Source organism: Streptomyces sp. NBC_00045, from assembly GCF_045041095.1.
Taxonomy (GTDB): Bacteria; Actinomycetota; Actinomycetes; order Streptomycetales; family Streptomycetaceae; genus Streptomyces.
The window spans coordinates 3373579-3822743 of the sequence record NZ_CP108271.1; the positions used below are offsets into that span (position 1 = coordinate 3373579).

The 449165-nt window shown below is 72.0% G+C and carries 407 protein-coding genes, 4 tRNA genes, 7 pseudogenes and 2 riboswitches (2 of these 420 only partly in view); of the genes and pseudogenes, 174 read left to right on the forward strand and 244 right to left on the reverse strand.

All coding sequences use genetic code 11. The features are described from left to right. Positions 1-325: the end of an ABC transporter ATP-binding protein gene (locus OHA65_RS15730; protein WP_327285672.1), read on the forward strand. Its footprint begins 440 nt before the window's first position; 325 of the gene's 765 nt are visible here — the last part of the coding sequence; its start codon lies off the left edge, out of view; the stop codon is at positions 323-325. Between the two features lie 52 nt (positions 326-377). Continuing rightward, positions 378-2927, forward strand: a complete 2550-nt coding sequence (locus OHA65_RS15735; protein ID WP_328762972.1) for an FtsX-like permease family protein — start codon at positions 378-380, stop codon at positions 2925-2927. Between the two features lie 82 nt (positions 2928-3009). On the opposite strand, the gene OHA65_RS15740 is transcribed toward OHA65_RS15735, so the two are convergent. The 9 genes from OHA65_RS15740 to OHA65_RS15780 form a co-directional block, all read right to left on the reverse strand. Further along, complete coding sequence (locus tag OHA65_RS15740; protein ID WP_328762974.1) at positions 3010-4401, reverse strand: cyclopropane-fatty-acyl-phospholipid synthase family protein; 1392 nt, start codon at positions 4399-4401, stop codon at positions 3010-3012. Positions 4402-4556: 155 nt separating this feature from the next. Beyond that, the gene (locus OHA65_RS15745) at positions 4557-5942 is read right to left on the reverse strand and encodes an NAD(P)/FAD-dependent oxidoreductase (protein WP_327283743.1); all 1386 of its coding nucleotides are present in this window, start codon (positions 5940-5942) and stop codon (positions 4557-4559) included. Between the two features lie 460 nt (positions 5943-6402). Further along, the gene (locus OHA65_RS15750; protein ID WP_328762975.1) at positions 6403-7401 is read right to left on the reverse strand and encodes a Ppx/GppA phosphatase family protein; all 999 of its coding nucleotides are present in this window, start codon (positions 7399-7401) and stop codon (positions 6403-6405) included. Beyond that, on the reverse strand, positions 7398-7964 hold the full coding sequence (locus OHA65_RS15755) for a DUF501 domain-containing protein (protein WP_327283745.1): 567 nt from the start codon (positions 7962-7964) through the stop codon (positions 7398-7400). Before OHA65_RS15755 ends, OHA65_RS15750 begins: the two co-directional genes overlap by 4 nt. Positions 7965-8010: 46 nt before the next feature. Beyond that, positions 8011-8499 carry a septum formation initiator family protein gene (locus OHA65_RS15760; protein ID WP_327283746.1) on the reverse strand — a complete coding sequence of 163 codons (489 nt, stop codon included), beginning with the start codon at positions 8497-8499 and terminating at the stop codon, positions 8011-8013. 129 nt (positions 8500-8628) lie between these two features. Further along, entirely contained in the window at positions 8629-9918 is a 1290-nt protein-coding gene (eno, locus tag OHA65_RS15765; protein ID WP_327283747.1) for a phosphopyruvate hydratase, read from the reverse strand. Positions 9919-10183: 265 nt separating this feature from the next. Next, complete coding sequence (locus OHA65_RS15770) at positions 10184-10894, reverse strand: transglycosylase family protein (protein ID WP_327283748.1); 711 nt, start codon at positions 10892-10894, stop codon at positions 10184-10186. 2 nt (positions 10895-10896) lie between these two features. Then, positions 10897-11065: riboswitch (cyclic di-AMP (ydaO/yuaA leader) on the reverse strand. A gap of 282 nt (positions 11066-11347) precedes the next feature. Then, complete coding sequence (locus OHA65_RS15775; RefSeq protein ID WP_327283749.1) at positions 11348-12382, reverse strand: transglycosylase family protein; 1035 nt, start codon at positions 12380-12382, stop codon at positions 11348-11350. Positions 12383-12484: 102 nt separating this feature from the next. After that, positions 12485-13759, reverse strand: a complete 1275-nt coding sequence (locus tag OHA65_RS15780; protein ID WP_327283750.1) for a cytochrome P450 — start codon at positions 13757-13759, stop codon at positions 12485-12487. A 115-nt stretch (positions 13760-13874) separates the two neighbouring features. On the opposite strand from OHA65_RS15780, the gene OHA65_RS15785 reads away from it, so the two are divergent. After that, on the forward strand, positions 13875-15083 hold the full coding sequence (locus OHA65_RS15785) for a globin domain-containing protein (protein WP_371643742.1): 1209 nt from the start codon (positions 13875-13877) through the stop codon (positions 15081-15083). A 28-nt stretch (positions 15084-15111) separates the two neighbouring features. Here OHA65_RS15785 and OHA65_RS15790 read toward each other — a convergent pair whose 3' ends face one another. Beyond that, positions 15112-16164 carry a nucleoside triphosphate pyrophosphohydrolase gene (locus OHA65_RS15790; RefSeq protein WP_328762979.1) on the reverse strand — a complete coding sequence of 351 codons (1053 nt, stop codon included), beginning with the start codon at positions 16162-16164 and terminating at the stop codon, positions 15112-15114. Positions 16165-16216: 52 nt separating this feature from the next. Then, the gene (locus tag OHA65_RS15795) at positions 16217-16843 is read right to left on the reverse strand and encodes a SurA N-terminal domain-containing protein (RefSeq protein WP_328762980.1); all 627 of its coding nucleotides are present in this window, start codon (positions 16841-16843) and stop codon (positions 16217-16219) included. A gap of 192 nt (positions 16844-17035) precedes the next feature. Between OHA65_RS15795 and OHA65_RS15800 the strand changes: the two genes are divergently transcribed. Continuing rightward, positions 17036-19429: a YfhO family protein gene (locus OHA65_RS15800; RefSeq protein ID WP_327283754.1), complete on the forward strand. Its 2394-nt coding sequence runs from the start codon at positions 17036-17038 to the stop codon at positions 19427-19429. 42 nt (positions 19430-19471) lie between these two features. Here the strand turns inward: OHA65_RS15800 and OHA65_RS15805 are convergent, their stop codons facing one another. Both OHA65_RS15805 and OHA65_RS15810 read right to left on the reverse strand, forming a co-directional pair. Then, the gene (locus OHA65_RS15805) at positions 19472-20980 is read right to left on the reverse strand and encodes a serine/threonine-protein kinase (protein WP_327283755.1); all 1509 of its coding nucleotides are present in this window, start codon (positions 20978-20980) and stop codon (positions 19472-19474) included. Beyond that, positions 20977-21576 carry a hypothetical protein gene (locus OHA65_RS15810; protein ID WP_405762022.1) on the reverse strand — a complete coding sequence of 200 codons (600 nt, stop codon included), beginning with the start codon at positions 21574-21576 and terminating at the stop codon, positions 20977-20979. Before OHA65_RS15810 ends, OHA65_RS15805 begins: the two co-directional genes overlap by 4 nt. A 279-nt stretch (positions 21577-21855) precedes the next feature. Here OHA65_RS15810 and OHA65_RS15815 point away from each other — a divergent pair, with 279 nt between their 5' ends. Together OHA65_RS15815 and OHA65_RS15820 are read left to right on the forward strand one after the other, a co-directional pair. After that, complete coding sequence (locus OHA65_RS15815) at positions 21856-22701, forward strand: hypothetical protein (protein WP_371643745.1); 846 nt, start codon at positions 21856-21858, stop codon at positions 22699-22701. An 85-nt stretch (positions 22702-22786) separates the two neighbouring features. Beyond that, complete coding sequence (locus tag OHA65_RS15820) at positions 22787-22969, forward strand: antitoxin (RefSeq protein ID WP_327283758.1); 183 nt, start codon at positions 22787-22789, stop codon at positions 22967-22969. A gap of 102 nt (positions 22970-23071) precedes the next feature. On the opposite strand, the gene mfd is transcribed toward OHA65_RS15820, so the two are convergent. The 3 genes from mfd to OHA65_RS15835 form a co-directional block, all read right to left on the reverse strand. Continuing rightward, positions 23072-26605 carry a transcription-repair coupling factor gene (gene mfd, locus OHA65_RS15825; RefSeq protein WP_327283759.1) on the reverse strand — a complete coding sequence of 1178 codons (3534 nt, stop codon included), beginning with the start codon at positions 26603-26605 and terminating at the stop codon, positions 23072-23074. Positions 26606-26799: 194 nt separating this feature from the next. Beyond that, complete coding sequence (locus OHA65_RS15830) at positions 26800-29325, reverse strand: FtsX-like permease family protein (protein ID WP_327285673.1); 2526 nt, start codon at positions 29323-29325, stop codon at positions 26800-26802. A 56-nt stretch (positions 29326-29381) separates the two neighbouring features. Continuing rightward, entirely contained in the window at positions 29382-30158 is a 777-nt protein-coding gene (locus tag OHA65_RS15835; RefSeq protein WP_371643747.1) for an ABC transporter ATP-binding protein, read from the reverse strand. A 351-nt stretch (positions 30159-30509) separates the two neighbouring features. Here OHA65_RS15835 and OHA65_RS15840 point away from each other — a divergent pair, with 351 nt between their 5' ends. Together OHA65_RS15840 and OHA65_RS15845 are read left to right on the forward strand one after the other, a co-directional pair. Continuing rightward, positions 30510-32165: an MFS transporter gene (locus OHA65_RS15840; RefSeq protein WP_371643749.1), complete on the forward strand. Its 1656-nt coding sequence runs from the start codon at positions 30510-30512 to the stop codon at positions 32163-32165. 117 nt (positions 32166-32282) lie between these two features. Beyond that, entirely contained in the window at positions 32283-33155 is an 873-nt protein-coding gene (locus OHA65_RS15845; protein WP_371643751.1) for a hypothetical protein, read from the forward strand. A gap of 20 nt (positions 33156-33175) precedes the next feature. Here OHA65_RS15845 and OHA65_RS15850 read toward each other — a convergent pair whose 3' ends face one another. After that, complete coding sequence (locus OHA65_RS15850; protein WP_327283763.1) at positions 33176-34033, reverse strand: alpha/beta hydrolase; 858 nt, start codon at positions 34031-34033, stop codon at positions 33176-33178. Between the two features lie 81 nt (positions 34034-34114). Between OHA65_RS15850 and OHA65_RS15855 the strand changes: the two genes are divergently transcribed. Continuing rightward, the gene (locus tag OHA65_RS15855; RefSeq protein ID WP_371643754.1) at positions 34115-34675 is read left to right on the forward strand and encodes an ABATE domain-containing protein; all 561 of its coding nucleotides are present in this window, start codon (positions 34115-34117) and stop codon (positions 34673-34675) included. A 56-nt stretch (positions 34676-34731) separates the two neighbouring features. On the opposite strand, the gene OHA65_RS15860 is transcribed toward OHA65_RS15855, so the two are convergent. The 3 genes from OHA65_RS15860 to OHA65_RS15870 all read right to left on the reverse strand — a co-directional run bounded on the left by OHA65_RS15860 (position 34732) and on the right by OHA65_RS15870 (position 39208). After that, a complete protein-coding gene (locus OHA65_RS15860; protein WP_371643755.1) occupies positions 34732-35613 on the reverse strand; it encodes a cellulose-binding protein in 882 nt (293 codons plus the stop codon). Between the two features lie 135 nt (positions 35614-35748). Next, positions 35749-38205, reverse strand: coding sequence for an SUKH-4 family immunity protein (locus tag OHA65_RS15865; RefSeq protein WP_405762025.1), 2457 nt, complete (start codon positions 38203-38205; stop codon positions 35749-35751). 7 nt (positions 38206-38212) lie between these two features. Further along, entirely contained in the window at positions 38213-39208 is a 996-nt protein-coding gene (locus OHA65_RS15870; protein ID WP_327283767.1) for an SMI1/KNR4 family protein, read from the reverse strand. A gap of 230 nt (positions 39209-39438) precedes the next feature. Here OHA65_RS15870 and OHA65_RS15875 point away from each other — a divergent pair, with 230 nt between their 5' ends. Both OHA65_RS15875 and OHA65_RS15880 read left to right on the forward strand, forming a co-directional pair. Beyond that, positions 39439-40038, forward strand: coding sequence for a YwqJ-related putative deaminase (locus OHA65_RS15875; RefSeq protein WP_327283768.1), 600 nt, complete (start codon positions 39439-39441; stop codon positions 40036-40038). An 11-nt stretch (positions 40039-40049) separates the two neighbouring features. Continuing rightward, on the forward strand, positions 40050-40562 hold the full coding sequence (locus OHA65_RS15880) for an SUKH-3 domain-containing protein (RefSeq protein ID WP_327283769.1): 513 nt from the start codon (positions 40050-40052) through the stop codon (positions 40560-40562). Positions 40563-40634: 72 nt separating this feature from the next. Here OHA65_RS15880 and OHA65_RS15885 read toward each other — a convergent pair whose 3' ends face one another. Beyond that, complete coding sequence (locus tag OHA65_RS15885; protein WP_327283770.1) at positions 40635-41906, reverse strand: histidine kinase; 1272 nt, start codon at positions 41904-41906, stop codon at positions 40635-40637. Between the two features lie 186 nt (positions 41907-42092). On the opposite strand from OHA65_RS15885, the gene OHA65_RS15890 reads away from it, so the two are divergent. The 5 genes from OHA65_RS15890 to pth all read left to right on the forward strand — a co-directional run bounded on the left by OHA65_RS15890 (position 42093) and on the right by pth (position 46291). Beyond that, positions 42093-42164, forward strand: a tRNA-Gln gene (locus OHA65_RS15890). 110 nt (positions 42165-42274) lie between these two features. Continuing rightward, positions 42275-43720 (forward strand): bifunctional UDP-N-acetylglucosamine diphosphorylase/glucosamine-1-phosphate N-acetyltransferase GlmU, encoded by a 1446-nt coding sequence (gene glmU, locus OHA65_RS15895; RefSeq protein ID WP_327283771.1) that lies wholly within the window; start codon positions 42275-42277, stop codon positions 43718-43720. A 145-nt stretch (positions 43721-43865) separates the two neighbouring features. After that, positions 43866-44843, forward strand: coding sequence for a ribose-phosphate diphosphokinase (locus tag OHA65_RS15900; RefSeq protein WP_327283772.1), 978 nt, complete (start codon positions 43866-43868; stop codon positions 44841-44843). Positions 44844-45027: 184 nt separating this feature from the next. Next, positions 45028-45609 (forward strand): 50S ribosomal protein L25/general stress protein Ctc, encoded by a 582-nt coding sequence (locus OHA65_RS15905; RefSeq protein WP_327283773.1) that lies wholly within the window; start codon positions 45028-45030, stop codon positions 45607-45609. A gap of 91 nt (positions 45610-45700) precedes the next feature. After that, entirely contained in the window at positions 45701-46291 is a 591-nt protein-coding gene (gene pth / locus OHA65_RS15910; RefSeq protein ID WP_327283774.1) for an aminoacyl-tRNA hydrolase, read from the forward strand. 81 nt (positions 46292-46372) lie between these two features. Here pth and ppc read toward each other — a convergent pair whose 3' ends face one another. Beyond that, positions 46373-49141 (reverse strand): phosphoenolpyruvate carboxylase, encoded by a 2769-nt coding sequence (gene ppc / locus OHA65_RS15915; protein ID WP_371643761.1) that lies wholly within the window; start codon positions 49139-49141, stop codon positions 46373-46375. 379 nt (positions 49142-49520) lie between these two features. Here ppc and OHA65_RS15920 point away from each other — a divergent pair, with 379 nt between their 5' ends. Further along, the gene (locus OHA65_RS15920; RefSeq protein WP_327283775.1) at positions 49521-50507 is read left to right on the forward strand and encodes a fatty acid desaturase; all 987 of its coding nucleotides are present in this window, start codon (positions 49521-49523) and stop codon (positions 50505-50507) included. Beyond that, the gene (locus tag OHA65_RS15925) at positions 50507-51178 is read left to right on the forward strand and encodes a TetR/AcrR family transcriptional regulator (RefSeq protein ID WP_030865813.1); all 672 of its coding nucleotides are present in this window, start codon (positions 50507-50509) and stop codon (positions 51176-51178) included. Before OHA65_RS15920 ends, OHA65_RS15925 begins: the two co-directional genes overlap by 1 nt. A gap of 102 nt (positions 51179-51280) precedes the next feature. Here the strand turns inward: OHA65_RS15925 and OHA65_RS15930 are convergent, their stop codons facing one another. Both OHA65_RS15930 and OHA65_RS15935 read right to left on the reverse strand, forming a co-directional pair. Then, on the reverse strand, positions 51281-51643 hold the full coding sequence (locus tag OHA65_RS15930; protein ID WP_327283776.1) for a VOC family protein: 363 nt from the start codon (positions 51641-51643) through the stop codon (positions 51281-51283). Between the two features lie 2 nt (positions 51644-51645). Next, complete coding sequence (locus tag OHA65_RS15935; RefSeq protein WP_327283777.1) at positions 51646-52503, reverse strand: trans-aconitate 2-methyltransferase; 858 nt, start codon at positions 52501-52503, stop codon at positions 51646-51648. A gap of 175 nt (positions 52504-52678) precedes the next feature. On the opposite strand from OHA65_RS15935, the gene OHA65_RS15940 reads away from it, so the two are divergent. Beyond that, complete coding sequence (locus OHA65_RS15940; RefSeq protein WP_030297045.1) at positions 52679-53176, forward strand: MarR family winged helix-turn-helix transcriptional regulator; 498 nt, start codon at positions 52679-52681, stop codon at positions 53174-53176. On the opposite strand, the gene OHA65_RS15945 is transcribed toward OHA65_RS15940, so the two are convergent. From OHA65_RS15945 to rsmI, 13 genes are all read right to left on the reverse strand, one after another. Continuing rightward, positions 53135-53899 (reverse strand): response regulator transcription factor, encoded by a 765-nt coding sequence (locus OHA65_RS15945; RefSeq protein ID WP_327283778.1) that lies wholly within the window; start codon positions 53897-53899, stop codon positions 53135-53137. The genes OHA65_RS15940 and OHA65_RS15945 overlap by 42 nt on opposite strands. A gap of 493 nt (positions 53900-54392) precedes the next feature. Continuing rightward, the gene (gene galE, locus OHA65_RS15950; RefSeq protein WP_328765198.1) at positions 54393-55340 is read right to left on the reverse strand and encodes a UDP-glucose 4-epimerase GalE; all 948 of its coding nucleotides are present in this window, start codon (positions 55338-55340) and stop codon (positions 54393-54395) included. A gap of 109 nt (positions 55341-55449) precedes the next feature. Further along, the gene (locus OHA65_RS15955; RefSeq protein WP_327283779.1) at positions 55450-56148 is read right to left on the reverse strand and encodes a response regulator transcription factor; all 699 of its coding nucleotides are present in this window, start codon (positions 56146-56148) and stop codon (positions 55450-55452) included. Positions 56149-56293: 145 nt separating this feature from the next. After that, the gene (locus tag OHA65_RS15960) at positions 56294-58084 is read right to left on the reverse strand and encodes a PQQ-binding-like beta-propeller repeat protein (protein WP_405762027.1); all 1791 of its coding nucleotides are present in this window, start codon (positions 58082-58084) and stop codon (positions 56294-56296) included. Between the two features lie 42 nt (positions 58085-58126). Then, positions 58127-59815: a PQQ-binding-like beta-propeller repeat protein gene (locus OHA65_RS15965; protein ID WP_405762029.1), complete on the reverse strand. Its 1689-nt coding sequence runs from the start codon at positions 59813-59815 to the stop codon at positions 58127-58129. A 157-nt stretch (positions 59816-59972) separates the two neighbouring features. Further along, on the reverse strand, positions 59973-61769 hold the full coding sequence (locus OHA65_RS15970) for an ABC-F family ATP-binding cassette domain-containing protein (RefSeq protein ID WP_327283782.1): 1797 nt from the start codon (positions 61767-61769) through the stop codon (positions 59973-59975). Positions 61770-61823: 54 nt separating this feature from the next. Beyond that, positions 61824-63146, reverse strand: a complete 1323-nt coding sequence (locus OHA65_RS15975; RefSeq protein WP_371643766.1) for an acyltransferase family protein — start codon at positions 63144-63146, stop codon at positions 61824-61826. A gap of 89 nt (positions 63147-63235) precedes the next feature. Continuing rightward, entirely contained in the window at positions 63236-64153 is a 918-nt protein-coding gene (locus OHA65_RS15980) for a 4-(cytidine 5'-diphospho)-2-C-methyl-D-erythritol kinase (RefSeq protein WP_327283784.1), read from the reverse strand. Further along, positions 64150-65061, reverse strand: coding sequence for a 16S rRNA (adenine(1518)-N(6)/adenine(1519)-N(6))-dimethyltransferase RsmA (gene rsmA, locus OHA65_RS15985; protein WP_327283785.1), 912 nt, complete (start codon positions 65059-65061; stop codon positions 64150-64152). Before rsmA ends, OHA65_RS15980 begins: the two co-directional genes overlap by 4 nt. Then, complete coding sequence (locus OHA65_RS15990) at positions 65058-66458, reverse strand: ubiquitin-like domain-containing protein (RefSeq protein WP_327283786.1); 1401 nt, start codon at positions 66456-66458, stop codon at positions 65058-65060. Before OHA65_RS15990 ends, rsmA begins: the two co-directional genes overlap by 4 nt. Before the next feature lie 110 nt (positions 66459-66568). Next, entirely contained in the window at positions 66569-67444 is an 876-nt protein-coding gene (locus tag OHA65_RS15995; protein WP_328762987.1) for a TatD family hydrolase, read from the reverse strand. Positions 67445-67454: 10 nt separating this feature from the next. Beyond that, positions 67455-67961 (reverse strand): hypothetical protein, encoded by a 507-nt coding sequence (locus OHA65_RS16000; RefSeq protein WP_371643769.1) that lies wholly within the window; start codon positions 67959-67961, stop codon positions 67455-67457. 139 nt (positions 67962-68100) lie between these two features. Further along, positions 68101-69039 (reverse strand): 16S rRNA (cytidine(1402)-2'-O)-methyltransferase, encoded by a 939-nt coding sequence (rsmI, locus tag OHA65_RS16005; protein ID WP_371643771.1) that lies wholly within the window; start codon positions 69037-69039, stop codon positions 68101-68103. A 90-nt stretch (positions 69040-69129) separates the two neighbouring features. Between rsmI and OHA65_RS16010 the strand changes: the two genes are divergently transcribed. Continuing rightward, positions 69130-70896 (forward strand): dolichyl-phosphate-mannose--protein mannosyltransferase, encoded by a 1767-nt coding sequence (locus OHA65_RS16010; protein WP_371643773.1) that lies wholly within the window; start codon positions 69130-69132, stop codon positions 70894-70896. 170 nt (positions 70897-71066) lie between these two features. Further along, entirely contained in the window at positions 71067-72707 is a 1641-nt protein-coding gene (locus OHA65_RS16015; RefSeq protein ID WP_327283788.1) for a penicillin-binding transpeptidase domain-containing protein, read from the forward strand. 70 nt (positions 72708-72777) lie between these two features. On the opposite strand, the gene OHA65_RS16020 is transcribed toward OHA65_RS16015, so the two are convergent. From OHA65_RS16020 to OHA65_RS16040, 5 genes are all read right to left on the reverse strand, one after another. Beyond that, positions 72778-73251 carry a YbaK/EbsC family protein gene (locus tag OHA65_RS16020; protein ID WP_327283789.1) on the reverse strand — a complete coding sequence of 158 codons (474 nt, stop codon included), beginning with the start codon at positions 73249-73251 and terminating at the stop codon, positions 72778-72780. Positions 73252-73371: 120 nt separating this feature from the next. Beyond that, entirely contained in the window at positions 73372-74547 is a 1176-nt protein-coding gene (locus OHA65_RS16025; RefSeq protein ID WP_327283790.1) for a serine hydrolase domain-containing protein, read from the reverse strand. 59 nt (positions 74548-74606) lie between these two features. Next, positions 74607-75386 (reverse strand): ABC transporter ATP-binding protein, encoded by a 780-nt coding sequence (locus OHA65_RS16030; RefSeq protein WP_327283791.1) that lies wholly within the window; start codon positions 75384-75386, stop codon positions 74607-74609. Then, positions 75374-76147 carry a cobalt ECF transporter T component CbiQ gene (gene cbiQ, locus OHA65_RS16035; RefSeq protein WP_327283792.1) on the reverse strand — a complete coding sequence of 258 codons (774 nt, stop codon included), beginning with the start codon at positions 76145-76147 and terminating at the stop codon, positions 75374-75376. Before cbiQ ends, OHA65_RS16030 begins: the two co-directional genes overlap by 13 nt. A gap of 1 nt (position 76148) precedes the next feature. Next, positions 76149-77207, reverse strand: coding sequence for an energy-coupling factor ABC transporter permease (locus tag OHA65_RS16040; RefSeq protein WP_405762031.1), 1059 nt, complete (start codon positions 77205-77207; stop codon positions 76149-76151). A gap of 180 nt (positions 77208-77387) precedes the next feature. Here OHA65_RS16040 and OHA65_RS16045 point away from each other — a divergent pair, with 180 nt between their 5' ends. Then, positions 77388-77831: an SsgA family sporulation/cell division regulator gene (locus OHA65_RS16045; RefSeq protein WP_327283794.1), complete on the forward strand. Its 444-nt coding sequence runs from the start codon at positions 77388-77390 to the stop codon at positions 77829-77831. A 59-nt stretch (positions 77832-77890) separates the two neighbouring features. Here OHA65_RS16045 and OHA65_RS16050 read toward each other — a convergent pair whose 3' ends face one another. Beyond that, entirely contained in the window at positions 77891-80092 is a 2202-nt protein-coding gene (locus OHA65_RS16050) for an MMPL family transporter (protein WP_327283795.1), read from the reverse strand. Positions 80093-80207: 115 nt separating this feature from the next. Beyond that, positions 80208-80798, reverse strand: coding sequence for a TetR/AcrR family transcriptional regulator (locus tag OHA65_RS16055; RefSeq protein WP_327283796.1), 591 nt, complete (start codon positions 80796-80798; stop codon positions 80208-80210). Positions 80799-80950: 152 nt separating this feature from the next. Here OHA65_RS16055 and OHA65_RS16060 point away from each other — a divergent pair, with 152 nt between their 5' ends. Then, complete coding sequence (locus OHA65_RS16060; protein WP_327283797.1) at positions 80951-84235, forward strand: S41 family peptidase; 3285 nt, start codon at positions 80951-80953, stop codon at positions 84233-84235. A gap of 86 nt (positions 84236-84321) precedes the next feature. Here OHA65_RS16060 and OHA65_RS16065 read toward each other — a convergent pair whose 3' ends face one another. The 4 genes from OHA65_RS16065 to OHA65_RS16080 all read right to left on the reverse strand — a co-directional run bounded on the left by OHA65_RS16065 (position 84322) and on the right by OHA65_RS16080 (position 88013). Then, complete coding sequence (locus tag OHA65_RS16065) at positions 84322-84495, reverse strand: hypothetical protein (RefSeq protein ID WP_327283798.1); 174 nt, start codon at positions 84493-84495, stop codon at positions 84322-84324. 76 nt (positions 84496-84571) lie between these two features. Next, on the reverse strand, positions 84572-85465 hold the full coding sequence (locus tag OHA65_RS16070) for an SDR family oxidoreductase (RefSeq protein ID WP_327283799.1): 894 nt from the start codon (positions 85463-85465) through the stop codon (positions 84572-84574). Next, positions 85462-86385, reverse strand: a complete 924-nt coding sequence (locus OHA65_RS16075; RefSeq protein ID WP_327283800.1) for an alpha/beta hydrolase — start codon at positions 86383-86385, stop codon at positions 85462-85464. The genes OHA65_RS16070 and OHA65_RS16075 overlap by 4 nt, the downstream gene beginning before the upstream one ends. Beyond that, complete coding sequence (locus OHA65_RS16080) at positions 86382-88013, reverse strand: NAD(P)/FAD-dependent oxidoreductase (protein WP_327285679.1); 1632 nt, start codon at positions 88011-88013, stop codon at positions 86382-86384. The genes OHA65_RS16075 and OHA65_RS16080 overlap by 4 nt, the downstream gene beginning before the upstream one ends. 204 nt (positions 88014-88217) lie before the next feature. On the opposite strand from OHA65_RS16080, the gene OHA65_RS16085 reads away from it, so the two are divergent. After that, positions 88218-88880: a MerR family transcriptional regulator gene (locus OHA65_RS16085; RefSeq protein WP_327283801.1), complete on the forward strand. Its 663-nt coding sequence runs from the start codon at positions 88218-88220 to the stop codon at positions 88878-88880. On the opposite strand, the gene OHA65_RS16090 is transcribed toward OHA65_RS16085, so the two are convergent. Continuing rightward, positions 88862-89665: an exodeoxyribonuclease III gene (locus OHA65_RS16090; protein ID WP_327283802.1), complete on the reverse strand. Its 804-nt coding sequence runs from the start codon at positions 89663-89665 to the stop codon at positions 88862-88864. The two genes, OHA65_RS16085 and OHA65_RS16090, sit on opposite strands and share 19 nt — an antisense overlap. Before the next feature lie 38 nt (positions 89666-89703). On the opposite strand from OHA65_RS16090, the gene OHA65_RS16095 reads away from it, so the two are divergent. Next, positions 89704-90201, forward strand: a complete 498-nt coding sequence (locus OHA65_RS16095) for a GNAT family N-acetyltransferase (protein ID WP_405762034.1) — start codon at positions 89704-89706, stop codon at positions 90199-90201. Between the two features lie 53 nt (positions 90202-90254). Here OHA65_RS16095 and OHA65_RS16100 read toward each other — a convergent pair whose 3' ends face one another. Then, positions 90255-91583, reverse strand: a complete 1329-nt coding sequence (locus tag OHA65_RS16100; RefSeq protein WP_405762035.1) for a CoA transferase — start codon at positions 91581-91583, stop codon at positions 90255-90257. A gap of 112 nt (positions 91584-91695) precedes the next feature. Here OHA65_RS16100 and OHA65_RS16105 point away from each other — a divergent pair, with 112 nt between their 5' ends. Continuing rightward, a complete protein-coding gene (locus tag OHA65_RS16105; RefSeq protein WP_328762997.1) occupies positions 91696-92427 on the forward strand; it encodes a hypothetical protein in 732 nt (243 codons plus the stop codon). Between the two features lie 723 nt (positions 92428-93150). Here OHA65_RS16105 and OHA65_RS16110 read toward each other — a convergent pair. After that, positions 93151-97542 (reverse strand): ricin-type beta-trefoil lectin domain protein, encoded by a 4392-nt coding sequence (locus OHA65_RS16110; RefSeq protein ID WP_405762036.1) that lies wholly within the window; start codon positions 97540-97542, stop codon positions 93151-93153. Between the two features lie 905 nt (positions 97543-98447). On the opposite strand from OHA65_RS16110, the gene OHA65_RS16115 reads away from it, so the two are divergent. Together OHA65_RS16115 and OHA65_RS16120 are read left to right on the forward strand one after the other, a co-directional pair. After that, positions 98448-105809, forward strand: coding sequence for a ricin-type beta-trefoil lectin domain protein (locus OHA65_RS16115; RefSeq protein WP_405762038.1), 7362 nt, complete (start codon positions 98448-98450; stop codon positions 105807-105809). A 51-nt stretch (positions 105810-105860) separates the two neighbouring features. Next, positions 105861-106205, forward strand: a complete 345-nt coding sequence (locus OHA65_RS16120; protein ID WP_405762039.1) for a DUF5958 family protein — start codon at positions 105861-105863, stop codon at positions 106203-106205. Between the two features lie 160 nt (positions 106206-106365). On the opposite strand, the pseudogene OHA65_RS16125 reads toward OHA65_RS16120, so the two are convergent. The 3 genes and pseudogenes from OHA65_RS16125 to OHA65_RS16135 all read right to left on the reverse strand — a co-directional run. Then, positions 106366-107604: pseudogene (locus tag OHA65_RS16125) on the reverse strand (tyrosine-type recombinase/integrase); the annotation flags it as partial. Then, a complete protein-coding gene (locus OHA65_RS16130) occupies positions 107601-107786 on the reverse strand; it encodes a helix-turn-helix domain-containing protein (RefSeq protein WP_405762041.1) in 186 nt (61 codons plus the stop codon). The gene OHA65_RS16130 and the pseudogene OHA65_RS16125, both read right to left, overlap by 4 nt. Then, the gene (locus tag OHA65_RS16135) at positions 107779-108741 is read right to left on the reverse strand and encodes a replication initiator (RefSeq protein WP_405762043.1); all 963 of its coding nucleotides are present in this window, start codon (positions 108739-108741) and stop codon (positions 107779-107781) included. Before OHA65_RS16135 ends, OHA65_RS16130 begins: the two co-directional genes overlap by 8 nt. Before the next feature lie 140 nt (positions 108742-108881). Between OHA65_RS16135 and OHA65_RS16140 the strand changes: the two genes are divergently transcribed. Further along, on the forward strand, positions 108882-109490 hold the full coding sequence (locus OHA65_RS16140; protein WP_405762045.1) for a hypothetical protein: 609 nt from the start codon (positions 108882-108884) through the stop codon (positions 109488-109490). 252 nt (positions 109491-109742) lie between these two features. Here the strand turns inward: OHA65_RS16140 and OHA65_RS16145 are convergent. From OHA65_RS16145 to galU, 7 genes are all read right to left on the reverse strand, one after another. After that, positions 109743-109816 (reverse strand) — tRNA-Ala (locus OHA65_RS16145). A 75-nt stretch (positions 109817-109891) separates the two neighbouring features. Next, entirely contained in the window at positions 109892-110932 is a 1041-nt protein-coding gene (locus OHA65_RS16150; RefSeq protein WP_328762998.1) for a hypothetical protein, read from the reverse strand. A gap of 154 nt (positions 110933-111086) precedes the next feature. Further along, a complete protein-coding gene (locus tag OHA65_RS16155; RefSeq protein WP_327283807.1) occupies positions 111087-111695 on the reverse strand; it encodes a GNAT family protein in 609 nt (202 codons plus the stop codon). Positions 111696-111712: 17 nt separating this feature from the next. Next, the gene (locus OHA65_RS16160; protein ID WP_327285680.1) at positions 111713-112204 is read right to left on the reverse strand and encodes a MogA/MoaB family molybdenum cofactor biosynthesis protein; all 492 of its coding nucleotides are present in this window, start codon (positions 112202-112204) and stop codon (positions 111713-111715) included. 122 nt (positions 112205-112326) lie between these two features. Then, positions 112327-112839: a cyclic pyranopterin monophosphate synthase MoaC gene (gene moaC / locus OHA65_RS16165; RefSeq protein ID WP_327283808.1), complete on the reverse strand. Its 513-nt coding sequence runs from the start codon at positions 112837-112839 to the stop codon at positions 112327-112329. Between the two features lie 74 nt (positions 112840-112913). Further along, positions 112914-114254 (reverse strand): gephyrin-like molybdotransferase Glp, encoded by a 1341-nt coding sequence (gene glp / locus OHA65_RS16170; RefSeq protein WP_328762999.1) that lies wholly within the window; start codon positions 114252-114254, stop codon positions 112914-112916. Positions 114255-114257: 3 nt separating this feature from the next. Further along, the gene (gene galU / locus OHA65_RS16175; RefSeq protein WP_327283810.1) at positions 114258-115160 is read right to left on the reverse strand and encodes a UTP--glucose-1-phosphate uridylyltransferase GalU; all 903 of its coding nucleotides are present in this window, start codon (positions 115158-115160) and stop codon (positions 114258-114260) included. Between the two features lie 96 nt (positions 115161-115256). On the opposite strand from galU, the gene OHA65_RS16180 reads away from it, so the two are divergent. Continuing rightward, positions 115257-115871: a 5-formyltetrahydrofolate cyclo-ligase gene (locus OHA65_RS16180; RefSeq protein WP_327283811.1), complete on the forward strand. Its 615-nt coding sequence runs from the start codon at positions 115257-115259 to the stop codon at positions 115869-115871. Here OHA65_RS16180 and OHA65_RS16185 read toward each other — a convergent pair. Further along, entirely contained in the window at positions 115861-118716 is a 2856-nt protein-coding gene (locus tag OHA65_RS16185) for a penicillin acylase family protein (RefSeq protein WP_327283812.1), read from the reverse strand. The two genes, OHA65_RS16180 and OHA65_RS16185, sit on opposite strands and share 11 nt — an antisense overlap. A 247-nt stretch (positions 118717-118963) precedes the next feature. Here OHA65_RS16185 and OHA65_RS16190 point away from each other — a divergent pair, with 247 nt between their 5' ends. From OHA65_RS16190 to pyrF, 6 genes are all read left to right on the forward strand, one after another. Continuing rightward, entirely contained in the window at positions 118964-120466 is a 1503-nt protein-coding gene (locus tag OHA65_RS16190) for a potassium/proton antiporter (RefSeq protein ID WP_327285681.1), read from the forward strand. A gap of 409 nt (positions 120467-120875) precedes the next feature. Next, the gene (locus OHA65_RS16195) at positions 120876-122189 is read left to right on the forward strand and encodes an MFS transporter (protein WP_327283813.1); all 1314 of its coding nucleotides are present in this window, start codon (positions 120876-120878) and stop codon (positions 122187-122189) included. A 67-nt stretch (positions 122190-122256) separates the two neighbouring features. Beyond that, positions 122257-122547, forward strand: a complete 291-nt coding sequence (locus OHA65_RS16200; protein WP_054226644.1) for an FmdB family zinc ribbon protein — start codon at positions 122257-122259, stop codon at positions 122545-122547. A gap of 98 nt (positions 122548-122645) precedes the next feature. Next, positions 122646-123479, forward strand: coding sequence for an S-methyl-5'-thioadenosine phosphorylase (locus tag OHA65_RS16205; RefSeq protein ID WP_327283814.1), 834 nt, complete (start codon positions 122646-122648; stop codon positions 123477-123479). A 101-nt stretch (positions 123480-123580) separates the two neighbouring features. Continuing rightward, positions 123581-124138 (forward strand): carboxymuconolactone decarboxylase family protein, encoded by a 558-nt coding sequence (locus OHA65_RS16210; RefSeq protein WP_327283815.1) that lies wholly within the window; start codon positions 123581-123583, stop codon positions 124136-124138. Between the two features lie 16 nt (positions 124139-124154). Further along, positions 124155-124853 (forward strand): orotidine-5'-phosphate decarboxylase, encoded by a 699-nt coding sequence (gene pyrF, locus OHA65_RS16215; RefSeq protein ID WP_328763000.1) that lies wholly within the window; start codon positions 124155-124157, stop codon positions 124851-124853. A gap of 11 nt (positions 124854-124864) precedes the next feature. Here pyrF and OHA65_RS16220 read toward each other — a convergent pair whose 3' ends face one another. After that, a complete protein-coding gene (locus OHA65_RS16220; RefSeq protein ID WP_328763002.1) occupies positions 124865-125845 on the reverse strand; it encodes a zinc-binding dehydrogenase in 981 nt (326 codons plus the stop codon). 110 nt (positions 125846-125955) lie between these two features. Here OHA65_RS16220 and OHA65_RS16225 point away from each other — a divergent pair, with 110 nt between their 5' ends. From OHA65_RS16225 to OHA65_RS16235, 3 genes are all read left to right on the forward strand, one after another. Continuing rightward, entirely contained in the window at positions 125956-126282 is a 327-nt protein-coding gene (locus tag OHA65_RS16225) for a helix-turn-helix domain-containing protein (RefSeq protein ID WP_328763003.1), read from the forward strand. 149 nt (positions 126283-126431) lie between these two features. Further along, positions 126432-127004 carry a hypothetical protein gene (locus OHA65_RS16230; protein ID WP_328763005.1) on the forward strand — a complete coding sequence of 191 codons (573 nt, stop codon included), beginning with the start codon at positions 126432-126434 and terminating at the stop codon, positions 127002-127004. Positions 127005-127178: 174 nt separating this feature from the next. Continuing rightward, positions 127179-127691, forward strand: coding sequence for an MscL family protein (locus OHA65_RS16235; protein WP_371646853.1), 513 nt, complete (start codon positions 127179-127181; stop codon positions 127689-127691). 4 nt (positions 127692-127695) lie between these two features. Here OHA65_RS16235 and OHA65_RS16240 read toward each other — a convergent pair whose 3' ends face one another. Continuing rightward, the gene (locus OHA65_RS16240) at positions 127696-127917 is read right to left on the reverse strand and encodes a hypothetical protein (protein ID WP_327283822.1); all 222 of its coding nucleotides are present in this window, start codon (positions 127915-127917) and stop codon (positions 127696-127698) included. 203 nt (positions 127918-128120) lie between these two features. On the opposite strand from OHA65_RS16240, the gene OHA65_RS16245 reads away from it, so the two are divergent. Next, the gene (locus OHA65_RS16245; protein ID WP_328763008.1) at positions 128121-128705 is read left to right on the forward strand and encodes a hypothetical protein; all 585 of its coding nucleotides are present in this window, start codon (positions 128121-128123) and stop codon (positions 128703-128705) included. 55 nt (positions 128706-128760) lie between these two features. Here the strand turns inward: OHA65_RS16245 and OHA65_RS16250 are convergent, their stop codons facing one another. The 8 genes and pseudogenes from OHA65_RS16250 to OHA65_RS16285 form a co-directional block, all read right to left on the reverse strand. Continuing rightward, complete coding sequence (locus OHA65_RS16250) at positions 128761-129129, reverse strand: hypothetical protein (RefSeq protein ID WP_328763010.1); 369 nt, start codon at positions 129127-129129, stop codon at positions 128761-128763. Then, the gene (locus OHA65_RS16255) at positions 129126-129779 is read right to left on the reverse strand and encodes a Rieske (2Fe-2S) protein (RefSeq protein WP_327283825.1); all 654 of its coding nucleotides are present in this window, start codon (positions 129777-129779) and stop codon (positions 129126-129128) included. The genes OHA65_RS16250 and OHA65_RS16255 overlap by 4 nt, the downstream gene beginning before the upstream one ends. Continuing rightward, positions 129776-130375 (reverse strand): 4Fe-4S dicluster domain-containing protein, encoded by a 600-nt coding sequence (locus tag OHA65_RS16260; RefSeq protein WP_327283826.1) that lies wholly within the window; start codon positions 130373-130375, stop codon positions 129776-129778. Before OHA65_RS16260 ends, OHA65_RS16255 begins: the two co-directional genes overlap by 4 nt. A 7-nt stretch (positions 130376-130382) precedes the next feature. Next, positions 130383-132716, reverse strand: a complete 2334-nt coding sequence (locus tag OHA65_RS16265) for a molybdopterin oxidoreductase family protein (protein ID WP_405762047.1) — start codon at positions 132714-132716, stop codon at positions 130383-130385. Continuing rightward, positions 132713-133840, reverse strand: coding sequence for an MFS transporter (locus tag OHA65_RS16270; RefSeq protein ID WP_405762049.1), 1128 nt, complete (start codon positions 133838-133840; stop codon positions 132713-132715). The genes OHA65_RS16265 and OHA65_RS16270 overlap by 4 nt, the downstream gene beginning before the upstream one ends. 119 nt (positions 133841-133959) lie before the next feature. Next, positions 133960-134115 carry a hypothetical protein gene (locus tag OHA65_RS16275; protein WP_405762051.1) on the reverse strand — a complete coding sequence of 52 codons (156 nt, stop codon included), beginning with the start codon at positions 134113-134115 and terminating at the stop codon, positions 133960-133962. Beyond that, on the reverse strand, positions 134112-134456 hold the full coding sequence (locus OHA65_RS16280) for a 4Fe-4S cluster-binding domain-containing protein (RefSeq protein WP_405762052.1): 345 nt from the start codon (positions 134454-134456) through the stop codon (positions 134112-134114). The genes OHA65_RS16275 and OHA65_RS16280 overlap by 4 nt, the downstream gene beginning before the upstream one ends. A 130-nt stretch (positions 134457-134586) precedes the next feature. Further along, positions 134587-134898: pseudogene (locus tag OHA65_RS16285) on the reverse strand (glycine radical domain-containing protein); the annotation flags it as partial. Between the two features lie 98 nt (positions 134899-134996). Here OHA65_RS16285 and OHA65_RS16290 point away from each other — a divergent pair. Both OHA65_RS16290 and OHA65_RS16295 read left to right on the forward strand, forming a co-directional pair. After that, complete coding sequence (locus OHA65_RS16290) at positions 134997-136151, forward strand: low temperature requirement protein A (protein ID WP_329313728.1); 1155 nt, start codon at positions 134997-134999, stop codon at positions 136149-136151. 64 nt (positions 136152-136215) lie between these two features. Continuing rightward, positions 136216-137496 (forward strand): cytochrome P450, encoded by a 1281-nt coding sequence (locus tag OHA65_RS16295; RefSeq protein ID WP_405762054.1) that lies wholly within the window; start codon positions 136216-136218, stop codon positions 137494-137496. Between the two features lie 119 nt (positions 137497-137615). Here the strand turns inward: OHA65_RS16295 and OHA65_RS16300 are convergent, their stop codons facing one another. Both OHA65_RS16300 and OHA65_RS16305 read right to left on the reverse strand, forming a co-directional pair. Continuing rightward, a complete protein-coding gene (locus OHA65_RS16300; protein ID WP_327283833.1) occupies positions 137616-138107 on the reverse strand; it encodes a DUF5949 family protein in 492 nt (163 codons plus the stop codon). Between the two features lie 57 nt (positions 138108-138164). Continuing rightward, a complete protein-coding gene (locus OHA65_RS16305; RefSeq protein ID WP_327283834.1) occupies positions 138165-138770 on the reverse strand; it encodes a hypothetical protein in 606 nt (201 codons plus the stop codon). Between the two features lie 165 nt (positions 138771-138935). Between OHA65_RS16305 and OHA65_RS16310 the strand changes: the two genes are divergently transcribed. Next, positions 138936-139379, forward strand: coding sequence for a DUF6299 family protein (locus OHA65_RS16310; RefSeq protein WP_327283835.1), 444 nt, complete (start codon positions 138936-138938; stop codon positions 139377-139379). Between the two features lie 25 nt (positions 139380-139404). Here the strand turns inward: OHA65_RS16310 and OHA65_RS16315 are convergent, their stop codons facing one another. From OHA65_RS16315 to OHA65_RS16335, 5 genes are all read right to left on the reverse strand, one after another. Then, the gene (locus tag OHA65_RS16315; RefSeq protein ID WP_327283836.1) at positions 139405-139581 is read right to left on the reverse strand and encodes a hypothetical protein; all 177 of its coding nucleotides are present in this window, start codon (positions 139579-139581) and stop codon (positions 139405-139407) included. A gap of 139 nt (positions 139582-139720) precedes the next feature. Then, positions 139721-141736, reverse strand: coding sequence for a SpoIIE family protein phosphatase (locus tag OHA65_RS16320; protein WP_371646855.1), 2016 nt, complete (start codon positions 141734-141736; stop codon positions 139721-139723). 96 nt (positions 141737-141832) lie between these two features. After that, positions 141833-142111 carry a hypothetical protein gene (locus tag OHA65_RS16325; RefSeq protein WP_328763014.1) on the reverse strand — a complete coding sequence of 93 codons (279 nt, stop codon included), beginning with the start codon at positions 142109-142111 and terminating at the stop codon, positions 141833-141835. An 18-nt stretch (positions 142112-142129) separates the two neighbouring features. After that, positions 142130-143404 (reverse strand): NAD(P)-binding domain-containing protein, encoded by a 1275-nt coding sequence (locus OHA65_RS16330; protein ID WP_328763015.1) that lies wholly within the window; start codon positions 143402-143404, stop codon positions 142130-142132. Positions 143405-143497: 93 nt separating this feature from the next. Then, positions 143498-144910, reverse strand: coding sequence for an ATP-grasp domain-containing protein (locus tag OHA65_RS16335; protein WP_405762055.1), 1413 nt, complete (start codon positions 144908-144910; stop codon positions 143498-143500). A gap of 294 nt (positions 144911-145204) precedes the next feature. On the opposite strand from OHA65_RS16335, the gene OHA65_RS16340 reads away from it, so the two are divergent. Then, complete coding sequence (locus OHA65_RS16340; RefSeq protein WP_328763017.1) at positions 145205-146677, forward strand: glycosyl hydrolase; 1473 nt, start codon at positions 145205-145207, stop codon at positions 146675-146677. 5 nt (positions 146678-146682) lie between these two features. Here OHA65_RS16340 and OHA65_RS16345 read toward each other — a convergent pair whose 3' ends face one another. The 9 genes from OHA65_RS16345 to OHA65_RS16385 all read right to left on the reverse strand — a co-directional run bounded on the left by OHA65_RS16345 (position 146683) and on the right by OHA65_RS16385 (position 157881). Next, complete coding sequence (locus tag OHA65_RS16345) at positions 146683-147825, reverse strand: GNAT family N-acetyltransferase (protein ID WP_327283842.1); 1143 nt, start codon at positions 147823-147825, stop codon at positions 146683-146685. Beyond that, positions 147822-148505 carry a lipopolysaccharide biosynthesis protein gene (locus tag OHA65_RS16350; RefSeq protein ID WP_371643808.1) on the reverse strand — a complete coding sequence of 228 codons (684 nt, stop codon included), beginning with the start codon at positions 148503-148505 and terminating at the stop codon, positions 147822-147824. Before OHA65_RS16350 ends, OHA65_RS16345 begins: the two co-directional genes overlap by 4 nt. Positions 148506-148574: 69 nt before the next feature. After that, positions 148575-149879, reverse strand: a complete 1305-nt coding sequence (locus OHA65_RS16355) for a glycosyltransferase (protein WP_327283844.1) — start codon at positions 149877-149879, stop codon at positions 148575-148577. Then, positions 149876-150652 carry a polysaccharide deacetylase family protein gene (locus OHA65_RS16360; RefSeq protein WP_327283845.1) on the reverse strand — a complete coding sequence of 259 codons (777 nt, stop codon included), beginning with the start codon at positions 150650-150652 and terminating at the stop codon, positions 149876-149878. The genes OHA65_RS16355 and OHA65_RS16360 overlap by 4 nt, the downstream gene beginning before the upstream one ends. Further along, positions 150642-152354 carry a murein biosynthesis integral membrane protein MurJ gene (murJ, locus tag OHA65_RS16365; RefSeq protein WP_371646857.1) on the reverse strand — a complete coding sequence of 571 codons (1713 nt, stop codon included), beginning with the start codon at positions 152352-152354 and terminating at the stop codon, positions 150642-150644. Before murJ ends, OHA65_RS16360 begins: the two co-directional genes overlap by 11 nt. Before the next feature lie 185 nt (positions 152355-152539). Then, entirely contained in the window at positions 152540-154003 is a 1464-nt protein-coding gene (locus tag OHA65_RS16370; RefSeq protein WP_328763021.1) for an O-antigen ligase family protein, read from the reverse strand. Continuing rightward, positions 154003-155520, reverse strand: a complete 1518-nt coding sequence (locus tag OHA65_RS16375; RefSeq protein WP_371643811.1) for an exopolysaccharide biosynthesis polyprenyl glycosylphosphotransferase — start codon at positions 155518-155520, stop codon at positions 154003-154005. The genes OHA65_RS16370 and OHA65_RS16375 overlap by 1 nt, the downstream gene beginning before the upstream one ends. After that, the gene (locus OHA65_RS16380) at positions 155517-156734 is read right to left on the reverse strand and encodes a glycosyltransferase family 4 protein (protein ID WP_327283848.1); all 1218 of its coding nucleotides are present in this window, start codon (positions 156732-156734) and stop codon (positions 155517-155519) included. The genes OHA65_RS16375 and OHA65_RS16380 overlap by 4 nt, the downstream gene beginning before the upstream one ends. Before the next feature lie 19 nt (positions 156735-156753). Beyond that, positions 156754-157881, reverse strand: coding sequence for a DUF3344 domain-containing protein (locus OHA65_RS16385; protein WP_327283849.1), 1128 nt, complete (start codon positions 157879-157881; stop codon positions 156754-156756). Between the two features lie 174 nt (positions 157882-158055). Here OHA65_RS16385 and OHA65_RS16390 point away from each other — a divergent pair, with 174 nt between their 5' ends. The 5 genes from OHA65_RS16390 to OHA65_RS16410 all read left to right on the forward strand — a co-directional run bounded on the left by OHA65_RS16390 (position 158056) and on the right by OHA65_RS16410 (position 161121). Next, positions 158056-158298: a chaplin gene (locus OHA65_RS16390; protein ID WP_327283850.1), complete on the forward strand. Its 243-nt coding sequence runs from the start codon at positions 158056-158058 to the stop codon at positions 158296-158298. Positions 158299-158482: 184 nt separating this feature from the next. Next, complete coding sequence (locus OHA65_RS16395) at positions 158483-158893, forward strand: rodlin (RefSeq protein ID WP_327283851.1); 411 nt, start codon at positions 158483-158485, stop codon at positions 158891-158893. A gap of 218 nt (positions 158894-159111) precedes the next feature. After that, on the forward strand, positions 159112-159345 hold the full coding sequence (locus OHA65_RS16400; RefSeq protein ID WP_327283852.1) for a chaplin: 234 nt from the start codon (positions 159112-159114) through the stop codon (positions 159343-159345). Positions 159346-159466: 121 nt separating this feature from the next. After that, entirely contained in the window at positions 159467-160609 is a 1143-nt protein-coding gene (locus OHA65_RS16405; protein ID WP_327283853.1) for a chaplin, read from the forward strand. A 164-nt stretch (positions 160610-160773) separates the two neighbouring features. Beyond that, positions 160774-161121, forward strand: coding sequence for a hypothetical protein (locus OHA65_RS16410; RefSeq protein WP_327283854.1), 348 nt, complete (start codon positions 160774-160776; stop codon positions 161119-161121). Between the two features lie 96 nt (positions 161122-161217). Here the strand turns inward: OHA65_RS16410 and OHA65_RS16415 are convergent, their stop codons facing one another. Beyond that, the gene (locus tag OHA65_RS16415) at positions 161218-161457 is read right to left on the reverse strand and encodes a chaplin (RefSeq protein ID WP_327283855.1); all 240 of its coding nucleotides are present in this window, start codon (positions 161455-161457) and stop codon (positions 161218-161220) included. 186 nt (positions 161458-161643) lie between these two features. Then, a complete protein-coding gene (locus tag OHA65_RS16420; RefSeq protein WP_371643815.1) occupies positions 161644-162150 on the reverse strand; it encodes a hypothetical protein in 507 nt (168 codons plus the stop codon). 282 nt (positions 162151-162432) lie between these two features. Here OHA65_RS16420 and OHA65_RS16425 point away from each other — a divergent pair, with 282 nt between their 5' ends. Beyond that, positions 162433-162843: a rodlin gene (locus OHA65_RS16425; protein WP_327285683.1), complete on the forward strand. Its 411-nt coding sequence runs from the start codon at positions 162433-162435 to the stop codon at positions 162841-162843. 105 nt (positions 162844-162948) lie between these two features. Here OHA65_RS16425 and OHA65_RS16430 read toward each other — a convergent pair whose 3' ends face one another. Then, positions 162949-163590, reverse strand: a complete 642-nt coding sequence (locus tag OHA65_RS16430) for a vitamin K epoxide reductase family protein (protein ID WP_371643817.1) — start codon at positions 163588-163590, stop codon at positions 162949-162951. Between the two features lie 192 nt (positions 163591-163782). Here OHA65_RS16430 and OHA65_RS16435 point away from each other — a divergent pair, with 192 nt between their 5' ends. Beyond that, positions 163783-164565 carry a DUF6227 family protein gene (locus OHA65_RS16435; RefSeq protein WP_327283858.1) on the forward strand — a complete coding sequence of 261 codons (783 nt, stop codon included), beginning with the start codon at positions 163783-163785 and terminating at the stop codon, positions 164563-164565. Positions 164566-164628: 63 nt separating this feature from the next. On the opposite strand, the gene pfkB is transcribed toward OHA65_RS16435, so the two are convergent. From pfkB to OHA65_RS16450, 3 genes are all read right to left on the reverse strand, one after another. After that, positions 164629-165579, reverse strand: coding sequence for a 1-phosphofructokinase (pfkB, locus tag OHA65_RS16440; RefSeq protein WP_327283859.1), 951 nt, complete (start codon positions 165577-165579; stop codon positions 164629-164631). Beyond that, positions 165576-166334: a DeoR/GlpR family DNA-binding transcription regulator gene (locus tag OHA65_RS16445; RefSeq protein ID WP_327283860.1), complete on the reverse strand. Its 759-nt coding sequence runs from the start codon at positions 166332-166334 to the stop codon at positions 165576-165578. Before OHA65_RS16445 ends, pfkB begins: the two co-directional genes overlap by 4 nt. A 143-nt stretch (positions 166335-166477) precedes the next feature. After that, positions 166478-167974 carry an MFS transporter gene (locus tag OHA65_RS16450; protein WP_327283861.1) on the reverse strand — a complete coding sequence of 499 codons (1497 nt, stop codon included), beginning with the start codon at positions 167972-167974 and terminating at the stop codon, positions 166478-166480. Between the two features lie 64 nt (positions 167975-168038). Between OHA65_RS16450 and OHA65_RS16455 the strand changes: the two genes are divergently transcribed. Further along, positions 168039-168995 carry a YafY family protein gene (locus OHA65_RS16455; RefSeq protein ID WP_327283862.1) on the forward strand — a complete coding sequence of 319 codons (957 nt, stop codon included), beginning with the start codon at positions 168039-168041 and terminating at the stop codon, positions 168993-168995. A 68-nt stretch (positions 168996-169063) separates the two neighbouring features. Here OHA65_RS16455 and OHA65_RS16460 read toward each other — a convergent pair whose 3' ends face one another. The 3 genes from OHA65_RS16460 to OHA65_RS16470 all read right to left on the reverse strand — a co-directional run bounded on the left by OHA65_RS16460 (position 169064) and on the right by OHA65_RS16470 (position 172844). Then, positions 169064-170041, reverse strand: a complete 978-nt coding sequence (locus OHA65_RS16460) for a sigma-70 family RNA polymerase sigma factor (protein ID WP_327283863.1) — start codon at positions 170039-170041, stop codon at positions 169064-169066. Positions 170042-170504: 463 nt separating this feature from the next. Further along, the gene (locus OHA65_RS16465; protein WP_327283864.1) at positions 170505-172046 is read right to left on the reverse strand and encodes an MFS transporter; all 1542 of its coding nucleotides are present in this window, start codon (positions 172044-172046) and stop codon (positions 170505-170507) included. Between the two features lie 93 nt (positions 172047-172139). Then, complete coding sequence (locus OHA65_RS16470; protein ID WP_327283865.1) at positions 172140-172844, reverse strand: TetR/AcrR family transcriptional regulator; 705 nt, start codon at positions 172842-172844, stop codon at positions 172140-172142. Between the two features lie 244 nt (positions 172845-173088). Between OHA65_RS16470 and OHA65_RS16475 the strand changes: the two genes are divergently transcribed. Both OHA65_RS16475 and OHA65_RS16480 read left to right on the forward strand, forming a co-directional pair. After that, a complete protein-coding gene (locus OHA65_RS16475; RefSeq protein WP_328763022.1) occupies positions 173089-174366 on the forward strand; it encodes a M6 family metalloprotease domain-containing protein in 1278 nt (425 codons plus the stop codon). A gap of 47 nt (positions 174367-174413) precedes the next feature. Next, positions 174414-174893, forward strand: a complete 480-nt coding sequence (locus tag OHA65_RS16480) for a RidA family protein (protein ID WP_327283867.1) — start codon at positions 174414-174416, stop codon at positions 174891-174893. Between the two features lie 8 nt (positions 174894-174901). On the opposite strand, the gene OHA65_RS16485 is transcribed toward OHA65_RS16480, so the two are convergent. The 7 genes from OHA65_RS16485 to OHA65_RS16515 form a co-directional block, all read right to left on the reverse strand. Beyond that, complete coding sequence (locus OHA65_RS16485; protein WP_328763023.1) at positions 174902-175777, reverse strand: xanthine dehydrogenase family protein subunit M; 876 nt, start codon at positions 175775-175777, stop codon at positions 174902-174904. A 277-nt stretch (positions 175778-176054) separates the two neighbouring features. Continuing rightward, the gene (locus OHA65_RS16490; RefSeq protein WP_328763024.1) at positions 176055-177374 is read right to left on the reverse strand and encodes an MATE family efflux transporter; all 1320 of its coding nucleotides are present in this window, start codon (positions 177372-177374) and stop codon (positions 176055-176057) included. Further along, a complete protein-coding gene (locus OHA65_RS16495; protein ID WP_328763025.1) occupies positions 177371-177913 on the reverse strand; it encodes a hypothetical protein in 543 nt (180 codons plus the stop codon). Before OHA65_RS16495 ends, OHA65_RS16490 begins: the two co-directional genes overlap by 4 nt. After that, positions 177852-178670: a DUF692 family multinuclear iron-containing protein gene (locus OHA65_RS16500; RefSeq protein WP_327283871.1), complete on the reverse strand. Its 819-nt coding sequence runs from the start codon at positions 178668-178670 to the stop codon at positions 177852-177854. Before OHA65_RS16500 ends, OHA65_RS16495 begins: the two co-directional genes overlap by 62 nt. Beyond that, entirely contained in the window at positions 178670-179824 is a 1155-nt protein-coding gene (locus OHA65_RS16505) for a DUF692 family multinuclear iron-containing protein (protein WP_327283872.1), read from the reverse strand. Before OHA65_RS16505 ends, OHA65_RS16500 begins: the two co-directional genes overlap by 1 nt. A gap of 214 nt (positions 179825-180038) precedes the next feature. Further along, positions 180039-180284 carry a hypothetical protein gene (locus OHA65_RS16510; RefSeq protein WP_327283873.1) on the reverse strand — a complete coding sequence of 82 codons (246 nt, stop codon included), beginning with the start codon at positions 180282-180284 and terminating at the stop codon, positions 180039-180041. A 117-nt stretch (positions 180285-180401) separates the two neighbouring features. Beyond that, on the reverse strand, positions 180402-181400 hold the full coding sequence (locus tag OHA65_RS16515; RefSeq protein WP_327283874.1) for a LuxR C-terminal-related transcriptional regulator: 999 nt from the start codon (positions 181398-181400) through the stop codon (positions 180402-180404). A 146-nt stretch (positions 181401-181546) separates the two neighbouring features. On the opposite strand from OHA65_RS16515, the gene OHA65_RS16520 reads away from it, so the two are divergent. Both OHA65_RS16520 and OHA65_RS16525 read left to right on the forward strand, forming a co-directional pair. Further along, on the forward strand, positions 181547-181912 hold the full coding sequence (locus tag OHA65_RS16520) for a hypothetical protein (RefSeq protein ID WP_327283875.1): 366 nt from the start codon (positions 181547-181549) through the stop codon (positions 181910-181912). Positions 181913-182018: 106 nt separating this feature from the next. Next, positions 182019-182234, forward strand: a complete 216-nt coding sequence (locus tag OHA65_RS16525; RefSeq protein ID WP_327283876.1) for a hypothetical protein — start codon at positions 182019-182021, stop codon at positions 182232-182234. Between the two features lie 126 nt (positions 182235-182360). Here the strand turns inward: OHA65_RS16525 and OHA65_RS16530 are convergent, their stop codons facing one another. From OHA65_RS16530 to haaT, 6 genes are all read right to left on the reverse strand, one after another. Then, positions 182361-183278, reverse strand: a complete 918-nt coding sequence (locus tag OHA65_RS16530) for a hypothetical protein (RefSeq protein WP_328763030.1) — start codon at positions 183276-183278, stop codon at positions 182361-182363. Further along, the gene (locus OHA65_RS16535) at positions 183275-183526 is read right to left on the reverse strand and encodes a hypothetical protein (protein WP_328763032.1); all 252 of its coding nucleotides are present in this window, start codon (positions 183524-183526) and stop codon (positions 183275-183277) included. The genes OHA65_RS16530 and OHA65_RS16535 overlap by 4 nt, the downstream gene beginning before the upstream one ends. A gap of 982 nt (positions 183527-184508) precedes the next feature. After that, on the reverse strand, positions 184509-184982 hold the full coding sequence (gene haaN, locus OHA65_RS16540; RefSeq protein WP_405756309.1) for a cyclophane-containing RiPP N-acetyltransferase HaaN: 474 nt from the start codon (positions 184980-184982) through the stop codon (positions 184509-184511). Positions 184983-185060: 78 nt separating this feature from the next. Then, positions 185061-186215 (reverse strand): FxsB family cyclophane-forming radical SAM/SPASM peptide maturase, encoded by a 1155-nt coding sequence (locus OHA65_RS16545; RefSeq protein WP_405762058.1) that lies wholly within the window; start codon positions 186213-186215, stop codon positions 185061-185063. A 13-nt stretch (positions 186216-186228) separates the two neighbouring features. Next, entirely contained in the window at positions 186229-186600 is a 372-nt protein-coding gene (gene haaA, locus OHA65_RS16550) for a HaaA family cyclophane-containing RiPP peptide (RefSeq protein ID WP_405759228.1), read from the reverse strand. Further along, positions 186527-189304, reverse strand: coding sequence for a cyclophane-containing RiPP biosynthesis TPR protein HaaT (gene haaT, locus OHA65_RS16555; protein ID WP_405762060.1), 2778 nt, complete (start codon positions 189302-189304; stop codon positions 186527-186529). The genes haaA and haaT overlap by 74 nt, the downstream gene beginning before the upstream one ends. Positions 189305-189692: 388 nt before the next feature. Between haaT and OHA65_RS16560 the strand changes: the two genes are divergently transcribed. Continuing rightward, positions 189693-191117 carry a hypothetical protein gene (locus OHA65_RS16560; protein WP_405762061.1) on the forward strand — a complete coding sequence of 475 codons (1425 nt, stop codon included), beginning with the start codon at positions 189693-189695 and terminating at the stop codon, positions 191115-191117. A gap of 295 nt (positions 191118-191412) precedes the next feature. Here the strand turns inward: OHA65_RS16560 and OHA65_RS16565 are convergent, their stop codons facing one another. The 3 genes from OHA65_RS16565 to OHA65_RS16575 all read right to left on the reverse strand — a co-directional run bounded on the left by OHA65_RS16565 (position 191413) and on the right by OHA65_RS16575 (position 196057). Continuing rightward, a complete protein-coding gene (locus OHA65_RS16565; protein WP_405756313.1) occupies positions 191413-194835 on the reverse strand; it encodes an ATP-binding domain-containing protein in 3423 nt (1140 codons plus the stop codon). 92 nt (positions 194836-194927) lie between these two features. Next, positions 194928-195302: a hypothetical protein gene (locus tag OHA65_RS16570; protein ID WP_405762062.1), complete on the reverse strand. Its 375-nt coding sequence runs from the start codon at positions 195300-195302 to the stop codon at positions 194928-194930. Next, positions 195299-196057: an AAA family ATPase gene (locus OHA65_RS16575; protein ID WP_405756315.1), complete on the reverse strand. Its 759-nt coding sequence runs from the start codon at positions 196055-196057 to the stop codon at positions 195299-195301. The genes OHA65_RS16570 and OHA65_RS16575 overlap by 4 nt, the downstream gene beginning before the upstream one ends. Between OHA65_RS16575 and OHA65_RS16580 the strand changes: the two genes are divergently transcribed. Both OHA65_RS16580 and OHA65_RS16585 read left to right on the forward strand, forming a co-directional pair. Continuing rightward, positions 196056-196268, forward strand: coding sequence for a hypothetical protein (locus tag OHA65_RS16580; RefSeq protein WP_405756316.1), 213 nt, complete (start codon positions 196056-196058; stop codon positions 196266-196268). The genes OHA65_RS16575 and OHA65_RS16580 overlap by 2 nt on opposite strands. Before the next feature lie 398 nt (positions 196269-196666). After that, positions 196667-196739, forward strand: a tRNA-Arg gene (locus tag OHA65_RS16585). Positions 196740-196808: 69 nt separating this feature from the next. Here the strand turns inward: OHA65_RS16585 and OHA65_RS16590 are convergent. The 4 genes from OHA65_RS16590 to OHA65_RS16605 form a co-directional block, all read right to left on the reverse strand. Then, the gene (locus tag OHA65_RS16590) at positions 196809-197042 is read right to left on the reverse strand and encodes a sortase domain-bontaining protein (protein WP_328763034.1); all 234 of its coding nucleotides are present in this window, start codon (positions 197040-197042) and stop codon (positions 196809-196811) included. A gap of 393 nt (positions 197043-197435) precedes the next feature. Beyond that, the gene (locus tag OHA65_RS16595) at positions 197436-197639 is read right to left on the reverse strand and encodes a hypothetical protein (RefSeq protein WP_327283879.1); all 204 of its coding nucleotides are present in this window, start codon (positions 197637-197639) and stop codon (positions 197436-197438) included. Positions 197640-197737: 98 nt separating this feature from the next. Continuing rightward, entirely contained in the window at positions 197738-199690 is a 1953-nt protein-coding gene (locus tag OHA65_RS16600) for an MFS transporter (RefSeq protein WP_405762063.1), read from the reverse strand. 134 nt (positions 199691-199824) lie between these two features. After that, positions 199825-202521: a hypothetical protein gene (locus OHA65_RS16605; protein WP_405762064.1), complete on the reverse strand. Its 2697-nt coding sequence runs from the start codon at positions 202519-202521 to the stop codon at positions 199825-199827. Between the two features lie 185 nt (positions 202522-202706). Between OHA65_RS16605 and OHA65_RS16610 the strand changes: the two genes are divergently transcribed. The 3 genes from OHA65_RS16610 (at position 202707) to OHA65_RS16620 (ending at position 205031) form a co-directional block, all read left to right on the forward strand. Further along, positions 202707-203447, forward strand: a complete 741-nt coding sequence (locus OHA65_RS16610; RefSeq protein WP_327283881.1) for a GPP34 family phosphoprotein — start codon at positions 202707-202709, stop codon at positions 203445-203447. A gap of 265 nt (positions 203448-203712) precedes the next feature. After that, a complete protein-coding gene (locus OHA65_RS16615; RefSeq protein ID WP_327283882.1) occupies positions 203713-204597 on the forward strand; it encodes a helix-turn-helix transcriptional regulator in 885 nt (294 codons plus the stop codon). 221 nt (positions 204598-204818) lie between these two features. Further along, on the forward strand, positions 204819-205031 hold the full coding sequence (locus tag OHA65_RS16620) for a DUF397 domain-containing protein (RefSeq protein WP_133897754.1): 213 nt from the start codon (positions 204819-204821) through the stop codon (positions 205029-205031). A gap of 234 nt (positions 205032-205265) precedes the next feature. On the opposite strand, the gene OHA65_RS16625 is transcribed toward OHA65_RS16620, so the two are convergent. After that, positions 205266-206120 (reverse strand): hypothetical protein, encoded by an 855-nt coding sequence (locus tag OHA65_RS16625; protein ID WP_327283883.1) that lies wholly within the window; start codon positions 206118-206120, stop codon positions 205266-205268. 218 nt (positions 206121-206338) lie between these two features. Between OHA65_RS16625 and OHA65_RS16630 the strand changes: the two are divergent. From OHA65_RS16630 to OHA65_RS16640, 3 genes and pseudogenes are all read left to right on the forward strand, one after another. Further along, positions 206339-207532: pseudogene (locus OHA65_RS16630) on the forward strand (PLP-dependent aminotransferase family protein); the annotation flags it as partial. A 105-nt stretch (positions 207533-207637) separates the two neighbouring features. Continuing rightward, entirely contained in the window at positions 207638-208420 is a 783-nt protein-coding gene (locus OHA65_RS16635) for an SDR family oxidoreductase (protein WP_327283885.1), read from the forward strand. Between the two features lie 49 nt (positions 208421-208469). Further along, positions 208470-211049 (forward strand): bifunctional FO biosynthesis protein CofGH, encoded by a 2580-nt coding sequence (locus tag OHA65_RS16640; RefSeq protein WP_405762066.1) that lies wholly within the window; start codon positions 208470-208472, stop codon positions 211047-211049. A gap of 66 nt (positions 211050-211115) precedes the next feature. On the opposite strand, the gene OHA65_RS16645 is transcribed toward OHA65_RS16640, so the two are convergent. Continuing rightward, positions 211116-212246, reverse strand: coding sequence for a tyrosine-protein phosphatase (locus OHA65_RS16645; protein WP_371643836.1), 1131 nt, complete (start codon positions 212244-212246; stop codon positions 211116-211118). Positions 212247-213027: 781 nt separating this feature from the next. Here OHA65_RS16645 and OHA65_RS16650 point away from each other — a divergent pair. The 5 genes from OHA65_RS16650 (at position 213028) to OHA65_RS16670 (ending at position 216484) form a co-directional block, all read left to right on the forward strand. Continuing rightward, a complete protein-coding gene (locus OHA65_RS16650; protein WP_405763416.1) occupies positions 213028-214164 on the forward strand; it encodes an ADP-ribosylglycohydrolase family protein in 1137 nt (378 codons plus the stop codon). A 78-nt stretch (positions 214165-214242) separates the two neighbouring features. Further along, positions 214243-215103, forward strand: a complete 861-nt coding sequence (locus OHA65_RS16655) for an LLM class F420-dependent oxidoreductase (protein ID WP_327283888.1) — start codon at positions 214243-214245, stop codon at positions 215101-215103. Between the two features lie 72 nt (positions 215104-215175). Beyond that, positions 215176-215424, forward strand: a complete 249-nt coding sequence (locus OHA65_RS16660) for a hypothetical protein (protein WP_327283889.1) — start codon at positions 215176-215178, stop codon at positions 215422-215424. Then, positions 215421-215951, forward strand: a complete 531-nt coding sequence (locus OHA65_RS16665) for a hypothetical protein (RefSeq protein WP_327283890.1) — start codon at positions 215421-215423, stop codon at positions 215949-215951. Before OHA65_RS16660 ends, OHA65_RS16665 begins: the two co-directional genes overlap by 4 nt. A gap of 134 nt (positions 215952-216085) precedes the next feature. Continuing rightward, positions 216086-216484 carry a VOC family protein gene (locus OHA65_RS16670; protein WP_328763042.1) on the forward strand — a complete coding sequence of 133 codons (399 nt, stop codon included), beginning with the start codon at positions 216086-216088 and terminating at the stop codon, positions 216482-216484. 4 nt (positions 216485-216488) lie between these two features. Here OHA65_RS16670 and OHA65_RS16675 read toward each other — a convergent pair whose 3' ends face one another. The 7 genes from OHA65_RS16675 to OHA65_RS16705 form a co-directional block, all read right to left on the reverse strand. Then, positions 216489-217283 (reverse strand): DUF4239 domain-containing protein, encoded by a 795-nt coding sequence (locus tag OHA65_RS16675; RefSeq protein ID WP_327283891.1) that lies wholly within the window; start codon positions 217281-217283, stop codon positions 216489-216491. 68 nt (positions 217284-217351) lie between these two features. Continuing rightward, a complete protein-coding gene (locus OHA65_RS16680; RefSeq protein WP_327283892.1) occupies positions 217352-217642 on the reverse strand; it encodes a hypothetical protein in 291 nt (96 codons plus the stop codon). A 167-nt stretch (positions 217643-217809) separates the two neighbouring features. Next, positions 217810-219291, reverse strand: coding sequence for an aldehyde dehydrogenase family protein (locus OHA65_RS16685; RefSeq protein WP_371643839.1), 1482 nt, complete (start codon positions 219289-219291; stop codon positions 217810-217812). Then, on the reverse strand, positions 219288-221027 hold the full coding sequence (locus OHA65_RS16690; RefSeq protein ID WP_327283894.1) for a D-aminoacylase: 1740 nt from the start codon (positions 221025-221027) through the stop codon (positions 219288-219290). The genes OHA65_RS16685 and OHA65_RS16690 overlap by 4 nt, the downstream gene beginning before the upstream one ends. Positions 221028-221222: 195 nt before the next feature. Beyond that, positions 221223-222344: an LLM class flavin-dependent oxidoreductase gene (locus OHA65_RS16695; RefSeq protein ID WP_327283895.1), complete on the reverse strand. Its 1122-nt coding sequence runs from the start codon at positions 222342-222344 to the stop codon at positions 221223-221225. Between the two features lie 116 nt (positions 222345-222460). Continuing rightward, positions 222461-223246 (reverse strand): glucose 1-dehydrogenase, encoded by a 786-nt coding sequence (locus tag OHA65_RS16700; protein WP_328763044.1) that lies wholly within the window; start codon positions 223244-223246, stop codon positions 222461-222463. A 17-nt stretch (positions 223247-223263) separates the two neighbouring features. After that, entirely contained in the window at positions 223264-224211 is a 948-nt protein-coding gene (locus OHA65_RS16705; protein WP_328763045.1) for an LLM class F420-dependent oxidoreductase, read from the reverse strand. A 164-nt stretch (positions 224212-224375) separates the two neighbouring features. Between OHA65_RS16705 and OHA65_RS16710 the strand changes: the two genes are divergently transcribed. Beyond that, the gene (locus OHA65_RS16710; RefSeq protein ID WP_328763046.1) at positions 224376-225053 is read left to right on the forward strand and encodes a hypothetical protein; all 678 of its coding nucleotides are present in this window, start codon (positions 224376-224378) and stop codon (positions 225051-225053) included. Here the strand turns inward: OHA65_RS16710 and OHA65_RS16715 are convergent. Together OHA65_RS16715 and OHA65_RS16720 are read right to left on the reverse strand one after the other, a co-directional pair. Next, positions 225025-225957, reverse strand: coding sequence for a L,D-transpeptidase family protein (locus tag OHA65_RS16715; protein WP_328763048.1), 933 nt, complete (start codon positions 225955-225957; stop codon positions 225025-225027). The two genes, OHA65_RS16710 and OHA65_RS16715, sit on opposite strands and share 29 nt — an antisense overlap. Before the next feature lie 25 nt (positions 225958-225982). Then, a complete protein-coding gene (locus OHA65_RS16720) occupies positions 225983-226645 on the reverse strand; it encodes a sensor histidine kinase (protein ID WP_405762068.1) in 663 nt (220 codons plus the stop codon). Positions 226646-226977: 332 nt separating this feature from the next. On the opposite strand from OHA65_RS16720, the gene OHA65_RS16725 reads away from it, so the two are divergent. Next, complete coding sequence (locus OHA65_RS16725) at positions 226978-227418, forward strand: NUDIX domain-containing protein (RefSeq protein ID WP_327283900.1); 441 nt, start codon at positions 226978-226980, stop codon at positions 227416-227418. An 85-nt stretch (positions 227419-227503) separates the two neighbouring features. After that, positions 227504-227899: a VOC family protein gene (locus OHA65_RS16730; RefSeq protein WP_327283901.1), complete on the forward strand. Its 396-nt coding sequence runs from the start codon at positions 227504-227506 to the stop codon at positions 227897-227899. Here OHA65_RS16730 and OHA65_RS16735 read toward each other — a convergent pair. Together OHA65_RS16735 and OHA65_RS16740 are read right to left on the reverse strand one after the other, a co-directional pair. After that, positions 227896-228723 (reverse strand): trypsin-like serine protease, encoded by an 828-nt coding sequence (locus OHA65_RS16735; protein WP_327283902.1) that lies wholly within the window; start codon positions 228721-228723, stop codon positions 227896-227898. The two genes, OHA65_RS16730 and OHA65_RS16735, sit on opposite strands and share 4 nt — an antisense overlap. A gap of 81 nt (positions 228724-228804) precedes the next feature. After that, the gene (locus tag OHA65_RS16740) at positions 228805-230025 is read right to left on the reverse strand and encodes an amidohydrolase family protein (protein WP_371643849.1); all 1221 of its coding nucleotides are present in this window, start codon (positions 230023-230025) and stop codon (positions 228805-228807) included. Between the two features lie 132 nt (positions 230026-230157). Here OHA65_RS16740 and OHA65_RS16745 point away from each other — a divergent pair, with 132 nt between their 5' ends. From OHA65_RS16745 to OHA65_RS16755, 3 genes are all read left to right on the forward strand, one after another. Beyond that, positions 230158-233460, forward strand: coding sequence for a BTAD domain-containing putative transcriptional regulator (locus OHA65_RS16745; RefSeq protein ID WP_405762070.1), 3303 nt, complete (start codon positions 230158-230160; stop codon positions 233458-233460). Between the two features lie 173 nt (positions 233461-233633). Then, complete coding sequence (locus OHA65_RS16750) at positions 233634-233861, forward strand: hypothetical protein (RefSeq protein ID WP_327283905.1); 228 nt, start codon at positions 233634-233636, stop codon at positions 233859-233861. A 254-nt stretch (positions 233862-234115) separates the two neighbouring features. Further along, complete coding sequence (locus tag OHA65_RS16755; protein ID WP_371643853.1) at positions 234116-234841, forward strand: class I SAM-dependent methyltransferase; 726 nt, start codon at positions 234116-234118, stop codon at positions 234839-234841. A 52-nt stretch (positions 234842-234893) separates the two neighbouring features. Here the strand turns inward: OHA65_RS16755 and OHA65_RS16760 are convergent, their stop codons facing one another. Next, positions 234894-237635, reverse strand: a complete 2742-nt coding sequence (locus OHA65_RS16760; protein WP_405762072.1) for an OmpL47-type beta-barrel domain-containing protein — start codon at positions 237633-237635, stop codon at positions 234894-234896. Positions 237636-237825: 190 nt separating this feature from the next. Next, positions 237826-239439, reverse strand: coding sequence for a FadD3 family acyl-CoA ligase (locus OHA65_RS16765; RefSeq protein ID WP_327283908.1), 1614 nt, complete (start codon positions 239437-239439; stop codon positions 237826-237828). Positions 239440-239525: 86 nt separating this feature from the next. Here OHA65_RS16765 and OHA65_RS16770 point away from each other — a divergent pair, with 86 nt between their 5' ends. The 3 genes from OHA65_RS16770 to OHA65_RS16780 are packed head-to-tail and all read left to right on the forward strand — an operon-like array spanning position 239526 to position 241937. After that, positions 239526-240677, forward strand: a complete 1152-nt coding sequence (locus tag OHA65_RS16770; RefSeq protein WP_327283909.1) for a lipid-transfer protein — start codon at positions 239526-239528, stop codon at positions 240675-240677. Positions 240678-240687: 10 nt separating this feature from the next. Beyond that, positions 240688-241161, forward strand: a complete 474-nt coding sequence (locus OHA65_RS16775) for an OB-fold domain-containing protein (RefSeq protein ID WP_327283910.1) — start codon at positions 240688-240690, stop codon at positions 241159-241161. Beyond that, positions 241158-241937, forward strand: coding sequence for an enoyl-CoA hydratase/isomerase family protein (locus OHA65_RS16780; RefSeq protein ID WP_328763056.1), 780 nt, complete (start codon positions 241158-241160; stop codon positions 241935-241937). The genes OHA65_RS16775 and OHA65_RS16780 overlap by 4 nt, the downstream gene beginning before the upstream one ends. On the opposite strand, the gene OHA65_RS16785 is transcribed toward OHA65_RS16780, so the two are convergent. Continuing rightward, positions 241934-242407, reverse strand: a complete 474-nt coding sequence (locus tag OHA65_RS16785) for a hypothetical protein (protein ID WP_327283912.1) — start codon at positions 242405-242407, stop codon at positions 241934-241936. The genes OHA65_RS16780 and OHA65_RS16785 overlap by 4 nt on opposite strands. A 248-nt stretch (positions 242408-242655) precedes the next feature. Here OHA65_RS16785 and OHA65_RS16790 point away from each other — a divergent pair, with 248 nt between their 5' ends. Genes OHA65_RS16790 through OHA65_RS16800 form a run of 3 tightly spaced genes read left to right on the forward strand, consistent with a single transcriptional unit; the run spans position 242656 to position 245017 of the window. Beyond that, positions 242656-243972, forward strand: a complete 1317-nt coding sequence (locus OHA65_RS16790; RefSeq protein WP_327283913.1) for a hypothetical protein — start codon at positions 242656-242658, stop codon at positions 243970-243972. A gap of 32 nt (positions 243973-244004) precedes the next feature. Beyond that, a complete protein-coding gene (locus tag OHA65_RS16795; RefSeq protein ID WP_327283914.1) occupies positions 244005-244502 on the forward strand; it encodes a hypothetical protein in 498 nt (165 codons plus the stop codon). Beyond that, on the forward strand, positions 244499-245017 hold the full coding sequence (locus tag OHA65_RS16800) for a hypothetical protein (RefSeq protein WP_405762075.1): 519 nt from the start codon (positions 244499-244501) through the stop codon (positions 245015-245017). Before OHA65_RS16795 ends, OHA65_RS16800 begins: the two co-directional genes overlap by 4 nt. Positions 245018-245081: 64 nt before the next feature. Here the strand turns inward: OHA65_RS16800 and OHA65_RS16805 are convergent, their stop codons facing one another. The 3 genes from OHA65_RS16805 to OHA65_RS16815 form a co-directional block, all read right to left on the reverse strand. Then, a complete protein-coding gene (locus OHA65_RS16805) occupies positions 245082-245576 on the reverse strand; it encodes a peptidylprolyl isomerase (RefSeq protein WP_327283916.1) in 495 nt (164 codons plus the stop codon). Positions 245577-245631: 55 nt separating this feature from the next. After that, the gene (locus OHA65_RS16810) at positions 245632-248034 is read right to left on the reverse strand and encodes a PQQ-binding-like beta-propeller repeat protein (RefSeq protein WP_327283917.1); all 2403 of its coding nucleotides are present in this window, start codon (positions 248032-248034) and stop codon (positions 245632-245634) included. 206 nt (positions 248035-248240) lie between these two features. Continuing rightward, the gene (locus OHA65_RS16815) at positions 248241-249041 is read right to left on the reverse strand and encodes a VOC family protein (protein ID WP_327283918.1); all 801 of its coding nucleotides are present in this window, start codon (positions 249039-249041) and stop codon (positions 248241-248243) included. 338 nt (positions 249042-249379) lie between these two features. Between OHA65_RS16815 and OHA65_RS16820 the strand changes: the two genes are divergently transcribed. Beyond that, on the forward strand, positions 249380-250027 hold the full coding sequence (locus OHA65_RS16820; protein WP_327283919.1) for a TetR family transcriptional regulator: 648 nt from the start codon (positions 249380-249382) through the stop codon (positions 250025-250027). Positions 250028-250137: 110 nt separating this feature from the next. Here OHA65_RS16820 and OHA65_RS16825 read toward each other — a convergent pair whose 3' ends face one another. Continuing rightward, on the reverse strand, positions 250138-250611 hold the full coding sequence (locus tag OHA65_RS16825; protein WP_327283920.1) for a nitroreductase family deazaflavin-dependent oxidoreductase: 474 nt from the start codon (positions 250609-250611) through the stop codon (positions 250138-250140). Next, entirely contained in the window at positions 250611-251813 is a 1203-nt protein-coding gene (locus OHA65_RS16830; protein WP_371643860.1) for an acyl-CoA dehydrogenase family protein, read from the reverse strand. The genes OHA65_RS16825 and OHA65_RS16830 overlap by 1 nt, the downstream gene beginning before the upstream one ends. Positions 251814-251954: 141 nt before the next feature. On the opposite strand from OHA65_RS16830, the gene OHA65_RS16835 reads away from it, so the two are divergent. After that, a complete protein-coding gene (locus tag OHA65_RS16835; RefSeq protein WP_327283922.1) occupies positions 251955-253148 on the forward strand; it encodes a thiolase C-terminal domain-containing protein in 1194 nt (397 codons plus the stop codon). Positions 253149-253495: 347 nt separating this feature from the next. On the opposite strand, the gene OHA65_RS16840 is transcribed toward OHA65_RS16835, so the two are convergent. Next, positions 253496-254017, reverse strand: coding sequence for a hypothetical protein (locus tag OHA65_RS16840; RefSeq protein WP_328763062.1), 522 nt, complete (start codon positions 254015-254017; stop codon positions 253496-253498). Positions 254018-254122: 105 nt separating this feature from the next. Here OHA65_RS16840 and OHA65_RS16845 point away from each other — a divergent pair, with 105 nt between their 5' ends. Then, on the forward strand, positions 254123-254818 hold the full coding sequence (locus OHA65_RS16845; protein WP_327283924.1) for a pyridoxal 5'-phosphate synthase: 696 nt from the start codon (positions 254123-254125) through the stop codon (positions 254816-254818). Between the two features lie 104 nt (positions 254819-254922). Here the strand turns inward: OHA65_RS16845 and OHA65_RS16850 are convergent, their stop codons facing one another. After that, positions 254923-255348 carry a Zn-ribbon domain-containing OB-fold protein gene (locus tag OHA65_RS16850; RefSeq protein ID WP_405762078.1) on the reverse strand — a complete coding sequence of 142 codons (426 nt, stop codon included), beginning with the start codon at positions 255346-255348 and terminating at the stop codon, positions 254923-254925. After that, positions 255345-255797 carry a DoxX family membrane protein gene (locus tag OHA65_RS16855; RefSeq protein ID WP_327283926.1) on the reverse strand — a complete coding sequence of 151 codons (453 nt, stop codon included), beginning with the start codon at positions 255795-255797 and terminating at the stop codon, positions 255345-255347. Before OHA65_RS16855 ends, OHA65_RS16850 begins: the two co-directional genes overlap by 4 nt. Positions 255798-255983: 186 nt before the next feature. On the opposite strand from OHA65_RS16855, the gene OHA65_RS16860 reads away from it, so the two are divergent. The 3 genes from OHA65_RS16860 to OHA65_RS16870 all read left to right on the forward strand — a co-directional run bounded on the left by OHA65_RS16860 (position 255984) and on the right by OHA65_RS16870 (position 260623). Next, entirely contained in the window at positions 255984-257195 is a 1212-nt protein-coding gene (locus OHA65_RS16860; RefSeq protein ID WP_327283927.1) for an NAD(P)/FAD-dependent oxidoreductase, read from the forward strand. A 209-nt stretch (positions 257196-257404) separates the two neighbouring features. Next, on the forward strand, positions 257405-259639 hold the full coding sequence (locus tag OHA65_RS16865; RefSeq protein WP_327283928.1) for an acetate--CoA ligase family protein: 2235 nt from the start codon (positions 257405-257407) through the stop codon (positions 259637-259639). A 177-nt stretch (positions 259640-259816) separates the two neighbouring features. Next, complete coding sequence (locus OHA65_RS16870; RefSeq protein WP_327283929.1) at positions 259817-260623, forward strand: enoyl-CoA hydratase-related protein; 807 nt, start codon at positions 259817-259819, stop codon at positions 260621-260623. Between the two features lie 13 nt (positions 260624-260636). Here OHA65_RS16870 and OHA65_RS16875 read toward each other — a convergent pair whose 3' ends face one another. Both OHA65_RS16875 and OHA65_RS16880 read right to left on the reverse strand, forming a co-directional pair. Continuing rightward, positions 260637-261428, reverse strand: coding sequence for a VOC family protein (locus tag OHA65_RS16875; RefSeq protein ID WP_329313820.1), 792 nt, complete (start codon positions 261426-261428; stop codon positions 260637-260639). 136 nt (positions 261429-261564) lie between these two features. Further along, a complete protein-coding gene (locus OHA65_RS16880; RefSeq protein ID WP_327283931.1) occupies positions 261565-262386 on the reverse strand; it encodes a hypothetical protein in 822 nt (273 codons plus the stop codon). 265 nt (positions 262387-262651) lie between these two features. Between OHA65_RS16880 and OHA65_RS16885 the strand changes: the two genes are divergently transcribed. Continuing rightward, the gene (locus OHA65_RS16885) at positions 262652-263275 is read left to right on the forward strand and encodes a flavin reductase family protein (protein WP_327285687.1); all 624 of its coding nucleotides are present in this window, start codon (positions 262652-262654) and stop codon (positions 263273-263275) included. Between the two features lie 126 nt (positions 263276-263401). Here OHA65_RS16885 and OHA65_RS16890 read toward each other — a convergent pair whose 3' ends face one another. Genes OHA65_RS16890 through OHA65_RS16900 form a run of 3 tightly spaced genes read right to left on the reverse strand, consistent with a single transcriptional unit; the run spans position 263402 to position 266613 of the window. Continuing rightward, on the reverse strand, positions 263402-264469 hold the full coding sequence (locus tag OHA65_RS16890) for a Zn-dependent alcohol dehydrogenase (RefSeq protein ID WP_327283932.1): 1068 nt from the start codon (positions 264467-264469) through the stop codon (positions 263402-263404). Beyond that, on the reverse strand, positions 264466-265677 hold the full coding sequence (locus OHA65_RS16895; protein WP_327283933.1) for an acyl-CoA dehydrogenase family protein: 1212 nt from the start codon (positions 265675-265677) through the stop codon (positions 264466-264468). Before OHA65_RS16895 ends, OHA65_RS16890 begins: the two co-directional genes overlap by 4 nt. 15 nt (positions 265678-265692) lie before the next feature. After that, entirely contained in the window at positions 265693-266613 is a 921-nt protein-coding gene (locus OHA65_RS16900; protein WP_327283934.1) for an SDR family oxidoreductase, read from the reverse strand. Positions 266614-266722: 109 nt separating this feature from the next. Here OHA65_RS16900 and OHA65_RS16905 point away from each other — a divergent pair, with 109 nt between their 5' ends. The 3 genes from OHA65_RS16905 to OHA65_RS16915 all read left to right on the forward strand — a co-directional run bounded on the left by OHA65_RS16905 (position 266723) and on the right by OHA65_RS16915 (position 269587). Beyond that, entirely contained in the window at positions 266723-267649 is a 927-nt protein-coding gene (locus OHA65_RS16905; protein WP_327283935.1) for a cyclase family protein, read from the forward strand. Positions 267650-267734: 85 nt separating this feature from the next. After that, positions 267735-268937: a sensor histidine kinase gene (locus OHA65_RS16910; RefSeq protein ID WP_405762081.1), complete on the forward strand. Its 1203-nt coding sequence runs from the start codon at positions 267735-267737 to the stop codon at positions 268935-268937. Next, positions 268934-269587 (forward strand): response regulator transcription factor, encoded by a 654-nt coding sequence (locus OHA65_RS16915; RefSeq protein ID WP_327283937.1) that lies wholly within the window; start codon positions 268934-268936, stop codon positions 269585-269587. Before OHA65_RS16910 ends, OHA65_RS16915 begins: the two co-directional genes overlap by 4 nt. Before the next feature lie 168 nt (positions 269588-269755). Here OHA65_RS16915 and OHA65_RS16920 read toward each other — a convergent pair whose 3' ends face one another. The 4 genes from OHA65_RS16920 to OHA65_RS16935 all read right to left on the reverse strand — a co-directional run bounded on the left by OHA65_RS16920 (position 269756) and on the right by OHA65_RS16935 (position 273850). After that, entirely contained in the window at positions 269756-270226 is a 471-nt protein-coding gene (locus OHA65_RS16920; protein WP_327283938.1) for an ATP-binding protein, read from the reverse strand. Positions 270227-270549: 323 nt separating this feature from the next. Then, positions 270550-271476 carry an acyl-CoA dehydrogenase family protein gene (locus OHA65_RS16925; RefSeq protein WP_327283939.1) on the reverse strand — a complete coding sequence of 309 codons (927 nt, stop codon included), beginning with the start codon at positions 271474-271476 and terminating at the stop codon, positions 270550-270552. 5 nt (positions 271477-271481) lie between these two features. After that, on the reverse strand, positions 271482-272645 hold the full coding sequence (locus tag OHA65_RS16930; protein ID WP_327283940.1) for an acyl-CoA dehydrogenase family protein: 1164 nt from the start codon (positions 272643-272645) through the stop codon (positions 271482-271484). Next, entirely contained in the window at positions 272645-273850 is a 1206-nt protein-coding gene (locus tag OHA65_RS16935) for an amidohydrolase family protein (protein ID WP_327283941.1), read from the reverse strand. Before OHA65_RS16935 ends, OHA65_RS16930 begins: the two co-directional genes overlap by 1 nt. A gap of 139 nt (positions 273851-273989) precedes the next feature. Between OHA65_RS16935 and OHA65_RS16940 the strand changes: the two genes are divergently transcribed. Further along, complete coding sequence (locus tag OHA65_RS16940) at positions 273990-275582, forward strand: class I adenylate-forming enzyme family protein (protein ID WP_405762083.1); 1593 nt, start codon at positions 273990-273992, stop codon at positions 275580-275582. Between the two features lie 472 nt (positions 275583-276054). On the opposite strand, the gene OHA65_RS16945 is transcribed toward OHA65_RS16940, so the two are convergent. After that, positions 276055-276573, reverse strand: a complete 519-nt coding sequence (locus tag OHA65_RS16945; RefSeq protein WP_327283943.1) for an EF-hand domain-containing protein — start codon at positions 276571-276573, stop codon at positions 276055-276057. Between the two features lie 302 nt (positions 276574-276875). Between OHA65_RS16945 and OHA65_RS16950 the strand changes: the two genes are divergently transcribed. Together OHA65_RS16950 and OHA65_RS16955 are read left to right on the forward strand one after the other, a co-directional pair. Continuing rightward, positions 276876-277454, forward strand: coding sequence for a sigma factor (locus tag OHA65_RS16950; RefSeq protein WP_327283944.1), 579 nt, complete (start codon positions 276876-276878; stop codon positions 277452-277454). After that, positions 277451-278728: a zf-HC2 domain-containing protein gene (locus tag OHA65_RS16955; RefSeq protein WP_327283945.1), complete on the forward strand. Its 1278-nt coding sequence runs from the start codon at positions 277451-277453 to the stop codon at positions 278726-278728. Before OHA65_RS16950 ends, OHA65_RS16955 begins: the two co-directional genes overlap by 4 nt. A 60-nt stretch (positions 278729-278788) precedes the next feature. Here the strand turns inward: OHA65_RS16955 and purU are convergent, their stop codons facing one another. Both purU and OHA65_RS16965 read right to left on the reverse strand, forming a co-directional pair. Next, positions 278789-279664, reverse strand: coding sequence for a formyltetrahydrofolate deformylase (gene purU, locus OHA65_RS16960; protein WP_327283946.1), 876 nt, complete (start codon positions 279662-279664; stop codon positions 278789-278791). Positions 279665-279678: 14 nt separating this feature from the next. Next, positions 279679-280125, reverse strand: a complete 447-nt coding sequence (locus OHA65_RS16965; RefSeq protein ID WP_327285688.1) for an SCO4402 family protein — start codon at positions 280123-280125, stop codon at positions 279679-279681. Between the two features lie 195 nt (positions 280126-280320). Between OHA65_RS16965 and OHA65_RS16970 the strand changes: the two genes are divergently transcribed. Further along, positions 280321-281595, forward strand: a complete 1275-nt coding sequence (locus OHA65_RS16970; RefSeq protein WP_327283947.1) for an ABC transporter substrate-binding protein — start codon at positions 280321-280323, stop codon at positions 281593-281595. Positions 281596-281616: 21 nt separating this feature from the next. On the opposite strand, the gene OHA65_RS16975 is transcribed toward OHA65_RS16970, so the two are convergent. Then, positions 281617-283374 carry a hypothetical protein gene (locus tag OHA65_RS16975; protein ID WP_405762085.1) on the reverse strand — a complete coding sequence of 586 codons (1758 nt, stop codon included), beginning with the start codon at positions 283372-283374 and terminating at the stop codon, positions 281617-281619. Between the two features lie 112 nt (positions 283375-283486). Continuing rightward, on the reverse strand, positions 283487-284866 hold the full coding sequence (locus OHA65_RS16980) for a transcriptional regulator (RefSeq protein ID WP_327283949.1): 1380 nt from the start codon (positions 284864-284866) through the stop codon (positions 283487-283489). Positions 284867-285085: 219 nt separating this feature from the next. On the opposite strand from OHA65_RS16980, the gene OHA65_RS16985 reads away from it, so the two are divergent. The 3 genes from OHA65_RS16985 (at position 285086) to OHA65_RS16995 (ending at position 288423) form a co-directional block, all read left to right on the forward strand. Further along, on the forward strand, positions 285086-285766 hold the full coding sequence (locus tag OHA65_RS16985; protein WP_327283950.1) for a bifunctional DNA primase/polymerase: 681 nt from the start codon (positions 285086-285088) through the stop codon (positions 285764-285766). 159 nt (positions 285767-285925) lie between these two features. Then, on the forward strand, positions 285926-286768 hold the full coding sequence (locus OHA65_RS16990; protein ID WP_327283951.1) for an ABC transporter ATP-binding protein: 843 nt from the start codon (positions 285926-285928) through the stop codon (positions 286766-286768). Then, positions 286765-288423, forward strand: coding sequence for a transporter (locus OHA65_RS16995; RefSeq protein WP_329313834.1), 1659 nt, complete (start codon positions 286765-286767; stop codon positions 288421-288423). Before OHA65_RS16990 ends, OHA65_RS16995 begins: the two co-directional genes overlap by 4 nt. A gap of 86 nt (positions 288424-288509) precedes the next feature. On the opposite strand, the gene OHA65_RS17000 is transcribed toward OHA65_RS16995, so the two are convergent. Together OHA65_RS17000 and OHA65_RS17005 are read right to left on the reverse strand one after the other, a co-directional pair. Next, positions 288510-289394, reverse strand: a complete 885-nt coding sequence (locus OHA65_RS17000; RefSeq protein ID WP_327283953.1) for an alpha/beta hydrolase — start codon at positions 289392-289394, stop codon at positions 288510-288512. 307 nt (positions 289395-289701) lie between these two features. Continuing rightward, a complete protein-coding gene (locus tag OHA65_RS17005; protein WP_327283954.1) occupies positions 289702-290394 on the reverse strand; it encodes a metal-dependent transcriptional regulator in 693 nt (230 codons plus the stop codon). 210 nt (positions 290395-290604) lie between these two features. On the opposite strand from OHA65_RS17005, the gene OHA65_RS17010 reads away from it, so the two are divergent. Further along, positions 290605-291360: an SIS domain-containing protein gene (locus OHA65_RS17010; protein ID WP_327283955.1), complete on the forward strand. Its 756-nt coding sequence runs from the start codon at positions 290605-290607 to the stop codon at positions 291358-291360. Between the two features lie 14 nt (positions 291361-291374). Here OHA65_RS17010 and OHA65_RS17015 read toward each other — a convergent pair whose 3' ends face one another. After that, the gene (locus OHA65_RS17015; RefSeq protein WP_328763081.1) at positions 291375-292715 is read right to left on the reverse strand and encodes a PAS domain-containing protein; all 1341 of its coding nucleotides are present in this window, start codon (positions 292713-292715) and stop codon (positions 291375-291377) included. Between the two features lie 377 nt (positions 292716-293092). Then, positions 293093-293746 carry a pyridoxamine 5'-phosphate oxidase gene (pdxH, locus tag OHA65_RS17020; RefSeq protein WP_371643877.1) on the reverse strand — a complete coding sequence of 218 codons (654 nt, stop codon included), beginning with the start codon at positions 293744-293746 and terminating at the stop codon, positions 293093-293095. A 208-nt stretch (positions 293747-293954) separates the two neighbouring features. On the opposite strand from pdxH, the gene OHA65_RS17025 reads away from it, so the two are divergent. Continuing rightward, positions 293955-295061, forward strand: a complete 1107-nt coding sequence (locus OHA65_RS17025; protein WP_329313836.1) for a citrate synthase 2 — start codon at positions 293955-293957, stop codon at positions 295059-295061. A 115-nt stretch (positions 295062-295176) separates the two neighbouring features. Here OHA65_RS17025 and OHA65_RS17030 read toward each other — a convergent pair whose 3' ends face one another. From OHA65_RS17030 to OHA65_RS17060, 7 genes are all read right to left on the reverse strand, one after another. Further along, a complete protein-coding gene (locus OHA65_RS17030; RefSeq protein WP_327283958.1) occupies positions 295177-295794 on the reverse strand; it encodes a TetR/AcrR family transcriptional regulator in 618 nt (205 codons plus the stop codon). Next, a complete protein-coding gene (locus tag OHA65_RS17035) occupies positions 295782-296519 on the reverse strand; it encodes an enoyl-CoA hydratase family protein (protein WP_327283959.1) in 738 nt (245 codons plus the stop codon). The genes OHA65_RS17030 and OHA65_RS17035 overlap by 13 nt, the downstream gene beginning before the upstream one ends. Positions 296520-296942: 423 nt before the next feature. Next, on the reverse strand, positions 296943-298103 hold the full coding sequence (locus tag OHA65_RS17040; RefSeq protein WP_327283960.1) for an acyl-CoA dehydrogenase family protein: 1161 nt from the start codon (positions 298101-298103) through the stop codon (positions 296943-296945). Next, on the reverse strand, positions 298100-300073 hold the full coding sequence (locus OHA65_RS17045) for a biotin carboxylase N-terminal domain-containing protein (RefSeq protein ID WP_405762088.1): 1974 nt from the start codon (positions 300071-300073) through the stop codon (positions 298100-298102). The genes OHA65_RS17040 and OHA65_RS17045 overlap by 4 nt, the downstream gene beginning before the upstream one ends. 8 nt (positions 300074-300081) lie before the next feature. Further along, on the reverse strand, positions 300082-301680 hold the full coding sequence (locus tag OHA65_RS17050) for a carboxyl transferase domain-containing protein (RefSeq protein ID WP_329313838.1): 1599 nt from the start codon (positions 301678-301680) through the stop codon (positions 300082-300084). Next, positions 301677-303392 carry an acyclic terpene utilization AtuA family protein gene (locus OHA65_RS17055; protein WP_329316388.1) on the reverse strand — a complete coding sequence of 572 codons (1716 nt, stop codon included), beginning with the start codon at positions 303390-303392 and terminating at the stop codon, positions 301677-301679. The genes OHA65_RS17050 and OHA65_RS17055 overlap by 4 nt, the downstream gene beginning before the upstream one ends. A gap of 71 nt (positions 303393-303463) precedes the next feature. After that, positions 303464-304264, reverse strand: coding sequence for a TIGR03084 family metal-binding protein (locus OHA65_RS17060; RefSeq protein ID WP_327283963.1), 801 nt, complete (start codon positions 304262-304264; stop codon positions 303464-303466). Positions 304265-304590: 326 nt separating this feature from the next. On the opposite strand from OHA65_RS17060, the gene OHA65_RS17065 reads away from it, so the two are divergent. Further along, complete coding sequence (locus OHA65_RS17065; RefSeq protein ID WP_327283964.1) at positions 304591-306204, forward strand: alpha/beta fold hydrolase; 1614 nt, start codon at positions 304591-304593, stop codon at positions 306202-306204. A gap of 64 nt (positions 306205-306268) precedes the next feature. On the opposite strand, the gene OHA65_RS17070 is transcribed toward OHA65_RS17065, so the two are convergent. Then, a complete protein-coding gene (locus OHA65_RS17070; RefSeq protein ID WP_327283965.1) occupies positions 306269-307213 on the reverse strand; it encodes an EamA family transporter in 945 nt (314 codons plus the stop codon). Positions 307214-307351: 138 nt separating this feature from the next. Between OHA65_RS17070 and serC the strand changes: the two genes are divergently transcribed. Then, on the forward strand, positions 307352-308470 hold the full coding sequence (serC, locus tag OHA65_RS17075; protein WP_328763084.1) for a phosphoserine transaminase: 1119 nt from the start codon (positions 307352-307354) through the stop codon (positions 308468-308470). A gap of 172 nt (positions 308471-308642) precedes the next feature. Then, entirely contained in the window at positions 308643-311789 is a 3147-nt protein-coding gene (locus OHA65_RS17080; protein ID WP_328763085.1) for a sacsin N-terminal ATP-binding-like domain-containing protein, read from the forward strand. A gap of 24 nt (positions 311790-311813) precedes the next feature. Here the strand turns inward: OHA65_RS17080 and OHA65_RS17085 are convergent, their stop codons facing one another. Beyond that, positions 311814-314273, reverse strand: a complete 2460-nt coding sequence (locus OHA65_RS17085) for an HAD-IC family P-type ATPase (protein ID WP_327283968.1) — start codon at positions 314271-314273, stop codon at positions 311814-311816. Positions 314274-314424: 151 nt separating this feature from the next. Further along, positions 314425-314724 (reverse strand): DUF2530 domain-containing protein, encoded by a 300-nt coding sequence (locus OHA65_RS17090; RefSeq protein ID WP_327283969.1) that lies wholly within the window; start codon positions 314722-314724, stop codon positions 314425-314427. Between the two features lie 149 nt (positions 314725-314873). Between OHA65_RS17090 and OHA65_RS17095 the strand changes: the two genes are divergently transcribed. Continuing rightward, on the forward strand, positions 314874-316331 hold the full coding sequence (locus OHA65_RS17095) for an NCS2 family permease (RefSeq protein ID WP_327283970.1): 1458 nt from the start codon (positions 314874-314876) through the stop codon (positions 316329-316331). Here OHA65_RS17095 and OHA65_RS17100 read toward each other — a convergent pair. Next, entirely contained in the window at positions 316324-316506 is a 183-nt protein-coding gene (locus OHA65_RS17100; RefSeq protein ID WP_327283971.1) for a ribbon-helix-helix protein, CopG family, read from the reverse strand. The two genes, OHA65_RS17095 and OHA65_RS17100, sit on opposite strands and share 8 nt — an antisense overlap. Positions 316507-316624: 118 nt before the next feature. Between OHA65_RS17100 and OHA65_RS17105 the strand changes: the two genes are divergently transcribed. The 3 genes from OHA65_RS17105 to OHA65_RS17115 all read left to right on the forward strand — a co-directional run bounded on the left by OHA65_RS17105 (position 316625) and on the right by OHA65_RS17115 (position 319237). Further along, positions 316625-317062, forward strand: a complete 438-nt coding sequence (locus OHA65_RS17105) for a MarR family winged helix-turn-helix transcriptional regulator (protein WP_030156888.1) — start codon at positions 316625-316627, stop codon at positions 317060-317062. Positions 317063-317087: 25 nt separating this feature from the next. Beyond that, a complete protein-coding gene (locus OHA65_RS17110) occupies positions 317088-318440 on the forward strand; it encodes an MFS transporter (RefSeq protein WP_327283972.1) in 1353 nt (450 codons plus the stop codon). Between the two features lie 245 nt (positions 318441-318685). After that, positions 318686-319237 carry a YceI family protein gene (locus OHA65_RS17115; protein ID WP_327283973.1) on the forward strand — a complete coding sequence of 184 codons (552 nt, stop codon included), beginning with the start codon at positions 318686-318688 and terminating at the stop codon, positions 319235-319237. 8 nt (positions 319238-319245) lie between these two features. On the opposite strand, the gene OHA65_RS17120 is transcribed toward OHA65_RS17115, so the two are convergent. Beyond that, positions 319246-320247 carry a WD40 repeat domain-containing protein gene (locus OHA65_RS17120; RefSeq protein ID WP_327283974.1) on the reverse strand — a complete coding sequence of 334 codons (1002 nt, stop codon included), beginning with the start codon at positions 320245-320247 and terminating at the stop codon, positions 319246-319248. A 76-nt stretch (positions 320248-320323) separates the two neighbouring features. On the opposite strand from OHA65_RS17120, the gene OHA65_RS17125 reads away from it, so the two are divergent. Beyond that, positions 320324-321016, forward strand: a complete 693-nt coding sequence (locus tag OHA65_RS17125) for a GDSL-type esterase/lipase family protein (protein ID WP_327283975.1) — start codon at positions 320324-320326, stop codon at positions 321014-321016. A gap of 116 nt (positions 321017-321132) precedes the next feature. Here OHA65_RS17125 and OHA65_RS17130 read toward each other — a convergent pair whose 3' ends face one another. From OHA65_RS17130 to OHA65_RS17150, 5 genes and pseudogenes are all read right to left on the reverse strand, one after another. Beyond that, positions 321133-322122, reverse strand: coding sequence for an aldo/keto reductase (locus OHA65_RS17130; protein WP_327283976.1), 990 nt, complete (start codon positions 322120-322122; stop codon positions 321133-321135). A gap of 202 nt (positions 322123-322324) precedes the next feature. Continuing rightward, positions 322325-322876 (reverse strand): RNA 2',3'-cyclic phosphodiesterase, encoded by a 552-nt coding sequence (thpR, locus tag OHA65_RS17135; protein ID WP_327283977.1) that lies wholly within the window; start codon positions 322874-322876, stop codon positions 322325-322327. Between the two features lie 111 nt (positions 322877-322987). Continuing rightward, a pseudogene (locus OHA65_RS17140) lies at positions 322988-324424 on the reverse strand (flotillin family protein); the annotation flags it as partial. Positions 324425-324562: 138 nt separating this feature from the next. Beyond that, a complete protein-coding gene (locus OHA65_RS17145) occupies positions 324563-324781 on the reverse strand; it encodes a hypothetical protein (RefSeq protein WP_082410369.1) in 219 nt (72 codons plus the stop codon). An 89-nt stretch (positions 324782-324870) separates the two neighbouring features. After that, the gene (locus tag OHA65_RS17150) at positions 324871-325779 is read right to left on the reverse strand and encodes a DUF3027 domain-containing protein (protein WP_327283979.1); all 909 of its coding nucleotides are present in this window, start codon (positions 325777-325779) and stop codon (positions 324871-324873) included. A 358-nt stretch (positions 325780-326137) separates the two neighbouring features. On the opposite strand from OHA65_RS17150, the gene OHA65_RS17155 reads away from it, so the two are divergent. From OHA65_RS17155 to OHA65_RS17170, 4 genes are all read left to right on the forward strand, one after another. Continuing rightward, positions 326138-327508: an MFS transporter gene (locus OHA65_RS17155; RefSeq protein ID WP_327283980.1), complete on the forward strand. Its 1371-nt coding sequence runs from the start codon at positions 326138-326140 to the stop codon at positions 327506-327508. A 125-nt stretch (positions 327509-327633) separates the two neighbouring features. Next, positions 327634-328119: a DUF2771 domain-containing protein gene (locus OHA65_RS17160; protein WP_327283981.1), complete on the forward strand. Its 486-nt coding sequence runs from the start codon at positions 327634-327636 to the stop codon at positions 328117-328119. Positions 328120-328132: 13 nt separating this feature from the next. Next, positions 328133-328867: a futalosine hydrolase gene (locus tag OHA65_RS17165; RefSeq protein ID WP_327283982.1), complete on the forward strand. Its 735-nt coding sequence runs from the start codon at positions 328133-328135 to the stop codon at positions 328865-328867. After that, a complete protein-coding gene (locus OHA65_RS17170; RefSeq protein ID WP_327283983.1) occupies positions 328857-329714 on the forward strand; it encodes a 1,4-dihydroxy-6-naphthoate synthase in 858 nt (285 codons plus the stop codon). Before OHA65_RS17165 ends, OHA65_RS17170 begins: the two co-directional genes overlap by 11 nt. A gap of 71 nt (positions 329715-329785) precedes the next feature. Here OHA65_RS17170 and OHA65_RS17175 read toward each other — a convergent pair whose 3' ends face one another. Further along, positions 329786-330169 (reverse strand): cold-shock protein, encoded by a 384-nt coding sequence (locus OHA65_RS17175; protein ID WP_030012939.1) that lies wholly within the window; start codon positions 330167-330169, stop codon positions 329786-329788. A gap of 200 nt (positions 330170-330369) precedes the next feature. Between OHA65_RS17175 and OHA65_RS17180 the strand changes: the two genes are divergently transcribed. Next, entirely contained in the window at positions 330370-330621 is a 252-nt protein-coding gene (locus tag OHA65_RS17180) for a hypothetical protein (protein ID WP_327283984.1), read from the forward strand. 19 nt (positions 330622-330640) lie between these two features. Here OHA65_RS17180 and OHA65_RS17185 read toward each other — a convergent pair whose 3' ends face one another. Beyond that, positions 330641-331297: an HAD family hydrolase gene (locus OHA65_RS17185; protein ID WP_327283985.1), complete on the reverse strand. Its 657-nt coding sequence runs from the start codon at positions 331295-331297 to the stop codon at positions 330641-330643. 129 nt (positions 331298-331426) lie between these two features. After that, positions 331427-332425, reverse strand: a complete 999-nt coding sequence (locus OHA65_RS17190) for a hypothetical protein (protein WP_327283986.1) — start codon at positions 332423-332425, stop codon at positions 331427-331429. Between the two features lie 107 nt (positions 332426-332532). Between OHA65_RS17190 and OHA65_RS17195 the strand changes: the two genes are divergently transcribed. The 3 genes from OHA65_RS17195 to OHA65_RS17205 all read left to right on the forward strand — a co-directional run bounded on the left by OHA65_RS17195 (position 332533) and on the right by OHA65_RS17205 (position 337228). After that, positions 332533-334998 carry a helicase C-terminal domain-containing protein gene (locus OHA65_RS17195; RefSeq protein ID WP_371646862.1) on the forward strand — a complete coding sequence of 822 codons (2466 nt, stop codon included), beginning with the start codon at positions 332533-332535 and terminating at the stop codon, positions 334996-334998. A 60-nt stretch (positions 334999-335058) separates the two neighbouring features. After that, entirely contained in the window at positions 335059-335649 is a 591-nt protein-coding gene (locus OHA65_RS17200; protein WP_327283988.1) for a DUF4291 domain-containing protein, read from the forward strand. 304 nt (positions 335650-335953) lie between these two features. Beyond that, positions 335954-337228 (forward strand): LPXTG cell wall anchor domain-containing protein, encoded by a 1275-nt coding sequence (locus OHA65_RS17205; RefSeq protein WP_327283989.1) that lies wholly within the window; start codon positions 335954-335956, stop codon positions 337226-337228. 76 nt (positions 337229-337304) lie between these two features. Here the strand turns inward: OHA65_RS17205 and OHA65_RS17210 are convergent, their stop codons facing one another. Next, a complete protein-coding gene (locus tag OHA65_RS17210; RefSeq protein ID WP_327283990.1) occupies positions 337305-337766 on the reverse strand; it encodes an N-acetyltransferase in 462 nt (153 codons plus the stop codon). A 273-nt stretch (positions 337767-338039) separates the two neighbouring features. Here OHA65_RS17210 and OHA65_RS17215 point away from each other — a divergent pair, with 273 nt between their 5' ends. Further along, positions 338040-339683 carry a DNA repair helicase XPB gene (locus OHA65_RS17215; protein ID WP_327283991.1) on the forward strand — a complete coding sequence of 548 codons (1644 nt, stop codon included), beginning with the start codon at positions 338040-338042 and terminating at the stop codon, positions 339681-339683. On the opposite strand, the gene OHA65_RS17220 is transcribed toward OHA65_RS17215, so the two are convergent. Together OHA65_RS17220 and OHA65_RS17225 are read right to left on the reverse strand one after the other, a co-directional pair. Continuing rightward, complete coding sequence (locus OHA65_RS17220) at positions 339649-340560, reverse strand: glycosyltransferase family 87 protein (protein ID WP_327283992.1); 912 nt, start codon at positions 340558-340560, stop codon at positions 339649-339651. The genes OHA65_RS17215 and OHA65_RS17220 overlap by 35 nt on opposite strands. 73 nt (positions 340561-340633) lie before the next feature. Beyond that, positions 340634-340819, reverse strand: coding sequence for a hypothetical protein (locus OHA65_RS17225; RefSeq protein ID WP_327283993.1), 186 nt, complete (start codon positions 340817-340819; stop codon positions 340634-340636). Between the two features lie 313 nt (positions 340820-341132). On the opposite strand from OHA65_RS17225, the gene OHA65_RS17230 reads away from it, so the two are divergent. After that, the gene (locus OHA65_RS17230; protein WP_371643899.1) at positions 341133-343238 is read left to right on the forward strand and encodes an AAA family ATPase; all 2106 of its coding nucleotides are present in this window, start codon (positions 341133-341135) and stop codon (positions 343236-343238) included. A gap of 497 nt (positions 343239-343735) precedes the next feature. Here the strand turns inward: OHA65_RS17230 and OHA65_RS17235 are convergent, their stop codons facing one another. After that, positions 343736-344440, reverse strand: coding sequence for a copper homeostasis protein CutC (locus tag OHA65_RS17235; protein ID WP_327283994.1), 705 nt, complete (start codon positions 344438-344440; stop codon positions 343736-343738). A 117-nt stretch (positions 344441-344557) separates the two neighbouring features. Between OHA65_RS17235 and OHA65_RS17240 the strand changes: the two genes are divergently transcribed. Further along, entirely contained in the window at positions 344558-345235 is a 678-nt protein-coding gene (locus tag OHA65_RS17240; protein ID WP_405762091.1) for a hypothetical protein, read from the forward strand. Positions 345236-345331: 96 nt separating this feature from the next. After that, a complete protein-coding gene (locus tag OHA65_RS17245; protein WP_328765203.1) occupies positions 345332-346546 on the forward strand; it encodes a Cmx/CmrA family chloramphenicol efflux MFS transporter in 1215 nt (404 codons plus the stop codon). Here OHA65_RS17245 and OHA65_RS17250 read toward each other — a convergent pair. The 4 genes from OHA65_RS17250 to OHA65_RS17265 all read right to left on the reverse strand — a co-directional run bounded on the left by OHA65_RS17250 (position 346536) and on the right by OHA65_RS17265 (position 350023). Continuing rightward, complete coding sequence (locus tag OHA65_RS17250) at positions 346536-348089, reverse strand: caspase family protein (RefSeq protein WP_405762093.1); 1554 nt, start codon at positions 348087-348089, stop codon at positions 346536-346538. The genes OHA65_RS17245 and OHA65_RS17250 overlap by 11 nt on opposite strands. Further along, the gene (locus OHA65_RS17255) at positions 348077-349240 is read right to left on the reverse strand and encodes a hypothetical protein (protein WP_405756329.1); all 1164 of its coding nucleotides are present in this window, start codon (positions 349238-349240) and stop codon (positions 348077-348079) included. The genes OHA65_RS17250 and OHA65_RS17255 overlap by 13 nt, the downstream gene beginning before the upstream one ends. Before the next feature lie 131 nt (positions 349241-349371). Beyond that, a complete protein-coding gene (locus tag OHA65_RS17260) occupies positions 349372-349638 on the reverse strand; it encodes a DUF4031 domain-containing protein (RefSeq protein WP_327283997.1) in 267 nt (88 codons plus the stop codon). Between the two features lie 7 nt (positions 349639-349645). Next, complete coding sequence (locus tag OHA65_RS17265; protein ID WP_327283998.1) at positions 349646-350023, reverse strand: hypothetical protein; 378 nt, start codon at positions 350021-350023, stop codon at positions 349646-349648. A 101-nt stretch (positions 350024-350124) separates the two neighbouring features. Between OHA65_RS17265 and OHA65_RS17270 the strand changes: the two genes are divergently transcribed. From OHA65_RS17270 to OHA65_RS17295, 6 genes are all read left to right on the forward strand, one after another. Then, positions 350125-351078 carry a MurR/RpiR family transcriptional regulator gene (locus OHA65_RS17270; RefSeq protein ID WP_371643905.1) on the forward strand — a complete coding sequence of 318 codons (954 nt, stop codon included), beginning with the start codon at positions 350125-350127 and terminating at the stop codon, positions 351076-351078. Beyond that, positions 351075-352007 carry an N-acetylmuramic acid 6-phosphate etherase gene (gene murQ, locus OHA65_RS17275; RefSeq protein WP_327284000.1) on the forward strand — a complete coding sequence of 311 codons (933 nt, stop codon included), beginning with the start codon at positions 351075-351077 and terminating at the stop codon, positions 352005-352007. Before OHA65_RS17270 ends, murQ begins: the two co-directional genes overlap by 4 nt. Before the next feature lie 34 nt (positions 352008-352041). Next, positions 352042-353685 carry a PTS transporter subunit EIIC gene (locus tag OHA65_RS17280; protein ID WP_405762095.1) on the forward strand — a complete coding sequence of 548 codons (1644 nt, stop codon included), beginning with the start codon at positions 352042-352044 and terminating at the stop codon, positions 353683-353685. A gap of 22 nt (positions 353686-353707) precedes the next feature. After that, the gene (locus tag OHA65_RS17285; protein ID WP_327284002.1) at positions 353708-354082 is read left to right on the forward strand and encodes a hypothetical protein; all 375 of its coding nucleotides are present in this window, start codon (positions 353708-353710) and stop codon (positions 354080-354082) included. After that, entirely contained in the window at positions 354079-354654 is a 576-nt protein-coding gene (locus OHA65_RS17290) for a GNAT family N-acetyltransferase (protein WP_405762097.1), read from the forward strand. The genes OHA65_RS17285 and OHA65_RS17290 overlap by 4 nt, the downstream gene beginning before the upstream one ends. 179 nt (positions 354655-354833) lie before the next feature. Then, the gene (locus OHA65_RS17295; RefSeq protein ID WP_405756331.1) at positions 354834-355418 is read left to right on the forward strand and encodes a Uma2 family endonuclease; all 585 of its coding nucleotides are present in this window, start codon (positions 354834-354836) and stop codon (positions 355416-355418) included. Here OHA65_RS17295 and OHA65_RS17300 read toward each other — a convergent pair. Both OHA65_RS17300 and OHA65_RS17305 read right to left on the reverse strand, forming a co-directional pair. Continuing rightward, complete coding sequence (locus tag OHA65_RS17300; RefSeq protein WP_327284006.1) at positions 355415-356107, reverse strand: hypothetical protein; 693 nt, start codon at positions 356105-356107, stop codon at positions 355415-355417. The genes OHA65_RS17295 and OHA65_RS17300 overlap by 4 nt on opposite strands. Next, the gene (locus tag OHA65_RS17305) at positions 356104-356325 is read right to left on the reverse strand and encodes a hypothetical protein (protein WP_054225723.1); all 222 of its coding nucleotides are present in this window, start codon (positions 356323-356325) and stop codon (positions 356104-356106) included. The genes OHA65_RS17300 and OHA65_RS17305 overlap by 4 nt, the downstream gene beginning before the upstream one ends. Before the next feature lie 115 nt (positions 356326-356440). Between OHA65_RS17305 and OHA65_RS17310 the strand changes: the two genes are divergently transcribed. Both OHA65_RS17310 and OHA65_RS17315 read left to right on the forward strand, forming a co-directional pair. Then, positions 356441-357274, forward strand: a complete 834-nt coding sequence (locus tag OHA65_RS17310; RefSeq protein ID WP_371643914.1) for a Scr1 family TA system antitoxin-like transcriptional regulator — start codon at positions 356441-356443, stop codon at positions 357272-357274. Further along, complete coding sequence (locus tag OHA65_RS17315; protein ID WP_328763094.1) at positions 357258-357512, forward strand: DUF397 domain-containing protein; 255 nt, start codon at positions 357258-357260, stop codon at positions 357510-357512. The genes OHA65_RS17310 and OHA65_RS17315 overlap by 17 nt, the downstream gene beginning before the upstream one ends. 6 nt (positions 357513-357518) lie before the next feature. Here OHA65_RS17315 and OHA65_RS17320 read toward each other — a convergent pair whose 3' ends face one another. After that, a complete protein-coding gene (locus OHA65_RS17320) occupies positions 357519-358910 on the reverse strand; it encodes a PQQ-binding-like beta-propeller repeat protein (RefSeq protein WP_328763095.1) in 1392 nt (463 codons plus the stop codon). Positions 358911-359012: 102 nt separating this feature from the next. Here OHA65_RS17320 and OHA65_RS17325 point away from each other — a divergent pair, with 102 nt between their 5' ends. After that, positions 359013-359309: a hypothetical protein gene (locus OHA65_RS17325; RefSeq protein WP_405762099.1), complete on the forward strand. Its 297-nt coding sequence runs from the start codon at positions 359013-359015 to the stop codon at positions 359307-359309. A gap of 24 nt (positions 359310-359333) precedes the next feature. Here the strand turns inward: OHA65_RS17325 and OHA65_RS17330 are convergent, their stop codons facing one another. After that, entirely contained in the window at positions 359334-359933 is a 600-nt protein-coding gene (locus OHA65_RS17330; RefSeq protein WP_405762101.1) for a phosphoribosylanthranilate isomerase, read from the reverse strand. Between the two features lie 137 nt (positions 359934-360070). On the opposite strand from OHA65_RS17330, the gene OHA65_RS17335 reads away from it, so the two are divergent. Beyond that, a complete protein-coding gene (locus OHA65_RS17335) occupies positions 360071-360643 on the forward strand; it encodes a Uma2 family endonuclease (RefSeq protein ID WP_405763419.1) in 573 nt (190 codons plus the stop codon). 82 nt (positions 360644-360725) lie between these two features. On the opposite strand, the gene groL is transcribed toward OHA65_RS17335, so the two are convergent. The 4 genes from groL to thrC form a co-directional block, all read right to left on the reverse strand. Beyond that, on the reverse strand, positions 360726-362348 hold the full coding sequence (gene groL / locus OHA65_RS17340) for a chaperonin GroEL (RefSeq protein WP_327284012.1): 1623 nt from the start codon (positions 362346-362348) through the stop codon (positions 360726-360728). A gap of 334 nt (positions 362349-362682) precedes the next feature. Then, positions 362683-362886: a cold-shock protein gene (locus OHA65_RS17345; protein WP_005315736.1), complete on the reverse strand. Its 204-nt coding sequence runs from the start codon at positions 362884-362886 to the stop codon at positions 362683-362685. Positions 362887-363268: 382 nt separating this feature from the next. Next, positions 363269-363547 (reverse strand): MoaD/ThiS family protein, encoded by a 279-nt coding sequence (locus OHA65_RS17350; RefSeq protein ID WP_327284013.1) that lies wholly within the window; start codon positions 363545-363547, stop codon positions 363269-363271. A gap of 38 nt (positions 363548-363585) precedes the next feature. Further along, a complete protein-coding gene (gene thrC / locus OHA65_RS17355; RefSeq protein ID WP_327284014.1) occupies positions 363586-364860 on the reverse strand; it encodes a threonine synthase in 1275 nt (424 codons plus the stop codon). Positions 364861-364877: 17 nt separating this feature from the next. Further along, positions 364878-365027: riboswitch (SAM riboswitch) on the reverse strand. 195 nt (positions 365028-365222) lie between these two features. Here thrC and OHA65_RS17360 point away from each other — a divergent pair. Next, positions 365223-366200, forward strand: a complete 978-nt coding sequence (locus tag OHA65_RS17360; RefSeq protein WP_327284015.1) for a glucosyl-3-phosphoglycerate synthase — start codon at positions 365223-365225, stop codon at positions 366198-366200. Positions 366201-366245: 45 nt separating this feature from the next. Then, complete coding sequence (locus OHA65_RS17365; protein ID WP_405762102.1) at positions 366246-367712, forward strand: trehalose-6-phosphate synthase; 1467 nt, start codon at positions 366246-366248, stop codon at positions 367710-367712. A gap of 158 nt (positions 367713-367870) precedes the next feature. Here OHA65_RS17365 and otsB read toward each other — a convergent pair whose 3' ends face one another. The 3 genes from otsB to OHA65_RS17380 form a co-directional block, all read right to left on the reverse strand. Continuing rightward, positions 367871-368719: a trehalose-phosphatase gene (gene otsB, locus OHA65_RS17370; protein WP_327284017.1), complete on the reverse strand. Its 849-nt coding sequence runs from the start codon at positions 368717-368719 to the stop codon at positions 367871-367873. A 99-nt stretch (positions 368720-368818) separates the two neighbouring features. Beyond that, complete coding sequence (locus tag OHA65_RS17375; RefSeq protein ID WP_054225735.1) at positions 368819-369055, reverse strand: DUF3263 domain-containing protein; 237 nt, start codon at positions 369053-369055, stop codon at positions 368819-368821. Between the two features lie 83 nt (positions 369056-369138). Further along, complete coding sequence (locus OHA65_RS17380) at positions 369139-370440, reverse strand: extracellular solute-binding protein (RefSeq protein WP_327284018.1); 1302 nt, start codon at positions 370438-370440, stop codon at positions 369139-369141. Positions 370441-370638: 198 nt separating this feature from the next. Between OHA65_RS17380 and OHA65_RS17385 the strand changes: the two genes are divergently transcribed. From OHA65_RS17385 to OHA65_RS17395, 3 genes are all read left to right on the forward strand, one after another. Continuing rightward, the gene (locus tag OHA65_RS17385; protein WP_327285694.1) at positions 370639-371571 is read left to right on the forward strand and encodes an ROK family protein; all 933 of its coding nucleotides are present in this window, start codon (positions 370639-370641) and stop codon (positions 371569-371571) included. Beyond that, the gene (gene nagA / locus OHA65_RS17390; RefSeq protein WP_328763098.1) at positions 371571-372722 is read left to right on the forward strand and encodes an N-acetylglucosamine-6-phosphate deacetylase; all 1152 of its coding nucleotides are present in this window, start codon (positions 371571-371573) and stop codon (positions 372720-372722) included. The genes OHA65_RS17385 and nagA overlap by 1 nt, the downstream gene beginning before the upstream one ends. Positions 372723-372816: 94 nt before the next feature. Next, complete coding sequence (locus OHA65_RS17395; protein ID WP_327284020.1) at positions 372817-373734, forward strand: 1-phosphofructokinase family hexose kinase; 918 nt, start codon at positions 372817-372819, stop codon at positions 373732-373734. 22 nt (positions 373735-373756) lie between these two features. Here the strand turns inward: OHA65_RS17395 and OHA65_RS17400 are convergent, their stop codons facing one another. After that, positions 373757-374770, reverse strand: coding sequence for a CBM35 domain-containing protein (locus OHA65_RS17400; RefSeq protein WP_327284021.1), 1014 nt, complete (start codon positions 374768-374770; stop codon positions 373757-373759). Positions 374771-374838: 68 nt separating this feature from the next. Beyond that, positions 374839-376557 carry a diguanylate cyclase CdgB gene (cdgB, locus tag OHA65_RS17405; protein ID WP_327284022.1) on the reverse strand — a complete coding sequence of 573 codons (1719 nt, stop codon included), beginning with the start codon at positions 376555-376557 and terminating at the stop codon, positions 374839-374841. Between the two features lie 313 nt (positions 376558-376870). On the opposite strand from cdgB, the gene OHA65_RS17410 reads away from it, so the two are divergent. After that, entirely contained in the window at positions 376871-377440 is a 570-nt protein-coding gene (locus tag OHA65_RS17410; protein WP_327284023.1) for a flavin reductase family protein, read from the forward strand. A gap of 100 nt (positions 377441-377540) precedes the next feature. Here the strand turns inward: OHA65_RS17410 and arfB are convergent, their stop codons facing one another. Then, positions 377541-377966, reverse strand: coding sequence for an alternative ribosome rescue aminoacyl-tRNA hydrolase ArfB (arfB, locus tag OHA65_RS17415; protein ID WP_327284024.1), 426 nt, complete (start codon positions 377964-377966; stop codon positions 377541-377543). Positions 377967-378134: 168 nt separating this feature from the next. Here arfB and OHA65_RS17420 point away from each other — a divergent pair, with 168 nt between their 5' ends. Then, positions 378135-378710, forward strand: coding sequence for a TerD family protein (locus tag OHA65_RS17420; protein ID WP_327284025.1), 576 nt, complete (start codon positions 378135-378137; stop codon positions 378708-378710). 89 nt (positions 378711-378799) lie between these two features. Next, positions 378800-379315, forward strand: a complete 516-nt coding sequence (locus tag OHA65_RS17425) for a GNAT family N-acetyltransferase (RefSeq protein WP_327284026.1) — start codon at positions 378800-378802, stop codon at positions 379313-379315. 6 nt (positions 379316-379321) lie between these two features. Here OHA65_RS17425 and OHA65_RS17430 read toward each other — a convergent pair whose 3' ends face one another. Beyond that, on the reverse strand, positions 379322-380731 hold the full coding sequence (locus tag OHA65_RS17430; RefSeq protein WP_329313855.1) for a M1 family metallopeptidase: 1410 nt from the start codon (positions 380729-380731) through the stop codon (positions 379322-379324). 97 nt (positions 380732-380828) lie between these two features. After that, entirely contained in the window at positions 380829-381386 is a 558-nt protein-coding gene (locus tag OHA65_RS17435; protein WP_327284028.1) for a heme-binding protein, read from the reverse strand. A 224-nt stretch (positions 381387-381610) separates the two neighbouring features. On the opposite strand from OHA65_RS17435, the gene OHA65_RS17440 reads away from it, so the two are divergent. The 4 genes from OHA65_RS17440 (at position 381611) to OHA65_RS17455 (ending at position 385530) form a co-directional block, all read left to right on the forward strand. Then, positions 381611-382891 (forward strand): sensor histidine kinase, encoded by a 1281-nt coding sequence (locus tag OHA65_RS17440; RefSeq protein ID WP_405762104.1) that lies wholly within the window; start codon positions 381611-381613, stop codon positions 382889-382891. Then, positions 382888-383511: a response regulator transcription factor gene (locus OHA65_RS17445; RefSeq protein WP_327284029.1), complete on the forward strand. Its 624-nt coding sequence runs from the start codon at positions 382888-382890 to the stop codon at positions 383509-383511. Before OHA65_RS17440 ends, OHA65_RS17445 begins: the two co-directional genes overlap by 4 nt. A gap of 137 nt (positions 383512-383648) precedes the next feature. Beyond that, positions 383649-384818, forward strand: a complete 1170-nt coding sequence (locus OHA65_RS17450) for a M4 family metallopeptidase (protein ID WP_405762106.1) — start codon at positions 383649-383651, stop codon at positions 384816-384818. Between the two features lie 208 nt (positions 384819-385026). Then, the gene (locus tag OHA65_RS17455) at positions 385027-385530 is read left to right on the forward strand and encodes a hypothetical protein (protein WP_327284031.1); all 504 of its coding nucleotides are present in this window, start codon (positions 385027-385029) and stop codon (positions 385528-385530) included. Positions 385531-385761: 231 nt separating this feature from the next. Here the strand turns inward: OHA65_RS17455 and OHA65_RS17460 are convergent, their stop codons facing one another. After that, positions 385762-386436, reverse strand: a complete 675-nt coding sequence (locus OHA65_RS17460) for a pentapeptide repeat-containing protein (protein ID WP_327284032.1) — start codon at positions 386434-386436, stop codon at positions 385762-385764. Positions 386437-386547: 111 nt separating this feature from the next. On the opposite strand from OHA65_RS17460, the gene OHA65_RS17465 reads away from it, so the two are divergent. Together OHA65_RS17465 and OHA65_RS17470 are read left to right on the forward strand one after the other, a co-directional pair. Further along, the gene (locus tag OHA65_RS17465; protein WP_327285696.1) at positions 386548-387540 is read left to right on the forward strand and encodes a zinc-binding dehydrogenase; all 993 of its coding nucleotides are present in this window, start codon (positions 386548-386550) and stop codon (positions 387538-387540) included. A 62-nt stretch (positions 387541-387602) separates the two neighbouring features. Beyond that, on the forward strand, positions 387603-388106 hold the full coding sequence (locus OHA65_RS17470) for an FBP domain-containing protein (RefSeq protein WP_328763104.1): 504 nt from the start codon (positions 387603-387605) through the stop codon (positions 388104-388106). 46 nt (positions 388107-388152) lie between these two features. Here the strand turns inward: OHA65_RS17470 and OHA65_RS17475 are convergent. Further along, positions 388153-388278: pseudogene (locus OHA65_RS17475) on the reverse strand (GNAT family N-acetyltransferase); the annotation flags it as partial. Between the two features lie 139 nt (positions 388279-388417). Between OHA65_RS17475 and OHA65_RS17480 the strand changes: the two are divergent. The 3 genes from OHA65_RS17480 to OHA65_RS17490 all read left to right on the forward strand — a co-directional run bounded on the left by OHA65_RS17480 (position 388418) and on the right by OHA65_RS17490 (position 390244). Further along, a complete protein-coding gene (locus tag OHA65_RS17480; protein ID WP_327284034.1) occupies positions 388418-388834 on the forward strand; it encodes a DUF5958 family protein in 417 nt (138 codons plus the stop codon). A gap of 254 nt (positions 388835-389088) precedes the next feature. Then, a complete protein-coding gene (locus OHA65_RS17485; protein ID WP_327284035.1) occupies positions 389089-389841 on the forward strand; it encodes a DUF6879 family protein in 753 nt (250 codons plus the stop codon). Positions 389842-389929: 88 nt separating this feature from the next. After that, entirely contained in the window at positions 389930-390244 is a 315-nt protein-coding gene (locus OHA65_RS17490) for a hypothetical protein (RefSeq protein WP_405762108.1), read from the forward strand. Positions 390245-390302: 58 nt separating this feature from the next. On the opposite strand, the gene OHA65_RS17495 is transcribed toward OHA65_RS17490, so the two are convergent. Then, a complete protein-coding gene (locus OHA65_RS17495; protein ID WP_328763108.1) occupies positions 390303-390779 on the reverse strand; it encodes a GNAT family N-acetyltransferase in 477 nt (158 codons plus the stop codon). 340 nt (positions 390780-391119) lie between these two features. Here OHA65_RS17495 and OHA65_RS17500 point away from each other — a divergent pair, with 340 nt between their 5' ends. Next, a complete protein-coding gene (locus OHA65_RS17500) occupies positions 391120-392499 on the forward strand; it encodes an FAD-binding oxidoreductase (RefSeq protein WP_327284041.1) in 1380 nt (459 codons plus the stop codon). 94 nt (positions 392500-392593) lie between these two features. Here the strand turns inward: OHA65_RS17500 and OHA65_RS17505 are convergent. Then, positions 392594-392669 (reverse strand) — tRNA-Thr (locus tag OHA65_RS17505). Positions 392670-392983: 314 nt separating this feature from the next. After that, positions 392984-393664: a hypothetical protein gene (locus OHA65_RS17510; RefSeq protein WP_405762109.1), complete on the reverse strand. Its 681-nt coding sequence runs from the start codon at positions 393662-393664 to the stop codon at positions 392984-392986. A gap of 175 nt (positions 393665-393839) precedes the next feature. Here OHA65_RS17510 and OHA65_RS17515 point away from each other — a divergent pair, with 175 nt between their 5' ends. From OHA65_RS17515 to OHA65_RS17525, 3 genes are all read left to right on the forward strand, one after another. Next, positions 393840-394928 carry a sn-glycerol-3-phosphate ABC transporter ATP-binding protein UgpC gene (locus OHA65_RS17515; RefSeq protein ID WP_327284043.1) on the forward strand — a complete coding sequence of 363 codons (1089 nt, stop codon included), beginning with the start codon at positions 393840-393842 and terminating at the stop codon, positions 394926-394928. 174 nt (positions 394929-395102) lie between these two features. Beyond that, complete coding sequence (locus OHA65_RS17520) at positions 395103-395516, forward strand: hypothetical protein (RefSeq protein ID WP_327284044.1); 414 nt, start codon at positions 395103-395105, stop codon at positions 395514-395516. Between the two features lie 47 nt (positions 395517-395563). After that, positions 395564-396343, forward strand: a complete 780-nt coding sequence (locus OHA65_RS17525) for an NDP-sugar synthase (RefSeq protein WP_371643934.1) — start codon at positions 395564-395566, stop codon at positions 396341-396343. Positions 396344-396426: 83 nt separating this feature from the next. Here the strand turns inward: OHA65_RS17525 and OHA65_RS17530 are convergent, their stop codons facing one another. The 6 genes from OHA65_RS17530 to OHA65_RS17555 form a co-directional block, all read right to left on the reverse strand. Further along, the gene (locus tag OHA65_RS17530) at positions 396427-397995 is read right to left on the reverse strand and encodes a DoxX family protein (RefSeq protein ID WP_328763110.1); all 1569 of its coding nucleotides are present in this window, start codon (positions 397993-397995) and stop codon (positions 396427-396429) included. A gap of 145 nt (positions 397996-398140) precedes the next feature. Then, the gene (gene rlmB / locus OHA65_RS17535) at positions 398141-399112 is read right to left on the reverse strand and encodes a 23S rRNA (guanosine(2251)-2'-O)-methyltransferase RlmB (RefSeq protein ID WP_327284046.1); all 972 of its coding nucleotides are present in this window, start codon (positions 399110-399112) and stop codon (positions 398141-398143) included. 94 nt (positions 399113-399206) lie between these two features. Further along, the gene (cysS, locus tag OHA65_RS17540) at positions 399207-400607 is read right to left on the reverse strand and encodes a cysteine--tRNA ligase (RefSeq protein ID WP_327284047.1); all 1401 of its coding nucleotides are present in this window, start codon (positions 400605-400607) and stop codon (positions 399207-399209) included. A gap of 103 nt (positions 400608-400710) precedes the next feature. Further along, entirely contained in the window at positions 400711-401244 is a 534-nt protein-coding gene (gene ispF, locus OHA65_RS17545; protein WP_327284048.1) for a 2-C-methyl-D-erythritol 2,4-cyclodiphosphate synthase, read from the reverse strand. After that, positions 401234-401980, reverse strand: coding sequence for a 2-C-methyl-D-erythritol 4-phosphate cytidylyltransferase (gene ispD / locus OHA65_RS17550; protein ID WP_327284049.1), 747 nt, complete (start codon positions 401978-401980; stop codon positions 401234-401236). Before ispD ends, ispF begins: the two co-directional genes overlap by 11 nt. Positions 401981-402223: 243 nt before the next feature. Further along, on the reverse strand, positions 402224-402706 hold the full coding sequence (locus OHA65_RS17555; protein WP_003953493.1) for a CarD family transcriptional regulator: 483 nt from the start codon (positions 402704-402706) through the stop codon (positions 402224-402226). A 637-nt stretch (positions 402707-403343) separates the two neighbouring features. Here OHA65_RS17555 and OHA65_RS17560 point away from each other — a divergent pair. Further along, positions 403344-404012 carry a DUF461 domain-containing protein gene (locus OHA65_RS17560; protein WP_329313864.1) on the forward strand — a complete coding sequence of 223 codons (669 nt, stop codon included), beginning with the start codon at positions 403344-403346 and terminating at the stop codon, positions 404010-404012. Positions 404013-404103: 91 nt separating this feature from the next. Here the strand turns inward: OHA65_RS17560 and OHA65_RS17565 are convergent, their stop codons facing one another. Then, positions 404104-404784 (reverse strand): response regulator transcription factor, encoded by a 681-nt coding sequence (locus tag OHA65_RS17565; protein WP_007265514.1) that lies wholly within the window; start codon positions 404782-404784, stop codon positions 404104-404106. 52 nt (positions 404785-404836) lie between these two features. Then, positions 404837-406057 (reverse strand): ATP-binding protein, encoded by a 1221-nt coding sequence (locus OHA65_RS17570; RefSeq protein ID WP_327284051.1) that lies wholly within the window; start codon positions 406055-406057, stop codon positions 404837-404839. Between the two features lie 222 nt (positions 406058-406279). On the opposite strand from OHA65_RS17570, the gene phoU reads away from it, so the two are divergent. Beyond that, complete coding sequence (phoU, locus tag OHA65_RS17575; RefSeq protein WP_053787880.1) at positions 406280-406957, forward strand: phosphate signaling complex protein PhoU; 678 nt, start codon at positions 406280-406282, stop codon at positions 406955-406957. Between the two features lie 349 nt (positions 406958-407306). Here the strand turns inward: phoU and OHA65_RS17580 are convergent, their stop codons facing one another. Continuing rightward, positions 407307-407669, reverse strand: a complete 363-nt coding sequence (locus OHA65_RS17580) for a carboxymuconolactone decarboxylase family protein (RefSeq protein WP_327284052.1) — start codon at positions 407667-407669, stop codon at positions 407307-407309. A 524-nt stretch (positions 407670-408193) separates the two neighbouring features. Here OHA65_RS17580 and OHA65_RS17585 point away from each other — a divergent pair. After that, positions 408194-408403 (forward strand): hypothetical protein, encoded by a 210-nt coding sequence (locus OHA65_RS17585; protein ID WP_327284053.1) that lies wholly within the window; start codon positions 408194-408196, stop codon positions 408401-408403. A gap of 222 nt (positions 408404-408625) precedes the next feature. After that, on the forward strand, positions 408626-408937 hold the full coding sequence (locus OHA65_RS17590; protein ID WP_327284054.1) for a hypothetical protein: 312 nt from the start codon (positions 408626-408628) through the stop codon (positions 408935-408937). A 395-nt stretch (positions 408938-409332) separates the two neighbouring features. Here the strand turns inward: OHA65_RS17590 and OHA65_RS17595 are convergent, their stop codons facing one another. Next, the gene (locus OHA65_RS17595) at positions 409333-410094 is read right to left on the reverse strand and encodes a phosphoglyceromutase (RefSeq protein WP_327284055.1); all 762 of its coding nucleotides are present in this window, start codon (positions 410092-410094) and stop codon (positions 409333-409335) included. A 152-nt stretch (positions 410095-410246) separates the two neighbouring features. Here OHA65_RS17595 and OHA65_RS17600 point away from each other — a divergent pair, with 152 nt between their 5' ends. Continuing rightward, complete coding sequence (locus OHA65_RS17600; RefSeq protein WP_405762111.1) at positions 410247-411566, forward strand: MDR family MFS transporter; 1320 nt, start codon at positions 410247-410249, stop codon at positions 411564-411566. Positions 411567-411639: 73 nt separating this feature from the next. Here OHA65_RS17600 and OHA65_RS17605 read toward each other — a convergent pair whose 3' ends face one another. Next, on the reverse strand, positions 411640-412125 hold the full coding sequence (locus OHA65_RS17605; RefSeq protein WP_327284057.1) for a YbjN domain-containing protein: 486 nt from the start codon (positions 412123-412125) through the stop codon (positions 411640-411642). Then, positions 412118-413500, reverse strand: a complete 1383-nt coding sequence (mshA, locus tag OHA65_RS17610; protein WP_371643941.1) for a D-inositol-3-phosphate glycosyltransferase — start codon at positions 413498-413500, stop codon at positions 412118-412120. The genes OHA65_RS17605 and mshA overlap by 8 nt, the downstream gene beginning before the upstream one ends. Before the next feature lie 194 nt (positions 413501-413694). On the opposite strand from mshA, the gene OHA65_RS17615 reads away from it, so the two are divergent. From OHA65_RS17615 to OHA65_RS17625, 3 genes are all read left to right on the forward strand, one after another. Continuing rightward, positions 413695-414504, forward strand: a complete 810-nt coding sequence (locus OHA65_RS17615) for a class I SAM-dependent methyltransferase (RefSeq protein WP_327284058.1) — start codon at positions 413695-413697, stop codon at positions 414502-414504. Positions 414505-414708: 204 nt separating this feature from the next. Next, on the forward strand, positions 414709-415779 hold the full coding sequence (locus OHA65_RS17620; RefSeq protein WP_327284059.1) for an NlpC/P60 family protein: 1071 nt from the start codon (positions 414709-414711) through the stop codon (positions 415777-415779). Positions 415780-416022: 243 nt separating this feature from the next. Continuing rightward, positions 416023-417327, forward strand: a complete 1305-nt coding sequence (locus OHA65_RS17625) for a fused response regulator/phosphatase (protein ID WP_327284060.1) — start codon at positions 416023-416025, stop codon at positions 417325-417327. Positions 417328-417353: 26 nt separating this feature from the next. On the opposite strand, the gene OHA65_RS17630 is transcribed toward OHA65_RS17625, so the two are convergent. From OHA65_RS17630 to OHA65_RS17650, 5 genes are all read right to left on the reverse strand, one after another. Further along, positions 417354-417701 (reverse strand): DUF2516 family protein, encoded by a 348-nt coding sequence (locus OHA65_RS17630; protein ID WP_327284061.1) that lies wholly within the window; start codon positions 417699-417701, stop codon positions 417354-417356. Positions 417702-417828: 127 nt separating this feature from the next. Next, positions 417829-418404: a hypothetical protein gene (locus tag OHA65_RS17635; RefSeq protein ID WP_327284062.1), complete on the reverse strand. Its 576-nt coding sequence runs from the start codon at positions 418402-418404 to the stop codon at positions 417829-417831. A gap of 25 nt (positions 418405-418429) precedes the next feature. Then, the gene (locus OHA65_RS17640; protein WP_327284063.1) at positions 418430-418822 is read right to left on the reverse strand and encodes a helix-turn-helix transcriptional regulator; all 393 of its coding nucleotides are present in this window, start codon (positions 418820-418822) and stop codon (positions 418430-418432) included. 81 nt (positions 418823-418903) lie between these two features. Then, a complete protein-coding gene (locus tag OHA65_RS17645) occupies positions 418904-419320 on the reverse strand; it encodes a VOC family protein (protein ID WP_405762113.1) in 417 nt (138 codons plus the stop codon). 10 nt (positions 419321-419330) lie between these two features. Then, the gene (locus OHA65_RS17650) at positions 419331-419804 is read right to left on the reverse strand and encodes a helix-turn-helix transcriptional regulator (RefSeq protein WP_327284065.1); all 474 of its coding nucleotides are present in this window, start codon (positions 419802-419804) and stop codon (positions 419331-419333) included. A gap of 122 nt (positions 419805-419926) precedes the next feature. Here OHA65_RS17650 and OHA65_RS17655 point away from each other — a divergent pair, with 122 nt between their 5' ends. Together OHA65_RS17655 and OHA65_RS17660 are read left to right on the forward strand one after the other, a co-directional pair. After that, positions 419927-420466: a hypothetical protein gene (locus tag OHA65_RS17655; protein WP_327284066.1), complete on the forward strand. Its 540-nt coding sequence runs from the start codon at positions 419927-419929 to the stop codon at positions 420464-420466. A 16-nt stretch (positions 420467-420482) separates the two neighbouring features. Beyond that, positions 420483-420824, forward strand: a complete 342-nt coding sequence (locus OHA65_RS17660) for a deoxyxylulose-5-phosphate synthase (RefSeq protein ID WP_327284067.1) — start codon at positions 420483-420485, stop codon at positions 420822-420824. Between the two features lie 18 nt (positions 420825-420842). Here the strand turns inward: OHA65_RS17660 and OHA65_RS17665 are convergent, their stop codons facing one another. From OHA65_RS17665 to OHA65_RS17675, 3 genes are all read right to left on the reverse strand, one after another. Then, complete coding sequence (locus tag OHA65_RS17665; protein WP_327285699.1) at positions 420843-421619, reverse strand: putative protein N(5)-glutamine methyltransferase; 777 nt, start codon at positions 421617-421619, stop codon at positions 420843-420845. A gap of 42 nt (positions 421620-421661) precedes the next feature. Then, positions 421662-422906, reverse strand: a complete 1245-nt coding sequence (locus tag OHA65_RS17670) for a GNAT family N-acetyltransferase (protein WP_327284068.1) — start codon at positions 422904-422906, stop codon at positions 421662-421664. 69 nt (positions 422907-422975) lie between these two features. Further along, positions 422976-423569, reverse strand: coding sequence for an AmfC protein (locus tag OHA65_RS17675; protein WP_327284069.1), 594 nt, complete (start codon positions 423567-423569; stop codon positions 422976-422978). A 161-nt stretch (positions 423570-423730) separates the two neighbouring features. On the opposite strand from OHA65_RS17675, the gene dtd reads away from it, so the two are divergent. Continuing rightward, a complete protein-coding gene (dtd, locus tag OHA65_RS17680) occupies positions 423731-424156 on the forward strand; it encodes a D-aminoacyl-tRNA deacylase (RefSeq protein WP_327284070.1) in 426 nt (141 codons plus the stop codon). Between the two features lie 5 nt (positions 424157-424161). On the opposite strand, the gene OHA65_RS17685 is transcribed toward dtd, so the two are convergent. The 12 genes from OHA65_RS17685 to OHA65_RS17740 all read right to left on the reverse strand — a co-directional run bounded on the left by OHA65_RS17685 (position 424162) and on the right by OHA65_RS17740 (position 432579). Next, positions 424162-425130, reverse strand: coding sequence for a folate-binding protein (locus OHA65_RS17685; protein WP_327284071.1), 969 nt, complete (start codon positions 425128-425130; stop codon positions 424162-424164). Positions 425131-425163: 33 nt separating this feature from the next. Continuing rightward, on the reverse strand, positions 425164-425619 hold the full coding sequence (locus OHA65_RS17690) for a transcriptional repressor (RefSeq protein ID WP_327284072.1): 456 nt from the start codon (positions 425617-425619) through the stop codon (positions 425164-425166). Positions 425620-425709: 90 nt separating this feature from the next. Continuing rightward, complete coding sequence (locus OHA65_RS17695) at positions 425710-426282, reverse strand: FABP family protein (protein WP_030718398.1); 573 nt, start codon at positions 426280-426282, stop codon at positions 425710-425712. Between the two features lie 274 nt (positions 426283-426556). Beyond that, the gene (locus OHA65_RS17700; protein WP_329313874.1) at positions 426557-427465 is read right to left on the reverse strand and encodes a hypothetical protein; all 909 of its coding nucleotides are present in this window, start codon (positions 427463-427465) and stop codon (positions 426557-426559) included. Next, positions 427462-427602, reverse strand: coding sequence for a hypothetical protein (locus tag OHA65_RS17705; protein ID WP_405762116.1), 141 nt, complete (start codon positions 427600-427602; stop codon positions 427462-427464). Before OHA65_RS17705 ends, OHA65_RS17700 begins: the two co-directional genes overlap by 4 nt. 114 nt (positions 427603-427716) lie before the next feature. Further along, complete coding sequence (locus tag OHA65_RS17710) at positions 427717-427980, reverse strand: DUF3099 domain-containing protein (RefSeq protein ID WP_327284076.1); 264 nt, start codon at positions 427978-427980, stop codon at positions 427717-427719. 112 nt (positions 427981-428092) lie between these two features. Beyond that, complete coding sequence (locus OHA65_RS17715) at positions 428093-428383, reverse strand: DUF1416 domain-containing protein (RefSeq protein WP_327284077.1); 291 nt, start codon at positions 428381-428383, stop codon at positions 428093-428095. A 68-nt stretch (positions 428384-428451) separates the two neighbouring features. Beyond that, positions 428452-429297: a sulfurtransferase gene (locus OHA65_RS17720; protein WP_327284078.1), complete on the reverse strand. Its 846-nt coding sequence runs from the start codon at positions 429295-429297 to the stop codon at positions 428452-428454. Between the two features lie 209 nt (positions 429298-429506). Beyond that, positions 429507-429596 carry an Ms5788A family Cys-rich leader peptide gene (locus OHA65_RS17725; protein ID WP_350875872.1) on the reverse strand — a complete coding sequence of 30 codons (90 nt, stop codon included), beginning with the start codon at positions 429594-429596 and terminating at the stop codon, positions 429507-429509. 156 nt (positions 429597-429752) lie between these two features. Beyond that, positions 429753-430463 (reverse strand): DUF2993 domain-containing protein, encoded by a 711-nt coding sequence (locus OHA65_RS17730; protein ID WP_327284079.1) that lies wholly within the window; start codon positions 430461-430463, stop codon positions 429753-429755. A 93-nt stretch (positions 430464-430556) separates the two neighbouring features. Beyond that, entirely contained in the window at positions 430557-432314 is a 1758-nt protein-coding gene (locus OHA65_RS17735) for a hypothetical protein (protein WP_405762118.1), read from the reverse strand. Positions 432315-432324: 10 nt separating this feature from the next. After that, positions 432325-432579 (reverse strand): MoaD/ThiS family protein, encoded by a 255-nt coding sequence (locus tag OHA65_RS17740; RefSeq protein ID WP_054222580.1) that lies wholly within the window; start codon positions 432577-432579, stop codon positions 432325-432327. A 459-nt stretch (positions 432580-433038) separates the two neighbouring features. Here OHA65_RS17740 and OHA65_RS17745 point away from each other — a divergent pair, with 459 nt between their 5' ends. The 5 genes from OHA65_RS17745 to OHA65_RS17765 all read left to right on the forward strand — a co-directional run bounded on the left by OHA65_RS17745 (position 433039) and on the right by OHA65_RS17765 (position 438772). Next, complete coding sequence (locus OHA65_RS17745) at positions 433039-433842, forward strand: response regulator transcription factor (RefSeq protein ID WP_327284080.1); 804 nt, start codon at positions 433039-433041, stop codon at positions 433840-433842. 24 nt (positions 433843-433866) lie between these two features. Then, positions 433867-434889 (forward strand): LacI family DNA-binding transcriptional regulator, encoded by a 1023-nt coding sequence (locus tag OHA65_RS17750; protein ID WP_327284081.1) that lies wholly within the window; start codon positions 433867-433869, stop codon positions 434887-434889. Between the two features lie 497 nt (positions 434890-435386). Next, entirely contained in the window at positions 435387-436490 is a 1104-nt protein-coding gene (locus OHA65_RS17755; RefSeq protein ID WP_329313878.1) for a trypsin-like peptidase domain-containing protein, read from the forward strand. A gap of 69 nt (positions 436491-436559) precedes the next feature. After that, positions 436560-437312, forward strand: a complete 753-nt coding sequence (locus tag OHA65_RS17760; RefSeq protein WP_327284083.1) for a response regulator transcription factor — start codon at positions 436560-436562, stop codon at positions 437310-437312. Next, the gene (locus tag OHA65_RS17765; RefSeq protein ID WP_327284084.1) at positions 437309-438772 is read left to right on the forward strand and encodes a HAMP domain-containing sensor histidine kinase; all 1464 of its coding nucleotides are present in this window, start codon (positions 437309-437311) and stop codon (positions 438770-438772) included. Before OHA65_RS17760 ends, OHA65_RS17765 begins: the two co-directional genes overlap by 4 nt. Here the strand turns inward: OHA65_RS17765 and OHA65_RS17770 are convergent. Next, positions 438752-439645 (reverse strand): phosphatidylinositol-specific phospholipase C, encoded by an 894-nt coding sequence (locus OHA65_RS17770; RefSeq protein WP_327284085.1) that lies wholly within the window; start codon positions 439643-439645, stop codon positions 438752-438754. The two genes, OHA65_RS17765 and OHA65_RS17770, sit on opposite strands and share 21 nt — an antisense overlap. 103 nt (positions 439646-439748) lie before the next feature. Beyond that, complete coding sequence (locus tag OHA65_RS17775) at positions 439749-440318, reverse strand: TetR/AcrR family transcriptional regulator (RefSeq protein ID WP_327284087.1); 570 nt, start codon at positions 440316-440318, stop codon at positions 439749-439751. A gap of 123 nt (positions 440319-440441) precedes the next feature. Between OHA65_RS17775 and OHA65_RS17780 the strand changes: the two genes are divergently transcribed. Beyond that, entirely contained in the window at positions 440442-441221 is a 780-nt protein-coding gene (locus OHA65_RS17780) for an alpha/beta hydrolase (RefSeq protein WP_327284088.1), read from the forward strand. A gap of 82 nt (positions 441222-441303) precedes the next feature. Here OHA65_RS17780 and OHA65_RS17785 read toward each other — a convergent pair whose 3' ends face one another. After that, positions 441304-441990 carry a 5'-nucleotidase C-terminal domain-containing protein gene (locus OHA65_RS17785; RefSeq protein ID WP_371646869.1) on the reverse strand — a complete coding sequence of 229 codons (687 nt, stop codon included), beginning with the start codon at positions 441988-441990 and terminating at the stop codon, positions 441304-441306. A 65-nt stretch (positions 441991-442055) separates the two neighbouring features. Between OHA65_RS17785 and OHA65_RS17790 the strand changes: the two are divergent. Next, positions 442056-442106, forward strand: a pseudogene (locus OHA65_RS17790) (hypothetical protein); the annotation flags it as partial. A gap of 88 nt (positions 442107-442194) precedes the next feature. Here OHA65_RS17790 and OHA65_RS17795 read toward each other — a convergent pair. Next, positions 442195-443118 (reverse strand): annotated as a pseudogene (locus OHA65_RS17795) (bifunctional metallophosphatase/5'-nucleotidase); the annotation flags it as partial. Positions 443119-443262: 144 nt separating this feature from the next. Here OHA65_RS17795 and mshD point away from each other — a divergent pair. From mshD to pstS, 4 genes are all read left to right on the forward strand, one after another. Further along, positions 443263-444195 carry a mycothiol synthase gene (gene mshD / locus OHA65_RS17800; RefSeq protein ID WP_327284090.1) on the forward strand — a complete coding sequence of 311 codons (933 nt, stop codon included), beginning with the start codon at positions 443263-443265 and terminating at the stop codon, positions 444193-444195. Positions 444196-444691: 496 nt separating this feature from the next. After that, the gene (locus OHA65_RS17805; RefSeq protein WP_327284091.1) at positions 444692-446968 is read left to right on the forward strand and encodes an RNA degradosome polyphosphate kinase; all 2277 of its coding nucleotides are present in this window, start codon (positions 444692-444694) and stop codon (positions 446966-446968) included. Further along, the gene (locus OHA65_RS17810; protein WP_405762120.1) at positions 446949-447905 is read left to right on the forward strand and encodes a CHAD domain-containing protein; all 957 of its coding nucleotides are present in this window, start codon (positions 446949-446951) and stop codon (positions 447903-447905) included. The genes OHA65_RS17805 and OHA65_RS17810 overlap by 20 nt, the downstream gene beginning before the upstream one ends. Positions 447906-448235: 330 nt before the next feature. Further along, positions 448236-449165, forward strand: partial view of a phosphate ABC transporter substrate-binding protein PstS gene (pstS, locus tag OHA65_RS17815; protein ID WP_327284093.1) — the 5' portion only. The gene runs 207 nt beyond the window's last position; 930 of the gene's 1137 nt are visible here — the first part of the coding sequence; its start codon is at positions 448236-448238; its stop codon lies beyond the right edge, outside the window.

The following is a 449165-nucleotide window of genomic DNA, read 5'->3' on the forward strand; positions in this document are numbered from 1 at the left end:
CCCCACCCAGCTCTCCGGCGGCCAGCAGCAGCGCGTGGCCGTGGCCCGCGCCCTGGCCTCCCGCCCCGAGATCATCTTCGGTGACGAGCCCACCGGAAACCTCGACTCCCGCTCCGGCGCCGAGGTCCTCGGCTTCCTGCGCAACTCCGTCCGCGAGCTCGGCCAGACCGTCGTCATGGTCACCCACGACCCGGTGGCCGCCTCCTACGCGGACCGCGTCATCTTCCTCGCCGACGGCCGCATCGTCGACGAGATGCTCAACCCCACCGCCGACGGGGTGCTCGACCGCATGAAGGCCTTCGACGCCAAGGGCCGCACCAGCTGAGGGACGTTCCCTCCCCGCCCCCGCTGACCCCTTACACCTGGACTCCTCCACCATGTTCCGTACCGCGCTGCGCAACGTGCTCGCGCACAAGGCCAGGCTGCTGATGACGGTGCTCGCCGTCGTCCTCGGCGTCGCCTTCGTCTCCGGCACCCTCGTCTTCACCGACACCCTCGGCAAATCCCTCAGCAACCAGTCCGCGAAGAGCTACGAAGGCGTGGCGGTATCCGTCACCTCGTACGGCCAGATGCGCAACACCAACGGCCAGAAGGAGGGCGAGCCCGGCATCAGCCAGCAGACCCTCGACAAGGTCAAGGCCGTCAAGGGCGTCGACGCCGTCACCGGCCGGGTCTCCGGCTTCGCCGGCGTCGGCGACGAGGACGGCAAGCTGATCGGCCAGGGCTGGGCCAACAAGGGCTCCAACTTCGTCCCCCTCAAGGACGGCAAGGACCCGCGCTACACCTTCACCGACGGCACCGGCCCGGCCAAGGACGACCAGATCTCCCTCGATAAGGAGAGCGCGTCCAAGGGCGGTTACAAGGTCGGCGACAAGGTCCGCGTCGCCACCAACGGCCCGGTCAAGGAGTACGCCCTCACCGGTGTGTTCACCACCGAGGACGGCTCGGTCAACGCGGGCGGCAGCCTGGTGCTCTTCGACACCGCCGTCGCGCAGCAGCTGTACCTGAAGCCCGGCTACTACGAGGAGCTGTCGATCAGCGCCAAGGCCGGCACCAGCGCCGACCAGCTGCTCGCCGAGGTCAAGCCGCTGCTCGACGGCAAGCGCACCAAGGCCCAGACCGGCGCCGCGCTCGCCAAGGAGCAGGCCAAGGAGATCGAGAAGGGCATGAGCAGCATGAACACCATGCTGCTGATGTTCGCCTTCATCGCGCTGTTCGTCGGCGTCTTCCTGATCTACAACACGTTCACGATGCTGGTCACCCAGCGCACCAAGGAGCTGGCCCTGCTGCGCGCCGTCGGCGCCAACCGCGGCCAGGTCATGCGCTCCGTGCTCGCCGAGGCCCTGGTCGTCGGCATCGTCGCCGCCGCGATCGGCCTCGCCACCGGCATCGGCCTCGCGGTCGCCATGCGCTCGCTGATGAACTCCTTCGCGGCCAAGATCCCGGCCGGCGACCTGGTGGTCGCCCCGACCACGATCGTCGCGGCCCTGGTCATCGGCGTCCTGGTCACCGTCCTCGCCGCGCTGCTGCCCGCCTGGCGCACCGGTCGGATCGCCCCGGTCGCGGCCATGGGCAGCGCCCACCTGCCGGCCTCCGCGAAGTCCCTCGTCCTGCGCAACGTCATCGGCAGCGTCCTCGGCCTGCTCGGCATCGGCGTGGTCATGCTGGGCGTGTCCATGGGCAGCGACGGCCGGATGGTCATCGGCGGCGGCGCGTTCTTCCTGCTCCTCGGTCTGATCGTGCTGCTGCCGCTGCTGTCGCGGCCGGTCATCTCGGCCCTGCGGCCGCCGCTGCAGAAGGTGTTCGGGGTGCCCGGCAAGCTGGCCGCGCAGAACGCCCTGCGCAACCCGCGCCGTACGGCCGTCACGGCCGCCTCGCTGGCCATCGGCCTGACCCTGGTCACCGCGCTCTCGGTCGTCGGCATCACCATGGGCAAGGCCGTGGACCGGATGAGCACCGACAAGATCAAGGCCGACTACAAGGTCACCATGAACGGCGGCATCGGCAGCCTGGACAAGTCCGTCGCCGAGACGCTGGCGAAGGCCCCCGGCATCAAGGCCGTCTCCCCGCAGACCGCCGGCGGGCTGAGGATGGGCGACGACTTCAACGCCGCTTCGGGCGTCAACCCGGCCGCCATCGGCCAGATGCTCAACATCGAGGTGGTCAGCGGTTCGCTGAGCAGCCTGGGCAAGGGCGAGGTCGCCGTTGCGGACAAGACCGCGGCGAAGGCCAAGCTCTCGGTCGGCTCGACGTTCGAGGTCATGTACGACGACGGCCAGAAGGGCTCGCTCAAGGTCGGCGCGGTCTACAAGGAGCTGGAAGGCCTGCTCTCCCCGTACGTCCTCGACGACAAGATCCTCAGCGCGCACGCGGACGAGCAGTACATCCCCGAGGTGTACGTCAACGCCGCCGACGGCGGTTCCAAGGCCGGCGAGAAGGCCGTCCGGGACGCGCTCGGCAACAACCCGGCGATCGGCGTCGCCACCCAGCAGGACATGCGCAACGAGATGGGCGGCATGGTCAACGTCGCGCTGAACATCATGTACGGCCTGCTCGGCATGGCACTGATCATCTCGGTGCTCGGCGTGGTCAACACCCTGGCGATGTCGGTCTTCGAGCGCAAGCAGGAGATCGGGATGCTGCGGGCGATCGGCCTCGACCGCAGCCGCGTCAAGAACATGATCCGCCTGGAGGCCGTGGTCATCTCGCTCTTCGGCGCGATCCTCGGCATCGGCGTCGGCGTCTTCCTCGCCTGGGCCGTCGGCACCACCTTCAGCAAGTCCGTACCGGGCTACGAGCTGGTCATCCCGTACGACCGGATCGGCATCTTCCTGCTGCTCGCCGGTGTGGTGGGCGTCCTGGCCGCCATGTGGCCCGCCCGCAGCGGCGCCCGGCTGAACATGCTGACCGCCATCAAGACCGAGTAGCGCGCACGGTTCGCAAGGACCCCGCAAGGGGGGAAGGGCCCCGGGGCGCGCGCCCCGGGGCCCTTCCCGCTGCCGTACGGGGTCACGCGCCCCAGGTGCGCAGCCGCAGCGGCAGCCCCGACCGGCCGGCGGCCGCGGGCTTCACCGCGAGGATCTGGTTGACGCCGAGCCGGCCGTGCTCGAAGCCCAGCGCCGAGGCCGCCATGTACAGCCTCCAGACCCGGGCCCGCCCCGGTGAGGTCAGCCGTACGGCCTGCTCCCAGTGCTCCTCCAGCCGCGCCACCCAGGCGCGCAGCGTCAGCGCGTAGTGCTCGCGCAGCGCCTCCACGTCGCGGACCTCGAACCCGACCCGTTCCAGCTCGCCCACCGTCGTGCCCAGCGGGGAGAGTTCGCCGTCGGGGAAGACGTAGGCGTCGATGAACTCGTCGATCCGGTAGGCCTCTTCGTCCGGCTCCGGCGGGCGCGCGATCTGGTGGTTGAGCAGCCGGCCTCCGGGGGCCAGCAGGGCGTGCAGGGTCCGGGCGTATTCGCGGTAGCGCTCGGCGCCGACGTGCTCGGCCATGCCGATGGACGAAATCGCGTCGTACGGGCCGTCCTTGACGTCCCGGTAGTCCTGGATCCGGATGTCGACCCGGTCGGCCAGGCCCTCTTCCGCGGCCCGCTTGCGGGCGTACACGGCCTGCTCGCGCGAGAGGGTGACGCCGGTGACGCGGACCCCGTACTCCCGGGCCGCGTGCAGCGCCATGGAGCCCCAGCCGCAGCCGACGTCGAGGAGCCGCTCGCCGGGCTGGAGGCCCAGCTTCCGGCAGACCAGGTCGAGTTTGTCCCGCTGGGCCTCCTCCAGGGTGGAGCCGGGGCTCCAGTAGGCGCAGGAGTACACCATCGAGGGACCGAGGACGTGCTCGTAGAACTCGTTGCCGACGTCGTAGTGGTGACTGATCGCCTGCCGGTCGCGGTACTTGCTGTGCGTCTGGCCGCCCCGGCGGGGGGCCTCCTCGGGCGGCGGTGCGGGCGCCGGCCACGGCCGGGCCAGGGCGACGAGGTCGCGCAGCGCGGCCCGGGCCTCCGGGTCGCGCAGCAGCGCGGTGGTCCCGGCGACGCCCGCGGCGCGCTCCGGCAGGCCCGGCAGGTACGGGCGCAGGGCGCGCAGCTTGCCGAGGCCCGAGCGGCGGACCGCCTGCGGGGCCTCGGGGACGTCGGCGGGTGCCCGCTCCCAGAGCAGGCCGGCCACCCGGTCGAGCAGTTCGAACAGGTCGCCTTCCACCGTCAGGTCGCCGGCCACCCAGGCCCGGGCCAGGCCCAGTTCACCCGGCCGCCACAGCACGCGGCGCAGGGCGCGGCGGTTGGCCAGCACCAGGGTGGGGCCGGCGGGCGGTCCGGCCTCGCTGCCGTCCCAGGCGCGGATCCGGACGGGCAGGGGGGCGCCCAGCAGGGTCTCGGCAAGAGCGGCCAGCCGCGGCGCGGCATCGGTCATCGTAGGCACCTCCGGAAACGATCCGACCCGACCCGACGGCCTACCCGTTTCCGGAGGCCCTCAACCGGGAGGGAACGCCGAAGGGGCCGCCCGCACCACGGATGGCGGGCGGCCCCTTCGGGGACGTGCTGGAGGAGTTGCCGGTCAGGCCCGGGTCAGGAGGCCTTGGCCTTCGCGGCGGGGGCTGCGGTGGCGGCCGGAGCCGGCGCCGGCTTGGCAGCCTCGTAGAACTCCTCGCGCGGGGTCTCCAGCGCGCCGAGGGAGACGACCTCGCGCTTGAGGAACATGGCGAGGGTCCAGTCGGCGAAGACGCGGATCTTGCGGTTCCAGGTCGGCATGGCCATGCCGTGGTAGCCACGGTGCATGTACCAGGCGAGCCGGCCCTTGAGCTTGATCTTCATCTTGCCCATGACGATCATCGCGACGCCCTTGTGGAGGCCGAGGCCCGCCACCGCACCCTTGTTGGAGTGGGCGTACTCGTGCTGCGGGAAGCCCCGCATGCCCGAGATGACGTTGTCGCCGAGGACCTTGGCCTGGCGCAGCGCGTGCTGGGCGTTCGGCGGGCACCAGGCGTTCTCGACACCGGCCTTGCGGGCGGCCATGTCCGGGACCTGGGCGTTGTCGCCCGCGGCCCAGATGTAGTCGCTGCCCTGGACCTGGAGGGTCGGGGCGGTGTCGACGTGGCCGCGCGGGCCCAGCGGCAGGCCGTAGCGGGCCAGCACCGGGTTGGGCTTGACGCCGGCGGTCCACACGAGGGTGTCGGAGTCGACCTCAAGGCCGTTCTTCAGCACCACGTGGCCGTCCACGCAGGAGTCCATCGAGGTGTTGAGGTAGATCTCGATGCCGCGCGACTCAAGGTGCTCCTTGCCCCAGGTGCCGAGCTTGGGCCCGACCTCGGGGAGGATCTTGTCGGCCGCGTCCACCAGGATGAAGCGCATGTCCTCGCGCTTGATGGTGGTGTAGTACTTCGCGGCGTCGCGGGCCATGTCCTCGACCTCACCGATGGTCTCCGCACCGGCGAAGCCGCCGCCGACGAAGACGAAGGTGAGGGCCTTGCGGCGGACGTTCTCGTCCGTCGTGGACTCGGCCTTGTCGAGCTGCTCAAGGACGTGGTTGCGCAGGCCGATGCCCTCTTCGACGCCCTTCATGCCGATGCCCTGTTCGGCGAGGCCGGGGATCGGGAAGGTGCGGGAGACGGCGCCGAGCGCGATCACCAGGTAGTCGAAAGGCAGCTCGTACGCCTCGCCGACGAGCGGCGTGACGACGGCGACCTTGCGGTCCTGGTCGATGCTGGTGACCCGGCCGGTGAGAACCTCTGCCTTGGGCAGCACGCGTCGCAGCGGGACGACGACGTGCCGAGGCGAGATGCTGCCTGCGGCCACTTCAGGGAGGAAGGGCTGGTAGGTCATGTACGAGCGCGGGTCGACGACCGTGACGGTCGCCTCGCCGTAGCGCATCTTCTTCATGATGCGCTTGGCTGCGTACAGGCCTACGTACCCACCTCCTACAACGAGGATCCTGGGACGCTCCGTGGTGCTCATGGAACGAGTATCCAGCACCCAAAGGGGTGCCGCTCGTGAGCCCCTTCACAAGGTGCCATGAGGCCTCTGCTACACTGCGCGGCCCACGTGACGGAGGTCATGGCGCGAAACGGGAACCAAGGTGTAACGGGAGTCGTTGTTCACCCGTCCTGAACTGGCCTCCAAGCCCGTAACCGGAGTAGACCACCGGGTTGGTGGATACCTACCGACTACACCGGAGTCGACGCCCGAATCGCACGAACGCCCGCATGAAAAGGGCCCGTGGGCCCCGGAAGCACCCCGAAGGACCCTTCCCGTGGCCCATCAGGCCTCTTTTCCTTGTGAAGAACTTCACGAACTTTCTGTGGAGGAGGGGACCTAAGACCCCCGTAAGGGCTTCCGAAGGTCCTCTGGACCCGCCCAAAACATGGCAGCGGCGCTCCGGTAGCCACCGGAGCGCCGCTGTTGGGGCGGGTAGGGGTCAGGATCGCAGGCGGTCGGCCTCGACCTCTTCGGCCGTCTTGATCGCGATTCCGTCGAGGATGTCGTGTTCCGAGACCACGACCTCCGCGGCTCCGGTCCGCTCCATGATCGCGAGGAGCACCAGGGCGCCCGCACCGATCACGTCCACCCGGCCCGGGTGCATCACCGGGATCGCCGCGCGTTCGGCGTGCGTGGCCGTCAGCATCCGCTCGCTGATCTCCCGCACCGTCGCGTACGGGATCCGCGCGTGGTGGATCTCCGAGGAGACGTACTCCGGCAGCCCGAGGGCGATCGCGGCGACCGTCGTCACCGAGCCTGCCAGGCCGACCAGCGTGCGCGCCTCGGCGAGCGGGACCGTCTGCTCGGCCAGGTCCAGCGCCGCCTCGATGTCGGCCCGTATGGCGGCGATCTGCTCCGCGGTCGGCGGGTCGGTGACCACCCCGTCCACGACCAGGTGCCGTTCGGTCATCCGGACGCAGCCCACGTCGACGGAACGGGCCGCCCGTACGTGCTCCTCGCCGACCACGAACTCGGTCGAGCCGCCGCCGATGTCCACCACCAGGAAGGGCTTCTCCAGGGGGGTCGCACCGGACGGGGCCTGGGGGAGGGTGGCGCCCGTCAGCTCCTTGGTGGCGCCGACGAAGGAGAACTCCGCCTCCTGGTCACCGGAGATCACCTCGGGCTCGACGCCCAGGATGGCGAAGACGCCCTGGACGAACTCGTCCCGGTTCTCGGCGTCGCGGGAGGCCGAAGTGGCCACGAACCGCACCCGCTCGGCACCGAACTCCTTGATCACCGCCGCGTACTCGCGGCACGCCGCGAAGGTCCGCTCCAGCGCCTCCGGGGCCAGCCGGCCCGTCTTGTCCACGCCCTGGCCCAGCCGGACGATCGTCATACGCCGGTCCAGTTCGACCAGCTCGCCCGTGGCGGGGTCGAAGTCCGCGACGAGCAGACGGATGGAGTTCGTACCGCAGTCGATGCCGGCGACCCGGGTCACGCGTCCGGTCCCTGCTGCTCCGCGGCCTCCGCGGTCTGCGCCTTCGGTGCGCACGGCGTGACGCAGGCGCCCTTGGCCCACCACTGCGGCAGCATCGCCAGGGCCTCGTCGCCGAACGGGTTCACGCCGGGTCCGGCCGCCAGCGAGTGGCCGACCAGCACGTGCAGGCACTTCACCCGGTCCGGCATCCCGCCGGCGCTCGGGAAGCCCTGGAGCACCTCGATGGCGTCGCGGCGGCGGATGTAGTCCTCGTGCGCGGCCTGGTAGGCGGCGGCGAGCTCGGGGTCCTCGGCGAGCCGGGCCTGCATCTCCTTCATCACGCCGTTGGCTTCCAGCGTGCCGATGGCGGAGGCCGCGCGCGGGCAGGTGAGGTAGTACAGCGTCGGGAAGGGCGTGCCGTCGGGGAGCCGCGGCGCGGTCTCCACCACGTCCGGCTGGCCGCAGGGGCAGCGGTGGGCGATGGCGCGCAGCCCGCGCGGCGGGCGGCCGAGCTGCTGCTGGAACGCTTCGATGTCCGCGTCGGTCGGCTCGGTCCGGTCGGTCTGGGGCGGGGGCGTCTGCATGCCTACAGGAAGTCTCTTCGTTCTCGTGGGTGGGTGCGGGTGCTCGTCACTCGCCGGGGCGGTCCGCCTTGTCGACGCCGTCCCAGACGTTCGAGTACCAGGGCCGGTCGGATCCGGCTGCTCCGGTGCGGTGCCGCTCGGCGGCCCCGGCCCCGGGGTCGGTCATGATGTAGCTGATCTCGCCCGGGCGGACGAAGTGCAGGTGCTTGCGCGCCTGCTGCTCCGCGTACGCGTTGTCCTGCCAGCGGGCCTTCTCGTCACGGAGGCGTTCGAGGCGCCGGCTCGCGGCCTCGGCGGCCCGCTGCTGCTGCGCGATCTCCGAACGCTGGGACACGTACTGACGCATCGGATACGCGAGGGCGACGACCAGCGTACAGAGGACGAGCACCAGCAGCGCGGCCCGGCCGGTGAGCCGGCTGCGGCGGACCTGGCGGCGCGTCTGCGAGCGGTAGACGTGGGCGGCGGTCCGCTCGCCGAGCTGCTTGAGCCTGGTCGCGGTGGAGAAGGTGGAGAACCGATCCCGGTTCCCGGCCATTGATCCCGCCTCCCCTATGTACGCGCTACGCAATACGTCCCCGCACACGGTACGGGACCGAGTGCGGGGACGTACGGAGGCGGGAAGGGCAAGAGCGTGATTGCCCCTTGCCGTGCCCGCCGGCAGCGCTTAGTTCGCGCGGAACCGCGGGAAGGCGGAGCGGCCGGCGTACACCGCGGCGTCGTCGAGGATCTCCTCGATGCGCAGCAGCTGGTTGTACTTGGCGACGCGGTCCGAGCGGGCCGGGGCGCCGGTCTTGATCTGGCCGCAGTTCACCGCGACGGCGAGGTCGGCGATGGTGACGTCCTCGGTCTCGCCGGAGCGGTGCGACATCATGCACTTGAAGCCGTTGCGCTGGGCCATCTCGACGGCGTCGAGGGTCTCGGTCAGCGAACCGATCTGGTTCACCTTCACGAGCAGGGCGTTCGCGGAGCCCTCCTCGATACCGCGGGCCAGGCGCTCGGGGTTGGTGACGAAGAGGTCGTCGCCGACGATCTGGACCTTGGCGCCCAGGCGGTCGGTGATGGTCTTCCAGCCGGCCCAGTCGTCCTCGAACAGCGGGTCCTCGATGGAGACGAGCGGGTACGCCTCGACGAGCTCGGCGTAGTAGTCGGTCATCTCGGCGGCCGAGCGGGACTGGCCCTCGAACTCGTACTTGCCGTCCTTGTAGAACTCGGACGCGGCGACGTCGAGCGCGAGCGCGATGTCCTTGCCCGGGGTGTAGCCGGCCTGCTTGATGGCCTCGATGATGAGGTCGAGCGCGGCGCGGTTGGACTCCAGGTTCGGGGCGAAGCCGCCCTCGTCGCCCAGGCCGGTGGAGAGGCCCTTGGTGTGCAGGACCTTCTTGAGGGTGTGGTAGACCTCGGCACCCCAGCGCAGCGCCTCGGAGAAGGACTCCGCGCCGATCGGGGCGATCATGAACTCCTGGATGTCCACGTTGGAGTCGGCGTGCGACCCACCGTTGAGGATGTTCATCATCGGAACGGGCAGCAGGTGCGCGTTCGGGCCGCCGAGGTAGCGGAAGAGCGGGAGGTCCGAGGCCTCGGACGCGGCGTGCGCGACGGCGAGGGACACGCCGAGGATGGCGTTGGCGCCGAGCGAGCCCTTGTTGTCGGTGGCGTCCAGGTCGAACATGGCCTGGTCGATCAGGCGCTGCTCGGTGGCGTCGTAGCCGACGAGCTCCGGGCCGATCTGCTCGATGACCGCGAGGACGGCCTTCTCGACACCCTTGCCCATGTAACGGTTGGGGTCACCGTCACGGAGCTCAATGGCCTCGAAGGCACCGGTGGAGGCACCGGACGGAACTGCAGCACGGCCGGTGCTGCCATCGTCGAGGCCCACCTCGACCTCGACCGTGGGGTTGCCTCGGGAGTCCAGGATTTCCCGGGCTACGACGACGTCGATGGACGGCACGAGCATCTCCTTCTGGGATGTGACGCTGGGTGTGCGGTGGCATGTCAGGCCGTGGGACGGCCTTGCCGACTAGAGCCTAACCGGCTCCGGGCATTCGGCCCGCCGACCGCCCGCCTCCTGGGACGAAAAAGGGCCCGAATACCCGCCTTCCAGGACATAGGGGCGCCGGATCGGGGCGGGAAAACACCGCCGCCCGGCGCGTGGGGGGAGTCGCGCCGGGCGGTGGGGATGTCGCGTGCCGTGCATGCTGCCGCGATTGTTACGGCAGGATTCAGCTGAGCTTCAGCATCTGACCCGGGAAGATCAGGTCTGCGTCCGAGACGATGTCCTTGTTGAGCTCGAAGAGCTTCTCCCAGCCGCCCTTGACGCCGTTGGCCTCGGCGATGGTGCCCAGGGTGTCGCCGGACTTGACCTCGTACGAGCCGTTGCCGGTCTTGATGACCGGGGCCTCGGCGCGCTCGGAGCGGGTCGTCGGAGCCGGAGCCTCGGAGCGCTTCGTCGTCTCCTTCTTCGGCTCGGTCTTCTTCGGCTGGGTCTTCTTGGTCTCGGTCTTCGTCTCCGTCTTCTTCGGGGTGTCGGTCGTACCACCACCGCTGTAGGAGGAGTTGGAGAGACCCTTGCCGCAGACCGGCCAGGCGCCCTTGCCCTGGCCCTTGAGGACCTTCTCGGCGACGGCTATCTGCTGCGACTTGGAAGCCTGGTTGGCCTGCGAGGCGTAGGCCTTGCCGCCGTACGCGGCCCAGGTGGAGGACGAGAACTGCAGGCCGCCGTAGTAGCCGTTGCCGGTGTTGATGGCCCAGTTGCCGCCGGACTCGCACTGGGCGACGCGGTCCCACTCGGAGCCGGTGGCGGCGGAGGCCGAACCGGCCGCCATCAGGGGCGCGGCGACCGCGACACCGGCGACGCCGGCGAGCGTGACGATGCGGGTGGTCCGTTCGATGGCCGTGGCGCGGCGGTGCTTGCCCTTGCCGGAAAGCAGCATGGAGTTCTCCTCACCGACGCCTACGAGGTGAGCTGTCGGGTTCGGGCTGATGAGTGCCCGGCCGTGCATGGCGCACGACTTAACCCCTAGCCGTTTCCGTGGCCGTCTCTCAACGGCCGGTCCCGGCGCCTACCTTGGTTCCCCCGCTCCTGCCTTCGGCGCTTTACGCGACGACTGTTCCCCCCGTCCGCCGGCAGGATTCGGCGATGCGGTCGAAGGAGCCCGCGGTGGCGGGCGACTCAGAAGGTAGACAGGTCTCTCCCCGATGTTCAACGAGGAACACCGGGGAGAAACGGGCCCTACTTGCGCTCCCTTTAAGGGCGTTTGCGCAGGTGAGGAGCGGGTTTGCGGAAGACGGCAGACGGGACACGCCAGTTGACCGGAAGAGACACATGTCTCACTTGCAGATAGCGGACATTCCACTCTTTCCGGGTGCCCGAAGTGCCGTTATTACTAACTTAGATCCAGATTCTGACCGGGCTTGATCAGATCGGCGTCCTTGCCGATGACCTGCTCATTGGCCGCGTAGAGCGCGTTCCAGCCGCCCTTGACCTTCCTGGCGGTCGCGATGGTGGCCAGGCTGTCGCCCTCCTGGACGGTGTACGAGGGGTTCGACGCCGCGGCAGAGGTGACGGGAACCTCAACGGCGGGCGTACCACGGTGCTTGCCGTTGCCGGAGGTGTCCGGGATGCCGGCCGGGTCGGTGGAGGCACCCGGGGCGCCGGGGGCCGCGGGGGCGGTGGGGTCGGCCCCGGGGGTGATCGGAGCGGTCGGGTCCGCCGGGTGGGCCGGAGCGGTCGGAGTTCCCGGCGCGGTGGGCGTCGTCGGGGCCGTGGGGGTGCCCGGGGTGGTGGTCGGGTCGCCCGGGAGCACCGGGACGGTCGGCGACGTGGACGGCGCGTCCGGATCGGGCATGACGGGCAGTCCGCTGCTCGGCGCGAGCGGCGCGGGCGGAAGCGTGAAGTCGGGGGCCGGAGCCGGGGTCGGGGCGCCGAAGTCCGTCGCCTTCGCGCCGGAGCCGCCCTTCGGGACCGAGTTGTCGGGGCGCGAGGCGCTGGGGGCGACGGGACCGAGCGTGCCGGGCAGGCCGGGGTCCACGGCCGCCGCGGGGGACTGCCGGGTCAGTCCTGCCGACTCCGAGCACTGCCCCCAGGCCTGGGGGCCCTGGGTACCCAGCACGCGTTCGGCGACGGCGATCTGCTGCGAACGGCTGGCGAGGTCAGGGCGCTCGGCGAACTCCTGGCCGCCCGAGGCGTTCCACTGCTCCTGCGTGAACGAAAGTCCGCCGTACGACCCGCTGCCGAAGTTCGCGCTCCAGGAACCGCCGCTCTCGCATTCGGCGACCTTGTCCCACGTGGAGGTGTCGGCCGCGCTCGCGCTGGTGGCGGCGAGCAGCGGCAGTGCCAGCGCGGAGCCGGTGACTCCGGCGGTGACGACTATCGCGGGTACCTGGCGGGGGCGTCTGTGGCGGCCGTTCCCGGAACGCATGAGCTGCACCTTTCGCATAACGACTGGGTAACGGCAGAACCTAGCCTTCTTGGCATGCAAGTCACAACTCTTGACCGGGGCTGACTTCTGGTCAGGGGACGTTCAGGTGTTTCGAGGTGCGAACCGGACGGGAAGAGTGCGCAGGCCACGCATGATCAGACCCCCGCGCCAGCGAAGCTCGTTGGGCGGAACAGCGAGTTCCAGATCCGGCAGACGCGTGAGCAAACTCGCAAGCGCCGTCTGTCCTTCAAGTCGTGCGAGCGGCGCGCCCAGGCAGTAGTGGATGCCGTGCCCGTATCCGAGGTGCTGGTTGTCGGTGCGGGAGAGGTCGAGGGTGTCCGGATCGGCGAACCGCTCGGGGTCCCGGTCGGCCGCGGCGAGGACCACGAGCACCGGGTCGCCGGCCGCGACGTCCTGGCCGCCGAGGCTCAGCGCCTCGGTGGCGAACCGCCAGGTGGCCAGCTCCACGGGGCCGTCGTAGCGGAGCAGCTCCTCGACGCCGGTCTCCAGCAGGCCGCTCTCCCCGGCGGCGAGGGAGTCCTGCAGGCGGGTGCGCTGGTCGGGGTTCATGAAGAGGGAGTGGACGCCGTTGCCGATGAGGTTGACGGTCGTCTCGAAGCCGGCGAAGAGCAGGATGAAGGCCATCGCGGTGGCCTCGGCCTCCGTCAGGTGGTCGCCGTGGTCGCTCGCGCGGATCAGATCCGAAATCAGATCATTGCCCAGATCATCCCTTTTTCGGTGGATGAGTTCACCGAGGTAGGTCCGCATCTGCTTCACGGAGCGGGCGACCCCGCCCCGCGGACCGCCGCCGTGCCGGATCATCATCCCCGCCCAGTCGCGGAAGTCGTCCTGGTCCTCGCGCGGTACGCCGAGCATCTCGCAGATGGCGTAGATGGGGAGCGGGAAGGCGAACTCGTGGATGAGGTCCGCTTCACCCCTGCTCGCGAACCGATCGATGAGGTGGTCGGTCAGCTCCTGCACCCGCGGGGCGAACTCGGCGACCCGGCGCGGAGTGAACGCCTTCGACACCAGCCGCCGCAGCCGGGTGTGGTCCGGCGGATCGATGTTGAGCAGATGGGTCATCAGCTCCGCCTTGCGCTCCCCCGGGATCCCGGTCTTGCCCTTGGCGTGCGCCGGCTCCGCGTGGTGCGCCGGGTTCTTGCTGAGCCGCTGGTCGGCGAGGGCCTGGCGGGCATCGGCGTACCGGGTGACCAGCCAGGCCTCGACCCCGCTCGGCAGCTTGGTGCGGTGCACCGGGGAGTGCTCGCGCAGCCAGGCGTACGCCGGGTACGGATCGGTGGCGAACTCCCAGTCGAACAGGGTCGGGCCCTGGGGAGGAGTGTTGTCGTGGGGGGCTGCGGAGGTCGGCTCGTGCACCCGCTGACCGTATCCCGCGCGCCGGCGGCCATCCCATATGGGGTGTTCGCCGCGGCTGTCCGTAGATCCGCCATCGCTTGACGTCGCGTTGCCCGACGTTCCTACTTTCGGTTTTGTGGATGTGAGGATCTTGAAGAGCAGCTTCGCGGTGGTGGAGAGACGGGCCGAGCACGCGGTCAAGTACTTCTACTCCCACCTCTTCTGGCACAACCCCGGGTTCCGTGAACTCTTCCCGGCCTCCACCGAGGGCATGGAACGCCAGCGCGACCGGCTCTTCGCCGCACTGGCCCACGTGGTCGCCCGCCTCGGCGACGAGAGCCTCCTCCCCTATCTCCACGCCCTCGGCCGTGACCACCGCAAGTTCCTCGCCGGCCCCGAGCACTACGCGGCCGTCGGCTCCAGCCTGCTCGCCGCGCTTGCCCTGACCTCCGGCGAGGCCTGGACCCCGGACGTGGAGAAGACCTGGTCCGAGGCCTACCAGGTGATCGCCGACGCCATGATGGCCGGGGCCGCCGCGAGCGAGGACCCCCCGTGGTGGGACGCCGAGATCGTCCGCCACCTCCAGTACGGGCAGGACATAGGGGTGCTGACCCTGCGCCCGCACGCCCCCTACCCCCATGTACCGGGCCAGTACGTGAGCGTGAGCAGCGAGCGGGTCCCGGCGACCTGGCGCACGTACTCCATCGGCAACGCCCCGCGCCCCGACGGCACCCTCGACCTGCACGTCAGCCGCGTCGACCACGGCCGGCTGAGCACCGCCCTGGTCCGCGAGGCCCGGCCCGGCGAGGTGCTGCGGCTCGGCGCGGCCGGCGGGCAGCTGACCCTGCGCCGCGCCGGCCGCCCCGTCAGCCTCATCGCGGCGGGCACCGGCTGGGCGCCGATCCGGGCCATGCTGGAAGAGCTCGCCGGGCAACCCCCCGATCAGGACGTACGGCTCTTCGTCGTCGCCCGCGACGCCGCGCACCTCTACGACCGCCCGCTGATCGACGAGTACGCCGCCACCTTCGGCTGGCTCGGCGTCACCTACATCACGCCGGCCCCCGGGCGGCACCGCAACCAGGCCACCGGGCGGCTCGCGACCGCGCTCGGCCACCGGGCCCTGTGGCCCGAGCAGGACGTCTACCTCAGCGGCCCGCCGCCGTTCGTCGAGCAGACAGTGCACCTGCTGGAAGAACTGGGCGCCCCGCCCGGGCGGATCTTCCACGACTGCGTACCCACCGCCGGCCACGGCCCGAACGGACGCCCCCTGGGCTTCGGCGAGTGGTTCCTCAGCCGCCCGGCGCCGCACTGGCACGACCCGTCGGGCCGCTCGCCGCGGGCCTGAGGGGGCTCCGGCGGCAGAACGACGCGGGCTACGCGCCGGGGCCCTCGCCGTCCTCGCCGGCGTCCTCGCCAGTGTCCGCGCCGACTCCTTCCGCGGACCGGATCGCGTCCCGGTAGACGCGGGCCGCCGCCCGCAGCGCGGTCTCGGGGTCGATCCCCGCCGCCTCGGCGCGCGCCGCCAGCTCCAGCAGCTCGTAGCCGATGCCCTCGCCCCGGGGCAGCTCCACGGCCACGCCGCCCGCGCGGACCCGGCCGGCGAGCTTGGCCGCGAGCGCGAGTCCGGGCTGGCCCAGCGGAATCCCGTCGGTGACCGACTCCCGCTGCTTCTCGACCGCCTTGGTGCGCTGCCAGTGCGCGCTGACGTCCTCAGGGGTCTGCGCCTGGGCGTCCCCGAAGACGTGCGGATGCCGGTGGATCAGCTTCTCGACGAGGCTGCCGGCCACGTCGTCGACGGAGAACGGCTGCTCGGGGTGCTCCTCGGCGATGCGCGCGTGGAAGACCACCTGGAGGAGCACGTCACCGAGTTCCTCGCGCAGCGCCTCCCTGTCCCCGTCCTCGATCGCCTCGACCAGCTCGTACGCCTCCTCGATGGCGTACTTGACCAGTCCCTCGTGGGTCTGGCGCGAGGTCCAGGGGCATTCGCGGCGGACCCGGTCCATCACCTGGACGAGGTCGAGCAGGCGGGCGCCGGGCAGATCGTACGAGCCGGGCAGCAGTTCGAGGTCGGGCATGTCGACGCGGCCGGAGCCGGCGAGCCGGGCCAGCCCGTCGGTGAGCCGCTGGTCGCCCTCGCCGCCGGGGATCACGACGACCGTGCGGCCGCCGGCGCAGGCCTCGACCAACTCGCGCGCGTCCGGGGTCTCGTGCGCGACCTCTACGCCCGCCTCCCGCAGGTACGGCAGCTGCGGGTGGCCCGGGTCGGCGCACAGCACCCGGTCCGCGGCGTGCAGCGTCTGCCAGGCCGGCCACGACAGCAGCCCGGGGGCGACCCGGTGGCTGGCGGTCAGCAGGACGATCCGGCCGACGGCGGATGCGTCGGCCGCGGGCACGGCGGGGGCGGGTTCGGCGGCGTGGTCGTTCACCCTCCGAACCTACCTCCTCCCCCCGGCCTGCGGCCGGGGTGCCCCGGGTCGCTCAGGTTCCGGCGGGAGGCTGCTCGGTCCGGGTCCGCTGGACGATCCAGGGGGTGTCCTGGTCGCCGAGCACGATCTGCTGCGCGTCCCAGACGCCGTAGCGCGGGTTCACCTCGATGTGCAGCGCCTTCGCTGCGGACGCGAGCTTCTCGACGGCCTTGTCCTGGCTGCCGTAGTGGTCGAAGAGCTTGTCGCGCAACAGCTTGAAACGGGCGTCGGCGTCGAGTTGGTCGGGCGCCAGCTGGGCCTGCTCCAGGGCCGCCGCGGCCAGCTTCTCACTGCCGCCGGCCTTCTCCAGCTGGGCCTTGCGGAAGTCCTGGACCTCCTTCTCGCCGACGCTCACGCCCGCGTCCTCGGCGGCGCGTTCCAGGACGACGGTCTGGATCATCTTGTTGAGCTTGATGCGCTCCAGGCCGGGCGAGGCCTGGATCAGCTGGGCGGCGGTCGGCCCGGACTCGTTCTGCGCCGCGCGGACCTCGTTGACCTGGGCCTGGAGCGCGGAGGTGGTGATCCGTTCACCGCCGACGACGGCCGCGGTGCCGGGGCGGGCCTGGCCCGAGCAGGCGGACAGCAGGGGGGCCGCCACGAGCAGGGCGGCGGAGACGGAGAGCGCTGTGCGACGGTGCAAAGGAGCCTCCAGGGCCGGGAGATTGTGCGTCGGTGCACAAGGGCCGTGCGGTGATCGATGGTATGCAGTCAGGGTGATCGGAGCCACCGGTTCGACCAACGATTCCCGGGGTGTCGGGGTGCGCGTCTGTTGATGTGCCCGCCACTCTGTGGCCACCCTCCGGTCCACCGGTGCTGCCAAGGTCGGCCCACCATGTCGACACCGCACCGCTCGCCGCGCCGCCGGAGCCTGTCCGGCTCGGCCCTCGCCGCCCTGATCACGGTGGTGGCCGTGTGCACCGGGGACGCGGTCGCCCGCGTGTTCCCGTACGGGCACCGCCACCGCAGCATCAACGACCTCGGCAACCAGTTCGTCCCCTTCCACGCCCACCTGTGGGACCTCCTGCACGGGCGGGCGCAGGGCGGTCTGCTGTTCAACTGGCAGTCCGGCTACGGCACGAGCTTCCTGCCCGACTTCGGCACGTACCTCTCCAGCCCCTTCGCGGTGCTCGTCGCCCTCTTCCCGCGCGAGGACATCGACCTCGCGGTGTACGTGGTCACCGTGCTCAAGACGGCGGCCGCGGCGGCGGCCATGGTCTGGCTGCTGCGCACCCAGCGCCGCGGGCCGTGGTGGGCGGCGGCGCTGCTGGGGGCCTCGTACGCGCTGTGCGGCTGGTCGGTGATCGAGGCCTCGTACAACCCGATGTGGCTGGACGGGCTGATCGCGTTCCCGCTCCTGTGTCTGACGGGGGAATGGGCGCTGCGGGGCCGCCGGCCGGCGGCCGCCGTCCTCGTGGTCGCGCTGTGCTGGACGGCGAACTTCTACACGGCGTACATGGCGACGCTGGGCGCGGCGCTGGTCCTCCTGGTGCGGGTGGTGTTGACGCGTGAGGGGGTACGGGCGCGGGTGCGGGTGCTCGCCCGCGGGGCGGCGACGACCCTGCTGGGCATCGCGGTGTCGGCTCCGGTGCTGGTCCCCCTCTTCCTGAGCTCGAAGCAGGCGTACCCGGGGTGGACGCGGCAGTTCCAGCCGGTGTCCTGGCCGGACGTGTTCGCGCGGATCCTGCCCGCGACGTACTCCTTCTCTTCGCCGGCGCTGTTCGTGGGCACGGGGACGCTGCTGCTGGTGGCGGCCCTGCCCTTCCACGCGGCGGTGCCGGTGCGCACCCGCCTGTGGTGGGCGGGGCTGACCGCGGCCGTGCTGGTCTCCTTCCAGTGGACGCCGACGCACCTGGCCTGGCACGTGTTCGCGACCCCCAACGGCAGCCCCTACCGGCAGACGTTCGTCCTGGCCGGGGTGGCCGTGATCGCCGCGTGGACCGCGCTGGCGGCCGGGCTGCCGGGGCCTCGGGCGCTGGCGGCGGGCACGGCGGTACTGGCCGCGGCGGCGCTGGCGGCGAGCGGCAGCACGCTGGCGACGACGTGGGGGTTCGGGCTGTTCGGTGGCGGGCTCGCGCTCGCGGCGGCGGCCTGGTGGTGCCTGCGCCACCGCAGGCTGGTCCTCCCGGCGGCCGGGGTGCTGGCGCTGGTACTGGTCGGACAGGCGGCCGCGACGACGGCGTTCGGGCACAAGGGGAAGCTGGCCGGACTGGACGACTACCCCTCGTGGGGTGCGGCGCACACCGCGCGCTCCGCGGCCCTGGCCGGCGCGGAGGGCTGGCCCGGGTACCGCACGGACCCGAGCCGGCCGGCCCTGTCGGGCAACGATCCGCTGCTGCTCGGCGGGGAGGGCGGCGCGTACTACAGCAGCCACACCCCGGACGTGTTCACGCGGACGATGGTGGCCCTCGGCGCGGGCTGGACCTCGCGCGGGCGCAACGTGCAGAGCATCGACAACCCGGTGACGGACGCGGTGTTCGCGGTCGGCGCCCGGCTGCGCCCGGACGGCACGGTCGGCCGCGCACAGGTGCCCCCGCTGATCACCGTCCGCCCGCCGGGACCCGCACCGTCCTATGCGGACGGGCCCCCGTTCGCCAACCAAGAACTCCTGCTGGGCGCCGCCGTGTACGAGGACCCCGTCGCGCCGGGGGTCTGCCGCGCGGGCACGGAGGCCTACCTGTGGGCCCCGGAGTACAACGCGACGGCCCGCCTCGCGGACGGTCCCGCCTTCCGGCTGAACGGCAACGCGCCCCGCAACCGGGCGGCCCTCCAGCCGCTCGGCACCTCCCGGGGCGCCTCCTCGGCCCTCGTCTTCGACGCTCCCGCGCCGCCGCGCCGGGCCCTGTCCTGCCTGGACCGCGGGCGCCTGGACACGGCGGTGGCCGCGCTCCGAGCGACGGCTCCGACCTCGCTGCGGGTCGGCTCCTCGGGCATCCGCGCCACCGTCCCGGCCGGCACCACGGGAACGGCGGTCCTGTCGTCCCCGGCGATCGCGGGCTGGACCTGCAACGGCCACCCGGCCGCCGGCTACCTGGGGCTGGTCTCCGTCCCCGTGACCCCCGGCACCACGACGATCAGCTGCACCTTCCGGCCCCCGGGTCTCCTGCCGGGCACGGCCGTCGCGGCGACGGCCCTGCTGCTCCTGGCCGTCTTCCTGGCGGCGCAGCGCCGACGCGGTTCCCGGGCCGGACGGACCGCCCGGCCCGACGAGCACGCCCTGTCCGCGTAGGGCGCGGCGCGGCACGCTCCGGGGCGTGCGGCGCCGCGGGCCTCAGCGGACCTGGCTGAGCCAGTGGAGGGTGCGGCGTACCTCCGTGGAGAAGGGGTGCGCCGGGCCGTGGACGCGGTCCGCGTCGAACAGGAGGCGGGCCAGGGTGTCGTGGGCCGCCATGCGGTCGCCCATGGAGAGCTGGAGATGGGCTATCCGCCTGCGGACCTCCAGCGGCAGGCCGGGGTCCGGGTTGGCGTAGTGGTTCTCGAACAGCGGGAGCAGGGAGCGGTATTCGGCCAGGGCCGCCCCGGCCTCGCCGAGCTGCTCCAGGCACTGCGCCGCGTCGTAGCGGAAGCGCAGGGCCTGGGCGTCGCCGGCCGGGAACTCCTCGGCGAGGCGGCGCAGTTCGGGCAGGGCGCGGCGGTACTGGCCGTCGTCCATGAGCGTGGCGGCGTACTGCTTGCGCAGGGAACGGACCACCGGCGAGTGTTCGCCGTGCTCGGCGGCGGCGGCCGGGAGGATGCCTCCAAGGATGTCCACGGCCTGGGTGAGGCGGCCCTGGTCCAGCAGGCTGCGGGCCTCGTCCACCGCGGCCGGGATGTCCGGCCGGACCGGCGTCGGCGGTGCGGACGGCTGCGGCGGGATGGTGGCGGCGCGGTCCGGCCAGGGGGCGTGCGGGCGCAGGAAGGGGCGGGTCGGGTCGAGCGCGCCCTTCGGGGTGCCGTCCTTGGGCAGCAGCGGCACGAGGGCCTCGTACACCTGCTGCGCGGAGGCGGGCCGCTCCTGCGGGTCCTTCGCCAGGAGGTGGAGCAGGACCGCCTCCAACTGGTGCGGGACCTCCGGGCGCAGCCTGCGCACCGGGACCGGCGGCTCGTACAGGTGGCGGTGCAGCACGCCGAGCGCGGTGGACCCGGCGAACGGGACGTTGCCGCTGAGGAGTTCGTACAGCAGGACGCCGAGGGCGTAGAGGTCGGTGGAGGGGCCCACCGCGCCGCCCATGGCCTGCTCGGGCGCCATGTACGCCGGGCTGCCGATCGGGGTGCCGGTGCTGGTGAGGCGGGTGGTGTCGGTGTCCATGACCGAGGCGACACCGAGGTCGAGGACCAGCACGGTGCCGTCCGGGCGGACCATCACGTTGCGCGGCTTGAGGTCGCGGTGCACGATCGGCACCGCGTGCACGGCCGACAGCACCCCACACAGCTGCGCGACCACGGCGACCGCCCAGGGCCAGGGGTACGGGTCGTGCTGCGCGAGGTGGTCCGCGAGGTCGGTGCCCTCGACGTGGCCCATGACGAGGAACAGCTCGTCGCCGTCGCTGCCCGCGTCGTGGACCGTCACCAGGCCCGGGTGGTCGACCTGCGCCGTGACCCGGCATTCGCGCACGAAGCGGCGGCGCAGCTCGTCGGCGACGGAGCCGGGGCCCGCCACCTTGTCGGGGCGCAGCAGCTTGACGGCGACGCGGCGGTCCAGGCGCTGGTCGTACGCCGTCCAGACCTGGCCCATGCCGCCCTGTCCCAGGATGGAGGCCAGCCGGTAGCGCTCGCCGATGATCCGGTCGTCGTCCGTCACCGGGCCGGGCCCTCGCCCTCGTTGCCGGGCGTGTTCGGGTTCGCCTGCGGGTTCGGGTGCGGGTTCGGCGTCTGCTTGCGCAGCAGTTCGCTCAGCTCGTCGAGCTCGGCGCGCACCTGCCCGATCCGCGGCGGGGTGGCCGGGCCGGGCGCGGGGTTCGGGTTGGGCGTCGGGGTGGGCGTCGGCGTCGGCGTCGGGATCGGCGTCTGCTGGACCGGCGGGTAGCCGTACGCGGGGCGGGGCTGCTGCTGCGGCGGCACGTACGGCGCGGGCTGCGCCGGGTACCAGGCGCCGGTCCGGGCCGCGACGGCCCGGGCTTCGTGGTGGCGGATGTCGGCGACGAGGAAGTACACGCAGGTCGCGAAGCCGGTCAGGATGACGCCGAAGGCGCCGGTGTTGCCCTGCCAGCCGTCGGTTTTGGGGGTCGGGTCGGCGCCGATCAGCGCGATCCAGGCGACGGTGAGCACGCAGTTGAGGGCCAGCAGCCACCAGTCCCGGGGCTTGCGGGTGACGACCGCGAGCCGCAGCATCGTGCCCCAGCCCAGGAAGCCGCAGCTCAGGACGGGCAGCAGGGCGAACAGCACGCGCAGTGCCACGACTCCCCCGGTACTGGGCTGGGGGCCTTGCTGCGGCGGGAGGCCGGGGCCGTGCATCGCTGCTCCTGACGGACCGTGTCGACGAAAGTTCGGGTCTGAGCGTATACAGCGTTTCCGGCCGCTCGTGAGGGGATGCGCGCAACCGTTGCAGGGTCGCCGCACACCTGCGTCCGACCGCGGGCCGCGCGGGCCGCGCGGGCCGCGCGGAAATCATCGACGGCCCCTGACCGGCGGCGACTACGCTCGGCCGTCGAGTTGTCGTTCCAGGGGGGAATCCACATGCGGAGCCGGACCATCGGTGTCTCGGTACTGGCCACGACGGCCTTGTTCGGGGTGACGACGGCCTGCGCGCCCGTCGGCGGGAGCAAGGCCGCCGACATCGGCAGGCACGCCCGCGCCGCGGGGCAGGTCCCGGCCGGGGCCACGCCCCCGCCGGCTGCCAAGGGCAAGTCGACGGGCGGGCTCGCCGACCTGTCGGGCGCCGAGGTCCTGAGCCGGTCGCACGAGGCCATGCGCACGGTCGAATCGGCCCGTGTCGCCGCGAAGATGCGTGAGGACGGCAACCCGGCGGAGTTCGAACTCTCCCTGGACAAGAAGGGCAGCTGCAACGGCACGATCCGGTACGAGGGGATGGGCAAGGTGGACATCGTCAAGTCCCCCGAGCTGATCCACTTCAAGGGCGATGCCGACTACTGGCGGGGCACGGCCGCGAAGAAGCACACGCCCAAGAAGCAGACGGACGCGATGGTCACGATGCTCGCCGACCGCTGGCTCAAGATGCCGCTCTCCGACGCCCGGGCGTCGGCGGTGGGGCACATCTGCGACCTGGACAAGCTGACGGGCGGCGGTGGCCGACCCAACCCGCTCGCCCGCAAGGGCGAGACGGTCACCATCGACGGCAAGCAGGCGCTGGCGGTCATCACGGCGACCAAAGAGGGCACGGAGACCGACTACATAGCCACCCAGGGCACTCCGTACGTCCTCAAGTCCACCATGTCGGGTGACGAGACCGGGGAGATGCTCTTCTCGGCCTTCGGGACGCCGGTCGATACGGCCCTGCCGGAAGGCGCGGACGTCCTGGACCTGTCGAAGCTGGGCAGCGGCGTCCCCGCCGAATCGGTCTGAGCCCTGCGGCCCGGCCCTCGGCCTCGGCGGGCGGATCCCCCGAAACGCGCGTAGCGTGCAAAAGGGATATGGAAGGAGCCCTCGGATGGGGATCTTCGACAAGGCCAAAGCCATGCTCCAGGGCCACAGCAAGCAGGCGAAGCAGGCGTCCGACGCCACCGAGCAGCAGATCAACCAGCGGACCGGCGGCAAGTACACCCAACAGGTCGACCAGGGCCAGCAGGAGGCTGAGCGGCGCCTGGGGATCGACGACGACCCCAACAGGTAGCCCCACCGGCGGCCCTGTGCCGACCACGCCCGGGAACCGGCACTACCGGTTCCCGGGCAGGCGCGTGCGGCGGCTCCCGCCGCACGCGGCGCCGCAGGCGGGCTACGACCCGAGGATCGTGGTGAGGAACTCCCCGGTCCAGGCCAGCAGTTCCCGCCCGACCAGCGGCTTGCCGCCCACCCGGGCGGTCTTCGGCCGCGGGACCAGCACCTGCGAGGTGGCCGGCTTGAGGACCGAGCCCGGGTAGAGCCGCTTCAGTCGCAGCTCCTGCGATTCGCGCAACTCCACCGGCCCGAAGCGGATGTTGACCCCCTGGAGGGTGATGTCGCCGACCCCGCAGGCCCGCGCCAGCATGCGCAGCCCCGCCACGAGCAGCAGGTTCTCCACCGGCTCCGGCAGCTTGCCGTACCGGTCGTGGAGCTCCTCCCGTACGGCCTTGATGTCCGCCTCGGAGTTCGCCGACGCGATGGACCGGTACGCCTGCAGGCGCAGCCGCTCGCCCGGCGCGTAGTCGTGCGGGACGTGCGCGTCGACCGGCAGCTCGATCTTGACCTCCAGCGGCGGCGCCTCCTCCACTCCTCCCTCGACGGCGGCGCGGTAATCGGCCACGGCCTCGCCGACCATGCGGATGTAGAGGTCGAAGCCGACGCCCGCGATGTGGCCGGACTGCTCGCCGCCCAGCAGGTTGCCCGCGCCGCGGATCTCCAGGTCCTTCATCGCCACGTACATGCCCGCGCCCATCTCGGTGTGCTGGGCGATCGTCGCGAGCCGTTCGTGCGCGGTCTCGGTCAGCGGCTTCTCCGGCGGGTAGAGGAAGTACGCGTACCCGCGCTCGCGGCCGCGCCCGACGCGGCCGCGCAGCTGGTGCAGCTGGGAGAGGCCGAAGTTGTCGCCGCGCTCCACGATCAGGGTGTTGGCGTTGGAGATGTCGATGCCGGACTCGACGATCGTCGTCGAGACGAGCACGTCGAACTTCTTCTCCCAGAAGTCCACGACGACCTGCTCCAGCGCCTGTTCGGACATCTGGCCGTGCGCCGTCGCGATCCGCGCCTCGGGCACGATCTCGCGCAGCTTGGCGGCCGCCCGGTCGATGGATTCGACCCGGTTGTGGATGTAGAAGCACTGGCCCTCGCGCAGCAGTTCGCGCCGGATGGCCGCGCCGATCTGCTTCTCCTCGTAGGGGCCGACGAAGGTCAGGACCGGGTGGCGCTCCTCCGGCGGGGTGGTGATCGTCGACATCTCGCGGATGCCCGTCACCGCCATCTCCAGGGTGCGCGGGATCGGCGTCGCGGACATGGTCAGCACGTCGACGTTGGCGCGCAGCTTCTTCAGCTGCTCCTTGTGCTCGACGCCGAAGCGCTGCTCCTCGTCGACGATGACCAGGCCCAGGTCCTTGAACTTCGTCTCCTGCGAGAACAGCCGGTGCGTACCGATGACCACGTCGACCGAGCCCTCCTTGAGGCCCTCCAGGGTGGCCTTGGACTCGGTGTCGGACTGGAAGCGGGACAGCGCCTTCACGTTGACCGGGAACTGGCCGTAGCGCTCGGAGAAGGTCCCGAAGTGCTGCTGCACGAGGAGCGTGGTGGGGACGAGGACGGCGACCTGCTTGCCGTCCTGCACCGCCTTGAAGGCCGCCCGCACCGCGATCTCGGTCTTGCCGTAGCCGACGTCGCCGCAGATCAGCCGGTCCATCGGGACCGACTTCTCCATGTCTTCCTTGACCTCGGCGATCGTGGTGAGCTGGTCGGGCGTCTCCGCGTACGGGAAGGCGTCCTCCAGTTCGCGCTGCCAGGGGGTGTCCGGGCCGAAGGTGTGGCCGGGGGCCGCCATCCGCGCGCTGTACAGCCGGATCAGGTCGGCGGCGATCTCCTTGACCGCCTTCTTCGCGCGCGCCTTGGTCTTCGTCCAGTCGGCGCCGCCGAGCCGGTGCAGGGTCGGGGCTTCGCCGCCGACGTACTTGGTGACCTGCTCCAGCTGGTCGGTGGGGATGTAGAGGCGGTCGCCGGGCTGGCCGCGCTTGGCGGGGGCGTACTCGACGAGGAGGTACTCGCGGGTGGCGCCCTGGACGGTGCGCTGCACCATCTCGATGTAGCGGCCGACGCCGTGCTGCTCGTGGACGATGTAGTCGCCGACCTCCAGGGTGAGGGGGTCGATGGACTTGCGGCGCCGCGTCGGCATCCGGCCGAGGTCCTTGGTGGCGGTGCGCTGGCCGGTCAGATCGGTCTCGGTGAGGACGGCCAGCTTCAGCGCCGGGTCCACGAACCCGTTGTCGAGGGAGCCGCACGACACGTGGACGAGGGACGGCTCCAGCGTCCGCAGGTCCGCCTCCAGCCGGGCCGCGATGCCCTCGCCGCCGAGCACCTCGACGGTGCGGGCGGCCGGGCCGTGGCCCTCGGTGAGGTAGACGGTGTGCCAGCCGTCGGCGATCCAGCCCTTGGTGTCGGCGAGCGCCCGGGCGGTGTCGCCGCGGTAGGCCTCGGGTGCGCGCATGCCGAGCGCCAGGGTGTCCACGGCCAGGTCGGCGTCGTCCGCCGCGAAGGGGGACACCGACCACCACATCATGCCCAGCCCGCGCGCGTGCTCCCGGACGTCCGCGATGCCGCGCAGCGAGGCCGCGCCGACGTCGATCGGGGCCTGTCCGCCGCCCGCGGTCGCCGCCCAGGACGCCATCAGGAACTCCTGCGAGGTCGCCACCAGGTCGGCGGCCCGGGTGCGCACCCGCTCCGGATCGCACACCACGGCCATGGACCCGGCCGGCAGCACGTCGATCAGCAGCTCCATGTCGTCGACGAGGACCGGCGCGAGGGACTCCATGCCCTCCACCGCGATCCCCTCGGCGATCTTGTTCAGGAGTTCGCCGAGCTCGGGGTGCTCCTCGGCGAGGGCCGCGGCCCGCTCCCGTACGTCATCGGTCAGCAGCAGCTCCCGGCAGGGCGGGGCCCACAGTCCGTGCTCGGCGACCTCCAGGGACCGCTGGTCGGCGACCTTGAAGTAGCGGATCTCCTCGACCTCGTCGCCCCAGAACTCCACGCGCAGCGGGTGCTCCTCGGTGGGCGGGAACACGTCGAGGATGCCGCCGCGCACGGCGAACTCACCGCGCTTCTCGACGAGCTCGACGCGGGCGTACGCGGCCGCGGCCAGCGCCTCCGTGACCTCCCCCAGATCGACGCTCTCGCCGTGCCGCAGGCTCACCGGAACCAGCTCCCCGAGCCCCTTGACCTGCGGCTGGAGCACGGACCGGATCGGCGCGACGACGACGGAGACCGGCCCTGCTGCCGGGTCGTCCTTGCTGGGGTGCACGAGGCGGCGCAGTACGGCGAGCCGCCGGCCCACGGTGTCGCTGCGCGGGGAGAGCCGCTCGTGCGGAAGGGTCTCCCAGGACGGGTACTCGGCGACCTCGTCGGGCGGCAGGAAGGACCGCAGCGCGGCGGCCAGGTCCTCGGCCTCCCGGCCGGTGGCGGTCACCGCGAGCACGGTCCGCTCCGTCTTGGCGGCCAGCGCGGCGATGGCGAAGGGCCGTGCGGCGGGCGGTCCGACGAGGTCCACGTGCATGCGGTTGCCGTCCCCGGCCGCGGTGACCGCCTCGGCGAGGGCCGGGTCCCGGGTGACGGCGTCGAGCAGTCCGTGCAGGCTCATGAAAGGAGGCTTCCGTCCGGTGGAGGGGCAACGCGAAGGACCCGACACGTCTCACGGGCCGGGGGTTCCCACCCTACGACGCCGCTCCCGCACCCGCGCGAGGGATTGCGGCCACGGCGCGGAGGGACGACGTCGGCCCCGGCCCGCCCCCGAAGGGCTGACCGGGGCCGGCGTTCCCCCGAACGACCGCGGAGCTACTCGCTCGCGATCGCGTTCAGTACGTTCATCCGCCCCGCCCGGAAGGCCGGGACCAGTGCGGCGAACAGGCCTACGAAGGCCGACCCGGCGAAGACGCCGATGATCGTCGGCCAGGGGATCTCCAGGACCTTCAGTCCCTGCAGGGCGAGCAGCTGCTGCGCGCTGGTTCCCCAGCCCATGCCCAGGCCGAGGCCCAGCAGGGCGCCGAAGAGGGCGATGACCACCGACTCCAAGCGGATCATGCGGCGCAGCTGGCGGCGGGAGAGGCCGATGGCGCGCATCAGGCCGATCTCTCGGGTCCGCTCGACCACGGAGAGGGCCAGGGTGTTCACGACGCCCAGGACAGCCACGATGATCGCGAGGGCGAGGAGCCCGTAGACCATGTTCAGCAACTGGCCGACCTGGTCCTTGAGGGCCTTCTTGTAGTCGGTCTGGTTGCGCACCTTGTACTGCGGGTACTCGGCGAGCGCCGCCTTGACGGCCGTGTACGCGGTCTCCGACTTCCCGTCGGCGGCCTTGGCCAGGAGCATGAAGGGCCGCGGCATGCGGTCCGCGGGCACGTACTGCTCGGCCGTCGCGGTGGCCACGTACATCACGCCCTTGTCGAGGTTGCCCTCGTCGGAGGTGATCGCGGCGACCTTCAGCTTGGCGGTCTTGCCGCCGGTGAAGGCGAGCGTCATCTCGTCGCCGACCTTGACGCCGTGCTCCTTGGCGTAGATCGAGCCGACCGACATCGCTCCACTGCCGTACGCGGCCGCGTGCACGCCGGAGGTCATCTTGCGCCGGACGTCCTCGGCGTAGCTCGGGTCGGTGACGCTGACGTGGTCGTCCTTGACGGAGCCGTCCGGGCCGGTGACCTTCACTTCCAGGCCGCGGTAGGCGGTGACGTGGGCGAGGCCCTTCGTCGCCCGCAGTGCCTGCTCGGCCTGCGGCACGACCGGCTGGCCGTTCTCGGAGGCGATGATGTAGTCGGCGCCCACCGACTTGTCGAGCTCGTCGGTGGCGGAGGCCACCATCGAGGAGCCGACCACCGACAGGCAGGCCACCAGCGCCAGCCCGATCATCAGTGCGGCGGCGGTGGCGCCGGTGCGGCGCGGGTTGCGCAGGGCGTTGCGTTCGGCGAGGCGCCCGACGGACCCGAAGGGCCGCAGGACCACGCCGGAGAGCAGCCGGACCACGCCGCCGGCGAGCAGCGGGCCGATCACGATGAAGCCGATGAGGGTGAACAGCACGCCCATCGCCAACCAGAGCGAGCCGGCCGCGGCCTTGTCGGCGGCCGCGGCGAGGAGCAGGCCCGCGCCGCCGATGCCGGTGAGGACCAGGCCCACGGCGGCCCGGATGCGGCCGGCCTTCTTGTCGCCGGGGGTGCCGGCGTCGCGCAGGGCGGCCATCGGAGAGACCTTGCCGGCCCGGCGGGCCGGGATGAAGGCCGAGACGACGGTGACGATGATGCCGAGCACCAGGCCGACGACCGGCGTGGTCCAGGCGACGGTCAGGTCGTCGGTGGACAGGTGCATGCCCATCTGACCCATGAGCTTCATCAGTGCGACGGCCAGGCCCACACCGGCGCCGACACCGAGGACCGAACCGACCAGGCCGAGAAGGAAGGCCTCGACGATCACGGACTTGAGCACCTGGCCGCTGTCGGCGCCGATGGCGCGCATCAGGCCGATCTCGCGGGTGCGCTGGGCGACCAGCATCGAGAAGGTGTTGAAGATCAGGAAGATGCCGACCAGGAAGGCGATCCCGGCGAAGCCGAGCATCACGTACTTCATGACGTCGAGGAAGGAGCCGACGTCCTTGCGGTTGGCGTCCGCGGCTTCCTTCGCGGTCTGCAGCTTGTACGTGTCCGCGCCGACGGCCGTGGCGATGTTCCGCTTCAGCTGCTCGTCGCTGACCCCGTCCTTGGCGGTGACGTTGACGTGCGTGAAGAGACCGGGTCCGCCGAGCAGCTTCTCCTGCGCGGTGGCGGTGTCGAAGTAGACGATCGCCGCACCCGGATTGGTCACGGTGAAGGTGGCGATGCCGGTGACCTTCGCGCGGACGTCGCCGGTGACGGCGATGGTGCGCAGTTCGTCGCCCAGCTTCACGTGGTGCTTCTCGGCGGTGTCGGCGTCGACCATCATCTCGGCCGGGCCGCGCGGGGCCTGACCCGAGGTGATCTTCATGGACTTGAGCTCGTTGTCGTTCCAGTTGCCCGCGACGGTCGGGGCGCCGGTGGTCGAGCCGAGGTTCTCGTTCTTGGCGTTGACGAGCGTGACGGACGTCGAGACGACGCCACCCTCGGCGCTCTCGACGCCTTCGGCCTTCTTGACCTGCTCGACGGCCGAGGCGGGCAGCGCCTCGGGCTTGCCGCGGTTCGCGACGTCCTCGCCGCCCGCGGCCTCCTTCGGGCTGACCGTGACGTCGGAGCTGGTGACGGCGAACAGCTTGTCGAAGGTGGTGTTCATGGTGTCGGTGAACACCAGCGTGCCGCAGACGAAGGCGACGGACAGCAGGACGGCGATGGCGGAGAGCGCCATCCGCCCCTTGTGGGCGACGAAGTTGCGCCGCGAGGTCTTCAGTACGGTGCCCGCGCTCACGAGGTCCGCCCGCGCGCGTCGAAGTCCTTCATGCGGTCCAGCACCTGGTCGGCGGTGGGCCCGTACAACTCGTCCACGATCCGGCCGTCTGCGAGGAAGATCACCCGGTCGGCGTACGAGGCGGCCACCGGGTCGTGCGTGACCATCACGATCGTCTGGCCGAGCTCGTCGACCGAGCGGCGCAGGAAGCCGAGAACCTCGGCGCCGGCCCGGGAGTCCAGGTTTCCGGTGGGCTCGTCGCCGAAGATGATCTGCGGGCGGGCCGCGAGGGCGCGGGCCACGGCCACGCGCTGCTGCTGGCCGCCGGAGAGCTCGGTCGGGCGGTGCTTGAGGCGGCCCGCGAGGCCGACGGTCTCCACGACCCGGTTCAGCCACTCCGCGTCGGGCTTGCGGCCCGCTATGTCCATCGGGAGCGTGATGTTCTCCAGGGCGTTGAGCGTGGGCAGCAAGTTGAAGGCCTGGAAGATGAAGCCGATCCGGTCGCGGCGCAGCTGCGTGAGCTTCTTGTCCTTCAGCCCGGTGATCTCGGTGTCGTCCAGGTGGATCTGCCCGCTGGTCACCGTGTCGAGACCGGCGAGGCAGTGCATCAGCGTGGACTTGCCGGAGCCGGAGGGGCCCATGATCGCCGTGAACCGGCCGCGCTCGATGTCGACGTCCACCTCGTCGAGGGCGACCACGCGGGTCTCCCCGGCGCCGTAGGCCTTGACGACCTTGCGCGCCCGGGCCGCGACGGCTCCATGCCCTCCAGTACCCCCGTGCCTGGTTTCGGTCATAGCCGTTGTCACGGTGCTTCCCCTCGTTGGTTGCGTTGCTGCGCGTGTGGCCGTTACCGGCGTGCGTGGCTGGTTTTCGCTGTGGTGCCGTCGTGAAGTCTGCGGGGCGGAGGCGTCCGGCGCGCTGGTGCCCGTCGCCGTATCCACCGGGGGGTTAGCCCCACCCCCGCTCGTATGAACCAGTTAAGGACGTCGCGGGGCGGACTTCCTCCTCCGCCGGGACGAACGGCCCCTGGACCCTTGTGAGGAGCAACCCCTAGGGGTTCTCCACCTTTTGGTGGACCGGTTCTGGGGGATACCGGGGGGATACCGCCGGATACCCCGTGATGAGAGGGTGTTCTCCACAGGTACGTGCACAGTGAAAGGATCTTGGTGGGCGCGGAGGAGAGCACGGGCGAGCGCACCGGGGACGCCACAGGGAAGGGCGGTGACGGCCCGGCCGGCGGCGGCATATCGGCCAAGACCGGCACGGCGGGGGCGTCCGCGCACCCGGGCGGCGGGGCCGGTGCCGGCGGGCGGGGTCCGCGCACCTCGCTGGTCACCGCCCTCATGCTGGCCATGGCCCTCGTCGCCCTCGACAGCTCCATCGTCTCCACCGCAGTGCCCCAGATCGTCGGCGACCTCGGCGGCTTCGCCGTCTTCTCCTGGCTCTTCGCCGGCTACCTGCTCGCCGTCACCGTCACCCTCCCGGTCTACGGCAAGCTCTCCGACACCTTCGGCCGCAAGCCCGTCCTGCTCTTCGGCATAGCCCTGTTCCTCCTCGGCTCCCTGCTGTGCGCGCTCGCCTGGAACATGGCCGCCCTCATCGCCTTCCGCCTCGTCCAGGGCCTGGGCGGCGGCGCGCTCCAGGGCACCGTGCAGACCCTGGCCGCCGACCTGTACCCGCTGAAGGAGCGCCCGAAGATCCAAGCCAGGATGTCCTCGGTCTGGGCCGCCTCCGCCGTGGCCGGCCCGGCACTCGGCGGGTTCATCGCGGCGTACGCCGACTGGCGCTGGATCTTCCTGATCAACCTGCCGCTGGGCGGTCTGGCCCTGTGGATGCTCGCCCGCCACCTCGTCGAACCCGTGCGGTCCCCCGGGCGGCGCGGCCCGATCGACTGGGCGGGCGCGCTCGGCGTCTTCGCCTGCGGCGGACTACTGCTCTTCGCGCTGGTACAGGGCGGGGTCGCCTGGCCCTGGCTGTCCGTGCCCTCCCTCGGCCTGCTCGGCGCGAGCGCGGCCCTGGCGGCCGTGGTCGTCGCGATCGAACGCCGGGCCGAAGAACCGATCCTGCCCGGGTGGGTGTGGCGCCGGCGCACCATCGCCGCCGTGAACCTGGCCCTCGGCGCACTCGGCCTGCTCATGGTCGCCCCGCTGGTCTTCGTCCCGACGTACGCCCAGTCCGTCCTCGGCCTCGGACCCGTCAGCGCCGGGCTCGTCATGTCCGCGATGACCCTCAGCTGGCCCGTGTCCGCCGCCTTCAGCCAGCACGTCTACCGGCGCATCGGCTTCCGCAACTCCGCGGCCGTCGGGATCTCGCTGGCCGCCGTGATCCTGCTCGCGTTCACGCTGCTGCCCCATCCCGCCCGACCCTGGCAGCCCACGCTGATCATGCTGCTGCTGGGCGCGGCCCTCGGCCTGTTCCAGCTGCCGCTGATCGTCGGGGTCCAGTCCACCGTGGGCTGGTCCGAGCGCGGTACGACGACGGCCTCGGTGCTGTTCTGCCGCCAGGTCGGGCAGAGCCTCGGGGCCGCCCTGTTCGGGGCCGTCGCCAACGCGACCATCGCCGCCCGGCTGGCGCACGCCCCCATGACCGGGCTGCCGGACCACCTCGACGGCGTGTCCAAGGCCCTCGACCGGCCGGAGCTGCTCCCCCGCGTCGCCGCCGACTACCTGCGCGAGTCGGTGTCCGTCGCCGTGGACCACATCTTCCTCGGCGCGACCGCCGCGGCCGTGGCGGCCCTGCTGGTCCTGCTGCTCGTGGCCCCGCGGCACTTCCCGATCCTGGAGGAGCAGCGGGAGGACTAGCTCCTGTGTGGGACCGGTGAGGACCGGCGGGGCACGCCCGCTGCGGCTTGTCATGGCCCCGGTCAACGGAGTACACCTCGGAGTCCTGCAACCGAGCTGTACTCCGGGGGGACGAACATGGCTTCCGCACTCTTCGCACTGGCCTTACTGGCTGCCGTGGCCGGGCCGATCGGCTGGCGGCTGCGCCGCCGTCCCGGCTTCATCACCGGCCGCGACGGCCGGCTCTCCACCTCCACCACCCTGGCACTGGCCTGGACCGTGATCCTGGTCTGGCTCCTGCTGACGATCCTCGCGTACGGGCTCACCGCGGGCGGCGGCGTCGGCTGGTTCACCGGGGAGCACGGCCCGCTGTCCTCCCTGACCACCGTGTACCTGCCGCTGCTCGGGGGCCCGTACGTGGCCCTGATCGCGGCGAAGACCGTCGTCGGCATCCGCGTGGAGAACGGCAGCATGGCCAAACCCGCCCCGAAGCCGACCACCTCCGGGCAGCGGCCGCTGCGCGAGCTGATCGCGAACGACAGCGGGCGCACCGACCTGGTCGACCTCCAGTACGTGGCGCTCAGCGCGGTCACCATGCTGTACGTGGTGCTGTTCTTCGTCTCCGACGTGGGCGGCGGACTGCCCCGCCTGCCCGCCGAGATCTGGGCGCTGACGGGCGCACCGGCCGGGGCGTACCTGGTGAACAAGATGGCCACGCGCGCGAATCCGGTGATCACGTGCGTGACGGTGGCGGGCACCGCGCTCGTCGTCGAGGGCGGCGGCTTCGGCCCGGAGGCGCGGATCGAGATCGACTCCACCGCGCTGGCGGCAGAGTACGACCCGGCCACGGGCACCCTGGCGGCGCAGCTGCCGGCCACCGCGCCCGCCACCTTCACGGTGGTGGTCTCCTCCCGCGGCCTGCGCAGCGACCCCTACCGCTACACGCCCGCGGCACCGGCACCGGCACCGGCCCAGCAGCCGGCGCCAGCCCAGCAGCCGGCCGCCGGCTAGCGCCCGCGGGGCGGGGTCGGTCACGGGAGTTTCGCGAGGAACCCGCCGATCAGCGGGGCGATCTCCCCGAGGTGCGTCTCCAGTGCGAAGTGCCCCGCCCCTTCGAAGACGTGCACCTCGGCGTCCGGCGCGTCCCGCAGGTACGCCTTCGCGCCCGCCGGGGTGAAGAACGGGTCCCCCGCGCCCCATACGACCAGGACTGGCACCCGGGCGGCCCGCAGCCAGGCCTGCCAGGCGGGGTAGTGGGCGAAGTTGGAGGCGTAGTCGAAGGCCAGGTCGGCCTGTGCGTCGGCGCGCCCCGGCAGGCCGAGGTAGTGCACGTCGAGGGTCCAGCCGTCGGGGGAGATCAGGCCGGTGTCGGCGACGCCGGTCTCGTACTGGAAGCGGGTGCCCTCCGCGGTGAAGAGCTTCCGCACCCGTTCCTCGTTGCCCGGCACGTCGCGCCGCAGTCCTGCGAACTCGCGGGCCGCGTCGGAGAGCCCCTCCTCGTACGCGTTGCCGTTCTGCACGATCAGGCCCGTCACCCGCTCGGGCCGGCGCGCGGCGAGCCGCAGCCCGACGGGGGCGCCGAAGTCGAAGACGTAGAGCGCGTAGCGCTCCAGCCCGAGGGCGTCGGTGAAGCCCTCCACGACGTCGGCGAGCCGGTCGAAGGTGTACGTGAACCCGTCCGGGGTCTCGGTGCGGCCGAAGCCTGGGTAGTCGGGGGCGATCAGCCGGTACGGGGTACCGCCGAGCGCGTCCATCAGCCGGGCGAACTGGTGCGAGGAGGTGGGGAACCCGTGCAGGAGAAGCAGGACCGGGCCGTCGGCCGGGCCGCTCTCGCGGTAGGCGACGCGGACCCCGCGCACATCGGCGGTGCGGTGGTGGACGAGCTGCATCACATGCCTCCAGAGATCTAAGTTCCATTAGTTTCACCGTCAATTCCTAACGGGTCAAGTGGTTCCGGTAGCATTAGCCGCATGACGGCGCCCCCCACGTTCCCGCTCACCGGCGAACCCCTCGCCCTGGACCTGCTCAACACCCGGCCCACCGGTGCGGGCGATCTGATCGCCGGTCCGGAAGGGCTCGCGGCCTGGCTGGCCGCCCAGGAAGGCAGGCTCGGGCCGATCGCGAAAGCGGGTCCGGTCGAAGTGGCCGCCGTACACGCCGTACGGGAGGCGGCCGGCGCGGCGCTCGCGGCCGCGCGGCGCGGCGAACGGCCCCCGGCCGACGCCCTGCGCGCACTGAACGAGGCGTCGGCGGCCGCCCCGGCCCACCACGAACTCGCCTGGACCCCGGACACCGGCTTCACGGTGGCACCGCACCGCACCAGCACCCCCGCCCGGCGGCTCGCGGCGGAACTCGCGCAGGCGGCCGCAGAACTCCTGACGGACCCCCGCGTGCGGGAAGTCCGGGAGTGCGAGGGCGCCGACTGCGTCCTGCTGTTCCTGCCGGCCCACCCGCGGCGCCGCTGGTGCGTGGCCTCGGCCTGCGGCAACCGGGCCCGGGTCGCCCGCTACTACGCCCGCCACAAACCCTGACCGGGCCGGACGGGCCGGGGCCGGGGGCCGGCGACCTCGTCAGCCCTGCGTCCTCGTCACCCCTCCGCCGGGGCCCGGCCCGTCAACGCCGCCAGGCTGGAGCGGACGTGGTTCATATGGGCCCGCATCTCCTCCTGCGCCTCCCCGTGCTCCCTCAGGATCCGCTCGGTCTCACGGCCCGTGCGCTCCTCCTGGATCCCGGCCTCCGCCAGCAGCTCCGCCGCCCGCGCTTCCGCGTCCTCCTGCCCGTGCCGCGCCGACTCCTCGGCCTCCGCGTAGCCGCGCCGCGCCTCCGCCAGCCGGCCCTCCGCGAACCGCTCCAGCTCCGCGTGCCGAGCCTCCAGATCGGCCTCCCGCTCCGCCAGCTCCCGCTGCGCCGCGTCCCACCGCTCCACGTGCTCCTGCTCACGGTCCGCCAGCAGCGCGTCCGACCGGCGCCGCATCTCCGTCAGGGCCGCCTGCGCCTGCGAGCGCCACTCCCCCGCATCGTCCCTGGCCTCCGACCGGACCGCATCGGCCTCCCGCTCCGCCCGCAGCAGCCCCTGCCGCGCCCGGACCTCCGTCTGCTCGCGCACAGCCTCCGCGTCGAGCCGGGCCAGCTCCGCCACCCGGTCCGCATACGCCTCTGCCGCACCCGTCGCGTCCACCGCGTCCGCCCGCGCGTCCCGGCGTACGGTGTCCGCTTCTTCCTCCACCAGCAGCAGGATCCGCCGGGCCCGCTCGCTCAGCTCGTCGTACGTCTGCGGGGCCAGCGCGGCCACCGCCTCGCGCAGCCGGCCCGCCTCCTCCTCCATCCGCTTCGCCAGCACGGTCAGCCGCGCCACCCGCTCCCACGCCTCGTCCCGGCTGCCGGAGAGCCGGGCCAGATACCGGTCGACATCGTCCACGCGGTAGCCGCGACCTCGTACGGTCGCGAAACCCGGTCCGTGAGGTGACATGGGTGCAGTCATCCTGGAAGCGCCTCTCTCGGGGGGATTCCCGTCAAGGATGCGCCATTTGCTCTCAGAAGCCGGAATGGCCGGGCCGGGACCCTGTACGAGGGTCCCGGCCCGGCCAATCACCTGATCATCCGATCAGAGCAATCCGTCCCACATCTGCTCCAACAGCACCGACCACCAGCTCTCCGGCGACGCCAGCGCCGCACTGTCGAGCCCCGCCAGATTCGTCTGGAAATCGACGGTCCAGCGCCCCGCCTGCTCCGGCGTCAGATGCTGGCGCAGCCGCCACATGTGACCCATCATCGCCAGCGAACGGGCGAACTGCGGCAGGCTCGAATTCACGAACTGCGGCGGCACCGGAGCGCCACCCGGACCGGCCTCCACCGGAACCGCCACTATGTGCGCCGTCCCGTACTGCACGCACAGCGCCTTGCCGAAGTCACTGCCCACGACCAGGTACGAACCCGCGTCGGACGCCGCCTGCACCTGCCGCTGCGCGGCCAGTTCGGCGAGCGTGGGCACCGGCTGACCCGGCACCGCCTGCGCCCAGAAGAACGGACCGAAGTCCGTCGGCAGACCCGCCCACACCAGGGTCTGCGCCACGATCTCCGGCACACCCTGGCGGGACACCGCCCGCTGATCGAAACGGAACACACCCTGCGGACCGAACGCCCCGGCCAGCTCCGCGCCGATGGCATCCAGCGGAATCGCCGGCTGGAGCGGCACCTGCGCCAGCGGCGTCCGTACCGGCGCGGGGCGCGCCGGACCGTCCGCCACCTGGTGCAGCTCACCCTGATGGGTCAGCAGGTGCCGCATGCCCTGCTGACGACCGGCGTGGTCCTTGCCGTACGGGGCCACGCTCGTGATCCGGACCTGCGGCCAGGTCTCCCGGATCATCCGGGCGCAGTAACCACCCGGCAGCTCGCACGACTCCAGCTCGGTGTGCAGCTCCAGCACCTGCTGCGGCGGCACGTTCATCGCGCGCAGCTCGTGCAGGATCTGCCACTCGGGGTGCGGGGTACCGGGTGCCGAACGCCGGATGAGCTGCTGCTCGGAGCCGTCGGGCGCGCGGTAGCGCAGGACCGCCTGGTACCCCGGGCCGACCGTCGGCGCACCGGTGGGGACCGGGGCCTGCGCCGCGGGACCGGCTTCCGGCTGCCCGGGGGGACCGGGAGGCGCCGGCGGTTGACCCGTCACGGCCGGACCAGCCAGCATCGTCGCGGCATGGTCGAGCCCGCCCCCGGGCGGGCCGGGGGGCGCGGGCGGCTGACCGGCACCGGGAGCGCCGGGCGGACCGGGAGGCGCCGGAGGCTGACCGGTCACGGCCGGACCCGCCAGCATCGTCGCCGCATGGTCCAGCCCACGCCCCAGCGAACCCGGAGCACCCGGCGGACCCGGAGGCGCCGGAGGCTGACCCGCACCCGGAGCACCCGGAGCGCCGGGCGGGCCCGGAGGCGCCGGAGGCTGACCCGTCACGGCCGGACCCGCCAGCATCGTCGCCGCATGGTCCAACCCACGCCCCAGCGAACCCGGAGCACCCGGCGGACCCGGAGGCGCCGGAGGCTGACCCGCACCCGGAGCACCCGGAGCGCCGGGCGGACCCGGAGGCGCCGGAGGCTGACCCGTCACGGCCGGACCCGCCAGCATCGTCGCCGCATGGTCCAACCCACGCCCCAGCGAAGCCGGGGGCGCCGGAGGCTGACCGGCACCGGGAGCACCGGGCGGACCCGGCGGCGTAGCGGGCGGCGTACCCGGCCGGGAGAGCTGGGCCCTGCTCGTCGGCGCGTCGGCGATGGACCCGGCGTCCGGGCCGCCCGCATCGGCCCCGAGGTGCAGGGCCGGCGCGATCGCGGTCCTCGGGAGCTGGCTGCCCCCGGCCATGAGCGTGGTCTTGGCCTCGGAGGCCCCGCCGGACGGCGGCGCCACGTCCTCCAAGTCCGAGCCCGACAGCGGCGGCGCGAACACCGTCGCGGGCAGCGGTACGGACACGTCGTCCGCACCGGAATTCACATCGGTCCCGGCCCACGGCGTGGCCCCGACCGGCACCCCCTCGTTCGAGGTCGGCTCGTACGGCACCTCGCGGCGCAGCGGAACCGCCTCCACCGGCTCGGGCGCGGGGACCTGAACGGGAGCCGGTGCCGGAGCCGGCGCGGCCGGGGCAGCCGGAACCACGGGCTCCGCAGCGGCCACCGGCGCGGGAGCCGGAGTCGCCGGCGGAATCCCCGCCCGGTCCGCCGCCTCCTGCAGCCACTCCGGCGGACTCAGCATGAACGAGGTCTGCTCCGAGTCGATCCGCGGCGTCGGCACCGAGGCCTCCGCCACCGGCGCGGCCGCGGCACCGTACTCCTCCTCGTACCGGCGGATCACCTCACCCACCGGCAGCCCCGGCCACAGCGTCACCTCACCGCTGTCCCGCGCGATGACCAGCCGCTGCCGGCCGCCACCGGACACCGGAGCGGCCGCGCGGTCCTCCGCCCACACCACGAACCCGAGCCCGAACTCCCGTACGCGCACCTCTCGGTGCTGGTACGCGGGCACGTCACCGTTGATCCACTCCTCGGCGCGCTCCTGCGCCTGCGCAAACGTCACCATCGCGCCGTCACCCCTCCACCGGTGCCGCACCCGACACGGGAACCGAGCGTGCGAATCCGCCGTCCACCATCAGACCGGCCACCGTTTCCAACTCCGGCGGGTTGCCCGCCAACCGCTCAAGAAAGGCATCGAAATCGGCACCGCACGGCAGCAACAAACGCTCCACGCGCTCCTGTACCGACCAGCCGTCCTGGTCGCGCGCGTCGTCGTACGGGGAGAACCACACCGAGCCGACCGACGCGCCCCTCACCTTCACCGCGAGCAGACCTCCCTGGGCGAAGGCCACGCACAGGTAGTCCTTCGTCAGGTGGTCGCGCAGGCACTTGTTGACGTACACGAGGTCGTTGACCGCCGCCTCCTCACGCACCGTGAAGAACGGCTGGTCCACCAGCACACCGAGGTCCACGTCGAGCCCGGCGCCCACCGGCGCACAGCCGCCCGCCGCCTTCAGGAACGCGCGGTACGCCTCCGGCAGCCGGTAGCCGAGGTCCTCCTCGACGCCCTGCACCGCCTCCTCGGAGACCGAGACCACCGCCTTGGGCAGCCCCAGGTGCGCCGGGCGCACCTCCTGCAACGGACGCGTACCGCGCTTGTCGTGGTCGACCGGCGCCGTGGCCAGCCCCGCGTGATGCCGCAGCAGCGCCTTCACCTCGACCGGGACCAGTTCCATCCGCCGCGTCTTCGCCACGTGGTGCCAGGTCCAGCCGTGCGGGGTCGCCACCGGCCCGACGGTGTCCCACAGCGCATGACCGGCCGCCTGCATCGCCGCGTTCGCGGACACGTAGTCCGTCAGCCGCAGCTCGTCCACGCCGAAGCCCTCCGGGGGTTCGGCGATCTCCACCGCCGCTCGCGCGTACGGGGAGAAGTCGGGATGTCCGTCCGCGTCCATGCGTACCCCGTGGGGATGCCGAGCGGCCCGGACCGGGTCCGGGAAATGCACGACCTGCCCCGAGTACGCGGCGTTGGGTGGCACGGCCTGCTGCCCGAGCCGACCTGTCGTCATGGCGGTAGCCCCCTGCTGGATCTGGCTGGTTCACCACAGCCTATGTGGTCCGGCAAGAGGGGCACCCGCCCGCGACCCCCGGGGCCGCACGACGGCCAGGAACATCCGAATTGATACGAATATTCGACCCCGCTTCCACACGACAGGGGACATTTGACAGGCTGTCCCCTCAGCACGGGGGCGTGCGCGACAGCGGCCGACACCGCCGCCACGGGAGGGAAGGCGCGACCATGCAGAACACGGCGACACGCTCGGACACGGCCGACGGCGCCTCGGGACCGGGCGACCAGAGCGGACAGGGCGGGCCGGGCGGACCCGCGACCGGACAGCCGGCCGCCCCGGCCGGCGACCCACGCCTGCGCTGGAGCAGCGCCGACGGCCGACCCGCCGCACCCGTCCTGCGCTTCCGCCGCGACGGCATCCTCCCGACCATCGCCGCCGCCCTCTCCGTACGCGGCGAAACCCTCACCGGCACCGCGGGCAAGGCCGACCAGCCGCCCTCCCTGCACCACCTCGTCCAGGACTTCCTCGACACCCTCACCAGCGGCCAGCGGGAACGCTTCACGGGCCGCTGCCCGGAAGCCATCCTGGTCTCCCGCCACCTCACCGCCGTGGAGAACGCCCGCAGCCGGCGCGCCTCCCGCAAACCCCTCACGGCCAACGAGGCCCGTCGCTCCCTCAAACAGTCCAAGATCACCGCCCGTCGCATCCGCGAGGACGGCGACCCGCTGCACGGCAGCTACGCGCCCCCCTGCCGCTCCTGCGAAGCACTCCTCGCACACTTCGGCGTACGCGCCGTCGACCTCACCCCCGCGTCAGAGAAGGCCTGACCTCCGCCACCATGAGCACCTCCTCAGCCTCCTACGACCGCTCCTCGGCCACCCGCTTCCCCACCGCCGTGGACACCGCCCTGCGCACCGCCGGCTGGGAGCCCGGCCGCTGGGACATCAAGCAGGCGGAGTTCTGGGCCGACGCCCTCCGGGACCACACCACCCCCGCCGGCCACCGGCACACCGTCTTCCCCGCGGCCGTCGAAGCCTGGGCCGAGTTCGGCGGGCTCACCGTCACCGCCGCCGGGCCCGGCCGCCAGACCGCACCGGTCCCGGTCCGCCTCGACCCCCTCACCGGCCTCCACCTGGCCCGCACCTTCGCCGACCTCGGCCGCGCCCTCTCCACCCAGCTGTGCCCGCTCGGCGTCGACTCCGACGGCGGTTCGCACCTCGCCATCGACCGCGAAGGCCGCGTCTACGGCATCGACCACACCGGCGACTGGTACCTCGGCGCAGGCGTGGACGAAGCCCTGACCCTCCTGCTGACGGGCCTCCAACCCACCCGCCTCACCACGGCTCCCTGACCCGACGCCGGCCCGGCCGCGGCCGGGCCCGGCCCCACGGCGGCACGGCCGGGGGCCGGGCGGGGCGCCGCGTCAGTTCTGCCGGGCACCCCGGGGGAGGACCACAGAGACCTTGAAGCCGCCCCCGTCCGTCGGACCGGACACGAACACGCCGCCCAGCCCGAGCACCCGTTCCCGCATCCCGACCAGCCCGTTCCCGCCGCTCGGCAGCTCCGGCTGGAGCACGTCCGCCCCGCACGGTCCGTTCTCCACCTGCATGGCCACCTCACCCTGCCGGTGAGCCAGCCGCACCACGACCTCCGCGCCCGGCGCGTGCTTGTGGCAGTTGGTCAGCGCCTCCTGCACCACCCGGTACGCGGTCTGCTCCACCTCCGCCGGATACCCCGACCCCGCACCGCGGACATCCAGCTCCACGGCCATCCCGGCCGCCCGCGACTGCCCGACCAGGACCTCCAGCTCACCCAGCGTGGGCCCGGGCCCGTCCTCGAAGCCCCCCACCAGGGCGGCCACCGGCACCCTCACGGGCGCCCGCTTCGGCGACTCGGCCGCCCGCAGCACCCCCAGCATCTCCCGCAGCTCCGTCAACGCCTGCCGCCCCATGTCCCCCACCAGCGCCGCGTTCTTCGCCGCCCGCGCCGGGTCCTTGGCGGCCACCGCCTCCAGCGCGGCCGCGTGCACCACCATGAGCGACACCCGGTGCGCCACCACGTCGTGCATCTCCCGCGCGATCCGCGTCCGCTCCTCCGTACGGGCCCACTCGGCCCGCTCCTCCGCCCGGTCCGCCAGGAGCGACAGCTCCCGCTCCAGCGAGTCCGCCCGCTCCTGCAGGCTCTCCATCAGCCGGCGGCGCGCCCCTATGTAGAGGCCGAGCAGCACCGGCGGCACGGTCAGCGCGACCGCCACGAACACGGACAGGATGATGACGAGCGAACGCGAGGCCCCCTGGTTCCCGCTGGTCCGCAGGTACATCACCACGAACGTCGCGACCAGCGACATCGAGGCCAGCGTCGCGGTGATCCGCCGGGGCACCTCGCAGGCGGCGAGCGTGTACAGCCCGACCACCCCGAGCAGGAACCCCATCGCGGCCGGCGCCACGGCGATCCCGACCAGCACCACGGCGATCGGCCAGCGCCGCCGCAGTACGAGCGTGGACCCCACCAGGAGCCCGAACAGCACCCCGACGGCCACCGGCACCCCGGCCTCGCGCGCGAAGGGCACCCCCTCGACGGCGCACTCGACCGCGGACACGGCCGCGAGCCCCACGTCGAGGACGGCCCCGCGCCGCCGCTCCCACCACAGCGGCCCGTCCCGCCCGGCCCCTTGCTCTTCCCCCGTATAGGTCATGCCGTCCAGCGTACGCAGCGCCCCCGGCGCACAGCCGGGCGGAATTCCGGGAAACCGGAGGACCGGAAACGGCAAACCCCCCGGCGAACAGTGATCCATACCGTCGCATCGAGGGGCGGTGGTGCGGCATAGTAGGTGCCGTCGACTCGACCGCAAGGGCGTAATGTCCGGTTTAGTCGGAAATTATCCCCTGTGGTGTAATTGGCAGCACTGAGGCTTTTGGTGCCTTATGTCCGGGTTCGAGTCCTGGCGGGGGAGCTTTTCAGGTTCGGGTCCCGGCCGGCACGGTCGGGACCCGCCCTCGTTAGGGGCCCGTAACGCCCCGGTATCCTTCACGGGTCCAGCACCCGAAGCCGAAGGGCACACCCGTGAGCGCCAACCGCCCGGCAGCCGTCGTCGTACTCGCAGCGGGTGAAGGCACCCGCATGAAGTCGGCCACTCCCAAGGTTCTGCACGAGATCTGCGGGCGCTCGCTCGTGGGCCACGTCGTCGCCGCCTCGCGCGAGCTGGACCCCGCACACCTCGTGGTCGTCGTCGGCCACGCCCGCGAGCAGGTCACCGCGCATCTCGCGGAGGTCGACGCCGGCGTGCGCACCGCCGTCCAGTACGAGCAGAACGGCACCGGGCACGCCGTCCGCATGGCCCTCGAAGAGCTGGGCGGGCAGCCGTCCGGCACCGTGGTCGTCGTCTGCGGCGACACCCCGCTGCTGACCGGCGAGACCCTGCAGCAGCTCGTGCAGACGCACGAGGCCGACGGCAACGCCGTCACCGTGCTCACCGCCGAGGTCCCGGACTCCACCGGCTACGGCCGGATCATCCGCGGCGAGGACGGGGCCGTGACGGCGATCGTCGAACACAAGGACGCCACCGACGCGCAGCGTGCGATCCAGGAGATCAACTCCGGGGTCTTCGCCTTCGACGGCGCCCTGCTCGCCGACGCCCTCGGCAAGGTGCGTACGGACAACAGCCAGGGCGAGGAGTACCTCACGGACGTGCTCGGCATCCTGCGCGAGGCCGGTCACCGCGTCGGGGCGGCCGTCGGCGGCGACCACCGGCAGATCCTGGGCATCAACAACCGCGTCCAGCTCGCGCAGGCCCGCGCACTGCTCAACGCACGTCTGCTGGAGCAGGCGATGCTCGCGGGCGTGACGGTCGTCGACCCGGCGAGTACGTTCGTGGACGTGACGGTGACGTTCGGGCAGGACGCGATCGTCCACCCGGGTACGCAGCTGCTGGGTGCGACGCACGTGGCGGAGGGCGCCGAGGTCGGTCCGAACACGCGGCTCAAGGACACGCAGGTGGGTCCGCGGGCCCGGGTGGACAACACGGTGGCGGACACGGCGGTCGTCGGGGAGTCGGCGTCCGTGGGTCCGTACGCGTACCTGCGTCCGGGCACGCACCTGGGTGCGAAGGCGAAGGCCGGCACCTACGTGGAGATGAAGAACGCGACGATCGGCGAGGGCACGAAGGTGCCGCACCTGTCGTACGTGGGCGACGCGACCATCGGCGAGTACAGCAACATCGGCGCGGCCAGCGTGTTCGTGAACTACGACGGTGAGCACAAGCACCACACCACGGTCGGCTCACACTGCAAGACGGGTTCGGACAACATGTTTGTGGCGCCCGTCACCATCGGGGACGGCGCCTACACGGCGGCCGGCTCGGTGATCACCAAGGACGTGCCGCCCGGTGCGCTGGCAGTGGCCCGCGGCCAGCAGCGGAATATCGAGGGCTGGGTGGCCCGCAAGCGTCCGGGAAGTGCCGCTGCAACGGCGGCGCAGTCGGCGGTCCATGAGGACTCCGACCCGCGTTGAAACCTCGTTGAGGTGAACTGACCGGAAACAGGTACGCCCGGGACGGCGTACCGTGATAGGTGCACGCAATTCGGCTGGCTCACCGTGTGCGGGACGGACGCACACGGGGGCGAGCAGCTTTCAACACGTCTGAGGAGACTGTGCTGTGACCGGGATCAAGACGACCGGCGAGAAGAAGCTGATGCTCTTCTCCGGCCGCGCCCACCCCGAGCTGGCCGAGGAGGTTGCGCACCAGTTGGGCGTCGGCCTCGTGCCGACCAAGGCTTTCGACTTCGCGAACGGTGAGATCTACGTCCGCTTCCAGGAGTCGGCTCGTGGCGCGGACTGCTTCCTGATCCAGAGCCACACGGCTCCGATCAACAAGTGGATCATGGAGCAGCTGATCATGATCGACGCGCTGAAGCGCGCGTCGGCCCGCTCCATCACCGTGATCATCCCGTCCTACGGGTACGCCCGCCAGGACAAGAAGCACAAGGGCCGCGAGCCGATCTCGGCCCGCCTGGTGGCCGACCTGCTGAAGACCTCGGGTGCGGACCGCATCCTGACGGTCGACCTGCACACGGACCAGATCCAGGGCTTCTTCGACGGCCCGGTGGACCACCTTTCGGCGCTGCCGGTCCTCGCGGACTACGTGGGCGCGAAGGTCGACCGCACCAAGCTGACGATCGTGTCCCCGGACGCCGGCCGCGTACGCGTCGCCGACCGCTGGTGTGACCGCCTGGACGCCCCGCTGGCCATCGTGCACAAGCGGCGCGACAAGGACGTCGCCAACCAGGTGACGGTCCACGAGGTCGTCGGCGAGGTCCGCGGCCGGGTGTGCGTCCTGGTCGACGACATGATCGACACCGGCGGCACCATCTGCGCCGCGGCCGACGCGCTGTTCGCGCACGGCGCGGAGGACGTCATCGTGACGGCCACGCACGGCATCCTGTCGGGGCCGGCGGCGGACCGCCTGAAGAACTCGAAGGTCAGCGAGTTCATCTTCACGAACACCCTCCCGGACCCGTCCGATCTGGAGCTCGACAAGATCACGGTCCTGTCGATCGCGCCGATGGTCGCGCGCGCGGTGCGCGAGGTCTTCGAGGACGGCTCGGTCACCAGCCTCTTCGAGGAGCAGCAGTAGCCGCTGCGCGGTAGATCCTTTTGGTGCGGCCTCCCCCGCCCGGGTACACTCCATGAGTTGCTCGGCGAGGGAGGCCGTACCTGTTTGCCCAGGTGCCGGCGCTCCGTTATCGACGCGCTCTTCGTAGCAGGCCGTTCCGGCCGGGTGACTCTGTCCGCTTTCCGTCACCCCACGAGGAGTGAGCATGTCCGAGATCAAGATCGCCGCCGAGACCCGCACCGACTTCGGCAAGGGCGCTGCCCGTCAGGCCCGTCGCGACGCCCTGACCCCCGCCGTCATCTACGGCCACGGCACCGACCCGAAGCACGTCAACGTCGACGCCCACACCCTTCAGCTGGCGCTGCGCACCCCGAACGTCCTGATCTCCCTGGACATCAAGGACGGCGGCACCGAGCTGGTCATCCCGAAGGCCGTGCAGAAGCACCCGCTGAAGCGCTCGATCTCCCACGTCGACTTCCTGATCGTCAAGAAGGGCGAGAAGGTCACCGTCGACGTCGCGATCGTCACCGAGGGCGACCTGGCCGCCGGCGGCAACATGCTGGAGACCCTCCAGAACACCATCTCCGTCGAGGCCGAGGCCACCCACATCCCGACCGAGGTCACCGTCTCGATCGAGGGCCTTGAGGCCGGCGCCACCATCCACGCGTCCGACCTGGTCCTGCCGGCCGGCACCACGCTGGCCGTCGACGGCGACATCGCCGTCCTGCAGGTCGTCGCCCCGCAGGCCGAGGAGCCGGCCGCCGAGGCCGAGGGCACCGAGGCCTGAGCCTCGCCTTCCCCCCTCAGCACTTGCTGAACGACCGCCGTCCGGCTCCACTGGAGCGGGACGGCGGTCGTCTTCGTATAAGGAGCTTTTGATGTCGGACGACGCGGCGCCCTGGCTGATCGTGGGCCTCGGGAACCCGGGAGCTGAGTACGCGGGCAACCGCCACAACATCGGGTTCATGGTGGTCGATCTGCTGGCCGAGCGGATGCGCGGGAAGTTCAAGGCGCACAAGGCGCGGGCGCAGGTGGTCGAGGGCCGGATGGGTCCGCCGGGGCCGGCGAACCGCCGGGTCGTGCTGGCGAAGCCCATGTCGTTCATGAACTTGTCGGGCGGCCCGGTGACGGCGCTGCGCGACTTCTACAAGGTGCCGCTGGACCGGATCGTGGCGGTCCATGACGAGCTGGACATCGACTATCCGACCCTGCGGCTGAAGCTGGGCGGCGGGGACAACGGGCACAACGGCCTGAAGTCGATGACGAAGTCGATGGGCGGCGACTACCACCGGGTGCGGTGCGGCATCGGCCGTCCGCCGGGCCGCATGCAGGTGGCGGACTTCGTGCTGAAGGACTTCTCGTCGACGGAGCGCAAGGAGCTGGACTGGTTCGTGGACCGGGCGGCGGATTCCGTGGAGTGCCTGATCGCGGAGGGCCTGGAGCGCGCCCAGTCGGCGTACAACTCCTGAGCCGCCAACTCCTGAGCCGCCTGATGTACGAAGACCCCCGCCGTCCGGTCCGGACGGCGGGGGTCTTCGTGCGTTGCGCGGTCAGCCGGTGTTGCGCAGACCGGCGGCCACGCCGTTGACGGTGAGCAGCAGGGCTCGGGCGAGCAGCGGGTCGGGGTCTTCTCCGCGTTCGGCGGCGGCGCGCTGGCGGGCGAGGAGGGAGACCTGGAGGTAGGAGATGGGGTCGAGGTAGGCGTCGCGGACGGCGAAGGTCTGCTGGAGGACGGGGTGGGAGTCGAGGAGCTTCTCACCGCCGGTGATGCGCAGGACTTCGCGGACGGTGAGCTCGTGTTCGGCCTCGATTTGGGCGAAGACGTGCTTGAGGTCGTCCGGGACGAGGGTGTCGACGTAGTGGCGGGCGATCCGCAGGTCGGTCTTCGCCAGCGTCATTTCGACGTTGGAGAGGAAGTTGCGGAAGAAGTGCCAGCGCTCGCCCATCTCGGCGAGGGCGGTTTCGCCGCCGGCCTCGCGCAGGGCCTTGAGGCCGGAGCCGACTCCGTACCAGCCGGGGACGATCTGGCGGGACTGGGTCCAGCCGAAGACCCAGGGGATGGCGCGCAGTCCGTCGAGGCCGGCGCCCGAGTCGGGGCGGCGGGAGGGGCGCGAGCCGAGGTGGAGGTCGGCGAGCTGGTCGACGGGGGTGGCCGCGAAGAAGTAGGCGGGCAGGTCGGGGTCTTCGACGAGTGCGCGGTAGGCGGCGTGCGCGGCGTCGGAGACGGTGTCCATGGCCGCGTCCCAGCGGGCGAGGTCGTCGTGGGACTGGCGGGGGGCCGTGTGCAGGGCGGAGGCCTGCAGGGTGGCCGCGACGGTCAGTTCGAGGTTTTCGCGGGCCAGGGACGGGACGAGGTACTTGTCGGAGATGACCTCGCCCTGTTCGGTGACCTTGATCTCGCCTTCGAGGGTGCCCCAGGGCTGGGCGAGGATCGCGTCGTGGGAGGGGCCGCCGCCGCGGCCGACGGTGCCGCCGCGGCCGTGGAAGAGGCGCAGGCGCACGCCGTAGCGGTGGGCGACGTCGCGCAGGCGGCGCTGGGCTCGGTGGATCTCCCACTGGCTGGTGGTGATGCCGCCGAACTTGGAGGAGTCGGAGTAGCCGAGCATGACCTCCTGGACGTCGCCGCGCAGGGAGACGAGGCGCCGGTAGGAGGGGTCGGCCAGCATCTCGTCGAGGATGACGTCGGCGGCGCGGAGCTCGTCGGTGGTTTCCAGGAGCGGGACGATGCCGATCTTGGCCCAGCCCGCGTGGAGGTCGATGAGCCCGGCTTCGCGAGCAAGGACGGCCGCGGCGAAGACGTCGTCGGCGCCCTGGCACATCGAAATGATGTAGGACTCGATGACTTCGGGGCCGAACTTCTCGAAGGCGTCCTTGATCGCGAAGAAGACGCCGAGGGTCTTGTGGCCGGCGGCGTCCAGGGGCGCGGGGGTGGGGGCGAGGGGGCGCCGGGAGCGGAGTTCCTTGGCGAGGAGCTTGCCCCGGTAGTCGCGGGGCATGTCCGCGTAGCGCCAGGACTCCTCGCCGAGCCGGTCGAAGAGCTGACCGAGGGCGTGGTGGTGGGCGTCGGCGTGTTCGCGGACGTCCATGGTGGCGAGCTGGAGGCCGAAGGCGGCCAGCGTGCGGATGGTGCGGTCCATGCGGCCGTCGGCGAAGAGGGCGCCGCGGTGTTCGCGCAGGGAGGTCTGGATGAGGGTGAGGTCGGTGAGGAGCTCGGCGGTGCCGAGGTAGTCGCGGCCGTCCTCGTGGGGGGTGCCCTTGGCGAGGCGCTCGCGGGTGTTGACGAGCTTCTGCCGGATGCAGGTGGCCTTGAGGCGGTAGGGCTCTTCGGCGTTGAGCCGCTTGTAGCGCGGGCTGATCTCGGGGAGGCGTTCGAGGTCGGCCTGGAGGGAGGAGAGGAGTTCCTCGGTGGCGCCGGTGTAGCGGATGGAGTTCGACAGCAGGCCGCGCAGGAAGTCGACGAGTTCGAGGGCGTCGGTGATGCCGTGTTCGTGCTGGAGGATCAGTACGTCGCGGGTGACGTCGGGGGTGACGTTGGGGTTGCCGTCGCGGTCGCCACCGATCCAGGTGCCGAAGGTGAGCGGGCGGGTGCCCGCGGGCAGCTCGACGCCGACGCGCTGGAGCTCGGCGGCGAGGTCTTCGAGGACGTCGCCGACGGCGCCGGCGTGCAGCTCGTCGAGGTAGTAGATGGCGTTGCGGGCCTCGTCGGCGGGTTCGGGGCGTACGACGCGCAGCTCGTCGGTCTGCCAGACGAGGTCGATGTTCTCGGCCAGGCGCAGGTCGTGGCGGCGGCGTTCGCCGGCGCCGGTAACGGGCTCCTCCAGCAGCGCGGCGATGCGGCGCAGCTTGTTGAGGACGCTGCGGCGGGCCGCCTCGGTGGGGTGCGCGGTGAAGACGGGGCGCACGTTGAGGTTGCGGACCGTCTCGCGCAGGTGCTCGGGGTCGGCGTCCTTGAGCATGTCGGCGGTGCGCGCGAGGAGCCCGCCCTCGGCGGCCCGGTGGGCGCGCAGTTCCTTGCCGCGGTGTACCTGTTCGGTGACGTTGGCGAGGTGGAAGTAGGTGGAGAAGGCGCGCACCAGCTTGGCGGCGGTCTCCAGGTCGGTGTCGCCGAGCAGTGCGGCGGCGGCTTCGCCGTCGGTGCGGGTCAGTGCGCGCACTTGTTCGACGAGGTCGAGGAGTTCTTGGCCTTCCTGACGGACGAGGGTCTCGCCGAGGAGGTCGCCGAGGCGGCGGATGTCCGCCCGCAGTTCCGCGTTGGCGGCGGCGACGGCGGTGGCCGGGGCCTTGGCCGGGGTGGAGGAGGCCTGGTCAGCACTGCTCACAGGTGCGGCTCCTTGCAGTGTTCGAGCGCTACTGGGAGGTGGGCTCCGGCATGCGCGGGGGTGTCCCCGGACCTTCTCCCGCTGTCACTGGGAGGGGCCCCAGGGGGCGTCCCCCACCTGGTGCGCAGCTCGGCTGCCCGTGCGGACCGCGCTGTCCGACGACACCAGGATAGGTGTCCGGGCCTCGTGCCTCGCTAAACGTCTCACCAGGCGGCGCGCGGGCAGTGTCGGGCGCCCTTGAGAGCGCCTCGGGCCCGGCCGCGCTCCTCTTGTCGCGGGCGCAGGCTTTGCCATACTTACGTTGCCGTAGGTTACGCATCCGTAGCCTGGGCAGGCGCCCCCCGGCGCCTGCCGATTCCTCACCCCCCAGGGGACCCTCATGACCACCAGTCCCGAGCTGATCGAGGACGCCTCGGCGGCCTCCGATACCGACTCCCCCGTGCCCTCCGCGACGCTCGGAGGCGAGAACAAGCGGTCCGTCGAGCAGATCGCCCTGCTGTTGTTCATCGTCGTTCCCTTCCTGGCCCTGCTGGCGGCCGTTCCGCTGGTCTGGGGCTGGGGAGTGAGCTGGCTGGACCTCGGCCTGATGGTGTTCATGTACTTCCTGGCCTGCCACGGGATCACGATCGGCTTCCACCGGTACTTCACGCACGGTTCCTTCAAGGCGAAGCGGCCGCTGCGGATCGTGCTCGCCGTGATGGGTTCGATGGCGGTGGAGGGGCCCCTGGTGCGCTGGGTGGCGGACCACCGCAGGCACCACAAGTTCTCCGACCACGAGGGCGACCCCCATTCGCCGTGGCGGTTCGGGGAGACGGTCCCGGCGCTGATGAAGGGGCTGTGGTGGGCGCACATCGGGTGGCTGTTCGACGAGGAGCAGACCGATCAGCAGAAGTACGCCCCCGATCTGATCAAGGACCCGGCGATCCGGCGGATCTCGCGTGACTTCGTGCTCTGGACGATCGTGTCGCTGGCGATCCCGCCCCTGGTCGGCGGCCTGGTGACGATGTCGTGGTGGGGCGCGTTCACGGCGTTCTTCTGGGGTTCGCTGGTGCGCGTCGCGCTGCTGCACCACGTGACGTGGTCGATCAACTCGATCTGTCACGCGGTGGGCAAGCGTCCGTTCAAGTCCCGGGACCGTTCCGGCAACGTGTGGTGGCTGGCGGTGCTCTCGTGCGGGGAGTCCTGGCACAACCTGCACCACGCGGACCCGACGTCGGCGCGGCACGGGGTGCTGCGTGGCCAGGTCGACTCCAGTGCCCGGCTGATCCGCTGGTTCGAGCTGGCGGGCTGGGCGACGGACGTGCGCTGGCCGTCCGGTGCCCGTCTCGACGCCCGGCGCAGGGAAAACGCGTCGAACGCGGCATGATGGGGGACGTGGCGATCGACGGCAGCAGTTCCAGCAGCGACAAGCCCCGGCGTGGCCGTCGGGTCCGGATGACGGGCGCCGAGCGGCGTCAGCAACTGCTGGACATCGGCCGCACCCTGTTCGCGGAGAAGGGCTTCGAGGGCACGTCGGTGGAGGAGATCGCGGCGAAGGCCGGGGTGTCCAAGCCGGTGGTGTACGAGCACTTCGGGGGCAAGGAGGGCCTGTACGCGGTCGTCGTGGACCGGGAGATGCGCCAGCTGCTGGACGGGGTGACGGGTGCGCTGACGGCCGGACATCCGCGGGAGCTGCTGGAGCAGGCGGCGTTCGCGCTGCTGGACTACATCGAGTCGTACACGGACGGCTTCCGCATCCTGGTGCGGGACTCGCCGGTGGCCCAGTCGACGGGTACGTTCGCGTCGCTGATCAGTGACATCGCCACGCAGGTCGAGGACATCCTGGGACTGGAGTTCAAGGCGCGCGGGTTCGATCCGAAGCTGGCCCCGCTGTACGCGCAGGCGCTGGTCGGGATGGTCGCGCTGACCGGGCAGTGGTGGCTGGACGTGCGCCGGCCGAAGAAGGCGGAGGTCGCGGCGCATCTGGTGAACCTGGCCTGGCACGGGCTGGACGGGCTGGAGTCGAAACCGCGGCTGGTGGGCCACCGCAAGAGCTGAACGCCGCGGCGCGACGGCGCCCCGTCACCGGTGGTCCGGTGGCGGGGCGCCGTCGCGTCGCACCACATCATCGAGGGGTCGGGCAGTCGGGCACCCGGGCCGTCAGCCGAGGGGTTCCAGGAACTCGATCCGGTTGCCGACGGGGTCCTCGGAGTAGAAGCGGCGGTGCCCCGGCAGGTTGTCGTCCCAGACGACCTCGGCGCCCCGTTCCTCCAGGCCGGCCGCGTACGCCTCGATCCCGGTCACCCGCAGCCCGGGGTGCGCCTTGCGGGCGGGCCGGAAGTCCTCCTCGACGCCCAGGTGCAGCTGTACGGGCCCGGCGGCGAACCAGCAGCCGCCGCGGGCGGCGAGGACGGGGGGTTTGGAAACCTCGGTCATGCCGAGCACGTGGACGTAGTACGCGCGGAGCAGGTCCTCCGAGCCGGGCGGCGCGGCGAGTTGGACGTGGTCGACTGCGGTCAGCACGGTCAGGACTCCTTACGGGCAACGGCGAAGATCCGGCGGAACGGGAACACCGTGCCGCGCGGACCGGGCGGATAGGCCTCGCGCAACAACTCGCGGTATTCGGAGAGGAACGCGTCCACGGCCTCCCGGTCGTCCCCGAGGGCGGTGAGGACGGGCCGCAGAGCGGTGCCCTTGACCCAGTCGAGCACCGGATCGGGGCCGGACAGCATCTGGTGGTACGTCGTCTCCCACGTGTCAACGGCGCAGCCCAGCTCGGTGAACCGGGCCAGGTATTCCGCGGGTTCGAGGAGGTGGACGTAGCGGGCACCGTGGCCGCCCAGCCGCTCGCGCCAGCGCGGGGTGTCGCAGAGCCGGGCGAGGAGGGCGTGGCTGGGGGCGGTGTAGTTGCCGGGGATCTGGAAGGCGAAGGTGCCACCGGGGCGCAGCCCGTTGATCCAGGCGGGGAAGGAGCCGGGGTGGCTCGGGACCCACTGGAGGGCAGCGTTGGAAACGATCAGGTCGTAGGGCTCCTCGGGGAGCCAGTTCGCGAGGTCGCCGGGGCGGAAGTCGAGGCTGCCGCCGCCGGCGGTCTCGCCCGCGTACTCGGCATCGGCGCGCCGGAGCATCTCCGGGGACAGGTCGAAGCCGGTGATGCGGGCGTCGGGCCAGCGATCGGCGAGGAGCGCGGTGACGTTGCCGGGTCCGCAGCCGAGGTCGGCGATGCGGGCGGGGCGGGTCGGCAGTTCGGGTATCCGGTGCAGGAGGTCGAGGAAGGGTCGGGTTCGGTGTCCTGCGTGCCGGAGGTATTGCTGCGGGTCCCAGGTGGGCGCGGCCTGGGTGGCGGCGGCGGGAATCCTTGCCGACGCGGTATCGGAATGCATGTTCGAGCCTCCCTGCTGGCATGGCGGGTGGAAGCGGAAGCCGTTCCGGCACCCTCCATGCCCATCGTCGCCCAAAATATATCTTGACGTCAAGACTCACGACATCGAGATATCTATTCCCGAGATCCTCGATTTAAAGAGACTTCACGTCGACAGACCCCTTACACTGATCGGCATGGAGGACGAGGTCGACCGATTGGTCGCGGCATGGCGGCGGGAGCGCCCTGACCTCGACGTGGAACCGCTCGAAGTACTGAGTCGCGTCAGCAGGCTCGCTCGCCATCTCGACCGCGCCCGCAGGCTGGCCTTCTCCGAGCACGGCCTGGAGCCTTGGGAGTTCGACGTCCTGACGTCGCTGCGCCGCGCCGGTGCCCCCTACCAGCTCTCCCCCGGCCAGCTGCTGACGCAGACCCTGGTCACCTCGGGCACCATGACCAACCGCATCGACCGGCTCGCGAAGAAGGGCCTCGTCGAGCGGCTGCCCGACCCCAACGACCGGCGCGGGGTGCTGGTCCGACTGACGCCGGAGGGCCGCGACCGCGCCGACCAGGCCCTGGCCGGCCTGCTGGCCCAGGAGCGGGCGATCCTCGCCCAGCTCTCCCAGGCCCAGCGCGGTGACCTCGCGGCGCTGCTACGCCAGTTGACCGCTCCGTTCGACAACATCCCCGGCTAGGTCGGCCGGCCGCACCCCGGCCCGGCGGGCCAGTGCCACCGCCGCGAGCGTGGAGTGCACCCCGAGCTTGCCCAGCACGTTCTGCATGTGCGTGCGGACCGTGTGCGGGGACAGGAACAGCCGCGCCGCCACGTCCTTGCGGCCCAGCCCCGCCACCATGCAGCGCAGCACCTCGTGTTCGCGCGGCGTGAGGGACTCCACGAGCCGCTCGCTGTCCGTACGGTGCTTGCGCGCGGCGGTCAGTTCCCGCAGCACTCCGGTGAGCAGCGCGGGCGGAAGGTGGGTCTCCTCGCGCAGGACCCCGCGGATGACGGCCAGCAGCCGTGAGAGCGAGCAGTCCTTCGCCACCCACCCGGAAGCCCCGGCCTGAAGGGCGAGCGCGGCCCGGCGCGGGTCGTCGCGCTCGGCGAGCACGACGGTGCGGACCCCGGGGTGGGACACCCGCACCCCCGCGACCAGGGCGATCCCGTCTGCGCCGGGCGGCGGGCCGGAGCCCGACTCGCGCTGGGCGGGCACGGTGCCGGCGGCGGCGCCGAGGTCGGCGTCGACGAGCAGGACGTCGAAGCGGCGGCCCTCGGCCACCGCCCGTTCGAGGCAGCGCAGCGCGGCAGGACCGCTGCCGGCCGCGGACACGTCCACGTCGGGCTCGGCCGCGAGCGCGGCTGCGAGCGATTCGGCGAAGATGCGGTGATCGTCGACCACGAGAACCCGGATGCGAACCACAAAACCCCCAAGGGTCGGGGAACGGACGACTGCGGGTACGGCGCCCGGACCGGGTGATCCGCAGCTGCCGCGGCCGCCGCCGAGACATCTCTGCACTACCCCGGACCGGACGCCGTACCCGGCGTGTCTCGACCCCTGAATCAACACCGGCCCCCACCGGTGTTACGCATCAGCGTAGAACGGGTGGCGGCTCGCGGTTGGCCGAATAGCAGAAGTTTTCCGAGCGATTTTCCGGTTGGGAAGGCGCGAACCCAGTTTTTCGTGGCCTGAATTCGACCATGTGGACGGTTTGGAAGACGGATTCCGACCTGTGCGTGCCACGGGCAGTTGCGCGGGGGCATTTCACCCGGCGCGTGCACTCCGAGCGCCCGCGCAGCGCGCCCGTCCACGGCGCTGACCCGCCCGCACGCGCTCCCCGCGCACGCTGCCGCACGCCACCGCGCCCCCCGCACGGTCGAGTGCGGGGGGCGCGGTGCGCGGGTGCGGCGGGGAGTCAGGAACGCAGCGTGCGGGTGAAGTTCCAGGCGTCCGCGATGATGCCGGTGAGGTCAGCGCGGGCCGGGGTCCAGCCGAGCCTCTCGTGGGCCGCGCGCGCGGAGGCGACGAGCACCGCCGGGTCGCCGGCCCGGCGCGGGGCGACGACCTCGGGGATCTCCGCGCCCGTGACCTTGCGGACGGTCTCGACGACCTCGCGGACCGAGAAGCCGTTGCCGTTGCCGAGGTTGCAGATCAGGTGCTCGCCCGCCGTGGCGGCCTCCAGGGCCGCCAGGTGGGCCTCGGCCAGGTCGGCGACGTGGATGTAGTCGCGCACGCAGGTGCCGTCCGGGGTCGGGTAGTCCTCGCCGAACACCGAGATCGACTCGCGCTCGCCCAGGGCGACCTGGAGCACCAGCGGGATCAGGTGGGTCTCGGGGTCGTGCCGCTCGCCGAACTCCCCGTACGCGCCGGCCACGTTGAAGTAGCGCAGCGAGACCGCCGCGACGCCGTGCGCCGCGCACTCTCCCGCGATCATGTGGTCGACGGCCAGCTTCGAGGCGCCGTACGGGTTGGTGGGCTTGGTGACCGAGTCCTCGGTGAGCAGGCCCTCAGTGGGCTCGCCGTAGGTGGCGGCGGTGGAGGAGAACACCAGCTTGCGCACCCCGGCGCCGCGCATCGCGGCCAGCAGGGCGAGCGTGCCGCCGACGTTGTTCTCCCAGTACTTGCCCGGGTTGGCCACGGACTCGCCGACCTGCGAGGACGCCGCGAAGTGCAGCACCGCGTCGTAGGAGGCGTCCAGGTACCGCTCGGCGTCCTGGATCCGGCCTTCGATGAAGGTGGCGCCCGCCGGGACGCCCTCGCGGAAGCCGGTGGAGAGGTCGTCGAGGACGGTGACCTCGTGCCCGGCCTCCAGCAGGTGCGCCGCGACGACGCTGCCGACGTAACCGGCGCCGCCGGTGACCATGTACTTGGACGTCGCCGTTGTGGAAGTCGCCGTCTCGCTCACTCGTCTACTGCCTCTCGCGGTGGGATGCACGCGGGCGCGTGCACATGCCGGTCACTGGCTTACCGGATTAACCGCCTCCGGGGAAATCGGCGCCCGCCGGAGACAGTCCCGCCCGGTCCAGCAGACCGGTCCGGGCGGCCAGTGCGGCGGCCTCCAGCCGGGAGCCGACGCCCAGTTTCATCAGCACCCGCTGCACGTGCGTACGGGCGGTGCTCGGTGCGATCTCCATGCCCGCGGCGATGAGCCGGGTGTCCTCGCCCTCGGCGACCCGGACCAGTACCTCCACCTCCCGCGGGGTGAGCAGCCGCAGCAGCCGGCTGCCCTCGTCGTCGGGCTGGGCGGCGGGGTTGAGGAGCTCCGCGAAGGCTCCCTGGAGCAGCTGCGGGGAGATCGCGACCTCCCCCGCCCGCGCCTTGGCCAGCGCCCGCTCCACGCCTTCGATCCGCTCGTCGTGGCGTACGTACCCCGAGGCTCCGGCGGCGAAGGCGGCGGCGATCCCGCGCGGGCTGGGCACCGGGCCGAGCACGACGACGGCGATCTGCGGCCGTTCCCGCTTGATGCGGACGACCGGCTCGAAGACACCCGGCTCGGCGGGCGTGGCGGTGCCCAGCAGGCAGACCTCCGGCGCCCGGCTGATGACCAGTTCGGCGGCGCCCGCGGCGGGAGCTGCCGCGGCGAGCACCCGGTGCCCGCGCAGCTTGAGGGCCGAAGCCAGTGCCTCGGCCAGCAGCCGGTGCTCGTCGAGCACCATGACCCTTACGCCCATCGGGCACTCACCCCCCACCCCTTCTGCCCCGGCAAGCTACACGCTTGTTCGACGGCGCGCGGCGGATACCGCGCAGAAGCCCCCGGAAGGCGGACCTTCCGGGGGCTCGTGCCCGCTGCGGGGAGCGGCCGGGATCGGCCGGGGATCAGCTGGCGCTGAAGGAGACGAACAGGTACTCGGGGTCGCCCTTGTCCGAGTACGGCTTCCTGGCCGTCGTGCGGGAGATGAAGAGCTTGCCGTTGTGGTAGCGGTATTCGGAGTAGTCGGGCGAGAAGGCGGTCTCGGCGCTGCGGCTGGTCTTCTCCGCCGGGTTCTCCATGAGGACGGTCTCCTTCATGGTCGTGCCGTCGATGCTGACGACCTGGCCGCCCTTGTCGTACGGGGGCACCTTGTAGGCAATGATGTTCGCCCCGTCCATGCGGAGCGGGAACATGGTGTACCGCTCACCGGCGTCGGCGCGGTCGGTGGTCTGCTTGCCGGTCTCCAGGTCGAAGGAGAGCAGCTCGTTCGTACGGCCGGCCGCCTCCTTGCCCTGGTGCTCGATCGAGGGCAGGTAGACCTTGCCGTTGCCGACGACGAAGCCGGAGCACTTCTCGACCTCGGTGCCGCCGCACTTGCCGCCGAAGTTGCCGGAGGCCAGCGAGATGCGGGCCTTCAGCTCGCCCTTGGGGTCGACGACGAACAGGTCGCTGACGCCGGTGGCGTTCTTCGCGGTCTTGCCGACGTCGGCGGCGACGATCAGGGGCTTCGTGGAGACGATGGACGCCCACTCGATGCCCGGGGAGAGCTTGTACGAGGCGGTCTGGGCGCCGGTGGCCGGGTCCAGGGTCTGGGCGTAGAGGGTCTGGTTGTCGCCGCGGCCGCACTTGCGGATCACGCCGAGCGCCTCGCCGCCGGCGTAACCGCTGTCGTAGCAGCCCTCACCGTCGACCTTGGGCGTCCACAGGGACTTGCCGTCGGCCAGGTTCCAGGCGGCGCCGCCGCTGGTGCCGCCCGCGGCGACGGTCTGGCCGCTGAGCGTGACCTCGTAGTAGGAGGCGGGCTTGTCGCCGGTGGTGGCGCCCTTGGCGTTGCTCGACCAGAGGAGCTTGCCGGCGGCCAGGTCGATGACGCCGACCTCGGTGCACGCCGGGTACTTGTTCTCGGGCGTGGGCTTCGTCGGCCGGAAGATGATCGCGGTCTTGTTGTCGCTGACGTGCTTGGTCGCGCCGCAGAGCTCGCCCGGGAGCGGGACCTCCCACTTCTTGCCGCCGTCGACGGTGTTGTAGCCGACGACCTTCGCCACGTCGGACTTCACGTACGTGGAGTCGGTGAGCCAGGACCCCGCGACGGTGACGACCTCTTCGGGGGTCGGGTTCGGCTGGTTGAACAGCGGCTTCGACTTGGTGTTGGCGGGCGCCTTCTCCGAACCGGAGGTGCCGCCGGCGGGCTTGTCGCCGCCGGTGCTGCCGTTCGCGGTGGGCGAGCCGCCCCCGCCGTCGCCGTCGTCGGAGACGTACCAGAAGCCGCCCGCGATGATCAGGACGATGGCCAGCAGGGCCGCGCCGACGATCATCAGCTGGGTGCGCTTTTCGTTGCCGCCGCCACCCGGGCCGGCCGGGGCCGGGGGCTGGGCCGCCTGCATCGGGGCCGTGGGCGCGCCGTAGGGCGGCGGGACGGCGGTGCCGGGTGTGGGCTGCTGCTGCTGCGGGTAGCCGTAGCCCTGCTGCGGATAGCCGTACGCCGGCTGCCCCTGCGGGGGCACGGCCGGGCCGGCCGGCACGGTCGGCGGTACGGGCGGCTGCTGCGGGGCGCCCTGGGGCGCGGGCGGCTGCTGCGGGGCGGCCGGCGGCACCGGCGGCGGCGCACCGAAGCCCCCGGACGCGGGGTCCTGCGGCGCACCGAAGCCACCGGGCGGCGGCTGGTGCGGGGGCGGCGGGGTACTCGGGTTACTCATCGGGTTCTACTGCCCTCTCGGTGGGCGACTCGGTGGACTCGTTCACTTGCCGAAGACCATCAGGAGCTTCTCGGCCGTGCCCTGGGCGCGCAGGTGGGTCTGGGAGACGAAGAGCCGGCCGCCCGCGTAGTCGAGGTTCGGGGTGTAGAAGGAGCTCTCGATCGGAGCGGAGGTTCCCGACGGGTTGCGCAGAAGCGCGGTGGGCGTGCCTCCGGCGGCCGGGATCGAGACGACCTCGCCGCCCTGTTCGGCCGTTGCCTTGCGGTAGGCGATCAGCTGCCCGTTCGCGGCCGAGATCGGGGTGATGGTGCGGCCTTCGCCCGCCGGGGTGCGCCACTTGGCCTTGCCGGTGCCCAGGTCGAAGGCGACGATCTCGTTGGCCTTGCCGGACTCCGTTACGGTCGGCATGTAGAGGGTGTTGGCGTCCACGGCGGTGGTGTTGCAGACCTCGACCGAGCGGAAGAGGCCGTTGGTGCACTCCGTGGCGAAGTTGCCCTCGCCGCTGACGGTGGCGCGCTGCTTGCCGTCGGGGCCGAGGACCACGATGGCACGTTCCTTCTTGTCCTCGTTGCCGATGCCGAGGACCAACGGGTCTAGCGAGTAGACCGCGCCGACCTTGTACTTGGCGGGCAGTTTGAAGGTCCAGGTCTTCTTGCCGGTGACCGGGTCGGCGTCGGAGACCTCGCTCGACATGTCCTCGTCGTAGCAGGTGGAGATGGCGATCATCTTGCCCTTGTCCGCGACGTAGGAGTCGGGCTTGCAGCCTTCGGCGGTGGCGCTGCCGAACAGCTTGTCGCCGGTGCTGACCTTGAAGGCGCTGGCGGTGCCGCTGCGGCTGACGGCGACGGTGTCGCCGATGATGCCCAGGCTGGGGCTGGTCATGATGTCGAAGAGGCCCTCCTTCGGGACCTCCTTCGTCCAGCCTTCCTTGCCCGCCTTGAGGTCGACCTGCTTCATCTGGTTGCAGGTGGCGGAGTCGCCGTCGCCGTCCTTGAACATGACGACGGTCTTGCCCTCGGCGGTGGTCTGGCGGGTGACGGAGCAGACGGGCGCAGGGAACGCGATCGTCCACTTCTCCTTGCCGTCGGTGATCCCGTAGGCGGTGAGGTTCTTCCAGACGCTCTTGACGACGGTGTCGCCGACGATCCACTGGCCGGCGGACTCCACGCCCAGGCCCGGTCCGTCGATCTTGGCGGTCTTGAGCCAGAGGGTCTTGTCCTCGCCCTGCTTGCGGCCGGCGTTGAGGTCTTCGGTCTGCTCGGAGCCGTTGCCGCTTCCGTCGCCCTTGTCCACTCCGGCGGAGGGCTCGGCGTCCGCGGGCCCGGAGCTCTGCGCCACGGGCTTCTTGACGTCGTCGTCACTGCCGCCGAAGAACGCGAACCAACCGCCGGCACCGAGGACGAGCACGCCGGCGACCGCGGCGGCGATGACGACGGCCGTCTTCTTCCCCGCGGGCGGCTGCGGCACGCCGGCGCCCGGGTACATCCCGACGGTCGGCATACCGGGGGGCGGCGGCGGGAGATGGCCCTGCTGCGGCACGTACGGCGCGGGCTGCACCGGATGCACGGGCTGCGTCGGCGGCTGCTGCGCGTACGGGTTGTCGCCCTGCTGCGGGTACCCTCCCCCGGCTACCGCTGGCTGGTGCCCCCATCCGGACTGCGGGGGGCCGGGGAGGTGACCGTAACCGGAAGGTGTCTGCGGCTGGTTCGGCGGCTGGGGCGGCTCGGTCATCAGCGCATACCTTCGGCGTCGGGTGGCGTAGGGGGGATGACCTTTCTACCACTGACGGTGTACTTACATCGGGCCGGTCCGTCCCCTGTTCCCAAGGGAGGACCGGCCCGTGACAACGCCGTTATCCGGTCGGTCGCCGCCCCTGACGGGCCGGAATCTAGGCCTCCTCGGCCAGCTCCAGCCAGCGCATCTCCAACTCGTCCCGCTCCGAGATGAGTTCGCGGAGCTCGGCGTCGAGCTTCGCGACCTTGTCGAAGTCGGTGGCGTTCTCGGCGATCTGGGCGTGCAGGTTCGTCTCGCGGTCCGACATCTTGTTGAGCTGGCGCTCGATCTTCGCGAGCTCCTTCTTCGCGGCGCGGGAGTCGCCGGAGGACGTCGACTTGGCGGCGGCCGGGGCCGGTGCCGGGGCGGCCGCCTCGATCATCTTCTGGCGGCGCTCCAGGTACTCGTCGAGGCCGCGCGGCAGCATCCGCAGGCTCGCGTCGCCCAGCAGCGCCATCACCGTGTCGGTGGTGCGCTCGATGAAGAACCGGTCGTGGGAGATCACGATCATCGAGCCCGGCCAGCCGTCGAGGAGGTCCTCCAGCTGGGTGAGGGTCTCGATGTCGAGGTCGTTGGTGGGCTCGTCGAGGAAGAGCACGTTGGGCTCGTCCATCAGCAGCCGCAGGATCTGCAGCCGGCGCCGCTCGCCACCGGAGAGGTCCCCGACGGGCGTCCACTGCTTCTCCTTGGTGAAGCCGAACTGCTCGCACAGCTGACCCGCCGTCATCTCACGGCCCTTGCCGAGATCGACGCGGTCGCGCACGCGCTGCACGGCTTCCAGGACCCGCAGGGACGGGTCGAGTTCGCCGACCTCCTGCGAGAGGTACGCCAGCTTGACCGTCTTGCCGACGGTGACGCTGCCGGCGGCGGGCTGGACGTCGCCCTGGGTACGGGCCGCCTCGGCAAGGGCGCGCAGCAGCGAGGTCTTGCCCGCGCCGTTGACGCCGACGAGGCCGATGCGGTCGCCGGGGCCCAGGTGCCAGGTGAGGTGCTTGAGCAGGACCTTCGGGCCGGCCTGGACGGTGACGTTCTCCAGGTCGAACACGGTCTTGCCGAGGCGGGCGTTGGCGAAGCGCATCAGCTCGGACTTGTCGCGCGGCGGCGGCACGTCGGCGATGAGCTCGTTGGCCGCCTCGATGCGGTAGCGCGGCTTGGAGGTCCGGGCGGGGGCGCCGCGGCGCAGCCAGGCCAACTCCTTGCGCATCAGGTTCTGCCGCTTGGACTCCTCGGTGGCGGCGATGCGCTCGCGCTCGGCGCGGGCGAAGACGTAGTCGCTGTAGCCGCCCTCGTACTCGAAGACGGAGCCGCGCTGGACGTCCCACATGCGGGTGCAGACCTGGTCGAGGAACCACCGGTCGTGGGTGACGCAGACGAGGGCGGAGCGGCGCTCCTGGAGGTGCTTGGCCAGCCAGGAGATGCCCTCGACGTCGAGGTGGTTGGTGGGCTCGTCGAGGACGAGGAGGTCCTGGTCCGCGATGAGCAGCTGGGCGAGCGCGATGCGGCGGCGCTCGCCGCCGGAGAGCGGGCCGATGACGGTGTCGAGGCCCTGGCCGAAGCCGGGGAGGTCGAGGCCGCCGAAGAGCCCGGTGAGCACGTCGCGGATCTTGGCGTTGCCGGCCCACTCGTGGTCGGCCATGTCCCGGATGATCTCGTGGCGGATCGTCGCCGCGGGGTCGAGGGAGTCGTGCTGGGTGAGGACGCCCATGCGCAGGCCGCCGCTCTGGGTGACCCGACCGGTGTCGGGCTCCTCCAGCTTGGCGAGCATCCGGATGAGGGTGGTCTTGCCGTCGCCGTTGCGGCCCACGACACCGATCCGGTCCCCCTCGGACACGCCGAGGGAGATGCCGTCGAGCAGGGCACGGGTGCCGTACACCTTGCTGACTGCCTCGACATTGACCAGATTGACGGCCATCAGACGCGCTCCAGGTGGGGGTCCCCCCGGACGGAGTCTGGGGAAGGGTGTGGATCAGCCCCCCAGCCTAACCCTCCGGGCCGCCCCGGAACGTTCCACCAGGAGCCAGCCGCCCAGTGCCATGGCGATCGCGGCGGGCGCGGTGACCGGAAGGGCGATCAGAGTGGCGCTGTGTCCTTCGAGGAGGCCGCCGAGCCCGGTCATGGACAGGCCGAGGATGCCGAGCAGGCAGAGGGTGGTGCCGAGGGCGGCGAGGGGTCCGCTGCCGGGCTCGCCGCCTCCGGGTACGGGGGCTTCGAAGCGGCGGAAGAGGGCGACGAGTACGGCGGTCAGCCCGGCGGCGGCGAGCAGCCGCAGCGGCACCTGCGCCCACCAGGCGGCGGAGGCGGGCTCCGGGAGGGTGATGCCGAGCGCGAGCTGGGCGGCGTACACGGCGAGCATGGCGGTGAGGTGCCAGAGGAACGCGGTCATGGCGATCCCGTTGGCGGCCACGACGGTGCGCCAGACGCGGGGCCGGGCGAGCCAGGCGGTGGCGGGGGCCCGCAGCAGCTGCACGGCTCCGACGAGCCACGTCCCGTGCGCGAGCAGCGCGAGGGTGGGCGGCGCCATGTTGGACACCTTCTCGCCGGGCATCCCGACCATGGACAGCGGGTACGGGCCGTACGCGACGAGCAGTACGGCGCCGACCAGTCCGGCGGCGGCGAGCGCGCCGGGGCGGGTGATGCGGCCGTCGGCGCGCAGGAAGCCGAGCTGGTGGACGGCCAGCCAGACGAAGGCGAAGTTCAGGAACTCGACGTACGGGACGCCGAACGCGAAGCGGAGCACGTCGACGGCGGCCGCGGCCCCGACGAGGAGGGCGAAGGCCCCCCAGCCCCAGCGCCGGTGGAGCTCCAGCAGGGCCGGGGTGAACGCGACCATGGCGAGGTAGATCCCGATGAACCACAGCGGCTGGGTGACCAGCCGCAGCGCGGCCCCGGTCAGCCGCCCCTCGCCGGCTCCGGCGAGCTGTACGGCGAGCGCCCCGGCGCTCCAGACGAGGACGAAGACGAGGGTGGGCCGCAGCAGCCGCCGGAGCCGGGCGCGCAGGAACGCGGCGTAGACGGGCCGGCCGTCGGCGCGCCCGGCCAGGGAGCGGTACGACAGGGCATGCGAGAACCCGCCGACGAAGAAGAACACCGGCATGATCTGCAGGCCCCAGGTGAGCACTTGGAGGGCGGGGACGAGGGCGAGCAGGTTGCCTATGCCGTCGCCGCTAACGGCGGCCATCAGCCAGTGCCCGCACAGCACGGTCCCGAGCGAGGCGACGCGCAGCAGGTCGACGTACCGGTCCCGGCTCGCGGGGGTGGCCTCGGCGAGGTCCTTGGCGGTGTATCCCATGGGGCCACGCTCGCGCGCCGGACCCGGCCGGGACCAGAGCGAAGGTACTCACTTCGCTCTGGGTACCCGTGCCGTACGGGGGCCGGGAATCAGGCGGGCAGGACGGTGGCGCCGGGAGCCGGGCCGGTGGCGGTGCGGGTGGTGCGGCAGGTCCCGGAGGCTTCGAGGGCCGCGGCGACCTTGAGCGCGGATTCCGGGTCGCGGACCAGGAACGCCGTCGTCGGGCCGGAGCCGGAGACCAGCGCGGCCAGGGCTCCGGCGGCGGTGCCCGCCTCCAGCGTCGCGGCCAGCTGCGGGCGCAGCGACAGGGCCGCCGGCTGGAGGTCGTTGGCCAAGGTCGCGGCGAGTGCGTCCGGGTCCCCCGAGGCGAGGGCCGCGAGGAGCGCCGGGGAGGCCTCGGGGGCCGGGACGCTCCGGCCTTCGGCCAGGCGGTCGAACTCGCGGAACACCGCCGGCGTGGACAGCCCTCCGTCGGCGACGGCGAACACCCAGTGGAAGACGCCGGCCTCGACCGGGGTCAGGAGTTCCCCGCGGCCCGTGCCCAGTGCCGCCCCGCCGAGCAGGCTGAACGGCACGTCGCTGCCGAGCTCCGCGCACAAGGCCAGGAGTTCGGCCTGCGGCGTGTCCAGGCCCCACAGGGCGTCGCATGCGAGCAGGGCGCCCGCGCCGTCGGCGCTGCCGCCGGCCATGCCGCCGGCGACGGGGATGTTCTTCGCGATGTGGATGTGGACGGCGTCGGACAGGCCGTGGCGGGCCGCGAGGACCTCCGCCGCGCGGGCCGCCAGGTTGGTGCGGTCGAGCGGGACCTGGTCCGCGTCGGGACCCTCGCAGGTGACGGTCAGGGCTTCGGCCGGGGTGACCGTCACCTCGTCGTACAGCGACACCGCCAGGAAGACGTTGGCCAGGTCGTGGAAGCCGTCCGGCCGGGCGGCGCCCACCGCGAGCCGGACGTTGACCTTCGCGGGGACCCGTACGGTCACGGAGCGGGGGCTGTCGGCGGCGCTCACAGGGCCGGCCTCGGCGCCGCGGGCTTGTGCTCGGCGATCGCCGCGAACTCCTCCACCGTCAGTGACTCGCCGCGCGCCTGCGGGGACACCCCGGCGGCGACCAGTGCGGCCTCGGCGCCCGCCGCCGAGCCGGCCCAGCCGGCCAGGGCGGCCCGCAGCGTCTTGCGGCGCTGCGCGAAGGCGGCGTCCACGACGGCGAAGACCTCCGCCTTCGAGGCGGTCGTCTTGATCGGCTCAGCCCGCCGCACCAGCGAGACCAGGCCCGAGTCCACGTTCGGGGCCGGCCAGAACACCTTGCGGCCGATGGACCCGGCGCGCTTGACGTGCGCGTACCAGTTCGCCTTGACCGAGGGCACTCCGTACACCTTGTTGCCCGGCTCGGCGGCCAGCCGGTCGGCGACCTCCGCCTGCACCATGACCAGCGTGCGCTCGATCGTCGGGAACCGGTCCAGCATGGTCAGCAGCACCGGCACGGCCACGTTGTACGGAAGGTTCGCGACGAGCGCGGTCGGCGGCGGCCCCGGCAGTTCCTCCACGAGCATCGCGTCGGAGTGCACCAGCGCGAAGCGGTCCTTGCGGGCCGGCATCCGCGCCTCGATGGTGGCGGGCAGCGCCGCGGCCAGGATGTCGTCGATCTCGACGGCGGTGACCCGGTCGGCAGCCTCCAGCAGCGCGAGCGTCAGCGAGCCCAGCCCGGGCCCGACCTCGACGACGACGTCGTCGGGGCGTACCTCCGCGGTGCGCACGATGCGGCGCACCGTGTTCGCGTCGATGACGAAGTTCTGGCCCTTCTGCTTCGTCGGCCGTACGCCGAGTACGGCGGCCAGCTCCCGGATGTCGGCCGGGCCGAGGAGGGCGTCGGAGGTCGTGCTGGTCGTGCTCTCGGGCTGCTGCTCTGCGGTGCTCACCCGTAAAGCCTACGGCCGCAGTGCGGCCACGGGGTCGCCCCCCGCTGCACGTAGAGCTTCTTCGCCCGGTACGTCTGTTCCGAGCCCGGTGCGTCCTGCGGGCGGCCGCTCCCACCGAGGCTGTGCCAGGTGCTGACGTCGAACTGGTACAGGCCTCCGTACGTGCCCGAGGCGTCGGTGGCGGAGGGGCGCCCGCCGGACTCGCACTGGGCCAGCGCCCCCCAGTCGAGGCCGTCGGCCCCGGCGACGGAGGTCGGCAGCGGCTTCGTGCCGATCCTGACGAGCTGGGTGACGGGTTCGCGGACGGTCTCCTCGGCGACCTTGCGGGGCTTTTGCCGGACCCCGTTGACGATGCGCAGGACGTACGTGGCGCGGCGCGCCCCGGGCCGGCCCGCCTGCTCGACGACCTCGGTGCCGGCGAACAGGTCGTCGTCCTCGGTCCTCTCGATCTCGTAGGGGATGCGCTCCTCGCGGACCTCCCGGGTGCCGGTGATGCGGAGCACGGTGACGGTCTGGCCGTCGCGCGGGAAGGAAGCGGGCGGGACGGAGGTGGTGTCTTGGCCCTGGAGGGTGATCCCGGCCTGGCCGAGGGCCTCCTGGATGGTGGCGGCGTTGGTGCGGATGGTGCTCTCGCGGCCGTCCGCCATGAAGGTGACGCTGCGTTCGGTGCGGACGGCGAGGGAGAACCCGGCGCGGGGCACGGGGGCGGTGCGCGGGGCGGAGAGGTAGGCGCCCTCGACGCGGACGCCGAACTGGCGCAGTGCGCTCTCGACGGTGCCGGCGGTGGTCCACACCTGGCGGGTCTGTCCGTCGAGGGTCAGGTGCACGGGGCGGCCGTAGCGGACGACGATCTCGTCGCCGTCGTCGAGCGCCGCCGCGCGGCCGGGGGCGACCAGGTCGTGGGGGCCGACGCCGAGGCCTTCGGCGGCGAGGAGTTCGCCGACGTCGCCGGCGAAGGTGTGCAGGGTCCTGGGCTCTCCGTCCACGGTGAGCCGGACCGACTTGTCGGCGGCGACGAAGGCCGTGGTGCCGCCGGCCAGGAAGGCGACGACCAGTGCCTGCGGGACGATCCGCCGCCAGCTGTCTCGGCCCGCGGCCGTCCCCGCGGGGGCGGCGCGGCGGCGCCGCCCGGTCGGGGCGGCCGTGGGCTTCGCGGCGGGACCGGGGTCGGGGCTGCGGCGCCGTCCGGTGCCGGGTCCTGCGGGGGCCGCGAGGTCCCCACCGGCGGGCGCGCCCCGGCGCCGTCCCGTCGGGGCGCCGGGCGCGGGTCCGGCCTCGGCGCTCTTGCGGCGCCGGGCGGCCCGCCGGTCTGCGGTGCGGGGGGCGGGCACGATGGCGGGCTGGGGGTTCGGGGCGGCTTCGTTCCCGTACACCCCGGTGAAAGGACTCTCGCTCACGACGCTCGCTCCACTGGTCCGGCCCCATCGGTTCGGGCACGGCACCCTAGCGGAGCGTCCGTCACCCACCAAAGCCGGACGACTACCCAGCGTGTCGCAGGAGCGGCGGCTCAGTAGTCGAAGGCGCGCGCCGTGTTCGCCGCCAGGGCGGTGGCCATCGCGTCCTCGTCGATCCCGCGCACCGCCGCCATGGCCCGTACGGTCAGCGGAATGAGGTACGGCGCGTTGGGCCGTCCGCGGTACGGCGCGGGGGTGAGGTAGGGGGCGTCCGTCTCGACGAGCACCAGTTCCAGCGGGGCCACGGCGAGGGCGTCGCGCAGCGGCTGGGCGTTCTTGAAGGTCACGGTCCCGGCGAACGACATGTAGTAGCCGGCGGCGGCGCATTCGCGCGCCATGTCGGCGTCGCCGGAGTAGCAGTGGAACACGGTCCGCTCGGGCGCGCCCTCCTCGCGCAGGATGCGCAGGACGTCTGCGTGGGCCTCCCGGTCGTGGATGACGAGGGCCTTGCCGCGGCGCTTCGCGATCTCGATGTGGGCGCGGAAGGAACGCTCCTGCGCGGCCATTCCCTCGGGTCCGGTGCGGAAGAAGTCGAGGCCGGTCTCGCCGACCGCCTTCACGTGGGCGAGCTGCGCGAGTTCCTCGATCTCGGCGAGCGCCGCGTCGAGGGCGGCCTCCCCGCCGCCGGCCCGCGCGCCCTGCCGCGACCATCCGTCGGGGTCCCCGTGCACGATGCGCGGCGCTTCGTTCGGGTGAAGGGCGACCGCCGCGTGGACGTTCTCGTACGCGGCGGCGGTCTCGGCCGCCCAGCGGGAGCCCTTCACGTCGCAGCCCACCTGGACGACGGTGGTCACCCCGACGGACGCGGCCTTGGCGAGCCCCTCCTCGACGGTGCCGCCCTGCATGTCCAGATGGGTGTGGGAGTCCGCGACCGCCACCCGGAGGGGCTCGGGCAGCGGCGGCGGGGTGTCCTTGGAGGCAGTGCTCATGGAGCCGATCTTATGACCGGCGGAAGATCCTCCTCAGCCGGGAGAGCAGGCCCCCGCGCTCCGCGGCCCCGTCCACCGGGACGGGCCCGGGGGCGTCGTGCGTCGGGGTCTTGCGCTGCTTCGGGGTCCGCGGGACGTTCGCGCCGGCCGGTACCGGGCCGGCGATGCCGGGCGAGATGCGGTGGTGGTAGAGCTTGTCGATCGTGCCGAGCACCGACGACACCTGGCCCTCCCGCATGATCCGCACCACGTGCCCGCCGCAGTTGTGGCAGGTCGGGTTGGACAGCGGGGAGGGGACCCGCTCGCCATTGACCGTGTAGATGATGAAGGGCTGGCCCTTGCCGTCGACGTGGTGCTCGATCTCGTAGCCCTGCTCCCACCCGTACCCGCACTTCATGCAGGCGAAGGAGTACGCCTCGTGCACGGTCGGCACACCGGGCCTGGGCACGGTGACGGGTGCTGCGGGCGCTGACGCGGGCGCGGGTACGGGGGTCGAGGTGTCTGCGATCTCACTCATGCCAGCTCCTCTTGTTCCACTGGTGCCATTGCCAGTGGACGCCTCTTCGGGCGGGAGCGCATCAGGCCCTGTCTACTGTTGGACGGCCTTTGGGCGACTCATGCCCAAAGCGCCCGGTGCGCGGTCTGAGCTTTGCTTTTCAGGTTAGCTCTTTACCGTCCTGCGGCATGTTCCGAGCCGCATTCTTTGCCGCGACGACCGCGTCGAAGACCTCCCGCTTGGGTACCCCGGCCTCGGCCGCGACCGCCGCGATGGCGTCTTTCCGCCGCTCCCCGGCCTCCTCGCGCACCCGCACCCTGCGCACCAGCTCCTCGGCGTCCACGTCGCCGGGCCCGGCGGCCGGGGCGCCCTCCACGACGACGGTGATCTCGCCGCGCACGCCCTCAGCGGCCCAGGCCGCCAGCTCGCCGAGCCCGCCGCGCTTGACCTCCTCGTACGTCTTGGTCAGCTCGCGGCACACCGCGGCCCGCCGGTCGGCGCCGAACACCTCGGCCATCGCGGCGAGGGCGTCGTCGAGCCGGTGCGGGGCCTCGAAGTAGACGAGCGTGCGGCGCTCGCCCTCGACCTCGCGGAGCCGGCCGAGGCGCTCGCCCGCCTTGCGGGGCAAGAACCCCTCGAAGCAGAAGCGGTCCACCGGCAGCCCCGAGAGGGCCAGCGCGGTCAGCACCGCCGACGGCCCGGGCACGGCGGTGACCTTGATGTCCTTCTCGACGGCGGCGGCGACCAGCCGGTAGCCGGGGTCGGAGACCGACGGCATGCCGGCGTCGGTCACCAGCAGCACCCGCCTGCCCTCCTCCAGCGCCTGGACCAGCTCCGGGGTGCGCGCCGACTCGTTGCCCTCGAAATACGACACGACGCGCCCGGTGGTGTGCACGCCGAGTCCCTGCGTCAGCCGGCGCAGCCGCCGGGTGTCCTCGGCGGCGACCACGTCGGCCCGCTCCAGCTCGGCCGCGAGTCGGGGCGGGGCGTCGGCGAGATCGCCGATCGGGGTACCGGCGAGCACGAGCACGCCTGCGGAGGAGGCGGAGGAGGAGGTCGAGGAGAAGGTTTCGGAGCCGGCAGGCTGGTCAGTCGTCACCCGCCCATCCTCTCAGCCGCCCCACCCGGCACACGCTCCGGCGGTCCCCGGCACTGGGGTTCGCACAGGTGCGTTCCCTACGATGAGCCGGTGACCAGTACCGCGACGCCGCCGCCCAGCCCCGCGGGGGCCCCTCCCGCTCCTCCGGCGGGACGCGCAGAACAGCCGTCCACCTGGCTGCGCCGGCTGCGCAGCTTCGGCTACGCGCCGACCGCGGACGCCCGCCGCCCGGACGTCCGCGCCCGCCTGGTGCCCCCGTACGCCCGGCCCTCCGAGCAGCTGTGGACGGCGCTCGGCATCCCGCTGTCCGCGGCGGGGCACTGGCAGCGCGTGCTGGCATGGGCGGGGCCGCTGCTGGTGGCGCTGGTGGCCGGGGTGCTGCGCTTCGTGCACCTGGGCAGCCCGAAGGCGGTGATATTCGACGAGACGTACTACGCCAAGGACGCCTGGGCCACGATCCAACAGGGCTACGAGGCGAGCTGGCCCAAGGACATCGACAAGTCGATCCTCGCCAACCCCGACGGGATCGCCCTCCCGCTGGACCCCGGCTACGTCGTGCACCCCCCGGTCGGCAAGTGGGTCATCGGACTCGGCGAGTGGATGTTCGGCTTCACGCCGTTCGGCTGGCGGTTCATGACGGCCGTGCTCGGCACCCTGTCGGTGCTGCTGCTGTGCCGGATCGGGCGCCGCCTGTTCCGCTCCACCTTCCTGGGCTGCCTGGCGGGCGCGCTGCTCGCGGTGGACGGCCTGCACCTGGTGATGAGCCGCACCGCGCTGCTCGACCTGGTCCTGATGTTCTTCGTGCTCTGCGCGTTCGGGGCGCTGCTGATCGACCGGGACAAGGCCCGGGCCAGACTGGCGGACGCGCTGCCGGTGGACGAGGAGGGGCGCACCCGCCCGGACGTCACCGTCGCGGAGACGCTGCGGCTGGGCTGGCGCCCGTACCGGATCCTGGCGGGCGTCTGCCTGGGCCTGGCCTTCGGCACGAAGTGGAACGGCCTGATCGTGCTGGCCTTCTTCGGGGTGCTGACCGTCCTGTGGGACGCGGCCGCGCGCCGTACTGCCGGGGCGGGCGCCCCGTACGCGGCGATGCTGCGCCGTGACGCGCTGCCGGGCTTCCTCTCGACGGTGCCGGTGGCGGTGGCGGTGTACCTGGCCTCCTGGACGGGCTGGATCCTGAGCCCGGACAACGGCAAGGGCGGGTACTTCCGTGACTGGGCCGCCAAGAACGACCAGGGCAGTTCGCTGTCGTTCCTGCCGGAGTGGCTGCGCAGCCTGTGGCACTACGAGACCGAGGTCTACAAGTTCCACGTCGGTCTGACCTCGGGCCACACGTACGAGTCGAACCCGTGGAGCTGGCTGGTCCTGGGCCGTCCCGTCTCCTACTTCTACGAGTCCCCCGACCCCGGTACGGCCGGCTGCCCGGCGACGGAGGCGGGCAAGTGCGCCCGCGAGGTGCTGGCCCTGGGCACCCCGATGCTGTGGTGGGCGGGCTGCTTCGCGCTGCTGTACGTGCTGTGGCGGTGGTTGTTCCGCCGCGACTGGCGGGCGGGCGCGATCGCGTGCGCGCTGGGCGCGGGCCTGCTGCCCTGGTTCAACTACCAGGAGCGGACGATCTTCTTCTTCTACGCGGTGGTCTTCGTCCCGTACCTGTGCCTGGCGGTGACGATGATGATCGGCGCCCTACTGGGCCCCTCGGGCTCGACGGAGCGCAGGCGCGCGCTCGGCGCGATCGCGGCGGGCGTGCTGGTCCTCCTCATCATCTGGAACTTCATCTACTTCTGGCCGATCTATACCGGCCAGTCCATCCCGATGGACTCCTGGCGCAACCGCATGTGGCTGGACACCTGGGTCTAGCAGCCACGACGGCGGGCCCGGCACCTGGTGGTGCCGGGCCCGCCGTTTTTCATGTGGAATATATCCGTCCAGTAACAAGGTGTGCACGCTGCGCGAACTCCGCGTAAGGTCTGCACCTGGAGTTCTTTGAACGCGTTCAGGGAACTGTGGCTCCTGGGGAGGGGACGTACGTGAACGGGGCGGCGAAGGGTGCCATCGTCGGCGGGGTGTTCCTCGCGATGGTCGGCGGGGCCGGGTACGGGGTGTACGCGCTGGTAGACGGCAGCGGCGGGGACGACGGCGACGCCAAGGGGGGCGCCTCCGTCCAGTCCGCGAAGGGCAGCGGGCCCGTCACCGACAAGGAGGCCGCACAGACCGCGAAGGCCTTCTTCGCCGCTTGGGCGGCCGGGGACGCGCGCGCCGCCGCGGAACTGACGAACAACGTGCAGGCCGCGCAGACCGCCGTGGCCGACTACCGGGCCAAGGCGTACGTGTCCAAGGCCGTGATCACCCCCGGGGCGCAGACGGGCACGACCATCCCGTTCGGCGTCGCCGCGGAGGTCACGTACGAGGGCGCCACCAAGCCGCTCGCGTACGAGTCCAAGCTGACCGTCGTACGCGGAACGACCAGCGGGAAGCCGCTCGTCGACTGGCAGCCCTCGGTGCTCCACCCGCAGCTGCAGAAGGACGAGAAGCTGCGCGCGGGCGCCCCGACGGCACCCCCGGTCAAGGCCGTGGACCGCAACGGCGAGGAGCTCAGCGCCGAGAAGTACCCGTCGCTGCGGCCGGTCCTCGACCAGCTGCGCCAGACGTACGGCGGCAAGGTGGGCGGAAAGACCGGGGCCGAGCTGTGGATCGAGCCGGCGGCCCAGGACGCACCGAAGCGGACCCTGCTGACGCTGGTGGAGGGTGAGCCGAGCACCCTGAAGACCTACCTGGACGCGAACGTGCAGGCGGCGGCCGAGAAGGCCGTCGCCAAGTACCCGGAGTCCTCGGTGGTCGCCGTCCAGCCGAGCAACGGGCACGTCCTGGCCGTCGCCAACAACCGCAAGGACGGCTTCAACGCGGCGATGGAGGGGCGGCGGGCGCCCGGCTCGACGATGAAGATCGTGACGTCGGCGATGCTGATCGACCGGGGCAAGGCGGCGGCCGACCAGCCCGCGGAGTGCACCAAGGACGCCTCCTGGGGCGGCCGCACCTTCCACAACCTGAACAACTTCGAACTGCCCGGCGCGAACTTCGCGACCAGCTTCGCCAAGTCCTGCAACACCGCCTTCATCAAGCAGATCGACAACGTCGACGACGACGCGGCGCTGGCGAAGGAGGCCAGGGAGGTCTTCGGCCTCGGCCTGGACAACTGGAAGACCGGCATCCGATCGACCGACGGGAAGGTCCCGGAGGCGACGGGCGCGGAGGCGGCCGCCGAGTACATCGGGCAGGGCCGGATCACCATGAACCCGCTGAACGTCGCCTCCTTCACCGCCACCGCGCGCAGCGGGTCCTTCCACCAGCCGCTGCTCGTCTCACCGGACCTCGACGGACGGTCCGTCGCGCAGGCAGCCCGACGGATGAAGCCGTCGGTGCAGCAGCAGCTGGTCCGGATGATGAAGCTGACGGCGACCAGCGGCACGGCCGCGCAGACGATGAGCGCGGTGGGCGGCTCCGACAAGGGGGCGAAGACCGGCTCGGCGGAGGTCGACGGCGCGGGCAGCCCGGACAGTTGGTTCACGGGCTACAGCGGGGACGTGGCCGCGGCGGCCATGGTCGAGGCCGGCGGCCACGGCGCCGACGCGGCGGGCCCGATCGTGGCGTCGGTGCTGTCCGCGTCCTGACGCGCCGGGCTCCCTACGGGGGGCTCGGGGCCGGGCCCGGGCCCCGGAGGCCCCGGCCCCGGCGCGCCGGTCAGCGTTCGCGGACGTCGGTCAGGGTGGCGCCGGCGTGGGTGACCAGGTCCCGCGGGGCCATGGCGAACACCGAGTGCGGGGTTCCGGCGGCCGCCCAGACCACCTCGTGGGCCAGCAGCGACCGGTCCGCCAGGACGCGCGTGCTGACCCGGTGCCCGAACGGCGGAACGCCGCCGATCGCGTATCCGGTGGTCTCGCGGACCAGCGTCGCGTCCGCCCGGGTGACCTTCTGCGCACCCAGCTCGCGGCGGACCGCGTCCACGTCGACGCGCGACGCCCCGTCCATCAGGACCACCACCGGCACCCCGTCCGCGGCGAAGATCAGCGACTTCGCGATCTGACCGAGTTCACAGCCGATCGCGGCTGCCGCTTCGGCGGCGGTGCGAGTGCCGTCGGGGAAGGTGCGTACGGTCACGTCGAGTCCCAGCTCCGCCAGGGCTTCTGCGAAACGGGGATGGGTGCTGGTCGTCATGCGGGCACGCTAGCGCCCCGCGCACCCCTCGGGCGAGGCACTTTCCCCCCGCCCCCCGACGACTGCGCCGCACCCGGACCCGGACCCGCACCAGGACCCGCACCAGGACCCGGCGGCGGGTTAAAGGCAGGCCTGGACGGCCCGGACCAGGGCCTGGGCGCGGGGGTCGGCCGTGACCGACTTGGCGTGGGCGTTGGTCACGTAGCCGAAGCCGATCCCGGCCTCCGTGTCCGCAAAGGCCAGCGAGCCGCCGCGCCCCGGGTGCCCGAACGACGCCGGGGACAGCAGTGGCGACGCCGGGCTGTGCAGCATGTACCCGGGGCCGAAGCGCGTGTTGACGACCAGCACCCGGTCCGGCCCGGACGAGAGCTCCGTACCGGCCAGTCGGAGCGTCTGCGGTGTGAACAGGCGCGTGCCGTCCTCGGTGTCGCCCAGCAGCGCCGCGTACACCCCGGCCAGGCCGCGCGCCGTGCCGATGCCCGCCGACGCCGGGAGCTCGGCCGCCCGGTACTCCGGGGCGTTCTCATCCGGCAGCGGCGTGATCGCCGCGAATGCCCGCCGGGTCAGGGACGCCGGATCGGCGTACGCCTCCGAAACGTTGCGCCTGGGTCGCGTGCGCAGGCCGCCCGCCGTCTCCGGCGGGTCCACGGGACCCACCCGGCCCACCCGGCCGGCCTGCGCCTGCGGCAGGCCGATCCAGAACTCCAGCCCGCGCGGGCCCGTGACCTCCTGCGCGAGCCACTGGCCCAGCGAGGCCCCGGTCACCCTCAGCACCAGCTCCGACAGCAGCCAGCTGTACGTCTGCGCGTGGTAGCCGTGGGCCGAGCCCGGCTCCCAGAAGGCCCGCTGCTCGGCGACGGCGCGCGCACCGGAGATCCCGTCCGCGGCTTCGGCGGGCGTGAGCGGCACGTCCAGCGCGGGCACGCCCGCCCGGTGCGCGAGCAGGTCCCGGACCAGCGCCCGCTCCTTGCCGCCCGCCTTGAACTCCGGCCAGTACGCCGCCACGGGTGCATCCAGGTCGAGCAGCCCGCGCTGGTTCAGCAGCAGCGGTACGACGGCGGCCACGCCCTTGGTGGCCGAGCGCACCACCTGTGCGGTGCCCGCCTCCCAGGGCTCGCCCGCGTCGCCGCCTGCGTCGCCGTCGACGTGCTTCGGGCCCGCCCACAGGTCCACGACCTTCCGGCCGTCCCGGTACACGGCCACCGCCGCGCCCCGGTCCCCGAGCACCTCGAAGTTGCGTACGAAAGCGTCCCGGACGGCCTCGAAGCCCGCCGCCACCTCACCCTGGATGTTCACGAGCGGTCCAACAATCACCTGGTCCGACTTATGCCACCGCCGACACGGGTCCCGCCGGCTCAGGCCACCGACACGGAGCGCGGGTCGAAGCCGAAGGGGAGCTCCAGCCGGTGGGCGCGCATCAGCTCCTCGTCGCACAGCAGGTCCTGGGTGCGCCCGTCGGCCGCGATGACGCCCTCGCTGAGGATCACCGACCGCGGGCACAGCTCCAGCGCGTACGGCAGGTCGTGGGTGACCATCAGCACCGTCACGTCCAGCGAGCGCAGGATGTCGGCGAGCTCGCGGCGTGAGGCCGGGTCCAGGTTCGACGAGGGCTCGTCCAGGACCAGGATCTCGGGCCGCATGGCCAGTACGGTCGCGACCGCGACCCGGCGGCGCTGCCCGAAGGACAGGTGGTGCGGCGGGCGGTCCGCGAAGGCCTCCATCCCGACCTGAGCCAGCGCCTCGCGGACCCGCGCCTCCAGTTCCGCGCCGCGCAGGCCGGCGGCGGCCGGGCCGAAGGCCACGTCCTCGCGCACGGTCGGCATGAACAGCTGGTCGTCGGGGTCCTGGAAGACGATGCCGACCCGGCGCCGGATTTCCGCGAAGTTCCGCTTCTCGACCGGCAGCCCGGCCACCGTCACGGTGCCGACCCCGCCAGCGAGGATGCCGTTGAGGTGCAGGACGAGGGTCGTCTTGCCGGCGCCGTTCGGGCCGAGGAGGGCCACCCGCTCGCCCTGTCCGACGGTCAGGTCCACCCCGAAGAGGGCTTGGTGCCCGTCCGGGTAGGCGTACGCGAGGCCGGCGACCTCAAGGGAAGCGGCGGAGGCGGGAGCGGGCGCAGGAGTCACAGGGTCCATCCCATCAGACAGACGGCGAGCGCCGTCGCCGGGAGCGCGGCCGCGTACGCCCACTGGGCGCGGGTGGCCACGACTTCGTCGATCACGGGCATCGAGCCGGTGTAGCCGCGGCTGACCATCGCGAGGTGGACCCGCTCGCCGCGCTCGTAGGAGCGGATGAACAGGGCTCCGGCGGTCTTGGCCAGCACCCCCCAGTGGCGGATGCCGCCGGCCTCGAACCCGCGCGAGCGCCGGGCGATCGACATCCGCCGCAGCTCGTCGGTGATGACGTCGCCGTACCGGATCATGAAGGAGGCGATCTGCACGAGCAGCGGCGGCAGCTTCAGCCGCTGGAGCCCGAGCAGCAGCGCGCGCAGTTCGGTGGTGGAGGCGAGCAGGACGGAGGCGGCGACGCCGAGGGTGCCCTTGGCCAGTACGTTCCAGGCGCCCCACAGGCCCGAGACGCTGAGCGACACGTCGAGTCCGCCCATACCGACGCTGATCCGCTCGCCCTGCGCCACGAACGGCATGAGCACGGCGAAGGCCACGAACGGGACCTCGATCAGCAGCCGCCGCAGCAGGAAGCCGGCCGGGATCCGGGCGGCCGCCGTGACCGCCGCGATGAGGACGGCGTACAGCCCGAAGGCCCACACCGCTTCGCGCGGTGTGGACACGACGACCACGACGAAGCCGAAGGCCGCGGCCAGCTTGCAGTGCGGCGGCAGGGCGTGGATCGGCGAGTGCCCGTGCCGGTAGAGCTTGTGGGCGTGTCCGGCGCCCATCTCAGAGCGCCGTCGACGCGGTCGAGGCGGCCGTCAGGTCCTCGGCGCGGCGGCGGCGCACGGTCCAGAAGATCCCGGTGCCGACGGCGATGGTCGCGCCGACGCCGATGACACCGGCGAGGCCTCCGGAGAGGCGGGCGTCGCCGATGTCCTTGACGCTGTAGTCGGCGAGCGGGGAGTCGGCGGTGGCGTGCTCCTTCCCCTTCTGGTCGATGCCCTGCTCAGCGGCGACCTTCTCCAGGCCGTCGGGGCTGGTGGAGGCGTAGAAGGAGACGAAGCCGGCCAGTACGAGGGCGGTGACCAGGCCGGTGATCCACACGGGCTTGGCGGAGCGGGCGGGGGCGGGTGCCGCGGCCGGCGCGGCGGCCGGGGCGTCGACCAGTTCCCCGCCGACGCGCAGCTTCAGCGGCGCGGCCAGCCCGCGCGCCCCGTGCACCAGGTCGGGCCGTACGGCCAGTACGGCGCCCACGGTCGCGGCGGTGATGACGGCCTCGCCGATGCCGATCAGGACGTGTACGCCGACCATGGCGGTGAACACCTTGCCGAGCGGGACGTCGGTGGTCCCGCCGAGGGCGTACAGGAGGCTGAACATGACGGCCGCGCCGGGCACCGAGAGCAGTGCTCCGGCGAAGGCGGCCACGGTGACCGAGCGCCGGGTGTCGGGCAGGAGCTTCAGCAGACCGCGGAAGACGGCGTAGGCGACGACCACGGTCACGACGGCCATGTTCATGACGTTGACGCCGAGGGCGGTCAGGCCGCCGTCGGCGAACAGGACGCCCTGCATGAGCAGGACCACGGACACGCACAGCACACCCGTGTAGGGGCCCACGAGTATCGCGGCGAGGGCTCCGCCGAGCAGGTGTCCGCTGGTGCCTGCGGCGACGGGGAAGTTCAACATCTGGACGGCGAAGATGAACGCGGCGACGAGCCCGGCGAGCGGGGCCGCCCGCTCGTCGAGTTCTCGGCGGGCGCCGCGGAGGCTGACGGCCACCGCGCCCGCAGCGGCGACACCTGCGGCGATGGAGACGGGGGCGTCGATGAAGCCGTCGGGCACATGCATGGGGGTGCTCCGCTTCCTGCGGTGTTGAGCTGACGAAATCTTTAGCTGCTCAAGAATAGTGCCCAGTTGCAAATGATTGGCAAGAGCGCCCACAGCACAAATACGGCCGCGCAGATTCGTGGGAATGTGCGAGGCTGGGGGAAATACGGACTCATATGTTCCGATTAGAGGAGTCTTGTCGTGTCAGGCACCGCCGAGAATCCCCCCGCGACGGCAGCCGCGACCGCCGTCGCCACCGCCGTCGCGACCACCACCACCGCCGTCACCGTCGCCGCCGTCGAGGACCGCGTCATCGCCCGCGTGATCAGCGACGACCCGCTCTTCCGGAAGATCCCGGTCGCCCTGCGCTTCGCCCCTGACGAGCCGCTCGCCGTACGGATCGTCTTCCCCGCCGGCCTCTCCCCCGAGGGCACCGACAACGAGTGGGTCTTCCCCAGGGCCCTCCTCGAAGCCGGCCTCCAGGCCCCGACCGGCACGGGCGACGTACGCGTCTGGCCCTGCGGACGCGTCCAGGCGGTCGTCGAGTTCCACTCCCCCGAAGGGGTCGCGGTCATCCAGTTCGACATCGCCGCGCTGCGCCGATTCCTGCGCCGTACGAACGCCGCCGTCACCCGACAGGCCTAACGGGACCGGCCCCGTACCTGACGATCAGGTACGGGGCCGGTCCTTCCTGCCGGGGCGGGTCAGGCGTTGACCAGCTCGCGGTCCTTGTCCGGGCCCTCCGAAGACCCGTCGGCACCTTCGAGGTGCTTGCGCAGGCTCTCGCCCTCCACGTCCACGTTGGGCAGCAGCCGGTCCAGCCAGCGCGGCAGCCACCAGGCCTTGTGGCCGAGCAGTGCGAGCACCGCCGGGACGATCGTCATACGGACGACGAAGGCGTCGAAGAGGACGGCGATGGCGAGACCGAAGCCGATCATCTTGATCATCTGCTCGCTGGCGCCGATGAAGCCCGAGAACACCGCGATCATGATGACGGCGGCCGCCACGACCACCCGAGCGCTGTACTGGAAGCCGGTCACCACGGCCTGGCCCGGGCGCTCGCCGTGGACGTACGCCTCACGCATCCGGGTGACGAGGAAGACCTCGTAGTCCATGGCGAGGCCGAAGACGACGCCCACCATGAAGATCGGCATCATGCTCATGATCGGACCGGTCTGCTCCACTCCGAAGACCGAGCCGAGCCAGCCCCACTGGAAGACCGCGACGACGGCGCCGAGGGCGGCGACCACCGAGAGCAGGAAGCCGAGGGCCGCCTTGAGCGGGACCAGGATGGAGCGGAAGACCAGCATCAGCAGCAGGAAGGCGAGGCCGACCACGAGCGCCAGGTAGGGCAGCAGCGCGTCGTTCATCTTCTGCGAGAAGTCGATGTTCATCGCGGTGGCGCCGGTGACGAGGACGTCGTCGCCGCTGCCGTCGCGGATCGTGTGGACCAGGTTCTCGGTCTCCACCGAGGACGGACGGTCCTTCGGGATGACGGTGATCACCGAGGCGTCGCCGTCCTGGTTCGGGGTCGGCGGGGTGACCGCGGCCACGCCCTCCAGGCCCTTGATCCGGTCGACCGTCTCGTCGGCGAGGCTCTTGTCGCCGTCGACGACCACCATCAGCGGGCCGTTGAAGCCCGGGCCGAAGCCCTCCGACAGCAGGTCGTACGCCTTGCGCTGGGTGGTGGAGACCGGCTGGGCGCCGTCGTCCGGCAGGCCCATCTCCAGCTTGCTCGCCGGGATCGCGATGGCGCCGAGACCGATGACACCGACCAGCAGCACCATGACGGGGCGGCGCAGCACGAAGCGGGCCCAGCGGGTGCCGCCGTTGGCCTTGGGCTCGGCGCCGGCCGGCTTGCCCTTGCCGAACAGCTTGCTCTTCGTACCGGCGGGCAGGACCTTCTTGCCGGCGAAGCCCAGGATGGCCGGGACCAGCGTCAGGGCGACGAGGACGGCGATGACCACGGTGCCCGCGGCGGCGAAGCCCATCTTGGTCAGCATCGGGATGTTGACGACGGCCAGGCCCACGAGGGCGATGACCACGGTGAGGCCCGCGAACACGACGGCCGATCCGGCGGTTCCGGCGGCCCGGCCCGCGGCCTCGTCCCGCTCGCGGCCCTCGGCGAGCTCCGCGCGGTAGCGGGAGACGATGAAGAGCGCGTAGTCGATGCCGACCGCGAGGCCGATCATCATCGCGAGGGTGGAGGTGGTGGTGCCGAGGTCCAGCACGTTGGCGAGCGCGGTGATGGAGGAGACGCCGATGCCCACGCCGATCAGCGCGGTCAGCAGCGGCAGCCCGGCCGCGATCAGCGAGCCGAAGGTGATGACCAGCACGATCGCCGCGATCAGGATGCCGACGATCTCGCCGGAGCCGGTCTCGGGGGGCGTCATCAGGGCGTCGCCGCCGATCTCGACGGTGAGCCCGGCGTTCTTGGCCGCGGTGCCGGAGTCCTTGAGCGCGTCGCGCGTCTCGTCCTTCAGCTCCATGCCGCTGACCGTGTACTTGACGCTCACGTACGCGGTGGAGCCGTCCCGGCTCACCGCCTGCGCCTGGTACGGGTCGGCGACCGAGGCGACCTGGGCCTTGCCCGGGCCGCCCTTCAGGTCGGAGACGATCTTCTCGACCTCGGCCTTGTTCTTCGGGTCGTTGACCGAGGCCCCCGCGGGCGCCTTGACGACGATGCGGGCGGTGGCGCCGTCCGCGGCCATGCCCGGGAACTTCTTGTCCAGCACGTCGAAGGCCTTCTGGGCCTCCGTGCCGGGTATCGAGAACGATCCGGAGGTGGGCGCGGACGCCGTCGCCGCGCCGAAGCCGGCGGCGAACAGCAGCGCCACCCAGACGAGGGCGACGAGGCCACGGCGCCGGAAGGCGCCCCTGCCGAGTCGATAGAGGAAGGTAGCCACGGAGGCGGTTCTCCCGTTCAGGTCGTGGGATGGATCCGGGATGGATCAGGGCGTGGAGAGCCGGCCCGACGACGAGAGCGGCGTGTCAGGAGCAGCATGAGGGAGTCGCGAGGACTCAGACGCCGAGGGCGGGGAAGACCACGGAGTCGATGAAGTCGGCGAGGAACGCCTGGTCCACGGATCGGTCCTCCATCAACGGCAACGCGATGAAGGCGCCGATCAGCATGTGCGGCACGAAACGGATCGCGGGGCAGTCCGGGGCGACCTCGCCCCGTTCCACGGCCCGCCGCAGGATCTCGTCGAGTCCGGAGATCTCCGGCTCCATGAGCAGCCTGCGCAGTGCCTGGTGCAGTTCGGGGCTCTCGTGGACGGCGTGGGCGAGGCCCCGCAGCAGTGCGGTGTCCTTCGCCATCTGCGCGTTGTCGGAGAGCTCGACCATGCGGTGGAAGTCGCCGCGCAGCGTGCCCGTGTCGATCTCCCGCAGGGAGGCCGGCTGGGTGCACCGCAGGGCCTTGGCGACCAGCTCGGGCTTGCTCCCCCACTGGCGGTAGAGGGTGGCCTTGCTGGACTTCGTACGGGCGGCGACCGCATCCATGGTCAGCGCCTCGTAGCCGACTTCGCGGAGCAGGTCCAGGACCGCCCCGTGGAGTTCGGCTTCCCGCTCGGGGGTGATCCGGCTGCGCCGCGACGAGAGTTCTTCGGACATCTCCGGCACCTCCCATCCGAACGAAACCGTTTCGTACACGATGACGATACCCCCGACCCGAACGAAACGAAACCGTTCCGTTTCGTTTCGGCGGGTGGCATGGATCACCTGTACGAGTTGCCAGGCCCCCTCGGCACGGAAAGCATTGTGGGGTGAGTCACGACGGCGCGTACCTCCGCTTCCCGCACCTCCACGACGATCTGCTGTGCTTCGCCACCGAGGACGACCTCTGGGTCGCCCCGCTGGTCCCCGAAGGCCAGGCCCCCGGCCGCGCCTGGCGGATCACCGTCGACCGGACCAGAGTCGGCCACCCCCGATTCTCCCCCGACGGCCGTCACATCGCCTTCACCACCTGGCGCAGCCTCGACCCCGAGATCCACCTGGCCCCGGTGGACGGCGGCCCCGCCCGCCAGCTGAGCTTCTGGGGCGCCACCGACACCCGGGTCTGCGGCTGGACCCCGCCCGACAAGGACGGCCACAGCGACATCCTCGCCGTGTCCTCGCACAGCCAGCCCTTCTCCTACTTCGCCTGGGCCTACAGCGTGCCGACCGACGGCTCGCCCGGCGGCAAACTGCCCTGGGGGCCGGTCTCGGACATCGCCGTCCACGAGGAACCGGGTGGCGAGCGGCGCACCCTCCTGCTGACCGGCAAGCCCCCGCACGAACCCGCCGCCTGGAAGCGCTACCGCGGCGGCGCCACCGGCCGGCTCTGGCTGCACGGCGAGCGGCTGCTGGAGGACATCGAGGGCCACCTCGACGCCCCGATGTTCGTGGACGGCCGCATCGCCTTCCTCTCCGACCACGAGGGCATCGGCAACCTGTACTCCTGCCTCCCCGACGGCACCGACCTGCGCCGCCACACCGACCACGAGGAGTTCTACGCCCGGCACGCCTCCAGCGACGGCACCCGCGTCGTCTACCAGTGCGCCGGGGACCTCTGGCTCGTCGACTCGCTGTCCCCGGACGCGGCCCCGCGCCGGCTCGACGTCCGCCTCGGCGGCCCCCGCGCGGGCCGCCGCACGTACCAGGTCTCGGCGGCCAGCCACGTCGACTCGCTCTCCGTCGACGCCACCGGCCGGGCCAGCGCGGTCGTCATCCGCGGCAGCCTGTACTGGCTCACCCACCGCGACGGGCCCGCCCGGACCATCGCCGACACCCCCGGCGTGCGGGTACGGCTGCCCGAGATGCTCGGCAGCAGCGGGCAGGTCGCTTACGTGACCGACGCGGAGGGCGAGGACGCGATCGAGATCGCCTATCTCCCCCGGGCCTCCGGCGACCGGGAGCCGCGCCGGCTGGCCTCCGGCGAGCTGGGCCGCGTACTGGAACTGCTCGCCGACCCGGACGGGGAGCGCCTCGCCATCGCCTCCAACGACGGTCGGCTGCTGCTCATCGACGCCAGCGAGGAGTCCGGGGGAGGCGAGGTCACCGAGCTGATCCGGTCCATCAACGGGCCCGTCACCGACCTGGCGTTCTCCCCCGACGGGGCCTGGCTGACCTGGTCGCACCCGGGCATCGGGCGCTCGCTGCGCCAGATCAAGATGGCCCGGATCTCCGGCCCCGGCCCGCGGTCGATCGTGGACGTCACCAACGGCCGCTTCGAGGACGAGAATCCGGTCTTCACCCGGGACGGCCGCTACCTGGCCTTCCTCTCGTGGCGCGGGTTCGACCCGGTGTACGACGTCCACACCGGCGACCTGTCCTTCCCGCTGGGCTGCCGCCCGTACCTGGTGCCGCTGTCCTCGGCGACCCCCTCGCCGTTCGCGTTCACCCCCGACGGCCGCCCGGCCGCGGGCGGGCTCGACCCGGGCGAGGGCGAGGCCAGCGAGGGCGAAGGCACGGTCATGGTGGAGGTGGAGGGGCTGGAGAGCCGCGTCACCCCGTTCCCGGTGACGGCGTCGAAGTACTCGGCCCTGTACCCGGTGCACGGCGGCGGACTGGTGTGGCTGCGCTGGCCGATCTCGGGCGCCCTCGGCGAGACCTTCGCCAGCCCGACCGACACCAGCGGCAAGCCCACGCTGGAGCACTTCGAGATCACCAAGGCGCGCAAGAGCGAACTGGCCTCCGGACTGGACTGGTTCGCGGTCAGCGGCGACGGCACCCGGCTCGTCATCAACGACGACGGGGACCTGCGCGCCGTCCCGTCGACCGAATCCGGCGACAGCGACTCAACGGTCTACCTGGACCTGCGGCGCATCCTGCACGAGGTGGACCCCGCCGCCGAGTGGCGCCAGGCGTTCGAGGAGGCCGGGCGGCTGATCCGCGCGTACTTCTGGGAGCCGGACATGTGCAACATCGACTGGGACGGGGTGCTGCGCCAGTACCGCCCCCTGGTCGAACGGGTCGCCTCGCCCGACGAGTTCGCGGACCTGCTGCGCGAGGTCCTCGGCGAACTCGGCACCTCGCACGCCTATGTCTCGCCCGCGCGCCGCAACGAGGGCCCGCCGCACTACCACCGGCCGATCGGGCTGCTCGGCGCCAACTTCGTGCCCCGCGAGGAGGGCTGGATGCTCGCCCGGATCCTGCCGGGCGAGTCCTCCGACTCCAAGGCCCGCTCCCCGCTCGCCGGCACCGGCATCCGGGAGGGCGCCGTGCTCACCCACGTCGACGGCCGGCCGGTGGACCCGGTGGCCGGCCCCTATCCGCTGCTCGCGGCGGCCGGCGGCACCACGGTCGAGCTGACCTTCGTGCCCGCCGAAGGCGAGGGCAGGGCCCGGCGGGTCGCGATCGTGCCGCTGATCGACGAGCGGCCGCTGCGCTACCAGGACTGGGTGTCCAAGCGGCGCGCGGTGGTCCGGGAGCTCAGCGGCGGCAAATGCGGCTACCTGCACATCCCCGACATGGGCGGCTCGGGCTGGGCGCAGTTCAACCGGGACCTGCGGATGGAGATGTCCCGGCCCGCGCTGATCGTGGACGTGCGCGGCAACGCGGGCGGGCACATCAGCGAGCTGGTGGTGGAGAAGCTGACCCGCTCGATCCTCGGCTGGGACCTGACGCGGGGCGCCCAGCCGGTGTCGTACGCCTCCAACGCGCCCCGCGGTCCGATCGTGGCGCTGGCCGACGAGGCGACCTCCTCGGACGGCGACATGATCACGGCGGCCATCAAGCTGCTCGGGCTGGGCCCGGTGGTCGGCCAGCGCACCTGGGGCGGGGTGGTCGGCATGACCGGCCGGCACACTCTGGGCGACGGAACGGTCATCACGGTGCCGATGAACGCCGCCTGGTTCCCGGAGTACGGCTGGTCGGTGGAGAACCACGGCGTGGAGCCGGACCTCGCGATCCTGCGCACCCCGCTCGACTGGGCGGAGGGGCGGCACGCGCAGATGGACGACGCCGTGCACCTGGCACTGGAGCTGCTGGAGCAGGAGCCGGCCGCGGTGCCGCCCGGGTACGCGGACGTGCCGGACCTGCGGCGTCCGAAGCTGCCGCCGAGGCAGTAGGGCACTCGCCGGGCGTGCGAGAGGGGCGCGACCGTGCCGTGCACGGTCGCGCCCCTTCGGGTGTGCGGCTCCCGGGTGTCCGGGCCTCAGAAGTCCCAGTTGTCGTCGAGCTCGTCGTGGACCTTTTCCTTCTTCTTCTTGCCCTGGTCGGGGGCGTGCGCACTGCGCTCGGACGTCTCGTCCTTCGCGCCCTGCTGGGCCGCCTTGGCCTTGTCCTTGAGCTCTTGCGCCTTGTCCTGGAACTGGTCCTTGATGCCCATGCTGTTCACTCCTGGAGGGGTGTAGGGGACCGGGCTGCGACCAGATTTGCACGAGGGGACAAAGCTCGCATTTCGATCAATGACGCTCCGAGTCCCGCGTGCGCTCCTTCTCGTCGGCGGCCCCTCCGGCCCCCACCAGCCCGCGGGAGACCCCCGACAGCCTGGGCTCGAAGCGCTTCATCTCCCGCTGCCCGACGGTCGCGATGATCCCGGGCAAGTAGCCCCGCACGCCCTGCATCCCGCGCAGCCACCACTGCGCGTACACGTGCGGCGAGCGCCGCTCGATCCCGGCGACGATCCGGTCCACGGCCGGGCCCAGCGGGTACGTGCGGTTCGACGGCCACGGCAGCCGTTGGCGCAGCTCCCGCATGACCTCGTCCCGGTCGGCGCCGCGCACCATGTCGGTGTCGGTCCAGGAGAGGTAGCCGACGCCCACCTTGACGCCCTTGTAGCCCACTTCGGCGCGCAGGCAGTGCGCGAAGGCCTCGACGCCGGACTTGGAGGCGCAGTACGCCGTCATCATCGGCGCCGGCGTGATCGCGGCGAGCGAGGCGATCTGGAGGAAGTAGCCGCGGCTTTCGGTCAGTACGGGGAGGAAGGCACGGGCGGTGACGGCGCCCCCGATCAGGTTGACCTCGATCACCCGGCGCCAGGCTTCGGGGTCGGAGTCGGCGAACGGACCGCCCGCGGCCACGCCCGCGTTGGCGACGACGACGTCGACCTTGCCGAAGCGCTGCTTGACCTCCTCGGCGACCCGGGCCATGGCCTCGTGGTCGGTGACGTCGGCGTGCCAGTGGCCGCTGTCGGTGTGCAGCCGCTCGGAGACCTCCTTGAGGGCCTCCGGTTCCAGCCCCACCAGTGCCACCTTCGCACCGCGCGCGGACAGCTTGCGGGCGAGGAGCTCGCCGACCCCGCGTGCGGCGCCGGTGACGACGGCGACCTGCCCTTCCAGACTCCTGCTCGCGCTCACGGCGTCTTCTCCTTCAGGTCCTTGAGGAAGTGGGTGGTCAGCTCGCGCACGGCGTTCGTGACGGCCTCGGGAGCCTCGATCGGGGTCATGTGCCCCATGCCGGTCAGCTCGGTGAGCCCCACGCAGTGCGGCAGGGCGGCGGCGAGCTGCCGGGCGTGCACGATCGGGGTGAGCCGGTCGTTCTTGCCGCCGATGACGGCGGTGGGCACCGTGAGCGCCGCGAGGTTCGCCTCAAGGTCCAGCCCGGCCAGCACCTCGGACCAGGCGTACCGGACGCCGGTGGGGCAGGCGTGCACGATACGGGCGCACGCCTCGACCTTGTCGGGCGCGGAGCCGGGGCCCATCGTGGCGTACTTCAGCACCCGCTTGGCGACCGGCGTGACGGGCCCGAGGGGGGCGCGTGCGCCGAGCACCGCGCCGGTTATACGGGTCCTCGCGCGCCCTGGGCGCAGCGGCACGACCAGCGCCTCCGCGACGAGCCGGGCGCTGCCGGTGCTGCACAGCAGCGCGGCGGCGGCGTGCTCGGCGAACTCCAGCCGCCCGGCGGCAGCCATGATCGTCATCCCGCCCATGGAGTGCCCCGCGACGACGGCCCGCTCGCCGGGCGCCAGGGCGGCCCGCAGGACCGAGACCAGGTCATCGGCGAGTGCGGTGGTGTCGTAGCGGGAGGCGGCGGGGCTGCGGCCGTGGCCGCGCTGGTCATAGGCGATCACCCGGTGGTCCTTGGCGAGCTCGCGGATCTGCGCGGCCCAGAAGGCGGTGGAGCAGGTCCAGCCGTGCGCCAGCACCACGGCCGGCGCGTCCTCGTCCCCGTGTTCCTCCACGTGCAGGCGGGCTCCGTCGGCGGAGACCGCGACCAGCTCCCGCCGGGCGGCGGGCGGGGCGTAGCGCCCAGAGGTGACGTACGCGGGCCGGCTCACGCGGCGTCCTCCTCGGTGGTGGCGGTGGCGGTACCGGTGGCCGCGCCGGCGGCTGCGGCCTTGTCCGTGCCGGCCTTGCCCGCACCGCTGCGGCCCGCGGCCTTCGTCCGGGACTGCGCGACCCGGGCGGGGACCCGCTCGCGCTCGCCCTCGCCCTCCGTCAGGCGGACGACTTCGTACTCGGAGAGGTCCACGCTCCGCGTCTCCTTGCGGAACTCGCCGGTCGTGCCCGGCCAGACCGTCGTGTTGCGGCCCTGCGCGTCGAGGTACCAGCTGGTGCAGCCGCCGGTGTTCCACACCGTGCGCTCCATGCGGGTCTGGACCTGGCGGTTCCACTGGTTCACGGCGGAGGGCCGGGCCGCGAGTGCGACCGGTCCGCCCAGCACGTGGAGCTGGCGCAGGTAGTCCGCCATGTAGTTCAGCTGCGACTCGATCATCAGGATCATCGAGCTGTTGCCGAGCCCGGTGTTCGGCCCGATGATCGTCATCCAGTTCGGGAAGCCGGCCGCGGTCGCCCCGCGCAGCGACTGCATCCCGTCCTTCCAGTGGTCCGCGAGGGTCCGGCCCTCCGCGCCCACCACCCGGTCCGCGATCGGCATGTCGGTCACGTGGAAGCCGGTGCCGAAGACGATCGCGTCGACCTCGGTCTCGGTCCCGTCGGCGGCGATCAGCGTGTTGCCGCGGATCTCCTTGAGCCCGGAGGCGACGAGGTCCACGTTCGGCCGGGCGAGCGCCGGGTAGTAGTCGCTGGAGAGCAGGATCCGCTTGCAGCCGATCCGGTACGAGGGCGTCAGCTTGGCCAGCAGCGCCGGGTCCTTGATCGAGCGCGCCATATTGGCCTTGGCCAGCGATTCGATGAGCCCGAGCTGGTTCGGCCGCTTGGTGAAGGCGCTGACCTGGAGCTCCCGGATCCCCCAGAGCAGCCCACGGCGGGCCGCCCGGGTGAACGGGAGCTGGCGGTGCAGCCAGCGCTCCACGCTGCTGATGGCCCGGTCGGTGCGCGGCATCACCCACGGCGGGGTGCGCTGGAACAGCGTGAGCCGCTCCACGTCGGGCGCGATGGCCGGGACGATCTGGACGGCCGAGGCGCCGGTGCCGATCATGGCGACGCGCTTGCCGCGCAGGTCGTAGTCGTGGTCCCAGCGCGCGGAGTGGAAGACCTTGCCGGGGAACCCGTCGAGTCCGGGGATCTCCGGCATCTTCGGGTCGGACAGCGGACCGGTGGCCGAGACCACGACGTCGGCGGTGAGGTCCCCGGCGTCGGTCTCGATCTCCCACCTCAGCCGGTCGCCGTCCCAGCGCATCATCCGGACCTCGGAGTTCAGCCGGATGTGCGGGCGCAGCCCGAACGTGTCGGCGACGTGCTCCAGGTAGGTGCGGATGGCCGGCTGCCCGGAGAACGTCCGCGGCCAGTCGGGGTTGGGTGCGAACGAGAACGAATAGAGATGGGAGGGGACGTCGCACGCGCACCCGGGGTAGCTGTTGTCGCGCCAGGTCCCGCCGACGGAGTCGGCGCGTTCCAGTACGACGAAGTCCGTGATCCCCTCGCGGCGCAGCCGGACGGCCGCGCCCAGCCCGCCGAAGCCGGACCCGATCACCGCCACCCGTACGTGCTTGCGCCCGTCCATGCCACCACTCATGCCCGCCGCCCTCCGCAGTCCAGCCAAGCCAAGCCCAGTCACAACCACAACCACAACCACCGACAACACTGCCAGCAATCACTGGCACAATCGGGAGAGTAGAGCAGCTCCGTACTCATGGGTAGAGGTCGCGGCCGGAAAGTTACTGCCGGTACGCCATAGGCTGCGCCTGTGGAAGACACGGAAGCGGGGATGACAGTGCGCGAATACCGTACGGAGGAACTGGCCGAGGCAGCCGGCATCCCCGTCCGCACCCTGCGCTTCTACCGCGAGCGCAAGCTCCTCCCGCCGCCGCGCCGCGAGGGCCGGATCGCCTGGTACGACGACCACCACCTGGCCCGGCTGCGCACCATCGCCGCCCTGCTGGAACGCGGCCACACCCTCGGCGGCATCGCCGAGCTGACCGCCGCCTTCGAGAGCGGCCGCGACGTCGGCCAGCTCGGCGAACTGCTCGGCATCGGCTGGTCCGAGGAGACCCCGGTGCGTCTGACGCCGGAGGCGCTCGCCGACTACTTCGAGGGCGAGGTCACCCCGGAGAACCTGGCGGCCTCCCTCGACCTCGGCTACCTCGCCACCGACGGCGACGAGATCGTGCACGTCAGCCGGAGGCTGCTGGACGTCTCCTCGGCGCTGGTCCGCGAGGGGGTCCCGCTCTCGGCGGTCCTGGAGACGGGCCGCCGGGTCCGCGAGCACGCGGACGCCATGGCGGCCCTGTTCACGGAGCTGATCTCCGCCCACCTGACGGAGGAGGCCCTTCCGCGGCTGCGCCCCCTCGCCAAGAGCGTGGTCGAGGCGGAGCTCGGCATGGCGATGGACCGCCTCCTGGCTTCAGGGGTTCAGGACGCCGACTCGTAGACCACGGTCACGGGCGCGTGGTCGGACCAACGCTCCGGGTGCGTCTCCGCCCGCTCGACGAACGCCTTCACGGCCCGGGCGGCCAGCCCCGGAGTGGCGACCTGGAGGTCGATGCGCCACCCGGCGTCGTTGTCGAAGGCCCGCCCGCGGTAGGACCACCAGGAGTACGGCCCCTCGGTGTCGGGGTGCAGCGCGCGGACCACGTCCACGTACCCGGCCTCCTCGTAGACCTTCCCCAGCCACTCCCGCTCCTCGGGCAGGAAGCCCGCGTTCTTCCGGTTGGTCTTCCAGTTCTTGAGGTCGGCTTCCCGGTGGCAGATGTTCCAGTCGCCGCACACGACGACCTCCCGCCCCTCGGCCGCGGCGCGCGCCTTCAGCGCGACCAGATGGGGGAGGAACTCCGCCATGAAGCGGTACTTCTCGTCCTGCTTCTCGGTCCCGGCCTCGCCGGAGGGCAGGTACAGGCTGGCGACGGTGACACCCGGAAGATCCACCTCCAGATAGCGCCCACCGGCGTCGAACTCGTCGCTCCCGAATCCCACCTGCACCCGCTCGGGCTCACGGCGCGTGTAGAGCGCGACCCCGGCCCGCCCCTTCGCGGCGGCCGGCGCGAACACCGTGTGCCAGCCCTCGGGCGCCCGGACCTCCTCCGGAATCTGCCCCTCCTCGGCACGCACCTCCTGGAGGCAGACCACGTCGGCATCCGACCCGGCCAGCCACGGGGAGAACCCCTTCTTGGCGGCGGCGCGGATCCCATTCACATTCACGGAGGTCACGGTGAGCATCCCCGCACCATAACGGGAGCCTTCCGTACCATGTTCCGATGTCTCACGGGATACAGATCCGCGTCATGCCGTACGACCACCCGGACGCGGTCAAACTCAACGACCAGGTCCAGCTCGAATACCAGGCGCGCTACGGCGGTGAGGGCGATGTCACATTCCTCGACCCGGCAATGTTCGCCCCGCCGAACGGCCTGTACCTGCTGGCGTACGACGCCTCGGGCACGCCCGTCGCCAGCGGCGGCTGGCGCAGCCAGGACGAGAACGACGAGGGCTACTCGGACGGCGACGCCGAACTCAAGCGCATGTACGTGGTCCCCGAGGCCCGCGGCCTGGGCCTGGCCCGCCGCATCCTGGCCGCTCTGGAGGACGACGCCCGCTCGGCGGGCCGCACCCGCATGGCCCTGGAAACGGGAGACCAGCAGCCGGAAGCCATAGCCCTCTACCGCTCGTCCGGCTACACCCCGTCGAAGAAGTTCGGCCACTACCGCACGTACGACTCAAGCCGCTGCATGGCCAAGCCCCTGCGAACGTCCTGACGGGCGGTCCCGGCCGAAGGCCCGGGCCCGCCCCCGCCGCCACGGCGGCAGCGCTACCGCGGGAGCCACTGGGCCCGGTCCGTCCCCCACCAGGACGGACCCCGCCCCCAGTCCCCGAACGGCACCGGCGACCCTGCGTACCGCAGCACCCCGTATCCCGAGTCCACCTCCCGCAGCCAGGACTGCGCCGCGTACCCCGCCCCGGCGGGGTAGGGCGCGGCGGGCACCTCCCGGACCAGCCACGACGCCGTCCCCGCCAACGAGAACCGCAAGGACCGCCCGCCGCCCGCGGCCAGCGCCCTCAGCACGCCGGCGGCGACCAGGTACCCGGTCCCGTGGTCCAGCGCCTGCGCCGGCAGCGCCCCGGGGACCCCGTCGTCGCCGTACGCCGCGGCCACCCCGTACCCCGCCTGCACCAGCGAGTCGAACCCCCGCCTCCCGGCCCACGGCCCCCGCCATCCCCACGCGCACAGCTGCGCCACCACCAACCCCGGCCGACGGTCCAGCAGCTCGTCCGCCCCGAGCCCGTACCGCTCCAGCGCCCCCGGCCGGTACCCGGTCACCACCACGTCCGCCCCGGCCAGCAGCCCCTCGAAGACGGCCCGGTCCCCGGCGTCCGCCAGATCCAGCAGCGCGGAGCGCTTCCCGAACCCGGTGTCCGCGTACGCGTCGTGCGACTCCGGCAGCCGCGGCGAGTCGATCCGCAGCACGTCCGCCCCCAGCAGCCCGAGCGTCCGCGTCGCGACGGGTCCCGCGATGACCCGCGTCAGGTCCAGCACCCGCACCCCGGTCGCGGGCAGCGCCCCCGGCCCGAGCTCCCGCCCGGCGCCCCCGGACTCCCGCACCTCGGCCAGCGGCTGAGGGTCCCCGTACGCGTCCGCCACGGCGACGGCCAGGCCGCCCTCCCCGTAGGCCAGCTCCTGCACCTCGGCGGCCGCGCGCCCCGCCACGGCGTCCCGCAGCGCCCCGGGGGTCGCGGAAGGCAGCCCCAACGCCCGTACCAGGGCGGCCCGGTGGTGCGGATAGTTGGCGTGCGTGCGCACCCACCCGTCCGCCGCCCGCCAGAACCCCGACAGCGGCGCGAAGTTCACCGGCTCGCGCCCCTCCACCCGCAGGTGCCGCTCACTGACGAACGCCGTGGCCACCGCGCCCTCGTCCACCACCAGCGGCTCCACCGCGTCCGCCGGGGCCCCGGCCCGTACCGCGGCCAGCTCCGCGGCGGCCAGCGCGCACACCCCGACGCAGGCCCGCGCCAGCTCCCGTACGGGCAGCGGCCCCTCCCCCAGCCCGCTCGCGCCCCGGTAGGCCACCCGCCCCACGAGCCCGTCCGCCCCACCGAGCGCACCCCAGGCCTGCCGCGTCGCACCGTCCAAAGTCGTCATGGGCCCATTCTCCGAAGCCCCTCACGGCCGGCGCGAGGAACCGACCGTGAGGCGGGGCACGTGTCCTTCTCCGAGATCCGATCTCGTAAGGGGCTGTGCTTCGTGGAACTCAATGAATAGCGAGAACCCCACCGGGGCGCAGCAGTGGCCGGGCTACCGCTCGAAGCCGTCCTACGACCCCGGCCAGGCCCTGGTCTTCCCCGCCCCGGTGCCCGAGGAACTGCGGGCGTTGGGGCAGGAGGTCCGGGCGGCCGACTGGCCGGTGCGGCTGGCCTTCCGCGCCTCGCGGATCGCCCTGCTGGACACCCTGTGCCGCTGGCAGACCCTGCGCGCGCTGGCCTGTGTGCACGTGCTGGCTGCCGGTACCGCGGACGCCCGGCTGCTGGGCGACCTGCGGGTGGTCCCGGGGCCGGAGACGGCCGGCGATCCTGCACTGTCCGAACTGCCGGCACGGCTGGAGCGGTACGCCCTGGCCCTCCCGCCGGACCTCGTGGACGCGGTCGTGCGCGACGCCGGCGGGCTGCTCACGGACAACCGGTTCACCGCGTCCGTACTGGCCGCCGGGCTCTGCGCCGATTCCCGTCCGGCCGACACGGACGAGGCGGTCGCGCGCGCGGTGGTGCTCACCAGCTACTGGTACGAGACCCCGGAGCAGCGCGGCGCCCTCGCCCTGACGTGGAGCGCCAACCTGTTCGTCCGCTCCTGGCTGTGGTGGTCGGCGAGCTTCTCGTACGGCGATCCGGCGGGCGGCACCGGCATCACGACGGACCCGCGCCCGGCCCGCCCGTCGCCGTCCGCCCTCCCGGCCTGGGCGGCCCCGCTGCTGGACCGGGCGGCCGGCTGACCGGCCCCGGGGCAGGGCCCGTTCGGGCCCCGCCCCGAGCATTCCCCTCAAACGCCGAGATCCCGCCCGGTCTTTCGACCGGACGGGATCTCATGACGTTCACGAGAGCTACTCGCGAACTGTCGTTTGTGGGCTGTTCACGAGTAACTCTGACCAGCAGCGACGGCTGGTCGGGCAGGCACCCTTCCCGACCCGTCCAAGATCGCTTCCCGCGTTGGCGTGCTCACACCAGTAGCCGTCCGCCATGCCGGAGCATCCGAGTGGCTATTCAATCAGCCACCCCGCAGTCTGTCCGGCATGGACTTCCCCGCACCGCGCCTGCAAAGGCTCGTACGGTTGACTTCATCGTCCGGGCGGAGACCCACCCGTCGGCCTGGACCTCGTCTGGATCCCACGGCTGCACCTCAAGCATCCGCCTCGGCGGCCAGCTCCTCCAAGACACCTCCAACCTCACCGACGGCTACCTCGGCGGCTGACTCCGGACGGGTCTATCACCCTCGACTGACGCGGCGCGTCCCTACGACGGGGAGCCCCCGGGCTCCAGGGTCGGAAAATCCGGCGCATGGGCCGCAGTCAGTGGCCCTTACTACCTGCAGGCGGCGAAGCCGCCTACACCGTCCTCCTCCCCGCCTCCTAGCCGCCCAGCTGCCGCTGGCGGCAAAGACACAGAGCGCTCGGCCAGGGTGTTCGGCCGAGCGCTCTGAGTTGGTTCGCGGTGCGGGGTTACGGGGAGAACGGCAGGTTGGCCGTGGTCACCGTGGGGATGCTCCAGCGCTGAGCCGGTGTGCCGTTGCATCCGTACAGCTGGAAGAGAGTGCCCCACTCGCGGTTGGCCCAGGGGACGTCGAGGCAGGTATCCGACTGCGGGTTGTAGATGCTGCCGTCGGCGCGCGGGAGCCACTGCTGGCCACCCTCTCCCAGGCACTGCCAGAAGATCGCGGCCGTGCCGGGGGCCGTCTGGTTTCCGATGGCCGCCATGCACTGGCCCTTCAGCGTCAGGGTGCCGTTGGCATTGACGTCGAACTGCTGAGCGTCCAAGCCGTTGCAGCCCCAGAGTTCGGGGCGCTGACCATTACCGGAGTTGCCGTTCGGTGCATCCATGCAGATGTCCGGCGACGCGGCAAAACGGACCGGGACCTTGGACGCCGTCACTGCGGGGACGTGGTTCTGGTATACGGAAAGGTTCGCGATGCTGCCCTTCAGCCAGTAGGCCGGCTTGCTCTGGTACTTGTACCGGCCGAGGACCAGCTGGCCACTGGGTGCCGGGCTGGTGCTCGCGGCGTGGTAGCCGCTGGAGGCCAGCGTGCCGTTGACGTAGAGGCTCATCGCTCCTGTCGTGGCGTTGTACGTGGCGGTGAGCTGCGTCCAGACGCCCGGCTTGAACACGTTGGCCGGGGTAACGGCGACGTTGTGGTCGTACATCCAGCTGTCGTCGTCGCCACGTGCCAAGGCAAAGCGCCAGTGCTGGGGGTCGGCCCACAGCATGAAGTTGCTCGCGTGCGCCCCGTCCTGGCTGACGATGACGCTATCGGGCTTGTCGAGCTTCGCCCAGGTGCTGATGGTGAAGGACTGCCGGGTGTCGACGACCTTGGCCGGGCCATTGACCTGCGCGTGGACCGCGTCGTCGAAGGCGGCGACCTGGCGGGTCTTGCCATCCACCTGTTGCGTCGGGTAGGTGACACCCGATTCGGTGGTGCTGTTCGGATCCCCTGCGGCGTTCTTCTCCGGGATCACTTTGGTGTTGCCGTCGAGCCTCCATTCAAGGGTCGGGGCGAGCCCGCTGGCGCGCTGGTGGTAACCGGTGAAGCCGGTGACCGTGCTGATCCCCCCGACGGGAGCGCCCGTCGAGCCGGCCCATGCGTGCAGGGTGCCGGCCGTGTCCTGCGCCCAGAAGTCCGGGATTCCGTCGCCGGTCAGGTCGCCGTCGGAGCCCACCCGCGGGTAGTCGGACCCCTTGATGCCGTAGCCGATCCTCGCGGTCGGCTGCTGGGCCAGGCCGGTCACCGCGATGAGCGCGTCGTTCTCGCGGGCGGTGGTCTTCATGTCGTACTGGAAGATGTCACCCGTGGTCCGGTTGCGAACCCAGAGGGCTGGGGCGCTATCGGTGGTGCCGCCGATGCGCAGAGCGTTGCCCGGGACCATCAGGTCCTTGTCATCCCAGGTACCGCTGCCGTCGACCAGGGTCGGCTCGGCGAGCAGCCTGTTGCTCTGCACGGGGTAGAACCACAGGTTGCCGGATTCCACCGCGAGCACTCCGGTGGCATCGGTGACGGTGCGGCCGGGCGTGCGGGTGGTCTTGGCAGGGCCGGTCATGGTGATTTGGCTGGAGTACTGCCAGGTGGTGACGTTGTGGTAACCCGTACAAGAAGGGCTGTACAGGGTGCTGCACTCAGGCTTGTCGAGCTTCTCCTTGTTGCCCAGATCGTAGGTGCCCGGATTGCTCAGGTTGTTGTCGTAGACGAAGAGGTCCGAGCCGCCGAGGCCGCCGATGGAGGTCGGCTCACGGTGGACGAAGAGGTCGTCCACATTGCGGCCCGGGTCGCGGGAGCCGCGGTGGGAAACCCGGTAGTCCTTCCACGTCCGGCCGGCCGCCGTCTCCGGCCCTTGGAGGGCGCTGGCGGTGGTGCCGCTGGGGATCATGCTGGCGGTCGTGCCGTCGCTGGCGCGACCGTGCGCGATCAGGTTTCCGACGCTGTCGGGGAGCAGGATGTCGGGGCGGGCGTCGCCGCTGGTGTCGCCGAAAGCGACCGGGCCGGCCTTCCAAGGGACGTAGAAGGAGTACGACAGGGTCTGCGAGGCGTTGCCGGCCTCGTCGAGGACCCGGGCATAGACAGTGTTGGTGCCCCAGTGGGTGGGCTTAACGCTGATGCCGGTGAGGCTGAGCGGGCTGTTGCACTGCTGGGTGGCGCCGACGAGCTGCGGGTCGAAGCCGAACTGGATGCAGGCCAGGCCGGAGCTGCGCAGACCTGTACCGGGGCTCGCGTCGGAGGCCGTGACCGGGATGGTGCCGGTGTCGCCGAGGCCCAGCTTGGTGATCTGGCCGTTGCCCGCAGGGGGGAACTGGGTGGCCGGGTCGGTGAACTGGCCGAACTGCATGACCGGCGGGGTGAGGTCCACCGCAAAGTGGCAGGTGGTACTGGAGGGACCTCGCAGAAGACCGTCGTCACCGTGGGTGGCCCATGCGTAGTTGTGGCCGTCCTGGAGCGTGCCAGGCGGCGTCGTGTAGCGCGCCTCGCTGCCGCTTCCGACGAAGCCGGACCAGTTCTGGTGCGAAGGGGCGGGAGCGGTCTCGTCCCAGAGGTCCACCCACTCGGTGAGCTGGCCCTGGTTGGGGCTGCTGACCGTGGAAGCGAGGGTGACGTTGCTCGTGGTGATCCACCCGTACTGGGCTGCGGCCACGCTGCCGCAGGACTGCGTATCGCCGGCTACCACACGGCGCGGCGCCAGTACGGTGTGCGGGTTGTCCGGAACCCTGGGCGGGAAGTCGTACTCGGTGCTCAGGGTCGCGTTGTACGAGAACCTCTTGAAAGCGATCTTGTTGCCGGAGCCCTCAGGCCCACGCAGGGCGAAAGCGAGGGGCTTGCCGGTGTCGCGGATCGCGTCACGCATCGCGCCGGTGACGTTGAAGTCCACGGGGACGTCGGTGTAGCAGTCGGAGCTTCCGTTGCCGGGCACAGCCTGGGAGCCGATCCACTCACGGATCTCGTGGTTGCTCCAGGACACCGAGCCGTCGAACTCCCGCGCCCGGTAGACGTCCACGGAGTACTTGTTCGTACACGACCAGTCCGCGGAGATGTACTGGCTCACACGCAGGTTGGCGTAGTTGATGGTCGCGCCGGAGTACCCGTTGATGTCGAACTCGTACAACGCGCGCTCGATACCGGTCTGGGTCTCCCAGCCCTGGTAACCCACGCCCGGGTGGTCTCGGTCGCCGGAGCCCGTACGGTCGAAGTTGCTCGTGCCGGGCCACGCGGAGCCGACCCAGGCGTGGTGCTGCTTGCCACGGGCATCGGGTGACCACGACGGGTCCACGTAGATCGGATAGCTGGTGTTCTCGCCGTCGAGCAGATCCGGACTCGGAGCGAGTGCGATGGCGCCGCTGGCACCGGCGGGCGGGCCGGTGACCTCGGCGCGCGTGACCGGGATCTTCGCCACGGTGGCATTGGCACCGGGCCCCTGGGCGCTGCTCAAGGCAGCGCCGGGGCCGGAGCCCGTCGTCTCGACTGCGGCGTCCAGGTTGGCGAACGCGGCACCGCGAGCCGCCGGCTGGCGGGGCTCCTTGGCGGACCACATCAGCGGCTCGGGAGCCCGGAAAGTAGCCTCCTGACCGCTGGCAGCCGTGAGGCTGCCGTCCTCTCCCCGTGCAAGGGCGAGCCCCTTGGCGGTGGTCGGGAAGACGAGGTCGCGCGCGGCCGGGTTGGCGGCCGCGACGGGGCTGCGCAGGATCACGACGGTGGTGTAGCCGCCCCACTTGGTGGCGGTCACCTGAAGGTCGGTGTCAGGGGCCACGTTCTGGAACAGCGCGCCGTTGCCCTTGAGCACAGGCTTGGGCAGGGCGCCCGGGAAGGGCGACGACACCGACAGTTGCTTGCCGTCCTCGGTGGTCATGGTCGCCAGCGGACCCGTACCGCCCCCAGAGATGACCAACGCGGAAGCCGAGGCCTTTGGTACGACCGTGCCGTCCGCCCCCGCGGTCAACGTGTCGTCCAAGGCGAGCCACTGCCCCTGCTTATTCTTCGTGCGTTCGGGCAGCAGGCTCCGCTCGGTGCGCAGCTTCCCCTGCGGGGTCACCACCGTCGTGTTGAACTCGGTCGTGAGCTCGGGGACCGGCACGTCCTTGCCGGTCTTCACCGCTTCCGCCCGCGCCTTCTCTGCAGGGCTGGAAGGCGCGGGTGCGGTGGGCGGGCCGCTCACGGCCTGGGGTGTGGCGGGGCTGGCGCTGTCGGAAGGCTGTGGGGTGGCCGCCTGTGCGGCGTACGGCGTGGCCAGCAGCATCGCCGTCGAAAGGGCCAGGGCCACCGTGGCCGATATAGGCCGGATTGACTTGCTCGGCACCAGGTCCGTGATCTGCCTCTTCAGCAGGGCTCCCGGGCCGGGTCTTGGCACATTGGACATGCTTGCGCACTCCCCCCATTACATCTGCGTCTCTGGACAATCACGCACAGAGATCCGGGGCACTCTGACAGGAACACGACTGTCCGGCAACGTGCGAGGTGCCACTTATTCCCTTTATGTCGGATGTGGCGGCCGAAGCCGAAGCGTGATCTTGAACACCCGCCTCAAGATCGATGCCGCCTCCGGTCAAAACCGTTGCGTTGTCCACCCCAAGGCGACCAATGCATTCGCTTCCACGACTTACGCCACGTGGACCGAAGATGGACCGAACCCGACAGGGATCGGCAATCGTTATCCCCAAGTCAGTAAATGAGAGTTGCCCATTCCAGCAGGCGCGGATCAATAGCCCCCGACGGCGCTCCGGGAGGGGTGTTGCGCCACATGATGGAGGCCGAGGAGTTCTTGCCCATACGGCGAAGGGCGCGGGGTGACTTCCTCCAACACCACAGGTCCCGACGGATGCCTGCGTCGACCACGAGGCGCCGTTGTCGGGGCTGAGGGGGATGGTAGGTCCGCTCCGCACCTGCCCGGCAGCCGCGACTGGGGGAGCCCGGCCGCCCGACATCGAACAGCCCTTTCCTGTCGTGGCAATTGGTTTGCCCTTCCCGAGTCTGCACGGCTAGTGATGGGCCCTCACGTTGGGGGCGAGCGGCGATCGCGGTCAAACCGTCTGGAAGTGACGTGAAACACGCGGCAATCTCAAGGCCAAGTCGGCCCGAGGCTGTTCTTGCAGGTAAATTCCCTGCGATTGAGCCGTTGATCATCAGAGATCCCGGCCATCTCAGCTCACTCCGGGGGGAGTTGCGATGCCAGCATTTGGCATACGTAGAAAAAGTCCAAAAAGTCGGATAAGAGTCTCTGTTCCGGTTGTTCTAGCCCTGACGACGTCTCTGTTGTCTGTGCCCGTGGGGCAGGCAGTGGCGGCCGGGCCCGACTTCAGCAAGGTATGGAAGCCTCCGCACACGCCGCTGCCGCACACCGCTTCGGTGGGCGTGTCGGCCAGCCGCTCGGCAGGCAAGATCGAACCGCACTACGAGGTTCCCAGCCGGGTGAAGCCGCAACGGGCAGCTGCTGCCCGCCCCGCCCAGACCGGAGCGGTGAATCTGAGCGCGGCTCAGGAGGACGCTCCTGCCAAGGCCGGGGATCTACCGGTGTGGATCGCGCCCACCAGCAGGAAGGGCCCTGCGGACACGACGGTCACGGTCGTCCGCAGCGGCACACGGGCCGCGGAAGCAGCCGGTGTCAACGGCACCCTGCTGACACTCACCGTGTCCCAGCAGGGCGGCAGCCCGACAGCCGGTGGGGTGTCCACCCGTGTGGCTCTCGACATGGGCGCACTTCAGGAGGCCACGGACGGGCAGTTCGCCTCCCGCGGCCGCCTGGTGGCGCTGCCTTCGTGCGCGTCCGTCACTCCGAACCTCCCCGAATGCCGCAAGCGCACGCCCGTGACGACGGCCTTCGACAAGGTCACCGGGCGTGTGAGCGCCGATGTGGATCTCCCGTCCCCGGGTGGCTCCGTACTCACACCGCAGGCCAAGCAGTCCGGGCAGGCGGCATCGTCGGCTTCGGCAGTTCCGCCGGCCGCACCGCCGCAGGCCATGGTGCTCGCCGCGGAGACCGGCCCTTCAGGTGGTGGCGGCTCGTACGCCGCGACCCCGCTGGCTTCCTCCTCGGGCTGGGTCGCCGGCTCGTCGGCCGGTTCGATGACGTACAGCTATCCCTTCGAGATGCCGCCAGCCCTCGGCGGCACCGCTCCGGCTGTCTCTCTGGGCTACAACTCCTCTTCGGTGGACGGCCGTACGTCCGCTACGAACTCGCAGGCATCGTGGATCGGTGACGGCTGGGACTTCAACCCCGGTTATATCGAGCGGTCGTTCAAGCCGTGCGACAAGAACGGCATCGACAAGTCCGGCGACCTGTGCTGGGGCGGTTTCAACGCAACCATCTCGGCAGGTTCCCACAGCGGGCAGCTCGTCAGGGACAAGAACCAGGGTTCGGCCAATGCCACCACTGATGCGGCCACGGGCACCTGGCGTCTGAAGGGGGATGACGGCAGCAAGGTCGAATTCATCTCCGGCGCCGCCAACGGTGTCCAGGACGGCACCTACGCGAAGGTGACCGACAGCTCCGGAACCGTCTTCTACTTCGGTGTCAACCATCTGCCCGGGGGCGACAAGTCCGACCCTGCGAGCAATTCCGTCTCCAGCGTTCCGGTCTACTCACCGAAGAGCGGTGACCCCTGCTACGACAGCGCCAAGGGCACGGCCTCGTTCTGCACGATGTGGCAGCGGCTCTCCCTCGACTACATCGTCGACCCGAACGGCAACCTCACCTCGTACACCTGGTCTCCCGAGACCAACTGGTACGAGCGTGGCGGCGCCCAGAACGCCGGCACTGGAACGCGTACGGCATACACCCGCGCCACCAGCGTCAAGAAGATCGCCTACGGGCAGCGCCTCAGCGAGCAGATCGCCGCGAAGGGCACACTGGAGCCGGCCGCCCGCGTCAGCTTCAACACGGCAGAGCGCTGTCTCTCGCAGACCAACTGCGACGAGGCCCACCGCACCGTCGCCAACAAGACCAACTGGCCTGACGTACCCGTCGACCAAGAGTGCAAGCAGACCGGGACCTGCACCACCTACAGCCCGACCTACTTCACGACCCGCCGCCTGGCCGACGTGACCACCCAGGTCCGCATCAACAATGCCTGGAAGGACATCGACTACTACGAGCTCAAGCACTCCTTCCCGGACCCGAAGGACGCCACCAGCGAGAAGGTCCTCTGGCTCGACTCCGTGCTGCGGACGGGCAAGGCCGAGTCTCCGGCAGTGCCCCTGAAGCCGGTCACCTTCACCCCCGTCATGCTGCCCAACCGGGTCGATGGCACGGACCTGGTGCCGGCCCCTCCGATCATGAACCGCGGGCGCATCCAGCAGATCAAGACCGAGACCGGCGGTGTCCTCAATGTGGACTACAACCTGCCCGGCTGCTCGCGACGCAACAACGTGATGCCGACCGCCGAAGATGACAACACCATGGCCTGCTATCCGGTCCGGTGGTCCCCGCCGGGTTCGGTCGTCAACGCGGATCCGGTCCTGGACTGGTTCAACCACTACACCGTCAAGTCGATCACCGAGAACGACACCACGACGGACGCGCCGGCGAAAATCACCAACTACACCTACGGTCCCGCCGCCTGGCACCGCGACGACAACGAGTTGACCGAGGCCAAGTCCCGCACCTGGGGCGACTTCCGCGGCTTCACCACCGTGGCCTCCACCGTGGGCAGCGGCACGGACGGCCCCCGGTCGCAGTCCCGCACCACGTACCGGCCCGGCATGGACGGTGACAAGCGCAAGGACGGCACCACCCGCAGCGTCCACCTGACCGACGCGCTCGGCCGGGACGTCACCGACGTGGACTGGCTGAGCGGTGCGGTCCTCCAGACCGAGACCTTCGACCAGGCGAACGGCACCGTCACCGCCCGGACGGTGAATGCCCCCTCGGGCGAAGTCACCACCGCTACGCACACAGTCGGCGGCGGCCTGCCCGACCTCGTGGCCCGCTACGGCTCCACCACGACGACGGTCACCGCCCAGGAGCGCAAGGCAGACGGTAGCTGGCGCACCCGCACCACCACGGCGAAGACGGACCCCGCCCAGAACAATCGTCCGGACACCAGCCTCAACCAGGCAGACGGCCTGCCGGACCTGTGCACCCGTCCCAAGTACGCGACGGGACCGGACGCCCAGCGCACCGACCTCCTCTCCGAGACGCTCATCGTCTCGGGTGCCAACGCGTGTACGGCCGTCCCGGACGCCACGAACACCGTCTCCGGTGCGCGAACCCTGTACGACGGCAAGGCTTACGGCCAGGCGGGTGTGCTCGGTGAACCGTCGAGTACCCAGGTCCTGGACCACTACAACACCGACGGCACCGCCTCGTACATCACCACCTCCAACCTCACGTCCGACGCCTACGGGCGCACGTCGACCGTGACCGACCCTCGCACCACCGACGCCGAGCACCCCGACGGCGCCACCACGACCACCACGTACACCCCGGCCTCAGCCGGTGAACTTCCGCAGACCGTCACTGTCTCCGCTCCGGCTCCGGGAGTCTCCGGTGCCACCTGGGACACGGTCCAGACCATGGGTACCCGCCGTACCACCGCGCTGAGCAGCACGGACCCCAACGGCAAGGTGACCACCCAGACGTACGACGCCATCGGCCGTCTGACGGCTGTCTGGCTGCCGGGCCGGACCCCGCAGCTCAATCCCGAGGCGAACACGGCCTTCGCCTACTCACTGTCCGACACGCCGGGTGTGCCGTCGTACACGACGACGAGGGCGCTGACCAGGGACGGCGACACGCCGGTCCGGACGAGCGTCGTCAACCTGATCGACGGGTTCGGCCGCAGCCGACAGACCCAGTCCACCTCGCCGAACCCGGCCTACACGGGCCGGCTCATCAGCGAAAGCAAGGTCGACTCCCAGGGCCGCACGGCTCTGGTCACCAGCGCCTGGTACGACAACTCTGCCGCCCCCGGTGGCACCCTCGTCACGGCGGCCGACTCCACCGCCCTGCAACAAGCCCGGACCTCATACGACGGCCGCGGCCGACCGACCGTGACGGCCTCCTGGGCGCTGGGCGTCGAACAGTCCCGTACGACGACCAGCTATCCGGACGCGGGCCGCACCGATGTGGTCCCGCCACAGGGCGGTTTCCCCAGCAGCACGTTCGCCGATCTCCGGGGCAAGACCAGTGAGGTCTGGCAGTACAGCACCCCGACGGCCACCGGCAACCGCGCCGACGCCACGGTCACGGCCTACACCTACACCCCTGCGGGTGCTGCCGAAACCCGCAAGGACGCGGCCGGCAACACCTGGAAGTACACCTACGACCTCCAAGGACGGGAGATCCAGCGGGTCGACCCGGACGCCGGAACCTCGGCCACCCAGTACGACGCCGCCTCGCACATCACCAGCACGACGGACGCCCTGAACAAGAAGCTCCTCTACACGTACGACCTGTCCGGACGTAAGACCGGCACGTACGAGGGTTCCGTCACGGCGGCCAACCAGCTGGTCGGGTGGACCTTCGACACCGTGGCCAAGGGTCAGCCGACGTCGTCGACCAGGTACGTCGGTGGTAGCGCCGGCCAGGCTTACACCACGACGGTGAAGGGGTACGACGAGGCCTATCGCGTCACCGCCTCCACCACGACCATCCCGGGTACCGAGGTCGGCCAGGCTGCCGGCACCACGTTCAGCTACACGACCACCGCGGGGTACGACCAGCTCACAGGCCAGCTCAAGGCTTCACAGTTTCCCGCGCTGGGTGGTCTGCCGCTCGACAAGATGAGCTACTCGCGCAACGACTACGGTCAGATGTACGCGTATGCGGGCGCGACGACGTACGACGTGCAGACCAACTACGACGCCTTCGGCAGGGTCATCCGTTCCACGGTCAACCCCTACGCAACGCAGGTCGTGGTCACCGCCGATTACGACCAGGCGACAGGGCGGCTGCGCAATCAGTACTTGGACAAGCAGACCTCGCTGAACGGTGCCGTCCAGCAGACCGGATACACCTACAACGACGCGGGCCGGATCACCTCCGTCACGACGGTCCCGGACAACACGCCTTCGGCCACCGACCGGCAGTGCTTCGCCTATGACAGCCTCGGGCGGCTGACGACGGCCTGGACCGACACCGCTGGTGTCACCGTCCCGGCCGCAAGCGAGAAGCAGACCCAGGACCAGGGCTGGTGCACCAGCACGGCTCCGTCCGCGGCCACGATCGGCGGCGGGAACCCGTACTGGCACGACTACACGTACGACGTGACGGGCAACCGCAAGACGTTCACTGCCCACGACCTCACCGGCGACACCACGAAGGACACGGTCACCACCCAGACCTTCCCGGCCGCCGGCACGACCAACAACGGAGGCGGCAGCGGGGGCCCTCACGCGCTGACCGGCACCAGCAGTAAGGTCGGGACCTCGACCACGGTGTCCGGCAGCAACCGCTACGACGCCGTCGGCAACACGACCAGCACGTACACCTCGAAGACCGGCACCGCGGGCCTGGTGTGGAACTCCGAGGGCAAGCTGGCCAGCTACACCCCGCCCATCCCGATCACCGGCATCGGCGGCAAGTGCTTGGAAACCCAGGGCGGAAGCTCCGCCAATGGCACCCCCGCCCAGATCAACACCTGCAACACGAACGGCGGGCAGAAGTTCACCCTGAGCGGCTCGCTGCTGAAGGTACTGAACAAGTGCCTCACCGCCTCGGGCACCACAGCCGGCTCGACCGTCCTGCTCCAGCCCTGCGACGGCACCCCCGCCCAGACCTGGACCAAGCGCGCCGACGGCACCCTGTACAACGCGGCGGCCACCCGCTGCCTCGCCGTACCGGGTGATGTCAGCACGAACGGCACCGACCTGGTCCTCGGCGACTGCGGCACCACGGTGCCCGCCGGCCAGAAGTGGACGGCAACCGACCAGACCACGTCCTACCTCTACGACGCCGACGGCAACCAGCTGATCCGTCGCAACCCCGGCAAGAACACGATCACCTTCGGCACGGACGAGCTCACCTACGACACCACGACCAAGGCCCTGACGGGAACGCGGTACTACCCGATCCCCGGCGGCCTGACGATGGTCCGCGTCGGCGCAGCCGCCATGTCCATCCAGCTCGCCGACCACCACGGCAGCGGCCAGCTCACCGTCGAGTCCGACACCTTGGCCGTCGCCCGACGCGCGATGGACCCGTTCGGCAACCCCCGCGGGGCGCAGCCGGCGCCCGGTACGTGGGACGGCGACAAGGGCTTCGTGGGCGGCACGCTGGATGCCGCAACCGGCCTCACCAACCTGGGGGCCCGCCAGTACCAGCCCTCGACCGGCCGATTCATCAGCGCCGACCCGCTCCTGGTCCCGACCGATCCGCAGCAGTGGAACGGCTACGCCTACAGCAACAACGACCCGATCAACCTGTCCGACCCGTCCGGCCTCCGGCCCGACGGAGTGTGCGGCGGCAACAGCAGTCGGTGCGTATCGGACTCGGATCGCAGCGGCGTCGAAACCGACCACCACGAAACCTGGGAGTACAAGGGCAACGGCGGCTGGAAATGGTCGTCGTGGACAACACAGACGAAGAAGGGCAAGCGGGACTACAGATACGGAGGCATCGGCTACGGCGATTGGTACAACGTCACGCCTCGCAAATTCAAGATCAGCCGGAACACGATTCCCGGAATAGGAAGATATTTCGTCTCCACCTACGGGAACAACGTGTTCACCAATCCGCTGTCCCTTTTCGGGGTCCGCGCGGAAGGCGCATACGACTCCCTGATGGAGGACATCGGGTTCGATACGTCGGACCCGGCGTATGAGGACGGCGAAACAATCCCTGAGGCGGCCGGCCTCATATTTGGTGGCGCCGCGGGCGAAGGGAAGGCTTTGGAGCGTGGATTGTGCCACTCCTTCCCCCCAGGCACGGAAACGCTCATGGCGGACGGGTCTCATAAGAAGATCGAGGATGTCGAGGTCGGTGATGAAGTCATCGCCACCGACCCTGAAACTGGCGAAAGCTACAAAAAGACTGTCCTCGACACCATTCGGACCGAAGACGACAAGGACTTCACCGACCTCACCGTGGCCACAGAGGACGGCCCGGCCAGCATTGTCGCCACAGACACCCACCCCTTCTGGGTCCCCGAGCTCAAGGAATGGGTCAACGCCGGCGACCTCAAGGTAGGCGACTGGCTCCGCACGAGCGCAGGCAGCCACGTACAGATAACAGCCCTCAAGCGCTACACCAAGCGCCAGCGCACGCACGACCTGACCATCGCCGACCTCCACACGTACTATGTGCTGGCGGGGCAGACACCCGTCCTTGTGCACAATTCCAATGGGTGGTGTGGTCCAGGCTTTAGGACGGCATCAGAAGCTGGCATCAGTCCAAACGATGCCAAGCGCATTCAGAATGCTGCAGATAAGCAGGGGCAGCCGATTATTGTCGTAGGGAGTCGAGCGGGGAACGGGAACCTCAATCCGACTTCGGACTGGGACTACATCTTGACTGGCCCGTCTAGGTCCCGTCACAGCGTCCAGAATTCTCTACCCCGGGGAACCGGGGACGGTGAGGGAAGTGGACGCGGCCGGGACTTCTATCAGAGCTATAATCCGAACAGCCCTAGAAGAGATTATACGGTGTTGGATAGGGGTAAGCCCTATGTTGTGTTCGAGCCCAGGGGTTAGGTGAATTAATTGCGGACCTCAGAGCGGATCATCAACGAGGTAGCTCAAGGGATGCGCAGCCTGGACGAGGCGGTGGACTGGTTCTCATCGCTGGACCAAGGGGAACAGGATTCGGTTCTGCGCGAGATCGTTCTTTTCTCCATTCAGGTGCACGTCACTGCAGGAGACGGGCGTGAAGGCCTCGCGAGATCAGGGGTCAAGGCAACCATGACCCCTGCGATTCTCATCGTTCGGGAGCCAATCCTCGAACAAATGGGAAAGATTGCAAGCTTGCCGCCGAATGAGTATCTGAAGGCTTTCCGCGTCCTGTTGTCCACGTTCGCGGTGGCTGACACGCGGCGGAGGGAGACAGATTGTCGGGGGTCTTGTAGCCACGCCTGGCACAACCTTTCATAGACGCGAGCATTCCCGGTGTCGCTCGAAGGCGTAGCCGAGAATTCTTGAGTCCGTGTAGGTACATATGGGAGCCCCCACCGAGCAGCTGCTCGGTGGGGGCTCCCAGACGTTTGACGGCAACGGTGACGGCAACGTCAGCGGACGGTTGCCGTGTCAGGTGGTCTTCAGGGGTGTCGTCGGTCGGGCTGAGTGCGTCGTTGAGGGTGTCGATGGCTTGGCGTTGGAGGCGAAGTCGGACGTGGGCATAGACGCCGGCAGTGACGCCGATGTGGGCGTGACCGAGAAGTTCTTGGATGACGACGAGGTCGACGCCTTGCTCCAGGAGCAGGGTGGCGGTCGAGTGGCGTAGGTCGTGGAAGCGGATGCGGCGCAGCCCTGCGCGGCTGAGGAGTGCCGCGAAGCGGCGACTCATGTTGGCAGGGTCCAAGGGCCCGCCCGTCGGAGTGGTGAAGACGAGACCGCTGTCCTTCCAGCGCTGCCCGGCCGCGTTGCGGTCTTCTTCCTGACGGTTCCGGTGGTTCCTCAGGGAGTGGACGCACTCGGTCGGCAAAGCGATGCGTCGTTCGGATGCGCGGGTTTTGGTGGGCAGGGCGGTCAGGCCGCCGGTGCGGGTGCGCTGGAGTGAGTGGCGGATGCTGGCGGTGCCTGCGTCGAGGTCGAGGTCGTCCCAGTGGAGGCCGAGGAGTTCGCCTTTGCGGAGTCCGGTGCGCAGGGCGAGTTCGTAGAGAGCATGCAGCCGATCGCCACCGGCTGCCTGGAGGAGCTGCTGTGCTTCGGCTGCCGTGAGCGGGGTGAAGCGGCGGGGCCGGGACGCTGCTGTCTTGACGTTCCGAGCGACGTTGCGCGGCAGCTCGTCCTCACGGATGGCGTGCTCAATGGCGGACTTGAGGACCGAGTGCACGTAGATCACGGTGAGCGGCGACAGGTGCTTGCCGCAGCACTGGCCGATCGTGCAGCAACGCTTCTGTTCGGCGTCCAACCCCCGGGTGCAACACTGGCATGTTGTGCGCAGCCGGTCGACGAAGGTCCGCACGTCCTTCGCGGTGAGCCGGGCGAGCTTCTTGGTTCCCAGCCCCGGCATGAGGTAGAGGCGGATGCAGGTGGCGTAGCGGGTGTGGGTGTTCTCGCGGAGCCGGTGGACGGCGACGCTGTTCAGCCAGTACGCCAGGTACACACCCACGGTGCTGTCGGCTGTCGCGACCGGGAGGCCGCGGTTGCTGTCTGCGATCTTCTCGGCGAGTTTGTCGGCCGCGTCCCTGCGGGTGGTCCCGTAGACGCGGACGCGCTTGCGGCTGGCGTCGGCGGCGAGGACGTAGCCGGCAGCTTCCCAGCGTCCGTCCTTGCGCTGGTAGATGGTGCCCTCGCCGTTGGCGCGTGTCTTCCGCTTCGGGGCGGTCATCGGGCGGCCTCTTCCAGGTGCAGCTGGATGTAGTCGTCCAGGGCGTTGGCGGGGATGCGTCGGGCGCGGCCTATGGTCAGCGAGGCCAGGCGGCGAGCACGCAGAAGGTCGTAGAGCGCGGAGCGGCCGATCTTGAGGCGGGCCATGGCCTCGGGGACGGTGAGGAGTTCGTCGTCACGCACCGGCCGTCACTCCCACTTGACGCACCGGGCCGCCGACGAGGGCGGCGAGGCGTTCGAGGTCCGGGGTGAGGCCGATGCCGTCGAACGCCCAGCGGGCGAGGACAAGCGTGCTGAGTCGGGGTGCGGGGGTATGGCGGTGGTGCCAGGCGGCGCGGGCATGGCGCAGTGCGCTGAGGGTGGTGGAGTAGGTGCGGGTCTTGGTGGAGAAGTGGCCGCGGAAGCCGAGCATGTGGGCCCAGGTTCGCAGCCGCAGGTGCGTGAGGTCGCGGCGGGCGCCGAGGGTCCAGGCGGTGCGGATCATACCTGCGGCGTGGTCGGGGATGTCTTCCTGGCCGAGTTCGGCGATCAGCTTGAGGCGGTGGTCGAGGGTGCCGGTCGCGCCTTCGGTTCTTTTGGTGGCGTACTTCGCAACGTACCCGGCGACCTTGCCCTCGGTGATCGTGGTGCCTGCCTGGAACGCGGAAGACTTGATGATCCTGGTGTCGATCTCGCTGCCGAAGGTGAAGGAGAGGCTTCGCCGGTCGATGTCCGGACCGACGACGCGCGCGCGAGCGGCTGCGACCCGGACGGCGTCGGCCAGCAGTTCGGGGGTGGCCCAGGCGGGTGGAGGGGTGTAGCTGCCCGCCGGGCCGTCGAGGCGGATCACGGCGTGGAAGTGGATCAGTCCACGCCGCTGGTATTCGGCGACCTTGGCGTAGGAGACCCGGGCGTACCTGAGGAGCAGGCGCTGGGGGATGCCTGCTACTGCGGCGATGGTGCGGCGCAGGCGGAGCATGAAGCGGGCCCACAGGGCGGGTGCGTGGGCGTTCCAGAGGACCGCGCCCCTGTAGTCGTATCGGTTCGGGTCCAGTGGGGTGCCGAGGGCCGGGTCGTCCTTGGTGTGGGTGCGCCCGCACCCGCAGCGGGCGGAGGAACTGGAGCGCCGACCGTGAACCAGACCCGTCGAAGGCGTCATCGCCATCGCCTGCGAGCTGCTCTGCCCGCACACACCCCAGCACGTCATCGACGGATACCACCAGATGGCGGGCACCAAGCGGACCCCTACGTGCTCCCGCTCAAGCAGTCCGCCGACAGCCGCGGCCTGGAACGGCGACAGTGCCCGCCGCAGGAACCAGCCCCCGCGTCACCTGCCCCTGGGCCCAGGACCGCGACACCGCCTCGATCCGAGCACGCGCCCGCACCTCGCCACCGCGCCCGGTCCGCACGTCCCACACCATCGACCTCGACAACCCCCGCGCCCGCAAGGCACATACCGGTGCACGCCCGCAGGTACGGCCGCCTGACCGCCCCAGCCACCGCCGGCCCGCGATCTGCCAACAGTCCACCATCACCGTGCCGACCGACCTCATGCCCAAGCTCCGCCAGGAGCTCCCCTGGGGCCGCGCAGCCTGGCAGCGCGCATACCGCAGCCTCCGCAGTCACATCGAGGGCCTCAACGGCCGCGCCAAGAACGTCGACACGTTCCTGCACTCCCGCGAGAGGCGTCAAAGCCGCGGCCGCGTCGCCCAGACCCTGCTGAGCGCCGTACAGCTCCTCGTGGAGAACCTCAGGAGCATCGAGGGATATCTGCGCGACCGACGCCAATGGCGCGAGGAGCTCTACGCCCTCGGGCACATCCCCACCACACCCGACCCCTACGAGTCCGATGTTCAGGCCGCAGCCGAGGCACAGACGATCACCGGCACCGCGCCCCCGGAACCCTAGACACGCACGGCAAGAACGGGATCCACAACCGACACCACAGCGCGCCGCAGGGTCACACCGGCCCCGCGGCCGCTTCGGCATGCCCGCGAACTCATCGCATGCTCCGCTCGCCCTGCCCACGGATCCGCCCCCGGCCTCCCGGAGCGGCGCCCCTGCCCTACCAAGCCTCAGATATGCGAAATCCCGCCCAGTTCGATGAACTGAGCGGGATCTCGTGAACCGTTCGCGACCTAAGTCGTGAACTGTCGTTTGTGGACCTGTGGGGATTTGAACCCCAGACCCCCTCGATGCGAACGAGGTGCGCTACCAGACTGCGCCACAGGCCCTTGCGACGTGTGAAACATTAGCATCCCCGCGCGGGTGCTCCAAAACCGATACCGGGGAGCGTCCGCGCAGGTCCATCATTCGTTCGCGGCGCGGGGGCGGTCATCGCTCTCGTACTGGTCGAACAGCGGTGTGCGGCCTCGGCCCTGGCCGCGCGGGCGGGCGTTCGGGTGGGCCTTCTGGTCCGACTTCCGGTCCGCCTTCGGCTCGGCCTTCGGGGTGGCCGGCGCCGGCTGGGCGCGCAAGCGCGGGTCCGTCGGCTCGGCCGTGCTGGAGCGGGTCGCGCTCCAGGCGTCCGGGGCCGCCGGACCGGTGGCGCGCGGGGCGACCGGGGCCGTGACGTACGTCGGCAGCGGGACCGGGACCGGCTCCCAGCTGTCACCGCGGGCGGGGCCGCGTTCGCGTTCGCGCTGCTGGTCCACCCACTCGGCGTGGTCGGTCTGCTCGACCAGCGCGCGCCGCCCGGCCTCCTGCGGGGAGACGGGTGGCGCGGGGTCCGGTTCGGATCCCGCGGCGGCCTCCGGCTCGCGCCGGCGCGGACGGTTCTCGCGCAGCTGCCGCGCGGCGGCCTCGGCTCGCCGCCGGTCCATGGTGAACTCGTAGCGGCGCCGCTCCTGGACCCGCAGGTGCACGATGTACACGCTCAGCAGCAGGGCCGGCACCGCGGGCGCCCAGAGGTAGCCCAGGCCGCCGACCGCGGCGACGATCGCGCCGAGCGTGAAGATCAGGAAGAGGAGCGCGGTGGTGCGCCGGCGGCGCGCGAGCACCTGGAGACGCTGCTCGCGCCGGTGCCGCTCCGCGACGGCCGACCTCGGCTCCGCCCTGGTCGGGGGCACGCCGAGGGCCCGGGCGTCGGCGTCCACGGAATTCACCGTTTCCGTCGCGGCGTCCGGGTCCGCGCGGTACTGGGGCTCAGCCTCCTGGTCGCCGCGTTCCCGCAGCCCCTTGGCGTAACGGCGCTCCATTCCCGCCCGGCCGGAAAGCAGCCGAATGGCGGTGGAGAAGCGTTCCGTCGGACGGGCTTCGTTCAGCTCGTCCTGCCTCCGGAGCCACATGGGCACCAAGTAGGCGGCCCAGGCCCCGACAATGACTGCGTAGATGAGGCCGCTGCTGCTCACACCTCACACCGTAGAGGGGCGCGGCCGGGCGGATCCGCCAATTGGACCGGTGTGTCGCACGAACCGGCTGATATCACGGACTTTTTTTGTGATTCTTCGGATCAGGTTATGGGCGAATCGGTTCCCGTCCCCGATAATTCGAACAACTATTCGTTTATTGGGGTGTGGTTCCCTGCGTGCGCCCCCGGTGCCAGCGGCGCAGCAGACCCTCCGGGACCTCCTCCGCCGTCAGCGCGTACACGAGGTGGTCGCGCCATGCGCCGTCGATGTGGAGGTAGCGCGGCCGCAGCCCCTCCTCCCGGAAGCCCAGCTTCTCCACCACGCGCCGGCTCGGCCCGTTCTCCGGGCGGATGCACACCTCCATCCGGTGCAGTCCGACCTTCGTGAAGCAGTGGTCAACGGCGAGCGCGACCGCCGTCGGCATCACGCCCCGGCCCGCCACCTCGCGGTCCACCCAGTACCCGACGTGGCCCGCGCACATCGAGCCCCAGGTGATCCCGGCGACCGTCAGCTGGCCCACGAGGCGGCCGCGGTACTCGATGACGAAGGGCAGCATCCGCCCCGCGTTCGCCTCGGCCCGCAGATGGCGGACCATCTGCCGGTACGTAGGCCGGTGGATCACCGGCCCCCACGGCGCGGGCGGCGGGATCGTCGCCTCCCACGGCCGGAGCCAGTCGCGGTTGCGCCGGTTGACCTCGCGCCAGGCGTTTTGGTCCCGCAGTTTTATCGGCCGGAGCGTGACGTCGCCGTCGGTCAGCACCACCGGCCAGGAAGGTCCGTTCAGCTCGGGCTCCCGGCGGATCTACCCGGAGGCGCGGGGTGGTCGCCGCCCCGGATCTGGTCCACGGCGTGCGGCAGGATCCGGGTGAGGACCGCGAGGCCGTCACGGACGCCGCCGGTGGAGCCGGGCAGGTTCACGATCAGGGTGCGGCCGGCCACGCCCGCCAGGCCCCGGGACAGGGCCGCGGTCGGCACGTTCACCATGCCCTCGGCGCGGATGGCCTGCGCGATGCCCGGGATCTCGTAGTCCAGCACCCGCGCGGTGGCGTCCGGGGTGCGGTCGGTCGGCGAGATGCCGGTGCCGCCGGTGGTGAGGATGACGTCGTACCCGGCGGCCACGCCCTCGCGCAGCGCCTGCTCGACCGGGTCCCCGTCGGGGACGACCCGCGGGCCGTCCACCGTGAATCCGAGCTGCTCCAGGCCCTCGGCCAGCAGCGGCCCGCCCCGGTCGGCGTACACGCCCGCCGAGGCGCGGTTCGAGGCGGTGACCACGAGCCCGCGCGGGGGGCGCCCGGGCTCACGGGCCGCGTCCGCCGCCTGCCCGACGGGGGCGGCCTCCGGAGCGGCTTCCGGGGCGGAGACGTGGCTGAAGGCGTCGCCGCCGCGCGGGGCGTTCACGCGCGCGTCCAGTCGCCGGACTTGCCGCCGGTCTTCTCCTCCACCCGGACGTCCGTGATGACGGCGCCCTTGTCGACGGCCTTCACCATGTCGATGACGGTGAGCCCGGCGACCGCGACGGCGGTCAGCGCCTCCATCTCGACGCCCGTGCGGTCGGTCGTCTTGACGGTGGCGAGGATCTCGACGGCGTCGTCGGCGACCGAGAGGTCCAGCTTCACGCCGGACACGGCCAGCGGGTGGCAGAGCGGGATCAGGTCGGGGGTCTTCTTCGCGCCCATGATCCCCGCGATCCGCGCGGTGGCGAGGGCATCGCCCTTGGGCACGCCCTCGCCCCGCAGCAGCTCGATCACCCGGGCGGAGACGAGCACGCGCCCGCTGGCCCGCGCCGTCCGCGTCGTGACGTCCTTCTCCGAGACGTCCACCATGCGGGCCGCGCCGGCCTCGTCGATGTGCGTCAGCCTGCTGTGCTCAGGGGTGCCGGGGGTCTCCCCCCGGGAAAACGCTGCCATAGGTTCGTGCCGCTCCCGCTCCGGGCCCCGCAAGGGCCTGTGTGGTGCAACACGCTACCCGCACCGGCCGGGCTTCAGCCGAGCAGGACCACTTCGAGCTCGGCCCCCGGCTCCGCCGAGGTGACGTCCTCCGGTACGACGATCAGGGAGTCGGCGTGGGCCAGCGCCGCGATCAGGTGGGAGCCGGATCCGCCGACCGGGCTGACCGTGCCGCTCTCCGGGTCGTACGTGCCGCGCAGGAACTGGCGGCGGCCCGCCGGGGAGCCCAGTGCCTCGTCGGCCTTCAGGGTCGCCCGCACGCTGGGCCGGGCGACGTCCGGCAGGCCCATGAGCGTGCGGATCGCGGGGCGCACGAACAGTTCGAAGGAAACGTACGAGCTCACCGGGTTGCCGGGCAGGGCCAACAGGGGGGTGTGGTCCGGGCCGATGGTCCCGAAGCCCTGCGGCTTGCCGGGCTGCATCGCGAGCTTGCGGAAGTCCATCCGCCCGCCGTCGGCCCCGTCCTCCTCGCCGCCGACCGAGGACAGTGCCTCCTTGACCACGTCGTACGCGCCGACGCTGACGCCGCCCGTGGTGACCAGCAGGTCGGCCCGGATCAGCTGGTCCTCGATGGTGGAGCGCAGGGTGTCGGCGTCGTCGGCGACGGCCCCGACCCGGTAGGCGATCGCCCCGGCGTCGCGCGCTGCGGCGGCCAGCGCGAAGCTGTTCGAGTCGTAGATCGTCCCGGCGGCCAGGGACTCGCCCGGCTGGACCAGCTCGCTGCCGGTGGACAGCACGACCACCCGCGGGCGGGGGCGGACCCGTACGGCACCCCGCCCGATGGCGGCGAGCAGCGCGATCTGCGGCGGGCCGAGCACCGTGCCGGCGGCCAGGGCGAGGTCCCCGGCCTGGACGTCGCTGCCGCGCGCCCGTACGTGGGCCCGCGGCTCGGCGGCCCGGTGCACCCGCACCTCGCCGCCCGCGCCCTCGGGGGCCGCGCTGGCCGGGGTCATGCCGGCGGCCGCGCCGCCGCCCGTACCGCCGTCGGTCCACTCGACCGGAACGACGGCTTCGGCGCCGGGCGGGAGCGGGGCGCCGGTCATGATGCGGGCGGCCTGGCCGGGGCCGACGGTGGGCAGCTCGCCGCTGCCCGCCGCCACGTCCCCGATGACCGTGAGCACCGCGGGGAACTCCCCGCTCGCGCCCTGGACGTCGGCCGTGCGGACGGCGTAGCCGTCCATGGAGCTGTTGTCGAAGGGCGGGAGGGCGACGGGCACGGTGACGTCCTCGACCAGGACGCAGCCCTGGGCGTCGAGCAGCTGGAGCTCGATGGGCTCCAACGGCCGGATCGCGGCGAGGACGTCCGCGAGGTGCTCGTCGACCGACCACAGACGCTGGGCGACGTGGCCGGTGTCCTGCGGTGCGCGGCTGCTCAAGTCCTACATCTCCTCCGTGACGTAACGGTGAAGCCAGGTGCGGAACTCCGGGCCCAGGTCCTCACGCTCGCACGCGAGGCGGACGATGGCCCGCAGGTAGTCCCCGCGGTCCCCGGTGTCGTAGCGGCGGCCCCGGAAGACCACGCCGTGCACCGGGCCGCCCACGGTCTCGTCGGCGGCCAGCTTCTGCAGGCCGTCGGTGAGCTGGATCTCCCCGCCGCGGCCCGGCTCGGTCTCCCGCAGTATGTCGAAGATCGCGGGGTGGAGTACGTACCGTCCGATGACCGCGTAGTTACTGGGGGCGTCCGCCGGGTCGGGCTTCTCGACGAGCCCGGTGATCTTGACGACGTCCGCTTCGTCCGTGGCCTCGACTGCGGCGCAGCCGTAGAGGTGGACGTTGGCGGGGTCGACTTCCATGAGGGCGATGACGGTGCCGCCGGTGCGGGCGTGGACGTCGGTCATCTGGCGCAGCAGCGGGTCGCGGGGGTCGATCAGGTCGTCGCCGAGGAGGACGGCGAAGGGCTCGTCGCCGACGTGCGGTTCGGCGCACAGGACGGCGTGGCCGAGGCCGCGGGGGTCACCCTGGCGGACGTAGTGCATGGTGGCCAGGTCGCTGGACTCCTGGACCTTCTTGAGACGGTCGTCGTCGCCCTTGGCGATGAGGGCCGACTCCAGCTCGTAGTTGCGGTCGAAGTGGTCTTCGAGGGCGCGCTTGTTACGTCCTGTGATCATGAGGACGTCGTCCAGGCCGGCTGACACGGCTTCCTCGACGACGTACTGGATGGCCGGCTTGTCCACGACCGGGAGCATTTCCTTGGGCGTCGCCTTGGTCGCCGGAAGGAAGCGGGTACCGAGACCTGCGGCCGGGATCACGGCCTTCTTGATCACAGGGTGCAACTGAGTCATGGGCAGAACGATAGTGGGTCGTACGGACCACTCCGGGTTTGATTCCGGTAACTAGGTCCGATAATGCACCGATTTGAAAGGAAATCAGAGTCAGCTGTGGTAGGGAACCCGCCGAACCCGTCCGAAAAGGCCCGGCTGCGCCGAGAACTCCTCGCCGCCCGCCGCGCCTTGTCCCCCGAATCCCTGCGCACGTCGGCCCGCGCGCTCTCCCGTTCCGCCCTTGAACTGCCCGAACTGGCTGATGCGCAAACGGTGGCCGCGTACGTCTCCGTCGGCACCGAACCCGGCACCCGCGATCTGCTCGACGCCCTGCGCGCGGCCGGGAAGCGGGTGCTGCTGCCCCTCCTGCTGCCCGACAACGATCTCGACTGGGCCGGGTACGAAGGCCCGGACAGCCTCGCCGAGGCCGCCCACCCCGGCAGGATGCGGCTGCTGGAGCCGGCCGGGCCGCGGCTCGGACCGGACGCCGTCACCGGCGCCGACGCCGTCCTGCTGCCCGGGCTGGCCGTAGACGGCCGCGGGATGCGCCTGGGTCGCGGCGGGGGCTCGTACGACCGGGTGCTGGCACGTCTGGCACGCGCCGGGGCGCACCCCGCGCTGGTCGTGCTCCTCTACGACGAAGAGGTGGTCGCGCGGGTCCCGGAGGAACCGCACGACCACCCCGTTCAGGCGGTGGCCACCCCGTCGGGGGTGGTCAGGTTCACGGCTTGAGCGTCAGCGTCTCCACCGTCGCCTTGTCCACGGCCTCCTTGCCGAACGCCCAGTCCAGCAGCTCGCCCTTGGCCCACATGTCCGTCTGGTCGTAGTAGTTGTCGTGGTACGCGTGGCCCGAGGCGCCGGTCAGGTTGATCCAGCGGGACTTGTCCAGGTCGCTGAGGTTGACGATCATGCGCATCGACGGGACCCAGGTGACCCCGTAGCCGCTGGAGGCGTTCCAGCCGGTCGCGTTCACGGTGGCCTCGCCGCCGCCCAGGTTCCACGGGCCGCGGTTGAGGAGCCACTGCATGAAGCCGGGGCCCTCGGTGCCGATGGTCTGGTTCTTCAGCGTCAGCTGGTGCAGGCGGCCCCAGCTCCAGGTGGACTGGTCCTTGCCGAGCTTGGCGGTCAGCTCCCAGCGGGCGTCCTTCATGGCCCGCGCGAACAGCTGGTCGCGGGTGGTGGTCGCCGGCTTGTTGCGGGCGGCCGGCGTCTGCCACCAGGCCGACTTCTCGTCCTTGACCAGGCGGCGGACCACCTCGAACCAGCGGTCGCCGCCATCCGGCTGCGCCGAGTCGGAGTCGCGCGCACCGCACTCGCGGACCGTCTTGGCCAGGTCGTCGACCGGACCGCTGCTCTCCTCCTGGACGTTCATGCAGCTGCCCTCGATCCGCAGCTCCTTGGGCATCTTGTCGCCGAAGGACAGCTTGAGGATGTTGCGCCAGATCGCGTTGAAGTACGCGGCCGCCGCCGAGTCGGGCTCCTGCGTGTAGTTCCAGCCGTCCAGCAGCTTCTGCGCGGAGCGCACGTCCGGGTCCGAGACCTCGATCTTGGACAGCATCGGGGTCAGCAGCGCGGCGATCTCGCTGCTGTTGTCCATCTGCATGCCGCGCATGTCATCGGTGGAGATCTTGCCGCTGTCCTTGATCTTCGCCTCGATGAGGTCGTTGATCCGCTGGCTGCGGGCGCCGTAGCCCCAGTCCGTGGTCAGCACGTACGGGTACTTGCCCGCGCCGGTCCCGCTCTCCACCACGGCCTGGTTCGCGGTGACGATGTAGCCGCGCGACGGGTTGTAGTCGTACGGCATCTCGTCCTGCGGGACGTAGCCCGCGTAGCCGTCCTTGCCGCCCTTCCAGGCGTACTTGGAGTCCCAGCCGGGGGCCGGCATGCGGCCGTCGCCGGCGCCGCGGATCGGGATGCGTCCCGGCGCCTGGTAGCCGATGTTGCCCGAGGGGCCCTTGTTGTCGGCGTAGATCAGGTTCTGGGACGGCACCTCGAAGTCGCGGGCCGCGGCGCGGAAGCCCGCGAAGTCCTTGGCCCGGTCGAGGGCGAAGACCGCGTCCATCGACTTGCCGGGGTCCAGGGCGGTCCAGCGCAGGGCGACGGCGTAGCCGTTGCCTCGGTCCGGGGCCGAGCTGGGGACGGGGGCGCGGCTGCCGACCGTACCGAGCTCGTCGCTGCGGTCGGAGATCAGCGGGCCGTTGTTCGTGGTGCGGACGGTGATCTTCTTGCTCGTGCCGCCCGCGATCTTGATGACCTCTTCGCGGGTCGCGAAGGGGACCACCTTGTTGTCGTAGACGTAGCCCTCGGGCTTGACCTGCTCCAGGTAGAGGTCGGTGACGTCGGCGCCGAGGTTGGTCATGCCCCAGGCGATGTCGGCGTTGTGGCCGATGACCACGCCGGGCATGCCCGAGAAGGTGTAGCCGGCGACGTCGTACTTGCACTGGTTCGAGACCGCGCGACAGTGCAGGCCCATCTGGTACCAGACCGAGGGCATCTGCGGGGCCAGGTGCGGGTCGTTCGCGAGCAGCGGCTTGCCGGTGGTCGTGTACTGGCCGGAGACGACCCAGGAGTTCGAGCCGATGCCGCTGCCGTTGGGGCCGAGGATCGCGGGGACCTGGTCCAGGGTCTTGGCGAGGGAGGTCAGCGAGGTGCGCAGGCCCACGGTCGCGCCCTGGGCGGTGGTGTCGTCCGCCAGGCCGGTGGGCGTGGTGGGGGCGGACGAGCCCTGCGAGCCGGTGGAGGCCTGCGAGCCGGTGGCGCTGCCACCGGAGCCCTTGCCGGTGCCCGATCCCGTGGAGCCGGCGGCGGCGCTGCCCTGCGGGGCGTACTTCCCGCCCTCAATCTTGCCCGCGTCGACGATCGGCTTGTTCCGGTCGAAGGGGTAGGGCGGGTAGAGCTCGTCGATCTGCTGCGGCGTGAGCTTGTTGGACATCAGCGCGCGGTCGATCTCGTCCTGCATGTTGCCGCGCAGGTCCCAGGCCATCGCCTTGAGCCAGGCCACCGAGTCCACCGGCGTCCACTGCTCGGGCTGGTAGTCGTCGCTGAGCTTGAGGGCGGCGTGCTCGACGGAGAGGTCCTTGCCGGACTTCCCCTTCAGGTACGCGTTGACCCCGTCGGCGTAGGCCTGGAGGTTCTTCTTGGTTTCGGGCGAGAGCTTCGTCTCGTACTCGGCCTGCGCGACCTGGCGCCAGCCGAGCGTGCGCAGGAAGGCGTCGGTCTCGACCTGGCCGGGCCCGAACATCTCGGAGAGCCGGCCCGAGGTCATGTGGCGGCGGACGTCCATCTCCCAGAAGCGGTCCTGGGCGTGGACGAAGCCCTGGGCGCGGAAGAGGTCGTCGTCGTTGTCGGCGTAGAGCTGGGGAATGCCGTGGGAGTCGCGCTTGACCTCGACGGTCCCGGTCAGGCCGGGGACCTTCAGGGTGCCGGTGGCCTGCGGGAACGAGGCACGGACGTTGTCCATGCTCCAGTACGTCCCGTACCCGAAGCCCGTGAGGAGCGCCAGGACCAGCACGAGCACGATCAGACGGGCGCGTCGTCCCTTCTTCTTGACGGAAGGGGCGGTTTCGTTGGCGGGCATCGCTGTCCTTAGAGGGGCAGGGTGGTCCTGGGAGTGCTGGGAGCAACCATAGGCGCAGGACCCCGTCCATTGATCCGCCAGGGGTCGAGGTGACGAGGACAGGACCGAACGGGCGTTTCACAATGTGGTTATCGCGTAAAGGGCGCGTCAAATATTAGGTAAGGTAACGAAGTACTTATCGATCTTGCCGGACTTGTCGCCCGGAGGAGGAACGTTCCGCCTGGCGACTTGAGGAAAGGGCCGCCCGCTGACCGTCCACACGCTCAATGAGCTCCTGCTGGTCTGCTCGCTCGTGCTGCTCGTCGCCGTCGCGGCGGTACGCATCTCTTCACGCAGCGGCCTCCCCAGCCTGCTCATCTACCTCGGCATAGGCATCGCGATAGGCCAGGACGGCATCGGCAACGTCGTCTTCGACAACGCCGAGCTGACCCAGGTCATCGGCTATGCCGCGCTGGTCGTGATCCTCGCCGAGGGCGGTCTGGGCACCAAGTGGAAACAGATCAAGCCGGCCCTACCGGCCGCGATCGTGCTGTCGCTGGTCGGCGTCGCGATCAGCGTCGGCGTCACGGCCGCGGGCGCGCACTACCTGGTCGGGCTGGACTGGCGGCAGGCGCTGCTGATCGGTGCGGTCGTCTCCTCGACCGACGCCGCGGCCGTCTTCTCCGTCCTGCGCAAGGTCCCGCTGCCCTCCCGGGTCACGGGCGTGCTGGAGGCCGAATCGGGCTTCAACGACGCTCCCGTCGTCATCCTGGTCGTCGCCTTCGCGACCGTCGGCCCGGTGGACCCGGGGTTCGTCCTGGTCGCCAAGATCGCCCTTGAGCTGGCGATCGGCGTCGCGATCGGCCTGTCGGTGGGCTTCCTGGGGGCGTACGGCCTGCGACACGTGGCCCTGCCCGCCTCCGGCCTCTACCCGATCGCCGTGATGGCGATCGCCGTGACGGCGTACGCGGCCGGCGCGATGGCGCACGGCTCCGGCTTCCTCGCCGTCTACCTCGCCGCGATGGTGCTCGGGAACGCGAAGCTCCCGCACTGGCCGGCGACCCGGGGGTTCGCGGACGGGCTGGGCTGGATCGCCCAGATCGGCATGTTCGTCCTGCTCGGCCTGCTGGTCACCCCGCACGAGCTGGTGAACGACTTCTGGCCCGCGGTGGTCATCGGCCTGGTGCTGACGATGGTGGCGCGGCCGCTGGAGGTCCTCGTCAGCCTGCTGCCCTTCCGCATCCCGTGGCAGGAGCAGGCCCTGATGTCGTGGGCGGGCCTGCGCGGCGCCGTGCCCATCATCCTGGCCACCATCCCGATGGTGACCGGGATCGAGGGGAGCGACCGGGTCTTCAACATCGTCTTCGTGCTCGTCGTGGTCTACACGCTGGTGCAGGGCCCGACGCTGCCCTGGCTGGCCCGCAAGCTGGAACTCGGCGACACCGACGAGACCGCCGCCGACCTCGGGATCGAGTCGGCGCCGCTGGAGAAGCTGCGCGGGCACCTGCTGTCCTTCGCCATCCCGGCCGCCTCGCGGATGCACGGCGTCGAGGTGAGCGAGCTGCGGCTGCCGCCCGGGGCCTCGGTGACGCTGGTGGTCCGGGACGCGAAGAGCTTCGTACCGCTGCCGTCGACGGTGCTGCGGCGCGGAGACGAGCTGCTGGTGGTGGCCACCGATCCGGTACGGGACGCGGCGGAGGCCCGACTGCGGGCGGTGGCGCGGGGCGGCAAGCTGGCCGGATGGCTCGGGACGGGCTCGAACGGAGCCTGAGCCGGGGCCGTGGCGGGCGCCGCAAGGACTTCAACAGAGCGTTAGAACGTCATTCTAAATCTGTGTTTTCGCGGTGTGCGGCCCGTTTCACCCCGCTTTCCCGTCCCATGGAATGCGAACTTCCAGTTAATCGCAGGTGAAGGCACAACCTGTCGCCGGAATCACAGGACACAAAGCCGGTCTGCCTGTACGATAAAGGCACACCACATCGAACCAACTCTGCCTGACGCAGAGCTGGCGCGACCGCAAAGCGGCCGTGGCACCCTCCCGCAGTGGGCGCCCAGGTATCACTCGGTTCTGCGCAAGAGGACAGCTCTCGGGGCTCCCACATGTACGGGTGCGGTCGCTCACGAGGCGGCACACCGTCCGCAGACGGGGACGCTCTACCAGGCAGCGGAAAGGCCAGGCCGTGACATCCGCGGTCACGACCGACAACTCCGCCCGCCCCGGCTACGGGCAGCTGCTGCGCACGCCCGGCGCCCTCGGCTTCGTTCTCCCGGGATTCGCCGCCCGGCTCCCCTTCGGCATGCTGACCATCAGCATCCTGCTGCTCGTGCAGCACACCACCGGTTCCTACGGCAGCGCCGGCATCGTCGCCGCCGTCACCGGCGTCTCGATGGCGCTGTCCGCCCCGGTGATGGGCAAGCTCACCGACCGCCGCGGCCAGAGCGCCGTCCTGGCCCCCGTCGTCCTCATGCACTCCGCCGCCGTCAGCACCCTCGCGGCACTCGCCCTGCTGGGCGCCCCCGTGTGGGCCCTGGCGCTGGCCGCCGTCCCCGCCGGCGCCTCCGTCCCGCAGGTCGGGCCGATGGTCCGGGCCCGCTGGGCCGCCCGGCTGGAAGGCTCCCCGCTGCTGCCGACGGCCGCCGCGTTCGAGTCCGTCACCGACGAGTTCACCTTCGTCGTCGGCCCGGTCCTGGCGACCGCCCTGTGCACCGGCGTCCACCCGGCCGCCGGTCTGATCACCGAGGCTGCTCTGACGCTCGCCGGCGGCCTGGTCTTCGCCGCCCAGCGCGCCACCCAGCCCAAGGTGCACGCCGCCCCGGCCGGCGGCGAGAAGCACGCCTCCGCACTGTCCTTCCCCGGCCTGCGCGTCCTGATCGTGGCCTTCCTCGGCATCGGCGCCGTCTTCGGCGGCATGCAGGTGTCGCTGGCGGCCTTCTCCAACGAGATCGGCAACCCGGGCGCCAACGGCCTCCTCTACGGCATCTTCGCGGCCGGCAACATGACCGCGGGCATCGCCTGCGGCGCCATCGCCTGGAAGATCGGCCCGCGCCGCCGGCTGCTCCTCGGCTACACCGGCCTCACCGTGGCCGCCTCGGTCCTGTGGACCGCGCACTCGATGGTCCTGCTGGGCGCCCTCGGCCTGGTCGTCGGCCTGTGCATCGCCCCGGCCCTGATCACCGGCTACACGATGATCGAGTCACTGATCCCGGCCAACGCCCGGACCGAGGCCTTCACCTGGCTGACCGGCGCGGTCGCCTTCGGTCAGGCCACCGCCGTGACCCTGGCCGGCCGTCTGACGGACGCGCACGGGTCCTCGTACGGCTTCCTGGTGCCCATGGCGGGCACCGTGCTGGCGCTGGCCACCCTGCTCGCGCTGCGGGCGAAGCTGGCCCCGAAGGCACCGAGCCGGATCATCAACTCGTCGGCGCCGACGGCGACGGCCGCACGGGCGAACGAGCGTGGTGTCGGTCACCGCGTGCCGGTGACGGTGGACTGATCGGCCGGAATACGTCACCATGGAACGTCGTTAGCACTCATTGAGTCAGAGTGCCAGGAGGAAATTCGTGCCGACCTACCAGTACCAGTGCACCGAGTGCGGTGAGGGCCTTGAGGCCGTGCAGAAGTTCACCGATGACGCACTGACCGAGTGCCCGAACTGCCACGGACGCCTGAAGAAGGTGTTCTCCGCGGTCGGCATCGTCTTCAAGGGATCCGGTTTCTACCGGAACGACAGTCGCGGCGCTTCGTCGAGCAGCACCCCTGCCTCGAAGCCGTCCACGCCCGCCGCCCCGGCAGCCCCCGCCGCTTCGTCGACGTCCTCGTCGTCGAGCAGCAGCTCCACCTCGGCTGCCTGATCGCGGATCCCCGATCTCTGAGCCCGTCCGTTCTTCGCAAGGCCCCGTCGCCCCTTCCGGGCGGCGGGGCCTTGTGCATGCCCGGTTAGGGTGGCGCCATGGCTAACGCAGAGATCGGTGTCATCGGCGGTTCGGGCTTCTACTCCTTCCTGGAGGACGTCTCCGAGGTCCGGGTGGACACCCCGTACGGACCCCCGAGCGACTCCCTCTTCCTCGGCGAACTGGCCGGGCGCCAGGTGGCCTTCCTTCCCCGCCACGGCCGCAGCCACAAGGTCCCGCCCCACAAGATCAACTACCGGGCCAACCTGTGGGCGCTGCGCTCCCTGGGCGTGCGCCAGGTGCTCGGCCCGTGCGCGGTCGGCGGGCTGCGCGCCGAGTACGGTCCGGGCACGCTGCTCGTTCCCGACCAGCTGGTCGACCGCACGAAGTCCCGGGCGCAGACCTTCTTCGACGGGGAGCCGCTGCCCGACGGGACCGTCCCGAACGTCGTGCACACCACGTTCGCCGACCCGTACTGCCCGGTGGGCCGCTCGGTGGCCGTGACCGCGGCGCGGGGCCGCGCGTGGGAGCCGGTGGACGGCGGCACGATGGTCGTGGTCGAGGGCCCGCGCTTCTCGACCCGCGCGGAATCGAAGTGGCACGCGGCGATGGGCTGGTCGGTCGTCGGCATGACGGGCCACCCGGAGGCGGTCCTCGCCCGCGAGCTGGGGCTCTGCTACACGTCGATGGCGCTCGTGACCGACCTGGACGCGGGCGCGGAGACGGGCGAGGGCGTGTCCCACACGGAGGTCCTGAAGGTGTTCGGCGAGAACGTCGGGCGCCTGCGCGAGGTCCTCTTCGACGCGGTGGCGGCCCTCCCGCCCACGGAATCCCGCGCGTGCCTGTGCACCCACGCCCACGACGGCTGGGACCTGGGCATAGACCTCCCGTAACCGCGGGAATCCGTGCGGGGCCGTCACATTTCTGCGGGCTGTCCGGTCTCGGCTGGTGAAGGACCACCGAGACCGACCGTTCGATCCAGGAGGCGACCGCCATGTCGCGCATCTCGCTCAGCCCGCCCCGCACCCTCCTCATGCGCATCGGCGCACGGTACTCGCGCCGCCGGTACGGCAAGGTGCTCGACCCCGGCCGGGCGTACGGACACAACGGGCGCGTGCTGTTCGCGTACGTCCGCCTCGAACGGCGTGCGGCGAAGTGGAACGCCCTCGACGCCGGGCTCAAGCACCTGGCGGTGATGGCCGCCGCGGCCCGGATCAACTGCTCGTGGTGCATGGACTTCGGCTACTGGGAGGGGCTGGAACGGGGACTGTCCGCGCAGAAGATCGAGCGGGTGCCGCGTTGGCGGGAGCACCGCGAGGCCTTCTCTGAGCTGGAGCTGCTGGTCATGGAGTACGCCGAGGCCATGACGGAGACCGAGCCGGTGGTCACGGACGAACTGGCCGCGGATCTGATCGCGCGCCTCGGGGAGGCGGCGTTCGTCGAACTCACCGCGATGGTCGCCCTGGAGAACTTGCGCTCGCGGGCCAACCGGGCCTTCGGGCTGACCAGCCAAGGGTTCTCGGAGGCCTGCGAGATCCCGACCCGGCAGTGAACCTGACAATGGCGGGGTGATCAACGACAACGGGACGATCGTCGCCCTCGACTTCACGAGCCGCCGGGACGCCGAGGCGCTGGTCGCGCGGCTCGGGAACGCCTGCAGCCACTACAAAATCGGGCTGGAGCTCCTCACCGCCGCCGGGCCCGCACTGGTCGAGGACCTCGTCGGGCGCGGGCACGAGGTCTTCCTCGACCTGAAGCTCTTCGAGATCCCGAATTCCGTGGCCGGCGCGGTGCGCGCCGCGGGCGCCCTGGGCGCGTCCATGGTGACCGTGCACGCCATGGGCGGTACGGGGATCATAGCCGCGGCGGTGGACGCGGCCCGGGAGTTCCCGGGCCTGCGGGTGCTCGCGCTGACGGTGGTCACGAGCATGACCGGGAGCGACCTCGCCGACATCGGCATGGGCGGCGGCACGACCACCGACGAGCAGGTGTTGCGGCTGGCCCGGCTGGCGGTGGGTGCCGGTTGCGACGGGGTCATCGCCTCGCCGCGCGAGGCGGGCGCGCTACGGGGCGTGCTGGGGCCACGACCGCTGATCGTGACGCCGGGCGTGACCCTGCCGGGCGGGAGCGCGGGCGAGCACGGCTCCCGGGCCGCAACGTCGCAGGCCGCCTTCGCGGCCGGGGCCTCGCACGTGGTGGTGGGCCGGTCGGTGACGCGGGCCGCCGACCCGGTGGCCGCGCTGCGGCGCGTACGGGCCGGCGGGTAGCGGCCCGCCGCTCACCCGCCCGCGACCCGCAGCAGGAGCTTGCCGGTGGTGGCTCGGCCGGCCAGCAGTCGGTGGGCCTCGGCCGCCCGGTCGAGCGGGAACTCGGCCGTGACCGGCAGCTCGACCTCGCCGCGGGCGGCGAAGCCGAACGATTCGGCGGCGAGAGCGCGCAGCGCCTCGGGGTCGTCCTGGGCGAGGGCGAGGATGGAGAAGCCTCCGACGGAGAGCCCGCGCGGGTTCAGCTCGGGCTGCCCGATTTGCCAGGGGGCGGCTCCGCCCGCGTTGCCGAAGGCGACGAGGCGGCCGAAGCGCGCGAGGGAATCCAGGCTGCGGCGGAAGGTGTCGCCGCCGACGGGGTCGAGGGCGAGGTCGACGCCGCGGCCGCCGGTGGCCCGGCGCACGTCCTCGGTGAACCCGTCGCCGACGAACACCTCGTCGTAGCCGTGCTTGAGGGCTTCCCCGGCCTTCTCCGGGCGGGAGACGACCCCGTAGACGGCGCTCGCCCCGGCGAGGCGGGCGAGCTGGCCGGCGACGGTGCCGACGCCGCCCGCCGCGCTCTGGACGAGTACGGTCTCCCCGGCGCGCAGTCGGCCGACTTGGTGCACGAGCCCCTGGGCCGTGGGCAGGACGGTCGGGAGGGTGGCGGCGGTGCGCAGGGAGATGCCTTCGGGAAGCGCGAAGACGGTGGCGGCGGGGGCGACGGCGACCTCCGCGTAGCCGCCGTGCGAGGTGAGGGCGGCGACTTCCTGGCCGGGGCGCAGGCCTTCGACGCCGGGGCCCACGGCCCGGATCCGGCCGGAGACCTCCAGGCCGGGGCGGAAGGGCAGGGCCGGGACCCGGTAGCCGTCGGCCCGGGCCAGGACGTCGGCGAAGTTGACTCCGGCGTAGGCGACGTCGACGCTCACCTCGCCCCGGCCGGGCTCGGGCACGGGGACCTGGGCGACGTGGAGGACCGCGGGTCCGCCGAACTCCTGGAACTCGATTGCGTGCACGGCTGGTACCCCCGGCTAGACTGTTCAATGAAATACGAACACTGCGGACCACGAATGTACGGTTTCCATCGAACATTTCGCAAGGCCGCACCGGGACAGGGGGAACCGCGATGGGACACCGGGCCGAACCCGAGCACACCCACCCCGACGAGGTGCCCGTCCAGGCCGCCCTCGCCGCGCTCGCCGACCCGGTGCGGCTGCGGCTCGTACGGGAGCTCGCGGGTGCGGCCGACTGGGAGCGCGCCTGCGGCACCTTCGACGTGCCGGTCGGCAAGGCCGCCCTCAGCCACCACTTCGCGGTACTGCGCGCGGCCGGGCTGCTGGAGCAGCGCGACCAGGGGCGGGGGCGCGTCAACCGGCTGCGGCGCACGGAGTTCGACACGCGCTTCCCGGGGCTGCTGGCCCTGGTCCTGCGCGAGGAGAACACCGGGGCCTGACGGCTGCTCACCCGTGTGGGTGGCGGCGATGTCCACAGGCTGGGGATCGTCCACAGGCGCGAGCGGGATTTCGCGGGGCGGCAGATCGTGAGGGGTGTCCGGGCGCTGGGTCCGGGCACCGGAAACTCGACCCGCTGGTGGTGTCCGTCATGTCCAAGACCATGCCCGAGGCCATGTCCAAGACCATGCCCAAGAGCGCGTGCGCCCCCGCCCCTTCCGCCCCCTCCCCCGCCTTCCCTCCCTCCACGTGTCCCCCCGCGCGCCCGGTACCGCCCTTTCCTCCGCTTCGCGTGGGCCGGGGCGCGGACCGCCTGCGCCGTGCCGTGCGGCGTCGGCGGCGAGCCGCGTCGGCCGGCCTGGCCGTCGTGGCGGCCGCACTGGCAGTCGTGGGCGGCACGGAGGCACAGGCTTCGCGGGGTGCGCCGCCGCCGGAGGTGAAACCGCCGCCCGCGGCGGTGCGGTGGGTATCGGCGCCGGTACGCATCGCGGACGCGGCGACGGTGCGGCTGCTACGGCCCGGGGACCGGGTGGACGTGGTCGCGGCGGAGCGGACCGGGCCGCCGCGGGTGGTGGCCGCGGGCGCGCGGGTGGTCGAAGTGCCCGCTCCGGAGAAGGGGGTCGGGGACGGTGGGGCGCTGGTGGTCCTGTCGGTCCCCCGGGACACCGCGCGGGCCCTCGTCGGGGCCGGCACCGTGGCGCGACTGGCGGTGACGTTGTGCTGAATCGGACGGGCGTGCAGTCAAGTCGCCACAAGACGGGCACCGATTGGACACGCCGGGCCCGGACTGCCGTAGCTTTCGGAACCGTTGGCTCCATGTTCGGCGGATTCGAAGAGAGGCTCAGTGGTGAGCGAGAAGAAGAAGGAGAGCGTCCTGGCGGGCTTCAAGGCCTTCCTGATGCGCGGCAACGTGGTCGACCTGGCGGTGGCGGTCGTCATCGGCGCCGCGTTCACGAACATCGTGAACTCGGTGGTGAAGGGGATCATCAGCCCCCTGGTGGGCGCCGTCGGCACGAAGAGCCTGGACGGCTACACGTCCTGCCTGAAGGGTCCCTGCGGCATCGATGCGAAGGGGGATGCCATCGGCGTGAACATCCTCTGGGGATCGGTGCTGAACGCCGCGCTGACCTTCCTGATCACCGCCGCAGTCGTCTACTTCCTGATGGTGCTGCCGATGGCGAAGTACCTCGCCAGGATGGAGCAGCGCCGCCGGGCCAGGGAGGGCGTCCAGGAAACCATGGAGATCACCGAGCTGGTGGTCCTCAAGGAGATCCGGGACGAGCTGGTCGCCCAGCGCGCCCACAGCACCCAGAACGGTCAGCACGGCCAGACCGGCTACGGGAACCAGGGCAGCCACGGCGGCCAGGGCAGTCAGGGCGGTTACTCCGGACACCCGGGCTCGGGGTACTAGCAGGTCAGATGTGGTGCGGCGGCTTCTCGTCGAGGAAGCGGGCCAGGTCGGCGGCGCTCCCCCCGGCGGGCGGCCGCTCGCCCCACCCGCGGTCGGTGTCGTCCGAGGACTGCTGGTCGAGCGGGTCGTCGAAGACGAGCCGCGGCCTGGGCCCCGCGGCGGGCGCCGCCTCGGGCCGGGAGTCGGGCTGCGAGGACTGCGGGTCGGAGGCGGGGGCGGTGCTCATGCCTCCAGGGTACGGCCGCCCCCGGCCCCGCCCGGGGGCAGCTGGGGGCCTCGGCGCCCTGGCGGGCGTAGAACCACCAGCACACGGTCAGGCAGGTGGTGTAGAAGCCGATGAACAGCCACAACGCGCTCGTGACGGCCATGGCTGCGAACATCGCGGGAATGAAGAAGAAGCCGTAGGCGGCGATGGCGGAGGAGAAGCCGGTGACGGCACCCGCCTCCATCTCCGACTGCTTCATCGCCGCGGCCTGCGCCTCGGCGCCCCGCCCCTCGGGGTTGTGCTTGCGCTTGAAGATGATCTTCTGCTGGCTGAAGGGGGCCGCGGCCACCCTGAGGTCGTTCATCAGGAACCAGGCGAGCAGCGCCATGATCACCAGCAGCGGCACCCAGAGGAACGCGCCGTTCTGGAGCCAGATGTCGCTGTTCCCCTTCGCGTCGTGCTGCGGGCCGCCCGCCGGCGCCCCCAGCACGGCGGTGGTGACCACCAACGGGGCGACCAGCTGCACCACGCTCACGCCGAGGTTGCCGAGGCCGCCGTTGAGGCCGTTGACGCTGCCCTTCTCCCGCTTGGGGATGGCGGTCAGCCAGAACAGTTGGGACTTCGAGAAGCCGAAGCCCACGTCGTTCAGCTTGACCACGGTGACCGACCAGACCTGCCAGACCACGAAGCCCAGCATCAGCGCCGGGATGGAGACCCAGAGGTTGCGCTGGGCGACCGCACGGCCGGTGAACTGCCAGAAGTCCTCGTCCTCGGGCCGCCATTCGCCGATGGTGGCCCCGGGCTCATAGGTCTCCCGGTGGTGCGGGCGGACAGCGGACCGGGTGGGCGTGGGGAGGGACACGGTCATCGGTCCTTCGGGTCGAGGAGCCACAGTCCCAGCACGACGAGGAAGGACAGGACCAGGAACCCCGCTCCCCACCAGGCCGGACCGCTATTGCCCTTCATCCACTCGTTGACGGTCACCGTGAGCGCCCACAGCTGGCCGATCACGACGGTGAGGGCCAGCGCCAGACGGGCGTTGAGCTTCGAGGACCGCTCGGGCTCGTGCTCGGTGCCGGCGCCCGGGCCGGGGCCCGTGCGCCGGATCCGCGGGTCGCCGTAACCGCTGGTGGGACGGATCTGCGGATATCGCTCCTGCACCGGCCGGTTCAGCCGGGGCTGTTCACTGCCCGGGTGGTAGTCCGGGCGCGGAGGCAGCGGGCCGTCACTCATGTCCGCCTGCTCTCGGTGGAGCGGTCCACGCCGAGACAGCCGAACCCGCGGGCCATCTCGGGGCGGGACTTCGCGAACTGCCGGCACAGGGCTTCCCTCGCCGGCTCTCCCGACCGGGCGGTCGCGACGGCCCAGACGCTGCCGTCGCTCTCCTCGGTGAGGAAGATCCTGGGCAGCGGGCGCGGCGGCGGGCCCGCGGTCACCTCGCCGGTGCGGGCGTCGAAGACGCCTTCGTGGCAGGGGCAGTACAGCTCCCCGTCGGCGCCCCGGTCCGCGCGCCACAGCACGGCGCATGCCAGGTGGGTGCAGACGGCGGAGTAGCCGACGAGGGAGTTGTCCGCCAGCCGGACCGCCAGGGCCCGGTCCTCGTCCCCGGGGAAGCGGAAGGCCACGGACTCGCCCGGCGCTAGGTGGTCGGTGACCTTCTTGGTCCGGGGCAGGGCCTCGCTGTCGCCGTGCCGGTGCAAGATGCCGGAGGCGACGCCCGCGCCGCCGATGGCGAGGCCGCCGGAGACGGTGGCCACGATCCGCAGGTAGTCGCGGCGGGTGGTGAGGGAGTCTGCGCTGATCCGGTCGCGCAACCGCTCCGCGGCGTCCTCTCCCGCGAGGTCCGGTCCCGCGACCGGCGGGGGCGGTTCGGTGAGGCTCATCGGACATCCACTCCGTTGATCTCGACGACGGGCAGGCCGCCGGGGACGGGCCACTCGACCTTGTCGGCCGGCACGACCATCGCGACGCCGGTACTGACCACCACGTCGCCGAAGGCGAAGGAGTCGGCGACCTGGACGCCGGGGCGCTCGGCCCGGAGCTCTTCGAGGGTTCCGTAGAAGAGGGCTCCGGTCGGGCAGACGGTCGCGCACATCGGGGCCAGGCCGTAGGCGGTGCGGTCGTAGCAGAGGTTGCACTTCATCTGGAGCTTCGCCTGGAGGTCGATCTTCGGGACGCCGAAGGGGCAGGCGTTGACGCAGTTGGCGCAGCCGATGCAGCGGGAGGTGTCGGCCTGCTGGACCACTCCGTCGGCGGTCACCAGGATCGCGTCGGCGGGGCAGACCTCGGCGCAGGGGGCGACCGGGTCCTCGCAGTGCATGCAGACGGTCGGAAGGGAGGCGACGGACGTGCCGGGCTCGGTGTAGTCCAGGTGGATCATCGATTTGCCGCGGTGCGAGTCGCATTCGCGGCAGGCCGAGACGCAGGCCTGGCAGCCGATGCAGCGCCCCGGGTCGATGAAGATCGTGCGGCCCATCATGGCGGGGTCAGCTCCTCTCCGCCGTGCCACGGCCTTGCGGGGACGTGGGCGGCAGGCGGTCGGTGCGCGAGGCCTGGGCCTCCGGATAGGCCTCGTGGCCCGGGGCCATGGGCGGGGCGGGCACCTCGTCGACCTGCTCGGCGGCCTCGATGCGGGCGGCGCAGACCTTGTACTCGGGGATCTTCGAGCGGGGGTCGAGGGCGTCGATGGTCAGGGCGTTCGCGGCCGTCGGGACGGGCCAGTGGTACGGGATGAAGACGGTGTCCGGCCGGATGGCCTCGGTGACCAGCGCCGGGAAGACCTCGCTGCCGCGGCGGGTGACCACCCGGACGGGGTCGCCGTTGCGAAAACCGTGCGCGGGGTGGACCTCCACCCAGGGGCGCGGGGTCTGCTCGACGAGGGCGCCCAGGCGGCGGGTCTGGTTGCCGGAGAGGAAGTGCGCGACGGTGCGGCCGGTGGTGAGGGAGAGCGGGAACTCGTCGGTGTAGGCGTCCATGGGCGGATGCCATTCCACGACCTGTAGGTGGATCTTCCCGTCGGGGTGGCGGGTCCGGCCGTCCTCGAACAGCCGGGGCGTGCCCGGGTGATCGGTGGAGGGGCAGGGCCAGGCGATCCCCCCGGTCTCCTCCAGCCGCTCGTAGGTGATGCCGTAGTAGTCGTTGACGGTGCCGGCGGAGGCGATCCGCAGCTCCTCGAACACCTCGCGGGAGCCGGGGAAATCGAAGTGCGCTCCGGCGCCGAGCCGCCGGGCCAGCTCGCAGATGACCCAGGTGTCGGTGCGCACCCCGGCGGGGGGCTCCTGGGCCTTGTTGTGTTTGACCACGCGGGCTTCGGCGTTGGCCATCACGCCCTCGTCCTCGGCCCAGGTGGTGACGGGGAAGACCACGTGGGCGTTGGCCGCGGTCTCGGAGAGGAAGAAGTCGAACTGGGCATGGAACTCGGCCGTGTCGTAGCCCTCCTTGACCACCGGATAGTTGGGGAGGGAGACGAAGGGGTTGTTGCAGATGCCGATGAGGCCGCGGATCTCCCTGCGCTGCATCTGCCAGACCATCTCCATCATGGAGGTGCCGGCGCCGGGGAGTTCGGACTCCTCGATGCCCCAGATCCGGCAGATCTGCGCCCGGTGCTCGGGGTTGCTGATGGAGCGGCCGCCGGGCAGGAGGTCGGACTTCTGGCCGTGTTCGCGGCCGCCCTGGCCGTTGCCCTGCCCGGTGATGGTGCCGTAGCCGGCGCCGGGCTTGCCGATGTTGCCGGTGGCGACGCACAGGTTGATGACCGAGAGGCAGTTCTCGACGCCCTGGGAGTGGTGTTCGATGCCGCGGGCGTGCCAGGCCATGGCCTTGCCCGCGCCGGCGAAGGCACGGGCGACCTGGACGATCTGCTCGGCCGGGACTCCGCAGGTCTCGGCGGAGCGGGCGGGCGGGTACTGGGCGACGGTCGCCTTGACCTCGTCCCAGCCGGTGGTGTGGGCGGCGAGGTAGGCCTCGTCGGTCAGGCCCTCGGCGACGACCACGTGCAGGACGGCGTTGAAGAAGGCGGAGTCGGTGCCGGGCTTGATCGCAACGTGGATGTCGGCGGTGCGGGCGATGGCCGTCTCGCGCGGGTCCACCACGATCAGGATGGCGCCCCGGTCCCGGGCGCCCCACAGGTACTGGGTCATCACGGGGAAGCACTCCCCCACGTTCGACCCTGCGATGAGCAGGCAGTCCGTGAGGAGGATGTCGGAGAAGGGGTTGCCGGCCCGGTCGATGCCGAAGGCGAGTTTGTTGGCGCCGGCAGCGCTCACCATGCACAAGCGGCCGTTGTAGTCGACGTGCTTCGTCTTCAGGGCGACCCGGGCGAATTTGCCGACCAGGTACGTCTTCTCGGAGAACAGGCTGGCGCCTCCGAGCAGTCCGAACGCGTCGTTCCCGTACGCGCCCTGGATGCGGCGGATCTCGGAGACGGTGAAGTCCAGGGCCTCGTCCCAGGAGCACTCCCGGAACTCCTCGTCCCGGGAGCGGCGCATCAGCGGACTCGTGAGCCGGTCGGGGTGGTTGACCTGCTGGTAAGCGTTGATGCCCTTGGGGCACAGCCGCATCCGGTTGATGTCGTGGTTGCGGGGCTCCACGCCGAAGACCTTGCCCCTGTGGTCCACCCGCAGGTACATGCCGCACTGCACCCCGCAGAAACAGCAGTGGGTGGGGACGAGGGTCTCGCCGTTCTGGTCGGCGTGCCACCGGTCGGCCGGGATGCCGCCCGCGTCGCGGAAGTTGCGCGTGCCGGGCGGGGCGATCGACGGGTCGAGGGGCAGTGGGTCCGTCTTGGCGGGGTCCGTCTCGGCGGGGTCCGTCGCGGTCACTTGAAGCCCTTCTTGACGTGCGCGAGGTAGGCGTTGCCGCGCAGCACCCGCTTGCAGCGCGGGCAGTACTCGACGAAGGCGTTGAAGTCGAGCTTCAGGTCCTGCATGGTGGCGCGCAGGTTCTCCACGTACGGGGCCGTGTCGACGGGTTCGCCGCAGCGTCTGCAGGCGAAGACCTGCTCGTCCTGGCGGGCCGTGTACTTGAACAGCTGCATGCCGACGGCGGCGGGCCGCTGGACGATGTGGAAGAACTTCCCGAACGGGATGTAGATGAGGGTGAACACCACCGACACCATGTGCAGCAGTGCCAGGAACTCGTAGCCGCCGCCGTGCAGGAAGATCGACGAGAACGTCAGCAGCAGCCCGGTCACCGAGATCACGATCAGGCAGATCAGCGGCAGCAGGTCGTAGGCGAAGCGCTGTCCGGTGATGGCGCCGCGGTCCTTCATCCGCCGCCACAGGAAGTACGAGGCCCCGGGGATGACGAGCGCGGCGGCGATGTCCAGGCCGTGGAACATCAGCCAGCCCACGGTGTTCAGCGCGTTGAAGCCGAGGACCTTGAAGCCCCAGATCCGCATCTCGTACCCGGGTCCGGAGCCGCTGCCCGAGGTGAAGGTGAACCAGCCCCAGGTCAGCGGGAAGGTGATGGCCGCCGCCAGCAGGCAGCCCCAGAAGATCAGCTGGTGGGCGGCCCAGCGGGAGCGCGAGCGCGCCCCGAGGAACTTCTGGAACCCGAGGTAGGTGGCGATCATCCGCGGCAGGGCGGTGGGGGCCTTGCGGAAGTTGGCGGCGGAGAAGAAGCTGCCGAAGCCCTTCGTGAACAGGCGCCGGGCGCCGGGTGCGGAGACCCACACCGTGTACCGGTAGGCCACGCCGAAGGCCAGGAAGACGGTGGCGACGGCGTACGGCAGAAGCGCGGAATCGAAGTCGCGCAGGAGCCGGCTGCCGAGCACGATCGCGGCGATGAGCAGGAGCGAGACGACCGTCCCGGCGAGCGTGGCCCGTGCGGTGACGGACGGCCCGACGGGCGGGAGGGTTCCGGCCGTCGGCGGTCCGGCCGGACGCGCGGGCACGGACGGGGGCGGGGGCGGCTCCGCGGCAAGGACTTCTGGGGGCTCGGACACAGCACCACGCTAGGCGTTCTGCACAGGTTGGGCCCGTTATGTCGTATCCGCGTGTGGACCAGACGGGCGAGCCTCCGTCGACTCACCCAGCACACCCAACACACCCGGCTCACGTGGGCTCACACGGCCGTCAGCCCCTGCGCCTCGAAGACCGCCTTCGCCCGAGCCACCTGCTGCGCCGTGTGCGCGGGGGTGTCGTGCAGCGTGAACGGCATGCCGAGGTCGGCCGGGCGGTGGGCGAAGTCCAGCGTCGGCTCCAGCGGCCGCCCGGTCACCTTCCGGTACGTCTGCCGGTCCCAGGACTTGACGTCCAGGGCACCAGGTCCGCATCACGCAGCAGCGCGTCGGTGGCCCGTGCGCCGAGGAAGCCGGAGGTGTCCAGGGCGGTGAGCAGTCGCAGCTCGCGCTCCATCCGGTGCAGCAGTTCGCCCGCGAAGGCGGGCGTGTCGGTGTTGTGGCGGTACAGGCAGGTCAGCGGGCAGCCGGAGAGAAAGGTGACGAAGCGGGTTCCGGGTCCGTCGACGCCGGTCGACAGGTCCCGGGAGTGCACCGAGCCCTCGCTGGGCCGGCGGGTCGCCACGGCGGCCGGGGTCGAAGGGCCGAACAGGACGGGCACGGCAGGCACCCCTTGAGTTGTGGTCCGTCGTTTCTCGATCTCGGTCGGTGATCCTTGGCGTGCGGTCCGGAGCCGGGTGAGGGCCGGCCCCGGACCGCATGGTCCCGGGGGCTACAGCGAGCCGTGGAAGGCCGTCACTGGCCATGTGGCCGTCGAGGACGCCCGACAGGTTCGCGATCCGCTCCTCGGGGGTGCGGCCCAGGCCGTCGGGGGGCACGGTGCCGGTCAGCGAGATGCCGTCCTCGGCGCCCTCGGCGTCCTCGTACGGCAGCTTCGCGACCGACAGCGCGGAGGTGACGCAGCCGTGGGTGTCGCGGCCGTGGGTGTCGCGGCCGTTCATCGGGTTGGCGCCCTCGGCGCCCCGGTACGTCGGGTGCCGGCGCAGCTTGCGCATGAACTCCTCGACCAGCCGGACCGCGATGTCGTCGACCCGGTCGTCGTGGAGGTCCCTTCGTCCGCGGTGCGCAGGTCAGGGGTTCCGCGGCCCCGCCGGCCGCGCGCCTCGCCTGCCGACCGGCGTACGGCTGCTGTGCTGGCGGTATGACATACGTACCAATGACCTCCCGAAGCCGGGACGAGGACCACCGGGCCTCGACCCCGCTGGAGCTGTTCTTCGACCTCTGCTTCGTCGTGGCGGTGGCGCAGGCCGGCCGGCAGCTGGTCCACGCGCTGGCCGAGGGGCACGTCGGCGACGGCATCACCGGCTACCTCTTCGTGTTCTTCGGCGTGTGGTGGGCCTGGATGAACTTCACCTGGTTCGCCTCCGCCTACGACGTCGACGACGTGCCGTACCGGATCGCGACCCTCGTACAGATCGCCGGTGTGCTCATCTACTCGGCCGGTATCCCGCGCGCCTTCAACGACAACGACTGGACCATCGCCGTCCTCGGCTACGTGGTGATGCGGCTCGCGCTCACGGTGCAGTGGTTGCGCGCCGCCGCCGGGGAGCGGGGCCCGGCCCGGCGGTGCGCGCTCACGTACGCGGCGGGGCTGTTGGTGTGCCAGGCCGGCTGGGTGGCGCTCCTCGCCGCCCCCGAGCACGCCCGCAGATGGCTGTTCCTGGTGCTGGTCATGGCGGAGCTGCTGGTCCCGGTGATCGCCGAGCGCGGCTACCAGACCCAGTGGCATCCGCACCACATCGCCGAGCGGTACGGCCTGTTCACCATCATCGTGCTCGGCGAGTCCATCGCCGCCAGCACGGTCGCGGTCCAGTCGGCGATCGACGAGCACGAGGCGCTGGGCGAGCTGCTGCCGATCGCGGCGGGCGGGCTGCTGCTGGTCTTCGCGGCATGGTGGATCTACTTCGCCGTCCCCGCGCACGACCGGCTGCAGAGCAACCGCGAGGCCATCCCGTGGGGGTACGGGCACTTCGTGATCTTCGCGTCGGCCGCGGCCATCGGGGCCGGCATCGAGGTGGCGATCGAGCAGGCGGTCGGCAAGGCCCACGTCTCGACGCTGTCCGCCAATCTCTCGGTGACCGTGCCGGCGGCGCTGTTCCTGGCCTTCGTGTGGCTGCTGCACTCCCGCCACTTCAAGCACGGTGCGACCCAGCAGCTGGTGCTGCCGTTCTCCGCGCTGGCGATCCTCGCGTGCGCCTGGACCGGCGCGCACGCGGTGCTGTGGGCGGGGTTGGTCGCCGCGGCAAGCGTCGCAGTGGGCGTGACCTTGGTGCACCGGGAGCGTTCTGGTGCGTGAGGACGGCGGGCGGCGACGGCCGCGGCGGCCACGTCGAGCGCGCCGGCGACAGGGAGAAGAAACGATGAAGGTCCCGGTACAGCGGTACGCGGACACGGGCTCGGCGGTGGCGGAGTACGGGGAGCTCGCCGACCCCGCATTCTGGCAGCAGCCCCCGGCGGCGCGGCTGGCGGCATTCGCCCGGCTGCGGGCACTGGACTCCCCGGTCTACGTGCCCGAGGGGAAGGGCCGCGGGCATTGGGCCCTGGTACGGCACGCGGACGTGCAGGAGGCGAGCCGGCTCCCCAAGGTGTTCGCCAGCGCGCCCGGGGTGACCACGCCCGAGCCCGCCCGGTGGGTGCGGGCGCTGTTCGGGGACTCGATGGTCAACCTGGACGGCGCGGACCACGCCCAGCTGCGCAAGATCGTGCAGCGGGCGTTCACGCCGCGGCTGCTGGCGGCGGCCGAGGCGGACATCCACGCGGTGGCCGCCCGGATCGTGGACGACGTACTGGCGGACGAACCCGACGAGTTCGTCTCGGCCGTGTCCTCCCGGCTGCCCCTTGAGGTCATCTGCAACATGATGGGCATCCCCGAGCGCTACCGCGCCGAGATCGCCGACCGGGTCAACCACGCTTCGGAGAACATCGGCGTCGAGCGGGGCCTGGCCTCAAGGCTGCGGATGCCCGGGCGCGGGCTGCGGGCCCTCGCCAGGATGCAGCGGATGGTCGCGGGCATCGGGCGGGAGCGGCGCAAGAACCCCACCGACGACCTGATCTCGGCGCTGGTCTGCGCGAACGTCAACGGGGCGGCGGGCGAACAGGCCCTGGGAGCCCGCCAGCTCGGCGCGTTCTTCTCGCTGCTGATGGTGGCCGGGGTGGAGACCACGCGCAATGCGATCACCCACGGGCTGACCCTGCTGACCGACCACCCCGCACAACGGGACCTGTTGCTCGGCGACTTCGAGGCGCACGCGGACGGAGCGGTGGACGAGATGATCCGCCACTCGACGCCGATCATCCAGTTCCGCCGGACGGTCGCCGCCGAGCACACCCTGGGCGGGCACCTGTTCCGACCCGGCGACAAGGTGGTGCTGTACTACGCCTCCGCCAACCGCGACGAGGCGGTCTTCCCCGACCCGGACGCCTTCGACATCACCCGCTCGCCCAATCCGCACTTGGGCTTCGGCGGTGGCGGTCCGCACTTCTGCCTGGGCGCGCACCTGGCCCGGGTGGAGATGAAGGCCCTGTTCCGCGAGCTGCTGACCCGGCCGGTCGGACTGCGCGCGGTGGGGCTGCCGGACCTGGCGGGCTCGAACTTCGACAACCGGGTCCGCTCGCTGCGCTTCGCCTTCGAGCGCCCGTAACGCGCAGGGCCGGCGACGGGAGCCGGCCCGGGGAAACCGGCCACCGGGCGGGCTGGGAGCCCGGCGGCCGGAGCGGGGGCGCCTTCTCGGGGGGGGGGCGCTCTCCCGGGAAGGCGCTGCTACTGGAGGCGCCGGACCGCGAGGACGCAGTGGGCGCTGCCGGTGAGCACGGCCTCGTCCCCCGCGAACTCCTGGAGGGTCTTCGGCTCGACCGGCTGGCCGGGGACGGCCTCGGGCCAGGCCCGCGTGGCGAAGAGGAAGTAGGCCTGGCCGCTCTCGTTGGCCGCGGCGACCCATTCGTCCGGGGCGGTGCAGGTCGCGTTCAGCCCCGGCAGGGTCAGCCCGACCTGGTTGTCCGCCAGCACGATCTGCACCGGGAAGGCGGCCGGGTTGCGGGTGCCGTCCATGACCACGTCACCGATGGGCAGGCCGATCTCCTCCAGCAGCCCGCGGGCGGCCCGCTCGCCGGCCTCCCGCCCCTGGGGTCCGTCGCCGAGGGTGTAGGCGAGCAGGTACGGGATGTCGTGGCCCTCGGAGGGGTCGCCGATCCAGGCGAGCACGGAAAGGGTGCCGAGCTGGGACCGGTCGATTTCGGCTTGAGTTGAAGTCATGCGCCGCACCCTAGTGCTCTCTCCCCGGAGCCTTTCACGGCCTTTCACCCGGGCGGGCTAGACCGCCCAGAATCCCTCTCCGGAATTCGTCTGCATGTTCGCGTCCCTGTACTGGAGCCGCACGATGCGCGCCTTTTCCGGGATTTCGAACACCACCCATCCCTCGGCCCGCTCACCGACCGCGAGGGAATCGAAGACGAGGGGTTTGCCGGTGGTCAGTTCGCCGGTCGGCACCACCGGGTGGCGACCGCCCGCGCTGTCGTACGCCCACATGCGCCCGAGGGCCCCGTACGAGTCCCCGCCGACGTTGACGAACGACATCGAGGCGGCCACCCAGCGCTTGCCCGCGGGCGGCGCGTAGTTCTTCTCCACGCTGACCGCGGGGTCGACGTACGCGTTGAGCACGGCCTGGAGGTGCCGGCCCACCTGGCGGCCGCGCACCCGTACGGAATCACCCACGTGGGCGTCCTTCGAGGCGGCCAGGTCCGCCCCCGGGGCCGGGTCCGGGTCTTCCCCGGCCCCCGGCACGCCGTCGTCCACCGGGACGGCCGGCGCCGCGGCGGGGGCGAGCGCGGCACCCTCTGGGGCACCGGAGCAGGCCGTGGCGCCCAGCAGCAGGAGGGGCAGGAGAGCGGCGGCGAGGACGGAAGCGGACTGACGCATGCGCGATCCCTTCGGGGACCTTCGGGGATGTGTTCCGGCCAGTCTCACGCGCCCGAGCGGGCAATTGCACACACCGACACGAGTGCGCGGAAGGAGTTGCCCGCCATCTGCCAGCAGAATGCGTTTCGGCGCTTTTGTGCCGACCCACACCCCCATGGAGGATTCATGCGAGTTTCCACCCGCCGAGTGGCCGTGACGGTGCTTTCCGCGCTGGCTGCGGCCAGCGTTTTCACCACGCCTGCCGACGCCCGCTCCCAAGGTGATGAGATTTCCGTACAAGAATTCGGTCACATCTCCGAGGATGGCCGCGTCACCCTTTTCGGGACCTATTCGTGCACGCCCTCATCACCCCGTGGAGTGCACATCCAGGTCACGCTCGCACAGGACGGGACCCAGCTGGGCTTCGGCGGGGAGGAGGCCGTCTGTGACGGCGCGGAGCACGCCTGGTCGACGAGCACCTCGCTTCGCATGACCCCCGACGTGCACCCGGGCCCGGCCACTGCACAGGCCCGCCTGCAGTCGTCGAGCCTGCACTCCGGGATGACCCTGCGGGTGTCGTACCTGGCGCAGGCGGAGCGGAACATCGTGCTGGAGGAGAAGCACCGCTGACCCGGCCCGTAGCCGGTAGCCACCGCTACCGGCAGGCGGGCGCCGCACCGGTCATCGACATGAACGCGACGGTCCGGCAGGCGGGGTCGGGGTGCGGGCGCCCGGTCACCCGGTTCACGGCCGTCGGCACCGCGACGGCCAGCAGGAGCGCGAGGAGAGCGGTCGTGGCGCCTTTGCCCGGCCGTTTGTTCAGCCGGTGCACGGCGGGATCCGTTCGGATGAGGTGGTCCTGGTGGTCCGTTCCATGGACCGCATCATCACTCCGGCCCCGGCACCCCACAACTCGGCGTGAGCACCGGGTCACCCGTACGCGCGTCCCGGCAGGTCGATCGCCCGGCCGCTCACCCCGGCCGGTCGCCCGTGCTCCGTACGCTGCCGGCGACGTCGAACTCGCACCACACGGCCTTGCCGTCGCCCCGGGACTCCACTCCCCAGTGCGTGGCCAGCGCGTCGACCAGCAGCAACCCGCGCCCGGTGGTGGCGGCCTCCCCCGGGGTGCGCCGGCGCGGCCAGACGCTGGAGCGGTCCTTCACCCACAGCCGGATCCGCCGGACCGGCTCCGGCAGCACTTCCATGGTCAGCACCGCCCCGCCGTCCGTGTGCAGCAAGGCGTTGACGAGGAGTTCGCCGGCGGCCAGTTCCACGTCGTCGGCGAGGTCCGGCATGCCCCAGTCGCGCAGGGCCTGGCGCAGGGCGTAGCGGGCCTCCGAGAGGCCCTCCGGGTCCGCCTGGTGGATGTACTGGTGGATCCGCGGAGCCCGGTGGGTGCCCGGGTCCGGGGCCCGGCGCAGCACCAGCAGCGCCACGTCGTCGCCGGAGCCCCAGCGCTCCCAGAGCCGGTCGGAGAGGTGGTCGGCGAGCGCCCCGGCCTCCTGCGGCCCGCTGCGCACGGCGTGGGCGAGGGCCTCCATGCCCTGGGTGATGGCGGTGCCGGGCTCCTCCACCAGGCCGTCGGTGCACAACACCAGCGTCTCCCCGGGGACCAGGTCGAGCCGGGTCTCCGGGAAGTCCTCCTGCTCGAACACCGAGGCCAGGCCGAGCGGCAGGCCGCCGCGCACGTTGGGCCATCCGGTGCGCCCGTCCGTGTGCCGGATCAGCGGCCCCAGGTGGCCCGCGCGGACCGCCCGCACCCCGCCGGTCTCCAGGTCCACCTGTGCGTACATGCAGGTCGCGAAGCGCTCGGTGTCCAGCTCGGCCAGGAAGCGCGAGGCCCGGGCCAGCACGGTGGACGGCGGATGACCCTCCCCCGCGTACGCGCGCAGCGCGATCCGCAGCTGCCCCATGACCGCCGCCGCGTGCGTGTCGTGGCCCTGTACGTCGCCCACGACGATGCCGACCCGGTCGCGGGGCAGTGCGATCACGTCGTACCAGTCCCCGCCGACCTCCCGCCCGCTCCACGCGGAGTGGTAGCGCACCGCGATCTCCCCGCCGCTGATCTCCGGGATCCGGCGCGGCAGCATCGAGGCCTGGAGGCTGGTGGCGAACTCCCTCTCCTGGTCGAACAGGAGCGCCCGCTGGAGGGACTGCGCCACGATGCCGGCCAGGCCCAGGCACAGGTTGCGTTCCTCCGGGCTGAACTCGGTGCGCCGCCGGTAGAACAGGACGAGCCCGCCGATGGCCTTGGCCTGCGCGATCAGCGGCAGATAGGCGGCGGCGTCGAAGCGGATCCGGTTGAGGTAGTCCGCGAGCAGCGGGAACTCGCCGGCCAGGTCGGTGAGGGAGGTGACGAACCGTGCCTTGCGGGTGAGCACCGCCTGCGAGAGCGGCAGCGAGCCGTCCAGCCGGGTGAACTGCCGCTCGCTGAGGATCTCCAGCGACTCCCCGCTCAACGCGATGATCTTGATGGCGCCGTTCTCGACCAGTCCCAGGGCGAGGCCGTCCGCGCCGAGCCGCTCCAGCGCGCCCGCACCGGTCAGCGTGGCCGTGACGTCGTCGACCGTCACCGCCCGCGACAGGGCCTCCGTCGTGCGCTGCACGATCGTGGCCTGCTGGGCCCGCGCCGACTCCAGCTTGCGCAGGATGGTGGCGTGCGCGAGCTCGGCCGTGGCGTCCCGCACGATCCCGACGATGCGCACGGCCTGCCCGTCGGCGTCCCGCAGGATCCGGCCCTGCGTGTGCGTCCACTGGTCGACGCCGTCGCGCCGCTGCACCGTGAAGTACGAGCCGTACGTCTCCGCGCCGCCGTCCAGCGCGACCGTCGTGGACTCCGCCAGCCGCACGGCGTCGTCGGCCGGAATGCGCAGCCCCAGACCCTCCGGGGTGCCGTCGAACTCCTCCCGTTCGAGGTCGAAGACCACGAGCCCGGGCTCGTCCAGCGTCAGCGTCCCGGCGGCCAGGTCCCATTCGAAGCTGCCCATGCCGTTCAACGCGAGCCGCTCCGCGGGCCCGGTCACGGGGTCCCGGCGGCCCTGCTCGGATCTGTCGCGCTCCGCCGCTGACAAGAGACACACCACCTAACGGCCGGGCCAGCACGGCTGGGAGATCAGCCGCTCCCACTCCTCGTCAGGATGCCCCGGAAGGGTGCGCCCGGCCTCCTGCCAGCGCCTGACGAGGGAGAGGTAGATCGTCGGCTGGTCCGGCGCCCCGTACCCGGGAGGGGCGTACGGCGGGGCGGTCCGGGCCGCGGTGCTCCTGGCCCCCGCGGTCCTGGCCGCCGGGGCGGGCTGCTCCGTACGGCTCGCGGGAATGTGCACCCAGCCACGGCCGCCCTGTGCTCGCTGCTCCGCACTCATCGCGGACCCCTCTCGACCTCACCGCAGAGACGTCTTCGGATGCCCGGCACCGGCCCGGTCGGGCCGTACGGTCCCGGTGGAGCCCGCCGGCCCGACCCGGGCGCCGAGGCGCTTTCGTACTCCTCTGACCAGTCTCCCCGCCGTGAACCCCGCACCGTGCACGAATCGCATGGAAGGGCCGAATGAGGGAGCCGTCAGCAGCCCCGCGAAGAACAGTCCGGGCCAGGAGGACTCGAAAGCGGCGCTCAGCTCCGGCGTGCCGCCGTCCCCGACGACGGCGAGGGCGGCACGCAGCCGCGCGTCCAGCAGGCCCAGCCGGTCGAGGTTCGGGGTGAACCCAGTGGCCGCGACGACGTGCGCGACGTCCAGTACGACGGACTCCCCGGCCGCGGTGGTCAGCCCGAGCCGCGTCCGCCCGCCCACCGGCACCGCCCGGTGCAGGCGGTGCCCCAGCAGCGCCGGGACGCTCCGCTCGAAGCGGTCCCGCAGCCACCACGCCCCGGCGGGCCCGAGCGCGGTCGCCGCGATCCGCTCCCGGGTCGGTGCGGGCAGCCGGCGCACCGCCCAGGGCAGCTCCGACCACGCCCAGCTGCGCCAGCCGGTGCCGAGGCCGCTGTGCGGATCGCGCAGGGCCCGCAGCGCCGGACGCTCCAGCGGCTGGGGCACGGTGTTCCAGTTCAGCCGGGACCGGCGGGCGACGAGGCAGGGCCTGGCCCCGTTCTCGGCCAGCAGGGCGGCGGTCTCCAGGGCCGCCTGCCCGGCCCCGATCACGGCGACCTCCCGGCCGGCGAACCGAGCCAGGTCGCGGTGGCCGCTGCTGTGCGAGCAGTGCCCGGGGGGCAGGTCCCGCAGCGCCTCCGGTAGGTGGACGAACGGCATCACCCCGACGGCGAGCGCGACCGTCCGGGCGAGCAGCGGCGGCCCCTCGGCGGTCCGCACCAGGAAGCCATCGCCCTGGGGGGTGACCTCGGTGACCGTCACTTCCTCCACCTCGGGCACGGCCTGCCGCGCGAACCACATCCCGTACGAGCTGAACGTGCCGATCGGGAGCGGGCTGCCGTGCTCGGCCACCAGCCCGCGGGTGGCGCAGTACGCGGCGAGCGTGTGCCGGCCGGCCGGCGCGGACAGGTTGGAGGACCACGGCTCCGACTTCAGGTACATGCCCTCGGGCATGTGGTCCCGCCAGGAGGCCATGGGCCGACCGAGCACCCGCACGCCGAGTCCGGCCGCCGCCGCGTGCGCGGCGATCGACAGCCCGTACGGCCCGGCGCCGACCACGACAAGATCGTCCATCCGCGTCACTGCTGTCCCTCCAGTCTCGTGGACCCCCTGTCTGCGCTGCTTCCGCCCGCCCGGAGGTTCCGGGCGGGCGCTACAGGGCGGGCGTCATCTGGTCACCAGTTCGTCCGGTTCGGCCGGGGCCGCCGGCGGGGTCAGGTCGCGGGCGCGCTGGCGCGGGGCGCGGACCACGGCGCGGGCCGTGCGGCGGCCGTGCGCCGGAACACCCCGCAGGACGCGCACGCCCTTCCCCGCGCCCCGGCCGAGGAACGCGGCGAGCATCGCGAGGAACGGCAGAGGGTCGTCGGCGGCGAACCAGGCCGCCTCCGTCCGCCCGCGCTCCGACCGCGGCACCACGCGTACCGGACCGCTCCGGTCGCCCCCGGCACGCTCCGGCCCGGCCCCGACACGCTCCGGCCCGGCCCCGGCCGAGTCGGCCCGCGCCGGAGCGGGTACGGAGCCAGGGCGCCGTACGGCCGGGGCAGTCGGGCCCGCCGGGGCCGTGTCGGCTGCGCCGCGGCCGGGAGTCGAGGGGGCCTGGACCGGGCTCTGGGCCTGGGTCGGGAGCGGCGCAACGACCGGGGAGCGCCAGGGAAGTTGCCGGCCCCGGACCGCCGCCAGCAGGGCGTAGTTCTCCGCGACGAACACCCGCCCCGGACCGCCCGAGGGCTCCGGGACCCGTTGCTCCGTCAGATCCAGGTACATCGCCTGGACCACGTCCAGCCCGCCCGCGTCCGTGAACAGCCGGAACTGCGCGCCCGGGCGCGGGTTGAAGTCCACCAACCGGAAGCAGCCGTTCTCGTCCCGCCGGAAGTCCAGGTCCAAGATCCCCTGGTAGCCCAGCCGTTCGGCGATCCGCAGGCCGGCCTCCTCCACCGCCGGATCGGGCAGCCAGCGCCCCACCGCCGTCAGCCCCGTGCGGACCGGCCACGACAGCTCCTTGCGGCCGGACCCGGCGAGCAGCGGGTGCCCGCCCCGGGCGAACGCCCCGTGGAAGAACCAGTCGGTGTCCGTCCCGGCCGGCAGGAACCGCTGGAGCAGCAGCCGGCTGCCGGCCTCGGCCGTGCGCTCGTACAGCCGGCGCGCCTGGGCGGCGGTGTGCACGAGCGTGGTGCTGCGCAGCCCGGCGCCCGAGGGCAGCAGCCAGGGCCGGCTCCACTTGGCCACAACCGGCAGGCCGAGCCGCCAGGCGGCCTCGGCCGCTTCGGCCCCGCTCGCCGGGATCACGGTCTCCGGGTGCGGGATGTCCCAGCGCGCGCACAGCTGCGACAGCTCCGCCTTGTCCGCCACCCGGGCGGGCAGCCCGTCGGGCTGATGGGGGATCCGGTACCGCCCCTGGAGCATCGGCGCGATCCGCGCGACGGTGATGGCGCTCAGGTCGTCCATCGCCACGAGCACCGCCGACCTGCCGATCCGCTCCGACACCCCGACGAGGCATTCCAGCAGCGTTTCCGGAACCTCGGGATCCAGCCCGCCGGCCGGGCCGGGATGCGCGGCGTGCAGGTACCGCGAACGCCCCATGGGACCTCCCCCGGCCTCGACGACGGCATGGACCTCCACGCCCCTGCGCCCGAGCGATCTGACGGCGCCGAGGGTTCCGTGGTGGAACGGATTCCGATCGAGTCTGAGCACTACAGCGGGCACATGGCTGACGAACGCGTGCATGGGAACGGTGTCTTTCACCTAGTCGGACCAAGCGGGGAGGATACGCAGCTGCGAATGGCCTAGGCGGCGGTCACCGGACAGGCCATTCGTCAGATGTGATGCCTAACGTCTTTGACAAGCAGACCGATTCAGGAAAGTTCGGGAGACGCCATGCCCAGACCACACCGCCGACTGGCGAGCACCTGCATCGGTACGGTGACGGCCGGACTGCTGGCCACCGGGGCCGCGCTCGCGGCCCCCGAGGAGGAGCAGCCCAGGGGCTCCGACATCGCCATGGGCGCGTTCCTCGACTCCGGTCCGCCCGGCGTCACCCGGATGCCGCAGCTGTCGCGCTGGCTGGGCGGCAAGGAGATCCGGGTCGGGCACACCTATCTGCCCGGAGACCGGTGGGCCCGCATCGAGGATCCCGACTTCCTGGGCTCCTGGGCCCAGTGGCGCCGGGCCAAGGCGAACCGGCTCTTCGTCCTCAACGTGCCCATGCAGGAGCGCAACGAGGAGCACGTCCCCGACCGCCAGGTGGCACAGCTGATCCGGGCGGGCGAGGCCGGCGAGTTCGACCGGCACTTCGGGCGGCTCGCCGAAAAGCTGGTGGAACTGGGCCTGCCGGACACGGTCATCGTGCTCGGGTGGGAGATGAACGGCTCCACGTACACCCACCGCTGCGCGCCGGACCCGGAGAACTGGAAGCAGTACTGGCGGCGCATCGTCAATACGATGCGCTCCGTGCCCGGTCAGGACTTCAAGTTCGATTTCGCCCCCAACCGCGGGTCGGACGCGATCGGCTGGACCAAGTGCTACCCGGGCGACGACGTGGTCGACGTCATCGGCATGGATTCGTACGACCAGGCTCCCGGCCGGAACTTCGACGAGATGATCAGCCAGCCGTACGGGCTCCAGCAGCACGTCAATTTCGCGAAAGCGCACGGCAAAGAGATCTCGTACCCGGAGTGGGGGCTGTTCCGGCACGGGGACAACCCGGACTACGTGCAGCGCATGCTGAAGTGGATCGAGCAGCACAAGCCGCTCTACCACACCATCACCGACTACTGTCCGCACGGCGTGTGGCAGTGCAAGCAGAACCCCCGGTCCGCGAAGGCGTTCCGCGGCGCGCTCGCACCCCAGTGGCCGGGCTCGGTGATCCCGACCCCCGTGGTGCCCACGCCGGTCATCCCGACACCGGTGGTCCCGACGCCGGTCATCCCGACACCGGTGGTCCCGACACCGGTCGTGCCGACCCCGCAGGTCCCGACCCCCGAGATCCCCCTGCCCTCCCCGGCGGTCCCGTCGCCGGACGTCCCGGTGGTCCCGGTGGTCCCGGTGGTCCCGAGCACGGCCCCGAGCACGAGCCCCGGCCACGACCCCGACCCCGAGCCGGTGCCCGTGCCCTCGCCGGCCGTTCCGTCGCCGCAGACCCCGGTGAGCCCGAGTCTGGACCCCGTCCCGGTGCCGGTCCCGGTCCCGAGTCCGGTCGTGCCGAAGCCGGAGCCCGTCGAGCCGCCCGGCAACAGCACGCAGTGGTGCTTGCCGGTCAACTTCGGCGAGTGGCTCTCCAAGCTGATCGGCAAGCAGTCGGTCTGCATCAAGCTCGACTGGGGCAAGGACTCCGGCTTCTGGCCCTGGTAGAGCCGTCATCGGACCCGCAGTTCGTTGAGCCGGGCGCGCCAGTCCCTGGCGGCCGGCAGGGCCTCGCGCAGTACGTCCACCGCCCGTTCGCGCCCCGCCACCTGCGATTTGTGCAGGCGGAGCAGGGGCGCGAGCGCCGTCCTGGCCAGCAGGAACCGCTGGTTGACGACCGTCTCGGGCCGCCAGTGGTTCTTGTACGGCTCGTTGCCGCGCAGGAAGCTCACCACCGGTCGGCCCTCCGCCAGTGCGCGGCCCGCCTCATAGCGCAGCAGCAGCGTCGCCACGTCCACCTTCCGGGTCCGCAGGTCCGGGTCGGCCCCGTACAGGTAGCCGCCGCTCAACGCCCCCGACAGCAGCGTGAGGTTGGCGGCCACCACCTTCCCGTCCAGCCGGAACTCCGTCAGCCGGCCCTCGCCGGCCCGCACCATCCGCCGGGTGGCCCGGGTCAGGTGTTCGGCGAAGCGGGGCCTCAGGTGTTCCGGGGTCACCCCGCGCCCGCGCCACTGCTTCTCGTGGAGCCGCAGCAGCGTCCGTACGGCGCGCGGCACTTCCTGCTCGGTGACCTCGCGCTCCTCGATCCCGGCCGCGTCGGTCTTGCGCAGCTTGGCCCGCACCCGCTGGGCGCCGGAGGCCGGCATCCGCTTGACCAGTTCGTCGAACGGCAGCGCGGGCAGCTCCATGCAGGTGGAGTCGGTGAGCGTGCTGCGGATCCCGGGCCATTGGTCGTACAGCGCCTCGGCGGCCGCCCCGGGCCGTACCTCGCGCAGGTCGACGACGGCGCCACGGGCGGCCTTGTGCAGGCCGCGGGCCAGCGCCGGGACGACCTGGTCGGCGTGCCCGGCGGCCACCAGGACGTCGAAGTAGTCGGTGATGCCGCCGCCGAGCGGCACCAGGAGCGGCAGCGGCCGGTGGACGAGCATCAGCGCGCACGCGCCGACGAGCTCCTCGCCGCACCGGACGAGCACGATGCGCAGCCGCCCGTCCCGGCCGTACGAGAGCCACCACGAGTGCAGCCAGGCGTGGCTCTGGAAGGGGGTGGCGGTGGGGCAGGCCCGGAAGAGCCGGTTCCACGGCTCTTCCAGCGCGGCGAACTGCCGGGGGTCGCGGCACAGCGTCACCGACAGGGCCCCGGTGGAGCCCGTGGTCATCGCACGGACTCCTTCTCCTTGGCCGTGGTGGGCTCGCCCTGCGCGGGCAGGGAGGCGTACTCCTCGACGACGGGCTGCATGTCGTGCCGGCGGCCCCGGCCGGGCCGGGCCAACAGCCACAGCCCGCCCAGCAGTCCGCCGGCACACAGTCCGACGGCCCCGCTGATGGTGGCGGACGGCGAGGCGGGCTCGCTCGGCGCGACGGCCTGGTTGAACAGCAGCAGCTGCACGCCGGTGTTCTTGGCGGACTGGTTGCTGTTCAGCGAGAGCGCGTCGGCGACGGCGTTGGCGATGTCGGCGGCCTCGGTCGGGCTCTTGGAGGTGCCGGTGATGGCGATCATCGGGGACTCGGGGGAGGTCTCGGCGCGCACCTGCGTACGGAGCCGGCGGGCGGTGACGCCCGCGCGGGGCTGGGCGTACGCGAGGGTGGAGCTGCTGGTCGCGATGCGCGCGTACGCCTGGGCGAAGCCGAGGGCGGTGGCTGGCTCGGTGGTGTCGTCCGGGACGGCGACGACGTAGCTGGTGGCGGCGTACTCGGGTGCCTTGAGCACCCCGTACGCCCCGCCCGCGGCCAGCCCCAGCACGGCGACGGCGGGCAGCGGCCACCACGCGGGCGGCGGCAGCAGCCGTACCTTGCGGCGACGGCGGTCGGTCTTCTTCTGATCGGCGGTGTCAGCCATGTGCGTGTCTCTTTCCTGATGGAGGAGGGTTGGTACGGGTCCCGTACGGGGACCGCTGCGGGGGCCGGGTCACCCGGCCCCCGACCGGGCCGAATCGCCCGCTTGCGCCGGTGTCTGCGTCCCCGGGCCCGGCGGTTCCTGGGCCGCGGGTTCCGGGGCTTCGTTGCGGGCGGACGGGGCCACGGTCGGGGCGGGCGTGAAACTCCGCACGCCGTGCCCGGTCGGGGCGGGGGCGTGCCCGCTCGTGCGCTGCGCCAGGGCCAGGCCGTAGACGGAGAGCAGCTGGTCCGCGCTGCCGGCGATGTCGTAGCGGCGGACCACCGGTGGCGGGGGCAGCCGTCGCGCGCCCGCTTCCATGTGCCCGCGCAGCGCAGCGACCAGCTCCTCCGTCCCGGTCCCGATCCGCCGCGCCCCCGGTGCCTGCGCGGCCGGGAGGTCGTCGATCGCCGGACAGGTGACGTGCAGGACGGGCAGTCCCGCGGCCAGCGCCTCCACCACCGCCAGCCCGAACGCCTCCTCCCGCGACGGCGACACGAACACGTCCATCGCGGCCAGCAGCGCCGGAATCCCCGGGGTCCGCGCGTCCGCGCCGTCGCCCAGCGGGTCGCGCTCCCCCAGCAGGTGGATCCGGCTCTGCGCGCCCAGTTCCGCGGCCAGCCGCCGCAGCGCCGCCCGCTCGGGCCCGTCCCCGGCCAGCAGCAGATGCGCTCCGGGCAGCGCCGCAACCGCCCGGACCAGCGAGTCGAACCGCTTGCCCGACACCAGCCGCCCGACGCCGCCGACCACGAACGCCCGCTCCGGCAGCCCGGTCCGGGCCCGGGTGGCCCGGCGCACCCCCTCGTCGAAGCGGAAGCGCCCGGCTTCGATCCCGTTCGGTACGACGTGCACGCGCGCGGCCGGCACCCCCCACGCCTCCAGCCGCGCCGCCACGGTGTCGGACACGGCCACGGTCGCCGCGCCCAGGCGTTCACTGGCCAGGTACAGGCCGCGCACCCCGCGCGTCAGCGGCCGGCCCTCGATCTCGCGCTCGCCGAGGGAGTGTTCGGTGGCCACGCTCGCCCCGACCCCAGCGAGCCGGGCCGCGATCCGCCCGTACACGCAGGCCCGGTACAGGTGGGTGTGCACGAGGTCGTACTGCTCGCGCCGCATGAAGCGCACCAGCCTCGGCAGTGCCCCCAGGTCCCGGTTGCCCCGCATGCCCAGGTGCACGACCCGGACCCCGTCGGCCCGCAGCCCCTCGGCCACCGGCCCGGGGTTGGTCAGCGTGAGCACGTCGCAGCGCATCGGCAGGTGCCGCAGCAGCAGCCGCAGTTGCTGCTCGGCGCCGCCGACGCCGAGCCCGGTGATGACGTGCAGTGCCCGTACGGACTTCACCGGTGCACCGCCCGCCGCAGCTCTTGCACCCGGTGCCGCAGCTGCTTGATCCGCAGCCGCCCGGCCCCGTCCGCCTGGCTGACGTGGGTGCGCGGGAGGGCGTGCGGGCCCGCCAGCCGGCCGGGGTCGATGGCGCAGGCGTAGCCGTACCCTGCGGCCCTCGTCGCGGCGACGACCCGTGCGTCGAGGTGCCCGTACGGGTAGCAGAACCCCTCGGGCAGGGTCCCGGTCAGCTCCCGGATCAGCTCCCGGCTGCCCCGCAGCTCCTGCTGGAGGATGTCGTCGGCGGCCGCGGTGAGGTCCTGGTGGAGCAGTCCGTGCGAGCCGATCTCCTGCCCGGCGGCGGCTACTTCGCGGATGCCCTCGGCGGTCAGCAGGGACTTGCGCGGGCCCAGCGGGTCCCACACGTTGTCGACCCCGAGCCGGCCCGGCAGGACGAACAGGGTGGAGGTGCAGTCGTGGCGGCGCAGCAGCGGCAGCGCCCGGGTGAGGTAGTCGGTGTAGCCGTCGTCGAACGTGAGCCCGACCAGCCCGGCGCCGCGTCCGGCCGCCCGGGCCCGGAGCAGTTCGCCGACGGACACCCCGCGCAGGCCCCGCGAGCGCAGCCACACGAGCTGGGCCTCCAGCGTGGTCGGGGTGACGGTGATTCCGTACGGGTCCTCGGCGGGGTCGGTGAACTCGGCGACCGAGTGGTACATCAGGACCCACGGCGAGGCGGTCCGGCGGGCGGGGACCGTCGTGGCGGCCGGCGCCGTGCGGGTGTCAGCGGGCATTGCGGAACCTCTGGGTCATCTGGGTGATCTGGGCGGGCAGGGCGGTGATCTCAAGCGCCCGTATGGCCATGCCGCAGGCGCCGAACATGGCGGGGACGAGCAGGCAGCCGAGTGCGACGCTCAGCAGCGGGTCGGGGATCATCGGCCCGGCGATCCAGCCGGTGCCGCAGGCACCGACGGCGGCGACGGAGAGCCGGCCGATACTGAGCGCGACCCGGCGGACCTGGATGGCGACGATCCGCGAGCCGAGCCCGGTGAGCAGCAGGGCGGCCGTGGTGGAGATGCCGGCGGCGTTGGCGGCGGCGATGCCGTACGTGCCCCACCAGCGGACGGCGAAGGCTCCGGCCACGATGTTGACGAGGAGTCCGGCACCCATCGCGAGCGCCGGGAACCAGGTGGGCCGGGCGGTCGAGAAGAAGGGCCGGGACAGTGCCCCGACGAGGCAGTGGCCGAGGAGTCCGAGGGCGTAGACCCGCATGACGTTGGCGGTGGCCAGGGAGTCGCGGTGGGTGAACGCACCGCGTTCGAAGAGGACCTGGATGATCTGCGGGGCGTACCCGATGACGAGGGCGCTGCCCATGAGGACGGCGAGGGAGGCCAGTGCGAGGTCCTGTTCGACGCGCCGCCGGGCCTTCTCCCGCTCTCCGCCGGCCATGGCCTGGGCGACGACGGGGAAGGTGACGGTGCAGATCATCAGGGACAGCACCATCGGCATCTGCGCGACCTTCTGCGCGTAGTTCAGGTGCGAGATGGCCCCGGGGGGCAGCGAGGCGGCGAGGAACCGCTCGACGAGGACCTGTGACTGCCGGAACACCGCGAAGAAGATCACCGGGGCGATCAGCCCGAACGCGATGAGGGTGGGCCGGTCCCGGTCGCGCTGGCTGCGCGGGGCGTCCTTGGCGCGGGGCGGCCCGAAACCCACGTTGCGGATGAACGCGGGCAGTTGGACGAGCGCCATCAGCAGGCCGCCCGCGGCGACACCGGCGGCGGCGGCCCGCACCCCCCACACGGCGTGGAGAGCGATCATCGTCCCGATGATCCCCACGTTGTACGAGACGTAGATCGCGGCGGGCGGTACGAACGAGCGGTGGGCCCTGAGCGCGGCGCTGAAGTACCCCGCGACGCCGAAGGACAGCACGGTCAGCGCGGTCATCCGGGTGCACTCCACGGCCAGGGCCGGATCGGGCAGTCCGGGCGCGAGCACGGCGACGACGAGCGGCGCGGCGACGACGAGCAGGGAGGCGACGGCTGCCAGGAACACCGTCAGCCGCGGCAGGGTCGCCCCCACGAGCAGCCGTACGGGGTCCTGTGCGCGGGCCTCCTTGCGGGTGAGCCCGGCGCGGGTGGCCGCCCGGCGGGCCAGGGCGTGGCTGAACGCGGGCACCATCAGCAGCGCCATGGCGTCCTCGATCAGCAGGGTCGAGGCCATTTCGGGCACGGTCCAGGCGATCAGGAAGGCGTCGCTGTCGTGCCCGGCCCCGAAGAGGTGCGCGATCGTCTGGTCCCGGACCAGCCCGAACACCGCCCCGGCGGCTGTCAGTCCGGCGGTGACGGCGGCGGCCTTGGCCAGGAACCGCCCGAGCGGAGCCGCAGCCGTGCTCCCGCCCGCGGGGCCGGCCCCCCGGGGTGCGGCGGCCGTGTCGTCCGTTCCGGGCGCCGGGCCGTCGGGCAGCTCACGGCGCGCGGCGGCCCGGGCCGCCACCCGGACGGACCGCGCCGCGCCGGCTCCGGTCCCGGACGGGACCGGGGCGCCCGTCCCGGACGGGGGCCGGGAGCCGGCGGAGCCGTGCGGGGCTACGGGGGACGCCGGGGCCGGCGTGCCCGGGACGCGGGCGGGGCCCGCCCCGGCCGGGGGGCCGGAAGCGGGCCGCCAGGGCGTCGTATCGGTCACCGGCCGTCCGCACCCGGAACGGCGCGCAGCGCGGCCACGAGGCCGGTGCGCCCGCCCGCGGCAGCAGCGTCGCCCGGACCGCGTCCCGCGCCGAGAGTCGTGCCTGCCCCCGGCCGGCCGGGGCCGCCGGGAACCTCGTCCCGACCGGAAGGCTCGGGCAGCGCCCACCAGGCCGCCAGGCCGATGATCACCCCGGTCAGGACGGTGGACGGCCCGCCGATGTCCGCGTACAGGAAGTCGGTGAGCTGCCAGACGAACAGCCCGATCGCGATCAGCCCGCAGTCGCGGAGCGCGGAGCCGCCGGTGACGCACCGCCGCAGACCCGCGACGAGCAGCGCCGCCCAGCCCCCCGCGAGCGCGGTCAGCCCGATCAGGCCCTGCTCGCTGAGCACCAGCAGGTACATGTTGTGCGGGGAGAGCAGCGGCTGGCGGATGTACGCCTGCCCCGCGCCGGCGGTGTCGCTGCCGGAGGACAGCCCCAGCGAGGAGTGCCCGTCGCGGTTGGCCGGGAAGCCCTTGAGGCCCACGCCGACCGCCGGACGCTCGCGCCACATCGACTCGGCGGCGGCCCACATCGTGTAGCGGTCCGTCACCGACTGGTCGGGGGCGCTGGAGACCTGGGTGATCGAGGTCAGCCGCTCCGCGACCATCTCGGAGCCGACGCCGAGCCCGCCCACCAGCACCATTGCGGCCGCGGCCAGCGCGAGGAGCAACTTGAGCGCGCGCCGGATGCCGGCCAGCATCATCACGAGCACCGCCGTGCCGACCGTGGCGATCCACGCGCCCCGGCTGAACGACAGCACCAGCGGCACGACCAGCACCAGGGCCGCGCCGCCCGCCATCCGCCGCACCCGGCCCGGCAGTCCCGGAGCCAGCGCCACCGCGGTCGCCGCGACCAGCCCGTACGCGACGACCGTGGCCATGCCCATCACGTCGCCGGGCCCGAAGGTGCCGACGGCCCGGATGTCCTCGCCCTGGTACGAGGCCCCGGTGTGGGTCGCGTACTGCACGACCCCCACCGCGCCCTGCACCAGCGCCAGCACCACGAAGCACCCGGCGGCCAGCCGGAAGTCCCCGGCGTCGCGCACCAGCAGCACGATCGCCGCCGGGACCAGCACGAACACCTGGAGGTAGCGCACGAAGCCGGGCAGCGCCGCGTACGGGTCCCCGGCGGTCGCGGTGGCGACGGCCAGGCCCACGGCGGGCACGCCGAGCACCAGCACGCCCAGCGGGCTCAGCTCCCTCACCCGGCCGCGCAGCGCCTGCACCGCGCACACCAGCACCAGCAGCAGTGAAGCGGCGTCGGCCGGGCCTACCTTGCCGGAGGTGCTCGCGTCGCCCGCCGCGATCGGGGCGAGCAGCAGCAGGACGGTCGCCGCGAGCGGCAGCAGCGGCCAGTGGCGCCGCAGCAGCCCCGTCACGTCGGGCCGGGCCCCGCCCAGGGGTACGGCGAGGCTCATCAGCTGCCCCCCAGCCGGAAGCGGAAGAAGGAGGCCGCGGTGCGGGCGAGGATCCACAGGTCCTGCCACAGCGACCATGTGTCGATGTAGTGGTTGTCGAAGCGGGCCCGGTCCTCGATGGAGGTGTCACCGCGCAGCCCGTTGATCTGGGCGAGCCCGGTGATGCCGACGGGCATCCGGTGGCGGGCCTCGTAGCCGGGGTGCACCGCGGCGAACTTGGCTACGAAGAAGGGCCGTTCCGGGCGCGGTCCGACCAGGCTCATGTCACCCCGGACGACGTTCCACAGCTGCGGGAGCTCGTCTAGCGAGGACTTGCGCAGGAAGGAGCCGACGGGGCTCATCCCGTGGTCGCCCGCGACGGTCCACCGGGTGGCGGACTCGTGCTCGTCGGCGCGCAGGGTACGGAACTTCAGCAGCGTGAAGGGGCGCCCGTACAGGCCGACCCGCTCCTGCCGGAAGATCACCCCGGGGCCGTCGGAGAGCCGTACGACCAGTGCGCACAGCCCCATCACGGGCGCGGCGGCGATCAGCGCGATCGCGGCCAGCGCCCCGTCGACGGCCCGCTTCACCCAGCGCTCCACCGGCCGGGACGGGCGCGGCAGCAGCGGCTGTACGGCGTACCCCCACAGCTGGTCGGCGGGCTGGGCCACCCGCATGCCGGTCACCTTGGCGGTGCCGGCCGGGTCGGCGAGCCAGAGCCGGCAGCCGTGGTCGTGGAAGAGCCGGACCAGGGAGGCGGTGCGCTCGTCGGCCTCCGGCGGGCGGGTGAACACCGCGTGCCGGACCGAGTTCTGGATGACCGCGCGCCGGACGTCCTCGTGCGTGGCGAGCACCGGCACGCTGCCGCCGTCCTCCTCCACCGAGCCGGTTTCGGCGAGCCCGACGGGGCGCAGCCCGTACTCGGGACGCCCGTGCAGGGCGGCGGCGACCGCGCTCGCCCCGGCACCGGGGCCGACGACCAGGGCGGAGGCGGGCCGGAGGCGGGCGGAGCGGCGGCGGAGCCGGTTGGCCAACCCGCGCCCCGTGCACGTGAGGACGATCTGCAGACAGACGGCGGTCAGCAGGGCGGACCAGCCCAGGGCCCGGCCGGGTGCCGCGGCGGCGACGACGGCGGCGGCTCCGCACCACAGGACGGCGGCCCGCCCGGCCAGCGCGGGCAGTTCGAGCAGCGCGGAGGGCGCGAGCCGCGGCCGGTACAGCCCGGCCTGGGCGTGCAGCGCGGCGGCCAGCACGGCGATCGGGGCGGCCGCCTCGGGCGGCACCGCCGCCCCGGGCCGGGCGACGACCGCGGTCGCGAGTACGGCGGCCAGCGCATCGGCGGTCAGCAGCGGGACGACCCCGTCGCGGCGCCGGACCCGCTGCGGCCGCACCAGGGGCCCGGCCGGGTCGGCCCTGGGCCTGCGTGGGGGGTGGATGGCGGTCACGGACCGTCGGACGGCTGCGGTGCCGGCGGTGCCGCCGGCAGGCCCCGTGCCGCCCTGCCCGGTGTGCCGGGCGGGTGCGCTGTCCATCGTCATCGGCTGATGCGCTCCTGGTTCAAGGGCCGGGGCCTGCCCAGCAGTTCGTGGTACAGACCGGTGACGGCGTCCGTGGTCCGCCGTACGTCGAAGTCGGTCCGGGCGTGCTGCTGGGCCTGCTCCCCGAGTTCGGCGAGCAGCCGCGGTTCGGCGAGCAGCCGTCCCAGGGCCTTGGCCAGGGCCGTCGGGTCCTCCGGCGGTACCAGGCAGAGCCGTCCCTGGCCGGGCGGCAGGCTCTCCCTGGCACCGCTGACGTCGGAGACCAGGACCGGTCGGCCGCAGGCCATGGCTTCGAGCGGGGCGAGCGCCATGCCTTCCCACCGCGACGGCAGTACAACGAGATCGGCGGCCCGAAGCCACGGTCGGATGTCGGGGGCGGCCCCTGCGAAGAGCACTCCGGGCGGGGCGCTGCGGCGCAGCCGCTCGGTGTCGGGGCCGTCGCCGACGAGCGCGAGACGGGCTTCGGGGATGTTGCCGAGCACCTCCCGCCAGGCCCGGAGCAGGATGTCCTGGCCCTTCTGCTGGCAGAGCCGGCCCACGCAGACGGCGAGCGGCCCGTCGCCCAGGAAGGCGGCGGGCAAGGGAAGTTCGGTACGCGCCCGGGCCCGGTCGGTGTCGCGGTCGGGGCCGCCGGGGCGGAAGTGGTCGAGGTCCACTCCGTTGCGGATCACCGACCAGTGGGCCGTGATCCCCTCGGCCTCGCCGGCTCGGCGTTCGGCCTCGCTGACGCAGAGCACCCGGTCGGCCCAACGGGCACCGAACCGCTCCCAGCGCAGCGCGAGCGCGGCGGTGGCTCCGCCGACGGCGTCGAAGGACCAGGCGTGCGGCTGGAAGACGGTGGGCACGGCCCCGCGCACGGCGAGCCGCCCGGCCAGTCCGGCCTTGGCGCTGTGGACGTGCAGGACGTCGGGCCGGACCAGGCCGATCACCCGACGGGCGCCGAGCACTTCGGCGGGCAGGTCGGGTCCGGGGGCCCGGCCGGCCCGCCAGGTGAGCACCTCGGCGCCGGCCGCGCGGGCGGCGTCGGCGAGCTGTCCGCCGCGCGGGCAGCCGACAGCGGTGCGCAGACCGGCGGCGGTCTGGGCGCGGACGAGGTCGACGACGACGCGGGCGACACCGCCGTCGACGGGCTGGACCAGGTGCAGGACGGACAGGGGGCGGGGGATCGGAGGCTGCGCTGGGGAGGACTGCGCAGGGGGAGGTTGTGTCGGCACGCGGAGCGGTCTCCTACGTTCAGCGGCGCGCGTCTGTCTGAACGAAGAGCACGCCGAGGAATTGACCCTGGCTTTCGCCCGTGAACCTGAAGCTCAGGCTGTGGGCGCCACCGGACAGGGCGGGACTCAGGTCGAACACGTCCGCGTCATATCCGAGATTGTTCACGTGTTCGGGCTGTCGCACGAACGAAGGATGTCCGAATTCCGTGATGGTGGAATTCATAACATCATTAAAAGGATTTTCTGCATCGCTGACATTGACCCGGCGACCACGGTCGGAGGTCACCGTGAGCGAGTCCCCGAGGGTGCCGCGGTCCCCGTCGTACGCGACGACCCCGGCCTTGCCCGCGGACCCTGCGGCCGCGTCCAGCCCGGCGATCTCGACCGTTTCACCGGCCGCCTCGCCCGCACCCGCGTCGAGCCCCTCGAAGCCGTCCCACAGGGAGATCCGGCGCACCGGCTCCTGCGGGTGCTCGTAGGCCACGACCAGCGTCCAGCCGCCCCAGGCCCCCACCTCGGAGTTGCCCATGGCGATGTTCAGCTGGGAGACCGTCCACATGCCCGCGCCGCCCTTGCGGACCAGCGGGGTCACATCGGCCGAGGCCTGGTAGGCATCACTGCCCGCGTCCGAGCGGTGGCCGATCACCGTGTCGGCGAGGACCTCCTTGTACGCCCCGCCCGGCTCGGCGACCAGCACCCGGCCGTTGTCCTCCGGCGGCTTCTGCTCGCCCACCCGCAGGTTCCCGCCCCAGTACAGGCGGGCGTACGAGACCTTCGCGCCCTGCGGGACCTTGAGCTCGGCCCGGGTGGAGTTGTAGGTGTCCGGATCCTTGTCGACCTCGCTGTAGAACATGTCGAAGTCGCTGTTGACCCCGGCCGCGCCGCGCTTGACGTCGGCGCAGGGCTCGACGTCCGGCGCCTCCTCCCGACGGCAGCCGATGGAGGAGTTGGAGGCGCGGACCAGACCGCCGCGCTGGACGGACTGGTAACGCTGCGTGAACGGAACCTTGGCCATTTCCCGCACGGCGGGAGCGGCGGGAGCCGCGGGACCCGGCGGGGCAGCGGCGTCCGCAGCAGGGACGTTCGCCGAAAGCGCGAGGCAGGACAGTAGACCGAGCGCGCCGAGGATTCTGCGGGACGAACCCATGACCCCGTCTCCATTTTCGATCAAGCGGACAAAACAGTAGTGAACGTTGTCAGAAATCAGGCTGGAAATCACGCCGGACTCGCACGTACGGCCTTTTGGGCGATAACACGCACCCTCACAGGGGGCGAGTCGTTATGCCGTGCACCATTGTTCGAACCGAAAGGAAAATCGGAGATGAAGAAGAGGCTGATGCGCGGCACCACCCTGGCGGTCGCGGGCGCTGCGGTGCTGATGGGCGGCGCGGGCCTCGCCTCCGCGGACAGCGGCGCCGAGGGCATCGCGGCGGGATCCCCCGGCGCAGTGAGCGGCAACCTGGTCCAGGTCCCGGTTCACGTGCCGGTCAACGTCTGCGGCAACACCGTCGACGTGGTCGGCCTGCTGAACCCCGCGTTCGGCAACCACTGCATCAACGCCTGACCGTCGACGCCTGACCGTCGACGCCTGACCGTCGACGCCGGCCCTCGACCCCCGGCCGTCGGTCCACCCGTCAACCGCGCTGCCCGAAACGACGGCATCCGGGTGAAGGCACGCAACCCGAACCGGGGCGCGCCCGTTGATCCGAGTGCTCCACTACCGGGCAATCCTGAAAAAAGGGACGAAAATGATCAAGAAGATGATGGCCACCGCGGCTGCTGCCGCCTCGGTCGTGGGCATCGGTGCAGCCATGGCCCCGCAGGCGATGGCGATCGGCAACGACAACGGCATCAACACCGTCAACGGCAACGGCGCCTCGCAGATCTACGGCAACCAGGCCACGTACGGCAACATGAGCCCCCAGATGGCGCTCATCCAGGGCTCGTTCAACAAGCCCTGCATCGCCCTGCCGGCCAAGGTCAACGCCCAGTCGATCCTCGCGCTCGTCAACGTCGGCATCCAGGACATCCCGGTCCTGTCCAACCCGATGAACCAGCAGTGCACCGAGAACTCCACCCAGGCCAAGGGCGACGAGCCGCTCTCGCACATCCTGGACAACATCCCGGTCCTGTCGGGCAACGTCTCCGCGGGCAGCTGACCGCACCCCGCGTCTGCGAGGCCGTCGCACCCCTCCGGGTCGCGGCGGCCTCGCCGCTTGTCGGCACCGCGAATATCCCGCAAATCCTCCCCGAATTTCCGGTGGGGCACGTCAGGTAAATTTCGGAGCCACCCCCGAAAATCTTCGGTTTCCTTTCCCTGACCCACTCGTTGTCATTTCTGCAGCGGACAAGCCTCTGCGGGAAGGATCAAATACAAATGACGTACAAGAAGGCAGTGGTGCTGGCCGCCGGCGTTCTGATGGCCGCCGGTGCCGCCTCCCCCGCCATGGCCGACTCGTCGGCCGAGGGCGCGGCCGTGGGCTCCCCCGGTGTCCTCTCGGGCAACCTGGTCCAGGTCCCGGTTCACGTTCCGGTCAACGTCTGCGGCAACACCGTCGACGTGGTCGGCCTTCTGAGCCCCACGTTCGGCAACCACTGCATCAACGCCTGACGAAGCGCCTGCGCCCGCGAGGGCGAACCTCCTCGGGGTGGCCCCGGAGTGCACGGCGGTGCACTCCGGGGCCACCTTCGATTCAGCACCGGCGGGAGAGCCGGTAGACAGGGAAGGACCCATGCGACAGGTACTCAGCCGACAGGTACTGGGCAAGGGAGTGCTCACGGCGGCGGCCGCCACAAGCCTGCTGTCGATCGCAACCGGCGCGGCCTACGCGCACCAGGGGGCGACGGCCGAGGCCTCGCATTCCCCGGGTGTGCTGTCCGGCAACAGCGTCTCGGTACCGATCACCTTCTCGCCGAACGTGTGCGGCAACAGCGTGGACGGCGGGGCGGCGCTCAACCCCTCGTTCGGAAACACCTGTGCCACCACGACCGGTTCGGACGCGCACCGAGCCGACCGCGGCTACGAGCGCTACCTCAGCCCCGAGCACGCCCAGGCCTTCGAGCGCTACCTCGAAGAGCAGCCGGGCGGCCGGCACGCGCTGCCGCAACAGCGCCACGAGGAGCCCCGGCAGGAGGAGGCCCGCCGCCACGCGCCGCGGCACGCGGCACCCCGGTACGAGGAGTCCCCGGACGAGGGCGGCTACGGCGGACCGGGGAAGGAGGCCGACCGGAGCCAGGGCGGGCCGGGCGGATACGGAGGCTCGGACGAGAAGGAGTGCGACGACCACCCGCACGCCCTCCCGGCTCCGGCACCGGCGGCCCACCACGCTCCCCCGGCGCCCCAGCGCCCACAGCCCCGGCCCCACGCCAAGCCGAAGCCGCAGGCCGAGCACCCGGCCCCGCGGCCGGCGCCCAGGCCCGCGCCGAAGCCCCCGGTCCACGAGGGGCCCGCGGCGCACGCGCCCGCGCCGCCCGCGGTCCCCGCACACCCGGTGACCCTTCCGGCCCCGGTCCAGGAAGCGCCCGTACCGCTTCCCGCCCCGGTCGAGGAGGCGCCCGTCCCCGCGCCGCCGCACGGCAGCCAGTTCGTGGAACACCCGGCTCCCGCTCCCGCGCCGGAGGTCGTCCGTCCCGCCGACCAGCCGCCGGCCGCCCCCGCCGGTGACATGCCCGTCCACCTGGCACCGGCACCGGCGCCCGTCCCCGTGACGCCGGCCGCGCCCGTCCCCGCGCCGGCTCCTGCTCCCGCCCCCGCGCAGGTGTCGGCGCCGGCGCTCGCCGAGACCGGTGCGGGCAACCCCGGCGCCGCGGCGGCCCTCGCCTCGGCGCTGGTCCTGGGCGGCGCCATTCTGTACCGGCGTTCCCGCATCTCCTGACCGGCAATCACGGTAATCAGAAGAAATATCGGCCGGAGAATCCCCGACGGGTTCTCCGGCCGTTGCCGTACGCGTTTCCGGAGCGGCCGGGAATCGTTACGCAGGGCGAAAGCGACTCGACGGTCGCCACTGCCCCCTGTTCACGAAAGAAGAGGATTTCGATAATGAAGCTCACGAAGGTAGCCGCGGTCATCGCCGGATCCGTTGCCGCGCTCGGCGGCGCCGCTCCCGCCTTCGCCGCCGAAGCGCCGGCCGCGATGCCCACCATGAGCCTGACGGGTGGCGCCACCGAGGCCGTCAACTCGCTCGCCCCGGTCACCGAGTCGCTCCCGCAGACCCTGAGCAACGGGGTGGCCGAGCAGGGCGAGGCCGTCACCAAGGTCTTCGACACCGCGCAGCGCGTCAACGACTTCCGCAACAATGCGCCGGGCAAGGTGCTCGGCGCGGCGAACGGGGTCACGCAGGCCTCTCCGCTCCTCGGCGGCGTGAAGCTCAACGGCGGGGCCCACTGAGCCGGTCGAGGCACCCGCCCCCGGCGGGCACGCGGCAAAACTGTGGGCGCCACCGGCGAGGCCGGTGGCGCCCACAGTCAGGTGTTCCGACTGACGTCAGTTGTTGAGGCAGACGTTGCCGAACGTGGGGTTCAGCAGGCCGACCACGTCGACGGTGTTGCCGCAGACGTTGACCGGAACGTGAACCGGGACCTGGACCTGGTTGCCCGAGAGGACACCGGGGGAGCCCACGGCCGCGCCCTCGGCCGACGAGTCGGCCATGGCGGAGCCGGCGGCACCGGCCGCAGCGAGACCGGCGGTGGCCAGGACCAGGGCGGCCTTCTTGGCAGAGTTCATGGGAAGTGCACCTTCTGTTCGATGTGTTCTGCCCCGACGCGGGGCTCACACCGAGCGAAACGGTCCAGCGTCCCAGACGACACGGCTCCGCGCGCAATCAGACCTGTTCAGCTCAATAGTCGTAACCACGCGCGATTTCCGAGCGCCTTCCTCCCTACCGCCCGCCCGCTGCGGGAGGCCGGGACCCTACGGCACGATCTCCACCGGTGTGAGCACCGGGTTGGCCGGAGCCGGTGCCGCCGGTGCAGCCGGCTTGGCGACGGGCGCCGCGGGCTTGGAGACCGGAATCTCGGGAATCGCGGGGATCTCCGGAATCGCGGGGACCTCCGGGACGGACGGGATCGACGGGAGCCCCGGGATCGACGGGATCTCGATCGGCAGCGTCGGGATCTCCGGCAGGCTCGGCAGGCTCGGCAGCTTGATCGGCGGGAGCGTCACCCCGGGCAGCAGGGTCTGGAGGTACTGGGTGAGTCCGTCCAGGGTCGCGCCGATCCCCGCGAGGAGGTCGTCGAGCGGACCGGCCGCCGCGACGCGACGGTCGATCTGCTGCTGGGCGGCGGCCACTCGTTTTCTGGCGGCGGCCTCCGTGCCGCCGTCCGCGGCGCCCGCCGGGGCGGCCGCGCCGGAGAGTATGACGACGGCGAGGGCCGACGGGACGAGGACGCGGATGCGGGACGGCTTCGTGCGGTGCATGGGGGTTCCTTCGGTGGTCGCACAGAGGCGGACCCGAGCGATCCGCTTCCTTACTCACCGTGCGGACACCCCCTACGGAGCGCAACAGGATCTTGAACCGTTCCGGCCGGTTCTGCGGGCTGCGTACGGGCTTCGCGCACGCGTCCGCAGAAGGCTCACCCGGGGCGGGGAAAACCCCGCCCCGAACGGGCCGTTTGAGTGAAGCAGCGGAACCAACCCCCTGACAGGGCAGTTGTCCAGGGCGCTCCACTAGCGGGCACTCGTGCGACAAAAGGACCAATGATGTTCAAGAAGATCATGACTGCTGCCGCCGTCACCGCCGCCGCCGTCGGCGCGGGCGCTGCCGCTGCGGCCCCGGCCATGGCCATCGGCAACGACAACGGGATCAACACGGTCAACGGCAACGGTGCCGTGCAGGCCTACGGCAACCAGAAGACCAAGGGCGACATGAGCCCGCAGCTCGGCCTGGTCCAGGGCACCCTCAACAAGCCCTGCATCGGTCTGCCGGTCAAGGTCAACGCGCAGTCGATCCTCGCCGCGCTCAACATCGGCGTCCAGGACATCAACGTCCTGTCCAACCCGATGAACCAGCAGTGCACCGAGAACTCCACCCAGGCCAAGGGCGACGAGCCGCTCTCGCACATCCTGGACAACATCCCGGTCCTGTCGGGCAACGGCTCCATCGGCAGCTGATCCCCGCTCCTCTCCTTCTGCGGTCCGGGCCCGCCCCGCCCGTGGAGCGGCGCAAGAGGGCCCCGGCAGCCTCCAGCTGCCGGGGCCCTCTTGCGCGCCGGGCCGTCACCCGGTCCAGAAGTCCCACCACCGGGTGAGGATCAGCATCCCGATCACGCCGATGTGCAGGGCCGGCGGGGCCCAGCCGAACTCGGTGCAGAAGCCCCGCACCGGCCGGGGCACGGGCAGCGCACCCGTACGGACGTTGTGGGCGGTGACCGCCCAGAACATCAGCAGCGTGGCCACCCAGGTCAGGCAGCACCACAGGCAGAGCGCGTTGATCTCGTACAGCGACTGGACCATCAGCCAGGTGCAGAAGCCGACCCCGAAGGCCGTGCCGGCGTTCAGTCCCAGCCAGAACCAGCCGCGGTAGCGCGCGCCGGCGAGCAGGCCCGCGCCGACGCACACGACGACTCCGAACGCGACCAGCCCGAGCAGGGGGTTGGGGAAGCCGAAGGCCGCCGCCTGGTCGCTCTTCATGACGCTGCCGCAGGAGACCACCGGGTTCAGGCTGCAGGCGGGCTTGAAGTCCGGGTCCTCCAGCAGGAGGAACTTGTCGAGGGTGATCACCCAGGAGGCGAGCACTCCGGCGGCGCCGGTGAACGCCAGCAACCAGGCCAACGTCCTTGGGGTGGCGACCGGTTCGTCCTCGTGTTCACTTCCGGGCCGCCCCTGCTGGCGGGGAAGGTCCACTGTTTTCGTTGCCATACGGCCCATGTTCCCGCGCTCCGGCACAGACCCGGGCGAACCATGCACATCCCTGCGCAAGTTGACCTGAAGGGGTGGCGGGAACCCCGGATGCTTCCCGGACGTTTTACCGAACCCCGGACGTGATGTCAGGCCCAGGGGCTACGTTGAGCTTCCGCGAAGTCACTAGCTGCGACGGCCTGGAGACCCACCTTGAGCGATCCGTACGAGACAACCGAGGCGCACCTCGATCGACTCCTGGGCCGCGCCCTCAACTCCTTCGACCTGCCGGACCGGTTGGTCGAGCGCCTCGGCACCGCGCTCGCCCACAGCTCTTCCCTGTACACCACCCACCACAGCCCGGCGGCGGGACCGTGGCGGGAGACCCACCGGCACACGTACCTGCTGTCCGACGGCGGTTCGGCGTCCTTGTGGGAACTGGTGTACCGGTTGGAGGGCGACCGGACGATCCGGCACGAGGTCTTCGTGAACAAGGCGGAGACCTGCCTGGCCGTGGCCCGGCTGTTCGGCGACACCCCGGCCGAGGCTGCGTTCGACCCGGCGCTGGATCCGGTGTTTGCCGCCGCCGAGGAGGAGTCGGACGACGATGCTGCGGCGCTGAGCGCACTGTTCGCGGCTGTCCCGCCGGCGCAGCGGCACCGGGAGTACGCAGTGGAGGACTCCGCCGACCACGCCCGCCGGGTGCTGCGGCGCGCGGAGAACCCGGACCGGCCCGGGGAACGGACGGCGCTGCTGCTGAAGTCGGCGTACGCGCACCAGATCACCCAGGCGTTCGGCACGCGGCACTGCATGGCGGACGGGCGGGGCGCCGGATTCAGCCTGTACGAGCACTCGTTCGTGCTGCTGGACGGGAGCGAGCTCAGCCTGTGGGAGGTCGAGCACACGGCGACGCCGGACGGGCGGCACATGTGCGAGGTGTACGAGAGCGAGCCGGCTGCCCGCGGGGCGATGGAACTGCGCGCGCAGGTGCGCTGAGGCCTGACCAGGACTGACCCGGCCCGACCAGGACCGACCCCCTACCGACCCGGAAGGCGGGTCCTAGTAGAGGGCGCGGGTGGACAGGGGCTGGTCCGGGGGCGGGTTCTCGGTGATGCGGACCGTCTCGGGGCGCAGGTCCGCGGGCGTCGGCATCGCGCTGCCGGGGAGCTGGACCGCGGCCGCGCCGTGGGCCAGGGCCGAGGCGAGGGCCTTGGGTCCCGTTCCGCCCGCGATGAGGAAGCCGGCCAGGGAGGCGTCGCCCGCGCCGACGTCGCTGCGGACGGCGGTCACGGGGGCCGTGCCGTGGAAGGTGCCCTCGGCGCTCACCAGGAGCTGGCCGTCCGCGCCGAGCGAGGCCAGCACCGCGCCCGCGCCCCGGGAGCGGAGCTCCTGCGCCGCGCGGACGGCCTCGCCCAGGGTGGTCAGTGGGCGGCCGACCGCCTGGGCGAGCTCGGAGGCGTTGGGCTTGACCAGGTCCGGGCCGGCCGGCAGTGCGGCGGTCAGCGCCGGTCCCGAGGTGTCGAGTGCGACCCGGGCGCCGGCTCCGCGGGCGCGGGCGACCAGGTCGGCGTACCACTCGGGCGGCAGGCCCCGCGGGAGGCTGCCGCAGGCCGCGATCCAGGAGGGGCCGCCCGCGGCGGTGCGGACGGTCTCCAGCAGGAGGGCGGACTCCTCCGCGGTGAGTTCGGGGCCGGGCGCGTTGATCTTGGTGAGGGTGCCGTCCGGTTCGACGATCGAAATGTTGGAGCGGGTCTGCCCGACGATGGTCACCGCGGTGACGTCCACGCCCTGTGCGCCCAGCAGTTCGGCGATCAGTGCACCCGGGTAGCCGCCGAGCGGGAGGACCGCCGTCGTGAGCGCTCCCGCCGCGGCCACCGCGCGGGAGACGTTGACCCCCTTGCCCCCGGGGTCGACGCGGTCGCCGGTGGCGCGCAGCACCGCACCGCGGTCCAACGAGGGAACCTCGTACGTCCGGTCGAGGGAGGGGTTCGGGGTGACGGTGAGGATCATACGAGCACGACTTCCGTACCGGCGGCCTCGATGGCCGCCTGTTGTGCGGGGGCGAGCCCCTGGTCGGTGATGAGGACGTCCACGTCCGCGAAGGAGCCGAAGCACGCGAAGTGCTCCCGGCCCGCCTTCGAGGAGTCGGCGAGCAGTACGACCCGGCGGGCGGCTGCCATCGCGGCCCGCTTGACGGCGGCCTCCGCGAGGTCGGGGGTGGTCAGGCCGTGCGCCGTGAAGCCGTTGGCGGCGAGGAAGGCGACGTCGGCGCGGATCTCGGCGTAGGCGCGCAGGGCCCATGCGTCGACGGCGGCGCGGGTGCGGTGGCGGACGCGGCCGCCGACGAGGTGGAGGTCGATGCCGGCGTGGTCGGCGAGCCGGGCGGCGACGGGCAGCGCGTGGGTGACGACGGTGAGCGCGGTGTCGACGGGCAGTGCGGCGGCGAGGCGGGCGACGGTGCTGCCCGCGTCGAGGACGATGCTGCCGCCTTCGGGGAGTTCGGCGAGGCCCGCGGCGGCGATGCGGTCCTTCTCGTCGGCGCGGGTGGCGTCGTGCTCGGTGAGGTCCGGTTCGATGTCGAGGCGGCCGGCCGGGATGGCCCCGCCGTGCACGCGGCGGACCAGGCCGGCCCGGTCCAGGGACGTGAGGTCGCGGCGCACGGTCTCGGCGGTGACCTGGAAGCGCTCGGCGAGGGAGAGGACGTCGATGCGCCCCGCCTCGCGGGCGAGGCGGAGGATCTCCTGCCGGCGCTCGGGTGCGTACATGTGGGTTCGTGTCCGTTGGGGATGTCCGGGTGTCCGACTATGGAAATTATGCCCCACCATGAGCCGGTATGCCATGAAACCAAAGCAAACGGGCATGTCCGCCAACAGAAGCGGACATGCCCGTCAGGGGGAGCGGGAGCCGGTCAGCCGGCCGGGACCGCCTCCGCCTCCGGGGCGGCCTGGGCGCCCTGCTCGCCGCCCTCGCGCTCCTCCATGGGGATCTGCTTGCGCGGCAGCACGAACATCACCGCGAAGATCGCGACGAGCACGGCCACGACCCACCACAGCGCGCCGCGGAAGGCGTCGACGTACGGTGCGCCGAGGACCCGGTCGTCGTCGATCGATCCGAAGAAGACGACGGAGGTCAGGGCGAGCCCGAGCGCGTTGCCCATCTGGCCGGTGGTGTTGATCAGGCCGGAGGCCGAGCCGGCGTGCTCGCGCGGCACCTGGGACAGGATCGTGTCGTTCAGCGGGGCCACGATCAGGCCCATGCCGATGCCCATGACGATCAGCGGGGCGGCCATCTGCCAGGAGGCGATGTGCATGCCGTAGCGCTCGGACTCCCAGATGTAGAGGAGCAGGCCCGCGGCCATGGCCAACGCGCCGGCCTGGAGCACCTTGCGGCCGAAGCGCGGGACGAGCTTCTCGACGGAGAGGCCGGCGGCGACGGAGACGGCGATGGAGAAGGGGATGCCGGTGCTACCGGCGCGCAGGGGGGACCAGCCGAGGCCCATCTGCATGTAGAGCGTCCAGACCAGGAAGAAGATGCCGGTGGCCAGGCCGAAGGTCAGTTGGACCGTGATGCCGCCGGCAAAGCTCTTGATCTTGAAGAGGGAGAGCTCGACGAGCGGGGAGCCATCCTTCTTGATCTTGTACTTCTCGTACGCGATGAAGGCGGCGAAGACGAGCGGCGACGCGATCATGCAGACGAAGCCCCACAGCGGCCAGTCGTTCTCCCGCCCCTGGGTGAGCGGGAAGATCAGCATGACCAGCGCGAGGGTGGCGAGGACGACGCCGACCAGGTCCAGGCGCAGGGCCTTGGGGGCCTTGGACTCCGAGATGAACTTGCGGCCCAGGATCACGGCCGCGATGCCGACGGGCAGGTTGATCAGGAAGATCGTGCGCCATTCGAGGCCGAAGAGGTTCCACTCGGTGAGCAGCGCGCCGAGCATCGGTCCCGAGACCGCGCCGAGGCCGACGATCGCGCCGAACATGCCGAAGACCTTGCCGCGCTCGTGCGGCGGGAAGGTGACGTGGATGATCGCCAGGACCTGCGGGACCATCATGGCCGCCATGCCGCCCTGGAGGAGGCGGGAGGCGACGAGCATGGAGGGGTCGGCGGCGACGCCGCAGAGCAGCGAGGCGGCGGTGAAGCCGGCGACGCCGACGAGGAAGAGGCGCTTGCGGCCGTAGATGTCACCGAGACGGCCGCCCGTGATCAGGCCGGCGGCGAAGGCGAGCGCGTAGCCGGCGGTGATCCACTGGATCGCGCTGGTCGATGCGCCGAAGTCCTGGCGCATGCTGGGTATCGCGATGTTGACGATCGTGACGTCGACCAGGTCCATGAAGGACGCGGTCATCACGATGGCTAGCGCCAGCCAGCGGCGGCGGTCGGCGGACGAGGTGGTCTCGGAGGTCATGAAGAGAAACTTAGACGGGATCTAGGTCAGTTGATGTCCTATTTCTCATGGCAATCTGGATCGTATGACCGACACGCCGGCACGGCTGCTCACCCTGCTCTCCCTCCTCCAGACCCCGCGCGAATGGCCCGGCAGCGAGCTGGCGGAGCGGCTGCGGGTCAGCCCGCGGACCATCCGGCGCGACATCGAGAGGCTGCGGGAGCTGGGGTACCCGGTCGAGGCCACGCTGGGCGCGGACGGCGGGTACCGGCTGGTGGCGGGGGCCGCGATGCCGCCGCTGCTGCTGGACGACGAGGAGGCGGTGGCGATCGCGGTGGGGCTGCGGGCGGGTGCCGGGCACGCGATCGAGGGCGTCGAGGAGGCGTCCGTACGGGCCCTCGCGAAGCTGGAACAGGTCCTGCCGGGGAGGCTCCGGCACCGGGTGGGCGCACTGCAGTCGGCCACGATCGCGGTGACCCGGGGGGACGGGGCCACCATCGACCCGCGGACCCTGACGACGATGGCGGCGGCCGTGGCCGGGCCGGAGCGGCTGCGCTTCGCGTACCGGGCTCGGGACGGGATGGCCTCGCGGCGGCTGGTGGAGCCCTACCGGCTGGTGAGCACGGGGAGCCGGTGGTACCTGATGGCGTACGACCTGGACCGGGGGGACTGGCGGACCTTCCGGGTGGACCGGGTGGCGGAGCCCTTCGCGACGGGCGCGCGGTTCACGCCGCGGGAGCTGCCGATGGAGGCGGCGGAGTTCGTACGGCGCGGGATGCGGGGCGGGGAGACGTACGCGGTGGACGTGTCCTTCGAGGCCCCGGCCGATGTCCTGCCGGTGTGGCTGCAGCAGCACGCCGAGCCCTCCGGGTCCGAAGGGGGCTGCCGGGTTCGGTTCCGGAGCTCGGAGTCCCCGGAGTGGACGGCGGCCCGCCTGGCGTTGACCGCGATCCCCTTCACCGTCCACACCCCGGACTTCCTGGCCTCCGCGGCCCGCGCGCTGGCGGCCCGCCTGACCTCTGCGGCGCCCCCGCAGGGGTAGCGCAGAGCCCCCGGCGCCTGGGGGGGTAGGCGCCGGGGGCTCGTTCGGGGGGCTTCGCCGAGGGCCGGTCAGGCCACTGCGTCGAAGCCGGTGTCGCGGGCCATGCGCTTCAGTTCCAAAAGGGCGTGCTTCTCGATCTGGCGGATCCGCTCACGGGTGAGCCCGTGCTGCTTGCCGACCTCCGTCAGGGTCCGCTCGCGGCCGTCTTCGATGCCGTACCGCATCTTGATGATCGAGGCCGTGCGCTGGTCGAGCTTGCCCAGCAGGTCCTCCAGCTCCTCGCTGCGCAGCAGGGACAGGACGGACTGCTCCGGGGAGACCGCGGAGGTGTCTTCGAGGAGGTCGCCGAACTGGGTCTCGCCCTCGTCGTCCACGGACATGTTCAGGCTGACCGGGTCGCGGGCCCAGTCCAGTACGTCGCCCACGCGCTTCTCCGTCGAGTCCAGCTCGGCGGCGATCTCCGCGTGGTCCGGGTCCCGGCCGTTCTCGCGGTTGAACTCGCGCTGGATGCGGCGGATGCGGCCGAGTTCCTCGACGAGGTGGACGGGGAGGCGGATGGTGCGGGACTGGTCGGCGATGGAGCGGGTGATGGCCTGGCGGATCCACCACGTGGCGTACGTGGAGAACTTGAAGCCCTTGGCGTAGTCGAACTTCTCGACGGCGCGCACCAGGCCGGCATTGCCCTCCTGGATCAGGTCGAGCAGGGGCAGGCCGCTGCGCGGGTAGCGGCGGGCGACGGCCACGACCAGGCGGAGGTTGGAGCGGATGAAGATCTCCTTGGCGCGCTCCCCTTCCGCGGCCAGGGCTTCCAGCTCCTCGCGCGCCGGCGTCTCGCCCTCGCACTCCGTCTCACCGTCGAGGATCTGCTGGGCGTACACGCCCGCCTCGATGATCTGTGAGAGCTCCACTTCCTTGGCCGCGTCGAGCAGCGGGGTACGCGCGATCTCGTCCAGGTACATGCCCACCAGGTCGCGGTCTGCGATCTCCCCGCCCACAGCGCGGGCGCTGCCCCTGGACTGACGACGGGCGACGGCGCGGGTTGCCATGCGTGCTCCCTTGCAATGAGTTAGGTCGCGGTGCGGCTGCTGGAACGCGGCTCCGCGTCCCTGGACACTCTCCCGAGTGCCCGCTTCCGAAGGAAACAACGACTGGAATCGGGACAGAATTCCCACGCCGATCCCTCTTTTTCGAGATCTTGCAGTATCCTGCCCCGCCATCCCTCCCCCACGGTCGGGGCGGAGGCTGTCAGAACCTCGGGACGTGCAGGTCAGGCCCACGTTCGGGGCCGATGCGAAAGCCTTCGCCGCTCCGTCCGACCACCGCGTCCGTGAGACCGCCGTCACACTCCGCGGCCGGCGCCGCGGCCGCACTCCGCCCCTGAAGACGGCTGCCGCCGGCTTCTGGTTGCCCGGACAAGCAACCCATTACCGACAAGACGAAACCCCGCATCGTTCGCATGTGAACGATGCGGGGTCTTCAGTCATTACCGGGGGTGTACCCCGAAGCGCGTCAGTGAGCGATCACCGGGATCTTCACGTCGGCGTCCGCACCCGCGCCGTCACCGGAGGCGACCGGACCGCCGGCACCCGGGCGGCCCGTGGTGATCAGCGTCAGGGCGATGGTCGCACTGGCGGCGAGGATGCCGACCGCCCACCAGATGGCGCTGGAGTAGCCCTCCACCATCGCCTGGGCCTGGACCAGCTTCGCCGCCGGGCCGCCGGCCGCGACCTCGGCCGCGTGGTCGGTCAGGTACGCGGTCGTCGCCGAGGCGGCGATCGTGTTCAGCAGGGCGGTGCCGATCGCGCCGCCCACCTGCTGCGAGGTGTTGACCATGGCGGAGGCGACACCGGCGTCGGCCGGGTTCACCCCGTGCGTGGCCAGCGACATGGCCGGCATGAACGCCGTGCCCATGCCCAGGCCGAGGAGCAGCTGCGCCGGCAGGATCAGCGCCGGGTACGAGGACCCGACCTCCAGCTGGGTGAGCAGCAGCATGCCGGTGGCGGCGAGCAGGAAGCCCGGTCCCATCAGCAGTCGGGGCGCGACCCGGGTCATCAGACGGGCGCCGATCTGGGTGGATCCCGTGATCATGCCCGCGATCATCGGCAGGAAGGCGAAGCCGGTCTTGACGGGCGAGAAGCCCTTCACGACCTGGAGGTAGTACGTGAGGAAGAGGAACAGGCCGAACATCGCGATGACGGCGAGGCCCAGGGAGAGGTAGACACCGCCTCGGTTGCGCTCCAGCAGGACGCGCAGCGGCAGCAGCGGCGACCTCACGCGGGACTCGACGTACACGAAGGCCCCGAGGAGCGCCGCCGAGCCGACGAACATGGCGACGGTGACCGCGTCGGACCAGCCGGCCGACTCGGCGCGGGTGAAGCCGTAGACCAGCGCGACCAGTCCGAGCGTGGACAGGACCACGCCGGGAATGTCGAGCGGGGCGCGGTTGCGGCTGCCGGCGGGTTCACGGATGACCATCCAGGCACCCGCGGCCGCGACGATCGCGAACGGGATGTTGACGAAGAACGTCCAGCGCCAGTTCAGGTACTCGGTGAGGAAGCCGCCGAGGATCAGGCCCACGGCGCCACCGCCACCGGCGATCGCACCGTAGATGCCGAACGCCTTGGCGCGCTCCTTGGCGTCGGTGAACATGACGGCCAGCAGGGACAGGGCGGCCGGCGCGAGCAGTGCGCCGAAGGCGCCCTGGAGGGCGCGGGCACCCAGCATCATCGCCTCGCCGTTGGCGGCGCCGCCGAGCGCGGAGGCCAGGGCGAAGCCGATCAGGCCGACGGTGAAGGAGTTCTTGCGGCCCCACTTGTCGGCGATGCGGCCGCCGAAGAGGAGCAGCCCGCCGAAGGCCAGCGCGTACGCGGTGATGACCCACTGGCGGTTGCCGTCGGAGATGTCGAGGTCGGTCTGGGCCGACGGCAGGGCGATGTTGACGATGGTCGCGTCGAGCACGACCATCAGCTGCGCCAGGGCTATGAAGACGAGCGCCTTCCAGCGACTGGGGTCGGCAGCAGCCGGCGCGAGGGTCGCGGCTGTTTTTGGCATGGGGGTACCCACTTCACTATGCGGAATGACTGAAAAACAACGTTAAAGACTGCTATGAAGGCTTTGCGACGCTAGTGGGCGCGGCCCCGGGCGTCACATGGTTTTCTGCCTCAGGTCCTCCAGCGTGGCCGCCGAGCCCGGCAGCTCGGAGCGGGCCGGCGCCTGCAACCCGTCCAGGAACAGCTGGAGATGGCGGTGGACGAACCCGTCCACGTCCAGGCAGGCGATGCCCGGCAGCGGCCGGCTGAGTTGGGAGAGGGCGACCATCAGGTCGCCGACGCCGACGTCCGTACGGATCAGCCCGGCCTGCTGGCCGGCCTTCACCAGGGTCTCGACGGCTTCCGCCAAGGCTTCGCGGGCCGCGATGAGTTCGGGGTGCTCCCGGTCGAAGTCCCCGGAGAGCATGGGGCACAGAGCGCCGATCCGCTCGTCGGCCGCGGCGTGCGTGAAGCGGCACAGCGCGGCGAAGGCGTCGGGCTCCTCGGCCAGGGAGTCCTCGGCCTGGGCCGTGACCCGGTCCATGACGAAGAGCACGACGTGGTGGACCAGTGCGGCCCGATCGGGGAAGTGCCGGTAGAGGGTCGCGTTGCCGACGCCCGCCCGGCGGGCGACCTCGTCGAACGGCGCTCCCGAGCCCTGCTCCACGAACACCTCGCGCGCCGCCACCAGGATCCGCTCGCGGTTGCGGACGGCGTCCGCGCGCGGCCGCGGGACCCGGGTGGGCGCCACGGTCGAAAGGTCCACGGCGGCCGCCTCCGGGGCGAACGCGTCCGCCTCAGGGGTGGTGGGGCGCTTCATTCGGGGCCTCCTGGGCCTGGAGCTCGTATCCGCCCCCAAACGGGGAGCTGGTCCCCGCTTTGCGGGACTCCCATACAAACGGGGATCGAGTCCCCGGTTATTTCACTCTCCCGTGTGACCTGGGTCATACCTCGATTCCCGTTCGGACGCACCCGACGCGCGGGCGCGCCGCAGCCGACGGAGGGTGATCGCACAGAGCGCAGTCCGGGCCCGGCCGGCTGCCGCGGACCCGAAGGCGATCTCCATGCCGCAGACCCGCCACCGGATACGCACACCACGCCGCGCCGGCGCCTACATCGGCCTCACCGTGCTGGCCCTCGGCATCACGGCCACCGCGAGCACCGGGATATCCGACCGGGGCCACTCCGCGGCCGGGCCCGTGGCCACGACCGCCGAGTCCGCGCTGGCGCCCTGCCGGATCACCGGCACGATGGGCGTCCAGATGTCCGAGGGCCTGCCGACCCCACCCGGGTACTCCCGGTCGACCGGCGAGGTCCGCGCCCTGAACCTGATGATCGACTTCCCGGACGCCAAGGGCGAGGGCACCGCGCTGGACCGCCTCGCGGAGTTCTTCCCCCAGACCTCCGACTGGTTCCGCACCAGCTCCTACGGCCGGCTCAGCTACCGGGCCGAGGCGCCGATAAGGACCTGGCTGCGGATGCCGATGCCCTTCGCCGCGTACGGGATCGAGCGCGGATCCGCGTACGAGCCGGGCTACCGGCAGCTCGTCGAACACATCGTGAAGGCCGCCGACTCCGAGGTGGACTTCAGCCGCTACGACCTGGTCAACATCCTCGTCACACCGAACGCCGGACCGTCCGCCCTGGACACCGTGCTCTCGGTGACCTTCTCGGGCAACGCCGAGGCCCCGATGGCCGACGGCGTGCCGCTCGCCAACACGTCCTTCGTCTACAGCCGCCAGGACGACGGCTCGGGCACCTACCGGGAAACCGGCTACCGGGTGCTCCCCCACGAGAACGGGCACGTCTTCGGACTGCCCGACCTGTACACCACCGACGGCGGCGGAACGGTCGGGCACTGGGACATCATGAGCGAGGACTGGGGCGCCAACAACGACCTCCTGGGCTGGCACAAGTGGAAGCTGGGCTGGCTGGACAGCTCACAGATCAGCTGCGCCGCGAAATCCGGCATCAGCGACCACACCCTGACCCCGTTGGCGGTGGAGGGCGGCACGAAGCTGGCCTTCGTACCGCTGTCGGAGACCTCCGGATACGCGGTGGAAGTGCGCACCCGGGCCGGGAACGACGAGGCCGTCTGCAAGCCCGGCGTCCTGATCTACAAGGTCGACTCCCAGGTGGACACCGGCCGCGGGCCCGTCGCCGTCTCGGACAGCGCGGTCGGCAGCGGCGGCTGCACCCGGCGGCCCAACGTGCACGGCGAACTGTCGGACGCGCCGTTCCGGCCGGGCGAGACCTTCACCGACGACAAGACCGGCGTCAGCATCTCGGTGGTCGGCGAGCTGCGCAACGGCAGCTTCCAGGTCCGGATCACCCGCCCCTGACCGCTACTGACCGACCCGGACACACACGACACCCAAGGAGACTCCGTATGACCGGCACCCCCGAAGAACGCCTCGCCGCGGCCGGGCTCACCCTCCCGAAGGCCCTCGCCCCGCTCGGCGCGTACGTACCCGCGCTGGTCAACGGGCACTACGTGTACACCTCCGGCCAGCTCCCGATGGTCGACGGTGCGCTCCCGGTGACCGGCAAGGTCGGCGCCGAGGTCACCGAGGAGCAGGCCAAGGGCCTGGCCCGGCAGTGCGCCCTGAACGCGCTCGCCGCGATCGCCTCCGTCGCCGGCGACCTGTCGGCCGTCCGGCGCGTGGTCAAGGTGGTCGGCTTCGTGGCCAGCGATCCGCGGTTCACCGGGCAGCCGGGCGTGGTCAACGGGGCCAGCGAGGTCTTCGGCACCGCCTTCGGCGACGCGGGCATCCACGTGCGCAGCGCGGTGGGCGTGGCGGTGCTGCCGCTGGACGCGCCGGTCGAGGTGGAGGTCGTCGTGGAGCTGCACACCCCGATGGGCGTCTGACCTCGACGTCACGTGCCGCCGTTGCCGCGGTACTCCTCCCAGGCCCACAGCAACTGGCGGCGGGCCAGGACGCCGACGGCGTGGCGCCGGTACCGGGCGGTGCCGCGCACGTCGTCGATCGGGTTGCAGTCCGCGCCCGCGAGGTCCCCGAACTGCTTCGCGATCGACGGGGTGATGACCTTGCGGGACTCCCAGAACCCGCCCTCGTCGAGGGCCGCGGCCAAGAACTCCTCGGCCGTCTTCGCCCGGATCGGGGTGGGCGCCGCCGAGCCGATGCCGGTACGAACGCTGCGGGTCGCCGGGTGCAGGGCCAGCCCGAAGGCGCAGACGGCGATGACCATGGCGTTGCGGGTGCCGACCTTCGAGAACTGCTGGGGGCCGTCCGCCTTCGCCACGTGCACGGCCCTGATCAGCTCGTCGGGGGCGAGGGCGTTGCGCTTGACCCCGGTGTAGAACGCGTCGATCGGGATCAGCCGGGAGCCCCGTACGGACTCCACCTCGACCTGCGCACCCGCGGCGAGCAGCGCCGGGTGCGCGTCCCCGGCCGGGGACGCGGTGCCGAGGTTGCCGCCGACGCTCCCGCGATTGCGGATCTGCGGGGAGGCGACGGTGTGCGAGGCGAGGGCCAGGCCCGGGAGCTCCGCACGGAGGTGCTCCATGATCTGCGCGTACGGGACGGACGCGCCGAGCCGTACGACGTCCCCGCCGGTCTCCCATTCCCGCAGCGGGCCGATGCGGTTCAGGTCCATGAGGTACTCGGGCCGGCGGTGGTCGAAGTTGATCTCGACCATCACGTCGGTGCCGCCGGCGATGGGCACGGCGGTGGGGTGCTCGGCCTTGGCGGCGAGCGCCTCCTCCCAGCGGGCGGGACGAAGGAAGTCCATGCATGTCCCATGGACCAACTCGTCCGACCGCAAACCGGATGACCCGGAATTCCCCCGCTCATCGCGCCCGGCCGGGAGTCATTGAAGTCGCATGAGCGAGCGGGAACGTTCTTCGACCACGGAGGAGGCCGCCGCGCGGGTCAAGAGCTACACGCCCCCTGCATGCGCACGGGGCGGGACGGGCGTGGCTGGGAGCCGCGGGGGACGGCGGATGAGGGGAGCCCGGTCGCGGAGCGGTGCCGGGGGCGGTGCCGCTCCCGGAACCGCTGCGACCCGGTCACCGGTGAGCAGCGTGAGGGACGCCGAAGGACGGCGCCGGTGGGCGTCGTGGTGCGGCGGCTTGCAGCAGCCAGTAGTTGACCGCGCAGCCCAGCGCGATGCCCGACCAGGCGAGGGCTCCGTTGTCCGTCAGCAGGCCCGCGAGGAAGACCGGCAGGGCGATCCCGAACTCCTGGAGCAGACGCAGGCGCAGCACCACGCCGAAGCGGTCGGCGGCCTTGTGCCGGCCTTCGGCGGTGGCGGCCAGGAGACGGAAGGGGAAGGCGGCGGCCTGTCCGACCATCAGCCAGGTGAACCACGTCGCGGCCGGGCCGTGCAGGCCGTAGAGCCAGGGCAGCACCGTCCAGGCCGTGCTCGTGACGAGGACGCAGACGCCTGCGGATGCGGCCAGGACGCATCGACGCAGGTGCCGCCATTCCTGGGGGGAGGGGTCCGCGCCCTTGCAGACCATGCCGGTCGCGTTGACCAGCGCGGTGATCGGGATGTGTAGCGTCGCCGTGAGCACGGCTCCTGCGGAGAACGCGGCGAGCCGGTCCGCCCACGAGGCGTTGAGGGTCAGGGCGAGGACCAGGAGCAGTTCGAAGCCGATCGCCGAGAGCATGTGTCCCCACTCCGTGAGCATGGTGCGCGCCACCTGGCGCAGCCAGCGTGCACTGTCACGGAGCCGGAGGGGGACGGAGAGGTGATCGCGCAGCAGCCATACGGTGACGGCGCATTCGAGGGCGGCGATGGCGGAGGTGGCGGCGTAGGCGCCGGCGAAGCCGAGTCCGAGTCCGTGCACGAAGAACAGGTCGAGCGCGGCGTTGGCGACGACGGCGACGGCGTACAAGGTGAGGAGGGGGCGGGAGCGCCGGAGCGCGAAGAGCGCCATGGCGCCGACGAACTGCGCGAGGCGTACCGGGGTGGCGATCAACAGCCACAAGAGGGCTGACTGCGTGTTGTCGCGGACGCCCGGTGCGGCGACCAGGGCGTCCACGAGGTACGGCAGCACGGCCAGGCCGACCACCGCGATGAGCAGCCCGGCGGCCGTGGCACCGACCAGCCCGCCCTGCACCGCGCGCCGGCGGGCGTGGGCGGATACGGCCCCGGCCACGGACAGCCCGACGACGGGACCCATGGCCATGGCGGTGATCGAGTCGAGGAGGAGCAGGCGCTGCGGTACGGCCGCGGCGGCCACGGCCTGCTCGCCCAGGGTGCTGATCACCCACAGGTCGGTCTGGGCAATGGCCTGGCCCATGACGGACGCCACCACCATGGGTCCCATCAGGGCGAGGACGCGTCGGCCCAGCGACGGGGTGGGGGTGGTCGCGCCGGTCACAGCGGGCTCCAGTCGAGGGCGGCGAAGTCACCGGAACGGGAGAGCGACCACCGGATGCCCGGTGCCGGCTCCAGCCCCGGCACCTGGGCGAGTTTCACGCGGCCGCGTTCCAGGGGTGAGCGCCCCTTCAGTGCCACGACGACTTTGGGGGCGGTGGTCCCGGTGGTGAGGGCCAGGCCTCGTTGCCGGTGCTCCGGTGAGGCGAACCAGCGTGCGGCCGAGGCTGCGAGCAGTTCGATGTGGTCCTGCGGCTGGAGCGCGATGCCTTCGTTGTTCAGGAATTCGAGGAAGTGCAGGTGCATGCGCCAGTCCAGGCGCCTGCCCGCCGCCACGGCCCACTCCAGGAAGGCCTCGTAGAGGTCGGTGGTGTCCGGCAGGCGTTCGGCCAGCTGCGGGATGCGGTCGAAGAGCTGGTGCCAGCGGATGCGGAGCGCTTCCTGGGCGATCAGCCGGTCACGGGATCCCGGGGTGAGGGAGTCACGTGCGGTGGGGCTGATGCAGGCGTTGAGCCGCGACGACTGCGGCGCGCGTGCGGTCAAGGTCCGTTCTCCATTCGTCCAGGTCGTGGTTGGCGTCGCGTTCGACGACGAGCGTGGCGTCCGGTGCGGCGCGTCCGGCGAACAACGTCACCAGGTCGAGGGTGTCGTCGCTGACGGAGACGTCGTGGCTGTCGACGATGAGCGAGGGGGCCGCCGGGGAGGGGCTGTAGCCGGCCAGGTGGAACCTGCGGCCCACGCCCGGGACGTCGGCCCACGCGGCGGCGGGCTGACCGGTGTTGAGCTGGGCGACCATGGCGTTGGACACGTCCATGAGGACTTCGCATCCGGTCGCTTCGGTGAGCTCGGCGTAGGCGCGGGCCTGGGGGATGTCGGAGGCTGTCTGCGAGGGGAAGTTCTCCACGGCGAGGGTGGTGCCGAGCTGGTCCTGCCACGCGCGCACGGAGTCGATCACCGGCTGCCAGGCAGCGTAGTCCACCTCCAGGGCAACGGGCAGCGGCTGGCCGTTGTGGGAGAAGTGGGCGATGTGGTCGCTGACGTAGAGCAGGCCGCAGTCCGCCTGCCACTGGTTCACCAGGTTCAGGTAGTGGTCGAGGCGTGCCCGGTCCGGGTCCAGGAACCGGGAGAGCATGATGTGGCAGCCGACCGGGAGGTCACCGACCGTGCGGCGGAACTCCTTCGGGTCGAGGTGGGCGAAGCCGTCGATCAGGACCTCGACGAAGTCGATGTGCCCCGAGTCGCGCAGCTGGCAGGCCATCTCAAGGGTGTCCGGCGAGGTCACATTGACACCGATCAGCATCAGCGCAGCTTCTCCTTGGCGTAGGCCAGCAGGTCCTGGGGGGCGCTGACCGCCCCATGGCGTTCGGCCGGGGGTATTTCGTCGAGGTTGAGGACGATGCGCTTGCCGCGCGCGCGGACGTCGGCCACCCACTGGTCGAACAGTTCGACGTAGGACAGGCCGCGTTGTTCGGAGGCCTCTGCGAGGCCCGGGATCCAGCCCTTGCACAGCTGGCGGAGGTAGGCGCGGCAGTAGGGGACGCCGTAGTCGTGCGGCTCCGCGTCCTTGGCTCCCGCGATGCCTGCCTGCTGGTGCCGTTCCAGGAACGATGCCGCCCGGGCGAAGTCTGCGTAGTACTGGTCCGCCCGCTCCGTCCAGGTGATGTCCGCGTGTTCGACGATCACGGTGACGGGCTCGGTTTCCGTGATCAGCCGCTGGCTCAACACGGTGTCCAGCAGCGACCACACGCCTTCGTGGACCGCCTCGGAGTGGCCGTCGTGGAGGGTTCCGTCCCGTCCCGTGCGGACGCCCGACAGGTGCAGTTCGACCACCTGGGACCAGGGGATCGCGCCGAGCAGCACCTCCACGGGGACACCGCAGTTGACGGCGTCGATGTAGAGGTGGGCCAGGTCGACGATGAGGCCGGACCCGGTGTTCTCACAGATGCGCGTCACCGCCTGCCAGGCGTCCAGGATGCCCCGGGCGGAGGCGGAGTAGCAGTTGGCGTTCTCCACCCAGACGGGCAGGCCCGAGGTCTCGTGGAGGTCGGTGAGGAAGCGGACGGCGCGTTGCTCTTCCTCCTTCGTGCCGGTGAAGTACGAGTGGAGTCCGAAGGAACCGCCGCCCAGGGCCCGGTCGCCGGTGACGTGCACTCCGATGGAGGTCGGCTTGTTGCGGCGGGTGGCCGACTGCTCCATCACGTAATCGATGTAGCGGGCCTGTTCACGCGGGCCTTCGCAGATCGCCGTACGCCCCAGGTGGAGGGAAAATTCCGGGATCGCCGGCACCCCGTCGAGGCTCTCCCATTTCCGCCACTCGTTGAACCCGAACTCCAGGAAGGGGCTTTCGCCGACGAGGGCGAGCCTCCTGGCCGGGTCTGGGTCGATCAACCCCGGAGTGAACGCCCCACCCACTCGCAGGAGGTCGTCGCGGACCGGCTGGACTGTCGCTTGCATTTCTTTTCCTCTCCCCCTGTTTCCCCGTACGGCGCGGGCGCGCTCCGAATTCGGAGCGCGCCCACACAATTGCTCAGCCCTTGTTGTAGCTGCCGCAGGTCAGGGCCTCCGCCATGACCTCGATGTCCTGAATGTCGATCATTTCCTTCACCTCCTCACCTGAATACGATCCGCTGGCCACACACTCGCCGGGCAGGGATCACCCTGCGCAGACTCAGCCCTTGTTGTAGCTGCCGCAGGTCAGAGCCTCCGCCATGACCTCGATGTCCTGAATGTCGATCATTTCTTTCACCTCCTTGTCCGGATGTGGCATATCGGTGGAGCGAAAGCTTTTCGGGATTCCTTTTACGGCCCCCCGGTTTCGCCGGTGTCGGCCGGTTCTCCCTGCCGATGCCTCTACTGTGCCGGTCCCCAAGGACCACTGGAAGGGCTTTCCGGTGGACGGATTCTGCAGTGGCATATCCCGTCCACCTCCACCTGCCACGGGGAAGGAAAAGGGGCACCGAACGACGGAAAGCCGCGTCCCGGCGGGACGCGGCTTTCGTACGGGGGACCGGGAAGGGGACCGGGAAGGGGCTCAGACGCGGGTGGCGGGGAGCCAGCCGTTCTGCACGGCGTGCGCGCCGGCCTGGAATCGGCTGCGGGCCTCCAGGGCCTCCATGAGTTCGGCGGCGATGCGGCGGGCGGTACGCGGGGAGACACCGAGGCGTTTGGCGATGGCCTCGTCGGTGAGGCCCTGGAGGAGCATGTGGAGGGACTCCCGGTGCTGGCGGGTCAGTCCGTCCATGTTGCGTTCCACGGCGGTGCCCAGCGGGTTGGCGCTCTGCCAGACGCTCTCGAACAGGGCGCACAGCGCGGCGATGGTCCCCTCGTAGGTGAGGACGACCGCGCCGGTCTGGGCGTCGTTGGTGTCGAGCGGGAGGACGACCTCGCGGCGGTCGGAGATGATCATCCGCACCGGCAGGGTGGGAGCGGTGCGGACCTGCCCGCCGTGGCGGTGCAGCCAGTCCACGTGGTCGAGGGTGGGCTGGTGGTTGCGGACGCTGTCGAGGTAGACGGTGCGCATGGTGATGCCCCGGTCCAGGAGCGCGGCGTTGGGGCCGCGGCTGGCTTCGAGGTCGGCAGCGCTGTGGGCCCCGCCGGGCGCGAACGTCATGATCTCGTGGCGGGTGTTGGCGGCCAGCCGTGCCAGCCGGTCGCGTATCTCCTCCGGCCCTTGGAGGCTCTCGGCCCCGGCGGTGGCGCCCCGCGGTCGCATCGCCGAGCATTCGGCGATGAGCTGCGCGGCGGCGGCCCGGGAAGCCTCCACCTTCTGCTGGTGGGCGGCCAGTTCGGCCTGCTGGCGGGCCAGCAGCAGTTCCATGGCGTCTTCGGGGTTCAGCGCACGGAACCCGATGCCCTCCTGGGACGAGGGCTGGACCAGCGCGAGGCGGCTGAGCCGGTCGAGGCAGGCGCGCAGGTCGCTCTCAGGAAGCACGAGCCGCTGGGCGAGCGCGGTCACCCCGTCCTTGGGGTGGGCGAGCAGGGCCCGGTAGACGCGTTCGGCCTCGGCGTCGAGCCCCAGCAGTTCCAGCATGGTGATACCCCCCGATATTAGTACACGTGCGCCTGCAGGGAACCATACGAAGGCGCGGAGCGCCTCCTGGTCGGTTTCTGTTTTGGCATAAACAGTCCCCTGTGTCGGCCTGTACTGCGGGGGTGGGCGCTGCCCAGGATGGCCGCATGTATCTCGTGCATGTCCGACTTCGAGCCCCGGATCAGACCTCCCTTCCCCCGGACGCGGCACAGCTGTTCCTGGGGTGCGCCCTCGACGGGGAAGGCCTGGAACACGTCAGTGCACACGGCGATGCGGTGGGCGGTCCGGTCGTGGGCTTCTACCTCACCGCGCCCTCACTCGCCCTCGCGGAGCGGGCCGCGTCAGCCATCTGCCACCGCGCGCTCCTCGCGCATCCCTCGCTCGCCGAAGTGGAAGTGGTGTCCTTCGGCGCGGCCCTGGTCCCGCAGCACTGGAACGCACTCCTGCGATCCGATGGACGGGATATGCAGATGCAGGATCCGTCCACCACGAACCCCTTCCACCCGTTCTGACGGCCCAGCAGAGTAGGGCCATCGGCCGGGGGAACCAGCCGGGACCGGGAACCGGGCAGGTGCCCGGGGACGTAACAGAAGCAATTGCGCTCTCAAGGGGAAACCGATGTCCACGCTCGTCACTCGAATCGCCAAGACCGCGGCCGCAGCCGTCATCGCCGTCGGTGCTCTGGGTGTGGCGCATTCGTTCACCACCGGGGAGCCGTCGGAATCGCGCCACTCCTCCGCCTCCGCCTTCGACTTCACTTCGGTGACCATTCCGCTGGACCCGGCCCCCCTTCGGGACAAGTCCGACATCACCGATGTCACCTGGGGCCACTGACGGCGGGCGGGGCGAGGGGGCGTCCGGAACGCTCACCAGACACCCACCACACGGTTCAAGACGGACAGCGAGTCTCCGCCGGACATGCAGATCACCGCGTGGGTGACACGGCTCCGGTGCCGATGATCACCGGCCCTCAGTTTCCCAAGGTGCGGGATTCGGGCGGCGGTGCCACCACCAGCCGACCGGGGTCTGCTCTGAGGATCCTCCCGCCAGTTCCCTGCGGAGGCTCCCTGACGGGTCGTCCTCTGTCGCAGCGACGAACCGCCCGTCCAGCTGTTCCAAGGCCTCGTCGAGCAGCTCGGTGACGTCACGAGGCAGGCGGGCACCGATTCCGGCCAGCTCGTCGCGAGATTCCAGCCGCTCCCGGTAGAGGTGGGCCGGGTACCACCCCGATGGTGCCCACGCAGATTCCATTTGCGTGATGACCCTCTCCCACACCACCAGGTTGCCCTTCGCGGTCCGGACGGGGCTGCCGGTGCCGTCGTCGAGGGAAAGCCTCGCGAGGCCCGAGGCGGCCTGCCGCACTTTCACCACCGATGCCGCGAACGCCCAGGCCACAGGCGTGTCCGGCCGCTGTTCCCGTACGATTTCGGCGAATCTCGTCACGGTCGCCCGCGGCAGCTGCGGCACTGGAGCCTCGACGGCGGTGACCTCGTAGAAGGGCGGCTCGTCGTCGGAGAGTTCGAGCCGGGCCCGAGTGAGAAGCCCTTCCGGCGTCACGGCCCAGTAGGCACTGGGCGGTGCTTCCTCAGCGGGAAACAGGACGGTCGTCATCACGGCCTTCGCGAACCCCGCGGCGACGTCGGCTTCGGGCGGCTGATCGGCGGCTTCCTCCTGGGCGTACACGTCCAACGACCAAGCCACGTCACCGCGGACCGCCCGGTATTCGCAACTGACGGGCGCGTCCCAGTTCCGGAGGTCGGGGTCGCCGTCAGAATCGGCCACGTCCACGTCACCGACCGCGATGCCGAGGCATCCGGCCAGCGCGAGGGCCATGACCTCGGGGCTGACGGCGTCGATGGTGAGGAGGTTGTATGTCACGGATGCGTCCCGTCGTTGATGGCCATGGCTTTCTCGACGATGCCCGGATGGTTCGTGAATCGGGGATCAAGCAAGCCGATTCCGTCGGTCGAGCCGACCCGGTCCGCCCCCCCAGATGATGCCGAGCCTGGCGCTCCCCCGCGGGAGCAGGCGGGCTCGCCGCTCGGCTCTGCGACGGTCACTGCCCCGGGGCAGTGACCGTCGCCTTCAACCATCGTGATGGCCAGTCCGAAGAGCAGCTTGTTCATCTGACGTCCGCCGTGACGGCCCGTCGGGACCGAACGGACACCCGAGTACGTCGCGCGGCCGATCGGCGAGGCCGACCTCCGCACGGCCTACCAGTCCCGTCGCAGGTCAGCGGCCCTCCGCAGCCTCCACGGGCGCGCTCTGCCTTATGGGGGCGCATCCGCGGAGCACGATCCGCTAGGCTGTCTGCGGTCAGTCGGCTACTCGGCACGTGCGGGAGAAAATGTCCAGCCGGACATCTCACCTACCGCGCCGTGGCACCAGCTGACCAGGGCGTTTGACTCGCCAGGGTGGCGAACCCCACTGGGGTTTCCTCCACGGTTTCCGTCAAGCCCCTGCCTTCGTTTGCCTTCGTGCCTTCGTGCCTTCGTGGGGCTTGCGGGAAACCCTAAAAGCCCAGGTCAGAGCCTTCGCACCGAAGCTGCCGAAAACGCTCCGCTCCCATTCTCGGAACGCTCGGGACATCGTTGCAGCTCAGAGGCTTATTGACGGTGCCATCGAAATCCCCCTCAGGTCGCACTGCAGTCGACCCACCGCTGGCGCCTAACCCTCGTCACCGGCCACATCGACACCGTGCAACAGCCATCGGCGCGCTGCCGCTCGTCCAAGGCAGCTCACATCACGCCAGCGATGTCTGGACACTCCTCGCACCGCCTGATCGCCTGCCGTGTGGCGTTTCCCTCTGTCGCAGTCGCCGGATAGCTACTGCTCAACCGGTGCCAGAGCCCGGTCGGAGGTGTGGCGATCCATCCCCAGCGCGGGGCGGTCACCAGCTCCTCGGTCAGATGGGTGCAGGCTCCGGGAAGGTGCGCGTACTGCGTCGGTGAGATCAGAATCGTGTCTGCAGGGAACCGTCGCCACTCCTGCCGGGGCGAGGTCGCTGGGCGCGCTTTGGGCACGGATCCGTCGGGCGGGCACGCAGCCCAGCCCGACCACGAAGTCACAGCGTTCGCAACGCCTTTCCTTCACGGCCCCGCCCCACCCTCACGTCGTACCGGTGTCCACACGGTAGACGATCTTCCCGTCGAACTCCGCGAACCCCAACGACTTGTAGAAGGCCCGCGCGCCGGGGTTGTCGCGGTCCGTCATCCACTCGACCCGACTGCATCCGGGGCGTGTGGAGGCCAGGGCGCGGAGCTCGTCCATGAGGCGGGCGCCGACGCCCTGGCGGCGGAGGGTGCCGCGGACATAGAGCTCTTTCAGGAAGAGAGAGTGGGAGGAGCCGGCCGCCGGCCAGAGGAACGAGTAGGCGGCGAGCCCGACGAGATCACCAGACTCGTCTTCGACCAAGAGCGCGGACGCCAACGGCGGGGAGCCGAAGAGCGCCTCCTCCACCTGGGAGCGGCGCTCCTCGAGCGGCTGGATCTCGGTCGATCCGTAGAACCGTTCGATCTCCTCGATCAGATCGGCCACTGCCACGGTGTCGCGCCTTTCGGCGGGGCGGATCGTCACGGTCATCGACATCTCCTGTCGCTCTTTCATCGCTTCACTCGTTCGTTGCAATACGTGATCCTGGCGTGGCGGCACGGCTCGTGGCTACGGGGGCGTCAGCGTCTGAGGAGCCCAGCCGTGCTGGCGCAGGGAGCCCTGAACATGCCGGATGAGGTACCCCAGATCCGCGCAGTAGACGGAGGGGTTTCGATAGCCGCGGTCGGTGCTGAAGCGGTGCGGTAGATAGCCCCCACCGCACACCTCCACCAGAGGACAGCTCTGGCACTGATCGGCGAGCGCGGCCTTCCCGTTCTGCCGGTGCAGGAGCTTCGGATGGTGAAGGACCTCATTGAAGGACTGGCTGAAGACGTCGCGTCCCAGCCAGGAGGCGCCTTCCTCGACGGACCGCAGGGTGTCCACGCCCTCGATCGTGCCGTCCGACTCGATCACGATGCTCGTCGGCGGGGCCAGGCCGAGGGACTCCACCGAGCTGTGCACCCCGGAGCTCAGCGCCACGATGTCCTCCAGCATCCGCACACTGTGCCGCTGCTCCGGCCGGGCGAGCCAGGCGTCGTAGACGCGGGTCATCCACAACCCGTACTCGGGCACACTTGGGTCGTCGCGATGCGGCGGCTCGTCGTGCGTCCCGTGCGGCAAGCCGAAGTCGATCACAGGCGGCTCGAACGACGCCAGGTAGTCGTGGACCTCGACCGGGTCGTTGGCCAGGTCGACGACGGCGAGCAGCCCTGCGAACAGGTGCGGCCGGGAACGCAGGAGTTCGATACCTCGTACGGCCGAGGCGGCGCTCGATCGCGAGGCGTGTGTCAGCCGGTGCCGGTCATTCGCAGTCGGCGGTCCGTCGAGGCTGACGCCCACGACGACCTCGTACCGCTCGAAGAGGTCCAGCCACGGCTCCGTGATGAGCGTCCCGTTGGTCTGAAGCTCGAAACGGACCGCCACACCGGCCGGAACACCCTCCCGTACGGCGCCGAGCAGGTCTGCCATGTGCCGGGGGCCGGCGAGCAAGGGCTCACCGCCGTGCAGCACGACGTGCACGCTCCGCAGGCCGTGCACCGCTGCGTGCTCACCGATTCGCAGCCCAGCCGCCCGGGCCACGTCCGCAGTCATCCGGGCAGGCAGGTGCCGCCACGCCTGGTCAGCGGAGTTGAAGACGTAGCAGTAGTCGCAGTCGATGTTGCAGCGATTGGCAACCTTGAGGATGAACGACCGAAAGGGGGCGACGTCCGCGCGCGGTGTCATCGAGCGGAACGGCTCAAAGAGGCCAGGTCCAGATCAGCGAAGCCTGGTGACCACCCTCGCCAGCGCGGTTTGAGGCCGTCTGCTCGGCCGCCAGCCGCTGCCGTATGCGGACGGCGACACGATCCAGGACGGCCGAACCGTTGATGGACTCCGCGACGACGGGCGCCGCAGCATGCGGTGCGGGAACGGGCGTACGTGACGGCATTCGACGCTCCTCGGGGCAGTGCAACGGCGATTGAGGTGGCAGACCAGCCCGCAAGGTAGCAGTGCCGCTACCCTCGGCGACATATCGAATCCGGCCACGTGCCCGGCTACTCGGCCTGCGACGCAAGTAGCCGCTCGACGACATCTGCCGCCCCGACCACGCCCAACCGTCGGTACACATCGAGCGCTTCACGCAGCGCCCCTGCGCCCCGCGCCCGCTCGCCGGCCGTCCAGTCGCAACGGCCGATCCCGTCCAGGGCCCGTGCCTCCTCAAGCGGGCAGCGGATGTCCCGGGCCAGCCCCAGCGCCTGCTCAAAGATTCCGCGGGCGGCGGTCCAGTCACCGGAGGAGTGCAGCAGCGTCCCCCAGTGGTTCAGGACCTCCGCCTCACCGCACCGGTCTCCGAGCTCTCGGAGGATGTCCAGACTCCGCCGGAACGAGTCGGCGGCACAGTCCCGCTCGCCGGCGACCTCGCGCGCCACACCCAGCTCGCCCAGAGCGGCGGCTTCGCCACCACGGCTGCCGAGATCGCGGTACGAGCCGAGGGCGTCATCCAACAGCCGGATCGCCTCCGTGACGTTCCCGTCCATGCGGTCCAGTACCCCGAGGTAGCGAAGGCTGTTCGTGCGGCCGAACCGTTCGCCGAGCTCGGTGAAGTACTCCAGCGCCCGGGTGTGTGCCTCCCGCGCTCCGGTGAGATCGCCGGTCAGGCGTCGTACGACTCCGAGCTCGTTGAGGGCGTACGCCTGGTGGACCCGGTCGTCGAGCTCCTGGTAGATGTCGAATGCCTCACGGTGGCGCTGGGCAGCCAGCTGATACTCACCCAGGAGACTGTGCACGACGCCAAGGTCCCGCAGTGAGTTGGCCTCCCCGTACCGGTCGCCCAGCTCCCGGTAGATCGACAGCGCTTCGGTCTGTGCCGCCACCGCTGTGTCGAACTGGCTGGTCTGCCGGCGCACCATGCCGAGGTCCGCGAGTGCGTTGGCCTGGCCGAGCCGGTCGCCGACTTCCCGATAGAGCGCGAGGGCCTCGGTCTGCGCCTGGGCGGAAGCGTCGTTGTCCGCGGTCATGTACCAGACGATGCCCACCTGGTTCAAAGCGTCGGCCTTGCCTCGCTTCTCGCCGACCGCCTCGTACTCCGTTACCGCCTCGTTCAGTGCCTCGATGGCCTCGGGGTAGGCCGCCATGAAGCGCCGTACGACTCCGAGCTCGGCCAGCGCGTTGGCCAGCGCCCGCCGGTCGCCGGTGTGCCGGGCGGCCTCGGCGGCGGCCCGGTGGAGGCCAACGGCTTGGTCCCAGGGGCCGGCCTGCCGCAGGAAGGGCGCCATTGCCGCAGCCATGTGGATCACCAACTCGTGCAGCGCGAGGTCGTTTGCCCTTCGGATGCAGGCCAGGACGTTGGCCCGTTCGTCCTCCAGCCAGCCCAGAGCCGCCGTACGTGAATCGATGGGCGGGGTCTCTACCTGCGCGTCGCCGTCCGGAGGATTCGGCGTGGAGGCGCCGCTGCGGGCAATGTGTCTGTTCGCGACAGCGAGGGCGGCCAAGTAGTAGGAGCACACGCGCTGAACGGCATGAACAGGGGGCATGCTGCCTCCCTCGTCGGCGAGACCGCGGGCATAGTCGCGTAGGAGGTCGTGAAGCCGGAACCGGCTTCCCGGGTGTTCCTCGATCAGATGGGCGTCGTAGAGCGTGTCGAGTCCCTCGCGTGCCGCCGCCACCGAGACCGAGCCGAGCGCGGCCCCGCAGAAGGCATCGAGCTCGGTTCCAGGGTAGAGGCCGAGACACCGGAAGAAGTGCTGCCGCTCAGGGGAGAGGTCCTGGTAGGACAGACTGAACGTCGCGGCGACCGCGCGCTCCCCAGCTCGGAGCTCTCCCAGCCGGTCCCCGGCGGTGACCAGACGCGCACGGAGATCCTCGGCGCTCCACGACGGCCGATGGCGCAGCCGCGCGGCGAGCAACGACACCCCGAGTGGCAGGTACCCGCACAGCTCCACCAACTGCCCGAGGACGGCCCGATCGAGCGACTCCGCCGACCGCCCGCTGAGGCGTACGAACAAGTCGACCGCATGCTCCGCCGGCAACGCCTCCACTGGCAGGACCACCTCCTCGTACGCAGCCAGCCGCTTCCGGCTAGTCACCAGCACGAGACAGTCGCTCCCGCCGGGGAGCAGGGGCTCCAGCTGGCGATAGCTGGCCGCGTTGTCGAGGATGAGCAGTGCTTTCTTGTTCGCGAGCTGGCTCCGCCACATGGCCGCCCTCGCCTCGGTGACCGCACCCAGGTCGTCGCCGACAGGAATCCGCTGCGCTGGCACTCCGGTCGCCGCCAGCAACGATGCGAGCGCTTCCGTGGCCTGCACGGGGGGCCTTCCCGATGTGTGCCCGTTGAGGTTCACGAAGAGCTGGCCGTCCGGGAACCGTTCTGACAGCACATGTCCTGCGTGTACGGCGAACGTCGTCTTCCCGACTCCTGGCATTCCGTCGATCACATGCACAGGCAGCGCCTCGCCGCTCTCCTGCGAGTCCCGTACGGACCGCACCAGCGCCTCGAGCTCGGCGGTCCGGTCGGTGAACGCGGTGGTGTCGCGCGGCAGGGACCGCAACACGAGGGCCGCACCCGGAGGCACCGCCCCTTCCTCTGGCTGGGGCGTCGGCGCAGCGCGGCGTTCCGGCGCCCCCGACTCCGACAGCGCGGCAAGCAGCACCGCCAGCCCGACCATGGCCCCGCCGAGCAAAGCGAACGAGAACCAGCCATGCCGCTGCAACCACCCCAGCCACCCGGGCCACTGCGACTCGGACACCGCGTTGGTGACGAGCCCCACGAGCATGGTCGTAACGGCTCCGCCAGCGGCCACGACGGCGACGGAAATCCCCCGCCGGAGCCTCATACGTGGGTCATCTTGACGGAGGAGGGATTAGTCCGTTCGGGCTGGCCGCCAGTGGCGCGGCACAGCTTTCCAGCTGTAGCTCCGGTCACGAACGCAACCCCCGAATCCGACGCCCTATCGCGCATAAGCGGACCAGCTCTCACGGACCTTGGTCAAGGTCAGCTCCCCGCCACACACCGGCTCGTATCAGCCAACCTGTGCGTGGCTTCTACGTTGGGCGCACCGACGCCGCTTTCACAAAGCCAGCCAGATGACCAGGTGAACGTGCTGCTGGTCGCCAGCAGAGAGTGATCCTCGGCAATGGCTGTGTAGTCAGCCCTGGTAGCGTCGCCGAACGCATGATCACGGGCGCCTCTGAGGGGCCACGGGGGCGAAGAGGGAGAGCGGCATGCGTGTGGCCAGGTCGGTGGGCGGGGTCGTGTTGGCGGCAGTCCTGGTGGCGGGTTGTAGCGGCGGCAGCGGTGACAGTCGAGCCCAAGACAAGAACGGGATTCCTCAGTCGGGCCATAAGGCGAAGCCGCTTGCGGAGCTGAAGGTGCCGTCGGCCTACGACCCGGGCAAGGGCTGGGATGCAACCTTGAACTGGGTTCCAGGCGTGGTGCGGACGATTCCCGTGACTGCCGCACCGCGCTCGGGTGTGATTGCCATGATGCACGCCGCCTCCAACGGGTACACCGTCGAGGCGCGTGCCGCCGACACCGGTGAGGTCCGCTGGATCTCCGGGCCCTGGAACCCGCCCACGCCGATCAAGGGTGCGGAGGGCGACGCGGAATCCGGTCGGGCGCGGGAGATCCCGGACGTGATGGCGGTCGAGCAGGACGGGCGCGAGTACGTGCTCGCCTACGCGCACGGAATGCGGGGCAAGGATTCTCTCCACGAGGGGGCTGAGGTGGTGCGGCTCGCCGTGTATGCCTCCGATGCCTCGGGCACCTCGGTCAAGCCGCTGCGGGAGATCGACGTCCCCGTTTCGGCTGACCCCGGTGAAGCGCGTGTGGGATTGGCGGGTGGGCGGATCCTCGTCGCCTGGGGTGATAGTGACGCCTTTCCCCGTTCGGCTGCAGCGGTGGACGTGGCGACCGGCAAGGTCGACGCGTACGAGAAGCCGAACGGCATGCTTTCTCAGTGCGCGACGACGGTGGCCTGCGCCAGCAGCCGCGTGGTGGCGGCCACAGCAGACGGCCCGCTGGTAGGCATGGGTACCGGAGGCTTCGGCATTCCGGGCCGCTGGTTCAGTGACTCCGTACGCCCGAGTGGCATCGAAGCGAAGACGGGCATTGTCGGCTCGTGGAATGGCGATGTGTACGGCGTCGCCGGTGGCCACATCCTCGCGGGCTGGTCGACAGGCGGCACGTTCGGCGCTCCGAACGCCCCGCTGTGGTCGGTGCACGATGTGCGAACGGGCCAGCTCCAGGCCAGCATGACCTGTGCGCACGAAGTCCCGGGCTCCAATAAGGCTCGCGACTACCCCGTGATTACTTCGCCAGACCGCCGCTACCTGGCAGCCGGGCCTGTTGTCTTCGATCTGAAGCTCGGCAAGGGCATCTGTCTGGAAGGTGACGGGGACCGCAAGACGATCGTGCTCGCCTCGATCCGCGACGACGGCATGGCGTACGGGGCGGTCCAGGACAAGTCGACGGTCGATGGCGCGGAAGCGGTCGTCGCAGAGCTGAACCTGACTACCAGCACGGGTGAGCCGAAAGTTCTCGGTGTAGGTGTGGACGTTCCGTACCTCACCAGCGTGCACGGGTCAGGCCTGTTCCTTGATCGTGATGACGACAAGAATGTGCGGGTATCGCTGCGGCGTGAACGCTGATCTCATCCCTCGGCTGAGGCAAATGGCTGGCAAGGGCAGGCGCGGCGCTTCGGTCGGCGAACGCTGCGGTGTCACCCGGCGGCAGGGACCGGACGGCCAAGGCGGCCCTGAAGGTCAGCCCCACCCTCCTGGCTGGGGCGTCGGCTCAGTGGGGCGCCTGCGAGTTGTGCCCCTGGCTGCCGGGGCCAGCACTTCATCAGGGCGTCTGAGCTGATCGACTTCACTCCCAACCCCGCAAAATCACCTGCTTCTGCTTCGCCTGCTCCAGCAGGCGCAAGCGAGAACTGAACGACGGCTACTGGTGATTGCTCACCCCGGAGGAGCCGAAGGCGGTGTGCGCGTTCTCACCGCCCCAGCCGGTCGGGCTGCGCCAGATGACATTGACACGGAAGACGTCGCGAATCGTGTCTACAGACCAGTCTTCGGCAGGCGGTTCGGAGAGGACAAGGTAGAGACCGTCGGCCGGCGCGGGCAGCGTGTGGTTGATCTCGAGCAGGCGGGTCGCGCCCGATCGCAGGTCCGCATAGGTGGAGCAGCCTGCGCCCAGGGCCTCGTAGAGGAAGAGACCGTGCTGTGTGACGCAGCTGACGTCGACGACCGAGGAGTCGGCCGGCTGGAGGTCCGCCCAGAGAAGTGATGCCTTCAGCGCATGACGGACCGCCTCGTGCTTCTTGCACGTACGGTCGGCCCCGGCAGCCGCTTCCAGCGCGCGGAGGAAACCGTCCTTCGTGGTCGCAGCCGGTGTTGCGGCGGCGGTGTCCGCGGTGGTCATCTGCACCTTTTTCTTCTGATCTGGTTGCGTCGGGGCGACGGGGATCGCGCCGTCAGAGTCCGGCTTCGTCGCCATGTTGAAGCGCTCCTGGAGTTCTCGCCGTGCTTCGGCGAGGGGCCCTGCCCAGCCGGAAGCATCCAGCCCCTCCGCGAGCCGGCCTGCGTCGAAGGCGCCCTCCTTGAGCGCACGGTTGGTTGTCGCGGCAAGGTCTCGAAGAACTCCGAGTCGCTCTCTGTCCGGATCACCGAACAGATGAAGTACATCGACCCAGTCGGCCTGGTCCCGGCGAAGGATGCGGTTGGCCATGCCCTGGAGTTCGGAGAGGCGGCTGCGGGCGTCGGGAACGTCGCCGTCGCTGCCGGTCAGCTCTCCCAGCACGTCCAGCGCCGCGAGATAGCGCCCCGCCATCCGCTCCGAGACGGGCGACCGGCCACGATGATCGGCGGTGAGCACCGTCTGACTCGTGTCGTTCGCGAACACCCAGCAATCCAGCTCGTCACCCCGGCGCGGGGGAACCGAGCCCTGGCGGACGGTGAGCACGAGCGGCCGACCGATCACCGGAGACAGCGGCCTGACCTTGTACCGACCGCCAGAGACGTGGCCCACGACCTCGACCCGGACATCGCTGCCGATCCGGGGAACGCTTTCCGCCGCGCCCGCCGGCCGGACGTCCGGTGCCGCGGGTTCGGAGTCGTCCGCGGAGGCGGTGAGCGCCTCCGGCAACGCGGCGGTGTGCAGGACGGTCAGGCTCTGGGTGCTGCGGGTGAGGGCCACGTACAGCTGGCGCAGCCCGGCCGGACCACGGTCGGCAATCGTCGCGGGCTCGACGACCAGGACGTGGTCGTACTCCATTCCCTTGGCCTGCGCGGCGGCCAGTACGGACACGGCATCGCGATCGCGCTCGGCGATGTCGCCGCCCTCGTGGATTCGGTGGCTGATGGCGTCCAGCCAGTCGGAGTCGTCGGGGACGATGACGGCAACGGAGCGGGGGCTGCTGCCGTCGCTGGTGCGCACCAGTCGGGCCACGTGGGCGACGGTGTCGTCGAGCAGCTTCCACGGTTCGGTCGCCACGGTCCGCACGGCGTCCACGCCCGCCTCACGGACAGCCTGTGGATAAGGCAGGGACGGGGCGACCACGCGGGCGAGAGGGGCGACGAACTCCATGATCTCGGCGGGGACGCGGTAGCTGGTGGTGAGCTGAGCCACGCTCCAGTCGCCGTGGTCGGAAAGGAGTGCGCCGAGCAGGTCCCAGCTCGTCGGGATGTGGGCGCCCGTCGCCTGCGCGAGGTCGCCCAAGACGGTCATGGAGCCGCCCACGGCACACCGCCGCCGCAGGGAGCGGGCCTGCATGGGCGTGAGGTCCTGGGCCTCGTCGACAACGATGTGGCCGTATCGCGGTGGGGTATCGCCGCCGATCAGAACCCCGAGCTCTTCGAGGCAGACATGGTCGTCCAGGGTCCACGGATCGGCGTCGGCTCTGGCGGCGCGCGCCCGCAGCAGGGCCGTCTGCTCGTACTCGTCGAGGATGCCGTCGGCACAGTCCCGCAGGAGGTCGGCCGAGTCGTAGAGGCTGCGCAGAGCCTCCCGAGGGCCGGGGGACGGCCAGACGCGTTCGACGAGGCGCTCGACCCGGCGGTTGCGTTCCAGGTCGCGGCGGATCGTGCCGGCCTGTCCGCGGCGCGGTGCGACATCGGCGAGCTCTTGGAGAAGCCGGTCGACGAACAGGCCGCGGAAGCGGTCCCGCCGCTCCCGGAAGGGCCCGTCGCCGGCGTGAGCCTGGTCGAGGAGGGCGAGGACCTCGGACTTCGGCACGCGGAGGGTCGTGCTGCCTGCGGTGACGACGACCCCGGGTTCGTCGCCCTCGAAGGAGGGGACGACGGTGAGGGCGTCAAGAGCCTCGGGACGGTAATCGCTCTCGACCCGGCGCCGCAGCACGGCCGCCATGCCTTCCCCCGACTTCGCCAGACGCGCCTTCGGGGAGTCCACACCGAGGATCTCGCCCTCCCACAGCCGGTCCAGCTGGACGGCGTTGACGTCCCGGGTGCCGAGGGTGGGGAGGACCTGGCCGACGTAGTCGAGGAACCGTTGGTGGGGGCCGATGACGAGGATGTCCTGGGCCTTGAAGTGCTCGTTGTTGACGAGCCAGGTCACCCGGTGGAGACCGACCGCCGACTTGCCGGTACCGGGACCGCCCTGCACGACGAGGATGTCCGAAGGCGAGCCGGTGACCAGCACCATCTGGTCACGGCGGATGGTCTCGACGATGTCCCTCATCCGGCCGCCGCGCGACCGCTGGAGCTCCTGCAGCAGGAAGTCGTCCGGCTGGGGTGCCTTACGCCGCTGCCGTCGTACGACATCGCCGGGCGTGGGGGCCGTCGTACGTTCCGGGGCGGGGGACGCGTCCGCCTCCTCCACCACGCTGTCGTCGGCGGCCTGACGGGGCACCGGTACGTCGGCGGACTCGGGTAAGCCGACGGGCTCGGGTACGGGTACGGGAGCGGGTGCCGCCGGGGAGATCTCGTCGAAGTAGCCCTCGACGATGCGCTGTACGCAGCGGAGCTGCCGGCGCAGGACCACCTCGCCCGGGCTCTCGGGCCGGGTCTCGATCCAGGTCTTGGCCTGGGGGCTGGTCCACGGCAGCACCACCAGCTCGTGCGAGGCGTCGTGCACGCTCCGGCGCCCGATGTACCACGGTCGGGGCTCTCCGCCCGGGTCCTCCGGGGCGTCGACGCGGGAGAAGACCAGCGCCTCGTCGCCCAGTCCTCCGTAGGCCTCGGCCCGCGCCTCCGCTTCGGCCCGGTTGGCGATCCCGTCCTTGCCGCTCGCCGAGGCGGTGGCCGCCGAGGTGCCGCTCAGTTCGGCCAGTTTCGTGGTGTAGCAGTCGTACGCGTGGTCCACCGCCCGCTGCTCGCCGGCGAGGGTCTCGTCCCGAGTGGTGGTGCTCATGTGCGTCCTCCCTGCGGTGCCGGGAGACACCGCCACGGGCATGTGCCCGTACCCCGTGAAACAACTATCAGAAAACGGACGGTGACGAACGATCAGTTGCCGAGTTCCCGGACGAGACCGCCGGCCTCGGCCCGCCAGACCCGCACTTGGTCGTACGTGGGTCCGAGCTCGTACAGGTGGTAGTGGCATCCCAGACTCAGCTGGGACCAGAGGGCCTTCGCCCGCCGGGCCGTTTCGGCCGGCGCGACGGAGTGCAGGAGGATCAACTTGGCGCGCCCCGTGGTGCGGGGCAGACCGGGCATCACGGCGTCCAGCACCCGGTCGACGCAGAGCTCCAGCGCGGTCCGCAGCGCGAGGCAGGCGCCGCGGTGCCGGCCGGCGGTGGTGGCGTCGGCGAGTTCGCCGTCGAGGAGGCAGTCGGCCGTCAGCAGCAGGCCTTCGACGGACGCGGGAACAGGGGTGGTCATGCGGTCACCTCCGGCTTGCGGATCTTCTGCGCCAGGTTCTCCACGTCCGAGACGAAGCGGTGCGGGTCGGGGATCGAGGCGCCGCTGGAGTGGGACCCCTTCTGGCACTGCTGGATCAGCGACCATGCCGGGCTTCCGTAGCGGCGGAGCACCTCCCCCGTGACGTCGGCACCGCGCGTCACGTCGCCGAAGAGGGCGAAGGCCGCGACCTCCAGGAACCTCTCCGCGCTGTCGATCGCGGTCTGGAGGTCGTGCTCCGAGCAGCCGGTGCGGTGGTGGCGGATCCACGCGGCTTCCAGGAACGCGTTCTCCAGGGCGATCCGGCACAGGCCAGGCAGCACGTGGCGGTACGTCTCGGGGGGAAGCCCAGGAGTGGCGGCGATGGCCCGGGCGTCTCCGATGGCCTGCTTGACCGGGTCGTCGATGCGGTCGACCTTCACCCGGGACCCTTCGCCGCGCGTCACCTGGAAGACCGTGACCGGCAGCTCCTGGTCGGTGAACGCCTTCTGCAGACGGGGATCGTGGGTGAAGACGACGATCTGCCGGTGCCTGCCCAACTCGTGCAGCACCTGGGCGAGTCCGTGCACCTTGGTCGGGTCCATGGACTGCACGGGGTCGTCGATGACGAGGAAGCCGAACGGGCTGTCCGCGGTCGTGGCCCTCGGCAGGAAGAGGGAGAGCGCGAGGGAGTGCAGCTCCCCCTGGCTCATGACGTCGAGCGCGGGGGCGTCCTGGCCGTCGACGGAGGCCGCCATGACGAGCTTGCGGACGTTCGCCTACCGCGCCGACTCCGAGTCCGTGCACAGCCAGTTCGACCTCAGCCTCTGGAACCGCCGCATGATCGCCTACGGCGTCGAGCGTCAGAAGATCTTCGTCCTCGGCTTCGCCCTCTCGCAGAACGCCACCAGCCACCGAATCCACCTCGAGGCCCGCAGCAACGCCCAACAGGCGCTCCTCGTCTCCTGACGCACACCCCAACCCGACGACGGCCGCACCCACCCCAGGGTGCGGCCGTCGCCTCATTTACGCCCCCACAGGGGGCAAGCAGACAGAACGGACGCCGCAGCCGTCCCCCCGCACCCTCACCACGCACGCAACCTCCGCGCCCAGGCCCTCCGGCCTTCAGAACCCCCAGGTCACGACCATGCCCTCGCCTCAGGCCCGCGCCTGCGGCAATCCGTGCGACCACTCCCAGCACGATCCGCTAGGCTGTCAGCGGTCAGACGACTACCAGGCGTGTGCCGGGAAAAGTGTCCGCGAGGGCATCTCCACCCGGGCGGACGCACGTCATCTGACCAGCACGCTTGCCGAAGCGGCTCGGGTGATCCCTCTGGGGTTTCCGGCAACGTTTCCGACAAGCCCCTGCCTTCGTAGCTCAGGGGATAGAGCACCGCTCTCCTAAAGCGGGTGTCGCAGGTTCGAATCCTGCCGGGGGCACGGCGAGCAAGGGTCGGTTCGGGGAGGGATCCCCGAACCGGCCCTTTTCCGCGTGCCGTTGGGGTGGCGTTACGGAGTCAGGGCGGCGTAGAAGATGACGTCGTTCGTGCGGTGGCCGTCCGTGATTGCGCCGCCGCAGGTGAGCAGGCGCAGCTCGGGGCGCTGCGTCGGGGCGTAGAGCTTGCCGGTGGGGAAGTCTTTCTCGTTGACGTCCTCGATCTCTCGGATCTTGAACTTCGCGGTCCTGCCGTCCTCGCGGGGCACCTCGATCAGATCGCCGGGTTTGATCTCCGTGTCCGCCACGGGGGTGGTGCGGAGGCGTTGCCGACCTCCGGGTCCGGTGGCAGTTCGGCGCCGGCGGCACCGCAGGCGGCCAGGCCGCCCGTGACGGACACGGCGAGCGCCGTGGAGACGATGACACGGCGCGCGCGGGGGCGCGGTGTGCGCCGGGGGCGTGGGTGGGCGGGGGGCGCGGGGGCATGACGTACTCCGGTCCGGGCGGGGGGCGGGTCAGCGCCTGGCGACGGGTCCGACGCTACGAGGGTCACGTTCTGGTCATCCGTCGGGAAGGTGACGGTTGCCCGGATCCCTCCCGGCAGCTCGGACACGCGCCCGGGACATGCGAAAGCCCTCCCGGCGGGAAGCCGGGAGGGCGGGAGGGCGGGCAGTGCGCGTCGCGGGGCGCAGGGCGTGGGATCAGCTCAGGCCTCTGCTGCGTTCGCCGATGCGGTCACCCTGCGGAGTGCCGGCCCGCTTGAGGGCCGCCTTCGTGTGCAGTCCGCCCTTGACCTTGCTGCGCACCGGCCCGCTGAAGCCGTGGCCTGCCGGGCGCGGCGGCACATCCGGCTCCAGGGCCTGGAAGGTCTCTCGGAAATCCCGCTTCTGCTGCTCTTTGCTCATCCCGTCGTCAACTCCCTCGGGAAGCACCCAATCGGACTATTGGGATCGTATGCAGATATGCGGAGCAACGCACCCGGACCGCACGTAAAAACTCCCGATCAAGGACGCGGTGTAGCCAGCCGCTCGGGCTGCCCCGCCAGCCAGCGCGTCAGCTCCTCCGGACACGGCGTCCCGCGCGGCAGCTGGTACTTCGCCGCCACCCGGTACACCCCCGGACCCGGCGCCAGCAGCTCCGTCCACACGTCGCCCGCCGCGTCCGGGGCCGCCTTGAACAGGCACCCGGCCGTGTTCGTGTAGTCCTTCGGCAGCGTTCCCGAGCCTGAGCCGCCACCCCCGCTGCGCGCCCTCGACGCGAACGTCTCCTGCGGCGGCGGCACCGGCTTGCCCGACCCGTCCACCAGCCCCAGCCACGGCGAGTGCGGGATCCGTACGAGCACCCGCCCGGCCGCCTTCACGTCGATGACCAGCTGGTCCGCGCCCGCCCGCACCACCGTGGCCCGCCCGGACACCAGGTCGGTCGGGGCGTCCACCTTGAAGAGCCGCCAGTTCTCGTCGCCCCACACCTGTTGGAGGTACGGGAGCCCCTCGCCCACCAGCTTCGCCTCGTCCTCACCCCCCGAATCGGGTTTGTCGGCCGGCAGCACCACGTAGTGCACGGCCCAGCGGTCCAGCCACTCCCGGTAGCTGTCGGCGGTCAGGGTGTCGTCGTAGAAGAGCGGGTTCCGCTCCAGGTCCGCCTGCCGGTTCCAGCCGCGCGCGAGGTTCACGTACGCGGGGAAGGCCGAGGATTCGCGATGGCTACTGGCCGGGACCACCTCGACCCGCCCGCGCTCGGCGCCCGCCTTCTGCAGCTGGTCGACCAGCGGGGCCAGCTCCCGGTTCCAGGCGGCCACCGGGGTGGTCCGGACGATGTCCGTGATGCTGTTGGTGGTGATCCAGACGTTGATGCCGACGAACGCGAACAGCACGGCGTACCAGTGCCGGGTGCGCGGCACGTCGTAAGGGAGGGCCGCGAGCAGGACCGCCCCGCCGAACAGCATGACCAGCCGGGTGACGTTCGAGCCGACCTGCGAGTCGATCGCCCAGGTCAGCAGCACCCCGAGGGTGTAGACGGCGGAGGCGATCCGGACCGTCTTCCACCGCTTCGGTACGAGGAACAGGATCGCCAGCCCGAAGAGGAACGGCGGCGCTGCCGAGCCCAGCTTCATCGGTTGCGTCCCCGAGAACGGGAAGAGCCACGCCGACAGCCCGACGACCGCCACCGGGGCCAGGCCCAGCGCGTACGCCCCCGGCCGGCGCCCGGACAGGAACAGCGCGGCCGCGATCACCCCGAGGAAGAGCCCGGCGACCGGACTGGACGCGGTCGCGAGCCCGGCCAGCGGGGCCGCCACGGCCGCCTTGGCCCAGCGCCGCTCCGCCCATTTGCGGGGCCAGCAGAACACGGCGGCGACCGCGGCGAGCGCGAACATCGCGCCGAGCCCGAAGGTGACCCGGCCGGACAGGGCGTTGCAGAGCAGCCCGTACACCCCGGCCAGGGCCGGCCACAGCGGCTCGCGGACGGCGCCGCGGCAGCGGGTCAGGATCAGCGCGAGCAGCCCGGCCGAGACCGTTCCGGCGACCATCATCGTGGTCCGCACGCCGATCATGTACATCACGTACGGGGACACCACGCTGTACGAGACGGGGTGCATGCCGCCGTACCAGGCGAGGTTGTACGCCGAGTCCGGATGCCGGCCGACGAACTCGGCCCAGGCGTCCTGGGCGGCCAGGTCGCCGCCGCTGTTGGCGAAGCAGAAGAACCAGACCACGTGCAGGACGGCGGCCAGCGCGGTGGCGACGGCGATCGGGTGCCGGCGGGCCCGTCCGAGGATCCGGGAGACCCAGGAGCCCCCGGGGACACCGGACGCCCCTATGCCGCCGGGCGCGGCCTCGGGCACGTCAGAGGCGGACGCGGATGCGGGCGGGGATGCGGATGCGGATGCGGACGCACCGGAGCGGCCGGCGGCTGCCGGTGCGCCCCGGCCCTGGCCGTGCTGCTCAGCGGTGGTCACTGCACTACTCCCCGGACTCGCCGGACTCCCCGGATTCTCTGGTTGCCCCGCATACCCTGCACGCCCCGGGCTCCCGGCTCCCTAGACGCGTGGCGGCGCCCCGGGGTTGCCCGGGGCGCCGCCACGCGCACTCGTCAGCCGATACGGGTCAGCTTGCTTCCGATACCCGGCGCGACGAGGTCGTTCTTCAGCGCCACCGGCACCTTCACCTGGCTGGCCCCCTCGCCGACGGTCAGCATGCCGATCTCGGTGCCCGCCTTGGCGGTCTGCGGGATCTTGGCGTCCCCGTCGGCCAGCTTGATGTTGACGGTGAGCGACGGCCAGCCGACCGCCTCCACGTCAGCGGTCGCGATGACCGGGGTGTGCCCGCCGAGGCCGTCGTCCACGTACCCGACGACGTCGCCCTTCTTCACGACGGGTGCGTTCACCAGCATCTTCTGCGTGGCCAGCATGACCTGCTTGCTCGCCGCGATCGCCGTGTCGAGGATCGGGACGCCGTACTGGCCGAGCACCGCGCCGACGATCAGCTGCCTGGTCTTGCCGACCTGCTTCTCGGCGGCGAAGAGCAGGTTGCCTCCGGCCTTGGTGGTGGAGCCGGTCTTGATGCCGAGCGCACCGTTGCCCGGGATGAGGGTGTTGTAGTTGCGCCACTTCTTCTTGGACGGGTCGATCCATTCCGGCAGCTTGGTGATCGCGACCAGCTCCGGCATCTCCACGACCTTGAGACCGAGCTTGACCTGGTCCTCGGCGGTGCTGACCGTCGTCGCGTCCAGGCCCGAGGGGTCCGTGTACGTGGTGTTGGCCATGCCGAGTTCCTTGGCGGCGTCGTTCATCTTCTTGACGAACGCGTCCTGGTCGCCGCCGGCGTCCCAGCGCGCGAGCAGCCGCGCGACGTTGTTGGCCGAGGGGATCATGATCGCGGCGAGGGCGTCGTACTCCGAGATCTTGCCGCCCGCCTTGAGCGTGTCGACCGTGGACTCGCCCTCGGAGCTCTTCGCGCCGTCCTCGACCGCCGTCTTGTCGACGTCGATCATCGGACCCTCCTCCCCCTTCTTGAGGGGGTGGTTCTTCAGGATCACGTACGCCGTCATCGTCTTCGCGACGCTGCCGATGGCGATCGGCTTCTGCTCGCCGAAGCTGCCGACCGTGCCGAGGCCCGCGGCGGCCATGTAGCCCTGGCCCTCCTTCGGCCAGGGCAGGACCGGGTTGCCGCCGTCGAAGGTGTACGAGGACTTCGCGGTCATCGTGAGCTTCGGCTCGGGCAGCGGGCGCACGAGCTGGATCACGGCCAGGATGATCGCGAGGAGGACGACGAGCGGGGCGTAGATCTTGAACCGGCGGATGGCCGTGCGCAGGGGGCTCGGCGGCGGGGGCGGGTTGTTGGTGAGGTCCGCGAGCAGGTCGAGCGGCGGCTTGGGCGGCAGCGGCTGCTGAGTGGTCCGCTCGGTCCGCTCGGGTACGGGGGCGGTGGCCGCCGCGGCGGGAGCCGGTGCCGAGGCCGCGGGCTTGGCCGCCGGGCCCTCGTCGTCCTCGCCCTTGCGCAGCGGCACGAACGTGCTGGCCCGCTCCCCGCCGACCGCCTTCGGCGGCACGGGCCGGGAGGCCACGGGCTTGTCCGGCGCCTTTGCCGGCGGCTTCACGGCGCGGAAGACGGCGGTGCGCTCGCTGTCGCCGCCCGCATCCTCGGAAGGCTTGTCTACGGGCTTGGGGGCGGGCTTGTCTGCGGGCTTGCCTGCGGGCTTGTCTGCGGGCTTGGCGGCACCGGAAGCGGAATCCACCTTCGGAGCCCGGAAGACGGCCGTGCGCTCACTGTCGTCGGCAGCCGCACCCCCGCCCGGCTTCGCGGCAGCGCTGGACGTCGAGGCACCCGCTCCGCTAACCGGCTTCACGGCCCGGAACACGGCGGTGCGCTCGCTGTCCCCCGACGACTCCTCGGCCGCCGCGGGCTTGTCCGTACCGGCCCCACCCGCGGAACGGTTCGGGGCCTGCTTGTCGGCCGGCTTCTCGGCCGGCTTCTCGGCCGGCTTCTCGGCCGGCTTCTCGGCCGGCTTCTCGGCCAGCTTCGCCGCGGCGGACGCAGCACCAGAACCGGAACCCGCGGAACCGGAACCCGAGCCCGGCTTCACCGCACGGAACACCGCCGTGCGCTCACCGCCACCCGCGGACTCCTCCGCAGCCGCCGACTTCGCCGCGGCATCCGTACCGCCCTTGCCAGGGGCGGAAGCGGAAGCCAAGCCCGACTTCTCGGCGGGCGCCGCAACGGCATCCGTGTCGGAGCGGTCCGCAGCCGGCTTGCCCGCGGCGGACGCAGCACCAGAACCGGAAGCCGAGCCCGGCTTCACCGCGCGGAACACCGCCGTCCGCTCACCGCCACCCGCGGACTCCTCCGCAGCCGCCGGCTTCGCCGCGGCATCCGTACCGCGCTCGCCGGAGGCTGAAGCGGGGGCCGAGCCCGGCTCGGCCCCCGACGCGGAACGGGAACCGGTCTTGGACGAGTCCGACTTCGGGGCGCGGAAGACCGCGGTGCGCTCGCTGTCGGTCGCGGCCGGGTCAGACTCGGACGCGGAGTCCGAGTCTGACTCAGACGCGGACTCGGAGTCCACCCGTCCGGAGGACTCGGCAGACCCGGCGGAGCCGTCGGCCTCGGTCGTGGCCACCCACGCCGCCACCGCCTCGCGCAGCGGGTCGCGGCCCTTGCCCTCGTCGGAAGCGGTCCCGGACTCGGGTTCCCGCGGCCGGAGCACCGACAGCCTCGGGTCACGCTCCGCGGAGGACTTCGCCGCCCCCGACGCTCCTTCATCAACCGACTTGTCGGGGGACTCGCCCGCCACCAGTTCCTCCTCGATCGCGCCGCGTCCGGCTGTCCGAATGTCTAACAGTGTCCCGTGTCGTGGGCATCGCCCTCGTGCTAGACGAGAACGACATAGCGCTGGTTCCGCCACAAAGCGACCAGGCGCTCTCGACAGATGAATGTGAGAGGCGTCACCCTGTCACTCATCCACGCGGGGAGGCATGGATGGGCAGGAGCCGCAGAACAATTCCGGAGGAGCTTCTACTGCTCGCTTTGGACCCGACCACGGGTACCACGGCGCAGCCGCAGTCGCTCGACCTCGGCCTGGCCGGGGCACAGCTAGTAGAGCTGGCTCTGGCAGGACGGATAGCCCCTGACGGGGATCGTATCGCCGTGGTGATGCCACGGCCGACAGGAGATCCGACTCTGGACTCCGCACTGGAACTGCTGCGCAGGCGCGGCAGCCCGGTACGGGCCGTCCACTGGATCGGTGGACCCCGGTTGGGGCTCCGCCAGATTTACCTCGCTCATCTGGAGCGTTGCGGCATGGTCCATGCCGTCGCGGGCCAGATGTGCGGAGTGCTGCCGACGACTCGCTACCAGGCGACCGACACGGCGATCAGCCGGGAGATCCGTGCCCGGCTCGACAGTGCGATCCGCACCGGCGTACCGCCGGACCCGCGGACCGCGGCGCTCGCCGCACTGGCCCACGCGGTCGGACTCGGCAAGCACCTGTACCCCGGCAACGAGGGGCGGTCGTCCAGGTCCCGACTGCGGGATCTGATCCGGCACGACCCGATGGGCGGCCTCGTGGCGCACGCTGTCATGGACGTCCAGAACGGTGCGGCTGCGCAGCCGCGCCGTGACCGTGCACCGGCGAACCCGCCGACCGCCCGGGCCGCGGCGAGCGGTGTTCCGCTCCAGCCGCGCCGGACGGGTGCGATGGCCCGCGCGGCCGCGCACTGATCCACCGATCCACCCGATCGACCCGATTCACGGCTCTACGGATTCACCGCTCCACCGAACCGCCATCGCCGCAACCGGCGTCCCCGATGCCCCGGTTCGGGAGCCGCCAGCGCGCGGGATGGCGAGGCCGGTCCGCCGGCCCCGCCGTCCCGCGCGTCTGCATTTCCGTGCCGTTCTCCGGCGCCGCCCCGCCCTTCGGTGGCAGTCTGCTCACCATCAGACACACAGAGGGACAGAACCAGAAGAAGGCGGAGGTGCCGTTCAAGTGGCGTCCAATGTCAATCCCACCGTCCGACGCCGCCGACTGGGCATGGAGTTGCGCAAGCTCCGCGAGGACAAGGGCATGACGGCCGAGCAGGTCGCCGAACGCCTGCTCGTCTCCCAGTCGAAGATCAGCAGGCTGGAGAACGGCCGCCGTTCCATCAGCCAGCGCGACGTCCGCGACCTGTGCGACGTGTACGAGGTCGAGGACCGCCGGCTCGTCGACTCGCTCATGCAGATGGCCAAGGACTCCCGCCAGCAGGGCTGGTGGCACGCCTTCGGCGACATTCCGTACAGCGTCTACATCGGCCTAGAGACCGATGCCGCCAGCCTGCGCACCTACGAACCCCAGATGGTGCCCGGCCTGCTCCAGACCCCGGAGTACGCCCAGGCCCTGATCCGCGGCGCGCTGCCCGAGACCGCCCCGCTCGACGTGGAGAAGCGCGTCCAGGTGCGGATGCACCGGCAGAAACGGCTCTCCGAGACGGACAACAACAATCCGGAGGTCGGGCCGCTGCGGCTGTGGGCGGTCATCGACGAGGCCGCGCTGCGGCGGCACGTGGGCGACCCCCAACTGATGATCAAGCAGCTTGAGTACTTGATAGAGCAGTCCGAGCAGCCGTACATCACCGTGCAGGTGATGCCGTTCTCGATGGGCGCCCACCCGGGCGTGAACGGGCAGTACGCCATCCTGGAATTCCCGGACGCATCCGATTCCACGGTCGTCTACATCGAGGGCGTGACGAGCGACCTGTACCTGGAGAAGGCCAACGACGTCCAGAAGTACAGCGTGATGTACGAGCACCTGCGCGCGCAGGCCCTGAACGTGGAACAGACACGTCAGTTCATCGCCGAGATCATCGGCGAGTATGCGGGCAAGGGGAAGTAAAACCGGAGGCAGCGGACACCGTACTGGCGGGCAGGTGGCGAGGGGGCCGGTACGGTACACCGTCGCTCCCCGGCCACAGAAGGCCTGAATGGAATATGCCACCCGGTCGGGTGAATGACCCCTTCACCCCTCGGGAGGTGCCGGTAGCGTCGATCACGTCGGTCAGGGAAACCGAAATGGCCGACACCTCACTGGCACAACTCGCTGAACCGGAGAGAAACATGGCTATTCGTCAGGGCGCCACGGACAACTGGACCAAGTCTTCCTACTCCGGCGGGAACGGCGCCTGCGTCGAGGTCAAGTCCCCCGTCATGGAGGCCATCGCGGTCCGCGACTCGAAGGTGCAGGACGGTCCGTCCCTCACCTTCGCGCCCGGCTCCTGGACCTCGTTCGTCGCGGACGTCACCGAGGGCCGGCTGGGGCGCCTCGCCTGAACGTCACGACGTACGACCCCACCGTCCCCTCTGCGCCGCGCGCAGCAACTGCACCACCTGTACTGCCTGCGTTATCTGCACCACCCGCACCACCAGCATTACCTGCGTTACCCGCGTTACCCGCGTTACCTGCACCACTGACTGGAGCCCTCTCGACTGGCCCGCCGTCCCGGCCGAGGGGGCTCGGCCATGTCCGGCTCCGCCCCCGCGTCCGCGTCCGCGTCCGCGTCCCGGCTAACGCAGCTGGTCGACGTACCGGTCCGTGCCCGGCACCGTCGGGATGAACGGAGCCACCAGCTCCACCCGCCCGAGCCCGGCCCCGGCGACCTCGGCGTCCAGCCCCTGGAACCGGTCCCAACAGGTGCGCGGATCGGCCTCCAGGAACCACAGCAGCGTCAGCCGGGTGTCGACCCCTTCGACCTGCTTGACGTACGTCATCCGGTCACCGGGCAGCGGGGTCGGCCGGAAGATCGTCACCATTGCGGCGGGTGAGCCGTGCAGCCGCTTCGGCAGGGCCCGCGAGCGCAGCCACTCCAGCAGCTCCGCCCGCTGCTCGGGGCCGTCGGCGTCGACGACCTGGACGACGAGGCCGGCGTACGGGTGGTCGAGGGCGTGGAAGTCCCGGGGGCCGGCGACCCCGTCGCGGTAGACCGTGGCCTCGTGGTCCTGGAAGGACGTGAACACGTGGGTGCGGTCCTGGTAGACGCGGCCGTCCCGGTTGAGGCGCTTGTTGATGCCGACGGTCCACTTCATGTGCTCGTCGTAGCGGCCCTCGGTGACCCAGTACGTGGAGATGTAGCAGCCCGCGGTGACGGGCTGGGCGACGGCCGACTTCTCCGGGTAGCGCAGTTCCTGGAGTTCGCGGGTGGCGACCCAGCGGCGGCCCGCGTACATCCAGGGCATGGCCATGGCGCCGGCGTAGTAGTGGTCGTCCTCGTACCAGCGGTTGTACGCGTACTCGTGGCCCGGGTGCGGTTCGACCATGGTGATCAGCGCGTGCCCGGGGCGGACTCCGTACGGTCCGACGGCCGCCAGCTCCGCGTAGGCCTCGGGGTGGGTGCCATGGGTGGTTCCGTCTTCTGTCGTCATGGGGAAGGGTCTAGTTGATGGGGCGTCAGAAGGGGAGGGGTCCGGGAGCGTTCCACTCCTTGACATATAGGTGCCACATGCATCTTTTCGTGGCTAGGATGCGCGCACCCGTCTCCCCCGGGGCGTGCCGTCAACGTAGCGCCGGCCGCCCGAGGGGGGCAGGCGTGCCAGGCCCCGCCAGCCAGACGGGACGTTGACGACACGACCTAGGAGTCACCATGCCGTCCGAAGCCGCCCTCCTCGCCTCGCCGCCACCCGCGTTCGCCGCCCGCGCCGTCGCCGCAGCCGGCTCGCCCGTCCGCGAGATCCTCGCCCTGACCGCGCGCCCCGGCGTGATCTCCTTCGCCGGCGGTCTGCCCGCCCCGGAGCTCTTCGACGCCGAGGGCCTGCGCGCCGCGTACGACGCCGCGTTCGCGGCATCGGCCCGCCGGGCGCTCCAGTACTCGACCACCGAAGGCGCGCCGGAGCTGCGGGAGGCGGTGGCCGCACGGGCGACGGCCCGGGGGCTGGAGACCGGCGCGGACGACGTACTGATCACCACCGGCTCCCAGCAGGCCCTCGCGCTGATCACCGCGACGCTCGTCGAACCCGGCGACGCCGTCATCGTCGAGAACCCCACCTACCTGGCGGCGCTGCAGTGCTTCGGACAGGCGGGGGCGCGGGTGATACCCGTCCCCTGCGACGAGCAGGGCGTCCTACCCGACGCGCTGGAGGAGATCGTGGCACGGGAGCGGCCCAAACTCCTCTACTCGGTGCCCACCTTCCAGAACCCCACGGGGCGCACCCTGCCGGGCGCACGCCGGGCCGCGGTGGCGCAGGTCGCGGCGCGCCGCGGGCTGTGGCTCCTGGAGGACGACCCGTACGGGGAGCTCCGGTTCGAGGGGGCGGAGGTCCCGTGGCTCGCGGCGCACCCGGGGGCGGAGGACCGCACGGCGCTACTGGGGAGCTTCTCCAAGGTCATGGCGCCGGGGTTGCGGCTGGGCTGGCTGCGCGCGCCCGCCGCGCTGCGGCGCGCGGCGGTGGTGGCCAAGCAGGCGGCGGACCTGCACACGTCGACGGTGGACCAGCTTGCGGCGGCCCACTACCTGCGCGCGGTGGACCTGGACGTGCACATCGCCACGGTCCGCGCGGCCTACCGGGAGCGGCGTGACGCGCTGCTGGCGGGCCTGGGCGCGGCCCTTCCGGCGGGCTCGGCATGGAACCGCCCGGAGGGCGGCATGTTCGTCTGGGCCCGCCTCCCGGAGGGTCACGACGCGACGGCCCTGCTGACCGCGGCGATTTCCCGCGATGTGGCGTTCGTCCCCGGAGCCCCCTTTTACACGGGCACCCCGGACCCCCGCACCCTGCGCCTGTCGTTCACAACGCACACGCCGCAGGAGATCGGGGTGGGCTTGGAGCGGCTGGCCGCGGCGGCGGGCCGGTCCGGATCCGCCGGCGCGGGCCGGGGCTTCCCTCCGCGGACCGGAAGCCCTAGCCTGACGGGCCGTCAGATACATCCCGGGCCGGGAGGCACGCGCATGCTGCTGCAAGGGAAGACCGTCGTCGTCTCCGGCGTCGGGGCCGGGCTGGGCCATCAGGTGGCCGCGGCCGTCGTGCGGGACGGCGGAAACGCCGTGCTCGGGGCGCGCACCGAGGCCAATCTGGCCAAATCCGCCGCCGAGATCGACCCCGAGGGCAGGCACACCGCCTACCTGCCGACCGACATCGCGGACGAGACGCAGTGCGCGGCCCTGGCCGAGCTGGGGCGGGCCCGGTTCGGGGGGATCGACGCCGTCGTGCACGTCGCCGCCTGGGACTCGTACTTCGGCGGGCTCGAAGACGCCGACTTCGGGACGTGGCAGCAGATCATCGACGTCAATCTGCTGGGGACGCTGCGGATGACCCGCGCCTGCCTGCCCGGGCTCAAAGAACGGGGCGGGTCCGTCGTCATCATCGGGACGCAGTCCGCCGTGGCCGCGCCCAACGAGGTGCAGCAGGCCGCGTACGCCGCCTCCAAGGGTGCACTGACCTCCGCGATGTACTCGATGGCCCGTGAGCTCGGCCCGCACCGCATCCGGGTCAACACCGTGCTTCCCGGCTGGATGTGGGGGCCGCCCGTGCAGGCCTTCGTCACCTTCACCGCGCACGGCGAGGGCGTCCCCGAAGCCGAGGTGCACGCCCGGCTCACACAGCGCATGGCGCTGCCCGACCTCGCCACCGACGGGGACGTCGCGGACGCCGCCGTGTTCCTCGCCTCCGACCGGGCGCGGGCGATAACCGGCCAGTCCCTGCTGGTCAACGCCGGTGAGCTGATGCGATGAGCCCCCGGAGCGACCTCGCGACGGGGACGTCGGATCGTATGCTCACCGCATGACGACTCCGACCGAAAACGCGATGCGTCGCGCGCTCAGGCGAGCCCGCGACGGCGTTGCGCTCGACGCGACCGAGGCGGCCGTACTCCTCCAGGCGCGCGGCGAGGACCTCGAAGACCTCACCGCCTCCGCCGCCCGGGTCCGCGACGCCGGGCTCGCGGCCGCCGGACGACCCGGCGTCATCACGTACTCGAAGAGCGTCTTCATCCCCCTCACCCGCCTGTGCCGCGACAAGTGCCACTACTGCACCTTCGCCACCGTCCCCGGCAAACTCCGCCGGGCCGGCCACGGAATGTACATGTCCCCGGACGAGGTCCTCGACATCGCCCGCCGCGGCGCTGCGCTGGGCTGCAAGGAAGCGCTCATCACCCTGGGCGACAAGCCCGAGGAACGCTGGCCCGAGGCACGGGAGTGGCTTGAGGCGCAGGGGTACGGCGACACCATCTCCTACGTGCGGGCCATCTCCATCCTGATCCTGGAGGAGACGGGGCTGCTGCCCCACCTGAATCCGGGTGTGATGTCGTGGGCCGACTTCCAGCGGCTCAAGCCGGTCGCGCCCTCGATGGGGATGATGCTGGAGACCACGGCCACGCGGTTGTGGTCCGAGCCCGGCGGCCCGCACTTCGGTTCCCCCGACAAGGAGCCGGCGGTCCGGTTGCGGGTGCTGGAGGATGCCGGACGGTCCTCCGTGCCGTTCACCTCCGGGCTGCTCATCGGCATCGGCGAAACCTACGAGGAGCGCGCCGAGTCACTGTTCGCGCTGCGCCGGGTCTCGCGCTCGTACCACGGCGTCCAAGAGCTGATCATCCAGAACTTCCGCGCCAAGCCGGACACGGCGATGCGCGGCATGCCCGACGCCGAGCTGGACGACCTCGTCGCCACGGTCGCTGTGGCCCGGCACATCATGGGCCCCTCCGGCTGCCTCCAGGCGCCGCCCAACCTGGTCGACGGGGAATACGCGCGGCTGATCCGCGCCGGAATCGACGACTGGGGCGGCGTCTCCCCGCTGACCCCCGACCACGTGAACCCCGAACGCCCGTGGCCGCAGATCGACGTGCTGGCCGAGCAGTCCGCGGCGGCCGGCTTCGAGCTTCGCGAACGGCTGTGCGTGTACCCGGAGTTCGTGCAGCGCGGCGAGCCGTGGCTGGACCCCCGGCTGCTGCCGCACGTACGGGCGCTGGCCGATCCGCAGACCGGACTCGCCAACCCGGACGCCGAGGTCATCGGCCGTCCGTGGCAGGAGCCGGACGAAGGGTTCGGCTCGTACGGGCGCACCGATCTGCACGCCAGCATCGACACCGAGGGCCGTTCCGCGGACCGGCGCGAGGACTTCGACCACGTCTACGGGGACTGGGAGGCGCTGCGCGAGGCGGCGGCGCCCGGCATGGTCCCGGAGCGCATCGACACCGACGTGCGGGCGGCGCTCGCGCAGGCCGCCGACGATCCGACCGGCCTGAGTGACGCGCAGGCGCTGGCGCTGCTGCACGCGGACGGCCCGGCGCTGGACGCGCTGTGCCGGATCGCGGACGACCTGCGCAAGTCGGTGGTGGGCGACGACGTCACGTACATCGTCACGCGGAACATCAACTTCACCAACGTCTGCTACACCGGCTGCCGGTTCTGCGCCTTCGCGCAGCGCCGTACGGACGCCGACGCGTACACGCTGTCTCTGGACCAGGTCGCCGACCGGGCGGCCCAGGCCTGGGACGTGGGCGCGGTCGAGGTGTGCATGCAGGGCGGCATCCACCCCGACCTGCCGGGAACGGCGTACTTCGACATCGCGCGCGCGGTGAAGCAGCGGGTCCCCGGCATGCACGTGCACGCGTTCTCCCCGATGGAGGTCGTCAACGGGGCCACCCGGACCGGCATGTCCGTACGCGACTGGCTGACGGCGGCCAAGGAGGCCGGTCTGGACTCCATCCCGGGCACGGCGGCGGAGATCCTGGACGACGAGGTCCGCTGGGTGCTGACCAAGGGGAAGCTGCCGACCGCGGACTGGATCGACGTCATCACCACGGCGCACGAGCTGGGCATCCGGTCCTCGTCGACCATGATGTACGGGCACGTGGACCAGCCGCGGCACTGGCTCGGGCACTTCCGCACGCTGGCCCGGATCCAGCAGACCGCGCTGTCCAACGGCGTCGACGGCTTCACGGAGTTCGTCACGCTGCCGTTCATCCACACCAACGCGCCCGTGTACCTGGCGGGCATCGCCCGACCCGGCCCGACGGTCCGCGACAACCGCGCGGTGACGGCGATGGCGCGGCTGCTGCTGCACCCGTACATCACCAACATCCAGACGAGCTGGGTGAAGCTGGGCACGGACGGCGCGGCCGAGATGCTGCGGTCCGGGGCCAACGACCTCGGCGGCACGCTCATGGAGGAGACCATCTCCCGGATGGCCGGATCGAGTTACGGCTCGTACAAGTCCGTACGGGACCTGGTCGCCGTCGCGGAGGCCGCCGGGCGGCCCGCGAAGGCCCGTACGACGCTGTACGGGGAGGTGCCCCAGGAGCGGCAGCGGGCGGCCCGCGCCTCGGACGGGCACCTGCCGGAACTGCTGCCCGTACTGGACTGAGAGCGCACGCGAGGGGCCCGGCCGGGGAACGATCCCGGCCGGGCCCCTCGTGGTGGCGGCCGGGGATCAGCCGACGAGGAGGTCCTTCTTGAGCTGCTTCAGCTCGCGGGCGTCGATGCCGAGCCCGTCCTTGAGGTAGCGGTCGAAGGTGCCGTACTTCGCCTTGACCTCGTCGTAGCCGGAGTTCAGGTACTCGGGGCGCACGTCGAGCATCGGCTTGTAGACGGCGGCCTGCGGGGCCGGCAGGTGCGACAGGATCGCGTCGTTGGCGCCCTTTCGGTAGTCGTTGCTGGCCAGGTAGTCGGCCATGACGGTGTCGCTCGGCACGCCGAGGGCGGTCAGCAGGGTGGCGTTCGCCCAGCCGGTGCGGTCCTTGCCGGCGGTGCAGTGGAAGAGGACCGCACGGTCGCGGTCGCGCTCAAGGCCCTCGAAGACCTGCCCGTACGCCTTCTTCCCGCCGTCGCCGCTGACCATCGCCTTCTCGGCGTCGACCATGGCCTTGACGGCCTCGTCGGGCGACTTCGGCATGACCTGGAAGGAACCGGATCCCGCGAAGACGTCGGCGACGGTGTACTTGGCGCCGGCCGGGACCTTGTCGGGGTCGGTGGTGCGCTCGCTCTCCGTGCGGAGGTCGAAGACGGTCTTCACGCGCAGCCGCTGGAGCTTGGCCAGGTCAGCCGCGGTCAGCTTGCTGGGGGCGTCGGAGCGGTAGACCTCGCCCATCTTGACCCACTGGCCGGTGGTGGTGCGGTAGCCGCCCGCGTCACGAAAGTTGGCCGTCCCCTCCAGCTTGATCAGCCGGTCGGCGAGGTGCAGGGCAACGCCGCGGTCGGGCGTGAAGTCGAACCACTGCCGGTCGGCGGCGGGCAGTCCGGACACGGTGGCGGTGCCCTCGGCGGCGCCCTTGGCGACGACCTTGCCGTTCGCCTTGATCTCGACCCGCTTGGCGCCCGGGGCCTTCCACTTCAGGGTGAACGCCCCGTCGGCGCCGGCGGTGACGTTGGCCTCCGTGAAGGGTACGGCGGTGCGGCTGTGGTGGTGTCCGGTCCAGGGGAGGTCCCACCCGGTGGAGGCCGGGGCGGCGGTGGCGGCGGGAGCTGCGACCAGGGAAGCGGTGAGCGCGGAGGCGACGACGGTCGCGGCGAGGAGTGCCTTCTTCATGACGTCGAGGCTGTTGGCCGTCGAAGAACTCTGCATGAACGAGACATGGCCGAAACAGACCGGCTCCAAGGCACGTGGCAAAACGTGCCACTAGTCGATCAAGGGGCACTGCCTGCACGGATGTCGCCCCTTTCGGACCGGAGGTGAACGAGATACCTATGTATCCCCGCACGGATTCCAGCCGTTCCTCGCCTGTGGACGAGCTGCGGGACCGCCTCCTTCCGGATTCGATCGGACGTGTCCATTACAGTGCGCGCCAGAGCATGCGGGGCGGGTCAGGGGGATCGCGATGGACGACAAGACGACCGAAAGTCCGAGCCCCGGGCCGTGGGCCGGGATAGCTACAGGTGTCCCGGCCGGGACCGGACCCGGGACCCTGGCCGGAACCGGCACCGACACGGGAGCCGGGCCCGGTCTCGGGGCCGGACCCGCGGCCGGAACCGGGGCTGGGGTCGGGGCTGGGCTCGGGGTCGGGGCTGGAGCCGGTCTCGGGGCCGGGACCGGGACCGCGGCCGGAATCGGCGCCGGGGTAGGCGTCGATGCCGGAGGGGGGACGGGAACCGCCGCCGGCGCCGGGGTCGGCCCGGGTGTCGGAGCGGGCGACACCATCGGAAACGGCGCCGGAGTGCCCGGGGCCGGTACCAGAACCGCGGCCGCGAACGGCGCCGGAGACGGGACCGGCGCCGAGGTCGGGGACCGGACCGAGACCGGGGCCCGCGTCGAGGTCGGGGACCGGACCGGGGCCGGGACCGGGGTCGGGACCGGGGTCGCCGGGCGGGCGGGAGCCCGGACCGGGTCCGCGGCGGCAGCCGGGACCATCGCCCGGGGCTTGGCCGCCGGGCTTTGGGGGCGGGCCGAGCAGCAGGACTTCCGCAGCCGCGTCCGCGGGACCCTGCTCGGGGCCGCCCTCGGCGACGCCCTCGGCGCCCCCGTGGCCGACCTCTCCCTCGACGCCATCCGCGAAGCGCACGGCCCGCAGGGCCTGACCGGGCCGGCCCCCGCATACGGGCGCCCCGGCAGGGTCACCGCAGCCACCCAGCTCACCCTGTTCACCGCCGACGGCCTGATACGGGCCCACGTACGCCGGGACACCGGCGCCTGGCACCCGCCCACCGACATCCACCGCGCGTACCTGCGCTGGGCCACCACCCAGCACGACTGGGGCCCCGACGAGCGCCGCAAGGACAACGGCTGGCTCGGCGTGCAGGAGTGGCTCTACGCCCGCCGCGGACCCGACCGCGCCTCCACGACCGGCTTCGCCGACGACGTCCTCGGCACCCTCGACCAGCCGAAGAACCCCACCGCCCGCAACGCGGCCGCCGCCACCCGCTCGGCGCCCTTCGGCCTGCTGGTCGGCTGGGAGCCCGCCCTGGTCCTCCAGCTCGCCACCGAGTGCGCCGCGCAGAGCCACGGTCACCCCGGCGCGTACCTCACCGCCGGGGCCTTCGCCGTCATCGTCCACGGCCTGACCCGCGGCGACTCCCTCGACGCGGCGATCCAGCGCGCCCTCGGCCTGCTCGGCTCCCGCCCCAGCCACCAGGGCGTCACCGACGCCCTCCAGCGCGCCCTGGCGGCCGTCCCGCAGGGCACGCCCTCCCCCGACTCCGTCACGGCCCTCGCCTCCGGCGGGGACCGCGCCGCGGGCCGCGACGCCGAGGACGTCCTGGCCCTCGCCGTCTACTGCGCGCTCGTCGCCGAAGACGTCCCGCACGGCCTGCGCCTCGCCGTCAACCACGGCGGCGACTCCACCGCCGCCGGCGCCCTGTGCGGCGCACTGCTCGGCGCCCTGCACGGTGAGACCGCCCTGCCGGGCGGGTGGCTCACCGACCTCGAAGGCCGCGCCACCCTGCTCGAACTCGCCGACGACTTCGCCCTCGAAATGACCCAGGGGCCCTCCCTGCACGGACCGGCGGTCTCCGGCTCCGGCTGGCCGGCCCGCTACCCGGTCGACTGACGCCCCCTCAACATTCTCGCGCGCAGGCCGTAGCGTGGCCCTTCGCCGACCCCGGGAGCCACGGAGGTGCCCTCAGCCATGCGGATCGCCACGACCATCTTCCTGACCGACCAGACCGTCTCCCCCGTCCGTCTCGCCCGCGCCCTCGAAGAGCGGGGGTTCGCCGGGCTCTACCTCCCCGAGCACACGCACATCCCGGTCACCCGCGACACCTCCGCGCCCATGGGCGGCGACCTCCCCGAGGTGTACGGACGCACCCTCGACCCGTTCGTCGCCCTCGGCCAGGCCGCCGCCGTGACCGAGCGCCTCGCCCTCGGCACCGGCATCACCCTCGTCGCCCAGCACGACCCCATCGACCTCGCGAAGCAGATCGCCACGCTGGACCACCTCTCCGGCGGCCGCTTCACCCTCGGGATCGGCTACGGCTGGAACGTCGAAGAGGCCGCCGACCACGGCGTCGACTGGCGCACCCGCCGCGAACTCGTACGGGACCGGATGGCCCTGATGCGCGCCCTGTGGGCCCCCGAACCAACCGCGCACGTCGGCGAGTTCTGCTCCGTCCAGGCCAGCTCCGCCCACCCCAAGCCGGTCCAGCCCCCGCGCGAGCTGGGCCCCGGCCACCCCCTCCACGGTCCCCGCACCCTGATCGGCGGCGCGGCCGGCCCGAAGCTCTTCGCGGCCATCGCCGACCACGCCGACGGCTGGCTCCCGATCGGCGGCGGCGGCCTCTCCGAGTCCCTGCCGGTGCTGCGCCAGGTCTGGGAGACCGCGGGCCGCGATCCGAAGGACCTCCAGGTGGTCCCGTACGCGGTCCAGCCCAACCCGGGCAAGCTCGGCCACTACGCCGACCTGGGCATCGAGGAGGTCGTCCTCCAGCTCCCGCCGGCGAAGGAGGCCGAGATCCTGCGCGTGTTGGACGACTACGCGCAGTACCTCTGAGCCGGCCGGTCAATTCGGTCGACACGAGCCCGGTCCCGGCCCGACCATGGCCCCGGGAGGGGGCTGATCCACATGCCGGGCCAGCGCAAACGCAAGCGGAGCAGAGAACGGGCCCAGCGCCGGGTACAGGACGTACCCGGCCATTGGGAACCGCTGTTCTCCACGCAGGAACACGCGGAACTGAAGGAGTACGTCCGCGGCCTCTACGCCGAGGGCAAGGTCACCGACCCGGAGCACCTGCGCTTCGACATGTTCTGCGGCCGTCTCGTCCACCCGACCTCGTACCGGGTCAGCATCTTCGTCCCGGAGGGATCCGCATGAGCCACCAGTGGGAGAGCCTCCCGGCCGGCATCCGCGCGCAGGCCGACGGGTTCGTCCTCCAGGACCGCCTGATGTACGCGGTACGGACCGTCTGGGAAGCGGGCCGCGCGCAGGGCCTCGGCCTGAACGCGGCCCAGGAGCTCGTCTCCGCCCGCTACGAGCACTTCGGGGACCGGGTGGCCCGCACCCCCGACTCCCCGGTCGACCTCGACTCCCTCGCGGCCCGCACCGCGGGCCTCCCGGGCCGCGTCGTCGCGGTCGAGGCCGTCTGGGACGGGGACACCGTCCACGACTGGTTCGTGGAGCTGCTGGCCGTCACCGATGCCCCCGCCGGGGAGCACCGCCTGGCCACCATCTACTGGGGCACGGGCGTCCGCGCCCTCGGTGACGCCGACCCGGGCCCCCTCGCCCCGCACGCCGCCCTGGCCACCCGGGCGGGCTCGGCACTCGCCGACCACCTCGGCGTCCCGTTCCACTTCGCCAGCCCGACCAAGCCGGACGACGGCGCCCCCCGCTGGCGGCCCTGAGAGGCCGGCGCGGCGCGCTCAGTCCGCGATGCGCCGCCATTGGCCCACGAGTGGGGCGCAGGCCGTCCGTGCGGCGAGCTCGGCCCGTACCGTTCGAGCTCGAAGTCCCGCCCGGCCCGCCGTACCCTCCTCCCGTGATCACTTCAGGCATGCACGTCCGTATCGCCCGGCCCTGCCTCGACCTCGTCGCCGCCGAGCGGTTCTACGTCGGCGGGCTCGGGCTCGGGGTCCAGTGGCGCAGCGGCGAGATCGCGCCCGGGGAGCACGAGCTGCTGATGGTCGGGCCCGCCGGCGGGGGGTGGCACTTCGAGCTGACCCGGGATCCCCGCAATCCCGTCGTGCCGTCCCCGACCGTCGACGACCTGTTCGTCGTCTACCTCGGCGAGGCCCCGGACGACGCCCTCGTCCAGCGGCTCGTCGAGCACGGCGGGACCCGGGTCGCCGCGCACAACCCGTACTGGGACGCGTACGGGGTCACCGTCGCGGATCCCGACGGCTACCGCCTCGTGCTCTGCTCCCGCACCTGGGGCTGAGCCGCTACGGGGCCGGCCAGAACTGGGCCAGCGCCGCCTCCTTGTACGGGGCCGGGCTCACGCTCAGGTCGCCCGCGAACGGCCGGTCCAGCGCCATCACCAGCAGCAGGCTGAAGCCGATCAGCCCTGCCACTGCCGAGACGAACAGCAGCTGCATCTTCAGGCTGCGCAGGCCGAACAAGAAGGTGAGCGGGAGGATCACGAGCGCGCCCCCGTACACCAGCACCTGGAGCAGCACCGGCAGGGACGTTTCGGCCATGGTGATGCGGGCCCGACGTTGCGCGGCGACGTCGTTGAGGCGGCCGGCGGCCTCCTCGTAGAAGGTCTCGCTGCGGGCGCCGGCGGGCTCGTACGCCTGGAGGGCCCGGTAGAGCCCGTGCGTCTGCTCGGCGGTCGCGTCGTAGCTGGGCAGGCCGTCCCGCATCTTCGGCCACTGGACTTCTACGACGGCGTGCACGTAGTCGCCCACCGCCCTTTCCACGCGCGCGCGTTCGGCCGGCGGGAAGGCCTCGGCGCTGCGGACGACCAGGGCCAGGTCGGTGGCCTCGGTGGCGACCACGGTCTGGGTGTTCTCCAGCTGGGTCCAGAGCGTGACGACGACGAAGGCGAGGATGATTCCGTAGATCGCGCCGAACATGCCGAGGGCGACGCCGACCATCTCGTTGTGCTCGCCGCCGGCCAGGTGCGGGAAGCGGCGGCGGGCGGCGATGCTGCCGGCCACGGCGAGGGCGACGAAGCCGCCGACGAGGAGGACGCCGAGGGTGAGCGTGCTGAAGGTGTTGAGCAACCAGAGGATCATGGCCTGCTCAACGATCAACTCCCCCTGAAGGCCCGCCCGTCAGCCCCGAACGTCGCCCCGTGGCCCGGTCAGCGGACCGCCGGGGGCTTCGGGAGCCCGCCCAGGGCGCTGCCCGCGCCGGCGAGGGAGGAGTCGGTGGCCTTCGTGGCGGACCTGGCGGCGGAGGCGGTCACGCCCACGGCCGTCTTCGTGTCCTGCACGGCATGAGCGGGGTGGTCGACGACGTCGCCGACGCGGCGGGCGAGCGGGGCGGCCGCCTCAAGGGTGGGCCCGTCGGCGTGGGCGGCGACGGGGGTCAGGGCGAGGGCGGCGCCACTGGTGAGGACCAGGGCGGCGAGGCGGCGCTTCATGACGTTCATGCCGTGGTGAACGACCCGCCGGAGCCCGGGTCACCGCCCGGCCCCACTTTGGGGTGACCGTTCGGACGTCTCATGACCGCAGGCCGAGGCGGCGTACGAGGATCGCGTGACACCGCCGGTTACGGGGGCGGGGGCGGGCCGCAGCCCCCGCCCCCGTGACCCGCGTCTCAGCCCGCCCAGACGATCGACTGCGTCTCGCTGTACGCGTGCAGTGCGTACGAGCCCACGTCGCGGCCGACGCCCGAGCGCTTGAAGCCGCCGAACGGCGCCTCCATGTTCCGGCCGATCGTGTTCACGCCGACCCCGCCCGCCCGCAGCCGGCGCGCCACCCGGAAGGCGCGCGCCGCGTCCCCGGACCACACGTAGCTCAGCAGGCCGAAATCGCTGTCGTTGGCCAGGGCCACGGCCTCGTCCTCGCCGCCGTCGCCGTCGCCGTCGCCGTCGAAGGGGACGACCACCACCACCGGGCCGAAGATCTCCTCCCGCACCACCCGCATGTCGTTCGTACAGTCCACCAGCAGCGTGGGCGCCACGTAGAAGCCGCGGCCGTCCCCCACCACCGGGCGCTCGCCGCCGTACGCGATGCGCGCGCCCTCCTTGCGTCCGAGCTCGACGTACGACTCCACCCGGTCCCGGTGCGCCGCCGAGATCACCGGGCCGACCACCGTGCCCGCCACCGCCGGGTCGCCGACCTTCATGAAGGCCAGGTAGCCGGTCAGCTTCTCGATCAGCTGCTCGTAGACCGCCCGGTGGGCGATCACCCGGGTCGGGGCCGTACAGATCTGGCCGCTGTAGAAGGAGAAGGTGGTGCCGATCCCCATCACGGCCGCGTCCAGGTCGGCGTCCTCGAAGACGATCGCCGCGCCCTTGCCGCCGAGCTCCATCAGTTGGCGCTTCATGGAACGGCCGCAGACCTCCGCAATGCGCTGACCGACGCCCGTGGAGCCGGTGAACGACACCATGTCCACGTACGGGGAGTCCACCGCCGCCTCGCCGACCTCGACCGAGGCGCCGCAGACCACGTTGACCACCCCGGCGGGGGCGCCCGCCTCGTGCAGGGCCTCGGCCATCTTGAACACCGACAGCGGGTCCTGCGGGGCCGGCTTGACCACCACCGTGTTGCCCATGGCCAGGGCCGGGGCCACCTTGCCCGCCGGGTTCGCCCACGGGTTGTTGTACGAGGTGATGCAGGTGACCACGCCGACCGGCTGGCGCACCTCCAGCGCCCCCAGGATGCTCGCCCGCCCCATCGGCCCGGCCGCGGTGACCTGCGGCGGCAGCCCGCGCTCCACCGGTTCGAGGGCGCCCTTCGCGTACCGCCGGAAGCGGGAGACGCCGACCCCGACCTGCATCGCGCGCGCGATCCCGGTCGGCGCGCCCGTCTCGGCCCGGGCGAGGGCCGCCCACGGCTCGTACTCGCGCTGCATGATGTCCGCAGCCCGGTCCAGGACCGCCGCCCGCTCCTCGGGGGCCGTACGGGACCAGCCCTCGAAGGCCTGCGCCGCCGCCCGCGCCGCGTCCTCGACCTGCGCGCGCGAGGCTTCCGGCGCGAGCCCGACCACCGATTCGTCGGCCGGGTTGACCACCTCGTAGTGGCCGGCGGCCGGCTCCACCCACTCGCCGCCGATGTAGAGCCGCTGAGCGGTCATCGCGTGCTCACCGTCCTCGTGTCGCGGCCCGAGCGGAGCACGGTCCCGGGGATCGCCCCCGTCACCCGGTCGTCGCGGATGGTCTCGACGCCGTTGACGCGTACGGACACGATCCCGATCGCGCGGGCGTCCAGCCGCGGGCTGTCGCCGGGCAGGTCGTGCACGAGCGTCGCGGGCCCGGCCTCGATGCGCTCCGGGTCGAACAGCACCAGGTCCGCGTGGAAGCCCTCGGTGATCCGGCCGCGCTCGCGCAGCCCGAACAGCTGCGCCGGGTCGTCGGTGAGCATCTTCACCGCCTGCTCCAGTGGGACCAGCTTGCGGCCGCGCAGGCAGTCCCCGAGGAAGCGGGTCGTGTACGGGGCCCCGCACATGCGGTCCAGGTGCGCGCCGGCGTCGGAACCGCCGAGCATGACGTCCTCGTGCTGCCAGGTTTCGGCGCGCAGCGCCCAGCTCGCCGGGTCGTTGTCGGTGGGCATGGGCCAGAGCACCGTACGCAGCTGGTCGTTTGTGCAGATCTCGACCAGGCACTGGAAGGGGTCCTGGCCGCGTTCGGCCGCGATGTCGTTCACGACCCGGCCGGACAGGCCCTCGTTCTCCTTGCTGTACGTGTCGCCGATGACGTAGCGGCCGAAGTGGGCGAGGCGCCGGAAGACCCCGGCCTCCTTGCTGTCGGCGCGGCGCAGCAGCTCGGCCCGTACGCCGGGGTCGCGCAGTTTCGCGATCCGTTCGGGCACGGGCAGGCCGAGGACCTCGCCCCAGCCGGGGATCAGGTTCAGTGCGCAGAACGTGCCGAGGGACATGTTCATGGGGGTGAGGATCGGCATGGTCAGCGCGACGACGCGGCCGCCGGCCTTGCGGGCGCGCTCGCTCGGTACGAGCTGGCGCGGGACCCGTTCTGGGACGGCGGCGTCGATGGTGAGGACGTTCCAGTTCAGGGGGCGGCCGGCGGCGGCGCTCATCTCGACGAAGAGGTCGATCTCCTCGTCGGCGAACTGGTCGAGGCAGCCGGCGACGATCGCTTCGAGCTGGGTGCCCTCGTGTTCGGAGACGGCCTTCGACAGCGCGAGGAGTTCGGCGGGCCTGGCGTGGCGGGAGGCGACGGGGGCGCCGTCGCCGTCGGAGTGGGTGGCGGACTGGGTGGTGGACAGTCCCCAGGCACCGGCGTTCATGGCGTCGTGGAAGAGGTCGAGCATCTGCTGCATCTGCTCGGGCGTGGGCTGTCCGCCGACGGCGTCCGCGCCCATGACGTGGCGGCGCAGCGCGCAGTGTCCGACCATGAACCCGGCGTTGACGGCGATCCGTCCTTCGAGGGCGTCGAGGTACTCGCCGAAGGTGGACCAGCTCCAGTCGACGCCTTCCTCAAGGGCCTTGAGGGCCATGCCTTCGACCTTGCTCATCATGCGGCGGGTGTAGTCGGCGTCCTCGGGGCGGCCGGGGTGCAGCGGGGCCAGGGTGAACCCGCAGTTCCCGCCGGCGACGGTGGTGACGCCGTGGTTCATGGAGGGGGTCGCGTACGGGTCCCAGAACAGCTGGGCGTCGTAGTGCGTGTGGGGGTCGACGAACCCGGGGCACAGCACGAGCCCGTGCGCGTCCTCGCTGGTTCGGGCCTCCTCCCGCAGGGCGCCGGGCTCGGCGATGACGGCGATCCGCCCGTCGCGGATCCCGACGTCGGCGACGTACGCGGGTGCGCCGGTCCCGTCCACGACGGTGGCTGCGCGGATGAGGTGATCGAGCATGACGTCCTTCCTCCGTTGACGGTGGGGCGGGGCCGGCCGGGAGGCGGGCGGCAGGCCGCTGCCGCGCACGCCCCGGCCGGCCCCGACCTCGGCCGGGGCGCGGGGCCCCGGCCCGGGGCGGCGGTCCGGGAAGGCGCCGCCCCTGCTTCTCGCGCCCGCCCGGCGGCCGGGCGGGCGGACGGCCGGACGGACGGGTCAGACGGCCTGGCGGAAGCGCGTCGTGCGGTGGACCGGGTCCGTGTCGATCTTCGGGACGACGTGCTCGCCGATGAGCTTGATGGTGGTCATCGTGTCCTCGTACGAGACGCCGGTCGGCAGGCCGAACGACAGCTGGTCGGCGCCCGCCTGCTCCCAGCGCTTGCACTGGGCGAGCACCTCGGACGGGTCTCCGCAGATCAGCAGTTCCTCGGCGATCAGCAGCTCGATGATCTCCGCGTTGTACTCGGGGAGCGTCTCGGGCCACTGCGGGATCGCCTCGGGCCGCGGGAAGGTGTCGTGGTAGCGGAAGACCAGCGACTGGAAGCGGTTCATGTTCGCGTTGACCGCGATCTCCACCGCCTTGTCGTGGGTCTCGGCGCATATCGCGGTCGAGGTGACCATCACGTTGTCGTTGACGAACGCGCCGATGGCCTTGGCCTCCTGGATGGCCGTCTTGTACTGCTCCAGCACCCACTCCATGTCGGAGACCTTCTGGACGCTGAACCCGAGGACGCCGAGGCCCTTCTTCGCGGCCATCGCGTACGAGGAGGGGGAGCCGGCGGCGTACCACATGGCCGGGTGGGCCTTGCCGTACGGCTTGGGGAAGATCTTCCGCGGGGGCAGTGACCAGTGCTTGCCCTGGAACCCCTCGTACTCCTCCTGGAGGAACATCTTGGGGAACTCGGCGATGGTCTCTTCCCAGATCTCCTTGGTGTGGTTCATGTCCGTGATGCCGGGCAGGAACCCGAGGATCTCGTGGCTGCCCGCGCCGCGGCCGGTGCCGAACTCGAAGCGGCCCTTGGAGAGGTGGTCGAGCATCGCGACCTTCTCGGCCACCTTGACCGGGTGGTTGACCGGGGCCAGCGGGTTGAAGATGCCGGAGCCGAGGTGGATGCGCTCGGTGGCGTGGGCGAGGTAGGCGAGGAACACCTCGTTCGCCGACAGGTGCGAGTACTCCTCCAGGAAGTGGTGCTCGGAGGCCCAGGCGTACTTGAAGCCGGACTTGTCGGCCTGGATGACGTACTCGGTCTCCTCGATCAGCGCCTTGTGCTCCGCCTCGGGGTCGACCTTGGACCGCGCCTCAGGCACGTATCCCTGCACGAAGAGCCCGAATTCCAAGGGGGTTCACCGTCCTTTGATTTCTGACGTGTCGTCAGATTTGATGAGTCGACTGTTCCACCGCGGGAGCGGGAGCGTCAATACCTGACGCCTCATCAGATCCGGGTGGGGGGCCGCTAGAGGATGCTGACGCCCGCCATCCAGCCGCCGTCGATGACGAACGGCTGGCCGGTGATGTACGAGGAGTCCTCGCTGCTCAGGAACAGGGCCAGCCTGGCGACCTCGTCGGGCCGGCCCACCCGCCCCATCGGCACGACCCGCCGGTAGAGCTCCGCCATCGCCTCCCGCGCCTCGTCGCTCGTGTTCTCCGGGTCCAGCAGGCCGGGGTTGGCCATCGGGGTGTCCACCGCCCCCGGGCACATCGCGTTGACCCGGATGCCCTTGGCGGCCAGCTCCAGCGCGGCCACCCGGGTCAGGCCGACGATCGCCGCCTTGGTCGCCGCGTACGAGCCGACGTACGCCATGCCCGTCAGGCCCGTGTACGAAGAGGTGTTGACGATCGTGCCGCCGCCGGCCGCCGCGATCTCGGGGGCGACCGTCTTGATGCCGAGGAAGGCACCGACCTGGTTGACCTGGACCAACTGCTGGAACTCCTTCAGCGGGGTCGAGACCAGCTCGTTGAAGCGCAGGATTCCGGCGTTGTTGACCAGGCCGTCGATCCGGCCGAACGCCTCCTTCGCCGCCGCGACGGCCACCGCCCAGTCCTCCTCCCGACCCACGTCCATCCGTACGTACCGGGCACGGTCCTCGCCCAGCTCCTTGGCCACGGCGGCACCCTGCTCGTCCAGCACGTCACCGAGGAGCACCTTGGCCCCCTCGGCGGCGAAGAGCCGGGCCTCCTGCTCGCCCTGACCGCGCGCCGCACCCGTGATGACGACGACGCGCCCGTCCAGCTTGCCCATGTGTTGCCCCCGAGTGGCTAGTCGTTGAGGAGGGGGCCGACCTCGGCCCCGAAAGCGGTGATCTGATCGGTCAGTTCGGCGCGGTCGCGGCTGCGGAAACGGACCTGGATCTGGTCCACGCCCAGCGCGCGGTACTCGCGCAGCGACTCGGCGAGCGCCTCCGCCTTGCCCGTGAGGGTGCGCCGACCGGTGTCCCAGCCGGGCTCGCCGACGTACAGCGCCTCGGTGATCGCACCGAACTCGAAGGGGTCCGTGGTCCCGGCCGCCGCGCGGAGCTCCTTGATCCGGGCGATCTGCGCCGGGAGCCGGTCCCGCGGGTCGCCCTGCGGGAGCCAGCCGTCACCGCGCACCGCGGCCCGGCGCACGGCGGCGGGCGAGGAGCCCCCGACCCAGACGGGGATGCGGGGCTGGGCGGGGCGCGGCAGCTGGCCGAGGTCCTTGAAGGCGAACCGCTCGCCCTCGAACTCCGGGTACTCCTCGGGCCCGAGGGCGGCGCGCAACGCGTCCAGGGTCTCGTCGAGGACGGCCCCGCGCCCGGCGAAGTCGACGCCGAGGGCCTCGAACTCCTCCTGCACGTGGCCCGCGCCGACGCCGAGGACGAGCCGGCCGCCCGAGAGGTGGTCGACGGTGGCGTACTGCTTGGCGCTGAGCAGGGGGTGGCGCAGGCCCAGGATCGCGACGTGGCTCAGCAGCCGTACTCGCTCGGTGATCCCCGCGAGGAAGGCGAGGGTGGCCACGGGGTCGTACCAGACGGTGCTCATGGCTCCGGCGAGACGGCGCGGGATGGCCACGTGGTCGCAGGTGGCGAGGTACCCGAAACCGGCCCGGTCGGCGGCCCGCGCCACCTCGGCGAGGTCGAGGGCGGTCGCCGAGGCCTCCCAGGGCTCGGCGTAGATGGTGCTCTGCGACTGGATCGGGAGCTGCATCCCGTAGACCAGCCGGCCTTCCGCAAACACGCGCGCCATGGCGCCTCCGCTTCGTCTCGACCTTCGCCCGCGCCTGCCGAACCGCCGTGCCGGCGCCGGGGGCCATCGTCGTAGCTGACGGTCCGTCAGGCAAGGGGTCGTAGCTGAAAGCCGGCCCTCACGGAGGGTGTACGGGGCACGGACCGTTGGCTAGGGTGCCGCGGATGGATCTGTTTTTGACGCTGGTCAGCGGGGTTGCATGGACCGTCGTGTACGTCGAGGCGATCCGGGTCGGGCTGCGGGACGGCACGTGCGCGATGCCGGTGGCCGCGCTCGCGCTGAACTTCGCGTGGGAGTCGATCTATGCCGTGGGCGCGTTCACGAACGGGGTCTCCCCGCAGGGGGTCGTCAACGTCGTGTGGGCGGTCGCCGACATCGCGATCATCTGGACGTACTTGCGGTTCGGACGGGCCGAACTGCCCGAGTTCGTGACGCGGCCGCTGTTCGCGGCGTGGAGCGTGCTCGTGTTCGGCACCGGCTTCGCCGTGCAGTGGCTGTTCGTCGCGCACTTCGGGACGCTCGACGCGTCGCGGTACGCCGCGTTCCTCCAGAACCTGCTGATGTCGGGCCTGTTCATCGCCCTCTACGCCGACCGGCGCGGGCCGCGCGGGCAGTCCCTCGTGATCGCCGTCGCCAAGTGGCTGGGGACGCTCGCCCCGACCCTGCTGTTCGGGGTCGTCGAGGACTCGCCGTTCATCCTCGGGCTCGGCCTCATGTGCAGCGTCTTCGACCTGGCGTACATCGGGCTGCTGCTGCGGGGGCGCGCCGTACCGGTGCCGGGGCCCAGCCCGGCACCGGTCGGTGGCCGGGCGGTCAGAAGCCGGCCGGCCCCATCACGATGACCGGCTTCGCCGCCGGGTCCAGGGTGGTCAGGAGCTTCTTCATGGCCTCCTTCGAGATGCCGATGCAGCCCTGCGAGGGGCCGTTGTGGTCGACGTGGAGCCAGATGCCGCCGCCCTTGTCCTCGCCCTCCGGCTTGAACAGGTCCAGCGGGGAGACCCCCGTCCGGCGGTTGTAGTCGATCGCGATGACGTACTCGAAGGCGCCCGCGAGCGACTCGCCGTTCACGCCCCGGCCGGTGGGAACGAAGAGCCGGTTGCGGTCGTACGGGAACTTCGTGCCCGGCGGCTTCGGCAGCAGACCGCCGGCGTCGCTCAGGGTGAACACGCCCACGGGGGTGGTGAGGTCCCCGTCCTCGCGTTCGACGGACGACCATCCGCTGGCGCCGTTGTGCGCGGGCCAGCTGCCGGCCCGGACCCAGTCGGCGCCGGCCGCCGGCCGGGTGTAGAGGGCCAGCGTGGACTCCGCGGAGTCCCTCCCCTTGCCGGTGACGAGGACGAGCTGGCGGGTGGCGGCCGGGATCCGGGCCCGGGTCTCCTCGCTGACATCGGTCAGCCCCTCGGCGGGGTCGGACGACGGCGCGGCGGTCCCGGGTGCGCCCGGGGCCGCGGGGGCACCCGGGGCGCCGCGCGCTCCGCGGGTGGCACGGGCGGCGTCGGCGGGGGCGGCGTCGGCGGTACTGGCCGGGCGGGAGGCGCCGGCCCCGGCGGCCGCGTCCCCCGGACGGTCTCCGGTCCGGGCCTGGACCGTGGCGCCGGAGTCGTCCTCCTGGACCGTGTAGGCCCAGCCGGCACCGAAGGCCAGCAGGCCCACGGTGGCCGCGACGGCGACGGCGACCCGCCGGGGCGAACGGAGGCTGCGGAAGGTGCGGGGAATGCGGGAGCCGGCTCGGGGGTGCTCGCTCATGTCTCCGACGGTACACACGCGATCATCAGGATTCCGGGGGCGACACCGACCGGTGCGGTGCGGATGCCCCCGGAAAGCGGACCCGGACCGTCAGCCCGCCGCCCGGTCCCGGGTTCGCCCGCACCACCAGCCTCGCGCCGTGCGCCCGCGCGATGGAGGCGACGATCGACAGCCCCAGCCCGGCGCCCTCCCCCGCGGTGTGCTGCCGCTCGGCGCGCCGCCGGAACGGCTCCAGCAGCCGCGGCACGTCGGCGGGGTCGATGACCGGGCCCGTGTTGGTCACCGTCAGGACCCCGCCGGCGGAGGTCGCCACGGTGATCCGACCGCCCGGCCGGTTGTGCCGTACGGCATTGGCCAGCAGGTTGCGCACCAAGTGCCCCAGCAGGGCCCGGTCCCCGGTCACGGTCAACGGCGCCAGGTCGCGTACGACGGCCGGGCCCGTCTCGGAGCCGGGCACGGCAGCCGGGACCGGCCCCGACCCGGTGGGCTCGGCAGGCCCCACCGACCCGGCGGGCTCGCCCGGCTCGGGCCCGATCGGCACCGTCCCGGCCAGTTCCGTCTCCGCGAGCGCCGCGAGGTCCACCGCTCCGGTGCGGCGGCCGGATACACGAAGCCGGAAGGCCCGGCCGGAACCCCGGGGCGGCGGATTCGGGTGCGCGAAGCGGAAAGCCCGGCCGGTCTTTGGCATTCCGGGACGGGACGGCCAGTCAAGGGTGGAGCGCAGCGACATCGCGAAGCGACGCGAACGAAGAGAGCGCCCTTGACGGGCCGGCACGGCACGGAAGGACAGTGGACTGACGGGACGCCCCCGCACACTCCACCGACACCGCTCGGCTCAGACCCCGCCCCCGGGGTTCCGGCCCACCTCACCAACACGGCTCAGGCCCCGCCCCCGGCATCCCGGCCGATCCCACAGACACCGCTCGGCCCGGCCCCCCCCCCCCCCGGCCCCGAGCCCACGGGCCCCGGCTCAGTCGAAAGCCCGTTGGTCCGGGGGGCGCCGAGTCGTACGCTGAGTTGATGAGAACTCCCAGGCAGGCAGCCCGCATTGTGGTCATCTCCCCGAACGGTTCGGTGTTCCTCTTCCGGGAGAACAACATCGAGGTCGGCATCCACTGGCTGCCGCCCGGTGGCGGGATCGATCCCGGGGAGACTCCGGAGGAGTGTGTGCGGCGGGAGTTGCGGGAGGAGACCGGGTGGACCGACCTTGAGCCGCAGCGACTGTTGTGCACCTGGGAGCACGACTTCACCCACCAGGGGATCCCCGTGCGCCAGCACGAGCACATCTACGTGACCACCGGCCCCCGCCGCGACCCCGTGCCCGAGTCGCCCGACGCGCACTGGCGGTGGCTTTCACAGCCGGCGCTGGCCTCGCTCGGGGAGCCCTTGTGGCCGCCGCGGCTCGCGGATCTGCTGGCCGACGCGCCGGCCGGGCCCGTTCACCTCGGGCTGGTGGTCTGAGCGGCCAAGTAGGTCAGGAACCGGCCTACTCGGCCGCTAGTGTCCTGGCACCGGTACGGCACCGGCAGCGAGTGAGGGAGCGTCCGTGTTGCGAGGTCTGACCACCGTCAGTTTCTGGGCCGCCGATCTGGACGCGGCCAAAGCCTGGTACACCGAACTGCTCGGCTTCGGACCCTACTTCGAGCGGCCCGGGTACGCCGAGTTCCGGCTCGGCGACTACCAGCACGAGCTCGGGCTGATCGACAGTCGCTACGCGCCCGCCGGAGCGCCGTCCGGGCCGGGCGGGGCCGTCGCGTACTGGCACGTCGACGACGTGGACGCAACGCTCGCGAAGCTGCTGTCCATGGGCGCGAAGCAGTACCAGCCGCCCACGGAGCGCGGCGTGGGGTTCGTCACCGCGTCCGTGGTCGACCCGTTCGGCAACGTCCTGGGGTTCATGTACAACGCCCACTACCTGGACGTGCTCGGCGAACGCCCCTAGCGGGCCGCGGTGGTCGCCTTGGCGTACAGCGCCGCCGCGTAGTCGCCGAGGATGGTGCTGGTCGAGACGTCGTCCGTGTCGCCGCCCGTCAGGACGCCGATGATCTTCCCGTCGCGGGCGAGCCAGGCGCTGCCGCTCGTGCCGCCCGGGAAGTCCGCGCAGTCGAAGCGCTGTTCGGTCGGGGTTTCGCGGATCGCCGACGCCGTGCACGTACGGGGGACCTTGCGGTCCGCCGGGTAGCCGGTGACGGTGATCTCCTCACCGGAGCGGCTCGTGGTGTCCAGGGTCGCGGCGCCGGTGACGTCCTCGATGTTGCGGCCGGAGGCGTCCGGGGCGAGGCGTGCGAAGGCGAGGTCGTAGTCGTCGTCGGAGTCGTCGGACCAGCGGGGGTCCTCGTAGACCTCGTCGATCGTCCAGGCGCCGTACGGGGCACCGCCGTTCACGTACGCGGGTGCGAAGACGGCCCCGCCGCCATCATGCTTCCCGGCGAGCAGGCAGTGCCCGGCGGTGACGATCAGGTTCTTGCCCGGACTGTGCACGACGGTGGCGGTGCAGAAGTGGTCGCCCTGCACGCCGCCTTCGAAGAGGGCCCCGGTGAAGGCGGCGGGGCTGCCCGGCCGGGGCGTGCCCGAGGTGCTCAGTTGCGGCTCCTTCGCCGCTTGCGATCGCGAAGATTGGCCTGGCGAGGGCTTCGCCGGAGCCGCTGCCTTGACGTGCGGGGCCGACCGGTCCTCCGCAGCCGGCACCACCTTCGTCATGGCAGCGGACGCACCCAGCGCCGCCACCGCGCACAACACTCCGGTCACCACGGTCCGCTTGTCCACCGCCACCGCCCCTCCCACTTTGCTCCGGCGAAGCATGCCTTGTTGTTCGCGTTCGCCGCAAGGGGACCCGGCGGGAGGCCGCTAGGCTCCCGGCCACAGGCCTTCGGGGGTCAGGCCGAGGAGGTCGATCGCGTTGCCGCGGACGATGCGGTCCACGACGTCCGGCGCCAGGTGGCCCATCTGGGCTTCACCCACCTCGCGGGACTTGGGCCAGGTCGAGTCCGAGTGCGGGTAGTCCGTCTCGTAGAGGACGTTGGCGACTCCGATGGAGTCGAGGTTCTTCAGCCCGAAGGGGTCGTCGAAGAAGCAGCCGAAGACGTGTTCGGCGAAGAGTTCCGACGGCGGGCGCAGCACCTTGTCCGCGACGCCGCCCCAGGCGCGGTTCTCCTCCCAGACCACGTCGGCGCGTTCCAGGATGTACGGGATCCAGCCGATCTGGCCCTCCGCGTACATGATCTTGAGGTTGGGGAAGCGTTCGAACTTGCCGCTCATCAGCCAGTCGACCATCGAGAAGCAGCAGTTGGCGAAGGTGACGGTGGAGCCGACTGCGGGCGGGGCGTCCGCGGAAGTGGACGGCATGCGCGAGGACGAGCCGATGTGCATGGCGATGACCGTGCCGGTCTCGTTGCACGCCTCCAAGAAGGGGTCCCACTCGTCGGTGTGGATGGAGGGGAGTCCGAGGTGGGGCGGTATCTCCGAGAAGGCGACGGCGCGGACGCCGCGGGCCGCGTTGCGGCGGACCTCGGCGGCGGCGAGGCGGGCGTCCCAGAGCGGGATGAGGGTGAGGGGGATCAGCCGGCCGCGGGCGTCGGGGCCGCACCATTCCTCCACCATCCAGTCGTTGTACGCCCGTACGCCGAGGAGTCCGAGTTCGCGGTCCTTGGCCTCGGTGAAGGTCTGGCCGCAGAAGCGGGGGAAGGTGGGGAAGCAGAGGGCGGACTGGACGTGGTTGACGTCCATGTCCGCGAGGCGGTCGGGAACCGAGAAGGACCCCGGGCGCATCTGCTCGTACGTGATCACCTCCAGCCTGATCTCGTCGCGGTCGTAGCCGACGGCGGTGTCGAGCCGGGTGAGGGGGCGGTGCAGGTCTTCGTAGACCCACCAGTCGCCGATCGGACCGTCGTCACCCCTGGCGCCCATCACGGGGGCGAACTTGCCGCCGAGGAAGGTCATTTCCTTGAGGGGGGCGCGGACGATCCGGGGTCCGGAGTCCCGGTATTTGGACGGGAGCCGGTCCCGCCAGACGTGGGGAGGTTCAACCGTGTGGTCGTCCACCGAGATGATCTTCGGGAAGGTCTCCATGTGGACTACGGTAGCGCCGATCTGACGAACCGTCAGCTAGTTGGGGAGTGATCGGTCCGACACGGGCTGACGGGTAAGCGCAAGACAGGGCAGACTGGCCCTTACACCGACGGAAGGCAGGGGGGACGACAGATGGACGGCATACCGGCCATCCCGCACCAGCGGAACCACCCCGAGGCGGCCCGGCGCCATTCCGCTGCCGCGCCGGACGCCACGACCGGGACCCGGACCGCCAACTCGCCGGGCCCCTCGGCCACTCCGCCCGGCGCGTCGGACCCCACGCCCGACGCCGCGCCCGGAACCACGCCCGCCACCACCCCCGACACCCCGGCTGCCACTTCCACCGAGACCCCGACTGCCGCTTCCACCGGCGCAACGGCCCCCGCGGACGGCGCAACGGCCCCCGCGGACGGCTCGGACGGCGTCCCGGCTGCCGACCCCGGCGGGGCCCTGCCCGGGGTGCCCTCGCCCGGGCGGACCGGCGGGGGCGCCGGCGACGATCCGCAGCCGTACGGACGCCCCGGCGGCACGCGGTTCGCCGTGCTGGGGCCGATCCGGGCCTGGCGCGGCGGCGAGGCGCTGCCCTCCGGCACCCCGCAGCAGCGCGCCCTGCTCGCCGCGCTCCTGCTGCGCGGCGGCCGGACCGCCACCGCGCCCGAGCTGATCGACGCCATCTGGGGCGAGGACCCGCCGCAGCAGGCCCTCGCCACGATCCGTACGTACGCCTCCCGCCTGCGCAAGATCCTCGCGCCCGGCATGCTCGTCACCGAGTCCGGCGGCTACGCCATCCACACGCCCGCCGGCACCCTCGACCTCGGTATCGCCCGCGGCATCGCCGCCGACGCCGATCAGGCGCGCAGCGCCGGCGACCGCACCCTCGCCCGTACGCTCCTCGACCGCGCCCTGGACCTGTGGGACGGCGAACCGCTGGCCGGGGTGCCCGGCCCACACGCCGAAACCGAGCGGACCCGGCTCGCGGAATGGCGGCTCCAACTGTTGGAGACGCGCCTCGACCTCGACCTGGAGGTCGGCCACCACGCCGAGGCCGTCTCCGAGCTGACCGCCCTCACCGCCGCCCACCCGCTGCGCGAACGGCTGCGCGAGCTCCTCATGCTCGCCCTGTACCGCAGCGGCCGCCAGGCCGAGGCCCTCGCCGTGTACGCGGACACCCGCCGGCTCCTCGCCGACGAACTCGGGGTCGATCCCCGCCCCGAACTCTCCGCGCTGCAGCAGCGCATCCTGCGCGCGGACACCGAACTCGCCTGCGCCGAAGATCCGGTTCCGGCCTCCGCGCCCGCACTCGTGAGGCCTGCCCAATTGCCCGCCACCGTCGCCGACTTCACCGGCCGCACCACCTTCGTCAACGAGCTCGGCGAGATCCTGGCCGGCGTCGGCGGCCAGGTCATGGCCGTCTCCGCGCTCGCCGGCATCGGCGGCGTCGGCAAGACCACCCTCGCCGTGCACGTCGCGCACGCCGCGCGCCCGCACTTCCCCGACGGCCAGCTCTACGTCGACCTCCAGGGCACCGAGCCGCGGCCCGCCGAGCCCGTCGCCGTCCTCGGCGCGTTCCTGCGCGCCCTCGGCACCCCCGACACGGCCATTCCGGACACCGCCGCCGAGCGGGCCGCGCTCTACCGGTCCACGCTCGACGGCCGCCGCGTCCTGGTCCTGCTCGACAACGCCCGCGACGCCTCCCAGGTCCGCCCGCTGCTGCCCGGCACCGCGGGTTGCGCCGCCCTCGTCACCAGCCGGGTCCGCATGGCGGGCCTCGCCGGGGCCCATCTCGTCGACCTCGACGTGATGAGCCCCGAGGAGGCCCTCCAGCTGTTCACCCGGATCGTCGGCGCGGAACGGGTCGGCGCCGAACGCCAGGCCGCCCTCGACGTGGTCGGCGCCTGCGGCTTCCTGCCGCTCGCCATCCGCATCGCGGCCTCCCGGCTCGCCGCCCGCCGCACGTGGACCGTGTCCGTCCTCGCCGCGAAGCTCGCCGACGAGCGCCGCCGCCTCGACGAGCTCCAGACCGGCGACCTCGCCGTCAAAGCCACCTTCGAGCTGGGCTACGGGCAGCTGGAGCCCGCCCAGCAGCGCGCGTTCCGCCTCCTCGGCCTCGCCGACGGGCCCGACATCTCGCTGGCCGCCGCGGCCGCCGTGCTCGACCTGCCCGAGCACGACACGGAGGACCTCCTCGAAGCCTTAGTGGACTGCTCCCTCCTCGAATCGGCCGCGCCCGGCCGCTACCGCTTCCACGACCTCGTACGCCTCTACGCGCGTGCCTGCGCGGAGCGCGACGAGCAGCCCCCGAGCGGTCGGGACGCCGCCCTGGACCGGCTGCTGGACTTCTACCTGGCCACCGCCTCCGCGGTGTACGCGGTGGAGCGTCCCGGTGACCGGCTCCCCGCGCACCTGTCCGCCACCCACTACCCCGGGCTGCGCTTCGGCGATCCGCGGGCCGCGCTCGACTGGCTGTACGCCGAGGCGGACCCGCTGTTGGCCTGCGTCCGGCAGGCCTCCGTGCGCTCGACAGGTCAGGGCAGCGTGGTCGACGTGCTGCGCCGTTCCGTGGACCTGCTGTGGGCGGCGAAGGACCTCGCCGAGTCGGGGGCGAACTCCAAGCAGTACGAGTCCGCCGCCGTGGCCCTGCGCGACGCCGCGCACGCCGCGAAGGACCCGCACGCGGAGGGCCGGGCCCGGACCACCCTCACCAACGTCCACCTGGTCGCGGGCCGCTTCGGCGAGGCCGACGACGAGGCCCGCCAGGCGATGGACCTCGCCCGCGAGGCCGGCGACCCGCTGCCCAGCTGCTGGGCGCCCAACGACCGCGGGATCATCGCCCTCTACCAGGCCCGGTACGCCGACGGCGAGCGGTACCTGCGGGAGGCCATCGAGAACTTCCGCGCCGACGGCAACCACATCGGCGAGGCGAGCGCGCTGTGCAACCTGTCCCGGATCCACGTCGGACTGGGCCGGCTGACGAGCGCCATCGACCTCGCGGAGCAGGGCATCGCCATATACGACCGGATGGGCCTGACCCTGCGCCTGGCCAACGGCCGGTACGCGCTGGGCATCGCCCTCACCCAGGCCGGCCGGCTCGGTGAGGCGCAGACGCAGCTCACCAAGGCGCTGTCGCTGTTCCACGACAACCGGCAGCCGCTGTGGGAGGGCGTGACGCACTTCCGGCTCGCCGAGGCCCACTTGGCCGCGCACCGGCCCACGCTGGCCGCCGCGCACGCCGAGCAGGCCATCGCGTTGCGCGGGATCGGTGGCGAGTGGCGCCGGGCGACCGTGCTGACGGTGCTGGGCAAGGCGCTGCGCCGGCTGGGGCAGCGGGACCGGGCGCGGGTGTGCTGGCGGGATGCGGAGGTCGTCTTCAAGCAGCTGAAGTCGGCGGAACTGGCCGAGGTGCAAGCCCTGCTGGCTGCGGAGATAGCGGCCTGATCTGCGTCGATCGCAGGTTGAACGAGGCATTCATCGTTCGTTTATCGCCGCCCGCCACCATGGGTACATCGACTCACCGCGTCGGGGGGCGCGAGAGTCGGCTGGAGGACCACCCGTTCGGCGGTCCGCGGGGGAATCGCCGAACGGGCCCGACCCATCCATCAGGAGAACCGATGACGACGAACGAGAACATCCTGCCGAACGACGGCGACATCAGGCCGCTCGACAATCACGCGCCGGGTATCGAGATCAAGCCGCTCGACGGCACGCTTGCACCGGGCGTCGACATCACGCCGATGGACAACCACGCCTCCGGCATCGAGATCAAGCCGCAGGACAACCACGCTTCGGACGAGGAGATCGTGACGCTGGACAACCACGCGTCCGGTCCGCGTCCGTAAGACGTCCCACGGGGGATACGGGGGACGGGGGGGCGGTCCCACGGGGGATACGGGGGGCCGGGACCAACGGGGGGACCACGGGGGATACGGGGGAACCCAACGGGGGTCACGGGGGGGGACCCACGGGGGGCCAACGGGGGACTACGGGGGAGCACGACGCACCACAAGGACGGCGGCCTCGGTGGCCCGGAGGGGGAGCCACCGAGGCCGCCGTCGCATGCCCGTGTGCGGGTGGAGAGCCCTAGGCTGGGCCCGTGTTCACCTCACAGGGACCGACCGTCCGCGAGCTCGCCGTCCAGGCCCTCTCGTCCGTCGAGCGCGGGTACGACCTGCTCTCGCCGAAGTTCGACCAGACCCCGTTCCGCACCCCCGACCGGATGCTCGACGCGGTCGAGGAGACGCTCGCCCAGTACGAGGGCTCCTTCGACGCCGGCCTCGACGTGTGCTGCGGGACCGGCGCGGGGCTCGGCATGCTGCGGCGGCTGTGCCGGGGCCGGGTGACCGGGGTGGACCTGAGCGCGGGCATGCTGGCCGAGGCCGCGCGGGCGCATCCCGACGAGCGCCTCGACCTCGTACGGGCCGATGCGCGGGCGCTGCCGGCCGGGATGGCGGGCTCGTACGACCTGGCCGTGAGCTTCGGGGCCTTCGGGCATTTCCTGCCGGCCGAGCGGCCCGCCCTGTTCTCCGGCGTCCACGCGGCCCTGCACCCGGGCGGCGTGTTCGCCTTCCCGATCGGGGCGCCGATCCCGCCGTCGTCTGCCGTGTGGTGGGCCGTGGCGGGCTTCGACGCGGCGATGCGGGTGCGGAACGCGGTGTGGCGCCCGCCGTTCGTCATGTACTACCGGACCTTCCCGCTGGGCGGTGTGCGCGCCGACCTGCTGGCGGCCGGGTTCACGGTGGAGACGGTGCCGCTGGAGCCCTTCGGCCGGCGGGGCGACGGCACCCCGCGCTGGCGGCTGCTCCTGGCCCGGAAGGCCTGACGCACGTCGGCCCGGCTCCCGCTGCGGGGGCCGGGCCGACGGGTACCGCGGGTCAGCGCAGGGTGAAGGGCGCCACGTGGGTCGTGGTGTCCGCTCCGCTGATGGTGAATTCGAGGTTGTAGTTTCCGTTCGGCAGGCCCTGCGTACTGACGGGGAGGCTGTAGCCGGCGGACAGTGCGGTGTAGAGCATCCGGGCGCCGACGGTCCTCGTGACGGGGCCGGTGATGCGGGTGGCCGTCACGGTGATGCCGGAGCTGGAGAGGTTGTTGCCGTTCGCGTCGCAGATCCGCAGGCTGATCACGACCTGGCCGAGCAGGCGCAGGGGCCTGTTCGGGTCGTAGAGCAGGCAGATCCGGTACGCGACGGTGTAGTTGACGCTCTTCGTGGCCGGGTTGGTGGCGACGTCGTTGGCGTTCACCGTGAACGTGTGCGCCCCGAGGGTGGAGGTGTCGACCGGGCTGCCGTTCGCCACCGTGCCGGTGCAGGAGGCCACCCCGGAGGTGGCGTCCGTGCACGAGTAGGACGCGGTGACGGCCTGCCGGTACAGGTACGTGCCGGCCACGGGACGGACGATGGTGATCGTCGGCGCCACCGTGTCGAGGCGCACCGTGATCGTCTGCGGCACGGAGGTGTTCCCGGCGTTGTCGGTGGCCGTGTACGTCACGGTGGTCACGCCGTTCACCGTGATCGGGACGGAGGCGTTCGCGCCGGACACGTCGGTGGATGCGATGGTCTGGGCGCCGCTCGCGCTGAAGGTGATCTTCTGGATGCCGGAGCCACAGGCGCCGTCAACGGCGCTGATGTTGACGGTGGCCGGGCTGGTGGTGTTCCATCCGGCGCCGTTCGGTGCGGGCGAGGTACTCGCGGAGGCGGTCGGTGCGGCCGTGTCCGCGTCGTACGTGAAGCGGTCGGCGGCGGTGACGGGGCTGGTGCCGTTGGGCGTGGTCACGGTGACGTCCACCGTGCCCCGTGCCTGCGGGGGTACCTGCGCGGTCAGCTCCTGCGGCCCGGTGACGTTCACGTTCGTGGCAGCCACGGAGCCGAACGCGACGGTGGTCCCGCTCGTCGGGAATTCGGTGCCGCGCACGGTCACGGTGTTCACGCACTGCGCCAGTTCGGGCGCGTGGTTCGGGGTGACGCTCGTGACGGTGGGCGGGGACAGCGTGATGCGGTCCATCGCGGTGCCCCAGTCGCCACCGAAGATCCCGGTGTTGCCGGTGGCGCCGATCTGCTGGACCGTCCAGACGTCCTTGGGGTTGCTGGGGTCGCGTGCGGTGCCCGAGTAGTCGCCCCAGCGGCTGTCGCCGTTGCAGCGGCAGCTGTAGGCCTCCGAGCCCGCGGCGTAGAAGTCGCCGAACGTCCTCGCCGGGAAGTTGCCGCCCGGCACTCCGATCGCGACGGCGGTGGGGAACATCGTGGACGAGGAGGCGGTGAAGCCCGAGAACAGGTCGTCCTCGTCGTTCAGGGCCAGTGAACCGTAGTAGATGTCTCCGCCGACGAGGCCGAGGTTGAGGTTGGTCGCCAGGGTCTGCGTCCCGCCGGTCGTGACCTGGACGTAGCGCTGGCAGGTGTGGACCGCGGTATCGCCGAGGGGGGTGCAGCTGACGTTGAAGACGCCCCACAGGTGGTTGTTCTGCCAGGCGACCGACAACATCCGGGAGTCGTTGGTCTCGATGGTGGGATCACCACCGGGCGGCTGGACGGCCTCCGGCGGTGCGTCGGCGGTCCCGATGGCGATCGTGTTCACGGCGCGGTTGACCGCGCTGACGCCGGGCACGCCGGTGATCGTGGTCACCGTGACGTCGGTGCCGGTGTGCTTCATGGAGATCTGGTCGTTGATCGCCGACAGCGAGGTGGCCGGTACGGCGTCGGCCAGGCTGGTGTCCTGTGCGAACGTCGTGATGTTGATCGCGGCGCCGGCCAGCAGGTCCGCCTTGTTGACGACGGCAGTGACCGCGCCCAGGAACGGCGGCATGGGCTGGCTGAGGTCGAAGTTGTTCCAGGCCAGCGTGACCTTGTCGTTGCTGTATCCGAGCAGCGGCCGGTCCTGCTGGACGTTGGAGGCGTTGCTCCCGACGTTGTAGACGGTCCAGCCTCCCCGGGGGTCGGAGCTGTCGCTGACCGCGACGTCGACCTCGTCACCGTTCGAGAAGATCCCCTCGTAGGAGGCGAAGAACCGGCCGGAGCCCGCGTCGTAGTGCACGCGCGGGTCGCCGCCCGTGTCCGCCGCGAAGCCGAAGAAGGCGCCCAGGTCGAAGGGCGAGCCCACGGCGTTGCCGGCCTTGTCGTAGAACTGGCCGGACTGGTTCACGAACTGGACGATGTAGGTGGGTCCGACCGCGAGGTTGGTGTCGGAGGGGGCGATGGTGTCGATGTTCCCGAGCGTGGAGAACGTCTTCAGCCTCTCCACGACGGCCGACGAGGGCACCGCCTTCGGTGACGTCCCGCCCTTCGGGGTCAGCAGCGCGGTGGTGACCGGCAGGCTCGGCTGCCGCATCGGACCCACCCGCCGCTGCGGAGGGACGAGGCGGGGCCGTGTCCGCGGCTTGCCGGTGCGCTGGGGCCGGGGCAGTGCCCGTACGTCCACGTGCTGTTTCACCTCGACACGCGACAGCTTCCCCTCGCCCCCCGAAGGCGAGGGGAGGTCGGCCGATGAGGGGGCGCTGGGCCGCGGCTCGGCTGCGGCGGCACCTGCGGGGGCGAGCACCGTGAGCGTCATGGAGAGGGCGAGGAGCAGGGCGCGCGACCAGCCGCGGGCGGCGCGCGTCGTGCCCCGGTTCATCCGTCGGTTCATTCGGAGAATCCGTCGTGTCGACACGGGCTCCCCCCTTCAGCCCTTGTCGGAGGTACGGTCCCGCCGGCGGATCGGCAGCGGGCGGTCGTCGTCGTGCAGTAGCCGATGATCACGACCGGCTACCTATCGGACGGACCTGCCTGCGGGCTCCGGGTGCTGCGGGAAATGCCGACTGTTCCCCCCTTCTGGCCTATTTCTTCGCGCGCAGTTCCCGCTTGAGGACCTTTCCGCTCGCGTTGCGCGGGAGCTCCTCGACGAACTCGACGGTGCGCGGGACCTTGTAGTTGGCCATCTCCCTGCGGGACCAGGCGATCAGGTCGTCGGCGGTGAGGGTGGAGCCCGGGCGGCGCACGGCGTAGGCCTTGCCGACCTCTCCGAGGCGGGGGTCGGGGACGCCGACGACGGCGACGTCGGCGATGTCGGGGTGCAGGCCGAGGAGTTGTTCTATCTCGGCGGGGTAGGCGTTGAACCCGCCGACGATGAACATGTCCTTGATCCGGTCGGTGATGCGCAGGTTGCCGTCGGTGTCGAGGACGCCGACGTCACCGGTGCGCAGCCAGCCGTCGGGGGTGATGGCCCCGGCGGTTTCGACGGGCTCTTCGAAGTAGCCCTGCATGACGTGGTGGCCGCGGACCCAGACCTCGCCGGCCGTGCCGGCGAGCTGGGCGTACCCGTGCTGGTCGGCGATCTTGACCTGGGTGTCGGGGATGGCCCGTCCGGAGGTCGAGGCGATGGTTTCGGCCGGGTCGCCGCGGCGGCACATCGTGACGATGCCGCTGGCTTCGGAGAGCCCGTACGCGGTGAGGACGGTGGAGATGTGCAGTTCGCCGCGGAGCCGTTCGACGAGCCGGAGGGGGACGACGGCGGCGCCGGTGACGACCAGGCGCAGGGCGGACAGGTCGTGGTGGTCGCGCTGGGGGTGGTCGAGGAGGGACTGGTGGAGGGTGGGCGGGCCGGGGAGTACGGAGATCCGTTCGGCGGCGATGTTGGCGAGGACGGTGTCCACGTTGAAGACGGGCTGGGGGACCATCGTGGCCCCGCGCATCAGGCAGGCGATGATGCCGGCCTTGTAGCCGAAGGTGTGGAAGAAGGGGTTGACGATCAGGTAGCGGTCGCCTTCTCGCAGTCCGGCGAGTTCGCTCCAGACGTCGTAGCAGCGCAGGGACTGGGCGTGGGTGATGACGGCGCCCTTGGGACTGCCGGTGGTACCCGAGGTGAAGATGATGTCGGAGGGGGCGTCGGGGCGGATCGACGCGGCGCGTTCGCGCACGGTGTCTGCGCTGATCCGGTCCCCGCCGGCCAGGAAGTCCTTCCAGGTGCGGAAGTCCTCGGGAGCGTCCTCGGCGAGGACGACGACCTGTTCTAGGTGCGGCAGTCCGGGCAGCGGGCCGCGGCCCTGCCCTTCGGCGGCGGCGCGGCGCAGGGAGGCGACGTACGACGTGCCGAGGAAGGTGCCGGTGACGAAGAGGAGCCTGGCCCGGCTGCGCCGCAGCACGTACGCGGCTTCAGAGCCTTTGAAACGGGTGTTGAGGGGGACGAGGACGGCGCCCGCCGAGACGGCGCCGAGTGCGGAGACGATCCATTCCAGGGTGTTGGGGGCCCAGACGGCGACCCGGTCCCCCGGCTCGACCCCGGCGGCGATGGCGGCGGCCGCGGCACGTTCGACGCGCCCGCCGAGCTGCGCGTAGGTGATGCGGACGCGTCCGTCCACGACGGCCTCGCGGTCGGCGTACCGTCCGGCCGCCTCGCGCACCAGTCCCGCGATGCTGCCCCAGCGCAGATCCCCCCGCGCGTCTTCGCTCATCGCACACCCCTCCCGGTAGCTGACTATCCGTCAGATTAGCTGTAGCCTTCGCGGCTGTCAGTACTGGTGCAGCCCCGGAGGTGGCGATGGCGGCAACACTCAAGGACGCTACGGCGATAGTCGGGATAGGCCAGACCGCCTTTGCCAAACGGCTCCCCGAGTCCGAGAAGGAATTGGCCTGCCGTGCGATCCTCGCGGCCCTCGCGGACGCCGGGATCGCCCCCTCCGAGGTCGACGCGTTCTCCTCGTACACGATGGAGGAGACCGACGAGGTCGAAGTGGCCAAGGCGATCGGCGCCGGCGACGTCACCTTCTTCTCCAAGATCGGGTACGGCGGCGGCGGCTCCTGCGCCACCGTCGGCCACCTCGCGGCCGCCGTCGCCACCGGGCAGGCGAGCGTCGGCGTCGCCTGGCGCTCGCGCAAACGCGGCTCCGGCCCGCGCCCCTGGAAGAACACCGCCGTCCAGCTGCCCACCCCCGGACAGTGGACGCGCCCCTTCGGGCTGCTGCGCCCCGCCGACGAGATCGGCATGCTGGCCCGCCGGTACATGCACGAGTACGGCGCCACCCGCGACCACCTCTTCAACGTCGCCATGGCCTGCCGCAACCGGGCCAACGAGAACCCGGCCGCGATGATGTACGAGCGCCCGCTGACCCGCGAGATGTACATGACCTCCCGCATGATCAGCGAACCGCTCTGCCTCTTCGACAACTGCCTGGAGACCGACGGGGCCCTCGCCTGCGTGATCGTCTCCGCCGAGCGCGCCCGGGACTGCCGCCAGAAGCCCGTGTACGTCCACTCCGTCGCGCAAGGCCTGCCGGCCCAGCACCACGGCATGGTCAACTACTGGAACGACGACCCCCTGTCCGGCCCCGCCTGGACCGCCGCCCGGCACCTGTGGAAGCACGCCGACTTCGGGCCGCAGGACGTGGACGTGGCCCAGATCTACGACGCCTTCACCCCGCTCATCCCGCTGTCCCTGGAGGGCTACGGCTTCTGCGGGCGCGGCGAGGGCGCGGCGTTCACCGAGGGCGGGTCCCTGGAGATCGGCGGGCGGCTCCCGATCAACACGGGCGGCGGCGGCCTGTCCGAGGCGTACGTGCACGGCTTCAATCTGATCAACGAGGGCGTCAAACAGCTCCGGGGCAGCTCCACCGCCCAGGTGCCGGACGCCGCGACCTGCCTGGTGACGGCGGGCGAGGGTGTCCCGACGTCCGCGATCCTGCTGCGATCCTGAGGAGCCGATCATGACCGCCGACACCACCGCCGCCGTGGGCGCGGCCCGCACCGAAGAGCTGCTCCTGCCCGTCCCCGACGAGGACGGCGCCCCCTTCTGGGAGTACACCGCCCGGGGCGAACTCCGCGTCCAGGCCTGCACCGCCTGCGGCCGGCTCCGCTTCCCGCCGAGACCGTGCTGCCCGCACTGCCAGTCCTTCGACTCCGAGTGGCGGGCGATGTCCGGCCGCGGCCGCATCTGGTCCTACGTACGGCCGCACCCGCCACTGCTTCCCGCGTACGCCGCGCAGGCCCCGTACAACGTGATCCTCGTGGAGCTCGCCGACGCCCCGCACATCCGCCTCGCCGGGAACCTGGTCACCTCCCCCGACGCCCCGCTGGGCTCCGTGGACCCCGCCCGGTTGCGCATCGGGGCCCGGGTCCAGGTGGTGTTCGCGCAGACCGGCGGGTTCACCGTGCCGCGCTGGGTGCTGGAGAAGTCGTGACGGTGCGGGTGGAGCGGGACGGGGCGAGCGGGGTCGCGGTCGTCACGCTGGACCGGGAGCGCAAGCACAATGCGATCGACCTGGCGACGGCCGCCGAACTCACCGAGATCTGGCGGGAGTTCCGACACGCGGAGGACGTCCGCGCGGTCGTGCTGACGGGAGCGGGCCCGGCCGCGTTCTGCACGGGCATCGACCGCGGCGTCACCGTTGCGCAGCCCGCCTCCCCGTACTCGGTCGACGACCCGCTGCTGTCCGTCGGCCCGAAGGCGAACGACCTGTGGAAGCCCGTGGTCGCGGCCGTCAACGGCATGGCGTGCGGTGGGGCCTTCTACCTGCTGGGCGAGTCGGAGTTCATCGTCTCCTCCTCGGCCGCGACGTACTTCGACCCGCACACGACGTACGGGATGGTCAGCGCGTACGAGGCCGTGTACATGGCGCAGCGGATGCCGTTCGGGGAGGCCGCCCGGATGTCCCTGATGGGGACGGCGGAACGGCTCTCCGCGCAGCGGGCGTACGAGATCGGTCTGGTCTCGGAGCTGACTGCGCCCGAGGAGCTGCTCCCGGCGGCGCTGCGCGCGGCGGGGACGCTGGCCGGGTATCCGACGGAGGCCGTGCAGGGCACCGTACGGGCCCTGTGGTCGGCGAAGCAGGCAGCGTTGCAGCAGGCCCTGGCACAGGCCCCGGCGCTGATTTCGCTGGGCAACCTGCCGCCGGAGCGGCAGGCGGACCTGTTCGCGGGGCGCCGGGCGGCGGCGCCGGAGCCGCGGGTGCGCTAGTTGATCGTGCCGAGGGCGCAGCCGGTGACCTCGGCCGCCTTGTCCTTCTGGACCATCGCGGCGGTGACCGTCTGGGTTTCGCGGGCCTTGAGCGACACCCGGACGGAGGTCCGCTCCACGACGCCGGACGCGCCCTGGAAGACGACGGGGACGTCGATGAGGCGCGCGGTGTCGACGTCCGAGGTCACCTTGAGGACGGCCTTCGGGCTGCCGGGGCCGGCGCAGGTGACGACCTGGGCGTGTGCGGGCGGGCCGGCGCTCTTGCTGGGCGACGGCGTCGACTTCCCGCTGCCATTGCTGTTGTTGGTGTTGCTGTTGTTGCTGTCGTAGCTACTCCGCTTCTTGGAGCCGGAGCATCCGCCGCCGCTGCCGCTGCTCTTGCTGCCGTGCCCGTGCGACGAGAACCCGGTGAGCGCGAACACGACGGCGACCAGCACCGCGGTGAACCTGATCCGACGTCCGGCCACCATGGCTCGATCTCCTCCCCTGGACAACGGCGGGCCACGCTATCACCGCTCGTGCGCCGGGGGATGGGGCTGCGCGGCCCGTCTCGTGCAGGAAACGTGAGGGGTCACCTGGCGCTTGGCCCGTTCACAGTTGCCATGCATATGATCAAACCTGGCCACCGGGGAGGCATGCCCATGTCCGGATCCTTGCGGCGCGGTGGAAACTGATCATGCTGTAACAGGGGGATGCAGTGTTGACCTACTCCGAAGTCATGACCACGGATCTGGGCCTGTTGGCGACGGCCGCCGGCAAATGGGACTCCATGGCCGGCGAGCTGAAGAAGGTCGAAGGCCGCTACGGCGAAACCGTCCAGAAGGTCACCATGGGCGACACCTGGGTCGGCGTCAGCGCCGGCGCCGCCCACTCCCGGTTCGACGCGACGCGGTACGAGTACGCGGCCGCACAGACCCAGGCCAAGGCGATCGCGAGCCTGTTGCGCGACGCGCACACCCAGTTCACCGACCTGAAGAAGAAGCTGGAGAGCGCCCGCGACGACGCGATAGCCGCCGGCATGACGGTCTCCGAGGGGGGCAACGTCGCCTTCGACTACGGGAAGCTGACGCCCTCCGAGCGCAGCGCCTACCACCACGACCCCGACGGCCAGAAGACGATCACCGAAGCCGTCAGCAAGTGGCAGAAGCACATCGACGACCGTGTGAAGGCGTTCGACGAACTCGACCAGAACGTGAAGCTCGCGCTGAGCGCCGAAGTCGTCGACAGCAACAAGGACGCCCTGGGCAAGGGCGCCGACGAGACGCTCGACGGCTTCAACGCCGGCGCCGAGGGCAGCCTGGACAAGGCCGTGAAGGACGCCAAGGCGGCCAAGGTCGACGAAGCGGACGTCAAGACGAAGGAAGACTCCGTCAAGGTGACGGGGCCCGCTGCCGGCGTCACCGTCACCGGTGTCAAGAACGGCAAGGAGGGCCAGGTCAAGGCCTATGCCGACCTCTTCCACGCAACTGCGAAGGGGGAGACGACCATGGGCGGGATCAAGCTCTCGGGCGTCGACGACTTCGTCGTCGGAGCCCGCGGCTCCGCGAGCTACGGGTTCACCGACAAGGGCCTCAGCGGCAAGGCGGAGGTGTCCGCCGGGGTCCGTACGCTGACGAGCGTCAACGCCGAATACGGATACCTCGGCGCCAACGGGCGCGTCGAGGGCTTCGCCGGCGGCGAGGCCCAGGCCACCTTGGGCGTCGGCAAGGACGGTCTCAACGCCGGTGCGAAGGCCTTCGCCGGCGCCAAGGCCAGCGCCGCCGGCGGCGGTGAGCTCGCCGGGATCGGCGCCGGCGGCACCGCGGAGGGCTGGGTCGGTGCGGGCGCCGAGGCCAAGGCCACGTTCGGCAAGGGCGACGACGGCAAATGGCACATCGGCGGCAAGGTGGGCGTCGCCCTCGGCGTCGGCGGCTCCGTGGGCGCCGAGTTCACGGTGGACCCCGACAAGGTGGGCGACGCCTTCGGTGATGCGGCCGACGCGGTCGGGGACTTCGCGGGCGGGGTCAAGGACACCGTCGGCGGATGGTTCGACTGATGTACGTTTCCTAGGAAGGAGGGCCCGAGAAAATGCCCACGACACTGCCCGTACCCATCGAATTCAGCCTGCCGGAGGACTGGCAGGCAGCCCCTCCGGACGAGGTCGGCGCGCCGGACGTGGCGTTCATCGCGCTGCACCCGCACCCGGATGCCGGGTTCACCGCCAACATCACCGTTGACGGCGACTTCATGCCGGACGGGACGACGCTGGAGGAGCTCGCCGACGCGTCGGCGGTGCGGGTCCGCGCGATCGCGGAGACCGCGGAGATCGTCGGCCGCCGCGCGATCGGCTCCCCCGGTGCACCGGGCCTGACCCAGCGGCTGACCCTGTCGGCCGTCGTCGCCGGGGTCCACCGCGACCTCGTCCAGACGCAGGTGTACATGACCGTCCAGGACACCGAGGACCCGCACAGGCGCGCGATGATCCGGACGGTGCTGACCGCCACCGCGGCGCAGCACGACAGCGTCCTGGGAGACTTCCAGGACTTCCTGCGCACGGTGCGCCCGGACACGAAGACGGCGGAATGACGATGGGCCTCTTCAACAAGCTCACCGGCACCCGGCGCCCCGACGCCGGTATCGCGCCGCGGAGCGCCGCGGAGGTCCGGGAATCGCTGCTCGCGGTCAACGCACCGGACAAGGCGTACGTCGTGCGCAACGCCCGCCCCGCGGAGAACGCCGACCTGGTGGCGGAGTGGCGGATCCTCGATCCTTCCTGGCACACCTTCTTCTTCGCGTCGCAGCTGGAGCGCACCCTCAAGATCCGGATGCGGCTGGTCGGCGACAAGCGCGAGGTGCGGGCCCTCGACGAGCAGCTGGAGGTCAGCTGGGTCGGGGGGACACCGAGGCTGGCCACGGGAGCGGAGTACAGCCGCGGCCAGGTGACCACGGTCTCGAAGCGGTGGACGATCGAGAAGGGCCCCGACGGCAAGCGGGGCCTGACCGAGGACTTCGGCTTCGACACGGGTCAGCTGAAGGACCCCCTGCGCGAGGCGGTCCTCGCCGCGGGCTGGACCTGGCGCGGGGTGCTGCTCAAGCTGTGACCACGTGGCGGCGGCCCCGGCCCCCGGTGAGGGGGCGGGGCCGCCGAGCCCGTGCGGGTGGGGATCAGGCCTCGACGGTGCCCGAGGCCGAGATCTCGATCTTGCCGCGGGTGCCGCCCGAGGGGGTGCCGAGCTTCTCGATCTGGTCCACGATCTCCTTGCCCTCGACGACCTCGCCGAAGACGACGTGCTTGCCGTCCAGCCACGAGGTGACGACGGTGGTGATGAAGAACTGCGAGCCGTTGGTGTTGCGGCCGGCGTTCGCCATCGACAGCAGGTACGGGCGGTCGTGCTTCAGCTGGAAGTTCTCGTCGGCGAACTTCTCGCCGTAGATGGACTTGCCACCGGTGCCGTTGTGGTTGGTGAAGTCACCGCCCTGCAGCATGAACTGCGGGATGACGCGGTGGAAGCCCGAGCCGGCGTAGCCGAAGCCGTTCTGGCCGGTGGCCAGCTCGCGGAAGTTGCGCGCCGTCTGCGGGACGACCTCGTCGAAGAGGTTGAAGACGATGCGGCCGGCAGGCTTGCCGTCGATGTTGATGTCGAAGTAAACGTTGCTCATGGGGTCCATCCTGTCACTCCAGGTGCTGCGCGCGACCCGGCGGGTCCAAAACCCCTCACCCGGCCGTACGCGTCCCCGTCCCCTTGGCGGCGTCCAGGGCGTACACGCAGCGGTCCTTGCTGCATGCGTAGACCACGCCCGCCTCGGCCACCGGGGCGCCCGTGATCTCGCCGCCCGTGGCCAGCTTCCAGCGCAGCTGGCCGCCCGCCGCGTCCAGGGTGTAGAGGCAGTGGTCGGCGGAGCCGAAGTGCACCCGGCCGTCCGCGACCGCCGGCGGGCCGGTGATCTCGCCGCCCGCGGCGAACCGCCACTTCGGGGTGCCGGTGACCGCGTCGAGCGTGTACAGCGCGCTGCCCGCACCCAGGTGGACGTTGCCGTTCGCCACCAGCACCGGGTCCGATGACGGCCGCGGCTCGGTGGCGATGCGCCACCGGTCCTTGCCGGTGGCCGCGTCCAGGGCGTACACGGTGCCCAGGTAGTCCGCGAGGTAGACCCCGCCGCCGGTGACCGCCGCGCCTGGCGCGAACGCCGGGGCGGCCAGGAACACCGCGGGGGCCTCGAAGTGCCAGCGGACCCGGCCCGAGGCCCGGTCCACGGACAGCACGCGGGTGCCGGCGGCGACGTAGACGTTGCCGTCCGGGGCCGGGGTGACCCGTACCGGGACGTTGCCGCAGGAGGCCGCGTCGCCGACCGGGTACGACCAGGCCTCGCGGCCGCTGCGGGCGTCCAGGGCACGCAGCCGCGCGTCCTGCCACACGTACACCGTGCCGTCGTGCAGGACGGGGGCCGCCTCCGGGGTCTCGAAATCGCTCTGGGCGCCGGTCAGCTCCCACAGCTTCTGACCGTTCGAGGCTTCCCAGCCCTGCACGCCACCGCCGCGCGTCGCGGTGACCACGGTGCCCCGCTCGGCGCGCACCGCGTACACCCAGGCGTCGGTGTTCAGCCGCCACCGCTCCGAGCCGTCGCCGGCGTCGAGCGCGTAGAGGGACGGGCCGTCGGAGGCGTGGATGCGGCCGTCCGCGACGGCCATGGACCAGGCGACGTCGCGGGTCTTGAACTGGCGGCGGCCGCTGGCCACGTCCAGTGCGTGCACCTCGAAGGAGGTCACGTACAGCAGGTCTCCGGCGACGGTCGGGGTACCCCAGACCTCGTTCGACATGCGGAACCGCCAGGGCCGCCAACGGCCGCTGTCCGGGGCCGGGCCGGGGCTCGGCACCACGGCCGATGCCGAGGAAGAGGCCGGGGCAACCGCTGCACCGCCGGGCGGGCGGACCCAGCCGGTCGCCGAGTCCGCGGAGGCGGCGTGCGCGGCGGGGGCCGCGGCGCTCGCGCGCGGCCCGGGCCCGATCGGCACGGGGGAGCCGCCGAGCAGCACCGGCTCGCCGGACGGCGCGGGGGACGCCGGCCTCGGCGGGTGCTGAGGGCGCTGGGGCACGGCCTGCCCGGTCCGCGGGTCGACCCAGGAGTCGGCGCCGCCGCGCGGCTCCCGGCGGTGCGTGGCGGCCTCGGCGGCGCGCCCCGCGGGGCGGCCGGGCGCCGGGACCGGCGGCGCGGCGGCCGTACGTTGCCCCGCCCGCCGGGCCTCGATCATCGCGACGGCCCGGCCCGGCAGCCACGCCGAGGCGGTGCCGCTGTCGTCGCCGCCGTCGAAGAGGTGCGGGGCGAGCTGCGCCTGGAGGTCGGCGGGGGTCGGGCGCTGGGTGGCGTCCATCTGCATGCAGGAGTCGATCAGGGGCCGCAGCTCGTCCGGGAGCCCCTCCAGGTTGGGCTCGTCGCGCAGCAGCATGAACACCGTCTCCACCGGGTTGGCCCCGTGGTACGGCGGATGTCCGGTCGCGGCGAAGACCAGCGTCGAGCCGAGGGAGAAGACGTCACTGGCGCCCTTGACGCTGCGGGAGTCCTTCGCCTGCTCGGGCGACATGTACGCGGGTGTGCCGACGGCGACGTTCGTCATGGTCAGGCGGGTGTTGGAGACGCCGCTCGCGATGCCGAAGTCGATCACGCGCGGGCCGTCCTCGACGACGAGCACGTTGGACGGCTTCAGGTCGCGGTGGACCAGGCCGGCGCCGTGGATGGACTGCAGGGCCTCGGCGATGCCGGCGGCGAGCCACCGTACGGCCTGGGCGGGCATCGGCCCGCACTCGTTGACGATCTCCTCCAGGGAGGGCGCCGGGACGTACGCGGTCGCCAGCCACGGCACGGCGGCCCGCGGGTCGGCGTCGACCACGGCCGCGGTGTAGAAGCCGGACACGGCACGCGCCGCCTCCACCTCGCGGGTGAAGCGCACCCGGAAGAGCTGGTCCTCGGCGAGCTCGGTGCGCACCGTCTTGATCGCCACCCGGCGCCCCGATGCCGACCGTGCGAGATAGACCAGCCCCATGCCGCCGGCGCCGAGCCGTCCCAGCACCTCGAAGGGGCCGATCCGTCTCGGGTCGTGCTGCGTCAGCTGCTCCACCACTCGCCTCCACACCTCCCCGTACGGGCCCTTGCCTGGCCCGTTCCACCTGCACGCGCGCCGGCACGGCGGTCGGCCCCGTGCAGCGTCTCACCCCGGGCGCCGCCCGGGGTCGCGCAACCCCGATTCTGTCAGGCCCGCGCACGGGCCGTGTCGTCACAGTCCGGGCGGGGCGGACGGACGCGGGAGACGCCGCGGCCCGGCGGCCCCTACGCCGTCGGCCCCGCGGGGGCTTCCGAGAGCAGCGCGAACACCGCGCCCTGGTTGTCGGCGACGACCGCGATCCGCCCGTAAGGCGTGTCGAAGGGGTCGGCGGTGACGCGGCCGCCGAGCCGCTTCACCGTCGCGACGGACCGGTCGCAGTCCGGTACGGCGAAGTACACGAGGAAGTGCGCCGGCATGACCTCCGGGAAGGCGTCCGTGATCAGGCTGCGCCCCAGGACGGCGGTCTGCGCCCCGGGCCGGCTGCCGGGCGGGGACCACAGCCGGTACTCGACGCCCGCGCCGGCGTCGTCCTGGTCCTCGGGGACGTAGCCGAAGACGTTGGCGTAGAAGACGTCGACGGCGTCGCGGGCCCGCGTGTAGAGCTCGCTCCAGCAGTACGTGTACGGCTCCTGCTGGGCTTCGAAGCCGTGGTGGGTGCCGGGCTGCCACAGGCCGAAGACGGCCCCGCCGGGGTCGGCGGCCAGCGCGGCGCCCCCGTACGGGCCCACCGGCTGGGGGTCCATGACCATCTGGCCGCCGGAGGCGCGGATGCGGGCGGCGCACGCGTAGGCGTCGGAGGTGTACAGGTAGATCCCCCAGACGGTGGGCATGCGGCCGTCGGGTTTGGGAGCGAGGGCGGCGACGTTGCGGCCGCGGCTGTAGGCCTGCGTGTAGCCGCCGTATTCGGGGCCGGCGCCGGGGCCGAAGGTCCACCCGAAGAGCTCACCGTAGAAGCGCTTGCCCGCCTCGACGTCCGGAAGCGAGGCGTCCACCCAGCAGGGTGTGCCCTCCGCGAATGCGGCCATGGCCCGTTTCCTTCCGTTGTGCCCCTCGGCCATGATCTGCCCGAAAACTTGTCCACAGCCTGTTGACAAGACTAATCGGGGGATTTCGAGAGGAAGCGGGCGGGGTGGACGGGGCGTCGATCGCCCGATTTCGCACAGGATCCACCCGGGATCCGCCCTGGTCCCGCCCGGCACGTACCCGGAACGCACACCTCCTCGGCGGCTCGCCCGTCCGGGACCGCACGGAACCAGCCGCCCGCGGCGGCGTGGGGCCCGGCCTTCACCCAGGCCAGGTGTCGGGTAACCCCATTTGCAGGCGGCCGAATCGCGCGCAGATCACCCCTCGGTAAGCTGACGGCATGACAGGACAAGTACGCACCGTCGACGGCCGCGTGGCCGGCCGGCGCGGTCAGGCGACGCGGCAGAAGCTGCTCGACTGCCTCAGCGAGATGCTCAGCTCCTCGCCGTACCGCGACGTCAAGGTGATCGACGTCGCCCGCAAGGCCGGCACCTCGCCCGCGACCTTCTACCAGTACTTCCCGGACGTCGAGGGCGCCGTCCTGGAGATCGCCGAGGAAATGGCCACGGAGGGCGCGCAGTTGACGGCGCTCGTCGAGGGCCGCAACTGGGTCGGCAAGGCCGGCTGGCAGGCCGCCGAGGAACTCGTCGAGGGTTTCCTGGACTTCTGGCGGCGCAACGACGCGATCCTGCGGGTCGTCGACCTCGGTGCAGCCGAGGGCGACAAGCGCTTCTACAAGATCCGCATGAAGATCCTCAACTCCGTCACCAACTCCCTCACGGAGTCGATGAAGGAGCTCCAGGCCAAGGGCAAGGTCGACAAGGACCTCAGCCCGGCGGCGATGGCGGGTTCGCTGGTCGCGATGCTGGCCGCGGTCGCCTCGCACCAGAAGGGCTTCCAGACCTGGGGCGTCAAGCAGGCCGAGCTCAAGCCGAACCTGGCGCTGCTCGTCCACTTGGGCGTCACGGGCAAGAAGCCGACCAAGTGACGGCGGACCCGCCACGGGTCCGCCGCCCTCCCCCTCTCCCTCCCCCTCTCCCTCTCCCTCTCCCCTCCCTGCTCACTTTCCGCCGTCGAACCTTCGGCCGTCCGCCGCGATCAGCGACGCTCCAGGCGGAACAGCCGGATCTCGCGCTCGATGCGCGCCTGGTACGTCGCGTACGGCGGCCAGAACCTCAGCACGGCCTGCCACGCCGCCGCGCGTTCCTCGCCCTCCAGTAGCCGGGCCCGTACGGCGATGTCCTGGCCCTTCCAACTCACGTCCGCGTCAGGATGCTTGAGTAGGTTCCCGGTCCAGGCCGGGTGCCCGGGGCGGCCGAAGTTGGAGCCGATCAGGAGCCAGCTGACGCCTCCCTCCTCCGGCATGCAGGCGAGCGGCGTGGTGCGCGGTTCGCCCGTCTTGGCGCCCTTGGCGGTCAGGATCACGCCGGGGAGCATCTGGGCGCTGAGCATGACCTTGCCGCGGGTCAGCTTGTGCACCGCCTTGTCCATGGCGGGGATGAAGTGCGGTGCGATCTTGGCGAACAGCATGGTCGAGGAGACCTTCTGCATCAGCTTGACGCCGGGTGCCATCAGACGGCCGCCTTCTCTTGTGGGGTGGCGAACAGGCCCGCGCGGTGGGCGGCGTGCGCCCGCAGCCGGTGGACGGGACCGAACAGCAGCTCGTCGGCCGCAGCCCGTTTGAAGTACAGGTGCGCGTCGTGCTCCCAGGTGAAGCCGATGCCGCCGTGCAGCTGGATCGCCTCGGCCGCCGTGATGCGCAGGGCTTCCAGGGCCTGGGCGAGGGCGAGGCCGCCCTGCCGCGGGTCCCAGGCGGCGTAGTAGGCCGCCGAGCGGGCCGCCTGCACCTGGACGTAGAGGTCGGCGAGCCGGTGTTTGACCGCCTGGAACGAGCCGATGGGCCGGCCGAACTGCTCGCGCTGGCGTACGTAGTCCACGGTGCGGGTCAGCGCCTGACCGGCCGCGCCGGCCGCCTCGGCGGCGAGGGCCGCGGCGGCGGTGCGCCCCGTGGCGGCCAGTGCGGCGAGGACGGCGTCGCCGTCAGCGCTGCCGCCGGTATCGGTTCCGAGCAACTCTGCCGGGGCGTCGCGGAGTTGGATGCGGGCCTGCGGGCGGGTCTCGTCCAGGGTGGTCTGCCGCGACCGGACGAGCCCGGGGGCGTCCTCCCGTACGAGGAACAGCAGGGTCCGGCTCCGGGCGAAGCCGCCGGTGTGCGCGGTGACCAGCAGGAGGGAGGCGCTGTGGCCGTCGAGGACCTGCGCGGCCTCCCCGTACAACCGCCAGCCGCCGTCGTCGCCGGTCCGGGCCTGCACCCCGCCCGCCCGGCCGCCGCCGGCCCACTCGCCGGGGGCGTTGTCGCCCGTCAGGGCGAGGGCCGTGGACAGTGCCGGGCCGGGGACGGCGAGGGCCGCGGTGAGCCCGCCGGCGGCGAGCGGCGGGAGCAGTGCGGAGCACTGGGCCGTGGTACCCAGGGTGGTGATCAGCGGTACGGCGAGCGCGGCGGTGGCCAGCAGCGGCGAGGGAAGGAGCACCCGCCCGGTCTCCTCGCAGGCCAGCGCCAGGTCGGCGGGGGTGCAGCCGACGCCCCCGTACTCCTCGGCGACGGCGATGCCCGGCAGGCCGAGCTGCTGTGCGAGCTGCCGCCACAGCTCGCGGTCGTGTCCGGCGGCGGTGCGGACGGCGGCTTTGACCTCGTCCGGGCCGCAGCGTTTGCCCAGGACCTCGCGCAGGGTTCGGCGCATCTCGTCCTGCTCCGCGGTGAAGGCGGCATCCATCGTCGGGCTCCTTCCCGTATCTGACGGGCCGTCATGTTAGGGCGGGCGACGAGAGATGCACAGGGGTCGGAGTCCTCGGGTCACCGGCGATGCGCAGGCGTGGACTAGAAACTGACTGAGCGTCAGATGTACCGTCTCCTCATGCCTGGACCCACAGCTGCACCTCGCAACGGACGCCGCCGGGTCGCCGTCGTCGGCGTCGCCCTTTCGGACTGCGGCCGGGTGGACGGCCCCACCCCGTACGCCCTGCACGCGCAGGCCGCCCGGCGCGCCCTGGCCGACTCCGGCCTGGACCGCTCCGTCATCGACGGCTTCGCCTCGGCGGGCCTCGGCACGCTCGCCCCCGTCGAGGTGGCCGAGTACCTGGGGCTGCGCCCCACCTGGGTCGACTCCACCTCGGTGGGCGGATCGACCTGGGAGGTCATGGCGGCGCACGCGGCGGACGCGATAGCCGCCGGCCACGCCAACGCCGTCCTGCTCGTCTACGGATCGACGGCGCGCGCCGACATCAAGGCACGGCGGCGCACCTCGAACCTCTCGTTCGGGGCGCGGGGGCCGCTGCAGTTCGAGGTCCCGTACGGGCACACGCTGATCTCCAAGTACGCGATGGCCGCGCGCCGCCACATGTACGAGTACGGGACGACGCTGGAGCAGCTCGCCTCGGTGGCGGTCCAGGCCCGCGCGAACGCCGCGGGCAACCCGGACGCGATGTTCCGCGACCCGATCACGGTGGACGAGGTCCTGTCCGGCGAGATGATCGCGGACCCCTTCACGAAGCTGCACTGCTGCATCCGCTCGGACGGCGGCTGCGCGGTGCTGCTGGCGGCGGAGGACCACGTACCGGACACGGCGAAGGAGCCGGTCTGGATCCTGGGCTCGGGCACCTCCGTCTCCCACACCACCATGTCGGAATGGGAGGACTTCACCGTCTCCCCGGCGGCGGTCTCGGGCCGGCTGGCCTTCGAACGGGCGGGCCTCACCCCGGCGGACGTGGACATCGCGGAGATCTACGACGCGTTCACGTACATGACCCTGGTGACCCTGGAGGACCTCGGCTTCTGCGCGAAGGGCGAGGGCGGGGCCTTCGTGGAGAAGGGCCGCCTCCTACGGGACGGGGAACTGCCGGTCAACACCGACGGCGGCGGCCTCTCGGCCTGCCACCCCGGCATGCGCGGGCTGTTCCTGCTGGTCGAGGCGGTCCGCCAACTCCGCGGCGAGGCGGGCCCGGACCGCCAGGTCACGAAGAGGAACGGCGCCCTACCGCAGATCGCCCTGGCCTCGGGCACGGGAGGCTGGTTCTGCTCGTCGGGAACGGTGATCCTGGGACGGGGGTGAGGGCCGCCTCACCGGGACCACCACCCGGCCGGCCGACGTTCGAGGCGCGGGCCCCAGGGGCGGCGCCCCGCACCAAGTCAGCCCCGCCGGCGATTGAGGCGCGGGGGCCCGGGGGCAGCGTCCCGCACCAAGTCAGCCCCGCCGGCGATTGAGGCGCGGGGGCCCGGGGGCAGCGCCCCCGCAACGGCGCGGCACCAAGTCAGCACCACCGGCGTTCGAGGCGCGGGGCCCGGGGCCGCCCCCTGCACGGCGCGGCACCAAGTCAGCCCCGCCGGCGCTTGAGGCGCGAGGTCCGCCCCCGGGGAACGGCGGGGCGAGCCGGCACCCGGCCCCGGCCGAGCTCACGTTCAGTACTGCCAGCGGGGCTGACTGCCGTCCAGCCGGCAATAGATCAGGCGGCCGTTCTCGGCGTGCGTGGACCTGCCCAGGTCGGCCTTGCGGCAGAACTGCCCCGCCTTGTAGCAGTTCCCGGCGTTCGAAACGATCTCGCAGGTGCCACTGGCGGGTTCGGCCGGCGCCTTCGTCGGCGCCTTGGTGGCGGGCGGGCGCGGCGTGCCGGCGCCCTCGCGGGTGGGGGCCGGCTTCGCGTCGGGCGTCTGCACGGCCGGCTCGGCGGTCGTGGGCGCGGGCGTCGGGGTCGCCGTGGGAGTGGCGGACGGCGACGGCGGCGCGGAAGTCGGTGTCGGCGTCGGGGTCGCCGTGGGCGTCGGGGTCGCGGACGCCGACAGGCTCGGCGGCGGCGACACGGCAGGGCCACCGCCGTCCGCCGGGCCGCAGGCCACTGCCGTGCAGGCGACCAGGAGGGCCACCGCCGCGCGCCGCAGCGCTCCGCCACGTATCGCGTTCGTTCTGCTGCCGCTGTTGCGCATGTTGGGCCCCCACCTCAAGTCGTTGAAGGCTGCACATCATAGGAACGGCGGAGGCTTCGAGTCCGGCGAACGCCGAAGCTGCTGCGATGGTGTTCGATGGGCGGCATGACCCGCGAGATCACGAGCGACGAGACGGCCGAGATCGAGGCGTTCCACACCACCCTGCACTCCCTGCGGGTGTGGGACGGCCCGCTACCCTCCTTCGATCCGCAGGCCGCACCGGCCGAGCCGCTGGCGCTGTTCCGGGAGTGGTTCCTGCACGCCGCGGGCGCCGGGCAGCCTGAGCCGCACACGATGAGCCTGGCCACGGTGGATGCCGACGGGCGGCCCGACGTGCGGATCCTGATGCTGCACGACGCCGACGGGCACGGCTGGCACTTCGCTTCGCACGCCACCAGCGCCAAGGGCCGCCAGCTCGCCGGGCACCCGGACGCCGCGCTCGCGTTCTACTGGTCGACGGTGGCCCGGCAGGTCCGGATCCGCGGCCGGGTCGCCGCCTGCGGGCCGCAGGAGAGCCGGGCGGACCTGGCGGTCCGCTCGCGGGGTGCGCTCGCTGCGGCGCTGACGGGCCGCCAGAGCGAGGTGCTGGGCTCGGTGCAGGAGCTGGCGCAGGCCTCGGCGGCCGCCTGGGAGCGGGCGGGCGCCGAGCCGGACGCCCCGGCCCCGACCTGGACCCGGTACGTGCTCGACGCCGCCGAGGTGGAGTTCTTCCAGGGCGACGCCGCACGGCGGCACGTCAGGCTGCGCTACCGCCGGACCCCGGACGGCTCCGGCTGGACGCGCGAGCTGCTCTGGCCGTAGGGGTCGACCGTGCCGTCCGCCACCCACGGGCCGGCACGGCACGAGCCGGCACCGCACGACACGAGCCGGCACAGCACGGCACGGCACGGTCAGGCCCTGGCCGGTCAGGCCGTCGCGTGCGGCCCGGGGCGGAAGACCGCGATCAGGATGCCTTCCGCCGCTTCGCGGAAGGCCACCTGCAACGGCATGCCGATGCACAGGTCCGGCGGGGCGCAGTCCACGACCTCGGTCATCATCCGGGGGCCTTCGGCCAGGTCGACCACGGCCGCCGTGTACGGGACGCGCGTCCCGAACGGCGGGAGGTCGTTGCGGTGGATCACCGACCAGGTGTAGAGGGTGGCGCGTCCGCTCGCAGGCTCCCAGGTCACCCGGTCCTCGCCGGCCCAGCAGTACGGGCAGAACTCCCGCGGATAGTGGTGGGCCCGTCCGCAGTCCGCGCAGCGGCGCAGCAGGAGCAGGCCCTGGGCGGCCGCCTCCCAGTAGGGGCGGGTGAAGTCGTCGGTCTCGGGGAGGTCGTGGCGGGTGTTCACAGGAAGAGTCCCGTCGCCGCGTCGAGGGACCAGGTCTGCCAGGCCATGGCGAAGAGGGCGACGAGCGAGATGAGCGCCATCATCGCGTTCTGGCCCTGTTCGGCCCAGTCGTGGATCATCAGGATCAGGTAGAGCAGGTTCAGGAGCAGGCCGCCGACGAGGGCGATCGGGGTCAGGAAGCCGAGGACCAGGCCGAGGCCCAGGGCGAGTTCCGCGTAGACGACGACGTGGGCCATCAGGCGCGGGCGCGGCTGGACGACCTTCTCGAAGCCGCCCTTCACGAACGGCCAGCGGTGCTTTCCGGCGACGTCGGCGGCCCAGGCGATGCCGGTGCCGCGTTCGAACCAGCCCTTCTTGTCCTTGTGCCGCCAGCTCTCCAGCCACCACAGGCCGAGGCCTATCCGGAGCACGGCGAGCCACTCGGCCCCACTGAGCCAGACGGTCTGCATCGACCTCTCCCTTCAATCTGACGGCACGTCAGTTCAGCGGATGCCGGGCGATCGCGCAAGGGTTCCGGCCGGGCCCGGCCGGGGGCCGTGATCGATCCGCAATCGATTCCCTCCTCGTCCGAGACCCAACAACGCTGTGTGTCTATACGCTCACTCTTCATGCCCGGAGTCCCCACAGCCCCTGACATGTCCACCCAGCCCCGCCCGGTCTACGTGATCGGCGCCGGCCCCGGAGGCCTCGCCGCGGCCGCAGCGCTGCGCGCCCGCGGGGTGCGTGCGGTGGTCGTCGAGAAGCACGATGCCGTCGGCGCCTCCTGGCGGGGGCACTACGACCGGCTGCACCTGCACACCACCCGACGGCTCTCGGCGCTCCCGGGGCTGGCCATGCCGCGCCGGTTCGGCCGGTGGGTCTCGCGGGACGACGTGGTGCGGTACCTGGAGAAGTACGTCGAGTTCCACGAGCTGGAGATCGTCACCGGGGTCGAGGTGACGAGGATCGATCCGGCCCCCGGAGGGGACGGCTGGCTCCTGCACGCCACCGGTGGCCGGGTCCTCGACGCCCGGGCGGTCGTCGTCGCCACCGGGTTCAACCACACGCCCGCACTGCCCGACCGGCCGGGCCGCGACACGTACGCCGGAGAGCTGCTGCACGCCCGCGACTACCGCAACGCCGCGCCGTACGAGGGCCGGGACGTGCTCGTCGTCGGCGTCGGCAACACCGGCGCCGAAATAGCCGTCGACCTGGCCGAGGGCGGGGCCGCGCGGGTGCGGCTCGCCGTGCGCACCGCCCCGCACATCGTGCGCCGCTCCACCGCGGGCTGGGCCGCGCAGCGCACCGGGATCATGGTGCGGCGGCTGCCGGTGCGGCTCGTGGACCGGCTCGGTGCGCTCGTCGCCAAGGCGTCGGTCCCCGACCTGACGGCGTACGGGCTCCCCCGTCCCGACACCGGCCTGTACAGCAGGGTCAAGGAGGGCGCGGTCCCGGTCCAGGACGTCGGTCTGATCGACGCCGTGCGCACGGGCAAGGTCGAGCCGGTCGCCGCCCTCGCCTCCTTCGAGGGCGGCGAGGTGGTGCTCGCGGACGGTTCGCGGATCGCCCCGGACGCGGTGATCGCGGCCACCGGCTACCGCCGCGGCCTGGAGGGCCTGGTCGGGCACCTGGACGTGCTCGACGAGCGCGGGCGCCCCCGTACGCACGGCACCCGCACCCCCGCGCAGGCCCCCGGCCTGTACTTCACCGGGTTCACCAACCCCATCAGCGGAATGTTCCGCGAGATGGCCCTGGACGCCGAGAAGATCGCCCGGGCCCTGTCCCGCCGGCTCAGCCCCCAGGTCGGGCGGCAGCCGTCCGAGGCGCTGCCGGACACCGGCCTGCGCCCGGTCGACCCGCTCGCGTAGTCGGTCACACGGCCGCTCGCCCGCCCGCCCGCGCCCGCTCACAGAACAGTCCGAATCCTGCCCTGGACCCACCCCGAAGGGATCTGTCACCGTTCCACACACCACCTCCACCACCTTTCCTGCGCAGCACTGTTCCTGACGGCGCGTCAGTTCAGTAATCTGACTACGCGTCAGTTATTGGGCTTCATCGAGCAGGAGCGGGCGGAACGATGCTTGGATCTACTCACGGCACCCTCACCACCGACTTCCGCGCACGTGTCGAGGCCTGCGGGGAGACCCCCAGGACGGCCGTCCATTCCATGGCGGCGCCGTCCTCCGAGGACACGGTCGCGGTGGACGTCAGCGGACGGCCCCTGCACGCCGACGTCCCCGACCTGGACCGGTTCTTCCGGCCCGAGTCCGTGGCCGTCATCGGCGCCTCCGACGCCGAGGGCAGGCCGAACACCGGCATCACCCGCCAGCTCGTCGCCTGGGCGGAGCGCGTCGGCGCCCGGATCCACCCCGTGCACCCCACCCGCCCCACCGTCTTCGGCCTGCCCTGTCACGCTTCCGTGGCCGACCTGCCCGAACAGGTGGACCTCGCCGTCCTCCTCGTCGGCGATCCGCTGCCGGTGATCGAGGAACTGGCCGAGGCCAAGGTGAAGTTCGCCGTCGCCTTCGCCTCCGGCTTCGCCGAGACGGGGGACGAAGGGGCCGCCGCCCAGGCACGGCTCGCCGCCGCCGTCCGGCGGTCGGGCCTGCGCCTCCTGGGCCCCAACACGAACCTCAACGCCTTCGAGGAGTTCCGCGACGACCTCGACGGCCCGGCGATCGCCCTGATCACCCAGTCCGGCCACCAGGGCCGGCCCGTCTACACCCTCCAGGAACTGGGCATCCGGCTCTCCCACTGGGCTCCCACGGGCAACGAGGCCGACCTCGAAACCTCCGACTTCATCTCCTACTTCGCCGAACAGCCCGAGGTCGGCGCCATCGCCTGCTACGTGGAGGGCCTCAAGGACGGCCGGTCCTTCCTGCTGGCCGCCGACCGGGCCGCCCGGGCGGGCGTCCCCGTCGTCGCCGTCAAGGTCGGCCGCACCGAGACCGGCGCCCGGATGGCCGCCTCCCACACCGGGAAACTGACCGGCGCGGACACCGTCGTGGACGCCGCGATGCGCCAGTTCGGCGTCATCCGCGTCGACGGGCTGGACGAGCTCCAGGACACCGCGGCCCTGCTCGCCCGGGCCCGCAAACCGCAGGCCGACGGGGTCGTCGTGTACTCCATCTCCGGCGGCACCGGAGCCCACTTCTCCGACTTGGCGACCGAGGCCGGACTCAGCCTCCCCACCCTCTCCCGGGCCAAGCAGGACGAGCTCCACCAGTGGATACCGCAGTACCTGAACGTCGCCAACCCCGTCGACAACGGCGGCCACCCGGTCGGCGACTGGCGCGGCCGGAAGATCATCGACGCGATCCTCGCCGATCCGTCGGTGGGCGTACTGATCTGCCCCATCACCGGGCCCTTCCCGCCCATGAGCGACAAGCTCGCCCAGGACCTGGTGGACGCGGCCGAGCAGAGCGACAAACTGATCTGCGTGGTCTGGGGCTCCCCCGTCGGCACCGAGGAGGCCTACCGCACCACCCTGCTCGGCTCTTCCCGGGTGGCCACCTTCCGCACCTTCGGCAACTGCATCACCGCCGTCCGCGCCTACCTCGGCCACCACCGCTTCACCGCCGCCTACCGCTCCCCCTTCGAGGACGCCCCGCGGACCCCGTCCCCCTCGTACCGCAAGGCGCAGGCGCTCATGCGCCCGGGCCAGCAGCTCAGCGAACACGCGGCGAAACAGCTGCTGCGGGCCTACGGGATACGGGTCCCCCGCGAGCAGCTCGTGACCAGCGCGGCGGCCGCGGTCCGGGCGGCCGGCCTGGTCGGCTACCCGGTGGTGATGAAGGCCTCGGGGCCGCAGCTCGCACACAAGACGGAGCTGGGCCTGGTCAAGATCGGCCTGACCTCGGCCAGCCAGATCCGGGACGCCTACCGGGAGCTGACGGACATCGCCCGCTACGAGAACGTCCCGCTCGACGGCATCCTGGTCTGCCAGATGGTGGAGCGCGGGGTCGAGATGGTCGTCGGCGTCACCCAGGACGACCTCTTCGGCCCGACCGTCACCGTGGGCCTCGGCGGGGTCCTGGTGGAGGTGCTGCACGACGCGGCGGTACGCGTCCCGCCGTTCGGCGAGGACCAGGCCCGCGCGATGCTGACCGAACTGCGCGGCCACGCCCTGCTGGAGGGGGTCCGGGGGGCGCCGCCGGCCGATGTGGACGCCCTGGTGGAGGTGGTCCTGCGGGTACAGAGGATGGCGCTGGAGCTGGGGGGTGTCCTCTCCGAGCTGGACATCAACCCGTTGATGGTCCTCCCCCGGGGGCAGGGGGCGGTGGCCCTGGACGCCCTGGCCATCTGCCGCTGAGCGCCGATGCGCGGCCCCGCCCCGCCCTTCTCCCGTTCCCCGGGGTCCAGCCCCGGACCCCGCACGGGTGCGGCACCGTGCGGGGGCTGGACCCCGGTAGCGGCGTCGCAGGCGAACGGGGGTCCGGGGCTGCGCGCTCCCACACCAACCACCTCACCCCGAGAGGGAGTTCCATCCATGACCAGCGACGGCACTGCCGACGAAGTCCTGCACCGCATCGAGAGCGGCGTCTCGTGGATCACCCTCAACCGGCCGGAGGCCATGAACGCCGTCACCCGGGACCAGCGCGAGCGCGTCATCACCCTGCTCGGCGAGGCCTCCGCCGACCCCGCCGTGCGGGCCGTCGTCATCACCGCCACCGGCAAGGGCTTCTGCGCGGGCGCCGACCTGCGCGGCGCCCCCGCGACGCCGGGCGAGCGGATCGCGGGCGACGTGGCCCGCATGATCCGGCTCGGTGCGCAGCGCCTGATCACTGCCGTGCTCGACTGCGAGAAGCCGGTCCTCGCCGCCGTCAACGGCACGGCCGCCGGCATCGGCGCGCACCTCGCGCTCGCCTGCGACCTGGTCATCGCCGCCGAATCCGCCCGGTTCATCGAGGTGTTCGTCCGCCGTGGCCTGGTCCCCGACGGCGCGGGCGCGTACCTGCTGCCGCGTCTGGTCGGCCCGCAGAAGGCCAAGGAGCTGATGTTCTTCGGCGACGCCGTCCCGGCGGCCGAGGCCGAGCGGCTCGGCCTGGTCAACCGGGTGGTGCCGGGCGAGGCGCTGGAGGCCACCGCCCGGGAGTGGGCGGACCGCCTCGCGCAGGGCCCGACCCGCGCCCTCGCGCTGACGAAGCAGCTGGTCAACGCCTCCCTGGACGGCGGCCGGGCGGCCGCACTGGCCGCTGAGGCCACCGCTCAGGAGATCAACATGAGCACCGCCGACGCGAACGAGGGCGTGGCGAGCTTCGTGGAGCGCCGCCCGCCCAAGTACCTCGGGCGGTAGCCGCGGCGTCCGGTCACATCTGCGGGTTGGGCTTCAGCAGGGCGAACGCGGCGCCGGCCGGGTCCGCCACCCACGCGATGCGGCCGACGTCGGGCACGTCCGCCGCGGGCATGAGCACCGACCCGCCGTTCCCGCTGGCCGCGGAGACGGTGGCGTCGACGTCCGCGACGTTGAAGTACGGCACCCAGCGCGGCTTCTCGACCCCGCCGCCCGCGCCGTCGCCCATCGGCGCGACCCCGCCGAACGAGGTCTGCTGCTGGTCGCCCTCCCCCAGGCTCAGCACGCGGTAGGTCATCCCGGGCGTCTCCATCTCCTGGTTGCGCCAGCCGAAGACGCCGTTGTAGAAGCCGATGGCGGCGGTGGGGTCGGGTACGTGCAGCTCGGCCCACACCAGGGAGTTCTCGTCGGAGGCGAGCCCCAGCCCGGCGGTCTTGCCGGGCTGCCAGAGCGCGAACTCGGCGCCCTGCGGGTCGGTGGCCTGCGCGAGCCAGCCCTCGCCCATGACGTCCATGGGCTCCATCCGGATCTTCCCGCCGCCGGACTGTACGGCCGAGACCGTGGCCTGGATGTCGTCGGCCTTGAAGTGGATCATCCAGGCGGAACTCGCCCCCTCCTCGGTGAGCGGCCCGAGCGCGGCGACGGTCTTGCCGTTCACCTGGAAGAACCCGTACCCGCCCGCCTCGGGCCCGGCGGAGACGAACTGCCAGCCGAAGACCGCGCTGTAGAACGCGGCGGCAGCATCGGTGTCGGGGCTGCCGAGGTCGAGCCAGACGGGCGATCCGAGACGGAAGTCGGTGCCGAGCATGCGGGTCCTCCTGGATGACGGGGTGGATCGGGTGGATCGGGCCGGGGGCCACGATGCCGACGTCTCCGGGGGCTGTCCGCCGTACGGGTCCCGCCGGGGCAGTGGTTCACCCGTACGGGCGAACGGCGGGCCGCGACTAGGGACGGTGCAAGGTGGTGACCCAGCGGGCGTCGGGGTCGCCCGTGACGACGAACAGCTGCGGCCGGGCGACCGTGCCGGCCACCTGCCAGTCGCGCAGCGGGCCGCAGCCCGCGATCGAGAGGGTGATCCGGTCCCGCGGCCCCCCGGCTGCCGGGCGGCCGGCCCCGCGCTGCGACTCGAAGGTCCACGTCCCGGTCCCCGAGCAGTTGTCCCACAGCCTGGCGTTCCCGTGTACCAGCGCCAGGTTGCCGGCCTCCGCCTCCCCGTTCTCGTCCAGCCGCAACGAGTACGCGCCGCCGGCGCCGATCCACTGCCCGACGTACCGGCTCCGGTCCAGCCGGGGCGGCTCGTACGCGTGCCAGCGCGTCCGTTCCTGGAGGAACCCGCCGACCAGGGCGAGGAGCAGGGCGATCCCGGTGAGGGCGCCGATCCTGGCTGCCATCGCGCCCCACCGCAGGAGCCGGTGGCGCGCGTACCACGCCGCCGTCACCGGGAGCGCCCCGACGCCCGCGACCCAGGCCACCGCCCAGCCGAACGGGGCGCCCCACAGGGAGACGGCCCCCCACGCGTACGCCGCGGACACCGCGGCGGCGCCCAGCGCCGAGCTGGCCGCCGCCCACCGCGGGTTCCCCACGAGCCGCTCCAGAACCATCGCCGGCAGGCTGAACAGCAGCCAGTGCAGGTACCCGGCCAGGACGACCAGGAGGAGCACCTGGGGGGCCTGGGCGAGGACGCCGCCCGCGAAGCCGATGCCGTGGTCGTCGCGCATGCCGGCGGTGGCGAGGAAGACCGCGCCCGCCACGACGAGCTGTGCCATGAAGGCCAGCTCGGCTCCGGTCGCCAGGTGCGACCACCTCCCGCCCCGCGCGGCCGGAACCGGTCGCGGTAGCGGCTGCGGTCGCGTTCGCGGCTGCGGCCCGTACGCCTCTGGTGTCCCCATGGCCCCCACTCCCACGAATTGAACATGTTCAATCAGCGGGGACGATACACGCCCCGCGGCGCCTTTCCGAGTCCCCGGCCCGCGCCCCTTCCCATCTGACGGAGCGTCAGGTTCAATCGGGAACGTGATGGGACACGCAGGGATGGCGGCCACCGTCGTCCGATACCTCAGGTCAGTCGGCTCCCCCACCTCCGCCCCGTCGGAGCAGGACCCGGACCACGGCCGCGTCGACGCGCTGCCGCGCCCCGACCTACGGGCCGTCGCAGACGACGAGCGCGCACCCGTCAGCCCCGCCGAATTCCGGGCAGTACTCGGGAACTTCGCCAGCGGTGTCACGGTCATCACCGCCCCGCCCACCGAGGACGGCGGCGGGCCCGCCGGCTTCGCCTGCCAGTCCTTCGCGTCGCTGTCCCTGGACCCGCCCCTGGTCACGTTCATGGTGGCCCGTACGTCGACCACCTGGCCGCGGATCGCCCGCGCCGGGGTGTTCTGCGTCAACATCCTGGGCGCCGGGCAGGGCGAGCTGTGCCGGGCCTTCGCGATGAGCGGCGCCGACAAGTTCGCCGGCGTCGCCCACGCCCCCGCCCCCGCGACCGGGTCGCCCCGACTCGCCGAGGTGCCCGCCTGGATCGACTGCCGGATCCACGCCGTGCACACCGGCGGGGACCACCTGATCGTGGTCGGCCGGGTCGAGGCCATGGGCGCGGCCGGGGAGGGCGAGCCGCTGCTCTTCCACAAGGGCCGCTTCGGCCGCTTCAGTCCGTGACCGGGCCGCAGCCCCGCACACCTTGATCACGAGACCGGTCGCCCCGGAGGTGCCGGTCGCCGGCTTCCTGCGGGGCGCCCGCTCCACCACCGACCGCGAGGCCGGTGGTGGAGCGGGCGCCCCGCGTCAGAACGTGAGCACCCCGCGGGCCACGCGGCCGTGCCGGGCGTCGTCCACGGCCTTGGCGAAGTCCTCGATCGGGTAGACCTCGGTGACGAGTTCGTCGAGCAGCAGCCTTCCCTGCCGGTAGAGCTCGGCGTAGAGGGCGATGTCCCGCTGCGGGCGGGAGGAGCCGTACCGGCAGCCCATGATGGTCTTGTCGAGGTACATGGACGAGACCTGGAAGGAAGCCTCTTCCTTGAAGCCGGGCACCCCGAGGAGGACCGCCTGTCCGTGCCGGTCGAGGAGGTCGACGGCCTGGCGGATCAGCTTGACGTTGCCGACGCACTCGAAGGCGTGGTCGGTGCCCGTCGGAAGGATCTCGCGGACCGCCGCCGAGGAGTCCGTCACGGCCGAGGCGTCGATGAAGTGCGTGGCCCCGAACTGCCGGGCCACCGCCTCCTTCGCCGGGTTGGCGTCCACCGCCACGATGGTGCCCGCGCCCGCGATCCGGGCGCCCTGGAGCACGTTGAGCCCGATGCCGCCCGTGCCGATGACGACCACCGACTCGCCGTGGTCGACCCCGGCCCGGTTCAGTACGGCCCCCACGCCGGTCAGGACGCCGCAGCCGATGAGCGCCGCCGAGGTCGGCGGGATGTCGGCCGGGATCTTCACGGCCTGGACGGCCTTGACGATCGTCCGTTCCGCGAAGGCCGAGTTGGAGGCGAACTGGAACAGCGGCTTCCCGCCGCGGGAGAACGGCTGCCCCGGCATTCCGATCGCCTTGCGGCACATGGTGGGCCGGCCCCGGTCGCAGTCGGCGCAGGCCCCGCAGTTCGCCAGGGTCGACAGGGAGACGTGATCACCCGGCGCCACGTGCGTCACTCCGGTCCCGACCGCCTCCACCACCCCGGCGCCCTCGTGGCCCAGTACCACCGGTGGCGGGAAGGGTATCGTCCCGTCGATCACCGACAGGTCGCTGTGGCACAGCCCGGCCGCCGTGATCGCGACCAGCACCTCCCCCGGCCCCGGGTCGCGGATCTCCAGATCGTCGACCACCTGGGCCTGCTTGCCGTCGAACACGACGCCTCTCACCTGGGCTCCTTAGGCAGGCCGAGCACGCGCTCGGCGATGATGTTCCGCTGGATCTCGTCCGAGCCGCCGTAGATCGTGTCGGCGCGGGTGAACAGGAACAGGCGCTGCTCCTCGTCGAGTCCGAGTTCGTACGGGAGGCCGGGCGCCCAGTCCGCGGGCCCGGCGCAGGCCGTAGCTCCCCGGACCGCGACGGCCAGCTCGCCGAGCCGCCGGTGCCAGCCGCCCCACAGCAGCTTGGCCACGCTCGGGGCGCCCGGATCGCCGGTGGTGCCCAGGGTCCGCAGGGCGTTCCAGCGCATGGTGCGCAGTTCCGCCCACTGCCGTACGAGGCGGTCGCGCAGTACGGGGTCCGCCGCGCCCGAGGCCAGGCAGACCTCCACCACCCGCTCCAGCTCTGCCGCGAACCCGATCTGCTGGACCAGTGTGGACACCCCGCGTTCCAGGGCGAGGAGCCCCATGGCCACGGTCCAACCGTTGCCCTCCCCGCCTACGACCTCTGCGGCCACCGCCCCGTCGAAGAACACCTCGTTGAACTCCGAGGTCCCCGACATCTGGCGGATCGGCCGGACCTCGACCCGCCCGGGCTGGTCCATCCGTACGAGCAGGAAGGACAGCCCGTGGTGGCGCCGGGAGCCGGGCTCGGTACGGGCCAGTACGAAGCACCAGTCGGCTTCCCGGGCGAGCGAGGTCCAGATCTTCTGCCCGGTGACGCGGAACGGGCCGTCGGTTCCGGGGCGGGGTTCGCGCACCGCCGTCGTACGGATGCCCGCGAGGTCCGAGCCGGCGTCCGGCTCGCTGTACCCCTGGCACCACAGTTCCTCGCCGCGCGCGATGGCGGGCAAGAAGCGGTCCCGCTGCTCCGGGGAGCCGTACGCGATCAGGGTCGGCGCGAGGAGGTTCTCGCCGATGTGGCCGACCCGGCCGGGGGCGCGCAGCGCCGCGTACTCCTCGGCCCAGACGACCTGGCCGGTGAGGGAGAGCCGCCGGTTGCCGTAGCCCTCGCCCGGACCGGTCACCCAGCCCTGGCCGATCCAGCCGCCACGGCCGAGTTCGCGTTCCCATGCGCGCCGGGCGTCGATCCCCTCGTGCTCGCTGCCGGGCCCGCCGCGGCCGAGGACCTGCACGTACGGGCCCACGAGGTGCTCGGTGAGCCAGGCGCGGGCGCGGACGCGCAGTTCCTCGTCGTCGGGCCCGAAGCTGAAGTCCATGTCGTCGGGGCTCCCCTACGCGTTGGGGCGGTCCTTGGCGGCCGCCGCCTTGGCCATGGCCTCCAGCTGCGCGAGCATCGGCATCGGGTCCGTGCCGACCGTCCCGGGCAGGAAGTCGGCGATCTTCTCCGGTGTCCAGGAGCCTTCGGCGTAGCCGGCGCGCAGCTCGCGCGGCTGCGCCCAGACGGCGATCTTCGGTCCGGCGATCGTGTAGACCTGCCCGGTGATCCTCTCGCCGCCGGTGGCGACCGCCTTGTCGGAGAGGAGGTAGGTGACCAGGGCCGCGACGTCCTCCGGTTCGCCGATCTCCTTGAGCTCCATGGGAACGTTCGCCGACATGCGGGTGCGGGCGACGGGTGCGACGGCGTTGGCCGTGACGCCGTACTTGGCCAGGCCCAGGGCGGCGGAGCGGACGAGGGAGATGATGCCGCCCTTGGCCGCGCTGTAGTTGGCCTGGGCGACGGAGCCCTGGTGGTTGCCGCTGGTGAAGCCGATGAGGGTGCCGGAGCCCTGGCGGCGCATGACGGCGGATGCGGCGCGGAAGACGGTGAAGGTGCCCTTGAGGTGGGTGGCGACGACGGGGTCCCACTCCTCCTCGGACATGTTGAACAGCATCCGCTCGCGCAGGATGCCGGCGACGCACACGACGCCGTCGATGCGGCCGAACTGCGCGAGGGCGGTGTCGACGATGCGCTGGCCGCCCGCCATGGTGGAGATGTCGTCGGCGACGGCGACGGCCTCGCCGCCGCCCGCGATGATCTCCTTCACCACGGCTTCGGCGATCTCGCTGGTGGGTTCGCCGCCTTCGATGCCGACCCCGTAGTCGTTGACGACGACCCTGGCGCCCTCGGCGGCCGCGGCGAGTGCCACGGCCCGTCCGATGCCCCGGCCCGCACCGGTGACGGCGACGACCTTGCCTGCCAAGAAGTTCCCCACGCCCGACCCCTTCCCGCGTTTTCTGACGGACCGTTAGATTCTATGGGCAGTCGGATGCGGCTGCACAAGCCCCCGTTCACATCTCCCGCGACAAGGAGTCGATGAAGCCATGGGCATGCCCCCCGAGTTCCACGACATCGCCAAGCGCATCAACAACTGGGGCCGCTGGGGCGCTGACGACGAGATCGGCAGCCTGAACCTGATCACCGACGAGGTCGTCCGGGCGGCCGCGGCAGGGGTCCGCTCGGGCCGCCGGATCCCGCTCGCGCTCCCGCTCAAGGAGGACGGGGTCCAGGCCGGCCTGATCCCCGGCCGGATCAACCCCCTGCACACGATGGTGCAGATCAACCAGGAGCTCTTCGGGCCGGGCACGGTGGCCTGCAGCGACGACGCCGTGACCATGGGGCTCCAGGCCGGGACGCACTGGGACGCGCTCACGCACGTCTCCCACTCGGGGAAGATCTACAACGGCCGCCCGGCCGGCACCGTCACGGCCCACGGGCGCGCCGAGTTCAGCGGCATCGAGAAGGCCGGGCACATCGTCTCGCGGGGCGTCCTGCTGGACGTGGCCGCCGCGAAGGGCCTCGACCGACTGCCCGGCGGCCACGCGGTGACCCCCGAGGACCTGGCGCAGGCCGAGGAGTTCGGCGGCGTGACCGTACGCGCCGGGGACGTCGTCCTCGTCCGGACCGGGCAGATCCAGGTCTACCTGGCGGGCGACAAGCACGGCTACGGCTTCCCCTCGCCCGGACTGTCCGTCCGTACGCCCGAGTGGTTCCACGCGCGGGACGTGGCGGCCGTCGCCAATGACACCCTGACCTTCGAGATCTTCCCGCCGGAGATCGAGAACCTGTGGCTGCCGGTGCACGCCCTGGACCTGGTCGAGATGGGCATGCACCAGGGCCAGAACTGGAACCTCGAAAAGTTGTCCACAGCCTGTGCAGAAGAAAACCGGTACGACTTCCTGCTGTCGGCCATGCCGGAGCCGTTCGTCGGCGGCGTGGGCACCCCGGTCGCCCCGGTGGCCGTCCTCTGAGGCACCCGCCGGGCGCCGGCACCATCCTCCGGGCTGCATCCCCGGGGCCGATGCCGGTGCCCGCAACGGTCGTTAGTGTCGCGACATGGACACCTCATCAGCGCAAACGGGCGGGAGACGGACGGCGTCACGGTGGCAGACCGCGGCCCTCTGGACGGGGGCCGGGCTGATCGCCTTCGCCCTCTCCTGCCTCGCACCGCAGCAGGCCCCCCTCGGCATCGGGCCCCGGATCTTCGACGTGGGGCCGCTCATCGGCATCCTCGGAGTGGCGACCGCTGCCTTCCTAGTGCGGCGGGCACCGCTCCTGACGCTCGGCCTGATGCTCCTCGCCACCCACCTCATGCTGTTCCTGACCAACGCGCCCGGGCTCACGCTCGCGCTGGTGCTGCCCACCGCGGTCGCGCTCGGCACAGTCGCCGCCACCCGCTCGCGGAGAACGGCCCTGGCGGCAGTGAGCGTCACCGTCCTGGTGCTGCTGGTAGCCCAGTTCGCCGTGCCCGCGCGCGGGTTGTCGATCCCGCTCGTCCAGAGCCAGCTGCCGATCGTCGTCCTCTCCTGGCTGATGGGGGACTCGGTGCGGCGCGGCCGCGAGTCCGCCGCGCAGGCGCACGCCCGGGCCACCGAGCAGGCCCTCACCGACGAGCGGCTGCGCATCGCCCGCGAGTTGCACGACATGGTCGCCCACAGCATCGGCGTCATCGCCATCCAGGCCGGGGTCGGCAGCCGGGTCATCGACACGCAGCCCGCGCAGGCCCGCCAGGCCCTGCAGGCCATCGAGGCCACCAGCCGCGAGACCCTGGCCGGCCTGCGCCGCACACTGGTCGCCCTACGCCGCAGCGAGCCCGCGTCGCTGGCGCCCGCGCCGGGCCTGGACGGCATCGACCGGCTCGCCGCGACCGCCGCGAGCGATACGGACCTACGCGTGGACGTGGTGTGGTCGGGGGACCGGCGGCCGCTGCCGTCCGACATCGAGCTGGCCGCGTTCCGCATCGTGCAGGAGGCACTGACCAACGTCGTCCGGCACGCGCGGGCCGATGCCTGCCGGGTGGGCATCGCGTACGGGCCGGGCGAACTGGCCCTGGAGATCAGCGACGACGGGCGGGGCGCCACGGAAGACGACCCGGCCGGCGCCGGATTCGGGATCACGGGCATGCGGGAGCGCACCGCCGTGCTGAACGGCCGGTTCGAGGCCGGGTCCCTGCCGGGGGGCGGCTTCCGGGTGGCGGCGGTCCTGCCGCTGGAACAGGAACGACGAGGGCCCGCCCCGGAACGGGAGGAGAAGCGATGAGCGACATCCGCGTCCTGCTCGCCGACGACCAGCCCCTGGTGCGGTCGGGACTGCGCGTCCTGATGGCCGACACCCCGGATCTGGAGGTCGTGGGTGAGGCCGCGAACGGCGCCGAGGCGGTCCGGCTGACCGCCGAGCTGGCCCCCGACGTGGTGGTGATGGACATCCGGATGCCGGAGATGGACGGCATCGAGGCCACCCGCCGGATCACGGCCGGCCCGGGCGCGGCCCGCGTGCTGATCCTGACCACGTTCGACGAGGACGAGCACGTGTACGGGGCGCTGCGCGCCGGTGCGAGCGGTTTCGCCGTGAAGGACATGGCGCTGGACGACCTCCTCGCGGCGGTCCGTGTGGTCGCGGCGGGCGACGCCCTCATCGCGCCGGGCGTCACGCGCCGTCTGATAGCGGACTTCGTCTCGGGGGCGGCGCCCGGCCCCGAGCGGGTCCCGGCGATCACCGGCCGGGAGCAGGAGGTGTTGACCCTCGTGGGGCGCGGCCGGTCGAACGGCGAGATCGCGCAGGACCTGTACATCACGGTGGCGACGACCAAGTCGCACGTGGCGCGGCTGCTGACGAAGCTGGACGCCCGCGACCGGGTGCAACTGGTCATCAAGGCGTACGAGATGGGGCTGGTCACGCCGCCCAGGTGAAGGCGGCGCGGTCCAGCGGGTGGCGGCGTACGGTCGTGCGCGCCCCGAGCGCGGCACGGCAGCCGCCACCCCACGACCCGCACTCGTCAAGGTCTGCCCTTGGCGTCCCCTCGCGACGAATCGCTCAGTACAAGGGTGATCAACAGTTGACGAACCGTCAACACCTCGTTAGAGGTACACGCGCGGTTCCCGAGTCGACCCGCACACCCTGTTCGAGCCTTCGCCCCGCTCGGATGCGCGCTCCCCGGGCCTCTCGGCGCGGTCGACCTCGCACCAGATCCGCTTGCCGGCGCCCTCGCGCTGCCAGCCCCAGCGGTCGGCCAGTCCGTCGACCAGCTCCAGCCCGCGCCCGCCCGTGTCGTCGCCGGCGGCCTGCCGCCGGGCCGGCCCGCGGGCGCTGGTGTCGGCCACCTCGACGCGTACGCCCGGCTCCCCGAAGAGCATCCGCAGGACGGCCGGACAGCCGGTGTGCACGACGGCGTTGGTCACCAGCTCCGAGATCAGCAGGATCAGCGTCTCGGCGAGCGGTTCGTCGTCCCCTATGCCCGACCCCGCCAGCCGGGACCGCGCCCAGCGGCGGGCCCGGCCGACCTCGGCGGGATCCGGTCCTACCTCCAGCTGAACCTGAAGCACCTGCACCGCTCACACCATCCGAACCGGCGGACACTTCGCCTCGCGACAGGACGGGATCACCGAGTGTGATCCCCTTGCCGAGCAGCATGGTTGACATACAGTCACCACAACAAGCGCTTCGGGCATATTCCAGCGCGAAGGAGTAGGCATGGTGCATACTGCGCGTCGCTCGCGCTGCTGGGCCGCTCGCATTCCCGGGAGCGTACCGGAGCAGGCCCCCGTCTCCGGGCCGCAATGGGGCGGGCCAAGGACACAAACCGATATCAACTCTCTGTAATCGGACATGCGTCCCGCGTCGTCCCGACCGTGCCCCGTTCCGTGACAGCGAGCTACTCTGCGACGGCCGCCAGCTCCGCCGCGAGCAGTTCCTCGGCCTCGCCCGCCGTCCGCCACTGCTCGGCGCGCACCCAGGCCCGTTTGAGGTGCAGGTGCACATCGGCCTCCCAAGTGAAACCCATTCCTCCGTACACCTGCAGGCAATCCCGGGCATTGCGTACGGCGGCCCCGTCGGCCAGCATCTTGGCCCCGGCCACCTCTGCCGGGTCCGCGGTCACCGCTGCCGCGTAGAGCGCCGTACGGGCCACCTCCGCCCGCACCAGCATCTGCGCGCACAGGTGCTTGACCGCCTGGAACGCCCCGATCGGCTGCCCGAACTGCTCGCGCTCGCCCGCGTACCGCACCGCCAGCTCCACCGTGCGCAGCGCGCTGCCGACCTGGAGGGCGGCCGTCAGCAGCGCGCCCTCGTCCCGATACGCGGCCGCCGCGGCTGCCGCAGCCGCCGCGTCCCCGGCGCCCTCCGGTGCGGCCACCCGGTGCAGCGGGGTGAGCGGGTCGGCGCAGCGCACCGGCTCGCCCGGAGGGAGCGACGCCGCACCGAGTACCGCGTCCGCGTCCGCGAGGTGGGCCACCAGCGGCCCGCCGAGGTCGAACGCGGTGACCACGGCGGTGCCCGCCGCCGCTCCCGGGACCGCTCCGGCCGCCAGGTGCGTGGCGACCAGCGGCCCCGGCAGCAACGCCCGCCCGGCCTCCTCGAAGACGAGGACCGCCTCCGGCAGCCCGAGCCCGACCCCGCCGTCCGCCTCCGGGAGCCGCAGGGCGAAGAACCCGGCCTCACCGAGCTGCCGCCACAGTTCCCGGTCCAGGGCCCCGCCGGAGTCCACCGAGGCCCGTAGCGCCTCGCGCCCGTACCTGCCCGCCAGCAGTTCCCGTACGCCGGCCCGCAGGTCCCGCTGCTCCTCGGTCAACCGGAAGTCCACGACCCTCACCGGCCCTTCGGGAGGCCGAGGATCCGCTCGGCGACGATGTTCTGCTGGATCTGCGAAGTGCCCGCCGCGATCGTGTACGAGAGGGACGAGAGCCGGTCCAGCACCCATTCCTCGTCCAGCGCGAGCGAGTCCGCGCCCAGCACCTCGGCGGCGGCGTCGTACAGCTCCTGCCGGGCGTGCGAGTAGGCGAGCTTGAAGACGGAGCCGCCGACGCCGGGGACCCCGCCGGAGGCCTGGGACTCGCTGACGTTCCACTGGGTGAGCCGCCACAGGGCGCCGAACTCCCCGTACAACCGCCCGAGGCGGCGCCGCAGCACCGGATCGTCCCAGCGGCCGTTCGCCCGCGCGGTGCGCGCGAGCGCACCCAGGGTGCGGCGGCAGGCTACGACCTCGCCGACGAAGGCCGTCCCCCGCTCGAAGGAGAGGGTGACCATGGTGACGCGCCAGCCGTCGTTCTCGGCGCCGACCCGGTTCGCGACGGGCACCCGGACCTCGTCGAGGAACACCTCCGCGAACTCGGTCGACCCGGCGAGCGTGCGCAGCGGCCGTACGGTCACCCCGGGCACGTCCATCGGCATGGCCAACCAGGAGATCCCCCGGTGCTTGGGGACGCTCTCGCTGACGGGGTCCGTGCGCACGAGCAGCTCGCACCAGTCGGCGACCTCCGCGTGCGAGGTCCAGATCTTCGAACCGGTGATCACGTAGTCGTCGCCGTCCCGCACGGCGCGGGTCCGCAGCGCGGCCAGGTCGGAGCCCGCGCCGGGCTCGCTGAACCCCTGGCACCACACCTCGTCCCCGCGCAGGACGGGCGGCAGCCAGCGCGCCCGCTGCGCCGCCGTGCCCTCGGCGGCGATGGTCGGGCCTGCGTGCAGCAGGCCGACGAAGTTGGCGCCGACGTACGGGGCGCCGGCCCGCTCGGTCTCCTCCAGGAAGATCAGGTGCTGGGTGGGGGTTGCCCCGCGGCCGCCCGCGTCCACGGGCCAGTGCAGGCCGGCGTACCCGGCGTCGTAGAGCCTGCGCTGCCAGCCGGTGTCGTAGGCCCGTCGGCCCGGCCAGTCGTCGGGGGAGGGTCTGGCGGGCAGCTCGGGCAGCGTCTTGCCGAGCCATTCACGCAGCCGGGCCCGGAAGTCCTGCTCCTCCGCGGTGGGGGTCAGGTCCATCAGCGGCCCTTGCGGTCCTGGTCGAAGGACAGGCCGAGCATGCGGATGGCGTTGCCGCGCATCAGCTTGTAGACCGTCTCCTCGTCGAGGCCCTTCACGTGGTCGAGGGCGACGTCCTTGGTGTGCGGGAAGGTCGAGTCGACGTGCGGGTAGTCGGTCTCGAAGGTGGCGTTGTCGCGGCCGACGACGTCGAGCGAGGCGATGCCGTGCTTGTCGCGGAAGAAGCAGCAGAACATCTGCCGGTAGTAGTACGTGGACGGCGGCTCGGGGATCAGGTCGCGGACCCCGCCCCAGGCGCGGTGCTCCTGCCAGACGTCGTCGGCACGTTCGAGGGCGTACGGGATCCAGCCCATCTGGCCCTCGCTGTACGCCAGCTTCAGCGTCGGGAACTTGACCAGCACCCCGCTGAACAGGAAGTCCATCATCGAGGCCATGGCGTTGTTGAAGCTGAGCGAGGCCTGGACGGCGGGCGGCGCGTCGGGCGAGGCGGCGGGCATCTGGGAGCTGGACCCGATGTGCATGTTGACGACCGTGCCCGTCTCCTGGCAGACGGCGAAGAAGGGGTCCCAGTAGCCGGAGTGGATGGAGGGGAGCCCGAGGTAGGTGGGGATCTCGGAGAAGGTCACCGCGCGGACCCCGCGGGCGGCGTTGCGCCGGATCTCGGCCACGGCGAGGTCGATGTCCCAGAGCGGGATGATGCAGAGCGGGATGAGCCGGCCGCCGCTGTCGCCGCACCACTCCTCGACCATCCAGTCGTTGTAGGCGCGCACACAGGCGAGGGCGACTTCCTTGTCCTTCGCCTCGGCGAAGGTCTGGCCGCAGAAGCGCGGGAAGGTCGGGAAGCAGAGGGAGGCCTCGACGTGGTTGAGGTCCATGTCGGCGAGGCGCGCCTTGGGGTCCCAGCAGCCGCGGCGCATCTCCTCGCGGGTGATGCCTTCGAGGGTCATGTCGTCGCGGTCGAAGCCGACGGCGGCGATGTTGCGCTTGTACGGGAACTTCAGGTCCTCGTAGATCCACCAGTCGGTCGGCGGACCGTCGGGGTCCATGGAGATCACGTACTTGCCGCCCGTGTACGCGAGCTCGCCGATGCCCGCGGTGAGCGGCTTGGGCCCGCGATCCCGGTACTTGGCCGGCAGCCAGACGTCGAAGAGGTGTGCGGGTTCGATGACGTGGTCGTCGACGCTGATGATCCGAGGCAGTTCCATGGTTTCCCCTCGCCGCAAGCCGAATGAATCTGATGGATCGTCAGAAACAAGCTAGCTCCGCCACCCCTGGACCGACAAGCGCCGGAGCCCTACGCTCTCCGCTTGATCTGACGTACCGTCAGCCAAGGGGAGGCCTGGGATGTCGGGCAGCACGGACAGCACGCAATCAACGGGAAGCGCGGGCAGCAGGGACACCGCGGTACGGCTGGGCCGGTCCCCCACCCTGTGGGAGCTGATCGTCCGGCGGGCCGCGCTGACCCCCGGCGCGCCGGTGCTGATCGAGGCGGCCGACGCCCCCGCCGACGACCGCACCCTCACCTTCGCCGAGCTGCGCGACCGCTGCGAACGCGTCGCGGCGGGCCTGTACGGGATGGGCGTACGCCCGGGCACGGTCGTCGCCTGGCAACTGCCCACCCGGATCGAGACGGTCCTGCTCTCCCTCGCCCTGGCCCGGATCGGGGCCGTCCAGACCCCGGTGATCCCCTTCTACCGGGACCGCGAGGTCGGCTTCGCGCTGCGCGAGTCCCGGGCCGAGTTCTTCGCCGTCCCGGGCGTCTGGCGGGGCTTCGACCACACGGCCATGGCCGAGCGGCTCGGCGCGCGCGGGATCTTCGAGGCCTACGACTCCCTCCCGGACGGGGACCCGGCCACCCTGCCCCCGCCGCCCGCGGAAGGCACCTCCGTCCGCTGGATCTACTGGACCTCGGGCACCACCTCGGACCCCAAGGGCGTCCTGCACACCGACCGGTCGCTCATCGCGGGCGGTTCCTGCCTGGCCCACGCCCTGCACCTGTCGCCGGACGACGTCGGCTCGATGGCCTTCCCGTTCGCCCACATCGCCGGCCCCGACTACACGGTGATGCTGCTGCTCTACGGCTTCCCGGCGGTCCTCTTCGAGAAGTTCGCGATGCCGGACGCGCTGGCCGGCTACCGGCGCCACGGGGTCACGGTCGCGGGCGGCTCCACGGCCTTCTACTCGATGTTCCTCACGGAGCAGCGCAAGGCCCCGGGCGTCCCGCTCATCCCGACCCTGCGCCTGCTCGCAGGGGGCGGCGCCCCGAAGCCGCCGGAGATCTACCACGCCGTCGTCCGCGAACTGGGATGCCAGCTGACCCACGGCTACGGCATGACCGAGGTCCCGATGATCACCATGGGCGCCCCGGACGACACCGCGGAACACCTCGCCACGACGGAGGGCCGCCCCCCGGCTGGCATGACGATCCGCATCACGACGCCGGACGGCGAGCCGCTCCCCCCGGACACGGACGGCGAGGTCCGGCTGCGCGGCGAGGCGGTCTGCCAGGGCTACCTCAACCGCGACGCCCGGTCCGAGGTCTTCGACGCCGACGACTACCTGATCACGGGCGACCTCGGCCACCTCACGAAGGACGGCTACCTGGTCCTGACGGGCCGCAGCAAGGACGTCATCATCCGCAAGGGCGAGAACATCTCCGCGAAGGAGATCGAGGACCTGCTCCACCAGCTCCCGGCGATAGCCGACGTGGCCGTCATCGGCCTCCCCGACCCGGAACGCGGCGAACGCGTCTGCGCGGTCGTCGAACAGCCCCCGGACGCGGCCCCGCTGACCCTGCCGCAGCTGACGGCACACCTGCGCGCCCAGGGCCTGTCCCCGCACAAGCTCCCCGAACAGCTGGAACTGGTCGACGCCCTCCCCCGCAACGACGCCCTGCGCAAAGTCCTCAAGTACAAGCTGCGCGAGCGGTACGCGTAGTCCGGCCGCCGGCCAGGACGGGCGCCGGACCGTCCTTACCGCCGGTGAGGTTGAACGGTCTCCGGTTAACCGGATCGGCCGTTGAACGGTCTCCCGTTGAAGCGGCAACTCCTTGTGGTGGCGGGCCGGAGGAGACTCCCGGGCGCTCTCGCCACGGCCGGGGCCGGGAAGGGCGTCGTAGATGAGACATCCTCCCGTGACCACGGCCGAGCCGGCGGTTCTTGGGGACGCGGGAGAGCGACACCCTCCCGACGACCAAGGAGTCACGGTGTCCGGGGAACTGCTCTTCTACCAAGCGGACGACGGCACCATCGCCACCGCCCGGATCGACACCAACGGCAGCTTCACCGGCCTGACCGAAGGACAGCTCAGCACGGGCTGGGACCTGATCACCAGCGTGGTCCGACCGGCCGGCCGGGCACGCGGACCCGCCGTGCGGCGGGGTGGCCGCACGGCGGTCCGGGGTTGGGGGCTACGCGTCCGGGGCCTCGACCCCGCAGTAGGCCGCGAACGCCGACAGGATCTCGTCCTCCGAGATGCGGCCGTCGCCGTCGCCGTCCAGGGCCGTCGCCACCACCCCGGCCAGCTCGGCCGGGGTGCCCAGGACGTGCAGGACGCGGGTCGCCGCCGCCGGGGTCGCGCCGCCGCCGTCCTCGTCGGCCACCGCGATCACCGCGCGCAGGAACGGCCGCGCGATCTCCGCGAACCGCTCCGGGTTGTCCCGCAGCCGCTTCGCCGCCCCGGTGATGTACTCCTCGCGGGTCACCCGCTGGTCCCCGTCGACGTCCGCGATCCCGGCCATCCCTTGCCAGAAGGCCTCCGCGCCCGCGAAGACGGCCTGGCCCTTGTCCGACCGCGCGGTGGTGCCGAATTCGGCCAGCACCGCCTTCGCGGCCGCGCTGAAGTCCTCGCGATCGATATAGCCGTTCCCGTCCTGGTCGAAGGTGGCGAATCGGGCGGCGATCTTGCGCTCGTATTCTGCGCTGTCCATATCCGGTATTCCGCCTTCACATGTGCGGTGGGGTGCAGTTCAAGACAAGGCAGGAGCGTAAGCCCTACGTGGCCTGCCCGTTAAGCGAAGTCGTCAAGCAGGTGGCCGCATCGAACCCGCGCACGGGGAGCGCGGCAGGGCGCGCACACCTGTGCCCACGTGCCGCACCGCGTCCCACGGTTCACAGCGCGCATCCCACCTATCACGCAGGGCACTCTTCCAGGGCCGGGTTCCCCCAAAACGGGCGCGAACCCGTCAGTGCCCATTACATTCGATGCGTCGACACACGGCTGGGGGCAGTTATGCCGAAGGACGTACCACCGCGCTGGGACCGCCGCATGCAGCAGCGCCTCGCCCGCGGCGAGGCAGCCGCGCTCGGAGAGCTGTACGACCGTTTCGCCTCGCTCGTGCACAGCCTTGCGCACCGGGTCCTCGGCGACGAGAAGGCGGCGGACCGCATCACGCGCGAAGTGTTCGGCTACATCTGGCAGAACCCCGAAGCGTATGACCCCAAGCAGGGCTCCATGCGCTCCTGGGTCGCCCGGATCACCCAGGGCCAGGCCGTGGCCCGGCTGCGCCAGGCCGAACTGGGCCGCGGCTCTCGCGAGGAGCTCGAACAGAAGGTGCGCAGTGCCAGCGCCGCCGCCCGCGCGGACTACATCGTCACCTCCATGCCCGCGCCGCTGCGCGCCGCCCTGGAACTCGCGTACTTCAAGCGCCGCGACTACCGGCAGGCCGCCGCCGACCTCCAGATCAGCGAGGACGAGGCCCGGCGCCGGCTGCGCCTGGGCCTCCAACTGCTGTCGACCGCCAACGTCCTCCCGCAGGAGGACGCCGCCCTGCCCGGATACGGCCCGCCCGGATATGGAACGCCCCGATGAACGGCCCCGCCGACCCGCCCGCCGACGGATACGAGGAGCAGCGCCCCGAGGGTCCGCCGCGCATACCGGGTCCGCGCGGGGCCGCAGATGACCTCGACCCGCGGCACGCACCGGATCCGCTGCCCGACGCCTGGCCCGACGCACCGCCCGAGCCGGCGCCACAGCCGCCGCAGCCGCCACGGACCCATGCCGTACTGAAGTCCCTGCTGGGCGCGTGGGCGCTCGCGGCGTGCTCCGCCGAGGAGACGCAGGCGGTGGAGGACCACCTCACCGAGTGCGCGCCCTGCGCGGAGGAGGCGCTGCGGCTGCGTGACGCGGTGGGGCTGCTGCACCCCGAGGAGAGCCTCGACCTCAAGCCGCTGCTGCGGTCCCGGGTGCTGGAGGACTGTCTCGGCAAGCGGCCGGCCCGGATCCCGGTGCCGGGGTGGGCGACCCCGTACGACACGGAGACCGCCCGGCTCGACGCGCTGCTGCGGGACTTCGGCGACTCGGAGTGGCAGACCCCGGTACGGCTCAAGTGGTTCGAGGAGGAGTGCCAACGGACCCGCCGGACGACGGTGGCCGGAGTGATCGGGCACCTGCTCACGGTGGACGGGCTGATCGCGACGGCCCTGGGCCTGGACGACCCGCTGGGCCCTGCGGCGCCCGTCGACGCGACGGACCGTACCGAGCACTACTGGAGCTCCGCCGCGCAGCCCCTCACCCGGCAGATCCGCGAGCCGTGGCGGGAGCAGGGGCACACGCTGGTGCGGACGGTGTCGTTCGCGGGGCGGAGCGTCGGGGAACTGGCGGTGGACTACGGGTCCTTCGCGCTGCCGCTCGGGGACGCGTTCCTGGAGCGGGCCTTCGAGTGCTGGGTGCACGCGTGGGACATCGCGGAGGCGGTGGACTACCCGTACGACCCGCCGTCCGGGCCGAACCTGAACCGGATGATCGACCTGGCGGCGCGGCTGCTGCCGAGCGCGCTCGCCCACCGGCGGCGGGCGGGCCTGGCGGCCCCGGCCCGGAGCCTGGTCGCGGCGGGCGCACCCGGCCGGACCCTGCACCTGGAGATCGAGGGCTCCGGCGGCGGCAGCTGGGACATCGCCCTGGACTCCCCGGCGGCGAAGCCGTCCCCGGAGCACACGGTGGCGCGGATCGCGCTGGACGGCGCCGAGTTCTGCCAGCTGGCCGCGGGGCACATCTCCCCGGAGGAGGCGGCAGTGGGCCAGCACGGCGACCGCGAAGCCATCCGCGACGTCCTCTTCGCGGCGGCGTCCCTGAGCCGCCTCTAGGGCGCGCGCCGTCCCGGTTCGGCACGTCGGGCCGAACCGGTGCGGCAGGTGCGGCAGGTGCTACGCGAAGACGACGGTGCGGGTGCCGTTCAGGAGCACGCGGTGCTCGCTGTGCCACTTCACCGCACGGGCCAGCGCCTGGCACTCCACGTCGCGCCCGATCGCCACCAGCTGGTCGGGAGTCACCTCGTGGCCCACCCGCTCGACCTCCTGCTCGATGATCGGCCCCTCGTCCAGGTCGGCCGTCACGTAGTGCGCGGTGGCGCCGATCAGCTTCACACCGCGGGCGTGCGCCTGGTGGTAGGGCTTCGCGCCCTTGAAGCTCGGCAGGAAGGAGTGGTGGATGTTGATGATCCGCCCGCTCAGCTCCTTGCACAGGGTGTCCGACAGCACCTGCATGTACCGGGCCAGGACCACGAGCTCCACGTTCTCGGCGCGCACCAGCTCCAGGAGCTGCGCCTCCGCGTCCGCCTTCGTCTCCTTCGTCACGGGGATGTGGTGGAAGGGGACGTCGTACGAGCGGACCAGCTCGGAGAAGTCGGTGTGGTTCGAGACCACGGCCGCGATGTCGACGGGCAGCGCGCCGATGCTCGTACGGAACAGCAGGTCGTTCAGGCAGTGCCCGAACTTCGACACCATCAGCACGATCCGCATGCGGTCGTCGGAGCGGTGCAGCTCCCAGTCCATCCGGAAGGAGTCGCCGATCGCTGCGAAGCTGGCCCGCAGCTTGTCCAGCGTCACCGGAGCGTCGGCCGAGAAGTGGACCCGCATGAAGAAGAGGCCCGTGTCGTGGTCGCCGAACTGACGGCTGTCCTCGATGTTGCATCCGGTCATGAACAGGTAACTGGACACGGCATGCACGATGCCCTGCTTGTCCGGGCATGACAGGGTCAGTACGTACTGCTGGGGGGCCTGGGCCTGCGGGTCGTCGCTCATGACCCCACAGCCTTTCACACCGCGCGGGTCAGGATCCTCAGCACTTCCAGCGACCGCGGCGCAGCGTCCGGTTCGTCCCCGTCCGCGGTGGCCAGCCGTACGTGCGCCTCGCGTGCGGCGCGTACCGCCTCGGGCCAGGCGTGGTGCTCCAGGTAGGCGGAGACGGGGGCGTCGGGGCCGACCTGGTGCAGGATCCGCAGCACCCGCAGCACGGCGAGGTCCACAAGCGCGGCCTCCTGGGAGTCGCGGAAGATCGTGCCGACGTACTTGTCCGCGGACCAGCTGTCGAGCCAGGTGTCCTCGACGAGGCGGTACACGGCGTCGGTGACGTCCCCGTACCCCTCTGCACCGGCGAGCCAGGTCTCCTCGTGGAAGACCGGGTCGGAGAGCATGTGAAGCGCCGAGCGCACATTGCTGCGCCAGCGCCACCACGGCATGTCGTTCAGGGGCATGCCGCCCATGGTGGAGGAGCGGCCGCCGCGGCGGGAAGAGTTCTTCGAACCTTGGGCGAATGTCACGCTTGCGATCGTACGTTCACGGATTGTGCGATCTTGAAGCACCTGTGCGCATCGCTCTCCGGCAATTCACCTTCACGTCACCCTTTGTTGTGTCCATCTCACTCTCCAGTTACCCGCGGGGCGGAAGTGTGCGTGGACATGACCGAATGGCGACGCACGGCTCTCCTCTCGCGCTCCCTGGTGGCAACGACGATGGGCACCTGTCTCGTCGCCGGATGCGGGGTACTCCCCGGAGGCCCGGGGGGCTCCGGGGACACCCTGACGGTCATGACCTTCGCGCCGCAGGACACCAACGCGACCAATATGCCTGGAATGCCCGGCATGGCCAAGGCTTATGAGGCCTGGGTCAATTCCAAGGGCGGGATCAACGGGCACAAACTGCGCGTACTGACCTGCAACGAGAAGAACACCCCGAACGGCGCCGCCGACTGCGCCCGCAAGGCCATCGACGAGAAGGCCGTCGCGGTCGTCGGCTCGTACAGCCAGCACGGACGCGCCTTCATGGCCCCGCTGGAAGCCGAGGGCATCCCCTTCATCGGCGGCTACGGGGTCTCCTCCGAGGAGTTCCAGAGCACCCTCTCCTACCCCGTCAACGGTGGCCAGCCCGTTCTCCTGGCCGGTGCCGGACACCAGCTGGGCCGGGCCTGCAGCCAGGTCGCCATCGTCCGCCCGGACACCCTCGCGGGCGACTCCATGCCGATCCTGCTCAACTCCGGCCTGAAGGCCAACAAGATGCCCGACGCCAGCGACATCCGGGCCGCCGAGGACTCCTCGAACTACGTCCCGCAGGCCCGCGAGGCACTTGCCGACTCCTCCGGCGGCAAGGACCGGGGCTGCGTCACGGCCGTGCTCGGCGAGCGCACGGAGACCTTCTTCGACGCCTTCCGCCGCGAGGACGCCAAGCACAAGAACCCGCAGATCTCCTCGGTACTCGGCAGTGTCAGCCAGGCCGTGGTCGACCGCACCGGCGGCAAGGAGAGCCCCTTCGAGGGCGCGTACCTCACCAGCTGGTACCCGGTGGCGGCCGACGCACTGTGGGAACCGATGCGCAAGGTGATCTCCGAGCACGCCTTCGGCAACGACGCCGTCGACCCGGACGACAGCGGGACGCAGACCACCTGGATCGCGTACACCGTGCTCAGCGAGACCCTGAAGCGGTTCAAGTCGGGCGAGGACATCACGGCGCGCACGGTGGCGCGCAAGCTGAACCAGGAAGAGCCCGTCAAGACCGGCGGGCTGACCCCGGACCTGAGCTGGCGCTACAAGGACATGCGCGCCGTCGCCGGCTTCCCGCGCATCGTGAACGGGCGCGTCACCTTCCAGGTCGTCCAGGCGGGCCGGCTCGTCGCCCAGCAGGGCGAGCAGTCCATGGACATGACGCAGACCCTGGAACAGGCGCCCGGCGCGGCGTAGGCGCCGGGGGCCGGCCCCCGGCTACAGCTGGGACTTGTCCCGCTTGGTGAGGCCGTACTTGGCCGCGATCGCGTTCCACAGGCCCGCGGCCGACTCCTTCGCCTTCGTCGCCTCACCGCTCGCCTTGTTGCCCTCGGCGGCGTGGCCGGTGTTCTTGGCCTGCCCGTCCTTGCAGCCCTTCTTGTCGCCGGCGGTCTCGTCCGCCCAGGCCGCGTAGTTGTTGTCGGCGGACCCGGAGGACTGCCAGGCCTTGGTGAGCGCGGCCGCCAGCTTCACGTTGTCGGGCAGCTTGTCCATCTTGGTGTCCTGGAGGCGCGTGACGAGCTCCTCGCGCTGGCGGGCGGCGTCGCGCAGGTCGTTCGCCGCCTGGCCGAGGTTGCGGCAGCCCTTGATGTCGTCGACCGAGCGGATCACGGCGGCCCGGCTGTCGTTGCTGTCCGCGAGGAGCTTGTCCAGCTGGACCGCCTGGGACCGGGCCGGATCCACGGGTGCCTGGTCGGCCGCGGAGGCCGAGCTTCCGGCGCCGGGCGTCGCGGCCGCCGCCGCGGGGTCGTTGTTCTGCTGCTTGCCGTCGCTGAGCAGCGCGCCGACGCCGAGCCCGACGACGACCAGGCCGATGACGACGGCGGCGATCACTCCGACCGGCACGCGCCGGGACGTCTCCGGTGGGGGCGGGGGCGGCGCGTACTGCGGCTGCTGCTGCTGCTGCGGCTGCGGCTGCGGCTGCGGCTGCTGGAACTGTTGCGCCTGCTGGGGCTGCTGCGCCTGCTGCGGCCGGGCCTGGGGTGGTACGGGGTGCTGCCCGCGCGGCGGATAGCCCCGCGGCGGCGGCTGCCGCAGTACCGGCTCCTGTACGGGCGGCAGCTGCCGGGTCTGCCCGTCGTCGGCGCCCTCCCCGCGGAACAGCGCGTCGAACCCGTCGGTGACGGGCGGGATGTACTGGGTGGCGGCCTCGTCGTGCGCGGGCGCGGCCGGGACGGGCGGGATGTACTGGGTGGCCGCCTCGTGCTGCCCGGGCGCAGCCGGAACCGGCGGAATGTACTGCGTGGCACCCTCACCAGAACCGGCCGCAGCCGGAACCGGCGGGATGTACTGTGTCGCCGCCTCATGCTGCCCCGGCCCGGCCGGCACCGGCGGAATGTACTGCGTGGCACCCTCACCAGAACCGGCCGCAGCCGGAACCGGCGGGATGTACTGTGTCGCCGCCTCATGATGCCCCGGCCCGGCCGGCACCGGCGGAATGTACTGAGTGGCGCCCTCACCAGAACCGGCCGCAGCCGGGACGGGCGGGATGTACTGGGTGGCCGCCTCGTGCTGCCCGGGGGCCGCCGGCACCGGCGGAATGTACTGCGTGGCCGCCTCATGATGCCCGGGCGCAGCCGGAACCGGCGGAATGTACTGCGTCGCCGCCTCGTGCTGCCCCGGCCCGGCCGGCACCGGCGGAATGTACTGAGTGGCACCCTCACCAGAACCGGGCCCGGCCGGAACGGGCGGGATGTACTGCGTGGCCGCATCGGGCAGCGGCGGGTAGCCGTACCCGTGCGGCTCCCCCGGCCCCTCGTAGCCGGGTCCCACGACGTGCCCGGGTGTCGGCTGCCCCGGCGGCGGCGGATAGCCGTACGCGGGCTGACCCGGCTGGGACGGGGCCGGCGCCGGCGGATAGCCGTAGGCCGGCTGCCCCGGGTTCTGCGGGGGCTGCGGGTACGCCGGGTCGGGACCCCACGGCGCACCGGCCTGCGGGGCCGCCTGCTGGCCGCTCCCTTGTCCGCTCTCCGACACCGGGACTCCTTCGCCGACTTTTCCGATACTCCGAACTACGGAACCGTCGGCTCACGCTACCCGGTCACCCCGCCCCCGTCAGGTCCACCCGCCCCGCCGCTCGCCGTCCCCGTCAGGCCACGACCTCCAGGCGGGCGGTGAACTCGCGGGCCGCGGGCTCGTCGCGGTACGGGGCGAGCCGGGTGCGGAAGTCGTCCAGGTACTCCGCGCCGCGGGTCGAGCGGAGCCCCGACAGCAGGTCCGCCGCCTTCGCGGCGCTCTGGCAGGCCTGTTCCACCTCCCGCTGCTGCACCTGCGCGGCCGCCAGCAGCAGCAGCCCGATCGCCCGGCGCCGCTCCTTGCCCGCCGGGAGGCCGCGCAGGGCCTCCTCCGCCTGCCTGGCCGCCGCGTCCGCCTGGCCCAGGTCCCGGTGGCAGTGCGCCAGCTCGTCCGCGAGGTACGCCGCGTCGAAGTGCCGGATCCACACCGGGTCGTCGCCGGACTCCGGTTCCGCCCGCTCCAGCGCGGTCACCGCCCGCGAGGACAGCACCGCCGTGGCCCGGGCGTCGCCCAGCAGGGCGTGCCCGCGCGCCTCGGCGGCGTAGAACATCGCCTCGACCCGCGGTGCGACCTGCCCGCGGGTCCCCTCCTGCGCGGCCCGGGCGAGCTGCGCGATCTCCCGCGGATTGCCCAGTTCCGCCGCGAGGTGGCTCATCGACGCCGCGAGGACGTAGCCCCCGTACGCCCGGTCCCCCGCCGCCTGCGCCAGCCGCAGCGCCTGGATGTAGTAGCGCTGCGCCAGGCCCGGCTGCCCGGTGTCGACCGCCATGTAGCCGGCCAGTTCGGTCAGCCGGGCCACCGCCGCGAACAGGGCCCGCCCGACCGGCTCCCGGTACGAGCCGCCGATCAGCCCGGACACCACGGAGTTGAGGTAGTGCACCACCACGGGCCGCACGTGCCCGCTGCCGAAGCGGTGGTCGAGGTCCTTCAGGGCGTCGGTGGTCGCCCGTACCGCCTCCACGTCCGGCATGCCGACGCGCGAGCCGCCGCTGCGCGCCACCTGTGCGTCGGCGCCGGTGATCAGCCAGTCGCGGCTGGGTTCGACGAGCGCCGACGCGGCCACGCTCGACCCGGACAGGAAGTCGCGGCGGCCGACGTCGCTCCGCCACAGCTCGCTGACCTGCTCGATGGCGCCGATGACGGTCGGGGAGAACTGGAGGCCGATGCCGGAGGCCAGGTTCTTGCCGTTGGCCATGCCGATCTCGTCGATGGTGACGGTCCGGCCGAGTTTTCGCCCCAGCGCCTCGGCGATGATGCCGGGCGCCCGGCCGCGTGGCTGCTGGCCGCGCAGCCACCGGGCCACGGAGGTCTTGTCGTAGCGGAGATCGAGGCCGTGTTCGGCCCCGCACATGTTGACGCGCCGGGCGAGCCCGGCGTTCGAGCACCCGGCTTCCTGGATGAGCGCCTGTAGCCGTTCATTCGGCTGGCGCGCGACGAGAGGCCTGGCTGCCATGAAAACCCCCAGTAGCCGCGGGTGATCGTTGGAATGATCACTTCCCGCCTGATGTGCGGAGAATCATCCGCTCTGCGTCGTGTCGCTACCCAACTCCGGCGCCCCGACCTCCTACGCGCCCCCGCGCATGCATCAGTGCGCCCCGCATGCAGGATCGATGCTCCGTCCACCAGCCGGTTTACCCCGTAACCCCGAGTGACCCCGGGAGTTGTGATGGGCGTGGAAGAGACCATCGGAGTCACGGAGACCGCACCCATCCCCAAGCAGCGCGGCGAGCAGCTGCTGGACCATGCCGTGCGGTACGCGGAAGAGCGGCACTGGGATGTCTTCGCCGGCACCTGGCTGGAGTCCGCGGACGGGCGGGAGCTGTGCTCGTGCGGGGCGCAGGACTGCCCGGCGCCGGGCGCACACCCCACGGTGAAGGACTGGGCGCCGCTCGCCACGGGCAGCGCCGTCCAGGTGCGGCGGATCTGGGCGAAGAGCCCCGAGGCCTCGATCCTGCTGCCGACGGGCCGGACGTTCGACGCGTTGGACGTGCCGGACTCGGCCGGGTTCCTGGCACTGGCGCGGCTGGAGCGGATGGAGCGCACCCTCGGGCCGGTCGCCCTCACCCCCGACCACCGCATGCTGTTCTTCGTCCTGCCCGGCGCCGGAGCGAAGGTACCGGACCTGGTGCGCAAGCTCGGCTGGTCGCCGGCCTCGATCGACCTCGCCGCGCGGGGCGAGGGCGAGTACGTGGCCGCCCCGCCCACCCGCTTCGGCGGCCGGGGCTCGGTCCAGTGGGCGCGCCGGCCCACCCCGGCCAACCGGTGGCTGCCCGACACGGAGGAGCTGATCGCGGCCCTGGCGTACGCGTGCGGGCGCGAGGCCGCGGCGGACCGGGACCGGCTCGGCACCTGACCGCGATCGGGGAAACCACCGGCCGGAACCCGCAAGATCGCAGGTCAGGACAGGGATATTCCTGTACGGAAACTCATGACATAAGTAACTGCCCAGCCTCTCCCCACCCTCCTATCGTGAAGGAGCACGACCACGGGGAACAGAAGGAGAGGCAGGCGCATGCCGGACCAGGCAGTTGCGACGGGTGGGACGGACGGACCGGACGGCGCGCACACCGCGCCGTCCGTCGGACGGGCGGCAGTGCGGGTCGAGGGCCTGTGGAAGCGCTTCGGCGAGCAGGTCGCGGTCGCGGGGATCGACCTGGAACTGCCCGCGGGCAAGTTCATCGGCCTGGTCGGCCCGAACGGTGCGGGCAAGACGACGACGCTGTCGATGGTGACCGGGCTGCTCCGCCCCGACATGGGGCGGGTCGTCGTCGCCGGGCACGACGTGTGGAGCGACCCGGTCGAGGTGAAGCAGCGGATCGGCGTGCTGCCGGAGGGCCTGCGGCTGTTCGAGCGGCTGTCGGGGCGCGAACTGCTCGGCTACATGGGCCGGCTGCGCGGGCTGCCGGGCGAGGAGACCGACAAGCGGGCGACGCAGCTCCTGGACGTCCTGGACCTGGCGGGCTCGCAGCACAAGCTGGTCGTGGACTACTCGACGGGCATGCGGAAGAAGATCGGCCTGGCCGCCGCCCTGCTGCACAACCCCGAAGTGCTGTTCCTGGACGAACCGTTCGAGGGCGTCGACCCGGTGTCGGCGCAGACCATCCGCGGAGTGCTGGAGCGGTACACCTCCTCCGGCGCCACGGTCGTCTTCTCCTCCCACGTCATGGAGCTGGTCGAGTCGCTGTGCGACTGGGTCGCCGTCATGGCCGCCGGCCGGATCCGCGCCGCGGGCCCGCTGGCCGACGTACGGGGCGACGCGCCCTCGCTGCAGGCCGCGTTCCTGGAGCTGGTCGGCGCGGGCGGGCGCGACGCGGGCGACTCCCTGGACTGGCTCGGCGGGCAGGCGGGCCGATGAGCGCCGCATCCGCCTCCGCTCCGGCGGCCGCCGCGGCCGTCCCGCCGGCCGCGGCTCCCGCGGTCAACCTGACCCCGGTCTTCGTCCGCCTCAAGCTCTCGCTGATCCGCAACGGGCTCAAGGGCTCGTCGAAGCGCAAGGCCGCGTACTTCACCTCGCTGGCGTTCTCGCTGGTGGTGGCCTTCTTCGCGATGCTCGGCCTGGCCGTGCTGCACGGCAACCCGCACGCGGGCACGGCCGTCGTCATGCTCGCGGCGATCCTGGCGCTGGGCTGGACGTTCATGCCGCTGTTCTTCCCCAGCGGGGACGAGACGCTCGACCCGAGCCGGCTGGTCATGCTGCCGCTGCGCCCGCGTCCGCTCGTCCGGGCCCTGCTGGCCTCCTCGCTGGTCGGCATCGGCCCGCTGTTCACGGTCTGCCTGGCGGTGGGCTCCGTGGTGGCCGTCGCGCGGGGCACGGCGGGCATCATCGCGGCCGTACCGGCCGTGCCGCTCCTGGTGCTGGGCTGCGTCACGCTGGCCCGCGCGGTGGCCACGGCCAACGTCCGGCTGCTGACCAGCCGCAAGGGGCGCGACCTCGCGCTGCTCAGCGGCCTGCTGATCGCGATCGGCGCGCAGGTGGCGAACTTCGCCAGCCAGCGCCTGTTCCAGGCGGGCGGGCTGGCCCAGCTGGAGCCGGCCGAGGCCGTGGTGCGGTGGCTGCCGCCCGCGACGGCCGTCGGCATGGTGGACTCGGCGAGCAAGGGCTCGTACGGCGTGGCGGCGGGCCAGCTGGCCGTGACCGTCCTCGCGCTGGTACTGCTCCTGCGGTTCTGGGAGCGGAGCCTGACCACTCTGATGGTCACCCCGGACGGCTCGACGATCGCGGCGGCGAAGCCGTCGGCGAAGCGGACGTCCGCGGGCGGCGACGGCGTCTGGGCGTTCCTGCCGGCCGGGCGGACCGGCACGGTCATGCAGCGCACGCTGCGGTACGTGGTCCGCGACCCGAAGACGAAGTCGGCGTGGGTCACGGCCCTGGCGGTCGGCCTGATCATCCCCGTCTTCAACGCCCTCCAGGGCACGGGCTCGGTGTACCTGGCCTGCTTCGGCACGGGCATGCTCGGCGTCCAGATGTACAACCAGTTCGGCCAGGACACCTCGGCGTTCTGGATGGTCGCGCAGACCATCTCCACCCCGCGGGACGCGTTCGTGGAGCTGCGCGCCCGTGCGTACGCCCTGGCCCTGGTCACCGCTCCGTACACGGTCCTGGTCACGGCGGTCACGGCGGCGCTGCTGCACGACTGGAGCGTCCTCCCGGCGGGGCTCGGGATGAGCCTCGCCCTACTCGGCTCGATGCTGTGCACGGGTGCGCTGGCCTCGGCCCGCTTCCCGTACTCGATCCCCACGGACGGCGCGTTCAAGAACGTGGCCCCGGGGCAGGCCGGGCTCGCCTGGGCGGGCATCTTCGGCGGCATGTTCGCCTCGGCGGTGATCTGCTCCCCGGTGATCGTCCTGGCGGTCTACCTGAACGTGGCGGACCAATCGTCCCTCGCCTGGATCCTGCTGCCGCTGGGCGCGGCCTGGGGCACGCTGGCCGCCTGGGCGGGTCTGCGGCTGGCGGCGCCGACGGTGGCGCGCAAGCTGCCGGAGATCCTGCTGGCCGTCAGCAAGGGCTGACCACCGGGTCCGGCACGGCTGCGGGTGGGGGGTGACGGGCTGCTGCCCGTCACCCCCCACCGTCGTACGGCGCCCTGCGGGCCCCGTCAGGACGCGGCGGCCCTGACCCCGTCGAGGAAGGGTTCCAGGGCGGCGCGCCAGGCCGTCGGCTGGTCGTAGTGGAGGTAGTGCCCGGCGTCGGGGATCTCGGCGTACCGGCCCGCCGGGAGGACCCGGACCATCTCCTGGGCCTCCGCGCGGCCCAGTTCCCCGTCCAGGCCGCGGACGACCAGGGTCGGGCAGCGGACCTGGGCCAGCTCCTCCCAGTGCGCGTCGTGGACCCAGGTCTCGCGGGCGGTCAGCATCTGGCGGCGGGAGAACACGGGCCGCCAGCCGTCGGACGCCTGGTGCATCACCTCGGCGAAGAAGGCGCCGCGGCCGGGGTCGGGGCGTTCCACCCGGGGGTCGTCCTCGCCGAACCAGCGGCGGGCGGCGTCCTGGGTGGGGAAGGGGACGGGCCAGCGCCGGAACCAGTCCTCCCACTCCTGCTGGGAGGCCTCGCCGAGGGCGGAGGCACGCATGTCGCAGATCACCAGGGCCTCGACGAGGTCGGGGCGGCGGGCGGCGAGCTGCCAGCCGGTGAGGGCGCCCATGGAGTGGCCGATCAGCGTCACGGGGCCCAGGCCGAGCTGCTCGATGACGGCCTCGGCATCGGCCACGAACGCGTCACGCCCCAGGAGGGTCGCGACGCCCGGGCCCGCGGCGGGGCGGGCGCTCTGGCCGTGGCCGCGCTGGTCGAGGGCCACGACGCGGCGGTTCTCGGCGAGCCAGCGGGCGGTGCCCGCCCAGTGGAAGGCGCGGCCCATCAGACCGTGGAGTAACAGCACCCGGGGCATGTCGGGATCGGGGGGCGCGTTGGTGGCGGATTCGCGGAACTCCCAGGCGGCCAGGCGCACACCGTCGGCCCCTGTCACATCGATGCGCTGTACCACGGCAGATGCACCCCCTTCGCTCGCGGCCAGACTATCGAACCCACATTCGAAAACCGGGTTCTCGCCGTCAACACCGCTCTTTCGAGTGACCTTGCTCAAGGATTGGCCGCCGCTGCCGATGGAGATCCTTTCAACAGGGAGGCGGGCCGCTCGGGGAAGACGGTCCGAAGGGGATGACCTTGAGAGCTCGGGGCTCCAGGTCAGCAAGGGGAGGACCGGTCCCGGCGCCGCAAGGCGCCGGGACCACCCATGTCCACCACGCGTGATCCCCCTCGTGCCGCCGGCGTACTGACGACCGGCGCTCGGCTCAGCGCTTGGCCACGAACACGTGCGAGGCGATCTCCGCGTCCAGCTCGGCGGCCTCACCACCGCTGCCGACCAGCACGCCGCCCGGCGACTCGGTCACGCTGACCACCGAGCCGGGCTGCACGCCCGCCCGCCGCAGCGTGTACATCAGCTGGGCGTCCGTCTGGATCGGCTCCCCGATCCGGCGCACGACGACGGTCTTGCCGTCCGCGCCCGGGTCCAGCTCCGACAGGCTGACCATGCCGTCCTCCAGGAACGGGTCCGCCTCCGCCTTCTCCCCGAGCTCCTCAAGGCCCGGGATCGGGTTCCCGTACGGCGACTCGGTCGGGTGGCGCAGCAGCTCCAGCACCCGCCGCTCCACCGCCTCGCTCATCACGTGCTCCCAGCGGCAGGCCTCGGCGTGCACCTGCTCCCACTCCAGGCCGATGACGTCGACGAGCAGGCATTCCGCGAGCCGGTGCTTGCGCATCACGCGCGTCGCCAGCCGCCGCCCCTCCTCCGTCAGCTCCAGGTGCCGGTCGCTCGCCACGCCCACCAGGCCGTCCCGCTCCATGCGCGCCACCGTCTGGCTCACGGTCGGGCCGCTCTGGTCGAGCCGCTCGGCGATGCGGGCGCGCATGGGGACCACGCCTTCCTCTTCCAGTTCGAGGATGGTGCGGAGATACATCTCCGTGGTATCGATCAGTCCGGACATTCGTGCCCCTCGGATATCGTGCGCTGGCCCTGCCCCCAATTCTGACGCATCGCACGGACAACCGTCCCGTGCCGGACGTCAAGCCCCGCCCGGGACATCCCCCGACGCCTTGGGCCCGGGATTGACGTTCGTATTGACACGCCCTTGGTCCAGACCGCACGGTGAGCGGCGGACACGGACGAACCCCACCTCTGGAAGGGCCATCGGCGTATGAGCGAGAGCAAGCTGGCCGGTCAGTTCCTCGACGCCGCGATCGGCCTCCTGGAGCGGGTGCGCAGCGAGGAGGCCGGGCCCATCGCCGAGGCCGGCGCCGCCGTCGCCGAGGCGGTCGCCGCCGGGAACCGGATCTTCGTCTTCGGCGCCGGGCACTCCTCCCTCCCCGCCCAGGACGTGGTCTACCGGGCCGGCGGACTCGCCCTGGTGAACTTCCTCGCCGTCCCCGGCACCGTGGGGATCGACGTCATGCCGGCCACCCTCGGCAGCGCGCTGGAGCGGGTCGACGGCCTCGCCGGCGCGGTCCTCGACAGCAGCCCTGCCGCCGACGGCGACGTCCTCGTGGTCATCTCCCTCTCCGGGCGCAACGGCCTGCCGGTCGAGATGGCCATGAACGCGCGCGCCATCGGCATGAAGGTGATCGGGCTGACGTCCGTGGCGTACGCGACGGAGACGAGGTCGCGGCACGCTTCCGGCACCTTCCTCAAGGACCACTGCGACATCGTCCTCGACAGCAAGATCACGGTCGGCGACGCCGAGCTGAGCCTCGACGGCATCGACGCCCCGTTCGCACCCGCCTCCACCGTCGTGACCAGCGCGATCATGCAGGCCGTGATGGCGGCGGCCGCGGGCGAGCTCGTCTCCCGCGGCATCGAGCCCCCGCTGCTGCGCTCGGGCAACGTCGACGGCGGACACGAATGGAACGGCCGCGTCCTCCAGGAGTACGGCGACCGGATCTTCTTCCGCCACTGAGCGCAAGACGGGCCCTAGTCGGGGCGCGGCCCCTCGTCGCGGGTCCGGGGCCAGGCGCCCAGGTCCAGATCGGCCGCGACCCGGGCCGCGACCTCCTCCGCGTACGCCGCGTCCGTCTGCTCGAACGCGGCCCGCGAGGCACCCCGTACGAAGGTCAGCGCCCCCAGGGTCCGGCCCCGGCTGCGCAGCACCGTGCACAGCGCGTGCGCCGCGTCCTGCGGCCACTGCCGCTCCCGCGCCCAGCTCCCGCCCGCCTCCCCGCGCGGGGCGCTGGTGCGCACCGACCCGATGCGGTCCAACGCCTGCAGCGCCGGGTGCCCGGGCCCGTAGCGGGCGGCGCTCGCCCCGGTCGTCGCACCCGCCAGCAGCGGCGGCGACGCGGCGACCCGTACGAGCCGCCGGCGGTCCGGATCGGCCGATTGCTCCAGTACGTCGAGCAGCGCGTGCTCCGCGAAACCGGCCAGGGCGAAGTCCAGCCGTACGGCGGCCGCCTCGGCCGGGTCCTCGCACTCGGCGGCAGCCCGGCCCGAACGGTGCAGCTGACCGGCCCGGAACCGCAGTTGCGCCGTGTCCAGGGCGGCCTGCCGGGACTCGGTGACGTCCTGGAACAGCCAGCCGACCCCCAGCGGCACCGGTTCCTCCGCCAGCGGGGAACCCAGCCGCAGGAACCCGGACCGCCAGCACCGCCTCCGCACCCCCTCCGGCGTGCGGACGGACACCCACAGCTCGGCGGGCGCGGGCGGGGACCCCTCGGCGAGCACGTGCTGGAGGGCCCCCTCCAGCTCCTCGACTCCCTGGACCAGCAGCTCTCCCAGGGGCCGGCCGAGGAGCGCGGTGCGCCCCGATCCGAAGGCACGGGCGGCGTGCGCGTTGACCACGGCCGGCCGCAGGTCCACGTCGACGAGGACCACGCCCCAGGAGGCGTCGTCCATCAGCGCCTCGCTCAGTGCGATGGACCGTTCCAGGTCGATCTGGGCGTGCACCTCGCTGAAGGCGCAGTACACCCCGGCGGGTTTCCCGTCCGCCCCGGGCACCCCGGCGGACTGGGTCCGCACCAGCACCCGCCCGCCCTCCTTCGTCACCAGGGCGAACTCGTGCACCTGGCGCCCGGGCACGTCCTGGGCGGCCATGAGCCGCTCCTCCACGTCCTGCGCGTCGGCCGCCCGCACGGCCCAACCGGCGAACCCCTTGCGCCCGACCGCCTCGGCGGCGGTCCAGCCGAGGATCCGCTCGGCCTCGCGGTTCCAGTGCGTGATCACGCCGTCGGCGTCGAACGCGCACAAGGCCGCGTCCATCCCGTCCAGCAGCGCTGCGAGCAGATCGTCGGTGGTCTCACTACGTCCGAAAGCACTCACCTGGCACCCCCTGCAGGTGTTCGCGTGTGCGGCACGTCAGATCATTCAACTGGAACGTGACGCAGCCCACACCGCATTCCCCGAATCGCCCCGAAATAAATCACTTGAGGACCCCGGGAGACAGTTCTAGGCTCTGCCGTACACGAGAAGGGAGGTGGTTCCCGAAATGTACGGAAACCGGACGCGTGAGGTGGCTGCGGGCTAAGGGCCCGTCGTCGCACGCACCCAGTGCGGTGCCCGGCGGGAACGCCAGGCGCCAATCCCAAGCAGTCACCCGACCCGCGGGCTCGCCGGTACGTCCGGCCGGCTCCTCTCACTGCAGGAGAGGAACCCGAGCCCGCGGGTCGTCTGCGTTCCCGGCCCGATCCGGACACGTCCTAGGGGCAGAGGCGCTCCAGGCGCCACTTCCCGCCCTCCCTGACGTACCGCAGGCGGTCGTGGAGGCGGTTCTCGTGGCCCTGCCAGAACTCCATCCCGTCGGGAACGATCCGGATGCCGCCCCACTCGGGCGGGACCGGGACCTGCTCGTCCTCGGGGTAGCGCTCCGCGAGTTCCGCGTAGCGGCGGTCGAGCTCGGCGCGGGAGTCGATCACCCGGGACTGCTCGCTGGCCCAGGCGCCCAGCTGGGAGCCGTGCGGACGGGAGCGGAAGTACGCCGCCGTCTCGTCCCGGCCGATCCGGGAGGCCGTGCCGGTGACGATGACCTGGCGGGCGATGGGGTGCCAGGGGAAGAGCAGGGCGACGTGCGGGTTCGCGTCGATCTCGCGGCCCTTGCGCGAGCCGTAGTTCGTGTAGAAGACGAATCCCCGCTCGTCGAACTGCTTCAGCAGCACCGTGCGGGAACTCGGGCGGCCGTCGGGGGTCGCGGTCGAGACGACCATCGCGTTGGGCTCGAAGAGGTGCGAGTCGGCGGCCTGCTGGAACCACTCGGCGAACTGCCGCATGGGGTCCGCGGCGAGGCTCGCCTCGTGGACGATCTCCGAGCGGTACTGCTTGCGCATCGTGGCGGGGTCAATGTCCTGGTCGGTCACACGGTCATCCTGCCGCAGGAGTGCTTGCGGCAGTGTGCCGTATGTCACGCTTCCGCCTGCCATCCGGAACCGCCAAAATCTTGGGGCCGGTCCGGAGGTCCCCACACGGGTGACCGACGGCCGTGCCGGGCATCAACGGGGATGACCGCGCCGGACCGCGAGTCACGCCGGGAGCCGCGCGTGTTCGCACTATCTGAGGAGCCGCCTGATGTCCGACTTCGTACCCGGGCTCGAAGGGGTCGTCGCGTTCGAGACCGAGATCGCCGAACCGGACAAGGAAGGCGGATCGCTCCGCTACCGCGGGGTCGACATCGAGGACCTCGTCGGGCACGTCTCGTTCGGCAACGTCTGGGGCCTGCTGGTCGACGGGGCGTTCAACCCCGGCCTGCCCGCCGCCGAGCCGTTCCCGATCCCGGTGCACTCCGGTGACATCCGTGTCGACGTGCAGTCCGCCCTCGCGATGCTCGCCCCCGTGTGGGGCCTGAAACCGCTGCTCGACATCGACGAGAAGACCGCCCGCGACAACCTTGCGCGCGCCGCCGTGATGGCGCTGTCGTACGTCGCCCAGTCCGCGCGCGGGCAGGGCCGGCCGATGGTGCCGCAGAGCGAGATCGACAAGGCCGAGTCCGTGGTCGAGCGGTTCATGATCCGCTGGCGGGGCGAGCCGGACCCGAAGCACGTCAAGGCCGTCGACGCGTACTGGACCTCGGCCGCCGAGCACGGGATGAACGCCTCGACGTTCACCGCGCGGGTGATCGCGTCGACCGGTGCGGACGTCGCCGCCGCCCTGTCGGGTGCCGTCGGTGCCATGTCCGGGCCGCTGCACGGCGGCGCGCCGTCCCGCGTCCTCGGCATGATCGAGGAGATCGAGCGCACCGGCGACGCCGTGGCGTACGTGAAGAAGGCCCTGGACAAGGGCGAGCGGCTGATGGGCTTCGGGCACCGCGTGTACCGGGCCGAGGACCCGCGCGCCCGGGTGCTGCGGCGTACCGCCAAGGAGCTGGACGCGCCGCGCTACGAGGTGGCCGCCGCGCTGGAGAAGGCCGCGCTGGAGGAGCTGCACGCGCGCCGCCCCGACCGGGTGCTCGCGACGAACGTGGAGTTCTGGGCCGCGATCATGCTGGACTTCGCGGAGGTCCCGGCGCACATGTTCACCTCCATGTTCACCTGCGCCCGGACCGCCGGATGGTCGGCGCACATCCTGGAGCAGAAGCGCACGGGCCGCCTGGTGCGCCCGTCGGCCCGGTACATGGGCCCGGGCCGGCGCAACCCGCAGGAGATCGAGGGTTACGCCGACATCGCCGACACGGCCTGATCGTTCGCCGTGCCGTCAGGGCGCCGCATCCCGCACGTACGGGGTGCGGCGCCCTCGGCGTTCCCGGGCGTTCCGGGCTCTACCGGGCGGTCCCGGGTCCCGGGCTCGCGCGGGTTCAGCCGAGCGTGGCGTCCAGGATCCGGGACCACTGGGCGACCACGCGGGCGCGGCGGGCCGTGTCGTCCGTCAGCACGTTGGCCAGGCCCAGGCCGCGGGCCATGTCGAGGAGGCCCTGCACGGTTTCCCGTACGCCCGGGACGGACTCGTCCGCGCCGAGGAGTTCCACGGCGATGCGGTGGGTCTCGCGGCCCACGCGGGCCTCCAGTTCGGTGACTTGGGGGCGCAGCTGCTCCTCGTTGGAGGCGGCGACCCACAGCTGGAGGGCGGCGCGGAAGAGGGCTCCGGTGTAGAGGTCGACGATGGCTTCGACGACGGCGGGGCGGGCGGCGGGTCCGGCCTGGAAGAGGTCGCGCAGGGCGGCGGAGCGTTCCTCGGCGACGTGGGCGACGGCGGCGGTGAACAGGTCCTCGCGCGTCGGGAAGTGGTACTGGGCGGCGCCGCGGGAGACGCCCGCGCGTTCGGCGACGACGGCGACGGTGGAGCCGGCCCAGCCCTGTTCGGCGAGACAGGCGACGGCCGCCTCCAGCAGGTGGCGGCGCGTGACCCGGCTGCGGGCCTGCTTGGGCCCGGGTTGGGCGGCGGTCGCGGGCCGGGCGTCGGTCACAGGGCCCACGCCGGGTCCCGGCGCTCGAAGCGGGCGGTGATGCCTTCTCGGGCTTCGGCGGAGCCGAAGTGGTGCGCGGACAGCTCCGTGAGTGCGGCGCCGTCGGTCGCGAGGACGGCCCGGACCGGGGCGGTGAGCAGTTCCTTGGTGGCGGCGAGGGCCTGCGGGCCGGCCTTGCGCAGGCCCGCGAGCACGGGGGCGAGGACCTGGTCGACGTCGTCGCCGTGCAGGGTGAGCAGGCCGATGCGGGTGGCTTCGGCGGCGTCGAACGCCTCGGCGGTGAGGAAGTAGCGGGCGGCCGCGCGCGGGTCCAGCCGCGGGAGCAGCGGCGCGGAGATCACGGCGGGGACCACGCCCAGGTGGGTCTCGGTGAAGGCGTACGTGGAGGACGGCCCGGCGGCGGCGATGTCGCAGACGCCGAGGAGGCCGAGGCCGCCCGCCCGGACGTGGCCGGTGACGCGGGCCACGACCGGCTTGGGGAGTTCGGCGATCTCGCGGAGCAGGGCCAGGAAGTCGGCAGGGTCGCAGGGGGACTTCAGGTCCGCCCCGGCGCAGAACGTGGTGCCGGTGTGGGTGAGGACGATGGCCCGGGCCTCCGCGTCCGCCGCCGCCGCGGCGAGGGCCGCGCGCAGCTCGCCGACGAGGTCCGCGGAGAGCGCGTTGCGGTTGGCCGGGGAGTCGAGCGTGAGGGTGGTGATGCCAGGCGCTCGCGCGGCGCCGACTGGGCGGGTCATGCGGTGTCCTCCGGAGGTTGTGCGGGTGATGTGGATCGTGCCACCGCGCCGACCGGCCCGGCAGCCCTCCCGGGCCTCCCGGCCCGGTACGGCCCATTGCGGCCCGTTCGCCCGGGCACCGGCCGGCGCGCCCGGCAACCAACGCGCGGGCGCCCCTGCAGGGCCGGACCCATTGTCCGGGCCGCCGCGGGCGGGTGCGGCTCTTCGTGCCGGGGCCCCGGCCGACCGGGCCCGGGGCGCCTGGTACCGGCCGACGCGGCCCGACGCCGGCGATCGCCGGGCCCGGGCGCCCAGGCAGGACCCGACCCCATTCTCCGGGCCGCCGGGGCTGGGGCCGGGGCCAGGCCGTCCCTTTCGGATCGCGCTCCCTCCGCTACCGCTGGGAGGCGCCCCGGGCCGGCTGCCTGATCCGAAAGAGACGGCCTAGTAGGACTTGGGGAGGCCGAGGGTCTGGTGGGAGATGAAGTTGAGGATCATCTCTCGGCTGACGGGGGCGATGCGGGACACCCTGGAGGCGGTGATCAGGGCGGCCAGACCGTATTCGCGGGTGAGGCCGTTGCCGCCCAGGGTGTGGACGGACTGGTCGACCGCCTTCACGCAGGCCTCGGCGGCGGCGTACTTGGCCATGTTCGCGGCTTCGCCGGCGCCCGTGTCGTCGCCCGCGTCATACAGGTGTGCGGCCTTCTGCATCATCAGGCGGGCGAGTTCGAGGTCGATGTGGGCGGCGGCGAGGGGGTGGGCGATGGCCTGGTGGGCGCCGATCGCCTCCTTCCAGACCTGGCGGGTCTTCGCGTAGTCGACGGCCTTGTCGAGGGCGTGACGGCCCATGCCGATGGCGAAGGCGGCGGTCATGATGCGCTCGGGGTTGAGCCCGGCGAAGAGCTGGAGCAGGCCGGCGTCCTCGTCGCCGACGAGGGATTCGGCGGGCAGCCGCACCTCGTCCAGGACCAGTTCGAACTGCTTCTCCGCCGCCTGGAGTTCCATCTCGATGACGGAGCGGGAGAAGCCGGGGGTGTCGCGCGGCACGATGAACAGGCAGGGCTTGAGGCTCCCCGTCCGGGCGTCTTCGGTGCGCCCCACGATGAGGGTGGCGTCGGCGATGTCCACGCCGGAGATGAAGACCTTGCGCCCGGTCAGCACCCACTCGTCGCCCTCGCGGCGGGCGGTGGTGGTGATCCGGTGGGAGTTGGAGCCGGCGTCGGGTTCGGTGATGCCGAAGGCCATGGTGCGGCTGCCGTCGGCGAGGCCGGGCAGCCAGGCCTGCTTCTGGGCCTCGGTGCCGAAGCGGGAGATGACCGTGCCGCAGATGGCGGGCGAGACGACCATCATCAGCAGGGGGCAGCCGGCGGCGCCCAGCTCTTCGAGGACGATGGAGAGTTCGGCGATGCCGCCGCCTCCGCCTCCGTACTCCTCGGGGAGGTTGACCCCGAGGTAGCCGAGCTTGGCGGCGTCGGCCCACAGCTCGTCGGGGTGGCCGCCCTCACGGGCGACGCGGGCGAGGTAGTCGCGCCCGTAACGCTGCCCGAGGGCGGCGACGGCGGCGCGCAGGGCCTTGTGCTCTTCGGTTTCGACGACGGAGCTCATGCTGGCGTTTCCTCCTGGACTACGGCGAGCAGGGCGCCGAACTCGACCTGGTGGCCGAGCGTGGCGTGGAGCGCGGTGAGCGTGCCGGAGGCGGGCGAGACGATGCGGTGCTCCATCTTCATGGCCTCCAGCCAGAGCAGGGGCTGCCCGGCGGTGACCGCGTCGCCGGGGGCGAGGCCCTCGGCGACGCGGACGACGGTGCCGGGCATGGGGGCGAGCAGGGAGCCGGGTTCGGTGCGGTCCTGGGGATCGGCGAACCGGGGGACGGGGGTGAGGGTGTGCGCGCCGAGCGTGGAGTCGATGTACGTCTCGGCCTGCGCGCCCTCGGCGTTCGATTTGCGTTTCACGTGGAACATCCGGCGGACGCCCTCGACTTCGAGGCTGACGCGCCCGGGTTCCACGGAGAGGACTCGAACGCCGGGGTGGTCCACGAGCTCCGGGGGTCCGCTGCGGACGGGCCGGTAACGGACCTCGTACGCGGTGCCGGCCGCGCTGTAGCGGCGGATCTGCGGCTGGGAGCGGAGGTTGCGCCAGCCGCCGAGCCGGGTGGCGAGCGGGGCGTCCGCGGCCGGTGCGGCGGCGGCGAGCGCGGCGGCGACCGCGGACAGGGTGGCGTCCGGGGCGCCTTCGGTGAGGGACCCGAGGTGGCGTTCGTAGAACCCGGTGTCGAGCCGTGCCTCGGCGAACTCCGGGTGGCGCAGGGAGCGTACGAGGAGCTCCCGATTGGTGGTGAGACCGTGGATGCGGGCTCCGGCCAGGGCGTGGGCGAGGACGCGGACTGCCTCGGCCCGGGTGGGGGCGTGGGCGACGACCTTGGCGAGCATCGGGTCGTAGTGGACGCCGACGGTGTCCCCGTCGGCGAATCCGGTGTCCACGCGGACCTTCCCCCCGGCTTCGCCGAGGGGACCCCCGCCGGGGACGTCGAGGGTGTGCAGGACTCCGGTCTGGGGGCGCCAGTCCTGGGCGGGGTCCTCGGCGTACAGGCGGGCCTCGACGGCGTGGCCGGTGGGCTCGGGGGGTGTCAGCGGCAGGGCCGCACCCTCGGCGATGCGCAGTTGCAGGGCGACGAGGTCGAGTCCGAAGACGGCTTCGGTGACGGGGTGTTCCACCTGGAGGCGGGTGTTCATCTCCAGGAAGTACGGCCGCCCGTCGGCGGCGACGAGGAACTCGACGGTACCCGCGCCCTGGTAGGAGACCGCGCGGGCGGCGGCGACGGCGGCCTCGTGGAGGGTGGTGCGCAGGGTCTCGGGGAGTGCCGGTGCCGGGGCCTCCTCGATGACCTTCTGGTGACGGCGCTGGAGGGAGCAGTCGCGGGTGCCGAGTGCCCAGACGGTTCCGTGGGAGTCGGCGAGGATCTGGACCTCGACGTGGCGGCCGCGCTCGACGTAGGGCTCGGCGAAGACCTCGCCGTCGCCGAAGGCGGAGGCCGCCTCGGCGGAGGCCGCCTGCATCTCCTCCTTGAGGGTGTCGAGGTCGCGTACGACGCGCATGCCGCGTCCGCCGCCGCCCGCGGCGGCCTTGAGGAGAAGGGGCAGGTCGGCGGCGGTGGCAGCAGCCGGGTCGACGGGGTCGAGGAGCGGGACCCCGGCGGCGCGCATCAGCTCCTTGGCCCGGGTCTTGGAGGCCATCGCCTCGATGGCTTCGGGCGGCGGGCCGATCCAGGTGAGTCCGGCGGCGGCGACGTCGCGGGCGAAGCCTGCGTTCTCGGACAGGAATCCGTAGCCGGGGTGGACGGCGTCCGCGCCTGCGGCGAGGGCGGCCTTGATGACCAGGTCGCCGCGCAGGTAGGTGTCGGCGGGGGCGGCGCCGGGCAGGCGCACGGCCGCGTCGGCCTCCCGTACGTGCAGGGCGTCGGCGTCGGGGTCGGAGTGGACGGCGACGGTGGCCAGGCCCAGGGCGCGGGCGGTGCGGAAGACGCGGACCGCGATCTCACCGCGGTTGGCGACCAGGAGGGAGGTCAGGTTCGTCATGTGCGGGCTCACATCCGGAAGACGCCGAAGCCGCCGCGGGCGCCCTCGACGGGGGCGTTGTGGACGGCCGACAGGCACAGGCCGAGGACGGTACGGGTGTCGCGCGGGTCGATGACCCCGTCGTCGTACAGCCGCCCGGACAGGAACATCGGCAGGGACTCGGACTCGATCTGCGCCTCGACGAAGGCGCGCATGCCGGCGTCGGCCTCTTCGTCGTACGGCTGTCCCTTCGCGGCGGCGGACTGGCGCGCCACGATGGACAGGACGCCGGCGAGCTGCTGGGGGCCCATGACGGCGGACTTGGCGCTGGGCCAGGCGAAGAGGAACCGCGGCTCGTAGGCGCGGCCGCACATGCCGTAGTGGCCGGCTCCGTAGCTGGCGCCGATGAGGACGGAGAGGTGGGGGACGCGGGAGTTGGAGACCGCGTTGATCATCATCGAGCCGTGCTTGATGATGCCGCCCTGCTCGTACTCCTTGCCGACCATGTAGCCGGTGGTGTTGTGGAGGAAGAGGAGCGGGATGTCACGCTGGTTGGCCAGCTGGATGAACTGGGCGGCCTTCTGTGATTCGGCGCTGAACAGCACGCCCTGGGCGTTGGCGAGGATGCCGACCGGGTAGCCGTGCAAGGTGGCCCAGCCGGTCACCAGGCTGGTGCCGTAGAGGGGCTTGAACTCGTCGAAGTCGGAGGCGTCGACGATGCGGGCGATGACCTCGCGGGGGTCGAAGGGGGTCTTGAGGTCCGCGGGGACGATGCCGAGGAGTTCCTCCGGGTCGTACTTCGGCTCCTCGGCGCGGGGCGGGGCCGCGTGGGCCCGGCGGTGGTTCAGGCGGGCCACGACCCGGCGGGCCCGGCGGATCGCGTCGTGCTCGTCGAGGGCGTAGTAGTCGGCGAGTCCGGAGGTGCGGGCGTGCATGTCGGCTCCGCCGAGGGACTCGTCGTCGCTCTCCTCGCCGGTGGCCATCTTGACGAGCGGCGGACCTCCGAGGAACACCTTGGAACGGTCCTTGATCATGATGGTGTGGTCGGACATCCCCGGGACGTACGCGCCTCCGGCGGTGGAGTTGCCGAAGACGACGGCGACGGTGGGGATGCCGGCGGCCGAGAGCCGGGTCAGGTCGCGGAAGATCGCCCCGCCCGGGATGAAGATCTCCTTCTGGGAGGGGAGGTCGGCGCCGCCGGACTCGACGAGGCTGATGCACGGCAGGTTGTTCTGGCGGGCGATCTCATTGGCCCGCAGGGCCTTCTTGAGCGTCCAGGGGTTGGAGGCGCCGCCGCGGACCGTGGGGTCGTTGGCGGTGACCAGGCATTCGACGCCCTCGACGGTGCCGATGCCGGTGATCATGGAGGCGCCGACGGGGTAGTCGCTGCCCCAAGCGGCGAGCGGGGACAGCTCCAGGAACGGGGTGTCCGGGTCGAGGAGCAGCTCGATGCGCTCGCGGGCGAGGAGCTTGCCGCGGTCCTTGTGGCGGGCCGTGTACTTCTCGCCGCCGCCGAGGAGGGCCTTGGCGTGCTCGGCGTCCAGCTCGGCGAGACGGGCGGTGGCGGCCGCGTGGTGGGCGAGGTAGTCGGGGGCGTGCGGGTCTACGGCGGTGGTGAGGCGGGTCATGAGCGGTTCCCCTCCGGGGTGAGCAGGAGGTGGGCGGGAATGTCGACGTGCCGGGCGCGCAGCCATTCGCCGAGGGCCTTGGCCTGGGGGTCGAAGCGGTGCGCGGAGGCGACGCCGGCGCCGAGGATGCCGGGGACGGTGAAGTTGAGGGCGCGGAGGTTGGGGAGGGCGTGCCGGGTGACGGGCAGCGGGCCCGTCTCGGGGAGCAGCGCCTTGAAGGTGTCCACCGTGAGGGTGGTGTGGAGCCAGTCCCAGGCGTCGTCGCGTTCGACCCAGACGCCGATGTTGGCGTCGCCGCCCTTGTCGCCGCTGCGGGCGCCGATCAGCGTGCCGAGGGGGACGCGGCGAGTGGGTTGCCCTGCGGGTGCCTCAGGCGGTGCGGTGCGGATGGGTTCCGCCTCCGGACCCCCGTCCCGGGGCTCCGCCCCGGACCCGGCGGGGGCTCCGCCCCCGAGCCCTCCCCCGGCTGCCGCCGGGGTGACCCCCAGGTCCTCGGACGCCGTGCGGGCCGGCACCGCGAGGCGGGTGCCGTCGGGGAGGACCGCCACGTGGGGGACCGAGGGCGCGGGGACGGCCGAGGAGGTGAAGACTCCGTACGGCTGGGCCGGGCCCGGCGGGGTGGTGACGTGGAAGCCCGGGTAGCTGGCCAGGGCGAGTTCGATGGCCTCGGAGGTCAGTGCGCGGCCGACCCGCTCCGGCGAGGGGTCCCGCACCACCAGGCGCAGCAGCGCGCTCGCCGTCTCCTCCGTCGCGGCGTCCTCGTGGTCCGTGCGGGCCAGGGTCCACTCCGCGGTGGCCACCTGGGACAGGGCGTCGGCCAGCTGTGCCCGGACCAGGGCGGCCTTGGCCTCGATGTCCAGGCCGGTCAGGACGAAGACCACCTCGTTGCGCCAGCCGCCGATGCGGGTCACGCCCACCTTGAGGGTGGGGGGCGGGGGTTCGCCGACGACTCCGGTGACGGCCACCCGGTCGGGTCCGGCGTCCGTCAGCCGGACCGTGTCCAGGCGGGCCGTGGCGTCGGGGCCGAGGTAGCGGGGGCCCTGGGTTTCGTAGAGGAGTTGGGCCGTGACCGTGCCGGCCGATACGACTCCGCCGGTACCCGGGTGCTTCGTGATCACCGCCGAGCCGTCTTCGGAGATCTCCGCCAGCGGGAACCCGGGTCGGCGGACGTCGTGCGCGGTGAAGAAGGCGTAGTTGCCGCCGGTGGCCTGGGTCCCGCACTCCAGGACGTGGCCCGCCACCACGGCTCCGGCCAGCCGGTCGTAGTCGTCGGGCGCCCAGTCGAACCACCAGGCCGCCGGCCCGCTGACCAGGGCCGCGTCGGTGACGCGGCCCGTGACGACCACGTCCGCGCCCGCCCGCAGGCAGGCGGTGATGCCGGCGCCGCCGAGGTACGCGTTCGCGGTCAGCGCGCCCTGCGCGAACGGCATCAGGTCATCACCCTCGACGTGGGCGACCGACACCGGGATCCCGGCCTCGGAGGCGAGCATGCGGATCGCGTCGGCCAGTCCCGCCGGGTTCAGGCCGCCCGCGTTGGCGACGATGCGCACCCCCCGCTCGTGCGCGAGGCCGAGGCCGTCCTCCAGCTGGCGCAGGAAGGTCTTGGCGTAGCCGAGGCCGGGGTCCTTCAGTCGGTCGCGGCCGAGGATCAGCATGGTCAGCTCGGCGAGGTAATCGCCGGTCAACACGTCCAGCGGGCCGCCGGTCAGCATGTCCTCGAAGGCGCTGAAGCGGTCGCCGTAGAACCCGGAGGCGTTGCCGATGCGCAGCGGGCGGCGGCCGGTCACCGGGTGGCTCCGGGGGCGCGGCCGGGGCCCGCGGGGCCCGCGAAGGCCTGGGCGATGTCCAGCCAGCGGTCGGCGTCGGGGCCGGTCGCGGTCAGGGCGAGGTCGGCGCGGTGGGCCCGCTGGGTCACCAGGAGGCAGAAGTCGAGGGCCGGGCCGGTGATCCGGTCCGCCGCCCCCTGCGGCCCGTACGTCCAGGGCTCGCCGCCGTCCGGGGGCAGGAGTTCCACCCTGAACTCCGCGTCGGGCGCGGGCAGTCCCCGTACGGAGAACGCGTAGTCGCGGGCCCGGACGCCGATGCGGGCCACGTGCCGCAGTCGGGCGGTGGGGGTGCGGCGCACACCGAGAGCGTCCGCGACGTCCTGGCCGTGCGCCCAGGTCTCCATCAGGCGGGCGCTCGCCATGGAGGCGGCCTTCATCGGCGGCCCGTACCAGGGGAACCGGGTGTCGGGCGGGGCCGCGGCGAGCGCCTCGTCGAGGGCTGCGCGGCCGGCCCGCCAGTGGGCCAGCAGCTCGTCGGGCGGTAGCGCGGCGCCTCGTGCGGCGCCTTCGTCCACGAAAGAGTCGGGGGACTTGACCGCCTCCTCGACCAGGGCGGCGAAGCCGTCGGCGTCGGTGAGGGAGATCAGCGCGGCCCGGTCGGTCCAGTGCAGGTGGGCGATCTGGTGGGCGACGGTCCAGCCCGGCGCGGGGGTGGGCCCGGCCCATCCGGCGTCGGGCAGGTCCCGTACCAGGGTTTCGAGTTCGAGGCCTTCCTCGCGCAGATCTGCGAAGACGGCGACAGCTGACGGATCGAGCACGGCGGGCTCCCCTTTCGGCGTGAGGGGAAGACTGGCAGCCGTCGGCAAAACAATCAAGCATGCTTGCATGATTTGGCCGCCGAACACTTCCTTCGCGCCATCGCCCCCAACTGGCGCGGACGGAGGGTGATTTGGCGTCCGGCGTCGCCCCGGGCAGGTCCGGGACCGCCGGCTGCGCCGGCAGCGAAGGGGGCGATTTCGGCCGTACGTCGGAATCCGCCGAAACATCACCGGATGTCGCATCGATACTGAACGCTTCGTTCCCCGCTCCGGGCCCAGAGCGCGCGCACCCACGTTCCCTCACTCGACGAAGAGGACGAACCGACGTGAACCCAGCCGCTTTCTCCCTCTATCCCGAACTCGACGCGACCACCCTGACCGCCTTCGTCACCGCTCTGGAGACCGGCGACGTCACCGGCCTCGGCCCCGCCCGCGCCGCCGAGGTCGCCGACGTCCGGTCCGTCGCCGTCTTCAGTCGCGTCAAGGTCGCCGGGGCCGACGGGGACCTGCTCGACGCCGCGATGTGGCGGCACAACGGGGGCCGGCCGCGGCCGGTGATCGTGATGCCCTCGCCGTGGACGACCCACGGCTGGCTCCCCTACGCCGTCCAGGCCAGTGTCTTCGCGGCGCGCGGCTACAACGTCCTCGCGTACAGCACCCGCGGCTTCGCCGGCTCCGAGGGCCAGGTCGAGGTGGCCGGTCCGCTCGACGTCGCCGACGGCAGCCGCGCCCTGGACCACCTCATCGAGCGCTCCGCCGGCCCGGTCACCAGGATCGGCTTCCTGGGGGACTCGTACGGATCGGGCATCAGCCAGCTCGTCGCCGCCCACGACACGCGCGTCGACGCGGTGGTGGCGCTCAGCACCTGGGGCGACCTCGGCGAGGCGTTCTACGAGAACCGGACCCGGCACGTGGCCGCCGTGGAGGCGCTGCTCAAGGCGGCGGGGAAGGCCCGGCTGAGCCCGCAGACGCAGAGCGTGTTCGAGAACGTCCTCGCGGGCCGCGACATCCAGGGCACCCTGCGCTGGGCCGAGCAGCGCTCGCCGTTCAGCCACGTCAAGGAGCTCAACCGCCGCCAGGTCCCGGTCTACTTCTCGCACGCCTGGCACGAGACGCTCTTCCCGGGCAACCAGACCCTGAAGATGTTCAACGAGCTCATCGGCCCCAAGCGCCTCGACCTCTCCATCGGCGACCACTCCGGGCCCGAAATGACGGGCATGATCGGCCTGCCCAACCGGATCTGGACCAACGCCCACCGCTGGTTCGACCACCACCTCAAGGGCATCGACAACGGCATCGGCGCCGAGGGCCAGATCCTCGCCGAGGTCATGTGGAGCCAGACCCTGGAACCCCGCCCCACCTGGCATTCCGTCACCGAGCACGTGCGCCGACTGCACCTGGCGGGCAGTGCGGAGCTCGCCGAGCAGCCCGAGGCCGGCTGGAGCACGAGCGTCTTGTGCGGGGTGGACACCCCGGCGACCGTCGCCGACGCGATCGTGCTCTGCGGGTACGACGAGATCGCGGGCCGCCCCAAGGCCTACCGGACCGGCGACATCGACCGCACCGTCACCGCGGTGTGGACCGCGGAGCCGGAGGCGGAGACCCTGCGGCTGCGCGGCGTCCCGCGGCTGCGCGTCACGTACCGGGCCCCGAACCCCAAGTCGTCGTTCGTCGCGTACCTGCTCGCCGCCGCACCCGACGGGACGGCGCACATCATCACGCACGCCCCGTACTGCGACCTCGACTCGCCGGCCGACAGCCTGGTCAGCGCCGACATCGAGCTGCAGGCGACGGCGTACGACGTCCCGCGCGGGCACCGGCTGATGCTGGTGATCGACGCCCGCGACCCGTTCTACGGGGACGCCAACCTGCCGCGCGCGACGCTGGCCTTCACCTCCCCGGAGGCCACGCCGTCGTACCTGGACCTGCCGCTGGGATGACGGCCGGCCCAGGGCGCGCCCGTCCCGTCGAACACCCCGCGGCCGGCGGGGCGGGCGCGCGGCCTCAGGCGGCCGGTTTGCGGGTCTGGGAGCGGACCGCGCCCATGCTCGCCGCGATGACCAGCGCGATCGCGAGCGCGTCGAGCGCCGACATCGCCTGGTTCAGGAGCAGGAACCCGGCCGTGGCCGCGATCGCCGGCTCCAGGCTCATCAAGATGGCGAAGGTCGGTGCGGGCAGGCGGCGCAGCGCCAGGAGCTCCAGGGTGTACGGCAGGACGGAGGACAGGACGGCGACGCCGGCGCCCAGCGCCAGCGTGCTCGGCACGAGGAGCGCGGAACCGGCTTGGACGACGCCCAGCGGGAGCGAGAGCACCGCGGCCACGGCCATGGCCAGCGCCAGCCCGTCCGCCTGCGGGAAGCGGCGGCCCGTACGCGCGCTGAACACGATGTACGCCGCCCACATCGCGCCCGCTCCGAGCGCGAAGGCGGTGCCCGGGAGGTCGAGGCCGCCGAAGCCGCTCCCGCCCCCGTGCCCGGCCAGCAGGGCGACACCGGCCAGGGCCAGACCGGCCCACAGCAGGCTCACCGGGCGGCGTGAGACGACGACCGACAGGACGAGGGGGCCGAGGACCTCAAGGGTGACGGCCGGGCCGAGCGGGATGCGGTCGATGGACTGGTAGAAGAGCCCGTTCATGCCGGCCATCGCCACGCCGAAGGCGACGACGGTGCCCCAGTCCGCCCGCGAGTACCCGCGCACCTTCGGGCGGCACAGGAGCAGCAGCACCAGCGCGGCGGCCGCGAGCCGCAGCGTCACCACGCCAGCGGCACCCGCCCCCGGCATGATCATGACGGCGAGCGCGGCGCCGAACTGCACCGAGATCCCCGCCGTGACCACCAGCACGACCGGACCGAACCGGGACGGCCCCGCGGGGGCCGGGAGCGCCGGGGCCGCGGGGGCGGTGCCCGCCGGAGCGGGGGTGGGGACGGGTGCGGGGGAGGATGCGGGCATTAATCCAGACTAAGGGGTATGTAAGGGCCACGTCGTCGCGTGCCGCCTTACCCCATCCCGGTCTTCCGGCCTGGGACGTTCGTCTCATCGGGTGGACGCGCCTCCGAAGCGTGGACCCGGACCGGATACGCTCCGCTCGTGGCTGAGATCCAGATTCCCGCTGACATCAAGCCCGCCGACGGACGCTTCGGCGCGGGCCCCTCCAAGGTGCGGATCGAGGCGCTGGACGCCCTCGCCGCCACCGGTACCTCCCTGCTCGGAACCTCGCACCGCCAGGCCCCGGTCAAGAACCTGGTCGGCTCGGTGCGCCAGGGCATCCGGGACCTTTTCTCGCTGCCCGAGGGCTACGAGGTGATCCTGGGCAACGGCGGCTCCACCGCCTTCTGGGACATCGCGACGGCCGGGCTCATCGAGCGCAAGTCCCAGCACCTCACGTTCGGCGAGTTCTCGTCCAAGTTCGCCAAGGCCGCCAAGCTCGCTCCGTGGCTGGACGAGCCGACCGTGATCTCCTCCGAGCCGGGCACCCACCCCGAGCCGGTGGCCGAGGCGGGCGTCGACGTGTACGCCTACACGCACAACGAGACCTCGACGGGTGTGGCGGCGCCGGTCAAGCGCGTCGCGGGCGCCGACGCCGGGTCCCTCGTCCTGGTGGACGCGACCTCGGGCGCCGGCGGTCTGCCGGTGGACATCACCGAGAGCGACGTCTACTACTTCGCCCCGCAGAAGTCCTTCGCCTCCGAGGGCGGCCTGTGGCTGGCGGCGTTCTCCCCGGCGGCCCTGGAGCGCGCGGCGCGCGTCCACGCGTCGGGCCGGCACATCCCGGAGTTCTTCTCGCTGCCCACGGCGATCGACAACTCGCTGAAGAACCAGACGTACAACACCCCGGCGCTCTCCACCCTCTTCCTGCTGAACCAGCAGCTGGAGTGGATGAACGGCCAGGGCGGCCTGGAGTTCACGACCGGCCGTACGGCGGCCAGCGCGCGCAACCTGTACGGCTGGGCGGAGGCGTCGAAGTACGCGAGCCCGTTCGTCGTGGACGCCGACAAGCGCTCCGCCGTCATCGGCACGATCGACTTCTCGGACGACATCGACGCGGCCGCCGTGGCCAAGGTGCTGCGCGCCAACGGCATCGTGGACACCGAGCCGTACCGCAAGCTCGGGCGCAACCAGCTGCGCGTCGCGATGTTCCCGGCGATCGACCCGGCGGACGTGCAGGCGCTGACCGCGTGCATCGACTACGTGATCGACAAGCTCTGACACCACCCCGCACCGCGCACCCGTACGGAGCCCCCGGCGACCTCGTGTCGCCGGGGGCTCCGTCGTCGCCCGGGGCAGAGTCGGGCCCGTCCGCCCCGACCGGCGGGGCCCGCACGCGATACCTTCAGGGCCTCGGCATTCGGTGGATGCAGTACAGCTTGGAGGCAGCGGCGTGAGCGTGCGAGTGACGGCGGCCCAGGGTGGCGTGGACCCCTTCGGCACGGCCCGGCTGCGGCGCGGGGTGCTCGATGCCTGGGGCGCGGGCCCTGCCCGGTTCCGCGAGGACGCCAACGCAGAGGAGGACCTGGCCCTCGGCGGCTACCGCGACCGGCTCGTCGTCGAGCTGGCGCAGAACGCCGCCGACGCCGCGGCCCGGGCCCGGGTGCCCGGCCGGCTGCGGCTCACCCTGCACTCCGGCGGGGGCGGTCGGCCCGGCGTGTTGGCCGTCGCCAACACCGGTGCCCCGCTGGACGCGACGGGCGTGGAGTCGCTGAGCACCCTGCGGGCCTCCGCGAAGCGGGAGCCCGCAGGGGCCGCGGGCTCCGCCGACACCGTAGGCCGCTTCGGCGTCGGCTTCGCGGCGGTCCTCGCGGTGTCCGACGAGCCCGCCGTCATGGGCCGCCACGGCGGTATCCGCTGGTCCCTGGCCGAGGCCCGCGAGCTGGCCCGTGAAGCAGCCAACGGCAGCCCCGGCCTCGGCGACGAACTGCGCCGCCGCGACGGGCACGTCCCGCTGCTGCGCCTGCCGTTGCCCGCCGAGGGAGCCGCCCCCGAGGGCTACGACACCGTGGTCGTCCTCCCGCTGCGCGACGCCGCCGCCGAAGACCTGGTGCAGCGCCTGCTGGCCGGCATCGACGACGCCCTGCTGCTCACCCTGCCCGGGCTGCGGGAGATCGTCGTGGAGACCCCGGCCACCGGGCACCGCGTGCTCTACCGGCGTACCGAGGGCCCGTACACCGTCGTCCAGGACTCGGCCGGAGCCGCCGGCGGCGAGACCCGACGCTGGCGCACCGTCCGCCACAGCGGCCCCATCGAGCCCGCCCTCCTCGCGGACCGGCCGGTCGAGGAGCGGCTGCGGCCCCACTGGACGGTCTCCTGGGCCGTGCCCGTCGACACCGACGGCGCTCCCGTACGTCCCGCCACCGCGCCCGTGGTGCACGCACCGACCCCGACCGACGAACCCCTGGGCATCCCCGCCCTGCTCATCGCGACGCTGCCGCTCGACACCGCCCGCCGGCACCCCGCGCCCGGGCCGCTGACCGACTTCCTGGTGGAGCGCGCGGCCGATGCGTACGCCGAACTGCTCGGCGACTGGGACCCGGTGAGCACCGGGCTCGTGGACCTCGTACCCGGGCCGCTCGGCAAGGGCGTGCTGGACGGGGCGCTGCGCGCGGCCGTGCTCGGACGGCTGCCGCGGACCGCGTTCCTGGCCCCGGCCGCCCCGGCCGAGCACGCCGAGGAGCGGGCCGCGCTGCGCCCCTTCGAGGCCGAGGTGGTGGAGGGCGCGGGCGCCGACACCGTACGGGTCCTCGCGGAGGTCCTCCCGACCCTGCTCCCGGCCGGGCTGGAGCGCCGGCCCGAGCTGCGCACGCTGGGCGTGGGCCGGCTGCCGCTGGGCGACGCCATCGAGCGGATCGCGGGCATCGAACGCACCCCGGACTGGTGGCACCGGCTGTACGACACCCTGGCCGGGGTGGATCCGGACCGGCTGTCGGGTCTGCCGGTGCCGCTGGCCGACGGGCGGACCACGATCGGCCCGCGGCACGTGCTGCTGCCCGACGCGGACACCCCGAAGGACCTGGCCCGGATGGGGCTCAAGGTGGCCCATCCGGACGCGGCGCACCCGCTGCTGGAGCGCCTCGGCGCCCTCCCGGCCACGCCCCGCGCGGTCCTGACGACCCCGCAAGTGCGGGCGGCGGTGGCCGCCTCCCTCGACGCGGGCGAGATCTGGGACGAGGACGCCCTCGACGCCGACGAGCTGGCCGAGGTGGTGCTGGGCCTGGTCCGGGACGCCGACCTGGCGCCGGGCGACGAGCCGTGGCTGGGCGCGCTGGCCCTCCCCGACGAGGACGGGGAACTGGCGCCCGCGGGCGAGCTCCTGCTGCCCGGCTCCCCGCTGGCCTCGGTGATCCGCGAGGACGAAGTCCCGTACGTGGACGCCGAGCTGGCCGACCGGTGGGGCGCGCAGCCGCTGACCGCCTGCGGGGTGCTGGCCGCCTTCCAGCTGGTCCGCGCCACCGACGTGGTCCTCGACCCGGACGAACTGGAGCCCCGCGACGGCGACTTCGCCGAGCCCGACGACGCAGGCCTGCTGGACGCGGTCGACGTGTGGTGCGAGGACGTACTGGACCAGCTCCCGGACACCCCGCTCCCGCCGGTGGCGACCGAGCTGGTGGCCGTGCGCGACCTCGACCTGATCGACGACGACTGCTGGCCGCAGGCCCTGGCCATGCTCGCGCAGCCCCCGCTGCGCGACGCGCTGACCCAGCCCGTACGGGTCCTGCTTCCGGACGGCACCACGCAGTCGGTGCGCCCGTACACCGCCTGGTGGCTGCGCGACCACCCGGTCTTCGACGGACGCCGCCCGGCGGGCCTGCGCGCGGCGGGCGGGGACCCGCTGCTGGCGGGCCTGTACACCTCGGCGGACGCCACGGGCTTCGAAGACGAGCAGGTCCTGCGGGCGCTGGGCGTCCGCACGACCGTGCCGGCCCTGCTGGAGGAACCCGGCGGCGCCGCCGAACTGCTGGGCCGGCTCGCCGATCCGGAGCGCGAGGTGTCGGACCGCCAGCTGCACGCCCTGTACGGGGCCCTGGCCGATCTGGACCCCGAGCAGGTCACCCTCCCGGACGAGCTGCGCGCGGTGGTGGACGGCGAGATCCGTGTGGTGGACGCGGCCGATGCGCTGATCGCGGACGCCCCGGACCTGCTGCCGCTGACGGAGGGCCTGCCGCTGCTGCCGGTGGCCCCGGCCCGAGCGGGCGACCTGGCGGACCTCCTCCAGGTCCGCCGCCTCTCGGAGACGGTGCCGGCGGAGGTCACGACGCCGGGCGAGGAGCACGAGGTCCCGGAGCCGGTGCTGCTCCTGCTGGGGCCCTCGGCGCCGCGCACCTACGTCGAGCACGAGGAGCTGATCGCGGGCGGCGTGGAGCTCGACTGGCGGCAAACCCCGGACGGCACCCTCCACGCCTCCACCCTGGAGGGCGTGGCGGCGGGCCTGGCCTGGGCGGCGGGCCAGTGGCCGCGCCGCTTCGAGGTCGCGGCCCTGCTGGAGGACCCGTCCCGCACGGCCGAACTGGCCCGGGACCGCTGGTTCGACTAGGTCCTGGTCACGGGGGGGCGGCGGTCAGGCGGGGAACCTGCGGTTGACCCAGCGGAACGTGAACTCGATCAGGGCCGAGGCCGCCGTCGCGATGCCCACGGCCATCCACGGCAGCTGCGTGCCCACGAGCTTCAGCTGGAAGAAGTCCTGGAGCCACGGAACGACGAGGACCAGCAGGAACGCCCCGCCCATCGCGCCGACCAGGACCAGCCGCCACCACGTGTACGGGCGGGCGATGATCGCCAGGACCCACATCGAGGTGAGGAACAGCGTCAGCGTCGCCGCGCTCGTCTCGGCGTTCAGCTGGTCCGGGCCGGTGTAGTGGTGGCGGGCGAGCAGGTACGTCACGAAGGTGGCCACGGCCGCGATCACGCCGCCGGGGATGGCGTACCGCATCACCCGTTTCACGAAGTGCGGCTTCGCCCGCTCCTTGTTCGGGGCGAGGGCCAGGAAGAAGGCCGGGATGCCGATGGTGAGGGTGGACAGCAGCGTCAGGTGGCGCGGCAGGAAGGGGTACTCCACCTGCGAGCAGACCACCAGGATGGCCAGCAGTACCGAGTAGACCGTCTTCGTCAGGAACAGGGTGGCGACGCGGGTGATGTTGCCGATGACCCGGCGACCCTCGGCGACCACCGACGGGAGGGTGGAGAAGCTGTTGTTGAGGAGGACGATCTGGGCCACCGCCCGGGTCGCCTCCGAGCCCGAGCCCATGCTCACGCCGATGTCCGCGTCCTTGAGCGCGAGCACGTCGTTGACGCCGTCGCCCGTCATGGCGACCGTGTGGCCCTTGGACTGGAGCGCGCCCACCATGTCGCGCTTCTGCTGCGGGGTGACCCGGCCGAAGACGCTGTTCTCGTCGAGGACCCGGGCCATGTCGGCCTGTTCGCTCGGCAGCCTGCGCGCGTCGATGGTGTCCTCGGCGCCCGGTAGGCCGAGTTTGCCGGCGACCGCGCCGACGGAGACCGCGTTGTCGCCGGAGATGACCTTCGCCCGGACCTTCTGGTCCTCGAAGTAGCGCAGGGTGTCGGCGGCGTCGGGGCGCAGCCGCTGTTCCAGGACGATCAGGGCGGAGGGCCGGGCGCCGGTCCCTACGGCCGGGTCGTCGAGCTCGCGCGCGGCCCGGGCGAGCAGCAGGACGCGCAGGCCCTGTTCGTTGAGTTCGTCGACCTCGTCGAGGGCCGGGTCGCCGGCCGGGAGGAGGACGTCGGGGGCGCCGAGCAGCCAGGTGCTGTTCTCGCCGTCGCCCTCGCTGAAGCTGGCGCCGCTGTACTTGCGGGCGGAGGAGAAGGGCAGGGACTCGGTGCAGCGCCACTCGGCGCTGACCGGGTAGGCGTCGATGATCGCCTGGAGGCTGGCGTTGGGGCGCGGGTCGGACTCGCCGAGCGCGCCGAGAACCTTCTTGACGTACGAGTCCTGCGCGCCGCCGAGCGGGCGGAGCTCGGTGACGTCCATGCCGCCCTCGGTGAGGGTGCCGGTCTTGTCGAGGCAGACGACGTCGACGCGGGCGAGGCCTTCGATGGCCGGCAGCTCCTGCACCAGGCACTGTTTGCGGCCGAGCCGGATGACGCCGATCGCGAAGGCGACGGAGGTCAGCAGGACCAGGCCCTCGGGGATCATCGGGACGATGCCGCCGACGGTGCGGGCGATGGCGTCCTTGAGGTTGTTCTCCTTGACGACCAGCTGGCTGATGATCAGGCCGATCGAGGTCGGGATCATCATCCAGGTGACGTACTTGAGGATGGTGGAGATGCCGGAGCGCAGCTCGGAGTGGACGAGCGTGAAGCGGGTGGCCTCTTCGGCCAACTGGGCCGCGTAGGCCTCGCGGCCGACCTTGGTGGCGGTGAACGCGCCGCCGCCGGCGACGACGAAGGACCCGGACATGACGGGGTCGCCGGGCTTCTTCAGGACGGGGTCGGCCTCGCCGGTGAGCAGGGACTCGTCGATCTCCAGTCCGTCGGCCTCGCCGACGGATCCGTCGACGACGACCTTGTCGCCGGGTCCGAGTTCGATGACGTCGTCGAGGACGATCTCGGAGGTGGAGATCCCGGCGGTCCGGCCGTCGCGGCGGACGCTGGGTTTGGCTTCGCCGATGACGGCGAGTCCGTCCAGGGTCTTCTTCGCGCGCATCTCCTGGATGATGCCGATGCCGGTGTTCGCGATGATCACGTAGCCGAAGAGGCTGTCCTGGAGCGGCGCGACGATGAGCATGACCACCCAGAGGACGCCGATGATGGCGTTGAACCGGGTGAAGACGTTGGCGCGGACGATGTCGGCGGTGGAGCGGCTGCTGCGGACGGGCACGTCGTTGACGGCTCCGCGGGCGACGCGTTCGGCGACTTCGGCGGTGGTGAGGCCGCCGGGCTTGAAGCGCGGTGCTGGTGGCCGGACGGGGTGCACGGGGTCCAGCTCCGCGCCCGCATCGATGGCGGCGGCGGTGCCCACCGGCTCGGAACCATTGGGGTCGGTCTGTGCCCGCTGCGTCATGCAATCGACGGTAAAGGGGGTTTTACCGCTTCACCCGCCGAGAAGTCCGAAGATCCGACTTCGGGATGACCCGAATCGTCCCCCGGTCGGGCACGACCCGCCGGGCGGCCGACTGCCGGCGCGGGGCGCCGACGGATCGGAGCGGCTGACGTCAGCCGGTGTGCGGAGCCGGGTCGGCGCCGCCCCCCTCACCCCGCGCGGCCAGCGCCGCGGCGTGGCGCTTGAGGGCGGCGTCGCGGCCCCGGACGTACCAGACGCCGATCAGGCCGAGGACGCCGCCGGCCGCGCAGCACCAGACCCACCACAGCAGGTCCCGGTCGGCGAACCAGCCGTAGAAGGGGAGCTGGACCAGGAACACGGCGAACCAGATGATCGTGCCGCCGGTGACGGTCGCGACGACCGGACCCTCAAGGGGCTCGGGCGCCTCGTGCTTCGCAGTCCATTTCGCCATGCCCTCAAGTCTAGGTGCGCAGAAACGGGGTCTACGCGCGGAGATGGACGGGCTTTCGTTCATGTGTTCATACTGAAACTGTGTGGGCATGGCCCATTTTCTTCGTATGAAACCCCTAATGCCCCGCAATGAGGACCGTAGAGGACCGTATGAGCACGTCGGCCCCCGCCCCTGCGCCCGCCACCCTCCCGGACCCGGCCCCCCAGGGGTCGTCCGGCCTGGACCGCCATTTCAAGATCTCGGAGCGCGGCTCCACGATCGCCCGTGAGGTGCGCGGCGGTTTCGCCACCTTCTTCGCGATGGCCTACATCATCGTGCTGAACCCGATCATCCTGGGCAGCGCGAAGGACATGTACGGGCACCAGCTCGACAGCGGCCAGCTCGTCACCGCCACCGTCCTGACGGCGGCCTTCACCACGCTGCTGATGGGCGTCATCGGCAACGTCCCGATCGCGCTCGCCGCCGGCCTCGGCGTGAACACCGTGGTCGCCCTCCAGCTCGCCCCGCGCATGAGCTGGCCCGACGCCATGGGCATGGTCGTCCTGGCCGGCTTCGTCGTGATGCTGCTGGTCGCGACGGGCCTGCGCGAGCGGGTCATGAACGCCGTCCCGATCGGCCTGCGCAAGGGCATCGCGATCGGCATCGGCCTGTTCATCATGCTGATCGGCCTGGTCGACTCGGGCTTCGTCACCCGCATACCGGACGCCGCGCACACCACCGTGCCGCTCCAGCTCGGCACGGGCGGCCACCTGCACGGCTGGCCGGTCCTGATCTTCGTCGTCGGCGTGCTGCTGACCCTCGCCCTACTGATCCGCAAGACGCCCGGCGCGATCCTGATCTCCATCGTGGTCATGACCGTGGTCGCCGTCGCCGTCCAGCTGGTCGTCGACCTGCCGGACTCCGGCTGGGGCCTGACCGTGCCCGAATGGCCGGGCAACCCGGTGGCCGCGCCCGACTTCGGGCTCGTCGGTCAGGTCAGCCTGTTCGGCGGCTTCGGCAAGGTCGGCATGCTGACGGGCGTCCTCTTCGTCTTCACCGTGCTGCTGTCCTGCTTCTTCGACGCCATGGGCACGATCCTCGGCGTCGGCGACGAGGCCAAGCTGATCGACAAGGACGGCAACTTCCCCGGCATCAACAAGGTGCTGCTCATCGACGGCCTGGCCGTCGCCTCCGGCGGCGCCACCTCGTCCTCGGCCACCACCTGCTTCGTGGAGTCCACGGCCGGCGTCGGCGAAGGAGCCCGTACCGGCCTGGCGAACGTCGTCACCGGCGCCCTCTTCACCGTGGCGCTGTTCCTGACCCCGCTCGCCACCATGGTCCCGTCCCAGGCGGCCACCCCCGCGCTCGTGGCGGTCGGCTTCCTGATCCTGGCGGGCTCGGTCAGGGACATCGACTGGAGCGACTTCACCATCGCCGTCCCGGCCTTCCTGGCCATGGTGACGATGCCCTTCACGTACTCGATCACCAACGGCATCGGCTTCGGCTTCATCAGCTTCTGCGTGCTGCGCCTGGCGACCGGCCGGGGCCGCGAGGTCCCGGCGGCCCTGTACGTGGTGTCGGCGGTGTTCGTCTTCTACTACGCGATGCCGGCCCTCGGCCTCACGTAAGACCGTAGAACTTCTCCGTCTCGTCGACGGCCGCATTGAAGCGCTCGTCGAAGTCATCGCGAATGAGCGTCCGGACGACATAGTCCTGGACGCTCATTCCGCGTTTTGCGGCATGAGTCCGGAGGCGGTCGAGCAGCTCCCCGTCTATGCGCATGCTCAGCACGTGTGTCCCCATGGCGAAAGAGTCGTGGCACGGACCGCCGACGCGTGTCACTTTCCGCTGCCGACTCACCCGTACGAGTGACACGGTTAAATGGCGTTCTTTAGAGAGAGTAATGAGGTAGTCTAAAGAGATGCTCGACCTTACGCATGGCGACGACGCTGCCGCCGTGAACGACCTCCGCTCCGCCGTCATGCGGCTGGGCCGGCGCCTGAAGCACCAGCGCGTCGACGAATCGCTGAGCCCGACCGAGATGTCGGTCCTCGGCACCCTCGCCCGCTGCGGCCAGGCCACCCCCGGTGAGCTGGCCCGCCGCGAGCACGTCCAGCCACCGTCGATGACCCGCATCGTGGCGCTGCTGGAGGCCAAGGGTTTGGTCAGGCTCCAGCCGCACCCGGACGACCGCCGCCAGAAGGTGGTCACCCAGACCGAGGAAGCCGAAGCGATGCTCGAAGAGAGCCGTCGCAAGCGCAACGCCTTCCTCGCCGGGCTCGCGGCCGAGCTCACCGAGGACGAATGGGCCAAGCTGCGCGAGGCCGCGCCCGTCCTGGAGAAGCTCGCGCACCTGTAGGAACGACGCCAGGAGGCGAACGCTTTTGAGTACGGGAAACGGAGCAGATTCCGCACCCGGCCATACACCCACCACTACCACTGCGCGTACGACGCGCTCCGCGGGCGCGAACTCCATGTTCAGCTCGCTGAAGATCCGGAACTACCGGCTCTTCGCCATGGGACAGGCGGTGTCCAACACCGGCACCTGGATGCAGCGCATCGCCCAGGACTGGCTGGTCCTGTCCCTGACCGGCTCGGCCTCCGCCGTCGGCATCACCATCGCACTGCAGTTCCTGCCGATGCTGATGTTCGGCCTCTACGGAGGCGTCCTCGCGGACCGGCTGCCCAAGCGTCCGCTGCTGCTCGTCACGCAGACCCTGATGGGTCTGACCGGTATCGCCCTGGCGGCGCTCACCCTGGCCGGACACGTCCAGGTGTGGCACGTGTACTTCGCGGCCTTCCTGCTGGGCCTCGTGACCGTCGTGGACAACCCCGCCCGGCAGACGTTCGTCTCCGAGATGGTCGGCAAGGACCAGCTCGCCAACGCCGTCAGCCTGAACTCGGCGAACTTCCAGTCCGCGCGGTTGGTCGGCCCGGCCGTCGCCGGTGTGCTGATCACCGCCGTCGGCTCCGGCTGGGCCTTCCTGCTGAACGGGTTTTCCTTCGCCGCACCGGTCGCCGGCCTGCTGCTGATGCGGACGCGTGAACTGCGCCCGGTCGAACCGCAGCCGCGCGCCAAGGGCCAGCTGCGGGAGGGGCTGCGCTACGTCGCCGGCCGCCCGGAGCTGATCTGGCCGATCGTGCTGGTGGGCTTCATCGGCACCTTCGGGTTCAACTTCCCGATCTGGTTGTCGGCGTTCGTCAGCGACGTGTTCCACGGAGACGCGGGCACGTACGGACTCTTCAACACGCTGATCGCCGCCGGCTCCCTGGCGGGCGCGCTGCTGGCGGCCCGGCGCGGGCACTCGCGGCTGCGGCTGCTGGTCGCGGCGGCGCTGCTGTTCTCCGCCCTGGAGGTCGTGACGGCCTTCGCGCCCGGGTTCTGGCTGTTCGCGGCGCTGCTCGTGCCGATCGGGATGTTCGGGCTGACGGTCAACGTGACCGCGAACGCGAGCGTCCAGATGGCCACCGACCCCGAGATGCGGGGGCGGGTGATGGCCCTGTTCATGATGGTGTTCACCGGTGGCACCCCGATCGGTGCGCCGGTCGTCGGATGGGTGACGGACACGTACGGGGCCCGGATCGGCATGGCCGCGGGCGGCCTCGTCTCCCTGGCGGCCGCCGCGACGATCGCGGTGGTCCTGTCCCGGGTGGGCAACCTCCGGCTGAGCGTGAGCCGCAACGGAGTCACGTTCGTCCCGGTCCCGCGCAGCCGGGAGCTGGTCACGGCGGCCTGAGCCCGGGCCACGGGAGCGAGCCCCTCCGCACGGCAGCTCGGCGTGGCCGTCGGGGCCGGCCCGGGATCACGTCCGACGTGATCCCGGGCCGACGACCCGCAGGGGCGCACGCGTCGCTGGTCAGGGTGCACTCTGCCGCTGCCCCGTGCGTCCGGCCGGGACCGGCATCGGTTGCGCCCTAGCGTGAATGCGCAACGATCCGGCCCCACCGCCGCCGGATCCCGGCCCTTCGGAGACTCCCCACCATGACCGCCAACATCTCTGAGCTCACCGGGGACTACATCCTCGACCCCGCGCACACCCGGATCGGCTTCGTCGCCCGCCACGCCATGGTGACCAAGGTCCGCGGCGCCTTCCACCAGTTCGAGGGATCCGCGCACCTGGACGGCGCCGATCCGGCCCGCTCCACCGCCCAGGTGGTGCTCAAGACCGAAAGCATCGACACCGGCGTCGAACAGCGCGACCAGCACCTGCGCACCAACGACTTCCTGGACGCTCCCAACTTCCCGGACATCACCTTCCGCAGCACCTCGGTCGAGTCCCTTTCCGACACCGACTACCGCGTCACCGGTGACCTGACCATCAAGGACACCACCCGCCCGGTCGCCATCGACTTCGAGTACACCGGCAATGCCGTCGACCCCTACGGCAACCTGCGGGTCGGCCTGGAGGGATCGTTGACCATCTCCCGCAAGGACTTCGGCGTGACCTGGAACGCGGCCCTGGAAGGCGGCGGCGTACTGGTCGGCGACAAGGTCGTCCTGGAGTTCGACATCTCCGCGATCAAGCAGGGCTAGCAGCCCGCTCAGGCGTCGCCGCGGGGGCGGCGGCGCAGCAGCCGCTTGGCTCCCAGGACCAGGGCCGTACCCACGGCCAGGACGGCCGCGCCCTTCGTGAAGTCGCCCCCGCCCTGCTCGCCCGCGGGGCCGGGGGCCGCCGACGCACCCGGCTCCGCGGGAGCGGGGGTGCCGGAGCCGCCGGCCGCCGGCTTCACCGGGACGGCCACCACCCGGCTGGACTCCCCCTCCGAGCCGAACAGCAGCGTCGACCCGTCCGCCGAGTACGTCACCGACTCGGCCTGCCCCTGCCACGGCGCGTCCACCCGCTCGCCCTCGCCCTCGGGCCGCCCGTCCTTCCACGGGTAGGTCCGCGCGAAGAAGTAGCCGCGCAGCGCGAGCCGGCCGCCGTCCGGAGAGAACGCCCCGTCCGTGATCCACGGCAGGTCCGCCACCCGCTTGAACACGTTCGTGCCCGACGCGGACAGCTGCTGCGGCCCCTCGTACAGCCCGCCCTTGTCCTCGCTCTTGCTCGCGATGTACACCCGGCCCGTCACCGGATGCACCATCAGCGCCTCGGCGTTGCGCGGCCCGTCGGCGTACTTCACGGTGAACTGCTCGGCCTTGACCGTGACGTCGGCCAGCTGCTTCGGCTCCGGGAACCGGTAGATCCAGACGTGGTCCCAGGTCCCGCCCAGGTTGTCGCCGATGTCGCCGACGTACAGCTGCCCGTCCGGTCCCAGCGAGATCGCCTCGACGTCGCGCGGGGCCCCGATGCCGGTCAGGGTCACGCGGGCCACGGTCTTGCCGGTCGCCGAGTCCACCGCGTACACGTACGGGCCGTCGTCGCTGTCGTTGTGCGTCCAGTACACGCCGGGATGGATCCGACTCGCGGCCAGGCCGCTCGACTCCTTGATCCGCGGGTCGGTGATGGTGAACCCCGACGTGCCGGCGGGGGTCCCGGCGGCCGCGGCGGCCGAACCCGGCAGCACGACAAGGGCAATGACGGCGGTCAACGGCAGCAGTCGCATGGAACAAGCCTGCCAGGGCGCCCCGCGTGTCCGGCATCACAGGGGCTCCCGGCGCGTGATCCGCGATGATGACCGGATGCGTTTCATGTTCGTCGGCGACTCCATGACCATCGGACGCGCCGGCGACTACACCTGGCGCTACCGGATGTGGCAGCACCTCGATGCCACCTTCGGCGGTCCGTACCGGATCGTCGGTCCGCGCTGCGAGCTCTTCGACACCTGCGCGAACGAGCCGGTCAGCCACGCCTACGCCGACCCCGGCTTCCCGGAGCACGCCCGCCGCCACCTCGCCGGCTGGGGCGAGGGCTGGCAGCACATGGCCCCGCTCATCGGCTCCGCCGTGCGCTCCGGGCGGGCCGACGTCCTGCTCGTCTCCCTCGGCCTGATAGACCTCGGCTTCTACACCGCCGCCGAGGAGACCGCGGCCAACGCCCGCCGCTTCGTCGCGGAGGCCCGCGCCGCCCGCCCCGACATCCGGATGGTGCTGCTGCCGGTCATACCGAACGTGCGGGCCGAGTCCGACGCGCCGTTCGCGGCCGAGGTCTCCCGGTTCAACGAACTCCTCGCGAAGGCCGTCGCCGACCTGTCGACCGAGGCCTCGCCGATCCTGCTGGCCGCGCGCCCGGACGCGTACGAGATCCACCGGGACACCTACGACGGCACCCACCCCAACGCCTCCGGCGAGCACCGCCTGGCCGGGGAGTTCGCGGCGGTCCTGCACCAGGCGTGGGGCATCGGCGGCCCCTACCGGCCCGCCGAGGACCCGTAACGCCCGCTGCCCCGAAGGGGCTTGCCCGACCGGTGTGCGCCGCCGCACCGGGGCGGTGCGGCGACGTTCACCTGCGGCTCAGACCCGGTTCACCCGGTTCACCGGATCCATCGGGTTCACCAGGCGAACGCCTCGGGCGAGGGCCCCGGGCCGGGGAAGATCTCGTCCAGGCCGGCGAGCACCTCCTGCGACAGCTCCAGGTCCAGCGCGCGCACTGCGCTCTCCAGCTGCTCTGCCGTCCGGGGACCCACGATCGGCCCCGTCACCCCGGGCCGGGTCAGCAGCCAGGCCAGTGCCGTCTCGCCGGGTTCCAGGCCGTGCTTGTCGAGCAGGTCCTCGTACGCCTGCACCTGGGCCCGTACGGAGGAGTTGGCGAGGGCGTCCGCGGACCGTCCGGAGGCGCGGCGGCCGCCCTCGACCTCCTTCTTGATGACGCCGCCGAGCAGCCCGCCGTGCAGCGGGGACCACGGGATCACGCCGAGCCCGTACTCCTGGGCGGCCGGGACGACCTCCATCTCGGCGCGCCGCTCGGCGAGGTTGTACAGGCACTGCTCGCTGACCAGCCCGACCGAGCCGCGCCGGGCGGCCGTCTCGTTGGCCTGGGCGATCTTGTAGCCGGGGAAGTTCGACGACCCGGCGTAGAGCACCTTGCCCTGCTGGATCAGCACGTCGACGGCTTGCCAGATCTCCTCGAAGGGGGTCCGGCGGTCGACGTGGTGGAACTGGTAGAGGTCGATGTAGTCCGTCTGGAGCCGCTTGAGGCTGGCCTCGACGGCCCGGCGGATGTTCAGCGCCGAGAGCCGGTCGTGGTTGGGCCACGGGTCGCCCTCGGCGGCCATGTTCCCGTACACCTTCGTGGCCAGCACGGTCTTGTCCCGCCGGCCGCCGCCCTGGGCGAACCAGGTGCCGATGATCTCCTCGGTGCGGCCCTTGTTCTCGCCCCACCCGTAGACGTTGGCGGTGTCCACGAAGTTCAGGCCCGCGGCGAGCGCGGCGTCCAGGATGGAGTGGCTGGTGGGTTCGTCTGTCTGCGGACCGAAGTTCATCGTGCCGAGTACAAGTCGGCTGACCTTGAGTCCGGTGCGTCCGAGCTGTGTGTACTTCATGGGCCCCAAGCCAACTGCCTGGAGTCCACTCCAGGCAAGGACTCGCGGGCAGGAGTCACTGGCCCACGGCGGCCGCCACTGCCACGACGACGAACATCAGTACGAGCACACCGGCCATCACACGGTTTCGGGTCTTGGGATCCACCCGTCGAGCGTAACGCGGCCGTACCGGGTCCCCGCACCGAGGGCGGGGACGGCGGGGTCAGCCGCCCAGCGGCCAGGCCTCGACGACCTCGTAGCGGGGCTGTTCCCCGGGCACGCCGCCGGTCGGGAGGTTGCTGCGGACCAGGCTGAGTTCCCGCACCTGCCAGGGCGTGCCCTCGAAGCCCGAGAGGGCCTCCAGGTAGGGGCTCAGATGGGTGCCGCCCTGGCTGCGGGCCAGGGTGAGGTGGGCGGTGTACCGGCGGTGCTGCTCCATCGGCACTCCGGCCCGGCGGGCGGCGGCGTCGGCCCGCTCGGCGAGCATCCGCATCTGGTCGAGCCCGCCGGCGGCGCCGGCCCACAGGGCGCGCTCGCCGAAGTGTCCGCAGCCGTGGATGCGCAGCGAGAAGGGGTCCGTGCGGTGGGCGGCGCGCGCCAGGCGGGCGTGCAGGTCCGGCAGGAGCGGGTCGTGCACCTCGCCCATGAAGGCGAGGGTGAAGTGCCAGCCCGCCTCCCCGGTCCAGCGCAGCCGGTCGTCCCGGACGCCCTGCACGGCCCGGCGCAGCTCGTCGACGGCCCCCTGGGGCGGCATCACCGCGGCAAACAGCCTCATGGGCGCGAGCCTAACGCGCGCCGCGGGGCCGGGGGCAGTGCTCCCCGGCCCCGCGGACGCTGCGGTCTGCGCCTCCGCGATCGGGATCTGGTGGGAGGAGGACGCCGTGCTGCCGTTCACCGGGGCGGCGCCGGGGGCGGTCCCCGGGGCGGCCGGCTGGGACATCGACGCGAGCAGCTGGCGGGCCAGGCCGAGCCCGGTACCGCCCATGGTCAGCGCCTTCGCGAACATCTCCGACATGCCCTCGGCGCCGTTGAGCAGCACCATGTGTTCCACGTTCCCGAAGGCCCCGGCGCCCGCCTCCACGATCGCCGGCCAGTTCTCGGCGAGCTGCTGGGCGACGACCGCCTCCTGGTTCTCGGCGAGCGCGGCGGCCCGCGCCTTGATCGCGTCGGCCTCGGCGAGACCCTTGGCCTTCGCCGACGCCGCGACCGCGAGGCCCTTGGCCTGGGTGGCTGCGGCCTCGGCCTCACCGGTCGCCCGGGTGGCCTTCGCGGCCGCGAGACCGCGGGCTTCAGTGGCCGCCGCGTCGGCGGTCGCCGCCGTGGTCACGCGGGTGGCCTCGGCCGCGGCCGCCAGCTCCGTCTCCTTGGCCTTGGCCTGTGCCGCCGAGATGCGGGCGTCGCGTTCGGCCTCGGCGCGGGTGCGGGTCTCGTACGCCGCCGCGTCCGCGGGCTTGCGGACGTCCGCCTGGAGCTGCTGCTCTCGCCGGTGCGCCTCCAGTTCGGCGACCCGGGTCTCCTGGACGACGACCTCCTGGCGGGCCGCCGCCTCCGACAGCGGGCCGGCCTGGCGGGCGGTCGCGGCGGCCTTGTCGCGTTCCGCCTGGTAGCCGGCCTGGAGGATCTCGCTGTCGCGGGTGGCCTCCGCCATCCGCGCGAACGCGGTCTGCTCGGCCTCGGTGGCCAAACGGTTCGCCTCGGCCTGCGCGATGCGCGCGTCCCGCTGGACGGCGGCCGCGTGCGGCATGGCCAGGTTCTTGATGTAGCCGGTCGGGTCCTCGATCTCGTGGATCTGGAGCGAGTCGACGATCAGGCCGAGCTTCTCCATCTCCGTGCCACAGGCCGCCCGGGTCTGCCCGGTCAGCTTCTCGCGGTCGCGGATCATGTCCTCGACCGTCAATCCGCCCACGATGGAGCGCAGATGGCCGGCGAAGACGATGTGCACCCGCTCGGGCATCATCTTCTGCTGGTCCAAGAAGCGGCGTGCCGCGTTCGCGATGGACACGAGGTCGTCGCCGATCTTGAAGATCACGACGCCCTTCACCCGCAGCGGGATGCCCTGGTGGGTCACGCAGTCCACGTTCAGCTGGGTCTCGTTGAGGTCCAGCGACAGCTTGCGCACCGCCTGCACACCGGGAACCACGAGGGTTCCGCGCCCGGTGACGATCCGGAAGCCCATGCCCTCGCCGATGCCCTCGGTGCGGTGCGTGGAGCCGGAGATGACGAGTGCCTCGTTCGGTTCGGCCACCCGCCACATGAGCTTGAACAGGCCGACCAAGGCCAAGAATGCGACGAGAACGATTCCCGCCACGACGCCGATAGCCATCGGCAACGCCCCCTTATCGCAGTGCCGTTCGACACTGACGAAGGCGAGTGTGCTCCTGTGCAGCCGCGTTAAGAAGATCCTGGCGAACTCTTGTCGCCATCTTGATACGAACCACATCCGCGCAGGTGGCAGTGGGGCTCAGTTGTCGTACGCCGCCATCACGTACACCGTGCGCGGCGGCAGGTACTCCACGACGGTCACCACCGTTCCGACCGTCAGCCGGCCCGTGCCCGGGGCGGGGTGCGCGAGGAAGTGCTCCGCGCCGCCGCGGATGCGGACGATGACCTCGCCCACCAGCCCGGGTCCCACCGTTCCGGTCACCCGGCCGTCCAGCCCCACCATGTCGGCTTCCCCCATGCGCCGAGGGTACGCCGCCGTACGCCGCCGGGGCGGGGTCGTCGCCCCGCCGCACGGCTCGTACGTCCGGGCCCGTACGGCCGCCCGTGCTACGAGTGGCCGAGGTCCGCGGCCGGGAGGTCCGTCGAGGGGACCGAGCCCGTGTCGGGGGACGGGCGCAGCGGGAACTCGTCGGAGGCCATCGAGTCGAGCACCGGCGGAGCCGGGCGCAGCGGCTTCGGCATGACCGCGGCCTCGGAGTGGCCGCCACAGCCGTACGAGAGGGAGACGAGGTGTCCGTCGGCCGGGCCGAACTCGTTCGCGCAGATGCCGAAGGCCTGGCCCAGCGAGCCGCCGATCGCGACGAGGAACCCGCAGGAGACGCAGGAGGCGGGCGCCGCCTGCGCCATCGGGGTCTTGGCGCCGAAGGACTCGTCCCAGCGGTCGGCGGCGCTGTGCAGTCCGTAGCGGGACAGGACGCGGGCACGGCGCATCCCGAGTTCCTCGGCGACGGAGGCGATGGAGCCCCGTACGGGTACCACGGCGCGGTCGGTGACGTCGGCGTCCTCGGCCTCGACGAGTTCGGCCATCTCGGTGGAGACGACCGAGTTCGGCGGCGGTACGTCCTCGCCCGACCAGCCCGGCTCCAGCCGCAGGTCCTCGGCGTCGGTGGGCAGCAGGTCGCCGGGGCCCATGTCGCCGGGGCGCAGCCGCTCGCTCCACGGGACCCACTCGGGGGCCAGGAGGGCGTCATCGCCGGGAAGCAGCACCGTTTCGTCGAGGGTGACGTTCTTGGCGCGGGAGGCGCGGGTCACGGTGACGGCCCAGCGCCAGCCCCGGTAGCCGGGGTCCTTGCACTCGAAGAAGTGCGTGACGACCCGGTCGCCCTCCGCGACGGCGGAGACGTGCTCGCCCACCACTCCGGGAGCGGCGGCTTCCTCGGCCGCCGCGCGGGCGAGGTCTACCGCCTCGGCGCACAGGCGGTCGGGGGTACGGCTTCGCGTCGTCGCAGCACTCACAGGTCTCGTTCTCTCCTACGCCGTCTCACGAGTGCGCCGTCCGTACTGTCGTCCTGAACGACCCGTCGGTCCTGTCCGTACGTGGCGCGGGCGGAGCGGACCAGAGGGCCGCGTCGACGTCCGCACCCGATCGGCCTCGGGCGCACCTACCTGCTATCCATTCTGCGGGATCGCGAAGAGGCGCGCGGCCGAGAGCAACCGCCGGTGGCGCGCTACGCACGCTACCTCCTCCGGAGGCTTGGGCCCACATGCAAGGTCCGATTCGCGGACAAGCCCGCGTCCCGACGTCCTCACGACGGCGACCCGACGGGCCTCCGTAACGCGCCGGGACGGGACCAGGAGGGGTCCGTGGGGCACTATGGCGGGTGTGGCACCCGTACGGTCGTCCCGCGACGGCTCGGGACCGGCCAGGCGGGCCGGCCGGGCCGTCGGGCGTGCCCTACAGCGTCCCTTCACGGGTACGGCCCGCGGGATCCGGCGGGCCACGCACGCGCACGGGGCCGGCGAATCGGGTCTCGGCAGGCTGATCGAGCTGCACGCCATCAACGGCGCCGGCGATGTGATGATCACGGTGGCTCTGGCGTCGACGGTGTTCTTCTCGGTACCCACGGACGAGGCACGCGGCCGCGTCGCCCTCTACCTGGCGATCACCATGGCCCCCTTCACGGTGCTGGCCCCGGTGATCGGCCCGGCACTGGACCGGCTGCCGCACGGGCGGCGGGCCGCGATGGCCTGCGCGATGCTCGCACGGGCGCTGCTCGCCGTGATGATGTCCGGCGCGGTGGCCACGGGCGGCCTGGAGCTCTACCCGGCGGCGCTGGGCGTGCTGGTCGCGTCCAAGGCGTACGGGGTCGTCCGCAGCGCGGTGGTGCCGCGGCTGCTCCCGCCGAAGTTCTCACTCGTCAAGGCGAACTCGCGGGTCACGCTGGCGGGCCTGCTGGCCACCGCGGCGGCGGCGCCCGTCGCGGCGGGCCTGCACACCGTCGGGCCGCCGTGGCCGCTGTACGGCGCCTGCGCCATCTTCGTCTGGGGCACGTTCGCGGCGTTCTCCCTCCCGCACAAGGTGGACGAGGCCAAGGGCGAGCGGCGGGCCCGGCTGTCCACGCACGATCCGCACTCGAAGAAGCCGGGGCTGCGCACGGTGAGTCCGTCGGTGATGTGCGGCCTGCTGGCGAACGCTTCGATGCGCGCCCTGTCCGGGTTCCTGATCTTCTTCCTGGCGTTCCTGCTGCGGGAGCACCCGCTCGCCGGGCAGAGCGCGGCCGTGTCGCTGGGCATCGTGGGCGTCTCGGCGGGCGTCGGGAACGCGTGCGGGACCGCGGTGGGCTCGTGGCTGCGGGCACGGGCGCCGGAGACCATCATCGCGGCGGTGCTGGCGGTGACCCTGGGGGTCGCGGTCCTGGCGGCGGTGTTCTTCAGCGGGCTGTTCATGGCGGTGCTGGGGGCGACGGCGGGGTTCTGCCAGGCGCTGGCGAAGCTGTCGCTGGACGCGATGATCCAGCGGGACGTGCCGGAGGCGGTGCGGACGTCCGCGTTCGCCCGTTCGGAGACGCTGCTCCAGATGGCGTGGGTGCTGGGCGGCGCGATCGGCATCGTGCTGCCGCTGAACGGGGTACTGGGGATGGCCGTCGCCGCGGCCATCGTCGCGGCGGGCACGACGATGGCCTTCCGCGGCCTGCTGACCTCCCCCCGCCATCACTCCGGCTCCCCCCGCCCCCGGGTGGCCTAGACGGGCCCCGGGGCCCGGTCTCGGGGCGCCGGGCGGGCCCCGGCGGGCGGCGCGGCGCGCCGCGCCGCGGGCCACGGACACCCCCGTGCGGCGGCGGAGCCGGGTGGCCCGATAGCCTTCGGCTCATGACCGCACCGCTTTTCTCGGGTAGGGGCCGCCGCAGCGTCGCGGCCCTCGGAGCCGTGTCCGCCGGCCTCCTCCTTCTCTCCGCCTGCGACAAGCCGACGCCGCTGGCGACCGTGACGGTCGGCACGTCGTCGGTGTCCACCGAGGCAGCCTGCTCCGACGACAAGGAGCTCTCCATGGACAAGGTCCAGGAGTGCCTCACCGATCTGAAGGACGCCAAGACCATCGAATACGGCCGCGGGGACACCCTGCGCCTCGGTGTCGAGCCGGAAGTCGTCGAGGACGGCAAGCGGTGGCAGGCGGTCCTGGACGGCCAGCCGATCACCGAGCCCTCCTCCAACACCTACCGCAGCTTCCCCGGCGCCGACCTGTTCGCCACCGGCGGCCAGGGCGAGGCCCCGTCCTCCAAGAAGCTGAACATCGTCCAGGTCGGCGAGAACGGCAAGCCCCTCGCCGTCTGGGCCTACAACGTCAAGCTCAAGTAGTCGCGTACCGACGGTGCGCGCGCTCATCGTGACCGCGGTGGCGGCGGAGGCAGACTCCGTCGTCAGTGGCCTGACCGGGCCCACCCCTCATGCGGACCCGGTGACGCCGGAGCCGCGCACCCTTCCCGGCGGATATCCCCTCTCCCGGCGCGATCTGCCCGGCCTCGCCGCCGACGTGCTCGTCGGCGGGGTGGGGCCGGCCGCCGCCGCGGCCGCCACGGCCACCGCGCTCGCGCTGGCCGAGTACACCCTCGTCGTCTCCGCCGGAATCGGCGGCGGGTTCGCGCCCGCCGCCCCGGTCGGCTCCCTCGTGGTCGCCGACGCCGTCGTGGCCGCCGACCTCGGGGCCGAAACCCCCGACGGCTTCCTCGACGTACAAGAGCTCGGCTTCGGGCACAGCGTGCACCTCCCGCCCGCCGAGCTCGCCGCCCGGGCCGCCGAGGCCACCGGGGCACTGCTCGCGCCCGTGCTGACCGTCTCCACCGTGACCGGCACCGCCGAGGGCGCGGCCCGGCTCGCCGCCCGGCATCCGCTCGCCGGCGCCGAGGCCATGGAGGGCTTCGGGGTCGCCGAGGCGGCCGCCGCGCACGGGGTGCCCGTGCTGGAGATCCGCGCCGTGTCCAACGCCGTCGGCCCCCGCGACCGCGACGCCTGGCGGATCGGGGACGCGCTGGCCGCGCTCACCGCCGGATTCCGCGCCCTGGGGCCCGTACTCGTCCATTGGGGAGAGCACCGACATGAGTCGTGACCCGCACCCGGCGGTCAAGATCGCTTATTCGCCCTGTCCGAACGACACCTTCGTCTTCGACGCGTGGGCCCACGGCCGGGTCCCGGGCGCGCCCGGCCTCGACGTCACCTTCGCCGACATCGACATCACCAACGGCATGGCCGAGCGCGGCGAGCTGGACGTGCTGAAGGTGTCGTACGCGGTGCTGCCCTGGGTGCTGGAGGAGTACGCGCTGCTGCCCTGCGGCGGGGCGCTCGGGCGTGGCTGCGGGCCGCTCGTGTTGACGCGGGAGCCGGGCATCGACCTGACCGACAAGACGGTCGCCGTGCCGAGCGAGCGCTCCACCGCCTACCTGCTGTTCCGACTGTGGGCGGCGGACGTGCTGCCGGACGGCGTCGGCAAGGTCGTCGTGCTGCCGTTCCACGAGATCATGCCGGCCGTCCGCGACGGCCGGGTCGACGCCGGGCTGGTCATCCACGAGGCGCGGTTCACCTATCAGGACTACGGGCTGCACCGCCTCGCTGACATGGGCGAGCACTGGGAGTCCACGACGGGCCTGCCGATCCCGCTCGGCGCGATCATCGCGAAGCGCTCGCTGGGCGCCGAGACGCTGCACGCCCTGGCCGAGTCGGCCCGTACGTCGGTCCGGATGGCCTGGGACGACCCGGAGGCCTCCCGCCCGTACGTCCGCGCCCACGCCCAGGAACTCGACCCGGCCGTCGCCGACCAGCACATCGGGCTGTACGTCAACGAGTTCACCGCCGATCTCGGCGACGACGGGTACGCGGCGGTGCGCGGCTTGTTGACGCGGGCCGCGGCGGAGGGTCTGGTACCGGCCATCGCACCGGGTGCGCTGGCGTTCCCGTAGGCCCCTTCCACGCCGGTACGACGGTGCCCCGGCCCTCTGGGGAGGGCCGGGGCACCGTCGTGCGTACGGGCTCAGACGTCGAGCTGGTCGGCCACCGCGCGGAGCAGGCCGGCGATCTTCGTGCCGTGCACCTTGTCGGGGTAGCGGCCGCGCTCCAGCATCGGAGTGATGTTCTCCAGCAGGGTCGTGAGGTCCTGCACGATGGACGCCAGCTCGTCGGGCTTGCGGCGCTGCGCGGCCGCGACCGAAGGCGCCGGATCCAGCACCGTCACGGAAAGCGCCTGGTCACCGCGCTGTCCCGCGACAACGCCGAACTCGACGCGCTGGCCGGGCTTGAGTGCGTCGACCCCGGCGGGGAGCACCGACGAGTGGACGAAGACGTCACCGCCGTCGTCGCGGGAGAGGAAGCCGAAGCCCTTCTCACTGTTGAACCACTTGACCTTGCCGGTAGGCACGTCCGTCCTCTGTCCTTGTGCTCGTCGGGGTCCGGTACGCCGCGCGGCGGCTCCGGACAACAGCGCAGCGGGTCATGGTGACCCGCCGTATCCAGGCTAGTGGGCGATCGACAGGTGACAAGACGTTCCCCGGTCCTTCGCCGGCTCTTCGCTGTCGGCTGCGCTGTCGGCTGCTTCGGCCAGGGAACTACCCTGGTGGGGTGACTGTTACTCCTCATGCCGATGAAGCGCGGCCCGGCGACGGGCTGGTGCGCGCCGGCGGCATCGTGTTCATCGTCGGCGCCGTGGCCACCCTCGTGACGATGGCCCCGCTGTTCCTGCACACCGACCCGTTCCCGTCGTACGCGTGGGCCGTGTGCATGCTGATGGGCGTCGGCTTCGCCATCTCGGCGGCGGGCGTGCTGCGCTCGGCGGCGGCCCAGCGGCGCGCCGCACGCGCCTCCCAGGCCTAGGCCCCCGCCGGCCGCGCGGTCAGACCGACTGCGCGGCGACGTACTCCGCGAGCCACTGCGGCAGCGCGGTGAGGTCCGGCAGCACCACGTCGGCGCCCGCCTCCCGCAGTTCCGGCTCGGGGCACGGGCCGGTCGGGACCGCCACCGACAACGCACCGGCCGTACGGGCGCCGCGTACGTCTCCCACGTGGTCGCCGACGTAGACCTGCGCCCCGTACTCGCGCAGCGCGCCCGCCTTGGCCTCGGCCCACAGCCAGCCGATGACCGCGTCCGGCTCGATGCCGAGGTGCGCCAGGTGCAGCCGCGCGTTGGGCTCGTGCTTGGCCGTGACGACGATGGCGCGGCCGCCGAGCGCCTGGACGGCCTCGATCGCCTCGCGGGCGCCGGGCATCGCGGGGGTCGCCTCGATGGCGTAGGTCGGGTAGATCTCCCGGTAGCGGTCGGCCATGGCCGGGATCTCCGCCTCCGGGAACCAGCGGGCGAGCTCCTCGTCCAGCGGCGGCCCGAGCCGGGTGACGGCCTCGTCGGCGTCGATGAACGTGCCCGTCTCGGCGGAAAGCGCCTGGTAGGCGGCCTTGATGCCGGGGCGCGAGTCGATGAGGGTCATGTCCAGGTCGAAGCCGACGGTCAGCCGGTTCGCGGACCCGGCGGGCGCGGTGGGGGTCTCGGAGCTCATACCGCCATTGTGCCGAGCCGGGGCGGAGCGGCGGGAACGCAGGCCGAGCGCCGCCTTGCCGGGCGGTGAAATGCGGTGGTCCCGCCGACCGCGCCGGCGGCTCAGCGGCGGCGGCTCAGCGGCGGCGGCTCAGCGGCGGCGGGAGCGCCAGGCTAGGTAGAGGGCCGAGGCGACGGCCGCACCCCTGGCCAGCCACGGCCACATGCCCTGGAAGACCCCGCCGAGGCCGTCGTCCGTCAGCGGCGCCCCCCAGTGCCGTTCCAGGCGGCCCCACAGCCACACCACCGCGCCCGCGAACACGGCTCCCGGCAGCCCGAAGACGACCATCTTGCGCTCGGTCGGCCCCAGCACCCGCGAGGCGTACGCCAGCAGCCAGCCGCCGATCAGCAGCAGCCAGGACCCGGTGACCGCGCCCGCCACCAGCACGACCGCGGCCAGCAGCAGGAAGGCGTGCGGTTTCGGGCGTGCGGCGGCGCCCGCCGCGGGCGCGGTCGCCGCGTCCGCGGCGGCCCCGGCGGCCTTGGCCTCCCGGCGCTTCTTCAGGTACGCCACGAGACCCCGTAGCCCGGAGGCGGCCGTGGCGTCCGGCGCGCCCGCCGGGCCCCGCGCGGGATCCGGCTTCTCCTCCACCGGATCCCGGAACAGCTCGGGGATCTCCACGCCGCCGGCGAAGCCCTCCACCTGCGGCCCGGCCCCGTAGGGCCCCGGCGCGACCCGCCACCAGTCGGGCTCCGCCCCGCCGTCGGCGCCGAGTTCGTCGAGTCCGGCCAGGTGCGGCGGAGCGGGCGCGGTGTCCGCCGGGCGCGGCTCCGCCGCCGCCTTGCGGCGCAGCCGGCCGGGCCCGCGCTGGGTGGGCACCGCCGGGGCCGGGGCGGGCGCCGCGGCCGGCGCGGGGGCCGGCGACCCGCCGATGCCGTCGAGGACCTCCTCCGGCGTACCGATCCGCGCCAGGATGCGGCGCACGGCTGCCGGGGTCTCCGGCTCGTACTTGGCGCGCCGACGGTCGATCTCGTCCCGCAGCCCCGCCACCAGCCGCATCCGGTCCCCCGAGGACAGCTGCCGCCGCTGCGCCAAGTCCCCGACCCGGCTCAGATATTCGTAGACCAGATGGTCGCTCTCGATCCCCATGCCCGGCTCCTCCCGTACCACCCACCGGAAAGGTAGCGCGTGCGCCCGTGGAGCGGCCGAGGGCGCAGCGGATACCGTTGGCCGGATGGGGACCGGCCGACGCGACCATGGAGGCGACCGTGCCTGAGCCAAGCAGCGCTGCCGAAAGCGCCACAGCGAGCAGCGCCCCGCGCTCCCTCGCCGAGGCGCTGCGCGCCCGTGACGACGCGTCCCTCGGCGCCCTGCTGCACGCCCGCCCGGACCTGCTCGGCCCGGTGCCGGGCGACATCACGCAGCTGGCCACCCGGGCCGGCACCCGGGCCTCGGTGGTCCGCGCGCTGGACCGGCTCGACCGGTTCGCGCTCCAGACCGCGGAGGCCCTCGCGGTGGCCCCGGACCCGTGTCCCTACCCGGTGCTGGAGTCGCTGCTGGCCGGTGAACACGGCACCACCGGGGGCGGGGACAACGGCGCCCGCGCCGAACTGCCCCGCGCCCTGGCCACCCTGCGCGACCAGGCCCTGGTCTGGGGCGACGACGAGCGGCTGCGGCTGGTCCGCACCGCCCGCGAGCTCCTCGCGCCCTCCCCCGGCCGGCCCTCCCCCACCGGCCTCGGCCCGACCGTCGCCGAGGCCACCGCCGGGATGTCGCCGACCCGGATCCAGGAGATCGTGGCGGCCGCCGGGCTGCCGGCCACGCACGACCCGGTGTCCGCCGTGACCGCACTGACCGGCCTGTTCACCGACCCGGAGCGGATGTCGGCGCTGCTGGACGAGGCCCCGGCCGAAGCCCACCAGGTGCTCGGCCGACTCGTGTGGGGGCCGCCGTACGGGGAGGTCACGCCGAACCCGACGCCGCCCGTGCGCTGGCTGCGCGACCGCGGGCTGCTGCTGCCCGCGTCGGCGCGGACCGTCGTACTGCCCCGCGAGGTGGCACTGCACCTGCGCGGCGGCCTCGCGCACCGGGTGACGGAGCCGGTGGCCCCCGCGGTGCCCGCGGACCGCGAGCACCGTCCACAGCTTGTGGACGCCAACGCGGCCGGGCAGGCGCTCGCCGCGCTGTCCACCGTGGAGGAGCTGGTGAAGTCCTGGGAGCACGCCGGGCCGCCGGTGCTGCGGGCGGGCGGGCTGTCCGTACGCGACCTGAAGCGGACCGCGGCCACCCTGGACGGCACCGAGCCGGCGGCCGCGTTCTGGATCGAACTCGCCTACGCGGCAGGGCTGCTGGCCAGCGACGGGGAGGCGGACGAGCGGTACGCGCCCACCCCCGCCTTCGACGACTGGGTGGAACTCCCGCCCGCCGAGCGGTGGTCGGCCCTCGCCGCGGCCTGGTTGCCGGCCACCCGCACCGCCGGACTGGTCGGGGACCAGGACTCCAAGGGCCGCACCCTGTCCGTGCTGGGCCCCGAACTCGACCGCTCCGCCGCCCCCGAGGTCCGTCGGCGCGTCCTCGAACTCCTCGCCGCGCTGCCCGAGGGCGCCTCCGCCGACCCGAACGCCCTCCTGGCCCGGCTCGCCTGGGAACGCCCCGTACGGGGGACGAGCGAACTGCGCGCCCGCCTCGCGCGGTGGACGCTGACCGAGGCCGAGGTGTTGGGCGTCACCGGGCGCGGGGCGCTCGCCGGGCACGGCCGGGCACTGCTGGAGCACCGCGACCCGGCGCCGCTGCTCGCGCCGCTGTTTCCGGAGCCGGTGGACCACGTACTGCTCCAGGCCGACCTGACTGCGGTGGCGCCCGGGCCGCTGCGCCGGGCGCTCGGCGACGTGCTGGCCGTGCTCGCGGACGTGGAGTCCAAGGGCGGGGCGACGGTCTACCGCTTCACGCCCGGGTCCGTACGGCGGGCCCTGGACTCCGGCCGGGCCGCCTCCGACCTGCACGCCTTCCTCGCCGAGCACAGCATCACGCCGGTTCCGCAGCCGCTGGCGTACCTGATCGACGACGTGGCCCGGCGGCACGGGCACCTGCGGGTCGGCTCGGCGTCCTCGTACGTGCGCTGCGACGACGACGGCATGCTGAACGAGATCCTGGCCGACCGCCGGTCGACGGGGCTGGGCCTGCGGCGCCTGGCCCCGACCGTGCTGGCGGCGCAGGCCGAACCGGGCGCCCTCCTCGACGGGTTGCGGGCGATGGGGTACGCGCCGGCCGCGGAGTCCCTGACCGGCGACGTCGTCGTCGCGCGGGCCGACGCCCACCGCACGCCGGCGCGTTCGGCGCCGGTCCCGGTGCCGGACGGCCCGCCGGTACCGGACGCGACGCTGCTGGGGGCGGCCGTACGGGCCATCCGCGCGGGCGACCTGGCGGCGACGGCGGTGCGCAAGGAGCCCGCGGACCCGGCGGCCCCTGTCGCGGCACCGGGCGAACTCCCGCGCACGAGCGCGGCGGAGACCCTGGCCACGGTGCAGGCGGCAGCGCTGACCGGGTCGGCGGTGTGGATCGGGTACGTGAACGCGGACGGCGCGGCGAGCCAGCGGGTCATCGCCCCGGTACGGGTGGAGGGCGGCTTCGTCACCGGGTACGACCACACGGCGGACGAGGTCCGGACGTACGCCCTGCACCGGATCACGGGGGTCGCGGAGCTGGCGGAGGAGCACCTGTAGTCGCCGGCCGGGGGCGGAAAACGGCTGGCCGGGGCGGTGACCACCCGGCACTCTGGCCCCATGTCCGAAACACCGGGCCGGCAGATCCGCGCCGCCCACACCGACACCACCGTCACCGTCTACCAGGCGTACGCGCCCCGGCTGGGGGTGCCCGCGGCGCGCGACGGCCGCTTCCCGCCCGCCTGGAAGCGGGAGCGCATGACGTGGATCAAGCCGTCGTTCCTGTGGATGATGTACCGCTGCGGCTGGGCCACCAAGGCGGACCAGGAGACGGTGCTGGCCGTCGAGATCAGCCGCGAGGGCTTCGACCACGCGCTGCGCCACGCCTGCCTGTCCCATTTCGAACGCGGCACGCACACCGACCGGGAGGCCTGGCAGCGGGCCCTGCGCGAGGCCCCCGCCCGCGTCCAGTGGGACCCGGAGCGCGACCTGCACCTGAACCCGCTGCGCCACCGCTCGCTCCAGCTGGGACTGTCGGGGCCGGCCTCGCGGGCGTACGCCGACGAGTGGACGGTTTCCATCCGCGATGTGACGCCGCTGGCGCGGGAGATCCACGGCCTGGTGCGGTCCGGCGAGGAGGCGGCCGCGCGGGCGCTGCTGCCGGTGGAGACGCCGTATCCGGCGGGGTCGCTGGAGCACTTGGGCGGGTAACCGGACCGCGTCGCGAAAAACGGAATGGGATACCTCGTTTTCCCAGCTCAGAGCGGGTGGGGTGGCCTCCGGTTCCTGTTGCACAGCGGTGACACACGGGCGATGGATTGGTGATCCACAATGTGTGAAGATCAGTTCATCGCAGCAGCGGCCGAGGGAAAACGAACCGGCGCGAGAGCGACACCCTGAACCACCTGCCCTGGCGCTCTGCCGAGGCATCTCGCACGTTCCTTCGTCTGTTCTGCCGGCTGCCGCCGCTCCGCGCTGCTCGCCTGCCTTCGTGATTCCTTGGGGGGAGTCCACCATGTCCGCTCGCACCGCCACCCGCCGTCCCTTCCGCACCGCGGCCGCCACCGCCGTCGTCGCCGCCGTCGCCGGTACCGTCCTGATGCCGCTGTCGGCCTACGCCGCACCGGCCGAGAACGGCAACCACGACGCGCTGAAGATGACGATGGGCGCCCCGGCGCCGAGCGGCCCGCTGACCCGGGGCGGTGCGACGGAGACCTTCGAGCTGACCGCTACCAACACCACGGACAAGCCCAGCTCCTTCCACCCGTGGCTGCTCCTGCACGGCGCCGGCGCGAGCCCGCTCCAGCAGAGCGACGTCGTCTTCAAGGTCGAGGGCGTGACCGCGCCGGCGACCGAGTCCTCCATCGGGCAGCAGGACGGCGAGTGGCAGGGCATGTTCCACCCGGCGGGCAAGACCGGGGGCGAGGGCTTCGACATCCCGGCCGGCGGCAAGATGACCTGGAAGGTCACGATCGGCCTCGGCAAGAGCTACCCGACCACCAACGGCGACTTCACGCTGAAGGCCACGAGCTACTCGGGCGAGGTGGCGGAGAACAACACCGCCTCCCTGACCTTCAAGACGGACCCGGCGGTCAAGACCGGCAAGCTGGAGACCTCGTTCAAGAACGTCGGCGACTGCAAGGGCGTCCCCGCGGCCCAGTGCCGTGAGATGGACCTGAGCTACCGCCTCACCGGCGACGGCGAGTTCACCACGGCGCTCTACTCCTCGCTGAACGTGGGCTTCGGCTCCAACGTCAACGTGCCCAACCTCCAGCTGGAGATGCTGGTCGACGGCAAGTGGCAGGGCGTGAGCACCGCCGACCCCGACGCCTTCGTGCTGCCGACGATCCCGAAGGGCTTCAGCGCCGCCGCCGGCGAGCGCGTGCTGCACCTGCGGACCTCGTTCGGCCCGAACACGGACTACAAGAAGCCCACCACCGTCACCCTGCAGGCGAGCGTCAACCTCCCCGAGGGCAACACCTACGAATTCGCCAGCGCCGAGACGAAGTTCCAGCTCGCCCCGCAGACCGCGACCACCTCGCCGTCGCCGACCCCGAGCAAGTCCGCCACCACGCAGCCGTCCACGAGCCCGTCGCACTCCGCGTCCGCCACCACGGTCGCCGCCGGCAACACCAACACCACCGCGAACGGCAGCACCGGCTCCCTCGCCCACACCGGCGCCGACTCCAACACCGGCCTGTACTCCGGCCTGGCCGCCGTCCTCGTCGCCCTGGGCGGGGCCGCCGCCTGGCTCGGCGCCCGCCGCCGCCGCAGCGCCGCCCGCGGCTGACCTCCAGCACCCCGGTACACCGCAGGGGCCCGGCACACCACGTGCCGGGCCCCTGCGGCGTTCCCCGCCGCCCCTCTCACCGGGCCGCGTAGTCGATCCGCTCCGCCTCGAACGGCCACGCCTCGGCGAGCCAGCGCGTCACGGCCGCGTACAGGACCTCGTCGAGCGGCGCCCGGTCGGCCCGTACCCAGGAGCTGACGCTCACCCGCCCGGGGTCCTCCTTGCCCGGGTAGACGTAGAGGCATCCGATGACGTCGTCACCGTCCAGGACGCTGTACGTGAACCCCTTCCGCTCCGCGAAGTCCTGCGCGTGCCGGACCAGATCGGCCAGGTTCGCCTCCGCGGACATCCCCTCCGGCGGCGGCCACCCCCGCCCCTGGAAGCCGGGAGTGGCCCGCACGTGCTCGATGCTCCCGCTCCAGGCGGCGAGATCGCGTGCGTTGTGCTGCGCCCCGAGCGGTTCCAGCCGGAACCCGTCCGCTGCCAGCCCGAGGGGTACGTCGAACCCGTCCGGCACGAAAGAAGGTCGATCATCCATGCCCCGACCCTACGAACCGGCCCGCCCGCCGTCGCCGGGTTTTCCGTCCGTCTGCGCCGCCGGACTCCCGCGTCGGGCCGGCCCTCGCCGCGGACCGCGACGAACCCTCCCCACCCCGGTCGAGCGGCTCCACGACGCGATCGGGAAACGCGCACGATGGCTGCCCGGGTAGTCCGGCCGTGCGGGCCCCGGACACCGGGGCGCCCGATGCGGCAGACTGGAGGTTTGGCCGTCCGCGTCCGGGCAGCCACCCCACGCAGGAAAGGGACGTTTGTGAACGGGCCTCTCATCGTCCAGAGCGACAAGACACTCCTCCTCGAAGTCGACCACGAGCTCGCCGGTGCCGCGCGCCGCGCCATCGCCCCCTTCGCCGAGCTCGAACGGGCCCCCGAGCACATCCACACGTACCGGATCACCCCGCTCGGCCTGTGGAACGCCCGGGCCGCGGGGCACGACGCCGAGCAGGTCGTCGATGCGCTCGTCGAGTTCTCGCGCTACCCCGTCCCGCACGCGCTGCTCGTCGACGTCGCCGAGACCATGGCGCGCTACGGCCGTCTCACCCTCTCCAAGCACCCCGTGCACGGGCTGGTCCTGACCAGCACCGACCGGCCCGTGCTGGAGGAGATCCTGCGCTCCAAGCGCGTCGCCCCGCTGGTCGGGGCCCGACTCGACCCCGACACGGTGGCCGTGCACCCCTCCGAGCGCGGGCAGATCAAGCAGACCCTGCTCAAGCTGGGCTGGCCGGCCGAGGACCTCGCCGGGTACGTCGACGGCGAAGCACACCCGATCGAGCTGGAGGAGAACGGCTGGGCGCTGCGGCCGTACCAGCAGCAGGCCGTCGAGGGCTTCTGGCACGGCGGCTCGGGCGTGGTCGTGCTGCCCTGCGGCGCCGGAAAGACGTTGGTCGGCGCCGGGGCCATGGCGAAGGCCAAGGCGACCACGCTGATCCTGGTCACGAACACGGTCTCGGCCCGGCAGTGGAAGCACGAGCTGGTCAAGCGGACCTCGCTGACCGAGGAGGAGATCGGCGAGTACTCCGGCACCCGCAAGGAGATCCGGCCGGTCACCATCGCCACCTACCAGGTCCTGACGACGAAGCGGAAGGGCGTCTACCCGCACCTGGAGCTGTTCGACTCCCGGGACTGGGGCCTGATCCTCTACGACGAGGTGCACCTGCTGCCGGCGCCGGTGTTCAAGTTCACCGCCGACCTCCAGGCCCGGCGGCGGCTCGGCTTGACCGCGACGCTGGTTCGGGAGGACGGCCGCGAGTCGGACGTGTTCTCGCTCATCGGCCCGAAGCGGTTCGACGCGCCGTGGAAGGAGATCGAGGCGCAGGGCTACATCGCCCCGGCGGACTGCGTCGAGGTCCGCGTGAACCTGACCGAGAGCGAGCGGCTGGCGTACGCGACCGCCGAGACGGAGGAGAAGTACCGCTTCTGCGCGACGACGGCGACGAAGCGGAAGGTCACCGAGGCGCTGGTGCGCAAGCACCAGGGCGAGCAGACGCTGGTCATCGGGCAGTACATCGACCAGCTCGACGAGCTCGGCGAGCACCTGGACGCGCCCGTCATCAAGGGCGAGACCTCCAACGCACAGCGGGAGAAGCTCTTCGACGCGTTCCGCGAGGGCGAGATCAGCGTGCTGGTCGTGTCGAAGGTCGCGAACTTCTCCATCGACCTGCCCGAGGCCACGGTCGCGATCCAGGTGTCCGGAACGTTCGGCTCCCGCCAGGAGGAGGCCCAGCGGCTGGGCCGCGTGCTGCGCCCGAAGGCGGACGGCCACGAGGCGCGGTTCTACTCGGTCGTCGCGCGCGACACGATCGACCAGGACTTCGCGGCACACCGCCAGCGCTTCCTGGCCGAACAGGGCTACGCCTACCGCATCATGGACGCCGACGAACTCCTGACGAGCGACTGACACCCCACAGATCGTGGCCGAGTACACGGTGTCGCGAGGCCGGCTGCTGCTCGTGCTGCTGAAGATCTTCGACGACGCGGACGTCCTGCTGCCCCAGGGTTGATCTGCGCACGGGGACCATGACGAGGTCCGGCTTCGGGTCCGGGCGGCGGCGGGTCGTCGCCGCCCGGACCAGGAGGGCGAGGAGCGGGACGGACCACACCCACAGGTGCGGCCAGTCCAGCAGCAGGGTCCGGACGGAGACGGGCGGGTGCCGGGCCCAGAACTCGGCCGAGGCCTGCGGGAGGACCAGCAGCCCGAGCAGCGCGGTCCCGGTGAAGGCACCCAGCGCCGTCAGAGCGGCCCGGATCCGGCGGGTCAGCAGCAGGTACGGGATGAACAGCGCCGGGGTCAGGGTGATCCCGGCGGCGGTGCCCAGGGCGAAGCCCTTGCCGAGGGCGGCGCGGGGCCGGCACAGGTCCCACAGGACCAGGCAGGCCAGCGCCAGGTTGATCTGGCCGGCGAGCAGGCTCTGGAACAGCGGCTCCACCCACAGACCGGCGATGGTCGCGGCCAGGACGGGCCCCGGGCGGGCCCGCAGTCCCGCGAGGCGGCACGACATCACGATCAGCAGGGCGAGCAGGCCTGCGTTGCCGAGGACGAAGACGGCCTTCAGGACGCCCGTGGGCAGCCAGGCGGCCGGGGTGAACAGGATCGCCGCGAAGGGCGGGTACGCGGCGGGAGGACGCCACTCGGCACCGCTGAAGCCGTCGACGAGGCCGTCCGCGATCGGGATCCGCATCACGATGCAGAGCACGCCGAGCACGAGGAGCGAGCCCGTGAGCAGCACGCCGACCAGGGGCGACGGCGGGGGGCTGGGACGGGGGCTCCGGGTCACGCGCGTGACCCTAGTGGATCATCGGCGTGGCTCCGCCGCTATCCGGCCAGGTCGCTGCGCGGGGCGGACCGGGTCAGCGGCGTATGACGCCGGCGTCCTCGCCGTATTCACCCAGGACGACGACGCTCACCGCCGCCGCCACGAAGACCTTCGCGGCGCGCAGGGCGTTGCCCACCAGGTGGCGCGGACGGGAGTCGGAGGTGGCGGTGGCGCCGCTAGGGCGGCCGCCCTGGATCGGGGTGAAGGTTGCGGTGCTCATGTATCCATGGTGCTCTTCCGCCCCGGTCACCACATCGCCCGCGGGGCGGAACCGCAGGCCTTCGCGCCTACTCCTCCCGACCCATGCCGTCCCCTAGGGCCTCTGCCCCAGGTCTGACACTCCCCGGTACTACACCCGTACGGACGTCCCGCCCGGAGGGACTTCCCTCCCGAATATTGCGTTCGCGCCCGACCGGCCCACTGACTACAATCTCCGCTCTTGCCGCCTCCCAGCGCCGTTTCGGGGAGAGCCGCCCGCCGCACGGAAACCGGCGGGCATCGTTCCGTACCGATCAGCAGCTGGAGGCATTTCCGTGTCCGCGCACGCCCCCGAAGCCGGTTCCCCAGCCCCCGCCGCCCCCGGCACCGACTCCGGCGCCCGCCCCCTCGCCCGCGAACAGGCCCACCTCACCGCCTCCCGCGCCGCGCTCCGCGCCATGCGCGAGGACGTGGAGGCCCTCGACATCCGCGACGTCACCGCGAACTGGGTCAACGCGATCGTCCTCCAGGCCCAGATCGACGACCGGATCAAGGCCCTCGCCGACCTCGCCCACACCCCGCTCTTCTTCGGCCGCCTCAACTACTTGCACGCGCCCGGCGCGGAACTCGCCGAAGGCGCGGAGGGCGAGCAGTTCTACATCGGCCGCCGCCACGTCCACGACGCCGACGGCGACCCCATGGTGATCGACTGGCGCGCGCCCGTCTCCCAGCCGTTCTACCGGGCCTCCAAGAACGACCCGCAGGACATCGCGCTGCGCCGCCGCTTCGGCTACACGGGCGGCGAGCTGACCGCGTACGAGGACGAGCACCTCTCCGATCCGGCGGAGGCCGCCGCCGCCGTCAGCAAGCTGCTCCAGCAGGAGATCGAGCGGCCGCGCGTCGGCCCCATGCGCGACATCGTCGCGACGATCCAGCCCGAGCAGGACGAGATCGTCCGCTCCGGACTGTCCGGTTCCGTCTGTGTGCAGGGCGGCCCGGGCACCGGGAAGACGGCGGTCGGCCTGCACCGTGTCGCGTACCTGCTGTACGCCCACCGCGAGCGGCTCGCCCGCACCGGCACGCTCGTCATCGGACCGAACCGTTCCTTCCTGCAGTACATCGAGCAGGTCCTCCCCGCCCTGGGCGAGCTGGAGGTCAAGCAGGCCACCGTCGAGGACCTCGTCACCCGCGACGGCCTGGAGGTCCGTGGCGCCGACGCCGCCGCGACCGCCGTCGTCAAGGGCGACGCCCGCATGGCGCAGGTGCTGCGCCGCGCGGTCCGCTCGCACGTCACCCCGCCCGCCGAGCCGCTGATGGTGGTGCGCGGTTCGCGCCGGTGGCGGGTGCCGGCGTACGAGCTGGAGGAGATCGTGGCGGAGCTCCTGGACCGGGACATCCGCTACGGCGCCGCCCGCGACGCGCTGCCGCAGCGGATCGCGCACACGGTGCTCGTACGGATGGAGCAGGCGGGCGAGGCGCCGGACGACCGCGTCCAGGACGCGGTGGCGCGGGGCGCCGCCGTGAAGGCCGCGGTCAAGGCGATGTGGCCGGCGGTGGACCCGGCGAAGCTCGTGCTGCGCCTGCTGTCGGAACCGGAGTTCCTGGCGCAGCACGCGGAGGGCGTGCTGACCGACGACGAGCAGCGGCTCCTGCTGTGGTCCAAGCCGTTCCGTAGCGTGAAGTCGGCGAAGTGGTCGACGGCGGACCTGGTGCTGATCGACGAGGCGGCCGACCTGGTGGAGCGCACGCACTCGCTCGGCCACGTCGTGCTCGACGAGGCGCAGGACCTGTCGCCGATGCAGTACCGGGCGGTGGGCCGGCGCTGCACGACCGGCTCGGCGACGGTCCTGGGCGACCTCGCGCAGGGCACGACCCCGTGGGCCACCCGCAGCTGGGCCGAGGCGCTGGCGCACCTGGGCAAGCCGGAGGCGGTGCTGGAGGAGCTGACGGCGGGCTTCCGCGTGCCGCGCGAGGTGATCGCGTACGCCTCGCGGCTGCTGCCGTCGATCTCCCCGGGGCTGGCCGCGGTCTCCTCGGTCCGTGAGACGCCGGGCTCGCTGGTCGTCGCGCCGGCGACGGACCTGACCGCCTCGGTGATCGACGCCTGCCGCGACTCCCTCGGCCACGAGGGCTCGATCGGCCTGATCGCGGCGGATGCCCGGATCCCGGAGCTGGCGCGGGCGCTGGAGGCGGCGGGGATGCCGTACCTGTCGCCCGGCGAGGAGACGACGGCGCAGGCACGGCTGACCCTGGTGCCGGCGTCGCTGGCGAAGGGCCTGGAGTACGACTACGTGGTCCTGGACGAGCCTGCCGCGATCGTGGCGGGCGAGCCGGACGAGCGCACCGGCCTGCGGCGCCTGTACGTCTGCCTCACCCGCGCCGTCTCGGGCCTCACGGCCCTCCACGCGACCCCGCTGCCGCCCGCCCTGGCCGGGGCCTGACCCACCCCACCGCCCCGCCGGGGCCGCCCCCTCCCAAGCCGACGGGCTTGCGGGCCGGAGTCCACGGGCCGCAGGCCCGCTGGCCAGCGCCAGGGCCCCGGGCCCGGGGCCCTGGCGGCGGCGCCCCACCGGGGAGGCGCGGCCCCGGGCGGCCCCGGGGCCGGCCGGGCGCCGGGCCAACACGCCGACACCGCGCCTGCGGGCCGCAGGCCTCCGGGCTGAGGGCCACGGGCCGCGGGCCCGGGGCTCTGGCGGCGGTGCCCCACCGGGGAGGCGGGGCCTCGGGGGCCCCGGGCCGGCCGGGCGCCGGGTCAACAGGCCGACACCGCGCCTGCGGGCCGCAGGCCTCCGGGCCACGGGCTGCGGGCTGCGGGCCTGCGGGCCTGCGGGCCACGGGCCCGGGGCCCTGGCGGCGGTGCCCCACCGGGGAGGCGGGGCCTCGGGGGCCCCGGGCCGGCCGGGCGCCGGGTCGACGGGCGGGGCCTCGGGTGGCGGTGTCAGGTGAGGGCGGTTCGCCAGGCGGCCACCGCCGGCGCTGAGACCGGGCCCGACCAGCCGGAGGGCCGCGCCGCGCCGCCGATGTGGAAGGCGTCGATCCCGGCGGCCCGCAGCGCCGGCAGGTGGGACAGCGTCAGCCCGCCGCCCACCAGGATCTGCGCGGTGTACCCCGGCTCGCCCCGCCGCGCCGCCTCGGCCAGCAGCACCGGCAGTCCCGCGTCGACCCCGGTCGCCGAGCCCGCCGTCAGGTACGTGTCCGGGCCGGAGGGCTCCGGGAGCTCCGCGAGCGTCTTGCGCAGCTGGTCCCGGTCCGCGGCCCGGTCGATGGCCCGGTGGAAGGTCCACTTGCAGCCGTGCAGTTCCGCCACGACCGCCTCGATCGCGGCGAGGTCGGGGCTGCCGTCCGGCGCCAGGAACCCGAGGACGAACTCGGCCGCGCCCTCCGCCCGCAGGGCCCGCGCCTGCGCGACCAGCAGGTCCACGTCCGCGGCGGAGCCCGCCGCGAAGCCGTCCGTGGTGCGGAGCATCACGCGCAGCGGGATGTCGACCGCCGCCCTGATCGCCGCGAAGGTCTCGCGCGGCGGGGTGAGCCCGTCGGCGGCCATGTCGGTGACCAGTTCAAGTCGGTCCGCCCCACCGGCCTGGGCCGCGACCGCGTCCTCCACGTCGAGGGCGATCACCTCCAGGACTGCACGGTTGCTCATTGGGCCCCACTCCTCCGGAAAGCTGCTGGTATGCAAAATAGGTCTAGTCCAATATCCAGAGTACGGGCCCGCGCCCACCCTCCACCAGCGCCATCACGCCACCCGCACAATGTGCCCATGGACCGCATGGACCCCGAGCCCGACACCGCGCTCGACACCGCCCCGCTCCGCGCCCGCTGGCACGCGAGCGCCGCTGCCGCCGGCGCCGCCGCCGATAGCGATCCCGACCCGTACGCGGACCGGCTGCTGGCCGCCTGGGCGGAGCCCTGGCGGCGGTACCACACCACCGCGCACCTGGCCGACGTACTCGCACGGATCGACGTACTCGCCCCGCACGCCGCCGACCCCGCCGCCGTGGAGCTCGCCGCCTGGTTCCACGACGCCGTCTACCGTCCCGACCGCTCCGAGAACGAGGAGCGCAGCGCCGCCCTCGCCGAGCGCGCGCTGCCCGAGCTCGGCATCGACGCGGCCCGCACCGCCGAGGTGGCCCGCCTGGTCCGGCTCACCGTCACGCACGCCCCCGTCCCCGGCGACACCAACGGCGAGGTGCTCTGCGACGCGGACCTGGCCGTCCTCGCGGGCGGGCCCGACGCGTACGCGGCGTACGTCGCGGCCGTCCGCGCCGAGTACGGCTTCGTCCCCGAGGACGCCTTCCGCACCGGCCGGGCCGCCGTACTGCACCAGCTGCTCGCCCTGCCCCGCCTCTTCCGCACCCCGTACGGCAGCGCGCACTGGGAGGCCCCGGCCCGCCGCAACCTGGCCGCCGAGCTGGCCGACCTGAGCGCCGGAGAATGAACGCGGGGAACGGGACCGGGGAATGAGACCGGGGGAATGGGATCCGGTTCGCGGAGGTTTGCACGGGACGTGCCCCCAGCTCCCGCCCGCTCCCGCATGCCCGTCGCCGTCTACGTGCTCGGCCTGTCCGTCTTCTCGCTCGGGACCAGCGAGTTCATGCTCTCCGGGCTACTGCCGCCCATCGCCCGGGACATGAACGTCACCATCCCGCAGGCGGGCCTGCTCATATCGGCCTTCGCGATCGGCATGGTCGTCGGGGCGCCGCTGCTGGCCGTGGCCACGCTGCGGCTGCCGCGCCGCACCACCCTCATCTCGCTCATCAGCCTCTTCGGCCTCGGGCAAGTCGCGGGCGCACTGGCCCCCTCGTACGAGCTCCTCTTCGCCTCCCGCATCGTCTCCGCGCTCGCCTGCGCCGGCTTCTGGGCCGTCGGCGCGGCCGTCGCCATCGCGATGGTCGGCAAGGACCAGCGCGCCCGGGCGATGGCCGTCATGATCGGCGGCCTGTCCATCGCCAACGTCCTCGGCGTCCCCGCCGGCGCCTTCCTCGGGGAGCACCTGGGCTGGCGGTCCGCGTTCTGGTCGGTCGGCGCGGCCTCGGCGGTCGCCCTCATCGGCATCCTGGCCCTGATCCCGGACATCCCGCTGCCCGCCGTACGGCCCACCCTGGCGCGGGAGCTGCGCATCTACCGGGACCGCCAGGTGTGGCTGTCGATCGGCATCACGGCACTGGCCGCGGGCGGGGTCTTCTGCGCGTTCAGCTACCTGTCGCCGCTGCTGACGGAGGTCGCCGGGCTGGGCGCGGCCCGGGTGCCGTGGGTGCTGGCGCTGTTCGGCGTCGGCGCGCTCGTCGGCACGACGATCGGCGGGCGGATCGCGGACGCGCACCTGTTCGGGGTGATGCTGTGGGGGATCGCCGCGTCCACGGTGTTCCTCCTCGCGCTGGCCCTGTTCGCGTCGGCGGCGGTGGCGGCGGTGGGGCTGTCGTTCCTGATCGGGGTCTCGGCGTTCTTCACGGCTCCGGCGCTCAACGCCCGCATGTTCAACGTGGCGGGCGCGGCCCCGACCCTGGCCGGAGCCACCACGACGGCGGCGTTCAACCTGGGCAACACGGGCGGCCCCTGGCTCGGCGGCACGGTGATCGACGCCGGCCAGGGCTTCGCGGCGACGGCCTGGGCGGGCGCGGCCATGACGGCGACGGCCATCGCCCTGACCGCGCTCGCCCTGCGCCTGCACCAGCGCGAGCAGCGGGTGACGCGGATCGTCGCGGCATCGCCCGCCCGACCCGCGCCGGCGGACACCGTCAGTAGGTGAACCACTGCCCGTGCCCGGTGACCTTCGGGTTGATCGGGGCGTTCGGCGCGGCCCCACCCTCCAGCTTGGTGCTGACGTGGACCTCGTAGGCCGTGTTGTGGACCAGCGCCATGGTGACCGGCGACGTCAGCACCAGGGGATCCGGACCCGCATTGATGGTCCATGGCTCCGGCCGGCCCTCGGGGTACAGGTACTTGTTCCCGTCCTTCAGGCTGAGCCAGAGGTACACGGTCACCTTGGTCGGGACCTTGGCGCTGACGTACGCACGCATGAAGACCTTCGTGCCCTCGATCACGACGCACGGCTTTTCGCTGGCCTGTGGGGCGTCCGTGGCCACCCCATAGCCCGAGCACGACTCGCCGGCACCCGCGGCCGTGGACGCCGCGGCCTGGACCTGCGGCGTCGGGGTGCCCGACGGGGCCGGCGCGCTCGGCGCCGGGCTGCTCGCAGCGGGCGGGGCGGGGGCGGAGGGCGAGGCGGAGGGTGAGGCCGACGGACTCGACTGCGCCGCCGTCCGACCGCTCGGGGCGGCCTGCCCGTTGCGCCCGTCGCCGCCCTCCTTGCCGTTCAGGGCCACCGCCGCGATCACGGCGACGGCCACCAGCGCGGCAGCCCCGGCCCATACGACCGCGGCCTTCCGGATGCCTGCGCCGCCGCCCCGACCCGCCTTCGGTGCGGGCCCGCCCGGCTCCCCGCCCGGCTCCCCTCCCGAGGCCGTCGTCGCCGGGCCCTGCCGGATTTCCACGTCGCCGCCGAAGGGCTGGATCACCAAGGTCACCGGGGTCTGGAGCTGCCGCCCACCCCTGCCGGTGCGGTACTCCGTGAAGTGCTCCTTGACGTGCGCGACCAGCGCGTCCAGGTCGGTGTCGAGACCGGGCGAGTGCTTCTCCAGCCAGTCCATGACGGCGGTCGAGAAGGCGCCGGTCCGCCCCGTCGTGCGCTGTGTCGCCGCCTGCCCGGCCGCGGCGGCCAGCAGCATGAACTGCTGCACGGAGGTCCGGTGGCCCCTCGGGAGCGCGAGGACGGCCGGCCGGGTCTGGTCCTGGACGAAGGTCGCGCAGGCGTCCACGAGGTAGATCTGCTTGCGGCAGCGCGCCACGTCCGGCCGGGTCAGGTATTCCCGGAGGTCCATCAGGTCGAGGCAGCGCGGGTCCGTGTCCGAGGCGTCCGGGCAGAGCAGCAGCCTGCGGTCGCCCCGGTCCAGTAGACCGTGGCCGCCCCAGTAGACGTACAGGACGTCGCCCTCGGCTGCGGTCCGCGACGGTGCGAGTCTGTCGATGATCTGGTCGCGGGAGATGACGGGCTTGATCTCAACGTCGAGCTCTTCCACCTGCTCGTTGAGGTCGGCCCACGACGTGGACATCGGTGTGAGCAGCAGGGTGATGTTCTGCGAGGGCACCCCGCGCCGACGCAGCCAGCGGGCGAACCGCATCGCGTCGGCGGCGGCGCCCGCGAGTTCCTTGTTCCCGAGGTGGCGGTAGTGCTCGATGCCGACCACGACGGCGTGCACGCGCGTCGGGTCGGGGGCGGTCAGCTCAGCCATGTGTCGACGGCGTTCCAGACGTCGGGGTTGGACCAGTACGTGGTGTGGGCCCAGGGGAAGGGCTGCTTGTTGTCGACCAGGCGGTCTTGCGCGCGGCCGGGGAACACCTCCGCGGCCTGGTACGCGAGGAAGTCGCGGCCGTCGTAGATGTTCAGCCACTTCGCGGGGAAGCCGGGCGGCAGCGTCTCGGGGTGTTCCAGCGAGACCAGGGCGCCGATCTCGTAGAAGTACGGCGCCTGCGAACCCACCGTGATCAGCTGGTCCACCCGCTCCAGCCGCTCGCGCACCAACAGGTCGACGCACGCGACGCCTCCGAGGCTGTGCGCGATGACGGTGATCGCGTCCCCGGGAGTGTTCTCGACGGTCCGCTTGATCTGGTCGCGTACGCCCTCGCCCCGGGCCTGGTAGCGCAGGATGTCCCCGATCGCGGGCAGGGCGGCGTCACCCCACGCCCCGCGCCGGGACCGGCCGCGCCAGCCGAGCGGCCTGGCGAGCAGCGCCTTCCCGAGCAGTCCCTTGACGGACCGGCCCTCGGCGTACAGGTCGGTGCTGAGCGTGTCGAGGAGCTCGTCGCGCACGATGCCGGAGACCTCGACGCCCCGGTCGTCGGCGAGGCCGAGCGTCATGGCGATCACGGCGCGGGCCACCGCCCGGCGGTGCTCGGTCCCGTCCGCGTCCGCGGTGGCCGCGGCGTCCCGTAACTCGGGCGCCCGCGCGACGGCCCGCAAGGCCTCGGCGAAGTCCTCTCCGAGACCCCGTGCGGCGAAGGCCTCGACCACCTCGGGGGCGGGGCCGTACTCGGTGATGTCGGCGAAGAACTCTTCGGAAGCCGGTAGCCCGAAGCCCAGGCCCGATGCCGGTGCGGGCTGCAGGCCCAGCAGCCGGAGCTCGTACCAGGGGTCGTCGTACAGGACCCCCCAGACCTCGATCTCGGCGTCGTCGTCCGCCGTGCCGCCCCGCGACTGCCGGTAGCGGGGGACGGAGGCGCCGTCGAGGGCCATCGACGCACCCTGTTCCCGGCCCCAGAAGCAGCCGCGGACCTCCAGCCCGGGCCGGATCTCGTCGAGGCGGGTCCGGACGGCGGCGAAGGTCTCCTTGTACGAGACCTCCCGGACTCCGGTCCCGTGTACGAACAGCACTGACCGACGCACGATCCCCCTCGGGCAACTGCGAGTGGCAGATTCGCGGGTCATCCTAATGCAGTAAATCCTCCTGCCCGCACGGCACATGACCGACCGTCATATGGTCACGGGGGTGCGTTCCGGGGCACATCCACGAGCCCCTACGCCGGGCGGCCCTTGGGGCGGCGCAGGCCTGCCCGGGTGAGGCGGCCGACCAGTTCCTTGCTGCCGATCTCCACCGCGCCCGCCGCGACCGCGTCCGCGTAGCGGTACGACGGCACGTCGTAGTGGTCCCGCTCGAACGCCTTCGCCGGGCAGCCGATCGACGCCGCGAAGGCGTGGAGTTCCTCGTACGAGACGTCGCTGACCAGGTGCGACCACATGCGGCCGTGGCCCGGCCAGGTCGGCGGGTCGATGTAGAGCGTCATCGGCGGCTCACCGGCCGGCGCCGAAGACGGGGCCGAGGCCGCCGACCGCGGCGACCTTCACTCCCGCCTTGGCGCACACCCAGTGCGGGTCAGGCCCCAACTCCGGCTCCACGTCCAGCGCGTGCGGATCGCCGTGCGAGCAGACCGGGCACAGCGGCCAGCGCCCGTACTTCTCCAGCAGCGCGTCCTGTACGTCCTGGGCGACGAGTCCGGCGAGGTAGCCGGCCCCCTCCGGCCACTGCTCCACCCACCACCGGCGGTGCGTGACCGAGTCCTCGACGAGGGAGACGACATCGGCCTCGGCGACCTCGCCCGCGACGAGATCGGCGAGAACGAGGGCGCGGGCGGCGTGCAGCGCCTGTTCCAGGGGGGTCGCGTGGTCCATGCGCCCATTGTGACCCCGTACGGGCCATGTGGTGAAGGTCCTTCTGCCCCGGTGCCGGATGGCGCCTTGACCCCCACCCCGACCGAAAATAGATTTCAAAGATGAGCGACGACCCGAAAGTAACTTTCAGCCAGGGCGAGGGTGGGGAGCGCTCCGGCGCCGCCACCGGCCCCGGCCCCGGCCTCCCGCTGCGGGCCCGCGTCCACAGCCTGGGCCCCACCATGACCCGCTCCGTACGGGCCGTCGCCGAAACCGTCGCCGCCGACCCGGCCGGCTGCTCGCGCCTCACCGTCAGCGCCCTCGCCGCACGCACCGGCACCAGCGAGGCCACCGTCGTCCGCACCGCCCGCCTCCTCGGCTACCCCGGCTACCGCGACCTGCGCCTGGCCCTCGCCGCGCTCGCCGCCCGGCAGGAGTCCACCGCGGCCCCCGCCGTCACCGCCGACATAGCCGTCGACGACCCGATCGCCGACGTCGTCGCCAAACTGGCCCACGAGGAGGCCCAGACCCTCGCCGACACCGCCGCCGGCCTCGACCTCGCCGCGCTCACCGGCGCCGTCACCGCGCTCGCCACCGCCCGCCGGATCGACATCTACGGCGTCGGCGCCTCCGCACTCGTCGGCCAGGACCTCGCCCAGAAGCTGCTGCGCATCGGCCTCGTCGCCCACGCCCACAGCGACCCCCACCTGGCCATCACCGGCGCCGTACAACTGGGCCCCGGCGACGCCGCCGTCGCGATCAGCCACTCCGGCGCGACCGGCGACGTGATCGACCCCCTCCGCACGGCCTTCGAGCGCGGCGCCACCACCATCGCGCTCACCAGCCGCCCGGGCGCACCCCTGACCCACCACGCCGACCTCGTACTGGCCACCTCCGCCGCCCGCGAGACCCGGCTGCGCCCCGCCGCCATGTCCAGCCGGACCAGCCAGCTCCTGGTCGTCGACTGCCTGTTCGTCGCCGTCGCCCAGCGGACGTACGAGACCGCCGCACCCGCGCTCGCCGCCTCGTACGAGGCGCTCGCCCCCCGCCGAACCGCCAGGAGCCCCCGCCCATGACCGCGTCGTACGCCGCACTGCGCGCCCAGCTCGACACGCTGACCACCGAGGCCTTCCGCCCCGAACTGGCCGAGATCGACCGGCTCTCCACCCTGGACATCGCCCGCACCATGAACGCCGACGACGCCACCGTCCCGGCCGCCGTCGCCGCGCAACTGCCGCACATCGCCGCCGCGATCGACGCCATCGCGCCCCGCATGGCCCGCGGCGGGCGGCTCGTCTACGCGGGCGCCGGCACGGCGGGCCGGATGGGCGTCCTGGACGCCAGCGAATGCCCGCCCACCTTCAACACCGACCCGGCGCAGGTCGTCGGCCTGATCGCGGGCGGCCCCACCGCCATGGTCTCGGCGGTCGAAGGCGCCGAGGACTCCGCCGAGCTGGCCGCCGCCGACCTCGCCGCCCTGGAGCTGACCGCCGACGACACCGTGATCGGGATCTCCGCCTCCGGCCGCACCCCGTACGCGGTCGGCGCCGTCGAGTTCGCCCGTACGCGCGGCGCGCTCACCGTCGGCCTGTCCTGCAACGCCGGCTCGGCGCTCGCCGCGGCCGCCGAACACGGCATCGAGGTCGTCGTCGGACCCGAGCTGCTGACCGGATCCACCCGCCTGAAGGCCGGCACCGCCCAGAAACTCGTCCTGAACCTCGTCTCGACCATCACCATGATCCGGCTCGGCAAGACGTACGGGAACCTGATGGTCGACCTGCGCGCCTCCAACGAGAAGCTGCGCGCCCGCTCCCGCCGGATCCTGGCCCTGGCCACCGGCGCGCCGGACGAGGAGATCGAGGCCGCGCTCGACGCCACCGGCGGCGAGGTCAAGCAGGCCGTCCTCGTACTCATCGGCGCCGTGGACGGACCCACCGCGGCCGACCTGCTCACCGACACGCACGGCCACCTGCGCGAGGCCCTCGCCCTCGCCCGCGACCTCTGACTGCCCCGTTTCCCCGACGCAAGGCGATCACGACATGTCCACTGACAAGAACCGCGCCACAGCCGCCGCGATCCTCCCCCTGGTCGGCGGCCCGGACAACATCAGCTCGATCGCGCACTGCATGACCCGGCTGCGCATCGCGCTGCACGACCGCTCTCTGGTCGACGACCGGGCGCTGCGGGCGCTGCCCGCGGTGCTGGGCGTCGTCGAGGACGACACTTACCAGATCGTGCTGGGGCCGGGGACCGTCGCCCGGGTCACCCCGGAGTTCGAGGCACTGGTCGAGCAGGGCCGTTCCCCGGCCGGCCCGCCCCGTACGGCCGACGCGGCCGGCCCGGCGGGCAACCCGGCCACGGCGGAACCGGCGGGCAACCCGGCCCTGACCGGCCCGGCGGGCACCGGCAAGCCCGCCACCTCCGATGCCGCGGGCACCACCGGCCCCCCGCGCACCCCCGACCGGCCCGGCCCTGCCGGAACGCCCGTCACCGCCGAGCAACTCGCCGCCGAGGGCGCCGCGTTGAAACGGGCCCGACACGACCGCAACCGCACCCCCGTGAAGCTGTTCCTGCGCCGCATCGCCAACGTCTTCGTCCCCCTGATCCCGGCGCTCATCGGCTGCGGCATCATCGCCGGCCTCAACGGGGTTCTGCTGAACACGGGTTGGCTGCCCGCCGTCGTCCCGGCGCTCGCCGCGATCGCCTCCGGGTTCATGTCGCTCATCGCGGTCTTCGTCGGCTACAACACGGCCAAGGAGTTCGGCGGCACGCCGGTCCTCGGCGGCGCCGTCGCCGCGATCATCGTCTTCCCGGGCGTCGCGAAGATCGACGCGTTCGGCCAGCACCTCTCCCCCGGGCAGGGCGGCGTACTCGGGGCCCTGGCGGCCGCGTACCTCGCCGTCCGCGTGGAGAAGCTGTGCCGCAGGTGGGTTCCCGAGTCGCTCGACGCGCTGGTCACCCCCACGGTCACCGTCCTGGCCTCCGGCCTGGTGACGATTTTCGGCCTGATGTTCCTCGCCGGTGCGGTCGCCACCGCCATCGGCTCCTTCGCGACCTGGCTGCTCGCCACGGGCGGCGCCTTCGCCGGGCTGGTCCTCGGCGGACTGTTCCTGCCACTGGTGATGCTGGGCCTGCACCAGGCCCTGATCCCGATCCACACCACCCTCATCGAGCAGACCGGCCACACCGCCCTCCTGCCGATCCTCGCCATGGCGGGCGCGGGCCAGGTCGGCGCGGCGCTCGCGGTCTACTGCCGGCTGCCGCACAACCGGTCCCTGCGCACGACCATCAGGTCAGCGCTCCCGGCGGGCTTCCTGGGCGTCGGGGAACCGCTGATCTACGGGGTCTCGCTCCCGCTGGGCCGCCCCTTCGTCACCGCCTGTGTGGGCGGCGCGGCGGGCGGGGCGTTCGTCGGGCTCTGCAACCAGCTGGGGTTCGCCTTCGGCGCCACCGCCATCGGCCCGTCGGGGTGGGCGCTGTTCCCGCTGCTGGACGGTTCTTCGGGCCTGGGCATGAACCTGGCGATCTACGCGGGCGGGCTGCTGGCCGGCTACCTGGTGGGCTTCGCCGCCACCTGGTTCTTCGGGTTCACCCGGCAGATGCTGACCGAGCTCAACGCCGATCATGAGCCAATTCCAGCCACCCTCCAACCGGCCACGGAGCCGGTTGTAGCGAAAATCTAGCGGGGTTCGGGAGACTGCCAGGATGCAGCTCCCCGCCGAAGCCGTTGCCGCCACCGCTGTCGTCGAGGTCGTACGCCTCTGCTCGCGCCCCGAGCGCTACGGCGACCCCATGACCGGCGATGTCGTCTCCCGCTGGACCGGCCGAGAAGCCGCCGACTCGCTCGGGCTGATCTCGTCCATGCCGCCCGGCGAGCCGCGCGTCTGCTTCGCGCCGGGCTGGGGACTGCGTGCGTACGACGCCGCCGACCAGCCCCTGTTCGAGCTGATCTTCTGCTTCAGCTGCCACCACGCCTGGCTGTGGGGCCCGGCCGTCCCCTCGGACGCGGCCTTCGACACCATCACGGGCAGCACCGCCGAGGCCGAGGCCCTGCTGGCCCACTTCCGCAACGCGGCGTGAGCATCGCCGCGGTGGTCCCGCCCGGCCGGATGACGGCCCGCCCCCAGCCGGTCCTGGACCTGCCGGGCCCGCTCCACCTGCGGCCGTGGACCGCGTACGGCGCCCCCGCGCTGGTCGAGTCCTGCCACGACCCGGACAGCCGCCACTGGAACCGCTCCCCACTGCTGTCCCCGGCCGAGGCCGTGGCCCGGATCGAGCGCTGGCAGGAACGCTGGCACGCCGAGCAGGCCGCGATCTGGGCGGTGGCGCCCACCACCGGCGGCCCGCCCGTCGGCCTGATCGGCCTGGCCGACCTCGACCTCCCGGGCGGGAGCGGCGAGCTCCTGTACTGGCTGCTGCCCGCGGGCCGCGGCGGGGGCGTCATGGCCGCGGCCACGACCCGGGTCAGCCGCTGGGCCTTCGACGAACTGGGCCTGCACCGCCTGCGCATCACCCACTCCGTGGGCAACCCGGCGTCCTGCCACGTCGCGACGAAGGCCGGCTACCCCCTGGAGGGCACCATGCGCGGCGCCCTCCTCCACGCGGACGGCTGGCACGACGAACACCTCCACGCCCGCCTCCGCACGGACTAGCGTCAGCGCGGCCCGGAGGCCGCTCACTCCATCGGGCTAACCCTGGACCAGCGGCCGGCTCCGCTCTGGCATATGCCCCTAGCGTTTGCCCCAGCCGTAGCCGAACGGAGTCGAAGATGGCGCTTCAGACGGTCCAGCCCGGAGCCCACAAGGCACCATGGAGTCGAGGAGGCGATTCCATGACCGCAGGGTCCACCAAGCGCCCACAGATGTCCCTCGATGACTTCGAAGCACTTGAGCGCGGCGCTCCCGAAACCGTGACGCTCGAATTCATTGCGGGAAAGCTAGGGGTAAAGCCTGTGCCCGACGGTGACCACGGGGCCATCTTCATGTGGCTGCTCCGGCAGTGCATGCAGCACCGGCCCGAACTCGACCTGCATCCCGAGCAGGGGCTGAGGGTCGAGCAGTACCGCACCGGCCGCGCCCGCTCGGACGGAGTTCTCGCCCCCGTGGCGCACTTCGCCGGACAAGGCGAGTGGGCAGATCCGGCGGGTGTCCTGATGGTCGTGGAGGTCACCTCCCACGACTCCGACACCGACTCCGACAGTCGCGACCGGAACGAGAAGCGGGACGGCTACGCGGCGGCCGGTATCCCGATCTACCTGCTCATCGACCGGGAGCGGCACAGTCTGACGGTCTACAGCGAGCCCGAAGAGGGCAAGTACCTGGACGACCCCGCCTACGCCTACGGCGAGATGGTCGAGATCCCCGCCCCCGTCGGCATCACCCTCGACACCGAAGCGCTGAAGAACTTCTCCGACTAGCCGCCCGCACTTCCGGCGGCAGCGGTCCGCAGGAAGGACACCAGGTCGTCCACGCCGTAGCCGAGCTCCGGACCCCGCTCGGCCGCCATCAGCAGGAGCTGCCCGACGATCTCGGCGCCCCAGCCGTCCGGGCCGTCGGACGACCATTCCCACAGCTTCTCGATGCCGAGGTCGCTCATGAGCAGCCCGTGCGCGGCCCGGATCTCACCGCACAACTCCCCCACGGCGTCCAGCAGCCGCGCGCCGGGCCGCTCGCACCGCAGTCCGAAAGAGCCGTTGAGGTCCTCGGGCACACAGCCTTGCGGCGGCCGCGCCTTGATCGCTTCGTAGCGCGGATCCGCGTAGCCGGGCGTCCGGCCCACCGGGCCGTGGACGAGCGTGAAGCGGTGCCAACCGGGCGGCGGAGGCGGCTGCGGCCGCCACGCCTTCAGCCCGAACGCCTCGTGGACGAGGGCCGTCGCCTCGTCCGCCGTCTCGGCCGTCTCCCGCACCCGCCGCTTCCCGTCGTCGCCGACCGCGGTCCACAGCCCACTGGCCTCGTGCAGTTCCACCCGCACTTGGAGCGGCATCCCGCTCCTCCTCCACCCGGGCCCGGCCAGGCCCTTCTCCAGCCAGCACAGCTTCCAGGCCAGCTCGAACTCCCAGGCCCGTGCCGCCGCGAGGCACCCTTCCAGGGCGGCCTCGCTCACGCGGGGCGGGCCCGCTCGTGCAGGACGACGGCCAACCGGAGTGCGGTGGTGAGGTTGCACCGCCCGAGGTCGATCAACGGCAGCCCGTACGTCCCCGCCGCCGAGACCCCGTCCACGTCCAGCGAGGGGAGCGTGACCCCGACCCCGGCGAGGGACTCCCTCAGCTGCCGCACGGCCTCCTCCGCCGCCTGCATCCGCTCCTTGGCCGTGAGCACCATGACATGTCACCTTTCTACCCTGAGTATTCAGCTCCTCCACACAGCGTGGCGACACCGCCGCTAGCCTTTCAAGTGGGTCACCGCAGCAACCGCACCTGTTGCACCGGGAGTTGTCATGCCAGGAAAACCCCTCGATCCCGCCTCACCCCGCGCCCTCCTCGGAGCCGAACTCCGCGTGGCCCGCGAACGCGCCGCCATGAGCCAGGCCGCACTGGGCGAGAAGCTGTTCGTGAGCGGCTCGTACGTCGGCCAGATGGAGGCGGGCACCCGCCGGATCACCCTCGAACTCGCCAAGGCGATAGACGAGATCCTGGGTATGGGCGGCTTCTTCACCCGCAACGCCGGGAAGCAGGGCAAGTCCAAGTACCCCGACCACTTCGTGGAAGCCGCCGAGGCCGAGGCGGAGGCCCTGGCCATCAGGGAGTACGCGCCCCTGGTCATCCCGGGCTTGCTCCAGCGGGAGGCCTACGCACGGGAGATCTTCCGCGCATACCAGCCGACCGCGCCGGAAGCCGTCATCGACGAACTGACCGAGGCCCGACTGGGCCGAGCCCGGCTCCTCACCGACCCATCAACACCCTTGTTGTGGTGCGTGCTCGACGAGGCGGTGCTCCGGCGGGTCGTCGGCGGCCGGGAGGTGATGGCCGACGCCCTGCGTCATCTTGTAACTCTGGGCCGAGCGCGCCGCATCATCACCCAGGTGATTCCGTTCGGTGTAGGCGCCCACGCGGGCCTGCACGGCTCCCTCAAGCTGATGTCCTTTGTGGACGCACCTCCGCTCGCCTACGTCGAAGGTATCGGAATGGGTCAACTGCTGGACGATCCGGCAACAGTTGGCCGCCACGCGCTGACCTACGATCTCCTCATGGCCTGTGCTCTGTCACCTGCCCAATCACTGGCCATGATCGAGTCCGCGGCGGAGGATTACGCACATGACCAGCATGCTTGAGTACGACCTGTCGACGGCCACCTGGCACAAGTCCAGCTATAGCGGCGGCGACGGCGGCAACTGCCTGGAGATGGCCACCTGGCGCAAGTCCACCCACAGCGGCGGTGACGGCGGCGACTGCGTCGAGGTCTGTGACGCGCACAGCGACCTCGTCCCCGTCCGGGACTCCAAGGTCCCGGACGGGCCCCACCTGGTCTTCGGCGCGGCCGCCTGGGGGGCCTTCGTCACCGCCCTCTGATGCGGGTCACCAGCCGAAGGCCGGGCGCACGTCGAAGATCGGCGGGAGGCGTCCGCCCGCGTCGAGGTTGACGAACGTCCTGCCGTAGAGGGCGAAGGACGTGCCCAGCGGGAGGTCGCGCAGGACCGTCGACTCCCCGCCGGGCTTGCCCGTGCCGGGGTCGAGGTGCCAGAGGTGGGTGTACGCGCCCTGCGTGACCACGGCGATCCGGTCGTTGCGGCCGACGGCCACGGCGCGGACCTGCCAGTCGCCCTCGAAGGCCCGCGTCCACAGCCGGCGGCCGTCCTTCAGCGAGTAGGCCGCCAGCAGCTCCCGCTTCTCCCGCTCGGGGACCGCCGCGTACAGGACGTCGCCGACGACCAGCCGGGCCGTGTCCGGGCCCAGGTGGAACGGCGGCTCCGGGTCGGTGCGCGGTCGGCCCGTCTCGTCGAACAGCAGCAGGCGCCCGTCCGCGACGGCGGCCGCCGGGGAAGCCGACACGATGCCCGGGGCCCCGTAACCGTCGGGAAGCAGGGCCTGCCAGGAGCGGGATCCGGTGCGGGCGTCCAGGGCGGACAGCTCGCTGCCCCCTTCGGTCCGCGCCAGGAACAGGACCCGGTCGGGTCCGGCCGCGACCTGCGAGACGACGGCGCCCGCGGGCAGTGGGAAGCGCCAGAGCTCCGCGCCCGTGTCCAGGTCGTGGGCGAGCACGGCGTCCGTCGTCGCGGCCACGGCGAGGTTGCCGCCCGCGGACGGCTTGCCCACGAGCTTCGGGATGTCCTTCGTCCAGCGCTTCTCGCCGGACTCCGTGCGCACCGCCACCAGGCTGTTGCCGCACTCGCTCTCCGCCGTGGTCAGGGTGACGAGGCCGGTCCCGGACGGCGCGTCGTCGCTCATCGCGCACACCGCGCCGCCGTCCGGGGCGCGGAATCCGCCGCCGTGGCGGCCCTCCCCGTTGTAGGCCGTGACGCCGTCCGCGCGGACCCGTATCACGGCCCCCGAGCTGTGCTCGAACGCCCAGGAGCCGAGCGGCTTCTCCAGGGCCCCGCCGTCCGGGACCTGGTAGCCGAAGAGGTCCATCTGCGGGCCGCGCATCCACGAGAAGCCGAGCCAGCCGGGCCCCAGCGCGACGAGGGCGAGTGCGACGGCCGCCGCCCGGCCGAGCGCCGAGCGGTGCCGGCGGCCCCGTACGACGTACCACCACAGGACGGCTGCTGCCAGCGCGCCGACCACCGTGGACGCTGCCAGGATGCCGAAACCGCGCGGAGGGCTGCCCGTGCCGTACGCGTCGGACGGGGTGTCGTCCGCCAACTTCGCGCACAGGACCGCGTACAGCACCACGACGGTGGTGAGCGCGCAGGCCGCCGTGACCGCGGTGTAGTGCCGGAGCCGCTCCGCGAGCGGCGGTCTCTGATCCATGATCCCCCCGGCTACAGGCTAGCCCGCGACGCCGGCGGGCAATCCCTTCCCGGCGTACGGACGTACGTGATGCACAGGCGTTCCGCGAAAGGAGGAACGATCATGAACCCGGTCACGAACCCCGTGAAACGGGCGGCCCTCGCGCTGGCCTCCGCCGCTCTACTCACCGGCGCGGCGGGTATCGCCGCTGCCCCCGCCTTCGCCGGCCAACCGGGCGCGTCCTGCGAGGGGCTGGCGGACTCCGCCCGCCCCGGCCACTCCGCGAGCGCCCGCGGCTCCGCCTTCAACGAGGACGGCATCGCCGGCACCCACTACGCGGGCGAACAGCCGCAGAACTCCAACAACGCCCGCTCGGTATCCCAGTACGACGTGGCCTGCCTCAACAACGCGTCGCACTGACCCGACAGCCGTCGCCCGGCGGTACTAGCGCCGGGCGGCCTCGATGAAGGAGCGGATGAGGTCGCGGGACTTCACCCCCCGGGCGCTCTCCACCCCGCTGGACACGTCCACGCCCCAGGCGCCGGTGGTTTCCACGGCCTCCCGGACGTTGCCCGGGGTGAGCCCGCCGGCCAGCAGCCAGTGGCCCTCGGGGGCTGCGAACTCGTCCGACCCCCAGTTCCACGGCTTGCCGGAGCCGGGGTCCGGCGCGTCGATCAGCAGCAGGTCCTCCCCGTACTCCCCGCAGCGCCCGACGTGCTGGGCGGTGGCCCGCAGCAGGGTCCGGCCTTCGGCGCGCAGCGCCTCGTAGTACTCCGGGCCCTCGTCGCCGTGCAGCTGCACTCCCCGTACGCCGCTCTCCTCGGTCAGCCGCCGCACCTCGTCGACCGGCTGCCCCCGGAACACCCCGACGGTGAGGACCCCGGCCGGGACCCGGGCGGCGAGCTCCCGCGCCGTGGCGGCGTCGACGGTTCGGGGGCTCCCCGGCGCGAAGACGAACCCGACGGCGTCGGCCCCGGCGGCCACGGCCGTGTCGACGTCGTGCGCGGTCTTCAGGCCGCAGATCTTGACGAAGAGATCGCTCATACCTCCAGTCAACCAAAGGCACCCGATCGGCGGTGATCCGTCTCGGGGACCGGGCGGGTCCGCCCGCCCGCCACCAGCCTGGAACGAGCATCACAGCCAGTGCGCAGCACGCCACGCGGAAGGCGACGGTGACGATCATGACCGAGCGGGCCACACCGATGGAACACGCGGCGCCGCCGGCGTTCGAGACGCTCCTGCGCACCGTTGCGGAGATGGACACGCCAGACGGCTTCAAGGCCGAGCTCATCCGGGGGAAGATCATCGTCTCGCCGTGGTCCAAGCTGCGCTACGTGCGCCCCATGCGGGCACTTCGCCGTCAGTTGGAGGCGCACTCCCCGGACGGCCACATCGTCGACACCACGCCGGTCCTCTTCCGGTTCCCGGCGGCGGCTCGCGCCCATGGCCCTGATCTCTATGTGGCGGACGAAGCCGCGTTCGAAGAGGAGGGCCGCCACGCCGACGGGGCCGCGCTCTCCCTGGTGGCCGAGTTCACCTCTGTGTCCACGAAGGACGTGGACTGGCGCGAGAAGCTGGACGTCTACGGACAGCTCGTCCCTATCTACCTCGTCATCGACGTGCAGGCGTCCGAGATCACCTGCTTCTCGGACCACTCCCCACACGGGTACCAGTTCCGCAAGACGGTGCCCTTCGGTGCGGCCCTGCCCGTCCCGGACCCGTTCGGCTTCGACGTCGACAGTTCGGGCTTCTAGGACACCCACAAACGACCGAGGGCGGCACCCCCGTACGGGAGTACCGCCCTCGGTCGAGAACAGCCGATCAGCGCGGGGCCGATCAGAAGTCCATGTCACCGCCCGGCATGCCGCCCGGCGCGCCCGCGCCGGCCTTCTCCGGCTTGTCGGCGATGACGGCCTCGGTCGTCAGGAACAGCGCGGCGATGGACGCGGCGTTCTGCAGAGCGGAGCGCGTGACCTTCGCCGGGTCGATGATGCCCTCGGCGATCATGTCCACGTACTCGCCGGTCGCGGCGTTCAGGCCCCAGCCGACGGTCAGGTTGCGGACCTTCTCCACGACGACGCCACCCTCAAGACCACCGTTGACGGCGATCTGCTTGAGCGGAGCCTCCAGGGCGAGCTTCACGGCGTTGGCGCCGGTCGCCTCGTCACCCGACAGGTCGAGCTTCTCGAAGACCGCGGAGGCCTGGAGCAGGGCCACGCCACCACCGGCGACGATGCCCTCCTCGACGGCAGCCTTCGCGTTGCGGACGGCGTCCTCGATGCGGTGCTTGCGCTCCTTGAGCTCCACCTCGGTCGCGGCACCGGCCTTGATGACGGCCACGCCGCCGGCCAGCTTCGCGAGGCGCTCCTGGAGCTTCTCGCGGTCGTAGTCCGAGTCGGAGTTCTCGATCTCGGCACGGATCTGGTTGACGCGACCCTGGACCTGGTCGCTGTCACCGGCGCCGTCGACGATCGTGGTCTCGTCCTTGGAGATGACGACCTTGCGGGCGCGGCCGAGCAGGTCGAGGCCCGCGTTCTCCAGCTTGAGGCCGACCTCCTCGGAGATGACCGTGCCGCCCGTGAGGATGGCGATGTCACCGAGCATGGCCTTGCGGCGGTCGCCGAAGCCCGGGGCCTTGACGGCCACGGACTTGAAGGTGCCGCGGATCTTGTTGACGACCAGGGTCGACAGGGCCTCGCCCTCGACGTCCTCGGCGATGATCAGCAGCGGCTTGCCGGACTGCATGACCTTCTCAAGCAGCGGAAGGAGGTCCTTCACGTTGCCGATCTTGGAGTTGACGATGAGGATGTACGGGTCGTCCAGGGACGCCTCCATACGCTCCATGTCGGTGGCGAAGTACGCCGAGATGTAGCCCTTGTCGAAGCGCATGCCCTCGGTGAGCTCCAGCTCCAGACCGAAGGTCTGGGACTCCTCGACGGTGATGACGCCTTCCTTGCCGACCTTGTCCATGGCCTCGGCGATGAGCTCGCCGATCTGGGTGTCAGCGGCGGAGATGGAGGCCGTAGAAGCGATCTGCTCCTTGGTCTCGACATCCTTCGCCTGCTCCAGCAGGGCGCCGGAGACGGCCTCGACGGCCTTCTCGATGCCACGCTTGAGGGCCATCGGGTTGGCGCCGGCGGCCACGTTGCGCAGGCCCTCGCGTACGAGCGCCTGGGCGAGCACGGTGGCGGTGGTCGTACCGTCGCCGGCGACGTCGTCCGTCTTCTTGGCGACTTCCTTGACCAGCTCGGCGCCGATCTTCTCGTACGGGTCCTCGAGCTCGATCTCCTTGGCGATGGAAACACCATCGTTGGTGATCGTGGGGGCGCCCCACTTCTTCTCAAGGACGACGTTGCGACCCTTGGGGCCAAGGGTGACCTTGACGGCGTCGGCGAGCTGGTTCATACCGCGCTCAAGGCCGCGCCGGGCCTCCTCGTCGAACGCAATGATCTTGGCCATCTGAAGTGGTCCTCCAGGACTGGGGTTCCCCCTGCGCCGCCGGCGTGGGGGGAGGGTTGGATTGCTCCGGACCGCGCCCGCGCCCGCGACGGACGGCCTGCGTGCCCGGCGGTTCCTTCCCGCCGGACCCTGCGGGCCTCACCGACCCGGTCCTGTGTAGTAGCACTCTCAGCACGAGAGTGCTAACGCCAATGATTAGCACTCGACCCCCTTGAGTGCAAGCGGCTTCCACGAAGCCCGGCCCGGCGCGGTGCGGGCAGCACGAAGGGCCCGCATCCCTCCTCAAGGATGCGGACCCTTCGTGCGTATGCGTCGGTGGTCGATCGCGCCGGGACTAGACGGCGAGCTTGACCATGTCCGCCTGCGGACCCTTCTGGCCCTGCGAGATCTCGAACTCGACCCGCTGACCCTCTTCAAGGGTGCGGTACCCGTCCATCTGGATGGCGCTGTAGTGGACGAACACATCCGCACCACCGTCGACCGCGATGAAGCCGTAGCCCTTCTCCGCGTTGAACCACTTGACGGTGCCCTGAGCCATGCCTAACTCCCCTATTACTGGCCCTTGCGCGGGACCGCACTTCGCGGTCCCGGGTCAGAACTTGCGCCGGAACGCCTCGACCGGGGCTGAATGTATCTGCACCGCTGCTGTCTGCAACAGGTCAATCCGACGAGAAATCTGGACACGGGGATACATTGAAATAAAGTGAAAAGTTGGCATATTCCCGGGCAACTCGGACCCGGCATATCTCGCCAAAGCCCCATACCGCACTTGCACATTGACTCAATGTCAACCCTCACGCGACTCGCTCATATGCAGCGGGCAAGTCCAGCGGAGGGGACTTCCCCAACCTTACCGCGCCCAACCAAGCAGAATTACCCCCTCCGCTTTTACCGGAGGGGGTAATTCAGGGGTTGTTGCGTCAGCAGCCGCCCGCGACGGCGGGAATGATCGAGACACCGGCGCCGTCCGGCGTCACCGCGTCCAGACCGCCCTCGAAGCGCACGTCGTCGTCGTTGACGTAGACGTTCACGAACCGGCGCAGCTTGCCCTGGTCGTCCAGGACGCGCGCGGCGATGCCCGGGTGGTTCACCTCAAGGGAGGCGATGACCTCGGAGAGGGTCGCGCCCTCGGCCGTGACCTCGGCCTGGCCGCCGGTGTAGGTGCGCAGGATGGTGGGGATGCGGACGTTGACGCTCATGGCGCTACTGCCTTTCCGGGTACGAGGGGGATCGGGGATCAGGCCAGGCCGGCGGCGCGGAACGCGTCCAGGCTCGGGCGGATGGTGGCGGTCTGCCCGCTGTCCGCGGCCACCGCCTCCAGGGTCTTGAGGCCGTCACCGGTGTTCAGGACCACCGTGGTCAGCGCCGGGTCGAGCTGGCCGTTCTCGATGAGCTTCTTGGTCACGCCGACGGTCACGCCGCCCGCGGTCTCGGCGAAGATGCCCTCGGCCTGCGCGAGGATCTTGATGGCCTCGACGACCTGCTCGTCGGTGACGTCCTCGACGTAGCCGCCGGTGCGGCGGGCGATGTCCAGGACGTACGGGCCGTCGGCCGGGTTGCCGATGGCGAGCGACTTGGCGATGGTGTTCGGCTTCTGCGGGCGGACCACGTCGTGGCCGGCCTTGAAGGCGGTCGACACCGGGGAGCAGCCCTCGGCCTGGGCGCCGAAGATCTTGTACGGCTTGTCCTCGACCAGCCCGAGCTTGATCAGCTCCTGCAGACCCTTGTCGATCTTCGTCAGCTGCGAGCCGGACGCGATCGGGATCACGATCTGGTCGGGCAGCTGCCAGCCGAGCTGCTCGCAGATCTCGTAGGCGAGGGTCTTGGAACCCTCGCCGTAGTAGGGGCGCAGGTTGACGTTGACGAAGCCCCAGCCCTCGCCCAGCGGGTCGCCGATGAGCTCGGAGCAGAAGCGGTTGACGTCGTCGTAGTTGCCTTCGATGCCGACCAGGTCGCCGCCGTACACACCGGCCATGACGACCTTGCCCTGCTCCAGGTCGTGCGGGATGAACACGCAGGAGCGGAAGCCGGCCCGGGCGGCCGCGGCGCCGACGGCGCCGGCCAGGTTGCCGGTGGAGGAGCAGGACAGGGTGGTGAAGCCGAAGGCGCGGGCGGCCTCGACGGCGATGGCCACGACGCGGTCCTTGAAGGAGTGCGTCGGGTTGCCGGAGTCGTCCTTGACGTAGAGCTTCCCGGTGATGCCGAGCTCCTTGGCCAGGTTGGCCGCGTCCACGAGCTTGGTGAAGCCGGGGTTCAGGCTGGGCTTGGCGGCCACGTCAGCGGGGACGGGCAGCAGCGGGGCGTAGCGCCAGATGTTGTTCGGGCCGGCCTCGATCGCGGCGCGCAGGGCTTCGGGGTCGCCGGTGGGCAGGTCGTAGGCGACTTCCAGCGGACCGAAACACTCGACGCAGGCGAAGATGGGTCCGAGTTCGAAACGGGTACCGCACTCACGACACGAGAGGCCGGTGGCAGGTCCGAGATCGACAGAGGTGGCAACAGTCTGTGCAGCCATGATGGCGAGGCCCTTTCTCCTCATCTTCCCCATGGCGCACTTCGCCATGAGACGGAATTGGCACCTTCCCTAGCCGGGGACCTCGCTGCTGCAAGCAAGCGCGAGAACCGACTGGAGGGTTGCCGGGGCTTCAACGGGCCGTGTCCCTCTGCCCCTCTGGATGAGCGGTATGGCACCGGGTTCGCGCGCTCCATGGCGCGTCCGGGCGTTTGTGCGCGGGACCCCCGGCATGCGGTGGTCCTTCGCGTTGTTCAAGACTGTAACTGAAGGTCCGGGTGGTTGAGACAGCCGTCCGAACCGCGAGATGGATCACTTTTCGGCTGAAAATGCCGAGCGTCAACGATTACCGAGGAGTGCCGAACGTGCTGGAAGAGGTGGAGCGCTGGTTTGCGGACCGCTCCTGGTCCGCGGCCGACCGACCGCTCGACCAGCTGCTTTCCGCCAAACGGGCGGCAGGCGCCACGGTCAGCGTCGTCCTGCCCGCGCTCGACGAGGAAGAGACGGTCGGCGCCATCGTCGAGGTGATCCGGCGCGATCTGATCGACGGGCCGGCGGGGCCGCTCGTCGACGAACTCGTCGTGATCGACTCGGGCTCCACCGACCGGACCGCCGAAGTGGCCGCGAAGGCCGGCGCCCGGGTGGTGCACCGCGACGACATCCTGCCGCGGATCCCGGCCCTGCCCGGCAAGGGCGAGGTCTTGTGGCGCTCGCTGCTGGTGACCAGCGGCGACATCGTCTGCTTCGTGGACGCCGACCTGCGGGACTTCTCGTCCACGTTCGTGTCCGGGATCGTCGGCCCGCTGCTGACGGAGCCGGACGTCGAGTTCGTCAAGGCGATGTACGACCGCCCCTTCGGCGCCGACGCCGACGGGCCCGCCCCCGGCAAAGCCCCTGCCCAGGGGGGTCGGGTGACCGAGCTGGTCGCCCGGCCGCTGCTCAACCTCCACTGGCCGCAGCTGGCCGGGTTCGTCCAGCCGCTGGGCGGTGAGTACGCCGTGCGGCGCACCCTGCTGGAACGTTTGCCCTTCCCCGTCGGGTACGGCGTCGAGCTGGGCCTGCTGGTCGACGCGCTGCACACCGTCGGACTGGACGCGCTGGCCCAGGTGGACGTGGGCGTACGGCTCCACCGCCATCAGGACGGCCGGGCGCTGGGCCGCATGGCCGCGGCGATCTACCGGACGGCGCAGCTGCGGCTCTCGCGCGGGCACCTCGTACGCCCCGAGTTGACGCAGTTCGAGCGCGGGCCGAACGGGTTCGTGCCGCGGACGTACGCCGTGGACACCGAGGAGCGGCCGCCGATGGCCGAGGTCAAGGAGTACTCCGGCCGCAGGGTGGCGTGAGGGAACTGACGTTTGAGCGGGCGGGCCCCGGGCTAGGTTCGCGGCATGGCTTCCCAGGTACTCGTTGCAGCGAACCGCGGCCCCCTCTCCTACCAACTCGGCGAAGACGACACCCTCACGGCCCGGCGCGGCGGCGGCGGCCTCGTCTCCGGCCTCTCCGCCGCCCTGGCCCGACAGCCGGAGGCCCTGTGGATCTGCGCGGCGCTGTCGGAGGCGGACCGGGAGGCGGTCCGGCGGGGCGTCTGCGAGCCCGGCGTCCGGATGCTGGACATCGATCCCACGACGTACGACGACGCGTACAACGGCATCGCGAACTCGGTGCTGTGGTTCACCCACCACCACCTGTACGACGTCCCGCGCGAGCCGGTCTTCGACGCCCGGTTCCGGCAGCAATGGGACTCGTACGCGGCGTACAACCGGGCCTTCGCCGAGGCCCTGGCCGAAGAGGCCGCCGAGGGGGCGTGCGTCCTGGTGCAGGACTACCACCTGGCGCTGGTCCCGGGGCAGTTGCGCGAGCTGCGGCCCGACCTGCGCATCGCGCACTTCACGCACACGCCGTGGGCCTCGCGGGAGTTCCTCGACATGCTGCCGGACGACGTGCGCGGACAGCTCGTGTGGGGGATGCTCGGCGCGGACCAGCTGGGCTTCCACACCTGGCGCTGGTCGGCGGAGTTCATCGCCGGGGCGGACCGGGACGACGCGGTCGGCATCGCGCAGCCGCACCTGCCCGGCGGCTCCCCGGAGCGCGGGGTGTGGCACCACAGGGCCGCCGCCGACGGGTCCGGGTACGGTCCGCGGCGCTTCACGGAGGTGCGGCAGTACGCCCTGGGCGTCGACGCGGACGACCTGCGCGCGCTCGCGCACCGGCCGGTGGTGGACGACAAGCTGGCCGCCCTGCGGGCCGACGTCGGCGGCCGGGCGACCATCGTCCGCGTGGACCGCACCGAGCTCTCGAAGAACATCCTGCGCGGGCTGCTGGCCTACCGGGAGCTACTGACCGCGCACCCCGAGTGGCGGGACCGGGTGGTCCACCTGGCCTCGGCGTACCCGTCGCGACAGGACCTGGAGGTCTACCGCGCGTACACGCAGTCGGTGCGGGAGCTGGCGCAGGAGATCAACGCGGAGTTCGGGACGGCCGACTGGCAGCCGGTGCTGGTGTCCGTCGAGGACGACTTCGCGCGCTCGCTGGCCGCGTACCGGCTGGCGGACGTGGCGCTGGTCAACCCGGTGCGGGACGGGATGAACCTGGTGGCGAAGGAGATCCCGGTGGTGTCGGAGGCGGGGTGTGCGCTGGTGCTGTCGTCGGGGGCGGGGGCGTACGAGGAACTCCGCGAGGACGCGCTGACGGTGAACCCGTACGACGTGTCGGCGACGGCGCAGGCGTTGCACGCGGCGCTGTTGATGCCGGCGGGTGAGCGGCTGGAGCGCACGAAGCGGCTGGCGGCCGCGGCCACGGCGCTCCCGCCGACGGACTGGTTCACGGCCCAGCTGTCCGCTCTCCGCGGGGAGTAACGGCCCCCGCTGCGCGGGGCTCTTTCCCCACCCCGCCCCTTCCCGAAACTGGGGCTCCGCCCCAGACCCCGCGCCTCAAACGCCGGCGGAGCTGCTTTTCAGCCCCGCCGGCGTTTGAGGCGCGGGAGCTCGGGGGCAACGGCGCCGCACCCGGTACGTCAGGCGCGGATGGCTCCGGCCAGGGCCGACAGGAAGGCGACCACCTCGGACGGGCCGTTCAGGACGAGGTCCGCGCGGGTGGCGAGTTCGGGGACCTCGGCCGATCCGCTGGCCACCAGCAGCCCCGGCATGCCGTCCGTGCGGAGCTTCTCCACGGCCGCGTACGCGGCGAGGTCGCCGAGGTCGTCCCCCGCGTACAGCACCGCTTCGGCGCCCGTCTCCGCGAGGTATTCGGTCAGGGCCACGCCCTTGTCCATCCCCGGCGGCCGCAGTTCCAGTACCGCCCGCCCCGGCTCGACCATCAGCCCGTGGCGCGCCGCCAGCTCGGCCAGCGGTTCGCGGAGCGCGGCGAACGCGGCGTCCGGGTCCGCGGCGCGGCGGGTGTGGACGGCCAGGGCCCGGCCCTTCTCCTCGATCCACGTGCCGCGCCAGGCGCCGATGGAGTCCAGGAATCCGGGCAGTTCCGCCCGTACGGCGGCGACCCCGGGGTGCTCGGCCGGGGTGTGGACTATGCCGGTCACGGCGTCCCAGCGCTCGGCCCCGTAGTGGCCGAGGACCACCAGGTGTTCCAGGCCGGCGGCGCCTGCGAAGCCCCCGTAGCGGACCGCGACGCTCGCCGGGCGGCCGGTGATCACGGCGACGGAGGCGACCTCCGGGGCCAGCGCGGCCAGTGCCCCGACGGCTCCCGGGTGGGCCCGTGCTTGGTCGGGGTCCGGGACGATGTCGGCGAGGGTGCCGTCGAAGTCGAGCGCGACCACGGAACGGCGGGGTACGTGGAGGAGGGCTTCGAGTCCCTCGCGTCCGGCGGCGGTGACGGGCATCGGCATGCTGTGCGGATGGCTCCCCATGGGGACGACCCTAACGGCCCTGCCGGGCCACGGCTACGGCGCGCGACGTCCGGGAGCAGCTGCGCGGGGCCCGGAGGGCAGCTGCGCCGGGTCCGGGCGTCAGCGCCGGGCCCGCTGTGCTTCGCGGATGCGGCGCAGCCGGTTGACGGTTCCGGGCGCGTGGGCCAGGGCCCGCGGGTCGTCCATCAGGACGTTGAGCAGCTGGTAGTAGCGGACCGGGGTCATCCCCAGCCCTTCCCGTATCGCCCGCTCCTTGGCCCCGGGCCCGGGCCAGGTGCGTCCCTCGTACGCGAGGACCGCGGCCTCGGTGGCCGTCAGCCCCTCGTCGTCCGTCATACCGCCAGATTAACGGCGCCCTCCGACAGCCGGCCGGGTCGGGCTCCCGCCGGCTGCCGGCGGGAGCCCGACGCCGGCGCCGCTCAGTGGGCGTCGGCCTTGCGGGCGGACTCGGCGATGTTCTCCAGGACCTTCGCGGGCTGGCCGCCCGGCTGCACGCTCTTGCCGATGTTCTGCTTGACGTCCTCGCTCACCCCGGCCCAGGACTTCTTGCCGACCGGGTAGAGGCGGGCGTTCGGCAGCGCCTGCAGGAAGGTCTTCAGCTGCGGGGCCGCACCACCCGTACTGGAGTCCATGGCCCGGTAGCCGCTCGTCGTGACCGGCAGCAGGTCGTACTTGTTGGTGAAGGCCGTCACGTTCTTCGCCTGGTACAGGTAGTCGAGGAACTTCCCGGACTCCTTGCGGTGGCCGTTCTTGAAGGCCATCACCCAGTCCGCGACGCCCATCGTCGGGTGATCGGTCCCGTCGGCGGTCGGCATGGCCACCATGCCGTACTTCACGCCCTTCTGCGCCGCCTGCTTCACCAGCGTGGGGTGGCCGTTGAGCATGCCGACCTCACCGCGCGTGAAGGCGTCGAAGGCGGCCTGCCGGTCCGTCTTGGACGGCTCCGTGGGACCGGTCAGCCCCTGGCCGACCATCTTGTCGCGCAGGAATTCGAAGGTCTTGACGTTCTCCGGGGAGTCGATCGCGTACGCCTCTTCGTTGTCGGTGTAGCCGCCACCGCCCGCGAGCATCCACATCATCGATTCGGCCTGTGCCTCCTCGCGGCCGAGCGGCAGTGCGAAGGGGGTCGCCACGCCCGCCGTCTTGAGCTTCTTCGCGGCGGCCTCCAGGTCGGCCCAGCTCTTCGGCTGCCAGCCGCCCTTGGCGTCCTTGGCGATGACCCCGGCGTCCGTGAGCAGCTTCTCGTTGTAGAAGAGCAGGCGGGTGCTGGCCACGAAGGGCATGCCGTACTGGACCCGCTTGACCTTGCCGGCGTCGGCGAGCGGCGCGAGGAAGTCGGCTTCGGTGGTGACGGAGAGCAGTTCGTCCGCCGTGTAGAGCTTGCCGGCGGCCGCGTAGTCGGCGTAGGCGCCGATCTGCGCGATGTCGGGGGCCTTGCCGGCCTTGACCATGGCGGCGACCTTGGCGTCGACCTCGGACCAGGAGTAGACGCTGACCTCGACCTTGACGCCGGGGTGGTCCTGCTCGAAGCCGGAGGCCAGGTTCTTCCAGTAGCCCTCCGAGGAGTTCTGCGGATTGTCCCCGTAGTCGGCCGCCACGACCCGCAGGGTCACCTCGTTGTCCCCGGTGAGACTCCCCACGGCTCCGCAGCCCGTCAGTGCCGTGGCGGTCAGGCTCAGCGCGGCTCCGGTCGCGGCCAGGCTCAGGTAACGGCCCTTCACAGTTCTCGATCCACCCCTTGTTGTACGTACGATCCACGTAAGGTCTACACCACTTTGGCTGCTCGTCCACATCCGGAGACGCACCGTGTCCGGCCATGGCCGGACCGTGGTTCCGGATTTGTATGGCAGCTCAACAATCCACTCCAATGGACTAGACCTTTCCCCGCCGAGCACGCGAGACTGTCACCTGTGAAACCCGTGAAACACGTCATCGCCCTCGATGTGGGCGGCACCGGGATGAAGGCCGCCCTCATCGCCGACGACGGACGCCTGCTGCACGAAGCGCGCCGCGCCACCGGCCGCGACCGGGGCCCCGACGCCGTCGTCGAGACGATCCTGGAGTTCGCCGCCGAGCTGTACGAACTCGGCCGCGAACGCTTCGGCGCGCCCGCCTCCGCGGCTGGCGTCGCCGTCCCGGGCATCGTCGACGCCGGGAACGGGATCGCCGTCTACGCGGCCAACCTGGGCTGGCGCGACGTCCCGATGCGCGCCCTGCTCAGCGGACGCCTGGACGGCATCCCGGTGGCCCTGGGCCACGACGTGCGCACGGGCGGACTCGCCGAAGGGCGCATCGGCGCCGGCCGCGGCGCCGACCGCTTCCTGTTCGTGCCCCTCGGCACCGGCATCGCCGGAGCCATCGGCATCGCCGGCCGCATCGAGGCCGGCGCCCACGGCTACGCGGGCGAGATCGGTCACATCGTGGTCCGCCCCGGCGGCCCCGCCTGCGGCTGCGGCCAGTACGGCTGCCTGGAGACCCTCGCCTCCGCGTCCGCCGTCAGCCGCGCCTGGGCGAGCGCCTCCGGCGACCCCGACGCGGACGCCGCGGACTGCGCCAAGGCCGTCGGGTCCGGCGACGAGCGCGCCCTGCGGGTGTGGCTCGCCGCGGTCGGCGCCCTCGCCGACGGCCTGGTCACCGCGATCACCCTGCTGGACCCGCGCACGCTGATCATCGGTGGCGGGCTCGCGGAGGCGGGGGAAACCTTGTTCGCACCACTACGGAAGGCCGTCGAGGAGCGCGTGACGTTCCAGCGGCTGCCCGACATCGTTCCGGCGGCCCTCGGGGACACCGCCGGATGCCTGGGCGCAGGGCTGCTCGCCTGGGACCTACTCGCCACGGAGGTACCTGCCTGATGTCCGGAAGCGCACACAGCACCGTTCTCTCCGGCGCCAGGGTGGTACTGCCCACCGGGACCGTGGCGGGCGGCCGCGTCATCGTCGACGGCGACCGCATCGCCGGCAGCGCCGGCGAGGGCGCGAAGACCGTCGACCTGTCCGGGCACTGGCTCGTCCCCGGCTTCGTGGACATGCACAACCACGGCGGAGGCGGCGCCTCCTTCACCTCCGGCACCGCCGAGGAGGTCCTCAAGGGCGTACGGACCCACCGCGAGCACGGCACCACCACCCTCGTCGCCTCCACCGTCACCGGCGACCTCGACGAACTGGCCCGCCGGGCCGGCCTGCTCGCCGAACTGACCCAGCAGGGCGAGATCGCGGGCATCCACTTCGAGGGGCCGTTCATCAACGCCTGCCGCAAGGGCGCGCACAAGGAGGACCTGCTGCGCGACCCCGACCCGGCCGAGGTCCGCAAGCTGATCGACGCCGCGCACGGCGCCGCCCGCATGTTCACCCTCGCCACCGAACTCCCGGGCGGCCTGGACTCCGTACGGCTGCTGGCCGAGCACGGGGTCATCGCCGCGATCGGCCACACCGACTCCACCTACGACCAGACCCGCCAGGCCATCGACGCGGGCGCGACCGTGGCCACCCACCTGTACAACGCGATGCCCGCCATGGAGCACCGCGCCCCGGGCCCGATCGCCGCGCTGCTGGAGGACGAGCGGGTCACCGTCGAGCTGATCAACGACGGCACCCACCTGCACCCGGCGATGCTGGAACTGGCCTTCCACCACGCGGGAGCGCACCGCGTCGCGCTGATCACCGACGCGATGGACGCGGCGGGCTTCGGCGACGGGACCTACCATCTCGGCCCGCTGGAGGTCGAGGTCAAGGAAGGTGTGGCCCGCCTGGTCGAGGGCGGCTCCATCGCCGGCTCGACGCTGACCCTGGACACCGCCTTCAGGCGGTCGGTGACCCTGGACGAGCTGCCCGTCGAGTCGGTGGTCCAGGCGATCTCCGCCAACCCCGCCAAGCTGCTCGGCCTGTACGACGAGGTCGGCTCGCTGGAGCCCGGAAAGTACGCCGACCTGGTCGTCCTGGACGCCGAGTTCGAGCTCAAGGGCGTCATGCGGCGCGGCGAATGGATCGTGAATCCGCTGGTCTGAGCGGGTACGGGAGGCAAGCGGGCGGCTCGCTGGACTGGGCCGCCCGCACTCCTGTTTGGCATGATCCCGGCACACACCGAGACCGGGACCTGCCATGATCCTCACCGTGACGCTCAACACCGCACTCGACGTCACCCACCACGTACCGAAGCTGATTCCGCACGCCTCGCACCGGGTCACCACCGTGACCGAGCGGGCCGGCGGCAAGGGCCTCAACGTCGCCCGCGTACTGTCCGCCCTCGGCCACGAGGTCACCGCGACCGGCTTCGCGGGCGGCCGCACCGGCGCCGCCGTACGCGAACTGCTCGCCGAATCCCCGCGGGTGACGGATGCCCTGGTGCCCTGCGCGGGCACCACCCGGCGCACCCTGGCCGTCGTCGACGAGGCCTCGGGCGACACCACCCAGTTCAACGAGCCCGGCCCGCCCATCGGTTCCGCGGAATGGACCGCCTTCCTCGACCGCTACGAGGCGCTGCTGACCGGCGCCCGCGCGGTCGCCCTCTGCGGCAGCCTCCCGCCCGGCGTGCCCGTCGGCGCGTACGCCACCCTCGTACGGTCGGCCCGCGCGGCCGGGGTACCCGTACTCCTGGACACCAGCGGGGAGGCCCTGCGCCGCGGGGTCGCCGCCCGCCCCGAAATGATCAAGCCGAACGCCGCCGAGTTGGCCGAGCTGACCGGCTCCCGCGAGCCGCTCCAGGCCACCCGCGACGCCCGCCGCCGCGGCGCGCACGCCGTGGTGACCTCGCTGGGCCCGGGCGGGCTGCTGGCGGCCACCGCCCAGGGCACCTGGCAGGCGGCCCCACCGCGCGCCCTGACGGGCAACCCGACCGGAGCCGGGGACTCCGCCGTGGCGGGGCTGTTGTCGGCCCTCACGGAGGGCCTGGACTGGCCGGACCGGCTGACCCGCGCGGTCGCCCTGTCCGCGGCCACGGTGCACGCCCCGGTGGCGGGAGAGTTCGACCCCCGCACCTACGAACAGGTACGGGGGTCGGTGACGTTGACCGCGCGTTAGGCGCGGGCGGTCCGGGGCCGGATCAGCCCTTCTCAAGCCAGAGCTGGTCGAGGGCGACCTCGCACTGGTTCCCGGCCTCGCACGAGATCTTGATCGTGTTCGTGCCCTGCTTGAGCGTCACGAGCGACCAGGTGTTGGTCCAGCCCTTGTCCCACTCGCCCGGCTTGGCCTGGCTGAAGTTCTTCATGTTGATCGGCCGGGACTGCGCCTCGCCGTTGATGGTCAGCGTGGTGCTGGCGTCCTTGCCCGGCACCCCGTAGACCATCTTCAGCTTGTACTGGCCCGCCTTGGCCACGTCCACGGTCCAAGTCGCCGCCGCACCGGCGGCGTTCAGACCGCCCACGTACTGGCCGCCGGCACTCTTCGCACCCGGCACCGTGCCTTCCAGGTGCGCGCCGCCGGTCAGGGACATGCCCGCCCCCGAGGCGTCCGCCTTGGGCAGCTCGACGTCCGCGGACGCCGAGGCGCTCGGCTGCGCGGACTGCGGGTTCTGCGGCTGCGCGGACTGCTGCCCGCTCGCCGTACCGTCCTTGCCCTTGTCCTTGTCCTTGTCGCCACCGCCGAAGGCCAGGGCCGCACCGATGCCGATCACGACCGCGGCGACCACCGCGACCGCCGCGATCAGCATGCCCTTGCGGCTGGAACCGCTGCTTCCGCCGTGACCGCCCGGCGCGGGGATCGTCGTGGTGGTCTGCCCCTGCTGCGGCGGAACCCCGTAGCCGCCCGCCTGGAGCGCTTCCGGGGCCTGGTACTGGGCCTGGTAGGCCGGCGACTGCGGCTGCGCCGGAACCTGGCCGCGCTGGCCGCCGTACGTCCGCTCACCGACCGTGCGCACCTGGTTGTACGAGGTACGGGGGACACCGGGCTGCACGCCGGGCTGCCCACCGACCGTCGGGCCGGGGTAGCCGTATCCACCGCCTTGCGTGGGCGGGGTGGCTCCGGCGGCCTGGCCGTCCGCGTAGAGATAGCCGAACGGGTCGTCGTCCTCGGGCTGGTTCGCCCCACTGTTCGGGCCGTGGTTCGCGGGCGTCGTCATCGCAGGTCACTCCTTTCGACCCACGGGAGCCTACCCCGAACACGTGCACCCACGGGCGGCCGATCGCCTCAGCCCGCCCGGCGGTGCGCCTTGGAACGGGACCTTTTCTCGATGTACATCCGCTGGTCGGCGGAGCGCAGCACCTCGTCCGCCGACATGCCGCAGCTCGCCCATCCGATGCCGAAACTCGCGCCCACGCGGACCGCGCGGCCGTCCACCCGGATCGGCGGGATGATCGCGTTGCGCAGCCGGACGGCCAGGTCGGCGGCGTCGGCCGCGCCCAGTCCGTCCGCGAGGACGACGAATTCGTCACCACCCAGCCGAGCGACGGTGTCACCGTCCCTGACGCCCGTCGTCAACCGCCGGGCCACCTCGATCAGGACCGCGTCACCCGTGTGGTGCCCGAACCTGTCGTTGATCGATTTGAACCCGTCGAGGTCGCAGAAGAGCACCGCGAGCCCCTTCGTCCCGTCGTCGATGTCCGTCGCGGGCGCCACCGTGTGCACGTGGTGGTCGTACGGGCCCGCGCCGGCGCCGGGCGTCCCCGCAGCGCCGGGCACCCCCGGGGCACCGGGGAACTCGAAGGGCTCCGGGAAGGCGTCGGGCTGAAAGCCGTGCTCACCGGCACCACCGCCCGCCCCCGACCCTCCGGTGCCGTGCCCCTCGTAGGCCGCGTCGAGCGCCTCGACGGCGGTGGCGCGCACCGACTGCGGCCTGCGGCACAGCCGCGCACCGAGCCGGGAGCGCAGTTCGGCGCTGTTGGGCAGGCCGGTCAGCGAGTCGTGGCTGGCCCGGTGGGCGAGCTGGAGCTCGTGGCGCTTGCGCTCCTCGATGTCCTCGACGTGCGTGAGCAGGAAGCGCGGCCCGTCGGCGGCGTCCGCGACGACGGAGTTGCGCAGCGAGACCCACACGTACGTGCCGTCGCGCCGCCCCAGCCGCAGCTCGGCCCGGCCGCCCTCGGCGGAGGTCCGCAGCAGGGTCCCGATGTCCTCGGGGTGGACCAGGTCGGAGAAGGAGTAGCGGCGCAGTACGGAGGCCGGCCGGCCCAGCAGCCGGCACAGCGCGTCGTTGGTCCGCAGCAGCCGCCCGTGCTGGTCCCCGCCCATCTCGGCGATCGCCATACCGCTGGGCGCGTACTCGAAGGCCTGCCGGAACGACTCTTCGCTCGCGCGCAGCGCCTGCTGTTCACGCTCCAGCCGGACCAGGGCCCGCTGCATGTTCGCGCGAAGCCGTGCGTTGCTGATCGCAATCGCCGCCTGGAAGGCGTACATCTGGAGCGCTTCGCGGCCCCACGCGCCGGGCCGGCGCCCGTTGCGCGGTCTGTCCACCGAAATGACACCCAGAAGTTCCCCGCCGGACGCATACATGGGGGCGTAGAGCCGGTCCTCGGGGTGCCACTCGTCCTCGAAGCGCGGATCGGGGCCGTCGGTGTGCCACTGGGGCACGTCGTCCTCCAGCAGGACCCAGCCCTCGGTGTGCGGGATGAAGCGGAGCCCGTCCCAGCTCTCACCCATCGTCAGACGGCGCTCCCAGGAGGCGCGGGAGCCGACGCGGCCGGTGATGAGGGCCTCTGCTGCGGGGTCGCCGGCGAACGCGGCGACGACGAGATCCCCGTCAGGGCGTACGAGGTTGACACAGGCGAGTTCGTAGCCGAGGCCCACGACGATGCCGTCCACGACGGTCTGCAGGGTGTCCGCCAGGCTCCTGGCCGTGTTGAGCTCGGCCACCACCTGGTGAAGCTGCCGCAGGGTCGCAAGACGGACGTACGGCTCCGACTCGGTCTCCATTGCTCGCTCTCCCCGAGACCTCGACAGCAACTCCAGGTTTGTCATCGGCGTTTCGTTGCGGTGTCCCGTCCACTGAATCACAGTGAGCTGTGCGCCAGGTACACAGGGTCAACAAATCTTGCCCTCTGTGACTTAAGTCACATGAGATGAATAAAGGTAAGCGATGCGGGCCCGGGCGGCTGGGAGCGCTCCCCCGCATTCCCGGAAGCGAACGATACGCCCGGGTGCGGGGTGGCCTAGGTCAACGGGCCGGGACACGGCTCGGACTCGGGCCCGATGTGCGGCGCGGGAGGGCGAGACTAGCGTTCCGAACGTGCCGAAAACGACCCCCGTACCCCTGACGATCCCCTCCACCCTTCATCCTGAGGGCGTGAGCAACGACGAGTTCCGGGCCGCGATGTCCCGACTGACGGCGGGCGTGTGCCTGATCACCGCACGCGAGAACCCGCTGACGCCGGACGGTCCGGACGGCGAGGACGTCGGCATGACGGCCACGGCCTTCATGTCCGTGTCACTGGACCCGCCGCTGGTCCTGGTGAGCCTGCGCGAGGGCTCCCGGATGGACGACCTGCTGGCCGAGCAGCCCCTGTGGGCGGTCTCGGTCCTCGCCGACCACCAGGTGCAGGCCGCGAGCCGCTTCTCGATGAAGAACCGCATCAGCGACCGGCTGCTCTTCGCGGACCTCCCCCACGTCCGCGGCGAGGTCTCCGGGGCCCCGCTGCTGACGGGCGCCCTGGCCACCCTCGAATGCCGCACGGAGAACCGCGTCGAGGCCGGCGACCACACCCTGGTCATCGGCCGCGTCCTCGGCTCGGCCCTGCCGTCCCCCGACTCCCCGCCACTGACCTACTTCCGCGGCCGCTACCGCCACCTGGCGGGCTGAGAGCCGGGAGCCCGATCGGCTGCGGATCCGGCTGCGGATCGGGTTCTGGATCCGGCTGCGGCCGCGGCTCCCGACCCCGGTCCGACGCGGCGGGGCGGGGCTACCAGTCCCGGCCGGTGCGGCCGCGCTTGGTCTCGGCCCTGGCCTTCTTCTCGCGCAGCCGGCGCTCGTTGATCCCCCGGGGGATCTTCGTTGCCCGGCGCGCCTTGGGCGGCGGCGCGGTGGCCTCCGCGAGCACGGACGCCATCCGGACCAGCGCCATCTCCCGGTTGCGGAACTGCGACCGGTGCTCGGAGGCCCGTACGGTCAGCACCCCGTCCACCAGTCGGCCCGCGAGCCGCTCCAGCGCCCGCTCCTTCCACACCGCCGGCAGCGCGTTCGTCGCCGACACGTCGAACAGCAGCTCCACCCGCGAGTCGGACGTGTTCACGTGCTGCCCGCCCGGCCCGGAGGACCGCGAAAATCGCCAGGCGAGCTCCGCCTCGGGGAGCACGACCGAACCGCGAATGACATAGGGACCAGGCATGCCCCCATGATCCCGCCCCGCGCGATGCCCGTCACGCGTATTTCCGAGCGGCCTGCACGACGAAACGCGGACAGTGGAACCTGCCGGCCCCCTCCCTGCGTTATGAAGGGCAGGGGTACCTTGGCCACGATCTCGCGGCCAAACGAAGAGGAAGGGACACCAGTCAAAATGGCAGTAAGCCTGTCCAAGGGCGGCAACGTCTCGCTCACGAAGGAGGCCCCGGGCCTCAGCGCCATCACGGTCGGCCTCGGCTGGGACGTCCGTACGACGACCGGTGTCGACTTCGACCTGGACGCCTCCGCCATCGCGGTCAACGCCATGGGCAAGGTCGTCTCCGACGGTCACTTCGTCTTCTTCAACAACAAGTCCACCCCGGACCAGAGCATCGTCCACACCGGCGACAACCGCACCGGTGAGGGCTCCGGCGACGACGAGTCCATCAACGTCAACCTCTCCGCCCTCGCGGCCGACGTGGACAAGATCGTCTTCCCGGTCTCCATCTACGACGCCGACGCCCGCAGCCAGAACTTCGGCCAGGTCCGCAACGCGTACATCCGCGTCGTGAACCAGGCCGGCGGCGCCGAGATCGCCCGCTACGACCTCTCCGAGGACGCGGCCACCGAGACCGCCATGGTCTTCGGCGAGCTCTACCGCAACGGCGCCGAGTGGAAGTTCCGCGCGGTCGGCCAGGGTTACGCCTCCGGCCTGACCGGCATCGCCCAGGACTTCGGCGTCAACGTCTGAGCCCGAGCCCGAGCTCGACCGGCGGACACCGCCGCAGCCGAAGCCCCCTCCCGGCCGTCCGGGGAGGGGGCTTCGCTACGGTTCGACAGGTGATCCTCCAACCGCTCGTCCCCGTGGACGGCGCCCTGCCCGGCCCGGTCCTCACCGAGATCGCGGCGGTCTACGCCACCAACCGCGCCTTCTTCGAGCTCAGCGGCGATTTCCCCGACCCGGCCCGCATCACCGTCGAACAGGTCGCCTCCGCCCTCGCCGACGAACTCGCCCACGACGGCGCCGAGGTGCTCCTCGCCCGCTCCGCCGGCCGCCTCGTCGGCCTGGCCGCAACCCTCGCCCACCACCCCGACCCGACCTCCGGCGACCCGGACCCGTGGATCGGCCTGCTCGTCATCGACGCCACCGCGCACCGCGAAGGGTACGGGCGCACCGTCGCGACCCTCGTCGAAGACCGCTTCCGCGCCGCGGGCCGCACCGGCGTACGGCTCGCCGTACTCGACGCCAACGCCGCCGGCACGGCCTTCTGGCAGTCCCGGGGCTACACCGCCCTGCGCCGCGCCAAGGACCGCGAGCGCGGCCGCGACTGCACGGTGCTCCGCAAGGCCCTGTAGCGGCGCCTACTCGGGCCGGCCCTCCCCGTACAGCCAGACGTCCCAGACCTTCTTCAGGTCGTGCCCCGTCGTCCGCTCCGCGTACGCGGTGAAATCGGCCGTACTCGCGTTCCCGTACCGGTGGTCGACGGCCCAGCCGCGCAGCAGGGCGAAGAACTTCTCGTCGCCCACCTCCTGGCGGATCCGCTGGAGGACCATCGCGCCCCGGTAGTACACCGGCGCCTTGGAGATGTCCTTGGCGGTGGGCGGATCGGCGGGCGGGAAGGCGTCCCAGTCGGAGTCGGCGTCCTTGTCCACGGCGGTGTCACCCGTGCGGAAGGCGTCGAAGTACTGCTGCGCTGTGGTCCCGCCGTGGTCCTCGGACCACAGCCACTCGGCGTAGGTCGCGAAGCCCTCGTTGAGCCACATGTCCTTCCAGGTCTTCGGCGACACGGAGTCGCCGAACCACTGGTGGGCCGTCTCGTGCAGGACCAGCTTCTCGTCGGGCGCGCCGGGGAAGACGGGTTTGGTCTGCGTCTCCAGCGCGTACCCGAGGGAGTCGGGCGGCAGCACGATCGCCCCCGCGGTGCCGAAGGGGTACGGGCCGAACCTGTGGCTGCCCCACTCCACGATCTCCGGCAGCCTCGCCAGCGCCGGGGCGCTCGCGGCGGCCTCCGAGGGCGTGACGGCCTCGTAGAGCGCGACTCCGGAGGGGGTCCGCCCGGTCGTCACCTTGAACTTCCCGATCGCGGCGGTGGCCAGGTAGCTCGCCATCGGCTCCGGGCTGTGCCACACGAACTCGGTCTGCCCGCCGGGAGTGTCGGTGCGCGAGCGCAACTCGCCGTTCGAGACCGCCTCGTAGCCCTTGGGAACCGTCAGGGTGATGTCGTACGTGGCCTTGTCGCTGGGGTGGTGGTTCCCGGGGAACCAGGCCATCGACCCGATCGGCTCGCCGACCCCGACGGCCCCGTCCGCGGTGGTGATCCAACCCTCCTCGGCGCCGTCCGCATCGGTGAGGGGCTTCGGCTTCCCGTGGTAGTCGATCTCCGTCCGGAACAGCTCGCCCTTCTTGAGGTCCTCGGCCGGACGCACCGTCAGCTCCCGCCCCGTGCGGTTGAACCGGGCACCCTTGCCCTGCACGGTGACGCCCTCGACGTCCAGGCCGGCGAGGTCGAGGTTGAAGGCACTGAGCCCCTGCTGCGCGCGGGCGGTGATGACGGCGGTGGCGTTCAACTCCTTGCCGGCCGGGTCGTAATCGAGGTCCAGGTCGTAGTGCTCGACCTGGTAGCCGCCGTTGCCGGCCTTGGGGAAGTACGGGTCGCGCAGCCCGGACGCACCCGGCCGCCCCTGCACCGTGCCGGCCGTACACGCCGTGGTGAGGGCGAGCAGGGCGGCGGCGGCAGGGACGGCGAGGCGGGAGAGCGTGCGGTGTTCCACGCGTCCGATCCTATGTGGGCCCCATGTGGTACTTCGGGCCGATTCCCGTGAAGGGTGGCCGGATTGGACGGGGCACGCCGGGGACTGCTCGGACGGACTACTTGTCGAGCGCGTCGACGCCGGCCTTGGCGAACTTCTCGTCCAGGTCACCGCTGGGGGCGCCGGCCACGCCGATGCCGGCGACCGGGGCGCCCTTGGCCTGCACCGGGGTGCCGCCGCCGAGGAAGAGGGTGCCGGGGATGTCCTTCAGGTTCGGCGCCTGGGCGAGGCGGCCCGCGAGCACCGAGGTCGGGGCGTTCCAGGACACGGCGGTGTAGGCCTTGCGCTGCGCCGACTCGTAGGACTGCGGGCCCGCGCCGTCGCCGCGCAGGGTGACGATGGTGTTGCCGTTGCGGTCCACGACCGCGACCGTCACCTTCTGGTTCTCCTTCTGCGCGGCCTCCAGCGCGGCCTGGGCGGCGCGGGTGGCGGCGTCGACGGTGAGGTGGGTCGTGGTGGTGAAGTTCTTCTCGTTCGCCCCGCCGTCCTTCTTCGCGACGGCGACGGCCGGGGCGCCCCCGCTCTGCGCGGCGCTGGCGCTGACCGCGCCGAAGGTCCCGGCGCCGAGCGCAACGGCGAGGGCGGTACCGGTGAGGATGCGGGTGCGGGTGTTCATGTCTGCTGCTCCTGAGTGCGTCGGCTCGTTCTGCTACTCCAAGCCTGGGGTGGCACCCGGCGCCGACCGGTCCCCGTACCGGCTCGCGACGGCTGCCGCACCGGATGACCCGAGGGTCAACCGATCGGTCGATGCGGACCGGGTGCGGGTACGGATTGGCTGGTCAGCGCCATCGCGCACGACCGGGCACGATGGAGGAGCCAGCCACCGACCCGGGAGCCGCCGTGACCCACGAACCACCCCCGGCCCCGGCCCCGGGCCCCCCGACCGTCCCAGGGACCACGGGCCCGGCCGGTGCGCCCGGTGCGCCCGGTGCGCCCGGTGCGCCCGGTGCGCCCGGTGCGCCCGGTGCGCCCGGGAAGGCGGATACGCGCGCCCTCGCGGCCGTCATGCACACGGCGTTCTTCCTGCTCCTCGGCGCCTCCGTGGCCCGCTTCCTGCTGCGCCACCCCGGCTCGCCCAGCACCCCGTGGATCATCGCCCTCAGCATCACCCTGGCCCTGCTGTACGTCCTCGGCCCCGCGCTCGGCGCCGCGCCCACCCTGCGCCGGCTGCTCTGGCTCGGGCTGGTGGTCGCCACCTGGGTGGTCCTGGTCGTCCTCGCGCCCAGCTTCGCCTGGTGCGCCGTCCCCCTCTTCTACACCGCCCTGCGCACCCTTCCGCCCCGCGCGGCGATCGTCCTCGTGGCCCTGCTGACGATGTTCGTCGTGGCGGCCCAGCTCAAGCTCTCCCACGAGTTCGACCCGAACCTCCTGCTGGCCCCGCCCGCGGTCGCCGCCCTCGCCACCGCCGTCTTCGTCCACATGGAGCGCCAGGCCCGCTCCCAGCGCGCGCTGATCGACGACCTGATCCGCACCCGCCGCGAGCTGGCCGCCACCGAACGCCGCGAGGGCACCCTCGCCGAGCGGCAGCGGCTGTCGATGGAGATCCACGACACGCTCGCCCAGCACCTGTCGAGCCAACAGATGCTGCTCCAGGCCGCGGACCGCACCTGGGACAGCGACCCGACCACCGCCCGCGCGCACGTCCGTACCGCCACCGGCATCGCGGCACGCGGCCTCGCCGAGGCCCGCCGGCTCGTCCACGACCTGGCCCCACCGGAACTCGAAGGCGGCGCCGGCCTCGCGCAGGCACTGCGCGCGCTCGACGCCGGACCCGACATCGAGGTCCGCTTCCACCTGGAGGGCGCCCCGGCCCCGCTCCCGGACCGCGTCCAGTCCGCGCTGCTGCGCATCGCGCAGGGGGCGCTGGCCAACGTCCGCGAGCACGCCCACGCCCGTACCGCTGCCCTGACCCTCAGTTTCCTGGGGGACCAGGTGGTCCTCGACATCGCCGACGACGGCGAGGGCTTCACCGAGCCGCGCGGCGCGACCGGGGAACGCGGGCACGGACTCCCGGCGATGCGCGCCCGTGTCCGCCAGCTCGGCGGCACCCTGACCCTCGAATCCACCCCCGGCGAGGGCACGGTCCTCTCGGCGGCCATCCCTTTGGAGCCCACCGGATGACGACGACGATCCTGCTCTGCGACGACCACGCCGTGGTCCGCGCCGGCCTGCTGGCACTGCTGGGCAGCGCACCGGACATCGAGGTCTTGGGCGAGGCGGGCAGCGGCGAGGAGGCGGTGGCCCTGGCCGCGAAGCTGCACCCGGACGTGGTGCTGATGGACCTCCAGCTGGGCGAGGGCATCGACGGCGTCGAGGCCACCCGCCGCATCACGGCGGTGACCGACCCCCCTCACGTACTCGTCCTCACGACGTACGACACGGACGCGGACGTCACCCGGGCCATCGCGGCGGGCGCCACGGGCTACCTGCTGAAGGCGGAGCGCCCGGAGGAGCTGTTCTCCGCGATCCACTCGGCGGCGGCGGGCCGCACCACGCTCTCCGCGCCGGTGGCGAGCCGTGTGATGGCCCACATGCGGGGCTCGCGCCCGACGCTGACGGACCGCGAGCTGGACATCCTGGGCCAGCTGGCGCGGGGGCTGGGCAACCGGGACATCGCACGGGCCCTGTTCATCAGCGAGGCCACGGTCAAGACCCACCTGGGCCGCATCTACGACAAGCTCGGCGTGGAGACCCGCGCGGGAGCGGTCTCCGTGGCGAAGGAGCAGCGCCTCCTGCCCTGACGGCGGCGGGATCCGGTCAGTGAGCGGGGGGTGTTCGGACAACCGCGCCGAAATTCTTGTCGCAGACCTGCCAAAAGCGGGGCCTGCCCTGTCACGCTCACTCGCGCCGCCACCCCGGCCACCGCGAAGGAGCCCGAGTGACCCACCCAGCGTCCTCCCCGAACCCTCCCCGCACCCGCCTCGCCGTCCTCCTAGGAACCGTCGCCGTCATGACGGTCACCGCGGCCACCGCCCCGGCCACCGCCGCGACCCCGGCCGCGGCCGCGGCCGCGCTCACAGCGCAGGACACCGCCACCGTCAGCGTCACCGACGCCCGAGCCGGCACCGGCACCGGCACCGGCACCGGCCACAGCCAGCACTCCGGCACCGTCCCCCTCACCACCTACTTCAACGGCACCGCCTACCAGCTCCGCGACACCACCCGCGGCAACCAACGCACCCTCGACGCCATGAACCAGACCACCGGCGGCACCCTCTTCACCGACCCCGACAACGACTGGGGCGGCACCGGCACCCCAGCCAACCGCCAGTCCGCCGGCGTGGACGCCCACTACGCCGCCGCCGTCACCTGGGACTTCTACAAGAACGTCCTCGGCCGCAACGGCATCCGCGGCGACGGCACCGGCGTCACCTCCCGCGTCCACTACGGCAACAACCAACCCAACGCCTTCTGGGACCCGGCCTGCGCCTGCGTCAACTACGGCGACGACCCCGCCACCGGCCAGACCCTCGCCACCCTCGACATCGCCGGCCACGAACTCACCCACGGCGTCATCGCCGCCACCGCCGCACTCACCCACTCCGGCGAGCCCGGCGCCCTCAACGAAGGCACCGCCGACATCTTCGGCACCGCGGTCGAATTCTTCGCCGACAGCACCACCGACGTCGGCGACTACCTCATCGGCGAACGCGTCTTCACCGGCGCCACCGTGCGCCGCATGGACCACCCCAGCCTCGACGGTCACTCCCGCGACTACTGGTCACCCGACATCGGCACCCTCGACCCCTACGCCGCCTCCGGCCCCGCCCGGCACTTCTTCTACCTCCTCACCGAAGGCAGCGGCCCCAAGGAAATCAACAAGATCTCCTACGACTCCCCCACCTACGACGGCTCCAAGCTGCTCGGCATCGGCCAGGACAAGGCCGTCCGCATCTGGTACCGCGCCCTGAGCCTCTACATGACCTCCACCACCAACTACGCCCGCGCCCGCACCGCCACCCTCAGGGCCACCGCCGACCTCTACGGCCCCGCCGGCGTCGAATACGGACGCGTCGCCGCCGCCTGGACCGCCGTCAACGTCCGCTGACGCCCCACCGCCGGACGGTGGTGACGGCGGCCGCTCCGGCGGCGCGGTGTCCGTGGGGTGCGGGGCACACCCCGCAGGCAGGCCCGCAGCCGCCCGTGCCCGCCGGGGCCGCTCCCGGACGCGGCCTGCGGCCCGCCGTTCCCCCGCTCAAGACGCCCCGCCGACGCCCCGTCCCACGTACCCGCCCCACCGTGACACCATCGGGTACGTGCTCGACATCGGCTACTCCCTCTCCCGGCGCTTCCCGGACCCCCCGCAGACCGACTACCGCTCGGCGGACGTCCACTCCCTGCGCCACGACCTGTTCTGCGGTGACGTCTACCTCGCCGACACCGCCAAGGACCGGGAAGTGTCCACAGCCTGGGGATGGGTACCCGTACTCGACTTCGCCTGGGCGCTGTGCGACATCGTCGAGCAACTCGACAAGGACCCCCGCGGCAGCCGCTCCGCCCACCGCCAGTACGCCGAACTCGACTTCACCGAATCCACCGACCGGATGCTCTTCGAGCGCCGCTTCGGCTGGGTCGACGTCGAGGCCGACTGGATGCCGCCGGAAGAAGAACCCCTGACCTTCAGCCACCGCCTGCTGCGCCGCGAAGCCCGCGACTTCCTCCACGACCTGATCGCCGACCTCATCGACATGCACGACGGCCTCGCCGACAACCCCGCCATCTGGACGCTCCAGGCCCGCTTCCCCCGCGTCCCCGCCTGACCCCAAACGCCCGGCGACCCGGCGAGCCGCCAGGACAGAACTACGGCCCGGCGGGTGGCCCAGCGGGTGGCCCAGCAGGACCGACCCCCCTTCGGGCCCCGCGCGCCCAGCAGCCCCCGGCCAACCAACAGGCCGGGCGGGACCCAGTGACCCCGCAGGACCCGGCCCGCCGGCGGCCCAGCCGACCCCGGGACTCGACCGGCCCGCGGAACGCGGCCATCCCTCCGCCGGCTACCCGACGACCCGCAGCCCCAGCTGCGCCGCCAGCGCCGGAGCCAGGTCGAACAGCTGCGCAGGACTGATCACCGCCCCAGCCAACGCCTCCACCCCCCGCGCGATGTCCAGCTCCGCGGCCCCCCGCAGGTCCACGTCCGTCATCCGCGCCCCCGTGAAATCCACCCCCCGCAGCGTGCACCCGCGGAACTCCACCCGCTCCAGCACCGCACGCCCGAAGTCCGCCTCGACCAGCACGCACCCCTCGAAGACCACGTCCTTGAGCCGCGCCTCCCGCAGGTTCAAGTAGTCGATCTTGCCGCCGCTGAACACCACCCGCTCCAGCACGGCCCCGTGCAACTGCACACCGCCCAGCCGCGCCTGCGCCACCTCCACGTCCCGCAGCGAAGCCCCCGAAAGATCCGTCCCCACCCCCCGGACCCCCTCCAGCACCGAATCCAGGAACCGCGCCTTCGCCAGCCCCGCCCCGTCCAGCGCGCACCGCCGCAGCGCGCAGTCCATGAACCGGGCCCCCACGCCCTCCTGCCCCGCCAGCTCCAGATCGGCGAACTCCAGCCCGTCGTAATCCCCGTCCGGCTCCAGCTCACCGCCCTCCCACGCACCGAGCTCCGGCAACCGCACCTCCGGCCGCCGCGCCGCCTTCACCGTCTCCTGCTGCCCCTTGCGCGCCATCCCCCCATCCTGCCCCTCCCCACTGACAACCCCGGGCAGCAGCACCCCACACCCCCTCGACCCCCTTGACCTCAACCCCGCTTCAGGTCCGAGCCTGTCCCCATGGACACCATGCGCGCCATCCGCCTCCACGCCTTCGGCCCCGCAGAGAACCTCACCCACGAGCACGCCGAAACCCCCGTCCCCGCCCCCGGCCAGGTCCGCATCGCCGTAGCCGCCGCCGGAGTCCACCTCCTCGACACCGCCCTCCGCCAAGGCATCCCGAGCCCCGTCCACGCCCTCCCCGAGCTCCCCACCATCCCCGGCCGCGAAGTCGCCGGCACCGTCGACGCCCTCGGCCCCGGCACCGACCCCCACTGGCTCGGCCGCCAGGTCGTCGTCCACCTCGGCTTCGCCCCCGGCGGCTACGCCGAGTACGCCGTCGCCGACGCCGACCGCCTGCACCCCGTACCGCCCGGCCTCGACCCCGCCCAAGCCGTCGCCATGATCGGCACCGGCCGCACCACCCTCGGCATCCTCCAGTTCGCCGACCTCGGCCCCGACTCCGTCGCCCTCGTACCCGCCGCGGCCGGCGGCATCGGCACCCTCCTCGTCCAGTACGCCAAGAACGCCGGCGCCACCGTCATCGCCCTCGCCGGCGGCCCCGCCAAAACCGCCCTCGCCACCGCGAACGGCGCCGACCTCGCCCTCGACTACACCCAACCCGACTGGCCCGAAGCCGTACGCGCACACCACCCCGCCGGAGCCACCGTCCTCTTCGACTCCGTCGGCGGCCCCACCGCCCGCGCCGCCCTCGACCTCCTCGCCCCCGGCGCCCGCCACCTCGTCTTCGGCTGGTCCGCCGGCCCCGTCCCCCTCACCGACACCGACCGCGCCACCCTCACCGCCCGCGCCATCACCACCCACAACGTCCTCGGCCCCGCCATGCTCCAACGAGCCGGCAGCGACGACCCCCTGCGCCTGCTCGAAACCCGCGCCCTCGCCGAAGCCGCCGCCGGCCGACTCCGCCCCGCCCTCCAGCGCTACCCGCTCAGCGAAGCCGCCGCCGCCCACCACGCCCTGGAAACCCGTGCCACCACCGGCAAAGTCGTCCTCGAACCCTGACCGGCACCCGCCCGGCAATATCGGATGACAGCAGCCCGTACCCCGACGTACCGTCCACCCACGTGGACCCGCTCACCGAAAAACAGATCCGTTCGTCCTTCGTGAACTGCACCAAGGGCGAGGCGGCACGCCTCAAACTCCCCCTGGACTTCAACGAACTCCCCTGGGAAGACCTCGACTTCCTCGGCTGGGTCGACCCCGGCGCCCCGCTCCGCGCCCACCTCGTACGCCGCGACGCCGACGGCAACCCCGTCGGCATCACCCTCCGCGTCCCGGGCACCAGCCGCACCAGCGCGCTCAAGTCCAGCGTCTGCCAGATCTGCCTCACCGGCCACGCCGCCTCCGGCGTCTCCCTCCTCGTCGCCCCCCTCGCCGGAGCCCGGGGCCGCGAAGGAAACACCGTCGGCATCTACGTCTGCTCCGACCTCGCCTGCTCCCTCTACATCCGGGGCAAACGCCAGCCCAAACTCCGCGCGGGCCACTACGAGGAAACCCTCACCACCACCGAGAAGATCGACCGCGCCCGCACCAACCTCAACGCCTTCACCGCCAAGATCACCAGCTGACGGCGCCCCCGGGCACCAGAACCCGAACCGGCCCGGCGCAGCACCCTCACCCCTGCGCCGAGCCCAACTCCCGCAACGCCCCGTCCGTCAGCCGGTACACCGACCACTCCTCCTGCGGCCGCGCACCCAACGCCTCGTAGAACGCGATCGTCGGCTCGTTCCACTTCAACACCCAACACCGCTGTTTCTGTGCCCCGTAACGGGCCTCAGTCCACGGATGCAACTCCTCGCAGACGTTGGAAGGGCCCATGCCGAGGGTTCGATGGCCCACGGAGGCGACTCGCCTCGACTGAATCGCAGGGGGGAGACAGATGGACGAGCGCGCGGTCATGCTGAACATGCTCGCTCAGGAGTTGCGTCCGATCGAGCAGGGTGTCGAGTGGTTCGAAGCTCTGCCAGCTGAGAACCAGTTCGAGGTCCTGCGAGATCTGTGCGGACACTGCATGCAAGCCCGCGCAACGGAGGAGGACGGGCCCGAGAGCGTGCGGCGCGCCGGCCTTCGGCCGACGTATACCCCAGCGGTGCTGATCACGCGTGGGCAGCTGAACGTGCAGCTGGAAAAGATCATCAATCTGCCGCAGGACGAGCGCGTGAAGTCATTTCGGCTGTTGGTCGCGCTACTGGGGGTGGCGGACAAGCGTCGCCGGGAGCGGTTCTGCGCCGACTGGTGTGGTCATGCCTGGCACCAGTTGGCGGGTGGAACCGATTGGGGAGCGGCCACCGACTGATCGTCGAGGGTTGTGTGGACTGTACGGGTTCCAAGGTCCGCGCGGCGACCCCACACATAATCTCCGAACCAGCGCAAACCGCCATTTCGGCTCACTGTTCGTCGCAACCAACCAGGCCCCCACTCCTCGGCATGTGCCGCGGAGCTGAGGGCCTTTTGCGTCGGTCCCGAGAATCATTGCGAATCATGCAGGACAGGGAAGATGCGCCCACCCCATCCTGGTCGGGACTTGTCCGCTGGTGGGAGGGAACGGCAATGCCACGGCGACTCCGGTTCATCGGTACCAACTCCGGCAACGACGGATGCCCGACCCTGTACGAGGATCTGGACACCGGGGAGGTGCTGGTCCAGGGCGACGCGGTGACCGACCCCCAGGACGTGGCGCAGCTCCGGAACGTCAAGGAGGGCGAGGGGTTCGTGGTCGTCCCCCGCGTGCTCCTGGCCGACTTCGCTCCCAGGGACGTGGAGAGTACGCCCGTGCTGATCAGCTTCGAGGAGTTCGCCGGGATGTTCCGGACCTTCGCGCACACGGCTTGGCGCCTGGAGACCCGGCGTCGCTACCAGTCCGACGAGGAGACCGAGACGTACCAGCGGTTCGTCCGGGGTGAGGACGCGGGCTGGGACCTAAACGACTCCTGGTGCGTGTCCCGGCGTGAACAGTCCGCCCTGGGCAAACGCTTCGAGCGAGTGCGGATCGCCGACAACCCGCCCACCCCCGGTCAGCTCTACCTGCTCGACAACGCCCGCCGCAACAGCGCCGTGGGCGAGGACATCCGCAACCTATGGCGCTCCGAAGCCGAAGCTCTGCAACTCCCCGACGCTGACTTCTGGCTCTTCGATTCCAGGGTGATCGCCCGGCTCCACTTCGATGACGACGACCGGATGACCGGCGTCGAACTGGTCACGGACCCTGTCGAGGTCACCCGCGCCTGCCAGGTACGGGACGCCGCGTGGCACCACGCCGTCCCGTACGAGACGTTCGCGGAACAGGTGCCGTCCGCCGAGTGAGCACCGACTTCCAACGAAGCCGTGGCCGGCCGATGGCCGCCGGACGACCACCTCCCTCTCCCCGGAGGACGCGGCCGACTGGCTCCCCATGTTCGCCATCGGGCTCCAGACGGAAGGCATGTTTCCCTACCCGGAGAAACTCGATGGCGGGCGCTACACACTCTGGCTCCGGGACACCCAGGTCACCTCCTGGGCATCAATCGACTTCGTACCCGACGCGGAGGAGTTCGAGGTCTACCAGTCCGGGCCACGGGAGCTGTGGACCGAACTCACGGCCGCCCACGCCTGGTGGGACGACCAGGGCCATCCGGACTTCGAACGGTTCGGCCTCACCGTGGACCCCGACGGCACCGTCCGGGCCTGGCTCGACTCCCCGGAGCACCCGGTCCCGGCCGTCGGATAGACGAACAGTCCACCCGCCCGGTGCCGCTTTTTCGCCGTCCCGGGCGGGCATCCGTCGACTACTCCACCCCGCCCAGCTTGCGGAGCGCGTCGTCCGTCAGGCGGTTCACGGTCCACTCGTCCATTGACACCGCTCCGACTGATCGATAGAAGTCGATGGCAGACACGTTCCAGTCGAGGACCGACCACTCCAGCCGCTCGAACCCGCGCTCCACACAGATCCGCGCCAACTCCGCCAACAGCGCCTTCCCGTACCCGCCGCCGCGGACACCCGGCCGCACGTACAGGTCCTCCAAATAGATCCCGTGCGCCCCGCGCCACGTCGAGAAGCTCAGGAACCACACCGAGAACCCGACGACCTCCCCACCCGCCGCCTCCGCGACGTGCGCGAACGCCGCCGGCTGCACCCCGAACAACGCCTCCCGCAACTGCTCCTGCGTGGCCCGCGCCTCGTGCGGCACCTTCTCGTACTTTGCCAACTCGCGGATCATCGCGTGGATGACGGGCACGTCCTCGACAACAGCGCTACGGATCATGCCCGCAGCCTAGGACCCCGTCCGGGCCGCCCCGACGCCGATCCCAACGCGCTCCAGCGCCTCCGCGAACGCCCCCGCATCGAACATCGCCCCGCCCTTCGACCCGACCGGCCGCCCGTCCACCAGTACCGTCGGCTCCCCTCACCCCCGTCGCCTCGAAGGCCCCTCCGCCTCGTCGACCCACCCCTCGTACGTCCGCTCCGCCAGGATAAATCCCCCCATCGGCAGCCTACGGACCCCACCACCCCCGCCACATCAGCCAAAAGGCCTCCTCTCCCGCCCCAAAACCCGGCACCCGGTACCTGGACACCCCTCCGAAACCCCGTGTACCAACTCCCCCATGACGATCAACGGCGGCATCTCCTTCTGGTACGCGACCGACCACACCGCCACCCAGCCACCCCGCGCCCCCCTCACCGGCCACACCACCGCAGACGTCGTCATCGTCGGCGGCGGCTACACCGGCCTGTGGACCGCCTACTACCTCAAGGCCGCCGCCCCCGACCTCCGCGTCACCGTCCTGGAGCAGAAGTTCTGCGGCTACGGAGCCTCCGGCCGCAACGGCGGCTGGCTCTACAACGGCATCGCCGGCCGCGACCGCTACGCCGAACTCCACGGCCACCAGGCCGCGCTCCGCCTCCAGCACGCCATGAACGACACCGTCACCGAAGTCATCGACACCGCAGCCAAAGAAGGCATCGACGCCGACATCCACCGCGGCGGCGTCCTCGAAGTCGCCCGCACCCCTGCCCAGCTCAGCCGCCTCAAGGCCTTCCACACCGCCGAACTCGCCTTCGGCGAAACCGACCGCGAGCTCTACGACGCCACCGACACCCGCGCCCGCATCGACATCGCCGACGCCGTCGGCTCCACCTGGACCCCGCACGGCGCCCGCATCCACCCCCTCAAACTCGTCAAGGGCCTCGCCGCCGCCTGCGAACGCCTCGGCGTCGTCATCCACGAATCCACCCCCGTCACCGAAATCGCCCCCCGCCGCGCCATCACCCCCTACGGCACCGTCCGCGCCCCCCACGTCCTGCGCTGCACCGAAGGCTTCACCGCAGCCCTCAAGGGCCAGAAGCGCGCATGGCTCCCGATGAACTCGTCGATGATCGCCACGGCCCCACTGCCGCCCGAGACGTGGTCCCGCCTCGGCTGGTCCGATGCCTGCACCCTCGGCGACATGGCCCACGCCTACATGTACGCCCAACGCACCGCCGACGACCGCATCGCCATCGGCGGCCGCGGCGTCCCGTACCGCTACGGCTCCCGCACCGACACCGACGGCACCACCCAGCAGTCGACGATCGACTCCCTGACCCGCCTCCTGACCTCGTTCTTCCCGATCCTCACGGGAGTCGAGATCACCCACGCCTGGTCGGGCGTCCTCGGCGTCCCCCGCGACTGGTGCGCCACGGTCACCCTGGACCGCGCGACGGGTCTCGGCTGGGCCGGCGGCTACGTCGGCTCCGGGGTCGCCACCGCCAACCTCGCGGCCCGCACCCTGCGCGATCTGGTCCTGGAGGACACCACGGAGCTGACCACCCTGCCGTGGGTCAACCACCGCGTCCGCCGCTGGGAACCGGAGCCCTTCCGCTGGCTCGGCGTCCAGGCCCTCTACGCGGCCTACCGCGAGGCGGACCGCCACGAATCGGCGACCCACACCCCGACGACAACCCCCTTGGCCCGCCTGGCCAACCGCATCTCGGGCCGCCACTAACGACCCGCGCACACGCAAAAGGCTCCGGATCACGAAGATCCGGAGCCTTTTGTTCCGCTCGAATTCCCTTGACCAGAGAGCCTCTGACCTGGGATGGAGCCGCCTATCGGAATCGAACCGATGACCTGATCATTACAAGTGAACTGCTCTACCAACTGAGCTAAGGCGGCACACGCGACACTGCACAGCGCACAGAATCGCCCTCACTTTACACAGCGACCAGACTTCCCCGCGAAGAGCTTTCCGGCCGACGCAACCCCTCGCCGTCACGTTCGTCCTCCGTACTGGAGCGCACGTCCGACCATCGGGTGAAGGAAGCGGGTACGCAGCAGCGGGTGTACCGCCAACCTCCGGGACGAGGGTCTACGGCTGTACTGGCCGGTGGCGATGGCGCTGCCACCGGGGCGGGCCACGCCATCGGTGATCCGGGCACCGGAAAGGGCAAGCGCTCCGCCATTGGCTCCGAGGTCAAGAAGCCGGCGCCCTATCGGGTCCCGGGGTAGCCGATGCGGCTCAGCATCGCGGTTGCCCGGGGCAGGTCCGGGTGGGGGTTGAGGGATTTCAGGGCGGGCTCCGTCAGGGGGCGGAGGTTCCAGACGTGGTGGACCGCCTCCGGGTCGATGGAGGTTTCGTAGTAGTTCTCGGCGAACTCCCGGTAGGCCTCGGGAGTGCCGGCCGCCAGGACGGCGAAGAGGTGGCCCGTCCCGTCGCTCGTGTCCGCGGGGATCTCGACCGGCCCCGCCCGCCACGCGGTGTCGGAGGTCTCCCGCCAGAACACCACGGTGGCCACGTGTACGTCGTCGTCACAGAAGGCCGGCTCCGCGAGCAGCGGCCGGAACACGTCCGGCAGGGTGTCCACGAGTCCGGGCCACAGGGCCATGTCCTCGTTCGTGTAGGGGCTCATCCAGGACTCGTGGTCGAAGCCGCGGCCGAAGACCCCGTCGGGCGTGAAGAGGATCGTGTACTCGTCGCCCGCGCCGTTGTTCATCAGCGCGGCCTCGACGTCCGGACCCCATGCCGGGTCGTAGTCGTAGTAGCTCCCGCCCCGGCCGTCCATGAGCACGTCCAAGGCCGCCAGGGCGCGGCAGCGGTCCCGCAGGACCGGGACGTCGGGGAGGGTGCGGATCAGTTCGTGGACGTCGCGGGGACGCTGTGTGCCGGTCATGGCCGTCATCCAAGCAGTCGGGTCCGACAGATCGCACAGAGTTCGAAGTCACGGCCTCGGAGGTGCTGACAGGAGGCGGGTCGCCGGGTAGCGTCGGGCGGAGTCCTGCTTACTGGACTAGACCTTCCACTCGGATCGTCCGGCACGTTCCTGCCGGTAGAAGGGATTCATCACCATGGCTTCTGTCACTTTCGACAAGGCGACCCGGCTGTACCCCGGCGGCGACAAGCCCGCCGTCGACGAGCTGGAGCTGCACATCGAGGACGGCGAGTTCCTCGTCCTCGTCGGGCCTTCGGGCTGCGGCAAGTCCACCTCGCTGCGCATGCTGGCCGGCCTGGAGGACGTCAACGGCGGTGCCATCCGCATCGGTGACCGCGACGTCACGCACCTGCCGCCCAAGGACCGGGACATCGCGATGGTGTTCCAGAACTACGCGCTCTACCCGCACATGACCGTCGCCGACAACATGGGCTTCGCGCTCAAGATCGCCGGCGAGGACAAGGCGACCATCCGCAAGAAGGTCGAGGACGCGGCGAAGATGCTCGACCTCACCCAGTACCTGGACCGCAAGCCGAAGGCGCTCTCCGGTGGTCAGCGCCAGCGCGTCGCCATGGGTCGCGCCATCGTGCGCAAGCCGCAGGTGTTCCTCATGGACGAGCCGCTGTCGAACCTCGACGCCAAGCTGCGCGTGTCCACCCGTACGCAGATCGCGGCGCTCCAGCGGGACCTGGGGATCACCACCGTCTACGTGACCCACGACCAGGTCGAGGCCATGACGATGGGCGACCGGGTGGCGGTGCTGAAGGACGGCCTGCTGCAGCAGGTCGACACCCCGCGGAACATGTACGACCGTCCGGCGAACCTGTTCGTGGCGGGCTTCATCGGTTCCCCGGCGATGAACCTGGTCGAGGTTCCGATCGCCGACGGTGGCGTGAAGTTCGGCGACAGCGTGGTCCCGGTGTCGCGCGAGGCCCTGTCGGCCGCCGCGGACGCGGGCGACCGTACCGTCACGGTGGGCGTGCGTCCGGAGCACTTCGACATCGGCAGCGAGGGCGGTCTGACGATCACCGTCAACGTCGTCGAGGAGCTGGGCGCCGACGGTTACGTGTACGGCCGGACCACCGAGGCTGCGGGCGGACAGGACATCGTGGTGCGCGTGGGTGGCCGCCAGGTGCCGGAGAAGGGTTCGACGCTGGACGTGGTGCCGCGGGCCGACGAGATCCACGTGTTCTCGACGTCGTCGGGTGAGCGGCTCTCCGACTGACGGGACGACGCATGAGGGGCGCCTCCCGGCGGGGGCGTCCCTCTTCGCCCTACGGGGCAGACCGGGCCATTCGGCCCCACCCGTCAACCCATAATTCGAAAAGCCACGTCGAACCATCCCCCGACCGGGTGACTAAATGTCGCCAATTCTTCACCGAGCGCTACTCTCGCCCTCGTGACCCACACTGCCCGCCGTATCGGCCGTTCCCTCGCCCTGGTCCTGCCCGTCGTCCTGGTCCTGTCCGGGACCCTCGCGGTCACCATGGTTCCTTGGGCGGACAACACGCCTTCCCAGATCCTGACCGCCTCCGCCGAGGACGTGTCCGTCCCCGCGAAGCCGCGCGCCGCGCAGGACGTGCTGCGCGACAAGTTGCTGGGTGAGCTCCAGCAGGGCGAGGCGCCGGGTGACGTCCTGACGCACCTCCAGCAGGAGGTGGACCGGCGGCCGTCGTTGGCCGAGCACTGCGTGGGGATCGCGCGGGCGCTGGGCCGGGCCGCGGTGGACGTGTACGGCCCGACGAAGGCGCAGTCCTACGCGCGTCCCGTGTGTGACACGGCGTACGCGACCGGTGTTGCCTCGATGGGCTGACGGGCGTCGCCGTCCTCCCTCGGGTCGGGGCCTCTACGCTGACGGCCATGACCGACGCACCTCCCGTGTCCCGCTCTTCCGTTTCCGCGGCCGCGGACCCGGCTTCGCTGGCTCAGGCGCCTGTTCAGGCGGTTGTGCTGGCGGGTGGCCAGGGTTCGCGGCTGCGTCCGTATACGGACGACCGGCCGAAGCCGATGGTGGAGATCCCGGGGACGGGGGTGCCGATCATCGGGCATCAGCTGGCGTGGCTGGCGGCCGAGGGGGTGACGGATGCGGTGGTGTCCTGCGGGCATCTCGCGGAGGTGTTGCAGGAGTGGCTGGCGGGGGCCGATCTGCCGTTGCGGGTGAGCACGGTGGTGGAGGACGAGCCTCTGGGGCGTGGTGGTGGGCTCAAGTACGCGGCCCGGCACCTGCCGCATCCGGAGCGGGCCTGGTACGCGACGAACGGGGACATCTGGACGCGGTTCTCGTTGCGGGAGATGGCTGCGTTCCATGGCGAGCGGGGGGCGACGGCGACGTTGGCGCTGGCGCGGCCGCGGATTCCGTGGGGGGCGGTGGAGACCAATGAGTTCGGGCAGGTGCTGGATTTCATCGAGTCGCCGCCGTCGCCGTATTTGATCAACGCGGGCGTGTACGTCTTCAGTCCTGAATTCGCCGCGCTGTTGCCGGATTTGGGGGATCACGAGCGGACGACGTTTCCGCGGTTGGCGCGGGAGCGGCGGCTGGCGGGCTTTCCGCTGCCGCAGGGGGCTTACTGGCGGGCCATCGACACGGCGAAGGACTTGACCGAGGCGGCGCGGGAGTTGGCGGCGCAGAGCGGCTCCTGAGGCCGTCCGCGGGGGCGGAACACGGAGGGGCCCGGCGCGCATCCCGCGCGCCGGGCCCCTCTGCGTTCTGTTCCGTCCCGTCGTCAGCCGAGGAGGCCGCCGACGAGTCCGGGCTTCTTCGCCGGGGCGTCGCCGCCGCCGGTGCCGCTCGCGCTGCCGGAGCTGGAGGAGGGCGGCTTGGGGGTGGATTGCTTGGGGGTGCTGCCCGAGTTCTGGCCGTTGCCGGAGCCGCGGGTCGCGGTGGGCGACTGCGAGCCGGTGCCGGTGGTCTGCTTGCTGGTGGAACCGGTGCTGCCGCGTCCGGACTTGGTGGTGGGCGCGGAGGCGGTGGGGCTGGGTTCGGCCGACTTGGAGGGCTGGGCGGTGGGCTGGGGCTGCTGCTGTTGTTGCTGTTGCTGTTGCTTGGCGGGGGCCTTCGGGAGCGGGGAGCCGGGCAGGTAGTTGCTGGGGGCCTGGCCGGGTCCCGGCACGGTGACGACGGTGGTGGAGCGGACGGCGCTGCCGAGGAGGGAGCCGATGAGGAGGGTGAGTCCGCAGACGACGGTGGCCATGATGGTTCCGCGGCGCAGGACGCGTCGGCGCAGTCGCCAGATTTCGGAGCGGGGTCCGAGGGTGCGCCAGGCTTCGCCTGCGAGGCGGCCGTCGAGGGAGTAGACGGGGGCGCCGGCGATGATCAGCGGGCTCCAGGCGGCGAGGTAGATGATGTCGGGGGCGTCGTAGGCGGGGACGGTCTTCCAGCTGACGGTCATCAGCAGTGCGGCGGAGAGCAGGGCGCCGATGCAGGCGGCGAAGCGCTGCCAGAGACCGAGGACGGTCAGGACGCCGACGATGACCTGGAGGAAGGCGACGCTGAGGCCGGCTCCGACGGGGTGGGCGAGGGCGAAGTCGCGCAGGGGTTCGGCGAGTGCCCAGGGGTGGAGGGTGCGGAGCCAGGTGACCATGGAGCCGCGTTCGCCGCCGTCGAAGTAGACGGGGTCGCACAGTTTGCCCATGCCGGCGTAGATGCAGATGAAGCCGAGGAAGACGCGCAGGGGCAGGAGGACGACGCCGAGGTTCATGCGGCGGCCCGGGTAGTACGAGGCCTGTCCGCGGACGTCGCCCGGGTTCCGGCGGGTGTCGGCGGCGGGTGTGCCGTCGTAGGGGCCGGGGCCGCCGGCGTACGGGGGGTTGTACGGGGGGGTGTACGGGAGGTCGCGTACGGGGGTCAGCGGGCGGGTTTCGTCCGGGGCTCCGTAGGTGCGCTGGCCGATGACCGTGGGGGTGGCGAGGGTGTCCTCGGCGAGGTCGTGCGCGAGGTCCACGCGGGGGATGGTCTGGGTGGCGCCGCCGTCGCCGCCGTCGTAGCCGCGCCCGTGTTCGCGTACGGCCTGGAGGAGTCCGCCCATGGCTGCGCTGTCGCCGGGTGCGGATTTGCCGCTCCAGACGACGGGGGCCCTGCGGCGGCCGGCGCCGGCGCCGGCGACCACGGCGCCGCCGAGGACGGGCACGCGGCCGGGGGCGTTCGCGGGCTTGGAACGCGCGCTCGGGCTCGGTGCGAGCCGCACGCGGAAGCTGGCGTGGTTGACGATGACCTGTGCGGGGTCGCACGGCACCTTGACCATGCTCAGCGCGGGCTGGTCGTCGAACCCTGACGTTCTGGTGTCCACACTCATCTAACCGAGTGATCAGTGTTTAGGACACTGCCTTGACGGCAGGGATGTGTCCGAGACCCGTCAAGATCAAGCCACCCCGCCCGAAACGGGCGGGGTGGCACGCTCACGGGTCACTTTCCGTGAGCCAAGTGGATCAGTGCGGGGGTCAGGTGCGGGGGGCCGCGGCGCGGCGGCGGGCCGCTTCGTAGAGCACGACGCCGGCGGCGACGCCGGCGTTGAGGGACTCGGCGCCGCCGGGCATCGCGATGCGCACGAGGTAGTCGCAGTTCTCGCCGACGAGGCGGCCGAGGCCCTTGCCCTCGGAGCCGACGACGATGACGACGGGGCCGGCCAGGGCCTCCAGGTCCTGGACCTCGTGGGTGCCTTCGGCGGCGAGGCCGACGATGGTGATGCCGGCCTTCTTGTACTCCTGGAGGGCGCGGGTCAGGTTGGTGACGCGGGAGACCGGGGTGCGGGCGGCGGTGCCGGCCGAGGTCTTCCAGGCACCGGCGGTCATACCGGCGGCGCGGCGCTCGGGGATGACCACGCCGTGGCCGCCGAAGGCGGAGACGGAGCGGACGATCGCGCCGAGGTTGCGGGGGTCGGTGACGCCGTCGAGGGCGACGATCAGCGGGTCCTCGCCGTTGTCGTGGGCGGCCTCGGTGAGGTCCTCGGGGTGCGCGTACTCGTACGGCGGGACCTGGAGGACCAGGCCCTGGTGGTTGAGCCCGTTGGTCATCCGGTCGAGCTCGGGGCGCGGGGCTTCCATCAGGTTGATGTTGCCGCGCTCGCCGGCGAGCTTGAGGGCGTCGCGGACGCGCTCGTCGTTGTCGATGAACTGCTGGACGTAGAGGGTGGTGGCGGGGACGCCGTCGCGCAGCGCCTCGAAGACCGGGTTGCGGCCGACGACCATCTCGCTGGTGCCCTTGGGGCCGCCGCGGCGGGGGGCGGGGCGGCGCTTGGCGGCCTGGCGGGCCATGGCGTTGGCGATGCGGTTCGCCTTGTGCTTCTTGCGGTCCTCGGCCTTGGGCGTGGGGCCCTTGCCTTCGAGGCCCTTGCGCCGCTGGCCACCGCTGCCGACCGTGGCGCCCTTCTTGTTGGACGTGCGGCGGTTCCTGCGCTGGCTGTTCCCGGCCATGACCTCTACCTGTTTCGTTGGTGCTGCGATATGTACGTATGAAGAGTGTGCCGCCCGGAGCGCCGGGCGGCCACCAAACTCGGCTGCCCGGGGCTCAGCGGGGTCCGAGCGTCCAACGGGGTCCGGCCGGGCTGTCCTCGATGACGAGGCCGGACTGCTGGAGCTGGTCGCGGATGGCGTCGGCGGTGGCCCAGTCCTTGCGGGCCCGGGCGGATTCGCGCTGGTCCAGGACGAGGCGTACGAGGGTGTCGACCGCTCCGTGGAGGTCCTCGCCGCGGTCGGTCTCCTCGGCCCAGTGCGGGTCGAGGGGGTCGAGGCCGAGGACGCCGAGCATGGCCCGTACCTCGGACAGCCGGGCGATGGCGGCGTCCTTGTCGTCGGCGGCGAGGGCGCTGTTGCCCTGGCGGACGGTGGTGTGGACGATCGCGAGGGCCTGGGGGACGCCCAGGTCGTCGTCCATGGCCTCGGCGAAGGCGGGCGGGACCTCGGGGGCGGGGTCGACGGTCTTGCCGGCCTTCTCGATGACGCGCTGGTAGAAGCCCTCGATGCGGGCGAACGCGGACTCGGCCTCGCGCAGCGATTCCTCGCTGTACTCGATCATCGAGCGGTAGTGCGGGGTCCCGAGGTAGTAGCGCAGGACGATGGGGCGCCAGGCCTTGACCATCTCGGAGACGAGCACCGAGTTGCCGAGGGACTTGGACATCTTCTCGCCGGACATGGTGACCCAGGCGTTGTGGACCCAGTAGTGCGCGAACTCGTCGCCGTAGGCCTTGGCCTGGGCGATCTCGTTCTCGTGGTGCGGGAAGATCAGGTCCAGGCCGCCGCCGTGGATGTCGAAGGCGCTGCCGAGGTACTTGTGCGCCATCGCGGAGCACTCCAGGTGCCAGCCGGGGCGGCCGCGGCCCCACGGGGTCTCCCAGTCGGGCTCGCCGGGCTTGGTGGCCTTCCACATGGCGAAGTCGCGGGGGTCGCGCTTGCCGGTGATGCCGCTCTCGCTGGGCTGGCGCAGGTCGTCGATGTCCTGGTTGGAGAGTTCCAGGTAGCCGGGGAAGGAGCGCACGTCGAAGTAGACGCTGCCGTCGGCCTCGTAGGCGTGGCCGCGCTCGATGAGCCCGCGCATCATCTCGATCATCTCGGGGACGTGGCCGGTGGCGCGCGGCTCGTACGTGGGCGGGAGGCAGCCCAGCGCGTTGTAGCCGTCGTTGAAGGCGCGCTCGTTGTCGTAGCCGATGGACCACCACGGGCGGCCCTGGACCTCGGCCTTCGCGATGATCTTGTCGTCGATGTCGGTGACGTTGCGGATGAACGTGACGTCGAGGCCCCGGTACTCGAACCAGCGCCGCATGATGTCGAAGTTCAGGCCCGACCGGATGTGCCCGATGTGCGGGGCGGCCTGCACGGTGGCGCCACAGAGGTAGATCGAGACGCAGCCCGGGACGAGCGGGGTGAAGTCGCGGATCTGCCGGGCGCTGGTGTCGTACAGGCGAATAGTCACGGCATCCAGGGTAGTGGGCCGGTGGCAGTGCCCCGCGCCCCTTTACGGGGCGCGGGGGTGCTTTGTTGCGGAAGCAGCGCCTCCGGGATGGTACGGAGCGCGCCTAGGCCTGGTTGGTCCGGTAGACGAGGGCGGTGGCGATGGCGGCGAGGCCTTCGGCGCGGCCGGTGAGGCCGAGGCCGTCGGTGGTGGTGCCGGAGACGGAGACGGGCGCGCCGGCGGCGGCGGAGAGGGTCTTCTGCGCCTCGTCGCGCCGCTTGCCGATCTTCGGGCGTACGCCGATGACCTGGACGGCGATGTTGCCGATCTCGAAGCCTTCGGCGCGCACGAGGCGGGCGGCTTCCGCCAGGAGGGTGACGCCGGCGGCGCCGGACCATTCGGGGCGGGAAGTGCCGAAGTGCGCGCCGAGATCGCCGATGCCGGCGGCGGAGAACAGGGCGTCGCAGGCGGCGTGGGCGGCGACGTCGCCGTCGGAGTGGCCTGCGAGGCCGTCCTCGCCCTCCCAGAGCAGGCCGGCGCACCACAGCTCGCGGCCGGTCTCGAAGGCGTGTACGTCGGTGCCGATGCCGACGAGCGGGATCAGCGGCGCGGCGGCGGCCGGGGCCTGGGATCCGGATCCTGCGGGGCTAGTACGCATCGGTGGCCCTCCTGCGGGCGAGTACGGCCTCGGCGAGGACCAGGTCGAGCGGGCGGGTGACCTTGAAGGCCTCTTCGTGGCCGGGGACCACCATGACGGTGATGCCGAGCTGTTCCACCATTCCGGCGTCGTCGGTGGCGCCCTCGCCGTTGACGGCGATGCTCTCGTGCGCGCGGACGAGGGTGGCGCGGTCGAAGCCCTGCGGGGTCTGGACGGCGCGCAGCCGGGCGCGCTCGGGGGTGGCGACGACCGGTTCGGGCTCGCCGGGCCCGCCGGGCTCGACTTCCTTGACGGTGTCGGCGAGCGGCAGGGCGGGCACGACGGCGGGCGCGCCGTCGCGTACGGCCTCGACGACGGAGTCGACGGTGTCCACGGGGACGAGCGGGCGGGCGGCGTCGTGGATGAGGACGGAGGTGATGTCCGCGGGGAGCGCGGCGAGGCCGGCGCGTACGGACTCCTGGCGGGTGTCTCCGCCGGGGACGACCAGGATCTCGGTGCGGTCGGTCAGGGCGTGCTCGTCGAGGAGCCGGCGCACGTCGGCGGCGCCGTCGGACGGGGCGACGACGACCACGAGGCAGACGGCCCGGGAGCGGGCCATCGCGCGGACGGCGTGGATGAGCATGGGGGTGCCGCCGAGGGCCCGCAGGGCCTTGGGGGCGCCGGGGCCGAGGCGTACCCCGCGGCCGGCGGCCGGGATCACCGCGGCGGTGCGGTGGGCCCGCGATTCGTCAGACATCAGTAGCTCCGAGCCAGGTTTGTGACTTCGGCCGACATGGGTATGGCCTGAAGGGTGCCGGGTGCGACGCCCTCGCCCCTTCCGTGACGACCGGCCGAGCAGGCTGTCCGGACCCGGCGCGCCGGTGGAAACGTGTAAGAGGTGTGGGTACAGACATGCCGCAGCGCCCGGCAACAGCCCCCTCGTGGAGGAGAGGGCTTGTCATCGGGCACCGCGGCACAACTGTGTAGACGGGGTTTCGCGTCAGGACGCGAGGACCTCGTCGAGGAGGGCCTCAGCCTTGTCCTCATTGGTGTTCTCAGCGAGCGCGAGCTCGCTCACCAGGATCTGGCGCGCCTTCGCGAGCATGCGCTTCTCACCCGCGGAAAGCCCGCGCTCACGCTCACGACGCCACAGGTCACGCACCACTTCGGCGACCTTGATGACATCGCCAGAAGCGAGCTTCTCCAGATTTGCCTTGTAGCGCCGGGACCAGTTCGTCGGCTCTTCGGCATACGGTGCACGAAGCACCTCGAAGACCCGGTCCAGCCCGTCCTGGCCGACTACGTCGCGAACGCCGACGAACTCCGCATTGTCCGCAGGCACACGAACCGTCAGGTCGCCCTGGGCGACCTTGAGCACCAAGTAGGTCTTGTCCACGCCTTTGATCTGGCGAGTTTCGATGGCCTCGATCAGCGCGGCCCCGTGATGGGGATAGACCACGGTGTCGCCAACCTTGAACGTCATGTGACAGGTACCCCTTCCGTGGCTATCCAGGGTAACACGAGAACTGACTGTTATGAATGGCGTTTTCGCAGGTCAGGGCACATCTCGGGGCTTGACAACAGCGACAGGAACGTGCTGCGGCGGGCTTCCGGAGGGGGGTATTCGCAGGTCGGAGGTGTTGTGCGGACCGGGCGAAACGGCCACGTTACACCTGGGCGACGACCCCGCCAGTGTGACGTACGTCCCGTTTTGCCGGTTTCGAAGCCGGGAAACCGAACTACTCCGTTCGACTGGCGGGCACCAGTACGGAGCGGTTCCGGCCCAATCCGGAATTGATCACCCGGGCTTGTTCGAAGGAATCCCGGAATTGATCACCGCAGGCTCGGCGCGCGATATGCGGGTGGCATGTGATCGGCAGATGAACACCGCGGGAAGTGCCACGCGGAAGGACGGGCGCAAGGGCGGCCGGAAGCCCCGGCGGAATGCAAGATCGTGGAGGCGGTGCAGGGCGGCCCGTGCGCTGCGGAGGGTCGGGTGCGGGGGCGGGGCGGCGGCTCGGTAACCTAAGCGCGCTGACACACCCTTAGGGCGGCTTTACCTCGGTCGCCCCGAGACTGCCCACCCTTCCGTTCCGTACGTCCAAGGAGTTGCCGCCGCCGTGAGCCGCAGCCTTCGACGCGGCGCCCTCGCCGCCACTGCCATCGTGTTCTCGATCGCCTCGCTGGCCGCTTGCGGTGCAGGCACCAACGCGGAGACGCTCCAGATCAAGCCGGACAACGCCGCCGTCACCAAGGGCGACATCAAGATCCAGAACGCGCTGGTGATCACTCCGGGCGAGAAGGGCAAGAAGGGCCCCGCCGCGGTCTCCGCGACGGTCTTCAACAGCGGCACCAAGCCGCAGACGCTTGACGCGATCACCCTCCCGGGTGGCAATGTCAAGGTCGTGCTGAAGCCCGCCGAGGGTGCCGGCAAGGTGACCGTGCCCGCCGGAGGCTCCGTGGTCCTGGGCGGCAAGGGCAACGCGTCCGCCGTGATCGAGGGCGGCGAGGGCGTGCAGAACGGCAACGCGCAGAAGGTCGTCTTCCAGCTGAGCAACGCGGGTGACGTCGAGATCGCTGCGTTCGTCGTCCCGAACACCGGCATGTACGCGGGCTTCGGTCCGACCGAGGCGCCGGTCGCCGCACCCGGCGCCACCCCGTCGGGCAGCCCCTCGGGCACGCCGTCGGGCAGCCCGTCCGGCTCGCCCGCCACGACCCCGTCGGGCGCCGCTTCGGGCGCGCCGGCAGGCACCCCGTCGGGTTCCCCGTCGCACAGCGCCGGTCACTGACCCCGGCAACAGCACGTAGGCGAAAGGGCCCCCGTCCGCAGGAGCGGACGGGGGCCCTTTCGCCTACGCATTACGCGCGAGCGCCGCGGGCCTACGGCTCGAACTTGTAGCCCAGGCCGCGGACCGTGACCAGGTAGCGCGGCGCGCCCGGGTCCGGCTCGATCTTGGCGCGCAGGCGCTTGACGTGGACGTCCAGGGTCTTGGTGTCGCCGACGTAGTCCGCGCCCCACACCCGGTCGATCAGCTGCATGCGCGTGAGCACGCGGCCCGCGTTGCGCAGCAGCATCTCCAGCAGGTCGAACTCCTTGAGGGGGAGGTCCACCTTGGCGCCGGCCACCGTCACCACATGGCGGTCGACGTCCATGCGTACGGGTCCGGCCTCCAGCGCGGCCGGAGTGACCTCCTCCGGCTCGCCGCGGCGGCGCAGGACCGCGCGGATGCGGGCGACCAGCTCCCGCGAGGAGAAGGGCTTCGTGACGTAGTCGTCGGCTCCTATCTCCAGCCCGACGACCTTGTCGATCTCGCTGTCCTTGGCGGTCACCATGATGACGGGCACGTTGGAGCGGCCGCGCAGCTGCCGGCAGACCTCGGTGCCGGGCAGGCCGGGCAGCATCAGGTCAAGGAGGACGAGGTCGGCGCCGTTGCGCTCGAACTCGTCGAGCCCGTCGGGCCCGGTCGCGGCGATGGCGACCTCGAAGCCCTCCTTGCGGAGCATGTAGGAAAGGGCGTCGCTGAAGGATTCCTCATCCTCGACGACGAGCACTCGGGTCACGGAAGGACCTCCGGGGCAGGAATGGCTGGCGTGGTTCTTTGCGGTGCGCGGTTCAGGCAGGGGTGGGGTGGCTGGGTAGGGGTTCCGTGGCCGGGGTGGCCGCGGGAGCCTGGGTCGGAGCGGCTGCTTCCGGCAGGCGCAGGGTGAACGTGGAGCCCTGACCCTCGGAGCTCCATACGGACACCTCTCCGCCGTGCGAGGCCGCTACGTGCTTCACGATCGCAAGGCCGAGGCCGGTTCCTCCCGTGGCGCGGGAGCGGGCCGGGTCCACACGGTAGAAGCGCTCGAAGATGCGCTCGCGGTCCTTTTCCGGGATGCCGATGCCCTGGTCGGTCACGGCGATCTCGATCAAGTCTCCCCCAGGCGCCGAGACCCTACGTCCGGCTATGCCGACGCGGGTACGGGCGGGGCTGTAGTTGACGGCGTTCTCCACGAGGTTGCCGAGGGCTGCCGCGAGCTGTCCGCGGTGGCCCCAGACGCGCAGGTCGGCGGTGCCGCCGGCGGCCATGATGATCTGCTTGGAGGACGCCGTGTGGCGGCAGCGGTCGATGGCCTCGGCGACCAGCGTGTCCACTCGTACGGGCTCCGCGTCCTCCAGCGGATCGTCGTTCTGCACCCGGGAGAGGTCGATGAGTTCCTGTACGAGGTTGATCAGGCGGGCGGCCTCGATCTGCATGCGGCCGGCGAAGCGGCTGACCGCCTCGGGGTCGTCCGCGGCGTCCATGACGGCCTCGGAGAGCAGGGAGATCGCCCCGACCGGGGTCTTCAGCTCGTGCGAGACGTTCGCGACGAAGTCGCGCCGTACGGCTTCGATGCGGCGGGCCTCGGTGAGGTCCTCGACGAGCAGCAGGACGAGCCGGGAGCCGAGCGGGGCGACGCGCGCCGAGACGGCGAGGGCCTCGCCGCGGCCGGTGCCGCGCCGGGGCAGGTCGAGCTCGACCTGGCGTATTTCCCCGTCGCGGCGGGTGTCGCGGGCCATGTGGAGCATGGGCTCGACGGCCAGTTTGCCGCCGCGGACCAGTCCGAGGGCATACGCCGCCGAGCTGGCCTTGACCACCGCGTCACCCTCGTCGAGTACGACGGCGGAGGAGCGGAGCACGGAGAGGACGGTGTCCACGCCGGGCGGGAGCACCGCGTTGATGTCGGGGCGCATGGAGCTCCGGGTGGGGCGGGCTTGGTCGCGCTCGCTCCAGCGGAACGCCAGCATCGCGATCACACCGGTGCAAAGACCGGCGATCGCTGCAGCTGCGGCGACCGCCGCGTTCACGTCCATGGATCCAGGTTAAGCAGGCGCGACGGCACTTCCACAGCCGTTCGGGTGGCACCTCGAACAGTCGTCGCCCAGAGTTCACCGTGCCGACGGGGTTGATTCACTTGTGATGCCGGAGTCGGACGCGTTCGCGGCCCACCGTGTCAACGTGGGGCAGTAGGCCGCCCCGGCCCGGCCCACGGGCAGTAGAGGCAGTAGAGGCAGTAGGCAAGAGAGGGACAACCCATGCGTGACGCGTACCACGAGGAACTGGACTCGATCGGAGAAGGCCTGGTCGAGATGGCCCGGCTCGTCGGTTCCGCGATCGGGCGGGCCACGACGTCCATGCTCGACGCCGACCTGAAGCTCGCCGAGAGCGTCATCGCCGCCGACCAGAAGGTCGACGACCTGCAGCACGACCTGGAGGCGCGTGCCATCGCGCTGCTGGCCCGCCAGCAGCCGGTCGCCACCGACCTGCGCATCGTGGTGACCTCGCTGCGCATGTCCGCGGACCTGGAGCGCTCGGGCGACCTGGCGCAGCACGTGGCGAAGCTGGCCCGGCTGCGGTTCCCGGACACGGCGGTGCCGCGGGACCTGCACGCGACCATCCTGGAGATGGGGCAGCTGGCGCAGCGCCTGATGGCGAAGGCGGCGGAGGTCATCATCACGAAGGACGTCGACCTGGCGCTCCAGCTGGAGCAGGACGACGACGAGATGGACCAGCTGCACCGCACGCTGTTCCAGCACCTGATGGACGACCGCTGGAAGCACGGCATCGAGACCGCCGTGGACGTGACGCTGCTGGGCCGCTACTACGAGCGTTTCGCCGACCACGCGGTGTCGGTGGCCAAGCGCGTGGTGTACCTGGTGACGGGCGAGCACGCGGACGAGCTGCAGGCGCCGACGCAGGTCGACGGCGTCTGAGCCCTGAGCCGTTCTGCCCCAGTGCGCCGTTGACGCGCCGGTCCGGCTGGGCATGAATGAGGGCGAAGGCACTACGACGCCACGCACGCCGCCTGCGAGGAGGATCCATGCCCGATTCCCCCGTTCCCATCACCCCGGACCAAGAACAGCAGCCCCGACCCGAACCGCTACGGCTCCCGCTGCTCGCGGCTTGCGGCTGCGGCTCGGGCTGCGGCTGCGGCTGCCAGTCCGGCGCGCCCTGCCAGTGCGGCGGCTGACCCGCCGCCCCGGCATCCCGTGTGCGAAGGGCCCCGTCCGTAAACGTCGGACGGGGTCCTTCGCGCGTGGGCCCGGTGCGCTCGGCGCCGGCTCAGGACTTGCCGCGGCTCCGGGCATCGGCGTCGGCCTCCGCCATCGCCTCGGCCTCGGCCTCCTCCAAAGCGATGCCGAAGCCGAGTGCCTGCGCGATGTGCCCCGAGGCCGACATGACGCGTGCGGTGCCCACGACGGGGGCGATCGCGACGAGCACGTCCTGGATCTGCTCGGCGCTGAGGTCGGCCTTGGCCGCGGCACCGATGTGGGCGAGGTAGGAGACCGGCGGCGCATCCATGGCCACGAGAGCGGCAATGCGGGTCAGGATGAGCGTCCCGTCGTCCATGCCGCACCGCTCGATCGAATCGAGGGTCATCGCGGCGAGGGTGTCGAGGACCGGCGTGTCGGAGGTCTTGGCCATGTTCGGACCGCCTATCAGTACGTGCGGAACCCACACGCGCAACCCGGGGCCACCGGCCTCCGCGCGTCGGCGATTGCCCTTCCACGGTAGGACCGGCCCCACCCCCGCGCGCGTTGGTCCGTCCGGGGCACGCCCACCCTCCGCACGGAACGTGCAGAAGCCCCCCGCCCGCCGTGCCCGGCGCTACTTCTTGCCCTGGGTGGGCGGTCGATGGTGGTCGCCGTCTGGCTCGTCGCTTGTCGCTTGTCGGCTCACAGGTCAGACGCGGCTTTCGTTCCCACGGCAGGTACGGAAGCGTCCTCGTCCTGCGGGCGACAAGCGACAAGGCGGGCGGGCGCCGGCGGAGCGGGCGACGGCCTCCCCCACGGCTCTCGGCACGGGGCCATTGCGGACGCCGCACCCATCAGACCTGCCAGACCTGCCAGACCTGTCACCCGAATGGCCCAACATGACGTGCCACCCACATGGGTGAACATCAAGCTGGCTAGTGCCCCAACCGAGGCAATCCGTGAAAGGGAAACCACATGCGCATTCGACGAATCCTCGCCGCCGTCATCGCCACGGCAGCCCTCGCCGGACTTGGCCTCACAGGCGCCGCCACCGCTACCGCCGCCACCGCACAGGGTGCCGCAACCTACGTCACCCCTTCTGAGTGCAAGCAGGGCGGCGGAACGCCCGATCTGACGGACAACGTCTGCAAGGGCGGTACGCACAACGGGGAGCAGGTCGACTGAACCCCCACAAGGCGCCCCGCAGCCACGCGCCGCGGGGTGCTCGCGCGCGAAGTAGTCCACCGCCTCATCGGAGCCCCCGCCCGCCGTTCCCCGGCGAGCGGGGGGCTCTGTGCGCGGCGGGAAGGGGGCGGGTTCGGCCGGACGGGCGGGGCGGGCGGGGCTGAACGGGGGACCGGTGGGGTGGGGCGGTAACCGGGGGAACGGGCGGGGCGTTCCCCGCGCATGAAGCTGAATCGAACCTCGCTCGTCGGCGCTCTCGCCGGCACCGTCCTGCTCCTCGGCGGTGCGCCCGCCCAGGCCGTCGACAACCCGCTGCTCTCGCTCCTCGACAACCTCAACGTCTCCGACATCTCGGAGGTCGTGCACGTGCCGATCGAGCGCGTCCTGAACCCCAACATCGTCCTGTCCAACGGCAACGTGGCCGCGCTCCAGGACACGGCGGAGTCCCTCCTGGCCAAGCCCGCCGCAACGGCCGTCGCCCCGGCCGTGCCCGCCGCGCCGGCGGCCAAGCCCGCCGCGCCGGCCGCCCCCTGACCCCCTTCCACGCGAGAGGGCCGTTACCCGGCCAAGGCGGCCGTCACGCCGCCGAGTCAGCGCAAGGGCCCTGCCTGGAGTCTCCGGACAGGGCCCTGTCCGCGCACGGGCTCCGGTCAGCCGCCGCACTGGCACGGCGCGCCCGACTGGCAGCCGCAGCAGCAGGCTGCGAGGAGCTGAAGCCGAGCACCTCGGGCACTCCGACCCCGGGCTGACTCTGAAGGTGTACGCGCTACGCGCACCTGATGCCCAGCAGCCGGGACCGGGCCCGGAAGGCTCTCGGCGAGGCGCTCCGCCCGCAAGACCCGCCGCGCTGAGGGCCCAGAGTTGCCCCAGGGTCTGAAAATGCCTCCCGCCCGCGCCGTATGCGCAGGTGGGAGGCATGATCACGAAACTTACTTCTTCTTGCCCTGGTTCTTGACGGCCTCGATGGCGGCCGCCGCGGCGGCCGGGTCGAGGTAGGTGCCGCCCGGGTTGAGGGGCTTGAACTCGGCGTCGAGCTCGTAGGCGAGCGGGATGCCGGTCGGGATGTTCAGGCCCGCGATGTCGGCGTCGGAGACGCCGTCCAGGTGCTTGACCAGGGCGCGCAGGGAGTTGCCGTGCGCGGCGACCAGGACCGTGCGGCCGGCCAGCAGGTCCGGGACGATGCCGTCGTACCAGTACGGGAGCATGCGGACGACGACGTCCTTCAGGCACTCCGTCTTGGGGCGCAGCTCCGGCGGGATGGAGGAGTAGCGCGGGTCCTCGGACTGGGAGAACTCCGTACCGTCCTCAAGGGCCGGCGGCGGGGTGTCGTACGAGCGGCGCCACAGCATGAACTGCTCTTCGCCGAACTCGGCGAGGGTCTGCGCCTTGTCCTTGCCCTGGAGCGCACCGTAGTGGCGCTCGTTCAGGCGCCAGGAGCGGTGGACCGGGATCCAGTGGCGGTCTGCGGACTCCAGCGCCAGCTGCGCGGTGCGGATGGCGCGCTTCTGGAGGGAGGTGTGCACGACGTCGGGGAGCAGGCCGGCGTCCTTGAGCAGCTCACCGCCGCGGACCGCCTCCTTCTCGCCCTTCTCGTTGAGATTGACGTCCACCCAGCCGGTGAACAGGTTCTTCGCGTTCCATTCGCTCTCGCCGTGGCGGAGGAGGATCAGCTTGTACGGTGCGTCGGCCATGCGTACGAGCCTAGTGGACGCGCGGAGGCGCTTGCGCGCGGTGTCCACGGCCGTGGATTGACGGTACGCGTCAATCCGGTGGCCTTCGCAGACCCCCCACTCGTAGGGTGCGTTGAGCATAAGAGCCACTTACATTGCCGGGGGGATTCCGTATGTCCGTTGCCAGTCTCAGACGGGCGGCGCGCGAGAGCGTGGCCGGCCTCCCCCGGGAGTTCTGGTGGCTGTGGACCAGCACCCTCGTGAACAGGCTCGGAGCCTTCGTCGCCACGTTCATGACCCTGTACCTGACCGTGGACCGGGGCTATTCGGCCTCCTTCGCGGGACTCGTGGTGGCCCTGCACGGGCTCGGCGGGGTGATCTCCTCGCTGGTCGCCGGGGTGATGACCGACCGGCTGGGCCGGCGCCCGACGCTGATGGCGGCCCAGGCCTCGACGGCGTTCTCGGTGGCGCTGCTCGGCTTCATGCAGCATCCGGCGGCCATCGCGGCGGTGGCGCTGCTGGTCGGCATGACCTCGAACGCCTCTCGCCCGGCGGTGCAGGCGATGATGGCCGACCTCGTGCGGCCGCAGGACCGGGTCCGGGCGTTCGCGCTGAACTACTGGGCGATCAACCTCGGCTTCGCCGTTTCGGCGACGGCGGCGGGCTTCGTCGCCGAGTACAGCTACCTCGCCGGGTTCCTCGGCGAGGCGGCGCTGACGCTGGTCTGCGCGGTGCTCGTGTACGTGAAGCTGCCGGAGACGCGGCCGGAGCGGACCGCCGCGCAGGAGGCCGCCGCCGAACCGGAGATCGGGCTCGGCACGGTGCTGCGGGACGGGCGCTTCATGGGCGTGGTCGGGCTGTCGTTCCTGATTTCGCTGATCTTCACGCAGGGGTCGTTCGGGCTGCCGTTGGCGATGGGCTCGGATGGCTTCTCCGCCGGGGACTACGGCCTGGTCATCGCCGTCAACGGGGTGCTGATCGTGCTGCTGCAGATCCCGGTCACCCGGTTCCTGGAGCAGGGCGACCCGCAGAAGCTGCTGGTGGTCTCGGCGCTGCTGGCCGGGTACGGGTTCGGACTGACGGCCTTCGCCGGATCGGTGTGGAGCCTCGGGCTGACGGTGTGCGTGTGGACGCTGGCCGAGATCATCAATTCGCCGACGCAGATGGGGCTGGTCGCCCGGCTCTCGCCGCTGCACGGGCGCGGCCGCTACCAGGGCATGTACACGATGTCGTGGGCGGTGGCCTCGCTGGTGGCTCCGCTGATGGCCGGGTTCATGATCGACCGGTGGGGGGCGGGCTGGCTGTGGGCGTCCGTGGCGCTGCTGGGCACGGTGGCGGCGCTGGGCTACTGGCTGCTGATGCGGAACCTGTCGCAGGGCGAGCCGGTGCCGCCGGCGGTCACCCCTGCATCGGCTCCGGTCCCGGCTCCGGTGGTTGCCGTTCCGGCCCCGGCCCAGGCCCCGACCCCCGTCGTCGCCGCCGTCGAGCTCTAGGGGCGTCCACCGCGCGCCGTACGGAGCCCTCGCCCTCGCGGGCGGCGTGGCTCCGCACGGCGCGCGCGGTGTTTCAGGACGGCTGCGTCAGGTGCTTGAAGGCGTCCAGGTTGCGGGTCGGCTCGCCGCGCGAGACGCGCCATTCGTACTCGCGGCGGATCGCGCTGGCGAAGCCCAGCTCCAGCAGGGTGTTGAAGGCTCCGTCCGCCGCCTCCAGGACCGTACCGAGCAGCCGGTCCAGTTCCTCCGGGTTCACCACCGACAGCGGGAGCCGGGCCGTGAGGTAGACGTCGCCGAGGCGGTCGACCGCGTAGGCCATCCCGTACAGCTTGAGGTTGCGCTCCAACAGCCAGCGGTGGACGCCCGCCTCGTTCTCGTCGGGGTGGCGGATCACGAAGGCGTTGACCGACAGCGAGTGCCGGCCGATCCGCAGCGAACAGGTGGTGCTCAGCTTGCGGGTGCCGGGGAGCTGGACGACGTAGGAGCCCGGCTCGGGGCTCTCCCAGCTCAGCTCGGCGCCGGCCAGCGTGGACTCGATGATCGCGGCGGTGTCAGCCATGGTGGGAGCGTACGCGACGGCGGTGATCATGCATCGCCGCGGTGTACACGTCCGCCGTGCCGCTGGCCGCGGTGTCCCAGCCGAAGAACTGCGCGTGCCGCGCGGCCTGGTCGCCCATCCGGTCCGCGAGCCCCGGGTCGTCCACGAAGCGCCGCAGCTCCCGCGCGTAGTCCACCGGGTCGTGCCCGGGTACGAGGATCCCCGTCACACCGTCGTTGACGGCGACGGGCAGTCCGCCGACCTCGGCGGCGAGCACCGGCGTGCCGGTGGCCTGGGCCTCGATGGCGACGAGCCCGAAGGACTCGTTGTACGAGGGCATGACCAGCACGGACGCCGCCCGGAACCAGTCGGCGAGGGCGTCCTGGCGGACCGGCGGGTGGAAGTGGACGAGGTCGGCGATGCCGAGCTTGGCCGCGAGCTTGTGGAGTCCCTCCGGCTTGGCGAGGCCGCTGCCGCTGGGCCCGCCGACGACGGGGACGAACAGGCGCCGGCGCAGCGAGGGGTCGCGGTCGACGAGCTCGGCGACCGCGCGCAGCAGGATGTCGGGGGCCTTCAGCGGCTGGATCCGGCCGGCGAAGAGCGGGATGACGGCGTCCTGCGGCAGGCCGAGGCGGGCGCGGGCGGCGGCCCGGCCGTCGGCGACGGTGAAGCGGTCGAGGTTCACGCCGGGGTGGACGACGGCCACCTTGCCGGGGTCGGCCTCGTAGTGCCGTACGAGCTCGTCGGCTTCTTCGGTGGTGTTCGCGATGAGCCGGTCGGCGGCGGCCACGATCTGGGTCTCGCCGATGACGCGGGCGGCGGGCTCGGGAGTGTCGCCCTCGGCCAGTGCGGCGTTCTTGACCTTGGCCATGGTGTGCATGGCGTGTACGAGGGGGACGCCCCAGCGTTCGGCGGCGAGCCAGCCCACGTGGCCGGAGAGCCAGTAGTGGGAGTGGACGAGGTCGTAGTAGCCGGGCCGGTGGCCGGCCCAGGCCTGCATGACGCCGTGGGTGAAGGCGCACAGCTGGGCCGGGAGCTCCTCCTTGGCGAGGCCTTCGTACGGGCCCGCGTCCACGTGCCGTACGAGGACCCCGGGAGCCAGCTCGACCACGGGCGGCAAGCCGCCTTCGGTGGCGCGGGTGAAGATCTCGACCTCGATGTTGATGGCGGCGAGGCGCTTGGCGAGCTCCACGATGTACACGTTCATGCCGCCGGCGTCGCCGGTGCCGGGCTGGTGCAGCGGCGAGGTGTGCACGCTGAGCATGGCGACGCGGCGCGGCTTGCGGTGGTGGCCGACGGCCGGCAGGCGTAGGCGGGGCGGGTCGTGGCGGGTGCTGCGGGCGGCGGCGATGCGCCCGCCGAGGCTGCCGCCGAGACGGGACACGTACTGGCTCAAGGGAGCATTTCCTCTCGCTCGGACGGCTCTCGGACAGCGGACGGACGGCGGACGGGCATGGCGGTACGGAGCGCGCGGGGCGCCCTTCAAGGAGTGCAACCCGGACGGCCGCGTCCCGCATTCCGGGGAACGCGTTGTTTTTTCCCGGGCGTCTGCTTTTCATCCGGCGGGGGCGCTCCGCTTACTCTCGGCGCATGTCCTCCCGCTCCGCCCCGCCCCCGCGTCGCCCTGTGGGCACGGTGACGCGCGGGACGACGAATCCGAACCGGCTGCGCCGCATGGACCGCTGGATCGCGGCCACCCACGGGCCGGCGCTGCGCCGCGCGGAGGCCCCGGTCGCGGTGGACCTCGGCTACGGAGCGGCGCCGTGGACCGCGGTGGAGCTGTTGGCCCGGCTGCGGGAGGCGGCGCCGCGGGTGCGGGTGGTCGGCATCGAGATCGAGCCGGCACGGGTCGCGGGGGCGAAGCCGTACGAGCGGGAGGGGCTCAGCTTCCGGCACGGCGGGTTCGAGGTGCCGCTGGAGGGCGGGGTGCGGCCGGCGCTGATCCGCGCGGCGAACGTCCTGCGCCAGTACGACGAGGAGCAGGTGGCGGCGGTCTGGGAGCGGCTGTGCGCGCGGCTGGCTCCGGACGGGCTGCTCGTCGAGGGGACCTGTGACGAGATCGGGCGGCGCCACGTGTGGGTCGCGCTGGGACCCGAGGGGGCGCGCACGGTGACGTTCGCGACCCGGCTGGGCTCCCTGGAACGCCCTTCGGACCTGGCGGAGCGGCTACCGAAGGCGCTCATCCACCGCAACGTGCAGGGCGAGCCGGTGCACGCGTTCCTGCGCGATTTCGACCGGGCGTGGGCGGCGGCGGCCCCCTACGCCTCGTACGGGGCGCGGCAGCGCTGGATCCGGACGGCGCGGGCACTGGCCGGCGATTGGCCGCTCGCGGACGGACCGGGGCGCTGGCGGCAGGGGGAACTGACGGTGCGCTGGGAGGCGTTGCGCCCGGCGGGGTGAATGTGGCGCGGCGGGGGAACCGGTTGGCGGGGCGGCCCGTTGAGTCGGCGGGGATCGGTGTGGGGGACTGGCACAAGATCGGGAGGGGTCCCGTGAGGGTGTTGGATTTCACCGACTCGTGGCACCATCCCGAAGGCAGCGCAAAGTTACTGATGAATAGTCAGATCTAATACCGGATCGGACTCGGGGCACCTTGGGGGGACCATGGGGACCGTGGAGCGTAGGCGGCGCAGCGGCGCGTCCACTCTCACGCTGCTGTGTGCGACGGCGCTGTTGGCGGTGTCGAGCGTCGTGGGCGCGACGGGCGTGGCGCAGGCGGCGCCGGCGCCCGAGCCGGGCGCCAAATCCCTTGAGCAGGTGCGCAAGGAGATCGACGGACTGTACCGCGAGGCGGGAACGGCGACGGACGCGTACAACCTCGCCGAGGGCGAGGTGAAGGCGCAGTCCGCCAAGATCGTCGAGATCGCGAAGCAGGTGGTGGCCGGCCAGGACCGGATCACGGCGCTGAAGGACCGCGTGGGGGCCGCCGCACGCGCCCAGTACCGCTCGGGCGGCATGCCGGCCGGCGCGCGGCTGGCCCTGAGCGGCACCCCGAGCCAGTTCCTCGACGGGGCGGACCGGATCCGCCAGGGCGAGAAGGCGACGACGGACCTGCTCTCCGAAATGAACCGCACGCAGAGCGACTTGCAGCAGTACGCGAAGGACGCCAGCGCGCAGTGGCAGAAGCTGGAAGCCAACCGGGTCAAGCAGGAGACCTCGAAGAAGCAGATCGAGGAGAAGATCAAGTCGGCCGAGGTGCTGGAGAGCAAACTGCAGGCCGAGGAGAAGGCCCGACTGATCCAGCTGGAGCAGGAGGCGCAGTACAAGTCGCAGACGGCGTGGCTGTCGACGGGCGTACTGAAGGAGATCAACAGCTCGGCGTCGGAGTCGGGCAAGAAGGCGGTCCAGTACGCCACCGGGCAGATGGGCAAGCCGTACGAGTGGGGCGCCGAGGGCCCGGGTTCCTTCGACTGCTCCGGCCTCACGTCGCAGGCCTGGCGGGCGGCGGGCAAGAACATCCCGCGCACCTCGCAGGAGCAGCTGCGACTGCTGCCGAAGGTCGCGATCAAGGACATGCGGCCGGGTGACCTGATCATCTACTTCGACGACGCGAGCCACGTCGGGATGTACGTGGGCGACGGCGCGATCGTCCACGCCCCCCGCCCGGGCCGCAACATCACCCTGACGGGCGCGGGCTCCATGCCGATCAAGGCCGTGGTCCGCCCCGACGCCTGATCACCGGCTCCGCCGAGGAGCCGGGCGGGGGAACCCCGGGGGGCTTCGGGACGTCTCGTCAGACGGGACGACGACGCCCCCCGCCGTGACGTTCGTCATTCAGCGCTCTTTCAGTGAGGCGGATTTTCCCCCGCGATACGGCATATGACGGTGGCCCTGGCCAGAACGCCATTCCGCTCTCCGGCCGGCGACCGCTAGGGTCGGCCGGACGCACCCTCGGGGGGAGGGAAGGAACCGGAGACGATGGCCGTACCCGTACCGCGGCAGAGGGACACCCCCGCCACGGAGAGCGCTCAGGCGAATGCGCCTGCAGTCGCGCACGCCACCGCGCCCCAGGCGTCCCTGACCCTGCTGGTGATCGAGGACGACCCCGCGGGCGGGCTCACCGTCCCCGAGATCCTCGACGCAGACCGGCACCGCATCCGGCTCCGCACCGCCCGCAACCTCACCGAGGCCGCGCGCCTGCTCACCCAGGACGTGCACTGCATCCTGCTGGACCTCTCCCTCTCGGGGACTCCGGGCGCCTCAAGCCCGGGCGTGGGCGCCGGCACGGGCACCGCCACCGCCGTCGTCGACCAGCTGGCCACCCTCCGCGAGGTGCTCCGGATCGCGCCCCGCCACGCCGTCCTCGTCCTGACCGCCGAGGCCGACGCCGAGCGCGCGGCCGAGGCCGTACGGGTCGGCGCCCAGGACTTCCTCTTCCGCGACGAGCTCGACGGCCGCCTCCTCAGCCGGGCGATCCGCTACGCGGTGGAGAGAAAACGGGCGGACATCGCCCAGTACAAGCTTGCAGAATCGAAACTTCGGGCCCAGGAGAACGCCCGCCTGGAACGCGGCCTGCTCCCCAACCCGCTCCTCGAAGGCTCCGACCTCCGCTTCGCCGCCCGCTACCGCCCCGGCCGCAGCCGCGCCCTCCTCGGCGGGGACTTCTACGACACCGTCCGCACGCCCGACGGCACCGTCCACGCCATGATCGGCGACGTCTGTGGCCACGGCCCCGACGAGGCAGCCCTCGGCGTCGAGCTCCGCATCGCCTGGCGTGCCCTGACCCTGGCCGGCCTGTGCGGCGACGACCTGCTGTCGACGCTCCAGGAGGTCCTGGAGGTGGAGCGCCCCTGCGAGGAGATCTTCGCGACCCTGTGCACGGTGGACATCTCCCCCGACGGCCGCCGCGCGGGCCTGTGCCTGGCGGGCCATCCGGCCCCGCTGATATCCCGGCCCGGCCGGCGCGCGCAGCTGCTCCCGTACGAAAACAGCGGACCGGCGCTCGGGCTGCTGCCCAAGGCCCGCTGGCCGCGCCGCCAGGTCGAGCTGGGCGGCACCTGGAGCCTGATGCTGTACACCGACGGCCTGATCGAGGGCCGCATCGGCGAAGGCAAGGAGCGGCTCGGGCAGGACGGGATGGTCGAGATGATCAACCGGCACCTCGACCGCGGCCTGAGCGGTGAGGGGCTGCTGGAGGCCTCCGTCACGGAGGCGCGGCGCCTGAACGGCGGCGAGCTCACCGACGACGTGGCGGTGGTCCTGCTCTCCCGCGCGGAGGGCTAAGCAGTGTCCGGGTCGCCCCGCCTGCGCTAGCGGCCGCCGTTGTACGGGCCGTACGGGCCGTCGCTGCTGCTGCCGCCGCTGCGGCGGCCGCCCCGTCCGCCGCCCGAGACCTGCTTGAGGGCCGGGCGTACGTCGACGAGGAACACGATGGTCGCGACGAGGCCGGCGATCTCCAGGAAGAGCATTCCGAGGAAGAAGTCCACCACCACGGTCACGCCGAGGATGACCAGCCAGAACGTCTTGCTCTGCTTGTCGGCGGCCCGGTACGCGTCCTCCCGCGCCAGCAGTGCGAAGACGAAGGCCACGACGGCCAGTGCCAGCATGGCGAAGCCGAGCAGCGGAAGCACGCCGTTGTCGAACCCGTTCATCAACATCGCCTTGACCGCCTTCTCACGCTACGCACGCCCGATGTGCCGCCTGTCTCCACGCTACCGGGAGAGCGGCTCTCGCAGACAACAACGGGCCGGACACCCTTCAGGTGCCCGGCCCGCCCACACCGAATCAGCTTTCGTCGGCCGTCACGGTGGCGGCCTTCTTCGTGTTGTTCTTGCGCACCACGGTCCGGCGGACGGCCGGCTTCTCCTCGTCGGAGCCCGCGGCCTCGCCCTCGGCCGACGCCTTTGCCGGGGCGTCGGCGGGGGCGGCCGGCTCGACGGCGACCGCGATGTCGACGATCTCCTCGGAGACCTCGCCCCGCCACGTGCGCACGGTCTGCTCGCCGTGCTCGGCGACCTTGTCGTAGGTCTCCTTGGCGCGCACGGCGTACTCGGCGGCCACGCCGACGCCGCGCAGTGCCAGGTCCTGGGCGGTCTCCCCGAGCTTCTTCGGGTCGATCGCGGTCAGTACCTCGGCGAACTTGGCGGTGACCGCCTCCTGCGCCTCCCGCGCCTTCTCCTGCACGATCTTCGGGTCGGTGTTCTTCACGGCCTCGATGCGCGCGGGGGCCTCTGCGCGCAGCTGCTCGATCAGCCCGGGCACCTTCTTGGCCTGCTGCACCGCGAGGTCGGCGGTGCCGGCGGCGAAGTAGAGCGGAGTCGGGTCGGTGAGGGTCTTCTTCAGGTCATCGGCGATGGCCATGTGGCTGGTCCTCCCGGATCACAGTTCAGTTCGTAGGGTGCATCACGTCGTCCGCGCCGGCCGGGTCGGCCTCGGTCGCGTTCTCCTTGCGGAACGAGTCGTAGATCTGGAGCAGCACCTGCTTCTGCCGCTCGTTGATGGACGGGTCGCCGAGTATGGCGGCCCGCGTCTCGACCTCGTCGCGGTCCCGCTCGTCGAGGATCCCGGCCTGCACGTACAGCGTCTCCGCGGAGATCCGCAGCGCCTTGGCGAGCTGCTGGAGGATGTCCGCGCTCGGCTTGCGCAGCCCGCGCTCGATCTGGCTCAGGTACGGATTCGACACCCCCGCGGCATCGGCGAGCTGCCGCAGCGAGAGCTGGGCCTGCCGCCGCTGTTCGCGGAGGTATTCGCCGAGATTTCCGACGTTGAGCGATGCCATGCCCCGATCCTGCCGGACGCTGCTAACTATTGCAAGCGCCTGCTTGCAAAATCACCCACGTGCGGCTCCACCGGGCGCGCCTCACCGGGGGCGCGACTGGTTGATGCGCAGCATGTTGCCGGCCGGGTCGCGGAAGGCGCAGTCGCGGACCCCGTAGGGCTGGTCCACCGGTTCCTGGAGCACCTCGCCGCCCGCGGCCCGGATGCGCTCGAAGGCGGCGTCGACGTCGTCGGTGGAGAAGATCACGCCGCGCAGCATGCCCTTGGCCAGCAGCTCGGCCATCGCCTGCCGGTCGGCGGGCGCGGCGTTCGGGTTCGCGGCCGGCGGTTCGAGGACGATCTCCACGTCCGGCTGCGCGGGCGAGCCGACGGTCACCCAGCGCATCCCCTCGAACGCCACGTCGTTGCGGACCTCAAGGCCGAGGGCGTCACGGTAGAAGGCGAGCGCCTTGTCGTGGTCGTCGACCGCGATGAAGCACTGGGACAGCTTGATTTCCATGCATCCGACGCTAAGCGCGGCCGGAGGTTTCCGCTTCCCCGCTCGGACCGCTCCCGCTCGGACCGCTCCCGCCCGGCCCGCTCTCGCCCGGCCCGTTCCTGACCGGCCGGGTGAGGATCTTGGCGATGCACGCCGGAATGGCCGCGCCCGGTTCATGACTGCGGGCCCGGTACGCGCTCGGGCTCTCGCCGACCAGCTCGGTGAAGCGCGAGCTGAACGAACCCAGCGAGGTGCAGCCGACCTCGAAGCAGACCTCGGTCACGCTCAGGTCGCCCCGCCGCAGCAGCGCCTTGGCCCGCTCGACGCGGCGGGTCATCAGGTAGCTGTACGGGGTCTCCCCGAACGCGGCCCGGAAGCTGCGGGAGAAGTGCCCCGGCGACATGAGGGCGACGCGCGCCAATGCCGGCACGTCCAGGGGCTGCGCGTACTCGCGGTCCATCATGTCCCGGGCCCGGCGCAGCCGTACGAGGTCCTCAAGCGTCACCCCGCCAGCGTAAGGCGGTGGCGGCGGTGGCGGGAGACCGTGACAGCCGCGAGCGGGACCCGCCGTCCCGCCGGCCCGTGAACTCGTTGGCCGGGCCGCCGTGTTGTCCGTACGCTCGCAGGATGTCCGCACCCGAGAACATCGAGGCCTGGGACCGGGTCGAGTCCCGCCCGGACCTCGTCGCCTACCTGCTCCTGCTGGCGGCCGAGGACGAGCACGGCCGGGCGCACCGGGGCGTCGACGGCTTCCTCTGGGGCTGGGTGACGGTACTGGACCGGCACCTCGACGGCACCGCCGTGCTCGGCGGCGGCTGGCGCGGGCTGGCCTGCCAGCTGTACCGGGCGCGCACGGCCGAGCCGCGCCCCGACGCGGCGCTCGCCGAGCCCGCCACGGACGAGGACGCGGTGTCGGACGCGGCGCAGCTGCGCCGGTACGTGGCGACGCTGGCCGTGGACTTCGCCCGCGACCGGCGGGAGCTGCGCGCCCGTGCCGCGCGCGGCCTGTGGGCCGGCGACGGCGGGAGCTGGGCGCACGGCACCGCGGACGCGTGGTTCGACGGTTGGGCCTCGTGGCTCGCGGCGACGCCCTTCGCGCACGAACTGGAGCCGGTCGGATGGCGGTCGATCGCCGAACAGCTCGGCGCCGCACGGATCTACGAGTAGGAGGCGGGTCAGTTCCATGCCCCATCGGTTCGCTCACGTCTGCACGGCCTGCCGGATCTCGCTCAAGCGGGACAGGTACGACGAGCGGGGCCAGGAGCTCGGACACCGGTGTCCGCGGTGCCGGAGGGCACTGGTGCACGCCGGTGATTCCTTCGAGGCGCCGCCGCGTCGGGACGTCGCCGCGTGGCGCGTGGTCGCCGTACTGCTGGACGCCGGGATCGGCTTCCAGCAGGCCTGCTGCGGCTGCGGGCCCGGCTACCGGCCCCGCAGCCTGCGCGAGGTCCGGGAGCGGGCGCGGTGGGCGCGCCGGACCGGCCGGTCCCTCGCCGGGGCCCTGGTGACCGCCGACCTTCCCTAAGCCTTCCCTAGGCCTTCCCTAGGCCGCGCGGGTCCCGATCACGATCGTTGCGCACAGCTCCTCCGAGGTGGCCGCGCGGACCGCCAGGCCCGCCGCCGAGAGGGCCGAGGCCGTCTGCGGGGACTGCCTGGCGCTCGTCTCGATCAGCAGCCGGCCGCCCGGAGCCAGCCAGGGCAGGGCCCCGGCCGCGACCCGGCGGTGGATGTCCAGGCCGTCCGCGCCACCGTCCAGGGACGTCAGCGGCTCGTGTTCACGGGCCTCCGGGGGCAGCAGCCCGATCTCCTGGGTCGGTACGTACGGGGCATTGACCACCAGGAGGTCCACCCGGCCGCGCAGCGAGTCGGGGAGCGCCGCGTACAGGTCGCCCCGGTGGACCTGCCCGCCGTACGGGGTCACGTTGAGCCGTGCGTACGCCAGCGCCGCCGGGTCGATGTCCGCGGCGTGCAGTTCCACCCGGGGGCCGAGCTGCGCCGCCACCGCCGCGCCCAGCGCGCCGACCCCGCAGCACAGGTCCAGTACGACGGCGTCGGGCCGGGCCAGGGACACCGCCTCCTGCACCAGGAACTCGGTGCGCCGGCGCGGTACGAACGCACCCTCTCCCACGCGCACGCGCAGTCCGCAGAACTCCGCCCATCCGACGACGTGTTCCAGGGGTTCGCCGCCGGCCCGGCGTGCCACCAGGTCCGCCAGGTGCCCCTCGTCCTCGGCGGCCGCCGACAGCAGTTGCGCTTCTTCCTCGGCGAACACGCAGCCCGCCGCACGCAGGGTTTCCACAATCGAAGCCACGTGGCTCAGTCCGCTCCTCGGTTCGTACTCCAACAGGACAAGACTGCGGGGTCAGAAGACGTCCGGGCACCACGGGCGCCGTGCGGTGCGGAACACCGCGTCCGCCAGCGCCAGCGCCCCCGGCCGTTCCTCCGCGATCCGGCCGAGCGCGCCGAGGCGCACCGCCGATTCGTCGCCGAGGTAGAGGGAGCCCAGCGCGGAGGCGTCGAGGCGCAGGTCCGCCGGGTCCTCGGTGGGCGTGCACTTCCCGGTGCCCGCGTCGAGCCGGTAGCGGCCGGCGGCCGGCCCCGCCGGGTCCGTCACGTCCAGTACGAGGACTCCGGGCACGGCGTACGTCCGCGCGCCCAGCGCCCGTGCGACGTCCAGGAGGCGCACCCACAGGAAGTCGGAGGCCGTCACGATCCGGGCGGCGCGCGGGTCGGGGAGCAGCTGGGCGACGAGGTCGTCGGGGGCGCGGTAGCCGGTGCGGACCTTCAGGACCCAGTCGATGGAGCACAGGAAGTGCCACAGTGCGCGCTGCGCGTCGGGAGTGACCGCGATCAGGTCCTTGACCTGCACGGTGTTGAGCGGGACCTTGCCGTCCGTCCAGTGGTCGTCGGACGTGTACACGACGAGGCCGGCAGGCTCGCCGTCCGCCGTCCGGTACACGGCGTGGAACGCCTCCTTGTACGGCCGGGTGGAGATCTCCTCCAGGCCGGTGGCCAGGCTCCACCAGCGCGCGCTGCGGTTGACCGTGCCGGGCGAGAACGCCCGCAGCCGCTCGTGCAGCCCGGGCCCGATCGTCCGCGCCTCGGCGACGTCCACCAGCTCGATCCGGCCGCCGTCCGCGGGCCCGGACCAGCGCGGGTCGAGCCCGGTGCGGCTCACGTCGATCTCCCACTCGCAGACCGAGGCGGCGGGCCCGAACCCGTACCGCCCGTAGATCGGGTACTCGGCGGCGATCAGCGTGGACACGACGTCGCCGCGCGCCTTCGCGGCCGCCAGCTCGGTGGCCATCATCCGGTTCAGCAGGCCCTGGCGGCGGTGCGTGGGCAGCACGGCGACGTTGGTGACGGCGCTCGCGGGCACGGTCGCCCCGCCGGGGACGGTCAGCTCCTGCTCGACGGAGCGCAGGGTGGCCACGCAGCGTCCCGTGGCGTCGTCGAAAGCACCCAGCGCGCGGTGCAGGTCGGTGTGCTTGGCCCGTTGGGCGAGATCGGACTCGGTGACGCGGTCGGGCCGCAGGAAGCCGGTGGATACGGCCCTGAGCCACTCGGAGAGTTCGGATTCGGCGATCGGCCGGACGTCTGCGCTCATGACCGGCCACGCTAAACCGCCGCCCCGGCGCGAGTCGCCCGAATTACCCGCGCCGGCCGGCCGCCGGCCCTACACCAGGAGGTCGTCCACCTGTGCCTCGCCCTCCCGGTAGCGCCGGGTGATCTCCGCGCTGCAGCCGTCCGCCGTGCGCTGGAGCTGCTGCCGGCGCCGCGAGACCTGCTGTTCGTAACGCACCAACCGGCCCATCGCGTCGTGCAGCTCCCCGTCGGTCCGGGCGTCCAGGTCCGACAGCTCCACGTCGGACAGCATCTCCGCGGCCAGCAGCCGGAACTCCTCGCTGTGCGGGGTGCCGAGCGTGACGTGCCGGGCGGAGGCGCTGCGGCGCGAGGGCGCGTCGGCGAGGATCTCCGAGAGCCTGTCGACGACCGGAGGCTCCGCGGTCACCGGGGCCTGCGGGTCGGTGCGCCGGGCCAGTTCGGCGCGCAAGATGTCGATCCGGCCCTGGAGGAGTCTGCGTACGTAGCTCAGGTCGGCCTCGTCGCGCTGCGCGTCGCGGCGCAGCGTGCGCAGTTCCGGCAGTCCGAGCGCGGTGGCGGGCGTGGTCAGCGCCTGCTCCTCGCCCGTGCGCTGCGCGGGCGGTCGGGCCGCGCCTGTCGGAGTGGCCGCGGGTGATGCAGGTACGGAGGTACCAGAAGTGTTCATGTGACGTGTCCGTCCCCTCGACCGGTGCATGGGGTCTCGCCCGGCCCGTGGGACCGGTGAGAAGCACCGCCTGCGTGCATCGTGCCACTCTCCGTGGTGCCGGTGCAGTCCCACGCCACCCGATCGGCCCCTGATGGGTGCACGCCTGGTACACAGGTGGTATGCGAGCAGTGGTGCAGAGGGTGGACGGCGCGAGCGTCGTCGTGGCCGGTGAGACCGTGGGCGAGATCGTCGGCGAGGGGCTGTGCGTGCTGGTGGGCATGACCCACGACGACACCCCGGAGAAGGCGGCGCAACTGGCTCGAAAGCTGTGGTCCGTGCGGATCCTGGAGGCGGAGAAGTCCTGTAGCGACGTGAACGCGCCGCTACTGGTGATCTCCCAGTTCACGCTCTACGGAGACGCCCGCAAGGGCCGGCGCCCCACGTGGAACGCGGCGGCGCCGGGCGAGGTCGCCGAGCCGCTGGTCGACGAGGTCGTCGCGCAGCTGCGCGCGCTGGGCGCGACGGTGGAAACGGGCCGGTTCGGCGCGGACATGCGGGTCTCGCTGACCAACCACGGCCCGTTCACCATCGTCATCGACGTGTAGGACCGTTAGGGCGCTACGACGACCTCCTGCGCGGCGGCCGTCGTCCCGGCCAGCAGCGGGGCGTCGACCGGCACGTTCCGCTTGACCAGGGCGAGCGCGATCGGGCCCAGCTCGTGGTGGCGGACCGCGGTGGTCACGAAGCCCAGCTGGCGGCCCTCCTCCCCGTCCGCGGCGAGCCGGACCGGGGTGCCGTGCGCCGGCAGCAGCACCTCCGAGCCGTCGAGGTGCAGGAAGACCAGTCGGCGCGGGGGCTTGCCGAGGTTGTGGACGCGGGCCACCGTCTCCTGGCCGCGGTAGCAGCCCTTCTGGAGGTGCACGGCGGTGCCGATCCAGCCCAGCTCGTGCGGGATGGTCCGGTGGTCGGTCTCCAGGCCGAGCCGCGGCCGGTGCGCCTCGACGCGCAGGGCCTCGTACGCGAGGAGCCCGGCGGCCGGCGCGTGGGCGGCGGCGAAGGCCTCCAGCTCGGCGCGGGGCAGGAAGACGTCGCGGCCGTGCGCGGTCTCCCGTACGGCGTACTCCTCGGCGACCTCGGCGATGGAGCCGGCCGGCAGGTGCACGACGGCGAAGTCGGCGGTCCGGTCGGCGACTTCGACGCGGTAGAAGAACTTCATCGACTCCAGGTAGGCGATCAGCGCGTCCTGGGTGCCGGGCTCCACGTGCGCCCACACGGTCTCGCCGTCGTCGACGAGGTAGAGCGCGTGCTCGATGTGGCCGTTCGCGGAAAGGATCAACGCCTCGGTGGCCTGCCCGGGCGGGAGTTCCGTCAGGTGCTGGGTGAGCAGCAGGTGCAGCCAACTCAGCCGCTCCGGTCCGGTCACGGCGACGACCCCGCGGTGCGAGAGGTCGACGAAACCGCGGCCGTCGGCGAGCGCGCGCTGTTCGCCGTACAGCTCTCCGTAGTGGGCGGCGACGCCCTCGTCGCGGCCTTCGGCCGGTACGGCGCCGGGGAGATGGAGCAAGGGGCTGCTGGTCATGCCACCAAGCCTACGGCCCTGCCCGGGCCGCTCCTATGCCGGAGCGGCGTGCTGTTTGGCGGCGCACTTCTTGCACAGTCCGAAGATCGCGAAGTGCTTCATGTCGGTCTCGAAGCCGAAGGTGGCGCGGAGCTTCGCGGTGAACTCGGCGGCGATGTCCACGTCCGCCTCGATCACGTCGGTGCACTCGCGGCAGACCAGGTGGATGTGGTGGTGCCGGTCGGCGAGGTGGTACGTGGGGGCCCCGTGCCCGAGGTGGGCGTGCGAGACCAGCTTCAGCTCCTCCAGGAGCTCCAGCGTGCGGTAGACGGTGGAGACGTTGACCCCGGACGCGGTCTTGCGCACGTGGGCGAGGATCTCGTCCGGTGTCGCGTGTTCCAGCGTGTCGACGGCTTCCAGCACGAGCTGGCGCTGCGGGGTCAGCCGGTATCCGCGCTGCCGCAGGTCGCTCTTCCAGTCGGCACTCTCGGTGTCTCCGATGCTCCCCACCCGGCCAGTGTAAGCGCGCGAAGGGGACCGCGGGCTCGGCCCGCGGTCCCCTTCTTGCACGCTCTGTGGATGTCCGCCCGACTCAAGGACTCAGCGGAAGAAGGCGATGCCGTCGTCCGGCATGTCGGGGAGGTTGCGCGCCATCTCGGCAACCTCCTCGGGGGTGACGACCTTCTTGAGCTGGGCCGACATGTACGGGCGCAGCTCGACGTCCGGCGTGGCCTTCTCGCCGACCCACATCAGGTCGCTCTTGACGTAGCCGTAGAGCCGCTTGCCGCCGCTGTACGGGCCGGAGGCCGCGGTGCGCGCGACGGCGTCCGTGGCCAGGTCGATCTGCGGCTTCTGGTCGGCGAGCTCGCCGTACCAGACCTCGACGACGCCCTGGTCACGGACCATGACGATCTCGACCTTGCGGTCCTTGTCGATGCGCCAGTAGCCGGACTCGGACTCCAGCGGCCGCACCTTGTTGCCCTCGGCGTCGAGGACCCAGCTGTGGGAGGTGTACTCCAGGAAGTCCCGGCCGTCGTGGCTGAAGACGACTTCCTGGCCGAAGTTGCACTTCTCTTCACCGGGGAAGTCGAATACGCCCGCGCCCTCCCAGGTACCGAGGAGGAAGGCGAGGGGGACGAGGCCCGGGTTCAGGTCGGACGGGATCTGGATCATGAATGGCTGCTCAGGCGATCTGTGGGAGGGGTTCCGGGTCCGGGTCGGCGGCCGATCGGATGATCAGCGCTGGCCCTGGTACAGCTTCTTCACTGCGAGGCCGGTGAAGGCGAGCACGCCGACGCAGACCAGGATCAGCAGGGAGGTGAAGAATGCCTCAAGCACGGGGTGCTCCTCGGAGTGATGTGGGCGTGTACGGGGCCGGTCCCCAAGCCTACTGGCCCGGGGACCGCCGCACTCCGTGAGGTAGGCCGTACGCCCCTCCGGGGGGTGATCAGCCCAGCAGCTGGCTCTGCAGGATCACCGTCTGGTGGAGGGGGACGACCGGGGCCTGCCCCTTGCGGGTCTGCAGGACCAGGGCCTGGACGTCGCCCGACTGGACGCAGCCGAACCGGACCTGCTCGTCACCCGTCGGCTTGGCCTCCTGGTAGAGCGTGACGTCGTGGGCACTGCGCCAGGAGGGGCCGGAGGCCGAACCGTCGCTGCCCAGGTCGTTGCGCTGGCTCCTCTTGACCTCGCTCCAGACCGGGTCGGCCTCCAGCACGGAGGCATTGGCCAGACCTGTTGAGATCGTGCAGCCCTTGAAGGCGTCCACGAACCCCGAGCCGTGGAAACGCAGCAGGTAGATGCGGGTGCGGGTGCCGTCCGGGGTGGTCCAGCCGCGCCCGGCGATCTGGCGCAGCCCTCCGTTCACGAGCGATGCCTTGAGCTTCTCCCGCTCGCCGGCCTGGTACTCCTCCAGGAAGGTGTCGACCGGCACCGCCTCGTCCTTCTCCAGCTTCAGCGTGGGGTCGGGGGTCGCGCCGGCGGGAGCGGGCAGCAGCAGCTGGTTCAGACCGGCGTAGTGGATGCCCTCCGGGTTGTCCTCGGCGAACGGCAACGCGGCGCCCGCGGGCAGCTCCGGCTTGACCAGTGCCGGGTACTTCCAGCGGCCGTCGTCCTTGGTGGACAGGCCGGGGACGTCGGTGCGCTCGACGCGGGTGATCCCGTACGTGACCCCCGCGCCGACGGTCGCGAAGACGAGCACCGCGGCCGTCCAGCGCAGCGCGGCGAACAGCTTGCGGCGGTCCTTGGGCACGGGCGGCGACGCGGGCGGCGCGACGGCCTCGGCGGTCGGCGCGACGGCATCGGACCCCGCGGGCGTCCGCCCCGGGGCGGTCTCGGTGGTGTTGAGCTCGGTCACACGGACTCCCCGGGGGACTTCAGGCCGAGTACGACGGCGCCGGCGATCAGGAGGACCGTGCGGCGGCGCCCGCGGGCACGGCGCGTTCCGGTCTCCTCCCCTTCCGGCTGCTCAGGGGTGGTCTGTGCGTGTTCCAAGGAAGTCCCCCCACAGGACATGAAGGCATCGGGTGATCACCCGTGCACACGCATGACATGTACAAGAAGGGGGTGGTTGTACGCGCGCTTATTACATTCTTATCTCGCGGCGTTTCAGTCCTTGGGACGCCGCTTTCCGTCCAGTTCGTCCCACCACTCGTCGGACTTCGGATCGCCCGAGGGGTCGTCCCACCAGCGGTCTTCCGGCCCTCGCCGGTTCGCGACCATCGCGGCGACCGGCGGGATGACCATGGCGACCACGCACAGGGCCACGGCCGCCTCGACCGAGAACAGCCGCACGAAGGACCAGGCGGACACGAACAGGAAGACGCATCCGCCCATGAGCAGGAAATAGACGCGGCGCCGCCGGGCGTACATGCCTCCAGGGTAGGGCCGCGGCCGGACGGCGCGAAGGGCCGCACCCCGTTCCAGTGGCGTCCAACCCCCTGGGGTGCGGCCCTCCGGCCGGTCATTCGGGCGTGCGGTGCTCTCAGACCGCGATCGCCACGTCCGTCACGCCGCCGGCCTCGGCCACGACCACGGCGCGGTCCGCCTGGGCGCCGGGGACCAGCGCGCGCAGGGTCCACGTGCCGGTCGCCGCGTAGAAGCGGAACTGGCCGGTCGCCGAGGTCGGGACCTCGGCCGTGAACTCGCCGGTCGAGTCGAGCAGGCGCACGTACCCGCTGACGGGCTCGCCGTCCTTGGTCACCTGGCCCTGGATGGCGGTCTCACCGGGCTTGAGCGTCGCGAGGTCGGGCCCGCCGATCTGTGCTCCACACATGTTCTCTGTCCTGTCCTAGAGAGGTCGTACTACGAAGGGCGTCGCATGCCCGGTCGTGGTCGGTCTGGTTACTTGTTGGCGCCGAGCTCGATCGGCACGCCGACCAGGGAGCCGTACTCGGTCCAGGAGCCGTCGTAGTTCTTGACGTTCTCCTGGCCCAGGAGCTCGTGCAGCACGAACCAGGTCAGCGCGGAGCGCTCACCGATGCGGCAGTACGCGATGGTGTCCTTCGACAGGTCGACCTGCTCGGCCTCGTAGAGGGCCGTCAGCTCCTCGTCGGACTTGAAGGTGCCGTCGTCGTTGGCGTTCTTCGACCACGGGATGTTGCGGGCGCTCGGCACGTGGCCGGGGCGCTGCGACTGCTCCTGCGGGAGGTGCGCCGGGGCGAGCAGCTTGCCGGAGAACTCGTCGGGCGAGCGGACGTCCACGAGGTTCTGGGCGCCGATCGCGGCCACGACGTCGTCGCGGAAGGCGCGGATCGAGGCGTCCTGCGCCTTGGCCTCGTACTGGGTGGCCGGGCGGTTCGGGACCTCGGTGCCGTCGACCAGGTCGCGGGAGTCGAGCTCCCACTTCTTGCGGCCGCCGTCGAGGAGGCGGACGTCCTGGTGGCCGTAGAGCTTGAAGTACCAGTAGGCGTAGGACGCGAACCAGTTGTTGTTGCCGCCGTAGAGGACGACGGTGTCGTCGTTGGAGATGCCCTTGGCGGAGAGGAGCTTCTCGAAGCCCTCCTGGTCCACGAAGTCGCGGCGGACCGGGTCCTGGAGGTCCTGCTTCCAGTCGATCCGGACGGCGTTGGTGATGTGGTTCTTGTCGTAGGCGGACGTGTCCTCGTCCACCTCGACGATGACGACGTTGGCGTCGTTCAGGTGGGCCTCGACCCAGTCGGCGTCGACGAGGACGTCGCTGCGGCTCATGGTGTTCTCCTCCGGGGCAGTGTGCGGCGGGGCGTGCCGTGCAGGTGCAGGTGCTGCGGGGCGTTCTGCGGGTGCTGCTGGTGCGTGCCGTTGCGGGCGGCGTCCTCGGGCACTGGGCGGGGAGGCTTCAGTGGGCAGGAGGGGGCGGCTGCGGTGCGGTCACGCGGGAAGGACGGTCGTCCGGTTGATGGAGCGGGAACGCTCACAGGTCACATGGATCGACAGAGCATGGCGGCGACGCGACACAGGTCTACTGCCCGTCGCTTCGTGAGGTCCGCCTGCTGATGCTTCATAGCCATGGATCGTAGGGACGAATCGGCCGCCCTGTCACCGGCGTGTCATATTCCGAGACAGGATCGTCCGAATAGTGGGATGCATATGCCCCCGGGCAGCTGCCGCACCGCCTCCGGGGGCCTTCGTACGGCCCGTCCTTCTGCGGATCGGACCGTCCTGTCTCACGATCCGGCCAGCGCCACGTCCGAGCCGGTCAGCGTGAGGTGAACGCCGGCCTCGTCCGAGGTCAGCGCGGTCAGCCGGAGCCCGGCCGGCAGGCTGCCGTCGAGCCGCTGGTCGAAGTCGGTCTTCTTGCGGACCGCGCCCTCGACCCCGGGCAGGCCCGCGCCGGGCACGTCGTCGGCCCGGACCCGGACCATCTTTCCGCCGCCCGGGGCGTCCACGAGCGCAACGGTCGACACCACGCTGGGGGCGAGCCTGCGGCCGAGGACCTCCACGGCCGCCGTGACCTTCACCTTGCCCGGCGCCCCGCCGTAGGTCACCGTCACGCCCTTGTCCGAGGCCTCGGTCAGGTCCCGGTACGTGACGAGGGCCGTGCCCTCGGCCTGCCGCGCGGTGCCCCCGCTGTAGTCGCCGTTCAGCTTCACGCCGCGGAAGGAGGCGTCGAGCCGCGAGAGGCGCGTCTTGCGGCCGTCCGACACGGCCTCGACGCCGTCCAGTTTCACGTCGACCTGGTCGAGGTCGTGGTTGAGCGCCTGGGTCAGGAACGGGAAGCCGTGGATGTCCACCTCCACGGACCCCGCGAGGCCCTGGCGGGCCTGGATGCGCTCGGCCAGCCGGTTCTCGGCGTAGTTCACCGCCCAGCGGTCGACGCCGGCGAACAGCGCCCCCAGCACCACTCCGATGATCACAACGACACGCAGGAACCGCACGTGCCCCACCCCCTGTAGATCGGTACGTGCGTTCTAGTGGACCATGGTCGGCCGCCGGCCGGCGGCCGACCATGGTCCACGGCGCGTCCGCCGTCAGCCCACCACCCGGCCGATCAGGTACACGGCGGGAGCGGCGGCAGCCAGCGGCAGCGCGACACCGGCCGTCATGTGGACGAACTTGGACGGGTAGTCGTACGCGGCCACCCGCAGCCCGATCAGGGCGCACGCACCGGCGGCCAGCCCGACCAGGGCCCCGCCCGCACCCACGGAGGTCAGTCCGCCGACCGCGATGCCGGCCCCGGCGGCAGCGGCCAGCGAGACGCCGACGGAAGCCGGGGTCGGCAGCGGCAGCGCGCGGGTGAAGACGGCGACGGCGACGGCGGCCGCACCGACGCTGACGGCGGCGGAGTCGGCCGCCAGGTAGCCGGCGCAGACGATGGCGAGCGCGGCGGAGGCCACGGAGGCCATCAGCCCGTACATCCGCTCGTCGGGGTCGGCGTGGCTGCGCAACTGGAGGACCAGCGTGAGCAACACCCAGGCCCCGAGGGTGCCGATGATCGCGCCGGGGCCGTACGTGTCGTCGACGGCGAGCACGGCGCCGTCGGCGACGAGGGCCCCGAGGAAGGCGAGGGCGATGCCCTGGCGGGCGGGCCACATGCCGTTGAGCCGGAACCAGCCGCCCGCGGTGAGCCCCTGGAGGACGACCAGCGGAGCGAGCAGCGCGAGGTCCCCGAGGGCGGCGGCACCGGCCAGCAGCAGCCCGAGGGCGGCGGTCAGCACGGCCGGCTGCGGACCGGGGTCGATGATCGGCGACCGGCCTTCGGCTCGGGCCTGGGCGGGGTCGACGGCGCGCAGGGTGTTCCCGCCGAGGGTGGGCGGCGAGTACTCGGGCGCCTCGCCCGGAACCTCGATGCCGAGGGGGGCTGCGGGGGCGGCCTGGGCTGCGGGGGCGGCCTGCTGCGCGGCCGAGGCGGCCGGCTCCCCGGGGCCCGGGTACGGCGGCAGGTAGGCCGTCTGCTCGGCGGCGCCGGCGCCCGCCGGAGCCGCGGCCTGGGGCGGGAGGTAGGCCGTCTGCTCGGCGGCGGAGCCCTCGCTCCAGGACGCGCCGGAGCCACCCGTCTGCGCCCAGTCGGCGGCAGGGGCCGGAGCGGGGGCTGCGGGCGCCTCGTCCCGGAACCAGCCTTCGGGAGCGACGGGCTGCGGCTCGGGCGCGGCGGGGCCGGGGTAGGGCGGCAGGTACGCGGTCTCGGCCGCCGCGGCGGCCGACTGCGGCTCAGGCATGGCGGGGCCGGGGTAGGGCGGCAGGTACGCGGTCTCGGCCGCCGCGGCGGCCGACTGCGGCTCAGGCATGGCGGGGCCCGGGTACGGCGGCAGGTACGCGGTCTCCGCCGCCGCGGCGGGAGCGGGGACGGCGGCCTGCGGGGACCAGCCCGGGGCCTCGTTCCGGAACCAGCCCTCGGGAGCGGCCGACTGCGACTGCGGCTGCGGATCGGCCGCGGCCTGGCCCGGGCCCGGATAGGGCGGCAGGTACGCGGTCTGCTCGGCGGCGGCTGCGGAGCCGTCCGGCCACGGCACGCCGACGGCACCGCCCCCGGTCCAGTCCTGGGGGGCGGCCGGGGCCTGCGGGGCCGGGGCCTCGTCCCGGAACCAGCCCTCGGGTGCCACCGGCTGGCCGGGCAGCGCGCCCAGGGGCGGCTGTACGGGCTCGACCGGCTGCACCGGCTGGATCTCCTGCACCGGCTGCACCGGCTGGTAGCCGGTGTCCCAGGTGTCGGACTGCCAGGTCTGGGTCCCGTACGGGTCCTGCTGGTGCTGCTGGTGGTGCTGCTGTTGTTCCTCGGGGGTACTCATCGGTTTCCGCTCACCCGCCCGCGAACGGCGGGAGCACCTCGACGGTGCCCCCCTCGGTCAGCGGAACGGCATCGTGCGGGCGCTTGCCCACGGGCTCGTCGTTCACGAGGAAGGAGCAGCGCTGCAGGACCCGGGTCAGCTCCCCGGGGTGGCGTTCCCGCACGGCGTCGAGCGCCTCGGCCAGTGTCTGCGCCGAGTACGGCTCCTCCGCCGTCTTGGCCGCGGCCTTGGCCGCCGCCCAGTAGCGGATGGTTCCGGTTGCCACTGCTGCTCCCATCGTCGGCTCTCTACCGTCGGCCTCCATGATGACCCCTCCCGCCCACGGGTCCGGCGTGCCTCCGCGCGCCCCGTGTGCGCCCGGGCGGCCCGCCGTACGTCCATCGATCCGGTGAAACCGGGGCATAAGCCGGGCGTAAGGGTGGCAGGAACCACAGAAGAGGCTGCGGCCGAGCCTCGGCCCCGCACCGGCGGGTGGGCTATTCTGCTGGCGAGAGGATCCGGGCAACGTTGCCCCCGGGTCCTTTTGTGCTTTCAGCACGTTGAACGGACCGACAACAGTGGTGTCCGCCGGGCCTCAGGGCGCGGGGACCGGCAGGCCGCCACGACCGCACCACGCACCACGTACGAAGCAGTACCGCGAAAGTCCTCGACGGGACCGAGGAGGAACCGACGTGATGGACCAGCGAACCGTGCAAGACCGCTCGACCTGGGCAGGTGGACGGGCATGAGCTCCCTCCTGCTGCTGACCAATGCCCTGCAGCCGTCCTCCGAGGTGCTGCCCGCCCTCGGCCTTCTACTGCACAACGTCCGGGTGGCCCCCGCCGAGGGCCCGGCCCTCGTGGACACCCCGGGCGCGGACGTCATCCTCGTCGACGGCCGCCGCGATCTACCGCAGGTGCGTTCGTTGTGCCAGCTGCTCCGCTCCACCGGACCCGGCTGTCCGCTGATCCTCGTCGTCACGGAGGGCGGCCTCGCCGCCGTCACCGCGGACTGGGGCATCGACGACGTCCTCCTCGACACCGCGGGCCCGGCAGAGGTCGAGGCGCGGCTGCGGCTGGCCACCGGCCGCCAGCAGCTGGGCTCCGACGACTCCCCCATGGAGATCCGCAACGGCGACCTGTCGGTCGACGAGGCGACGTACTCCGCGAAGCTGAAGGGCCGGGTCCTCGACCTCACCTTCAAGGAGTTCGAGCTCCTGAAGTACCTCGCCCAGCACCCGGGCCGAGTCTTCACCCGCGCCCAGCTCCTCCAGGAGGTCTGGGGCTACGACTACTTCGGCGGCACCCGGACGGTGGACGTCCACGTACGGCGGCTGCGCGCGAAACTCGGCCCGGAGCACGAGTCGCTGATCGGTACGGTCCGCAACGTCGGCTACCGCTTCGTCACTCCGGAGAAGGTCGAGCGGGCGGCTGCGGAAGCCGCGGCCAAGGCCGCGGCGCAGGCCGCGGACCGGGCTTCGTCGGCCGTCCCCCGTATGGAGGAACCTCCTGTGATCGCCCAGTCGGCTGGACGGCCTGCCCAGAGGTAGGTCACCCCGCGTAGACTCCCGAGCGTGGCCAAGGTGACGCGGGATGACGTGGCGCGACTTGCGGGAACTTCTACCGCCGTCGTGAGCTATGTCATCAACAACGGACCCCGGCCGGTCGCCCCGGCCACGCGCGAGCGTGTACTCGCCGCGATCAAGGAGCTGGGCTACCGCCCGGACCGGGTCGCCCAGGCGATGGCGTCGCGGCGCACCGACCTCATAGGCATGATCGTCCCGGATGCGCGCCAGCCGTTCTTCGCGGAGATGGCGCACGCCGTCGAGCAGGCCGCCGCCGAGCGCGGAAAGATGGTCCTGGTCGGGAACTCCGACTACCGGGACGAGCGCGAGGTGCACTACCTGCGGGCCTTCCTCGGCATGCGGGTCTCGGGCCTGATCCTGGTCAGCCAGGGCATGAGCGAGCGCGCCGCCTCGGAGATCGAGGCCTGGGACGCGCGGGTGGTGCTGCTGCACGAGCGGCCGGAGGCCATCGACGACGTCGCCGTCGTCACCGACGACATCGGGGGCGCCATGCTCGCCACCCGCCACCTGCTGGAACACGGGCACGAGTACGTCGCCTGCATCGGCGGGGTGGAGAACACCCCGTCGGTCGGCGACCCGGTCGCCGACCACGTCGAGGGCTGGCGCCGGGCCATGCAGGAGTCCGGCCGCTCGGTGGAGGGGCGGCTCTTCGAAGCCCCGTACAACCGCTACGACGCGTACCGCGTGGCGCTGGAGGTGCTGTCGGGGCCGGACCGGCCGCCGGCCATCTTCTGCGCCACCGACGACCAGGCGATCGGCGTCCTGCGCGCGGCGCGGGAGCTGCGCATCGACGTGCCCGGGGAGCTGGCGGTGGCCGGCTTCGACGACGTCAAGGAGGCGGCCCTGACGGACCCGCCGCTGACGACGATGGCCTCGGACCGCCCGGCGATGGCGCGCGCGGCCGTGGACCTCGTCCTGGACGACGGCCTGCGGGTGGCCGGCTCGCGCCGGGAGCGCCTGAAGCAGTTCCCGTCGGCCCTGGTCATCCGCCGCTCCTGCGGCTGCCACTAGCTCTTTGCGCGCCCCTCGCACCACTCGGCGCCCAGGGCGCCTCGCGGGCTGGGGCCCGCTGCGCCGGACTCCGTCCGGCGGCGGCCGACCAGGGCCCTGCGGTACTCCGTCCCGCCCCGTCGGCCGTCGCTTCGCCCTCCCGCACCAAGGCCGGGCCGTGCCTCCCGGTGCGTCGGTGGCCGCAGGGGCGCCGCTGCGCGCAGCCGTCCCCCACCCGCCCGTCCACCGTTCCCCGGGCGCCGCCCGGACCCGCGCCTCGAACGCCGGCGAGGCCGGGGAGGGTGGCCCGAGGCCCGCCGGGGCTGCCTGCGGGGCCGGGGAGGCCTGCCCGAGGCTGCGGGGCCGTTGAGGGGGCTGGCGAGGGTGTGGCCCGGCTGCCGGGGGCTCCCGGGATCCCGAGGGTGAGAACGCGGGTTTATATCGGGCATACGAGGTTCTGTCGGGCTTCTCAGCGGGGACTCAGGAAGCTCTCATGATCCGCGGACACAGTCATAGTCATGACCGAGAACTTCCGCCGCGAAGGCGAGTACCCGCAGGAGAACGGCCCGACCCAGAGCGCGCCCCTCGGCGGGGCCTACCCGCCGCCGCCCGCCTACCCGCCCCCGGCGGCTGCGGCACCCGGATGGTTCGAAGCCCACCAGCCCCCGGTGGCCCCCGCAGGGCCCTCGCACGCGGCCCGCGCCAAGCGGCCCGTGGCGCTGCTCGCCGCCGTGGCGCTGGCCGCCGCCGTCATCGGGGGTGCCACCGCCGTCGGCGTGGAGCAGCTGCTCGGCCCCCAGGGCCGCAGTGGCGGCGGCATCAACGGCACCAACGTCTCGCAGTCCAGCAACGGCACGGTCGCCGGCGTGGCCGAGCAGCTCAGCCCCTCCGTCGTGCGGATCGACACCCGCACCGGCTCCGGCCAGGGCACCGGCTCCGGGATCGTGGTCACCGCCGACGGCGAGATCGTCACCAACAACCACGTGATCGACGGGGCCACCGAGATCCAGGTGACGATGAGCGACGGCAAGAAGTACACGGCGAAGACCGTCGGCACCGACCCCGACAAGGACCTCGCCCTGATCAAGCTCCAGGGCGCGAGCGGCCTCAAAGCGGCCAAGCTCGGCGACTCCGACGCGCTGAGGGTCGGCGACCAGGTCGTCGCCATCGGCTCGCCCGACCGCCTCACCGGCACGGTCACCAGCGGCATCGTCTCGGCGCTGAACCGCGACGTGAACGTCCCCAAGTCCGAGCAGCAGGCACCGCAGCGCCAGCGGGGCAACGGCGGCTGGCCGTTCTCGTACGACGGTCAGCAGTTCAACGGGAACACCGGATCGAACACCACCTCGTACAAGGCGATCCAGACGGACGCCTCCCTCAACCCGGGCAACTCCGGCGGCGCCCTCGTCAACATGAACGGCGAGATCGTGGGCATGCCCTCCGCGATCTACTCCCCCTCCAGCGACGGCTCCACCGCCGGCAGCGTCGGCCTCGGCTTCGCCATCCCGGTCAACACGATCAAGGCCGACCTGCCCTCCCTGCGCAAGGGCGGCACCGGCAGCGGCAGCACCAACAACGGCAACGGCGGCAGCGCCGCCGACGGCTTCGGGACTTCCTTCTAGGCGTGCCGGCCGGGCCGGGCGGCCCGTGCGAGCCTGGTACGACCGACCACGATTTTTGGGGGACCGAAGATGAATCCGGCCGAAGGCGAACCGCACCGCATCCTCGTCGTCGACGACGAGCCGGCCGTGCGGGAGGCCCTGCGCCGCAGCCTCGCCTTCGAGGGGTACGCCGTGGAGACCGCCGTCGACGGGCTCGACGCCCTCGACAAGGCGGCCTCCTGCGACCCCGGGCTGATCGTCCTCGACATCCAGATGCCCCGGATGGACGGCCTGACGGCGGCCCGCCGGCTGCGCGCCTCCGGCAGCACCACCCCGATCCTGATGCTCACCGCCCGCGACACCGTCGGCGACCGCGTCACCGGCCTCGACGCGGGCGCCGACGACTACCTCGTCAAGCCGTTCGAGCTCGACGAGCTGTTCGCCCGCGTCCGCGCCCTGCTGCGCCGCAGTGGGTACGCCGCCCCTCGGCCGGGCGGCGGGGACGCACCCGACACGGAGACCCTGGCCTTCGCCGACCTGCGCATGGACCTCGCGACCCGCGAGGTCACCCGGTCCGGGCGCCCGGTGGAACTGACCCGCACCGAGTTCACCCTGCTGGAGATGTTCCTGGCGCACCCGCGCCAGGTGCTGACCCGCGAGCAGATCCTCAAGACCGTCTGGGGCTTCGACTTCGAGCCGAGTTCCAACTCCCTGGACGTGTACGTCATGTACCTGCGCCGCAAGACCGAGGCCGGGGGCGAACCCCGTCTGGTGCACACCGTGCGCGGGGTGGGCTACGTCCTGCGCGTGCCGGGGGCCGGCGATTCCGGGGGGCCCGAGTGAGCCCTGTCGCCAGGTTCCGTGCCCTCCCGCTGCGCTCGCGGCTCGCGCTGCTGGTCACGGTCGCGGTGGCGGTGGCCGTCGCGGCCGTCGCCGCCGTGTCGTGGGTGATGGTGCGCACGCAGCTGAGCGAGCAGTTGGACCGTTCGTTGATGGCGACCAACCCGGATGCCCAGGTGGTGCGGGTGCTGCGGGAAGGCTGTGTCACCGCGCCCGCCCGCCCGACCCAGGAGATCGCCGGGAATCTGAACGCGACCGTCCAGATCGTCACCGTGGACGGCAGCCACTGCTGGGTGGGCGGCATGACCACCCTGCCCGTCACCGCGATCGACCGGCAGGTCGCCGCGGGCAAGCGGCTGCCCACCCTGCACGACGTGACGACCACCGACGGCACGACGATGCGGGTCTACACCCTGGCCGCGCAGACGAACGGCCAGCTGTTCGCGATCTCCATCGCCAAGCCGCTGACCGACATCGACAAGCCGCTGTCCACGCTGGCCTGGGTACTGCTCCTGGTCAGCGGCATCGGCGTGGTCGGCGCGGGCGCGGCGGGCCTGTGGGTGGCCCGGACCGGGCTGCGGCCGGTCGACGAACTCACCGATGCCGTCGAGCACATCGCCCGCACCGAGGACCTCACCGTACGGATCCCCGTGGAGGGCGAGGACGAGATCGCCCGCCTGTCGCGCTCCTTCAACGCGATGACGGCCGCGCTGGCCTCCTCCCAGGACCGGCAGGCCCAGCTGATCGCCGACGCGGGCCACGAGCTGCGCACCCCGCTGACCTCGCTGCGGACGAACATCGAGCTGCTGGTGCGCAGCGAGTCCACCGGGCGGGCCATTCCGCCCGAGGACCGCAAGGAGCTGCTGGCCTCGGTCAAGGCGCAGATGACGGAGCTGGCCTCGCTGATCGGGGACCTCCAGGAGCTGTCCCGTCCGGATGCGGCCCCGCCCACGAGGCTGGAGGTGGTGGCCCTGCACGAGATCGCGCAGAGCGCACTGTCCCGGGCCCGGCTGCGCGGCCCGGAGCTGGCCTTCGCCTCCGATCTGGCGCCCTGGTACGTGCGGGGCGAGGCCGCGGCGCTGGAGCGGGCGGTGGTCAACGTCCTCGACAACGCGGTGAAGTTCAGCCCGCCGGGCGGCACGGTGGAGGTGTCGCTGCGGGCGGGCGAGCTGACCGTACGCGATCACGGTCCCGGTGTACCGGCCGACGATCTCCCGCACGTGTTCGAGCGGTTCTGGCGGTCGCCGTCGGCGCGGGCCCTGCCGGGCAGCGGGCTCGGCCTGTCGATCGTGGCCCGTACGGCGCAGCGCGCGGGCGGTACCGCCGCACTGCGCGCCCCGCTGGACGGCGGCGCGGGTACGGAGGCGTTGCTGCGCATCCCGGGTGCTCCGACGCCGCCGCCGGCGGGCCGGCCGGAGCCCCCGGCCGGTCCGCAGCGGCCGTCAGTTGTGCCGGATGAGTGAGTCGACCAGTCCGGAGCGGGTGTTGGGGAAGTCCATGGGGACGACCCCGAGCCCGGTCCGGCCGGCCATCTCCCCGCCGTCGACGAAGGAGTGGACCTGCGGGTTCAGCCGGTCGGAGTTCCAGCGCGGCGGCATGTAGGCGGCGGTGCTCACGTAGTTCACGAAGAGCTTGCCGGGCTGCTGGACGGCCTTGCGGAAGTGGTCCTCGATCCGGCCGCGCTTGGCGAAGGGCTCGGTGTTGTAGTCGTCCTGGATGTCGAAGACGTTGCCGTCGCCGTAGCGCAGGCCGGGCAGGCCGCCGTTGTCGGCGAGGAGGACGACCTTGCCGCGGGCCTGGCCCAGTGAGGGCAGGGTGTCGGCGATCCGGAAGAGCGGGCGCCAGCCGCGGTGGTCGAGGTAGTCGTCGAAGATCGCGCGGAAGGTGGCGTCGCTGTCTCCGGAGTACTCCTGCTTGACGCGCATCAGCACGGTCTCGGAGGGGTGCGCGGCGAGGAAGTTCCAGCAGGCGACGAGGACGTCCCCGAACATCAGGTCCTGGAAGAACGCGGCGTGGTGGATGGCGAACGAGCCGCCCGTGACCCGGCAGCGGACGTCGAGGAAGCGGATGCCGGAGTCGAGCTGCTGGGCGATCGAGGTGTTCTGGCAGGCGACGTAGAGGCCGCCCTTGGTGGCGCCCGAGTCGTGCGTGCCGGGGATGGTCATGTGCTGCAGGGCGGTGGAGTCGCCGAGTCCGGCCATCCAGTCCTGGGTGCCCAGGGTGGCGCGCGTGGCGAGCGTACGGGCGGAGGCCGGGGCCGCCGCTCCGAGTCCCGCGGCGGCTCCCGCGCCCGCCGCCATCGCCCCTATCAGAAATGCCCGACGATCCAGTGCCATGCCCGCCCCTTTGCCGACCCGATGGTGGACGCCCAGCCTCCGCCGGCTGGTGCCCCCGGGATTCTGGCGTGCGGGACGCGCGTTTACTACCCTTCGGTAGCGCTCAGCTTTCGAGCAACTCGGCCATGGCGCGCAGCCCTTGGGCGAGTTCGCGTCCCGTCGGGGCCTGTTCGGGGTCGGTGAGCGCCTGCACCATCACCCCGCTCAGCAGGGCGATGTGCACCGATCCGAGGGCCCGTACGTCCTCCTCGGCCACCGCGTCCTCGGGGACCCCGCGCAGCTGTGCGGCCACCATGCGCCGGGAGCGGCGCTGGCCCTCGGCGAGGGTGGCGAGCAGCTCGGGCGAGGACTGGGCGTGGACGAAGGCCTCGACGTTGGCGATCCAGAGCCAGCGCATGTCGCCGAAGTCCCGGATCTTGCGGTCCCAGGTGTCGGCGTAGCGCTCCTCGGTGGTGTCGCCCTGGCCGGCGAGGCGGCCGGAGCCGGCGGCCCACTCGTCCACGGCGGCGAAGAGGGCGAGGTTGAGCAGGGCCTCGCGGGAGCCGAAGTGGTAGCCGATCGCGGCCATGCTCACCTTCGACGCCGAGGCGATGTCGCGCACGGTCGTGCGCAGGTACCCCTTCTCCTCCAGACAGCGCCGCGCTCCGGCCAGCAGGTCCTCGCGATTTCCCATGCCGGGATCGTATCCGCGCCAGGTTTTGGGCAACTGCCCAATACGAACGTCTTGCGCGCTTGCCCAAATCCTGTCAGGCTCGGTACGTCACGCACCGCAGGACACACAGGGGAGAGCGGAACCATGCGCCACACGCTGACGATCGACGGCCGCGCACTGTCGTACCTGGACTTCGGCGGCCCGGGCCGCCCGCTGCTCGCCCTGCACGGGGGCATGTCCGAAGCCATGGCCTTCGCGGGCCTCGCCGACGCCCTCGGGGACGCCTGGCGGGTCATCGCCCCCGACCAGCGCGGCCACGGCGACTCCGACCGGGCTCCCGACTACAGCCGCGCGGGATACGTCTGCGACGCCGTCGCCCTGCTCGACCACCTCGGCTTCGACGCCCCCGTCGCCCTCCTCGGCTACTCCCTCGGCGGGCTCAACGCCGTCCACCTGGCCGCCGCACACCCGGACCGCTTCTCGGTGCTCATCGACGCGGAGGCCTCCTTGGAGATCAACCCCGCGGCCGGCGAGTGGATGGACTTCCTGCGGACCATGCAGTACACCGCGCCCACCCGGGAGGAACTCCTCGCCGCGGCCGGGCCGGTGGGCGCACGGTTCGTCGAACGCGCACTGCGACCGCTGCCCGACGGCGGCTGGCGGCTGCCGTTCCACCCGCAGGACATGCTCGACTCCGTCGAGGGCTGCCGCGGCGACCACTGGGACGCCTGGCTCGGGAGCGACTGCCCGGCGCTGCTGCTCCACGGCACCCGCAGCGCATCGCTCCCGCAGAGCCAGGCCGACGCGATGGTGACCCGGCGCCCCCGGACCTCGTACACGCCCCTGGACGGGGACCACTTCGTGCCGTTCACGGACCCGGAGGGGTTCTACAAGGCCGTCGGCGCGTTCCTGGCCGGCCTCTGAGCACCCGGGGAACGTCGGAGAACGCCGAAGGGGCGGCGGGCCTTCCGGCCCGCCGCCCCTTCGGGCGTGCTGTACGCAGGTGTTACTTGATGACGGTGATGCGGTCCGCCACCGGCGGGGCGATCGGCGCGGCGGCCGTCGACTTCGCCAGGTAGGTGTTGAAGGCCTCCAGGTCGGGCACGCCGACCAGCTTGTTCTTGTGGTCCTTCAGGACGGTGAAGCCGTCACCGCCGCCCGCGAGGAACTCGTTCATCGCGACCCGGTAGGTCTTGGCGGGGTCGATCGCGGCGCCGTTCAGCTTCACCGAGTCCACGACGATGCGGTCCGTGCCCGTCTTCGTCATGTCCAGGGTGTACGTGAAGCCCTTCGACACCTGCAGGATCTTCGGGTTCGGGCCGTTGACCGTGCCGCTGACCTGCTGCTGGAGCGCGGTGATCAGCTGCGCGCCCGTCAGGTCGACGATGTTCATCAGGTTGTTGAACGGCTGGACGGTGTAGGACTCGCCGTACGTCACGACGCCGTCGCCCTCGCCACCCGCGGCCTTGTAGGCCAGGTCGGCACGGATGCCGCCCGGGTTCATGATGGCCAGCTGCGCGCCGCCCTTGGCCGCCGGGGCCGTGGCCTCCAGCTGCGCGTCTGCGATCAGGTCGCCGAGCGGCTTCTCGGGCGCCTCGGAGCCGCGGCCCGCGATGTCCGCCGAGATGTAGCCCATCGGACGGCTGGCGACCGGGGCGGCCAGCGCGTTCCAGCGGGTGATCAGCTCGGTCATGTCCGGGGCCTTGGGCTGGTCCCGGGTGACGGCCTTGGTGACCGGCTTGGGCGCGGAGACCGCGGTGCGGACGATGTCCTTGGTCCGGCGGTCGTACGTCAGCGTGGTGTCAGTGAACGCCCGGCCGTAGGAGGCGGCCGAGGTCACCATGCGCGGGTTGCCGGCCGGGTCCGGGATGTTGCAGGCGTACGCCTGGTGCGTGTGGCCGGTGACCAGCGCGTCCACCTTCGGGTCGATGTTCTTCGCGATGTCCACGATGGCGCCCGAGACGCCGGCGCCGGCACCCGGGACGTTGCAGTCGTAGTTGTACGCGCCACTCGCGGGCATGCCGCCCTCGTGGATCAGCGCGACGATCGACTTCACGCCCTGCTTGTCCAGCTCGGCGGCGTACTTGTTGATCGTCTCGACCTCGTCGCCGAACTTGAGGCCCTTGACCCCGTCGGCGGTCACGACGTCCGGAGTGCCCTCCAGGGTGACGCCGATGAAGCCGATCTTCACGTCGCCCTTCTTCCAGATGAAGGTGGGCGACATCAGCGGGCGCTTGGTCTTCTCGTCGGTGACGTTCGCGGCGAGGTACTTGAACTCGGTGCCCGTGTACTCCTTGCCGTACTCGAAGCAGCCGTCGACCGGGTGGCAGCCGCCGTACGCCATGCGGCGCAGCTCGGTCTTGCCCTCGTCGAACTCGTGGTTGCCGACGCTGGTGACGTCCAGCTTCAGCTTGTTCAGCGCCTCGACGGTGGGCTCGTCGTGGAAGAGACCGGACAGCATCGGGCTGCCGCCGATCATGTCACCGGCCGCGGCCGTGACGGAGTACTCGTGGCCCTTGCGGGCCTCGCGCAGGCTGGTCGCCAGGTACTCGACACCACCGGCCGGTATCGCCTTGGTGGTGCCGTCGGCCTGACGTTCGGTCACGGTGCCGGAGGAACCCTGCGGCGGCTCCAGCGTGCCGTGGAAGTCGTTGAACGACAGCATCTGCACGTCGACGGTGCGGCTCTTGCCGGCACCGCCACCACTCGCGGCACCGGCCGGCAGTGCGGCCGCGACCATCGCTCCGGCCCCGGCCGTGACGGCGAGGGCGGCGAAGGTCAACCGGCGGGCTTGGCGGTGCCGTTGTGGCGTCGCTGACATGTAGTCCCCTTTTGGGCAGCGGTGAAACTTGGGAGGTATGCCGCAGCCTATGGTCAACGCGCGTAGCACGACAGGGGTGCCGGGTATCGAGCTGGTTACACGCAGAAGACGGGTCGCCGCCGCCCACGGTCGTAGGCTCGACGCATGACTGACGACGCAGCAGCGGCCCTGGAGCCGGGACGCCAGATTGAGACCCTCGACGAGCTGACGGAGGAACAGGCCGACGCGGTGCTCGCCCTCATCGGGGAAGCGGCGCGCACGGACGGCACCACCGCCGTCTCCGAGCAGGGCCGCCTCCAGCTGCGCGGCGGGCGCCGCGAGGGGATCCGGCACTTCCTGCTCACCGAGAAGGGCCGGCTCGCCGGGTACGGACAACTGGAGGACACCGACCCGGTGGAGGCCCCGGCCGCCGAGCTCGTCGTCCACCCCGCGATGCGCGGCCGCGGACACGGGCGGGCACTGGGCTCGGCGCTGCTCGCCGCGTCGGGCAAGCGGATCCGGGTGTGGGCGCACGGCGGCAAGTCCGCCGCCCGCCACCTCGCGCAGGTCCTCGGGCTGACCCTGTTCCGGGAACTGCGCCAGCTGCGCCGCCCGCTCGGCCGGGACGCACTCCCGCTGCCCGAGGCGGCACTGCCTGCCGGGGTGACCGTACGCACCTTCGTGCCCGGCCAGGACGACACGGCCTGGCTCGCGGTGAACGCGGCCGCCTTCGCCCACCACCCCGAACAGGGCTCACTCACCCAGCGGGACCTGAACGACCGCATCGCGCAGCCCTGGTTCGACCCCAAGGGGTTCTTCCTCGCGGAGCGGGACGGGGAGCTCGTCGGCTTCCACTGGACGAAGGTCCACGCCGAGGACCGGCTCGGCGAGGTGTACGTGCTCGGTGTCCGGCCCGGCGCCCAGGGCGGCGGCCTGGGCAAGGCCCTCACCGCGATCGGCCTGCACCACCTCGCGGGGGCGGGCCTGCCCACCGCGATGCTCTACGTCGACGCCGACAACCCGGCGGCCCTGGCCGTCTACGAGGGCCTCGGCTTCAGCACGCACGAGGTGGACCTGATGTACCGCACCGAAAGCTGACCCACCACCGCGGGCACCGGGTCCCACCCGGTGTCCGCCACCCCGACGGCCGCACCGGCCGCTGCGACCGCTGCGACCGCGGCAGCGCCGCCCCGCAGGGCGCCCGCCCCGCAGACCGGGACCGCGGGGGGGGCGGCCGCCAGCGCCCCCCACCCGACCCGGCAGCCGGGGCCAGGGCCGGGGCCGGGGCGCCGAGCCGGGGCGCCGGGGCAGGGGCGCCGGGGCAGGGGCGCCGGGGCAGGGGCGCCGGGCCGGGGCGCCGGGCCGGGGCGCCGGGCCGGGGCGCCGGGCCGGGGCGCATCGGGCGCGGGGACGCGCCGGTGCATTCCGGGCGCGGAAAAGACGTACTCGTGCACCACCCGGACCCTGGATGCCATTCGGCATTCACCGGCCCTTAAGACGCGCTTGCGACTCTCCCCGCATGCAGCCCCGACTCCGACTGACGGCGAACGCTTCCGACGCGCCTGTCCTGCCGCCTGCGCGGAACAATGGAGTCATGAGCCACCAGCCCAGCGCAGGCCCCACCGAGGTCCCCGCCCAGCACCCGTCTCGCCCGTCCGCCACCGCAGCCTCCGGCGGCGCGGCGGCCAAGCCCGCGCGGATCGGCTCCATAGCCGCGCACCGTCCGCATTCCGGCAACGAACCCGGCCTCGCGCCCGATCTCGACGCCGACCTGGACGCCTACGACGACAAGGACGGCGGCGAGCTCCCCCCGGGCCGCTTCCTCGACCGCGAGCGCAGCTGGCTGGCCTTCAACGAGCGGGTCCTGGAACTGGCCGAGGACCCGGCGACCCCGCTCCTGGAGCGCGCCAACTTCCTGGCGATCTTCGCGAGCAACCTCGACGAGTTCTTCATGGTCCGCGTCGCCGGCCTCAAGCGCCGCATCGCGACCGGCGTCGCCACCCGTTCGGCCTCGGGCCTCCAGCCCCGCGAGGTGCTCGACCTGATCTGGACGCGCTCGCGCGAGCTCATGGCCCGGCACGCCGCCTGCTTCCAGCAGGACATCTCCCCGCAGCTCGCCGAAGAGGGCATCCACCTCATCCGCTGGCCGGACCTCACCGAGAAGGAGCAGGCCCGCCTCTTCACGCTGTTCCGGAACCAGATCTTCCCGGTGCTCACCCCGCTGGCCGTGGACCCCGCGCACCCGTTCCCGTACATCTCCGGGCTCTCGCTGAACCTCGCGGTCGTCGTCCGCAACCCGGTCAGCGGCCACCGCCACTTCGCCCGCGTCAAGGTCCCGCCCCTGCTCTCCCGCTTCCTGGAAGCCTCCCCGCAGCGCTACGTCCCCCTTGAGGACGTCATCGCCGCGCACCTGGAGGAGCTGTTCCCCGGCATGGAGGTGCTCGCGCACCACATGTTCCGGGTGACCCGCAACGAGGACCTGGAGGTCGAGGAGGACGACGCCGAGAACCTGCTCCAGGCCCTGGAGAAGGAGCTCATGCGGCGCCGCTTCGGCCCGCCGGTGCGCCTGGAGGTCGAGGAGTCCATCGACCCCGGCGTCCTGGACCTCCTCGTGCAGGAGCTGAACGTCTCCGCCGCCGAGGTCTACCCGCTGCCCGGCCCGCTGGACCTGACCGGCCTGTTCGGCATCGCCTCCCTGGACCGGCCCGAGCTGAAGTACCCCAAGTTCGTCGCCGGCACCCACCGCGACCTCGCCGAGGTCGAGTCCGCCTCCGCCCCCGACATCTTCGCCGCGCTGCGCGAGCGGGACGTGCTGCTGCACCACCCGTACGACTCCTTCTCCACCTCGGTGCAGGCCTTCCTGGAGCAGGCCGCCGCCGACCCGGACGTCCTCGCGATCAAGCAGACGCTGTACCGGACCTCCGGCGACTCCCCGATCGTGGACGCCCTGATCGACGCAGCCGAATCCGGCAAGCAGGTCCTCGTGCTCGTCGAGATCAAGGCCCGCTTCGACGAGCAGGCCAACATCAAGTGGGCCCGCAAGCTGGAGGAGTCCGGCTGCCACGTCGTCTACGGGCTGGTGGGCCTCAAGACCCACTGCAAGCTGTCCCTCGTCGTCCGCCAGGAGGGCGACACGCTGCGCCGCTACTCCCACGTCGGCACCGGCAACTACCACCCCAAGACCGCCCGCCTGTACGAGGACCTCGGCCTGCTCACCGCCGACCCGCAGGTCGGAGCGGACCTCTCCGACCTCTTCAACCGGCTGTCCGGCTACTCGCGCCGCGAGACCTACCGCCGGCTGATCGTGGCCCCGCGCTCGCTGCGCGACGGCCTGATCGCGCGGATCGACAAGGAGGCCGCCCACCACAAGGCCGGCCGCCCCGCGTACGTGCGCCTCAAGATGAACTCGATCGTCGACGAGGCCCTCATCGACTCGCTCTACCGGGCCTCCCAAGCGGGAGTGCCCGTCGACATCTGGGTCCGCGGCATCTGCGCCGTGCGCCCCGGGGTCCCCGGGCTCTCGGACAACATCCGGGTCCGATCGATCCTCGGCCGCTTCCTGGAACACTCCCGGGTCTTCGCCTTCGGCAACGGAGGCGAACCCGAGGTGTGGATCGGCAGCGCCGACATGATGCACCGCAACCTCGACCGCCGCATCGAGGCACTGGTCAGGGTCGCCGACCCGGCCCACCGAGCGGCACTGGACCGGATGCTGGAGACCGGGATGTCCGACTCCACCTCCTCCTGGCACCTGGGCCCGGACGGCGAATGGACCCGGCACAGCACGGACCACGAAGGTCAGCCGCTGCGGCACGTTCAGGAGATGCTCATAGACGCCCGGAGGCGCCGGCGTGGCTCTGCCAAACCATGACCTGACAGCACGTGGCGAAGGCTTCGCGGGTGACGTGCTCGGCACGTACCTGCGGGCCCAGGCCACCGCCTTCTTGCGCGGGCTCCGCCTCCACGAGGAGAGCGGGGCCGACGCCGCGGACGGAAGCGATGCGGCGCGCAGCCTGCGGGGGGCTGCGCGCCGGATCAGCGGGTCCCTGTCCACTTTCCGGGTGGTGACCGAGTCCTCCTGGGCCGACGGGCTGCGCACCGAGCTGGTGTGGCTGTCCTCGACCCTGGCGGACGAGCACGCGTACGCCGCCCGGCTGACCCGACTGCTGGACGCGCTGCACCGGCTCTCGGGCTCGCCGGAGGTGCCCGCGCCCCGGGGCGCCGCGGGCGCGCTGACGGTGGGCTCGGCGCGGGCCGGCGCCCTGCTGGAACGGCAGCTGACGCTGGCCCGGACCCGCGCCCACTCGGCGACCCTCCAGGCACTGGGCTCGTCCCGGTTCCACGCGGTCGCGGACGCGGTGGCCGTCCTGGCCTCGGAGGTGCCGCTGGACCCGGTCGCGGCCCGCGGGCGGGTGGACGAGGTGCTCGTCCCGCTGGCGGAGGTGGCCCGCACCCGGCTGGCGGCGGCCGTCTCGGCGCTGCCGCACGCCGCGCAGGCGCACCCGTACAACCCCGATCGCGACGGCTCCTGGCACGAGGTGCGCCGGCTGCTGCGCGTCCACCGGTACGCCCGTGAGGCCCTGGGCGAGGACGTGGCCCGCCTGGTGGTGGCCGGCGAGGCTCTGGACCGGCACCGTGACGCCGCCGAGGCCGCGGCCGCCTCGGCGACGGCGGCCCGCACCCCGCGGATCGCCCCGGCGACGGCGTACGCCCTGGGGGTGCTGCACGCCGACCAGCGGCACGAGGTGGAGGCCGCCCGGTTCGCCTTCCAGGACCTGTGGCACCCGGCACCGGCCACGACCCCCTGACCGAAAGGTTTCGGCCAAGCTCCGGGTCGGCGCCCCCTACGGACACCGACCCGGCACCGAGCCCGATGACAGTCACATAACGGTAACGACGGGACAACGGCGGATGACACTCCGGAGCAAACCCGGCCATCCACACCGGGCCGTCCGCCACGGTTCACCATCCGTTCACTTGTCCCGGTCGGCCGCTTCACCTGTTCTGCCTAATTTCGGTGGTGCACGGAGCGCGTCGGCGAACTGGTCGGGTGACGCACCGCGCACCCGACGTAGTCCTCTTCGCACGCCGCCCCGATACAGAAAGCGGCCGGCGGCTTCTGGAAGGAACACCCGAAAGTGAAGCTTCAGCGCAAGAACCGGCTTCGTGCCTCCGCCCTCGGGGCCCTCGTCGTGTCCGGCGCCCTGGTCCTCACGGCGTGCGGCTCGGACAACAACACCAAGGACGGCGGCGCCAGCGGCAAGCCGTCGGCCGCCGCGCAGGGCGACATCAAGTGCGGCGACGCCAAGGGCAAGCTCCTGGCCTCCGGCTCCTCCGCCCAGAAGAACGCGGTCGACCTGTGGGTGAAGGCCTACATGGCCGCCTGCTCCGGCGTCGAGGTGAACTACAAGTCCTCCTCCTCCGGTGAGGGCATCGTCGCCTTCAACCAGGGCACCGTCGGCTTCGCGGGCTCGGACTCCGCGCTGAAGCCCGAGGCCGTCGAAGAGTCGAAGAAGGTCTGCACCGGCGGTCAGGGCATCGACCTGCCGATGGTCGGCGGCCCGATCGCCATCGGCTTCAACGTCGCCGGCGTGGACAAGCTGACGCTGGACGCCCCCACCCTCGCCAACATCTTCAACGACAAGATCAAGAAGTGGGACGACGAGGCGATCAAGAAGCTGAACCCCGGCGTCACGCTTCCCTCCACCGCCATCCAGGCCTTCCACCGCTCCGAGGACTCGGGCACCACCGAGAACCTGGGCAAGTACCTCAAGGCCGCCGCTCCCGACGCCTGGACGTACGAGGCCGCGAAGAAGTGGCCGGCCCCCGGTGGCCAGGCCGCCACGGGCTCCGCCGGTGTCGCCTCGCAGGTCAAGGGCGTTGACGGCGCGATCGGCTACTTCGAGCTCTCCTACGCCAGCTCGCAGAGCATCAAGACCGTCGACATCAACACCGGCGCGGCCGCCCCGGTGAAGGCCTCCTCCGAGAGCGCCTCCAAGGCCATCGCCGCCGCCAAGATCGCCGGCACGGGCTCCGACCTGGCGCTTAAGCTCGACTACACCACCAAG

Excerpts from the sequence above, each read along its gene's own strand:
- OHA65_RS16305 (WP_327283834.1), bottom strand. The coding sequence starts at position 138,770 with ATGCGTCAGTCCGCTTCCGTCCTCGCCGCCGCTCTCCTGCCCCTCCTG.
- OHA65_RS16185 (WP_327283812.1), bottom strand. The coding sequence starts at position 118,716 with ATGCCCGCCAACGAAACCGCCCCTTCCGTCAAGAAGAAGGGACGACGC.
- OHA65_RS17250 (WP_405762093.1), bottom strand. The coding sequence starts at position 348,089 with ATGGCTGAGCTGACCGCCCCCGACCCGACGCGCGTGCACGCCGTCGTG.
- OHA65_RS16335 (WP_405762055.1), bottom strand. The coding sequence starts at position 144,910 with ATGGGGCGTTCGCGGTACCTGCACGCCGCGCATCCCGGCCCGGCCGGC.
- OHA65_RS16085 (WP_327283801.1), top strand. The coding sequence starts at position 88,218 with ATGACAGTGCGCGAATACCGTACGGAGGAACTGGCCGAGGCAGCCGGC.
- OHA65_RS15835 (WP_371643747.1), bottom strand. The coding sequence starts at position 30,158 with ATGACCGAAACCAGGCACGGGGGTACTGGAGGGCATGGAGCCGTCGCG.
- OHA65_RS17050 (WP_329313838.1), bottom strand. The coding sequence starts at position 301,680 with ATGACCCGCCTCACCACCGCCGTAGACCCGCACGCCCCCGACTACCTC.
- OHA65_RS16110 (WP_405762036.1), bottom strand. The coding sequence starts at position 97,542 with ATGTCCAATGTGCCAAGACCCGGCCCGGGAGCCCTGCTGAAGAGGCAG.
- OHA65_RS16880 (WP_327283931.1), bottom strand. The coding sequence starts at position 262,386 with ATGGCACAGCTCGTCGTGGCGGGCGCGGTCTTCCTCGCCACCGCCGGC.
- OHA65_RS16095 (WP_405762034.1), top strand. The coding sequence starts at position 89,704 with ATGTCTCACGGGATACAGATCCGCGTCATGCCGTACGACCACCCGGAC.
- OHA65_RS16935 (WP_327283941.1), bottom strand. The coding sequence starts at position 273,850 with ATGGAACTGCCTCGGATCATCAGCGTCGACGACCACGTCATCGAACCC.
- OHA65_RS16610 (WP_327283881.1), top strand. The coding sequence starts at position 202,707 with ATGGGCAGGAGCCGCAGAACAATTCCGGAGGAGCTTCTACTGCTCGCT.
- OHA65_RS16675 (WP_327283891.1), bottom strand. The coding sequence starts at position 217,283 with ATGATCCTCTGGTTGCTCAACACCTTCAGCACGCTCACCCTCGGCGTC.
- OHA65_RS16805 (WP_327283916.1), bottom strand. The coding sequence starts at position 245,576 with ATGAGCAACGTTTACTTCGACATCAACATCGACGGCAAGCCTGCCGGC.
- OHA65_RS17695 (WP_030718398.1), bottom strand. The coding sequence starts at position 426,282 with ATGATCCAGATCCCGTCCGACCTGAACCCGGGCCTCGTCCCCCTCGCC.
- OHA65_RS17365 (WP_405762102.1), top strand. The coding sequence starts at position 366,246 with ATGGCTTCCCAGGTACTCGTTGCAGCGAACCGCGGCCCCCTCTCCTAC.
- haaT (WP_405762060.1), bottom strand. The coding sequence starts at position 189,304 with ATGAGGCTCCGGCGGGGGATTTCCGTCGCCGTCGTGGCCGCTGGCGGA.
- OHA65_RS17770 (WP_327284085.1), bottom strand. The coding sequence starts at position 439,645 with ATGGCACTGGATCGTCGGGCATTTCTGATAGGGGCGATGGCGGCGGGC.
- OHA65_RS16685 (WP_371643839.1), bottom strand. The coding sequence starts at position 219,291 with ATGACCGCTCAGCGGCTCTACATCGGCGGCGAGTGGGTGGAGCCGGCC.
- OHA65_RS16545 (WP_405762058.1), bottom strand. The coding sequence starts at position 186,215 with ATGACACCGCGCGCGGACGTCGCCCCCTTTCGGTCGTTCATCCTCAAG.
- OHA65_RS16240 (WP_327283822.1), bottom strand. The coding sequence starts at position 127,917 with ATGAGCACCGCCCCCGCCTCCGACCCGCAGTCCTCGCAGCCCGACTCC.
- OHA65_RS16520 (WP_327283875.1), top strand. The coding sequence starts at position 181,547 with ATGTATCTCGTGCATGTCCGACTTCGAGCCCCGGATCAGACCTCCCTT.
- OHA65_RS16065 (WP_327283798.1), bottom strand. The coding sequence starts at position 84,495 with ATGGGCATCAAGGACCAGTTCCAGGACAAGGCGCAAGAGCTCAAGGAC.
- OHA65_RS15830 (WP_327285673.1), bottom strand. The coding sequence starts at position 29,325 with ATGGCGCTCTCCGCCATCGCCGTCCTGCTGTCCGTCGCCTTCGTCTGC.
- OHA65_RS17055 (WP_329316388.1), bottom strand. The coding sequence starts at position 303,392 with ATGCTGACCGGCGGCCCGCTGGACGTGTTGACCGGCGATTACCTCGCC.
- OHA65_RS16290 (WP_329313728.1), top strand. The coding sequence starts at position 134,997 with ATGACATACGTACCAATGACCTCCCGAAGCCGGGACGAGGACCACCGG.
- OHA65_RS16080 (WP_327285679.1), bottom strand. The coding sequence starts at position 88,013 with ATGGACGGGCGCAAGCACGTACGGGTGGCGGTGATCGGGTCCGGCTTC.
- moaC (WP_327283808.1), bottom strand. The coding sequence starts at position 112,839 with ATGGCAGCGTTTTCCCGGGGGGAGACCCCCGGCACCCCTGAGCACAGC.
- OHA65_RS17805 (WP_327284091.1), top strand. The coding sequence starts at position 444,692 with ATGAGCCACCAGCCCAGCGCAGGCCCCACCGAGGTCCCCGCCCAGCAC.
- OHA65_RS17095 (WP_327283970.1), top strand. The coding sequence starts at position 314,874 with ATGAGCACGTCGGCCCCCGCCCCTGCGCCCGCCACCCTCCCGGACCCG.
- OHA65_RS16020 (WP_327283789.1), bottom strand. The coding sequence starts at position 73,251 with ATGACGACCAGCACCCATCCCCGTTTCGCAGAAGCCCTGGCGGAGCTG.
- ispF (WP_327284048.1), bottom strand. The coding sequence starts at position 401,244 with ATGCGTACTAGCCCCGCAGGATCCGGATCCCAGGCCCCGGCCGCCGCC.
- OHA65_RS16055 (WP_327283796.1), bottom strand. The coding sequence starts at position 80,798 with ATGTCCGAAGAACTCTCGTCGCGGCGCAGCCGGATCACCCCCGAGCGG.
- OHA65_RS16445 (WP_327283860.1), bottom strand. The coding sequence starts at position 166,334 with ATGTACGCACCCGAGCGCCGGCAGGAGATCCTCCGCCTCGCCCGCGAG.
- OHA65_RS16855 (WP_327283926.1), bottom strand. The coding sequence starts at position 255,797 with ATGCAGACCGTCTGGCTCAGTGGGGCCGAGTGGCTCGCCGTGCTCCGG.
- OHA65_RS16250 (WP_328763010.1), bottom strand. The coding sequence starts at position 129,129 with ATGAGTGACGGCCCGCTGCCTCCGCGCCCGGACTACCACCCGGGCAGT.
- OHA65_RS17265 (WP_327283998.1), bottom strand. The coding sequence starts at position 350,023 with ATGGACCACGCGACCCCCCTGGAACAGGCGCTGCACGCCGCCCGCGCC.
- OHA65_RS17555 (WP_003953493.1), bottom strand. The coding sequence starts at position 402,706 with ATGACGTTCAAGGTTGGCGACACCGTGGTCTATCCCCATCACGGGGCC.
- OHA65_RS17035 (WP_327283959.1), bottom strand. The coding sequence starts at position 296,519 with ATGACCCGCCCAGTCGGCGCCGCGCGAGCGCCTGGCATCACCACCCTC.
- OHA65_RS16725 (WP_327283900.1), top strand. The coding sequence starts at position 226,978 with ATGAGAACTCCCAGGCAGGCAGCCCGCATTGTGGTCATCTCCCCGAAC.
- purU (WP_327283946.1), bottom strand. The coding sequence starts at position 279,664 with ATGAGCGACGACCCGCAGGCCCAGGCCCCCCAGCAGTACGTACTGACC.
- OHA65_RS16570 (WP_405762062.1), bottom strand. The coding sequence starts at position 195,302 with ATGACCACCCCTGTTCCCGCGTCCGTCGAAGGCCTGCTGCTGACGGCC.
- OHA65_RS15845 (WP_371643751.1), top strand. The coding sequence starts at position 32,283 with ATGGCTTCCGCACTCTTCGCACTGGCCTTACTGGCTGCCGTGGCCGGG.
- OHA65_RS15905 (WP_327283773.1), top strand. The coding sequence starts at position 45,028 with ATGTCCGAGATCAAGATCGCCGCCGAGACCCGCACCGACTTCGGCAAG.
- cdgB (WP_327284022.1), bottom strand. The coding sequence starts at position 376,557 with ATGGAGACCGAGTCGGAGCCGTACGTCCGTCTTGCGACCCTGCGGCAG.
- OHA65_RS16760 (WP_405762072.1), bottom strand. The coding sequence starts at position 237,635 with ATGAACCGACGGATGAACCGGGGCACGACGCGCGCCGCCCGCGGCTGG.
- OHA65_RS16885 (WP_327285687.1), top strand. The coding sequence starts at position 262,652 with ATGGCGGCCACCGTCGTCCGATACCTCAGGTCAGTCGGCTCCCCCACC.
- OHA65_RS17775 (WP_327284087.1), bottom strand. The coding sequence starts at position 440,318 with ATGGGAAATCGCGAGGACCTGCTGGCCGGAGCGCGGCGCTGTCTGGAG.
- OHA65_RS17235 (WP_327283994.1), bottom strand. The coding sequence starts at position 344,440 with ATGAGCAACCGTGCAGTCCTGGAGGTGATCGCCCTCGACGTGGAGGAC.
- OHA65_RS17240 (WP_405762091.1), top strand. The coding sequence starts at position 344,558 with ATGGACCGCATGGACCCCGAGCCCGACACCGCGCTCGACACCGCCCCG.
- OHA65_RS17760 (WP_327284083.1), top strand. The coding sequence starts at position 436,560 with ATGAATCCGGCCGAAGGCGAACCGCACCGCATCCTCGTCGTCGACGAC.
- OHA65_RS16860 (WP_327283927.1), top strand. The coding sequence starts at position 255,984 with ATGTCCACCCAGCCCCGCCCGGTCTACGTGATCGGCGCCGGCCCCGGA.
- OHA65_RS15960 (WP_405762027.1), bottom strand. The coding sequence starts at position 58,084 with ATGAGTAACCCGAGTACCCCGCCGCCCCCGCACCAGCCGCCGCCCGGT.
- OHA65_RS16700 (WP_328763044.1), bottom strand. The coding sequence starts at position 223,246 with ATGGGCAAGCTGGACGGGCGCGTCGTCGTCATCACGGGTGCGGCGCGC.
- OHA65_RS16835 (WP_327283922.1), top strand. The coding sequence starts at position 251,955 with ATGCCTGGACCCACAGCTGCACCTCGCAACGGACGCCGCCGGGTCGCC.
- OHA65_RS16665 (WP_327283890.1), top strand. The coding sequence starts at position 215,421 with ATGAGCCACCAGTGGGAGAGCCTCCCGGCCGGCATCCGCGCGCAGGCC.
- OHA65_RS16765 (WP_327283908.1), bottom strand. The coding sequence starts at position 239,439 with ATGAGCGAAGACGCGCGGGGGGATCTGCGCTGGGGCAGCATCGCGGGA.
- OHA65_RS16430 (WP_371643817.1), bottom strand. The coding sequence starts at position 163,590 with ATGGCAACGAAAACAGTGGACCTTCCCCGCCAGCAGGGGCGGCCCGGA.
- OHA65_RS15975 (WP_371643766.1), bottom strand. The coding sequence starts at position 63,146 with ATGGGATACACCGCCAAGGACCTCGCCGAGGCCACCCCCGCGAGCCGG.
- OHA65_RS16905 (WP_327283935.1), top strand. The coding sequence starts at position 266,723 with ATGGGCATGCCCCCCGAGTTCCACGACATCGCCAAGCGCATCAACAAC.
- OHA65_RS16895 (WP_327283933.1), bottom strand. The coding sequence starts at position 265,677 with ATGGACTTCAGCTTCGGGCCCGACGACGAGGAACTGCGCGTCCGCGCC.
- OHA65_RS15925 (WP_030865813.1), top strand. The coding sequence starts at position 50,507 with ATGGGGGACGTGGCGATCGACGGCAGCAGTTCCAGCAGCGACAAGCCC.
- OHA65_RS17200 (WP_327283988.1), top strand. The coding sequence starts at position 335,059 with ATGTCCGAAACACCGGGCCGGCAGATCCGCGCCGCCCACACCGACACC.
- OHA65_RS16400 (WP_327283852.1), top strand. The coding sequence starts at position 159,112 with ATGACGTACAAGAAGGCAGTGGTGCTGGCCGCCGGCGTTCTGATGGCC.
- OHA65_RS17675 (WP_327284069.1), bottom strand. The coding sequence starts at position 423,569 with ATGAACACTTCTGGTACCTCCGTACCTGCATCACCCGCGGCCACTCCG.
- OHA65_RS16870 (WP_327283929.1), top strand. The coding sequence starts at position 259,817 with ATGACCAGCGACGGCACTGCCGACGAAGTCCTGCACCGCATCGAGAGC.
- OHA65_RS15865 (WP_405762025.1), bottom strand. The coding sequence starts at position 38,205 with ATGGTGACGTTTGCGCAGGCGCAGGAGCGCGCCGAGGAGTGGATCAAC.
- OHA65_RS17260 (WP_327283997.1), bottom strand. The coding sequence starts at position 349,638 with ATGACGCTCTACATCGACCCGCCGACCTGGCCGGGCCACGGCCGCATG.
- OHA65_RS17630 (WP_327284061.1), bottom strand. The coding sequence starts at position 417,701 with ATGTTGATGAACGGGTTCGACAACGGCGTGCTTCCGCTGCTCGGCTTC.
- OHA65_RS15755 (WP_327283745.1), bottom strand. The coding sequence starts at position 7,964 with ATGCAGACGCCCCCGCCCCAGACCGACCGGACCGAGCCGACCGACGCG.
- OHA65_RS15760 (WP_327283746.1), bottom strand. The coding sequence starts at position 8,499 with ATGGCCGGGAACCGGGATCGGTTCTCCACCTTCTCCACCGCGACCAGG.
- OHA65_RS16560 (WP_405762061.1), top strand. The coding sequence starts at position 189,693 with ATGCGTGTGGCCAGGTCGGTGGGCGGGGTCGTGTTGGCGGCAGTCCTG.
- OHA65_RS17595 (WP_327284055.1), bottom strand. The coding sequence starts at position 410,094 with ATGGCCGACGCACCGTACAAGCTGATCCTCCTCCGCCACGGCGAGAGC.
- OHA65_RS17460 (WP_327284032.1), bottom strand. The coding sequence starts at position 386,436 with ATGGCGCGCAAGGGGCAGCAGGAGACGGTGAAGGCGGCGCGGCGGCCG.
- OHA65_RS17600 (WP_405762111.1), top strand. The coding sequence starts at position 410,247 with ATGTCCGTTGCCAGTCTCAGACGGGCGGCGCGCGAGAGCGTGGCCGGC.
- arfB (WP_327284024.1), bottom strand. The coding sequence starts at position 377,966 with ATGCCTGGTCCCTATGTCATTCGCGGTTCGGTCGTGCTCCCCGAGGCG.
- OHA65_RS17330 (WP_405762101.1), bottom strand. The coding sequence starts at position 359,933 with ATGAGCGATCTCTTCGTCAAGATCTGCGGCCTGAAGACCGCGCACGAC.
- OHA65_RS16655 (WP_327283888.1), top strand. The coding sequence starts at position 214,243 with ATGCGGATCGCCACGACCATCTTCCTGACCGACCAGACCGTCTCCCCC.
- OHA65_RS16205 (WP_327283814.1), top strand. The coding sequence starts at position 122,646 with ATGGCTAACGCAGAGATCGGTGTCATCGGCGGTTCGGGCTTCTACTCC.
- rlmB (WP_327284046.1), bottom strand. The coding sequence starts at position 399,112 with ATGGCCGGGAACAGCCAGCGCAGGAACCGCCGCACGTCCAACAAGAAG.
- OHA65_RS16795 (WP_327283914.1), top strand. The coding sequence starts at position 244,005 with ATGCCCACGACACTGCCCGTACCCATCGAATTCAGCCTGCCGGAGGAC.
- OHA65_RS16710 (WP_328763046.1), top strand. The coding sequence starts at position 224,376 with ATGGATCTGTTTTTGACGCTGGTCAGCGGGGTTGCATGGACCGTCGTG.
- OHA65_RS16990 (WP_327283951.1), top strand. The coding sequence starts at position 285,926 with ATGCCGGACCAGGCAGTTGCGACGGGTGGGACGGACGGACCGGACGGC.
- OHA65_RS17310 (WP_371643914.1), top strand. The coding sequence starts at position 356,441 with ATGCCAGGAAAACCCCTCGATCCCGCCTCACCCCGCGCCCTCCTCGGA.
- OHA65_RS16785 (WP_327283912.1), bottom strand. The coding sequence starts at position 242,407 with ATGGTGGCCGGACGTCGGATCAGGTTCACCGCGGTGCTGGTCGCCGTC.
- OHA65_RS17605 (WP_327284057.1), bottom strand. The coding sequence starts at position 412,125 with ATGGCTGACACCGCCGCGATCATCGAGTCCACGCTGGCCGGCGCCGAG.
- OHA65_RS17445 (WP_327284029.1), top strand. The coding sequence starts at position 382,888 with ATGACGACGACGATCCTGCTCTGCGACGACCACGCCGTGGTCCGCGCC.
- OHA65_RS17395 (WP_327284020.1), top strand. The coding sequence starts at position 372,817 with ATGATCCTCACCGTGACGCTCAACACCGCACTCGACGTCACCCACCAC.
- OHA65_RS17685 (WP_327284071.1), bottom strand. The coding sequence starts at position 425,130 with ATGACCAGCAGCCCCTTGCTCCATCTCCCCGGCGCCGTACCGGCCGAA.
- OHA65_RS16770 (WP_327283909.1), top strand. The coding sequence starts at position 239,526 with ATGGCGGCAACACTCAAGGACGCTACGGCGATAGTCGGGATAGGCCAG.
- OHA65_RS17155 (WP_327283980.1), top strand. The coding sequence starts at position 326,138 with ATGGCGGGTGTGGCACCCGTACGGTCGTCCCGCGACGGCTCGGGACCG.
- galU (WP_327283810.1), bottom strand. The coding sequence starts at position 115,160 with ATGACTCAGTTGCACCCTGTGATCAAGAAGGCCGTGATCCCGGCCGCA.
- OHA65_RS17085 (WP_327283968.1), bottom strand. The coding sequence starts at position 314,273 with ATGACGCAGCGGGCACAGACCGACCCCAATGGTTCCGAGCCGGTGGGC.
- OHA65_RS17025 (WP_329313836.1), top strand. The coding sequence starts at position 293,955 with ATGTCCGACTTCGTACCCGGGCTCGAAGGGGTCGTCGCGTTCGAGACC.
- OHA65_RS15770 (WP_327283748.1), bottom strand. The coding sequence starts at position 10,894 with ATGCTGCTTTCCGGCAAGGGCAAGCACCGCCGCGCCACGGCCATCGAA.
- OHA65_RS16425 (WP_327285683.1), top strand. The coding sequence starts at position 162,433 with ATGTTCAAGAAGATCATGACTGCTGCCGCCGTCACCGCCGCCGCCGTC.
- OHA65_RS17640 (WP_327284063.1), bottom strand. The coding sequence starts at position 418,822 with ATGGCATCGCTCAACGTCGGAAATCTCGGCGAATACCTCCGCGAACAG.
- OHA65_RS16460 (WP_327283863.1), bottom strand. The coding sequence starts at position 170,041 with ATGGCAACCCGCGCCGTCGCCCGTCGTCAGTCCAGGGGCAGCGCCCGC.
- OHA65_RS16515 (WP_327283874.1), bottom strand. The coding sequence starts at position 181,400 with ATGCTGGAACTGCTGGGGCTCGACGCCGAGGCCGAACGCGTCTACCGG.
- thrC (WP_327284014.1), bottom strand. The coding sequence starts at position 364,860 with ATGGCTGCACAGACTGTTGCCACCTCTGTCGATCTCGGACCTGCCACC.
- OHA65_RS17510 (WP_405762109.1), bottom strand. The coding sequence starts at position 393,664 with ATGACCGGCACACAGCGTCCCCGCGACGTCCACGAACTGATCCGCACC.
- OHA65_RS16565 (WP_405756313.1), bottom strand. The coding sequence starts at position 194,835 with ATGAGCACCACCACTCGGGACGAGACCCTCGCCGGCGAGCAGCGGGCG.
- OHA65_RS17720 (WP_327284078.1), bottom strand. The coding sequence starts at position 429,297 with ATGAGCCGCAGCGACGTCCTCGTCGACGCCGACTGGGTCGAGGCCCAC.
- OHA65_RS17655 (WP_327284066.1), top strand. The coding sequence starts at position 419,927 with ATGTCCGCACCCGAGAACATCGAGGCCTGGGACCGGGTCGAGTCCCGC.
- OHA65_RS17745 (WP_327284080.1), top strand. The coding sequence starts at position 433,039 with ATGAGCTCCCTCCTGCTGCTGACCAATGCCCTGCAGCCGTCCTCCGAG.
- OHA65_RS17225 (WP_327283993.1), bottom strand. The coding sequence starts at position 340,819 with ATGAGCACCGCAACCTTCACCCCGATCCAGGGCGGCCGCCCTAGCGGC.
- OHA65_RS17145 (WP_082410369.1), bottom strand. The coding sequence starts at position 324,781 with ATGGGGGAAGCCGACATGGTGGGGCTGGACGGCCGGGTGACCGGAACG.
- OHA65_RS17295 (WP_405756331.1), top strand. The coding sequence starts at position 354,834 with ATGACCGCAGGGTCCACCAAGCGCCCACAGATGTCCCTCGATGACTTC.
- OHA65_RS17160 (WP_327283981.1), top strand. The coding sequence starts at position 327,634 with ATGACCGCACCGCTTTTCTCGGGTAGGGGCCGCCGCAGCGTCGCGGCC.
- OHA65_RS15995 (WP_328762987.1), bottom strand. The coding sequence starts at position 67,444 with ATGAGCACTGCCTCCAAGGACACCCCGCCGCCGCTGCCCGAGCCCCTC.
- OHA65_RS15740 (WP_328762974.1), bottom strand. The coding sequence starts at position 4,401 with ATGACCGATGCCGCGCCGCGGCTGGCCGCTCTTGCCGAGACCCTGCTG.
- eno (WP_327283747.1), bottom strand. The coding sequence starts at position 9,918 with ATGCTCGTGCCGTCCATCGACGTCGTCGTAGCCCGGGAAATCCTGGAC.
- OHA65_RS16210 (WP_327283815.1), top strand. The coding sequence starts at position 123,581 with ATGTCGCGCATCTCGCTCAGCCCGCCCCGCACCCTCCTCATGCGCATC.
- OHA65_RS17515 (WP_327284043.1), top strand. The coding sequence starts at position 393,840 with ATGGCTTCTGTCACTTTCGACAAGGCGACCCGGCTGTACCCCGGCGGC.
- OHA65_RS16390 (WP_327283850.1), top strand. The coding sequence starts at position 158,056 with ATGAAGAAGAGGCTGATGCGCGGCACCACCCTGGCGGTCGCGGGCGCT.
- OHA65_RS17040 (WP_327283960.1), bottom strand. The coding sequence starts at position 298,103 with ATGAGCTCCGTCGTCGAAACCGAAGAGCACAAGGCCCTGCGCGCCGCC.
- OHA65_RS17070 (WP_327283965.1), bottom strand. The coding sequence starts at position 307,213 with ATGCCCGCATCCTCCCCCGCACCCGTCCCCACCCCCGCTCCGGCGGGC.
- OHA65_RS16625 (WP_327283883.1), bottom strand. The coding sequence starts at position 206,120 with ATGACGACAGAAGACGGAACCACCCATGGCACCCACCCCGAGGCCTAC.
- OHA65_RS16100 (WP_405762035.1), bottom strand. The coding sequence starts at position 91,583 with ATGACGACTTTGGACGGTGCGACGCGGCAGGCCTGGGGTGCGCTCGGT.
- OHA65_RS16575 (WP_405756315.1), bottom strand. The coding sequence starts at position 196,057 with ATGGCGGCCTCCGTCGACGGCCAGGACGCCCCCGCGCTCGACGTCATG.
- OHA65_RS16350 (WP_371643808.1), bottom strand. The coding sequence starts at position 148,505 with ATGGCTGACACCGCCGATCAGAAGAAGACCGACCGCCGTCGCCGCAAG.
- OHA65_RS17115 (WP_327283973.1), top strand. The coding sequence starts at position 318,686 with ATGACCGCCAACATCTCTGAGCTCACCGGGGACTACATCCTCGACCCC.
- OHA65_RS17320 (WP_328763095.1), bottom strand. The coding sequence starts at position 358,910 with ATGGATCAGAGACCGCCGCTCGCGGAGCGGCTCCGGCACTACACCGCG.
- OHA65_RS16740 (WP_371643849.1), bottom strand. The coding sequence starts at position 230,025 with ATGGAGACCTTCCCGAAGATCATCTCGGTGGACGACCACACGGTTGAA.
- OHA65_RS15920 (WP_327283775.1), top strand. The coding sequence starts at position 49,521 with ATGACCACCAGTCCCGAGCTGATCGAGGACGCCTCGGCGGCCTCCGAT.
- OHA65_RS16470 (WP_327283865.1), bottom strand. The coding sequence starts at position 172,844 with ATGAAGCGCCCCACCACCCCTGAGGCGGACGCGTTCGCCCCGGAGGCG.
- OHA65_RS15745 (WP_327283743.1), bottom strand. The coding sequence starts at position 5,942 with ATGAGCACCACGGAGCGTCCCAGGATCCTCGTTGTAGGAGGTGGGTAC.
- OHA65_RS16875 (WP_329313820.1), bottom strand. The coding sequence starts at position 261,428 with ATGCTCGGCACCGACTTCCGTCTCGGATCGCCCGTCTGGCTCGACCTC.
- OHA65_RS15820 (WP_327283758.1), top strand. The coding sequence starts at position 22,787 with ATGGGGATCTTCGACAAGGCCAAAGCCATGCTCCAGGGCCACAGCAAG.
- OHA65_RS16750 (WP_327283905.1), top strand. The coding sequence starts at position 233,634 with ATGACGACGAACGAGAACATCCTGCCGAACGACGGCGACATCAGGCCG.
- OHA65_RS16340 (WP_328763017.1), top strand. The coding sequence starts at position 145,205 with ATGCCCAGACCACACCGCCGACTGGCGAGCACCTGCATCGGTACGGTG.
- OHA65_RS17045 (WP_405762088.1), bottom strand. The coding sequence starts at position 300,073 with ATGACGAACCTGACCTCCCTCCTGGTCGCCAACCGCGGTGAGATCGCG.
- OHA65_RS17125 (WP_327283975.1), top strand. The coding sequence starts at position 320,324 with ATGCGTTTCATGTTCGTCGGCGACTCCATGACCATCGGACGCGCCGGC.
- OHA65_RS16705 (WP_328763045.1), bottom strand. The coding sequence starts at position 224,211 with ATGGCGCGCGTGTTTGCGGAAGGCCGGCTGGTCTACGGGATGCAGCTC.
- OHA65_RS17710 (WP_327284076.1), bottom strand. The coding sequence starts at position 427,980 with ATGTACGCCCGGCGGCGCCGCGTCTATTTCCTGCTCATGGGCGGATGC.
- OHA65_RS16255 (WP_327283825.1), bottom strand. The coding sequence starts at position 129,779 with ATGAGCCTCACCGAACCGCCCCCGCCGGTCGCGGGACCGGACCTCGCG.
- OHA65_RS17495 (WP_328763108.1), bottom strand. The coding sequence starts at position 390,779 with ATGATCCGTAGCGCTGTTGTCGAGGACGTGCCCGTCATCCACGCGATG.
- haaA (WP_405759228.1), bottom strand. The coding sequence starts at position 186,600 with ATGTGTACCGACGGTTGGGCGTGGTCGGGGCGGCAGATGTCGTCGAGC.
- OHA65_RS17590 (WP_327284054.1), top strand. The coding sequence starts at position 408,626 with ATGAAGCTGAATCGAACCTCGCTCGTCGGCGCTCTCGCCGGCACCGTC.
- dtd (WP_327284070.1), top strand. The coding sequence starts at position 423,731 with ATGCGAGCAGTGGTGCAGAGGGTGGACGGCGCGAGCGTCGTCGTGGCC.
- OHA65_RS17785 (WP_371646869.1), bottom strand. The coding sequence starts at position 441,990 with ATGACCGAGCTGATCACCCGCTGGAACGCGCTGGCCGCCCCGGTCGCC.
- OHA65_RS17400 (WP_327284021.1), bottom strand. The coding sequence starts at position 374,770 with ATGACGACGCCCGCGAACCACGGCCCGAACAGTGGGGCGAACCAGCCC.
- OHA65_RS17185 (WP_327283985.1), bottom strand. The coding sequence starts at position 331,297 with ATGAGCTCCGAGACCCCCACCGCGCCCGCCGGGTCCGCGAACCGGCTG.
- OHA65_RS16225 (WP_328763003.1), top strand. The coding sequence starts at position 125,956 with ATGGGACACCGGGCCGAACCCGAGCACACCCACCCCGACGAGGTGCCC.
- OHA65_RS17490 (WP_405762108.1), top strand. The coding sequence starts at position 389,930 with ATGTTCGCCATCGGGCTCCAGACGGAAGGCATGTTTCCCTACCCGGAG.
- OHA65_RS16450 (WP_327283861.1), bottom strand. The coding sequence starts at position 167,974 with ATGACCTCCGAGACCACCTCGTCCGCCGACCGCCGCCGCTGGCTGGCG.
- OHA65_RS16790 (WP_327283913.1), top strand. The coding sequence starts at position 242,656 with ATGACCACGGATCTGGGCCTGTTGGCGACGGCCGCCGGCAAATGGGAC.
- OHA65_RS16950 (WP_327283944.1), top strand. The coding sequence starts at position 276,876 with ATGCCGAAGGACGTACCACCGCGCTGGGACCGCCGCATGCAGCAGCGC.
- OHA65_RS16135 (WP_405762043.1), bottom strand. The coding sequence starts at position 108,741 with ATGACGCCTTCGACGGGTCTGGTTCACGGTCGGCGCTCCAGTTCCTCC.
- OHA65_RS16715 (WP_328763048.1), bottom strand. The coding sequence starts at position 225,957 with ATGAGCGAGCACCCCCGAGCCGGCTCCCGCATTCCCCGCACCTTCCGC.
- OHA65_RS17170 (WP_327283983.1), top strand. The coding sequence starts at position 328,857 with ATGAGTCGTGACCCGCACCCGGCGGTCAAGATCGCTTATTCGCCCTGT.
- OHA65_RS17090 (WP_327283969.1), bottom strand. The coding sequence starts at position 314,724 with ATGGCGAAATGGACTGCGAAGCACGAGGCGCCCGAGCCCCTTGAGGGT.
- OHA65_RS17715 (WP_327284077.1), bottom strand. The coding sequence starts at position 428,383 with ATGTGTGGAGCACAGATCGGCGGGCCCGACCTCGCGACGCTCAAGCCC.
- OHA65_RS16980 (WP_327283949.1), bottom strand. The coding sequence starts at position 284,866 with ATGGCAGCCAGGCCTCTCGTCGCGCGCCAGCCGAATGAACGGCTACAG.
- OHA65_RS16485 (WP_328763023.1), bottom strand. The coding sequence starts at position 175,777 with ATGGACTTCCTTCGTCCCGCCCGCTGGGAGGAGGCGCTCGCCGCCAAG.
- OHA65_RS16510 (WP_327283873.1), bottom strand. The coding sequence starts at position 180,284 with ATGCCACTGCAGAATCCGTCCACCGGAAAGCCCTTCCAGTGGTCCTTG.
- OHA65_RS16660 (WP_327283889.1), top strand. The coding sequence starts at position 215,176 with ATGCCGGGCCAGCGCAAACGCAAGCGGAGCAGAGAACGGGCCCAGCGC.
- ispD (WP_327284049.1), bottom strand. The coding sequence starts at position 401,980 with ATGTCTGACGAATCGCGGGCCCACCGCACCGCCGCGGTGATCCCGGCC.
- cbiQ (WP_327283792.1), bottom strand. The coding sequence starts at position 76,147 with ATGGGCGCCGGACACGCCCACAAGCTCTACCGGCACGGGCACTCGCCG.
- OHA65_RS16405 (WP_327283853.1), top strand. The coding sequence starts at position 159,467 with ATGCGACAGGTACTCAGCCGACAGGTACTGGGCAAGGGAGTGCTCACG.
- OHA65_RS17325 (WP_405762099.1), top strand. The coding sequence starts at position 359,013 with ATGAACCCGGTCACGAACCCCGTGAAACGGGCGGCCCTCGCGCTGGCC.
- OHA65_RS15850 (WP_327283763.1), bottom strand. The coding sequence starts at position 34,033 with ATGCAGCTCGTCCACCACCGCACCGCCGATGTGCGCGGGGTCCGCGTC.
- OHA65_RS17615 (WP_327284058.1), top strand. The coding sequence starts at position 413,695 with ATGTCCTCCCGCTCCGCCCCGCCCCCGCGTCGCCCTGTGGGCACGGTG.
- OHA65_RS17375 (WP_054225735.1), bottom strand. The coding sequence starts at position 369,055 with ATGACGGACGACGAGGGGCTGACGGCCACCGAGGCCGCGGTCCTCGCG.
- OHA65_RS17485 (WP_327284035.1), top strand. The coding sequence starts at position 389,089 with ATGCCACGGCGACTCCGGTTCATCGGTACCAACTCCGGCAACGACGGA.
- OHA65_RS17130 (WP_327283976.1), bottom strand. The coding sequence starts at position 322,122 with ATGAAGTACACACAGCTCGGACGCACCGGACTCAAGGTCAGCCGACTT.
- OHA65_RS16915 (WP_327283937.1), top strand. The coding sequence starts at position 268,934 with ATGAGCGACATCCGCGTCCTGCTCGCCGACGACCAGCCCCTGGTGCGG.
- mshD (WP_327284090.1), top strand. The coding sequence starts at position 443,263 with ATGACTGACGACGCAGCAGCGGCCCTGGAGCCGGGACGCCAGATTGAG.
- OHA65_RS17500 (WP_327284041.1), top strand. The coding sequence starts at position 391,120 with ATGACGATCAACGGCGGCATCTCCTTCTGGTACGCGACCGACCACACC.
- OHA65_RS16825 (WP_327283920.1), bottom strand. The coding sequence starts at position 250,611 with ATGGCACCCGGCGTCAAGCTGATGCAGAAGGTCTCCTCGACCATGCTG.
- OHA65_RS16230 (WP_328763005.1), top strand. The coding sequence starts at position 126,432 with ATGTCCAAGACCATGCCCGAGGCCATGTCCAAGACCATGCCCAAGAGC.
- OHA65_RS16635 (WP_327283885.1), top strand. The coding sequence starts at position 207,638 with ATGCTGCTGCAAGGGAAGACCGTCGTCGTCTCCGGCGTCGGGGCCGGG.
- OHA65_RS17585 (WP_327284053.1), top strand. The coding sequence starts at position 408,194 with ATGCGCATTCGACGAATCCTCGCCGCCGTCATCGCCACGGCAGCCCTC.
- OHA65_RS17420 (WP_327284025.1), top strand. The coding sequence starts at position 378,135 with ATGGCAGTAAGCCTGTCCAAGGGCGGCAACGTCTCGCTCACGAAGGAG.
- OHA65_RS17350 (WP_327284013.1), bottom strand. The coding sequence starts at position 363,547 with ATGAGCGTCAACGTCCGCATCCCCACCATCCTGCGCACCTACACCGGC.
- OHA65_RS15775 (WP_327283749.1), bottom strand. The coding sequence starts at position 12,382 with ATGCGTTCCGGGAACGGCCGCCACAGACGCCCCCGCCAGGTACCCGCG.
- OHA65_RS16410 (WP_327283854.1), top strand. The coding sequence starts at position 160,774 with ATGAAGCTCACGAAGGTAGCCGCGGTCATCGCCGGATCCGTTGCCGCG.
- OHA65_RS15855 (WP_371643754.1), top strand. The coding sequence starts at position 34,115 with ATGACGGCGCCCCCCACGTTCCCGCTCACCGGCGAACCCCTCGCCCTG.
- phoU (WP_053787880.1), top strand. The coding sequence starts at position 406,280 with ATGCGTGACGCGTACCACGAGGAACTGGACTCGATCGGAGAAGGCCTG.
- OHA65_RS17345 (WP_005315736.1), bottom strand. The coding sequence starts at position 362,886 with ATGGCTCAGGGCACCGTCAAGTGGTTCAACGCGGAGAAGGGCTACGGC.
- OHA65_RS17755 (WP_329313878.1), top strand. The coding sequence starts at position 435,387 with ATGACCGAGAACTTCCGCCGCGAAGGCGAGTACCCGCAGGAGAACGGC.
- OHA65_RS16965 (WP_327285688.1), bottom strand. The coding sequence starts at position 280,125 with ATGGGCGGCATGCCCCTGAACGACATGCCGTGGTGGCGCTGGCGCAGC.
- OHA65_RS16505 (WP_327283872.1), bottom strand. The coding sequence starts at position 179,824 with ATGCAAGCGACAGTCCAGCCGGTCCGCGACGACCTCCTGCGAGTGGGT.
- OHA65_RS17010 (WP_327283955.1), top strand. The coding sequence starts at position 290,605 with ATGAGCGAGAGCAAGCTGGCCGGTCAGTTCCTCGACGCCGCGATCGGC.
- murQ (WP_327284000.1), top strand. The coding sequence starts at position 351,075 with ATGACCGCGTCGTACGCCGCACTGCGCGCCCAGCTCGACACGCTGACC.
- OHA65_RS16640 (WP_405762066.1), top strand. The coding sequence starts at position 208,470 with ATGACGACTCCGACCGAAAACGCGATGCGTCGCGCGCTCAGGCGAGCC.
- OHA65_RS16030 (WP_327283791.1), bottom strand. The coding sequence starts at position 75,386 with ATGGACCCTGTGACTCCTGCGCCCGCTCCCGCCTCCGCCGCTTCCCTT.
- OHA65_RS16775 (WP_327283910.1), top strand. The coding sequence starts at position 240,688 with ATGACCGCCGACACCACCGCCGCCGTGGGCGCGGCCCGCACCGAAGAG.
- groL (WP_327284012.1), bottom strand. The coding sequence starts at position 362,348 with ATGGCCAAGATCATTGCGTTCGACGAGGAGGCCCGGCGCGGCCTTGAG.
- OHA65_RS17780 (WP_327284088.1), top strand. The coding sequence starts at position 440,442 with ATGCGCCACACGCTGACGATCGACGGCCGCGCACTGTCGTACCTGGAC.
- OHA65_RS16745 (WP_405762070.1), top strand. The coding sequence starts at position 230,158 with ATGGACGGCATACCGGCCATCCCGCACCAGCGGAACCACCCCGAGGCG.
- OHA65_RS16535 (WP_328763032.1), bottom strand. The coding sequence starts at position 183,526 with ATGAACAAGCTGCTCTTCGGACTGGCCATCACGATGGTTGAAGGCGAC.
- OHA65_RS16415 (WP_327283855.1), bottom strand. The coding sequence starts at position 161,457 with ATGAACTCTGCCAAGAAGGCCGCCCTGGTCCTGGCCACCGCCGGTCTC.
- OHA65_RS16295 (WP_405762054.1), top strand. The coding sequence starts at position 136,216 with ATGAAGGTCCCGGTACAGCGGTACGCGGACACGGGCTCGGCGGTGGCG.
- OHA65_RS16090 (WP_327283802.1), bottom strand. The coding sequence starts at position 89,665 with ATGCTCACCGTGACCTCCGTGAATGTGAATGGGATCCGCGCCGCCGCC.
- OHA65_RS17305 (WP_054225723.1), bottom strand. The coding sequence starts at position 356,325 with ATGGTGCTCACGGCCAAGGAGCGGATGCAGGCGGCGGAGGAGGCCGTG.
- OHA65_RS16580 (WP_405756316.1), top strand. The coding sequence starts at position 196,056 with ATGACGAGCTTGCGGACGTTCGCCTACCGCGCCGACTCCGAGTCCGTG.
- OHA65_RS17480 (WP_327284034.1), top strand. The coding sequence starts at position 388,418 with ATGGACGAGCGCGCGGTCATGCTGAACATGCTCGCTCAGGAGTTGCGT.
- OHA65_RS16000 (WP_371643769.1), bottom strand. The coding sequence starts at position 67,961 with ATGAGTGAGATCGCAGACACCTCGACCCCCGTACCCGCGCCCGCGTCA.
- OHA65_RS16930 (WP_327283940.1), bottom strand. The coding sequence starts at position 272,645 with ATGGACCTGACCCCCACCGCGGAGGAGCAGGACTTCCGGGCCCGGCTG.
- haaN (WP_405756309.1), bottom strand. The coding sequence starts at position 184,982 with ATGACCGTGACGATCCGCCCCGCCGAAAGGCGCGACACCGTGGCAGTG.
- OHA65_RS16970 (WP_327283947.1), top strand. The coding sequence starts at position 280,321 with ATGACCGAATGGCGACGCACGGCTCTCCTCTCGCGCTCCCTGGTGGCA.
- OHA65_RS15955 (WP_327283779.1), bottom strand. The coding sequence starts at position 56,148 with ATGGGCGTAAGGGTCATGGTGCTCGACGAGCACCGGCTGCTGGCCGAG.
- OHA65_RS16475 (WP_328763022.1), top strand. The coding sequence starts at position 173,089 with ATGCCGCAGACCCGCCACCGGATACGCACACCACGCCGCGCCGGCGCC.
- OHA65_RS15880 (WP_327283769.1), top strand. The coding sequence starts at position 40,050 with ATGAGCACCTCCTCAGCCTCCTACGACCGCTCCTCGGCCACCCGCTTC.
- OHA65_RS16235 (WP_371646853.1), top strand. The coding sequence starts at position 127,179 with ATGCGCGGCAACGTGGTCGACCTGGCGGTGGCGGTCGTCATCGGCGCC.
- OHA65_RS15875 (WP_327283768.1), top strand. The coding sequence starts at position 39,439 with ATGCAGAACACGGCGACACGCTCGGACACGGCCGACGGCGCCTCGGGA.
- OHA65_RS17525 (WP_371643934.1), top strand. The coding sequence starts at position 395,564 with ATGACCGACGCACCTCCCGTGTCCCGCTCTTCCGTTTCCGCGGCCGCG.
- OHA65_RS17645 (WP_405762113.1), bottom strand. The coding sequence starts at position 419,320 with ATGGAAATCAAGCTGTCCCAGTGCTTCATCGCGGTCGACGACCACGAC.
- OHA65_RS16910 (WP_405762081.1), top strand. The coding sequence starts at position 267,735 with ATGGACACCTCATCAGCGCAAACGGGCGGGAGACGGACGGCGTCACGG.
- OHA65_RS16690 (WP_327283894.1), bottom strand. The coding sequence starts at position 221,027 with ATGCTCGATCACCTCATCCGCGCAGCCACCGTCGTGGACGGGACCGGC.
- OHA65_RS16120 (WP_405762039.1), top strand. The coding sequence starts at position 105,861 with ATGCGCAGCCTGGACGAGGCGGTGGACTGGTTCTCATCGCTGGACCAA.
- OHA65_RS17210 (WP_327283990.1), bottom strand. The coding sequence starts at position 337,766 with ATGGATGATCGACCTTCTTTCGTGCCGGACGGGTTCGACGTACCCCTC.
- OHA65_RS15870 (WP_327283767.1), bottom strand. The coding sequence starts at position 39,208 with ATGACGACAGGTCGGCTCGGGCAGCAGGCCGTGCCACCCAACGCCGCG.
- OHA65_RS16595 (WP_327283879.1), bottom strand. The coding sequence starts at position 197,639 with ATGAGCAAAGAGCAGCAGAAGCGGGATTTCCGAGAGACCTTCCAGGCC.
- OHA65_RS16310 (WP_327283835.1), top strand. The coding sequence starts at position 138,936 with ATGCGAGTTTCCACCCGCCGAGTGGCCGTGACGGTGCTTTCCGCGCTG.
- OHA65_RS16105 (WP_328762997.1), top strand. The coding sequence starts at position 91,696 with ATGAATAGCGAGAACCCCACCGGGGCGCAGCAGTGGCCGGGCTACCGC.
- OHA65_RS17735 (WP_405762118.1), bottom strand. The coding sequence starts at position 432,314 with ATGAGTACCCCCGAGGAACAACAGCAGCACCACCAGCAGCACCAGCAG.
- OHA65_RS15735 (WP_328762972.1), top strand. The coding sequence starts at position 378 with ATGTTCCGTACCGCGCTGCGCAACGTGCTCGCGCACAAGGCCAGGCTG.
- OHA65_RS17660 (WP_327284067.1), top strand. The coding sequence starts at position 420,483 with ATGCCCCATCGGTTCGCTCACGTCTGCACGGCCTGCCGGATCTCGCTC.
- OHA65_RS16955 (WP_327283945.1), top strand. The coding sequence starts at position 277,451 with ATGAACGGCCCCGCCGACCCGCCCGCCGACGGATACGAGGAGCAGCGC.
- OHA65_RS17120 (WP_327283974.1), bottom strand. The coding sequence starts at position 320,247 with ATGCGACTGCTGCCGTTGACCGCCGTCATTGCCCTTGTCGTGCTGCCG.
- OHA65_RS16845 (WP_327283924.1), top strand. The coding sequence starts at position 254,123 with ATGACCCGCGAGATCACGAGCGACGAGACGGCCGAGATCGAGGCGTTC.
- OHA65_RS16680 (WP_327283892.1), bottom strand. The coding sequence starts at position 217,642 with ATGAACGTCATGAAGCGCCGCCTCGCCGCCCTGGTCCTCACCAGTGGC.
- OHA65_RS17315 (WP_328763094.1), top strand. The coding sequence starts at position 357,258 with ATGACCAGCATGCTTGAGTACGACCTGTCGACGGCCACCTGGCACAAG.
- OHA65_RS15965 (WP_405762029.1), bottom strand. The coding sequence starts at position 59,815 with ATGACCGAGCCGCCCCAGCCGCCGAACCAGCCGCAGACACCTTCCGGT.
- OHA65_RS16330 (WP_328763015.1), bottom strand. The coding sequence starts at position 143,404 with ATGGACGATCTTGTCGTGGTCGGCGCCGGGCCGTACGGGCTGTCGATC.
- OHA65_RS17435 (WP_327284028.1), bottom strand. The coding sequence starts at position 381,386 with ATGAACACCCGCACCCGCATCCTCACCGGTACCGCCCTCGCCGTTGCG.
- OHA65_RS16455 (WP_327283862.1), top strand. The coding sequence starts at position 168,039 with ATGACCGACACGCCGGCACGGCTGCTCACCCTGCTCTCCCTCCTCCAG.
- OHA65_RS16345 (WP_327283842.1), bottom strand. The coding sequence starts at position 147,825 with ATGACCACGGGCTCCACCGGGGCCCTGTCGGTGACGCTGTGCCGCGAC.
- OHA65_RS16320 (WP_371646855.1), bottom strand. The coding sequence starts at position 141,736 with ATGGGCAGCTTCGAATGGGACCTGGCCGCCGGGACGCTGACGCTGGAC.
- OHA65_RS17670 (WP_327284068.1), bottom strand. The coding sequence starts at position 422,906 with ATGAGCGCAGACGTCCGGCCGATCGCCGAATCCGAACTCTCCGAGTGG.
- OHA65_RS15800 (WP_327283754.1), top strand. The coding sequence starts at position 17,036 with ATGTCGACACCGCACCGCTCGCCGCGCCGCCGGAGCCTGTCCGGCTCG.
- OHA65_RS16815 (WP_327283918.1), bottom strand. The coding sequence starts at position 249,041 with ATGGCCGCATTCGCGGAGGGCACACCCTGCTGGGTGGACGCCTCGCTT.
- OHA65_RS16945 (WP_327283943.1), bottom strand. The coding sequence starts at position 276,573 with ATGGACAGCGCAGAATACGAGCGCAAGATCGCCGCCCGATTCGCCACC.
- OHA65_RS15815 (WP_371643745.1), top strand. The coding sequence starts at position 21,856 with ATGCGGAGCCGGACCATCGGTGTCTCGGTACTGGCCACGACGGCCTTG.
- OHA65_RS16830 (WP_371643860.1), bottom strand. The coding sequence starts at position 251,813 with ATGGATGCCGCCTTCACCGCGGAGCAGGACGAGATGCGCCGAACCCTG.
- OHA65_RS16385 (WP_327283849.1), bottom strand. The coding sequence starts at position 157,881 with ATGGGTTCGTCCCGCAGAATCCTCGGCGCGCTCGGTCTACTGTCCTGC.
- OHA65_RS16620 (WP_133897754.1), top strand. The coding sequence starts at position 204,819 with ATGGCTATTCGTCAGGGCGCCACGGACAACTGGACCAAGTCTTCCTAC.
- OHA65_RS16370 (WP_328763021.1), bottom strand. The coding sequence starts at position 154,003 with ATGAGCCTCGCCGTACCCCTGGGCGGGGCCCGGCCCGACGTGACGGGG.
- OHA65_RS16865 (WP_327283928.1), top strand. The coding sequence starts at position 257,405 with ATGCTTGGATCTACTCACGGCACCCTCACCACCGACTTCCGCGCACGT.
- OHA65_RS17195 (WP_371646862.1), top strand. The coding sequence starts at position 332,533 with ATGGAGGCGACCGTGCCTGAGCCAAGCAGCGCTGCCGAAAGCGCCACA.
- OHA65_RS15885 (WP_327283770.1), bottom strand. The coding sequence starts at position 41,906 with ATGACCTATACGGGGGAAGAGCAAGGGGCCGGGCGGGACGGGCCGCTG.
- pfkB (WP_327283859.1), bottom strand. The coding sequence starts at position 165,579 with ATGATCCTCACCGTCACCCCGAACCCCTCCCTCGACCGGACGTACGAG.
- pth (WP_327283774.1), top strand. The coding sequence starts at position 45,701 with ATGTCGGACGACGCGGCGCCCTGGCTGATCGTGGGCCTCGGGAACCCG.
- OHA65_RS17190 (WP_327283986.1), bottom strand. The coding sequence starts at position 332,425 with ATGGGGATCGAGAGCGACCATCTGGTCTACGAATATCTGAGCCGGGTC.
- OHA65_RS17580 (WP_327284052.1), bottom strand. The coding sequence starts at position 407,669 with ATGGCCAAGACCTCCGACACGCCGGTCCTCGACACCCTCGCCGCGATG.
- otsB (WP_327284017.1), bottom strand. The coding sequence starts at position 368,719 with ATGGGGAGCCATCCGCACAGCATGCCGATGCCCGTCACCGCCGCCGGA.
- OHA65_RS16940 (WP_405762083.1), top strand. The coding sequence starts at position 273,990 with ATGTCGGGCAGCACGGACAGCACGCAATCAACGGGAAGCGCGGGCAGC.
- OHA65_RS16480 (WP_327283867.1), top strand. The coding sequence starts at position 174,414 with ATGACCGGCACCCCCGAAGAACGCCTCGCCGCGGCCGGGCTCACCCTC.
- OHA65_RS16040 (WP_405762031.1), bottom strand. The coding sequence starts at position 77,207 with ATGCATGTGCCCGACGGCTTCATCGACGCCCCCGTCTCCATCGCCGCA.
- OHA65_RS17205 (WP_327283989.1), top strand. The coding sequence starts at position 335,954 with ATGTCCGCTCGCACCGCCACCCGCCGTCCCTTCCGCACCGCGGCCGCC.
- OHA65_RS16820 (WP_327283919.1), top strand. The coding sequence starts at position 249,380 with ATGACAGGACAAGTACGCACCGTCGACGGCCGCGTGGCCGGCCGGCGC.
- OHA65_RS15935 (WP_327283777.1), bottom strand. The coding sequence starts at position 52,503 with ATGCATTCCGATACCGCGTCGGCAAGGATTCCCGCCGCCGCCACCCAG.
- nagA (WP_328763098.1), top strand. The coding sequence starts at position 371,571 with ATGTCCGGAAGCGCACACAGCACCGTTCTCTCCGGCGCCAGGGTGGTA.
- OHA65_RS17635 (WP_327284062.1), bottom strand. The coding sequence starts at position 418,404 with ATGGCCATCGCCGATGACCTGAAGAAGACCCTCACCGACCCGACTCCG.
- OHA65_RS15940 (WP_030297045.1), top strand. The coding sequence starts at position 52,679 with ATGGAGGACGAGGTCGACCGATTGGTCGCGGCATGGCGGCGGGAGCGC.
- OHA65_RS16800 (WP_405762075.1), top strand. The coding sequence starts at position 244,499 with ATGACGATGGGCCTCTTCAACAAGCTCACCGGCACCCGGCGCCCCGAC.
- OHA65_RS16995 (WP_329313834.1), top strand. The coding sequence starts at position 286,765 with ATGAGCGCCGCATCCGCCTCCGCTCCGGCGGCCGCCGCGGCCGTCCCG.
- OHA65_RS17620 (WP_327284059.1), top strand. The coding sequence starts at position 414,709 with ATGGGGACCGTGGAGCGTAGGCGGCGCAGCGGCGCGTCCACTCTCACG.
- OHA65_RS16375 (WP_371643811.1), bottom strand. The coding sequence starts at position 155,520 with ATGACGATGGACAGCGCACCCGCCCGGCACACCGGGCAGGGCGGCACG.
- OHA65_RS17245 (WP_328765203.1), top strand. The coding sequence starts at position 345,332 with ATGCCCGTCGCCGTCTACGTGCTCGGCCTGTCCGTCTTCTCGCTCGGG.
- OHA65_RS15970 (WP_327283782.1), bottom strand. The coding sequence starts at position 61,769 with ATGGCCGTCAATCTGGTCAATGTCGAGGCAGTCAGCAAGGTGTACGGC.
- OHA65_RS17285 (WP_327284002.1), top strand. The coding sequence starts at position 353,708 with ATGCAGCTCCCCGCCGAAGCCGTTGCCGCCACCGCTGTCGTCGAGGTC.
- OHA65_RS16325 (WP_328763014.1), bottom strand. The coding sequence starts at position 142,111 with ATGAGTGCGGAGCAGCGAGCACAGGGCGGCCGTGGCTGGGTGCACATT.
- OHA65_RS16300 (WP_327283833.1), bottom strand. The coding sequence starts at position 138,107 with ATGACTTCAACTCAAGCCGAAATCGACCGGTCCCAGCTCGGCACCCTT.
- OHA65_RS17005 (WP_327283954.1), bottom strand. The coding sequence starts at position 290,394 with ATGTCCGGACTGATCGATACCACGGAGATGTATCTCCGCACCATCCTC.
- OHA65_RS16420 (WP_371643815.1), bottom strand. The coding sequence starts at position 162,150 with ATGCACCGCACGAAGCCGTCCCGCATCCGCGTCCTCGTCCCGTCGGCC.
- OHA65_RS15860 (WP_371643755.1), bottom strand. The coding sequence starts at position 35,613 with ATGTCACCTCACGGACCGGGTTTCGCGACCGTACGAGGTCGCGGCTAC.
- OHA65_RS17100 (WP_327283971.1), bottom strand. The coding sequence starts at position 316,506 with ATGGGGACACACGTGCTGAGCATGCGCATAGACGGGGAGCTGCTCGAC.
- OHA65_RS17725 (WP_350875872.1), bottom strand. The coding sequence starts at position 429,596 with ATGGCTATGAAGCATCAGCAGGCGGACCTCACGAAGCGACGGGCAGTA.
- OHA65_RS16465 (WP_327283864.1), bottom strand. The coding sequence starts at position 172,046 with ATGCCAAAAACAGCCGCGACCCTCGCGCCGGCTGCTGCCGACCCCAGT.
- mfd (WP_327283759.1), bottom strand. The coding sequence starts at position 26,605 with ATGAGCCTGCACGGACTGCTCGACGCCGTCACCCGGGACCCGGCCCTC.
- OHA65_RS17280 (WP_405762095.1), top strand. The coding sequence starts at position 352,042 with ATGTCCACTGACAAGAACCGCGCCACAGCCGCCGCGATCCTCCCCCTG.
- OHA65_RS17105 (WP_030156888.1), top strand. The coding sequence starts at position 316,625 with ATGCTCGACCTTACGCATGGCGACGACGCTGCCGCCGTGAACGACCTC.
- thpR (WP_327283977.1), bottom strand. The coding sequence starts at position 322,876 with ATGAGGCTGTTTGCCGCGGTGATGCCGCCCCAGGGGGCCGTCGACGAG.
- OHA65_RS17335 (WP_405763419.1), top strand. The coding sequence starts at position 360,071 with ATGACCGAGCGGGCCACACCGATGGAACACGCGGCGCCGCCGGCGTTC.
- OHA65_RS16645 (WP_371643836.1), bottom strand. The coding sequence starts at position 212,246 with ATGCAGAGTTCTTCGACGGCCAACAGCCTCGACGTCATGAAGAAGGCA.
- OHA65_RS16525 (WP_327283876.1), top strand. The coding sequence starts at position 182,019 with ATGTCCACGCTCGTCACTCGAATCGCCAAGACCGCGGCCGCAGCCGTC.
- OHA65_RS16360 (WP_327283845.1), bottom strand. The coding sequence starts at position 150,652 with ATGCCCGCTGACACCCGCACGGCGCCGGCCGCCACGACGGTCCCCGCC.
- OHA65_RS17570 (WP_327284051.1), bottom strand. The coding sequence starts at position 406,057 with ATGGACGTGAACGCGGCGGTCGCCGCAGCTGCAGCGATCGCCGGTCTT.
- OHA65_RS17465 (WP_327285696.1), top strand. The coding sequence starts at position 386,548 with ATGCGCGCCATCCGCCTCCACGCCTTCGGCCCCGCAGAGAACCTCACC.
- galE (WP_328765198.1), bottom strand. The coding sequence starts at position 55,340 with ATGGTCACCGGCGGCGCCGGTTACGTCGGCAGCGTCGTCGCGGCGCAC.
- OHA65_RS16840 (WP_328763062.1), bottom strand. The coding sequence starts at position 254,017 with ATGCGCAACAGCGGCAGCAGAACGAACGCGATACGTGGCGGAGCGCTG.
- OHA65_RS16500 (WP_327283871.1), bottom strand. The coding sequence starts at position 178,670 with ATGCTGATCGGTGTCAATGTGACCTCGCCGGACACCCTTGAGATGGCC.
- OHA65_RS16720 (WP_405762068.1), bottom strand. The coding sequence starts at position 226,645 with ATGCCAAAGACCGGCCGGGCTTTCCGCTTCGCGCACCCGAATCCGCCG.
- OHA65_RS17625 (WP_327284060.1), top strand. The coding sequence starts at position 416,023 with ATGGCCGTACCCGTACCGCGGCAGAGGGACACCCCCGCCACGGAGAGC.
- OHA65_RS16395 (WP_327283851.1), top strand. The coding sequence starts at position 158,483 with ATGATCAAGAAGATGATGGCCACCGCGGCTGCTGCCGCCTCGGTCGTG.
- OHA65_RS17530 (WP_328763110.1), bottom strand. The coding sequence starts at position 397,995 with ATGAGTGTGGACACCAGAACGTCAGGGTTCGACGACCAGCCCGCGCTG.
- OHA65_RS16260 (WP_327283826.1), bottom strand. The coding sequence starts at position 130,375 with ATGATGGGCCGCACGATCTTCATCGACCCGGGGCGCTGCATCGGCTGC.
- OHA65_RS17270 (WP_371643905.1), top strand. The coding sequence starts at position 350,125 with ATGAGCGACGACCCGAAAGTAACTTTCAGCCAGGGCGAGGGTGGGGAG.